Here is a 461,373-nt window from a genome sequence, read left to right as displayed (position 1 = left end):
CGCAGAGCAACGCGCCAAGGACACCAAATATGAGAGGCGTTGCGATACGCAAAACGGAAGCCCAGAGACTGGTGTTCAGCAGCAGATCAAGAGCATCACTCATTGGCGCACCCTGTAGGTTGTGAAGAGAAGGGCCACGATCATGGTAAGCAGGCAAAGCGCTACGATCACATCGGCGATGAAACTTGGAACACCTGTAGCGCGACTCATGGCGTCGGCCCCGACAAAGACGGTGGCCACGAAAACAGCGGCGGCGACTACTCCCGCCGGGTGCAAAGCCGCGAGCATGGCGACAACGATGCCCGCATAACCAAACCCGGGGCTCATCGTGGTGGTGACCCCTGCTGTAACACCCATGACTTCGATGGACCCTGCGAGACCGGCCAAAGCACCCGAAAGCAGGGCCACACCCATGATGGTTTGGGGCAGGGAGATTCCGGCAAAGGCAGCAGCACTGGCGTTTAAGCCAGCTGCGCGTGTTTCAGCACCAAAAACAGTACGCGCAAGGATCAACCAAACAGCACCTGCAGCACCGATAGCGACAAGCAGCCCGATATGAAGACGCGTGCGGGGGATCATATCCGGCAGACGAAAATCCCCGTCGATGGGCACGGAAGAGGGCCACCCAAACGCCAACGGATCGCGCATGGGACCCTCAATCATGAGACCGACGAAAAGAATTACGATAAAGTTGAGCAGTAGGGTTGTCACCACCTCATCCACGCCGAAACGCAGACGTAAAAAGGCAGGCCCTGCCAACAGGGCGGCGCCCGCCGCCATGCCTGCCAGCATCAAAATCGGAATACCTATCCATCCCGGAACCCCGAGTGAATGACCGATCCAAGCAGTAATCAGCGCGCCGACAAAGAACTGGCCCTCGCCACCGATGTTCCAAAGCCGCGCACGGAATGCGACCGCTGCTGCAAGTCCTGTGAGAATAAGCGGCGTGGCACGGGTCAGCATTTCGGTTATCGACAGGCGAGATCCAAGCGCGCCAGTCAGCATTTCGCCGTAAGCCGTAAGCGGGTTTACACCCGCTGCTGCAATGAGGCCCGCAGCCAAAAGCAATGCTGTAACGATCGCGGCCAGCGGCGCTAAGACTATCAGTTGCAACGGCACATGTGTGCGTCGTTCAAGCCGCATCATCATCTTCCTTCCAGACACCCGCCATCATCAGACCAAGGCGTTGCGGGTCAGCTTGGTCAGCGGATATGGGATTTGACAGGCGACCTTTGACGATGGCCTGTATGCGGTCTGACAGCGCCACGGCTTCCTCCAACTCTTCTGAAATGAGCAAGATCGCAGCCCCTTCGGCTCGTGCGGCCAAAAGCTCGGCGTGAACGGCAGCTATTGCCCCCTCATCAAGGCCCCGTGTCGGCTGGTTGGCGAGAACAAAGCGCGGCCCATTGGTCAGGACCCGGCCAAGGATCAGCTTTTGCATATTGCCGCCAGACAGCAGCCGTGTTCGTGTGTCGGGGCTGGCACCACGGATATCAAAACGTTCGATTACCCCAGAAGTGTAGTCGCGGGCCTCGCGTTTCCGGACAAAGCCGCCGCGCGAAAACTCTGGCGTGCGCAGCCGTTCAAGCACCGCGTTTTCCCACAGACTCAACTCGCCCACGACACCTTCTGCATGCCGGTCTTCAGGCACTCTGCCCGCGCCCGCTCGGATCATTCCGCGTGGCCCCAGATGGCCGATATCTTCGCCCAACAGTGTTAACTGCCCGGCGTTTGGATGTACCAATCCAGACAGCAGGCCGCCGAGCGATGCCTGGCCATTACCTGAAACGCCGACGATACCAAGGATCTCACCAGCGTGGACGGTGAAAGACACATCATCCAACCGCAATTCATCGCCATCCTCCACGCGTACGGCTTTTGCAATCAGGACTGGCGCGCCGATCTTGTGGTCATGGCGTACAGGCCGTTCAACTTTGCGGCCGACCATCAGTTCCGCCAACTCAGCGGGGTTGGTTTCTGAGGTTTTACGTTCCGCAACCATTTTGCCGCCACGAAGTACAGCCACACGGTCAGAAGCTGCCATGACTTCATGCAGCTTGTGACTGATGAAGATAAGTGAAAGACCCTCTTTCGTCATGTCTCGCAACGTTTCAAACAAGCGTGTCGCCTCGGGCCGGGCCAGAACGGCAGTCGGCTCGTCCAGGATCAATATGCGCGCGTCGCGGTAAAGTGCTTTCAGAATCTCGACCCTTTGCCGTTCGCCCACGGAAAGTGAACGAACCTTGGACTCGGGGTCTACAGGCAGACCGAAGCGATCTGCGATCTGTAACAGTTTCTTGCGTCCCTCGCCGCGGGCTGAACGTGCGCGCGTTAGCGGTTCAGAACCAAGCATTACGTTTTCCAGAACCGTTAGATTTGAGGCAAGCGTGAAGTGCTGGTGAACCATTCCCACACCCACCTCGATCGCGGCACGGGGCAGCCCCGGAGGCAGTTCTTTGCCGAACACCCTGACAGAGCCTTCGTCGGCTGCGTAGTGGCCAAACAGGATATTCATCAGTGTCGTCTTGCCGGCACCGTTTTCCCCCAACAGCGCAAGGATTTCCCCCTCTGCCAGTGTCAGGGTCACATCATCGTTGGCGGTAAGCGCACCAAAACGTTTGGTAATGCCGTGTAGTTCCAGAACTTTGGTCATGCGGGCAGGCCTGCGATTGGGGACGGAAAGGAGATTTCAGGCGAACGTGCTTCGATCAGCGCACCGAGTTTCAGCAATGCAAAATCTGCGCCGGGTGGACCGACCAATTGCACACCGAGCGGCAGGCGGTTTGCCGTGCCAAAAGGCAACGCCAAGGCAGGTAGACCCGCTGCATTGGCAAGGGCTGCGTTTGGAGCAAAAGCCTCCAGCCGCGCCATGTGATCGTCTGGGTCAGAGCCTGTAAGATTCAAAGTGCCGACAACCGGCGGCGCGGACGAGAGGACCGGCATCAGGACTGCATCGGCGGAATTGAAAAGCTTGCGCGCCCGATGTGTTAGGCGCGCAAGCTGTCGCGATGCCGCCAAAAGCGCGGTGGCAGCTGTCGCACGACCCTCTGCAGCCAAGGCAGCGGCCAGCGGGGGGACCATGTCATCAGAGATCCTGAGCGCGGTGAGCCAATCGGCCAAGGAAACGGCCAGTATGGTTCGGGCAATTTCGTGCGCCTCAGCCCCGAGTTGGTCGGGGGCACGAATATCTTGGACCTCACAGCCGGCATCGCTCAGTGCGTTGGCAGCATCTTTCGCGGCCTTGCACTGGTCAGCTCCGCAACGCTCCGGTAGCGCCAATGCTATACGGGGGTTTTCCGGCAGAATTACTGGGGCCATGGGCTGGACTACCGCATCTAGGGCAGTTTTTACATCGCGGACTGACCGGGCCAGGACCAGTTCGGATGCGATACCCATCAGGTGATTGGCAAAATCAGGGCCTCCGGGTACCGCGCCACGAGATGGCTTGAGCCCCGTTAAACCACAGCATGCAGCAGGTACTCTAATGGACCCGGCCGCATCTGTGGCATGAGCAATGGCAACGATACCACCTGCAACCGCTGCGGCTGCTCCGCCGGATGAGCCACCGGGGGTCAGTACAGGATTCCATGGATTGCGGCTGACCGCCATGCCATCTGGTTCACAGGTCAAGGAAAGGCCGAATGGTGGTGTTGATGTCAAACCAAAAGGGATCAAGCCGGTTTGGCGCAAATCCTGCAACAAATGGCTGTCGCTTTCGGACTTACGTCCTTGTGCGCGGATTGCTGCGGATCCTGCCGCGGCAGGCAGCCCTTTTGCAAAACTGCCGAGGTCTTTCACCAAAAACGGAACCCCATGAAATGGCCCGCGCTGTTCAGGTGGCAAAGCATCTGCAGCCTTTGCCCCGGCACGGGCCAAATCTTCGTCCTGAAATACCACGGCCCCCAAATCCGCCTGCGCTTGGCAAGCGGCAAGGCTGTGCTCCATCACGTCGCAGGCTGATATCCGCCCTGCCGTGATTGCAGCTGCCAGAGCCGTCGCATCGGTCACCCCAAAACCCTCGGGTTCAGGAGGGCTCGCTTTCGTCGATCGGAACATCCCATTCACCGGATTGGATCGCGGCCTGTTTGGCCTCCATCGCCGGGATGGCGTCGGCGGGCACTTCATCGGCGACATAGATCAGCTCATTGCCGCCATGGGCCATAAAGGAATACTCCGTGTAGTTCCGCCCGGTCGGATTACCGGCCTGAACGTCCGCCACGATGGCCTCAATGGTTGGGCCGTAATTCCAGATCGCATTGGCAAAGACCGTGCCCGGGTAGCGCGGTGTATAGTCGATAAGAGAACCGATGGCTTTGACACCCCGCGCTTGGGCGGCATCTGCGGTACCTATGCGTTCGCCAAACAGGATGTCTGCGCCCGCATCAATCTGGGCAATCGCAGCTTCCTGCGCACGAGCCGGATCAAACCACGCGCCGATGAAGCCGTTAACGAAAGTGGCATCAGGGTTCACTTCACTCACTCCCATCCGGAATGCGTTGATCAGCAAGTTCACCTCGGGTATCGGATAACCGCCGACTGAGCCAAAGACGTTGCTTTCAGACATTTGACCCGCGAGCATGCCAGCCAGATAGGCTGCTTCGTGGTTGCGGGTACCAAAGACACCAAAATTGTCCCCTTGCGGTCCTCCGGAAGACCCCATCAGAAAGGCGGTGTCTGGATAGTCTCCCGCCACTTCGCGTGCTTCGCGTTCCACAGCGTAGGATTCGCCCCAGATGATTTGGGCACCACCTTCGGCATATTCCCGCATTGCGCGAGGATAATCGGTCGGGGCAACACCTTCCGAAAACTCGTACTCGATCAGACCTGCATCTGCGGCCTCCTGCATCGCTACGTGGATGCGACTGTTCCAGGCGTTTTCAACCGGTGACATATGCACGCCGGCGACACGGGTAGCAGATTGCGCGTTCGCACGACGGACATAAGCCGGCAATGCCAGCGCGGCAGCAGCGCCGACCATCAGTTGACGGCGGGTTGTGATGAGTTTCATTGGTGTATCCTCTTCTGTTGGTGGCAGTTGTTCTTGTTATTGACCTTCCTAAGCATTGGGTTCAGGCGCATAGTCGGCGGGATCCAGGGTCGTGGGACGGCCGGGCAAAGAAAGTGCGGCCATTCGTGGTTCTGTACGTGCCAGCACCTTTCCGTTCTTGATGACGGCAAGGCGCGTAGCTTTCATGCGGACAGCTTCAATAGGGTCGCGTGCTTGCAGCAATATCATATTGGCAGGGCCGCCTTCACGGATTGTCGGGTCTGGCAGACCCATGGCTTTGGCCCCGTTCTGGGTGACGGAAACAAACGCCCACTCAATCTCTTCGCGAGATGTCATAGGCACGGCATGCACGCCCATATGGGCTACTTCCAACATGTCGGCGGAACCAAGCGAATACCATGGATCCATTGTGCAATCCTGCCCGAAGGCTACGTTTACACCCGCAGCGCGCAGTTCTGGCACACGTGTTAGACCCCGTCGGCGCGGATAAGTGTCTGAGCGACCCTGGAGCGTGATGTTGATTAGTGGATTGGGTACAATATTCATGCCGCTTTCCGCGATCAGCGGAACAAGCTTCGAAGCATAATAATTGTCATACGAATGCATCGCCGTCACATGGCTTGCCGTAACACGTGCCCCCAGTCCCAGGCGGGTGGTTTCAAAGGCCAAGGTTTCCACGTGGCGCGACATCGGATCATCACTTTCGTCGCAATGCAGGTCCAGCATCAGGCCGCGATCCGCCGCTATCTCGGCCAGTCTCGTGACTGATCGGGCCCCTTCCGACATCGTACGTTCAAAGTGCGGAATTCCACCCACTACGTCGACACCCATATCGAGCGCTTCGATCAGGTTTCTTTCTGCGTTTTCCGAACGGTAAAGGCCATCTTGCGGGAACGCTACCAATTGCAGATCAATATAGGGAGCAACCCGCTTGCGCACGTCCAACAGTGCTTCAACGCCCACTAAAGGAGTAGTCGAAACGTCCACGTGCGAACGGATGGCCAGCAACCCCTGCGACACGGCAAGGTCACAATAACGCATGGCCCGCTCAATCACTGCTTCGGGTGTCAGCAACGGCTTCAGCTCACCCCAAAGGGCGATACCCTCCAAAAGTGTGCCTGAGACATTCATGCGCGGCAACCCAAGGCTCAGGGTCGCGTCCATATGGAAATGCGGATCGACAAATGGAGGAGAAACCAAGCGGCCAGCGGCATCAATTTCTTCGAGCGCTTCAGCTTCAATTTCGGGGGCGATTTCCGCTACACGATCACCTTTGATCGCTATATCCAGTGGTCGGCGGCTAACTGGCAGCCGAGCCTGTCTAATGATGATGTCGAGCATTCACCCCTCCAAATTTGACCACATGGTAAAAGTATTCTGAAAAAATGCTATAAATTTCTGCGGCGTTTCAAGAACCGGTCAATTGGATAGTCTTCCACATCTCAATTGTCAGTGGGTGAGAGTTCTTGAGGCGTTGATCGAATGCGGATGCCTCAGATGCGAAATGCAAGCGCAGCAATTCGCCGTATCGGTGTATGGCCGCAAAGTGCCGCCAAAACTTTTAAACCTAATTGGGCTAACCCTGGTGCTCTTTCAGTTCATTCGTAAACCTCTGCAATCCGGGAATGTCGTTTGACGCCGAAAAGGTGATCATTCGGATCGGCCAGCTGAGATCGTAAGTCAAAGGCACTGTTGATACATCGCTTGCTTTCGGCGTGCCCAAAATGTCTTTGTCAACGATAGCACGGCCCGCGCCCTGAGCGACCATGCGAACTAAAGCGGATTGCGTCTGGGCTTCTGCTCTGACCTGAAACGAAACCTCACAGCTGTCGAACATTATCTCCACAGCGCGTCGGAACGGGCTATATGGCGTCAACATGACTTGAGGCGCTTCCGCAAGTTTAGCAGGCGAGACTTTGCGCACGTTGGCCAACGGGTCGTTACGAGGGACAATGACCACTGGTTGCAAGTCGGCCAGCCGCGTGCAGGCCAGATTTGGGTCGCCGGGGTCAGATGAAACAATTGCGCAATCCACCCGTCCTTCGCGCAACGCGGCCATCCCGGCCCTCTCGTCCAGAACGTCGATATCCACCCTGAGGCCTGAGAGTTCCGCCATGAGTTTTCCGGCCGCAACCGCAACGCGGGTGTCAGCCACCGCTGGGACCGTTGCCACACGTAGATGTCCTCCGGTGCCAGAGGCGATTTGGAGAGCGGCTTCCTGGATGCGTTCCAAACCTTGATAGTGCTTTTGAACCGCCTGATGCAGACTGTGTGCCGCAGAGGTTGGCTCGAACTTGCGTCCTGATCGGTCGAACAAGGACACGCCCATTTCCGTTTCAAGTTCAGCAACGACGCGGCTTATGGCGGGCTGAGATATGTGCAGGGCATCTGCCGCCTTCCGTGTGGAGCGGTGTCGATAGGCCATCTGAAAAAGCTCAACTTGACGGGCAGTGATACGCATGTGAATTGATAACATCAGCGTATCAATAAATACAATAAGATGATTTTTCATTAAGACTGGTGGCTGTTACCGTTTCGTGCATGAACTGCGAAACAACGGATCGAAACGTGCCCGCTGACCTAATGATCTTGCTTCTTGCCATAGTAACAGGATCAGCGATTCAGGTTGGGGTCGGGATTGGGTTCAGCATCGTAGCAGCGCCTGTAATGATGGTGTTGTTGGGAACGTCGACCGCTGTTCCAGTATTGCTCATGTTGAACACGCTCGTTTCGCTTGTCGCATCGAATGGGCGGGTGTGGTCAGAGAACAGTACACTGATCCGAAACGCCGTGATCGGGTGCCTTGCAGGCATAGCTCTGGGTCTCTTGATTTACCCCTATCTGTCGGAACGCATGGTGTTGGTCCTGACTGGTATTCTTTTGCTTGTCGGGGTCGCCGCCTCGTTAGTACCGCAGGAAAACAGGGTTGGTCTGCCAGGATTTCAGGCGATTTCGGGCCTATCGGGCCTTGCCACAGTATGGGCAGCGACACCCGGTCCTTTGATGATTTTGGGCTTTCTCGCAATAGGCCGAACCCCGCATGAAGCTCGTAGGTTGGTACAGCCCGTGGCACTGATCGCATATGGTTCAGCCTTTGCACTGCACTGCCTGTCGGACTGGGCCGCCTTTGCCAGTGCGCCATGGCTTTGGCCGTTTGTCGCGGCGACTATTGTGGGCAGTGTGCTGGGGCACCTGATCGGCCCGCTGCTGCCACAACAGGCCATTACCCAAGCCATTCGTTTCATTTCGCTTCTTGCGTGCGCGGTCCTGTTCCGCCGTGCCTATTTGGTTTGATAACAAGTGATGACTGAAAAGATGAATATCGATCTGAAACTGTCCGAGTTCCCCCGCGCCCACCTGATGATCGAAGTCACACCGGTCGAAAGGCTGGATCGTCTGTCAGATCATCTGGGTATAGATCTTTGGCTGAAGCGGGACGACCTGACCGGGCTTAGCTTTGGCGGCAACAAAACCCGGCAATTGGAGTTCTATTTTGGCGAAGCATTACAACAAAGGGCTGACACCGTTCTGATCACCGGAGCCGTGCAATCCAACTTTGTGCGTACAGCCGCCGCTGCCGCCAATCGTCTGGGGATGAAATCCGTTCTGCAACTGGAAGAACGGGTGTCGGGGATGGGAGAACAATACTACCTTTCGGGCAATGTTCTGTTGGCCAAAATTCTGGGCGCTGAACACATGCGCTTTCCGGTAGGTGAAGATGAAATCGGAGCTGACAACGCCCTGCATGAAAGGGCGGCTCAGCTGGTTGCAGAAGGGCACCGGCCCTATGTCATTCATCTTGGTATCGACCACCCGCCCTTAGGGGCGTTGGGCTATGTGCAGGGTGGTGTAGAGCTGAGCGCGCAGTTAAGCGATTTTGATGCCGCAATAGTGCCTTCAGGCAGCGGTTCAACCCACGGCGGGTTTCTGACGGGGCTGCGACTGTCCGGGGTGCATGCGCCCGTCTATGGAATCTGTGTGCGTCGCGATCAGGAGCAGCAGCACGCACGCATGCAAAAAGTCCTAAGCAAACTGGCCGCCTTGATGAGTTTCGACCCGGCCATTGTCATGAACAGTGTCAAAGTCTGGGACGGTGCGCTCGCGCCTGGATATGGGCAAGTCGGGGAGAGAACCCGTGATGCGCTAACCCTGATGGCGCGTACCGAAGGCATTTTTTTGGATCCGGTCTACTCGGCCAAGACATTTGCCGGGCTCTTGGGGCTGCTGGATGAAGGTGTGATCAGAAAGGGCCAAAAGGTCGTCATGCTGCACACCGGAGGGCTTCCAGCACTGTTTGGATACCAGGAGGTGTTTGAGCCAATCGATAAGGACCGATCGCAGTAGCACTACGCATATCACCAAACGAAAAATGACATTTTGAAAGGGAGTAAACGATGAGAAAGAACCTGATCCTGGCTACGGCTATGGCACTGGCTCTCGGGGGTGTCTCCGCGCAGGCCGAAGAGTTTGTCACGATTGGCACAGGTGGTGTGACAGGGGTGTATTACCCTACTGGCGGATCAATCTGTCGTCTGATGAACAAGAACCGCAAGGAAACCGGCGTACGCTGCACAGTCGAATCCACTGGCGGTTCGGTCTACAACATCAACACGATCCGCGAAGGTGAGTTGGAGTTTGGCGTTGCCCAGTCTGACTGGCAATTCCACGCTTTGAATGGCACCTCGAAGTTCGAAGAAGCGGGTCCTTTCGAAGATCTGCGTGCTGTTTTTTCCGTCCACGCCGAACCGTTCAACGTTATGGTTCGCGCAGACTCGGGGATCGAGCATTTTGACGATTTGGCGGGCAAACGGGTCAACATCGGCAATCCCGGCTCTGGCCAGCGTGGCACCATGGAGGTGCTGATGGAAGCCAAAGGATGGACCAAGGACACATTCGCCCTTGCCGCCGAGTTGAAGTCCGCAGAGCAATCCAGTGCCCTATGCGACAACCAGATCGACGCGTTTATTATCACGGCCGGTCATCCTTCGGGCAACCTGACCGAGGCCGCCACCACGTGCGACGCCAAGCTCGTGCCGGTGACCGGTGAGGCCGTAACGGGTTTGATCGACAACAACGCTTATTATCGTTCGGCCACAATACCCAGTGGCATGTATCGCGGCACCGATAATGACGTCGAAACCTTTGGGGTGGGTGCAACACTCGTGACGTCGGCCAACGTATCTGATGCGGCGGTCTATGCTTTGGTGTCGTCCATCTTTGAAAATTTCGACGATTTTCGCACCTTCCACCCGGCGTTTGCGAATTTGACCAAAGAGGAGATGGTAACCGCTGGTCTTTCTGCCCCAATCCATCCGGGTGCGCTGAAATACTATCAGGAAAAGGGATTGTTGGAATAAGGCGAGACGGTTTCGGCAATTCGTCCGACACGTTCCGGGGCCACGCTAATGCAACGCTATTCGTGTGGCCCCGCACAGGCAACATCAAGCCCGAATGAGAAATGAGATGGCTTCAGGCGCAGCCGAAGCGGGTGAAGCAATTAACAAGGCATCAAAAAGTAATTCGAGTGCCAATAAGGCTTGTTTAAGAATGCAGAAAACAATTGAGCAGACGCCCGTCGCTTCCAAAGCCATGGACGACGGACATGAAAGCGGCACAGCGGATTTTCCTCCGGAGACATCCAAAGTTGACTACTCGATTTCACCGGGCCTGGCCGACCGGCTTGGAGGGCTTGGACTTTCCATCGCCTTTTCCTCCTACCAGTCGGGGTCCCTTTACATGGTCGGCGTCAAACCGGGCGGGGGGATTAACATACATCAGATGGCTTTTCCCCGGCCAATGGGTATTCACCGTCATGGGGCGCATGGCTTATCGCTGGCGGCAGATGATCAAATTCTGCACATGCAGAACGTGCTGGAACCGCAGGAACGCGTGAATGATCTGTTCGATGCCGCCTTCATGCCGCGTCAGAGCGAGTTTACCGGACGGCTGGATCTTCATGACCTAGGCGTCGATGCGGCAGGCAGGGCGATCTTCGTTAATACACGATACAATTGCCTCGCAACCCCGGACCCGCGCCACAGCTTTCGTGAGGTCTGGCGCCCCCCGTTCATATCATCCCTTGTGGATGAGGATCGTTGCCACTTGAACGGGCTGGCGATGAAGGACGGGCTCCCCCGATATGTCACTGCTGTCAGCCGTTCGGATACGATCGACGGTTGGCGCGACCGGCGCGCGGATGGGGGTATCGTTATTGATGTCGAGACGGGAGATGTCGTTTGCGACAAACTGTCGATGCCGCATTCCCCGCGATGGCACAACGGACAGTTGTGGCTGCTGAATTCCGGGCGGGGCGAGTTGGGAACAGTGGAGTTCGACCAGAACGGCAAAGGTCATTTCGAGCCATATGTCTTTTGTCCGGGTTTTGCCCGTGGTCTGGCCGTGCACAGTCGCTACGCCTTCGTCGGCCTGTCCAAACCCCGTTACAAGCGGTTCGAGGGACTGGCGCTTGAGTCCCGCCTGACCGAGGCTGATAGCGTACCGTGGTGCGGAATCCAGATCATAGATCTTGAGACCAGAGCTTGCGTGGACTGGCTTCGGATAGATGGCGCGGTGGCCGAGCTTTATGACCTTGAGCTTCTGCCAGGTCATCTCTGCCCCATGGCCGTTGCGCCCGGCACCTCAGAGGCTGCAACGCTGATCACCTTTCCGAAGTAAACATATAAAAATCAATAACATAACTAAAATTGGTACGGACATAATGAGTACAATAGATCAGGGCACGAGCCTGTCACACTATCGGGCAATTCCTTTGCGCGGCGGTCGGATGACAAAGTACAAGGGGCAAGTGGCAAGTTGCGCTCCGGCATTTGGACGCGTGCTTTCAGGCATTTCTGCGGCGGCACTTGGCGCGACAACCTTCCTGATCGCAGGCTCCGCGCTTGCGGGCAGCTGCGCCCCGCAGGTCCCCGGTATATTTTTGTGTTCCGGACCAGCTGACCCGATCAACGACATCAGTGTGACGATCATCAATGGCGCGCCCATTTCCGTGGACACGTCTGCGGGCTTTGGTATTGAGCCCTTTAATGCCTCTAACGCCATTGATTTGTTCAGCAATTCGGGCCTGACTTTCACCGACAACTATGGGTCTACAGTCACCTCAAGGACCAATGACGCGCTTCGGACTGTCGTTTATGGTGGCGGCGATTTGACGGTGACCTCGACCGGTACGCTCAGCGGAGCGCGAAACGGTATTTATGCTCGAAATTACGGTGTGTTTTCACCGGGGAGTCTCTCGATTACCGCGGCGAATATCAGCGGCGCGACGGACGATGGGATATACGCCAGGAACGACCGTGGCACGGACCTTTCAATCACGACATCCGGGGTCGTTTCAGGCGGCGGATTTGGCATCTTCGCCCAAAACACTGGCAGCGGCACATTGGAAATCTCGACCGCAGAAGTCTCAGGTGGCGCAACAGGCGACGGCATTTCAGCGACGAATTCCGGTAGCGGCCTTTCCGTCAGTGCATCTGGTCGGGTCATCGGCGGCAACCGGGGTGTTGCAGCCATAAACAATGGCAGCGGAGCCCTGACGATTTCAACTGCGGATGTCACTGGAACAAACAGCTTCGGGATAAGGGCAGCAAACTACGGTTCCGGCACTGATCTGTCGGTCACTGCATCGGGTACTGTTTCGGGTGGACGTGATGCGATTTCCGTGAGCAACCGCGGAACCGGAAATCTGATCATCGATGTTGCGGACGCGATCAGCACAACGGATGGATACGGGATCAATGCCCGTAACTATGGGGCAGGCGCGGTGGTGATTTCTGCGGCCAACGTCACCGGAACTGCCAACAATTCGGGCATATTCGCCGGTAACACAGGCAGTGACCTGTCGATCACGACCAGTGGGCTGGTGACAAGCAACTGGCGTGGGATTTCTGCACAAAACACAGGCACCGGAGATTTGACCGTCTCGGTGGTGGATGTAACGTCAACCCGTCTGAACGGGCTGAACCTGTCTAACTATGGCGCGAACCTGTCGGTCACATCTAGTGGAACGATCAGCGCGATAACAAAAGGGGTTGAGGCGCGAAACCAGGGTGTCGGCGCAATGGCTGTTGCCGTCAACAACGTCACAGGTACGACTGAGGAGGGAATGTACCTTCTCAATGCCGCCACGGGAACGGATTTGTCGATCACCGCTGCAGGAACGGTCACGGGCACAACCGGAATTGCAGCAACCAACCAAGGCAGTGGTGCGTTGACTATTTCGACGTCGGACGTCACGGGCACAGTTAGCGAAGGTCTGATTGCACGCAACGAAGGTGGTACCGATCTTTCGATCAATGCGCGGGGTGGCACGGTTACCAGCGGAGGTAACGGGATTGTTGCACTTAATGATGGCAGCGGTGCGCTGACGATTTCATCGGCGGCCGTTACGGCGACCGGACGGAATGGAATATTTGCTTTGAACAGGGCACCCGGCACGGACCTTTCAATCACGAACACAAGTACCGTGACTGGTTCGTACAGCGGGGTGAATGCGATCAATCGCGGCAGCGGCGCTTTGACAATTGCAACCGGGGGGGCAATCGGCAGCAACGGCATAGGGGTTTACGCCAGAAACGAAGGCAATGGAGATCTGACCATCAGCACCTCTGGTGTCGTCAGCGGTGATTTTCGAGGGATTTACGCCCGAAACTATGGCAACGGAACGCTACGGGTGACCGTTGCCGACACCGTTACCAGCGGGTCAAGCGCAGCGATTGACGCGCGAACCAACTCTGGCGGGATGAGCGTGATCACACTCGGCAGCGGAGCATCGGTTTCGTCCACATCCGGCGAGGCGGTCACCAACAATGAGGGCAACAGTCAAGTGACCCTGGCGGCGGGATCGGTCGTTGCGGGTTCTGTGCGTCTAAATGACGGCATCGACGCGCTGACGATTGAGGGTGGTGCAGACATCAGCGCAGCAACCCTGTTCGACGGCGGCATTGGCACGCAAGATGCCGTGACCTTTTCGGCCTTCAACGGTGCTTTCGATGGCACCTTGTTCACCAATTGGGAAAACCTGACGGCAGACAATGGAAGCGTCCTGACTTTGGACCGTTCCGCATCAAGTATTATTTCTGTCGCGGCCCAAAACGGATCGACCATCGCAGTGGGCGAGGTAGGCCTGTCTCTGAACAGTAAATTGCAGATCGACGCGACCAGCCGTTTCCAGGCCGGGTTTGGCGGATCGGGCGCGGTCAGGGTTGAGAGAGACGTCAACAACGAAGGTCTTATCACGTTGGCTGATGGGCGCGGCGGTGATCGCCTGACCATTGGAGGCGATCTGACGGGATCTGGTATTGTAGCGCTTGACGTTGATTTTGGTGCCGGTTCCAGCGACCAGTTGATTGTGACAGGCGCCAGTGCAGGAGCACAGCAGGGACTGCAGGTTCAGAAATCCGGTACTCTTGCAAATCTCCAGACCTACGCGCTTGCCACGGTTTCCGACACAAGTTCTGCCAACGCCTTCCATCTGGTGAACGGTGATTTTGTGACCAAAGGTGGAGAAACCGCAATCGTCGGAGGCGCATATACCTTCCTGCTCGATTACGACACGGCAACCGGCGAATTCATTCTCACTCCATTCACCGCGAATGGCGGGGTGAACCTGAATCCAAACCGTGCATTCCTTGCGGCGGGCATCCAGCAGTTCAGTGACCACATTGCATTGGATGGGACGATGCGCCGTTTGTCCGGCAGAACAAGTGCAGACGAAGCCAATTCCGTCAGTCGATCCCTGAGCGAACTCAGCTCTACAGATCGACCACTGGTCTGGCTGAACGCTGAAGGTGGGCGTAACCGCTATACGTCTGGTGATCGCACCGATGAAACAACCAGCGGCGGCCTGCGTGTCGGAGCCAGCCTGCCATTTGCAGAGATCGGCAATGGCGTCGTCGTCGGAGGGTTCGAGTTTGGCGCAACAACACTGTCGACGAACAGCGAAACGTCATTGGCTGACGGCAAGATTGACACCGACGCCTACGACGTGACGCTGAGCGCGTTGTGGCTGGCAGATAGTCAGCTCTATCTGGATGGTCAGGTGCGTTATGCGTACTTCGACAGCACAACCCGCCTTGCCGGAGGGCAGGAGGTCGATACGGATGGGGACGGCTATGCCGCCTCGATCGAGGTTGGGAAAGTGTTCGCCCTAAACAATGGGCTGAACCTTATCCCTCAGGCGCAACTTCTTTACAGCAAGGTTGATGCTGACAATCTCAGCGATGTTTCAAGCGGTGCCGCCGGGACGGTCTCTGACGGCGATACGCTGAGCGCGCGCATTGGCCTGCGAGCCGAGCGTGAGTTTGGCACCAGTGTTCTCTTTGGGCAGCTCGATTACTACCACGCGCTTGATGACGAAACCTCGGTGTCCTTTGGCAACGACACAGTTCTGACCCAGCGCGGCAGAAATAACCTTGCCCTTACATTGGGAGGCCACATGGACATCACAGCAAACACCACTTTGTTCGGAGAAGTATCGGCCCAGAGCGGATTTGGCAGCAGTTCTGACGATTACGGCGTTGCAGGCCAATTGGGTTTCGACTTCCGGTTTTGAACTATCCACCACGAGATAACGACGGCGCACCCCTCCTCGCGCCGTCTCGTGTGGGCCACCGCAGCGCTCACTCACTTCATCACTCACGGGCAAAGGTGGCCCACACCCGATTTATCGATCAAACAGAAGGATCAATTCGATGAAAACTGTAATCTCTGCAGCACTGGCCCTGGCGGCATTGGCTGTTCATTCGCCGGCTCAGGCGGAAGATCTGGAATTCTTGCTCTACAACGACAGCAGTGCCGATCTGGTTGAATTCAACATCTCACCCGCGTCATCCGACCATTGGGAGGCGAACCTTTTGGCGGGTGGATATCTGGCCCCAGGATATGAAATCGGCGTAGGTATCGCGGATGGGCTAACGACCTGTGTCTATGATATTCGTGGCATCTTTGCCGACGGTTCCGAAGCCGAAGACTATTCGCTGAACCTATGCGATCTGGGTGAATATACATTCACCGACTAGGTATTTATCCATACGTTACGGTGAAAGCTCCAGGAAATTGGAGCTTTCCACAAAGGTTCGTACCTTTGGATTCGGTATCTGCCAGCGCGCCAATAAGCCCAAGACTCAGGATTATTTTGTTTAAGGAGAACACCTTGACCGAAAACATAACTCTCAGAGATGGAAGAACGCTTGCTTTCAGCACATACGGCGACCCAAAGGGAACACCAGTGATTTTTAGCCACGGGTTTTCGGACTCTCACGTCATTCGTCAACCCGACGACAATCTAACTGCTTCGCTCGGAGTGCGATGGATAGCAGCAGACCAGCCCGGTGTCGGAGGTTCCAGCCCGAAGAAGGATCGGAAAATGGTCGATTGGGGTGCTGATATGGAGGACCTGGCTGATCATCTTGGCCTTGATACCTTCAACGTAGCGGGCCATTCCGGCGGCGGCCCGCACGCTTTGGCGGTGGCATTCCAAATGCCGGAACGTGTGCGTAAGATCGCACTCGCTTCTCCGGTGGCACCGTTTGATGAGCCCGGTGTAACCAAGATGCTGGTGCTGAAGGACCTCAAGACCATCGCGAAACTGCGCCATTTGACCTTTCTGATACGCTGGGCCGAGCGTATGGGCGCCAAAAGTGCTTTGAAAGATATCCCGTCATATGTGGAGTCTGTTGTTGACCAAATGCCGAACGAAGCCAAAACAATGCTTCGCAATCCAGAGCAGCAGGCCTTATTCGAAGAAAACTTTCGCCTTGGCTACCAACAAGACGAGGAAGGAGTTTTCGAAATGACGATGGCTCTTTGGGACTGGGGATTTTCACCAAAGGCAATCCAGCAACCGGTGGATGTGTTTTATGGTACGCAGGACGACATTATCTCACCGGAAATGCCAAGACACCTTTGCTCTGAGCTACCCAACTGCACAGCGCACGAATGGGCGGGCGCAGGACATTATGGTTTTGTGGATCGCGCGCGGTGGACCGAATTTGTCAGCGCGGTCGCTGGCCTTTCTTAGTAAGTTGCAGTTGACGTGGTCTGCATGACGACGCGTTTGACCAGATCACGCGCCCGCGGCCAAGGGCCGGAAAGCGGGGCTTTCCATCTTGGTGTAGCCAAGCATTAGCTGGCATGCGTACACATTGCCCAGAGTTGTTTTGGATTCAGTGGTCGCTTTGACTGAAGACGCGCCCTTTGTTCCAGGCTTGGCGAACCAAGCGAATGGCAGGAAAGTTTGGTGCATTCTTGTCCGATCCGCTGATCCACTATGCCCTCCCGGAACGACACCCCGACGTTGACAGATCACCCCATCATGAGATGCAGCGCTACGCCCGAGAGCAGGAACCGACCTCAAAATACCAAGTTCTGTACTGTCCACGAATGTCCACTCTGTGTGCCCCCCGCCCTTGGAAGGGCGAGGGGCGTGGGTTTCAAAGGGCTTTTCGGAAAATCACCTTGTCGTCACCTTTGGCCCAGAAGTCACGGATGCGTGCTTCTTCTTCATACCCATTCTGGGCATAGAATTTGCGGGTCAGTGTAAAGCTATCCGAGCCAGATGTATCTACAATCAAGATGCGTTGCCCTTGGTCTTTGAGGTACCGCTCGGTCGCACGCACCAATGCAGCGCCAAGCCGCCTACCTTGCAGGTCTGGACGAACGGCAAGAGCGAGCATGTTCCACGTGCCGTCGGCGAAGTCTTCTGGAACCGTGTAGCACAGGCCCACAGCCTCACCATCACTATGACACGTTAGCCAAAGGGCCTCGGTTTCGCCCGCCAACGCAGGGGCCAGCATGTCCGGAAGTGCTTCGCTTGGGAAAAGCTCTGTCCTGTCCAATACGACCTGAAGCGCTGCAATGTCCTCGGCGGAAGTAGCTTTGATGATTGGATTTGTCATTGTCTTTATCCCCTTATCGGTTGTCGTATTGAGGGTTCACGGAACGAATACCGAGCCTTGTGGCGACGTAGGGTCGCCCGTTTTCAGATTTGATGAAGCGCCGCTTTTTCAGCCGCTGAAAAAGCTTCAGCGTGCAATCAGACAGCACATGGCCGTCGCGTGTGAAACACGAGACTTCGCGTATTTTGCCGCTCTTCATGCGTTCAAAGTGGATGGCTCCACCCTGCGCAAGAACGTGCAAAACACGCTGTTCATGTTTTGAGATATTCAATGTTTTGTCTCTTGAGTTTATGTCATCCGAAAAGGCTTCCGGCCATTCGCTCGGAAGTCTTTTGGTTCAGTTGGTCCAAACAGGTGGACCTTAGCGGCGGGCCGCAATCGTAGACATAAAATCTCCATCGCCCTGCTTCGTGCAAAGCGTGCACAGCAGTTACTGCGATGAGTGTCGATTGGCAAGCAGACATTGGGAAAGTCGAAACCAATACCTGCTTTGTCCACGATCCATGAATTCAAGCTCGCCCAGATTTTATCGTCGCGGCGAAGGTCGGGAATGCGGGTGTCGCCGCAGCATCTTGATCCGTTCACTCACGGCAGGAACGGGCCAAGTCTTTAGCCCAACCGTTTCTTGAACCTCAGAGTTGCCGCCAACAATCCGAACACCGCAAATCCGATCATCCAGAGGATCCCCCAGCGCAATTCGTAAAGCGAGGCATCTCGTAGGACCACACCGCGGATCATGTCCATAAAGTGCGTCGCAGGTAGAATTTGGGCAATCAACTGGACCGGTTTAGGCATGCCGTCGAAGGGGAACATGAAACCCGACATCAGGATCGACGGCAACAGGACAAAAATGGTCATCTGCATCGATTGAAGCTGGTTCTGGGCGAGGGTCGAGATCACGAGCCCAAGTGACAGGCTGGCAATGATGAACAGCAGTGTTACCACCAGCAAAACGCCCAGCCCGCCATTGATCGGGACATCGAACAAGACGTGCCCAAGGCCAAGGATGATTGCGACCTGTATCAAGCCCAGAAAAATGTAGGGGATGATTTTGCCTATCATCAACTCGATCGACCGGATTGGCGTGTTGATAAGCATCTCCATATTGCCCCGCTCGCGCTCGCGGACAATGGCGGCCGAGGTGAACAGGATCATCGTCATAGTCAGTATGACTCCGACAAGGCCCGGCACGATATTCACCGCCGATCGCTGTTCAGGGTTGAAGTAGAGCGTGACTTCAAACGTGGGCACTTGCCGGTTTGGAGGCTGTTTCAGCAATTCGGTCAAGGGCATCGCTCGCAGAGATTTGATTGCGCTGGCGACCATCGTGTCTGAACCATCGACGATCCAATGGGCAACAGGCCGGCTGCTGGTCTGATCCGTCGCGTTGGGCAGACTCAGCCCTACGGACGGACTGCGGGCAAGGCGTTGGCTGACGTCCTGAGGTATGATCAACGCGGCACGCACACGGGATTCGGTGATCGCGCGTTCCGCTTCCTGAGGGGTAGTCAGCTCTTCGGTGATGGTAACAACCTGCGTGGCCTGAACGATCTGCGCCAGCGTACGCGACAGCTCGGTTCTGGACAGATCCACCAGTGCCACGGGCACATGGCGCAGATTGGTGTTGATCGCGTAGCCGAACAGCAGCAGCTGGATCAGCGGGATCATAATGACCATGGCGAAAGTCATCCGGTCCCGCCGCAGTTGCAACAGCTCCTTCTTAAGCACAGCGACGATGCGGCGCGCAGAGATCACGGTTCCTGCCCCCGTGTTGCACTGACGAAGACGTCTTCCAAATTTGGACGTTGCGGCATCAGCGACAGGTCTGGAAAAGCATCAAGCCGCTTTCGCAGCATTTCCACAGGCTGAGGTTCGGACTTGTCGACAAGCACCCGCAACCGCGAACCCACTTGTGCTGTCGAAAGCACCTTGGGCTTGCCGTCCAATGCGTGTTTGACCTTTCGCAGGTCGGGACCTTCAACTTCGACAACATCGGCCTGCAAATCATCCATCAACTGACGCGGAGATCCGTCTGCCTTTTTGACCCCATGCTGTAGGATTGCCAGCCGGTGACAACGCTCTGCCTCGTCCATGAAATGGGTGGATACAATCATGGTCGCGCCCTGATCGACCAGATCAAACAATTGCTCCCAGAAGGTGCGGCGGGTTTCGGGGTCAACGGCCGAGGTCGGTTCGTCCAGAAACAGCAGTTTCGGTCGGTGCATGACAGTTGCCGCAAGCGCCAGCTTTTGTCGTTGTCCGCCGCTCATGCTGCCACTGAGCTGGTGAACGTTCGTCGTCAGGTCGTAGGTCTGCAGCAACTCGTCGATCCGGCCTGCGGCCGATTTCGCTGGAATGCCATAGATTTCCGCCGCGAACCGGAGATTTTCCAACACTGTCAGGTCGCGGTAATACGAGAAGATTTGAGTCATATACCCGATTTCGTTCTTGAGCGGCTCTGCCGCTTCGGGCATCGACTGACCCAATACCGAGATCGCCCCACTGCTGGGGGTTAGCAAGCCGGTCAGCATCCGCATGGTCGTGGTCTTGCCGCAGCCATTTGGTCCGAGAAACCCGTAAATCTGGCCCGTTCTGATCTCAAGATCCAGATTGTTGACTGCGGTGTTTTCCCCAAACCGACGGGTCAGACCCTGCGTTGAGACGACAACATCGTTCATGGCATGGGAACCTGCACTGGCACACCGGCGGGAAGGTCCGGTGTCGCAGTGGGCAGGTCAATCTCGGCCAAATAGACAAGCCGGGTTCGATCATCCTGGTTCAATCCGTAATAGGGCGTGAAAGACGCGTCGTCGCTGATCCAACGGATCACGCCGTCCAATGGATCGGCCAGCCCGTCAACGCGCACTTCCAGCGTATCGCCGGGTTTCAGATTGACGCGATGCGGCTCGGGAACGTAGACGCGCGCATAAGGGGTTTGGCCCGTGACCATCACGGCCACCGGGCTACCGGATGTTACGCGTTCACCCAAATTCCACGGCAGGGAATCCAGCACGCCGTCTCGGGTGGCCGTAACAGTCAAGTCTTCTAAAACGGTTTGTTCAGCGGCAACCAGCGCCTCGGCGGCCCGTACATTGGCTTCGGCAACCGCCAGGTCTTCGGGTCTGGTGCCGTTCTGCAGCTCTTTCAAAGACTCCTGAGCGCTAGCCAGTTCAGCCCGTGCAGAATCGCGCAAGGCCAGATCATTTGCCACTTGCGCTTCAGTCACTACCGAGTTCTCGACCAGTTTGACGTTTCGGTCATAGATTGCCTCGGCATCGGCAAGGCGGGCAACAGCGCCCGCAACCTTGGCCTTAGCTATGGCAATTTCCTCCTCTCGCGGCCCCACTTGCAGTTTTAGAAGCGTGGCCTGCGCCTTTTCCAGTTCAGCCTGCGCCAGTGCCAGCTTTGCCTTTTGCAATGTGGGATCAAGCTGAACCAGCGTATCGCCCGCTTTGACCACGGCGCCTTCGGCGACTGGTAAATCCACAACGATTTCGTTGGCTGTCGCAGTCAGGGCGACCCGGTCGCGCGCCAATACGCCCAAAGCCACGCTGGTATCAGACCCAGAGCACCGGTCCAGAATTGCCGGCAGTACAGCCGCCAGTATCAAGGGTATGGGGATCGTCATATTAAGCAAGGTGTCCCTCCGGTGATTGGCTTCTGAACGTGTTGGACAACAGTCAAAGCATACAATCAGGAAATCTGATTTTTGTATACGGTTCACCCGCTACGCACGGCAGGGCGGGTTCATGCGGGCGGCCGCGCCAACCACTCCTCCAGCTTTTCTCCGATCAGATGGGGGTTGTCTTCTTGCAGGAAATGAATGCCTTTTCCGATATCCACCGCTTCGAGATTCTGGATGGTCTGACGGCACCAGGCAACCTCTTTTGGCCCGATAGTACCCCCGGGTGTAGCGTAGAACATCAGCATTGGTATCTCGGTTTCCCCCAGCCAGCGGCTATAGGCAGAGACAATGTCGTGCACATCTGTGGGCGCACCGTCGATCGGTATTTCACAAGGCCAAACCCGTACCGGTTTGCGGCTGCGCGCGGTTGCGAATGGCGCGCGATAATGCTCCATCTCCTGGGGTTTCAGATCCCGCACAACAGCACTCGGCAGGATTTTCTCGACGAACATGTTCAGCCCCGAGATCATCACCCATCCCAAACCGGGTGTTCGCATCATGCGAAAGCCTGCGCGGAAATCTGGCGGAAACCCGGCCCAGTTCATAGGGCGGACCACGGCTTCCATAAAAGCGATGCCACTTATGTTCTCAGGATGCCGGTGCGCGTAATGGAACCCCAATGCCGAGCCCCAGTCATGGATGACTAGCGTCACGTCTTTCAGCCCCAGCGCCTTGATGAATCCGTCTACGTAAGGAACGTGGTCGACAAAGCGGTAGGCAATATCAGGCTTTCCCGATTTTCCCATACCGATCAGATCCATCGCAATGGCGCGGCCCTGCCGGGCTGCATAGGGGATGATATTGCGCCACAGATAGGACGAGGTCGGATTGCCGTGCAGAAAAAGAACCGGCGCGCCTTCGCCTTCGTCAACATAGTGGATGCGCTGCCCGTTCACCTCGACATATTTCGAGTCAAACGGGAAATCGGGTGAAATTTCCTGATCGGTATTCATTGAGCGGTCCTTTCTTTAGTGCTGGTTTCTTGGATCAAACCCAGCGCCGTATCATACCACGCTGGTCTGGACGCCCAGCCGACAATCGCTGTAACGGGGCACGATGGCGGGCGGGACAAGCTACCGGCGGGAACAACCAGGAACTTGCCGTTTTGCGTCTCAAAGGGCAGCGTCGTACCGCAGGCACGGCAAAACACCCGGCGAACTTGGGAATTGGGCACATCAAAGGATGTCAACATGTCCTTGCCTTGCAGCCATTCGATCTGGTCGGGTGTAGTGAAGGCATTTGCAACATGGGCCGACCCCGAGGCTTTTTGGCAGAAGCTGCAAAAGCACAGTTTGAAAGCGGCCATGTTGTCCTGAACCCGATAGCGAACAGCGCCGCAGATGCATTGACCGTCAATGTCAACTGGCTGGTCCATAGGAACGCTCACATCAGCCGCGATGGGCAAAGTACGCACGGACCGAGGCGGTAAAGGTCAGGCCCATGCAGATGATCGCAATGATAAAGCCGATGACCGCTGTCGCTGGGACCGAGACCAGAAAATCAACACCGATTGCTGCGCGGATGCCGATCATGCTGCGCTGCAAGATAGAAGCGACGATACAAGCAAAAGTCACCATGTACCCCAGCATCGTATAAAGCATCAGGTTGGCTGCTTGCGGGCCGACCAACTCTCCGACCTGCAGCCCGTAGAACTTGAAGGCCGCGAAGAAGCCTAAGGCCAGCAGGATTTTCAGTGCGTTCAGAATGAAGATCACGCGCAGAGTGACAGGTTTTGATGCACCGGGTGTCGGGTTGATGGCTGTCATGTCAGGTCTCCGTTTCGTTTGGGTTCACGCAGCATTTGTCGCCGCGCCACAGGAATGCTATCCACGTGGATAGGAATCGATTACTATCCACGTGGATAGAAAAAGCAAGGAGAAATCTGTGGCGCGAAAACGCAAGACGGACCACGACAGTGCGGTGGCAGGTGCCCTCGACCTGTTTTGGCGTCGGGGATACCACGGTGCGAGCACCCGGGAACTGGAGCAGGAAACAGGGCTGACGCGGTTCACGCTGCAGACCACTTATGGTGGTAAAGAAAAGTTTTTCTTAAAGACTTTGGATACTTACCTAGACAACGCCGAGACCCGGCACTTTCCTGACCCAGACACCTATTCGCTGGATGATCTGGCGAATTGGATCAAAGGCATAGCTTCAGATGAACGGATGCCTAAGATCGAAGACGCGGGCTGCCTCGCTTTCAACTCGATCAGTTCTTTTGACCGCTCAGACCCTGAGGTGAACGCCAGAATCGAAAGGTACCTAACCACTTTGGAAGAGCGGTTTGTGGCAATCCTAAACCGCGCCAAGTCGCAGGACGCAGTGCGCGCCGACGTTGATCCAGTAAGTGGTGCAAAGCTGCTGATCGGACTTTTGCTGGGGCTTCATACGATCATGAAAGCCCGGACATCGGACCAGTTTCCACAGAGCTACGCCGAAGCGGCGGTTGAGTTGATTGAAGGATGGAAAAATCGGTAGGAGATGAAATATGCAGGTGTGACGGGCTGCTTCAGGCTAACTCCGATCGACCAATGGCCAAACGAACGTGAGAATCTTTGCGTAACAGTCGGCTTCGTTCGATTTATTCGTCTATAAACGCGGATTGCCACTGCGATATTTCCGTCGCAGCTCCACCGGCGGCTATGGGCCGTTTCAAATTAAGAGGATCGGCGCGGAGGGCCGGTCTTTCGCCGTGGGTCAGGACTTTGAGATTATGCACGGAGCGTTCTATCGGATCGACGACCGGTGATCTGATCGCGCAACGGGCTTCACCATAGCTCTGAGTGGCGCTAGTCTCCGGCCCTAGCAACCTTAAAAGGAGCCGCCCCATGTCCCTCTTCTCAAAACTCTTCGGCAGCGGCAAAAAGTCTGAGCCGGAGCCGGTTGCGTACAAAGGGTTTGAGATTTTCCCCGACTTAATGGCAGAGGGTGGCAAGTACCGCTTGTTGGCCCGTATCGAAAAAACCGTCGACGGAGATCGCAAGACACATACGGTGATCCGGGCAGATGTCTTTGAAAGCCGAGATCAAGCCGTAAGCTTCAGCATCGCCAAGGCGAAGCAGGTGATTGACGAGCAGGGCGAAAGCCTCTTTGGCTCCGGAAATTGGTAAGTTGATGCCTGCTTCGTAATCGGCGGAAGCCATGTGTGACTTCTTGCGCGCCACCCGTGAGCAGCCCGATCTGACTGGTCCTAATTGACGGTTAGTGCGTGTTTGGCCTCAGCCCCATCGAGAAGATGGTTCGTCCAAATGGAGATTAGTTTAATGCAAATTGAAGCTCGTTCCCGGCGGCACTCATTCAGAGTGCCGCCAAGAGTTTTCAGTACGCCACAGATGGCAACCAGGTTGCGATCTGCGGGAACAGGATCACCAGCGCCAGCCCCGTCAGCTGAAGCAGGATAAAGGGAACAACGCCCTTATAGATATCCTGCAAGCGGATTTCTGGCGGACAAACGCCTTTGAGGTAGAACAGGGAAAAGCCAACCGGCGGGGACAGGAAGCTGGTTTGCAGCGTCACCGCAACAAGGATCACAAACCAGATGAGCTCGGGGTTGTCCAGGCCATAGCCGGGCACTGTCATCTGCATCGCGACTATGATTGGCGCAACCAAAGGCAGAATGATCAGCGTGATCTCGATCCAGTCCAGAACAAAGCCCAGCAGGAACACGATCAGCAGGATGAACAGGATGGTACCCATCTCGCTCAGGCCCATGCCCTGAATTGTTTTGGTAATAAGCTCATCTCCGCCCAGTTCGCGCAGGACAAACGCAAAGCAGGTTGCGCCCAGGAAGATCGCGAAAATATAGGCGGTGGTTTTGAACGTATTCCGTGTCACTTCGAACAGGTTCCGCCAGTTCAGCTTGCCATAGGCGAGCGCCATCAGAGTGGCCCCGGCAGCTCCAACACCCGACGCTTCGGTCGGCGTGGCGATGCCCGCGAAGATCGAGCCCAGCACAGCGAAGATTAGCGCAACAGGCGGCAGGACAGCTTTGAACACATCCCAGATTGCAGCCCAATCCACCCTTTTGGCGTCGTCGGGTAGCGGCGCGACCTCTCGGTTCAGAGTCGCGATGATCACGATGTAGAGGATGTAGAGACCGCCGATGATCAAGCCGGGGAACAGAGCGGCCATGAACAGGTCTCCAACCGACAAGGCCATCTGATCAGCCATGATCACCAGCATGATCGACGGCGGGATCAGAATACCCAAGGTGCCAGAGGAGGCAATAACCCCCGCAGCCAGTGTCTTGGAATAGTTCTGCTTCATCATCGCCGGCATTGACAGTAGACCCAGCAGAACCACGGACGCACCCACGATACCAGTCGAGGCGGCCAGGATGATCCCGATCGCCGTCACGGTGATCGCGAGACCGCCGCGCATAGTGCCGAACAGGCGCTGCATTGAGGTCATCAGGCGCTGGGCCACACCGGATTCGTCCAGCATCAGTCCCATGAAGATGAACATCGGCAGGGCCACCAGGACCGCGTTCGACATGGTCGCGTAGACCCGGTTCACCACTGCGCCCAGCGTCAGATAGTCGAGCCCGGTGAAGGTGGACTCCATGCCTGTCCAAAGCAGCATGTCGTTGTCGCCCATATAGGCCACGCCCGTGAAAAGAACGCCGACACCCGCCAGAACCCAGGCCACGGGATAGCCAGAGAACAGCAGCGCGACGAAGGTCATGAACATAATGATGACCAGCGTGTCTTCGGGCGTTTCAACAAGCTGGATCAATCCGACCGTGACGGTTAAGAAGATCGCCCACATCAAGAAAAGCTTGATCAAGCCGGAACTCGACGCGCGCTCATCCGCGTGCGTCAGCAGCATATATCCGTCGTGGATAAGCCGGGCGATGGCAGCCGTTGCCACGAGAACAAAGCTAATGGCGATTACTGATTTCAATGCCCAACGCGCAGGCAGGCCAGTCGGGCTATCCGATCGTTCGTTCACGCGGAAACTGTCATGGAAGTAGTCATACCCCTGATCGATCATCAGCCAGCAAAACGGCAATAGCAGGATCAAGATGCCTGACATCTCGACCACGCGTTTCGCACGGGGCGAGAATCCAAGACGCAGGATGTCAACTCGCACATGCGCGTCATGCGTCAGTGCATAAGACATGCCGATCATGGTTGTCAGCGCGTAGAGATGCCACTGCAACTCGTCGAGTTTCGGGAAATTCCAGTCCAGCGCATAGCGCATACTGACCTGGGCTACGATGGCGACAACCAGCGCGACACTGGCCCACATCACGACATGGCCGACACCGGACACCGCATCATCCAGCCAGGCCGAGGCTTTGGGTTGTCGACGGTCATCGCCTTCGACCTCGTCCCAATGCGGGTCGACATGCTTGTTCAGCTTGGTTTCAAAACTTTCGCTCATCATTGTGTTTCCCCTGATCCGGGGCCCCTCCCTGTGGGGCGATTGAAGGGTCCAGCGCGACGGCCCTGGACCCCACGCTTGGCTTTACTTACGCGGCAGGAATGCGTGCGATTTCCAGAGTGCGTAGCCTTCGCTGAACTCGTTCAGGTTCGAATAGACCTTATTGAAGAACGCATCATTGGCGGCCTCTTCAGCAGCGACCTCCTCCCAAGTGGTGTGGAACACGTCGAGCATTTCGGGCGTCCAATCGACGATGGTCACGCCATTTTCCTCGACGTTGCGCTGCATGGCGGCAAACTGGATCGCTTCACCTTCGGCAAAGCTCTCGGTCATTTGCGCACGGCAGGTCAGTTCGATCTGCGCCTGCAATTGCGGGTTCAGCTCGTTCCACTCGTCCTTGTTGATCAGCAACTCGAAGATGGTGGCCTGCTGGTGCCAGCCGGGGAAATAGTTATATTTCACCAGCTTGTCGAAGCCCAAACGCTGGTCGATGGCAGGCATCGAGAACTCGGTCGCGTCGATCGCGCCTTTTTCCAGAGCGGGAAAGATCTCACCACCCGGCAGCAGCGAAGTGGCGACACCCAGCTTTTGCATCACCTTCCCGCCAAGGCCGAAGAAGCGCATTTTCAGACCGTCGAGTTGTTCGACCGAGGTAATCTCTTCGGCAAACCAGCCCGATGTTTCGGGTGCGATGATCGTGCAGGGGAAGACTTTGACGTTGTAGCCGGCCTGATCATACATCTCCTGATACAGTTCCAGCCCGTCGCCATAGTACATCCACGCCATGTATTCACCCGCTTCGGGGCCAAACGGTACCGCCGAGAACAGCGGCGCAGCGGGGATCTTGCCCGCCCAATACCCGGCGGTGGCGAAGCCCGAATTGATCTTGCCGGACGACACCGCATCGAGGATTTCGAAGGCGGGTACCAGCTTGCCGGGTTCATAGACCTTCATTTTGATCGAGCCGCCCGAGATCGCGTCCAGATCTTCGGACACGCGCACGATAGGTGTGCCTAAGCCCGGCAGTTCGGTTGAAAATGCCACCGGTGTTTTCAACAGGATCTTGTCTGCGGCCATGGCAGGTGCCGCGGCCAACGCCACTGCGGCTGTTAGGGTTGCAAGGGTTTTCATGTCTGTTTCCTCCTCTGGGACATGGGATTTAGCTGCCGGTTTTCGCGATCACCGGCGGCGGGGTGTCCGGCAGTCTGAAGCCGGTTTCATTTCTGGGGGTCGGATCGGTCAGTGCGCGGGGTTTTGGCCCGCCCGTGGCCCAATCCAGCATCTCAACCGTGTGGACGATGGGAATGCCGGTGGCCGAGCCGATCTGCATCATGCAGCCGATGTTTCCGGCCACGATGACCTCGGGGTTCTTCGCCTCAAGTGTCTGGACTTTACGCGCCTTCAACTCGGCTGAGATTTCGGGCTGCATCAGGTTGTACGTGCCCGCAGAGCCGCAACACAAATGGCTGTCGCGAGGTTCAGACACCTCAAATCCTGCCGCTTTGAGCAGTGTTTTGGGCGTGGTCTTGATTTGCTGGCCGTGCTGTAAAGAACAGGCCGCGTGATATGTGACGCGCAGGGGGTCCGCCTTGTTGGGCTCTTTCAACTCAAGGTCATCCATCACTTCAGAGATGTCCTTGGCGATGGCCGCCACGCGCGTGGCGTCATGCTCTAGATCAGTGCCTGCGAACATGTGGCCGTAATCTTTTACGGTGGTGCCACAGCCGCTGGTGTTGATGACGATGGCATCCAGCCCGCCCGCATCCATCTCGGCCGCCCAGGCACGTATGTTCTTGGCAGCCGTCGCGTGGCTTTCCTTCGACTTCCCCATATGGTGGGTCAGCGCCCCGCAGCAGCCTGCGCCTTCGGCGATGACCACTTCACAGCCGTGTCGCGTCAGCAGCCGGATGGTGGCGTCGTTGATATCGGTATTCAGAGCCTTCTGCGCACAACCTGTCATAAGCGCCACCCGCTTTCGGCGCGGACCGCCCGCAGCGAAAGTCTGTGGATCGTCGTTGCGACTGACCGGAGGGATGACCTTCGGGGCCATTTCCAGCATCGCGCGCAGACGGGCATCGGGCACCCACTTGCGAAACGGATAGGCAATCTTGGCTCCCAGCAGCGCCAGACGAAACCGCATCGGATAAGGCAGGATGCGGGCCAGTATCCAGCGCAGTACACGGTCGTCCCAACTGCGCTTGTAGTTTTGTTCGATGTAGGCGCGCGCGTGATCGACCAGGTGCATATAGTGCACGCCCGAAGGGCAAGTGGTCATGCAAGCCAGACAGGATAGGCAGCGGTCGATATGCGTGACGGTTTTCTCATCCGGTACGCGCTCGTTTTCCAGCATATCCTTGATCATGTAGATGCGGCCTCGTGGGCTGTCGAGCTCGTCCCCCAGCACCTGGAAGGTCGGGCACGTCGCCGTGCAAAACCCGCAATGCACGCAAGAGCGCAAGATCTCGTTCGCCCGATTGGTGCCGGGATCGGTGAGTTGGTCTGGTGTGAAATTCGTTTGCATCTGATCCTCCCGTTCAGGCAGCCATCAGGCCGGGGTTCAGCAACTCGTCTGGATCGAACTGGCGGCGCAGGCGATCCGAGAGCTGTCGCAACCGAGGATGCTGAGGTTGAAAGACCGGCACCGCCCGGCGCAGATCAGCGCTGCCGCGAACAAGCGTGGCATGGCCGTCATGGATCAAATTGCGGATTGTCTCGGCCTGTTTCGGGGCGTCAGACGGGATCGCCAGCCAAACCACCGCACCGCCCTGATCCATCATCGCCCGTGCGTCCAGCTCGTAGCGCGCAGCGGTGATCACCTGCGGCGCGTCCGTGGGTTTGAGGGACAGTTTCCAGACCATTTCCTGCGTGCCGGAAAAGGCATGAACATCACGGAGTCCGGTCCAGATTGTATCGTGCACCTCGCCTTCCAATACCGAGCCTCCGCTCAGCAAAGCCTTCAGTTTCGACAAGCGGTAATCGACCTGGGTCGACAGCCCCTCAACCCGCAGCATCGCGGTGCCGTTCTGCCACGCGGCGCCGGAAACTTCGAACGGTGTGGTGACAGCGCGGCAGAACAGACGCACCGCTTCGGCCTCTGTCACATCGGTAAATTGCAGCGTCGCGGCCTGTTCTGGGCGCGGCAATACTTTCAGAGCAACTTCGGTGAGAATGCCCAACGTTCCATAGGCTCCACAGGCGAGCTTTGTCAGATCCAGCCCGGTGACGTTTTTCATCACCCGACCCCCATTGGCGATCACGCGCCCCTGCCCATCGACAAAGCGCACGCCCAGAAGATAGTCACGGCACGCGCCACTCAGAAACCTGCGCGGGCCCGAGATATTGCAGGCCACGACACCACCGATTGTCGGCTCTCCGACTGTGCCCAGCAGCGGACGGTGGTCCATCGGTTCAAAAGCCAGCATCTGACCTTCGGAGACCAATGCAGCTTCAATCTCTTGCAGAGGGGTTCCAGCTTTTGCCTCGAGCGTCAGCGAGCCGGGTTCATAGCGGGTGATCCCGGACAGGCCCGAGATATCCAGCGCCTGCGCGACCTTGCCCGGATTGCCGATCTGTCCACGCGTGCCACCTGCGATGATCCGCAGGCGCGCCTTGGCAGCCCGAGCTTCAAGCACAGCTTCTCTGACCGCCGACTCGGTGGTCGGCGTTGCAAAACCGGTCATGGTCTTTCCTCCTCTTGCTCTGGGTCAGAGCGGTTTTCAGCCCATCAGGAGATGCGGTTCCTCCGGTCCGCGCTCAGCTCCAATGGGAATACTTTGGTCGGGTTCAGCAGCCAGTCGGGGTCGAACACATCCTTGACCTGCATCTGCGCCTCAAGGTCGGCCTCGCTGAACTGATAGGTCATCAGATCGCGTTTCTCGATCCCCACGCCATGCTCACCAGTCAGGCAGCCGCCGACATCGACGCAGGTGCGCAGGATGTCGAAGCCAAACGCCTCGGCCTTTTCCAGGTCGCCGGGTATGTTGGCATCGAACAGGATCAGCGGGTGCATATTGCCGTCACCTGCGTGGAACACGTTGGCGACCTCCAGCCCATGCTTCTCGCTCAGTTCGCTGATCCGTTTCAGAGTTTGCGGCAGTGCGGAAACCGGGACGGTGCCGTCCAGACACATGTAATCGTTGATCTGACCCATCGCGCCAAAAGCAGACTTGCGGCCTTTCCAGATCAGGGCGCTTTCCTCGGCACTCTGGCTGGCGCGCAGTTCGACCGGGTTCAGCTTTTCAGCGATGGCGCTGATTTTAGAGAGCTGATCGTCGATCTCGGCTTCCGAGCCTTCAACCTCGACAATCAGCAGAGCCTCACACATCGGGTAACCTGCCTTGGCGAAGTTCTCGACAACGCGGATGCAGGGGCGGTCCATGTATTCGATGGCCACGGGCAGAACGCCCGCCTTGATGATGTTGCCGACGCACTCGCCCGCCGTCTCGGCACTGTCGAAGCCAATCAGGATCGGGCGCGCGCCTTCGGGTTGGGGCAAAATGCGAAGAGTTGCCTCTGTCACGATTCCAAGCTGGCCTTCCGAGCCGCAGATCAGGCCCAGCAGATCCAGACCCGGGGCGTCCAGAGCAGGGCCTCCGATTTCGACAATCTCACCATCGGTCATGACCATGCGTACGCCCAGAAGATTGTTGGTGGTCACACCGTATTTCAGGCAATGTGCACCGCCGGAATTCATCGCGATATTCCCGGCAATGGCGCAGGCCAGCTGAGAGGACGGGTCAGGAGCGTAAAAGAACCCATCATCTTCAACCTGCCCGGTCACGGACAGGTTGGTCACACCAGTCTGAACACGGATGAAGCGATTGTCATAGTCGATTTCCAACACATCCTTCAACCGCGCCGTGCCCAAAATGACGCTGTCCGCTGTGGGCAGTGAGCCTCCGGCCAGTGATGTGCCTGCCCCACGCGGCACGACTGAAACACCAAGATCATGGCAAAGTTTCATCGCGGCGACACATTCTTCGGTCGTCCGAGGCAGCACTACGGCCAAGGGCGGGCAGCGATAGGCGGTGAGCGCATCACACTCATAGGCGCGGGTTTCGTGCTCATCGCTGATCACGCTGTCAGACGGCAGCACCTCGGCCAGCGCTGCCACAATGGCCGCCTTGCGGTCCAGAACCGTTTGATCGGGTGAGGGCATGGCAATGGTGGACATGAGATGCTCCGTTCTGAGGGATTACAGGTTGGCCTGTTCGGCTTTGCCGCTTTCTTGAGCGAGTTTTGCGGCGACTTGAGCGACGGCGAGGTCTTGCAGTCCGACGCCTGTACCGTCGAAGAGGGTGATTTCTTCGGCGGAGGTGCGACCGGTGTGATCGCTGTTGATGACGGCGCCGATGGGGTTGATTTGGTCCTCGGTCAGGGTGCCATTGGCGATGGCGTGTTGGGCCTCGCCGATGGAGGTGGACTGTGCGACCTCGTCGGTGAAGACAGTGGCGGCTGCGACCAGCGCGGCGTCGACCTCTTGCTTGCCTTTGGTGTCTGTGCCCATGCAGGCCAGGTGGGTGCCGGGTTTGATCCAGTCTTTCATCAGCAGCGGCTCGAAGGCTGAGGTGATGGTGATGATGACATCCGCCTGCGCGCCGAGTTCTTCTTGGCTGACGGCCTCGAACTCCAGACCCAACTCGGTTGCGACCGCGCCCAGACGGGGCAGCATCTCGGGGTGGGGGTTCCAGGCGACGACCTTCTCAAAATCGCGCTGCTCGGCGGCGGCGCGCAGCTGGAAGGCGGATTGGTGGCCTGCGCCGACCATGCCCAGCACCTTGGCATCGTTGCGGGCCAGATGGGCGATGGACACGGCAGATGAGGCCGCAGTGCGTACGGCGGTCAGGTAATTGCCGCCCACCAGCGCCGAGAGCCGCCCGGTATCTGGATCGAACAGGAAGACGGTGGATTGGTGATTGGTCAGCCCCTTGTCCATGTTGCCGGGCCAGTAGCCGCCGGATTTTACACCCAGCACCTGACCGGCGCGGTCAAAGCCGGATTTGAAGCCATAAAGCGCGTCGGCATAGCCGATGGCCTCACGAATGACCGGGAAGTTATAGGCGTCGCCACGCGCCATGGCGGCAAAGACGTCCTGTACCGCATCGAAGGCCTCGCGGCGTCCGACCAGTTGCTGGCAGAGGTCTTCTCCAACGATCAGCAGGGGTTTGTCTGTCATATCTTTCATGACCTTTTCCTTGAGCTTTGGGGTGCAGGTCCGGGCGGCAGGGGAAGGGATAACTGCCGCCCGGGACGCATGTGCGGCGGCTAGTAAGCCTTGCCGCGCGCGGAGACCGGCCAAAGCGCTTCAACTTTGCCGTTTCGAACACCCACATACCAATCATGCACATTGGCGGTCGGGTCACAGTGACCGGGCACCAGATGCAGCTTGTCATTGACCTTGAGAACGCCGTCGGGGTCGGCGACCACGCCGTGCTCGTCCGAGCATTTGACATATTCCACATCCGTGCGTCCGAAGATCACCGGCAGGCCGCTGTCCACGGATTGGGCCTTGAGGCCTGCGTCCACGATGGCCTTGTCTGCCTTGGCATGGCTCATGACGCTGGTGAGGATGAAGAAGGCGTTCTCCCATTCCCCCCGGTCGATGCGGTTGCCGTTCTCATCAAGGATGCGGCCATAATCGGCATCCATGAAGGCGTAAGAGCCGCATTGCAGTTCGTTATACACGCCCGAGGTGCTCTCGAAGTAATAAGACCCGGTGCCGCCACCGCCGACGATGTCACAGTCCAGCCCTTGGGCCTTCAGCCCGTCCACGGCGTCTTTCACCTGCGCCACGGCGATGTCGATCTTGGCTTTGCGGTCTTCGTAAAGATCCATGTGCTGCATCGCGCCCTGATAGGCCTGGATACCGGCAAACTTGAGACCCGGGGCCGCGTCGATCGCTTTGGCGATGGCGATGACGTCCGCTGTGGTGGTCACGCCGCAGCGACCCGCGCCGCAGTCGATCTCGACCAGGCATTCGATCTGGGTGCCGTGGCGCTGCGCGGCATCGGACAGATCACCCACATTGTCGATATCGTCAACACAGCAGATTGTGCGCGCGCCCAGCTTGGGCATCCGCGCCAGACGGTCGATCTTGGCCGGGTCGCGTACCTGATTGGACACAAGCACATCCTTGATACCGCCACGGGCAAAGACCTCGGCCTCGGACACTTTCTGGCAGCAAATGCCACAGGCGCCGCCCAGCTCGACCTGCAGCTGCGCCACGTCGACGGATTTGTGCATCTTGCCATGCACCCGGTGGCGCATGCCGTGGGCCTTGGCGTAATCGCCCATCTTTTTGATGTTGCGTTCCAGCGCGTCCAGATCCAGCACCAGAGCCGGGGTCTGGATCTCGGATGCGTCCATGCCGATGGCGGCGGGAATGTCGTAACCGACTTCGAGTTGCTCGATGTTTACGGGCTTGTTCATGATGTCCTCCTCAGCCCCGGGTCCAGGGCAGTTTGTCCAGATCCACATTGCCGCCGGTGATGATCACGCCGACGCGTTTGCCTTTGAAGGCCTCGGGGTGCTTCAGAATGGTGGCCAGCGGCACGGCGCAGCTGGGCTCTATCACGATGCGCAGGTATTTCCAGGTGATCTTCATCGCAGCGATGATCTCGTCCTCGCTGGCGGTGTGGATGTCGCTGACGAAGTTCGACACAAAGTGCCAGGTGTTCTCCTTCAGCGGCACTTTCAACCCGTCGGCGATGGTGACCGGCGCGTCATCAGCGATGATGTGACCGGCCTTGAAGCTGCGATAGGCATCGTCGGCCTGTTCCGGTTCCGAGGCGTAGATCTGCACCTCGGGCGCCAGGTTCGACAGGGTCAGGCAGGTGCCCGAGATCATGCCGCCGCCACCGATGGGCGCAACCACGGCATCCAGCCCGTCGGTCTGTTCCAGCAGCTCCGCCGAACAGGTCGCCTGACCCGCAATCACGCGGGGGTCGTTATAGGGGTGCACGAACTCACCGCCCGTGCGCGCCTGCACCTCGGCAAACACCGCCTCGCGCGAGGTGGTCGAGGGCTCGCATTCGGTGATGATCCCGCCATAGCGGCGCACCGCGTCCTTCTTGGCCTGCGGTGCCGTGCGCGGCATCACAACGTTGCACGGGATACCGCGCCGACCGGCGGCATAAGACAGGCTGAGCGCATGGTTGCCGGAAGAATGTGTGCAGACGCCGCGTTCGGCAGCTTCGTCATTCAGGCCAAAGACTGCATTGCAGGCCCCGCGCACCTTGAAGGCCCCGGCCTCCTGGAAGTTCTCGCACTTGAAGAACAGCTGCGCGCCGGTCAGATCGTCCAGATACTCCGACCGCAACACGGGGGTGCGGTTGATATGGGGTTTGATCCGCTCATGCGCCTCGCGCATATCGGCGATGGTCAGGCAATCGGCTGTGGTCATTGCATCCAACATCAGGGCCTCCTTACGCTGCAGATTGCATGGGTGTGGCACGGCCCGCGCGGAAGTATTCCTGCGCTGCGGCCACACCGCTGCCCAGCTCGATCGGATAGTCCAAATCGGCCATGGCCATTTCGATCGTGGCCAGACCGGACAGAACCATCACGTCCGTCAGGCTGCCCAGATGGCCGATGCGGAAGGCCTTGCCGTTCATCTCGCCCAGACCAATGCCAAAGCTGACGCCATAGGCGTTGAAGGCGTGATCCGTCAGGGCATTGCTGTCGAAGCCGTCGGGTACATAGATCGCGCTGACGGTGTCCGAGTAGAGATCCGGCGACTGCGCCACCAGCTCCAACCCCCAGGCCGAGGTGGCCTTGCGCACGCCTTCGGCGAGACGGAAGTGGCGGGCATAGACATTGTCCAAGCCTTCCTCGAACAGCATCTTCAGGCTCTCACCCATGCCATAGATCAGCTGCAGCGGAGGGGTATAGGGAAAGCCGCCCGATGCGTTGGCGTTCATCATGTCGCGGAAGTCAAAGAAGGTGCGCGGCAGTTGGGCCGTCTCCATCGCTGCCAGCGCCTTGGGGCTGACGCACAGGATCGCCATGCCGGTCGCCAGCATGAAGCCTTTCTGCGAGCCCGAGACCGCAATATCAACGCCCCAGTCGTCAAACGCGAAAGGCATCGAGGCCAGCGAGCTGACGCAATCCACAAACAGCATCGCCGGGTGGGCACTGGCATCCATCGCCCCACGCACCGCTGCAATATCCGAACGTACGCCGGTGGCTGTCTCATTATGGGTGACCAGAACCGCCTTGATCTCATGGCCCTTGTCAGCCGCCAGAGCTTCGGCAAACTTCTCCGCCGGGGCACCGCTGCCCCACGCGCATTCGATGATCCGAACATCCAGCCCGTGACGCTGACACAGGTCGATCCAGCGATGACTGAACATGCCATAGCGCGCCACCAGAACCGCGTCGCCGGGGCTGAGCGTGTTGGTGATCGACGCCTCCCATCCGCCCGTCCCGCTGGCCGGGAAGGTGATGATCTGGCCCGCGCTTGTGCCAAACACGCGCCTAGTGTCCTCCAGCACCGGTGCAAACGTCTCAACAAAATCCGGTGCGCGATGATCCTGCGTCTGAACCTGCATCGCCAGACGCAAACGATCAGGAATGTTCGTCGGGCCGGGAATAAAGACCGGGTTCTGGTTGGACATGATAAGCTCCTCCAATTTGGCAAAATTATCTTACCAATCTTCGGACATTGCAATTTTCTCGAAAATGTTTTCCATTATATGAAAAAATAACCTAACGCATTGAAATACATGGCCTGGAAGGTTTTTCATTATCAGGGAAAACGATAACCAATTTGAAAAACACTGTGCCAAAGCCTAAAACTGACCCACAGACAACACAGGAAAATCCCCCATGGAGAATCACAAAAAGCCACGCGGAAGGCCCAAATCAATCTTCAAGGAAAGCTCCGCCGGAACACTGCAATCCCTCGACCGCGCATTGGAAACACTCACAAAACTCGCAGCCCTGGAACGATCTACGCTCAGCGACCTCAGCCGGGAAACCGGCGTGCCAACAGCAACCACCCACCGCATACTGACAACCCTGTCTAATCGTGGCTATGTCAGTTTCGACCAAATACGACAGGAATGGATGGTCGGCATCGAGGCATATCGAACAGGAGCCTCCTACCTCAATCGAAACAGTGTGGTCGAGATTGGCCGGCCCATCCTGCGCAGGCTCATGCGCGAATCCGGCGAGACCGCGAACATGGCAATGCCTGACGGCAGCCACGTCGTATTCGTTAGCCAGATCGAAACCGGAAACCCAATTCGCGCTTTCTTTCCTCCCGGCGCGCGGACGCCCATGTACGCATCCGGGACCGGTAAGGCATTGCTGGCCCAAATGAGCCCGAATGCAGTTGAAGCTCTACTGTCAGATGTCGCGTTTGAAACCTTTACAGATCGCACACATCGATCGACGACATCCTTGTTGGAAGACCTGACACTGGTCCGACAGCGCGGCTGGTCTTTTGACGATGAAGAGCGCTATGCGGGCATGTCATGCACCGGTGCTGCAATCCTGAACCAGTTCGGCATTCCCTGTGCAGGTATTTCTGTTTCGGGCCCGACAGCAAGGATCAACAAAGCCAACGCCGCCTATTTCGGCGAAATGGTGCTGAATGCAGCACGAGAAATCACAATCGCGATCGGAGGGCCGCCGCACTGACCCCCCATGACCCCAGCGCCGTTCAAATATGGTGTCAACAGTATCCGACATATGCTCGAATGATTGGTTTCACGCTTTGGTCAGCGACCAAAATCGTATAGGTAACGCAACCGCTGCGACGATTAAACCGATCGTATACCCTATCCAAACACCCATGGCACCGTAGTCAAAGACGAAGCCAAGCGCATAGCTTGCCGGCAGAGCAAGGGGCCAGTACGCGGTCAGTGTGATGACTGTAGGCAAGTTCATGTCAGACATTCCACGTAATGCGCCAAGTGCAGTGCCCTGAACGCCATCCGCGACCTGCAACAGCGCGACGATAAAGAACAGAGTTACAGCGAGGTCGACTACGGCAGGATCGTTGGACATAGATTCCGCCATCATTCGGCCAGCGGTTATGAACACGATCGCTGCAATCGCCTGCCAGAGGGTCACCATGACAAACGAAGCTTTCAGGATTGGTCTCAACCGCGAGGTGTCGCCTGCGCCCACTGCAAGGCCCACACGGATGGACGCTGCGCCGGCCATTCCAAGCGGGATCATGTACGCCAATCCTGCCAGCGCGTTGACAATCTGATGTGCTGCTAAGGCTTCGGCACCAAGCCACCCCATCATCAGGCCAACCACAGCGTATGCGCCTCCTTCGCCTGCATAACCAAGACAAAGTGGAAGGGCGTCTTTGGCTTGTGCCCAAACATCGGCCCAGACAACCTGTACCCGTTGACGAAACGTGGCCAACCCCGGGGCGCGTTTTAGAACAACGAGAGCAGCTATCAGAGACGCACACTGTGACAGGATACTGGCCAAACCTGCGCCAAGAATGCCGAGGTCAAGAATATGGATTAGGGTGTAATTGGCGGGCACGTTAATTAAAACGCCGAGGTAGGACAGGCCCACTGCCGTCCATGGCCGACCCACTGCATCAAAAAGAGCCTTTAGGCCAAAGAACAAAGTGAAAGGGATGATCCAGACCGCCATCGACATCCAATAGGGTAAAAGGATCGCAAGAACTTCTGTTGGTTGGCCCAATAGACCCAAAAGAGGGTAAAGTACCACCATGAGAAGGGCCGCAAGACCACCGCCCAGTAAGCAAAGCAAAAGCCCGCCACGCAATGCGAGGGCGACCTTTTTAGGGTCCCGAGCCCCCTCTGCCTGACTGATCTGAACTGAAAGCGCTGTAACTACGCCCCAAAGGGCAGAGATCAGAATGATCAGAACCGCAGTGGTTACACCTGCTGCGGCCAAAGGCACTGTTCCGAGCGGTGAAATCATTGCGGTATCGACAACACCGATCAAAAGCGCTGCGGCTAGACCCACCATCAAAGGGACGGCAAGCTTAATCAGCGGTAACAACTCGGCCCGCGTCGGCGCCTGGGAAACAAGGATTTGGTCTGTCATGATTCAAACACCGGGATCGGCCCGGCCTCAAAGTCGCGCGATAGAGCGTTCTGCTCTGGATGATCGGGGGCCGTTCAGCCCTGCGACGGAAGAATCATGAATTTGGTCCCTTTCTGGACGGTGCTTTGCAATTGGTTCTATGGGATTAGTTGAACCGCGTCCAGATGGTTGGAGTCCGGTATCAGGACGCGCTGATCTCAGTTATGTCACTGTCCGGAAAGAGCTTCGAAAAAAGCCGCGCTGTGTTCGTCTGACGGGAAGAAAAGTTCTATCTTCAGGTCGTCAAGTGTGACGTCTGTAATCGTGCTGAATTGAGCAATTGTGCCAAACATTGAAACTTGGTGTTCTCCAAAGCGGTAAACCGCAGGAACTGTCGGCCCCAAATTTATGTCGCTGGAGGATTGCGCCTGAGGGGCAAGAGCCTGCGCAGCCGCATCCAGTTCTGGTATTCCTCCGGCATTGGCGCTTTCCGACCTTAGCCTAAGCATCGTGTGATGTGCCACTACGGGCCAATTCTCGACCAGAGCCTTCATTTGCGGACTCGTCAAAAATGGAAGAAGGCTTTGCCCGATTTCTAAACCCAGAGGAGCAAACAGTTTCGCTGCAGGCCTATTGAGCTGTACAAGCCTCCAGACCCGATCCAGCACCATTCCCGGATAGGGTTCGTGCCTTTTCAGTGTCCATTCAACAGCGCTGCGGATCGAGGCCATTGCAGCGTCGTCAAGCTGTGTCGTGGCAAAGCGAGCGGCGAAACCTTCTGCGCGCATCATCTGATTTCGGGTTTCGACCGGAATATTCAGAACCTCAGACAAGTGAAGGATCATATCCGGGCTGGGCCGGGACCGCCCGGTTTCCAGAAAGGATATATGGCGTGCACTGACATCTGCTTCGATTGCCAGATCAAGCTGGCTCATTCTTCGACGTTTCCGCCATTCTTTCAGCAAACCGGGATACGGGGTCATACCACGAGCTTAGCAACCGTCCGTGCAGAAATCACTTACCTGTGACGTAATTGCTTTGTGTTCAACTTGTGTCGCATGAACGGCATGGTTCAAAGGAGGACGTGATGACACGGCAACAATCAGCAATGCGCTTTTCTGGCGGAATACTGGTGGTCACAGGTATTCTCTTTGTGTTTTCAGCTGTGCCAGCACTTCAGTTTCCGGCGCATCTTTTTCTAAAGCTGGCGTATTGGCCGATTCACTCTGTTCCATCAAGCATGGCGGTACCAACACCACTATTGTTAGCGATCGTCGGCGGTTTGACGGCAGGGTTGGGAGCTATGCAATGGGCGTTGGGGACATATATTGCGCCGTTGTCATCCGTCGCAGCTGCTAACGTCGCAAGGGCGACAGCATGGACATGGTTTTGCGCCGACAGTGCCGGATCCGTATTTGTTGGTGCTCCGTTCAACGTAGTTTTGAATCTGTCCTTTCTGCTTTTGATCCTGCTGTGCAGCAGACCGCGACCGGAAAGTAATCTGGTGAAAACCTGACGCCGTTTCTGTGCCGAGCGCGCTTGGACTGGGGTATCGAGGAATCGTTGCCTACTATTTGATGGCACGTGTCGGTCCTTAAGGGCCGATGCCAAATTCATGACGAAAGGTCGCTTTTGTCTCTGGTCCTAACCCCAGTCCAGGCTGCTCAGCCAGTCTTTCGCTGCGGTAACTGATAATCTTGAAGTCTGATCCACATGTGACAGCAACCAAACTTCTCTAGTCGGAAACTCTGTTACACTTTCCAGCTCAACTTGTTGAAACCGCGGATCGTCGGATGCGATACAACGCGGCAAAAGCGTTTTACCGATCCCCTTCGCAACGGCCTGCATACCCGTTTCAACATCTGCGACTTTTAGATTGGCCCGCAATTCGGGAGACCTCGCCACGTTTTCTAGCCAAGCAGCCTGAGGCAAGGTCTGATGCGCCTCGTCGTAGGTGATCCACTTCAAGTCTTTTATTTGATCTGGCGACAATGAACTTGTCGCGTAAGCCGCAAAGGACAACTCGCCCAATTTTTGCGCCTTGGTTCGTAGACCGCCGCCTGATGGGCGCGCAAAGCGTATCGCCAGGTCGGCCTCTCGCTTGGACAAGTCCAGGTTATTTGATGATGGGACCAGCTCGACAGTTAGGCTCGGATGCAAACGCGTCAGGGCAGCGAAGCCTGGGACGAGGAAACGGTTCACGATAATCGGTACTGAGCTTAGGCGGATAACGCCCTTGACGCGATGTGCACTCTCACCAGATATGCCCCTGATTGCGGCATTCTTCGCTTCAATTGTTTCTACATGCGTCAGGATTTGCAGAGCAGCGTCAGTGGGTTCGTACCGCCCATCGGCACTGCGCAAGAACAAGGTGCATTCCAACGACCGCTCCAGCGCCTTGATCCTCCGGGCGACTGTTGTCTCACTGACGCCAAGTGAACGTCCTGCCTGAGTTAGCTTCCCCTCGCGGTGGAGCGCTAGAAGGTATTTAAGATCGTTCCAGTCATGTTCCTGCATTTTTGCAGACTAACTCGTCTATTTCGTTGATCCAAGCTGCAGTATTGATGGTCTAAATCTGTTCTCACGTGAATTTACGGAGGCCAGAAAATGAAGTTCATCATACTGTTCGAAGATGCACCAGATGCCGATCCGGACATCCGAAACACACATATGTCGAAGCACCTCGATTTCCTTGAGCGGAACTCAAATAAGATTGAGGGCGCTGGACCTTTGTCCGATACAGAACGAAAAGGGCGCGACGGTCTATGGATTGTCGAGGCCGGATCAAAAGAAGAGGTAGATCGACTTGTGCGCGAAGATCCCTTTTGGTCGACTGGCCTCAGGAAATCCTATGCGATCATAAGTTGGAAACAGGTTTACGCAAACGGGTCGAGGGTAATCTGTTCGGGCTGAGGGGTCAGCAAGCTACACAATGCATCGCTTCGACCCACATGTTTTCGCCCACACACAACTTGGAACAAAGGTTCTTGAATTGCTCCAAAACCTGCGACGGTCCGGTGGTCGGACGCGAATTTTTAGGTCAGAAAAATCTTTAATACAAACATGTGGGCCACTGTTGCGACGCCGATACCGGGGGACACTTTCCGGTTTCTTCCAATTCATGTTCAGTGGCGACAAAAGCTTGGCGCAGAATTGATAGTTTTTTTGAAAGACTCTGCTCAATTCTGCCCGCGCGACGTGCTTTACCTTTACGAGACCCTCACGAATGCAAAATACTATGCCACAACGCCCGGATACTATGGTTCTGAATGATAACTGGAGCGATCTACGTCAGTTCCGCGAGCTGCCAGACATCGATTTGGATCGGCTTCTGGAGTACCGAACAGGTCGGATCCGGGAGCAGATGAAGCTGCAGGACGTGGCGGCGCTGGTCATCGTGAACCCGCTTAGTATGCAATATGCCGCGAATTACGATTCCTATCAGCTTTATCAGTCACGAGTACCCACGACCTATCTCTTCATGGCGCAAGACGGGCCGACCATTGTGTTCGGAGGTTATGGCAACAGTCGTCTGATAGACCGAGAGGAACCGGCGGACTTTATCGCGTTTTTTGATGCAGGTCCTAACCTGGCGGACAATGCACGCAGGTTGGCTGACCGTTTGCACGGCTATCTCGAAGAAATCGGTACGGACAGTCGGCGCGTTGCAATTGAATATGTGAACCCGTCTGTCACCCAAGCTTGTCTGCAACGTGGTCTCGAGGTGGTTGATGGTGTGTCTCTGACTGAAAGCGCCCGGTTGATAAAATCTCCTGACGAGATCGAATGCATCAAGTGGTCAGTGGCAGTGGCAGAGCTGGGAATGGCGAAGATGAAGGAGGCTTTGCGTCCTGGCGTGACCGAAACCCAACTTTGGGGCATTTTGAATTACACAAATCTGGCAAACCAAGGCGGGTGGCACGACGGGCGGATGCTGTGTTCTGGCCCGCGCACCAATCCTTGGCTGCAAGAAGCGACACAACGAGTGATCGAATCCGGGGATCTGGTTGGATTTGACACCGATATGGTCGGTCCGATGGGCTACTTCTGTGACGTCTCGCGCACGTTCCACTGCGGCCCTGCCAAGCCCACCGCCCGGCAGAAGGAAATCTATCAGATCGCCTATAACGAAGTGCAGCACAATATGGCGCTCTTGCGTCCCGGGATAACCTTTCACGAATTGCAAAAGCAGTCGTTTGAAATCCCGGAACCCTTTCAGAAACAAGCCTACCCCTGTATCTACCACGGGGTGGGTATGTGTGACGAATACCCGAAGATCATTCCCTATCACTCGGGACTGAACCCGTATGACGGCGTGGTCGAGGCTGGCATGGTGCTGACGGTTGAAAGCTACGTAGGTGCCGTAGGCGAGCGAGATGGGGTTAAGCTGGAAGAACAGGTACTCATAACCGACGATGGTTTTGAGCTGCTTTCCAGTTATCCTTTCGAGGAAGAGTTACTAAATTAATCCACACCAGCTTTGTCTTCGACGCGTTTCCCGAAGTCATGAGAGGGGCGAAGAGCCTGTTGAAACAGGACCGACGCCCCCTCTCACATCCTCAACGGTTTGCAACGGATGGCCAAGTGGCTTTGCGATCCTGTACACACCTTGAATGCTTGCACCATTGGTTTGAATACGCAGGAACGCTGGCAGTGCGCTGCATTTTCCCCCACCCGCTCGGACGCAACACAAAAAGGAAGCAAAGGAGTGCGGAACACGGGACTTTTTACATTCCCGGTGTGGGTCCGGCGGTACTTACTTTAAAGATCAGTTTTCTAACTCTAGGTCTGCCATTGAAAACTTCGCAATGTCCGCGATTTCGGCGCTACCGAGCGCAAAGCGGTGATCCGAGGCATTGAGCGTGAATTCATCGCGCTTAAGGGCCCAATCCACCATACGCAAGTAAAGTACCGTTCCTTGCTGCGCGCCGATGATCAAGTCTTCAACATCGGCGTCCGAAAGCGGAGCGGATGTGACAGCTTCGATGAGTTGGTCGCCATGAGGCAGTGTTTCGTGCTGATGTAGAACAAGGAACTTAGTGTTTTCGCGGTTCATGAAGTCAGCAGACAAAGCTTGATTGACAACCGCTCTGGCGCTTCCATCCGAAATGTTTTCAAGGATTAAAGCAGCGCCTACACGGATAAAAGGATGCTCATCGACTATGGAGTCGAAATATGCGTGCCATAAGGTGACATCAAACGGTTCAGGCAAAATGTCCAAGTTCAACGCCCTTAGATCTGAAGCGGCCACCAGGTAGTGCAGTTCTTCTTCATTTGCAAAAGACGTAAAAAACTTCCGAAGCTTTCTCAGCCGAGATAGTTTGGAGCTGGCTGCCACTCTGAAGAAGTAGGTCTGAACCCCTTTTGTCATGTGATACTGAAAAGACAAATATCTTTGGTACGCGTCGACCTTTGATACGTCCGACACCAAATACTCTTCTAACTTTTTTCTGAATGCGTCTTGGGCCTTCTCAATCAGCCCTTCTATTTGAAACAAATACTCATCTGAGCTCCACTGGGTAACAGACATGAGAACGACCTCTTAGTTGTACTCTTCAAGATAAGGTGACCTAATTTGCTTTAAGTATTGGTGGTCTAGTGCATTCAAAACGAGCGGCACCTGAGAGCCTGCATATTCGTCGCAAAACTCAGAACCCGCTTGTTGCCATCCGTATCTGTTAAACAGGGGTAACAAGTGTGGCGACGTGTGAAGCAGCCCATGTGTCCAGCCGCGGGCCAAGCAATAGTCGAAGCAATATTTGAAAATGTGACGGATCGATCTGGCTCCGTCCATGCTGTCTGCTCTGACAAGGCGTGATAGAATAACGGAACAATTGGGACCGACTTCAGCCGTCGACAAAACTTTCGAGAAGAACCCAAGATCGACCGCAACATCAAATGGTGTCAGACGAAGCGCCGACAACACTTTTCCATCGTGAAGTGAACAAATGAGATGCACCGACGATGCGTCGACTTCATCTATTAACAACCGCGCTTCATGATCCGCCGTAGGATACGGCTTGCCTTGCGCTTTAATGAATTGATCGTAACGCAGACGTCCGACCTCATGTGGCAGTGAAAGCTTGGTCAACAATCGAAATTTGGTATCTCGTGAACGACTACGAGCGGGTAAAAAATCACTTGTTATGGACATCTGACATTCCGCCTAAGCTGAATCCAGGAAGGAACAGAAGCTGGTAAATGAAAAAGCCCAACATCGACAAGATTGTGATCACAAGTGTCGTCAAGACCAGCAGCTTGCCGAAATCCTTTGGCGAACTTTGTTTTCTGATGGCGGCAGTTCGGTGCCTCGGTGTACTGGTTACCCCCATAAAACATGAACCTCCTAAGTCACTGCACTTTCAATGAAACATTGAACCAGCCGCGCGACGCTCGTCTTCCCCCAAATGGGGGAAAACCCGAGGCATTTAGGCGTTATTTTATTGGAGGAGCTATTTGAAACACGCGCCAGATGAATGCCACCCGGCTCCTGCAACCACTTTTCGTCAAAACTGAACTGACCTGGCTTTTGATTGTCTCCGGGCTGACACCCAGCCGGTCGGAGATTTCCAAATTCGACAGACCTTGCAGAACCAACCCGGCGACACGCGATTCAGCTTTTGACAGGCCATAAGCTTTCGCAACGAAATCTGACTGCAGGTGTACGGGTTCTAAAGGGTCAACAATTGTAATCAAAGCGCCAACCAACCCCTTTTCGATCTCCATCTCGACATCGCGCAAGGGTGAGACCACGGCGACAAGTGGCGGGTTTGCGCCGCGCCTTGGGACTTGGACAGCATCTCCTGACTTGTCGCCTTCGCCTTTTGCTGTGGAACTGACGTCCGAAATGCAGAATTTTAAGGCGGCGCCCGCCGTATCGTCACGAGACGTCAGTTTTCCGTCTGTCGATTTGGTTAATCCATCTTGCGTGTCGAGCAATCGCTTTGCAGCGCGGTTTTCGACAATTATGTCCCCGGATTCCGACACAAGAAAAACGCCGGTTGAAATCTTGTCTAACACTGAAAGAACGGCATCATACTTTTGTCTCAAACCATCAGTGAAACGATAAATCTCAGCAGCTTTGGATACGTGAGGGGCGACCAGTGGTCCGGCTTTGCCAACACCGGGCGGGATATCTTCGTCGCATTGACGACCGTAAAGAAACACAAGCCCGCTGAGTGTAACCGGATCATTGGATAAGTTGACAAAACTGCGGCGCAGCCAACCGGCGCGCAACCCTATCTCGACTTCCGGCCTTGCACTGTAGTGGGCATCCAAAGTCCATATGTTTTGGTCAAGCGTGACTGCGAATTGCGGTGTCGAATGAACAAATCCCAGCCCCTCCTGATCATAGTTTGACCCGCGCCCGTCAGCGATAAGCTGATTGTACTCAGACAACAAATGCTCGACTTCGGCAAAGTCCGAACTTGTTTCTTCTATAGCGAATTTGACGTTGTTGATGCTTGAAAATTGGTAGAGCATGGCGCCCTGGGCACCGACTGCCAGTTTGCATGCATCCAGGGCTCGGCCCCAGTTTTTGTCAGAAAGTGCTGCGTCGTAAATCGATATTAGGGTGTCTTGAGTGATCGTCATTCGGCGTTGGCTTCCGGTAAAATCAAGAGGCGTGCGCTACCGCGACACAAGATGCGGAACCGATCAGAGACCGCCCTCTGTCGGCTCTGATGAACTTCAGTCCTTTGATGAAAGTTTGGTTTCGATGATGAACTGCGTGACCGGATCAATGTCTTCCATATGAAGCAATTTGCCGAGCTGGGCGTCCAGGCGTGGCTCATCCCAATTGCGCATGGCAATTGCAATCTCCATTGCCGTCAGGCTGTCCCGGGCCAGTTCGCGAGAGAAGATTGGGATAATCTGATCCCTTAGATCAGGGGACACAGTACCAGAATCTGCCAAAGCGCGAATGAGGGATCGTTTATGGTCTTGTTTGACGTTTGCGGCCTGCAACGCTGAGCCTATGGACTTTACTGCCGTTGGCCCATCTATGGCAATTCCAGCCAGCGACCAATCATATGCATATCCGGAACTCCGAAGAATAGACCTGGGGTATCGTGATCGAACGGTGCGCTTGGCCTTTTCATCGTTGGGTTGCAAACCCAACAGTCGGATTGCAACCGGTACGAAGCTCAAACGACCGAGGTTATCAAACTCACGCAACAGATTGTCCGCGGCGACCGTATCTCGCAATACCTGGATGCTGCTATACGGGGCCCGGTCGATTTCTATCAGGGCAGTGTCTCTCAGTACCGGATCCTTGTGTGAAAGGTATCGTGCAAAAAACGCAACGCGCGCACCGGATGCGGACCTTCTGCCCGGCCAAAGATTTTCCTCTGCCCAGAGGGCATCCAAAAATTCTTCACGCTCTGGGGTTAGATTGAAAATCCGGGTCCACTTGCGTGACACGCCGCGCCCTGCGCTGTCTTTAGCAATAGTTCCGTATGTCATCAGAACCGTCATCGCGGGATTTGCTCGGTAGGCGGCGCGTGTCCTGCTGTCTACTAAAAAAGGGATGTCAGGAGTTCTTTCAAGATCGGTCAGTGACCCTTTTATCTGTTGCTTTGGAACGAATTTGAACGGATTACCCGGCGCAGGCGCGGCCAGTACGATGACGTCGGCAGCAATCAAATGATCTGCCAGAGAAGCGTCGGGCAAGGTGACGCAAACCTGGCAGGCCTGCGCTGAACGAGGCCCGAAAAAACCAAAACAAAGGATTAAAAAAATGATGATGGTCCCCAAAAAGGGCGCGCGTGGTCGTTCTGAATATAGGCGCTGGTTTTTTTGACGGCGGGCACGCATCAACAAACTCCCCAACCACTTTCCGCAATCCAACCAAGTCAATCAAGACGGTGGCTTCACACTCTAAACGTATCAGACCCTCATTCGCCATTTCCCTTAAAAAAGACAGAGATTTCTGAAAGGGCGATACTAGACAGATCAGCAAGCTCCTGTTGGCTTGCAATAACAGTATTTGCATGTGTGGCACCCTGTAAAGCGCCCCGCCATCCAACCAATTGAATGCGTCTCATGGAACGTTTCGGCAGGCAAGGTCGTCGCCAAGAGTTTTACGCCAAACCAGACCTCAAGTTGGCATGCAAGCTTTGAGCGTACTGACCAGTTCGCTTGGTGCCTGGTACTGCGGAAAATGACTGCGATTGAGGGTTTTAGTTGCCGTGTCTGGATACGCGGCGAGCATCTCATCCTGAATCGGAGTTGGAATAACATCGTCTTGCGTGCATCGGATGTAAACCCGCGACAGGTTTTCGAATTCCGTGGTGCGCCTGAATTTCGCCCCCAAAGGTTCTTCCGGCTGAAGCACCATCTTCAGTTCTGTAATATGCGGTAGAAAATCTCCCATAAAGCCGATCGGATTAAAGTGGTTACTGTGTTTGATCCAATTGAGGATATCGCCAGCGGATTGTTCGTCATTCGGCAGCATGGCGGCGAGGTAGATCAATTTGGATATTCGGTTGGGGTATCTTGACGCAACATGAGAAATAACTGCACCGCCCATTGAATGGCCAATCAGAACAACGTCGCGATCAGAGCCTGCTGGAAATCCGGAGGCAACGTCTTCGACATAGTCCTCCATGTCGAGCCCGGAAGAATATGTTGCATTCCCCAAAACGTCGAAGATTGTCATTGGCCGATCGTGACCACGTAGTTGGATCGCGGCAGAGTGGTCAACATGCGGCGCGAGACTTTCCGGTATGTCGCGCCAACTATCAGCAGTGCCGTTCATGCCATGTACAAACAAACAAGTTGTCATATCTCTGCTCCAATTCGTCAAATCAGTGCTTTTTCAGCGGACAGCACAAAAGTCGCAAAAATCTGCGGTGCGGGTCTCGCGTGTAAATCTAATGCCTTAGAACTATCAGGACCCAGCCGCTTAAACATCGTCCAAATGGGTTAGAGCCTGCCGACTAGCTGTCCAGGAAGTTGGCGCCAAAGCTCATCATGAGGCGCACGAACTGAGTGCGTGTCGCGCAATCGGTCTTGGCCAGGATAGATTTGACCTGTGTGTTGATTGTCGACACCGAACGCGCGCGTCTCTCTGAAATTTGACTGTTCGTCAGACCGTCGGCGATCAGGTCGACAAGATTCATCTCAGCGTCGGTTAACCCATATGCCCGTTGCATGGGAAGGGCGTTATAGTGAATGGGAAGACTTGTGTCAGTGCTGTAAACGATGAACCCACCGAACAACTTGGATGTAAATTCAAGCATTCTGTTTAATGGGGAAACTTCAATACACAAAAAGCTGCTGTCGCTTGTAGAAATCGCTTCTTTTCTTGGGCGTGCACCAAACTTTCCGTGATTGGATGCACCTTCCATCAATTTGGCGAAACGTTTTTGATCTGCGGCTTTTCGTAGCCGAAAAACCCCGTTTTGCGTCCTGAGAAAGACCGGGTAGGTATCATGTTGTCTTTTGAACTCTTCGTTCTCAAGTACAACACGCCCTTCACCATCAAGGATACATACACCAACGTTCAACCGGTCCATCGCTGCAAGCATTCCCTGGTGTTCCATAGCAAGCTGTTTGGCCGGTCGTCCAAGGTCAAGCGCTTTGGCAAGGTGCGGTAGTATTGTTGCAAGGTGGGAGCGCTCTTCGAGTGTCAGACGCCCTCGCTTATCTGAAAGCTGCACAGAAAAACGTGAAACTGCGGTATTATCCTTGTTCAACAATCCTGCGGCTCGATGCAGAATGCCAAGCTTTTGTAGGATTTGTACATTCGGCAATTGCTTGAGGTCAGCAATTCCCCGAGCGAGAACATCGTCTTCGATTAAGTCGATCTGGTCTTGCGCGAGAGAGTGGGCCTCAAAGATGTCCTGATCCCGGGCTTCGTGCTCAAAGCATTTTTCAATATACGTTTCGATAGCGGTCAGATCATAGTTTGCAGACGCCAAAGGAGCCACAAGCTGTTTTTGGTTCGGCGTCGTGTGCCATTCAAAAACAATACATCCCACTGCGTTAATCTGTGTTGCCAGTTTGTGTAAAACATCCGGCCACAACCCATCGTCCGCGACAGCGTCATAAATACCCAGAATTGTGTCGTAAGTTTCAGTTTCCACGGAATTCCAATGTGTTAGTCTGGTAATATGAGCGTTGTGTATTCCTTCAAATGCACATTTTGATTGATCGTATAAGACATTTGAGGAATTTGCAGCATCTATCGTTCTGAACACTCAATTTCCATGTGTTCAGGCTCAGCTTTGAAACCGTTTATGAACGGATCCCGCAAGGCGGCCGTTCATGTCTTACCTTTTAGGATTGGTCGGTTTTCTCGACTGGGCTCAACAATACCGCGGTCAAGGCTGGCGCGGAAATCGGCCGACCCAACGACGCTTTTTCACACTAGGCAGTCAGCTGCTCTGCGTCTCGAAAAAATTGAGGTCTACCGATCAGAAACCCCTTGGATCAGTCGGCCCAGGGGCGACGTTCGGATGCTCGATTTCATCGCGGTCGGTTGTTTTCTTAAGCCCACTCAAGTGCCAGGTGCGCACTGAATTGGCGGATGGCAGAGGTTTCGGATCGAGCATGCGGCATCACGCAAACATAGTCCTTTTTCATTTTCAGGGCATGCCGCGAAGGCGTCACGAGCAATCCGGATGCGAGATCAGCTTTTGCCAAAACGGATGGAACCAGGGCGATGCCAGCCCCTTTTTTGGCGGCAGAGATGGCAAGCGTCAGATCGTTAATCGTTAAACCTGCGTGAGAAAACTGTGTCGCATCAGATCCGGCCTGTTGTCTCCAATCCGACCAAAGGGGTTCGCTGGCATAACTGGGGCCCCATTTGTTGTGAATGAGCTTGCTGTCGGGGATATGTGACAAGGCTTCATCCATGTTCGGATACGCCCCAAGGAACGATGGGGCACATACCGGTATCGCAACATCCGAAAACAGGCTTGCTTCTCGGTATCCCGGATAGAGTGTTGAGCCATAGGTCAGGCGAACGTCAATGGCTTCACGCTCAAAATCGATCGGATCTTCCTGCACGCGGATATCCAGAGGGATTCCAGTTTCTTCAGCAAATGTGACTGCCTTGGGTAGAAACCAAAGCTCTGCCAAAGCTGGTAACACGCTGATCACCAATTGTCGGGGGCGTGTCGCGTTGTGCACTATTCGAGCCGCGTCGGATATTTCCTCAAAAGCGCGGGCGAGTTTGGGATACATCATTTCACCAGCGTCCGTCAGTGAGATCCGATTGCCCTTTCTGACAAACAGTCTTTTGCCCAGATGATCCTCGAGCGTTTTGATCTGCAAACTGACGGCAGCGGAACTGACGCCCAGTTCTTTTCCGGCCAACACGAAGCTTCCGCATCGTGCGGCGGCTTCGAATGCCCGTAACGCTGTCAGAGGCGGAAGGGAGTGACTATAGGTCATAGTAAATCTTATGATACCCAATAATTTTTTTGGTTGTCTTTGTCATAGATTGAATTTCAATGCTGTAAAGGAGGACGCCATGAATCATCTGCTTGATCTTGAAACTTACCCGCTGGATCGACCCGACAGCCCAGAATACGCGAAGTTGGTAGAAAAGTGCAGGGCAGATCTGGCTTCTGATGGCATGTTCAATCTGCCAGGGTTTTTCAAACCCGGGGTTGCGCAGAAGGCGGCAGATGCGGCGAAACCTGCTATGGACACGGCTTCGTTTCGGCATGCGCGCAAACACAATGTCTACTTCAAAGACGAAATGCCCGGTATCGATGACAAACACCCCGCGATGATCAAGTCGCAGACGGTCAATCACACGCTCTGTGCCGATCAGCTAGAAGGTAACCCCGTGATCGAAGTGTATGAATGGCAGCCCTTCGCGGATTTTCTGGCCGAAACTATGGGCAAGGAACGGCTTTATCAAATGGACGACCCGATGGCCCGGGTCAACGTTCAGGCGACGCGGGATGGCGAAGGGTTGAACTGGCATTTCGACCGCTCGGAATTTACCACCACGATCCTGCTTCAGTCGCCTGAGGTGGGTGGAGAGCTTGAGTATCGCAAGGATCTGCGCACGCCGGATGACCAGAACTATGAAGGCGTGGCCGCTGTTCTGGCTGGCAAGGATCCGGAAATCAAACGGATCATGCCTGCGCCGGGCGCGCTGAACGTTTTTCGCGGGGTGAACACACCGCACCGCGTGGTGCCGGTAAAAGGCGACACGGAACGCGTGATCGCGATTTTTTCCTTCTACGAGACACCAGGCGTCGCTTTTTCGGCTGAGGAACAAATCGGTTTCTATGGTCGATCCGTATCATGACGCGGGCGCGCAACGCCTTCAAAGATGATCGCAAGCTGACTTATCTGAACAGCGACGGAGCGGACAAACCACTGATCAGCCCGGTGTCACAAACCACGTTGGACAAGGCCCGCGCCTACCGGTTGACACGGTTGCGCGAGCAAATGGCAGAGCATGATGTGGCAGGCTTGTTGCTTTATGACCCGATCAACATTCGGTATGCGTTCGACAGCTCGAATATGCAGGTATGGACCAGCCACAATCCGGTCCGTTATGCGATGATCCTGGCAGGCGGCCCTGCGATCCTGTGGGAGTTCAAAGGCTGCGAGCATTTGAACGATGGTCTGCCGGGAATAGACGAAATTCGTACTGCCGTGTCTTGGATGTTTATGACCAAGGGCGACAAAGCCTCTGCCGGTGTCGAAGTCTGGGCCGACGAGATAGCCGATGTGCTCGGTCAGCATGGGGGTGGCAACAAGCGCTTTGCGGCAGACAAGCTGGACGGCCCGGGACTACACGCGCTGCAGGAGCGAGGGTTAACCTATGTCGAAGGGGCCGAATTGACGGAACGCGCCCGGTCGATCAAATCCCATGAGGAGATCGAGTTGATGCGCTGGACCATTCGGGTCTGCGAAGCCGGAATGGCGCGCATATATGATCATTCGGTGCCCGGCGTGACCGAGCGTGAGCTTTGGGGTCACCTGCATTTTGAAAACGCGCGTTCGGGCGGCGATTGGCTTGAAACCAAGCTTTTGACCTGTGGGCCGAATACCAACCCTTGGTACAAGGAATGTTCGAACCGGGCTTGCCAATTGGGTGAAATGATCTCGTTCGACACGGATATGGTTGGTCCTTATGGCTATTGCGCGGACCTCAGCCGCAGCTGGACTTGCGGGTACACCCCCATGACAGAAACGCAGCGGCGGATCTATGCGACGGCTTTGGAGCAGATTACCCACAACCTTGACGTGCTGAGGCCGGGTATAAGCTATGCTGAGTTCAACGAAAAAAGCTGGCGTATCCCGGATCGGCATATCGATTTTCGGTATTCGCTAGCTGTGCATGGCGTGGGCATGGCGGATGAATGGCCCGTCATCCCCTTGCACGTCGATTTCGATGAGACAGCCATGTCCGGCTTTATTGAACCGGGGATGGTTGTCTGTGTCGAAAGCCTTGTCGGCGAAAACAGGTCGGAAAGCGTGAAGCTGGAAACACAGGTTCTGGTGACCGAAACAGGGATTGAGCGGCTCGACAGTTTCCCTTGGGAAAGTGTCTAGGCGCGTTCCTTACCCGAACCAGGATAGGCTTGGACAAACGCTTCAAATGGCCTTGTCTGCGGCTTTGGAATGGCCATTGTGGCGGAATGAGCGAACGAAACCTGAGAATCGACAGAGCGACGCTGCTTCCAGAGCAGGGTTTGATCAGTGGTGCAGATCTGTTGAACGCTGGCAAAAAAATGGTGTCGGACTGGAAAGTCGGCACAAGCGCGTTTCAGGTTTCGACCGGTTATAGGAACGAGATTGACTATAAAAAGGCGATGATCCAGTCGGGGCAGGTGATGCAGCACGCACATCTCGGGTTTCGCGATTTGTCACATAGCGTCGATGCCATTCAAAGAGTTTACGACACTTGCCTCGGACGCGGTGCGCGGGTTGATCGGTTCGGCATGTGTCTGGATTGGTCGATGGGATTTCCAAGACATCAACGCACGGAAAAAGCGCGCGGGACCGGGGTCATTTTGAATGACGCGGAAGCCTTTGCACGTCTGACACAGGCTAGCCCCGCGGCAATGCACTTTGGTGATTTCATGCTGGGCTTCCCGGCGGCCCTTGAAAACACTTGCGCGGCGCTGGCGGCCGGGGCCACGACGATCGGCAATCTGGGGCAATATTTCACGTTTCGTTTGCCGGAATACGATAATGACGTAGAGACCACACAAGCGACGGTTCAGGCGCTTGGCCTGATTTCCGCGCAGCCGGTTCCGGTTCTTGTGCACTCCAATCTGGACGACGGGTATGCTGCGGTTTTCGAGGATCTGACGTCGGTTCTGGGTCAGGCGCTGCTTGAAAAACACATCGTGACGGGGCTGATCGGTGCGCCCTATGCAGTGTGTTATGGCCATCATTTCACTGAACCTTTGACCAGGATGGCGTTTCAACGCGCTTTGGAGCAGATCAGTGATGGCGTGCCGGGCTCGCAGATTTACGGCGCGACGGTGCTGTACAAAGGCACACATGCCGAAAACTATGCGGGGCTGTCCTCGTATCTTTTGCCCGATATTGTGGCGCAGCGGTTGCGACCAAGCGGACACGCTTTGAATCCGGTTCCGGTGAGTGAGAATGAACGCATCCCTGACGTGACCGAGATTTGCGACGCGCAATGTCATTTGCACAGGTTGGCCGAGTTGGCAGAAGGGTATCTGCCCCTGTTTGACACGGCCGAGATTGACCGGATCAGCGACACGCTCTTGCGAGAAGGCCGTCGTTTTGCAGATCGGGTTCTTGCAGGATTGTCGCAAGGCGGCATCGACACGGACGATCCGTTCCAGATGCTGTTGGCTCTGCGCCGTATCGGTGGGCGTGCCTTGGAGCATACCTTCGGCGGAGGCGCGCAAAGGCCCGATTCACCGCGGCGCAGAATTCCCATCGTAAGTGCCACAACATATCGCGAACTAGAGGAAGAAGCCGCGCGCTTTCTGGCATCTGACGCCGGTTTGGCGATGACCTGTCTGGCTAAGTCGCCTGCCCGTATTCTGACGGCTACCACTGATGTGCACGAACATGGAAAAATGCTTCTGGATCTGGTGTTCACCAAAGCAGGTTTTGATGTTGAAGATGGCGGCGTATCCAGCGACCCGGATGACGTTGTGGCATTGGTCAGGCAAAGCTCTGCCGACGCCATCGCGCTCAGCACTTATAATGGCGTCGCGCTGCGTTATTCCAAATCCCTGCTGCACAAGCTGAAAGAAGCCGGGCTGGATGTGCCAGTTCTGATCGGTGGCCGGTTGAATGAGATACCGGAAGGCAGCAATACAAGCCTGCCAGTGGATGTCTCTGACCGGTTGACCGAAATCGGTGTCATAGTCTGCGCTGATCTGGATGCCGCCACCGAAGCATTGCGCACTGTGCTGGCCAGTAGCAGCTCAGATCAAGCGTGATGATCACCTTGTTCGTTCCTGCGTCAGCCGAAACGCCGACCAATAGGTAACACCCGTTAAGGATCACCCAGTGGATATGTTTGCAAGGCGCCGCTTATCCATTAGCCTGTAAACGAGGGCTGAACAGGAATAGCAGGCACATGGCCGACTATATCGTACATGCATTGGGTGCCAGCCAGGTTTCGATTACTGGGGGCGAAAGCCTGAGTGGCTTCAGCCAGGGTGACGGTTCAAATCTTGTCGGCGAGTTTATTACAATCGGCACTGGCCCATTGACCGATCTGAACGTCTCAGACGGTGGATCAGACGTCAATTTCGACGACAATGACGGGAACCAGCGCTTAAACGGTGATCAGGTTTTTGATGGCACCACCTATTCCGATGGAACGCGCATTGAGGCCGAATACATCATAACGCTGCGCGACAATAGCACCGGGCAAACCTATCAGGTGCTTGGTGTCAACATTGCCAGCACGTCTCCTTCGTTCGGAACCACCGAAGGTGTGGCCTTTGTCGGCAGTTTCCCACCGCGCGGTGTACCGCTTGAGGTTGTTTCAGCGGCGGAAGGCCCGGGATCTGGGGGCCGCCCACCGATCAACGAAAACAACCTTGTGCCGTGCTTTACCCGGGCTACGTCGATCGCAACGACAACCGGACCAAAGCAAATCGAACAGATCACATTGTCGGACCTTGTTCTCACGCGGGACCATGGCCCACAGCCGTTACGGTGGATCGGCACGCGGCGTGTTGAAGAGGCAGAACTTCGGACCAATTCCAAACTTTACCCGGTTCGAATTCTTGCCGGTTCGCTTGGAAATGGGTTTCCGCAGCGGGATTTGTTGGTGTCCCGGCAACACCGAATGCTGGTTTGCTCGACCATTGCCAGCCGCATGTTTGGTGTCTCGGAGGTTCTTGTCCCGGCAATCAAGTTGACAAGCCTTCCAGGGATTTACGTGGACACGTCGGTTCGGGAGGTGGAGTATTTCCATTTACTGTTTGATCGACACGAGATTGTCTTTGCGGAAGGCACACCGTCCGAGAGTTTGTTTACCGGACCCGAAGCGCTGAAAGCGGTCAGTGACGCGGCACGGGAAGAGATCATCGCGCTGTTCCCGGAACTGACGCAGACAGACGTGTTGCCAGAGCCTGCCGGGTTCATACCTACGGGCAAGCAACAGCGGAAACTTATAGACCGCCACCTGAAAAACGAAAAACCTCTCATGTCTGCGCCTGGAACAATCCTGTAGCTGCGGTTTAGCCAGACTTTGACCTTAGGGTTCAAGTTATGTGAAACCCACAGCCCGGTAAGCCACACCATTCAGACAACAATTCTGCGATCTGATGAATCGGATCACCTTCCTCCAAGTCCTCAGAACGCAAAACCGCATGCCAGGGAACAGTGATGCCATCTTGAGTGACCCGCGCGCCAACGATGCGACCTTCTTTCAGCGCGGATTGCAGCGCCCAGTTGGACAGCACGCTTGTGCCCAGATCCGAGGCGACCAACTCGACAATTGCCTCGGGCAGTTCAACGGTTGCAGCCCATTTCGGGTAACTGTCCGTCGGGCGGAACAGCAATGCAAATTCCCGGTCGGGTTCAGGGATCTTTGTATAAGTGATAAAGGGCTCCCCCACGATGTCAGAGCCTTCGACATACGCACGCTCAGCCAGTCGGTGCGACGGTGGCATGATGTAAAGCAGGGGGTCATCGAACAGTTTGATGCTGCTGAGCCCTGCTTGCGAGACCGTGCCTGAAGTAATCGCAATGTCCAGATGCCGGTTCAAAAGGCCGGTCAACGGATCGCTACGTGCGCCCGCCATGATCTGGATATCGATCCCGTCGGTGCGCGACTTCATAAATTTGATGAAAGAGGGCAACCAGCGATAGTTGCTGTATGCTTCGACCGACAAGCGCACGACATGCTGGACGTTGGCATTCATGCGCCGCACGTCTTCTTCTGCACGGCTAAGGTCGGTCAGGATGCGTTCGGCCACGATTGCCATATAGTCCGCCGCCGGTGTGCGACGCAGTTTCTTGTGCATTCGGGTGAAAAGGGGCACGTCCAGGCGGCGCTCGGCCTCGCGCAGACGGTGCGAAAGGGCCGATGGCGTCACCCCCAATTTCTTGGCGGCATCAGTGATCCGACCCGTTTCGTTGATGGCTTGGATCAGTTGCAGGTGGCGCAGGTCAAGCAGCGGTTTCATGTGTTTCCAGCCTGAAAAAAATTCACAAAAACCAAAAAACTTCGAAATTGAAATTCAGTCAATAACAAGGTGAAGTCCCGCCAGGTTTTCTTTTGGAGCATCCCCCATGAACGTTGACGCCCGACGCGCGATCGAACAGGACAAGGCCCATCACGTCCATCCTCAGTCGAATCTGCGCCAACATGCCGAGAACGGCCCGACGATGATTACTCATGGTAAAGGGGTTTTCATTTATGACAGCGAAGGGCGCGAGATCATAGATGGTTTTTCCGGGCTGGGGTGTGTGTCGCTGGGCTACCACAACGAACGTCTGTCAAACGCGGCCAAGCGGCAGATGGATGTGCTGCCTTTTGCACCCACATTCTACAACCGCTCGCATCCACGTGTTGCGGAATTGGGCGAGCGTCTGATCGGAATGGCTCCGGCAAAAATGGACCGGGTGATGTTCCAGTGTTCGGGGTCCGAGGCCAACGATACCGCAATCAAACTGTTGTGGTACACCAACACCGCAAAAGGCGAGCCGAACCGCCGCAAGATCATTGGTCGGGTGCGCGGTTACCACGGCAACACAATCGCCACGGTTTCGCTTTCGGGTCAGCCGCATATGCATGCCAAATTCGGTCTGCCGCTGCCCGAGTTCAAACATACCGAGTTGCCGAACTATTACCGCTTCCACATAGATGGCGAGAGCGAAGAAGAGTTCTCCGCCCGGATGGCTGCAAAACTCGAAAAGCTGATATTGTCGGAAGGCCCTGAAACTGTTGCAGCTTTCTTCGCCGAGCCCGCCATTTCCGGTGGCGGCGCGCTGATGCCGCCTGAAGGCTACTGGAAGGAAATGCAGGCGGTTCTGCGCAAATATGACATCAAGTTCCTGGCTGACGAAGTGGTCTGTGGCTTTGGCCGAACCGGCAATATGTGGGGATCCCAGACCTGGGGGCTGGAGCCTGACATGATCTCTTGCGCCAAGGCGCTTTCGGCTGCGTTTTTCCCGATCTCTGCTTTGATGTTCAAGGACGAGATGTATGCCGACATGATGAAAAACTCGGACGAGGTTGGTACTTTTGGCCATGGGTACACATACGCTGGTCACCCGGTTGGCGCTGCCGTTGGGCTTGAGGCTTTGGACATCTACGATGAAATGGATCTGGTGGGTCACGTCCGTAAGGTCTCGACCCGGTTCCTTGAGAAATGTCATGCTCTGGCCGACCACCCGCTGGTTGCCGAGGTGCGCGGTGTCGGTCTGTTCTGTGGCTTTGAGCTGATGAAAGACGCTAAAGCCCGTGAACCGTTCGACCCCTCTTGGAAAGTCGGTGAACTTGTGCAGAACTTCGCCCATGATCGGGGTCTCTATCTTCGAGCAATCGGTGATCGGATGAGCTTTATGCCGCCGCTGATTATCAACGAGGATGAGATCGACATCGCAACTGAACGGTTCAAGGGTGCGTTGGATGACGCCTGGGCTGTGGTGCGCGCCAAAATCTGATTACGTTTTTAGAGGTTGGGCATATGCTCTCGCCTGATCTCTGCGCCGCCGGCTCTCCCAACTTTCGGCGGCGCGCCTTATTTTGAATTGCCCCAGCCTGCCAAGGAGAACAGGGATGACAACACCGCTGGAACCGAAACTGCCCGATGCGGGTTTGGCTGGAAACTATATCAACGGGGCTTGGCATTGGCCTGAAGGGCGGCTCGAGATCGAAAACCCCTCACGTCGTTCGCCGATTTGCGAAGTCGGTCGCGGCACGTCAATCGAGGTCGATTTGGCCGTCGCCGCCGCCCGTGCCGCGTTGCCAGCTTGGCGCGCTTTGGCTGCGAGTGAGCGTGGAAAACTGCTCACCGAACTCGGACGTCGCCTGGAAGAAAACGCTGAAGAGGTGGCCCGTGTCTTGGCGGCAGAGTCCGGTAACGCCATCAAGACGCAATCGCGGGGCGAGGCGATGGGTGCTGCTGGTGTTCTTAAGTATTACGGCGGCGTGGCGGTTGAACAGAAAGGCGAGACTCTGCCGCTTGGGCCTGGATTATTGAGTTATTCCACACGCGAACCGCATGGGGTTGTCGGGTCGATCATCCCCTGGAACTCTCCTTTGCAGTTGGGGGCGGTGAAGATTTCGATGGCATTGGCAACCGGGAATTGTCTGGTGCTGAAACCGGCCGAAGACGCACCGCTGGCGATCCTGAAATTGGCTGAACTCGCGGATGGTCTGTTCCCGCCGGGTGTCTTCAATGTTGTGACGGGGCTGGGTGAAGAAGCAGGTGCAACACTTGCTTCGCATCCGGGTATCGATAAGGTATCCTTTACCGGTTCAAGCGAGGTCGGCAAACTGATTGGCAAGGCCACGGCCGATCGCATCGCCAAACTGACGCTGGAACTGGGTGGTAAGTCCCCCACAATCGTTTTCCCCGACGCCATTGCCGATGGTCGTCTGGACAACACGGCGCAGCAGGTGGCGAATGCCATGCGTTTTGCCCGTCAGGGTCAAAGCTGCACCGCGGGTTCACGGCTGTTTGTGCATAAGGACATCTGGGACGAGTTGATGCCCAAGGTTGCCGAGAAATCCGCCGCACTGAATGTGGGCGACGCGCTGGATCCGGATGTAGATATGGGCGCGGTCGTGAACGCTGAACGCTATGGCGAGATCCGCGCCTATGTGGCCGAAGCCGAATCCGAAGGCGCCACCTTCCTGATCGGGGAAACTCCGGCTGAGGACCCGGCTGGCTTCTGTCCCAACCCGACCATCATCACCGGTGTTGACAACACTTGGCGCATCGCGCGAGAAGAGGTGTTTGGCCCGGTCATGGTCGCCATCCCCTTCGAGACGGAAGAAGAGGTCATCGCGATGGCCAATGACACCCATTACGGGCTGGCCGCGTTTCTGTTTACCCATGATGTCAGCCGCATCACGCGCCTGACGCGTGCCATCGATGCGGGCTGGATACAGGTCAATCAGGGCGGTGGGCAGATCCCCGGCATGTCCTATGGCGGCACCAAGCAATCGGGCATGGGCAGTGAATACTCGATCGAAGGCGCGCTTGAGGCCTACACTTACCGCAAATGTGTCACCATCAACATCGAGGGTGGCGCGTGAGCACGGATCGCTTTGGCAATGCCATTGACCCGGGTGTGGGATATGCCCGGGGTTCGCTTTTGCAAGGTTCAGCGGATGAGGTACGTCGGTTGGCGCAGGCCGGTCGCGTTGCTGCGGATTTCGTGGAACGCGAAGGTATCGACAAGATCGCCATTTGTACTGGGAACCTGCGGTTCTACCCAGCGACCCCGGACGATCTGAGCCTGCTGTGCGAAGAATGGATCGGTCCCGGCCTTTTTGGCGAAGAACTGCGCCAAACCGCAATCGCTCATATGGGTGGGCAGGGGCACGAAGCCGCAGCGGTGGTGAACCGTACAAGCGCCGGGATCGTTGCTACTGTATTGGCGCATTCCGCAGGTAAGCCGGTGTTGTCGTTGGTTGCAAACGGCGACCGGAGCCATGCCTCGGTTCTGCGCGGAGCGCGGCTGGCCAATGTGCAGGTCCGCGAAGTTCATGACTTGGAGTCTGTCAAACTGGCGTTGGCCGAGGACAGCCCCGCGTTGTTTGTGATCACGCCTGTCACTTCTGAGCTGTCCATGCTGAGCGATGACCTGATCCGCGACGCTGTGTCGGCAGGCAAAAATGCGGGCTGCGTCACGTTCCTTGACGACGCTTACGGTGCGCGGTTCCGCCCTGTTCTGCATGGCGGTGGGGCGTCGCTTTCGTTTGGGGCCGATCTGGTTATCACCAATGCAGACAAGGCGGGTTTGTCCGGCCCGCGTGCCGGAGTTCTTTGTGGCGACCCGGTTGTGTTGGTCCCTGTGCAGGCCAAAGCCAGCGAATTAGGGATGGAGGCCCGCGCGCCCATCGCAGTCGGTGCGATGCGCAGCTTGCAGGGATTCACTCCGGAACTGTTGCTGCAAGAGGCACAGGATGGGCAAGACCTTGCGACCGCCTTGGAATCCGCGCTTGGGACGGATCGAGTGACACGCTCGGCGCTTGGTCCGAAGATTGACGAACAAGACGCGATGGAGATCGTCCTTGGCATGGCCGAGATTGAAAACGCTGACGTCGTCCCTGCCGAAGTGACGGCCGCGATTGGAATGTTGATGCTGCGTGACAGGGGCATTGTGACGGTCAATACACATGGCCAACCCGGCGGGCGTGTCTCGATCCGGTTGAAACCAACATCCGGTGCCGTGGCCCGTGCCGGGGGTGCTATGGCGGTGGCTGACTGTTTGAAGTCGGCAATGCGCCAGACGGCGCAGCACTTGCACGACAAGACATGGTTCGCGGCAACACTGTTTGGAGACACGTGAATGGCCGATACGACTCTGATCACACGACTGGACAACCGGCTGGACCAGTTGGTGAATATCGACATGGGCGAGCGTGGCGTCGAGCACTTGTTCGAGGCCGCGCGCGCGCTGGAAGGTCGGTCGTTGGTCGGCGCTGCGGCAGACGCGCTGATGGCGGTGCCCGAGGGTGGAACGGTAATACTGACCACCGGTTCGGTTTCGCGCGCCTGGATCACGCAGGATTTGGGTGAAAACGATGGCCCCTCAGGCGCGGCGGCGATTGCAAGGGCATTGGTGCTGGCGCGGAACGTGACCTGCGTGATGTTGTGCGAAGAAACTCTGCTGCCCGCAATCCGCAACTCCTGTCAGGCTGCGGGGTTGTTTCCGGTGACGCTGGAACAGGCGGCGATTGCCAAGGCTGACAAAAGCCTCGCCACGATTGTCATGTTGCCTTACGCGACCGATGACGCGGGCGGGCAGGCGCAGGCAGAAACGCTGCTGGCAGACCTGAACCCCGATCTTCTGTTCTCGACAGAACGGGTGGGGCGCAATGAATTCGGTGTTTATCATTCCATGCGCGGTATCGACTATGGCATGGGCCGCGCGCGTGTTGATTTCCTGTTCGACCTTGCCTTGGAGCGCGGTATTCCTGTTGTCGCAGTCGGAGATGGCGGTAACGAAATTGGCATGGGCAAAGTCACCGATCACGTCAAGGCACACGTACCATTCGGGGATAAGTGCCAATGCGGATGCGGCGGTGGCATTGGCGCAGTGACCAGCTGTGATGTGCTGGTAACAGCCGCATGTTCCAACTGGGGCTGCACCGCAATTGCCGCAGCAATGGCCGCTCGTACGGGTGACGCGAAATTGCTGCATACACCAGACCGAGAGGCCCTATTGCTAGATACGATGGTCGCCAACGGCCTGATCAACTCAACCCACGGGATCGTCGATGACAGTGTCGACGGTTTCCCACGCCAAAGTCATATCGCGGTGGCCGAGCTTTGCCGCACGATCGTGAGCCGCGCGCTCTGAAAACTTACAGGACTGAACAATGATCCAAGACAATCCCGCCCTCATCGAAGCAATCCGTAACCGGTTCGCGCATGTCGACTCCTGCCCGTTTCAAGGTGAACGGATCTTTTTTGAGAATGCAGGTGGTGCGTTGACGTTGAAATCGGTCGCGGAAACCTCGGCCTTTTATGCAGCGATCCCGGACAATCCGGGCCGTATCAATCCTGCGGGGCAGGGCACTCAGAACGTGATCAACAAGGCCAAGCAAGATCTGGCCGTATTCATGAACGCTTCGTCCGGTCAGTTCTTTGCCGGGGAAAGCGGGACGGAACTGTTGTTCCGCATGATCCGAACGGCGTGTCTGGCCGCGCCAAAAGGGTCCAAGGTGATCGGGTCGTCCATCGAGCACCCCGCCACCCGCAGTGCCGCACGCCGTTGGGCTGAGATCGCAGGTCTGGACTATGTCAACGTGCCCCATGACAATGAAACAGGTCTGGTAACACCTCAGGACTATGCCGCACTTATGACCCCGGATGTAGCAGTGGCGACGATACTGCATGCGTCACCTGTCACGGGCATGGGTATGGATGTTGCAGCAATTTCGGCGGCCATTCGGGCGGTTGCGCCAGACTGTCTGATTGTTGTTGACGGCATTCAGCACGCGGCACACGGACAGTTGGACCTGGACGCTTATAATGTCGATGGCTACGCGATCTCGCCCTACAAAGTTTTCTCGCGTCATGGCTATGGCATTGCCTGGATCTCTGACAAGCTAAGCGCTCTGCCGCATGATATGCTGATCGACGCACCAGCCACAGGGTGGGAGTTCGGCACCCGCGACACCGGGTCTTACGCGACAGTTTCGGACGTGGTGTCTTATTTTGATTGGCTGGGTGGCGAAGTTTCGGATGAAAGCGATCCTCGCAAGCGGATCGAAGCCGCGGGTCGCGCAATTCACGCCTATGAAACGCACCTGACCAGCACCGCAATCAACGGCACAGGCAACCTGCCGGGACTACGCGACATGGATCACGTGACCATTTTGGCTGGGGCAGAAAACCCGGCGCGCGAGGGGTTGGTTTCTATCGTGGTTAAAGACAAAGCCTCGGAAGACGTGGTTGAAGTACTGAACCAGCAAGGCATCCGCACCCACACCCGCAAGGCGGACCATTATTCGGGCAATGTTCTGACACCGCTGGGTCTGCCCGACTGTATTCGCATTTCGTTTTGCCACTACAACACAGAGCAGGAAATCGCCCGTCTTCTGGCGGCAGTGAAAGAGCTGGGTGGCGACTGACGGTCCCGCACATCAACCGAACTGAAACGTTTCTGTAAGGCAGGATGATCAGGATGGGGCACTTCGACTCAGAGTTCAAAGTAAGCCGGGGTTGCCCGGTTGAACTGAAACGCTTCATCTTCCTAGCCATGCCGGGGTTTTCGGCACTTGATCTGGGCTCTGGCGTTGATGCATTGGCCGCCGCCAACAAAGCGGCAGAGCAAGTTTTGTTCCGCTGGCAGATTGTCAGCGAAGACGGCGCCCCAGTGGTGTCATCAGCGGGTATGAACATCGCGGTTGAGGGCGCACTGCCAGCGGTCCAGAACGGCGATTGCATAGTGGTATGCGCCTCCATCGACACCCAGAAAGCGCCAACATCGGAAAGGATCAATGCCTGGCTTCGCAAGGCTACCCGGCAAGGGGCTCGGCTTTGCGGCCTGGGTGGGGGAGCGCTTTATCTGGCCCTCATAGGATTGGCGCAAAAAGGCAAGATCTGCGCGCATTGGCGCTTGCAGCCAGTTTTTGAGGAAACCTTCCTGAAACTGGACCCTGTCTGCACAATCTATGAAGAAGAAGCCAATTTCCTGTCCAGCGCCGGTGGGGCCGCGACGCTTGATCTGTTCCTAGCCGTAATTCGGCAAACAGCGGGCGCAGCGATTTCGAACCGTGTTGCGGACGACCTGCTATGCGCGTCGGTGCGACCGGGCGACAGCCGTCAAACTATGACTGACCGTTGCAGATTGCAGCATAGGAACGAAAAACTCTCAAGGGCGGTCGCGGTGATCCAGGACAGTCTGGAAGAGCCTCTCCCTACATCCATGCTTGCACAGAAAGTCGGAATATCTACGCGCCAACTGGAGCGTCTGTTTGGGCGTTATCTGGGGTGTACGCCTAAAACCTATATGACGAACCTGCGGTTGGACAGGGCACGCGTGCTGTTACAACAGACCCATATGAGCGTGATCGACGTCGCCGTCGCATGCGGCTTTTCCTCTGCCAGTCATTTTTCAAAACTGTATCGCAGGCAATTCGGAATCTCACCTCATATCGAGCAGAGCGCGCCTTAGGGCCAGCATCTAATGGCTGGCAGAGGCATTCGGACCAAGGTCTGATCCGAACACCTGCCACGATTTGCTTAACCGCGCATCCGGGCATTGTCTGGATCGTAGAGCGGGCGCAGGCTGGCTTGTGCCGTTACAGACCGACCCGCCACCTTCACCTGATAGCTGCGTGCCGCAAGAGCTTTCATCGTCATGCCTTCGGGCCGCGAAACATAGCCCATGCCAATGGCCCCGCCCACGCTCCAGCCATAGCTGGCCGAGGTCAAACGCCCGACGATTTGCCCGTCGCACAGGATGGGTTCCTTTCCAAAGATTAGGGCGTCTGGATCGTTGAGCCGCAGTGATAGCAAACGGTTTGCGGGGCCTGCCCATTTGCGGGCAACGATGGCCTGTTTGCCGATAAAGTCAGTGGCGAAATCACATGCAAAGGTCAGGCCGCTGTCTACCGGGCTATCATGTGGGCCAATTTCGTGACCCCAGTGGCGGAAGCCTTTTTCGATCCGGCAGCTGTCTACTGACATGCCACCGCACAGGCGCGGCGCGTCAGGGGCGGCCATGATGGTCTCGAACACCTGCTGGGCGAATTCGGCCGGGATGTGCAATTCCCACCCTAACTCGCCGACATAGGTGATCCGCTGGGCACGTACTGGCGCATGACCAACATGCAGGGATTGCCACGATCCAAACGGGAAGGCGTCATTCGACAGATCTGCATCTGTCAGGCTGGCCAGGAAGTCCCGCGCTCGCGGGCCCATCAGGGCCAGTGTCGCCTCGGATGAGGTGACGTTGATGACTGAAACCGAGGTGCCAGCAAGCTGCGTTTTTAGCCAATATTCAGTCTGCGGTTCAGCCCCGGCCGACGTCATGACCAAAAAGCGGGATGAGCTAAGTCGAGCGACGGTTACATCCGCTTCGATCCCGCCTTGCGGGTTGAACATGTGGGTATAGATCAAAGCGCCCGGCGCAACGGCCATATTGGCCCCGCAAAGCCGTTGCATCTGCGCCTCGGCGTCTTGCCCATCCGCAACGAACCGGCCAAAGGTCAAGTCGATGCAACCCAGATCAGTGCGCAGTGCCTGATGCTCGGCTTGCCAATCGTCGAACCACGGCTCGCGTCCGAACCCATCCGTCATCTCGCGCCCGTAGTAGAGCGGACGTTCCCAGCCATTGGCGCTGCCGAACTGTGCGCCCGCGTCGCGTAGATGCATGTAGTAGGGCGTCCGCCGCAAACCACGTGCCTCAGTCTTGCGAAGATAAGGCCAATGCATCGCATAGGCGTGCCCAAGCGTTTCGGCGGCCTTGGTTGCGGTGTAGCTGCGCGCGTTCAAGCCAGGCACGATGCGGCGGCTGTCCACATCGGTGAGGTCCATGGTCATGTGACCGGCCATGATCCACTCGGCCAGAGCTTTGCCCGCGCCGGGGCCGTTCTGGATCCCGGTTGAGTTGAAACCTGCGGCGACCCAATAGCCTTTCACATCCGGGACCGGCCCCAGATAGTGTTTGGCGTCGGGTGTGAAACACTCCGGGCCGTTGAAGAACTTGCGAATACCCGACTCCGCCAGCGCGGGAACCCGCTCCATTGCCGCTTCGAGGATGGGGTAGAGGTGTTCTTCGTCGCAGGGCAGTTCGTCGAATTCGAACGTCTCGGGCAGGCCATACTTGGGCAGCCACGGGGTCGCGTTAGGTTCGGAACAGCCGATCAGCAGTTTGCCCGCATCCTCTTTGTAATAGGCGTATTCGTCCATAACCCGCAGGATAGGTAGGTCTCCGGTCACGCCATCAATCGGGTCGGTGACCACGTAATAGTGGTTGGTGTAATGCAGCGGGATCTGCACTCCATGGGTCAGGCCAAACTCGCGCGCCCACATGCCGGTGGCGTTGACCACATGCTCGGCGCGGAACAGACCTTCGGCGGTTTCAACGCCGACAGCGCGCCCGCCTTCGATCACAACGCGGGTGACCTTGGTATCTTCAAAAATCTGCGCGCCGTTCATCCGCGCGCCCTTGGCCAGAGCCATCGTCGTGTCGATGGGATTGGTATAGCCGTCGCCGGGAAACCAGAACGCGCCCTTTGCACCGTCGACGGACAGCAGAGGCCAGCGATCCTGTGCCTCTCTCAGGCTGATCTCTTCCGCGCGCAGACCACAGCCGTGGGCATAGTCGACCTTGCGCCGCAGCTCCTCCATGCGCGCCTCGGTCAGAGCCACAGTCATCGAGCCGTTGCGCTTGAACCCGGTATTCTGCCCTGTCTCGTCCTCGAGGCTTTCCATCAGGTCGAGGCCGTATTTCGCCAGCGCAGACATGACCGGCACACCCTGCGTTTCGCTGACCAGACCGGCGGCGTGCCATGTCGTTCCGCTGGTCAGTTTCTTGCGCTCGAACAGGGCAACCGACCAGCCTGCCTTGGCGAGGTGATAAGCGGTCGCGCAGCCGACAATGCCGCCACCAATGATGGCGACCTGAACGTCCGTCGGAAGAGATTTCGCCATGGGTTTTATCCCCGCAACCGGTCGTTTTCAGGATCGTAGAACGGCACGGTCGCCACAGTCGCATTGACCGGAACACCTAGCACTTCGATCTGGTAAACGTCACCGGGCTTCGCGGCCTCTGTCAGATAGCCCAGAGCGATCCGCTTGCCGATGCGGAAGCCGGTGCCGCCCGAGCTGACATAGCCCACCGGCTTTCCATCCCGGCAGATGGGGTCGGAAGACAGCGCGTCGGCGCCGTGGCCGTCGAGTACGAAGGCGGTGAAGTGATAGTCCTTCGGCTGCTCAGCCTGCGCCAGAAACGCGTCGCGCCCGACAAAGCTGCTTTTCTTCTTGCTGACAAAGCGATCCAGACCGGCGTCAAAGGCAGTATATTCGATGCCGAAATCAGCGCCCCAGCCGTGATAGCCTTTCTCAAGCCGCATGGCGTTCAGCCCGTAAGAGCCGAACTCGACAATGCCGTGATCAGCACCTTGTTCCATGATGGCGGTATACACACTGACCAGATCTGCGCTGCGCATGTGCAGTTCCCAGCCCAATTCACCGACATAAGACACCCGCAGCGCGATGACCGGTGCACCTGCAATGGTGATCTCGCGCACCGACATCCAAGGGGCGTTTTCTTTGGACAGATCATCCTCGGTCAACGGTTGCAGCACCTCGCGCGATTTTGGTCCCATGACCATCAGGGCAGCGTCAAAATCAGAGCCTCGGGTCAGGGTCACGCCCTCGTCCGGTAGGAATTTCGACATCCAGTCGTGATCGCGCTGATCGGCCAGAGTGGGGCCGCAGAGCAGGTATTTGTCCTCATCCAGCCGCGCAATCGTGGCCTCGGACCAAATCTTCCCCTTGGGGGTTAGCATGTAGGACAGCTTGACCCGGCCCACGGCGGGCATTGCGCCGCAGAAGACACGATTGAGGAACTCGGTGGCCTTGGGCCCTTCGACCTCATACCGGGTGAAGCCGCCGTGATCCATCACACCGACCCTGTCGCGCACGCCTTCGCATTCAGCTTTGACCGCATCGTGCCAGACCTCGTGATGGAAGCTGAGCAGGCCATCATCCTTGATTTGATCCGTTTCGAACCAGAAGGCGCGCTCCCACCCGGCGACCTGTCCGAATACCGCGCCCTTGGCCTTGAGCGTGTCATATAACGGGGTGGTCTGTACGGGACGGCCCGATTTCCACAAGCGATGCGGATAAGGGATCGCGTATTGATGCTCATACAGCTCGCTGGACCGTTTGACGGTGTAGTCGAACGTCGCCCATTCCTCGCCAAAGCGGCGGGGGTCCCAGAAGGACATGTCCCATTCGGTCTCACCTTCGGTGATCCATTCGGTCAGAGTTTTCGCCGCCGCCGCAGAATGCGTGATCCCCACAGGGAAACAGCACGCATGATAGAAGTTCGGTAAACCAAAGGCGGGGCCGCAAAGCGGCGCTCCGTCCGGGCTGTAGGGGATAGGGCCATTCACAAACCGGCTGACACCGGCCTCACCCAACAACGGCACATGTTCCAGCGCGGCCTCAAGGATTTCTGCAATGTCATCAACGCTGTCTGGATAGAGCTGATTGGCAAAGCAATCGGGCATCCCGTCCAGCCATGCGGGCCGCCCTTCGTGACCGTATGAGCCCAGCAGCAGCCCGTTCCGCTCGCGCCGCAGGTAGTACATGATGTCCGGGTCACGGACGAGCGGGAAGTTTTCGGGGTTGGCTTCAAGTTCCGGCAGGCTTTCGGTGACCAAATACTGGTGCTCCAGCGTGACGACGGGCAGTTTCTGGCCGACCATCTCACCGACCTGACGACCGTAATAGCCCCCGGCGTTGATCACGATGTCACAGGCCACGTTGCCCTTGTCGGTCTGCACTTCCCATTCACCGGACGCGCGGCGTTCAATGCCGATGACCGTGGTAAAACGCGCGATCGCCGCGCCCTGATCCCGCGCGCCTTTGGCCAATGCCTGGGTCAGTTGGCTTGGGTCCACGTCACCCTCATACGGGTCGAAAATCCCGCCGATGATGCTGTCACCCGAGCTGAAATAGGGGTGCATGTCATCCATTTCGGACGGGGTGAGCATCGCCATGTCGTAACCCAGCCCCTTGGAGATGCCGACAAGATGGCGGAACAGGTCCATGCGTTCGGGCGTGTGGGCGGGCCAGAACGCACCGGTGTGGCGGTAGGTGATCGGATAGTCGACCTCTTCCGCCAGATCCTTGTACAGCCGCCAGGCATAATTGCCCGCGCGCATGCCGCCCCAGCTGTTGGCATAGGTGGGGATGTTACCTGCCGCGTGCCAGGTCGACCCGCTGGTCAATTCGTTCTTTTCGATCAGCAGTGTGTCGGTCACCCCGGCTTTGGCAAGATGATAAAGAGTCGAGACACCAACCGCGCCGCCCCCGATGATCACAACTTTGGCTTGGCTTTTCATGTGTTTAATCTTTCAGATGGATGGGCAGACGAGCGCGCAGGGCAGCCTCGATATCGGCCGGCAGGTGCGAAGGTGCAGGTTGCGCTTCGATCTCGGCAACGCGAGCTATGGCTTTGTCCCAGACGGTTTGCGCACCGCTTTCAAGCCAGTCATTGACGCTCTGGCGGTCGCCCAGAGACGGATAGACGTATTCCTTGGTCATCAGATCCAGGGTCTGAGCGGTGCCCAGGAAATGCCCCTCGCCGGTCACGACCTGTTCGATCATGTCCAGATCAATCGAGCCTTCGAACATTTCGACGCCGCGCACTGAACGCAGGATGGCACCGCACATGTCATTGTCGATCACCAGAGCTTCTTTGCTCGCTGCCATGATCGAGCCCAGCATACCCACGGACAAGTTTATCATGTCAGCGCCGCCCTGTGCGGCCAGCGCGATAGTATAGCCTTTTTCATAACCCGACTGCGCGTCCGCCGTCTTGGCATCGGTCATGCCCGCCGAAACGGTCGAGGGCAGGCCAAGGTTCAAAAGCAGTTGCGCCGCGGCAGCATTGGCCACAGCAGCCTCGCCTGAACCGCCGGTCATAGCGCCGGTGCGCAGGTCGGAAATGAACGGCAGGAACGCCAGAATACATGGAAAGCCGGGCTGCATCATGTTGACCAGAACCAGACCAGCCAGCGATTCCGCCAATCCCTGTGCCAAAGCGCCAGCCAGCGCGGCCGGGCTTGTTGCCCCCGCCTGTGCCGCTGAGCAGATCTGCAATGGCATACCTAATCGGACACATTCGCGCATCACCCCGCAGGCCTCTTCGGCCAGCGTCAGCGGTGGCACCACGTGACAAACGGATGCGAAACAGAAGGGTTGCGTTTTAAACGCGCCGTCGCCGCCCAAAGCTGCGTCGAACATTTCAACCACGGGGGTCACATTGGCGGGCTCAAAAAAGCTTGTGCCAATGGGTTTCGCGGTCGCCTTCATCGCGGCAAATGCCGTGTTGATATCCAGCGTCAGCGGGTCTTCCAGATCCCGCGCCACAACGGGACGCAGGGAATAGTGAATGCTGTCGCAGGCATCCACGATGCGCATCAGGCTGTACAAGTCTTGTAACGTGCTGTCGCGGAACGTATTTGTGGCGGCGTCCAGTACTTGCACCGCTGCACCACCGGTACCGATGTGGACGCGACCACCGCCAACCTCGATCCCACGATCCCGAATGAAACCGGGCAGTTCTACGCGTTTACACGCGCCTGCGATTATGTCCTCGACCAACGTGCGTGAAAAGGTGATGCGGCCATCAGCCCGTTCCGTAGCGCCATTCTCCAGTGTCAGTGCGCGGATGTCATCAGGTGCTCCGGACACACCAATTTTTTCCAAGATGTCGAAGGCTGTATCGGTAATATGCGCCAGTTTGCCGTTATCCAGCGGCCTAAATCGACCGCCAATGGGTGGTAAAGTCATCTGTGGCGTTGCGGAACTGGGTGCCCGTCTTGATCGTGTTCGCCGCATGAGCGCGTCCTTGATGAAGTATTTTCCCGCGCATCTTAGGTAGGGTGTAGTTTTAGCTCAATTCCATTATTGGCTGATTTTTGTGAAAGAAATTCATTCAACGACATGGCGCAACCTACGAATCCTTGCGCCGTAGTAGTCATGGTTCAACGAGGGCGATACCGCCCCGTGAAAAGTCAAGATTGCGGTGTTGACGTAACCACACCACGTTCGACCCAATCGTCGAAAAGTGTAAGAACGGCGTCGCAGAACGCAGTATCGTTGATATGGGCGTCCAGTTCGGTCATTGGAACCTGATCGGGCATCACTCGGCGAGCTTCGTCGATCATTTCGGCCAGTGCTTGTGGGTCATGCGCCTCTTCGCCTTCCTTGTCCCATGCCTCGATGCCTTGCAGGGGCAGAAAGAAATGCGTTGGTCCTTTTGCTGCACCCAATCGATTGGCAAGTTCCCGAATCCAGGCGCGCCGTTCGGCTCCGTTGAAGACCGAACTTTTGATCAGCCGGTTGTGTTCGTGGAAGGGCCGGTCGGCATAGTGTTCGGGGATGTCCTGCCATCCCGCAAAATCCAGCAAGTCCAACGCGCCAGGGGCGACCATCTGCGGGATACCCACGCGCCCGGCATTGGTAACACGGTCCGCACCGCTGGAAACGACCGAGCCTGCCATGAGGTTTCCAAATTCCTGCATGCAGAAATCCATTACGCAGGCGAACGCGCCTTCGCTGGCTAGTTTTTCGTAGGCCATGCCGCCCATCCCTGTGGAATGGAACACGGCCACTTCGAACCCACGCTCTTCCAGTGCTGGTTTGAGGGTTTTCATGTACTGAAGGCAGGATGATCCCAGGCTGGTCATGCCAACCAGCGGCTTGCTACGGTCCGGTGCGGTGGCGGCCTTTGTCGCTCCGACCACGGCCCCGGCCGCCTGACTGAGCGAGGACTGACAGATTGAATTCATGCCGTAGAGGCCGCCAGCCCAAAGGATCATCTGAATATCGGGGGCCAGCCGGTGTGGCGGGATAAGCGGTGAGAAGCTGACGGTTGAGACAATATATTTCGGCACGCCCATCGGCAGCGCTTGTGCACAATCCAGCGCAAGATCGGTGCCCATTGTGCCGCCGGTGGCCAGCATCCCGTCAAACCGTCCGTCGGCATAGGCCCGCGCAACCACTTTGGCGGCCCCGGCAGACATGATGCGGAAGGCTTTGTTTTCATCTCCTTGGGCAATGACCTCATCAATTGTCATGCCACCAGCTGCGGCCACGTCATGCTTTGAGATGTCAGTTGGCGCAGAGGGATCGCCCAGAACAGACACATCCATTGTCAGCACATTGGCACCTTGCGCTTGTATGGCGTCTTCGATGAACCGCATTTCAGGCTCTTTGGTGTCATAGGTGCCGATCAACAGGATGGTTTTATTAGTCATTTGTGCCTCTCTTGCCTGCCGGCGATTATAGTTTGATCCAAGCGGTTTTGAGATCGAAGTACTTTTCCATCGCATGCAGCGACTTGTCATGCCCATTGCCCGACTGACGAACGCCACCAAGGGGAACGGTCAGGTCTGCGCCGCCATAGGTGTTCACGTGGACAACCCCGGCACGAATGCCTGCGACCATGCGATGTGCGCGGCCAAGGTTCGACGTCCAGACCCCGCCCGCCAACCCGTAAACGGTCGCATTGGCCAAACGGATCGCGTCTTCTTCGTCCTTGAAGGGTGTAACGGCCAGAACCGGGCCGAAGACTTCGTTTTGGAACAGGGTGTCGGTATCTTTCACCCCGGCCATGACGGTCGGTGCCATGTAATAACCACCGGTCTCGGTCAGAATACGGGCTCCACCTGTGCGGCGCTCAGCGCCTTCCGCTTCGGCTGTGTTCACGAAATCCAGATTGGACTCCAACTCGGACAGGCTGTGCACCGCGCCGATCTGGCTATTCAGGTCCAACGGATCGCCAACGCGAAAGGCTGAGGCGTGGCGGGTGATCTCAGACAGAAAATCCTCGTAGACTTCTTCCTGTACCAACAGGCGCGATCCGGCAACGCAGACCTGACCCGAGTTGCGGAATATACCAGCGGCTGAAACCTTGGCCGCTTCGGCAAGGTCCGGGGCATCGGCAAAGACGATGTTCGGCGATTTGCCCCCCAGTTCCAAATAACAACGCTTTAGGTTGGAGCGTGCGGAGTATTCCAATAGACGTCGTCCTGTCGCGCCGGACCCGGTGAAGACAAGGATGTCGACATCCATCGACAGCGCCAGCGCCTCACCCACAACCGAACCGCGCCCCGTCACGACGTTGAACACTCCGTCTGGCACCCCGGCCTCAGCTGCCAGTTCGGAGATTTTCAACAGGCTGAGCGAGGCACTTTCCGCTGGTTTCAGGACCACGGAGTTGCCAGCCGCCAGCGCCGGGGCAATTTTCCAACTGCCGATCATTAGAGGGAAGTTCCATGGCACAATCGCGCCGACAACGCCAACGGGTGCGTGATGTATCAGACCCAGAACGTCGTCGCCCGTGGGGGCGATCTGACCGTAGAGCTTGTCGATGGCTTCGGCATAATACCGGAACGTTGCCGCAGCCGAGAGCGCCTCGGCCTTATAGGCCATATTAATCTCGGTCCCGTTGTCGCGAACGCCCAGAACAGCAATCTCCAGCGCTTGGGCTTCGATCAGATCAGCAAGCTTCAGCAGAACTTTCTTACGTCCCGCGGGGGCCATTCGTGACCACCGCCCATCTTCAAACGACACCCGCGCCGCTCGTACGGCGGCGTCAACATCTGCGGCACTGCCCTCGGCAATCAACGCCAGAGGCTGGCCGTTGATCGGGGAATGAACCTGATGCTGAGCACCGGTTTCGCTTTGCTGAAAGCGGCCGTTTATGAAATGTCCGAGCGGTGCAACTTCCTTTGTGCGCAGCGCGTCAATCGAGGACTGATCCATGAGGCGTTATCCTTGCTGTGTCGTGTCTTCGTCGAGAACCGGTTGCGGTTTGACGCGGTCTTTGTGTTCCTGGATCAGAGAGCGGATGTGCAACAGTATGATCCCCAGGATCATTACAAAAAGGATTGCCGCGATGGGCCGGTCGATGAAATCAAGCGGTGATTTCACCCGGGCCATGGCGCTGCGCAGTTTGACCTCCATGATGCCACCCAGAACCATACCTAAAATGATGGGCACGATCGGCAGGTTCAGGCGTTTCAGGATCAGGCCGAAAACACCGAACCCGGCCGCAATCGCGCAATCGGTGATCGAGTTTCGCAGGCTGTATACGCCCACAAAAGAAAGGGTCAGGATCATAATGCCCAGAAAGCGAGTTGGGATCTGAATGAGTTTCAACAACAGATTGGTCGAAAACAGCAAAAAGATCAGAACGACCACGTTCAGTAGGATCAACGCCATATACAGCGCCATGACAAAATCCATCTGTTCCGCAAACAGTTGCGGGCCGGGGATCACGTTGTGGACGTAGAAAACCGACAGCATCATCGCGGTCAGAGCCTCACCTGGAATACCCAGCGCCAGAAGCGGGATCATTGCAGCCCCTGGGACGGCATTGTTTGCGGCCTCAGATGCCACCAAACCTTCGGGCGACCCTTTGCCAAAAGCATCGGGATCTTTCGAGCTCTTCTGAGCGTAGGTGTAAGACAGGAACTGAGACGTGAATTCGCCGGTGCCCGGCACCATGCCCATGAGAACGCCCAATGATGACGACACGGTGGCGATGCGCTTCAGGCCCAGAAGCTCTTTCAGGCCGGCAAAAATATTGCCGCGAACATGGGCTTCGCCGGGGGCGTGTTCCTTATCGACCAGCAAAAGCAGCGCTTGGCTGATGGCAAACAGGCCCAATACAACAACGATCAGATCGACGCCCGATGACAGCCAGGTTTGCTCGAAGGTGAAACGCCGCGTGTATTTGACAGGCTCCAGCCCCACCGTGTTCAGAAAAATCCCAAAAAACGCCAGCATGGCGGCGGAAAAAGTCTGCCCGCGATGGGCCAGGATCACGAGTAAAATACCCATGAAAGCGGCCAGAAAAATCTCGCGACTGCCGAAATGCGGGGCGACCCAGGCCAGAACGGGCGAAAGAACGATCAGACAGAGGATCGAAAAAATACCACCAAAGAACGAGGCTGAATAGGCCAGCGACAAAGCCCGATGACCCTCGCCGCGTTTGGTCATGGGATAGCCATCATAGGTGGTCAGGGCATTCACGGCCGTGCCTGGGGTGTTAATTAGAATGGCCGGGATTGCGCCGCCATACATGGATGACCCGTAGATGCCCAGAAGAAGGGTCAAACCCACGATAGGTTCGAAAGCAAATGTAGCAGGCAGCAGGATCGCGATGGCCACGGCCGCGCCCACGCCGGGCAAGGCGCCAATGATAACGCCCCCGACGGAACCTATGATCAGCGCCACCATGACTTGCCACTGGGCCAGAATTGCAAATCCGGAAATCAAATTGTCCATTGCGACCTCATAGATAGGTCAGCGCAAAGGCGCGCAGCCCGTCGGGCAGGTATTCATAAACGCGACCAGCGGGGATGTTCACTTGCAGCAGCGCCCGAAAGACGATTGCGACCACCGCGCCAAAGACAAGGGCGATGCAAAAGGCCCCGGGCAAGCGAAACCCCAGACGGACAGTTAAAAGGGCTGCAAACAGCATGGTCGAGGGCAAGTACCCAAGCCATGGAACCGCAACAACGTAGATCAGGAAATAGACAACGTATTCGAGCGATTTCAGCCAAAACGTGATCTCTCGCAAACGGCCGGGAATACGTGGTGACAGGAATGAGCTCAGCAAATGCAGGCCGCTGAACACAACCATACCCCAGATCGCAATGGTCGGCCACAAAGCAGGCTGGGCGAACCACTTTGTTCGTTTGACGACCTGAGTTTCGCTACCAAGCTGGCTGAGAAGGAACAGTGAGAACACGAAGAACATCGTGGCAAAAACGATGTCACCGGGGCGCCGATAGCGCCGGAACATGTCTTGCAAAGTCTTTGCAATCATCGTGGCCTCCTGTTGGATGGAAAGAGGCCCGGCAGTGTAAAACGTGCCGGGCCCGTTCCGGTTTATTCGCCCAGGATCTCTTCGATCTTGGCGAACGAGGCTTTGTCCTGCTCGATCTGAGCGTTGGAGGCATCCGGATCCTGCCAGTAAATCAGAGCACCGGTTTCCTCGGCCAATTGTTTGGCCTTGTCAGAGCTCAGCGCCTTTTGAGCCGCCGCCGAAATCTTTTCACGGGCGTCTGCTGGGGTGTCCTTATGGACAAACAACCCGTTCCACAGGGCCAAAGGCAGATCAGGGTTCAGTTCCACGACTGTTGGTGTATCGGGTACCAGCGAAATCCGCTCGCCGCCGATGCTGGCAAGGACGTTCACCTGATCCAGACAGGGCAGGATAAGCTGAAGGGTGGTGTTGATTACGTCGACATCGCCCGACGCCAGAGTGTTGCAGTCCAGCGCATCAAATGCGGCTTCGCTGGCAAAGTCGAACCCGCTGTTTACGGCTGCAGCAAAGGTCACCTGGGTTGGTGGCAAAACGGAACCGAAATGGCCAAGTGCGACGTCGTTTTCCTTGCCGTGTTCCGCCAGCTCTTCCCAGCTTGAGAAAGGCGCGTCCTTGCTGGCTGCGATCACGAAGGGATATGTCAGGAAGATCCCGATGGGATCAAACGGGTTGGGGTTGAGCTCGGGGATGCCGATTTCGGGACCAATGACCGGCACGCCAATGACAAAAGACCCGATGGTGTAGCCATCTGCGGGGGCGGTTGCCACCTCAACGGCACCGGGGAACGGACCACCGCCACCGCCGGGTTTGTTCACGACGGCGGCTGGTACGCCGTACATGGCCTGAAATTCATCGGCGATCATCCGCGTCAGAACATCTTCCAGATCGCCCGGAGGCCACGGCACCACAAAGCTGACCGGCTTTTCGGGGTACTCGGCCAGTGCAGCGGTAGCTGATGCCACTAAAGCCGCAGCTGTAAGAAATTTCTTCATTGACTCCTCCCATACGTGGTTCATTATTTGATCCGCGTTAACAATAATAATGTTGCTTTGTTAAGTTAGTTCTGTCAAGTATTCCCTGAGTAAGAGGAAGCGAAACACATGGGCACAGCCCTTAACGCCTTAAAAATGCTGGATTACTTTTCAAGCGCGCGACCGGAAATCGGGCTGAGTCACTTTGCGCGACTGTCCGGATTGAATAAGGCAACCGCGCTGCGCCACCTGCGTGCGCTTGAGGAATACGGTCTGATCGAACAGAATCCTATGACCAAGTCTTATGCTATCGGACCGGCGGCCTTGCGCCTGGCAGCGCTGCGTGAAATCGCGCGGCCAGGCATCGAAAGTGCGCGCCAGAAAATGCAAATGGCGATGCAAAGCGTTGGCGAAAGCCTGCATTTGTCGCTATTGGAAAAGACTGGGCTGCAAACCGCATTGGTGGTTGAAACAACGCGGCACAGCGTGCGCGTCAGCCTTGACCCCAGTGAGATCCTGCCGATCAATGCAACGGCCTCGGGTCTTTGTATGCTCAGTTTTGGCCCACCCAGTTTGATGGAAGATTTGGATCACAAAGAGCAGGCGCGCTTCACGGACGCCACGCTCATTGATCCTGAAATCATCAAAGAACGGGTTGCGCGGATCAGCGCCTCAGGCTGGGCCAACAGCAACGGCAGCTATGAAGAGGGCGTCTTTGGGTACGCCGCGCCGATTTTTGGTATTGATCAAGTCGCTCTGGGGACCATTGCAATTGCTTTGCCAGAAGGCCGCGCCACCGACGACCGCCTGCCATCCATTCTGTCTGCATTGCACACTCTTTCGACGGACCTGACCGCCGATTTTGGCGGTCAGTTACCCGACACTTTTCCCACTGAATTCCACCCTTGACCGAGGGTGAACGATACTTCCGGAGGCCCGCACCATGAAAGACTCGAACTTTCTGAAGGAAAACAACGCCCGTTATTTCTGGCACCCGATGGCACATCCTGCCGACAGTCAAAAGAACCCGCCGACCATTTTGAACGGCGGTGAAGGTGTCAGCATTATCGATGTTGATGGTCACAAAGCGCTGGATGCCGTGGGGGGGCTGTGGAACGTCAATCTGGGCTATTCCTGCGAACCGGTGAAACAGGCCATTGCCGATCAGCTGAACGCGTTGCCTTATTACTCGACCTTTCGCGGAACCAGCAATGACAAAGCCATTGAACTGTCTTATGAGCTGGCGCAGTTTTTCGCACCTGACGGTTTGACCCGCGCGTTCTTTACGTCGGGCGGATCGGACTCTGTCGAAATTGCGCTGAAGCTTGCACGGCAATATCACAAGGTGAGGGGCGATGCCGGTCGCACCAAGTTCATCAGCCTCAAGCAGGGCTATCACGGCACCCATTTCGCGGCTGCATCCGTCAACGGCAATCAAAAGTTTCGCGCGGTCTATGAGCCGATGATGCCGGGTTGTTTCCACGTGCCCGCACCCTGGACCTATCGCAACCCGTTTGACGAGACGGACCCCGAGCGTCTGGCGCAACTTTGCGTCAACGCGTTGGAGGCTGAGATCGCGTTTCAGGGGGCAAACACGGTTGCGGCATTTATCATGGAGCCGGTTCTGGGGGCAGGGGGAGTGATCCCTCCGCACAAAAGCTTTATGACCATGGTGCGCGAGGTGTGTTCCAAACACGGTATTCTTTTGATCTCTGACGAGATCATTACCGCATTTGGCCGCACCGGCAGCGAAAGTGGTGCACGGCATTGGGGTGTTCAGCCCGACATCATGACAACAGCAAAAGCGATCACCAACGGGTACTTTCCGTTTGGCGCGGCAATGATTTCGGGCGCTGTCGCTGAAGTCTTTGAAAAGGACACCACGGGTCTTGCATCGGTCGATCAGGGGTACACCTATTCCGGCCATCCGGTTGGGGCAGCGGCGGCGCTGGCTGCTTTGTCCGAGATCAACAGGCTGCGGGTTTGGGAAAATGCAGCGGCGCGCGGGGATGAATTATTTGCCGGGTTGCAGAAGCTGGCCGAAAAGCATGACGTGATCGGCGACGTGCGCGGTGGCGAGGGTTTGATGTGTGCGCTCGAACTGGTTTCTGATCGGGCGACCAAAGCCCCAATTGCCAAACACCTGCCGTTGCAGGTTCAGAAAGCGGCTTATGAAGATGGCGTAATGGTGCGCGTTTCCGGCAACAACATCATTCTGTCGCCCCCGCTGATTATCACGTCAGATGATGTGACCAAGATCCTGTCAGCGTTGGATACGGGTCTATCGACTCTTTGAGCGTTCAATCGGCCTCGTCTACCCAAGGCGAGGTCAAACTTTAACGGCCTGTAGTTCTTCAAGAAGATCCAGCAATTGGTCCAGCTTTTCACGACCCATCTGAGCCTCGATATTGCTGGAGATCGCAAGTGACGCGGCCAGGTTTTCCTTAAGGATGGACCGGCCTGCATCCGTGATCGTGACCATGGTGCGGCGCTTGTCGTCACTGTCCTGGCGACGAGTGATCTGGCCATCAGCCTCCATTGTGCGCACGATGCGGGTCACGCTTGGAAGCAGCAGACAAGCCTCGTGCGCAATGGTGCTTTGTTCCACTTCGCCCAGTTCATCCAGCACGCGCAGGATGCGCCATTTCTGTTCGGTTATCTGGATGCCTTGCAGCATGTCCCGGATCGGGGCCATGACGGTTTCACGGGCACGCAGCAGCGCGATAGGAAGGGACCGGGCGGTGCTTTTGGTGTGGCTTTGAGTGGTCATGCGGCCTTCTAGAGCGGTGGTTCGGAAATTGCAAAGATTAACAAAGCAATCTCTTGACGTGGGACACATTAAATACTAAACATGTTAAGTAATGAGGGAGGAATCATGCCGCATTTCCACGTCGAATATTCCGGAAACCTGGAAGACAAGATCGACATGGGTGGCCTGTGCGAATGCATAAGGGCAACAGCTGCCGAGATCGACACCTTTCCGATGCCTGGCATTCGCGTGCGCGCAACGCGTGTGGACCACTATGCCATTGCGGATGGAAATCCGGCGCATGGATTTGTTGATATCTCGATCCGCCTGCGTGCAGGGCGGTCGGAAGACGTCAAGCAGGACGCGACGCGGCGTATATTTGACGCGGTCAAAGCCTATCTGGCGTCCGCCCTTTCGCAACACTCCATCGCTCTGTCGCTTGAGATGCGCGACATCGACCCCAACCTTTCGCCCAAAACCGGCACGATCCGCGACCATCTGGCCGCGACCACGCAGGAGACCTGAAACATGAGTGCGCTGGATACGAACATCGAAAAACTGACAGGCTTTCTGGCTCGATTCAGAGAAACCGGCATCCGCAATCGTATTGCCGGTGAGGATCGGGACGGGTCTGCGGGAGTGTTCCAATCCACTTCGCCAGTCGACAAATCTGTGATCTGCGATGTTGCTCATGGCACCGCAGCTGATATTGACGCGGCGGCCAAGGCCGCCCATTCCGCGTTTGCTGAATGGCGCGACATGTCTGCCACCGAACGCCGCCGCATCTTGTTGCGCGTTGCAGATGCTATCGAAGCCCGGGCCGAGGAAATCGCGCTGTGTGAATGCTGGGACACGGGCCAGACGCTGCGCTTTATGTCCAAGGCCGCGTTGCGCGGGGCAGAGAATTTTCGGTATTTTGCAGATCAGGTGGTTCAGGCGCGCGACGGGCAACATCTGAAATCCCCGACGCTGATGAACGTGACCACGCGCGTTCCAATTGGACCAGTTGGCGTGATTACCCCATGGAACACACCGTTCATGCTGTCGACCTGGAAAATCGCCCCTGCTCTGGCTGCGGGCTGCACGGTGGTTCATAAGCCCGCTGAAGACTCTCCACTGACGGCCCGCCTGCTGGTGGAAATCGCCGAAGAGGCCGGGCTGCCCAAAGGCGTGCTGAACACGGTCAATGGGTTTGGCCCCGATGCAGGCAAAGCCTTGTGCGAACATAAGCTGATCAAGGCGATTGCTTTTGTCGGCGAAAGCCGCACTGGCAGCCTTATCGTCAAGCAGGGCGCGGACACGCATAAGCGCAACCATCTGGAACTGGGTGGAAAAAACCCTGTGATCGTGTTCGATGACGCCGATCTGGATCGTGCGCTGGATGCGGTGATTTTCATGATCTATTCGATCAACGGCGAGCGCTGTACCTCGTCCTCGCGTTTGCTGGTGCAGGATACGATCAAGGAAGAGTTTGAGGCAAAGCTGGTCGAGCGTGTGAACAACATCAAGGTGGGCCACCCGTTGGATCCGGCCACCGAGATTGGCCCGCTTGTAACAGAAGAACATTACAACAAAGTCACCAGCTACTTCGACATCGCCAAACAGGACGGTGCAACCGTTGCTGCCGGTGGGGTCAAGGTGGGCGATGAAGGCTACTTTATCCGTCCGACCTTGTTCACCGATGCCACCAACCAGATGCGCATCGCACGCGAGGAGATCTTTGGCCCTGTACTGACCTCGATCCCCTTTGCGACCGAGGAGGAGGCGCTTCAGATTGCCAACGACACGCCCTATGGTTTGACGGGTTATGTCTGGACCAATGACCTGACCCGTGCCTTGCGCTTTACAGACAAGCTGGAGGCTGGGATGATCTGGGTCAACTCGGAAAACGTGCGTCACCTGCCTACGCCTTTTGGCGGGGTCAAAGCGTCCGGCATTGGACGGGACGGCGGGGATTGGAGCTTTGAGTTCTACATGGAACAAAAGCATATCGGTTTTGCCACCGGTCAGCACAAGATCATGCAATTGGGGAAGTAAACCCCTCAGGTGATCCCGAAACGGGGCCACCAGCACGCATCAGGAGGAACCGCCATGGGAAAGATTGTACAGGCTGCAAAGATCACACATGTGCCCAGCATCTGGATGTCCCATACGATGCCGAAATACAAAGGTATCCGGCAATCTGCCATTGATGGGTATGCCCGCCTGCGTCAGGACGCGATAGACCGCGATGTCGAGACGTTCATTGTGTTCGACACCCATTGGATCACAAATCAGGGATTTCACCTGAACACGAAAGAACACCACAAAGGTCGATTCATAAGCCATGAACTGCCGCATATGCTGGCGGACATGGAGTTCGATTATCGCGGCGATCATGAACTTGGGGAGACCATTCTTGACGTTCTGCGCGAGCGTGGAGAGCGCGCGCTGGGCCATTCGCACCCGGATATGGGTATGGAATACGGCACTCTGCTGCCAATGCATTTCATCAACGAAGGGGTGAATGCACGGGTCTTGCCCGTGGCCGTCAATCAGTTCTCGTCGATTACGGAAAACCGGGTTTGGGGTGAGGCCATTGCCGAAGGCATCCGGCGTTCTGACCGCAACGTGTCTGTTCTGGCATCAGGGTCTCTTAGCCATGATTTCACACCAAACGAACGCTCGGTCGAGGGGTTGAATGCGGTGAATGGTGAATTCAACCGACAGATGGACATGCGCGTGCTGGAACTTTGGGAAGAGGGCCGGTTTGAAGAGTTCCTTGAAATGTTGCCCGACTATGCCAAGAAATGCACCGGAGAGTGCGCCATGAACGACACCGCCCTGCTGTTCGGAGCGCTGGGCTGGGGCAGCTACAAGGGTAAGATTGATATCTACACCCCATATTTTGGCAGCTCTGGCACAGGCCAGGCAAATGTCAGCTTTTCGGTCTGACATCAGGCATCAGGGATTGCTTCAAAAGATCGAAACACATCGGTTTGTTATGACTGCGTATCTCGCAGGGTCGAGCGGGTTGAGTTTTCTGCGACAACAAAAGGTTAACGCATGGATTGGGACACGTTTTCGCATTGGGGCCAGCACATTTCAAAATGGGCGGCCGATTACCATAAGACACTTGCGGAACGCCCTGTGCGCGCACAGACCGCACCGGGGGAAATCGCAGCCCAACTTTTGGCAACCCCACCCGAAGCGGGCGAGCCGATGGATGCCATCATAGCCGATTTCGAACGGATCGTGATGCCGGGCATAACCCATTGGCAGCACCCACGCTTCTTTGCCTATTTTCCGGCTAATGCTGCGCCCCCGTCGATGCTGGCCGAGATGCTGGTGACAACAATTGCTGCGCAATGCATGTTGTGGCAAACTTCGCCCGCCGCGACGGAGGTCGAAGGTGTCATGGTCGACTGGTTGCGGCAGGCCCTAGGACTGCCCGAAGGAATGACCGGGGTTATTCAGGACAGCGCTTCTTCGGCCACATTGTCGGCTGTTTTGACCATGCGGGAACGGGCCACGGGCTTTACCGGCAACCGCGAAGGTTTGAATGCCAAGGGCGCGCTGCGGATCTATTGTTCGGAACAGGTACATTCGTCCATCGACAGGGCCTGCTGGGTCGCGGGGATTGGACAGGACAATCTGATCAAGCTGCCCACACAGGGGACCAGCTTTTCAATTGATGCCTCTGCGCTTGAGGCCGCTATTCAACGCGATCTGGCCGCCGGGCATGTCCCCGCTGGTATCATTGCCATCACGGGCGGCACGGGCGTTGGGGCATGCGATGACTTAACGGCTGTGGCGGATATCGCGCAAAAACACGACCTTTACACCCATCTCGACGCAGCCTGGGCCGGATCGGCCATGATCTGCCCTGAATTTCGCGAAGCCCTTTGGCAGGGTGCCGACCGCTATGACAGCATTGTCTTCAACCCGCACAAATGGATGGGGGCTCAGTTCGACTGCGCCATCCAGTTCCTTCGGGACGCCTCGCCGCAGCTCAACACACTGAAGATCGAACCGGAATACCTCAAGACAACCGGAGCAGAGGTGACGAACTACTCGGAGTGGACGATCCCACTGGGGCGTAGGTTCAGGGCATTGAAGATCTGGTTTCTGTTGCGCTCATACGGATTGGAAGGACTGCGCGCGCGCATCCGCAATCACGTGACGTGGGCGCAGGAACTCGCCGATCAGATCGGAGCAATGGACGGGTTCGAGATCACCACCGGCCCGATCCTGAGCCTGTTTTCATTTCGATGCCCGGGAGACGACGCAATGCAGCAGCGGTTGGTCGACGCGTTGAACGATGATGGGCGGATTTATCTCACCCAAGGCATGTTCGACGGCCGCAAGATCATCCGCTTTCAGGTTGGACAGTTCGATACAACCCGGGATGACGTTCTGATGGCAGTCGACGTGATCCGGGACGTGTGGGAGACACTTGAATGAAGTTTGCAACTTTCTCAGTGGGTCAAGAGCGGCATTTCGGGGCAATCACCGATGAAGGTGCCATTGCATTGAACAAGGCATTCCCGGATCATCACAGTCTTTACGAGGTAATTGCCGCCGGGGCGTTCGATCAACTTGCAAAAGCGGCCGAGGGCAAAGCTGTCACCCATACCGACTTCACCTATGACATGGTGATGCCGGATGCGCGCCGTATCCTGTGTGTCGGCGTGAACTTCCCAGACAGGAATGCCGAATACAAGGACGGCAGCGCGCAGCCCAAGTACATGTCGCTTTTCCCGCGCTTTGCCAGTGGGTTCACCGGCCATGACCGCCCGCTGATCCGGCCACCGGAAAACCACACTCTGGATTATGAAGGCGAAGTGGCCATCGTGATTGGCAAGGCTGGTCGGCGCATTTCACAGGACGATGCATATAATTACATTGCCGCGCTGACCTTGTGCAATGAAGGCACCATTCGCGACTGGGTACGGCACGCAAAGTTCAATGTCACGCAGGGCAAGAACTGGGATAACTCGGGGGCCATTGGCCCATGGCTGGTGCCGTTTGCTGACGCGGCCCAACTGGATGATGCCCGCATCCAGACCCGCGTGAACGGTGAGCTTCGGCAGGACGACACACTGAACCGCATGATGTTCCCGATCCGGCGCGAGATTGAGTACATCTCGACCTTCATGACGCTTCAGCCGGGCGACATCATCGTCACAGGTACACCAACTGGCGCAGGGGCACGGTTCGACCCGCCGAAGTACCTGGTGCCCGGAGATGTTGTCGAGGTGTCCGTCGAAGGAATCGGAACCCTGCGCAACTCGGTCGAGGACGAACAGGTATGACGCCCGAAGATCACGCCCGCGCCGCGGACGATCTGTTGCAGGCGGAACGCGGGCGCGAACAGATCGGCCTGCTCAGCTTGCGCCACCCTGAGATGGGGATGGAAGACGCTTATGCGATTCAGAATGCCATCTATCGCCAGAAATTGGCCGAAGGTCGCAAGGTGATCGGGTGGAAGATTGGGTTGACTTCGAAGGCGATGCAATACGCCTTGAACATCGACATTCCCGACAGTGGAATTCTGTTTGACGATATGGCGTTTGACAATGGCGCCACCGTTCCGGCAGGGCGTTTTATTCAGCCCCGGATCGAGGCCGAGATCGCCTTTGTTATGAAATCAGCCATTGGCGGCGAAAACGTATCTCGCGAGGATATCATCGCCGCAACTGGCTGCGTCGCCCCTGCACTAGAAATTCTGGACACCCGCATTCAAAGAGTGGATTCCGAGACCGGCAAGACCCGTACAGTCTTTGACACAATCAGCGACAATGCCGCCAATGCGGGAATCGTTTTGGGTGCCGAGCGCCACGCGGTTGATAACTTTGACCTGCGCTGGGTTGGTGCGCTCACTTTCCGCAATGACGAGATCGAAGAAACCGGTCTGGGTGCCGGTGTGTTGAATGATCCTGTCGAAAGTGTGGTCTGGTTGGCGCGTCGCATGGCGCAATACGGACAAAACATAGAGCCCGGACACGTCATTTTGTCCGGCAGCTTCATCCGACCGGTCGAATGCCCGTCGGGAACCAAAGTTCACGCGGACTTTGGGCCATTTGGTTCGGTTGATATCAATTTCGCCTGAAAGGAAAACCAATGCCTGCGCCACGTAATTTGTTCAAGGCCGCGCTGAAGGCGGGTAACCCTCAGATTGGGTGCTGGGTTGGCATGGCAAACACCTATACGACCGAGATTGCAGCGACTGCGCAATTCGATTGGCTGCTTGTTGACGGAGAGCATGCACCCAACGATCTTCGGTCGATCCTCGAGCAGGTGAGGGTAATCGAGGGATCGGGCAGCGCGCCCGTTGCACGTCTGCCGATTGGTGAGAGCTGGATGATCAAGCAATATCTTGACGCAGGAGTGCAAAACATTCTGGTGCCAATGGTCGAAAGTGGCGAACAGGCGCGCGAACTGGTGCGCTCCGTTCAGTACCCGCCGCATGGTATTCGCGGTGTGGGTTCATCGTTGGCGCGAGCATCACGTTTTGCTGCGATCCCGGATTATTTGAAAACCGCCGACGAACAGATTTGCCTGCTTGTGCAGGTAGAAAACAAGAAAGGTATGGCGGCACTGGACGATATTCTGGCAACAGATGTGGATGGGGTTTTTATTGGTCCAGCTGATCTGGCCGCTGATATGGACCATTTGGGAGATGCGAACCACCCTGAGGTGGTTGAGGCAGTGCTGGATGCAATCCGTCGCATCGTGACGGCGGGCAAGGCCGCCGGGATTTTGACGCTGGACCCGGATCTTCAGCGTAAGTGTCTGAATCTTGGCGCAACTTTTGTCGCTACTAACATCGACGTGACCCTGTTTGCCAAAGCAATTCGGTCCGCTGCTTTGGCTGGTTTAAGCCTGCTTCCCGATCAGACCGCAACAGGCATCGCACAAACAGACGCGGCTTCAAAGTACCTCCAGCAACTCTGCAAACATTGGTCGCATAAGGCCGATGTCTCATTTAATGCAACTCAAGGCAGCGTGTCTTTTCCTGACGGAGATCGGGTGGCACTGACAGCAGATGCAGCCACTCTGACGGTGACCGCCACAACCGGCCCGCGTGGCAATCTGCGTCGTTGGCAACAGGTGATCGAGACGCATTTGATCCGCTTTGCTTTCCGTGAGGAATTTAGCATCGAATGGAGACCCTGACGATTCTGGGGGGCTTGATTTGAAAGGGTCGTGCTTGGAAGCAAACGGTAAAAGGCTTAAAGCTCTTGTACACCGTGGACCGTCAGCGTACTGACCAGATCAGCATAGTCCTCGCGGGCTTTGGGGCCTGCGCCGGTGTTCCACATGTAATACCAGTTCAGCATCCCGAAGACCGACATTGTTGCACCGCGCAGCTTGTCCTTGTCATCTTCAAACGATTGGGGTGACAGTTCCGACAGAATGTCGCGCACAAAATTCACCAAATCCCGTTGATAGTTGCGCAAAAGCTTTTGCTGTTCATCTGTCAGAGCGCTCATGCCGCTGATTTGCACCCGGTGCTCGTCATCCGCGCCTTGATACGCAAAAAGGATTTCACGTACCGCTTTTCGCAGTTTCTGCTCAGGGCTCAGGCCGTCCAGATCCACGTTACAGATCCGATCCCGCAGTTCACGCAAATAAGTTTCAAGAATGTCATACAGGATGGCATCCTTGCTGTCGTAATAGTGATAGATGTTGGCCTTCGAGATCCCGCACTCTTTGGCCAGCAAAGTCATCGACGCGCGATCAAACCCCTGATCGGCAAACACTTTGGCCGCCATTTTCAGGATTTGTTCCCGCTTTTGGTCGTGGTCTTTGGCGATTGTCCGGGCCACGTCTTATTCCTTATCGCGATTGTCGACGACACGCTTCGCCTTGCCCTGAGAGCGCTCGACGTCGCCGGGGTCACCTACAACAATTTCTGTTGAAACGCCAACGACGTCCTTGATCCGCTTGGTCAGCATGCGGGCCGCCGCAGTTTTGGAGAGCTCATCGGTGGAATCCGGTGAGGATTCAACAAAGACCCGCATCGCGTCCATGCGGCCCGACTTGTACAGTTCAATCTGATAATACGGGGCAAGACCCCCTGTCGCCATGACCTGTTCTTCAATCTGGCTAGGGAAGACATTGACGCCACGCAGGATCATCATGTCGTCGCTGCGACCTGTGATCTTAGCCATTCGGCGCATGGACCGTGCTGTTCCCGGCAGCAGGCAGGTCAGATCTCGCGTGCGATAGCGGATCATCGGCAGCCCTTCCTTGGTCAGGGTTGTGAACACCAATTCGCCGGTTTCGCCGTCGGGCAAAACCACACCGGACACGGGGTCAATGATTTCCGGCAGGAAATGATCTTCCCAGATCACCGGGCCGTCTTTGGTTTCAACGCATTCATTGGCTACCCCGGGACCCATGATCTCGGACAGGCCATATATATCGACTGCATGCATATCAAACGCGGCCTCGACCTCGGCCCGCATCGCATCAGTCCAGGGTTCAGCACCAAACACCCCAACCTTCAACGAGCTTTCTCGGGGGTCGAGACCGGCCTTGTGGAACTGCTCAAGGATATTGAGCATATAGGACGGCGTCACCATGATCCCGTCCGGTCTGAAATCGTTGATCAGGTTGACCTGCTTCTCGGTTTGCCCTCCTGACATGGGAACGACGGTCGCGCCAAGGCGTTCAATCCCATAGTGCGCACCCAGCCCGCCAGTAAACAGCCCATAACCATAAGCATTGTGGACCATGTCGCCTTTGCGCAGTCCCGAAGCACGTAATGAACGCGCGCCTAAATCCGCCCAGTTGTCGATGTCATTCTTTGTGTAACCCACTACGGTCGGTTTGCCTGTCGTACCGGAGGACGCGTGAAGACGAATGATCTCGCTGCGCGGAACTGCGAACAAGCCAAACGGGTAATTGTCGCGCAAATCGTTTTTGTATGTGAACGGAAACTTCGAAAGGTCGGACAATTGCTGCAGATCGTCGGGATGCACACCGACTTCGTCAAACCGCTGTTTGTACATCGCAACGTTGTCGTATGCGTGGCGTACGGACCACTTGAGCCGTTCAAGTTGCGTGGCGCGAATTTCATCGATCGAGGCGATCTCGATCGGGTCCAGATCCGCTTTGTTTGGGGAAAGGTCTTCCATCGCGTCACTCCTCCAGTCGCGAAGCTATTCTTGAAAATTCTGACCGCCAACAGCGCGGGACATGCCGCGAAACTCAGCGATCAAAGTGTTGTCTTGGTTGGTGACGTGAACGTCGTAGATTCCGTTTCGACCGGACGAAGTGACCTCTGTCGCAGTGGCGGTCAGACGGTCGCCTTTGTTTCCGGGTGCGAGGAAGCTGATCATTGTGTGTTGTGCGACGGTCGCCTTGTTTCGGCTATTGCAGGCAAAGGCGAAGGCGCTGTCGGCCAGTGCATGGGTGACGCCGCCATGGCATGTGCCATGCCCGTTGCAGTGATGGCTGGCGACCGTCAGGGTCAGAACGGCGTGGCCTTCGTCAATCTCAACAAGCTCCATGCCGAACCATTTGCTTGCCTCGTCATTTGCCCACATTGCAGCGGCGGATTTTTCGGCGCGTTCCTTTGGTGTCATCGTCACCGCCCCTGAAAGTTTGGCGCGCGTTTTTCAAGGAAACTGGATACGCCTTCGGCATAATCCGCGCTTTCCCCGCAGGTTTTCATTGCGTCAGCTTCAATTTCAAGCTGATCTGATAGTGAAGTTGTGGCCGCAGATTGAATGCATTGTTTTGTCAGGCCCAGCCCGAGTGTGGGGCCGTTGGCCAATTGCGCGGCAAGCGCGCGCGCCTCGTTCATCAGTTGATCGTCGGGCAGTGCTTTCCAGATCAGTCCCCAGTCTTCTGCCTGTTTGGCTGAAAGAGGTTGAGCGGTCAGAGCCAACCCCTTGGCGCGTGCCTCACCCAAAAGGCGTGGCAAGTGCCAACTGCCACCCGTATCCGGTATCAGGCCGACCTTTGAAAAGCTCTGTATGAATTTGGCACTTTCCCCAGCCACAACCATGTCACAGGCCAATGCAAGATTTGCACCTGCGCCTGCGGCGACTCCGTTTACGGCACAGATGACCGGGAACTCCAAGGACCGGATCAACCGGACCAGAGGCGCGTAAAACGTTCGTACCGTTTTGCTCAGATCCGGAGGGCCATCCATTTTGGTTGGATCGCGGTCGCCCAGGTCTTGACCGGCACAGAATCCGCGCCCCGCGCCGGTCAGCAATATCGCGCGGGCGCCGTTGTCGCGTGCGGTTTTCAACGCGCCTTGCAGGGCCGCGTGCATGTCTTCATTGAACGCGTTCAACTTGTCTGGGCGGTTCAGGGTAATTTCGACCCAGTTCCCGTGGTCTTGTGCAAGTATCGTATCGCTCATGACTGTCTCTTTCGGCCTCATTTCAACTTAATCATTGCATTAACCGAACGGTTGGTCAATATATAAACCTGTACCGAATCTGTGCCGATCAAAAGGGTTGTCGATGTTGCAGTCGTCGCTGGTGAGCGTTGAATTCAAGGGTGACGTGGCATGGGTCACGGTCAACAACCCGCCAGTGAACGCGACCTCTACCGCAGTGCGGCGGGGGCTGTCCGACGCGGTTGATGCGGTTCAAGGCGCGCGCGTGGCGGTTCTGTGCTGCGCAGGCAAGACCTTCATCGCAGGTGGTGATATGTCCGAGTTTGATGCGCCGCCAGTCGAGCCGCATTTACCGGATATTGTTCAGAAGATCGAAGACAGCAAAGTGCCGTTTGTCGCCTGTATGCATGGTAATGCGCTGGGCGGTGGGTTCGAAATTGCCATGGGTTGCGCATGGCGGATCGCTGCGTCGAACACTGGTTTTGGTTTGCCCGAGGTCAATGTGGGGTTAATCCCCGGGGCAGGGGGCACCCAACGTTTGCCGCGTCTTGTGGGGATGCAGGCTGCAATCGACATGGCGTGTTCCGGGAAGATTCTGAAAGCAGGCGAATTGGCGAAACTCGGAGGCGTAGATCTGATCGCCGACGACCCCAAAGCCGCCGTTTTGGAGTTCGTTTCCAAGCTGCCGGAACGCCCAATAGCTGTTAGCCAGCGCTCTGCACCCGAGTTCTCGCCCGATCTGTTTGAGACAAACCGACAGGCGTTGAAGAAACGCGCGAAAGGGCAGCAATCTCCGCTGGAAAATCTAACTGCACTCGGCTGGTCTACTGAACCATTCGCCGAGGCGCAGCCGAAAGAACGTGCCCGCCACCTGGCTCTGCGCAAAAGCGCGGAAAGTCGGGCGCTGCGCCATGCTTTTTTTGCCGAACGCTCCGTATCCAAGCCTTCTTTGATCAAGGGGGCTAACGCACGCGACATTTCCCGAATTGCCGTTGTGGGCGGGGGGCTGATGGGCGCTGGCATTGCCACGGCTGCGTTGAGCAATGGGTTGTCGGTTGCTCTGATCGAACAAAACGCCGAGTCTGCGTTTGCCGCACAAGAGCGGGTCGAATCCCTGATGAACGGAGCCGTCAAACGGGGTAAAATGTCCGAAGCGCAGTTGCGGGAGTGCCTGTCCAGATTTCAGACCGCCGACAGCTATGTCGCCGCTGCTGATTCAGAGTTGGCCATCGAGGCTGTGTTCGAAGATCTGGCCGTCAAGCAGGCGGTTTTTTCTGAGTTGGCCAAGCACATGCATCCCAACGCTATCCTGGCCACAAATACATCCTATCTAGACCCGGCAGACATCTTTGCGGGTGTCGAAAATCAGACCCGCTGCATAGGCTTGCATTTCTTTAGCCCGGCTCATGTCATGAAGCTGCTGGAAATAGTGCACATGCCGCAGACATCCGCAGACGTAATCGCCACGGGACTTGCGATGGGTAAGAAGCTGAAGAAGGTCTCGGTGCTGTCCGGAATTTGTGATGGTTTTATTGGAAACCGCATGTTGGCTGCCTATCGGCGCGAGGCTGACTATTTACTGGCCGATGGAGCGCTGCCTTATCAGGTGGACGCGGCGATGCGTGCGTTTGGGATGCCCATGGGGCCTTACGAATTGCAGGACCTGACGGGTCTTCAAATTGCCTGGGCCAACCGAAAGCGAAACAAAGCAACCCGTGATCCCAGCGAGCGCTATGTGTCCATCGCCGATAAACTATGTGAGCTGGAACGATTTGGTCAACGAGCCGGTAAGGGCTGGTACCTATACTCGGAGGGTGATCGTACTCCAATACGAGACCCTGAGGTTGAGGCGTTGATCGAAGATTACTCGGCTGAACAGGGCATCACCCGCCGGACTTTTACAAAACAGGATATTTCATCCCGTATTCTGGCGGTTCTGGCTAACGAAGGTGCCCTGATCATCCAGGAAGGCATCGCGGAAAACGCGGACGCTGTCGATATGGTACAAATCTATGGATACGGTTTCCCGCGTTGGCGTGGAGGTCCAATGCACTACAGCAACGAGATCGGTATCGACGTATCTCACGCAATGATGCTGACAGTTGCAAACGAAAACCCTGGGTCGTGGCGTATCGCGGACCATGCAGGGAACCATTAACATGTTGATGGTTACAAAAGCGACCATTAACGCATTCTTGACTCATGTTTCACTGGGAGGAGACAGAACCATGAAATTCACCAAGCTAAGCACCTTACTGGCATCGGCCGCGCTGGCCGTTTCTGGCACAGTGGCACTGGCGGCAGATTACACGCTGACCATTTCCAGCTGGGCGCCGCCGACCCACGGCATCAACGCCAAGATGTGGCCGAAATTCGTGGAAATGGTTGAAGAGGCGACAGACGGTAAGGTCACCGCCGAACTCAAGCTGGGAATTGCGCCGCCACCGGCACAGATGGATCTGATTATGGATGGCGCGGCAGATGCGTCGATCATCTTCCATGGTTACCAGCCGGGTCGCTTTGTCACCACCAAGATGATCGAACTTCCCGGATATGAGGGCTCGGCCGAGGACGCTTCGGTCGCTTACTGGCGCACCTATGACAAGTTCCTCAAAGAGGCAGACGAACATCGCGGCGTGAAGGTAATTGCGCTGCACACACATGGCCCTGCCCAGTTGCATTCCAGCAGCCCGGTGACCACGCTGGATGAGGTGTCGGGCCTCAAGGTGCGTATCCCGGGTGGCGTTGGTGGGGACGTCGGCACGGCGCTTGGTGCGACCGGCATTCAAGTGCCTGCGCCGAAAGTCTACGAAACCCTGGCGTCGAAAGCTGCGGACGGGGTTGTGATGCCCTTTGAATCCCGTAAAGGCTTCAAGCTGACCGAAGTGGCGCAGAATGTTTACGAAGTTCCAGGTGGTCTCTATCGCGGATCGTTTGCCTTCATCATGAACGAAGACACTTTTGCCGATCTGCCCGAAGATCTGCAGGCTGCTTTGGAAGAGAACGTCTTTGGTGAACCGCTGAGCCGTGAGATTGGCAAGATCTGGGACGAGATCGACGCCATCGGTCGCGAAGCAACCGAAACCACCGAGGGCAACGCGATCAACGCGGCTTCTGTTGAAGATCTTGAGAAGTTTAACACCATTGCCGTCGACGTGCGCGCCAAGGTCATTGACGAAGTCAACGGCGCGGGTATCGACGCTCAGGCCGCTTATGACATGATCGTAAATGAAATGGCTACGCAGTAATGCAGCCCGGCTGGCGGGAGTGACCCGCCAGCGCTATTTACCCGCCGGGGACCAATCATGCACTCACTCGTGACCTTTGCGCGGCGCATCAGTGTCGTTCCGACGATGCTGGCCTGCGTGGCGCTGTTCATCCTGATGGTGATGACCTTTTTCGACGTTATCCTACGTTCTGTCTTCAACGCGCCCATTGAGGCGGCGACTGAGCTGACACGCATTTTGATGGCGATCCTTGTCTTTTCGGTCCTGCCCATAATCTCGGCCGGGCGCGGACAGATCGCCGTGGACCTGACAGATGGGATTTTCGCACGTTTACGGCTAAGCCGGGCGCGTGACGCGATTGTGTATCTGGTATCCGGCATCATGCTGATCTGGCCAATTCAGCGCGTGTGGGTGCTGGCAGAGCGGGCGCGGGATTACGGCGATGTCACCGAATACCTGTCGATCCCTGTCTTCTATGTGGGTTGGTTCATCGCCGCATTCACCGCGATCACTGCTGTCGCGATGATCATCACCGGGATTTTGCACATTTTTGCCCCCCAAGCCTTGTCGGAGCACTCCTGATGACTGCCGCTTTGATCGGTTTCGCCCTTGTCCTTGTTCTGGTGCTGCTGCGCCTGCCCATAGTCTTCGCGATGGGCCTGGTCGGGACGCTTGGCTTTGCTTATGAACGCGGCGGCAGCATCCTGTCCGAGCGTGGTTTGAAGGCTGCGATGTCCATGGTGGGCCGCCAGATCACCGACACGGCGCAGGATTACGGGCTGTCGGTTGTGCCGTTGTTTATCCTGATGGGTCTGTTCGTCAACAAGGGTGGCCTTGCGCGTGAACTTTACGCGGTATCGAACGCCTTCCTGGGCCATTTTCGTGGCGGCATAGCCATGGCGACTGTTGCGGCCTGCGGTGGGTTTTCTGCCATTTGTGGCTCGTCGCTGGCCACGGCCGCAACGATGTCCAAAGTCGCGATGCCGGAGATGCGTCGCTACGGTTACTCGGATGAGTTGTCGACGGCATCGATTGCTGCCGGTGGCACGTTGGGGATTCTGATCCCGCCATCGGTCATTCTGGTAATCTATGGCCTGCTGACCGAAACCTCGATTGGCAAGCTTTTTGTTGCAGGCATCATCCCTGGAGTGCTTGGCATCCTGTTCTATCTCTTGGCCGTGCGTTGGACCGTTTGGCGCAGACCTGACGCCGGACCGGCAGGAGAGCGTCACGGCTGGGGCGAACGCCTTTCGGCACTGCGCTCGGTCTGGGCCGTGCTGCTGCTGTTCTTCCTTGTGATCGGCGGGTTGTACGGGGTGTTTGACTTCTATCCGCTGAACCTGACCTTCAGCCCGACCGAGGCAGCTGGCATGGGCGCAATGGGTGCCTTCCTGATTGCTTTGTCTCGGGGTGGGCTAACCCTTGGTTCCACCTTTGAAGTATTGAAAGAGACCAGTTTCACTGCTGCGGCATTGTTCTCGGTTCTGATCGGGGCGCAGATCTTTTCGAACTTCATCAACTTGGCCGGTCTGCCCGAAGCGCTGATCGCCTTGGTCACGGCCTATGAGGTGGAGCCGTTTGTGGTGATCCTGATGATCCTCGGGATCTACATCATTCTGGGCTGCGTGTTTGAATCGCTTTCGATGCTTTTGCTGACGGTACCGATCTTCTTTCCGCTGGTGACGTCGCTGGGTTACGACCCGATCTGGTTTGGCATCGTTGTCGTCGTCGTGACTGAGATCAGCTTGATCACTCCCCCGGTCGGATTGAACGTGTTCATTCTGAAGGGAGTGGTGGGGGATGTCTCAACCGGGACCATCTTCAAGGGCGTCACACCGTTCTGGGTGGCGGATATCTTCCGCCTGGCGCTGATCGTTCTGGTGCCATGGCTGGTGCTGGTTCTGCCGGAGCACATGGGGGCGATGGGTCACTGATGTTCTCGCTGACCGCACTTCCAACCGGTTTTCACGCAGACCCTTATCCGGCCTATGCTGCGCTGCGTGAAAACACGCCTCTCTGCTTTCAAGCCGATGGGTCTGTCATCCTGTCGCGCTATGACGATCTGGATCTGGTGTATCGGGACACGACACGGTTCATTTCGGACAAGAAGGCGGTTTTTGGTCCGAAATACGGGGTCGACAGCCCTTTATACGAACATCACACGACCAGTCTGGTGTTCAATGATCCGCCCTTGCACACCCGTGTGCGTAAAGTGATGGTCGGTGCGATGAACCCGCGCGCTCTTGCGCAGATGGAGCCTGGACTGGTGCAGCTTGTCGACGGTCTGCTGGACCAAATGCAGGCCAAGGGCACTGTTGAGTTGATCGAGGATTTTGCCGGAGCGATACCGATTGAGATCATCGGCAACCTGCTTGGCATACCCCGGTCCGAGCGCGGACCTTTGCGCGAATGGTCTCTGGCCATTTTGGGCGCGTTGGAGCCTCAGCTGACTCCGGAACAAGAAGACTGGGGCAACCGTGCGGTGTCTGATTTCAAGACATTCCTGCGCCACATCATAGATGATCGTCGCGCCAATCCGGGTGACCCAAAAACGGACGTGCTGACCCGGTTGATGCAAGATGACACCGATGGTGGCTTGACGGAAATTGAGTTGTACCAAAACTGCATTTTCATCCTGAATGCTGGGCATGAGACCACGACCAATCTGATCGGCAACGCTCTGGAGTTGCTGGACCGGCACCGTGACAAGCGGGCCGAGTTGCTGGCCGACCCAGAGCTCATAAACACCGCCGTGGACGAGTTTTTGAGATTGGAAAGCCCCAACCAATTCGGCAACCGTTTGACCACCGGGGATGTCATCTTCCATGGCCAAGCCATTCCAGCCGGAACCGATATCCATCTTTGCATCGGAGCCGCCAACCGCGATCCGCGACAGTTTGAGCAGCCCGATGAAGTGATGTTGGACCGACGCCCCAACAAACACCACGCTTTTGCTGGCGGGCCCCATACCTGCGTCGGCCTGACTTTGGCCCGTATGGAGGGGCGCGTCGCGGTCGGGCGGTTTCTGGCGCGCTTCCCGAATTATTGCATCACCGATGGTGCTGAGCGCAGCGGCCGCGTCCGGTTTCGGGGTTTCGCGCAACTACCCGCGCAGGTTTGAAAGGTACGGTTTGCGGTATTGCTGCGCAAATATAACGACCGACCGTACGGTTAAAGATATGACGTCACATGCTCTACGAGGCGATGTGAGGATCCAGACACAGATGAGGAGACGCTCATGACCATCCAACAGATATCCAGCTTTGCAGCCGGTGCGTGGGTGCCGCCTGGTGCCGGGGCGCGCACTATTTCCAGCGCCGTAACGGGCGAGGTCATTGCAACCGCAGGCAACGCGGCACTGGATGTGCAAGGAATGCTGGACTATGCGCGCGACGTCGGTGGGCCGGCCCTGCGCAAGATGACCTTTCATGAGCGGGCCAAGATGCTCAAGGCGGTGTCGCTGCATCTGGGTCAGCACAAGCAGGCGCTCTATGATCTGTCTTTCAACACAGGCGCGACGCAGTCGGACCACATGATCGACATCGACGGCGGCATTGGCACGATGTTTGTCTTTGCCTCGAAAGGACGCCGGGAAATGCCGGACGGGCATGTCTATCTGGACGGTGATGTTGAGCAACTATCGCGCAACGGCACGTTTCTGGGTCAGCACATCTGCACCCCGTTGCGTGGTGTGGCGATTCACATCAATGCGTTCAACTTCCCGGTCTGGGGGATGTTGGAGAAACTGGCACCAACCTTGTTGGCCGGTGTTCCAGCCATCGTTAAACCGGCGACGAATTCTTGCTACGTGACCGAGTTGTGTGTGCGGCTGATGCTGGACTCCGGAATCTTGCCCGCCGGGGCGCTGCAGCTGGTGTCGGGCGGTTTGGGCGACATGCTGGACCGTTTGACTCTGCAGGATGTGGTCAGCTTTACCGGATCGGCGGATACTGCGTTGAAATTGCGGTCCAACCCCGTGATCCTTGAAAACTCTGTGCGGTTTGTGGCGGAACAGGATAGCCTTAATTGCTCGATACTTGGTCCAGATGCCAAGCCGGGTACGCCCGAGTTTGACCTTTTCGTCAAAGAAGTCCAGCGCGAGATGACGGCGAAGGCTGGTCAGAAATGTACCGCAATTCGCCGGATCATCACGCCTGAAGCACAGGTGCAGGCGGTGATCGAGGCGTTGTCCGCGCGGCTGGCCAAAACCGTTATCGGCGACCCAAGACTGGAAACCACCCGCATGGGTGCGTTGGTCTCGAATGGTCAGAAACGCGACGTTCTGGAAAAGGCCGAGATCATCGGACAAGAGGCCGAGCGCGTCTTTGGCGACCCGAATGACTTTGCAGTCGATGGTGCGGACGCCGAGAAAGGGGCGTTCCTACCGCCCATGCTGTATCATTGTGCCGATCCGGATAGTGCGCAGCGTGTGCACGACACCGAAGCCTTTGGTCCGGTCAGCACAATCATGGGTTATCGCGATCTCGACCATGCAATTGAGCTGGCAAACCGGGGGCAAGGGTCCCTGGTGGCATCGGTCATCACGCATGATCCTGACGTGGCACGTCATGTCGCCATCGGGGCCGGGGCCTATCATGGGCGTTTGTACTTCAACAACCGCGACTCGATGAAGGAATCCACAGGTCACGGCTCACCTTTGCCTCACATGGTACATGGCGGTCCCGGGCGCGCTGGCGGTGGAGAAGAGATGGGCGGTGTGCGCGGTGTGAAACACTTTATGCAAAGGACCGCCATTCAGGGCTCACCTGATCTGCTGACCGCGATTGGAAACAGATGGGTGCCCGGCGCGACCGAGGTCAAGGGCCCAGCCCATCCCTTTACGCGCAGGTTTCATGACCTTGCAATTGGCGAGACCATCCACACGGAACCTCGCACCATCACGATGGAAGACATTGAACATTTCGCCACTTTCACAGGTGATACCTTCTATGCCCACATGGATCAGGCTGCGGCGGAACGGAACCCGTTCTTTCCGGGTCGCGTCGCCCATGGCTATTTGTTGCTGTCATTTGCCGCTGGATTGTTCGTCGAGCCGAATGAAGGGCCGGTGCTGGCCAATACCGGTCTGGACGGGTTGCGCTTTATGAAGCCGGTTGAGGCCGGAGACAGCATCAAAGTGCGACTTACGGTCAAGGCCAAAACCAAACGCAATGATGAATATGGCGAAGTCCGTTGGCACGTCACACTAACCCAGCAGGATGACGAGCAGGTCGCGGAATATGAGCTGCTGACTATGGTTGCTTATTGAGTGCTGGAATGCGCGCAGCGGGCCGGATGGCAATTCCCTTCGGCCCGACTATAATCGGCATATGAAAGACACTGGCCCTGATTGGTTCGAATCCTGCGTTAGCCAACTGACTGCCACAGGCACACAGCGGGTGTGGTCGGTCTTGGTTACGATTTTCGGCGATTTGGCTCCGAGCGGATCGGATCAGGTCAGTGGCAGCTTGATCACGGCGTTGACCAGTCTGGCCGGAATCAAGTCTGAGGCGACGCGTGTTGCACTGCATCGGCTGCGGAAAGAAGGTTGGATCGAAAGTACGCGGGTGGGGCGCACCAGCGTGCACCGCTTGACGGATTTTGGTCGCAGCCAAAGTGCCGCCGCCGCGCCGCGTATCTATTCCCGCGAGACCGAAAAGCCCGACATCTGGCATGTGCTGATCGCCAGCGGTTCTGAAAATTCCCGCAAAGAGCTGTCAGATCTGATGCTCATTGGTCACTATATCTCTGTCAATGCGTCTACAGCCATGGCGCCGGGCCCGGTCCCTGATGGGCTGGAAGACCTCTTGGGGATTGAAGGCAGTGAAATATCAGTGCCCGGTTGGATGCGGGATTTGTGTGGACCTGAGCCTCTGAAAGTCGCTTATGATCAGTTCTGGACAACGCTTCAGTTCGTCGAGCGGCATTTGCCTGCGAAGGGGTTGGACGACCCCCTGCAAACCGCCGTTCTACGTGTTCTGATCGTGCATGGGTGGCGGCGGCTTATCCTTCGCCATCCTCCTCTGCCCCCTGCATTTCTTCCCGAAAACTGGAAAGGTGTGGATTGCCGACAGTCCGTGGCGCAGTTGTTAGACAGGTTGCCTCGCCCGGACCTTACGTCTCTGGAAGCCGTATTGGGGGATTGAGGTCGAGCTGGACGCGGGTGTCGCCCGGTCCGCTTAATTTAGTTTGGTTCACCTCCCCAATCGGTCCGAATATAGCAACGGCAAAGTTCTGACCTTATATGTTACAAAAATGGCGAAAGAGATCGAAAAAAGGTAACATAAAGCTTGCTTCGAATCGGTTGCTTTAATAAAAACCGACCAGACGGTTAATGAATACTGACGCGAACAGGAGACCTTGGGCATGGACGCATTCATTTGCGACGCGACGCGTACACCGATTGGGCGGTATGGCGGAGCGCTGTCTTCTGTTCGCACGGATGATCTTGCGGCTTTGCCATTGGTGGCTTTGAAAGAACGCAACCCTCAGGTCGATTGGGCCAGCGTCGACGATGTGATCTATGGCGATGCCAATCAGGCAGGGGAAAGCAATCGGAACGTTGCGCGCATGGCGGCCTTGTTGGCCGGGTTGCCAATCGACATTCCGGGAACAACGATAAACCGTCTTTGCGCCAGCGGTATGGATGCCGTTGGAATGGCAGCCCGTGGCATCAAGGCAGGCGATTACGATCTGGCTATTGCAGGGGGCGTGGAAAGTATGTCCCGAGCACCGTTTGTGATGCCCAAGTCAACTTCGGCGTTCACTCGCAACAACGCGGTGTACGACACCACGATCGGATGGCGCTTCGTGAACCCCAAGATGAAGCAGGACTACGGCGTGGATTCCATGCCGCAGACTGCCGACAATGTGGCCGAAGACTATGGCATAAGTCGCGAAGATCAGGATGCTTTTGCTGCACGCAGCCAAGCCCGGTGGGCGTCCGCTTATGCGGCGGGTGTTTTCAATGATGAAATCACTCCGGTTTCGGTGCCGCAGCGAAAGGGCGATCCGATCATCGTGGACACGGATGAACACCCGCGTCCGGGAACCACAGCAGAAAAGCTGTCGGGTCTCAAAGGGGTGAACGGGGCGGAAAAGACCGTCACGGCGGGCAATGCTTCGGGTGTGAATGATGGCGCGGCAGCCATTCTGATGGCGAATGAGGCGGCAACGGCAAAGAATGGTCTGACCCCGATGGCCCGCGTGGTGGGTATGTCGGTTGCGGGTGTTGCGCCGCGTGTCATGGGCATTGGCCCGGTTCCTGCCAGCCGTAAGGTTCTGGCCCGTGCAGGGCTGAGCATCGAGCAGATGGATGTGATCGAATTGAATGAGGCATTTGCCTCTCAGGGCCTTGCCACCCTGCGCGAGTTGGGCCTGCCGGACGATGCGCCCCACGTAAACCCCAATGGCGGAGCCATCGCTTTGGGCCACCCACTGGGCATGAGCGGCGCGCGCCTGGTACTGACCGCAGCTTATCAACTTAAACGAACCGGGGGACGCTTTGCGCTCTGCACTATGTGTGTGGGTGTCGGGCAGGGCGCAGCCCTTATTCTTGAACGCGTGTAACCGAGGAGACGGGACATGTATGCTCAGATGGTTAAATCCGAGGCATCAAACGAAGATCCGGAAAAGCTGGCGGAATTTCAGGCGCGGATCGATGCTGACATCAAGATCGAGCCAAAAGATTGGATGCCTCAGGCTTATCGCAAGACCCTGATCCGTCAAATTGGTCAGCACGCGCATTCTGAAATCGTAGGTCAATTGCCCGAAGGCAACTGGATCACCCGCGCACCCACATTGGAGCGCAAAGCGATCCTGCTGGCCAAGGTGCAGGATGAAGCCGGGCATGGGCTTTACCTGTACTGCGCGGCGGAAACGCTGGGCGTCAGTCGGGATGAGTTGACCGAGATGCTGCTGGACGGGCGCATGAAATACTCGTCGATCTTCAACTATCCAACGCTGAACTGGGCCGATATCGGCGCGGTGGGGTGGTTGGTCGACGGGGCGGCGATCATGAACCAAGTTCCGCTGCAGCGCACATCTTTCGGGCCATACTCGCGCGCCATGATCCGCATCTGTAAAGAAGAGAGCTTTCACCAGAGACAAGGCTACGACGCAATCCGCAAAATGGCCGAAGGCACGCCCGCGCAGAAGAAAATGGCGCAGGATGCCCTGAACCGGTTCTGGTATCCGTCGCTGATGATGTTCGGGCCATCCGACAAGGAATCGGTCCATTCCGCGCAGTCGATGGCGTGGAAAATCAAGATCAACACCAACGATGAGCTGCGTCAAAAGTTTGTCGACCAGACCGTGCCGCAGGCCGAGTATCTGGGCCTGACCATCCCCGACCCGGATCTGAAATGGAACGAAGAACGCGGGCACTACGATTTCTCTGAGCCCGACTGGACAGAGTTTTTCGACGTGATCAAGGGCAATGGCCCCTGTAATGTGGACCGTCTTGCCGCGCGCAACAAGGCCTGGGATGACGGCAAATGGGTGCGGGACGGGCTGCTGGCCCACGCTCGTAAGAAGCGCACTGGAAACGTAGCGGCGGAGTAGCTTAATGAACCCTCCCTCGTTTCTGTTGCGCACTCTGCTGCTGGTTTGTGTTGCCTTCTTTTTGTGTATGGGACTTGCACACTTTGGTGGTCTCAAGTGGCCGGTTTTGTTTGTCTATTTCGATACGCCCTACTACGCCTATCAGGACAAGATCATCTCGTTCACGCTGATAACCTACATGTCGCTGTTCTTTGCCGCCTCGCGTCATTTGGTTGTCGTACCATATGCATTGGTTTCGATCTGGGGAACGGTATTTGGGCTTGCAGCAGTGAACGTTTCAACAGCTTTGACCAGCGTTTTAGAGGGACAAGGCACTTTTCTGTACTGGCTACAGACTGCAAGCTTTGGGGTTTTAGCCACAATACTCACCCTTCTTTACCTGCGAGAAAAGGAGACATCGGTATGAATAACGAATGGCCCTTGTGGGAAATTTTCATCCGCGGCCAACATGGAATGAGCCACAGACATGTTGGTTCGCTGCACGCGCCAGATGCGGAAATGGCGATCAAGAATGCGCGCGACGTGTACACGCGCCGTAACGAAGGCGTTTCGATCTGGGTGGTTGAGGCCAACAATATCTCGGCCTCTTCGCCCAGCGACAAAGGCCCTCTGTATGAGCCCAGCGAAAGCAAGGTGTATCGTCACCCGACTTTTTTCGACATCCCCGATGAAGTGGGGGCGATGTGATGGCCCGGGATGAGGCATTCCTGCAATTCTTGCTGCGGATGGGAGACAACACTCTGGTCCTCGGGCATCGCGTCAGCGAGTGGTGCGGCCACGCGCCGGTTCTGGAGGAAGACATCGCGCTGGCGAATACCGCGCTGGACCTGATTGGCCAGACCCAGATGTGGCTTGGTCTTGCGGGTGAGATTGAAGGTGGCAAATCCGCCGATGATCTGGCCTTTCTGCGCGACGCCTGGGATTTCCGCAATGTACTGCTTGTCGAAGTTCCGAACGGAGATTTCGGCCGCACATTGATGCGCCAGTTCCTGTTCGACGCATGGCATTCGATTATGCTGGGGCGCTTGATGACATCCGCGGATGATCGTGTCGCTGCAATTGCCGCCAAAGCCAGCAAGGAGGTTGCCTATCACCTCGAACGCTCAGGCGACACGGTTGTTGGGCTTGGCGACGGGACCGAGGAAAGCCATGCCCGAATGCAGCAAGCCCTTGATTATCTGTGGCCCTATGTCGGTGAGATGTTTGCCAGCGACGAGGTTGACGCCCAGATGGTCGTCGCAGGTATCGCACCCAATCCGACAGACTTGCGTGAAGAATATGACGCTCTGGTCGGACGGATCCTGACCCAGGCAACACTGAGCATTCCAGAAAGCCAGTTTGCCCATAAGGGCGGGCGTGACGGGCAGATGCATACCGAACATCTGGGTCATCTGTTGACGCAGATGCAATGGCTGCAACGCGCCTATCCCGGAGCCAAGTGGTAAGAGCGGATGCAAACCTCGAATGACCAAATTTGGAGCTGGCTGGATGCCGTTCCCGATCCCGAGATCCCGGTGATCTCGGTCGTGGACTTGGGCATCGTTCGCGATGTGCGTTGGGACGCCGGAACGCTGGTTGTGACCGTCACACCAACGTACTCTGGCTGTCCTGCGACGTCCGTCATCAGCATGGATATCGAAACCGCGCTGCGCGACCACGGGATTGCGGATGTGCGGATCGAAACCAGCATATCCCCCGCTTGGACCACAGATTGGCTGAGTGAAAAAGGCCGCGCCCAGCTGGAAGACTATGGGATTGCGCCACCGCAACCGGCGGGTGGTCCGGAACGGTGCCCGCATTGTGGCAGCACGGCTGTTGAGAAAGTCAGCCAGTTCGGTTCGACCCCATGCAAGGCCCATTGGCGCTGTAACGACTGCTTGGAACCCTTTGACTATTTCAAGTGCATCTGAGGAGGAGCACCGGATGGCACGTTTTCATGACTTGAAAGTCACCGACATCCACAAAACCATTCGCGATGCGGTCGTCGTGACGCTTGAGCCTGCGAATGGCGCAATGGATCATTTCGATTTCACCGCCGGTCAATACCTGACGTTCAGGCGCGATTTTGAAGGCGAAGAACTCCGCCGCTCGTACTCGATCTGTGCAGGCAAGGACGACGGTGTTTTGCAAGTCGGTATCAAACGGGTCGAGGGCGGGGCTTTTTCAAGCTGGGCCAATGCTGAGTTAAGCGTTGGTGACGTTATGCAGGCGATGCCGCCTATGGGCAGCTTTCACGTGCCAATCGAAGCGGACGCGGAAAAACAATACCTCGGCTTTGCTGGCGGATCGGGGATCACTCCGGTTCTGTCACTCCTGAAAACCACTCTGGCCCGAGAACCCAAGTCCCGCTTCACGCTGATCTACGCCAACAAAGGCATCAACACGATCATGTTCCGAGAGGAACTGGAGGACCTGAAAAACCTCTATATGGGTCGCCTGAATGTGATCCATATTCTTGAGACCGACGCGCAGGAGATTGATCTGTTCACCGGGCTTGTGACGCAGGAAAAATGCGGCGAGCTGTTTGAACACTGGGTCGACATCAAAAACGTGGATACGGCCTTTATCTGCGGACCTGAGCCGATGATGCTGGGGATTGCTGCCGCGCTGCGCGAGCATGGGCTTGAAGACAGCCAGATCAAGTTCGAGCTTTTTGCCAGTGCTCAACCGGGGCGGGCTAAACGCAATACAAACGCGGCAGAGGCGGGCACGCAGGCGAACCAGACCAGCGCTTCGATCACTCTGGACGGCTCGACCCAAACCGTGACTCTGCCCAAGGATCAGTCTATTCTGGATGCCGCCTTGGAAAACGCCATGGACGCGCCTTACGCCTGCAAGGCAGGTGTTTGTTCCACCTGTCGTTGTCGCGTTCTGGAAGGTGAGGTCGAAATGCTCGCCAATCATGCGCTCGAGGATTACGAGGTCGAAAAAGGCTATGTACTGAGCTGTCAGGCTTATCCGGTGACCGACCGTGTGGTCGTGGATTACGATCAGTAAAGGGAGAGGATCAATGACCGAAGCCATGACACTCGACAGTTATCTGGCCGCAGGCGGGGTACTGACCAATCCGACGAATGTACCGCCACGCTACCGCGCCGAACTGATGAAGCTGATGGCCACTTTTGTGGACAGCGAATTGGCCGGTGCCGCCGGTTTTGCGGATATCATCAATCAGGGGCCGGGCATCAAGGAACGGATCGCGGCTGCCAAGATTGTGCTTGAGAAAACCGATCATGCAGATCGCGTTCTGAAGATCATGGGTGAATTTGGCGCGGATACCGAGCGATACGCCACGCATCACCCCTGGACCGCACGTCTGGATCGCGAGGCCGATATTGGCGCAACCCGCAGCGCACATGACATGCGCCTTGCCGTATTCAACTATCCGATCTCGGGCTGGACCGACGCCGTCATTATGAACCTGTTGATGAGCCGCGCGGTGGCCGAGCAACTGGCTGAGTTTTCGACGGTTTCGTACCAACCACTGGCCGAAGCCTTCCGACAAATCGCCCCTGTCGAAGCACATCATGGCGCACTTGCCCTGGAAGGCGCAGTGAAGCTGGCAGAAGGCGGAGAAACAGAGCAGATGCAACATGCCGTGGACTATTGGTGGCCCCGCGTCGCGCTGTCCTTCGGTGGAGATGATCCGAAACGGTTTGCCTTCCTGACATCAATCGGTTTGCGTCACAACCGCAACAGCGCGTTGAAAGAACGTTGGAGCCAATCGGCACAGGCCACTCTTGGGCAGTTGGGTCTCACCGCACCCGAATAACTTCCCAATTTCCCGGTTTCGCCTTTCTCCAATGAAAGGCTCTTCCAAGCGCCGCGCTGCACCAAAGACCTTTTTGCTGCGATTAAAGCGGTCAAATTGCGACATTGGCTGGTTGATTCAAACAACCTCCTCCGCTCATTCGCGCCCAAGATGGGGATAACGCGCGTGGGAGGACACAATGCGGTGCAACCAATCTCTGATGATTCAGATGTGCCTCTGTCTTCCGGCGGTGTGTTCTCTCAATTCAGCCTGAAACAAAAGTGCCGCGCATGACATCAAGACCTCTCGACCATATCCGCGTTCTCGACTTTGGCCAGTATCTGGCTGGTCCTTTGGTTGGCATGATGCTGGCCGACATGGGGGCCGAGGTGATCCGTATCGATCCGCCCGGCGGACCGCGCTTAAAGGATCCGGCCACCGACATGCTGTCGCGGGGCAAGTCGGCCATTACCATCGACCTCAAGTCGGATGAGGGTTTGAAATTAGCGCGCGATCTGGTGGCAAGAGCCGACGTCGTGATCGAAAATTTCCGCCCCGGCGTGATGAGCCGTTTGGGCCTTGGCCCGCAGGCGCTGCGTGATATCAATCCGCGCATCGTGTCTGTCTCATTGCCGGGGTTCGCCTCGAACGACCCGGCTCTTGCGAATGTACCAGCGTGGGAGGCGGTGATCGCTGCGCGCACAGGGCAGTTTACGGATATGGGGTTGAACCGGCGTTTGATGGGGATCAACCCGTCCTTTACGCCGCTCACCCTTGCCTCGGCTTACGGAGCAGCCTTTGGGGCCATGGCGGTACAATTTGCTCTGACGGCGCGCGACCGAAATGGGGGGGATCACATCGAAGTCCCTTTGGCTTCGGCCTTGCTGGAAGGGTTGGTTTATAATTGCGAGCAGATTGAGGATTATCCCGAACGCTACAAATCCCCTCGAGAGGTGGAGCTGGACCGACGCGCGGCCGAAGGTCTGCCAATGGACCTGAGCTTTGCTGAACTGGAAGAGTTTCTGGATCCATTCTACCGAACCTATACCTGCGCCGACGGTCGGGGGTTTTATGTTGTCGCAGGCAGTGTGAAAACACATCCTCGACGCGTGTTGGAGGTTCTGGGTTTAGGGGCGCTGGCAGACGAATTGCCGGATTTTGATGCCTATCTGGACACAGCGGACTGGCCCGATGAATGGTCTTTGCGAAATTACCCGGTCGGCGCGAGAGACCGGGCACGGGTGTCTGCTGCCATGAAACGGGCGTTTCTGACCAAACCTTCTCATGAATGGGAAGCCTTGTTCGGCGCGGCCAAGGCGCCTGCTACCGCGCAGCGGTTCACCAAGGAATGGCTGGCTGATCCGCACGCTTTGGCTTCGGGGCTGGTGGTTCAGGTGCAAGACCCGCGTCACGGCGAGATGAAACAGATGGGCAATGTCGCTTGGCTTACCGATGACGCCGGGGCGCTTGACAAACAGCCGGGACCGGACCCGGACACTGCGCCCAAAACTGCTGTCCTAGCCGAGCCACCGCGCGACGGGGTGGCGGGTGTGGGAGAACGCGGCTGGCTCGAGGGGCTCAAAGTCCTGGACCTGACCAATGTTATCGCCGGTCCAACCATAGGTTCCACGCTGGCTCGCTACGGGGCTCAGGTTACCTCGGTTCAGCCGGTAGAGCCGTCGGTCGACCCGTGGAACACGGTTGTATTTGGTTTACACGCCCATCGTGGCAAACGCAGTGTGTTGCTGAACCTCGGTTCAGAGCAGGGACAGGACGCGTTGTGGCGGCTCATCGAAGCGTCAGACGTCATAACGATGAACGGCACGGACGAACAGCGCAACGCCTTGGGCCTTGGCCCAGAGCAGCTGACCGCGATCAACCCACGGCTCATTTTGGTTCAACTGGATGCTTTCGGGGGTCCTGCACGCGGCCCCAAATCGGACCATTTGGGCTATGATGATCTGGCACAAGCCGCGACCGGGGTGATGGTGCGCTTTGGCGGAGGGATGGAGACACCGGAAGAACACGCGCATTTCGGCACGATCGACGTTCTGACCGGATATTGCGCCTGTGTTGCGCTGGGCGCGGCCCTTCTGAGGCTGCAGAAAACCGGAAAAGGCGGAATTGCACGTGCGGCGCTGGCGGGGGCAGGGAACCTCATTCAAGCACAGTTGATGTATGATTTTGAAACCCGCGCCCCTTTTGACGAACCCGCAGGTCGTTCGGCGTTGGGATGGGGCCCGTTTTACCACTGTTACCGTGCCGCTGACGGTTGGCTTTTCTTCGCGGCACCAAAAGATCAACGAGACGCCTTGCGCCACGTTGGCGAACTGGCAGATATCGCTGACATGCCGGAACCGCAGATGGCCAAAGCCCTGGCAGATCGGATTGCCACGCAACCCGCCGCATTTTGGCAGCAAGCTTTCACGGGCACTTCTTCAACTGTTATGCCTCTGGGTTCGCTGCACGACACACGTGACGCTGTTTTGCATCTCGAAAGCTCTGGTCAGGTCGATCTGACGCAGAATACGTTCAGCGTCATCCGGCACGATTTGCACCCTATGGGTCGGTGGTGTGATCTGGTTGCTCCGAACGCCGTGCGGCCTGAGCGAGCTAGAATCGTAATCCCTGGACCGATGCCAATGTACGGCGCGGACACACGATCAATCCTGAGCGAAGTCGGGTTTTCTGACGCGGAAATTGACGCAATGATCGCCAGCGGTTCGGCAGGTGAAAGTTGGTCAGACCGCTACCTGCCGGAGTGACACCAAGCCATGACGCGTTCTGAGAACCAAGGCCCTGCCATCACCCCAAGAACTCGCGCCAAGGCGCGACATATTCTCGACCACTACTATATCGGACCGTCCCGTGACGCGTCGGTTCTTGAGATATGGGGATACACAGAGCGCATGACCTATGCGCCAGGCGAACAGCTGGCTCTGCGCGTTTCTACCACCGCTCGGGAGTGGGATCTGGAGATCGGGCGCGATGGCGCAACCTACGAAGTGATGCATCGCGAGAGCGGCTTGAAGGGTGTGCATCAGATGACACCCAAAGATTGCTCGGTCACTGGATGCGGGTGGGAGGTGACTTACGAGTTCAGAATTCCGGACGACTGGCGTGAAGGCGGTTACCTGGTGACGTTGCGCGCTGAACAGGATGGGGATCAGGTGGAAGAGCATCACCTGTTCCTGCTGCGGCGCGCACCTGAAAAACCAGCAGCACCTTTTGTACTCATCTGCGCCACTGGGACATGGCTGGCCTACAATTGCTGGGGAGGGTCCAATCACTATGAAGGCATCACCGGACCCGAGGGCAATGCGTTCTCTCCGGTGGTGTCGACACAACGGCCTTGGTCACGGGGATTTTGTAAGCTTCCTGCAGGTGCCCCGCGTGCTGTACCGGATGCACCGCATAAACCAGAAGAGATGGTACGTTACCCCTATATGGAATGGGCCTATTCTTATGGCTACTCAAAGAAATACGCCTCGGCGGGATGGGCGAGTTATGAGCGTCATTTTGCACGCTGGGCCGAAGCGGAAGGGTATGATTTCGATTTCGCAACGCAGCATGATCTTGAGACAGACCCGGATCTGTTGAAGGACTACCAATGCGCTGTTTTTGTGGGCCACGACGAATATTGGTCAGCCAATATGCGCCACGCTGTCGACAGGTTTACGGAAGGTGGCGGACGTGTCGCCCGATTTGCTGGAAACTTCCTGTGGCAAACCCGGATCGAAGATCAGGGCCGAACCCAAGTTTGCTATAAATACACCGCAGATCTTGACCCTTTAGTGGCGAGCGATCGCGAACATCTCGTGACATCCGCGTGGGAGGTCTCTCCTGCAAATTGGCCTGGTGCACGGACCTTTGGGGTTAACGGCTTGAAGGGCATCTATGCTGGTCTGGGTCGATGTGTCGGGCAGGGAAGTGGCGGATTTACGGTCTATCGACCGGACCACTGGGCGTTTGCAGGCGCACAACTGGGATACGGTGACCAGTTGGGCGCAGGTGCGCGTATCTTCGGGTATGAAGTCGATGGGCTGGATTACAGAATGGATGACGGGCTGCCCTTTCCCACCGGCTCAGATGGCGCGGATTTGGGCGTACAGATCCTCGCGCTTGGTCTGGCGACCAATATCGAGCCTGACCACGAAGTTTGGGGCGAGACCTTGTATATCGGAAACTCTGATGCGGTTTTTAAAGCCGAAAGCATGTTTGGCGTTTGCACGGACGAGACGCTGGATCGCAGCAGCCGGGGCAACGGGGCGGTCATCTACTGGCAACGCGGGCTTGGAGAGGTTTTTACCGCGGGCACGTGTGAATGGGTGATGGGCCTTGTGCGCCAAGATCGTCAGGTCGAACAGATCACGCGCAATGTACTGAACAGGTTTGGAAACTGTCAGCCGCTCTAACGTTATTCTGCATAAACCTTTGGCCTAAGCCGGTTGAATTCTGCCAAAAGTCCAATTTTGTTGAGCCAGCAAGCCGCACAGTTCAGGACGACCGCAATCTCGCGGTGACTGATAACATTGAAAGGAATGCAAATGAACAAAATTGGCAAACTGGCAGTGCTGGCAGCTTTTGTGGCACCGGGCTTGGCGTTGGCACAAATCAACGTGAATGATGTGCTGGGATCCTCTGAGGGTGCAATTCGCGCGGCTTTGGAAGCCAAAGGCTATTCCGTCACCAAGTTCGAAGTCGAAGATGACGAGATTGAAGTTTATGCGTCACTGGACGGCAAGACCTACGAGATCGAAGTTTCGCCCGAAACAGGCGCCGTTCTGGAAATTGAGCTGGGCGACGACGAGGACGACAGCTGACACAAAAGGGGTGTGTCAAGCTCTGGACGCACCCCGGACTGACCGAAAGCAAAATCATGACACGTGCCACAGTTTTATGGTCCTTATTTGCAGTGCAGGCCGCCTGCAGCGCCTACTTCCTGTTGGACATTGTTTTGGACTTTTGGCCCAACTCCACGTTTTTTCTGGCAGAAAGTGATCTTGTCGAATTGCTAGTCACGGTTGCGCTGATTGGTGGGTTGGCGTTCACCACAGTCGAGCTGCGTAAAATGCTGAGCCGTCAGGCCAAGCTTGAGGATCAGATGAAAGTCGCCTCCGGCGCATTTGGCGAGGTGCTTGAAACGCGGTTCCAGATATGGTCATTGACTCAGGCCGAACGGGACGTCGCCATTCTGGCGATAAAGGGATACGCGATCGCTGAAATCGCTGAAATTCGGGCCACCAAACAGGGCACGATTAAAGCGCAATGTGCATCAATTTACCGAAAGGCCGGAGTATCGGGCCGATTGCAACTTTTAAGTCTCTTTGTTGATGACCTGCTTGCGGATGATCTGGTCTCTGTCCCCACTCATCAAACAGGTAAAGTGGGCTTGACCTGAAGTCTAAGGGTGAGGTGGACAAGATTGTGTCGCTTGAGGACTGAAATGTCGCAAACTCGCTAGTGGGATTTTGGTCAACGGGCCAGAAAACGGTATGACTCGCTTGTGTATCCCCAATCGTCTGGATCGCCGTGCAACCGGTTGTGATCTGGTGACACCGCGCCGGTAGCCGCCCTGCGGGGCGAACTGCCTGCATGCTTTCAGACGACAACGGAATACCAAATGACTACCGCGCTACGCCTTGCCATCGATATTGGTGGCACCTTTACCGACACAGTTCTGGTCTCGGGGGATGAGACGATACTGGCGTCGACGAAAACCCTGACCACGCATAAAAACCCGGCCGAAGGCGCCATGGAAGGCGCTCAGCGTGTCATGGCGCAGACCGGTCGGTCGCTAAAGGAAGTTACCGGGTTTATCCATGGTACTACACTTGCGACCAACGCGCTGATTGAACGGCGTGGGGCAGTTGTGGCGACGATCTGCACCGAAGGGTTCCGAGACATCCTCGATATCGGGTACGAGCGGCGCTATTCCCAATACGACATCAACCTTGAAAAGCCGGACCTTCTGGTGCCGCGTGAACGATCCTTCGTCATTCGCGAACGTATGTCGGCCGAAGGCGAGGTTCTGATCGATTTGGATGAGGCGCAGATTGAACACCTGCTGATCGAGCTCGATGCCAGCGGTGCAGAGGCGGTGGCGATCTGCCTTATGCACTCTTACGCCAACCCCACTCACGAACAACGCTTGCGCGATCTTCTGGCTGAACGCCGTCCCGATTTGACGGTTTCGATCTCGTCCGACGTCAGTCCCGAAGCGCGTGAGTTTGACCGGCTCTGCACAACCGTCGCAAACGCCTACATTCAGCCGTTGATGGAATCCTATCTGTCCCGGTTCGTCGAACAGTTCGCAACCGAGGGCGTAACTTGTCCGATCCTGATGATGACCGCGGGTGGTGGGATGTGCACCGTGGAAACTGCGGCACGGTTTCCAATCCGTTTGGTTGAATCCGGCCCTGCAGGAGGTGCCATTCTGGCCGCACGGATTGCGGCGCGGTCTGGGCTGGATCAGGTCCTGTCATTTGATGTCGGTGGCACCACAGCCAAGCTTTGCCTGATCGACAATGCGCGTCCTCAGACGTCCAGATCTTTTGAAATTGCCCGTGCGGCACGGTTCATCAAAGGCTCGGGCATGCCGGTGCGTATCCCGGTGATTGAGATGATCGAAATCGGCGCTGGTGGTGGCTCGATAGCAGGTGTTGACCGTCTGGGCCGTCTAACCGTTGGCCCGAAATCCGCGGGGTCAGAACCCGGGCCGGTGGCCTTCATGCGCGGCGGCACAGATCCAACCGTGACCGACAGCGACATCACGCTTGGTTATATCGTGCCCGACACGTTTGCCGAGGGGCATATTCAACTGGACCCCGAAGGCTCAAAGGCCGCACTGAAGCGCGTGATTGGCGAAAAACTGGACTTGGATGCGGTCGGATCGGCGGACGGTGTCAGCCGGATCGTGGATGAAAGCATGGCCAGCGCTGGGCGTATGCATGCCGTTGAAAGCGGTAAGGATCTGGGGCCGCGCACGATGATAGCCTTTGGCGGCAACGGGCCGTTGCATGCAAGCCGCGTTGCACGCTCAGCCGGGGTGTCGCGTATCGTGATCCCACCCAATCCGGGTGTCGGATCGGCGGTTGGCTTCCTGTTTGCGCCGGTGTCGTTCGAAATCGTCCGTTCGCGCTATTCCTTGCTCGACAGTATGGATATGCATGGGGTGAATGCGCTTTTCGATTCAATGATTGCCGAAGCAAAAGAGGTTGTTGCCAAAGGGGCAGGCGATGCACCGACCGAAAGCCAGCGCACTGCCTTTATGCGATATAACGGGCAGGGCCACGAGATCGAGATCCCGCTACCGGATCGCGCCCTGACGCGCGACGATATTGCGCCGCTGACTGCCGCCTTTGAAGAGGAATACAGAAAGCAATTCTCGCGCCCCGTGCCGGGGATGGAGATTGAGATTCTCAATTGGGCGGTTCGGGTCGCGACGCCGGACAGTTCTGTACCGCCGGTGACTCAAACACCGGACCTCACGGCGTTTGACGTCACTGAAACGCGACCCATCACCTGCGATGTGGATGGCGCGGCGAAAGACGCGGCCTTTGTGGCCCGTGCCGACCTGAAACCCGGTGACCATTTACGCGGCCCGGCGCTGATCCATGAACCGCAAACCACCACGCTCGTATCTGCTGATTTCTCGGCGCACATGGATGCCATTGGCAACCTTGTCCTGTTCCAGGACCAGAAAGGAGGCGCAAAATGACCGTTGAACTTTCCCCCGCTCGCCTGCAAGTGATGTGGAACCGCCTGCTGGCCGTGGTAGAAGAGCAGGGTCAAACCCTGATCCGCGCGGCTTTTTCGCCCATTGTGCGTGAATGTGGTGATATTTCTGCAGGGATCTTTGACGTCAATGGTCGGATGCTGGCACAGGCCGTGACCGGCACGCCTGGCCATATCAATACAATGGCCGAAGCCGTTCTGCACTTGCGAGAGCGATTTGCACTGCAGGACATGAAGCCCGGCGACATCTACATGACCAATGACCCGTGGCTGGCCTCGGGGCACCTGAATGACTTCCTGCTGATGATGCCTGCGTTCAAGGATGGCAAGGTTGTTGGTTTTACCTCGTGCACCTCGCATCTGGTCGATCTGGGTGGTCTGGGGATGGGGCCAGAGGGGTCAGACATCTATGACGAAGGCTTGCTGATTCCACCTTGCAAACTGGTTGAAGAAGGCACGCCCAACGCACTGCTTATGGACATCATCCGCGCCAACTCGCGTGAGCCGATCGCCAATGAGGGCGACATCTACGCACTGATCGCCTGTTGCGAGGCGGGCGTGAACCGTCTGGTGGCGATGATGGAAGAGTTTGGGATCGAAGATCTGGATACACTGGGCAGCTACATTATCGATACGTCTCGCAAGGGCGCGCTGGAGGCCATCGCAGAGGTGCCAGAGGGCGTTTATAAGAACGTGCTGCGCATGGACGGATATGAGAATGAGCTGGAGTTGCATGCCACGCTGACCGTTACCAAGAACGGGATGCACGTGGACTTTACGGGCACATCGGGTTGTTCGAAGAAAGGTATCAACGTCCCGTTGAACTATGCAACGGCCTATACGGTATTTGCTCTGCGTTGCATCGTTGGCCCGGACATTCCGAACAACGCAGGCTCGCTGGAGCCGTTTACGGTGGATGGCCCCAAGGGCTGTATTCTGAATGCACAACGCCCTGTGCCGGTCGCCATGCGCCATACGCTGGGACAAGTGACCCCGGATCTGGTCTTGGGATGCCTGCATCAGGCGCTGCCGGATCAGGTTCCCGCCGAGGGTGCGTCGTGTATGTTCGATCTGCCCATGCGGCATGCGCCGGAAGTTGCGGCCAATGGCGGGCGTGAATTTGCGATCGAACCAGTCCATAACGGCGGTACCGGTGCGCGACCCCACGCAGACGGACTCTCTGCAACCGCCTACCCCTCGGGCGTGTTTGGTTCGCAGGTCGAGATCACTGAAAGCGTCGCACCTGTAGTGATGTGGCGGCGTGAACTGCTGCCGGATTCAGGTGGCGCGGGTAAATATCGCGGAGGTCTCGGACAAAGGATTGAGATGACCTCGTCCAATAACGCGCCTTTCATCGTTTTCCTCTCAGTCGAGCGCCTCAAGTTCCCAGCCTTGGGCCGAATGGGTGGCCAGCCCGGTGCCCCGGGGCGCATCCGGTTCCGCGATGGCGACGGTGACATTCCCGGCAAAGGAGAACTGCGGGTGGAAGGCGATGATTACCTGATCTTCGACACACCGGGCGGTGGAGGCTTTGGCGATCCGTCAGAACGGGATCCGAAGGCCCTTGCTCTGGACCTCAAACGCGGCCTTGTGACCGAAGCGGGCGCGAAAGCCTATGGAGGCACGTCATGATCCGCGCAGTCGAGCATGTCCGCCAGATGGCAGCGTACGCTCTGGCGGATTTGGGTGGGCCCGAAACCGTGTCTCTGGCCCAAAACGAAAGCGCTTTTCCAGCCAGTCCAGCGGCGGTTGCGGCAGGGCAGGCGGCGTTGGATCAAATGCCACTTTACCCCGATCCCGATTGGCCAGAGCTTCGCGCTGCAATTGCCGAAACCCATGGTGTCGCGGCCGGGAATATCCTGTGCGGTGCAGGTTCGATGGAGTTGATCGGATGCCTGATCCGAGCATTCGCCGGGCCGGGCGACCGGGTGCTGGGCACGGATTATGGCTATGCTTACGTTGCTTCTGCAACAGCGCAAGTGCAGGCCGATTACGTGAAAGCGCGTGAGGTGGATTTGACCGTTTCGGTTGATGACATATTGGCCGCCATCACGCCTCAAACGCGGATTGCTTTTGTCTGTAACCCGGGCAACCCCACCGGGACTCTGATCCCGAATGCCGAAATTCTGCGCCTGCGCAACGCGTTACCGGCGGACGTGTTGTTGGTGGTCGACCAGGCCTATGCCGAGTTCGCCGATCAGGATCAAAACCCGGCCGAAGTCTTTGCGCTGGTAGATCGCGGCGACACTGTGGTCATGCGAACCTTTTCCAAGGCCTATGGATTGGCGGGCGCGCGCGTGGGTTGGGGTCTGTTCCCCGACGCTATTGCCGGTGAGGTGCGGAAGTTGTTGAACCCGAACAATGTCTCGATCCCTTCGCAGGCCATGGCGACCGCAGCTATGCGGGATAAGGATCATATGCTGGATACGGTTTCCAAAACCGCTGCCATTCGGGATCAGTTCGCCAATGGGTGCCGCGCTCTGGGTCTGACGGTCGCGCCGAGCAATACGAATTTCGTGTTAATCCGTTTTGCGGATGAGGAGATGGCGCAAAAGGCAGATGCTGCCCTGCGTGCCCAAGGGTTACTGATGCGCGGCATGGGGGGCTATGGATTGGGCGATTGTCTGCGCGCTACCATTTGTGAAGAACCAGTCATGGATCGGTGCCTGACCGTTTTGAAAGAGGTGATGTCATGACCCATGAGACCCGAACACGGGCCAAGATCGGCGTGCTGGTGCCGTTCACCAACACCAATCTTGAGGTAGATATGATGCTGATGCGTTGCCCGGACACGACGGTGCATTTCCAGCGCATGGGCGGGTATGATGTGGATGAGATTCCTGGCTCGGACCAGATGGCGGGTCTTGGGGCGTCGGACATCAGCCATGATCTGAAGATGATTGCAGGTGTGCGGCCTGATGTGGTGCTCTATGGCTGCACGTCTGCCACGCTGACACACGGCCCGTCATTCGATGAACAGTTGGCGCAGGACATCAAGGCAGGGTCGGGCGCACTATCCTTTACCGCTGCCGGGTCACTGGTTGACGCAATCAAGGCTTTGGGCGTGACAAAAGTGGGGTTTTCTTCGCCCTATCTGGGCGAGATAAACACACAAGCGGTTGATTTTCTGGCGCAAAACCAGATCACAACAGTCAAATGCGCCGATATAGGTCGTGAGCTTGGGAACTACGGCCAGGGTGAATTGACCCCGGATGAAGTGTTCGATCTGGCCTGTCAGGCCGATCATCCTGAAGCCGAAGCCATCGTGCTTAGCTGCACCGATATGCGCGCGGTCGAGGCCGTAGACCGGATCGAGGCCACGCTGGGCAAACCTGTGGTGACGTCTAATCAGGCCATGATGTTTGCGCTGATGCGGGCTTTGGGCTTGCCCCGACAAGGAAACGTGCCGGGGCGCTTGTTCGACCTGTTGTAAACAAAGGCCGGGCTGATAACCCGGCCTTTTCTTTAGGGCTCGTCGGAGCCGATTTCTTCCTTGCGCTTGGCAATATAAGCGTCCAACTCCTCGCGGATCGCGGGGTCCATTACCGGTTCTTCGTATTCGCGCAGCGCCTGCTGCCAGATTTCGGTCGCGCGGTTCAACGCGGTCTTTGACCCCGCGGCTTCCCATGCGCCATGGTTTTGCCAGTCGGACAGCATGGGTGCATAAAACGCAGTTTCATAGCGTTCCATCGTGTGCTCAGTGCCAAAGAAATGGCCGCCAGTGGGCACGTCTTTGATCGCGTCCAGCGCGAGTTCGCTTTCGTCGAATTTCAGAGGTTTCAGGTACTCCATCATGTTTTGCAGGATTTCCACATCCATGACGAGCTTCTCATATGACGCAGTGAGCCCACCTTCGAGCCAACCGGCTGCGTGATAGACCAGATTGGCCCCACCCAGCACCGCGCCCCAGGTGGCCATCATCGTCTCATAAGCCGCCTGTAAATCGACCACGTTCGAGGCGTTGGCGTTCGAAGTTCGATAGGGAATGCCATACCTGCGGGTCAGCTGACCGCTGATCATGTTGGCTTTGGTGTTTTCCGGCGTGCCGAAAGCGGGTGCTCCCGACCGCATATCCACGTTTGAGGTAAAGGCCCCGTACATCACCGGCGTGCCGGGGTTGACCAATTGGGTCAGGGTCACGCCAAACAGCGCCTCGGCATTTTGCTGGGCCAAAGCAGCGGGTAGGGTGACAGGGGTCATCGCGCCCATCAGGGTGAAGGGCGTGATCGTGACCGGCTGGCCATGTTCGGCCATGGCAATCAACCCGTCGCCCATCGCGTCATCGAACAGGCGCGGAGAGTTGACCGAGATGATGGTGATCAGCCCCGGATCTGCGCGCATCTGATCCAATGAAATACCCCGCGCGATGGCCATCATGTTGATGCCATCCATGGCGCGCCCTCGGCCAATCGCTGTTGCGTGAAAGCTTAGGTCGCTATAGCTGAGGTTTGCGTTATAGGTGTCCAGATGCCGATTATTGGCCGGCATTTCCTGCGGCGCGGTCACCTGATTGCCAATCAGGTGGATGGCGTTAAAGTGATGCGCCAGCTTGATGAAGTTGCAATAGTCTTCATAATTGCCCGAACGTCGCCCGTTGATGCAGTCATGCACATTCGGCGGACCGGCTACGAGGCCGAAATTGACGTGGTTGCCACCCAGCGTGATCCGTTTGTCCGGGTTTCGGCCAGTCAGCGTAAAGGTCTTCGGGACGGTTTTCAGAGCCTCATTGATGATGCTTTCATCGATACGGATCGTCTTAGTGTCGCGGTCCACCAGCGCTCCGGCCTGTTCAAACAGGTCCATCACGTTGTCGCCCATGACACGAATACCTGCTTCGGACAGGATACGCATCGACGTGGCGTGAAGCTGATCCAGTTGCTCTTGGCTCAGCAATTCCATCTTGGGGGACGTGTTGATCACATCCTGCCAGGGCAACTGCCGGATGGCGGCGCTACCGCGATCGCTTTTGCCACGTCGCCCGCCACCCCGGGTGCTACGTCTTTCTCGTGCCATGTCAGTATCCTCGTTCGGGGTTAACGATATTGGTCAGCGCTTCACCCTTGCGATAGCGCCAGAGGTTGTCAGAAAACATCTCGACCGATTTCAGGTCCCACCCCTCATAAACCGATGAGCAATGTGGGGTGATGATCACGTTGTCGAAGCCCCAAAGCACATGGTCTGAAGGCAGTGGTTCGATGGTAAAGACATCAAGCGCCGCGCCTTTCAACTCGCCGGTTTCCAGCGCGTAAACCAGAGGGGCTTCATCTATCACACCGCCGCGCGAGACATCGATGATCACAGCGCCGGGCTTCATGCCGGCAAATGCGCGGGCGTTGACCAGCCCTTTGGTACTGTCCAGCAGCGGGACACAAACGACGATGAAATCCGCACGTACCCAAAGGTCTTGCAGATCGTCCATGCCATACACTTCATCTACTTTTGGGGTCTGTTTTGGACGGGCCCGTACACCGACCGTGGTCAGACCCATCGCCTTGCACCGCGCGGCGACCGCCATACCGGTCTGGCCGAGGCCGAGGATCAGTACCGTTTTGCCGTCAATTGGTTCAACCGTGCCCGACACCCATTCGCGACGGGTTTGAGCCGCGCGAAACCCAGGCAGGTCCAACATAAAGTGGAACATTGCCCCCAGCGCATATTGCGCCATCATGTCAGCGGCCACCCCGGCGGCGTTGGTCACGGTAAGGGTTTCAGGGTTCCAAGGATTCATATGGTCGGTGCCCGACCCGCCAACCGACACCCATTTGACGCTGGGCGCATCAATCAGTGCTTGGCGTGGAAAGCCGGGTGTGCCGGCAAAGCGGACGGAATAGACCACCTCAGCTTTGGTATCCGCGATCATCTGCGGCAAAGCCTCGTAGCTGTCGCAGGTGTGGATTTCCAGATCCGGGTGCCGCTGGGCGAGCACTGCCTTGGATCCCGAAGGGTTGTCTGTGTGAAGGATGGTGACGGGGGATTTCACAATGCAGCCTCTTTCTTGAACTCCTGAGCGGCGGTTTCAATGGCTTGGGCGAAAAAGGCAGTGGCAGAGATGTCGAAAAGAACGCAGAATCCGTCCAGCCCCTTATGATGCGCGCGCCAGACAACCGCTTCTGTGTAACCGACGCGGGTTTGGGCGATCTGGCCTTCGGTGAATGTGTTTGCACGCAGGTCCACGGGGCAAATCTTGGCCATCAGATCATCAAGCCGCGGGCCAGACAGATGCATCCAGGCCCATGTTTCTTCGCGCCATGCGTCATAACCTTTGGACGCGTCTGCTGCCTGCCATGCGGCACGCAGGTCGTCGGCCCCTTCGATGACGACAAGATCATTGCTGCCAAGGCGTAGAATACCATCGCTCGCTCGATTGATCTCGGGCAGTTTGCGCCCTTGGGCGGCAAGCCAGTCGGCGCTGCCGCGGCCCTTAAGGCCAAAGCGCGGCAGAGCGGTCATGTCAGACAGCGTGACCGGGCCTGACGCAAGTGTCACACCCTCGGCGGCCCCGCCCGGTTGCAACGGATAGATCTGCATCCTTACACCTCCTGCCGCGTGTTGTCCGGGTCAAAGAAGGCGTGACCTTCGACCGGCACCTGAACCCGATTGCCATTTCGACACTTCACCGTGACAGGAGAGCCGATCTCGGCGTCGCGCCCGTCCACGTAGGCCAGCGCGATATGCTTGCGCAAAGTAGGGGACCACAGAACCGAGGTTACATGCCCCACCGGCACTTCGTCGCGCAGAACTAGACAGCTTTCGTGCGGAACATCGCCCCCTTCAAAGCTGAGGCCCACCAGCTTGCGGGACAGCCCCTTGTTCCGCCGCATCTCGATGGAGCGTTTGCCGACGAAGAACGGTTTGGTCTTGGACACGGCCCAGTCAAAGCCCAGCTCGTCCGGCGAGGTCAGCGCGTCTGTATCCTGCCCAATCAGAATATGCCCTTTTTCCAGGCGTAAGATGCGGCTTGCCTCAAGGCCGTAAGGGCGCAGACCAATGGGTTCGCCCGCCGCCAAAATCGCATCCCATAGGGTTTTGGCGTAGCTTGAAGGGCAGTGAAGCTCATAGCTCAGCTCGCCAGTAAAACCGATCCGCATGGCACGAACCGGTACGCTCGCCACTGTGCCTGAGCGCCCGTCGAGATAGGCAAACCCGTCGCGCGAAAAGTCGATATCGCTATCCAGCGCTTCGACCACCTGACACGCCTTAGGCCCGGTGATGTTGAACCCGGAGAAAGCAGACGTGACATTCAGCACATCCACATCCAGCCGCCATTGCGCGTTCCAGAACAGCATATCTGCATAGACGCGGGCCACAGCACCGGTGGTGGCTGTGACATAGTACGTATCTTCAGCCAGACGATAGGCGACGCCATCATCTATCACGGTGCCCATTTCATTGGTCATCAGACAATACCGGCATCTTCCGACGGGCTGTTTTTTATAGGCCATCGTATAGATACGGTTGAGGAATTCGCCCGCATCCGGGCCGCGCACTTCCAACCCGCCAAGGGTCGAGACATCCAGTACGCCGACGCCTTCACGCACCGCTTTGACTTCTTCTTCGATCAGCCGTTTAGCATCGGTTTTAGGCCCGTAGAAATAGGGCCGCCACCACGCGCCGACGGGCCGCATATCAGCGCCCAGTCGGATATGTTCCTGATGCAGCGCGCTGCGTCGCTGCGCGGGATGATGATGCCCGGACAATACCCCTAGCGTTTCCGGCGCAAACGGGGGCCGCGCCGTGGTCACGCCGGTCTCGGCAATACTGCGCCCGGTGGCGTCGGCAACAACCCGCGCCGTTGCCAGAGCGGAATGGCGGCCCTGCGATGGTCCCATGCCCACTGTGGTAAACCGCTTGATCAGCTCAAGCTCGCGATAACCTTCTTTCGCAGCATTTTGCAGGTCTTTGACTTGAATATCCTCGTCACGGTCGATGAAGTCCTTGCCCTTGGGGTGCGGCGTGATCTTGGGCTCGAAATTGGCCAATTCAGCTTCAGGGTCGGCGATCTGGTCAACCTGCCCATGCGGCAGACCCAGCCGAGCCAGCGCCGCATGGGTCGCGAAGCGGGCATCATTGATCACCACATCCGCTGTGACCGGTCCGTTAATGCTGCCCGCGGTTCCCAGTGGGCCATTGGGCAAGGCCAGAGAGAAGCGGGCGGTCGCGTCATCGTAGCTGAGTTTTGCGCCAGCCTGACACGGCAACTGCCAACTGGGCGCTGACCCGACCGAGACCACCACCAGATCGCAGTCGATCCGCTGACCGGCGACTGTGATGCCGGTGACATGGGTTTTACCGTGCGCCTCAGTGATATCGCCTGCAATGGTCTGGACGCCCTGTAACGCTTCGCCCGAGCCGCCATCGCGCGGGTCAATAATTGCAGCCAGTTCGACCCCCGCGTCCCGCAAGTCCTGCGCGACGCGATAGCCTTCGGGATTGGCCGCCAGAACCACCGCACGCTGACCGGGTTTGACCGCATAATGGCGCATCAGACGTTGCGCTGCTGAACCCAGCATGATGCCGGGTAGGTCATTGTTGCGGAACACAGCGGGCTGTTCGACGCAGCCGGTGGCCAGAATGACCTCACGCGCGCGGGTCTTGAACAGTTTGTTGCCCCGGATCAGCGGCAACCAGTTGTCTTCGTACCAGCCATTCACAGTCGTTGAGGTCATGATCCGCAGATTGGGCAATTTACCTGCGCGTTCTGTCAGGTTCGCCAGCCGGTCTGCGCCGTCGCGGCGGTAAGTCAATGCACCACCCAGTTCTGGCTCCATCTCGGCCAGGATCACATCGGCGTCTGCCTCAGCGGCTTCAATAGCTGCAGTCAGTCCCGCCAGACCGCCACCCACGACCAGCAGGTCGCAGAACAGGTTTGCTTTTTCGAAGTCCTTATGTTCGGCATTGGTGTCCAGAACGCCCAGACCCGCCTTCTTGCGGATCAGTGGTTCCCAGAGTTTCAGCCAACTGTTGCGCGTGGGGCCCATGAAGGTGCGGTAATAGAACCCCACGGGCATGAAACGGCCCAGCTTGTCGAGAAAAGCATCCCGGTCCCGCGCAAGTGAGCCATTTACGTTCTGTGCCGTGACGGTCAGCCCTTCGGTGATCCCGTGCCGGTCCGCCTGCACGTTGGGGTCCGAGGGCAACTGCACAAGCGTGTCTGCCTCTGATCCGGCCATAGACATCACGCCGCGCGGGCGGTGGTATTTGAAACTGCGCGACAGCATCCACTGTCCATTCGCGGCCAGCGCCGAGGCGATCACGTCGCCTTCAAACCCGCTAAAGTTTTGACCTTCAAAGGTAAACCACACCGGGGTGTCGCGCCGAATGCGCGTGCCATAAGGTTCGGGCAGGCGGGTCATTGGGCGATCTCCGATGCGTCGAAGGTGCGGATCACCTCGTTCGTCGTCACGTTACGTTCGGCCAGAAAGAAATAGTTCGACGGTACGTGACGCCACCACTCGGTGATCACTCCGGTCGTGTTGTCAGCACGGAACAAATGCCGCGCCCAATCCTGATCCGAAGTTGCGGCGGGATCGGGGTCGGCTTTCACGGGGCCAAAACACTGGAATTCGTTGATATTGCGGGGGCCGTTCATCGGGCAGGTCAGAATCTTCATGTCAGTGACTCGCGGCGGTTGCGCCCATTTCGTTGAGCAGATCGAACGTGGCGAAGCGTTCCATGGTGAAGGGTTCGAGGATCGGAGCAACCTTTTGGTTGGCGATGGTCTGGGCCATGTATTTCCCGGCCACGGGCGTCGCCTTGAACCCCCATGTGCCCCAGCCGCAATCCAGCCACAGGTTCGACAACGGGCTGGCACCCATGATAGGCGAATAATCTGGCGTCATATCGGTGATCCCTGCCCATTGCCGCAGCAGGCGCACGCCTTGCAGGAAGGGGAATAGATGCACTGCGCCTTCGGCCAGATGCTCTTTCATATCCAGCGTCGAGCGGGTGGAATACAGCTGATACGGGTCCGAGCCGCCACCAATCACGATCTCTCCTCGCGAAGATTGCACCAGATAGGTGTGCAGGCTGACCGAACTGACCAGCGTGTGCAGCCAAGGTTTCAGCGGCTGTGTCACCATGGCCTGCAAAGGAAAGCAACGGATCGGCAGCTCAACGCCCGCCTTCAGGGCCATATCGTAATTCATGCCGCCCACGGCAATCATTACCTGACCGGCAGAGATGTTCCCCCGGTTGGTACGAACGGTGGTGATCTTGCCGCCGTCGGTGTCGAAGCCTTCGACCCCGGTGCGCTGGTGGATTTCCACGCCCCGACGGCTGGCCTGCGCCGCATAGCCCCAAGCCACCGCGTCATGCCGCGCTGTGCCGCCATCGGCGTGCCATAGCCCACCGATGATCTCAAGCGGGCCGCCTTCGTCCATGTTCAGATGCGGGCTGAGTTCTTTTACGGTTTGCGCATCCACCACTTCGATATTGGTGCCCGCGTGCTTGCCCATCTCGGCGCGCAGTTGGAAACTGCGTAAAGTGGCCTCGGTATGGGCCAGGGTCAGCTGACCGCGCTGGCTGAACATCACGTTGAAGTCCAGCTCCTGACTCATCTCCTCATAAAGCTGCACGCCTTCTTTGTAGAATGCGATGCCTTCTTTGGTGATATAGTTCGAGCGGATTGTTGTGGTGTTCCGGGCCGTATTGCCGCCGGCCAGATAGCCTTTTTCCAAAACGGCGACGTTCTTGATGCCGTGATACTTGGACAGGTAGTGCGCACAGGCCAAACCGTGGCCACCACCGCCTACGATCACCACGTCATAGCTGGGCTTCAGATCGGGCGTCGCCGGGATGTCGCCGGTCACGGGATAGGTCGAAGACAACCCGTATTTCAGGAGCGTAAATGGCATTCCAGTAAGCCCCGCCTACGATTTTGGCGCGTCATAGAGCAGCGCAGCAAGGTCCGAGAACCTGGACCCCGGTTGGCACAGCCCCCATACGGCATCGCGGATGGCAGCGGCGCGAGTGTCTCCCAGCGAGGGGGCCGCGAACTCCATGAATTTTTCATCCACTTCCGCGTCATCCATCGGGGCCTCGGGCCCACCTCGGGCGTGAACGTCGCCGGAGTCCAGAATGCGGCCGTCTTTCAGTGTTATGGAAACATCGGCAATGCGGCTTTTCGGGAAGCGGGCCGAATGGCGTTCGGTTTCAAAAACGGAAACGCGGTCCACAATCGACGCAACAAGAGGGTCTGACAATCCGGCCCCTGTTATATGTTCGACCCCGATCCGCCCATACGCAGCCATGGTGGCGACCGCAAACGGCAGGGAGTATTGTGCCTTTGACGTGTCGTCCGGCATCCCCTGAAACAAGCAAGCACTTTCGCGGAACGTGTTGACGCGGATTGATGCGATGTCCTTGTGCGTAATGTCATGATCCCGCATCAGGGCGCGTGTGGCGTCGATTGCAGCGTGTGCCCAGCGGCAGATCGGATAAGGCTTCACGTATTGATGCTCCATCTGCCAGAACTGGCCAAGATCCTGCCAATAAGGCGCTACCCCGTCGGCTTCGATGGTGATGGCGGGGGCGCCAGTAAATCCTTTTTCGGCCAGTACGGTCGACGAAAGCCCGACCAACGCGCCCCAGCCCGAGCCGTCATGCAACATGGTTGGATTGGCGATTTCGCGCATCATCTGGCTGCGGGGCCCGTGATACTCGGCGATCCCCATCGCCTGCCGCATCTGGTCTTGGTTCAGACCGCGCAATCGCGCCGCGACAGCAACCACACCCAACGCGTTCCAAGCGCCTGAGGTATGGTAGTCGCTGACAGTGTTGTGTAGCGAAATACCGGCGCGTCCGGCGACTTCATAACCGATGGTGACGGCGGTCAATGCCTCGGGGCCGGAAAAATCCTCTATCGTTTCCGCCACTGCTGCCAGCGCGGGAACAACCGCCACCCCGATATGGCCTTTGGTCGGGTTGTAGCCGTCATGCCCGTCCAGGTTGTCAGTTTGTGTAGCAGCGGCATAAGCCGCCCCCGCAGCGCTGACCCGACGCCCATCAAACATCATACGTGCGCTGAACGTATCGTCACCCGCGCCGTACAAGGCCAGCGCACTTTCGCGTGCGATCACCCCTGCTGTCATGGGTCCTGAGCCGATTGTGATGCCCAGCGTGTCCAGCGTCATTCTGGCTGCGGCCCTCAGCGTCGTCTCCGGGATATCTCCGGCAGTCGTTTCAAGGGTAAAGCTTGCTATTTTGTGAAATCTGTCTGCCACGGGCTGCCTGCTTGCGTTTGAAGTCTGGATACCGGTCTCTGCCCGCATGGTAGGATTAATTGTTTCCGGCGGCACGAAAACAATCTTTGGGCAATGGCACCGGAATTTTTGTGGGTCCGCTGGCAGCCATGTCGCTTGCGTAACAGTGTTTATGTCGCAAAAGAACAAGAGGCCGGGCCGGTCACGCCATACTCGGGAAATATACCGCCCCGGATCACAGCCCATGATGAACCTGCCGCACCTGTCTTTTCTGCGCTCTTTCGAGGCCGCCGCCCGCCATCTGAGCTTTACCAGTGCCGCGGAAGAGTTGAACTGCACGCAATCTGCCGTCAGCAATCACGTCCGGTCGCTTGAGGAGTTTCTCAAACGACCGCTCTTTGTGCGCCACCCACGGTCTCTGTCACTCACCGATGTGGGTAAAGCGTATCTGCCTTCAGTGCGCCATGCATTGCAGGAAATTGACGTAGCCACTCAGTCACTTGTACTTCGACCACATACCCGAACTGTGGTCGTCTCCTGTCCTGTTAGCCTCGCCGCAAACTGGCTGCCTGACGTCATTCGGGGATTTTCCGAAAACCACCCGGATATTTCCGTGACTGTCCACGGGACCATCTGGACGGATGTGGACCCCAACGTTTCGGACATTTCGATCACGATCAACCACAGGGATGACGCATCTGAAAATCTGACGCGTTTGTGGTTGGAAAAGCTGACGGTGGTCTGTGCGCCGGGCTATACCGTCGGTGATCAACCATTGACCGACCCGCAGCAATTGCACGATGCGCAACTGATCCACATTCTGGGTCGCTCGGCTTATTGGGAAAAAGTGGCTGCAAATTTTGGGCTAATGGACCTGGACCAGAAAGAAGGCCCAAGAAGCAACAGTTCGAACCTGGCGCTGGAATTGGCGGCCAAATCCTTGGGATGTGCGGCTTTGCCGAAATCGCTGGCCCGGCCTTATGTCGAACGGGGGCTTCTGATCGAGCCATTTGCCCTAAACCTCGACAGCCCATGGGCGTATTATGCCAATCTCCGAGAAGCAAATGCCACGCCAGCGGTTCGACTGTTCCAAAACTGGTTATTGAAAGTCGCGGCTGAAACGGAGGGTCAGATTGGTTAATCTGCTCCTTCCTTGCTGCGCGTTCGATACCCCGACCGCGCCCCCGCCAGCCAATCGGTGTTTGTCTTTGGTGCAGAAAATTCGACTGCATTGCGTCCGTTTTTTTTGCATGTCCTGCAGGTGGAACCGTCATAGTGTCCGCGACATACCGTGCACCATCAACACAAAGCATCGCCTGTCATGAGCCAGATATCAGAAAGCCTGCTAGAGCAGATCCGCAACCAGTTTGCCCAGATCGACCATTGCCCCGAACAGGGTGAGCGCATTTTTTTCGAAAATGCAGGCGGCGCGCTGACCTTGAATTCGGTGCTGGACAGTTCTGTTCGCTATGCTGCGATTCCAGATAATCAGGGGCGTGACAACCCGGGGTCACATGCGCTTGTTGATACCATCAATGCTGCCAAAGCCGATATGCGAGATTTCATGAACGCGCCCGGCGGGCAGTTCTTTGTCGGGGAAAGCGGCACTGAATTGCTGTTTCGGTTGATCATGAATGCCTGTCTGGGCACAGGATCAGGTGTCGTATTGGGGTCGACGCTGGAACACCCCGCCACGCGTTCGGCCTGCGACCGCTGGGCACGTATTGCCGGGCAGGAACACGTGTTGATACCGCATGATGATGAGACAGGGCTTGTGACGGCCGATGCATATGCTGCAGCCGTCACCCCCGCGACCAAAGTGGCGACGATCCTGCACACTTCGCCGGTGACAGGGATGGGCGTGGATGTGGCCGCCGTATCAAAGGTAATCCGCGCCGTAGCACCTGACTGTTTCATTATCGTCGATGGCATCCAGCACGCGGCGCACGGTCGGATCGACCTGACTGCTTATGACGTCGATGGATACGTTATCTCACCCTACAAGGTGTTTTCGCGCCATGGATATGGTGTTGCCTGGATATCCGACCGATTGACCGCGTTGGACCACAACGCTCTTTTGGATGGCCCTGCGGAAAATTGGGAAATGGGGACCCGCGACACCGGAGCTTATGCCACCATGTCCGATGTTGTGACTTATTTCGAGTGGTTGGGCAGTCAGGTCAGCGATGCCAGCGACCGGCGTGGCAAGTTCCTGGCGGCGGGTGATGCCATCCACGCGCAGGAAAAAGCGCTGATCGATGCGATGATCCACGGCACTGGCAACCTGAGCGGCCTGGCCGAGATGGAAAAAGTCACTATTCTGGGTGGCGTCGACAACCCGGCGCGGGAAGGCTTGGTCTCGCTGCGTGTTGAGGGGGTGGCCTCTGTCGATGTGGTGAAACGGCTGAACGATCAGGGCATCCGTACACATCTGCGCAAAGCAGATCACTATTCAGGGAATATTCTCACCCCGCTGGGTTACGACTCCTGCGTGCGGGTTTCGATGTGTCACTACAACTCAACTGGCGAGGTCGCTCAATTCCTTGCCGCTATGAAAGAAATCGCCGCCTGAGCCGCGTCAGATCTAGGGAAACAGATTCATGAAAACCCATGCACAAGCTGTTGTCATCGGTGGCGGTCTCGCCGGTACGTCGATTTTGTATCACCTTGCCAAACTCGGCTGGACGGACTCGATCCTGCTGGAGCGTGATGAACTGACCAGTGGCTCGACCTGGCACGCGGCGGCCAATATTCACGGGTTGCACGACAACAACAACATCACGCGAATCCAGCACTATACGATGAACCTGTATAAAGAGCTGGAGAAGGAAACTGGCCAAAGCTGCGGCGTGTTCCAGCCGGGTTCGCTATACTTGGCCCAAACCGAAGAACGCGAGCAGCAATTGCGCCTGCAAGAGGCCAAAGCCCGGTTTTATGGCCTGAACTTTCACGAGGTCAGCCGCGAAGAAGCAAAAGAGCTTCACCCGCTGGCACAGTTCGATGATATCCGTTGCATCATGTACGAACCCGATGGCGGCAATGTGGACCCTTCGGGCGTGCCCCATGCTTACGCTGCCGGGGCGCGAGCAATGGGCGCAACAATCGAGAGGTTCTGTCCAGTAACAGGGACCGAGCAGCAACCGGACGGCAGCTGGATTGTGCGGACGCCGAAAGGGGATATCCACACACAATGGGTGGTCAATGCATCTGGTCTTTGGGGGCGCGAAGTGGCGGCTCTGGCAGGGCTGACGCTGCCGCTGCAACCGACCGAGCATCAGTATTTCGTGACCGAAACCATCGATGAAGTCGCCAATCTGGGCCGTCGCTTGCCCTCGATCGCCGACCGGGATGGTGAGTATTACTTCCGGCAGGAAGGCAACGGGCTTCTGATTGGCGCCTATGAGAAAGATATGAAGTTCTGGGCTGAAGAGGGCACACCGCTGGACTTTGCCCATGATCTGTTCCCCGACGATCTGGATCGGATCATGGAAAACGTGATCCGTGCGACCGAACGCGTACCGGTTGCGGCGACAGCCGGGGTCAAGCGAGTGATTAACGGGCCGATGATCTGGTCGCCTGATGCCAACATGCTGTGGGGGCCTGTGCCAGAGTTGAAGAACTATTTCCTTTGTGGCGGTCTGATCCCGGGTTTCTCGCAATCAGGTGGGTTGGGTTTGCTGGCAGCGCAGTGGATGATCGAAGGTGAGCCGCAATATGACATGTTCGCTTGGGATCTGGCACGGTTTGGCGACTGGGCCGACAAGAAATTCACCAAAGCGCGGGTGGAAGACGCCTATACGCACCGTTTCAAGATCCACTTCCCCAATGAAGAACGCAGCGCTGGCCGCCCGGCTCGTGTGCGCCCTGCCTTTGAGATGCAAAAACAGATGGGCTGTGTCTTTGGTCTGAACTGTGGTTGGGAACACCCGCTGTGGTTCGCGGATGAACCCGGCACCGAAGAGACAACCGGCTTCACCCGCCAAAATTGGTTCGATCCGGTTGGTCGCGAGGTGCAGATGCTGCGCGACAGCGTGGGCGTCATCGACATCTCGAACTTTGCGAACTACGTGATCAAAGGACCAGGTGCTTATGATTGGCTGGACCGTCTGGTGGCCAACCGAGTGCCAACCGAAGTTGGGCGTAGTTGCCTGACGCCTCTGATCTCGGTTCGCGGTGGCGTGGCAGGGGACTTTACCATTACCAAGCTGGCCGAAGACGAATACATGATGATCGGATCGGGTATGGCCGAGCGCTATCATCAACGCTTTTTCCAAATGGTCGAGATGCCCGAAGGAACCACTTTGGAGGTCGCAACAGACCGAATTGCCGGGTTCAACGTCGCGGGTCCGAAATCGCGCGAGGCTTTGGCACGTCTGACCAATGCCGACCTGTCGAACGAAGCATTCCGTTTCATGCGATCCCAGAAAATCACGGTTGCAGGTGTGGACTGCGTGGCTATCCGCGTCAGCTTTACAGGTGATCTGGGTTGGGAACTGCACTGCGCCGACACTGATCAGGTTGCGCTTTATTCTGCATTGCTTGAGGCCGCCAAAGACTGCGGTGGCGGCCCGGTTGGCGGACGTGCGCTGGGGTCGTTGCGCATCGAAAAGGGCTATGGATCCTGGGGTCGGGAATATAGCCAGGAATACTGGCCGCGAGAGGTTGGGCTGACCGGTCTGATCAAGCTCGACAAGGATTTCCTTCACAAGGACGCCTACCTTTCCGTAAAGGACAACGCGCCGCGTGAAGTTCTGACGGTCTTCGAGTTGGACGTGACCGAGGACGCAGACGCCACCGGCAGTGAGCCGATTTTTACACCCGACGGCACGCCTGTTGGCCGGGTCACATCTGGGGCGTATGGCTATTCGGTCGGGAAGTCACTGGCCATTGGCTTCCGCAACCCCGAAGTGGCGCAACCCGGAGATGAGGTGGTGATCCAGGTAATTGGCAAGCCGCACAAAGGGCGAGTTCTGGCTGAAGCGCCCTTTGATCCCAAGGGCAGCAGACTGCGAAGCTAAGCCTTACATAGGCTTAGAAGGACGGCCCTGTTCAAAACTGATCTCTGCCCAAAGAAACTAAATTAAGTGCGCTGCGATCAGCGGCGCGTTTTTTGCGCTCGATAGCCGTTGTGTTTTTAGGCATGGTCTCAGCCCTGCGACATCAACCATTCTATAACGTCCCGGACTTCACGCCTGTCCCGGCTTCCGTCCTGTGCTTCGACAAAATAGCCATGCGTTGGTTTGATGTCTTCGTCAAACAGACGCAATACACGCCCCTCCCTGAGGTCCTGATCAATCAGTGGTAGCCAGCCAACTACTGCGCCTTGTCCCTCAGCGGCCCCTCGCAACAAAATATTCGCGTCTTCAAAAACAACGCCCATCAACGGGGAGGCGGGCTGCACGTTCATTGCGGCAAACCAGTCCAGCCAGCCCCAATAGTTGCGTTGGTGAAGGATGGGTTTGTTCAAAAGATCCTCGGGTGCTTCGATGGGTCCATATTGGTCAATGTACTTCGCGCTTGCTATGGCGACGGGCCTAAGTTCCAGTAGTTTGAGTGAGCCGCGCGGCATGTCCGCCAAACGATGCCAGCTTAGTACGATATCTGCGTGGGTCTGGTCCCCCATGCGGGGTCGGTACGAAGGGACGACCTCAAGCTCGACCTCAGGGAAACTCTGCCAAAGGTCGCTGATGCGTGGCATCAGCCACCTGGCCGTTAAGATGGGTCCGGCGGCCAATCGTACGACCTTGCGTGATGTTCTGCGCAAGGCCCCGACCGTGTCTTCCAGCATCCCAAATGCCCGCCCAGTCGTTAAGGCCAGCCGAGTTCCGTCTTCTGTTAGCCTGACCTCGCGCCCCACGCGTTCAAACAATAGGGTGCCCAGTTGATCTTCCAGTCCTCGGATGTGGTGGCTGATGGCCGTTGGGGTCACCGCCAGGTGCTCGGCGGCGGCGCGAAAACTGCCCGTTTTGGCGGCTGCATCGAAAGCGCGGAGTGCGGAAAGGGAGGGAAGCATGACCGTCCTAATGATGAGTGAAACTTACTAGTTGCTGAAGAAAGACCATTTGTAAACTGCGGTTTGGATTGCAATCATGGCAAGTAGATAATCTGGACTCATGTTGAAATGCCCACTACAGCGCGCAGACGTGGCCGCAAACAGCGCCTGACCCAAACAACAGAACCTGTGTCGAACCCGCCTGTGTGGCCGGGCATCTGTGGTGGGCGGTTCAAACCGCTTTCTCCCGAAGAGGTCGCGCTGGTTGAGGAAACGGCGCTGACCCTTCTGGAAACGCTTGGCCTGAGTCAGGCTATACCTTCAATGATCGAAAAGGTGGTCGCGGCGGGCGGGTCTATGTCGGACGACAATCGTTTGCTGTTCCCTCGCGCTTTGGTGCGTCAGGCGATCAGCGAAGCAAACCGTGACTTTAGCCTCTGCGGTCAAGTTCCTGAACATGATCTGGATATCAGTCAGGCCCGCGCGCACATGTCCAGTGGCGGCGCGGCCCCCGGTGTTTTTGATCTGGACACGGGCGTCTATCGGGACTCGACACTGGCTGACCTGTATGACGCGGCCCGCATTGTCGACCAGATGGACAATATCCATCATTTTAGCCGTTCGGTGGTTGCTCGGGATATCGAAGATAACGCGGTTATGGATCTCAACACCGCTTATGCCTGTCTGGCGGGGACGTCCAAGCATGTGTCGATCTCGATCACCGAGCCCGACAATGTGCCCGCAATTGCCCAGCTGTGTTATGCCATTGCCGGCAGTGAAGACGCCTTTCGCGCGCGTCCTTTCTTGACTGTGATGGTGTGCCACGTCGTGCCACCCATGCGCTTTGCCGAAGAAGCATGTGAAGTTCTCGAAGCCGCAATTCTGGCCGGGTTCCCGGTTCAATTGATCAGCGCTGGACAGGCCGGTGCTACCAGCCCGGCAACCATTGCCGGTTCATTGGTTCAGGCCGTTGCGGAAACGCTGGCAGGGCTGGTGTTCGCCCGTCTTGTCGATCCAGAGGTAAAAGCGATCTTTGCACCGAAACCGCTGGTTGCTGATCTGCGAACCGGCTCCATGTGCGGCGGCGGCGGAGAGCAGGCAATCCTCATGGCTGGCGCTGCTCAGATGGGCCGGCATTTCGATCTGCCAACCTCCTCTATTGCGGGCATTACAGACGCCAAATGTTTGGACGCGCAATACGGGGCCGAAAAATCGCTGGCCGTGACCATGGCTGCACACGCGGGTTCAAACATTGTCACCCAGGCGGCCGGGATGCAGGCCAGCTTGCTGGGTGTCAGCCATGCGGCTTATGTCAGTGACAATGACATGCTGGGCAATATCCTGCGCACATTGCGCGGGATCGAGGCCACGCCTGAAAACATCGCCGCCGACGTGATCGCCGACGTTTGCCGGGGAGAGGGGCATTATTTGGGCGAACTGCATACATTCAACAGGATGAAATCAGATTATTTCTATCCCGAAATTGGTGATCGCCGAACGCCGCGGGAATGGCAGGAAGACGGCTCTCAGCCCGTTGGTGATGTCGCTCGGGAAAGAGCGCGAGAGATTTTGTCCAACCACTTCCCACAGCACATTCCTGATGACGTTGACCGCGCGTTGCGCACGCGTTTCGACATCCGCCTGACACGACAGCAAACCGGCAGATCCTCATGAAAAGTCAAAACCTAAGCGCCCGCGCCCGTGCGGTTATGCCTGGTGGCGTCAGTCACGAGTTGCGTTACAATACCCCGTTTCCGATCTATTTCGACCGCGCCAAAGGGGCCGAGAAATGGGATGTGGACGGCAAGCGCTACATAGATTTCAAACTGGGTGCGGCCAGTCAGATTCTGGGTCATGCCCACCCTGAGATTGCTGAAGCTGTGGCCCATCAGATGGAGAGGATGCCTTACACCGCAGACTGTCATCCGCTTGAGGTCGAATGGGCCGAATGGCTGGCCCGCCTGTTCCCCTCTGCCGAAAGGGTGCGGTTCACCGGGTCCGGTACAGAATCGACAATGCTTGCCTTGCGGCTGGGTCGGGCATACTCGGGCCGTGACAAGGTGCTACGGATCGACGGCCATTTCCACGGCTGGCATGACATGTTGATGAAAGGTGCCAAACCCGGCACCAACACAGCGCCGAGTTTGGGTATACCGCAGGCCGTGACTGACCTGACGGTGGTTTCCCCGCCGGATATGGATGCTGTCGCCGACCTGCTGGACAGCGATCCACATATCGGAACGGTATTTGTCGAAGCCTCCGGAGCAAATTATGGCTCGGTCCCGCTGCCAGACGGTTTTTTGCAGGGGGTGCGGGCCCTGACCGAAAGAACGGGCCATGTGCTTGTTTTTGATGAGGTGATCACGGGTCTGCGTTGGTCGCCGGGCGGCCGTCAGGCGCGAGATGGGGTGACGCCGGATCTGACAACATTGGCCAAGATCGTCACTGGTGGTCTGCCGGGCGGGGCCGTTGTTGGTCGGGCTAACGTTATGGATCTGCTCAGCCCCGGCGAGACCCGCGATGGGTTGTCACCCCCGGTCGGGCACAAAGGCACTTTCAACGCGGCCCCCTTGGTGGCTGCGGGGGCGGTTAAGGCGATGGAAATCCTTTCGACCGGGGACGTTCAGGCCCACGCCGATGCAATGGCCGCGCGTCTGCGGGATGGCTTCAACGCAGCCTTCAGTGAGCTGGACGTGCAAGCACTGGCCTATGGCGACAGTTCGACCTGCCACCTCTATTTCGGTGGACGATCCATTGAAGGGCTGGACGCCGCAACAATTCGAAAAACGCCACCCGCTGTCGTCAAAAGCTTGCGTGACGGGTTGCTGGAGAGAGGCGTGGATTTCATGTCCTTCACCTCCTGCGTGACCGGCCTGCCGCATACACCCGACCTGATTGACGAGGCGGTCGCACTTTTCCGCGACACTATTTCAGATCTGGTCCGTGACGGAGTGCTGTCATGACATTGCCTACCCATGCCCGTACCGTCATCATTGGTGGCGGCGTCATCGGCTGTTCGATTGCTTATCATTTGGCGCGCGAAGGCCGGAAAGATATCGTCGTTCTGGAACGCTCGAAACTGACCAGCGGCACGACTTGGCATGCAGCCGGTCTGGTGCGGCGCTTGCGCCCGTCGGCGACACTAACCAAGCTGATCAACTATTCCATCGACCTTTATGGCGAACTAGAACGTGAAACCGGGCAAGCTACGGGATGGACTCAAACCGGCTCGCTGACGCTGGCCACCAACCAGGACCGGCTGACGAATATCAAACGTCAGGTCTCGCTTGGCCGCGCGTTTGGGCTTGAGGCCGAGGTTGTGGATGCGCCCCGCGCCAAGGACCTGTGGCCGCTGATCGAGGTCGATGACGTGATCGGCGCGGTCTGGTCGCCGTCGGACGGACGGGTCAACCCCTCCGACGTGGCCCTTGCGCTGTCCAAGGGTGCACGGGCACGAGGGGTTCAGATCTTTGAAGATACCCGCGTAACCGGCTTGCAAAAGAAAGGCGGGCGGATATCGGGCGTCGAGGTCGGTGACCATGTGATCAAGGCCGACGAGGTTGTGATCGCCTGTGGGCTTTGGTCGCGTGAGGTCGCGGCCATGGCCGGGGCACATATGCCGCTTTATGCCTGTGAACACTTCTACATTCTGACCAAGCCCTTGCCCGAGGTTCAGGCCCTTGGCAAAGGCGTGCATCTGCCAACGCTGAACGATCAGGATGCGTTTCTCTATGCCCGCGACGATGTCGAAGGGCTGTTGGTGGGCTCGTTCGAACCCCATGCTAAGGGCTTGCCCCTGGACCGGCTGCCCGCCGATTTCTCGTTCGATCTGCTGGACGAGGATTGGGATCATTTTATGCCGATGATGGAAAACGCCCTGCGCCGCATTCCGGCACTGGAAAAGGCCGAAGTTCGGATGTTGCTGAACGGCCCGGAAAGCTTCACGCTCGACAGCCAATTTATGCTGGGCGAAAGCCCCGAAGTGCCGGGGCTGTTCCTGATGGGAGGGATGAACTCTACCGGAATTGCTCTGGCAGGTGGGGCAGGCAAAGCCATGGCTGAATGGATCATCGCCGGAGAACCCACGATGGAGTTGAACGAGGCTGATATTCGCCGCTTCAGCCCCGAGATGAACGTTCTGGGTGCACTGGAAGCCCGTATTCCTGAAGTTCTTGGACGCCACTATGACAATCCGTTTCCCGGTCGCTCGATGGAGACTGCAAGGGGTCAGCGTCGTTCGCCGATCCATACCGGCCTCGCCGCCGCCGGGGCGCGGTTCGAAGCGCGTGGCGGCTGGGAGCGTGCCGTTCATTTCGGGGGCGAGGCTGCCCATCTGCCGCTTACCTTTGGCGCGCCAGCATGGCGCGAGCAAGTCGGGCAAGAGGTCGAAACCTGCCGATCGGGCGCTGCCATTCTGGATCAAAGCGCTTTTGGTAAAATCATGGTGCAGGGGCCGGATGCCTGCGCCTTTTTGAACCGGCTCTGCGCCGCGCAGATGGACGTGCCCGAGGGGCGCATTGCGTATACCCAGATCCTGAATGCGAAGGGCGGCGTGGAAAGCGATCTGACCGTTCAGCGGCTTGGGCCCGAAACTTATCTGCTGATTGTCGGGGCCAATGAAACCGTTCGTGTGATGCAGCGGATGCGGGACACAAGAGGTGATTACCGTGCGGAGTTCACGGATGTTACCAGCGGATATGCCATTTTGGGCCTTGCTGGTGCGCGGGCCCGAGACGTGCTTCAGGCCACGACAAACAAAGCTGTCCCGGACCTCAAGCGGTTTTGTTTTGCACCCGTCGAGATTGGTTTGGCCCGGGGTTGGGCGGGGCGGCTGAGCTTTACCGGGGAAGAAGGCTTTGAGCTTTACATCCCTGCCGAAATGGCCATGGCTGCCTATGAGGCGCTGGTCGCCGCAGGTGCAAGCCATGCGGGTCTTTACGCAAGTGGATCTTTGCGCATCGAAAGTGGTTTTCGGGCTTTTGGTCACGAACTCACACCGGGGACCACGCCTTTTGAAGCTGGACTGGGTGCGTTTTGTGCCATGGGCACGGGTTTTGTGGGCGAAGACGCTTTGCGCGATCACAGACCAGAACGGCAAATCGTGTCGATCCTGTTCGACGATCCTGACGCGATCCCGCTACATGATGAACCCATTTACTTTGACGGCAAGGTCTTGGGGCAGATCACCTCAGCCGCATGGAGCTACCGGTTTGGTCGTTCCGTGGCGCTTGGCCTAATCAACGCGCCTTTGGACCTGCTTGAAACCCAAGACGTTTTGGACGGGTTCGAAGTCGAAATCGCTTGCGTCCGGTACACAGCCAAAGCCTCTCTCAAATCCGCAAAGGTAGCTTTTGCATGAGCGACACAATCCAGTCCACCCAAGTGGCGATCATTGGCGGCGGTATCATGGGCGTGGCCGCGCAGTTTCAACTGGCCGAGAACGGCTGGACCGACACGATCCTTTTTGAAAAGGCGGAATTGACCAGCGGTTCCACTTGGCACGCCGCTGGCCAGATCGCCCATGCGGTGGGCAGTCGCCTGATGGGGTGGATCAACAAAACCTCCATCGAGACCTACAAGCGGGTCGAGGCCGAAACCGGACAGAGCATAGGCTGGCACGAAGTCGGCGGCATCCGGATTGCGACCACCGACGATGAAGTCGATTGGATGAAGTCGATCATGGGCGTCGGCAAGCTGTTGCACCTGCCAATGGATCTGATCGGCCCGGAAGAGGTGGCGCGGGTTAATCCCTTTTACAAGGTCGATGACGTTAAAGCTGCGGTGCGCACTTACGAGGATGGTCATATCGACCCCTCAAGCGTGACCATGGCGCTGGCTGCTGCAACCCGGTCGCGTGGCGCCCGGATTGAACGGCACAACCGGGTGCTGGGGGCGTCCCGCAAAGGCGATATGTGGCTCTTGCGAACGGAAAAAGGCGATGTGTTGGCCGAACATGTGGTGATTGCCGCCGGGTCTTACGCCAATCAGGTGGGAGAGTGGTTCGGGCTGAAAATCCCCTCGGTGTCGTGCCTTCACCACTATCTTGTGACGGACACCGTACCTCAGTTCGCCGACCGTCCGGAATTGCCCGTGATGCGGGACAATGCCTTTGGCGGTTACATCCGGCAGGAGCAGAAATCCGGCTTGATCGGAATTTACGAAGGCCATGTCTGCCCGACGGTCTGGGAAATGCCCGAAGGCGCCCCTTGGGCTGCCGAAAATGAGCTGTTCCAGGCCGATTATGACTCGATTGGCGATTTCCTGATGGTGGCTTTCGACAAAATGCCAATTCTGGCTGATCTTGGCATCAAACGCGTCGTGCGTGGGGCCATAACGCACACACCTGATGGCGGAATGCTGGTTGGGCCATCGGGCGCGCCGAATGTCTGGTTGTCCTGTGGATCGTCCATCGGGCTGGCCTGGGGCGGCGGCGCGGGCAAGGTACTGGCCGATTGGATGGTGCACGGTGAGACCGAAATCAACACGCGCGGTTTCGATCCGCGCCGATACGGAGATTTCGCCTCGGACAACTTCATTGTCGAGCGCACCAAAGATGAGTTCATGCGTCGCCATGACACGCCTTGCCCGGGTAAGCAGTTCCACAGCCTTCGGCCGCTGAAAAAGCACCCGCTGTATGACCGCCTTGCCGCCAAGGGAGCAGTTTTCGGAGAAGTCGCCGGCTGGGAGCGTCCGCGCTATTTCGGTGGAGCAGGCGAAGCAGAACAGATCGGCTGGGGTCATCAGCCGTGGCATGCAAACGCGACGGCCGAGGCAAAAGCGACGCGCAATGGCGCCGGTGTCATCGATCTCTGCGCTTTTGCCCAGTTCGAGATCTCGGGCAAGGATGCGGGCGCTTTGCTCGACCGGCTGTCGGCCAACCGAATACCTTCGAAAGACGGGCGGATGAGCCTGAACCATTTGCTGACGGCACAGGGAAGGTTCGAGACAGAAATTACCATCTGGCGGATGGCCGAAGATCGCTTTTTTACGGGTTCCCCCATTGCTCGCGCCACACCGGATTTCGATTGGATCAAGTCCCATATCCGACCCGGCGAGGATGTGACTATGATCAACCGCTCGGCAGATTGGGGGATGCTGGCGCTGTCCGGTCCAGCATCACGCCGTATCCTGTCGGAACTGACTGAGGTTGATTTGTCCAATCGCGCTTTCCCCTGGTTGTCGGGGCAGGAAATATGCGTCGCAGGCATGTCTTGCTATGCCCTGCGCGTTTCGTTTGTCGGTGAATTGGGCTGGGAATTGCACGCGCCGCTGGATCATATTGGCGCAATCTACGAAGCGCTTTTCGAAGCCGGGTCCAAACATGGTCTCACCGATCTGGGTTCTTACGCGTTCAACGGGATGCGCATGGAAAAGGCCTATCGCGCCAGCGGAGAACTGACCACGGATGTCGGCCCGCTTGACGTCGGCCTCGACCGCTTTGTCGTGAGCGAAGGACGCGATTTTCTGGGCCGCGATGCGCTGCTCAGCCGAGATCCGGCATGGCAGCTGTTCTATGCAGAGCTGCACTCAGAAGACATCGACATTCATGGTGGCGAGCCGGTGTTGCTGAACGGTCAGCCAGTGGGTCTGACCACATCGGGTGGGTTTGGCTATACGATCGGCAAGTCCCTGGGGTGGCTGTTCGTTCGCAAAGGTACCCCGCAAACGGGTCTCAGCGTCCGAATTCTTAATCGTGACATCCCAGTTACGGTACATCAAGATGCGCTCTTCGATCCGCAGAATTTGCGACCCCGATCCGAGGAATAACTCTTGCTGCAACCGATAGATATCACTCAGAAGTCGGCCGTCGAGCTTGCGGGAGACCTGCGTAAACGAACCCTGAGCAGCTCGGAGGTTTTGGCAGCGTACCGCGCGCGTATCGAAGGTGATACAATCGGTGTGAACGCCTTTGTCACGCTGGATTGGGACGCTGCCAGCGTCCGTGCTGATGAACTGGACAGGATGGCCGCACGGGGGCAGTTCGCAGGGCCACTTCACGGGCTGCCCATCGCGATCAAAGACTGTTTTGATACCGCCGGTCTGCGCACCACTCACGGGTCAAAAAGCTTTTCTGATCATGTCCCATCCAGTGACGCGCTCCACGTTGCGCGTCTCAGGGCGGCCGGTGCTATTATCATTGGTAAGACAAACACGCCCGAGTTCACGTTTTCTGGTCAAACCACGAACTTTGTATCGGGCACGACGCGCAATCCATTGAACCCCGAAAAGACGGTTGCGGGCAGTTCTGGTGGCGCGGCTGCCGCGTTGGCGGCCAACATGGTTGCCCTTGCCGATGGCTCGGATCTTGGCGGCAGTGCCCGCACACCTGCTGCATGGTGCGGCGTTGTCGGTATGCGGCCAACATCGGGTTTGGTGCCCATGGATCCAAACCCGGCCCCGTTCGACGGTTTGTCTGTGCCATGCCCGATGGCGCGTTCAGTTTCGGACCTCGCTTTGATGCTGAGTGTGATGCAAGGACCCACGCCCAACCAGCCTTTGGCATACACCGGCGCTTACCCGGACCCGGCCGAGCTTGATGCCCCGCTGACTGCTGGACGCGCGGCATTGAGCCTTTCACCCTTCGGTGCAAGCGTTGACCTATCAGTTCAGGCTGCCTTGGCACCAATCGCAGATATTTGCCGCGCTTTGGGCTGGCATGTCGAAGAAGACACAGCCCCGGACCTTGCCCCGCTGCTTGCATATGGCGACATCATTCGGGGTCAATGTGCCCTGCAAGTTCGCGCAGCGCTCAATCCCGACATCACGCTGGCCACAGAAAGCTACCGCGCGGCCTGCGCACAGGGCGAAGGGCAAAGCCTTGCCGAACTGATTGCCTATCAGACGACACGCCGTCTTGTCTGGGACTCTGTTACTGCATTCTTCGCCCACTATGATTTTGCCCTTTGGCCCACCGCCACTGGATTACCGTTCAGCGCTGACCTGCGAGACGGGGAAATCACCGAAGACTGGCGTACAGTGACTTTGACACCGACAATGGAGCTTCCATCGATTTCCATCCCCATGGGTCAGTCTTCGGACGGTATGCCCGTGGGTCTTCACATCACCGGCCCAAAAGGGTCGGACGCGCGGCTGCTGCGCTTTGCCCGCCAGATTGAACGCCATATTTCCGGAGACTGACCATGACTACCATCAACGGCGGAGAAGCCGTCTATCGCGTTCTGAAAGCCAACGGCATCGATACCGTTTTCGGCCTGCTGGGCGGCTCAATGCTGGAACTCTACGACGCCATGTATAAAGGCGGTCAGATCGCCTATGTCGGAGCGCGGGACGAACGAGCTGCGGGCCACATGGCTGATGCCTGGGCACGGATGACGGGCAAACCCGGTGTGGTTCTGGGCGCGCAGGCGGGGCCCGGTGTGGTCAACATTGTGACAGCGGTGGCCGAGGCACAACTGGCCTATTCTCCGCTTGTGGTTATTGCCGGAGCGATCACCCGTGCTGATCAATGCAAAGATACGTTTCAGGAAATCGATCAGGTCGCGCTGTTTGCCCCTATTTCCAAACGTTCGGTCATGGTGACAGATCCGGCGCGGTTGGCACCGATGCTGGAAGACGCCATCCGGTTGGCCAACACAGGCCGACGCGGACCAGTGGTGCTGCATGTCCCGCGTGACTTGTTTGCCGCTGACATTCCTGATTTTGAGCCGACCCCGGTAAACATCGCGCGCCCCGGTCCGGCCGCACCGTCGGACGTCGCTGCCATTGCAGAGCTGCTATCAGGGGCCGAAAGGCCGGTGATCTTTGCCGGTGGGGGCTTCAAATGGGGGGACGGGCGCGACGCTTTGACGGCTTTAGCCGACAAGCTTGAAGTTCCGGTCGTCGCCTCAACCGGCCATGCCGACGTCATGCCCCACGGGCACCCGTGGTTTGCGGGGCAGGCCGGTCCACGTGGCAATTTAGTCGCCAGTAGGCTTACGCGCGAGGCCGATGTTATGGTGGTTCTCGGGGCCCGGCTTGGGTTCAACTCGACTTTTCATTCCAACGACTATGTCGGGGCTGACACCCGAATTGCCCATGTTGATATCGAAGGCGCAGCGGTTGGTCGTTATTTCCCCGCCGAGATCGCGGCACAGGGCGATGCCCGCCTGACCGCCGAAGCTCTGATTGATGCTTCAACGCGACCGGATTGCGATCCCTGGCGCGAAGCGTTCCGCGCTGGCATGTCCGACCTCGCAGCCGAGCGCGCTGCGGAGGCAGAGCTGGACAGCCTGCCCATGCACCCGCGTCGCGCCCTTGCCGAAATCCGCGCGACCTTGCCCGAAGATGCCATTGTAACGCTGGACACGGGCAACACTTGCCTGCAAGCCGCTGACCGGCTGGCCCATTATGCACCGATGTCTCTGATCACTCCTTTGGATTTCGGTCTCGTCGGCTTTGGTCTCGCTGCCGCAATCGGGGCTAAGGCCGCTGCGCCGGATCGCCCTGTCGTGGCTGTTATGGGTGATGGGGCCGTCGGCTATTCGATGATCGAGATTCAGACAGCCATTCAGCACAATCTGCCAATCACCATCGTTGTATTGGACAATCAGGCTTGGGGAGCGGAAAAGGCTTACCAGCAAGAGTTTTACGGAGGCCGATTGCTGGGTGCAGAAATTCAATCGCCCCGTTTTGACAAATTTGCCGAACTATGTGGTGGGAAAGGTATATGGGTCGATGGGCCCGGTGGCATGGGCCCGGCGTTGCAAAAGGCCATCGCGTCGAATGAAACAACGGTTATTCAGGCCAAAATCGACCCAGGTGCGTTGATGACCTTGCGCAAAGACCTGTTCAAAGCACCGCAAAAAGACTGAACTCACCCCGATCGATCTATTCGGATCAGTCTTGGTTGATACTGCGGCGAGGAAGGTTAACTTAGGTTCTGGTAATGCACCGGAAGCGATGCGTTTGTCTGTGTTGACCATCAAATCGTTCTTTTTGCATTGTATCGGGATGTTCACCGGGCCGATCCTAGGATTCTGCGCGTTTGGTCAGCCTTTACATCGAACGGCCATCAGGGGTCCCACGACTGTAAAGGCGCCGCATGATCATGGGCGTGAGGTACATGGGAATCTGATAAGCACCGATGAAGGCCATGATTGGCGCAGTCACCTCGGGCGGCAGGGCTACAAAAAAGATCGCGATGTTTCGGTTGCCGGCGATCAACGAAACTGCCGTTGCCCTTGCCGGGGGAAGCTTGCTCTGAGTCAAATAAAACACAACAATCTGTGCGCCAAAATTGGCAAGACAGGCAAAGGCGATCCAGAATACAGCCAAAGCCGGATCCTGCAACGCTGTTGCGCTGACGGACGGCATCAGGCCAATGACAAAAATAGCGAGTGTGAGCGTTCCCAATCCTTCAAGACTTAGCAATTTGGATTGCGACGGCGCGCGCAGGATTGTCTTTCTTACAAACATGGCGGCACCGGTTGCGCCTAAAATTGTCAATAACAGGCGCAAGCCAGCCCCTAAGACTGACTGAACATCGCCAAGCTCGGGCATAAGCAGGAAAATAGGCAGTGCGGTCAAAGGCAACAGAGCCGTGCCTACAACCATCAGTCGCATCGCGTGTTCCGGTGCGTGACCCATCATCATACACATATTCGGGCTGCCTGAAATGGACGGGGCCGCCGTCATGATCAGCAGGCATAGAAGCACCGGCGCTCCGATCCACCCGCACGCATATCCAAATGCTATGACGATCATCGGCGTCACCAGCTGAAATCCGACAACTGTCAGCGCGACTTTGGGCAGGTCGCTCAACGACCCAACGATGGCTTTGGGGTCCATCCTCAGCACAGTCACGAACAGCAACAGAACGACCAAAGGGGCCAGCAGGTCGCGCATTGGTTCCGCCAGAGATGGCAACAGAAGACCTGCTGCCAATCCGCCGATCAGAACGTAAGGTCCATGGCGCGCGGCCAGATGAAGCGGGTTCAAAACCGCATTATCCGCCCGGGCTTTGTCGCAGGTTTTCAGGCAACCATGTCGCGAGATCAGGGAACCAGATCAGGATAAAGACCATCAGCACCATGATCAGGAACATTGGAATGGCCGCCCGCGCGATATAGCTCATCTCGTGGTTGGTCATGCCCTGCATCACAAACAGGTTGAACCCGATCGGGGGTGTGATCTGGGCCATCTCGACGACGACCACAATGAAGATGCCGAACCAGATCAGGTCGATCCCGGCGTCGCGGATCATTGGCTCGACCACCGCCATTGTCAGTACGACCGAAGAAATACCGTCCAGAAAACAGCCCAGAATGATGTAGAAGACCAGCAACACCATAAGCAGTTCGAACCGTGTCAGCTCCCAGCCTGCAATCAGATCAGCCAAACCGCGCGGAAGACCGGTAAAGCCCATCGACAGCGACAGGAACGCCGCGCCCGCCAGGATAAGGGCGATCATCGCGCTGGTGCGCGTGGCCCCCATCAGGCTTTCGGTAAAGGTTTTCCAATTCAAAGATCCCTGACCCGCTGCCAACAGCAGCCCGCCGATAACCCCAAAGGCTGCGGCCTCGGTCGCGGTGGCATATCCCAGATACATCGACCCGATCACCACCATGATCAAAAGGATCACAGGCAGCAGGAAACGTGAGTTCTTGATTTTTTCTGAGAAACTCAGTTTGGCTTCGGTATTGGGGCTCCAGTCTTTGCCTAGCTTGGAATAGATCGCCACGTAGCCCATGAACATCGCCGCCAGTACCAGGCCGGGAAGGATTCCAGCAAAGAAAAGCTTGGTGATGGATTCATTGATCGTCACACCGTAGACGATCAGGGTCAGCGAGGGCGGGATCATCAGCCCGAGTGTCGCCGCCCCGGTCAATGTTCCGATGATCATGCGCTCGGGATAATTGCGCTTGCGCAGTTCAGGGATCGACATTTTGCCAACCGTTGTCAGCGTGGCCGCTGACGAGCCCGAGACAGCCGCAAAAACCGTACATCCGACAATGTTGGTGTGCACCAGCCCGCCTGGCAAAGGGGCCATCCAAGGGGACAGGCCCTTGAACATGTCTTCGGATAATCGCGTTCGGTACAGGATTTCACCCATCCAGATGAACATGGGCAGGGCCGTCAGAGTCCACGATGACGACGCCGACCAGATGGTGGTGATCATCACGTCCCCGACGGGGCGGGTGGTGAACAGTTCCATTCCGACCCAGGCAACGCCCATCAAAGCCAAGCCGACCCAGACGCCGGTGCCCAGCAAAGTGAAAAGAACAAAGAGAAAGAGGATGATGACAGAGAGATTTTCCATTATTTACTCTCCGTGGCTCTGATCGGCCAGATCGCGGACGATGCGGTGTTCGCCCTTGAAAAGCACGTGGATCAAATGATCAGTCAGAGCAATGGCCAGAATGACTGCGCCAAACAGCATCGCGGATTGCGGGATCCAAAGGGCGGTTCGGTCCTGGCCTTGGCTAATGTCGTTGAACTTCCAGCTCCAATAGACAAAGCGGTATGCGTACCAGCAAAAATACCACATGACAGCAGTGCCGATGGCGAAGCACCAGACCTCCAGAATACGCCTTACCCCATCCGGTACGGCGTTCAGAAGGATGGAAACCCGGATATGGCTGCCCCGGTTCAGCGCATTGGCAAAGGCCAGAAAGGATGCAGCGGCCATCGCGTAACCCGCATAGTCGGGTGCTCCGGGAAACACTTCACCGGTCCAGCGGGCTAGCATCTGCACGACGATCAGCAACAGTATTGCGATCAGGCTGAGTGCCGCCAGAATCCCTGCCGTCAGATAGATGAAGTCGAGTACGGACCGAAGTCCTCGCAAAACCGCCATACTGTCCCCGCTGTGTATTGATTGGATGCGAAAAGGGCGGCCGGATGAACCGCCGCCCAAATCGAAAGGTTATTGAGACGCGTTGAAGGCGTCGACGATGGCTTTGCCTTCGTCACCGGCAGCTTCCAGCCATTCGTTGGTCATGGTCACGCCGATCTCTTTCAGTTCGTTGGTCATCTGTTCAGAGGCCGGACCAACAGTCATACCGCCATCCCGCAAACCCTGCAGTGTGAACCCGGTATATTCCTTGGCGCGCCAGTTGCCTGCGTATTCTGCCAGTTCAGCGCAGCCCTTGATTACGTTCTTGTTGGCATCAGACACACCAGACCAGACATCTGAATTGACCATCACGTAGTTGCGCGGCAACCACGCATCGACTTCGTAGAAATAGTTCAGGCTTTCCCAGACTTTGCGGTCATAACCGGTCGATCCCGATGACACCATCGAATCTGCCACACCCGTCGCAAAGGCCTGACTGATTTCCGCCGCTTCAATCGTCACCGGTAGCATCCCGGTCAGCTCGGCCAACCGCGAGGTCGCATTGTTGTATGAGCGGAACTTGATGCCTTTCATGTCAGCGACCGAGTTTACCTCGTTCTTGAAATACAGTCCCTGAGGCGGCCACGGCACCGCGTAAAGCAGCGTCAGGTTCTGCTCGGCCAGTACTTTTTCGATAGATGGCTTGGCGGCCTCCCAAAGCTTGGCGCTGTCGTCGAACGAGGTTGCGAGAAACGGAATCGAGTCAAATCCGAAAAGCGCGTTTTCGTTCTGGTGACCGGATAAAAGACGTTCACCAATCGGTGCCTGCCCGGTCTGGATCGCGCGTTTGATATCGGCACCCTTGAACAGTGAACCGGAAGGATGTGTGACGATCTCGATCTCACCACCAGTGCCTGTCGTCACGCATTTAGCGAACTCCGCGCCTGTGGCCGAGTGGAAGTTTGACGCCGAATAAGCCATCGGCATGTCCCATTTTTCGGCCATGGCCGGTGCCGCCGCGGCTGCGGTCAGAGCAGTTGCTGCCAGAAGATTTGTCAATTTTTTCATCGTTTTCTCCCTATTGAGTATTGAAACACCAATGTTTTTCATCGGCTTGTTCTTATGTTGCGTAGCGTGACGGCGCGTAGACGCTCACATCCGCGTTTGGGGTTCTGCCCGCGATCATTTGGGCCAAAAGGCGTCCGGTTTTTGGCCCGCCTGTCAGGCCAATGTGATGGTGCCCAAAGCCCATATAGGCCCCCTTGATGCCGGGCACGTCGCCAATGATCGGGATCGAGTCAGCCGGGGCGGGCCTGTGCCCCATCCATTCCACTTCCTCCTTCCATGTTATGCCCGGAAAAGCCGCCCGGGCATTTTTTCTCATTAATTCAAACGGCGTGCGCGAGGGTGGCGCATCCAGCCCTCCGAACTCTACAATGCCTGCCAAGCGTATGCGCCCATCCATGGGTGTTGCAACAAACTTACCCGATGCGACCATGACCGGGCTGCGCGGCATGGCAGAAGGTTCCACCAATTCAAGATGATACCCGCGTTCGCTTTCAAGTGGGACCGAAACCCCCAAGCGCTTGGCCAACGGACCCGACCAGACGCCTGCCGTTACAATAGCAGTGTCGCACGCAATGGTTTCACCGCTCGTGCGAACGCCGGTCACGCTTCCGCCTTCGCGCGTGACGTCTTCGACGGTGGCTTGGATGATCCGACCTCCTTGCGCCTCAACATGTGCAGCTAGGTCTTTCACATATCGCCCCGGATCGGTGATGTGACCATGATCTGAAAGCTTGGCCGCAAACCCGATATCCTGGCTGAAGACGGGATCGTAATCGTGGAATGCCTTGCCTTCCAATTCTTCCCACGCAAAGCCATGCTTGCGCCGAATGCCCCAACCAAAGGCATCACCTTCGAAATGGGCGCGGTTTTCATAAAGAAACAGATAATCGCTTGGGACGATCCATTTCTCAGCGCCAGTGCCGGCGGCCAGCGCCTTGTGGTCGTTCAGGCTGTCGCCCACGATGGGCGTCAAGGCCGCAGCAATCCGTTCCACGTCTGCGGCGTTTGCGTGGCTTAAGTATTGTCTGAGCCATGGCAACAGCTTTGGTAAGTACCCCCATTTCAGGAACAGCGGCTGAGAGGGGCTCAACAGCATCTTCGGCGCTTTGGCGAGCAGTCCTGGAACCGTCACAGGCACGATAGAGCACGATGCAAGCACGCCGCCATTGCCATGTGAGGTTCCTTCGCCCGGCCCGGCCTTATCGATCAAAATCACGTCGTGACCGTCACGCTGCAACCAGACAGCAGCGGACACTCCGACAATTCCGGCCCCGATGATGGCTATGGTCTTCTTCTCGCTCACGCCGCCACCGCCTTTGAAACTGCGTAGTGGTTCAGTTTGTCCAAGTCGGGTTTGCCGCCAAGCCCAGGGCCATCCGGCACGCAGACATGCCCGTTCCTGATCTGGAAAGGTTCTTCCAATATGTCCTCTTTCAGGAAATACGACGCCTGATAGAACTCGCAACCCAGAGTGATTTCCGGCGTTGCAGCAATCATGTGTGTGCCTGCCAAATGGGCCAGACCAGCCTCGAACATGTCGCCGCCATAGGCTGTCAGGCCGTGTGTAGCCGCAATGCGCGCAACGGTCTGACCGCGTGTCAGGCTACCGGATTTCATGATCTTGACGGAAACACCGTCGCAGATCCCCTCGCGGGCTGCACGCTCCATGTCTTCTGGGCCAAACACGCTCTCGTCTGCCAGCAACGGCACATCCGTCATTTGGCGCAACTTGGCCATCATGCCGAAATGATGAGCGCGCACGGGCTGTTCGATGAAATCCGGATCGAACCGGGCGACGTCGCGCACCTGTGCTGGGGCATCCTCGATGTTGAGCCCTTGGTTATAATCCACGCGCACAGAAAACTTCGGGCAGTTCTGGGCCAGGTATTCCAGCCGCATGATGTCAAAGGCGTGATCCTTGAACCCGGTCTTGAGTTTGACAATCCGGACACCATCGTCTTGCAACCGTGCCAACAGATCGATGTCTAGCGAGAAATCAGGGTTGGCGATGGAGCAACTGAGAGGGATTGCATCCCGACATTTCCCGCCCAACAAGGACCAGACCGGAACGTTGCTGATCTGGCCTGCAAGATCCAGCAGCGCAGTTTCCAGTGCTGCTTTGGCCTCAGTGCAATGCGCCACTGCATAAGCAGCGCGCGCCATGATCGCGGATCTATCGCCGACTTTGGCGCCCAAAACAAGCGGACGCAGATACCGATCCAACGCTGCAAAGGTCGCCTCCGGCGTGCCGGTGAACACTGACCAGGGCGACGCTTCACCAAACCCTTGCGAGCCGTCCTCAGATGTCAGCCGCAGGATAACAATTTCACAAACGCCTTCGACAGATCCAATACCGTGATCCCGGCGCGAGGTCACTGGCAGCTTGAGGTGCCATAGGTCATAGCCTGTGATTGTTTGTGAGAGATCGCTCATTCGGCCCCCTAGAGATGTGCGGAAGCCTGCCTTGACCGGCATATCATTTCAAATACTATATCTTCGACAGTTCATCAGAAAAAATGATACAATACCGATGTCATTGCGCTTTCGTCAGCTTCAAGCCTTTCACGCCATCATGGAAACCGGAACCGTGACCGGCGCGGCATCGGTTCTTGGCATCTCGCAACCCGGCATCAGCAACCTTTTGGCGCAATTGGAACGCGAGGCGCGATTACCTCTGTTCGAACGCAACAAGGGGCGTCTGTTGCCCACGCCAGAAGCCGAGTTGCTGTACCACGAAGTCGATACTGTTGTGCGCGGGTTGGATCACGTTGCGCAGGCGGTGACAGATTTGCAGAACAAGCATCCGGGTCAGTTACAGGTTGCCGCGCCGCATCTGTTGTCATTCGGTTTCATGCCGCGGGAGATCGCGCGTTTTGCCGAGAGCCGCCCGAACCTGTCCGTCAGCTTTCAATCGCAATATTCGTCGAAGATTCAGGAATGGGTGACGTCAGGCTTGTTCGAGATCGGAATTGTTGAGATGCCTATTTTGCACGACACGCTGAACTATCAGGTGTTTCAGTTCGAAACTCTGGCGACCTTCCCTGAAGGCAGTCCATTGGCGGCGTATGACGTTCTGACGCCGGAAACTCTGGAAAACGAGCCCTTTATTGTCATGGGACCGGAACACCAGACGCATCGTAAAACGCGCGACATCTTTCAACGTGCCGGGTGCTTATGGCGCACGCAGATTCACACACACTTGTCTGAAAATCTGTTGAGTTTCGTGAAGCAAGGCATGGGGGTCGCCATGATCGACCCCTTTACCGTTACCTTTGATGAAGAGAACGGATATCAGACCCGCCCATTTAAACCAGCAGTCATGCTGGAGCTTGCAATCATCACTGCCAAAGGTCGCCCCCTATCCAGGATCGCGCAGGAGTTTCTGGATCAACTGATCCCTTCAATCGCCTCCTACGCAACCCATTCGGATACTGGCGCAGCCGCGTTGTGAAGCTGTTGGGAATGGATGTCGACCAGCGTTGGGCCATCATGTTCGATGGCCTGTTTCAGGATTTTTGGCAGGTCTTCGGGGTCTTTGACCGTCCATGATTTCACACCAAAGGCTGACGCCACTGCGGCGTGGTCCGTGCGGTTGAAGTCAACATTGTAGAATCGTTGACCAAAGCCTGCATCCTGTCCCGCCTTGATCCAGCCGAAGACCGCATTTGAGAAGACAATCGATGTGATGGGCATTTTGTGCCGCACCATCGTTTCGAATTCACCACATGTGAAGCCAAACGAGCCATCGCCCATGACGGCTAGGGTCTTGACCGACGGACGCCCGACATGTGCCCCCATCGCTGCACCTAATGAATAGCCTAGGGCGCCATGCGCCCGGTTGGTGATGAACTGCCGTCCCGATGTCCGCCACCGGTAATGAGCACTGAAATAGGGGCAGGGGGTACCTGGATCCGCCACAACGATTGCGTTGTCATCCAGAATATCCATCAACGCGGCCATGACAGCTTCGGGCCGGATCGGCATTTCTCGACTTGCGGCCAGCGGCGCGAAAGCGGCTAGCTTGGCATCCCACGCGACACGGGCTTTATCCGTCCCGCCTTGTGCGTTCAGGTCTTGTCGATCTTCTAAAGCGCGGGCCAGAGCCTCGAGCGCCAGACGGGCATCTGCGCAGATTGCCACTTCGGTCTGGTAGTTTGCGCCAATCACCATGGGATCGCTGTCGATGTGAATGATAGTCGCGTCGCGACCTGGGCTTCTCCACCTTTCGGTTGTGACCGAACCGGCGCGGCAGCCGATGAAAAGGACAACATCCGCCTGATCCACGACAGCGCGTGTCGCGGGCACACCTCCGTTAGACCCGACAACGCCTAACGCCAGCGGGTCGGTTTCGGCGATTGATCCCTGACCGGATACAGTTGTCGCAACGGGCATATCCAACAGACCGGCGACCTGTCGCAAGGCTTCGGTCGCGCCTGACAGAACCGGACCTCCACCGCAGACAGCAACAGCGGATTTGGCCTGCGCCAGAATGTCCGCCGCTGCTTCGATTGCATCCATGTCCGGGGCAGCGCGCTCGGCAGGATAGCTGCGATGCCTGTCATCCGCCCAGATTTCGGCCTCATCCACCTGTGCCTTTTGCGTGTCGAAGGGCAAAGCCAGATGGGTGGCGCCCGGCGTACCCGTTGTCATCGCCCTGAAAGCGGCCCGTACCATGGCGGGAAGCCGTGCGGCGTCGTCCAGCGAGGTATTCCACTTGGCTAAAGGTTTGAAAAGGGCGGGCTGATCCAGTTCGGTCAATGGGTATTTGCCCCGGCTGGTTGTCGCGACGTCCGAGGTAATCGCCAGAATCGGAACCGAGCTTTCGTTGGCTTCGACAACACCGGGCAGAATGTAAGTTGCACCTCCGCCCGAGGGGCCTTCGCAGACACCGGGCTTCCCAGTCACACGCGCGTAACCATCCGCCATATAGGCCGCGTGCCGTTCATCCCGTGTCAAAATGTGCTGAATACCGTGATCCATGCGGGCCAGAGCGTCATAGAAAGGCAAGGTGGTATCGCCGCACAGACCGAACATGTGCTTCACGCCATGTGCCTCGAGCATACGCACCATAGCCTCTGCCCCGGTCAGATAATTCGTCCCTGTCATGATCTACGAGCCTCTCGATTCCTCTCTGTACGCAGAACTGTATACAGTTTTGTATATTGATTTCAAGCTCTGCCTATGGCACCTGTGGCAAACAAGAGGAAGGGCAGGTTAATGGCGGGTCCACGGGTCGACGACATCTATGATCAGGTTAAGGCGATGGCGGTCTCGTTCCGTCTGCGCCCCGGAGATCGCCTGAACGAAGTTGCCCTGTCCAAGGACCTGGGCGTCAGCCGGACCCCTTTACGAGAGGCATTGAACCGGTTGGTTGCAGAACGGTTGTTTGATTTTCGCCCGGGGCAAGGGTTTTTTTGTCGTCCTTTGGATGCGCAAAGCGTGTTTGACCTGTTTGAACTGCGCCAGATTATCGAAACTGCCGCCGCGCGTGCGGCGTGTTCCAAGGCCTCTGACAAAGACCTGCAGAATCTGCGGGATGAGCTGTATTCAACGGGCATCGATATCACCGGCCTGACCGTCGAGGAAGCTGTCAGCCGGGACGAGGCGTTTCACCTTGGGATAGCCAAACTGTCAGGCAATATGGAGCTCTTGCAAACCCTGACGCGGATCAATGAGCGCATACGCTATATCCGCTGGATCTCTATGAGTTTGGACCGGGTTCACCGTTCAAAAGACGAGCATAAGCGAGTTATGCAGGCGTTGATGGAACGGGATGCGGAAGAGGCCGCGCATGTTCTGGGTGCTCATATCGCCAAACGCATGGATCAGGTGCAGGACGCAGTGCGTCACGGGATTTCCAGCATTTACATGGAAGGGTCCGAAGAAATCTCGGCTCGAATTATTGAGGAGGTCGAGGGATGATCGCGCAGGGCGGAAAATCCATCTATGGGGCATCCGTTGGCATTTTGATGCTGGATGCCCAATTCCCAAGAATTCCAGGTGATATGGGGAACGCTCTGACCTGGCCGTTTCCGGTGCTCTATCGCATTGTCCGTGACGCTTCGCCTGATCGTGTCGTTCGGCAGCGGGCCGAGGGGATGCTGGATGTGTTCATCGACGCGGCGCAGGATCTGGTAAAAGATGGCGTTGACGGCATAACCACCAATTGCGGTTTCCTGTCCCTGTTCCAGAAAGAACTGGCGGAAGCCGTCCCGGTTCCGGTGGCCACATCGTCATTGATGCAGGTGGAAATGGTGAATCGCATTCTACCTGCAGGCAAGCGCACCGGGTTATTAACTATTTCAGCCTCGACCCTGACCAAAGATCATCTGCAGGCGGCCAACGTGCCGTTGGATACCCCGATTGGCACAACCGAAGGCGGGCAGGAGTTCACCCGTGCGATCCTTGGGAACGAACTGACGCTGGATGTTCAGAAAGCACGAGAGGACAATATGCGCGCAGCGTTGGCCTTGGTTGCGGACAACCCTGACATGGGTGCGATCGTTCTGGAGTGCACGAATATGTGCCCCTATGCACGCGATATCCAACAGGCCACCGGGTTGCCCGTGTTTTCTATCGTCTCGTTCATTCAGTGGTTTCAGGCCGGTCTGGTTCCGCGGACATATTGATCGAAAAATTGGTGCGCGAAGCACTTTGCTCAGTCATGTCAAAATAGAAAACGCCCGATCCTGAAGACCGGGCGTTAAAAAACAGGTTCTGTCAGAAACGGATCAGAGGCCCCACTTCTCGCGGTTGGCTTCGAAGAAGCCTTGCGCTTTTTTCACTTCGATCCAGTTGTTCACGTAGTTGATCCAGACCTGATCGCCTTGCGGCAGGATCATCGCGATGGGCGATGGCGACCGGGGACCCGCATTCTTGACACGGACCACTGGGAACTTCGCCTCAAGTGTTGAGCCTTCGATGTTCGACGTGATGAACACATCTGCGCGTCCAGCGATCACTTCCTGAAAACCACGGGCCGGGGCTTCGACAACTTTGATCTCGGCGTTCGGGAACCATTCACGCACACGCTTTTCAAACGTCGTGCCCAGCGTTGTGGCAACCGTCACACCAGGCTGGTTGATAGAGTCGTAGCCGTCGAATTTGTCCGCTTTGTCTTTGGTCGTGTACGGGAACAACTCCACCGCAATGTAGCTGTCCGAAAAACCGGCAACCTTCATGCGCGGTGGCGAGATCGAGGCCGAACCGGTCAGGTGGTACTTGCCAGCCACCACGCCATTGACCAGTGTTTTCCAATCGGTTGGTACATATTCGACCTCAACCCCCAGATCGGCGGCCAACTCGTTCATGATGTCGATGTCATAGCCTTTATAGCTGTTGGTGGCTGGGTCACGCAGCGACATGGGGTTCCAGTCTCCGGTGGTGCCGACCTTCAGCACACCGGAATCCAAAACCTCATTCAGTGCAGATTGCGCGTGTGCGGCACTCGACAATACCAGTCCAAGCGCGGCAGCAGCCGCGGTTTTCCAAAAAGTGTTCATTGAATTCTCCTGTTGGTGGCGTTTCGGCCTTGCTGCCGTATTCATCATTGATTTAAGCCGAAAGAGAAAGATAACCTCAAGAAAATAAAACAACGCGATTAAAACAGGGGCAGACCAGCTTATGCCAGACGCCGCAATCGAACTTGTCGGCGTGAACAAGTGGTTCGACACGTTTCACGTTCTCAAAGACATTAACCTAACGGTCAACAGCGGCGAAAAGGTAGTGATTTGCGGGCCTTCGGGCTCAGGTAAGTCGACCGTCGTTCGGTGTATCAACCAGTTGGAAAAACACCAGAAAGGCACCATCCGCGTGGATGGGGTCGAACTGACGGATGACGCCAAATCTGCGGCGACGATCCGGTCCGAAGTTGGAATGGTGTTTCAGCAATTCAACCTGTTTCCGCATCTAACTGTGTTGGAAAACCTGACATTAGGCCCGATCAAGGCACGGGGTCTCAGTCGTAAAGAGGCCGAGGAAAAGGCGCGTCTTTATCTGGAGCGTGTGCATATTCCCGATCAGGCGGACAAGAAACCCATTCAGTTGTCCGGCGGCCAACAACAACGGGTCGCCATTGCGCGATCTCTGTGCATGGAGCCGCGTGTGCTGTTGTTTGACGAGCCGACCTCGGCCCTGGACCCCGAGATGATCTCGGAAGTGCTGGATGTCATGGTCGAATTGGCGGATGAGGGTATGACAATGGTGGTTGTGACGCATGAGATGGGGTTTGCGCGCAAGGTGGCCGACAAGATGATCTTCATGGATGCGGGTGAAATCGTCGAAGAGGGCAAGCCAGAACATTTCTTCACCAACCCGCAATCCGAGCGGTGTCGTAAATTCCTGTCGCAAATATTGCAGCACTGAGAGGGGCCGATGAAAAAACTTCTTCTGATAGCGCCCTTGCTTTTGCTGGCGGGTTGTTCCTCGTCCCAGACTTGGGGCTGGTATGTGATCGACCCCACCACGGCATCGGGCTGGACCAATGTGAAATTCCTGATCTCCGGCATGTGGGCGACAATCCAGATCTCGCTGATTGCTGCAGTTCTGTCGATTGTTATCGGACTGATGGTGGCGTTGCCGGGGCTGTCCGAGAAACGCGGCTGGCGTCTGGTCAACAGGGTCTATGTGGAATTCATCCGCGCCATTCCACTGCTGCCTATGCTGTTTTGGGTGTTCTACGGATTGCCCATCGTGTTCCAGTCGATGGGAATGAACGTCCCAATCGATCCATTCTGGGGCGCGATCATAACGCTGGCGATTTCCGACAGTGCCTTTACCGCCGAGATCTACCGCGCGGGCATTCAATCCATCGCGCGCGGTCAGCGCGAAGCGGCGCAGACCATCGGTCTGAATTACGTACAGACCATGCGTTACGTGATCCTGCCACAGGCGATCCGGCGTATTCTGCCTCCGTTGGCAAACCAGTTCATTTACATCGTCAAGATGAGCGCCTTTGCCAGCGTCATCGGGATGCAGGAACTGACCCGCCGTGCAAATGAGCTGGTGGTGACCGAATACCGCCCGCTGGAAATATACACCTTACTAATCTTTGAATACCTGATCTTGGTGCTGATCATCAGTGCCGGAGTGCGCTGGCTGGAACGCCGCATGGGCGCAGATGAGCGCGGATAAGGAGCTTACTTGTGGACTGGAAAGATTTCATGGCCGAGACCGAGGCCAACATCGGCACCTTCTCGAAAGAGGTTCCCGAAACGGTGCGTGGCTTTGGCGTCATGGGCAAGGCCGCCAAGTCCGACGGTGCATTGAGCGAGAAGACCAAGGAATTCATCGCGTTGGGCATCGCTGTCGCGACCCGTTGTGACAGTTGCATCGGGTTTCATGTGAAGTCGCTTGTTCGTCTTGGGGCCACGCGCGAAGAGATGTGCGAGGCGTTGGCCATGGCGACCTATATGGGCGGCGGGCCGTCCTATGCATACAGCGCAAAGGCTCTCAAAGCTTATGATGTTTTTTCTGCGTGAGGGTCAGATAGCCAGATGAGCGCTGAAAGGTCTGGTTGACCTCGCCTCACGCTCAATCAGCGATCGCTTGACCGTTTTGTCCCGCGTGCAAAATGTTCTCTTCTGCGGTCTTGCGTACAATTGCACCGATCTTGAGAAGGTTCTCACTCAGTGGGTTTGTTTTGCGCCAAACCAAGCCAATCGTCCGGGCAGGCGGTGTGTCCTGGAACCGGGCGATTGAAACGTCGGCGGAACGGGTTTCCAAGCCGACTGCCATTTCCGGTATCAGCGTCACGCCAATCCCGGCCCCAACCATCTGCACCAGGGTAGACAGCGAACTCCCCTCCATGATCTGCTGCGGTTCGATGTTGCGGATCGAACAAAAAGACAGGGCCTGATCGCGGAAACAGTGGCCTTCTTCCAGCAACAACAATCGCATTGTTCTCAGCTGCGACGAACTGGGCATCGGAAGGCTGGCGTCCTGTGCCGGGCGGACCAGTAAGAAGTCTTCGTTGAACAGCGAAAACTCCCGAAGGCTGGGCTCGGAAACAGGTAGGGCGACTACGCCGACATCCAGCCGCGAGTCGAGGATTTCCCGGATCACGGACTCTGTGATGGTCTCTTTGGGTTCGATTGTCAGTTGTGGGAATCGCTGCGACAAAGCCTTGATGATCGAGGGAAGCAGGTACGGTGCCACTGTCGGGATAACGCCAATCCGCAAACGGCCTGATAGTGGGCCGGACGGTGATTGTACCAGATTGCCCAAATCTTCGACCCGCATCAGGATTTCACGGCCGTGGGTCAAAACGTCTTCTCCAAGTGCCGTCAGCCGAGTCTCACGCGCAGCGCGTTCCACCAGAGGACCGCCCATTATGGCTTCCAGCTCCTTGATTTGAATGGAAAGGGCAGGCTGCGAGATTGCGCTGGCAGCCGCGGCTTTGCCGAAGTGACCATGAGTGGCAAGGGCCTCGAAGTAACGCAGGTGCTTGAGTGTCAGTGCTTTCATTTGAAAAACTAATCACAATGATAGAAATTACAAATTTCCATTTATCGCTTGGGTCGGGTACGAGTCAACCTATCTGAACCCCTAGGTAAATACTCAGGAGATTTACAATGGACGGTAACCCTCACAATCACCAATCCGGCGGCTGCCCTGTCATGCATGGCGGGAACACTGGCACGGGCAATTCTGTCACCAAATGGTGGCCGGATGCGCTGAACTTGGACATTCTGAGCCAGCACGACACGCGCACCAACCCGATGGATGCGGATTACAACCACCGTGAAGCGGTCAAAGGTCTGGATTTCAAAGCCGTCCGTGCCGATGTCGAGGCGCTGTTGACCGACAGTCAAGACTGGTGGCCGGCTGACTGGGGTCACTATGGCGGTCTGATGATCCGTCTGGCGTGGCACTCAGCCGGCTCTTATCGCCTGGGTGACGGTCGCGGCGGAGCAGGGTCGGGCAACATCCGGTTTGCTCCGCTGAACTCGTGGCCAGACAACGCCAGCCTGGACAAAGCGCGCCGTTTGCTTTGGCCGGTGAAAAAGAAATACGGCAATGCCCTTTCCTGGGCTGACCTGATCGTTCTGTCGGGCACCGTTGCTTATGAATCGATGGGCCTGAAAACCTTTGGCTTTGGATTTGGTCGCGAAGATATCTGGGGCCCGGAAAAAGACGTGTACTGGGGTTCGGAAAACCAATGGCTGGCGCCGTCCGAGAACCGCTATGGCGATCTGGAAACACCTGGTACGCTGGAAAACCCGCTGGGCGCAGTACACATGGGCCTGATCTATGTGAACCCCGAAGGTGTGAACGGTAATCCTGATCCGGCACGTACCGCTTTGCATATCCGTGAAACCTTTGCACGTATGGCGATGGATGACGAAGAAACCGCAGCGCTGACATGCGGTGGTCACACGGTTGGTAAGGCGCATGGCGCGATGGCGGGCGACAACATCGGTGCCGAGCCCGAAGCCTGCCCTGTTTCCGGCCAGGGTCTGGGCTGGGACAACCCGGATCAGAACGGCAAGGCAACCAACGCGTTCACCTCAGGCATTGAGGGCGCCTGGACGAAAGAGCCGCTGAAGTTCGACATGGGCTATTTCGATTATCTGTTCGGTTATGAATGGGAACTGGGCAAATCGCCCGCTGGCGCGCATCAGTGGCAGCCCATCGACATGCCGGAAGATGAAAAACCTGTCGATCCGACCGACCCGTCTGTCCGCCGGATGCCGATGATGACCGATGCGGATATGGCGATGAAAGTTGATCCGGCTTACAACGCGATCTGTCAGAAATTCATGGCCGACCCGGACTATTTTGCGGACACCTTCGCGCGTGCCTGGTTCAAGCTGACCCACCGCGACATGGGGCCACGCGTTAACTACTACGGTCCGGACGTACCCGCAGAAGACCTGATCTGGCAGGATCCCATCCCTGCAGGTTCAACCGGATATGACGTTGATGCGGTCAAGGCAAAGATCGAGGATAGTGGTCTGACTGCAGTCGAGATGATCACCACCGCTTGGGACAGCGCCCGCACATTCCGTGGCTCGGACAAACGCGGTGGCGCAAATGGCGCGCGAATCCGTCTGGCGCCGCAAAAAGACTGGGCGGGTAACGAGCCTGAGCGTCTGGCCAAGGTTCTGGGCGTGCTGGAGCCGATCGCTGCTGAAACCGGAGCGTCGGTCGCTGACGTAGTCGTTCTGGCAGGTAATGTCGGTCTGGAACAGTCGATCAAGGCCGCAGGCTTTAATGTGACGGTTCCGTTCTCGGCTGGTCGCGGCGATGCGACAGACGAACAGACCGACGCAGACAGCTTCTCGGTGCTTGAACCACTGGCTGACGGGTTCCGCAACTGGCAGCTGAAGGAATACGCCGTGTCGCCCGAGGCGATGATGCTAGACCGCGCGCAATTGCTGGGCCTGACGGCATCTGAGATGACCGTTCTGGTTGGCGGCCTGCGTGTTCTGGGTGCCAATCATGGCGGATCGGCGCATGGTGTCTTCACCGACCGTGTCGGACAGCTGACCACTGACTTCTTCGTCAACCTGACGGATATGTCGCTCAGCTGGCATCCGGTCGAGGGTGGCACCTACGAGTTGCGTGATCGCGCGTCCGGTGAGGTCAAGTTCACGGCCACCAGTGCTGATCTGGTCTTCGGCTCGAACTCGATCCTGCGTGGCTATGCCGAGGTCTATGCTCAGGATGACAACGCCGAGAAGTTCGCGCGCGACTTCGTTGCGGCGTGGACCAAGGTCATGAACAACGACCGGTTTGATCTGGTCGCCTAAAGTATGAAAAAATCAGGCGAGGATTCCCTCGCCTGGTTTTCTATTGAAAATCCTTCAACCGGTTCAAGGTGGTTCCAGCCAGCGAAATTAAGCTGGAGCGTTTAGTCCTTGAAACAGCGTTTTATAATCGCAACTCCGTAGCACAGCGACCGTTGTATTCCCGACGCGGAACCGACCGTCTGGTGCTAGAGGCATCCATTTTTCGGGTCCAACCCGGCGACCACCTGTCCAGGTGCCGTTGGAAGAGTTCATGTCCCGGATGTACAGAACACCCTTCTTTTCAACTCTTAATACACAATGTTGGCCCGAGGCTTTTTCGCTGCGGGACAGTGCCAGGTCTGCCCAGTTTGGATCGCGGCCTATCTTGATTTGATGGGATTTCCGCAAGCCCGCCACCTTCTGAAACTCGATCACCTTACCGCGATCCGGGCCATCCATTACGGCAAGCTGCCAATAGGCCAGGGGGCGCGGTGCCATGGGGCTGTACCATGTCACCTCAGCCGCCCGCTCGTATCCTGAAGCGGTATTTGGGTTCATTACCGTCAGAACCAGAGACATGATCTTTTTGACGGCGCGGGTGGATCGCCGCACAGGCGAAATGGGTTTACTTTGCTTGTCCCGATGTTCAGGCGCATGGCGTAGCGCCAATGCTCAACCCACCTAAGAACCCTTCGCAGATCAACCAATAGATCAGTGCAAGAGCCACAAAAAGCCCGCTAGGCAAGGCGAGGCTCGCAGGCAGGCAACCTGTTTTAACCAATGCTGTTGGACGATCTGCCATAGCCCCGGGCACTTGGTACCCGGGACATGAGCCCTGTATAAACAGTTGAAGTCGCGATTATTCCGCGACTTCAGGAGCCGGAGTGTGTTTTCTGAACTGTTGATCAAACAAGGTTCTGAAACTACCGCTTTTCTTCATCAACTGGTCCAGGTTGCCCTGCTCTACGATTGCACCATCCTGAACCACGATGATCTTGTCTGCCTCAAGCACAGTCGACAGTCGGTGTGCGATGACAATGACGGTGACGTTCTGTGTCAAGGCATCCAGTGCTTTTTTGACAAGCGATTCCGATTCTGCATCCAACGCACTGGTGGCTTCGTCCAGCAGAAGGATTTCGGCGTTGCGCAGAATGGCACGCGCGATGGCGATCCTTTGTTTTTGTCCACCAGACAGGAAAGTGCCGTTTTCGCCGACCTGAGTGTCATAACCGTCAGGCAATTCCATGATGAAGTCATGCGCATGGGCGGCCTTGGCCGCTTCCATAACCTCTTCCTCGGTCGCTTCAGGGGCCGAGCAGCGAAGGTTGTCAAGGATGGATGCGGAAAACAGGAAGGTGTCCTGACCTACATACGAGATCTTTCGGCGTAAGGAGGCAAAGCTAACTTCTCTCAGATCCTGCCCGTCGATCTCAACGACGCCTTCATCAGGATCATAAAAACGCATGATCAAACCGAACAAGGTGGATTTACCGCCACCTGACTGGCCAACAAGGGCCGTTGTCTTACCTGCTTCGAACGAGACATTCATGTCCTCGATCACAGGCACCGCACCTTGATACCCGAAGGTCACGTTGCGTAGGGCAATGTGACCTGGCCCTTCGGTCAGATCTCGGGCATCGGGACTTTCGGTCATGGTGTCTTCTTGGTCCAGCAGACCAAACAACATGCTGACACCCACCATATTGGCTTCGATCTGGACACGCATACGCGACAGTCGTTTCGCGGGCTCGTAGGCCATCAGCAAAGCGGTGATAAATGACATCAGCTGCCCGGCTGTTGGTTGTTCGGTGCCCGCGATGCCCATCGTGCTGACGATAAGCACGCCAGCGACGGCAAGGCCTGCCAGAAATTCCATCAGCGGGCTGGCGATTGCCTGCAGCCTGGCAATGTCGTTCGAGCGTTGTTCGACCTTGCGGATCGCGGTCTCCATCCGGTCGATCATGCGATCTTCCAGCGAAAAGACTTTGATAACTTTGATACCGGCCGATGTTTCCTGAAGGACGCGAATAATCTCGGCCAGCGACTTGAACTCGGCCTGCATGATTTTGCGTACACTTTTCAGTAGGTATCGGACCCCCAGCAAAGCGACGGGGCCTACCACGAAGAACATTACCGACAGTACGGGCTGTTGATAAACCATGACCGCAACGAGCCCAACCAAAGTCAGGGCGTCGCGTACAAAACCGGTGACAAGCACGTCAATCAAGTTTCGGGCGGATTGTGCGCCGTTTGTCGTGCGCATCAGCAGGTCAGACGATTCATTCGCAGTAAAGAAAGAAACGCCATGACGAAGCAGTTTTCGGTAAACCTTTTCCTGCTGTTGTGCGACGATTCGATTGCCCGCGCGCGCCAGGTAGTTCGCTTGAATATACGAGGCAATCGCCTTGGTCAGGAACAGAAGTACAACGGCAAGCGCGATGACCTGCGCCCATCCCCGCAGTTCGGGGCTGGTCATGGCATCGACGATGTATTCCATCATATAAGCCGATCCGGCGGTGGTGATGGCCACAACGATCATTGCCAAAATCGCAATACCATACAGTGGGCCTTGCTCGTAAAAGCTTTCGCCCACAAGGCGGCCCATGTAGCCCGATCGCCATTTTTTCCAGGCGCGCGTTATCATTGCGTTCTCCAAATCGTGAAACGGTGCGCACGTTCAGATACCCTAATTTTTCCCGGGCCTAAAGGGCAGATACCGGGCTGCGTCAGTGCGGCCCATGGTAACTGTCTTTCGTGCGCAGCCGTAGATAGGGATTGCAATGGGATCAAACAAGGTCAATGCGCCTTTTTACGCCGATGGCCCTTTTTGGGGGCGGCACGACTTGGACTCGTCGCAACATGTGAAATGGGGACAGGGCCGTTAGCGCGCGGCGGTGCCGCGCGGTCGAGACAAAGTCGGCGCTAGGTATAACTCAGCCCAGTTCCTGCAGATATGCCATCAGGTTCACTATATCTTCATCCTTTTTCAAACCGGGAAATTGCATCCGGTTGCCGGGCAGGAATTCCTTGGGATCGATCAGAAACGCGGTCAAACTCTCCGGCGTCCACACTATTTCGGCGTTCTGAAGGGCTTTGGAGTATTTGAAGCCATCCACCTGACCTGCGGATTTACCAAAAATAGCGTGCAAGGACGGACCGACGCCGTTATGTCCTTCGTCTAATTTGTGACACGCGCTGCATTTGCGAAAAACCTTTTTTCCCGCTTTGACGTCTCCTGATACTGCGGTTGCAACGACCGTTTCCGTTGTCGCGGGAGGTGTTGCGGCCTGTTCGCCGTCTGAATGAAAGATCAGCCGCGCCGTGATGGGCACTGTTCGGGTGATGCCGGGCAGATTGGCCAGTTCCATCAGTTTGTCGACACCCGCATTAACACCGGCATCTTCAGCGTTGAGGAACACCATATCATTGGTCGCAACCAAGACGGACGTTTCAGACAAGCGGGCGACAAACATTTCGGTGTCAAAGGCAACTTCTGTTCCTGTTAGCGTCAGGACAGATGCGGCATCCACCGTCGTGGTTTCTCCGACGGCCAGCCCAGACACCTCGGCCATGTCAAAATCTGCCTTCAGGATTGCGGTACTCGCTTTGCGAAAGACAAATTCAATCATCCGCTCGTTTCGAATATCGATATTTGTTTCTACCGATGACAGGTCGATTTCGATTTCTGCATGGCCATTTTGGGTCACATAACCGCTGAGTTTGGTAAAGCTGTTAACCTCACCGACAGAGTTTTTCTTGATGGTTCCGTAAGCCAGATGAGAGTTGTCGCTGTCCAGCATCCAATTGTCGGCCAGAACGGGCGTTGCAACAATCGTCGACGCAATCGTGACTGCTTTCAACAGAAGTTTCATTTCAATCCTCCAAGGTTTGTGACACTTTTGCCCCGGCGGGCTTGGTCCGTGAGAGACAAACACACACAGGTCGCGATTTATTCGATGAGTGCCGAAATGACTTCTGAACAGGCCGTCCGCGACGCGGTACAGACGCATTCAAAACGCGTCTGGCGGTTTGCTCTGGCATTGTCAGGGGCATCAGATGTGGCGGACGATCTTCTGCAGGCTACATGCCTGCGCGCGCTGGAACGCCATCATCAGGTCACATCACACAACCGTCTGGACAGCTGGTTGATGACGATTTGCCGCTCAATTTGGTTGAATGAGGTGCGATCGCGCTCGGTTCGGCGGGCCCAGGCCTTGTCGGTGACGCCAGAAGCTGACCTAGTGGCCACCGGGCCGGATTCCGAAACGAATATTTTCGCGGCTGAAGTGTTTACACAAGTGATGCAGCTGCCAGAAGCGCAGCGGGAAACGGTTATGCTAGTATTCGTCGAAGGGTACAGCTACCGCGAAGCCGCTGCCTTGCTGGAAGTTCCCATCGGTACGATTATGAGCCGGCTATCGAATGCCCGGCAGAAACTGAAAACCGTGATGCAGCTTGATGCGGCTGGCACCGCGCGACGGAGTGGCAAATGACGTTTTCCGACGAGACGCTGTTGGCGTATCTGGAAGGCACACTGGACGAGGCTCAGAGCCGCGCCATCGAGGCTGCGGTTGAGGAAGATGCTGAACTTGAAAGCCGCCTGATGGCACTGGACCCGTTCGCGCCAGTGATTCAGGGTGTTTTCGAGACTCTGCCTGCCGAGACGCCGAAGATAGAATTGCCGGAACCCGTGGAGCAAAATAAAGGCAGTGGGTTTTTGCGCCTTTTCGCCGTGGCTGCGAGTGTTGGAGTTGCAGCAGTTGCCCTGACGTTTTGGGCCACACGTCCGGCAGATTTAGGTTGGGCGCAGCAAGCGGCGATCTATCAGTCGCTATATGTGCCCGAGACGATTGTTTCTCTGGACAGTTCAGAAGCTTCGCTGAACAAGCAGTTTGAAATGGCCGAGGCCGAGCTTGGACGGTCTTTGAACAGAGATACACTTGAATCCTTGCCGGGTCTCGAGCTTAAGCGGGCGCAGGTTCTGTCATTCAAAGGCAAGCCTTTGATCCAGGTTGTCTTTGCAGATGAACAGGGTCAGCCTTTTGCGTTCTGTATAATTCGTCAGGGGCCCAACGCTCCGCCCGCTGAGGTCAAGCAAGCGGTGCTGAGCGGTTTGGCGACGGCCACTTGGGCTCAAGACGGCTATGGATACATGCTGTTGGGCAGTTCTCCGCAAACAGATTTACAAAGTGAGCTGGACGTTCTGACCCGCACTTTTGCAGGCTGATCAGAAACTCTTGCAATGCCTCTTGTGAACAGTGGCAAATGCCCGAAGAATACCGGCATGAAATCGAAGAAACCTTTACCCCTTCCTGAGGAAGAGGTCGATGATCTCGGCCCGGCCAGTATTTTTGATGGCGATCCGTCTGAGGAAGAAGATCTTTGGTTTCTGCCTCCCGATGAGGTCGAGGAAGAGGATTATTTCCTTCCCGGCCCGCGATCCGATCAACGATTGCTGTTTGACCCACGCGATTGGCGTGCGGCGCAGTCTGAATTGTCGGCCGAGCTTGCAGTTCTTGCGCTGACTTTCGGTGCTTTGGACGAACGTTTGCGCGCAGGTCCCAAGGGGTGGACGCATCGCCTTGCCCTGATGGAGACGTCTGATCTGGGCTGGTGGACGGGTGATCGCATCAGTGTTGACCGATTGGCTTTGTGGACCGGCTTGCGCATCGGAGCGACCCATGATGACGTGCAAGCATTGTTCCGAGCCGGATGGGCTGTGCGCCGCCTGAGCTCGGGCGCTGCCCCCGCACAAGGGGGATGGGAAACCGGATTGACCGCATTTCTAGACCGCCTGGCGCAAGGGTCCGATGCAGCCCCAGATGCAATTGTGGATCTGGCGGAAGTGATGCAAGGCGTTGAAGGTTTGCATCCGGTCACGCAATCAGCAATCGCGTTTCATGCATGGCGTGCTATCGCGCAGGGTATTGGTCAGGATACCGAGGCCGCCGTGATAGCGGCGCGGCACGCAGCGTCCATGGGGCGGGGTGGTGCCGTGTTTATGCCACTTGCATTGTCAGGTCCGGGCGCATTGCGCGGGGCAGGAGAGCCGACGGAAAAACTCGGGGCCTGGATACGAGGGGCCGGGCAGGCGGCCCTTGCGGGGTTGTTGCATCTCGACCGGATCAGCGCCTGGGAGGCCAAAGCCCGGGACGTCACGCAAGATTTGAGCGGGCGCACCCCTCCGCGCCTGATTGAGGTGTTGGCCTCGTGGCCTATGGTGTCAGCTCCTTTGGCCGAAGATCTGACCGAAGCATCGCGTGCAGCGGTTCAGCGAAATTTCGATCTGTTTAACCACCGAGGTCTAGTACGTGAGGTCACAGGGCAAGGGCGTTATCGCGTCTGGACCGCGGCGCTGTAGTCCAGCAGCCAACTACGGAACATGCGGGCGGGTGTGCGCATGGTTGTAAGCGATGGGTAGATCAGGTGGTACGCCTCTTGTCCGGCAACTGTAGCTTCCGGCAGGCACGGCACGAGCCCAGACATTTCCATGATCCGATCCGAAGCAGGCGCGCGGGCAAGCGCAATACCCAACCCGCTTGCTGACAATTCTGCTGCCATGATCGAGTTGTCCGCGAAGAAATACCGCGCCTGTCCCGCAGGCAAGCGCAGGGTTTCGAACCAATGCGGCCAACTTGCGCGATGTGTTGAGACTTCGATCAGAGTGTAACCAAGCAGATCTTGCGGGGTTTTGATCTGTGCAGCGATAGCGGACGGTGCAACAGGATAAAGAACTTCTCGAATTAACTCATCACCTTCGGTGCCAAACAGGGCAGGGTTGCCAAAAACAATCTGCAAATCAGTAAATCGATTGGCAAAATCCGAAACGACGTTTCCGGTGGCCAGTGACAAGTTGATATCAGGATGCCCGGCTTGAAATGTTGAAAGGCCCTTGGCCAGGATTCCATGAGCGAAAAGCAACACAGACTGCACGTAAAGGCGCTGCTCCCGCGTTTCGCCAAACAAGCCAGTGGTGGCAGTTTCCAGCATCAACAGTGACTGTTGCACCGATGGTAAATAGGCCCGCCCAGCCTCGGTCAGTGTTACAGCGTGGGCATGGCGGTGGAACAGCGGGGTGCCCAGCCGGGTCTCCAGCGCTTTGACCTGTTGGCTAACGGCCGCGGCGGACATGTTCAGCTGCACTGCTGCCCTGGCAAAGCTTTCGGTGCGCGCGGCCGCTTCGAACACGCGCAACCAGTTGAGAGAGGGGATACGGGACGTCATGTCGAAAGGCTAAGCAAAACTTACCCTGACCTGCAAGACAAACCGTGCTGAGCCTTGCTCAAGTCGTATTAGCGTATTGGCAGCGAACAGAATGAATGAGCTCTGCCATGACCGATCCGGCCCTACCTCCGCGGCCCAAGCGCAAAATCTGGAACTTTACACCGCAATTGCCAATTCAGACGTCTCCGTACTGGGATTGGCCGATGAAACCCTTGGCGGCGTTGCGTTACCTTCTGCAAAGCTGGAATCCTTTGGCGCTGCGCGCGCTGCTGCTGGTTTTTGCCATCATCACATGGAATTACCTGACCCCATCACTCGTCCGGATCCAGACGTTCAGCTGGGATTGGGTGGCCGAGATCTGGTTTCGGAATTTCTGCATCCTGATGGTGGTCGCAGGTGGCTTGCATTTGGCACTGTGGAAATTCCGCACGCAACAAGATGAGTACCGCTATGACATGCGTCCGATGATGAAGGGCGCAAAGGTTTTCACCTTCAAGAACCAGGTCTGGGACAATATGTTCTGGACCTTAGGCCCGGCGCTTACGTTCTGGACTTTTTGGGAATGCCTGATCCTGTATTCCTATGCCAATGGTTGGATCACCATGATCTCCTTCGACAGCAACCCAATCTGGTTCATCTTGGTTGTGGTTTTTGTTCCGATCTGGGCGGGTTTTCATTTCTACTGGCTGCATCGTCTGCTGCATGTCGGCCCGTTTTACACCAAGGTGCACGCTTGGCATCATCGCAACATTAATACCGGTCCATGGTCTGGCCTGGCCATGCATCCTGTCGAAAGTTTCTTTTTGATGTTCGACACGATGATTTTCTTTCTTCTGCCGTCCCACCCAATCCACGCGATCTTTCTGCTGTTCCATCACGGAATTGGTGCGCCGACCTCTCATGCTGGTTTCGAACACGTTAAATTCGGCAATAAGGCCAAGTTTCAGGTCGGGGACTTTTTCCATCAACTGCATCACAGGTTTTTCGATTGCAACTACGGCACCTGGGAAACGCCTTGGGACGAGTGGTTCAACACGTTCCACGACGGAACGGACGAGGGCAACGAAATGGTCAAAGAACGCCGTCGCAAGATCTGGGCGGGCGAGTAAAGCCGACCAGTCCTTTGCCGAGCCTGAAACGACCCGGCAAAGGACTGGGATTTACATCCGGACCTAGTTCCTCACTCTGCAACGAAGCATCAGTGTAGTTGGCCAAGCTGGAAGGCTACATGCAACGCCTGACAACCAGACCGGAAAAGCTCAGCGCCCCACCCCGACATAGGTTTCAAAGCCAGCCTTCAGGGTCTTGCTTTCTGAATAAACATTGCGGAGATCGACCATTCGGGGGGCGCTCATGGCCTGGGCCAGATCACCAAGGTTAAGAGCTCTGAACTCGTTCCATTCCGTCAGCAGAACCAGAACATCCGCCCCTTGCGCGGCAACATAAGGATCGTCGCACCATTCGACGCCCGGCAGTAGAGTTTCGCCTTCGGATTTACCTTGTGGATCCACCACGCGCACTTTCGCGCCTCCACCGATCAGGGCCGGGACAATGGACAAAGAGGGCGCGTCACGCATGTCATCTGTATTGGGCTTGAAAGTAACCCCAAGCACCGCAACGGTTTTGCCGTTGAAGTGATCGTCACAGGCCTCGCGGATCTTTTCGATCATACGCTTTTTGACTTCGTCATTCACGCGAATGACGGTTTCAGTAATCTGCATCGGATGTGCGTGATCCTGACCTATCCGCGCCAGCGCTGCAGTGTCTTTGGGGAAGCACGAGCCGCCATAGCCGGGCCCTGCGTGCAGGAATTTGTTGCCGATCCGCCCGTCCAGACCCATGCCGCGAGACACCTCTTTGACATCTGCACCGACCTTCTCGCAGAGCCCCGCGATTTCGTTGATGAACGTGATCTTGGTCGCCAGAAATGCGTTGGCGGCGTATTTGATCATCTCGGCGCTTTCCAGATCGGTGGTCAGGATCGGAAAATCGCGCAGGTAGAGTGGGCGGTAAATCTCGGCCATCACTTCGGCAGCGCGGTCGTTTTCCACCCCAACCACAACGCGGTCAGGGCGCATGAAGTCATCAATCGCGGCCCCTTCGCGCAGAAACTCAGGGTTCGAAGCGACATCGAATTCCGCGTTGGGATTGGCGGCTGCGACCACCGCCTGTACTTGCCTGTTGGTGCCTACGGGTACAGTCGATTTTGTGACGATCACAGTATACCCGGTGACGGCCTGTGCTATTTCTTCTGCAGCTGCCATCACATAGGTCAGGTCGGCATGGCCATCACCACGCCGGGTCGGCGTTCCCACCGCAATAAAAACCGCGTCCGCCCCGTCCACGGCGGCGGCCAAATCGGTGGTAAAGCTCAGGCGGCCGGCAGCCACGTTTTTGGCCATCAACACATCAAGACCGGGCTCGTAAATTGGGACCTCGCCGGCTTTGAGCATGTCAATTTTCTGCTCCGCCTTGTCGACGCAAATCACATCATGACCGAAATCCGAAAAGCACACGCCAGACACAAGGCCGACGTAACCGGTGCCGATCATCGCAATACGCATCTCAAAAGTCCTTCTTAACAATACCTGCCGACAACGCGCGAACAATCAAAGAAACCAGCGGTAATTTCAATGGTTCACAGCGCCCGTAGACCGCTTCCCATAGGTTCTACCTGTTTTTGAGGCAATAAGGGTGCGGGAACTTTTGCAACGACTTTTAGCGTGCAACACAGATTTTTTCGATTTGCACCCAGTTTGAGGGGGATTTTAGTTCACCAAGTTTTTTTTGGTTTAGGACCATAATTTGTATTGGAACAAACGTGTTGCCCCGTTTTGCCCTTTCCAGCGCGTCAATCAAGCACACACTTAGACGTTCAAATTTTTGTGCCCCGTTGTGAAACAACTAATGCCAAGCGACATTCAGATACTTTGTTGAATTGGGTGTTCAGAACTTGTTTTCTGAAGTGAAAATTTTCGAACCAATCAGCCCGAAAGTATCGCTTTGTTGAAAGGTTGTAGGCTTGTTTTTGTGGTGTTTTGTGAGGGCAGGCTTCACGATTTCTTTCCGGAGCATTCGTAACAGATTATCAAAGACCTGAGCAAAGAAGCCGCCCGGTAAAATACCCGGGCGGCCTATTAACTTAGAACCATCGCCCGATCGCTGTAACGGTCGGCGGCAGTACTGAGGAATCTGACAGCGCCGACAGCACCTTGTAGTCAACCTGCGTTGTGCCGGGCGTATCCAAACCGACAACCCGGCCGACAGAGCCTCCGCTGCCATTGACGCTTGGTGCCGCTGCAAAGGGCATGGGATAGTTCCAAGTGAAAGCGGAACTCGCGAATAGAGCACCCTCAGCGTTAGAGCAATCAACTGCGGGCAGGGTAGCGGTGCAAATCTGTGTCCCGTCGGCGAACCGCACAAACTCGCCGTTTGTGTTGTGGCCGCGTTCGATGACGGCACCGGTTGGAGTGCCTGCGTTTTCCGAAACCGTTCCCAATAGATTTCCCGGCCCATATCCGTAATCTGCCCGCATAAGACGGCCAGTGCTGGTGTCGGACGCATCGCTTTGCACAGCTGCTCCTGACGCCGCACCGGTGGTCGGGTCAATACTCAGCGCTTGGGTCCAGTTTGTGCCGTCTGGGGACACTTTGATCGAAAACCCTGAATTGCCAGACAAGCCCATCTCGGCATGACCCGTCCAGTTCGATTGGAACAGGAGCGACGCGGTATCGCCAGCGCTGGCTTTGTTGATTTTAAGCTGATGCCCACCACCGTCGTGGGTCAGCAGCGTCGCTGGGCTACGAACAGTCAGACGGTTGGTTGCGTCGGCGGTTGCCGAAATACCGACACTATCCAGGTTTTGCGTATCTATAGGCAGTGGAACCCATGCAGTACCGTTCCAGATCCTGAGATCCCCGGCGGTTTCGTCCCAGGCGCGCCAACCCGGCGAGGGAGCCACGAAGTGCCAGGCATTGTCCAGCCAGGCGGCGAGGTCCCCGGAGTGCCCGGCCCAATCCCCTGTAGGAGAGGATCCAACCGCGTGAATTTCGCCGTGATCGGGAACCACTGGTGGAGTGTCAGTGTGTGTTGAGCGGACCGTCAGTTGCACGATCAGATCAAGTTGCCGCAGTGCTTCGTTATGTGTGACGTGCTTTTGCGCCTGTGAGGGTTGCAAAAACGGAAGGTTCAGTCGGGGTGAGATTTGAGACACGAGGATCCTCCTGTAGCTGTCGGCCCGAAACATCGGTTGCGCGCCACAGTGCAGTACAGCGCGTCAATCCTCTGTGACCGGGCCGACCGCCCAGGAAATCTTCTGCTAACCATTAAGCCGCAAAACGGGTTCAGCTGCCAGGGTTAAGTGCAAGGCTTTCGGGAATTATTCGCGGGCATAAATGTCTTCATAGCGAATAATGTCATCCTCGCCCAGGTAAGCTCCGGTTTGGACTTCGATCAGAACCATCGGAACCTTGCCCGGATTCTCCATCCGGTGCGTGGCACCCAGCGGAATGTAAACAGATTGGTTCTCACTCACCAGTTGCTCTTTGTCGTCGATTGTGACTTTTGCAGTGCCTTTGACGACGATCCAATGCTCGGATCGATGGTGATGAGATTGCAAGCTCAGCGCCGCACCTGGGTGAACATGGATCCGTTTGACTTGAAACCTGTCACCGATCACAAGGCTTTCGAACCAACCCCACGGACGATGGTCCACCGGCAGAGCTTCTGCTTGCTTAGCCCCTTTTTCCTTCAGCGCGGTGACGGCCTGTTTCACATCTTGCGCCTTATCCATGCTGGCCACCAGAACCGCATCGGGCATTGCAACTGCGATCACATTCTCCAGCCCCATTGCCACCACTTCCTGAGTCGGCGATTCTGATCGTATCAGAACATTACGGCATTCTATTGCAGTGACGTCGCCATCTGTCGCAACGCTGTCTTCGTCCATGTTTGACAGTTCTTGTACGGCTGTCCAGCTTCCGACGTCTGACCAGCCTGCGGAATACGGAACCACGCTTAGGTTCGACGCCTTTTCCATGACGGCATAGTCAATTGAGATGTCAGCAGCATCGGCCCAAGCGGAAGGATCCAGTCGCAGGAAGCCTAAGTCAGTTTTTGCCTCGGTAACTGCTTTTTGGACGGGTGCGATCAAGCTTCCTGCATGTTGTTCGAATGCAGCTATGATGTCACGCACCGCGAACAGGAAGATACCTGAATTCCACAAGTAACTTCCGTCAGCCAACATGGATTGCGCTGTTTCTTCATCCGGTTTTTCGACAAACCGATCCAGCGGGACGGCACGTTCAGTTGAATCCGGTGCGTGGCTGAGTTTGAGGTACCCATACCCGGTTTCTGGTCGTGTTGGCGTGATGCCAAATGTCACCAGATCACCACGTTCTCTTATCACGCGCGCGCCTTCTGCCACGGCTGAATGGAAGGCGGACTTATTTGGAATCACGTGATCTGACGGGGCCACAAGCATAATGGCGTCTGGGTTTCGGGATGCCAGGTAGATTGCTGCGGCCAGAACAGCAGGTGCGGTGTTGCGCCCTTCCGGTTCAATCAAGATAGGGCCGGGGTCGATGCCAACTTCGGCCAATTGTTCGGGCACGATAAAACGAAACGCTTCATTTGTAAGAACCAGCGGCTTTGCGTAAGGCATATCCGACGGTCCAAGCATTCGGTCAGCGCAATCCTGCAAAAGGGTGGCTTCACCCACCAAAGGAACAAATTGCTTGGGGTAACTTTTGCGTGACAGAGGCCATAAACGTGTCCCTGATCCTCCGCAAAGAATGACGGGATGAACTGTATTCGTCATGTGTATGCCTTTGAACTGGTAATCACAGAAGGTATTTCTTTAATCGTACTCAATGAAATGGCTTGTAACTACTGGGCGGCTTTCCCGGTTGCTACAATGTCGTTCAGGTATTGGCTCAGATCCTCACGCAGATCGTCACGGGCAAGCGCAAACGCAACTGTGGCTTGCAGAAAACCCGATTTTGACCCGCAATCAAAACGCTGGCCGTCAAATTTATAGCCAAATACGGGAACACCATCAGCGATGTCTTCGGCGATGGCATCGGTCAGCTGGATTTCACCGCCACTTCCGGCTTTCATAGCATTCAGGTTGTTAAGCACAGATGGGCGTAGAACATAGCGGCCAATTACTGCCAGATTTGACGGGGCCTCGGTCGGTTCAGGTTTTTCAACCATGCCGCGGGCCGGAACGACCGGACCGATGCTGTCCCCAACATCCAATACCCCATAAGAGCTTGTTTTTTCTGGAGAGACTTCCATGGCCGCGACCATGTTGCCTCCGGTCTCTTCATAGGCTTCGATCATTTGTTGAAGGCAGGGTTTGTCTGCTGCGATAACGTCATCGGGCAGCATAACGGCAAAGGGTTCGTCCCCAATCAGGCGACGGGCGCACCAAACGGCGTGTCCAAGACCCAGAGCTTTGTGTTGACGAATATAGGCAATCGCGCCGCTTTCCATGTTCGTTTCATTCAGGATTTCAAGCAGTTTATCTTTCTTTTTTGCCTTCAACTCCTGCTCTAGTACAAGATTGTGGTCGAAATAGTCCTCAAGCGCGGATTTCCCACGTGAGGTGACAAAAATGAATTCCTTGATACCTGCCGCGCGGGCTTCGTCGATGGCGTACTGCACCAAAGGCCGGTCTACCAAGGTCATGATTTCTTTCGGAACCGATTTGGTGGCCGGCAAAAACCGTGTTCCCATGCCTGCAACAGGAAAAATTGCTTTGGTGACCTTGCGTGTCATGATGCCTCTCAATTTCAATATTCAGCCGGAAAAGTGGGTTTTGTCCGACATGTTCTCATAGGCTGCGGAACCTGATCAATCAATGATGCCCGATAGTACAGGCGGCAATTGGTCAAATCGTGCCACCTTGTCGGGCCAGTGTCAAAAAAGAGCTTACTATACGTAACGCCAAGACGCGTCAAAAAACGGTGTCTTTTGCGGCACTATGAGATTGTTCATCGATTGGCTATCGCGAACAGGTTGCGCGTGGATTTCACACACATTGAAACTGATCTATCATCGTTTCGTATCGCTTGGGTTTTCACTTAAGGTTCTGAAACAACCTTGGTTTGCCAGGATGCATCTTGTTCTTAACGCAGTGCTTTTTTGGTTGGTGTTTTCAGATTTTATGATGATGCCTCAGGGCATTGCTGGCGTTGCGCTAGGGCTCGGAATTTGACCTCCTACAGAAGAGCAACAATAGCAGAAACGCTCAACTTATAGAGGCGCGTCGTTCGATAACCACAACGTGAAAACTGGGTTTCAAAATCCGCTTTGCTGTTCTGAAATTGGCGACAATTATGCAAAATTCCCCTAAATGGACGCCAATATGCCGGAGCTTGGATTGTATTACCGATGTGTTGGCCAATCGGTTGGGTGTGTTTCAGACCTCAACCTCATCTCCTGAGTCCAGCCTTTCGAACTCATTCAGGGTGCGAGCTTGGCTTTCATAGCAGGTTCCGGAAAGCAAGTTGGAGCGAGGCCCATGGTCATTTGCCAACGACCAAGCGAGCGGCGCGTTTTGAACCCAGGCAACCCATCTGCGCCGCCTACATCATGGCCCATCTGTTCAAGGGCACGCTGCATCGCTGCGATGTCGGACCGATACAAGTCCCGGACTTGCTCAAATTTTCCGACAAAATCCCCGACACCATATTGAATACGGTCTCCGACATGGCCAACAAACAAGGCGTATAGATCGCTTTTGTTGTATTCCTTGAGTACGTAGAAGTTCGGCGTAACGATAAAGGCTGGCCCATTCCGCCCGGCTGGCATCATCAGATATCCTTCACCTTCACGCTCATGGGCTGGGAAGGGCCTACCCGAGACACGACCTATCCCCATTTCTTCCCATTTGTGAATGGGGCGACCCTGATCGGGCCCTTCCAGAGAACATGGCACGGTTTCAGGAACAGACACCTCAAAACCCCAGTCCCGGTTTTTAACCCAGCCATGCTGGTCGAGATAGTGGCCGATCGATGCGATAGTATCGGCGGGCGAGCCCCAGATGTCGGCTCGCCCATCTCCATCGCCGTCTTTTGCATAAGTTAGAAAGTTTGACGGCATGAATTGCGGCTGACCCAATGCACCCGCCCAACTGCTTTTCATCTTTCGCGCTGGCAAGTGTCCGTATTCCGCGATTTGCAGAGCTGCGATCAACTCGCCCGTAAAATACTCAGCTCTGGTGCTCATGAAGGCTTTGGTGGACAGAACCTGGAATGCGTCATGGCGGATCGACACTTGCCCGTACCCGCTTTCTCGGCCCCAGATTGCAAGGATAATCCGTGCGGGAACGCCTGTTTCATCTTCGACCGAGGCGAGTGTTTTCGCGTGACGCTGCGCCATTTTGCGCCCGACGGACGTGGCGCCCTGAACTGATCCAGCGTTGAAATAGCGGCCGGGCGAACCGAACTCGGCCTGTTTTTGCGCTTTCGGTATTTTGGTTTTTTGCCCGGGAGGGACCAGATCAGGCAGTTTCCAGTTCAAAGTCACACCAGAGAACGCCTGCTGCATAGTATCTTGTGAAACCCCTTTGGCCCGGGCTTTTGGCCACACCACGTCCTGCAGCCAAGCCTGAAACTGGCGCTCAACTTCAGCACGATCCTGCGCCATCGCGGCGTGTGAGAGAAGGATAAGACCTGTGGTTACAAGTATTTTGCGCATCAAAGTAGCCATGCGTCCCTGCTCCGTTGGGGTCTCGACACGCGATACCGGTTGAGACCCAAGGTTGAAAGAAGTTGTAACCCGGCAATCTGCGGTTTGGAAAGGTCTTGAGAAATCTTTTGCATTTGCCGATAGTTGGATGGAATTTGGATCACGAGAGGGCTGTGTGTTATGGCCAAAGGCAGATTGTCCAACCCGTCCTCGCTTGTGATGGCTGCTTTGATCCTTATTACGGTGACACCACCGATGGCCTTAGCCAGCGACAGCTTCATGGATCCGCAAGGCCCGATTGCAGCAATTCAGAAAACCCACCTGTTAAGGGCCACTGCGCTGATTATGGTGGCCGTTATTCCCGTTCTGGTTTTGGTGCCCTTGATCGCGTTTCGATATCGACGCCGAAAGGGTGGCGCGGCCGCCTATCGTCCCGACTGGGATTTTTCAGCTAAACTGGAATTTGTCATGTGGGGGGTGCCTGTTTTGATAGTGGCACTCCTGTCATTCTATCTTTGGAAGGCAACACACAGGCTTGATCCCTATTCGGCGGCTTTTGGTGAGGATCCAGCTGTGCGGGTTCAGGTGGTGGGATTGGATTGGAAATGGCTGTTTCTTTATCCCGATCTGGGCATTGCAAGCGTGGGCGAGTTTGGAATTCCCACCAAACGACAGGTGGCTATGACATTGACCACCGATACAGTGATGCAGTCTTTCATGATCCCGGCCTTAGCTGGGCAGATTTACGCGATGCCGGGCATGACAACGCAATTGCATCTGGTTGCGGATACCCCAGAAGTCATGCAGGGCGAAAACACGCAGTATAACGGTCGCGGTTTCACAAAACAGAAGTTCCGGACAGTTGCGATGGACCAAGATGCCTTTGATACGTGGGTCGACAAAGTGCGTGCTGACGGCATCCCGCTGAATGCTGCCACCTATCAGACGCTTGCGATGCGAACCGACAGGGATGAGGTTCAAGCGGCTTTAGGGACGGCAAAGATGCCTGATGATGCACTGTATTTCACGCTGGAAGAGGATGTGTTCCACAGCATTCTGCACCGGTATCACAGCGGCGAGGCCCTGCCTGCTAATCAACAACCGGGCACGGCATCCTTCGGGCAGGAGGCGCGAAAATGACATCTCCAGAGACAGGATTTTTTGGCCGACTCAGCTGGGATGCGCTACCGATAGCAGGGTTGCTTCAAGATCCTAACGCCAATGAGATCGTAGCAAATGCGGCTGCGGGTGTCGTGATTGTTGGTGTCGTTGCTGTGGTCGGATTGCTCAGCTGGTTTCGATTGTGGACGCCGCTGTGGCGCGATTGGCTGACCAGCGTCGATCACAAAAAGATTGGCATCATGTATGTCGTCTTTGCGATTGTGATGTTGGCGCGCGGCGTATTGGAAGGCGTCGTCATGCGCGCGCAGCAGGCTGCTGGGCCAGGTGACGGTTTTCTGGAGGCTGAACATTTTGCCGAGCTGTTCAGCACCCATGGCACGATCATGATTTTCTTTGTTGCGGTGCCCTTTGTCTTTGGTATCGCAAACTATGTCATTCCGCTGATGATTGGTGCGCGCGACGTTGCCTTTCCGCGGCTGAACCAGATCAGTCTGGGCCTGACGGTGTCGTCTGGCATGATGTTGATGGTATCGCTGGTTGTCGGGCGGTTCTCAACTGGCGGCTGGACGGCGTATCCGCCATATACCGGTGCAGCTTTTAACCCGGGCGTCGGCCCGGACTACTGGATCTGGGCCATAGTTGTGTCGGGTATCGGGACAACGCTCACAGGCATCAACTTTGCCGTAACGATCTATAAGATGCGCGCACCGGGTATGACCTTTATGCGGCTGCCGATGTATTGCTGGACGATTATATGCAGCTCGATCCTCATCGTCTTTGCGATGCCGCCCCTGGGTGTCGCGGCGCTGATGCTGGCAGCTGACCGTTATCTGGACTTCCACTTCTTCACCAATGACCTCGGCGGCAATATGATGAATTATGCCAACCTGTTCTGGCTGTTTGGTCATCCCGAGGTTTACCTGCTGGTGCTACCTGCCTATGGCATCTACTCCGAAGTTTTCGCAACCTTCTCGGCCAAGCGGCTTTATGGCTACAACTCGCTTGTCATAGCGACGATGTCGATTGCGGTGCTGTCCTTCACGGTCTGGTTGCATCACTTTTTCACCATGGGTCAAAGCGCGTTGATCAACGCCGTGTTTGGCATTGCAACTATGCTGATCGCCATTCCGACCGGAGTGAAAGTCTATGACTGGATGGCAACCTTGTGGCGAGGACGTATCCGGTTTTCGGTGCCGATGATGTATGGGCTGGCGTTTCTGATGCTATTTGTGATTGGTGGCCTCAGCGGAGTGATCCTGGCCAATCCAACGGTAGATTATCAGGTGCACAACACGCTGTTCCTGGTGGCGCATTTCCACAACGTTCTACTTCCTGGTGTGCTGTTCGGTCTGCTGGCGGCCTATAACTATTGGTTCCCCAAGGCGTTCGGTTTCCGCCTGAACGAGTTCTGGGGCCGCATAACAGTCGCTCTCTGGACTATAGGGTTTTTGTTGACCTTCATGCCGCTCTATTTTGTTGGGTTAATGGGAATGCCGCGGCGCTCGTTCAGTTACGACGATCCGTCATTCCACCCTTTCATGATCGTCGCCATCGTTGGGGCGCTGGTGATTACGTGCGCTTTGTTCTCAGTCCTTATCCAATTGTGGGTCAGCATACGCGACCGCGAAAAAACACGCGTTCCGGTGGGGGATCCGTGGGATGGCCGCACGTTGGAGTGGTCGATCCCATCGCCCCCGCCGCCCTACAACTTCGCGATCATTCCACAAGTGACTGACCGGGATGACTTTGCTGCGGCCAAAGAAAGGGGCGCCGCGTATCCAACTCCGGACGCTTATGAGGATATCGAGCTGCCTCGCAACACCGGGATTGGCTTTATCTTGTGTGTGTTTAGCGGCATTTGGATGTTTGCACTGGTGTGGTGGATATGGTGGCTGGCGGTCCTGATGACCGTGTTGATGATCCTCGCGGTGATCATTTGGACATTCGACGACAGCACCGAATTTACCATCCCGGCAGAAGAAGTGCGCAGAGATCACGAAGCGTGGCTTTCGCTGGTTCACAGCGAAAAGGCCGTGGATCGGGATTTTGAAACCTCCCCGGAAAACCGCGGCCTTGCCCGGCCTGATCTGGAGGTGGTCACGTGAAGCGCGCACCAACACATAGTTACCCCGGCATCAACCTTGGAGATCACCACGCAAGCGCGCATAAGGCAGCCGAAGTTGTAACTTTTGGGTTCTGGGTCTTCCTGATGAGCGATCTGGTCTATTTTGGACTGATGTTCGCGATCTACATAACTATGATCGATGCGCAGGCGGGCGGCCCCGGTCCGCACGAGTTGTTCGACTTGAAAAGCGTCTTTGCTCAGACCCTGATCCTATTGACCAGCAGCCTGACGGTTGGTCTTGCCATGCTGGCACTGAAATACAATTTACCGCGCGGACGCATTATTCTGTGGTTTGGTGTCACACTGTTGTTGGGGCTCAGTTTTCTAGTACTCGAACTGCGCGATTTCATGGCTATGGCGGAAAAGGGCGGTGTCCCGCAACGCAGTGGGTTTCTTTCGGCATTTTTCGGTTTGGTACCGTTGCACGGTTTGCACGTTGCAGCCGGATGTCTGTGGCTGATCGTTCTGGGCATCCAACTGCGGGTCAAAGGGATGACGGATGTGATCATCTCTCGCGTCGTACGCTTGGCGTTGTTCTGGCACTTTCTCGACCTGATCTGGATCGGCATTATCACTATCGTGTATTTTGGAGGGCTGACCTATGGATAACCGATCCGAAATGCACCGGCGCGAAAGACGGCGCTATGTCATCGGATATGGCGGGTCGCTGATCCTAACACTCGCCATGTTCGGAGTGGCGTATGTGTTCGGCATCGAAACGGTCGGCGTCTATCTGACAATCGGCTTGCTGGGTCTGGCCCAACTTGTTTTGCAACTTGTGTATTTCCTGCATATCGACCGCCGACGCAGTAGCCGGGAAGACCTTCATCTGGTCCTGTTTTCCACCATGGTTCTGCTGATCATGATCCTTGGTACTGTTTGGGTCCTGGGCAATCTGGCAATACGCATGCATATGCACGCAATGTAAGTGGCTCGGACTGTGAACCAGGGGATGTGACGATGAAACCGCTCAAAACCGCAGCAATTGCCGTAATGCTGGCAGCCATTGGGGTTGGATTGTTGCTGTTCTGGCGGCATGAAGAAAGGTATCCTTCCACCAAGGATGCATATATCGGAGCCAATATTATCTACGTTGCGGCTCAGGTGACTGGCCAAGTCGCCGAAGTTCACATTTCGGAAAATCAACCGGTCAAGACTGGCGACCTTCTGTTTTCAATTGACGAGACGCAGTTCAAAGCGTCGGTCGATGCGGCAGAGGCCGATTTGGACAGTGCGGTACAACAGGCCAAGTCTTACTCCACTCAGATCACCGCAGCAGAAGCGGCCGTCGAAAGCGCCCAATCCGCGTATGACACGGCGAACAAAAGCCTCGAAAGAGCAAAGGCGCTGTTTGCATCGGGGGATGTGGCCCAAGCTTCGCTGGATCAGACGACATCAGAATTCGCACAAGCCTCTGCGCGGCTAACGACCAGTCAATCCAGCCTGTTGGCGCTGCAAAGCGGGTTGGAGGCTAAGCAGGACGACATCCTGTCATCGCAAGCACAGCTTGAGATTGCCGAAACAAATCTTGCTTGGACCAAGGTTTTTGCCGCGGCGGACGGCTGGGTCGCCAATCTGACATTGCGCCCCGGATCATCGGTTTCTGCCAACGCCCCGCAGTTTTCGATTGTCGAGTCATCGGACTGGTGGGTGGATGCGAACTTCAAAGAAACGTCTTTGCCGCGCATCCGACCCGGTCAATCGGTCACGGTTCAGGTCGACATGCTGCCGGGTGTGAAACTGACCGGAAAAGTGGCTTCCATTGGGCGCGGATCAGGAGACACGTTTTCATTGCTACCTTCCGAGAATGCCAGCGGTAACTGGGTGAAGGTCACGCGTCGTTTTCCGGTTAGGATCGAATTGGATCCAACAGATGCACCTTTGCGTGTCGGTGGCAGCAGTAAAGTCATTGTAGACACAACAGGCCCGGCGGACGGCAAATGACTTCGGCGACGTCCGGTCCTGTAAACCGGGTGATCGTGGTTGCTGTTGTCCTCAGCGCCATACTCGAAGTGTTGGATAGCACGATCGTCAATGTCGCCTTGCCCCATATTCAGGCGGCGTTTGGGGCGACCACTGATCAAGCCACCTGGATTTTGACCAGCTATATCGTTTCAGCCGTGGTCATTATGCCGCTGACTGGGTTCGTAGCGCGCCGTGTTGGTCGGCGGCGGTTGATTCTGACGGCGGTCAGCGGTTTTGCCCTGATGTCGGTGATGTGTGGCCTGTCTTGGAGCTTAGAGGTCATCGTCGCCTTTCGGTTGGCGCAAGGTATGTTTGGGGCGTTTTTGATCCCACTGTCGCAATCGATCCTGTTTGATGCCTTCCCAAGGGAAGATCGTGGGCAGGCGATGGCGATCTTCGGGTTGGGTGTCGTGGTAGCGCCGGTCCTTGGGCCCACGGTTGGAGCGATCCTGACCGAGTATTTCTCGTGGCGGATGGTGTTTTTTGTCAATTTGCCTGTGGCGGCTCTTGCCCTTCTTTTGCTTGCCGGAGAATTGCCCGAAGATAAAACCGAAGATGTGAAGATCGATTGGAAAGGTCTGGCATTGCTGGCGCTTGGCATCGGTTGCCTGCAGTTTGTTCTGGATCAGGGCGAAACCATGGATTGGATGTCGTCCCGTATAATCCAGGTGGCTGTTGTAGCGTCAATTCTGGGAGCGATTGGATTTGTTGTTCACGCGTTGGTTTCCAGAGATGCAGTTGTCGATCTGCGTCTTTTTGCGGACCGGAATTTTGCCCTGTGCAACCTGATCATCGCCGGTTTCGCGGTTTCACTGTTTGGCGGTATCGCAATATTGCCAACGCTTGTACAAAACCTGCTCGATTTCCCGGTTATCGCTTCAGGTCACCTGTTTATCCCGCGCGGCCTAACCGCCGGGTTATCTATGGTTTTGACAGGTGCGGTGCTGGTTCATCATTTCGATCCACGCTTGTTAACAGGTGCAGGACTGTTGCTGACTGCAATTGGTAATTTCATGATGGGGGCGCTCAACCTCAATGCCGGGTTTTGGGAGCTGGCATGGCCCGGAGCCATCAGTGGGTTAGGGATGGGATTGGTCTTCGTTCCGATGTCTATCCTCGCGTTTGAGAGCATCAGCCAAAATCGGCAAGACGAAGCTTCTGGCTTGTTCAACGTGACACGGCAATTGGGGTCATCCGTAGGAATCTCGCTAGTCGGCACCTGGATCGTGCGCGGGCTTCAGACCAATACTGCAGTGCTCAGCCAGAATGTGACACCATATAACCCTGCAGCGCAGGCTTATCTGAACCCACTTGGTCTGACTCCTGACAGTGCCGAGGGCGCCGCGATTCTGGGACAAGAGATTGCGAAGCAAGCGGAATTGATCTCATACCTGACCGTTTTCAACAATCTCGGCTTGCTGGCCTTGGCGACAATTCCGCTGTTGTTCTTTTGCCGTGCCCCTAAGCCGGGAACCCAATCGACGGCCCATGTGCATTAACCTAAGCACGTGAGCTTAGACGCAGGTAATGAAAGCTACACCACCAACCCTAGTGAACAGGTTTTCCGCAAAAAACAGCAAAGACAACCGACCAGTTCGCCGTAACCTGAGCTTCAAGGCTTAGCTAGGGGTAGACCTTGGGTTGTTTACCACATGTGTGTTGATTCTGCGGATACTCCACTCAACCGCTTTTCGCATCGCACGGCCCAAGGCAAGATCAAATGCCTTGACCAAATCCTGTGTTTGATCACTGGCGGCCACGACATTTTCCTGAAACGAACTTGATGCGATGATCTTGTCCTCGTATTCGTCGATGACCTTTATGTTCATACGCACTTCGATACGGACCGATTTACCGGCCTCTGTTTCTTGAACCACTATACCCTGAAACTCACGCAGGTCCGGTGCGATTACATAGTCAGCCCTCAGGCCAACCGTAGAACGACCAACCGCGGCAACTTTTCCAGAGTTTTCGTAGCTTTCCACCAGTAGCGTCTGAACGATCAGAGGTGCCCGATCAACCCAGCGTGCACGTGGCAGGTATTGTACCTGGTAAGGCGTTGGCTGAATGGCAATCTGATCGGTATTTACCGCGGCAGTGGCCGTGGGTTCCTGAACAACGATCTGCTTCTGTATTCTGGGCAACGCAGACGAGAACGTGCTTTTAGGCGTCAACAGGTAGAGATCATTAGGTTTGGCTGCCTGTTGCAGCGTTCCCAGACCGGCGCAGCCGCCGAACAGGGCAATCACCAGCATAGCGAGAGCAGGCTTGATCATTGACGGAACTCCGATGCTTGGGTGCCCAATAGGAAACGTGCGGGATCTCGTTCGACCTTGTCCACAAGACGGTCTACACTGATGACAAGGCGTTGAGCTTCTTCGACGAAACGGACAAATTGCGGAAGACCTACGCGCAGGAAATCCGACACCTGGCGGCGATTGGCCTGAACGATGCCATCGATAGTGCCAAGCAGTTCGGACGCTGAATTCGATGCGCTGAGGACATCGTCCGAGATTTGGTCGATCTTTTCAGTGATGTTCGAAACGGTTTCTGTCACTTGGTTGGCGGCCTTGCGGATGTCGGCTGCAACAGGCGCGACTTCTTCTTCCATAACCCGGTTGGCGGAATTGAACGCTGTTTCTGCCGAGGACAACGCCCCTTTTGCAGTGTCCATCGCCGAAGTGATAGAGCCCAGCGTTGTATTTGCATTCAGGACGGTTTCGTTGACTATTCCTAGCGTAACGCTGCCTTCGTCCGACAACAGGGTTAAACGTTCAGCCAGTTGCGAGCCGCGTTGGATAAAGGGTTGAATGTCCTGTTGCAGAATGCGTTCCGCCGTCTGGATCGTAGTTGTCGCCTCATCAAGCGCGGTTTTCGCGGATTCGGATGCGGATTTGACCGAATTCAGTGTATCCGTGCCGGTATTTAGTGTTGTTTCCGCTGTTTCGATCAGAGGATCCAGACGTTTTGAAAACTCGCCAATATCCTTGGCCGCACTGCCAATGTCGCTGGCGACAGACTCAAAGCTGGTCAGCGTTTTGTCTAACCGTCCTGTGGCGGACGCAAGGTTGTCCAAAATGCTGCTCACGGCTTCCCGGTTCTTGTCGTCTACGACCTTGTTTAGACTTTCCAAAAGCGTGACAGCCTCATCCAGAACCTTTGGCGCGCCTTCGAACAACGATTGAATCGTGCTCCGCTTGCTTTTGATCACGCTGTCCTGCGGCAATCGCTGTGAATTTGGCGATCCACCCGTCAACTCTACATAACCTACACCGGTCACACCCAGTGATTGCAATTGCGCCACGGTTTCGTCGGTGATTGGAATGTCTGCATCCACTTCGATGCGCACCCTGACCTTTGAGGGGTCGTCATCATCCAGATTCAACGAAATGACCTGCCCCACGGGAAGGCCATTAAAACTTACACCTCCCGCAGCGGAAAGCCCCGAGACATTGTCGAATAAAACGTCATAGTAAGCGTATTGGCGTGTGACCTCAAATTTCGCAAGCCACAGGAAAAAGCCAAATGCGCCCAATAGCCCCGCAAGGGTAAACGCGCCGATGAGGATATAGTTCGCTCGGGTCTCCATTGCCTCTACCTGTCTTGGCCCTTCTGTTGTGCTGCGCGGGCGCGGGGGCCTGTAAAGTATTCCTGCACCCAAGGATGATCGACCTTGGTCATTTCTTCTATCGGACCTTCGACCAGTACGCGCTTTTCTGCAAGTACAGCTATCCGGTTGCAGATGGCATAAAGGCTGTCCAGATCATGGGTGACCATAAATACCGTCAACCCAAGAGCCTGCTGCAATTCGCCAATAAGCTCATCATACGCTGCTGCACCAATCGGGTCCAATCCAGCGGTTGGCTCGTCCAGGAAAACGATTTCAGGGTCCAGGGCCAATGCTCGGGCTAGAGCCGCGCGTTTGCGCATGCCGCCGGATAGCTCGGACGGAAACTTGCCACAGCTTAGTTGTGGCAAACCTACCAGACTGATCTTCAGCGCGCCCAGAGACTCCATCAACTTTTCGCTGAGGCCAGTGTGCTCGCGCAGAGGGGCCATTACATTTTGCAACACGGTCAAAGAAGAAAACAACGCGCCGTCCTGGAATGCCACGCCCCAATGGCGTTCGATCCTGCGCCGGTCTTCCTCGGGGCCGTTTAGAACATCTACGCCCAAAACCTCGATACTGCCCGCGGCGGGTTTGTTCAAACCCACAATTGTTCTGAGCAAAACGGACTTGCCTGTTCCGGACCCGCCAACAACTCCAAGAACTTCGCCACGCCAGACATCGAGGTCTAGGTTGTCATGTACAACCTGCGTTCCAAATTGGTTTCTGAGGCCGCGCACACGGATCACTGCTTCCTGCTGCGTTTCTGTCAAAGCTGATGCCTGCTGTGTGCTGCTGATCATGTCAGATTCCGACCTCTGAGAAGAAAATCGAGAACAAGGCATCAATCACAATAACCATGAAGATCGACTGCACTACGGATGCCGTCGTGCGTTGGCCGACGCTTTGGGCTGACCCTCTGACTTGCATGGCCTGCCAACAAGAGATCACGCCAATGACCAAAGCGAAAAAGGGTGCTTTGATCAAACCCACCGCCAATTGCCAGACGTCTGTGTTTTCCTTCAGTCGTGTCAGAAACATGCCCGGGCTTACGCCAAGGTCAATCCAACTCATCAACGCGCCACCGAACAAGCCCGCTATGTCTGCCACAAAGCCCAGAATGGGCAGCATGATCAAAAGAGCGAGGACACGGGGAATAACCAGTACCTCAATCGGATCCAGCCCTAGGGTCCGCATGGCGTCGATCTCTTCCTGCACTTTCATCGAGCCGATGGATGCGGTGAACGCAGAACCCGAGCGGCCTGCAACAATGATGGCGGTCAGCAAAATTCCCAATTCGCGCAGAACTGAGATTGAGATCAGTTCAACCACAAAGATCTCTGCGCCAAACTGCTTGAGTTGGGTTGCGCCCTGAAAGGCCAGAACAACGCCAATCAGAAATCCCATCAAGGCCACAATCGGAAGGGCTTTGACGCCGGTTTCCTCCATATGCGTCACCAACGCTGCTTTGCGCAGCCGCCAGGGCATCACAACAGTTCGAAGCAGCCGATGCAACGTAAGCCCCAGAAACTCCAGTATCGACAGTGTGTCTTTCCAGGCCCCGAACGTGCTGCGGCCAACATCGGCAACCCAGTCCACAAAGCTGCGGGGATCTTCGAGTTTGCCGGGTTTGTCCGGTATACTATGCGTTACAGTATCGATGAGCTTGGCGTGCGCAGGCTTTGCCCCTTGGATTTCCATCGTCGCACCGTTCGAGGTAAACCGCCGACCAAGATCAGCGATCAGCCATGCGCCGCCGGTGTCCAGCGCTTCTATGCGAGACAAGTCAAAAACAACCCTGTCAGGCGTAGGTTTGATAGCCGCGAAGTCCTGTTCTACCGAATGCAACGATTGGGTCAGCAATTCACCCGAGATACGGACACGGGTACCGTCGGTGTCTCGCTCGGATGATATCGCTGGCGTCGTCATATCGCCATGTGAAGTAAAACGCCTTTGGCCCGCAAGTCTTTGTTCCGAAAGGCTGGGTTTTTGTGGTGGAGGATGGCGCACGCGTCACGCCTGACACTATTTGGCAGGTTTACGTTTGGTATTCTCTTTTGGCTTTAGTAAGCGGTGATGTCTTCATTTTATCAGTTGCTTGAGCACAAGAAGCCAGACACATTCCGCGTGGGAATCAAGTTCAGAGCCGGAGAGTTCGTATGCCTGAGGCCAAAAACGTCTTGTTCATCATCATTGATCAGCTTCGGGCTGATTGCCTGAGCGGCGCGTTGGCGGATCACGTGGATCTCCCTCACCTGAGGGCGTTCATGGATGATGCCGTGACCTTCACACGACATTACTCGGTCACCAATCCTTGCGGCCCTTCGCGTGCATCGCTTCTGACCGGTCAATATGCGATGAACCACCGGTCCGTCAGGAATGGAACACCGTTGCGTCACGACACCCCGAACATAGCGACAGAAATGCGCAAAGCGGGATATACGCCGATGCTGTTTGGCTACACAGACACCTCTGCTGACCCGCGGGTTCATGACGCAAACGACCCGGTGCTTAAGTCTTACGAGGAATCCATGAACGGATTTCTGGAAATCGTCGAAATGCGTCTTGAAGAATCGTACCCTTGGCAAGCGCATCTGATGAAGAAAGGGTATGAGTTCGATCAGTATTGGGATGTCTACCAACCTGTCTCAATAGACGATCACCCCCCTAAATTAAACGATCCGGCACTGTATCGGGCAGAAGACAGCGATACGGCGTTCCTCACCGATGCATTCCTTGACGGCATCGCGCCACATCGTGGAAAGGGCTGGTTCGCCCATCTGACCTATATTCGACCGCATCCGCCTTTGGTCGCACCTGCTCCGTACAACGATATGTACAACCCGGCAGATATCCCCCTGCCGAAACGGTTACATAGCGCCGAAGCCGAGAAAGAACTTCACCCATTCTTCGGTCCGAAGCTGGATGTCTACACAGCAAAAGAGTTTGTTCTCGGCTTTGACGAAGTTGAACCAACAGACGCAAACATTTGTACATTGCGCGCAGTTTATCTAGGGCTGGCGACAGAGGTTGACCACCATATCGGTCGCGTCGTGCAATACCTGAAGGACAGCGGGCAATATGACGATACCATGGTCGTTATTACCGCAGACCATGGCGAAATGCTGGGGGATCGCCACAGCTGGGGCAAAATGACGGTCTATGATGCAGCCTATCATACACCGTTGATGATCCGTTTGCCGGGGAACGAGGCCTATGCGGGTAGTCAAATTGCAGTGCCGACAGAGTCAGTAGATGTTACACCCACAATCCTTGACTGGATCGGCCAAACGGCTCCGAACGCGATGGATGGTCGATCCCTGATGCCGTTGTTGCAAGCCGAGGTTCCCGAAGACTGGCGCAATTATTCGTTCAGTGAACTGGACTTCTCGGAACCTGAAAATCCGACCCTTTGGCAACAGCGACTGGGAACGGGCAACAGCGACTCTTGTCTGGGGATTTTGCGAGATGATCGCTTTACTCTGATCGAATTCGCAGCCGATCTGCCGCCAATTCTGTTTGACCACCAAGGCAAAGGCGAGTTCGAGAATGTGGCAAACAAGCCCGAGTTTGCGCCTGATCTAGCCCGGATGGGCCGCCAGATGTTGCGGCATCGAATGCGAAACATGGACCATACGTTGTCATTGCATTCCATTACAACGGAAGGTGCAAAATCCCGCTCTCGCTACTAGACATCTCTTTGGTGGTTGGGTCCTGTCAGCGAAAATTTATAGACAAATTCATATCTTACGGTATCGTCCTTGAAAAATACGCTTCTAATTTCGCTCTGACGGCCTGCTGTGTCGGTGCTTTTGTTTCTTGTTACTGATTGAATAGTTCAGATCGGCCTGTCAGCGATTTCAATGTTCCAAACACACCTTTGCGCTTGCAGGGTGCTCTGAGGAGGATGGTGATGGGCGATTGGTTTGTGAATGTGCTGCGCAGCTATCCCGAACTGGCGGTTTTTCTGTCGATAGGGGTGGGGTTCTGGATCGGCCCCAAAAAGCTTTTTGGGTTCAGTCTGGGAACTGTCACGGCAACATTGCTTGCGGCTGTGATCATTGGGCAAACGCACATCCAAATCGACTCGGCGGTCAAATCGACCTTTTTCATCATGTTCATCTTTGCGGTTGGGTATGGTGTAGGCCCACAGTTTATTCGTGGCCTCAAAGCAGACGGTGCGCGTGAAGTGTTCTTTGCGCTCAGTGTTCTTGCACTGTGTTTGGTTGTCCCGTTGATTTCCGCAATGGTTGCGGGTCTGGAATTAGGGTTCGCGGCAGGCCTGTACGCGGGGTCGCAGACCATTTCGGCCGCAATTGGTGTTGCAACAGATCAGATCAATCAATTGGGCCTGTCGTCAGAACAAGCGCAGACCTATGCCAATCAAATTCCGATCGCTTATGCTGTTACCTATATCTACGGCACCATTGGTTCTGCCATCATTCTGGCCAAGATAGGCCCGCGTCTGATTGGTGTGGATTTGATTGCCGCCTGTAAGGAATACGAAGCTCAGCTAGGTGGCGGCGCGGCGATTGAGTCTGGTGACGGTATCGTTTCGGCCTATCGCATGATCGAAGCACGGGCGTTTGAAATACCAGACGACAGTGATTTGATAGGCCAACCGGTCAAGGACTTGATGCCCGGAGTGCGGATTTATGCGGAACGGATCAAGCGTGGCGATGAAATTATCGAGGTTGAGGACAGCACGGAACTTCAGGCGGGCGACGTCGTCATGTTTTCCGGGCGGCGCGCGGACTTGGTCGGCCTGCTGGAAGGCCGCATGAAAGAGGCTGACGCCCCTGAATTGCTAAACACACCGACCGAGAAGCTGGACGTTCTGATCACCAGCAAAGAGGTTCACGGAAAAACGCTAGAGGACCTAAGCAAGCTCTCGCTGGCCCGTGGTGTTTATGTCTCGAAGCTGATGCGTAACATGGTCGAACTGCCGCTGTTGCCGGGAACTGTCGTGCATCGCGGTGACATCCTGACGGTTCTTGGGTCAAAGCGCCATGTCGAAGCCGCAATCGCCCAGGTTGGATATGCAGACCGTCCGGTGGACACGACGGATCTTGCCTTTGTCGGATGGGGGATCTTTCTTGGCGGTTTGGTCGGGACCCTGGCGATCACCATGGGGGGATTCCCAATCAGCCTGTCCACAACAGGTGGGGCCCTTTTGTCAGGGTTGTTGCTTGGCTGGTTGCGAACGGTTCATCCAACTTTCGGGCGTATACCCGGTCCGTCATTGTGGTTGATGAATACCCTTGGCCTGAACGTATTTATTGCTGTGATTGGGATCAGTGCGGGCCCCGGTTTCGTCGCAGGGCTTCAGCAGGCCGGTGTCGCATTGCTGCTTTGGGGTATTGTCGCCACCTCATTGCCCATGATCTTTTCTGTCTATGTCGGCCACTACGTTTTCAAGTTTCATCCGGCCATTTTGTTCGGGGCCTGCGCGGGCGCGCGAACCACAACAGCTGCGCTGGGGATGATCCAGGAAGCCGCTCAAAGCCGAATACCAGCGTTGGGGTATGGGATGCCCTATGCGATCGGGAATACGTTACTGACCATCTTTGGCATGGTCGTTGTTTTGATCCTCAGTTGATTTGGAAAGGTATGTGGTATGGACCGTCTGAAACTGCACGATTACGAAGCGCTCAGCCCTTTTCAGATCAAGGATGAGCTGATCAAACTGGCCTCGGATGAGGCGCGAAAGTCCAACAGTGCGTTTCTGAACGCAGGGCGCGGCAACCCCAACTGGATCGCGACACGCCCGCGTGAAGCGTTCTTTGCGCTTGGTCAGTTTGCCATAACCGAAGCCAAACGCGTTATGGACCATCCCGCGGGTTTGGGTGGAATGCCGGCCATCAAAGGGTGCCATGATCGCTTTTTGCGCTGGGCCGAGGCAAATGCCGATATGCCGGGCACCGATACTTTGTTGACTGTGGTCAAACACGCCATTTTTGCTTTCGACTTTGATGCAGATGCGTTTGTTCATGAACTGACGGATTCGATCATTGGAGACAATTATCCCGTGCCGGATCGAATTCTGCATCACAATCAGATTATTGCGCATGAATATCTGATGTGGGCCATGTGTTCTGGTCGACAGCCAGATGCACGATTTGATCTGTTTGCTGTCGAAGGCGGCACAGCCGCGATGTGTTACATCTTCAAATCACTCAAAGCCAACCGATTGCTGAACCCTGGCGATACGATTGCACTGTGCACTCCGATCTTCACCCCGTATCTCGAAATGCCCGAGTTGGAGGACTACAGCCTCGAATCCGTCCATGTGGAAACTGATGAAGAAGATGGCTTCCAATTGACCGATGCGGCGGTCGAGACACTGAAAGACCCCAAAGTAAAAGCCTTCTTTCTGGTCAATCCGGGCAATCCTTCGTCAGTTGCCCTGAACAAGGCATCTCTGGAAAAACTGGCGGATGTGGTCGAGAACCATCGCCCCGACCTCATCGTTCTGACAGATGATGTGTATGGAACATTCGTGCATGATTTCACATCGGTCATGGGGTACATGCCACGCAATACAATTGGCGTTTATTCCTATTCTAAATACTTTGGCTGCACGGGCTGGCGTTTGGGTGTCATTGCCGTTGCACAAGACAATATCTTTGACCTCAAACTGGCACAGCACAGCGAAGAGATTAAGCAGACGCTGGACAAACGGTATGGCACGCTGAGCCTTACCCCTCGGGATATCCGCTTCGTTGATCGTCTGGTTGCAGACAGCCGGGATGTTGCCCTGAACCACACCGCTGGTCTGTCCTTACCTCAACAAGTCATGATGACCCTGTTTTCGCTTGTTGAGCTGGTGGACACCAAAAAAGACTATCAAACCGCCTGTATGGAACTTGTGCATCGGCGGTTCAAGCTATTGACCGAAGCTATGGGGATCGAGGTCAATGCTGGCGAAAACTACGACGCCTATTATGGGATCATCGACTTCGAATATTGGTTGCGCAAATATGTTGGCGACGACGTTGTGACTTGGATCAAGAAGAACGTGCACCCGCTCGACATTGCCTTCAAACTTGCCGAGGATCACGGGATTGTTCTGTTGAATGGCAGTGGGTTCGATGCGCCGGGTTGGTCCGCGCGCGTTTCCTTTGCCAATCTGCCGGACGAAGCCTATGCCCAGATAGGTCGCGCTGTACGATCTGTCGCAAGGGGATATGTCGAGGCATATCGCGCCGCGAATGCTATGCCTTTACACGGCGGGTCCTGACCCGGCGCGGCGAGGCACCGAACATGATTCCACTATCCGCGCCTGGTAACTGGTGCTAGGCAGAGGCTGTGGAGACGGCAAGCTTGAACATAACAGAAAAGCGCATCAAGGCTATGACCACCGCAGGGCTGAACCTGATTGGTCAGGCTCTTTCCATCTATGACAGCAAGTTGCAGTTGGTGCTCAGCAATCGCCGTTTTCAGGAAATGTTCGGGTTACCAGACGAACTGGTCCAGCGTGGGGCCTTGTTTCGAGACACCATCCACTTTCTTGCCAGTCGAGGAGAATATGGCCACGACGAGAGTGTGGAGGACATGGTCAACCTGCGCGTCGAACAGGCCTTGGCGTTTGAGCCGCATTACATGGAACGGGTACGTCCAAACGGGCAAGTAGTCTCAATCGAAGGCGCGCCGTTGCCACAAGGGGGTTGGGTTGCGGTCTATACGGACATCACAGGTACACGGCGGGCCGAAAACCTTCTGCGAGCACGGTCCGAGGAACTGTCTGAACAGTTGTTGGGTCATGCCGAAGAATTGTCGGCCACCAACCGCAAGCTTGCTGCCACGATCGCCGCATTGGAAGAAGCCAAACGGGAACTGACCGAAATTGAGGCCCGGACGCGTCTGGTGACCGAGATGATGCCGGCTCATATCGCGCATTTGGACAGCGACGGGCTCTACGACTATTCCAACCGACGTCTGAGCGCGGTTATGCCTGGCCGTCCTTCTGATATTCTTGGGCTCCATATCTCCGAGGCCCTTGGTGCTGTGGCTTTCGCACGTGTCGAAAGCCATCTGCAAAAGGCTTACGACGGTGAGCAATCTGTTTTTGAGTTCACTGAAGATCAGGATTCTCGCCGCATCCGTGTTTCATTCACACCGGATGGGGCGGGGGGGGTCTACGTCATGTCTGTGGACATAACCGAGGAAACACAAGCGCGGGTTGCATTGCAGCAGACACGTCGCAGAGCGATGGCGGCGCAAATGACAAGCGGCCTTGCGCATGACTTTTCGAACCTGCTTACGATTATCCTTGGAATGCAATCTAGGCTGGACAAGATGCACTTGCCGGATGAAGCGCAAGAGCTTGTCGTTGCCACTCAACAAACGGCGCGCAGGGGCGGGCAATTGCTGAACCGGATTGCGGATATGACCGGGAACAGAACACCTCAGCCTCAGGCCACGGATATGCGCGGTCTACTGGAAGATCTGCGGATACTCGCCACCCCATCCCTGCCGCGCGGCATGGGGCTTTCTGTTGTCAACACACTACCGGATCAGGCTTTGATGCTTGATCCGGGAATGGTGCAGGACGCGCTGTTGAATCTGATTTTGAACGCACGGGACGCATGTGGAAGCTCGGGCCAGATTACCATAAGCGCACACGCTATCGGTAACATTTGGGTCGAGATCACTGTGTCGGACACCGGTCCGGGGTTTTCACCAGAGGCGTTGGAGAAAGCGCTAAATCCTTTCTTTACAACGAAAGGGAGCGATGGGTCCGGGCTGGGCCTACCGATGGTTTATGACACCGTAAAACTGACGGGGGGTGATCTGAACTTAAAGAATACCCCGTCCGGGGCTTCCGTCGTCCTGCGGTTACCCTACCGACCAGCTCCACCGGCCCGAGGCGGTCTTGTGCTGTTGGTGGAAGATAGCGATGAATTGCGCGGTCAGTTTCGTGACATGTTGGTGGAATTGGGTTTGGCCGTAATTGAAGCCAACTCAGTCGATGAAGCGGTCGCGCTGCTGTCCAGCGTTCAAGACATCTCGATGGTCCTGTCCGATATCCGCCTGGAAGGAGGGGCAACAGGCCTGGATCTACTGAAAAAGGTCAAGCCTGGGTTTCCGTGCATCCTAATGACGTCCCTACCCAATTCAGATCCATTGCACCAACAGGCACTCGCTTTGGCACCGGTGTTGCAAAAACCGTTTTCACAGGCGCAATTGTCTGCACTGATCCAAACTGAGGCAGCCTGATGACGCAACCGCTGGTGACTATTCTCGATGATGAGCCCGAGATACGCCGCATCCTGACGGATGCTTTGGAAGACGCAGGGTTCCGAACGCAAAGTTTCTCTCGTGCGCGGGAATTCGAGGCGGCGCTGAAGCGCGTGACGCCAGATGTCTGTCTGGTCGATCTTTCCTTGCCGGACACGGATGGGTTGGCTCTGGTTCACCGCCTTGCGCTAGAACAAGGCGCGGCGGTGATTATCATATCCGGCCGTGCACAGGTGCAAGATCGCGTGACGGGGTTAGAGCTTGGTGCTGATGACTATATAACGAAACCATTCGATCCGGCAGAAGTTGTGGCTCGGATAAGGGCGAGGTTGCGTGCCCCGCGCGGCCCAACGTCACACTCAGATACAGCTGTGTTCAATGGTTGGACAGCGCATTTTGACCGCTACGTACTTGAGGACGGGGCGGGTTCAGAAACCCCGTTCAGCCATGCGGAAGGTGAAGTTCTGAGGTTGTTTCTTGAGAGCCCCAAGCGCCTGATCAGTCGGGGGCAGATGCAGGAGTCGCTGGGCGGAGCAGCAGGGGACAGCTTTGACCGGGCCATGGATGTTCGGATATCCAGACTGCGAACTAAACTTGGTGAAGACCCCAAGAACCCGCGCCTTATCAAAACGATTTATGGTGCTGGGTACATCTTTCTGGGCGAAGTTGACTGGAAATAACTGAAGTATTGATCAACTGAGGTTGAGGCTCTCAGCCCCTACGTCGGTCATACATTCATGCCATAATCAGGCATGTAGCCGCCTTGCTTGATCGGTTTACTCTCTAAGCGCCTGATCCTTGATCTTCACGACGGGTTGCAGAATGTAGTCCAAAACAGATTTGCGACCGGACAGAATGTCCACTTCTGCGATCATGCCAGGAATAATCTCGACCGCAATGCCGTTCCCGTCCAACATGGTGTTGTTCGTTCGGATTTCTACGACGAAAACATCTTCTTCATTGCGTTCCGATCGCGTGATTGTATCGGCACCAATGCGTATGATTTCACCATCTAAGGCTCCATATCGGGCGAAGTCATAGGCTGTGATCTTGACTTTCACAGGTTGCCCGGCGCGTAGAAATGCGATGTCCTCGGGTTTCACGTAAGCCTCGACAAGCAGCGTGTCATCCAGAGGCACGATTTCGACAAGCTCCTCGCCACTTCTTGTGTGCCCTCCGATGGTTGTCTGGTGAATGCGATTGACAATGCCCCGCACCGGAGAGCGGACTTGCGCTCGCATAACTCTGTCGCGCAAAGCAGGCAGCGTCGGTTTCAAGGCCGCCAATTCAGCCGTGGCAATCGCAAGGTCGGTCAGCGCGGCACTTCTAAACCGGCTACGGGCGGCCTGAATGCGATCATCGATTTCTTTCAGGCCCGTCTGTAGCCGGTTGATTACTGCTTCAGCGCGCACTTTACGCCCCTGCCACTCTGCCTCGCTTCGGCGCAAGGCCAGTAAGGTTGTCGCAGGCTCCATCTGGCTTTGGACCAAGGGGGCCATCATGGCGCGCTCTTCCGCAAGGACTTTTAGCGTCTCAACAGCTGTGACTTGATCAACTAGGCCTTCTTCGTACTCGCGGTGTTTCTGTTGGCGCTGACGTTCCAGAATTGCAATCTCTGCCGCCAACTCAGTTTGCCGCCCCTGATACAGTGCCGTTTCCGAGCGCACTACACTTGGTGCTCCTGAAATCAGCTTCCCGTCGAATTCCAACTGAGTTCCGTCTATTTCCGCCTGAAGCCGCCTTGCGCGCGCCATCAGCCCGAATGCGCGTTGTTGTTCCTGACTGAGCTTGCTATCGATTTGCGTGGCATCAAGCTCCATAAGCATTGTGTTTTTCTCCACCAGTTGGCCTTCGCGCACATGGAGCGCGCGTAGAATTCCGGGTTCGCTGGCATCGATTACTTGGATATCACCGGACGGGACAATGCGACCGTCTACGCGCGTGACATCGTCGAGTTCGGTTAGATGTGCCCAAACCACGGCAGAGATCAGGCAAGACAGGATCACCAACAAAAGCAATGAACCCCGAATAGGAGAGCGCCCCTTCATTTCGCGCGCCAGGGTGGCCAGATCAGGATGCCGCGACATTCAAGTGTCTCCTGTTGCGGCGTGCTTGTTGTGTCAGCAGGCTTTTGGGTCCATCTGCGACAACCCTGCCGTTTTCAAGTATTATGATCCTGTCAACAAGCTCCAGCAGGCTGGTTCGGTGCGTTACGACAACCATTGTCGTGTCCGAAGAGGCCTCTTTTAAACGTTGAACCACTTCAGCCTCAGTTTGGACGTCCATGGCGCTTGTCGGCTCATCCAGCAGTAAAATCGGAGGATGCCCTATGAGCGCACGGGCAAGTGCAATGGCTTGCCGTTGCCCGCCAGAAAGCCCTTCTCCTCTTTCGGACAGTTGAAGATCATAACCGTTTGGGTGGTTGGTGACGAATTCTTCAACACCAGATATACGGCCTGCTTGGACAAGGTCGTCATCTTTAGGTCTGATCGCACCGCTGGCGATGTTGTCCCGGATCGACCCGGAGAACAGCCAAATTTCTTGCAAAACTGAGCCTATATTGCGACGCAAGTCACCAGGGTCGATCTGCCGAATGTCCAGACCGTCGAGTGTGACTGATCCTACACGGGGCGAGTACAGGCCCAGAAGTATGCGGGCGATCGTACTTTTTCCACAGCCGATTTGGCCAAGGATCGCTACTTTTTCGCCGGGTTCGATCGTGAAAGATATTCCTTGGAGCGTGTCAGTCTTTTGATCAGGGTAAGAAAAATGCACGTTGTTGAAGGAAATTGCCCCCTTGAACCCGTCTCGGTTCACCCAAGTGCGACCTTCAGGGCGTTCGCTCTCAGCCTTCATAAAGTTGTTGAGATTGCGATAGGCGCTGCGGGCCTGGTTCATGCGAGTCAATGTCTGCGCCAATTGACCTAAAGGTGCCAATGCGCGACCGGTCAGCATAACAGAGGCCACAAGCGCACCCATGCTGGCTTGCCCATCGGCGATCAGAAAAACACCATAGAAAACAATGAGCACCTGAGCAGCTTGTTGCGTAAATCCGGTTAGGTTCAATGCAAATTGCGTGACAGCCCGACTTTTTGCTCCATGTGTTGATTGTCGCTCGATGGCCTGTTCCCACCTGGCTCGCATTCGTTGGCCTGCGGCCGTTGTTTTGATCGTTTCAATGCCCGAGACAGCTTCGACCAGCACAGATTGCTTAGATTGCCCGTCAGCAAGGCTCTTTTCCGCCATGCGTGACAGAATTGGTTGAACTGCCAAACCTGTCAAAAGCACTACTGGAACTGCAAAGGCTGGTACAACTGCCAGTTGTCCACCAACCAGATAGATCACGAAAACAAATAGTCCGATGAAGGGTAAGTCGACAACGGCGACAAGGGTGGCTGATGTAAAAAACTCACGCAGTGTTTCAAACTCACGAATTGTGCTGGTCATTGCACCAGTAGAGCCTGTCCGAGATTTCATCTGAATGTTCAGCAACTGATCGAAGATTCGCCGCCCCATCAGCAAATCGGCCTTTTGTCCGGCCCTGTCGATAAACCCCGCTCGCAGCAGTTTCAGTACAAAGTCGAAGACCAATGCAAGTGCCACGCCTATCGTCAATGCAATCAGGGACTCAGTCGCTTCGTTTGGTAAAACGCGATCATAGACGACCATAATGAAAATAGATGTTGTGAGGCCCAACAGGTTGGCCAACGCAGCTGCCAGTGCGACTTGCAAATAATCCCACCGGTTCGCAGTAAGAGCTGCGCGGAACCAGTGCCCATTATCTGAGTTGGCTTGAGGCAAAATTTCATCGTCGTAACGACGACGAAACAAAATGGCATAGCCAGTGTAAGTATCGCAAAAGCTGTCCTCGGGAAGTTCGCAAATACCTTCGCCAACTTCGGGATCGAATATCAACAATCCACCGCTGCTGGCCCGCCCATGATACACAACGGCCCGGTTTCCGGTCAGCAGCAACATCGCGGGCGCAAGTTTCCCGTCAAATTCAGAAAGGCGCCGCTTGCCGTAGCCCGCCTGTAGTTTCGCATGCTGAGCCACAGAAACGATGTCGCGTATGGTCAACTCTCCATCTGCGCCAGTTTGCGCCGCATGAAGCGTGGCCAGCGTTATTGGCCTCTCCAGCGAGCTCGCTACGTTGAGCAGGCAAGCCTCATAGTGCGTCAGAAAAGGGTTGGTGAGCGTTGAGTTGGTCATTTTCATTCCAAGCTGTCCCAGGCCCCAAGCGAAATCCCGAGCAAGTCAAGGATTTCTCCGGTAAGGCTCAGCGCTGCGTAATTGGTCAGGAAAAAACTCTGTTCCGCAAGAATGAGACGCTCTTGAGCATTGATATAGTCGCGCTGCGCATCAAGGATTTCGATCAAACTGCGGCGTCCAATCGAAAACTGCGCGCGTGAAGCTGTGACGTTGTCTGCATTGGCGGTGACTGCAGCGCGAGCCGCTTGCAGTCGTTCAGCTCCGGCTTTCCGGTCTGAACGAATGAAGCCCAATTCCCGAGTGATTTCACGAACGAGTTGTTCTCGAACGAATTCCGCCTCTTTGACTTGAGCTTCTGCGGCGGCAATCGCTGCGCGACGCTGACCGGTACTGTCCAATTCATAGTTGACCGCAAGGTCAACGCCAAAATTTGCATCCCGATTTTCGTCTTGATTGGCAAATGCTGCGGCGCGAATATCTGGTCTGCGGCGCGCCTGCGCCGCGGTCCACTCCGCTTTTGCCGCCAAAAGTCTTGCATTCGCGCTACGAATTTGAGGGCTGGATCGTATAATTTGAGCGTCGCTTCTTTCCAAGTCAGGAGCGGAAACCGGGGGCCTTAAATTTCCGGGAGCTTCCCCAAAGACTTCGCGAAACCGTGCTTCGGCACGGTCAGTTCGACCTTGCGCGTCGGCAAGCCTTGTTCGCGCATCCGCCATGCGCGACTGCGCCGAAAGAACATCTGCGTTGGAACCGGCCCCGCTTGTCGCGCGATTTGAGATTTGACGTACTAACTCTTCATGAACAATGACGTTTTGTATCGAAATGTCCCGAATCTTTCGCTGATCGAGGACTAGAACGTACGTCTCAATTGCCGCTAGAGCGGTTGCTGACGCAGTTTGTATCTGATTACCTCGGCTTTCCATCAATCGTGCTCGGGCTGCAGTCAGGTCCCCAGCAGCTGCGCCGCCATCGTACAAAAGTTGCGACACCCTTAGATAAGGTGAGACATCTGCAATATCGGCTTCGATCCGTTCGGAACGTGCATTAACCCCCAACGATATTTGGGGCAAGAAAGCGCCCTTGGCTGCATCTTGGTTAGCTGCTGCGATTTCTATCCCCGTAACGCTCTGAGCCAGATTTGGGTTTGACTCAACGGCTGCTCGTACCCTTTGCCCAAACGTACTTTGACTGAGCGAACTTGAGGGCGTAACGGCGCCGGCTCCAGCGGTTCCAGTTGCAAATGACATGGACACAGGAGTTAAATCCGGTGGGGGCGTACAGGCGGAGGTAAGCACCGCAGAGAGAACAAGCGCAAGTATTTTCTCGCCATTCCTAAAGAACCGCATATCGACCCTCATGACTATGGTGTCCGAGGGCGCTTTCGCTCTCTTGTGCCGCAGCCAGTGCATCTAGGAAGCTGGGAAGATTTGAAGCTGCGTTGTCGTGTTTTTGGGTATTCAGCCGATCAGCGTCAGCCTGCGCCTTCGACAGCCAGTTGAAATGGGACAATGAAACCTGATGAGCGTGTATCAGGCGAAGACCGTCGTTCTGTGCAAGTAATGAAATTTTGGCTGTCTGTGTTTTCCGTAAAGCGCCTGTGTCAATTCCGTAGTAACCATCAGGGGTGGGGGTGCCTTGCGGAGCTTTCAGAGGAGAGAAAAGACCCATCTCCTCAAACACTCGGCACAATGTGAACGTGTCCTGCATCGATCTGGAGAGTGTTTGAAAGAAAAACTCTACTTTTCTGACTTCCGGGGCAAGTTCGCCAACGGGATCAAAAAAAGCTTCATTTGCTGGGTCGGTAGTAACAAGACCTGATTTTTCGTCGACCAGAAGCTCAAAGCTCGGGCCCTTGATTGCATCCTGGTTGTTGGTCAATTCGCACCGAAAAGGAAAACAGCGAAGCTCAGAGGGGACATAAGCGGCGAGCCATCTGCCCTGGGTCGACACGAAGGGTGTAGGGTGGTCTGAAGCCATGGAAAGGACAGCCACGGGGTAGAAACCTTGGCCACATCTGCTGAAAGCAATCGGGAAAGTGGCCGCGGCTAGGAGGATTTCCGCATTCACTACAACACAGTCTTTCATTCCGCTTACGAAATCGAATGAAGAAAAACGCTTCCAATACCGCTTCCCATGCCGTTGCCGGCTTACTGGAGTTAAGCCAATTTCTGCCATAACTACCTCATTTTGAATGCAAGTTTTCACTGAGGGTTGGACCTGGATCAGGCGGACGCACCAGTTGGGTCTGTGTGCAGGACATTGTCTGTGTGCAAGTTGCTCAGATCGTTCAGACCCTGAAATGAGGCGACAGATTGTACGTTGGCATTGCCTGAGGCCACAAAATCGACCTTGACCAGAACGCTGTCTTGCCCGTCAGTAGCCATGACGTACAGTTCGTCCCCGGCCAATGCATCGGTAAGACTTTCAACAGCGTTTTCTATCGTACTCGCGTTGAGATCACTCAAAACCGTACCCAAACCAACGAACCCAGTGTTTGCGCCAATACTTTCGCCAACCGACAATAGTTCAAACCCGGTGCCGTCCCCGCGCAAAGTGCTCGCGTCCAATCCACTAAACATCAATGCATCAGTCACTTCGGCAGCCGGGCCGATGGTAAAGCCCGTGATGGTGTCTGAGCCGTTGCTCGCAGGGTCAGTTTCAAAGACAACAACATCGCGACCAGATGCCGAGGTATCAATTGAGTCGTCCCCACTTCCACCTTGAATAAGCGTGTCAGTGTTTACTGCGGTCAGACTATCGTCTCCGTTGGTCCCAACTTGCAAAGTGGACGGACCGCCGTCGGTCGTATTGATGTTCAACACTATGGGTTGGGTTGGATCTTGGATTGTCATCGTGAAGGTGACCAACGGCTGAGACAGATCGGTGAAGACAGTCGCAGCACCCGCGAAATTCATGACATCACCGGTTCCGGGGCTAGCGAGGAACAAATCAAACGCGCTGTTTTCTGTTGTAGATCCGCTGTCAAATGAAACTACAGATGAGTCGAATTCCAGCTCTGCCGTAATGGCAAGGCCACTTGAAATGTCGCGATCTGAGTCGGCGTAGATCTCAAAAGTGACAGTTGAGCCCGCACGTCCAGCTTCTGTGATTACATATGCTGCTGGTTCATAGGCCGTTACCTGATCAGAAACAGGTAAAGGGTTTGGTCCGCCTGTCACTGTAGCCTGCGCCGAAAACACAAGGTCGTCCCCGGAATTCATGGTCGAAAACTCAGTTGAAGGAACTGCCAAAGACCAAGTGCCGTCTGCTGCTACCGTTGTCGATCCGACTGTGTTTCCGTTAAGTGAAACATCTACCGTCTGACCGTTTGAAAGCCCCAGGGACGAGCCAGTAACCGTCAAGCCAGATGCTTGCGCGTCGTTTAAAACAACGGCGTCGTTCACTCCGATTTCATCCAATGTTAAAACGGGGCGGAAGTCGGTTGCGACCGAGCTGCTTGCGACTGCCGAACTGTTTCCGGCCAGATCTTCAACAGTTGCAGAAACAGTGTAGGTTGTTGCGTCCGAAAGAGCGCTCAGATCGCTGGCGGGCACGTTTACCGACCATACCCCCCCTGTGACCGTGCCGGAATAGTTTTGACCTCCAAACGTGACAGAAACCGTCTGACCGTCTTCAGATGTCGCAGTGCCCGAGATCGTCAAATCTGAAGATTGTTCTTCTACATCCAGCACTGGTCCCACGGGAAGGGTATCGATCGTGATCGTTGGCGCTGTGAAATCGGTATTTAGACTTGTCGAGGTGAGATTTTTATTCCCTGCTGAATCTGTGATTGACGCATTTATGCTGTATGTCTCGGCATCTTGAAGTACAGAGATTTCGGCGGCTGTCGCAGTGTATGTCCAGCTACCGCTCGTTACGGTTGCTGTTCCAGTGACATCGACTGTTCCGTCGGCACGTACGAGGTCGATGCTTACCACTGTTCCGTTCGGTGCGTCAGAGGCTCCGGAAATTGTCATATCCGTGCCTTGTTCCGTGGCGTTCATTAATGCGCCGTCTGATACGTTCGTGATTGTTAAGCTGGGCGGCGTGAAATCGGTGTCGAAGCTGTTGATGGCCTGCGGTGCCAGGTTTCCAGCGGCGTCGGATACGTCGGCAGTTACGGTTATGGTAGCAGCATCTGACAACGCGCTAAGATCCGACGCTGCGACCGTGACGCTCCAGGCGCCAGCAGACACGGTGCCTGAATACGTTTGCCCATTCATACTAACGCTTACTGTTTGCCCATCCTCAGCGGTGGTTGTGCCCGAGATAATCAAGTCAGTTGTCTGCTCTAGGGCATTCATAACTGCCCCGTCCGAAAAGCTGTCAATGTTGAGACTAGGTGCCGTCAGGTCCGTAGACAGAGACACGTTTGCCTGCTGTGCCGGCAATCCGTTTGTATCACTCACATCTGCTGTAACCGAAAAACTGCTTCCGTCAGAAAGGGCGCCCAAATCAGCGGTGGGAACTGTCACCGACCATGTGCCGCCTGTTACTGTGCCGGTGTATGTTTTCCCATCCAAAGAGACGGTAACTTGTTGACCATCCTCGACATTTCCGGTTGTGCCACTGACCGTCAAGTCAACTCCGGCTTCTAGGACGTTCAAAACAGCACCGACGGGTAGGGGGGAGATGGAAATGGACGGGCCAGTGAGATCCACCGGCACGGACGAGATGACAGGCATCGACTGATTGCCTGCTGTATCTTCTGTTGTAACAATGATCGCCGCGGGGACTCCGGTCGTGAGAGAGCTGAGATCAGCGTTGGGGATCGTCACATTCCAACCCCCTCCAGAAGCAGTGCCTGAATAGACTTGACCGTTGAAAACAACGCTGACTGGCTGGCCGTCCGCAGCCGTTGTTGAACCCGTGAGCGTCAGATCGCCTGCAACGTCGACCAGCTCAATCGACCCTCCCGCAACAGGGTCAAGTGATACGGTTGGTGCTGTGAAGTCAGTATCAAAGCTTCCGCTGACCTGAGGGGCAGGATTACCCGCAGCGTCGGCCACATCAGCCGTTAGTGATACAGTTGCACCGTCCGGCAGAGCCGCAAGTGCGGAAGCTGGGACAATGACACTCCATTGCCCACCGATTGCTGTTCCAGTGTAAGTTCGCCCGTTCAGTGAAACGGTCACGGTTTGTCCGTCCTCCGCATCTGTTGAACCGAAGACCGTGAGATCCGTTGCCTGTTCCGCCGAATTCAGAACCGCACCGCCAGAGAAACCAATGATCGAAAGAGTCGGTGGAATTGAATCGATGTCGAACTGAACTGTTTGAACTGACAATTCTGTACCTGCATCGTCCAAATGCCGGACAGACACAGCCGTTATTCCTTGGGGAAGAGCAGCCGCCTCGGCTGCGGTTAGAGAGAGGCTCCAACTGCCGTCAGAATTAGGTGTTACGGATTTGACGAGTGATCCGATTGTAATTTCTACGGTCGAGGTGCCATCGGGTGCGGCTGAATTTGTGCTGGCACTGTTCAAGGCCGCGGATTGGAGTTGGGCCAGATTGAAACTCGGGTATGTGGGCTCGGCTTGCGGGGCGGCTTCGTCATCCCCACCGCCACCGCCACCGGCCGCAGCGGCCGCTCCAGCCAGGCCCAAGCCGCCCAGCGCCGCGCCAGTGCCACTAATTCCACCGGCTGCTGCCGCACCGGCCTCAGCCGCGCTGAATTGAACGATTTCGGCGACTGTCTCTTCCGCAATCATAATCGCGCCGCTGTCCAGGACCTGCGTGTTTTCAGCTGCGACTATCAGTGAACGACCGTCCGTCATCTTCAAAAGCACATCACCGTTTTTCAACAGCTTTGCTGAGCGGACACCTGGGATGGTTTCTGCAAATTGAAATGCGTACAGCTCTTCTATCGAAGCCTGCGACAAGGCCGGCAGTGCCATAACCGTTGACAGAAGGCCGCCTGCAGCCCCGCGACTCGCCCAGCGACCGAATTTACCTTCGATCCACCGGCGAACATACTGCTTACGGTCTGTGTCCGGGGTTTCAACTGCGGATCGGTTGTTGGACTCAGGTGCTTTGGTCATCTTGCCCTCACATGTGGTGTCCGCAATCATTCGAAGGTGTTGAGAAGTACGCTTTGACGATTTCCTCATCTGTCTTTCCCACTGGTTACTGCTTCGATCGGACCCAAAAAATTTGAGTTAAACTGAAGCCGAACTCCTCGTTTTCACCACAATTCCGCTTTGGTTTCGGTCTGGGTACTCAGCCAGTCTTTTGACATTGCCAGGGGTGGCTCAGGAGGTGACGGCAGTGAGACTTCAATTCGAAAGCGTGGTTGCAACGGGGAGCACAGCGCTCGATTCAGGTATCGGCGATACGGCTTTAAAAACGTTTAACGGGGTCACGTATCTCTACTCGGTCACCGGACCCGGCGGTGGTGTCGCTGTGTGGCGGTTAGTCGAAGGTGCTTTGCCGCAGCTTGTTGATACGGAATATTACAGCGGTTCAATCACATTTCTGGTGGGTCGCAATGGCACGCCAGTGGATTTCCCAGACGCCGGTCAACTTGTACTGGATGTGAACAGTGCCACGGGTTTGGTTGGGTATGATTTGAATTTGGACGGGACCATCGGTGGGTTGCAAGAAACCGGTACGCTGAATGGTGGTGGGGATATAGGCGCGATTGCTCAAGTGTCTGTCGGGACCACCGATCTTGTCGTGATGGCGCATGAAACCACGGGTCAAATCGGGACATATCATGTGGCGGCAGACGGCACGCTCAGTTTGGCAGGATTAATACAGGGCGACGCTGACTCTATGCAGACAGTGCGTGCCGGTTCTGGTCACTTTCTTGTTTCAAGCGATGCGGCGACCAATACAATCGCGACTTTTCAGATCAATAGTGGCACGGGTATTTTGACTGAAATTGACAACAGCACCCCCTTGGGAACGCTTGGAATTTCGACGCCGACCGCCGTTGAAACGGTAGAGGCCTATGGAAAATCTTGGGTGGTTGTTGCGGGTGCAGGCAGCAACTCTCTTAGCGTATTGCAAATTAAACAGGATGGGGTCCTGACAGCCACGAACCATGTGCTGGATACGCTTGATACTCGTTTTGCAGCGGTTCAGGACCTGGCGGTTGTCGAAGTCAACGGACGCGTATTCGTTGTAGCCGGGGGAGGTGATGACGGGGTGAGCTTTTTTACGCTGACCCCTCAGGGCCAGTTGGTTTATCTCGACAGTTTTGCCGACACATTGGCGAGCGGCTTGCAGAACGTCGAATCACTCAGCGCGGCGCTTGTTGGGAATGAGCTGCAAATCCTGGTCACGTCGCAACAAGAGGCCGGCGTAACAGTTCTTACAGTTCCAGTTGACGATTTGGGCACTGTGAAAACTGGATTTGCTACAGTGGTTGGGACGGCATCCGACGATATGCTAAGCGGAAGTATTCTGGATACGACCCTGATAGGGGGTCAAGGCAACGACATTCTCATTGCCGGAGCAGGTGCAACAACTATGTCGGGTGGAGCAGGCTCCGACATCTTTGTAATGCAGTCGGGAAGTGGGCTGACTACAATTTCAGATTTTCAGCCAGGTGTAGATCGGCTGGACATGTTCGACTATCTGCTTTTACGTTCACCTCAACAATTGACCGTAACCAGCACCGCGCAAGGCGCCCGGATCGAATATCGAGGAGAAGTTGTCGATGTTCACTCCGCCACTGGCGGGCCGTTGACCGCTGGTGATATTTTCGGCGCTGGTTTTGACGGCCCGGATCATATCCCAGTCGATTTCGGGAATTTCGGCGGTCTGACACCAGACAGTTCCGGTGGTGTGGCCGGGCCAGTTTCTGTAAACAGCGAAACGGCCAATCCGGGTTTGTCAGATGCAGAGATCAGATTTACGCCTGACGGAGGTGGAACAATCTCTGTTACGGCAGATGATCAAGGTAATTTCGATCTGGATTTGCCGGATGGAACCTATCCTGGCAGCTTGGACGTCGTAAAATACTATTCTACAGCGAGTAACGAAATCGATGCCTTGGACGCATTGCAAGTGCTGCGCATCGCCGTGGGTTTGGACCCGACTTGGGGGCCTGCTACGGCAGAAGATCTGATCGCTGCCGACGTCAATCAGGACGGTTCCGTCAACGCCCTGGATGCGCTTGCAATCCTACAGGTGGTTGTTGGAGATTCCTCAGCACCCGATTTACAATGGGTCTTCTTGGATGAAAATTCAGACTTGTCGGAAATCACAAAAGACAACGTCGACTACGAGACAGGCACTGATGTTGTTGCCGTAGACGGGGCAATTGATGTGGATATGACTTCTATATTGTTGGGAAATCTGGAAGCGGCCTGAAACCCCTGACAGGTCAGTGGGTCGACGTCAAAGGTGACTGACTTCGGGCGCCTTGATCGCCCAACTTCTCCAATCTGATCGGATACGCCCGAAGGAGAAACGCCTGCTTTGATTAAATGCGAAGCGGCTTGCTTAAAATCGACTGACAAGCCTTCAGGCTCAATTTTTTTTTGGCAGCGCATCATATGTTGCTTGGAGGTATGCAAATCCATACCGTTGGTCCGGTTCCAGATGAGTTCCTTCTGCCCATTCATTCCACGCGTTGAGGAAGATGATTTTTTCGTCAGCGCTGTATTTTTCTTGAGCCAGAACCTGATTGCCCAAATGGGCAGTCCAGCGTTTATAAGCTTCAATCGAAAACCTGCCCATAATGCGCGGTGCATCCTGGTTACGGGCCGTGTTGTCCCATGAAAGAGTAGAGGAACGGAAAAGCTTGTAGTCGGGTTCACTCTTGCCAAGTTCGGCGTCTACCACGGCGTCATAATCCAAAATCGCCCCGGTAAACTCGGGGTTGTAGACGCCCATTTCATCTGTGATGTCAGTGCGTTTCACCTGATGGGGTGGAAACTCCATAGCTGCATCGAACCCAAGATCCACAGGATCCCCTATGTCGAAGGTTTGTGCTGCAATGAGGTAGAGGTCCGACTCTCCCCACCTTTGCGCCTCTTGCCGCCATGCCTTTGTTGTCGCCTGTATGTCTGGAATTATGTTCGCTCGATAGACGATAAACACGGGCCTTCCGTCTATCCGGATATATCGCGGGTCCTCAATATACTTACGGATATGACGCAACAGATTAACTGAATCTTCGATTGAGTGGTTCTGTGCGATCAGAACATCGTGCTCGCGCCCGTCCCAGCGGCGTGTCCAGTTCTCGTTGGCCCATGTCAGGCAGAAGGGCATGTCAACGTCAGGGTTACCCAACATTTGCTCTAATGGATCTTCCATCAGAGTCTTCCCGTCAAACCAATAATAGTAGTACGAAAAACCACCGATGCCGTACGCTTTTGCTATCCGGGCCTGTTCGACCATGATTTCAGGCACGCGCAAGTCATAGTACCCCAAGTGAATAGGGCAATGTGGTTGGTAGTGGCCCGGAAAGTTCGGGATTGCCTTGCCCACATTTGTCCATTCCGTGAAACCTTTGCCCCACCATTCGTCGTTTTCCTTGAATGGATGAAACTGGGGCAAGTAGTGCGCGATCGCCCGCACGGCTGGTTCTGCCTTAGGCTGTGGATCGAAAGGGACAAACGCATCTGCTCGACCAGCAGCCTCAAACGCCTGTCGGCCTGATTGTTGGTTGTGTTGACTAGTTCGTCTGGGGTCTCTTTTCTTCGCTGAGTTTCGAAAACGCCGAGCGGTGCGCGAAGAAAGCGGAGGGCTGAGTTTTGAAGCTGCGGTCAGCAGATAGAAAAGCAAAGTATCTTTAATGGGCATGGATATTCTCAAACTAATGCGCCTTAGACCGTCCGTGAAAGAGACTATCGCCAAAACTTAGGACAGATCCAATTGAGACCCTCTCGGAGACATGAGCACAGTCATTGATATTCAAAAATCTCATCTCCTGTGCCTTTCTATTTTGTGCGAACCTCTGCCAACCAATCTTTCAACAATCGACCATTGAACGTGTTTCGCAGCAGACGGAATACCCGTTTGGGCAAGGACTTGTTCGCACCGTATGGTACGGGTTTGGCAGCCCCTTTAGTGGTTTCGGTTCGACGCGACCCTTCAGGTACCCCAACATGGGTCCAATTCGTTAGTCTTGACCCCTGAAGGGCCGCCTTTGTGGCGTCCAAAAACGCATGCCCATACTCACGATCAGGTTCCAGATGACAACCTTCCGCCCACTCATTCCATGCGTTTACGAAAACCAAACGTTCTTGGTCGGGAAAGTCCTGAGCGGTTTGCCGCAACGCGCGTGACAACCAATGCTCGTAGTTTTCAGGAGTGCCGTTCAACACAACCATCGCGTTTTCCTTGCGCCGGGCTGTATTGTCCCAAGACGGGAAAACCGACCGGTAAACATTGTTTTCCGGTCCATACTTGTGGCCAAGATACTGCTCGGCTATCGCCGAGAAATCGACGCACAACCCTTGAAAGTTATGAAGCAAATCCACTTCTGGAGACAGGTTGGGTACGTTGACGCCATGCGGTGGAAATTCAACACCTGAATCAAATCCGAACGAAGCGTAGTCCCAATTCCGGTGGGTCAGCGCACATGTCAGGTGAATTTTGGGTATCCCGATAGACGCGCAATAATCACGCCAAACCTGCAAAGACTTGCGTGCATTTTTAAGGTGTTGCGGGCGGTAAACGATCAGGATCGGAGCGCCGTCTATCGTGATGTAACGCGGATCGCGAAAGAAGGGCTCGATCGACTTGATAAACTCCAGATCATCTTCGGGCTTGTACTTTTGCTCGATGAGAATCTCATGCTCAGCAGCATCCCAGCGACGCGTCCAGTTCTCGTTTGCCCAGCACAGGCAAAAAGGCATATCGCTTTCCGGGTCCGCCAGCATTTCGTCAACGGGACGTTCAAGCAGGCGCTTACCTGAGAACCAGTAATAGTGATAGCAGAACCCATCGATCCCGCTGGCTTTGGCCATTTCGATTTGTTCAAGTCGGGTCTCTCGGACTCGCAGGTCATAATACCCCAGATCGCTCGGGAAGTGCGGCTGGTAATGTCCGGTAAACAGCGGTTTGGCCTTTGAAACGTTAGTCCACTCCGTAAAGCCTTTTCCCCACCACTCATCATTCTCCGGGATCGGATGAAACTGCGGTAGATAAAATGCAATCGTTCTGATTGCATCGAATTCACGATTGGCGATGCTCGTGGCCATTATTTCTTCAACCCCAACCTTCGCGCCAATGACACCTTTTTCTTTGCGGCCAATGGGCCAGAGGAAGCATCTCCTTCACTTCCTTGACCCGCAACGTTGATTGTGGACCGCACATCAACTTCTTCAGATTCCGGAAGCTTAGCCATTCTCTTTGCCCACGCTTTCCTGACGGCTGCATCGGGCTGCTCAACGGGCAATCCCATAAGATAGAGATCATTTTCGGCGCGTTCTTTGGGAACTGATCTGCTGACCACTTGAAATACATGAGAGAACCGATTCCGCTGCAATGCGGTTTGCACGTCCTGCGGCAAACGGTTCCAGCGGTGGCAGAACTCTGTCATTTCTGGGCTTCGGACAACGAATTCTGCTTGTTCGATGCTCATTCCTTGCGAAGAAAGCAGGTGTTGTACGTTTTTTATTCCGAAAAACCGTATATGTGTGCGATCCAGCAGCCCCCAATCGCGGTATTCAAAGTCTTCGTCGACCAGACATCCAGCCACAGCGGCGTGGCCAACATGCGGCAGTGAAAGGACAACGGATCCGCTTTCGTTAAGCAGGGACTTCATTCCCGAAAGCACGGTCCAGGGATCATAAACATGTTCCAAAACGTCCGCTGCAATCACATAATCGAAGAGTCCATCCTTTTCGCGAACCAGATCGCTCCACGCGGGATCGTTAAGATCGGTAGGATATACAGATCGGGCGAAAGGTTTCAGCTTTTCGATCGCAGTAGGATCGATTTCCAGAGCAACAACGTCACACTGTAATGTGCCAGATAGGTGCCGCGTGATTGACCCCGGTCCTGCACCAATCTCAAGTACTTTCGATCCAGGCTTAATCATGCGTAGCACACGCGCCGGTGCTACATCGCTGTTTATGTCAATGTCGTATTCGTAAGTGTGTTTGTCGCTCACAATAATGATTCCGTGAAGCTGATATTGTGGTGTGAACTGGCTGCTATATCGTTTGGTTGTGTTCGGCAATCCCCGAAGCTGTTTACAGCACGTGGCTCAATTCAGTGCGTTCAGATTGTATCTGAAAAACTGAATGCACCTTTGCACAGATATTCGGGTGCGGCAATGTCAAGGCCACCGTCTTCTGAACCTTACGCACCTAAATACGCGCGAATTTGCCAAAAAACGCCCGCCAAAACGGCGTGACATCAGTTGCTTGTCGATCGCCGTGCCAATTGAGACAAGGTTTTGGCATGACTGAACCACCACTGCCACTTGAAAACAGACCCTATCCGATAGCTGCGCTTCAAAGTGAGTACAGTGCATCGGCGATAAAGCGTCAACCTTGGACACTGTGGATTTCATGTTTGAGCACAGTTTTGGATGAAAAGTGGAAGCCGTCACTGCTTTAAGCTGAGCCGTTTGGGAGCGACCAAGCCAAGCTAGGTGTTTCAACGCGTGCTGGCGCAGGTCCCTGGAAATCGTGTCGCTTTAGCGGGGTTGACCCCGGCCTTGATTGAGACGATGAACTGAGCATCATTCTTCTGTTTTCACGGCAGGTAAGTTTGTCAAAGATTACGATCATAAGCGTCTGCTTCAACAGCAGCGGTGTTTTGCCTGAAATGCTGAACTCCATTCCGGATGGCGTACCCACGATATTGGTGGATAATGCTTCGGATGATGTTGAAGTGGTACAAGAACTGGCCGAAACGCACGGGGCAATTCTGCTCAGAAACAAAGAAAACAAGGGGTTTGGTTCGGCCTGCAATTTGGGTGCTGAACGCGCGCAGACCGATCTGCTTTTGTTTTTGAACCCGGATTCAAAGCTATTGCCCGGCGCGCTGGAAGCGATGCAGGCGGGCGCGGATCGTTACCCTTCCGCATCGGCCTTTAACCCAAGGATCCTGAGCAAATCCGGAAAACCAAGTTTCCGCCGTTCCAGCGTGATTACACCACGCAGTGAAACGCTGCGTTCGAAAAAAGCTGAAGGTGATCTGAAACTTCCAGTTCTTCTTGGTGCAGCGTTGTTGGTTCGCCGTTCTGCTTTTGAGGCCGTTGGCGGGTTTGATCCGGAAATTTTCCTGTACCACGAAGACGATGACCTAAGCCTTCGGCTCAAGGCGGTTTGTGGACCCTTGTATTACATTCACGACGCGCAGGTGACGCATGTTCAGGGCACATCTTCGCCCAGCAGCGCTGCGGTTGCCGGGTTGAAGGGAGTGTTTATGGGGCAGTCCAGAGTTTACGCGGCCCGGAAACACAAGGTTCCTTTTGCCTTCACTCGGGCGCTTTCCTCTGCTCTTTTGCAGATGCTGTCCCCGGTCGTCCTGTTTTCGGCCAGAAAGCGTTCAAAGCAAAGAGCATTTTTACGTGGAGTATGGCAGAGTCGGAACGTTCATCCGGCCCCCTTTAAGTCTCCACCAGTGTGAAAATACGCCGCGAAAATACGTTTGTCCTTTGGAGATAAGTCTCTCTAATTGCCCGCACCAGACAGGCAATCCAACGCGCAATCACCCAAGCCTGTAGCTTTGGCTCTTTCAAGGCGCGTTGGGGTTTCCTTTCTAGTCGAGCAACTTCTTAAGATATGCTCCATAGGTGGATTTGGCGAACAGTCGCGCACGTTCTTCCAATGCTGCATCGTCAATCCAGCCATTGGCCCAGGCTATTTCGTCGAGGCTTCCGGTCTGCATTCCCTGACGTGCCTCGATGGTTCGAACAAAGTTGCCCGCGTCCAGCAAAGAGCCGTGCGTGCCGGTATCCAGCCAGGCAAAACCACGCCCCATGGTCTGCACATCCAGCAAACCTTCTTGCAGGTACATCTCCAGCAACGATGTAATCTCCAGTTCGCCACGTTCTGAAGGCTGAACTTCGTGCGCCCGTGCCGGAGCATCCCCGTCAAGAAAATAAAGCCCCGTCACCGCATAGTTTGATGGAGGAACTTCGGGTTTTTCGATGATCGCGCGAGCTTTGGTGCCTTCAAAATCCACCACCCCATAACGTTCGGGATCGGCTACGCGATAGGCGAATACAGTCCCGCCTTGTTTCTGTGCGTCTGCTTCCAAAAGCAGCCCAGGTAGTCCGTGACCAAAGAAGATATTGTCGCCCAAAATCAAAGCGGATGGTGCGCCGGCCAGAAAATCTTCGGCCAAGGTATATGCCTGTGCCAAACCGTCAGGGGAGGGCTGGACAATCCACGTGATCGACAGCCCATACTGACTGCCATCGCCCAACATACGTTGGAATTGATCCTGATCCTGAGGTGTCGTGATGATCGCAATCTCGCGGATTTGCGCAAGCATCAGAACACTTAGAGGGTAGAATATCATTGGCTTGTCATAGATCGGCAGCAATTGCTTAGAAACCGCCATAGTGATCGGATAAAGCCGGGTGCCGGACCCTCCGGCAAGAATAATGCCTTTACGTTGCATGCTCTGTCCTTTCAGGGGTCAGCTGGCCGCTGAATTTAAGTCGCGTAATATTAGGTCCAGACCAGCTTTCCAGTCCGGTCTACGAATTCCAAACACGGCGTTCAGGCGATCGCAGTTCAGACGCGAGTTCAACGGTCTGGGGGCTGGGGTAGGGTAGTCCGTTGTCGGGATATCTTCGATCTGAGTGGTCAGACTTGACTGAGCGGCAATCTCGCGTGCGAAGTCCGCCCAACTGACGTTAGGAGCGCCGGAAAAATGAAATTGCCCGCCTTCAGTACCCGCGTTGCTTTTCGCCATGACAAGAAGAGCATCAGCAATATCAGCCGCGGGTGTTGGTCCGCCGATCTGGTCGGCAACAATTGTCAATCTGTCGCGGGTTTCAGCAAGTCTGAGAATGGTTTTGACAAAATTTTTCCCATGTGCCGAGAACACCCAACTGGTACGCAAAATGGCGTGCCATCCCCCGGCTTGGGCGATCTGGCGTTCTCCGTCCAACTTGGTTTTGCCGTAAGCGCCTAAAGGTGCTGTTGGGTGATCGGTTGTCCAAGGGGTTGTGCCAGATCCGTCGAATACGTAATCCGTCGAGATGTGCAGAAAGGGAAGGCCCTTTGCTGCGGCTGCGCGCGCCATTGCACCGGGCGAGTCTGCGTTGATAAGTTGCGCAAGATCGAGTTCTTCTTCGGCCTTGTCTACTGCTGTGTATGCAGCCGCGTTGATAATGACGTCAGCATCAGTGTCTTGGATGGCTTCCGCGCATTGCAAAGGGTTCGACAAGTCGGCCTTGGTGCGATCCAGCGCTTCAACCTCTACACCATGGCTGTCCGCGCGGCGGCGCAGTTCGGTCGCCACTTGGCCACTATGGCCGAATATCAGCGCCTTCATTTGCCAGTCCCCAAACGTTCTCCTACACCGCTGCGTGCTTGCAAAGCGTCCAGCCAGTCCGTGTTGTCCAGATACCACTGCACAGTTTGCTCAAGCCCGGTTTCAGGGGTGTATGACGGACGCCAGTTCAGTTCTTCACGTACACGGGTTGGATCAATGGCATAACGGCGATCATGGCCCGGGCGATCCGTAACAAAAGTGATCAAATCGCTGTAGGGCGCAGAGCCCGGTTTAAGCCGATCCAGAATTTCGCACAGCATCCTGACGAGATCGAGATTGGTCATCTCGTTTTCGCCACCGATATTATAGCTGCGACCAAGTTCGCCTTTTTCCAGTACCAGTAACAGCGCTTCGGCATGATCCTCGACATGTAGCCAATCGCGTATGTTGTCACCCTTCCCGTAAATTGGGATCGGCCGCCCGGACAAAGCGTTCAGGATGACCACGGGGATCAGCTTTTCCGGGAACTGGAAGGGCCCATAGTTGTTCGAGCAATTGGTCAGAACCACCGGCAGGCCATAAGTTTCCCGCCAAGCGCGGACCAGATGATCTGACCCTGCTTTCGAAGCGGAATAGGGCGAATTTGGCTGGTATGGGCTGTCCTCAGTGAAAAACCCGGTTGCCCCCAATGACCCGAACACCTCATCCGTCGAAATGTGGTGGAACCTGAAACTTTCCGGGCGGCCTGCGTTCTGCCAATAGGCGCGCGCGGCTTCCAGCAAGACGTATGTGCCTGTTATATTTGTGTCTATAAAGGCCGCAGGACCATCAATCGAGCGGTCCACATGGCTTTCTGCAGCCAAATGCATGATCGCGTCGGGACGGTGCTTGTCCAGAATGGCAGACATCGCCTCGGCATCGCGAATATCAGCGTGCTCAAATGCGTACGCCGGAGAATCGGCAATTGAGGCAACATTATCCAGGCAGGCGGCATAGGTCAGCGCATCAACATTGACGACAGAATGCCCGTCCGAAACTGCGCGCCGAATAACGGCAGAGCCAATAAAACCGGCACCACCCGTAACAAGAATTTTCATTGTCCTGCCTCAAACACAAAAGGGGTGTCCAAATCACGAAGACAAGGGGCAACCTTGTCTTTCTCTGAGAGTTGGGGGGCTGAGCTGCTGCTCGGCCAGTCTATTCCGACATCGGGATCATTCCACAGAAGAGCACCTTCCGTTTCCGGCGCGTAGGTGTCGGAACATTTGTAAACGATCTCGGTATCCGGCTCCAAGGTCACGAAACCATGTGCAAAACCTGCAGGAACCAACAGCATACGCCCATTCTCAAAGCTCAACTCCTCACCAACCCATTTACCAAAGGTTGGAGACCCTTTGCGAATATCCACGGCAACGTCGAATAGCTTTCCACGCCCACAGCGCACCAGTTTGGCCTGGGCACGGGGTGGGGCCTGAAAATGCAGCCCCCGGACAGTGTTCACCGCGCTGGAGAGCGAGTGATTGTCCTGCACAAACTGGGTGCTTATACCAGCAGCGGCAAAGCTGTCTGCATTATAGGTTTCTTCGAAAAACCCGCGATGATCGCCAAAACGCCTCGGGGTAATCAACTTCACGTCCGGAATGGAAAGCGCGACTATTTCCATCGTTGCTAATTTCTTCTCTATAAGCGGTCATTAGGTCTCAAAAGCTATGTCACATGTGGTTCGGTTTCACCACATGCCATATTCGAAAATAGGCAATTTTTGGCTGTAGAGGCATGGCACGGGAGCTTCGATTGACCGTCCAGCTCCTTAGAGCCGCCATCTTGCTGGCGTGACGTGATGTCAATGAAACTTTTGGCCTTGAGGTGGTGGCGCAGGTCAGCGCCATCACTTCAAGAAAAGACATGATTCAGTTCTGGTGCAGGGCATCTTTTCGGCCACTTCCAGATAGTGGACCAGTTAAAGAAGGAAACCATCCTCTTCCAACAAAGATGCAAGAAGCGGATCGATGTCGTCCTCAACTTCGTTCCTTGGATTATTGAACCATGTGATTTCGACTTGTTTGTCGGCACCGGGAAGTCCCGGGCTTCGAACATTGAACATTTCGACCAGCGTATAGGTGTCCTCAGCGTCGGCTTCGACGGTCATTTCAGGCACAAATTTTAACAGATCAGTGGTTTCGTCCCAATCAGCTAGGTCCAAAACCTCGTCTGTAGATGCCGGTTTCTGCTCGACGGACCCGATCGCGGCCAGCTTTGGCAACACCTTTCCGATTCCACCGCTACCATCGATATCGGCACCATAGAAGGTTTCGACGCTTGTGACGTCGGGTACAACGCTGCTGCTGATATAAACGCCGCTGCCATCGGTGATCCATTCACCATAAGTCCCATCGGTATGTTGCCAGAGCACGCGATAGCCGGTGCCTGATGCCTCGGCGTGAATGGCCTGCCACCCGGGGAAGCTGTCGGGCCCGGCGTTTACTCCGTTGCGTGTCAAATCGATGGTGTCGTCAATGACATACACGCCGCGGGTTGAGGAACCCAGCGTGTTGGACCCATCGGACTCGATTGTCGTTGTTTTATGGCCGATCGTACCGTCGTTGTTCAGGTCAGCGTTATAGACTGTCTCAAGATCAACCACATTTGCGGTGTCACCGCTGCTGATATAAACGCCGCTACTATCGGTGATCCATTCTCCGTAAGAGCCGTTAGTGTTTTGCCACAGAACGCGATAACCGCCGCCATCCGCCTCGGCGTGAATAGCCTGCCATCCTGGGAAGCTGTCGGGCCCGGCGCCTACTCCGTTGCGTGTCAAATCGATGGTGTCGTCAATGACATACACGCCGCGGGTTGAGGAGCCCAGAGTGTTGGAGCCATCGGATTCAATTGTCGTTGTTTTATGGCCGATCGTACCGTCGTTGTTCAGGTCAGCGTTATAGACTGTCTCAAGATCAACCACATTTGCGGTGTCACCGCTGCTGATGTAAGCGCCGCTACTATCGGTGATCCATTCTCCGTAAGAGCCGTTAGTGTTTTGCCAAAGGATGCGATATCCACCGCCATCCGCCTCGGCGTGAATAGCCTGCCATCCTGGGAAGCTGTCGGGCCCGGCGTTTACTCCGTTGCGTGTCAAATCGATGGTGTCGTCGATGACATACACGCCGCGGGTTGAGGAGCCGAGTGTGTTAGAGCCATCGGCCTCGATACTTGTTGTGAAATGGCCAATTTGGCCGTCATTGTTTAGATCGACGCCATAATCGATTTCAACATCGATAATGTTGTTGATGGCATTGCTACTGATGTATCTGCCGGACGCGTCGGTGACCCATTCACCATAAGACCCGTCAGTGTTCTGCCACAGGATGCGATATCCACCGCCATCCGCCTCGGCATGTATGGCTTGCCATCCGGGATAGCTGTTAGATCCTGCGTTTGCCCCATCGCGGGTTAGTTGGATGCTACCGTTGATCAGGTACCCATTTTGCGTTGAGTAAACGAGTGTCGTAGATCCATCACTTTCAATCGTGTTTGAAGCGTGCCCGATTGTGCCGTCATTGTTCAGATCCACATTGTAGAAGGTTTCGACATTGGCGACATTTGCGAGTGCGCTGCTGCTGATAAATTGACCCGAGGCATTGGTCACCCACTCGCCATAGGATCCGTCATTGGTGTTTTGCCACAGAATCCGATAGCCGCCGCCAGACGCTTCGGCTTGAATGGCCTGCCAGCCTGCAATCGAACTGTCACCAATTACCTGACCGTTCTTGATCAAAGCGAGGTTCGCGCCGCCAGAGTCCAGGACGTAAATGCCCTGATCTGCGTGTTTGAATGTCGTGCCCTGATTGTCGATATCCGTCAGCTGCATCGCAGCCTGAATATTGTTCTTGGTGTATTGCTGCGACCCGCCTTGAAACTGAATGAGCTCAACATCGCTGGCAATCGTAAATGAAACTCGCGCGACGACATCAAGAAACTCGTAGGATGTCCCATTGTCGAAGAACAGGTAAGTGCTGATTGCCCGGTTGAATCGGACGGTATCTGTTCCAGTTCCTCCGGTGAACGAGCCGCCATTAACGGCCACAACGGCCAGGTCATTACCCTGGTCCCCGAACACCTGGTCGGCTCCGGAACTGAATGCCAGGTAAATCGTGTCGTTCCCGAAACCACCATAGATCGTGTTGTTGTTGGTTCCGTTAGAAACCGAAGTAATGGTATCGTTCCCGTTGTTGCCCCACAAAGTATTCTGCGCGACGTTGCCGGTAATCTGGTCGTCACCTGATCCGCCTGATGCGTTCTCGATGATTACGCCATTCGCAATTGTGAAACCGCCGTCGATACCTCCGGCGTACGAGATTACACCGCCACCTGTATTGCTATAGTCAAGTGTCGCGGGTGTCAGGTCGATCCGGGCATTCAAACTGCCAACATGCTGAATAGTGTCTATCCCGCCGGCGTCCCAAATCGCCTGGTACCCGGTGCCCGCAACGTTAGCGGACGGCAAAACATAGGTATTGTTTCCGGTGTTGTAAGTGGTGTTCGCACCATACATCGCCTGCAACGCGGCAATATCCAACGCTCCGTATCCGGTAGAGCCGCCATAAGTAGCGTTGACAAACAGAGGCCCGTTCTGAGACGTCCAACCGTCGTTATACGACATGACCGTGTAGACGCCTTGGTTTAGGGTCCCAACGCCAAACGAATTGAACGCCGAGGTCACACCGCTCATTATCGTTGTGCCCAGTCCAGTGTCGTGGGGATGCCCCAACCCCAGTGCATGGCCCAATTCGTGAATCAGTGTTGTAAAGAAATATCCACCCGGATCACCGTTACCACCAAGGCCAGAATTGGCAGTCCAGTATGCGGTGCTGTACGCACCCAAAGAAGGGCCAGTGAAAGGTGTATAGTGAAAACCAAGGGTGCGTGAGTCACCGAAATAAGTACTCGGCGCGATAACTTCCACTAAGTCAGCGTTGGCGGTGTCGGTTGTTTCGACGAATGAAATGTTCGCCACTGCTTCTATTTCAGCGAGAGCTGCTCGAAACTCGGCTTTGTACGCTTCGGTCCATGCTTGTGAGCCAGTGTCCGTTCCAAAGGCATAGGTTATCACCGTCACCGTGGACGGATTCCCGTCTCCATAGACGATACCACCTTGTATCGAGCTGACTGGAGAACTTGACGGAGGGGTTGGTACAAAGGTTGTGCTAGCCATAATACAGCCTTGAATTTCGCTGACTCTTCTCGCGCTCTAGTTGCTCGACTAAGTTGTTCTTAATGTGGCAAGCCTCGAAAAACGCATAATTAAATCCAGGTGCGCACGTCAAAGTTGGACAGTCGCTTTCCTGAAGTAGGACTCTATCTTAACAGGACACTCGGTGCCAATGAATAGCGTAAGGTAACCTGCGACTTTTTTGTTTCATGCTGGTCGGCCGCTATGAAGCGTCAATCTCGGTCGAGATAAATCACTGGCTGCCAGACTGATCTGTGAACTTCAGGGGTGTGCTCATCCGGTTTTTTTTGGTGCAAGAGCGGCGCTAATGTCGGTTGGCATCCTGTGGCTCCAAGCTGTAATGTCGACCATAGTCCAATTCTCAGCGTCTACCCGGAGGCTGCGAAATAAAGCCCCCTCAGCTCAAAACCTGACAAATACTCCGCCAAAAATCTGGTCGCTTTTCTTGGGCCTGCCCGCTCAACGATTCGATTGTCATTTGCTGCCGTTAAATGCGACCCCGAGCCTTAGGTCGATTGTCAGGTTGCACGGGCAGGTATTCACCTAAGTTGAAGAATCCAGACTGACACGTGTTGAAGTGGTATCAATTCCGCGATAGTTCGGGCGAAATTTCAAGCCGCCGCTAAGGAGCATTTGATGAATGATCACGCACTAGACGTGCCCGAACAGTCAAGTTCGTCGGTAACAACGCGGTATGGCACTTTTCACTTCCCCAATGTGAGGGATACGATATCAGACTCACTACGCACCTACGGTGAGTGGGCTCAGTCCGAGCTGGATATCTTGTGTGATTTCATCGACGCCGATGACACAGTTGTCGATGGCGGTGCATGTTACGGCACACACTCCCGTGCCTTTTCCGACCGGGTTGGCCCCAACGGTCAAGTAATCAGCTTTGAACCATTTGATGAAAACAGAAGAATTTTGACGCTGAACGCTGAGGCAGCTGAATTTTCCAACATTGATGTGCGATCCGTTGCGCTTGGCGAACAGTCAGGCAAGGGGCAAATCTCTGAGCGCTTTGAAGAGAACGCGGGCGGAACCCGGGTAACGGCCTCTGACGAAAGCGGGTCGCTGACAATGGTTAGCCTGGATGACGATGTGAACGGAAAGGTTGCCTTCATCAAGTTGGATCTGGAAGGTGGTGAACTGAGTGCGCTACGGGGCGCGTCAAACCTACTTTCGCAAAACCGGCCTGTTGTTTTCTGTGAAGTGCTGGATCTGTCCAGCGGCGCGCCAATGCTCAAGCACATGGCGGAACAAGGTTACAAGAGCTTTGGCCTCAATACGCCGGCTTTTCGATCGGATAACTTCTTCGGGTCAAACGAAGACATCTTCGCTGGCGGGAGTGAATGCGGGCTGTTGTTCTTGCCGGAGGAAAAACTGGAGGTGTTTCAAGAGCGCGTTCAGAAGCACCGTTTGCCGGAGATCGCTACACTCGACGATCTTGCCTTGTTGCTATTGCAGCAACCACAGTATCTCCGATCAACGCTGCCTGCATTGCACTCTGCCCCGCTGATGGTGGTGCCAGCTGCGTCACGCGACGTGGCGCAGAAACTGCGCGACCTCGAGGACACAACCCGGGAACTTAAGGACGACAATGAAACCTTGAGCGGTCAGTTGACCACGCTGCAATCTCGTTTCAAATCCCAACTCGCCGAGCTGCTGCCTCTGCTCGAGACATGGAAAGAAGACAACCAGTATATTGTTCGCTTGGCCAAACGAGTTCGGAAACTGCCATGGGGGCTGTACTTTCGGACGAATAAAAAGCATCGTCGCGGCACACGAAACCTCATCAAATTCGCCGACCGGCCTCAGCAGGCTTTAGACAGACTGGCGGCTCTGCAGGGATTACTAAGCGGTGTTCCATTGCCCGGATCCGCCCCCTTTGGTTTGACAGAAGGGCATCGGGCAAAGGTCTTCGATGCAATCGCGTCGAATGGTCCGGAAGCGGTCTTAGCGCCGTTGCCGAAGAACATCGAGCCTGTGCTTGATGCATCCAAAATCGCCCAAGCCCTGGCGTCAGGCCGAAATCGAGTCGTTCTGGGCATTGGCCACGACAACTATCAGGAGGTTACTGGCGGAACTCAGATCTGCATACAAATTGAAGCAGAACGGGCAAATGCGGCCGGAATGGATTACCTGAACATCCATCCTGTTAGGACGTGCAATGCATTGTTGCCAGATGACGAGACTGAGAACGCGGTTTTCCGGTTGGTCTTAAATGGCGAGTGTGTCGGTGTTGCAAGATACGCTGACCTGATTGCTGCGACCTCCGAGCGCGCCGCTGCAGGTCAGTCCTTCAAATGCGTTATTCATCATCTTCTGGGGCATTCGCCCGAAGGAATTGCACAACTGATCGAGGCAAGTTGTGAGGGCAAAGCACACTTTTGGTTTCATGACTTTTTTGCAGCGTGCCAAAGCTACACGCTGCTTCGAAACAATCTTAGCTACTGCGACGCTCCTGAACTGGGATCGCAGGGGTGTACTATTTGCGTTTTTGGGCAGGCGCGCGCTGCTCACATGCAGCGATTCCGGGGCTTTTTCGATCGCATACAGGTGACTGGGATAGCACCTTCGCAGGTCGCGGCGGATATATGGGTTAAGTCCTGCGGATACAAACTGCAGGACTTGATTGTGCAACCACACATGGTCATCAAAAGTGATCCTCGCCCGACACCGTTACCCAAAGTTGGTTCTGGGAAACGAGGTCCGATTAGAATAGCGTTTGTGGGTGTGCCTTTGGCACACAAAGGCTGGGAAGACTTCAAAGCGTTGGTGGAATCCGAAGCGTTGAACCCAAAGTTTGAATTCCACTATTTCGGCAGGATGGACGTGGCTCTCAGCGTTGTTAAACACGAGGTGGACGTAACGGCCAGCCAGACACCTGATGCAATGACACGGGCTTTGGCGGCTGCCGGTATTGATCTTGTAGTGCATTTTGCGCCGTGGCCGGAAACGTTCTCGCTGACAACAGCTGAGGCGCTGGCAAGTTCAGCATTTGTCGTGACTCATGAGAAGTCCGGCAATGTCGCAAAGTTGGTCAAGTCGACTGGTCGTGGAGTTGTGCTGAACAGCAGCGCCGATCTGTTGTCATGGGCAAAAAGTGATGCCTGTGAAAAGCTTGTCGAAGACGCTCGGCAACGCCGAACCACAGAAGTACTGACTTCGGAAATCAGTGATATGGCCATTCCCCATCTTCAAGAAACGAGCGCGAAATGACAGTACACGCTTATACGAGCTTTTCATTCAGTTATCTTAATCGTGCCCGTGTTCTGGCCAGCTCTCTCAGACGTCAGCACCCGGATTGGGTTATTTGGGCTGTACTCACAGACCATGCGCCAGCAGGGTTTGAATTTTCGATCCAGGACGAAGACTTTGACCGATTGGTGACGGCCGAGGATTTGTATGGTGAAACCACTGAACCGTGGTTGTTTAAGCACGATATTGTTGAAGCCTGCACTGCCGTTAAGGGACAAGCGCTCAAACACATCATGGATCAGCCTGGCGTGGAAAAAATCGTCTATTTCGATCCCGACATTGCCGTGTTTTCTTCGATGCAGCCCGTTGTCGATTTGTTGGATGACTGGTCGATTGTTCTCACGCCCCATCAAACCACGCCTGACACCGAAGACATTGCCATACGTGACAATGAAATAACGTCACTACACTACGGCACATACAATCTTGGATTCTTGGCCGTCCGAAATGATGAAGAAGCACGCGCCTTCACTGATTGGTGGACGGAACGCCTAAATACATGGTGCTATGATCGGTTGGACATCGGTGTTTTTGTCGACCAGAAATGGTGCAATCTGATACCTTGCTACTTTGACAGCGTTAAAGTTTTGCGCGATCCGGGGTACAATGTCGCCAGCTGGAATCTCAGCAAACGAACAATGTCAATTGCGGGCGACGGAAGCCTGTTGATGAACGGTGTGCCGTTGCGGTTTTACCATTTCACCAAGCTTGGGCCACTCGGGAACGCGATGACAGAAAGATACGCCCAGGAAAACTATGAGGTCTACGAGCTTTGGGCGTGGTATGAGCGAGAAGTCGTCCGGTTCTCTGACCCTTCGATTCCGTCGGGGTGGTGGTACTATGGTGTTTTCAGTGACGGCACAAAAGTCCCGAAAGGGGCTCGGGAACTATACCGGGACAGTGCTGATCTTCGGAAACGTTTTCCCGACCCATTCAAAGATGGCTATCATAAGTGGCTGAAAAAGAATACTGACTTGTTTCAACAGTGACCCGTGTCGCCACCTTCTGAAACAGGTGAAGCAAACGCAGAATAACCCCTGATCACTTTTCTCTAATCCGGTGATACATCTATGAGCCTCCCTCCGCGCAAAATTGTTTACTCCAAAACGCATGATGCAAATCTGGTGGACTACCCAATCAGAGACATCGACGAAGATGAACAATTCACCGATCTTTTCCTGAAATCGCGTGATTTTACCATGACAGGTAAAGACGCGATGTTCGCGCTTCATAACGCTTGCAAATACGTGCATGCGTCAGGGATCGTTGGCGACTTTGTTGAATGCGGTACCTGGATGGGGGGCAGCGCAATTCTTGCCGGCCTGACCTTCGAAGCGCTGGGAAAATCACGTGATCTTTGGCTCTACGACACCTTTGAGGGGATGACCGCCCCCACTGAAGCAGATGTTGACGTTAATGGAGACAGCGCGTCTGCATTGATGGAAGAATTCGGCGACGAGACGGGGTGGTGTTACGCGTCACTTGAACAAGTTTCCGAAAACTTCGGAGCAGCTGGCCTTTCAACGCAACATGCCCGCTTTGTGAAAGGCGATGTTATGGAGACGTTGAAAGATAGCTTACCCGAGCAAATCTCGATTTTGCGTCTTGATACAGACTGGTACGAATCCACACGTTTTGAACTTGAGGTTCTGTACCCGCGACTGGCGCCGGGCGGCGTCCTTATTATCGACGATTACGGCCATTGGTCGGGCTCCCGGAAGGCAACTGACGAGTACTTTTCAACCATTCGTGCGCCAATGCTGAATCGAGTGAACGATCAGGTTAGGCTTTGCATAAAAATATGAGAACACAGAGAGAGGCAGTCTAATGGTAGAATCAACTCTGGACGAAAAGTCAAAGATTGCGGAAGCCGCAGAAACGCACTTATCCGAACAGGAAAAAGCGAAGTTCTCGCTAGTTCCGACAATTATCGGGCAATGGATGAGCGATGCCGGAGGGCTGGCCGGGAAAAAGGTTCTTGATTTCGGTTGCGGCGAAGGGACGTCAGCAGCGGGTGTGTCGTTGTTGTTCGATGCGGATGTCCATGGTGTCGACATCAACAGCGAAGCCGATGCATGTGCTTCATTCTTGAAGCAGAATTTTGGGGTAGAGGTTCCCAGCGGGCTGACCTTTCAGGAAATAGCGCCAGGCGAAACTCCAAACGGTGGTCCTTTCGACCTAATTTACAGCTGGTCCGTCTTCGAGCATGTAAACAACAGAATCTATACTTCCGTGCTCGAAGATCTCTACAAGCTTCTCAAGCCTGGCGGTCATTTCTTTGTTCAGATTTCACCGCTTTATTTTGCTCCGGAGGGAAGCCATTTGTGGGCAATCGGCTATGGGAAATGGGAACACCTCATCTCGCAAACCAGCGATGTGCATGACGACATAAACAACTCAGAATTGGACGAACCGCAAAAGAAATCGCTGTTGGCCATGTTTGATACCTTGAACAGGATCACTGCCGACGATTTGTTGAGACGGTTTACAGATGTCGGGTTCAAACTGCTTCGCGAACAGCGAGATCAGGTGGATTTTGAGCCACCGGCGGAACTGCTGCGCGCCTATCAGCGTGACGCTTTGAAAACGTTCCAAATTGTCGCTCTGTTTCAGAAGCCACTGACTTGATAGGCGTATTGGCATCAAATTGGTGAGTAAGAGGCGAGAAGAACTGCCTCGGAAGGTGCTATAACAAAGTTCAAACCCAAGGGTTTGGATCGGCCAGCATGTTCACCGTGCCATTCAAGCGCGGTGAATATTTTGTTGTGCCAAATGGCGTTTCATAAGGTTAGCCAGATACGCCTATCTCAAAGCGCACGGGTACCTGTTAAGGCGCCATCGGCGAGGCTGATGCCAAAGATCATTTGTCCGCGTCTCGTTTGTCGAACTTGGCGGCAGTGAAAGTGCAATCTCGGTCTCAGCCAAAAAGATGTTTGCGAATGATCGCTCTTACGAGAGCAGCTGCAACGCAGCGATTAGTGTGCCGCACCAGCGAGTATATGCTGCGTTAGCAACAGCCGCGCGAGCAAAAGGCGGGAAAGTCCGCCCTACAGACCTTAAACCGCCTTCGTATCTCGCTTGTGCGGCGAATGAGCGGTTCGGTGAAGCTACATTACGGCGTGGCTGGGCGTGATCAATGGCCGGTATGGGCCGTGGGATACCATCCGATGCGGAGACAATTTTCAACCGAGATCGCGCCCGAATGGGTCTTCTACTTGATCAAATCAGAAGACCTGCTCTAGCATTGAATTATCATGGCTCTTGGTCTTCTCCTTGATATATCGGGTGTACTTTATAACGGCACACAAGTGATTTCAGGTGCCAAAGAAGCAGTGGATCGGTGCAGAGCGAATGAAATCCCGATCCGTTTTCTTACAAACACAACTCGCAGACCCAAGCGTCTTATCGTCGACAGGCTTAATCACTTCGGCTTCGCCGTCGAAACGGGCGAAATCATGACGCCTTCTCAGGCCGCGTGTGATTGGTTGAATAGCAATGGGTACTCTCCTCATCTTTTGGTGCACCCGGATCTGACCGAAGATTTCGACAGTGTCGTTTCGGGAAAACCCGCCGCTGTGGTTGTTGGCGATGCGGGGCCGTTCTTTGACTTTGCAAACCTAAATGCGGCATTTCGCGAACTGGACCAAGGCGCCCCGTTCTTGGCGCTTGCAGCGAACCGCGTATTTCGCGACGCCGACGGAGTGCTTAGTCTTGATGCCGGAGCCTTCGTCCATGGCCTTGAGTATGCGGCCCAAGTCGAGGCTCAGGTTCTGGGAAAGCCGTCAGCAACTTTTTTCCGCGCTGCTGCAGACAGTATGAAGTTGCCACTCGCGGAGGTCATTATGATAGGTGATGACGCGGAAAACGACGTCGCTGGCGCGTTGAAAGCAGGTGTTGGCAAAGCCGTTCTGGTGCGCACTGGTAAGTATCGTCCTGGCGAGGAAAAGCGATACGACCCAGCACCTTCCTTTGTGGCAGATGACATATCCGTGGCCGTTGATTGGGCTATAATGGGTAGGATTTAACGCCCTCTGAGTTGTGCGTAGCGTAAGTTCCGCCAGCCTCTGATTTTCCGCTCGCAACGAACGGCAGGTCTGATCGGCCACACCGCAGCATCGAAGTTGCCCACTGGGTGGCAGGAGTGGGCCGATACGACTTGTTGCGTTCAGCCGTTAAACCAAATCGGCGCATCGTCTTCTGACCAAGTTGCATACTTTTTCATGACCAGCAGGAACGCTTCACTGTTTAGGAACTGATCCAACCAAGCGACTAAACTTGGCCACTTCTGTGCATCAAACCACGCCCGGTCTATATTTGCAAATTGGCGAACAAATGTCAGAAGAGCTAGATCGGCTAGGGTGGGTCTATCTCCAAAAAGCCAGGCCCGCCCAACTAACCGCTCGTTGAGGTCGAGCAAGTAGACCATCGCTTTCCTGCGTTCCTCATTGAAGTCCAGATCCGGATAACGCGTAGCGTATTTTGTATGATCCAGTGCAGTTTTGAACGGGCCATCATTTGCCGAAATTAGGTCCCAGCCTTCTGGGGGCATGTCCAAAAGCCGCTGCGGATCATTTTGTTGAAGCGCCCAAACCATGATTTCCAGGCTTTCATCTATGACTTTGTCTGGAAGACGAAGCGCGGGCACTGTGCCGGATGGGGATGTTTGCAAGAAAGCGTCTGGCTTGTCCCTCAAGAGAATTTCGCGCAACTCGACTGTTACTCGTGAACTCGCAAGTGCGAGCCTGGCTCTTGTCGCGTAAGGGCAGCGACGAAACGTCCAAAAGATAGGGTTGTTATCCATTCTAGGATTTATCTCCAGAGCTATCTGGCTGGTCAAACCTCCAATCGACTGCCTATTGGAACTCCTGCTTACTGTTTATGGGCAGATAGGTGTGGCGATCCTGCCGTCCCAACAAATAAACGCTGCGACGGTGTCAAAGTCGGCTTTGCGGCTGCGGCAGCAGTATAAATAACGGCCGTTGGACGTCGGCTTGGGGCCGTCTGCATGATCAGATGACAGCGGGGCAGGGTCGTGTGCTGCAACAGCATCGAGGTCTGGAATGAGCGCCCCATGTAGACGGCCCAGAGAAGTTAGATTTCAATGGCTTCAGCAATGGCAAGGGCATCCTCTAGTTCAACACCAAGATACCTGACCGTACTGTCCATCTTTGTGTGTCCCAACAGAAGTTGAACAGCGCGAAGGTTGCCAGTCTTCTTGTAAAACTGGGTCACTTTCGTGCGGCGCATCGAATGTTTGCCGTATGCACTGGCTTCCAGTCCGATTGACGTGATCCAGTCCCGAACAATCCGTGCATACTGGCGCGTCGATATATGAAGGCGCTCATGAAAACGACCTGGCCAAAGATACTCTGATCCGACCATCAATTCGTCTTCCATCCATTTCTCGACGGATGCGCGGGTGCCTTCCGATATCTCAAACCGGACTGGCTTCTGCGTCTTGCTCTGCAGCACTGAGGCGCGTTCCTTGATCTGGCCAGACGCCATAACATCCACAACTTTCATCTTCACAAGGTCGCACCCGCGAAGCTTACTGTCGATTGCCATGTTGAACAGAGCTAGATCACGATGGTTGTCCGCAAATTCAAGCCGCACCCGGATTGCCCAGACGTGCTTTGGCTTCAGCGGTCGTTTCTGGCCAACGATGCGACCTTTGTTCCAGGCTGGGCGAAGCGCGCGAATGGGCGGTAAGTTTGGTGTTTCCATGACTGATCCTCCGATCCGCCACGCCCTCCCAAAGCGACAACCCAACGTTGACACGGACGTCATACCACAGGATGCCGCGTCGCCTCCGATGTCAGCATTAGAGCCAAAGTTACCAGGTGCTGCAGTCCGCGCTAATGACGACCACTCGCAGGAACCGGACTATGCAAAGGTTGATGAAAGGCCCTAAGCCGTCGCTCCTCAATCTTATGTCGAATGGTCAGCTTTGCGCTTCCAAACCGGAACTTAGCTTTCAGATTTTAAGCTGCAACTACATCACGCTCTTTGAAATCCAGGGTTGATGCCTCTGATTAATATAATCAGTTAGACTTGGCCAAGTGCTGCGCGGATTCCATTCAATTTGCATCCGTTGTCGGCAACTAAGAAAAGGTGCGCCGGTAGATGTCGACCCGCATGATATATGTACTTAACCTGCTGCAACAAGCTTGGGTAATTGCAGGCCTGATTGCTGATTCCCTAAGCCATTTTGCAAACTCTGTTCGAACAGGGATTTATTCGAAGCGTCTTTCACATTTGCGTCCAATAGAGTTGATTTCGGGGTTGGCGAAGGACCGGTAACCAACCAAAATATCCAGTATAAAGATGACTACGGCGTGTGAGGGTGGAACCGTTGAAAAACGTATTATGGGTGGTGGCTGACCATCAGGCTTTGGCAAACCGCGAAGTGGCGCCGGACTTGTTCCCGTTACAGTCGCGTTTGCGGTCGCTCGGAACCGAATTCGAAAAGGCTTATACGGTTTTGCCAATCTGTTCACCGGCCCGCGCCAGCATGTTGACCGGTCTTTATCCGCATACACATGGGCTGACCGAGAATGATGGGCGATTTGGCGGACGGGCAGAGTTGGACAATAGCGATCACATGATCCAGCACGATTTCGGCGCGGCGGGCTATCGCTGCGGCTGGTTTGGAAAATGGCACCTCAGTCAGGAGGGATCGGCCACCGATTTCGGCTTTGAAGGTTTTTCTCTGCCCGGCTACGGCTACCCCTACGCAACCATTGAATACCATAGCTACCTGTCTCGATTTCACGAGGGCCCTCTCTGGGCCGAAATAGAAACCCCCGGCGAGGCACGGCTGGAACCCGGACATCGGATCGACATGACCGCGGCCGATGATTGGTTCGAGTTCGAGGCTGGTACGTCCATCCTGCACGGTCCAGAAGAGGTGCATGAGGCATATTTTATTGCCGATCTCGCGAAGACTTGGATTGATGGGCTGAACAAAGAGGAGGCATTCTTTCTGCGTGTCGATGCCTGGGGGCCGCATCCGCCCTACACGATCCCATCGGGGTTCCAATCACCTGTTGATGATGTACCGCTGACCGGAAATCTGAGCCACGATTTGGGAAACAGGCCCTCCCATCACGGGGACTACCGTCAGAAATGGCTGGAAGCGCTGCCAGATGAAGGTCGTAACTGGCCTTTGCTTTCCAAGCGGGCCATTGAACACTGTATCATTGTGGAACGTGCTTTGTTGAGCCTGATTGATCATCTTGAAGCGACAGGCAAGCTTGAGAACACGATCATCGTGTTCTGCGCTGATCATGGCGACGCCGTGGCCTCAAATGGTGGGGTTGTGAACAAAGGCAGCTTGATGGTCGAAGAGACGTTGCGCATTCCGTTGCTGTTCGCCGGGTCTGGTATCCTGAGCGGGCGCAGTCTCCCGTCACTGGCCAGTAGCATCGATATTCCATCCACCTTGGCGGAGCTTTGCAAGGTGCCGGTTCAGAACCAAATGCAAGGAGTGTCTTTGGTCAGTGATCTTACCCAAGAAGGTCAACCTCCTGCGCGCGCGCGACTGATGAGCGAGCACTATGGGTTACACGACTTGATTCCGCAGCGCTGCCTGCATTCGGACGGTTGGAAATACGTAATTCAGACAGACGGGTTTGAAGAGCTCTATGATCTGCGGGCCGATCCTTGCGAGCTGGAAAACCTGGCATTGAATGGTCAACACAAAGATCAGCGCGACGCCATGCGGCGCGCACTTCTGGTTGAAATGGAAACGCTGGAAGATGTCGATCCGCGTTTGGATCGGATTCGCGAGGTTGTTTCTTCAGATGCCTGAATTTTTCAAGTCAGGCGGCGTTTCTGCCGAATGTGCAGCCCACCGACTATCATTCAGAGGCGCAGTTTTTGCGCCTCTTCCTGTGCAAGATGAATGAAGTCCGATACGAATTCATTGGACGTTTCATCGTTGCGGACAGCGGCGTAGAGTTGGAGTTCTATGCCATCCTTGGTCAGGGGTCTTGCGGCATACTCCTTAGACCCGCCCGCCGTTTTTAAGACCCAATCCGGTAAAACCGTGACCCCACGCGTGGATGCGACCAACAACATTATGACCGCCGTTAATTCGACTTGCCTTACATGCGCGGGCTCAATTTTGGCCGGGTTGAGCAGGTGGTTGAATACGTCCAGTCGTTGGCGCTCAACCGGATAGGTGATCAAAGTTTGATCTGCCAGATCTGCAGCCTCAATGAAGGGCTTGTCGGCCAAAGGATGACTGCTGGACGCCACAAACATGGGGGAATAGTCGAACAGCTTGATGAACTCGATGCCGGGAATATCCTCTGGGTCAGAGGACACGACCAGATCGACCTCTTCTTTTTGCAACGCGGGGAGCGCGTTGAACCCCAAGCCCGGTAGGATATCCAAGTCCACATCCGGCCACGACTCTCGGAACACATCCAAAACGGGGAACAGCCATTCGAAACAGGCGTGGCATTCGATTGCGATGTGCAGGCGGCCCAGCCGCCCTTCGCGAAGCCCTGCAAATTCTGTTTGCGTGGCCTCGATCATAGGCAATACCTGATCTGCAAGGCGCAGCAGACGCATAGGCTAAAGATACTCCGAGCCGACCATGAGTTCATCCTCCATCCACTTTTCGACTGATGCACTTGTACGCTCGGAAATCTCGAAGCGGACTGGTTTCTGAGTTTTGCTTTGCAGGACGAAGGCGCGCTCTTTGATCTGTCCCGATGCCATCATGTCGACGACCTTCATCCTCACAAGATCACAGCCGCGAAGTTTACTGTCGATTGCCATATTGAACAGCGCGAGGTCGCGATGGTTCTCGGCCAGTTCAAGTCGAACTCGGATCGCCCAGACGTGCTTTGGCTTCAGCGGTCTTTTCTAGCCAACGATACGTCCTTTGTTCCAAGCTGGGCGAAGCGCGCGAATGGCTGGTAAGTTTGGTGTTTCCATGACTGATCCTCCGATCTGCCATGCCCTCCCAAAGCGACAACCCGACGTTGACGAGGCATCATATCAGAGGGTTGTTGCGCTGCCTCCGAGGTCAGCTGTGAGCCCCAAAGCCGACTCAGGAGATGAGTGCTGAAAGTGTCGTTTAGGGCGGACCAAGGATATTAGTTGCATCGGCTGTAAAATCCACTCCTGATCTTCAGAGTGTGCATTTAGTGCCACGCATTTGTGAGTCGAAATTGGCTGCTAAAGGCTTAGTTGCCTGCAAGAGCGGCATCGAGCGTAGGCTGCCGCCGGAGATCGCCATTGAAGATTTGGTGCGCAGGATGAAGAGCCTTTCTTTTATAAGTTCAACGAGAGTGTTTCGCCCGTCGGTTGTGCCAATGGGACCGCAAATTAAGAACCAGTAGCACTTTTTCGCGAGAAACGACGCATTAAATAAGGACTTATGCCTGCTATACCTAGAATACCGCTTCGCCGATCTTGCGAAAACTCCCGGTAGCGGTTCAATCACAGGCTGCCGTCACAATCATTTCAACCTTCAAAACACTACGGGCAAGTTTAGACTCTCCGCAGGCGCGGGCCGGAGCGTGGCCTTCGGGCACCCATGCGTCCCAAACGGCATTCATCTCAGCAAAATCTGCCATGTCAGCAAGCCATATTTCGCATTTCAGAATACGGGTCTTGTCGCTGCCTGCTTTTGTCAAAAGGTCTTCAATCTTAGTTAAAATGTCGCGTGTTTGTTCAGCTACAGTAGATGCGTCCGATGTTTGGCCGCAAAGATAGGCAACGCAATTGTGTTTGACGATCCGGCTCATGCGTTGGCCGGTTTCGATCCGGGTAATGGTCATATTTCGAGTGCTTCCTGTTAGTGTGTTCTGTAGTGGTTTGAGTGGAGCTAGGATTGGTTGTCTACCAATTCGTTTTGGTACCCAAAGAGTGCAGGCAACCCACCCGTGTGCACCATGACAACTTTCTGCCCGGGTCGAATTTTACCTGCGTTTACCAAATGCAACAATCCAGAGAAAGTCTTCGCGGAATAGACGGGATCAAGGAATATTCCTTCGCTGCGAGCCATCTTTTCCAATGCAGCCCGCGTCCCGCTACCGAGTTTCCCGTAGCCGGGAGGCAGCGCTTCATCCATAATGTTACCCCTGTTATGCAAAGGCGCTGCGTCGATATCCAACAAATCCGCCAGTTTCTGCAGAACGACGTTCATGCGGACCATTTGATTGTCGCTACTCCGTCGTACGCAAACGCCAAACACAGAAGCGGTATTTTCCTCCAAGGCTATTCCAGTCAACAAGCCTCCATGTGTGGCTCCACTGCCTGAGGGTACAACAACCGCATCGATATCAGGCATCTGATAACACAATTCTTGTCCAGCGACGACGTAGCCCAAAGCACCCAAAGGCGGATGGTTTAGTCCCAGATGAATGACATAAGGTGTGCGCCCTTCAGCCTTCAGCTCGTCGGCGCGAGCGTGCAACGCAGCGTCCGCACCGACTTCGTCCTCACCCTTGGGGTAGATCATGTGTTCGGCACCTAGAATTTGTGCCAACAGCACATTCCCAGAGCTGTAGTACGACTCGCCCATATCCGACACACGCTCTTCCAGTTGCAGGACGGATTGTATGCCCAGTTTTGCTGTGGTGGCTGCAACAGACCGAGCAAAGCTTGACTGAACTTTGCCGGTGATTAGAATGGTATCCGCACCTTTCTGAAGGGCATCACCAAAGTAGAACTCAAGCTGCCGCGTTTTGTTTCCGCCAAACCCTAGCCCGGTTAGGTCATCGCGTTTCAACCAAAGGTCGATGCCTAATTCCGAAGACAATCTGTCCAACCGCTCCAAAGGAGTTGGACCTGACACGAAGTGGGCACGAGGAAATCTGTCCAGCTTGTTGTATTGTGTCATCGTCTGCCCTTTGATTTCACACAACCGTAAATGAGCGATGAAAGAGAACGCCGCAAGCTATCAGGGAAACCACGCGGATAGCCGTTGTGACCAAGGTCTTCGGTAAATGGGACCCAACTGCACGACCCAAAAGGCTGCCGATCAGTGTGAGCACGACAAAGCCCCATAGCTGCGGGCCATAGGCAAAGGCTTGCATCTCGGACAGGCTGTGCAACAGGAAGGCGATTCCGTACGCCAGCAGCGCAACGGGTTGAACCAGCCTGGCAACCTCTTCGGCTGGGTGGCCTTTCGCAATCAGCCTGAAAACCATTAGCGGGCCGGGTGTCGCTGCCCAAAACAGTTGCCAGTCCGGACAAGCCGGAAACGGTCGAATACCCTGCTGTTCCAATTGTACGACGCAAGGGCAGCAAGGTCGTCACTAGCCCGATCAGCAATAGGCTGGCCGTGAGGCCAAGGATAAAAGCCTCGCTCTGCCAAGGGTGTACGACAAGGCCCGCGACCACTCCGACGAGGCATCCGATGATGGCTGTGCGAATGGTCTGACGGTCGACCTTCAGCACCTGCCGGTCTGCCGCGACCGCTGAAATGACGGTGTTCAATAGCAGTAGTACTGGAACGGCTGTCGATGTACCAAGCAGGATCATCATTGGTGGTCCGGCAAGGATGCTGAAACCGATGCCGACGCAGACTTGCAGCATTGCGCCGAGGCCGATGGCAAACATCAGGATGGTCAGGTGAACGGACACTTAAACCCTCCAAGCCCCGCGCTATACTGCTGTCCCTCTAGGTCCAAGGCATGATGCCAACATAGGATTTGCGTGTCGCAACGGTGTGCGCCATCTGCGCCAGTGTCGTCAAATCGAAGACCGGAAGCTGCAACTCGTCCTGAAGGCGCGCCGCATAAGGCGGCAAATCGGTGCATTCCAACACCAGTGACCGTATGTCAGGCGCTTGGTGTTGAAGTCGCCGCGCCGCCTCAAGGACTTCAGCCTCAATTAGAGCGGTGTCCATGCGGGTGCGCGTGTTTTGCAGGATCACCTCGGCGAATTCGCTGGTGTCTTCCAATCCTTGCACCGCGACGGGAATGTCCGCCGCACCGACACCCTCGAAATGCTTCGGCGTCAGAGCAGATGCATCTGCGGTCAACACGCCCACCGGGGCATTCGCCCCAGTCATGTGAAAGGCCAGAGGAATCTGTATCAAGCTGGATGCAAAGACAGGTACGGAAACAGCCGCAGCCAACTCCTTTTGAAACAAAGCCAGAAATCCGCAGCTTCCCGTGATTGCCCGAACCCCTTCGGCCTCGAGCCGTTGTGCGCCCTTAATAAAGGGCGCCAGCAGCTCAGGCGTCGGGTTGTTTAGCAGGGTCGGGACGGTGATGCCGTCGATCATTTCGTAAAGAACGGGAAACGGAAGGCTAGACGGATTCTTGATATGCCCGGGCGGTTTGGGGAAATAGCTTTCAAGGCAAAGAACTCCGATCGAAGCCCCGCAGATGTTTTGGCCGCCTTCATAAATTGGCATGGTGCTCAGATCCTTTCGAATAGGGGATTTAGAAACGGGCCAGCGAGAATGAATCCAGGTTGATATTCGGGCTGCGTCCCGAAACCAAATCCGCCACAAGCTCTCCGGTCTTTGGCGCCATCATCAGCCCGTAATGAGAATGGCCGAACGCGGTAAAAAGCCCGTGCTTTCCGTTCAGCGGCCCAATCGCTGGCAGACTATCGGGAAAAGAGGGGCGCTGACCCATCCAGAACTTTGCCTCGCCAGTATTGAGGTCCGGCACCAAAGACTTTGCCTGATCGGTGAGTATCTTTTCCTTTCGCGGATCGGCTGGCGCATCGACACTGCCAAACTCGGCTGTGCCAGCAACCCTCAGACCGCCCTGCATTGAACTTGCGACGACCTTTGCGTCCACATCCATGACAGAGTTGTTCAGCACAGCTGAAGGGGCTGGAAATTCAACGTGGTAACCCCGCTCGGCCACCAACGGTACTGGTATGCCAAGGGGTTTGAGCAAGTCGGCAGACCACACTCCGGCCGCGAGGACAATATTGCGCGCGTGCAGCGTGTCATGTGACGTGGCAAGCTGCCAAATCCCGTCTTCGCTGTGGCTCAGCTTGATGACTTCGGACCGCAAAAACTCAGCCCCTTGCGCAAGTGCTTTTTCGGCCAATACAGCGCCCAAACGCCCGGGAGACGTTGCGCGAGCCTGACCTTTGATCACAATCGCAGCCTTGAGGTCCTTTGACAGCGCCGGTTCCAGGCGCCGCAATTCGACGCCATCGACACGCTCCAATTCACCGCCTTTTTCCCGGCGGATCAGATAGCCAAGATCATTCAGGTTGGCCTGTTCAGGATTGCGGAACGCGTGGATATAGTAACTGTCCGCGATCAACGCATCATGCCCGGTGCCCTGTAGGTGCCGACGATACAGATCAATGGACGGGCGACACAAAATCTCCATCGCATCCGAGACTTCACGAACCGTCTTTTCACCAGACTTCCCTAGAAAGCGCAGCCCCCAAGGGATCATCTTCGGCCAGAAGGACGCCCGGACTGAAAGCGCGCTTTTAGGGTCCAATAGCATCTGGGGCAGCTTTTTCCAAATGCCCGGAACTGCCTGCGGAATGATCGACCAGGGCGATACCACACCTGCATTGCCGAACGAGGTTTCTTGCCCCGGCTCACCCCGGTCGATTAGCCGAACCGGGATGCCTCGGTCTTGCAGCGACAGGGCGCAACAGATACCGACGATCCCGGCGCCGATGATAGTGACTTGTTCTGCCATCGTATCAGGCCGGAGAATGACTGCGGTTGCGGCCGATCAGTTGGGTGACAATGACCGGCGAGGCCACAGCCAGCGCGATCAAGTCAGCCGTAAGGCTGGGTGCGACAAAGATAACCCCCGCGATGGCCATCAGGATACGCGATGCGAAGTTCAGCGGTTTCAACCAGTATCCGACCACGGCTGCGGACAGGGCGATGACCCCGGCGATGCAGCTAGTGGCGGTATAGGTGAATTCCCACAGGTTGAACCCTGTTGAGGACACGAACAATAGGACCGGCGCATAGACGAAGGCCATTGGCGCGATCACCTTACCCAATCCTAGCGTAAAGGCGGACAGGCCTGTTCGGAACGGGTTCGAGTTTGCAATGGCTGCTGCCGCATAAGCCGAGGTGCAGACCGGAGGTGTGATCTCGGACACGACTCCGTAATAAAGAACGAACAGGTGGCTTGCGATCGGCGGGACACCCAGCTGCGCCAGCGCGGGCTGTGCGACCGAGACCAGCATGATGTAAAGCGCAGTGGTTGGGATGCCTGCGCCCATCAGGATGCAAACGATGGCAATGAAGACCAGCGAGATAAACAGTTGCAGGTCTTCCATCGCAAACAACTGCCAGCTGCCGAACGAGATCATGTTATACAGGTCCGCCGCCAGATTGCCCGCGCCTTGTGTCACCATGAATCCGATGCGGAAACCGATCCCAGTTGTGTTGATCACGCCGACCACGATACCGACCGCAGCGGCTGCAGCCCCTACGGCCAGCGAGTATTTCACGCCCAACTCAACCGCTTGCAGCATCTCGGGTACTTCGATGCGTTTCTGCGGGTTCAGCGTGGCGATCACCGACAAGGCACACAGGATCGCTGTCATCGTCAGATCGAACCCACCATCCGAGAATTTCCATAGCACAAAGGCCAGAAACGCCGCGGCATAGATCAGCGTGGGCGGTTGTTTGATGCGCGACATGCCAGCGATCACCGCCAGAGAAATGCCGCAGAAGGCGGACATGAACGGCGTATATCCTGTGAACAGCACGACCAGTAGACCGATCAGAGGTACAATGTTGGCCCAACCTTCAGCCCAGACGGCCTTGAGCTGCGGCAGCTGCTCTTTCGCCAAGCCTTGCAGGTTCAGCTTGCGTGCCATCAGGTGCACCACGGCAAAGACGCCGACATAGTGAAGGATCGCGGGGAAGATCGCGGCGATGACGATGGTGGTATAGGGCACCTCAAGGAACTCGGCCATGATGAAGGCCGCTGCCCCCATGATCGGCGGCGTGATTTGCCCTCCGGCTGACGATGCGGCTTCGACGCCGCCCGCAAAATGGCCGGGGTACCCAAGGCGCTTCATGTTGGGAATGGTCAGCGCGCCGGTCGAAACGGTGTTGGCCACCGAAGAGCCCGAGATCGTGCCGAAGAACGCCGAGGATACCACCGACACTTTTGCCGGCCCGCCGGTATAGCGGCCCGCCAAAATGGTTGCGTTGTCGATGAAGAGTTGCCCCAATCCGGTGCGCTGCGCGATCACGCCGAATAGGACGAAATGGAACACGATGGTCGAGACGACCCAGAGGGTGACGCCATAGATGCCTTCCTGCGGGAAATACATCGACGACACGAAGGTTTTGAAGTTCACACCTGGATGCTGCAGCAAGCCGGGAAAGTACGGACCCAACAGAGCGTATGAGATAAACACACAAATGATCAGTGGCAGCACCCAACCCAGCGTGCGGCGGGCGATGTCCAGAACCAACAGGATGATTACTACGCCCAAAACCACGTCAAAAGTGTTCGGGTTGCCCATTCGGAATGTCTGTTCCTCGATCCCCAGAAACGGAATGCCGCGCCAGGCGACCCCAACATACAGCGCTGCAATGATCCCCAGCGCCATGAAGACCAAGTCGTACAGAGGGATGTTGCCGATACGGAACCGGCTGACCTTGAGCGCATAGAGGTTTTTGGAACCAAATATCGGAATTGTCGCGTAGACCAGAATGAATAGCAGCGCCAGATAGATACCCATGTGCCAATGGTCGGCTGGCAGGCCGAAACCGGCTGTGAAGAATTCGTAGAACGCAAGGATCAGGGCAACAACCCGCAGTACCTTGCCTGCGGTGGGCGTGACTTGCCGTACGGCGGCGCCTTCGTCGAACTGTTCTTCGATGGCGGCCAGTTCCTCGGCCGTCAGTTCGTGGTCATCAAGTTTCTGGGTCTCGGACATGATGGCCCCCCGATTTCGCATAATTCCAGAGTGCGGTGCCCCGAGCAGGGGCACCGACGACAAGTGTCAGTAAGCTACGATTACTGAAGCAGACCGGCTTCTTTATAGAATTTCTCGGCTCCAGGATGCAGAGGCACACCCAGCGCCTCGACACCATCCAGCGCCGTATCGGGAGTGATCTGCTTGCCTTTGGCGTGACCATTGTCCAGCAGCTTGCGGGTATTGTCGTTCCACAGCGCCTTGGTCAGGCCGTAGACCAGTTCGTCAGACAATTCCGAAGAAACAACCAGCATTGCACTGACCGCCGGGGTCTTGGTTTCACCGTCGATACCGTCATAAACGCCACCTGGGATGGTCGAGGGGATGTATGCCGGGATAATCTCGTTGATCTTCGCCATGTCCTCGTCGCTGAAGGAGTGCAGGTTCATTCCCTTGGTTGACGACAGCTGCACCATCGCGGCAACAGGCCAGCCTGCAGCGTAGAAATAAGCATCCAACTGACCGTCAGCCAGACGCTCGGCGCTTTGGCTGTTGTTCAGTTCGGCCTCATCCATGTTGTCACGGTTGACGCCCCAAGCATCCAGCATTTGCAGCACGGCAACCTGTGTACCGGAACCGGCTTGCGCGATGCCGACGCGCTTGCCTTCAAGATCGCTCAGATCGTTGATTGTCTCACCGGCAGGCAGAACCAAGTGGAGGTCTTCGGGGAACAGGTTGGCCACGATGCGAAGATTGGGGTGAGGTTTGCCCTCGAACTTGCCCTCACCCAGATACATCGAGCGGGTGACGTCAGCTGCGGCCAGGCCGGCCTCAAGCTCTCCGTTCTGAACGGCGGCGTTGTTGAACACCGACGCGGTGGTGGATTGAGCGATAGCAATCAGGCCCGGTACGCCGCACTGGCCGCCTTCTTCGCAGGGGCGCGAACCCGGAGGGGCGGAGATTCCATTTGCGATAGTGCCGCCGATGGGGAAGTAAGTTCCGCCTGCGCCGCCCGTGCCGATGCGGAAAAAAGTTGGGTCTTGCGCCAGCGCAGGGGCGGCAAGCGCTCCTGCCAGAGCCAGTCCCGTCAAACATTTCACAAATTTCATCATCATCTCCCTTTTTGGATCGTCGGATTCGGTTGGGCCGAATTTCGATCCTGCAAGCGTAGTAGCAAATTTAATAAATACAAATTTGTAATATTTCACAAAACTAAGGTTTTATTTATATATTGACCATGAACCTTATGCAGTTGACCGTTTTTCGCGAGGTGATGGAGACCGGCTCTATCTCTCAAACCGCCAAAAAACTGAACCGCACCCAGCCTGCGATCAGTTTGGCCTTGAAGAACCTTGAAAAGACCCTTGGCCTGACACTATTCGAGCGTAAGGGACGGCGATTGATCCCGGTTCCCGAAGCGCATTACCTGTTGGCCGAAACAACAGGTATTCTGGACCGGCTAGCAACGATTTCCAGCACAATGGAGGGCCTGATCAAAGGACATTCCGGCAGCCTCAACATTGCCACTATGCCAGGGCCGTCCGCCTTCTTGTTCCCTCGCTACATTAGCCAATCCGTCGGCGAGAACCCTGAGATACGCATAACATTATCTACGCGCAGTTCGCCTCAGATTATGGAGCTCGCGGGCACGCAGAATATTGATTTCGGCTTCGCAGACTTCGAACATTCCGCCGGGAAAGAGCCTCAGTATTCAACAGAACTGATCCGGGCAGATTGCTTTTGCGCCGTTGACCGTGACAGCCCCCTTGCTTCAAGCAGGACCGTATCCATTTTCGATCTCGACGGGGTGCCTATGGGTGGATTGCATGCTACACACCCGTTCCAGCGCAAAATTCGACAAGAGTTTCAAGATGTTTCAGCTGACTACAACCCAACAGTGACCTGTCAGTACTTTCTACCCTTGATACCATTTGTGAGCTCAGGTCAGTGTTACTCGATCGTGGATCCCTTAACCGTAGCGACTGAACGAGAACTAAACCTGTCCAACGGAAAAGTCGCGTTTGTGCCCTTCAAGAAACCGCTCAGATATGAGTACGCGCTTCTTGAGCCCGATCACCGACCACCGTCTCAACTTGCTTTAAAGATCAAAGCGGGCTGGAAAGCCGAAGTACTAAAGATGTTGGCAAGGGTGAGTGCCAACCCTTATGCAATTGGGATAGATGAAACAGGAAACGAGCAAAGCTGAATAGGATTGTTCTACAATAAGAAAACTGATCGGAGGGAAAATCGACTTAAATCGACTTGCGACAATTGGACGAATGTCAGCCTTAGGATCGGAATCTCCAGTTTCTTGGATCGGACCTAAGGTTGGCTTTTTCCACATCAGGTGAACTCGAAGACTTCGAGATTTTGCATTTGCAGCGAAAGGCAGCTTCGACGGACCGCATCACAGCATTACCTCCAAGCGATGAACGGCGGCTAAGGGCCGTCCACAACTGAGCGAAGCGGGGCAGTCGAAGAGACGCCTCAATCGCACCGACGTCAGTATTAAACCCTCTTTTACCATTGCTGCAAATTGGGGGAACGTCTGCCACTATGGACCATTGCCTCGAGACCTTATGGACGATTTAAGTACCGCGCGGGAGCGCGCGGCACTTGGTTTCGACAGATTGTGACAATTACGCTGCTGAAAAGGTCCGAACGCTGCCTCGTGGTTCGAAGACATGCAGGAACGTGTCGGGATGAGGGCGAATGCGGTAGTTGTCCGTCTCATCACCGAATATCACATTGCCGGCTTCATCAAGTGCAATGACAGTCGCTTTTACGGTATCGATGGGGTAGCCCGGCATACCAGAAGGAGCGCCACCTAAATCTTCGATACCCAGGATCCTGGCTGCGGCCAGATCGTTGTCCTGGAAAATCTCGAAATGCGCAGGCAGATCCAGGTCCTTGGCGAGCTTCGTAGAGTTCTTGACGCCCTGATTTGAGATGAACTTCACCTTTACACCTGCCTTCGCCAGTTGATCAGCCTTTGCTTTCACCTCTTTGAGCTGGTTCATGCAGAATGGGCACCAATTGGCTCGGAAGAACACCAGCAGGGCTTTTTCACCCGCGAAGGCCGCGGATGTTATGTTGGTTTCATCCAGACGTTGTAGCGGCAGATCGGGCAGCGCTTCACCTTTAACGATGGCAGCGCTTGGCTTGCGGCCATAGTTCGAAAATATGTGGATATACCATTGCATGGTGATGGCACCGTACAGCGCCAGTCCCACGGCCACGTATTCGCTGGTGGCCGTGAAGCCACCGCGCGCACTGATTTGGTAGACCACCCAAGCCACCGCGGCCAGGTTGATCAGTTGGATGACAGGCAGGTTCTTAGAGGTCCGGGAAATACCCAACGCGCCAGCCAGCACCATCAGGAAGAACGGCATGGTGAACGTCGCAAAGAATGTCCCGATCCAGATTGGATCGAAGCCTGACAGGTAGAACATGACGGCCGAGCCGACCCCTGACAGCATGTTCGACATGATATACGGGAGAATAAGTTTACCCTTCATTTTCTTGGTCCTTTCGAGGTCCGGTAGAGTTGCCTGCGGTGGCTCATTGGCCAGTACTTGCGCGGGAAACTCGATGAGGTTGAGTGGCGCGCGGCTCATTACGCGAGACGCGCGACCAATTTAGGCGGTGGTTGTTGCTGCCAGACTGTCGAGAACAGGAAACAGGTCCGCAGGTTCAGGACGGCGGGTGTAGTCGGGGTTCACTTCCGCATAGGCAATGTTGCCATCGGTATCGACGACATAACGTGCAGGCATAGGAAGGTTCCACTGACCATCGCCATGGATGCGCGGCAGGTGGACGCCAAAGCCGTCGTGAACTGGGATGACGTAATCTTGCAGTGTCCAACGGATGCCGAGTTTTGCGGCCAACTCGCCGTTTTTGTCTGTCAAAATCGGAAAGCTTAGTGCGTTGTCTTTCTGGGACTTCCGGCTGTCAGCAGCCCCTTGCATGGAAATTGCAACCAGCGTCGCTCCGCGCGCACGAATTTCCGCTGCAACTTCTTCAAGCGCTTTCAGCTCGATGTTGCAATACGGGCACCAGACACCGCGATAGAAGGTCATAACGACCGGGCCTTCGGCAAGCAGGTCTTTCAGAGAGACTTCTTTGCGGTCCGAGTCCGTCAACACGAAATCAGGCATAGTTTCGCCGGCTTTCAGAGCGCTTTCGGCCTGGCCGCTGTCGATTAGTTCTTGGGTCGATTTGGCGAAGGCTTCAAAAGCGCCTTCTGGGGCCATGGTTTTGAATTGGGCTTTGAAACCGTCGAGTTGGTCTTGGAGGGTCATAGCGTTTTCCACTTCTTAGGTGCGTTCTGCGGCTGGTCGTGAGGTCATTTGTGCCGCCTGTTGGTAATATTGGTCAGTTGGGAAAACGGTGGTAGCTGGCCAAATTGTGTAATGGTTATTCAGAAAGTGAATGATCTGTATTCGGACTTCCATTTGGAAAATTAGGCCTGCACAACGAAAGAGCGCCGCGCAAACAGCGCGGCGCTCACTTTCTGAAACTTCTGGTTGCAGCCAATTCGATGGCAGCGCGTGACGATGTGTCAAACGACTTTGATCACATCATCAATAGGACGACGGGTTCGCGGGAATGACGCAAACGGATCCCCTTCATCACGGTATCCGAATGCAATGCCGACAGTTGTTGTGAACTGGGTTCCCGTTAAACCAAGAGTTTCGTCAAACCCTTGCGGATCGACTCCCTCCATCGGGCAGGCGTCGACCTTGAGCATCGCAGCAGCAGTAACAGCACATCCCAAGGCGACGTAAACCTGTCGCGCATTCCAATTGTCCGCTGCCGTAGCCTCTCTGCTTGCGACGCTCTTTGTCACCATTTCTCGGAATGGATGCAGCACTTCCGGGGATACTCCACGTTCGACTTGAAGCAGATCGACATGGCGAGACACGTCCTCTGTCGATGTGGCCTTGCGACGGGCCAGCACAACGAACAACGCGCTGTCTTCGATCTTGGATCTGTTTGCTGGCACGAAAGAACCAAGGGTTTTGCGTATCTCAGGGTCGTCAATCACAACGAATTTCCATGGCTGTAGACCATAGGATGAAGGAGCGAGGCGAAGAGTTGCCAAGAGGGCGTCGTGGTCCTCCCGCGTAAGCTTCTTCGAGCTGTCAAAAGCCTTGGTGGCGTAGCGCCAATTCATCCCATGGACTACCGCGTTTGCACTTATCTGAGACATTATTTTAAGCTTTCTGGTTTGTTCAGTGCCCTTGGCTGGTCCAACGCAAATTCGGTCACATAGGGTCAGTTCGATTGGGCGGCAGACGTTCGCCCCGGCGAGCCGAACACTCCGGAACAGCAGGGTGGCGAGAGGTATTCTTGCTTACTCTACCGCTACGGTGGATTTGGGGTCCCATGCCATCGGCTCGAAAGCTTTGTCGAGCGGCGGGTTCACTATATGAGTCGTATAGTTGGACAAGACTTTGAGGGCGGTCCCAGCAATGACTTCCAGAACGGTCTGCTTTGTATACCCGGCTCCGACAAGGGCATCGACCTGCTCATCGCTGGCCCATCCACGTGTTTCGTTGATTGTTTCGGCGAAGATGCGGAGCGCTTCGAGTTTGGGGTCCGCAATTGGAGCGCCCGCCCGCAATGCCTCGATAACACTGTCATCCACCCCAGCCATCTTCGAAACCGCCGTGTGTGCGGCCATGCAATAGGTGCAGCCGTTCAGACGGTTGTTCGTCATCAGAATGATTTCGCGTTCGGTTGGCGTCAAATCAGTCTTCTCGAAAATGCCCATCATGGTCATGTAGCTTTCGACCAGAACGGGGGATTCAGCCATCGTGGCCATCAAATTTGGAACAAAGCCCATTTTGCCTTTAATCGCAGAGAGGATAGGTTTGGACCCTTCCGGGGCCGTGTCTACCGTGTGCTGGGAGTACGTTGTCATTTGCTGTTCCTTTGAAGATTGGGGTTAGAGGGGTTGGAAATTGAACCCGAAGCCTTTGCGCTCCACGCGGCCCAAGCCGGGCTTCGTGACATGTGCCGCTCCCATGAGCAGGCCATCGGTGGCGATCATGTCGAGCATGGAAACCCGCGTGGCCACGGCCAGCTCACCGTCAACGTCCAATGCCCACCCGTAGTTCGGATTGGCAAAATGCACGTCTTCATGAACCGTCAGGTCTCCAACAACAATGAACTGCTCGCGCCCACCATCGAGAACGATGGCTGTATGACCGGGCGTGTGACCCGGCGCAGGCAAGACACTCACGCCATCGCCCAGATTGGCTGATCCGCTATGGAGGAAGACGTTACTTTTGATGACATCCGAAAGCGACTGAACGTTGTCCACCATAGGCTGCATCGGTTTCGGTGCGGTGGTTGCGAAACCAACGGCATTCCAGAAGTTCCATTCGGCGGCGGCAATGTGAATTTGAGCGTCCGGAAATGCCAACCGATCACCGATGGCAAGACCACCAACGTGATCCGGATGCATGTGCGTGATCACGATGTCGGTTACCTCCTCTGCTGAGATACCAGCTGATGTGAGGTCCCCTGGCAGTTCGCCAACTGTTGGAAAGGCGTTCGTGATGAATTCACTGGTGCCTGCACCCGCGTCGAACAGGATAGTACGGCTCCCAGCCCGATACGCGTAGGTGTTGGCGGCGATCCGAGCCGGATCACCGATCTGCGCCTTCACGCTGTCAGGCGTTCCCAGAAACATGCTGGCAGGCATATCGAAGTGACCATCGGAGAGAGCAACGATCTGCTTTTCACCAACGCTGATGCTTGTGGCAGTAACCGCCTTTGGGGCCAACGCAAGCGTCGCCCCGGCAAGTGAAGTGCTAAGAAAATGCCGTCTGCTCATCAACGAGTTTGCCATTTCGAATGTTCCTTCTCCGAAAGCTTTTGCGCCTACAGTTTCCAAGTAATGATCGGTGGGATATGCGGGTCGCCGCAGGTGCACTCAAATGTTGCTCATAAGGGGACTGAAGGGTAGATTGCCAAAAAGCCTAACAGTTATTCGAAATGTGAATGTCCGACAATTTCTCAACGCTGCGTTTGTTCTCGCGAGTTGCGCGCACCGGTAGCTTTACCGCTGCGGGAAAAGAAACCGGCAAGTCCCAGCCTTCGGTTTCCCGGATCATATCCAACCTTGAAACAGATCTCGGGGTGCAGCTGTTTGTGCGCTCCACCCACGCCGTCCGGCTGACTGAAGCCGGGGAAGAATACCTGACGCGCATCGAGTCGATCCTGTCCGACATTGAAGAAGCAAACCACTTTGTGCGGGGCACGGGCGAGCTGCGCGGTCGTCTGCGGGTCGGCGCGCCAGCCAGCTTCGCGCAAAGAGAGATCATTCCCGCCCTGCCACCATTTCTGGACCAACATCCCAAGCTGAAAGTGGATCTTGTTCTGACCGACTCGATGCAGAACTTGATTGACGAGGCTATCGACGTAGCCATCCGATTTGGTCCGCTGGACGACTCAACAATGGTCGCGCGAAAGTTGGGCGCAACGCCCAGAGTTGTTGTAGCAGCGCCGTCTTATCTGGAAAAAGCTGGCAGCCCAAAGCAGCCCACCGATTTGGTGAATCATAAAATCGTCCTCGGCCCATCAAGTATTGGAAAGGCGGGTTGGAGCTTTGAAAAGGATGGAAAGGTCCAGTCCATTCGTGTCGAAAGTCAACTGATGATCTCCGTCAACGAAAGCACGACCACCGCCGCCGCTTCCGGTATGGGTGTTATCAGCACGTCGTACTGGAGTTGCAGAAACGAGCTGGAGGCAGGAACCCTCGTTCAATTGCTGTCGGATTGGAAAATCGGGACTGTTGATGTGAACGCATTGCTGGCAGGTGGTCGTCATTCGAAACCTTCTGCCCGCGCCTTTACAAGGCACTTGCAGGAGGCCTTAGCGCAGAGAGGTAGCGCTTTCGAATAGGATAGCCGAAATTCTGCAATTGTCCGAACTGTAGAGTTTAGCCGGTCTCTGATTTTGCGCTTGCAGCGAACGGCAGCTTCGACGGACCGCGTTGCAGCATCGGTTGGCAAAGCTCAATGGCCGGTTTGGGCCGGTTGGATGTGTCGTGGAAAACGGGGCAGCGGCTTGTGCTGATTCTGCACCGAGGTCTACAAAGAGCCCACTTTGACCGACGCAGCGCGATGCTCCAATTAAAGCAATGCGCAGAGAGCTGACTTTGCAAAGTCCACTGAACGGCTAGCAGTAGACGACAAATTCCAAGCATCCTTGCCCCTTGGCCGCCCGCCATAGAAGACACCTGCGAGCCACGCGAAGACTGTTAGACTTGAGTCACCTACGAGCCAGCAAAACCACTAGCCTTCGACTTGCAAAACCTAAGTCTCGTGCTTGTAGCCATTAATCCAGTCCTGGGTGTCTCTGGCCTCGCGTTTGACCCACTCCACAAATCGACGAAGCTGAGGGCGTTGCGAGGTTTGTTCGCGAAGGCGCATTCGAAATGGCTTTGGTGCTGCTAATCCTTTCTCAGCTGGGTAGGGAAGCACCAAGAATCCACTTTCCAGATCGCCTTTTATCAAAGAAATACCGCACAAGAGAAACCCCACGTCCTTTTTGACCGCTTCAAGGGCCATCTCTGCTCGCTTGTAGTACGGTCCTCGTTCGGCACCGGTCCGTCGCATTCCGAACGTTTGGAACCACTCACGAAATCCCGGCCTGTCCTCTTCACTTCTGTTTTCTTCCAAATGAAGAAGTGGCATCCCCTCCATTTCGTGTTCGGCGTCGTAGTCGGCTATTCTCCGTAAGTTGTCCGGGCTGCAAACAGGAACAAGATAGTCTGTGAAAAGCGGCTCCCCTTTTGCATAATCGCCGTATTCGACACGAATATCTGGTGCTCCCATTCGCATCGGGACGTCGCCAGCGCCGTTGATACAGAAAAGAATGTTCGGGTGGTCTTCGCGAAATTTCGGCAACCGAGGAGCCAGCCACAATTCTGACCAATCCGGGTCTGCGACGATGTGAAGCTCGCTTACTCTCTGAAAATCGAGGGTCGCGGACACGCGCTCAAGCGCTGAAAAAGCAGTGTGGAGATCTGTCAGTGCTTCCGCCAGTTCGGGCGTCGGGTGCAAGCCGGATCTTCCACGAACCAATAAGTCTGTCCCAAGGTAGTCTTCCAGAGCACGAATCCTCTGGCCAACCGCGGCTGGTGTTATACCCAGATCGTTTGCGGCTGCTTTCAGTGAACCGGTACGAAGGGCTACCTCGATGGCTTGAAGGGACTTTAGATGTGTAGCCATGAGTATTTAGTAAAGATTTTCTTTCGATGGCGCAATATTCCGCACTACTGAGGCAGATTTTCTTTAGTACGGCAAAGAAAATTTAGTTCGGATTTTCGAAGTCTGAATGCCACAATCTTTCTACGCTGCAAAACGGAGGTATAGAAATGCTGAAGAGATTTGTAATCGAACGAGACATACCCGGCATCGGAGATTTTTCGTTAACCGAGCTTTGCGCCGCATCTCGTGCTTCAAATAAGGCCCTTGCTGACGTTGGTCCATCGATTCAATGGCAACATTCCTATGTTGCTGGAGACAAGACATTTTGCATTTACCTGGCTGAAAGTGAGGCCGAGATTCAAGAGCATTCTGAATTGTCGGGCATTCCTGTAGGAAAGATAACCGAAGTTCCACAAATCATCGACCCGCTTACCGCGAACAACTAATACAAGAGGTGCTCATGCGGCGACCATCCCTTGCTGGTTGCCGCACTGCAATTGTCGGTTTTTGCCTTCCAAATGTAGACCGGCGACAGCCAAACTCAGTAGTTTTGCGCAGTAACGCGAACGAAACTGACATCTAAACTCCCAATCAGGGCTGGCAGCTTAAATTGCCAGGTTGAGCGTGCGGAAGGGTCTTGTTTCCAAAGCCTTCACTTCGCAGGCCGGAGTTATGCAATCGCATTCATTAGCTGCGATCGCCAATAGTAATTGGTAAGAGCGTGGAAGCGGACGTTCGAGGGAAAAGAGCGAGCAATTGAAAGCGCCCAGCTGTCGGGGCGGAAAGCAGAAGTTCGCTGCAGGGGCCAACCCGACATACTTCAATTTAAAAGGCCGACATGGGCAACGTGGTAAGTTATGTCGCAATTTGCTATTTACCCGCGCTGCCAGTGTTCCAAAGTGTTGTGCTATCTGGCGTTTGGACTGCCAGTATCTTGCTTTTGAGTGCCGCCATGGCAATCTTCGATGTTAAAAAAAGGTGGCTTGCTTCGGTCATCCGATACTCTTTTAGAAGATTTGATTGCGCGGCTTGCCGAGGTGGAGTTTCTAAACACGGGCATAGCTTAGCGAGTGTCGGATGGTCGGGCGAGATCAAGGCTCCTTACGAATGCATCGACATTCATGGTCAAGTTAACGATTCCGAAATGGAAACAGGCCTCCTAAGCCGTCCAGATAAGATCTTTCAACCCAAAATGACACTATGGCGAAGTACGCGATCTCAACGGAAACGGAGAAGGATGGTGACTTGAACCCGACAATCGCAAGCCAGGCGAAGATCGGTGGCAGCTAAATTATCGTCAGTCTCACCAACGATTGTTTGCCACTAATGAAGTAGGACCGCCTTGACGCGATGAGGGCGGCTGTCGTGAATCATCCGAATAAAGACAACTCCCCAGACTTCTTCGAACGTTCGAAGCTGGCCAATCGGTTGTGACAGCATCAATCGGTTTTGCTGTGGGTGAAAAAGGCAAGTTCAGCCAAGGTTTTCATGCTGGTGACTGTTTGGGGGCTAGAGCAAACCTCCAAAGGGATCGCCTGACACGATAAATGTGACACGTGTGAGGTCGATTACAACCTTTTCTATAGTTTGCGACACAGCCTTGGTATGCAGTATTTGCAAAGCGAGTATGCGAGAATTCTTGGTAGTCAGAACGAAAATGGCCTCATAATTACTTGGGGTAAATGAAGCTCCTGATTAGGATCAAAGCAATGGCAAAAGAATATAGAGACGCGCTCAGCCTCTTGAGCTTGGTCGTTGTAACCGCGTCGCTGATCGGTCTGCATTCCTGGTTGTATGTTCAGTAAGTCAAACGCGGCCGCGTTTGGTCTAAAGTATGCAGAATGATTGATTTGGAATAGGTTGGTCATATGACCATCCGGTAACGTAAAATGCGCCCGGAATTCGGGCGCATTTTACTGTTCACGGCCGGTTCTCTTATCGGCTGAGCAGCAGATCCGGCAGCCACAGAGCAAGCTCAGGAATGAACGTGGTCAACATCAGCGTCGGCAGCCAAGCGAACACTATGAAGACCAGAGTCGGCCACAGCATCTTGGACACCGGCGTGTCGCAGATCTGAGCCCCAAGATAGAGTAGTGGTGCTGTGGGCGGGGTTATGTTGGCCATCCCAAGGTTTACGCCGATGATTGCGGCAAAATGAATCGGATCAACTCCGACACTTTGGGCGATAGGCAGCAGGATCGGCGTCGCCAACAGCAAGCCTGAGATGTCGTCCATCAGCATCCCGATTAAGATCATCACGAAGTTGATCATCAAAAGGATGATGATTGGGTTGTCTGAAACCGAGTAAACCATGTCCTTGGCCAGTTGCGGAGCGCCCTGCGAGATCAGGTTGTCCGACACGATCAGAACCATAAAAATCATGACCATTACCACACCAATGGTCACGCCTGAGTTCTGGATCGTTTGCGCAAGGGTTTTCCAAGTCAAGCCGCGATAGAAGTAGATCGCAACCGGGATCGCATAGCAAACCGCGATGCCGGCAGCCTCGGTTGGGGTCATGATACCGCCATAAATACCACCAAGAATGATAAGCGGCATCATTAGCGCAGGTCCGGCCAGACGGCCCTGACCCAAGAGAGCAGGCATAAACGGATCGGGACGATCAGACAGTTTTATATCGTCATACTTCCGTAACATGAACTGGTTGGTAATGATCAGAAGCGTGATCAGAATAATCGCGGGGATGACCGTAGACAGGAAACATTTTAGTACGTGTTGTTGTGCTACCCAGCCATAAAGGATGTGCGATGAACTGGGTGGGATCAAAAGGCCCAGAGGGCTTGCCGACACGATAAGCGCTGCGGACTGTCCTTTCGGATAATTCGCCTTCTTAAGGTGCGGCATCATGATCCCGCCGATGCAGGTCAGAGTCGCATTCGCACTGCCCGAAATCGAGCCGAATACCCCACAGGCCAGCACGGATGCCGCGTTCAGACCGCCTTTGATGTGACCGATGAACATCTCGGCCAGCGCCACCAGCGGCGCCGCAATCCGGCCTTTCTCCATAATGCCTCCGGCAATCATGAAGAGAGGAATTGCCAACAGCACCAAAGAGCGGATCCCAGTTGCACCGGTCGGTAGGTAACCCGTAATGGATTGATCCCCAACCAGCGCAATAAAGATCAGAACGGCTCCAAACGCCACATAGACGCTGACGCCCAGCAAGAGCATCAGACAGACAATAATAAGACTTCCGCCGATAATCATTTCGCGGCTCCTTTAAGGGTTTCGGACCGCAAAGGAAGCCCGAGCCCCTTTCGGATATGCACGTAAAGATATGCCGCGGTGAACATCGCCATGAAGCCAAATGCGCACATGATCGCGATACGCCAGGTGACAAACGGAATGCGCAACACCGGTGTCGACCTCAACCGTGGGAACGAGAAGTCGTCAAGCAGCGATACATAGCAGGCCCAAACCAGAAAGAGGATCACGATAAGCTCAACTAGCAAAACAATGAAGCCGCGCCACCAGATGAGCCGGGGGTTTTGAATCACGATGCCAAGGATGTCTGCGTTGATGTGCAGGTTCCGCGCAGATGCCAGAACCGCTCCGGCGAAGAAGCCCACGATGGAGAAGGCCAATAGCCATTCCTCATAGGCAAAAAGATCGCCGCTAAATCCATATCTGATCACGACGACTGCACCAAACGTGAAAGCCATCAAGAAGCCACAAGCCATCACTATTTGCCGCATGACAAATGCAATGGCTTTCATGGGATACCCGATGATAGGTGGAAGTTCGTCCGTGATTTTCTGCGGTTTATCAGCGTCGTCGTCGCCGACATATGTCGTCATGTCATCTTTCTCAATCGACATGCCTGTCCCCCCGCTTTTTTCTTTTTTAGAGAGTAAATAGCGAAAGGGCCGGCAGAGATGCCGGCCCGATTGATTGTGCTAACTATCAGTTTTTGCTGGCCAGCAGGCGGTCGATCACATCCTGGCCAACGCTCTGGGCCATCATGGGCCAGATGTTTTCCTGGATATGTGCGGCCATGGCGGCTTGCTCTTCATCACTCAGGCTTAGGATGGTGTAGCCTTTGTCGATCAGCTTCTGTCCAAAAGCCGCGTCATTGTCGCGGTTATACTGGAAGAAGTCGTCTGACGCCTTAGTCATCGCGGTCTGCAGAGCGGCGCGCTGTTCGTCGTTCAACTTGTCCAGAGTACGCTGCGACGCGTAGAACGTGGTCAGCTCCGAGATCGAGTTGTACTCGACAAAGTGCGTACCAACATCCGACTGGGCGAAGATCGAGTAGGTTGCCGTCTTGGTACAGCAGATTGCACCATCAACGATACCGGACTGGATCGCGGGGAAGATATCACCCCATGCCATGGTCGTGGCCTGGAATCCAAGCGCTTCCACCATGGCTTTCACGGCGGGCGACGACCAAACACGAATGTTCATGCCTTTGTCGTCGAAGTTGTTCCAGTTGGTCGGTTCCTGCGTGGCCACGATGCCTACAAACCCTTCGGGATTCTGGGCCATTACGCGCACACCGTACTCGTCTGTGATTTCCTGCAAGATTTTATTATACTCGGAATCCATGTTGCGCATGATGTTGTCCATGTCGTCCCAGCCACCTACGAGGAACGGCATCGACAGGAATTCCAGACGCGGGTCAGTGTCGGCATAGATAAATGCCGCCGCCAGATCGATGTTACCACGTGCTACATCTTCAAAGAGCGCCTCGCCCGACCCAAGCTGGTTGGCCGGAAAAACTTCAATTGTCAGGCCGACATCCGCCGCTGCGACATCTGCGGCGACCTGCTCCATCATCTTGGTGCCCTGATGGTCGATCGGGAACACACCGGCAAAGCGCAGCTTCATGTCTTCTGCCAACGCGGCGGTGGACATCAGCGCGCTCACTGCGCCAAGCATCAGGCCCTTGGTAACATTTTTGAGGTTCATCTTAACTTTCTCCCTGTTTGCGGTTTTTCTTTCGTTTGGTATCTTTTGCTTACCGCTGCAAATTGTTGCGTTGGTCAGACTATGCGATCAGTTGTTGCAGTGCAATTTCATAAAAAGCTTGTTTCAGTTTTGATCGGTCTCCTCTCTGTTTCGGATTGTTTTGGGGCTGCCTTTTCTTTTAACTACGGCTCAAAGCGCGATCTATCATCGTCGTGTTAAACCGATAGGCCGACCTATTTGAGCGGGGCGCTCGATTGGTTCGTGTTCAGCCACTAGGGTGGCAATGCGGGTCTGAATTTCTGGTCGGTAAGGGGTAGAGCGGCGGGTGCAGTGATCGACATTTATGAGAACCTGCTCCATTACGCAGACAGTTGTTTGATCTTTCACTTTTTTCATCGATCCGGCGATATGCAGGCGTTTTTTATCGGCATCCAACATTAGAAACTGGCAGAAAAACTCTTCACCTGCCAAAAGCTCACCTAGGTAGTGGACGTGGTTTTGGAGCGAAAACGGCCCGGCCTTGAAAGCTATTGCGTAACTTGGGCCAATACCAAGCCGTTGATCCAGCAAAACATCTAAAGCCTCGTCAAAGGCCATAACGTAAAAAGCCAGATTCATATGGCCGTTATAGTCAATCCATTCGTCCGGTACTCGACGGTTTTCTGATGTTACTCCGTTTGTCATTCCACGTCGCCCTCGAAGCCCTGCAGGAATGCATGTAAATTGTCGCCCAACTTATCACAAAGATAACCTCCTTCCTGCACTATCACGGTGGGTAGATTCAGCGCTGAGAGCATCTTTGCCATTTCGGAAAATCCAGGTGTTGAGACGGCAAGACCTCCGAATGGGTCCCCTTCGAAAGCATCGAGACCGAGCGCGATGACGATGGCGCCAGGTGCAAAGCTCCTGACATGTGTCAAACCGCTCGACAGCCCTTTCATAAAGCCGTCATCGCCGGTACCGCGAGGGAGCGGAATGTTCAAATTATAACCATGACCTGCGCCTTCGCCGACCTCATGAGCGTGGCCCCAGAAAAACGGATAGAACCGCGCCGGGTCCGCGTGGATTGACAGGGTGAACACGTCGTTGCGTTCGTAAAAGATGCCTTGCGTTCCGTTGCCGTGGTGCAGGTCAACATCGATGATCGCCACTCTGTCGTGGGTTTGCCGCAAGAATTGAGCAGCGATAGCGCTGTTGTTGAGATAACAGAAACCGCCGGCTAGATCGCTGAAGCAATGATGGCCTGGCGGCCGGCAGAGCGCATAAGCTACATTGTCCCCGTCCAATACTGCTTGGGTTGCGCTCACGGCGCAGTTTGCGGACCAACGCGCTGCCTCCCAGGTGTGTGCGCCGATGGGGCAGGACATGTCAGTGACATGGAATCCAGCCTGGCCAACTGCCGACAAGGGATAGCTGGCCGTGCGGCGATCCGGGTGGATGTTCGGGAATATCTCGGGCGTGGCGTCGGGAATGCGTGCCCACCGCTCATAAACGGTGGAAAGGAACTTCAGGTAGGCCGGGGTGTGCACCGCTGCGATCGGAGCTAGGCCATGATCAGTCGGCGCGTACACCGCGTGACCGCCTGCCGTGACGCCTGCAAGCAGGCGCTCCAACCGCTCAGGTTTTTCGGGGTTGGGTTGCATCACACCGTTTACCAGAAACCCGCTAGGATTATGCTGGCCTTGCCGTTCCTGATCAGAAAAGACTTTCATGTGTCAGAACCCCACCTTATCTGCTCCTTTGAGACCGAGCATCACGCGCGTCTCATCAGGTGTAGCGATCTCGTATCCCAGTTCTTCCAGAACGGACCGAATTTTAGTGACCTGTTGGGCGTTGCTAGTTGCAAGCTGCCCGCGCCCGATCATCAGGCTGTCTTCAAGACCTACACGAACATGCCCGCCTAGTATGGCGCTCATCGCGCCCAGTGGCATCTGCTGTCGCCCAGCGGCAAGTGCCGAAAACTCATAGGCGTCGCCCAACAGGCGATCAGCCGTTTCCTTCAAATACATCAGACTGTGTGGGCTGGCATCGATCCCGCCCAATACACCCATTACAAATTGCAAAAAGACCGGCGGTACAATGCGGTTTTGTTTCAGATAGAAGGCGAGCGTCTGAATGTGCCCCACATCGTAGCATTCACATTCAAACCGCGCTCCACTGGCATCGCCCAGCATTCGAAACACGGTTTCTATGTCATGAAACGTATTCTTGAACACAGTGTCGCGCGTGTTCTCCAGAAAGGTCTCTTCCCAATCATGGGTCCAATCGGAATAGCGGTCCTTCATCGGGAAGAGGCCGAAATTGATGGAGCCCATGTTGAGCGAACACATCTCTGGCGCCAGTTCTACAGGGGCCGAAAGCCGTTGTTCCACACTCATCTGTGAGCTGCCACCCGTGGTCAAGTTAATAACGGCATCACTCGCGTCCTTGATCCTTGGCAGGAACTGGCGAAAGACTTTGATATCCGCGCTTGGGCGGCCGGTGTCCGGGTCGCGCGCATGCAGATGTAAAACAGATGCACCGGCTTCCGCTGCCTCGATTGCAGACTTGGCGATTTCGTCGGGCGAAACAGGCAGATGTGGGCTCATGCTCGGCGTGTGAATCGAGCCCGTCACAGCGCAAGTCAAGATAATCTTTTGCGTCATGTGTCAGACCCCCAATGCGCATTCACGGGCGAAGTCCCGGAGACTGCCGTCAAGTATATTCAGGATTTCGTTGATCTGCGGTTCGGTGACGATCAAAGGCGGGCAAATCAGGAAATGATCGCCCTTTATACCGCCGCGGGTGCGGCGCGAATAAGTGATCAGGTTGCGCTCGTAGCAGATTTCCACGAAGCGTTCATAGGCGTTCAGGTCCTTGGGCAACGTTGACATGGTGTCCCGATCCGAAACCATTTCAAAGGCGGTTAGCAGGCCTTTTCCGCGTATATCACCGATAAACGGGTAACGCGTCATGAGGTCCATGAGCCCCGCCATCAACACGTCGCCCATGATGCGGGCATTGGTCATCAGGTCCAGCCGGTCGATCTCGTTCAGAACCGCCAATCCGGCGCTGCAAGCAAGCGGGTTTCCGGCATAAGTGTGGCCGTGGGCAAATCCGCCGCCGTCCAGCACTGTTTCGACCATCTGATCATCGGCAATCATGGCCCCCAACGGTGCATAACCCGCACCAAACCCTTTGGACAGAGCCACAAGGTCTGGGCGGATGTTCCAGTGCTCCGATGCTAAGAACGTACCAGTGCGTCCAACACCTGACATGACTTCATCCATGATCAGCAAGACGCCAAACTCGTCGCAGATCTCACGCACCCGACCGTAATAGCTGTCGGGCGCAACTAGCGCGCCGGTGGATGCACCGCCCACCGGTTCCATGGCAAAGGCCAGAACTGTGTCAGGCCCCTGGGCAATGATCTCATCCCTGAGCATCTCGGCATACTTCAGACCACGGTCGTGGTCGGACAGGTTATCGCGGTCCAAATAGCAAGTGGGCGCAGGAATTTTCGGCATTTCCTTGAAAAGCGGCCCAAACGCGTTTGTAAGCGGCCCGTATCCGGTAATTGCCAGCGCGCCCAAGGTAGAACCGTGATAGGATGGAAAGCGCGAAATGACTTTCCACCGACTGGCTTGCCCCCCAGCAACCGCCCATTGCCGCGCGAACTTCACGCAGGATTCCATGGCCTCGGACCCGCCCGAAACAAAAAAGACCTTGTCCAAGCCTTCCGGTGTGCGATCTGCAATCGCTGTGGCCAGGTTCTCGGCTGGGGCGTTTTCAAAATGTAAACGATAGGCAAAGGTTGCGCTGTCCATCTGCGCTTTCATCGCAGCCAGAACATTAGGGTTTGAATGGCCGATATTACTGACCATCGCCCCGGACGAACCATCAATATAACGCTGGCCGTTCTTGCCCCAAATATAGATTCCTTCTGCGCGATCAACCTCGGGGCGGCGTGCGCGACTTTGATAGAAAAGGTTCGATGCCTTCACGGTTCTTCTTCTTTGACAGGTGTGGCGTTGCAGGAGCGATACCCAACCTTGTGTTGGATTCTATTATACGGCAAATAGATAATGAGAATTAAGCATATTGATGGGATCAATGGACAACGCCACTGAACAGGACAAGTTGATCAGAGAGTTGGATTGGAATCTGCTGCGCACCTTTATGGTCATTGTTCAGGAAGGCAGCATCACACTGGCCGCCAAGCGACTGATGCGGCGACAACCTTCCGTCAGCCAGGCACTGAAACGTCTTGAGACAAGGCTTGGAATGCCTCTTATTGATCGCAGCCCATCGCATTTCCGCATCACTCCGGCCGGGCAGAAGCTGTACCAGGAATGTTTGGACATGTTCGGCAGTCTGGCGCGGGCGATCCAGAGCGCACAGGGTACAGAAGATATCGTGACGGGCACAGTCAAGCTTGCTCTTCTAAGCCGGATTGAAAGCGAGTTTTTTGATGCGATATTGGCAGATTTTCATCGCCAATTTCCCGAAGTCAGCTTTGATGTCGAGGTTATGTCCAGCAAAGCCGTCAGGCAGGCGGTTCTTGAAAAATCAGCGACACTTGGCGTTTGCTTGGTCCACGACACGCACCCGAGTCTGCAGCATGAGGTTCTTTATCGTTCTTACTTTGGGTTTTACTGTGGTCCGAGCCATCCATTGTTCGGGCAACATGATCTGAAACTCGACGACCTGCGAGACCATTCGTCGGTTTCATTTCGGACAGACCAGCTTTGGGATGCGTTGCGTCCGGTGGCATTGCTACGAGCGCAGCACAAGCTCGACAACAAGGTGATCGGCTACACATCTGATCTGGGTGAGGCACAGCGGATGATAGGCGCGGGACTCGGGTTCGGTCCGCTGCCTGTTCACGTTGCCGAACGCTTCGTCAATCGCAGTGAACTGTGGCGTTTGCCGCCATACGAAAACACCTTGGCAATTGATATTCATATCGTGCACCACAAAAGCGCACGCCTGAACCGGGCGGAAAAAGCACTGCTAGAAATGTTTCGAAGCCGGCTTGCATCGGTGCCACTTGAACAGCGCAGTTACCATCCAGCCGAAACAATCCGGCCAAAGGTTCAAGAGGGGAAAGCCAAAAAATGATTTCAAATGACACTCTGTCCCTGCTGGCCTGCCAGATCGAAATCCCCGCCACCGAGAGCGCTGCCGCGCGAGACAGACATCTTGCGGAAAGCGCTGCGAAAGTGCGCGATCAGCTCAGCCGCCGGAACGTGGACCTGGTGGTTCTTCCTGAGCTATCCAGTATCGACTATTCGCGCTCGGCCTTCGACCGGCTCAATGAGATTGCGGAACCCCTGGAAGGAGCTTCTTTTGAAACATGGCGCGAGATCGCCAAGGAATTCGGTGTCCATGTCTCTTACAGTTTTGCGCGTCGGGGGACATCGGGTACGCATATTTCAGTTGCTGTCGTCAACCCGGACGGTGCGCTGGACGGCCATTACGACAAGCTTCACCTCTGCCACTATGGCGCTTCAATGGAGAAAAAGTATTTTGACGCCGGGAATCACATATTCACGTTTGAAATCAATGGTTTAAAGATTTCACCGATCATATGTTATGACATTCGTGTTCCCGAGCTTGCACGCACCCTGACCCTAAAGCACGACGTCGATCTCATTCTGCATTGCGGGGCCTATTATCGCGATGAGTCCTTCGAAACCTGGCACAATTTCGCCATGTCACGCGCGATGGAAAACCAGATCTTCTTCCTTTCCATTAACCGGGCCGGGGAAAACTGGGGCAATTCGATCTTTTGCTGGCCTTGGATGGATGAAAATACTCTGCCGGTGCGGTTTGCCGAGACAACTGAGGATTTTCGCTACGTGACCTTAGGTAAGAGCCAACTCTTGCAGGCAAGAGAAAGCTACACATTCCTCGACGACCGACTTGCGGATTACGATTCACTCTGAAGGGTCGGACGGCCTTCTGTTGGCGGTAGCGAAACATAGGTAAGGTTTCGAATGACACAGGTTACTATTGCTGGGGTGACGCTCGACAAAATACGCGATCTGGATTTTGCACTAAGGGCGTTGTCGTCTGAAATGGGCGACAGACATGTCGCGAGTGTCGACATTCTGAAAGCGGCCTTCGCAGTTGACCATCCGCCCTTCAACGCGTTGCTCGCTCACAGTGATAACGAAGTCGTCGGTGCACTTGTTTGGACCCCATTGTTTTCAGCCACCAGGGGGGGTGGCGGCTAATTTGTAAGTGATCTTTGGGTTTCCTCTTCGGCGAGAGGGCAAGGTATTGGCAGCAGACTGCTGTCTCGCGCGGTTTTCGATGCGGACAAATCTTCTGGCGCATGTTTTGTTGAACTGGCGGTCCATCGCACCAACCCCTCTGCCTTATCCTTTTACACCCATATCGGATTTAAGGAAAAAACCAACATGTCGGCCATGATCCTTGAAGGCGCTTTTTTACAGCGTTTCAAGAAGCTCTGAACGTCAGTGGTGACGAAACCATTATCGTGCTCAAGTACTCGAACTTTCTCAATCCAGGTATTAGTAGCCTATAAGGCGACGATAGTGCGTTTGGAGCGATGGCGAGAAATTCAGCTGCCATATCTGAATCAAAAGTATCGCAAGGTCAGTCGGGCAAAGAATCGATACTGTTTTAGGTTAGTGCGTCGATGCTTTAGTGGAATTCTGATTTTGGAGAACTGAACTGCAACCACCATTTTCTGGTCCTAGGTATGGCTTTATCCGAAGTGGTCATTGATGCGCGTACCATCATTGACTGTTTTGTCCGCAAAGTATCACTTCGAACAGGTTCTGGCTCTGCGCCTACAGTGGACGGCAGGTTCGACGGGTCGTGTCGCAGCATCACCAACTGATAGCCAGCTGAAGCAACGACCCGCCGACGAAAGCGGTCAGTAGTGGTCAAATTTCAGTGGCCTCTGCTATTGCCAGTGCATCCTCAGGCTCAACACCGAGATACCGAACAGTACTGTCCATCTTTGTATGCCCATGTTCCAAGCTGGGCGAAGCGCGCGAATGGCAGGTAACTTTGGTGTTTCCATAACTGATCATCCGATCCGCCATTCCCGCCTACAACGACAATCCGGCGTTGACGAGAGAGGATATCACAGGATGCCGCGCCGCCTCTGAGGTCCGCATCAAGCCCTACCTGCCAAATTCTGCAAAGTGAAATTCTGGTAGGTACGCCACCGAAGCAGAGCTTGGTCACGGTGGGGCGTGCTACTCACATCAGTTTTCACAGGATAAAGTGACCGGCCTGCTACAGGAGCCAGCGTTACAGACGGAGTACATGCACCGAACACTGAGCGTGTCTCACGACGAGAGCGGCTGTTGACCCTAAAAAGAACTCTTTCATCCCAGGTTTGTGCGAAGCAAGGACGATACAGTCGATGCCATGTTTGTTCGCGTATTCGGTGATTGCCCGACCTGCCGATTGGCTCTCCAGCAGGACAGAAGATACCTCGGCCTCATTTTTTAGGCGTTCGGCCAAGCGCGCCTTTGCTTTTTGGAGAGACTTTTCTGCGATCCCTTCATCCATATAGTACATTATCTGTCTGTTAGGGGGTTCATGGATATGTGCGGCGGTGATTGTTCCGCCTTCGGATACAAGGGCGTGTGCCGCCGCGAGTGCGTGTTCACTGATACCGTGTTCAAGTGACAGTGCCACTAGGATATTTTGGTACATTTCAAACCTCCGAATTTAGGTTTTCAGATATCTGCTGCTAACTGGCCTCTCCCTATTCGTCTTCGAGAGGGCGCTCAGGCACCCCAGCCGTAAGAATGGGCTGCGTGCTGTTTCGTCCTAGGCTTTTTCGCTTCCCCGTCTTTATCTGCTGAGCAGGAGATCCGGCAGGAAGAGGGCCAACTCCGGCACAAAAGTTGTCAGCATCAGCGTCGGAAGCCAGGCGAAGACTATGAAGATCAAAGTCGGCCATAGCATGCGCGATACCGGCTCATCACAAACCTGAGCACCGAGATAAAGTAGTGGCGCGGTTGGTGGGGTGATGTTCGCCATACCCAGATTTACTCCAATCACGGCTGCAAAATGGATCGGATCCATGCCAGTGCTCTGAGCGATGGGCAGCAGGATTGGTGTTGCCAAAAGCAAACCGGAGATATCATCCATGAGCATTCCGATCAGGATCATTACGACGTTGATCATCAGAAGTATGACGACCGGATTGTCGGAAACGGAATAGACCAAATCCTTGGCCAACTGAGGTGCACCCTGCGAGATCAGGTTGTCCGACACGATCAGCACCATGAAGATCATGACCATGACCACGCCAATCGTAACACCGGAGTTCTGGATGGTATGAGCCAGTGTTTTCCAAGTCAGGCCACGGTAGAAGTAGATCGCGATCGGGATCGAGTAGACCACTGCGATACCCGCAGCCTCGGTTGGCGTCATTATGCCGCCATAGATCCCGCCCAGAATGATCAGCGGCATCATAAGCGCAGGCCCGGCCAAACGTGCCTGTACTCCGAATGTCGGCAGGAACGGTTTAGGCCGCTCCGTCAGGTTGATGTCGTCATATTTCCGCAGCATGAACTGGTTAACGACGATCAAAAGCGTGATCAGGATGATCGCCGGAATGACCGTGGACAAGAAGCACTTTAGTACGTGCTGCTGTGCGACCCAGCCATAGAGTATGTGCGACGAGCTCGGTGGGATCAACAGGCCCAAGGGGCTGGCCGCCACGATCAGTGCCGCGGATTGCCCACCCGGATAGTTGGCCTTTTTCAGATGAGGCATCATGATGCCACCAATACAGGTCAGCGTCGCGTTCGCGCTGCCGGAAATGGAGCCGAACACACCGCAGGCCAACACCCCCGCGGCGCTCAATCCTCCTTTAACGTGGCCAATGAACATTTCAGCCAGAGAGACTAGAGGGGCCGCGATTTTACCTTTCTCCATGATGCCCCCGGCGATCATGAACAGCGGGATTGCCAGAAGTACAAGTGAGCGGATACCTGTAGAACCGGTGGGCAAGTAGCCGGTGATGGATTGATCTCCGACGAGCGCGATGAAAATCAAAACCGATCCGAATGCTACATAAACGCTGACACCCAACAGTAGCATAAAGCAGACAATAAGAAGACTTCCTCCAATAATCATTGGGCTTCTCCTTTTTGCATTTCTGATCTCAAAGGAAGCCCAAGCCCCTTGCGGATGTGCACGTACAAATATGCCGCCGTGAACGTCGCCATGAGGCCAAAGGCAATCATGATCGCAATCCGCCAGGTCACAAACGGAATGCGCAGCACCGGGGTCGCGCGCAGCCGAGGGAATGAGAAGTCATCTAGCAGCGAGACATAACAGGCGTACATGAGGAATAGGATTACCAACACCTCAACAGTCAGGACGACAAAGCCGCGCCACCAAATCAACCGAGGATTTTGGATCACGATGCCAAGAATGTCCGCGTTGATGTGCAGGTTGCGGGCAGAGGCCAGAACAGCACCTGCAAAAAAGCCGATGATGCTAATGCCCAAAAGCCATTCTTCGTAGGCAAACAGATCACCGCCAAATCCATACCGGATGACAACAACTGCCCCAAATGTGAAAGCCATCAGGAAACCGGCAAACATAACGATCTGCCTCATAGCAAAAGCCACTGCTTTCAGCGGATACCCAATAATGACTGGCAACTCGTCGGTGATTTTTTGCGAGCTCTTCTTTTCTGCACTTTCGACGACCAGCGGACGCTCAGCTTCAGTGCTAGACATCTTTCTCCCTCCCTTTTGTTGAGCTAGAGACGAAAAAGGGCCAACTGACTAGCTGGCCCTTTTCTCAGTGTTTATTGCTGATCTTTTGCTGCCAGCAGGCGGTCGATGATGTCCTGACCGACGTTTTGTGCCATCGCGGGCCAGACCGTTTCCTGGACATGAGCGGCCATCGCTGCTTGTTCTTCGTCGCTCAGGCGCAAGATGGTATAACCTTTGTCGAGCAATTTCTGGCCGAACACTTCGTCATTCTCACGGTTGTAGGCGAAGAAGTCTTCGGACGCCTTGGACATTGCGGCTTGCAGCACGGCGCGCTGTTCGTCGTTTAGCTTGTCGAGTGTCCGCTGCGACGCGTAGAAAGTTGTCAGCTCTGAGATCGAATTGTATTCGACAAAATGGGTTCCAACGTCCGACTTGGCGAAGATCGAGTAGGTCGCGGTTTTGGTGCAGCAGATTGCTCCATCGACAATGCCGGCCTGAAGTGCGGGGAAAATGTCACCCCATGCCATGGTGGTCGCCTGGTAACCCAGTTCTTCCACCATCGACTTCACGACGCTGGATGACCAAACTCGTATGTTCATGCCCTTGTCGTCAAAAGTATTCCAGTTCTCGGGCTCTTGCGACGAAACGATGCCAATGAACCCTTCCGGATTCTGCGCCATTACGCGCACGCCATATTCGTCGGTTATCTCTTGAAGGATGGTGTTGAACTCGGAATCCATGTTCAGAAGCGTGCTCTCCATGTCATCCCAGCCGCCCAGTAGGAACGGCATTGACAGGAATTCCAGGCGTGGATCGGTATCGGCATAGATGAACGCCGATGCCAGGTCGATATTGCCGCGTGCAACATCTTCGAACAGCGCCTCACCCGAACCCAGTTGGTTTGCTGGAAAGACTTCGATCTTCAGGCCGACGTCTGCTGCGGCGACATCCGCTGCGACCTGCTCCATCATTTTCGTGCCCTGATGGTCAATCGGGAACACGCCGGCGAAGCGCAGTGTCATGTCTTCCGCTGCAGCGGTCGTTGAGAGTGTGGTTACAGCAAGCAAAACAGCGCCACCCATCGCGCCGAGGGCGCGGCGGTTTATCTTCGTAATCATTAAGGTTTCCTCCTCAGTATTGGGTGTCCCACCGCATCTCGTACGGAGGGACGTTTCTTTGCCTCAAATCAGCAAAGTTCCGGGGCGATGAACTCGTATCCAAGATCATCGGCCACAGCCTTGTACGTCACCTTCCCGTGGGCCACGTTCAGGCCGTTCATCAGGTGACGATTGTCTGCAAGCGCCTGCTTCCAGCCATTGTTGGCAATAGCCAGAGCGTGCGGCAGCGTGACGTTGTTCAGTGCATAGGTTGACGTTCGGGCGACTGCGCCCGGCATGTTGGCGACGCAGTAATGAACAACATCGTCGACAACATATGTGGGCTCAGCGTGAGTGGTGGCTTTGGACGTTTCAAAGCAGCCGCCCTGGTCAATCGCCACGTCCACAACGACCGCACCGGGTTTCATTTTCGAAATCAACTCACGTGTGACCAGTTTGGGTGCAGCAGCACCCGGGATCAGAACCGCCCCCACAACCAGATCAGCGTTGGTGACTTCTTCCTCCAGCGCAGCCTTGGTCGAATAGACAACCTTGGCCGATGCCTCGAAATGGTTTTCCAGCTTCTCCAGGACTGCCGGATTTCGGTCCAGAATGGTCACGTCCGCGTGCAGTCCGACGGCCATCTGGGCCGCGTTGAAGCCAACAACACCACCGCCGATGACCACGACTTTGCCGGGTTTCACACCAGGCACCCCGCCCAGCAATACGCCCAGACCGCCCTTGGCTTTTTCCAACGCGCTGGCCCCGGCCTGGATCGACATACGGCCTGCAACCTGGCTCATCGGTTTCAGCAGGGGCAGACCGCCATTGTCGTCGGTGACGGTTTCATAAGCGATGCAGACAGCGCCCGAGTTGACCAGATCTTTGGTCTGTTCCGGGTCGGGGGCCAGATGCAGATAGGTGTAAATGACCTGACCTTCCCGCAGCATAGCGCGTTCAACGGCCTGAGGTTCCTTCACCTTCACAATCATCTCTGCATTAGCAAAGATATCGGCTGCGGTTTCAGCAATCTCTGCGCCAGCGGACCGAAAGGCATCATCATCCGCGCCAATGCCGATGCCGGCATTGGTTTCAACGATGACGTTGTGGCCATGTGAAACCAGTTCCGCGACGCTTTCTGGGGTCAGGCCAACCCGATATTCGTGGTTCTTGATTTCCTTGGGAACACCAATGAACATTTTCTTCACTCCTTGAACCGGATGATCATTTTGCCGTTGGCATGACAAACTCGGCACCTTCCGAGATGCTCTCGGGCCAGCGCTGCATGATGGATTTCTGCTTGGTGTAGAAACGCACACCTTCTTCGCCGTAGGCGTGCATGTCTCCGAACAGGCTCTTCTTCCAGCCGCCAAAGCCGTGCCAGGCCATCGGAACCGGGATCGGAACATTGACGCCGACCATGCCGACCTGAACCTGCTTGCCGAACTCACGCGCCACATTGCCGTCGCGAGTGAACAGCGACACGCCATTGCCGAACTCGTGGTCGTTGATCAGTTGCAGGCCTTCCGCGAAGGTCGAGACGCGGACACAGGACAGAACCGGGCCAAAGATTTCTTCCTTGTAGATCTTCATGTCGGGGGTGACGTTGTCGAATAGGTTGCCGCCAAGGAAGTAGCCTTCCTCGTGCCCTTCGACGGTATAGTCGCGGCCGTCGACCAGAAGGTCCGCACCCTCTTCAACGCCAGAGTCGATGTAACCTTTGACCCGGTCCCGCGCGGCTGCGGTGACAATCGGGCCCATCTCGGCGTCCAGTTCAAGGCCGTTTTTAACCTTCAAGGTTTCGGCGCGTTCTTTCAGAACCGGCATGAGTTTATCGGCGGCATCGCCAACCAACAGGGCAACCGAGATCGCCATGCAACGTTCGCCGGCCGACCCAAAGGCAGCGCCGATCAGGGCGTCCGCAGCCTTGTTCATGTCTGCATCGGGCATAACCAGCATGTGGTTCTTCGCGCCACCCAGAGCCTGAACGCGTTTGCCATGCCGCGCGCCAACTTCGTAGATGTAGTTCGCAATCGGGGTCGAACCGACGAAGGACACGGCCTTGACGTCGTCGTTCTCCAACAACGCATCCACGGCGACCTTGTCACCTTGTACGACGTTGAATACGCCATCGGGGAAACCGGCCTTCTGCATCAGATCGGCGTACAGCAGCGCAGCGGACGGGTCGGTCGGCGACGGCTTCAGGATAAAGGTATTGCCTGCGGCGATGGCGATCGGGAACATCCACATCGGCACCATGACCGGGAAGTTGAAGGGAGTGATCCCGGCGACTACGCCCAATGCCTGACGCGTCGTCCAGTTGTCCATGCCGGTGGAGACCTGCTCCGTGTAATCGCCCTTGAGGAGTTGCGGAATGCCGCAGGCAAACTCGATGATATCAATACCGCGCTCAACCTCGCCTTGGGCATCTGTGAACACTTTGCCATGCTCGACCGTGATGGCGCGTGCCAGATCGTCTTTGTGCTCGCGCACCAGCGCCAGAAAATTGTTCATAAGACGGGCGCGGCGGATCGGCGGAGTGTTCGACCACTTTGGGAACGCCGCTTTTGCCGCGGCTACTGCGCCGTCGACTGTTCGGACGTTTGCCAGCGACACATCGCCGGTTTGCGCACCGGTTGCGGGATTGAAAACCGGCTGAGTATTCTCACCGGAAGGCGCAGTGATTTGGCCATTAATGTAGTGGCCGATCAAAGCGATCGGGGATGCATCTTTCATGATGTCAGTCCTTTTTGGGTTTAGAAGTCAGGGGTTATGGCAGGTTAGCCAATACCTCTCCAAGTGTTTGACAGAGTGTCGTTATTTCAGGTTCCGAGATGATCAGTGGCGGTGACAAGGCGATGATGTCTCCGGTGACACGGATCATTATTCCGGCGTCCCAAGCCCGTTTCATCGCATCATAGCCCCGTGCCCCCGGCGCTCCCTTTCGTGGCGCAAGCTCGACCGCGCCCACCAATCCCAGATTGCGGATATCTACTACGTTCGGTAGACCTTTGAGGCTGTGAAGCTGATCCTCCCAAGGCTGCGACAGCAATGCAGCGCGGCGGAATAGATCATTCTGCTTGTAACTTTCTAGCGTTGCTAGCGCGGCGGCGCAGGATACTGGATTGGCGGAATAGGTATAACCGTGAAACAGTTCAATCGGCGCATCGGCATTTTCCATAGCTGAGTCATAGATGGCATCGGAAACGATGACCGCACCCATCGGGATGACACCGTTGGTCAGGCCTTTGGCCGTCGTGATGATGTCCGGCTTCACATCGAAATACTCAGATGCTGTTGCTGCACCCAGACGGCCAAAGGCGGTGATAACTTCGTCGAAGATCAACAGAATGCCGTAGCGGTCACAGATTTCACGCAGTCGCTTCAGGTATCCTTTCGGCGGCAGAAGTACTCCGGTAGATCCAGCCATCGGCTCAACGATCACTGCCGCAATGGTCGTTGCATCGTGAAGCGCGACCAATCGTTCCAGATCGTCCGCCAGTTCCGCGCCGTGTTCCGGGCAGCCGCGTGAAAACGCATTTTTCTCTAGGTCATGCGTGTGGCGCAAATGATCCACCCCTGTCAGGAGCGTCCCGAAATGCATCCGGTTCTTCAGGATGCCACCAACCGAGATGCCACCGAAGCCAGTGCCGTGGTAACCACGCTCACGCCCGATCAGTCGCGTGCGAGCGCCATCACCGCGCATTCGATGGTAGTGCAGCGCGATCTTGAGCGCTGTATCGACAGACTCGGAGCCAGAATTGGTGAAGAATGCGTGGCTCATCCCCTCAGGCATCATCGCTGTCAGTTTTGCCGACAACTCAAACGCCTGAGGGTGGGAGAACTGGAAGTTCGGTGCATAATCCAGCTCGTGCACCTGTTTCTGCACCGCTTCAACGATCAGCGGATCACGGTGACCCGCGTTGACGCACCACAGTCCGGCGGTGCCATCCATGACCTTCCGACCATCAGAACTGGTGTAGTACATCCCCTCGGCCGCTTGGATCATTCGGGGCTCGCGAAGGAAATCACGATTGGCCGAAAACGGCATCCAAAACGATGTCATTGTGTTGGGTTGATCGAGCACGTTCATTCCTCGTGATACAGATTTTCATTTGATGACAAATCTTTGCAGAGTTCAGGCCATCCGCACACCCGGCTTTATTTTAATCTGTAAGTTATTGAAAAAAGTCGTTGCGTCCCTAAAATGCTTTCGATCCAAAGCAAGAAAGCACTAGAGTAACGGTTTTGTCATCAGATCTCGAAACAGCCCGTCGTCTAAAGTTGATTCGGACGACCAAGGGCCTCAGTCAACGTGAAATGGCCAAACGCGCGGGAGTGGGTAGCGGGACGATTTCTCAAATCGAAAGTGGTTCAACTCAGCCTTCTGTGGCGCTGCTCAAAAAGATCCTAGCCTCAGTAGACGTCAATTTGGGTTTTTTCTTCAGTTTTGAATTGCAAAACGAGGAGTCGTTTTTTTACCCGCACGATAGAATGCGCGACCTTGGATCCCCCGGTGTTTCATATTTGCTTGTCGCTGGAGAGCGCCGAGAAAGAAAACTCCAGATGCTCATAGAAGAGTACGATGTCGGTGCCGACTCGGGTCGATCTGAACTGTCGCACGAAGGAGAGGAATGTGCGGTTGTGATAGAGGGCCGTCTTGAAGTGACGGTAGATGGGCAGTCCAGGGTTCTGAGCCCCGGGGACGCGTACTACTTCTCTAGCATATTGCCACACAGGTTTCGTAATGCCGGTGATACGCCATGCAAAGTGATCAGCGCATGCACACCTTCGTCGTTCTGACTGAATCCCAAGAGCTCTTCTGTGAGCGTTTCAATAATTCGTAGGATGGTCAAATTCGACAACCAACGCAGAATGCAGAAATGAAATCGAAAGTCACGATCAGGGGCCAGTTGTCGCCTTTCTCACGCGATCCCCTACGACAGATTTATCAATTTCGCGCTTGCAGCCAATAGCCGGAATGCGGTCTGCGGCTGCAGAAACCCAACGAGGTGCTCAAAGTCGGCTATGGGCCGACCCTTGGCTTGCATATCCAGTCTGTAACTTCGGATGCTGCACTGCCTCCGATGTCCACAAAGAGCCCAACCCTGCAAGCTCGCGCAATGCAACGATGGTCGGCTGTTAAGTGCCCCCGCCAGAAGGATGACGAAGGGCGTGATGCTCAAAGAGCCTTGCGGAATGTTACCTTGTCGTCTCCTTCAGCCCAAATGTCGCGGATGCGGGCTTCTTCTTCGTAGCCGTTTTGGGCGTAGAATTTGCGGGTGAGGGCGAAGTCATCCGTCCCAGATGTATCCACGATCAAGATACGTTGCCCTTTGTCTTTAAGGTGCAGCTCTGCGGCAGAGACTAGTGCGGCCCCAAGCTGCTTGCCTTGTAAGTCTGGACGTACCCCGAGAGCGAGCATGTTCCAAGTCCCATCGGAAAAATCTTCGGGAACGGTGTAGCAAAAGCCCACAGCTTCACCATTGATGTGGCACGTCAGCCAAAGCGCCTCCGTTTCGCCTGCCAAAGATGGAGCTAGCATATCTGGAAGCATCTCGCTTGGGAAAAGTTCAGTCCCATCCAGAACGGCTTGAAGCCCTGCAATGTCGTTGGCTGATGTGGGTTTAATGTTTGGATTTGTCATTCTCTGGATGTCCTTGTCGTTTGTCGTATTGAGGGTTAACGGAGCGAATGCCGAGCCTCGTGGCGGCGTAGGCTCGTCCGTTTACGGATTTGATAAACCACCGTTTCTTCAGGCAGTCGAAAAGCTCCAGCGAGCATCCGGCCAGCACGTGGCCGTCGCGCGTGAAGCAGGAGAATTCGTACACTTTGCAGTTCTGCATACGCTCGAAATGGATTGCGCCACCCTGCGCCAGAACATGCAAAACACGCTGTTCGTGCTTTGAGATATTCAAAGGATTGTCTCGTGAGTTTATGTCAGCCGAAAAGGCTCCCGGCATCGCGCTCGGAAGTCTTTTGGTTCAAGTTGGTCCTGTTTGTAGGACCTTAGCGGCGGGCCGCAATCGTAGACATAAAATCTCCATCGCCCTACATCTACGCAGAGCGTTCCAAGGAGATAACGTCATGACGTTCATATCGCAAGCGGATGTTGAACAGCGCCAGAGCAACTGCAGCTTCATCTCGCAGACTGTGAGTTCGCATAGCTTTTGAATTTGAATCTGCAGCAAGTGACAAGAACTACGTGCTGTGCAAGCAGCATCGGATCCGACGCCGAGAGTCCGTTTTGGTCCGCCACCTGCTTTCAAAGCTGCACCAAGTGTTCGAAAGTTCACAGCCCTTTATTCATCAGGTCTTTGATCTGCGCCTCGGAAGTACCGGCAATAATCCGGCCGAGTTCTTGATCGCCCCGCAGAACGATCAGTGTCGAGCGTCTTGGAATACTGCGCGAAACAGTCACTTCGTGGTTTCTGTAGGTATCCCAATCCACTTTGACGAAGGTCATCGCTGCGTCATAGGCCGGGTTTTCTGCGCGGATGACATTGATCACACGTTCTTGGCGCCTGCATGTGCTGCACCACGTCGCGGAGTAGTCAACGAATACAGTCTTTCCATCCGCGAGAGCATTCTCGATAACACCTGGAGTGTACTCGACGAATACGTTGGCCAGGGCTCGCATCGGAGCAAGCGCAGTTGCAATGCCAAGTAAGATAAGCGAACGTCGTTTCATCCTAATGTTCCTTTGCTAAAGCGAGACTGAGAGATCTTGCAGCCAGACAGGCATGATTTCCAGCAACCAGCCCTCGATGGCATGATGGACTTGAAAGAGCAGCAAGGTTCCAACTACAAAAAAGGTTGCACCGATGATGGGCTTGGAGCGCATGGCCAGACCGCGCAGAGTCTGGGCGCGCTTCTGAATTGCGTCGTGCGCACCCAAACCCAGGCCGATGATCAGGGTTGAGACCCCCAGTGCAAACGCGCACATGATCAGTGTGACGTAGCCGAGATCTTCGCCTTGTGACGCGAGCGCGATTGCACCGCCAAGGGTGGGTCCAATGCATGGTGACCAGACAGTCCCAAGCAGCAAACCACCAAGGAATTGGCCGCGCAACGTACCCACCTTAAGATCATTGAAGCGTGCATCTGCACCAGCGGCGATACCCGCCGTTGCCACTTCAAACCGTCTTGAAAACACCGGCACCAGCAAGATCAGCCCGAATACAATCATCAGAACGGCGCCAATTTGAGCCAGAAGATCGTGTGTCAGGCCAATACTGGCGCCAAACGCTGTGACGAATACACCAAAAACTACGAATGAAATGCTCATTCCAGCCGCAAGCGCGATTGGTCCCACCTTGTTTGCATTCAATGCGCCCACAAGGACGATGGGAAGAACCGGCAAGACGCATGGATTGATCAACGTCAGAAGCCCGGCAAGATATGCAAAGACGAATTCCATGGTTCGTTGGCCCTGTACTATAGGATCTGGGGTATACCTAGTTCAAGTCGCGGGTTTGTTGCGAACGGCCTGGCAAACGCCCCTTCACATTCGCGTGTTGGTACCGCTCTCCGCGAAAAATCTCTTGCACGGCGTTAGGCTCAATTTTGACGCATCAATTTGAGCATGGACTGCTTTGAATTCGGCTTGGACATATAAGCCATGTTCTAGCTGCAGATTTCGCTAACCCCAAATCCAAGGACATTCAGCTGGCGGGCAGCATAAAGGTGCCGCCCGCCTCCGCATCAAAACGGATGAATGCGAGGCCAGTTTTCATCTCCGGCGGCGATGTGAGTTGGGATGTCTGCCTGCCACAGTTCCTGTGCTCTGGGATGAACCTGAACGAACAGCGTACCATCCACGATCTGCCAAACGTTCGGATCCCCCGGCGCCTTGTAGCCTTGGCTGGCCGCCCAGGAGCAGTAGCCATCATAGGCGGGCGCATAGCGCTCTGGGTCGGACGCAAACGCATCCCGGTTCTCCTCCGTAGCGAAGTACCAAATTGCGCCGTTCCAGAAATGATTTATTCGCGCCTCACCGGCGACCGGGCCGTCATTGTGATACGAAACCGTATCAAAACCACCTATCGCAACAGCGAGTTGGTTGCCGGCTTGAACCGGCAGTGAAGCCAGCGCAAAAGTTAATGCGGTAGCCAGTGTTGCAATCAGTTTTGCCTTCATTGGTGCCTCCATTTTCAATGCCTAAGCGGGCATGTAGAAACAGGAACGTAACGCCACGTAACTGACGCTCCAATGACACTTAGGCGAAGTAGATTTGATCGGTTTGACGGTTTCGTGGCTGGAACGTGAGGCACAGCACGCTAAGCGCTATTTCTCGAGCACGCGGCGCGTGGACGTAAGAGCCTTGTTTTCGATCCTGACTAGAAGACAATACTTGTATCAAACCCGTGATACGTTCCGTTGCATACATTTTCCCGGTAACACCAGCAGGTAATGTCAGTGAATGGCCGGGGCCTTTCCGACACAAGATACGCAGAACCGGATCGAGGTTTCGAGCTCGGCTTCGCCAACTCAGCGATGGGCGTGAACGGATGAATTCGAACATTGCTGACATGTAAACTGGAGCTGATCCATGCGCCCGTTATCCAGCGGATTTCTAACTCCGGTTATTTTGGCAGATACCTCTCCGACCACCTGTCTGCGGCGGTACCGTCCAGGAGCATGCCGTCGATCTGTTGTTCAAATAATCCAAGCTTCATCAATACGGCGCGCGTGTTGCTGCCATACTTTGGTGCAGGGCCGGGAACCGTGATCAGCGCATTAACTGGACGGATGGCATTGGGCGCAGCCAGATCACACCAAAGCCCCATGGGATGTGTGTCGTGGCGCACGGCTCTATAGGTGGCCTTTTTGATATCGACGGGACCGTTGCTATCGGTTTCCAGGGCGATATCACGCGTCTCCATCATAGAGGCCAAGGGAACCACAGCGCTTGAACCTGCGTTCAGCCGCTTTGACCAATAGATGATGGGTTTGGCCTTGAATCGCTTTGCCAGCTGGATGACCAGATCGGGGTGTTGGGACAGCCCAGCCAACTCCTCGGTTGCGGATAGCCTATCGCGCGTCTCGGTCGGTGCTGCGAAGAAAAACCAGCCATCCGATGCTTCATAGCAGCGGTAGAACGCGTCAGACCCCAATGCTTCGCGACCTGAGGGTTCATCAAACGCGGAGCGACCGGCATAATCATACATGAACTGCGTCTGAATCATGTTCCCTCCGGCCGAAAGCGATGATCGGGCAATATCGACCTTGCCGGTGCTTTGCTTTTGCAACAATGCCCCGCCCAAGGCGACACAGGCCGTTAGGCCTGCTAGAACATCGATGGTCCCGGCATGAGCATGCTCTTCAGGGGTCGCTTTGCCGCCGCCAAACCGGGTCATGATGCCCGTTGCAGCTTGCGCCAGGTCATCATAGCCAAGATGATCTGATTTAGGCCCTCGCATTGGTCCACCAAAGGCATCAAGCTGCACCAAAATTGCCTGCGGGTTGATCAGAGCCAGATCGCTTGCCGACAGTCCCAACGCGTCGCGCTGTTCGTCCGTTGCATTTAGTGTGACAACGTCGGCCTCCGCAATCAGGCGGTTGAGCACCTCGCGCCCGGCTTTGGACTTCAGATCCAGCAGAATGCTCTCTTTTCCCCGATTTGCCTGAAGTCCAAAGACAACCGCATTCCACGGATCGACCGAAGGCCTGACCGGTTGAACATGGGTGATCGTGGCCCCGAAACGCGCAAGTGTTGACCCAATCGTCGGACCCGCAATCACATTGGTCAGATCGACCACTTTCAGACCATCAAGCCAACCAGCACTTTCGTTCTTTGTTAACGCATCGCGTGGCGCTTCGGCCAGGATCGTACCGATCAAAGCGCTGCCATTGCACGGGGCGTGTTTGACCGTTGCATCCGTATCTGAAGCCAACCAAGCGACATTGCCAATTTGCTGCATCAATCCATAGATTGGGTCATTAACGGACAAGATCAAACCAGATGCTAATGCATGCGGATCGTGCAGCCATTCAGCGGTACTGCGCTGCGCAGTGGCCGGAGCCTTTGCCACGCCGAAGAGTTCATCCCATTCATGGGCGGGTTTGGTCATGAACGCGGCCTTCATTGCCTTGGCAATGCGTGCGCGATCTCGCGCTCCGACCGGATAATTACTAAGCGTCCATTCATCAGGCCAGTCCTTGGTATCCAAATAAGGGTCAAAAACAGGAAGATCTTCCAGTAGGTAATCCAACCCCAACGTTTTCAATACACGTGCCGGATGAGCCGCAATGCTGCCAGCCACCACATAAAACCCTCTACCATCCTGGCAGGTATAGGTGCGGTAAAACGGGTCTAGAAATTCCGACAGATCAGCGAAACTCAGATTGCAGGGCTCTCCCATTCGCGCTCGGCGGTCCAGTTCCAATTCGCGTGGGGATTTGTAGCGGTCGGGATAGTCTTCGATCTGTTCATGATTGTAGGCCAGCCCCTCAAACAGCGACGACGCCAGTGGAACCTCGATATGATCACCGCCGGTTTTTTCTTTCGAATAGAGCGCAAACAGGACCGCCATTGCCCCGTAACTGGCCGCATAGGCCGACGCCAGATGCAGGGGGGAAAACGACGCCTTGATCCCCATCAATCGACGGTTCAGCCCCATATCTGTGAATTGGCCGGTGCGTGCGGCAATGATCGCCTCCCAGGCGGCCAGACCTGCCAGCTCAGGGTCGGTTGAGGCAAAGCCGGGCATGGACAGGTAAATCAGAGCGGGATTCTCAGCCCTCAGAACTGTTGGGCCGACGTTAAGCCGGTCCATGACACCCGGACGGAAATTCTCGATCACAACATCGGCGCGTTTGGCCAGTTCGATAGCCTTTTGCTGCCCCTCTGCGTTTTTCAAATCCAGCCGGATCACGTGCTTGCCGCGAGACAGCATGGCAAAGGCAGGATCATCCCATCTCGGACCGGCGGGCGGGTCGATCCTAATGACCTCGGCCCCCATATCTGCGAGCATCATGCCGACCAGCGGACCGGCCAGATACTGGCCGAAATCCAACACCCGGACGCCCGTGAGCGGTCTGGTGCCGCTCATTCCGCCGGTTCCTCGACCAAGCGCGTAGTGACATCTAGGGGCATTTCTCCGCGGCCCATATGAGCCAGATAGGTCGCATGAAAATGGCGCATCATTGCCTCGGAAAACTCAATGTTTTCCCAATCCACGATGTACCATCCCTGATCGAACGAGCGTTGCGACATGCCTTCCTGAACGGACAGCAGAAACGAAATATCTTCAGGCTGAAGCACATCGCGTCCCCAGATTGCCCGTTTTTCCTGACGCTCCCGCATCCTTGGATCGGTGTCTTCGGCAGGCTCAAGGTTGATGCTCCAGCGCAGGCCCCGATCTGCGCCGATAGGGTTCCATTGGAATAGGGTGATATTAGGCACACCGGCAAACTGGGAAATGCCCACATTGGGGAACAGGAACCAGAAGTGCAGATCGGTTTCGTCATGCTCCAGATCCAGGGGATAGGCCATATTGTCGGCCTTGCCATTGCCGGGAATGAAGTTGTAGGCGGCGTTCTTGCTCAGCTCATAGGTCTGGTTGTTGATGTCCAACATGTCGGTGAAGGACAGATGTCCATGACGGCAGTGTTGGCATTCCAGATAGTTGTCGATCTGGATCTTCCAATTGGCAGCAACATCGACCTCGTGAATAGCGGCCGCCGTTTTACCCAGAACATAGCTGTCCACCTTTGGGCATTTCTCGCGCACCTGCGCCTCGATCCCCGGCCAGTATTCTGCAATCGGTTCCGCATTCGGATCCAGATTGACAAAGATGAAATCTAGCAGGCGGTCCACCCGAACTGTTTTCAGGCAAACTTCTTTCTGTTCAGGGATATGGCTGGTGTCGCGCTTGCGCATATGGCGCAGGGATCCATCCAGAGAAAAGCTCCAATGATGGTAAGGGCAAACGATGGCGCGGGTCTGGCCAGTGCCCTCGACCAGCTTGTGACCGCGATGCGGGCAGATGTTGTAGTAAGCGCGAATTTCTTCGTCCTGATCCCGCACCACAAATACATTCTGGCCCAGAATGCTGGTGGCTACATAGTCGCCGGGTTCGGCCAGTTCGCTGACATGGCAGGCGTATTGCCAGGCCTTGTAGAACAGTTTTTCGCGTTCTTCGGCGTAGATTTCCGGGCTTGCATAGTAGTCGGCGGCGAGCGCACGCAGGTTTTCTTGGGTCATGGTCTTGTTCTCCGGGCTGGCGGTCACGCCGCGCGTTGCTTGGCAATTTCAGGCTGAACCAATGGGATGCGCTTGCCGCTTTGGATCACATCCGGGGCATAGGCCTCGCGGCTGAAGACCTCGCGCACCATAGGGGCAAAGAATTCCAGCGGCAGATCGTCATAGTCAGGATCGAAACTTGCCTGATCCCAGCGTTCGCAAAACTCGGCGTTGTCGTCGAAAAAGGGGTGTCCGCGATGGCGTTCGCGTTTGTGCTGATCGTAGCCATCCAGATGATGGCCATAGTAAAGCATCTGGAAGTCGCCATGTGTCTGTACGACCCAGGCGCATTGTTCGCGTACAAAAGGCCGCAGGATCGAGGCGGCATATTCATCATGATTGTAGGGTGCAAAAATATCCCCGATGTCGTGCAGCAGTGCGGCGACGACCCAATCAATATCCGCCCCGTCACGCCAGGCGCGGGTGGCGGACTGCACCGAATGCCCCATGCGCGTGATCTGATAACCCGCCATTTCACTGTCCAGATTGACCAGTGCCTCCAGCAAACGGTCGGCTGTTTGCTTGGCATCATCGACTGCACGTTCATTCAGGAGTTCATACTCCTCCTTTGTGACATCCTTCATCTGGGTGAAACTGACCTTGTCCATAGCTGCCCTCCGGTTGCTTCGGTTAGGCTGCACTAGCAAAGTCTTTACCGCGATCCCAAAAATCGGCATCGTAGAATAACATTTTGATATGATGGGAGCGCGATCATGCGCCGTAAGCTTCCCCCTCTCAACGCGCTCCTGGCCTTTGAAGCCGCCGCACGGCATTGTAATTTCACAGCCGCCGCGCAAGAACTGTCAGTCGCGCAACCTGCTGTTACGCGGCATATCACCAATATCGAAAACTGGATTGGAACCCCGTTGTTTCTACGCCATGGCAGCAAGGTGGAATTGACTCAAGAAGGCCAACGATTATCAGATCTTGCTACGGCGGCATTTGACAGGTTGGAGTTGGGAGTGAGTGCGATCTTACCAGCCAATCAGGATGAATTCGTTGTTGGTGCAACCTTCGGCGTTGCCCATCTTTGGGTCATGCCTCGCATCAGCGGGATGCGCACGGCCTCTGGAAAGAACATCAACCTAGTTACCTCTGACGACTACCGAATGTTCGATGAACCTGGTGTCGATTTCTCCATAAGATTTGGAAATGGTAGTTTTGGGGAAAATTGCGCCGATCACTTGTTTGATGAGCAATGTCGGATCATTGCAGCGCCATCGTTTCTGAAGGAACATCCCCGCCTCGACCCCAGTAATCCGATAAATTCAATCGACCCGGAACTCATGTTGGACCATGGCGATCCCAATGGTGTTGGCTGGATGGATTGGGAGCGGTTTTTGTCGCTGACCGGCGGGGATTATCCGGGCCGGCAGGCTCTGCGCGAGGTGCAAAGCTATCCGACCATGCTAGACATGGTCTGCGCTGGAGAGGGTATTAGCATAGGAACGATTGGTATCGAGGACGATTTGATTGAGACAGGCAAACTGATGTGTGTTGGCCCTCCGGTTAGTCGCCCGGATTATGGATACTATCTGGTCTATGGCGAACGCCAGAACAGTGACCCAACTTTCCAAAGGCTAAAAGCCAACCTGATCCAGGCAAGTTAATTGGACTAGTGGGATAGACAGTGAAACACTCTTGTCAGTCACATCTGCGTTTTGCGATGATTGTATGCACCCGGAACGGTTTTCGGCCATTGAGTTTGCGGTTTTATTTCTTGCGTCTAAACGTGCGTTAAAGAGACACCAGACTACGCTCTTGGAGCGAATGTCGGTAACGCAATCATGACGATCCCGCGCGTTCGCGAGCCAATTCTCAATAAAGATCGCGCCGTTCGACGATAGACGATTGCGCGCTGCGCAGATCCTGTGGCGGCAGGGGATCTGATCTGCCCAGGCCACGGTCAGCCCGTACGTGTTACGGACGCAGTGATTGGCCGACTTCGTGCGTTGGCCAAATAGGCGATCTCGACACCACCGATCTCACGTCGTTTCCCATGTGTAGTCAGAAAGTCCTTCGCGCAGCTTTCGATCCCAAGGCGGATCCATGGTCAGCGCCTCTGAAATATGATCAATCAGCGCACGAGTTCTTTGGGGTTGTGCTTCAGCGTTGGGGAAAACGGCAAAAGCGGCGTCTTCGGACCAAACGTGGTCTGCAAAAAGGGGGACAAGTCGTTTCTCAAGCAAGTCACGTGCGGACAGGAAAGTGGGCTCTACGACGACACCAAGCCCTGCGACGGCCTGTTTGCAGAGAATGTCTCCGTTACTGGCCCAAAGTCGGACGTCTGGATTGATGGTTCCACGACTGCCGTCGGGTCTTTTGAAGCGCCAACGCGCACGTCCTGCACGCGTTCGATACGTAAGAGCTGGAAATGCTGCGAGGTCTTCAGGCGTTTGTGGTTGTCCAAGTTCTTCTATCAGATCCGGACTAGCACATGGCACGTGCCGAATACGGGTCAGTTTTCGCGCAATCAGAGCAGAGTCTTCGAGAACGCCTATCCGGATTGCAAGATCGTAACCCTCCTCCAGTAAGTCAACGCGTCTATCACTCAAGTCCAAATCGATGTTGATCGACGGGTGGCACCGAAGGAACTCGGTTAGCGTGTCTGAAAGATGATGTACCGCGAAACTTGCAGGGGCTGTCATGCGTATGCGCCCCGACAAATGCGCCGCCCGATCCTGTATCATGGCTTCCGCCGCATCGAAATCGTCCAGAATGCGGCGGCACCTTTCATAGAAAGCAGTTCCGTCGTCGGTGAGGTGCAGACTTCGGGTCGTGCGTTGAACAAGGGTCGCACCAAGACGTGCCTCAAGATCCTTCAACCGTCGGCTCACGGCAGAAAGTGCAATACCAGACCGCCGAGATGCAGCGCTCAGCGAACCCGTTTCTGCGATGTCAACGAAGGTCGTGATTTCACTCAATCGCGCCATTTATTCTCCTATTGAGAAATATGTATTGCATTTTTTGATCATTATTCTGTTCAAGAGAATATGCAAGTGATCGTCCAGTATAAATCTTAGAATGGAGACAGACATGACAAGACTTAGTGGAACCCGCGCTGTGATCACTGGTGGCACCACGGGTATCGGCTTTGCATCCGCCCAGCGGATGATCGAAGAAGGCGCTCGTGTTATTCTGACCGGCCAGGATCAAGGGCGTGTTGATGATGCGATCGCCCGGCTGGGTAACGGTGCCAAGGGCATAGTTGCCCGTGCAGAAAGCGCTGAAGATGCGACGGTATTGGCAGCCTTCGTTGAAAGAGAGTTCGGAGAATTGGATGTGCTTTTTGCCAATGCAGGCATCGTACAGCCTGCTCCTCACGACGCGATCGATCTTCAGTCTCTGCAAAGCCAGATGGCCATCAACTTTGCCGGCCCACTCTTTGCCGTTCAAAAACTCGCACCGCTTATGGGAAAGGGATCGTCCGTCATCTTCAACACATCGAATCTCGATCAGCTTGGAATGCCGGGTATGGCGGTTTACTCGGCGTCCAAAGCGGCTTTGCGCTCTCTGGCCCGAACGCTTCAGGCCGAACTTGGCGAGAAAGGCATTCGGGTGAATACCGTTGCCCCAGGTCCCATTGAGACGCCGATCTACGGCAAGCTCGGCATGCCCGAAGAACAACTCAACGGCATGGCCGAAAGCATTGTGGCCCAGGTTCCTGCCGGTCGCTTTGGGAAGCCAGAAGAGATCGCAAGCGTTGTTACATTCCTCGCCTCATCCGACTCCAGCTTTATGCGCGGCGCCGAAGTTACGGTGGATGGCGGTTGGTCTACGCTTTGACGCGAAACGTTGGAATACCGACATGAACATTCTTCGCGTTGACAGCTCAGCACGAACAGAGCAATCAAAATCCAGAGATTTGCTCGACCGGTTGATACGAAACCTTGGACCGGGTCACACAGTGACCCGGCGCGATCTGAGCAACCCGATCCCTCATGTGAGCGCAGCTTGGATTGCAGCCAACACAACTGCCAAAGCAGATCGCACCGATGCACACCGAAGTGAACTCTCTTTGTCGGATAGACTTGTCGGAGAATTAGAGAATGCGGATCTAATCGCTATCGGGTTACCTATCTACAACTTCGGCGTTCCCGCAGCATTTAAGGCTTGGATAGACCAAGTTTGCCGGGCACGTCGCACATTCGCGTATACGTCGGACGGCCCAAAGGGCCTGTTGGAAGGTAAGCGCGCCGTTGTCGTCTATGTTTCAGGCGGAACAGGCGCTGGGTCAGAAATTGATTTTGCCAGTGGCTATGTGAACCATGTACTGGGCTTTATCGGGATCGAGGACGTGAGGTTTGTCGATGCCAGTCGTCACATGGTGAATGATGATGTACTTTCGCGCGCGGCAGATGACATCGATCATATAGCGTCACAGTTCACCCAAGCTGTCGCGACTTCAGGGAGATCATGATGGGAACACTGATTGACGGCGTCTGGCAATTGGAGGATGGCCCAGGTGGGAATGTTTCCAAAGACGGCACTTGGACACGCACACCAAGCACTCTCCGTAACGAGATTGGTATTGATGATCGCTTTCCGGTCGAGCCGGGCCGGTATCACCTATACGCGGCTTGGAATTGTCCCTGGGCCCATCGCGCACTTTTGGGACGCGCGGTGCTTGGGCTGGAAGACGTCCTGCCGGTCTCATTTGTGGCACCTCGGCGGACTGAAGCTGGATGGGTATTTTGTGCCAAAAGCGGATACGTGGATGCTCAGTTTCAAAAGACAGCCCTCCACGAAGTTTATGCCCACGGACATCCGGGCTACACAGGGCGTGCGACTGTCCCGCTACTTTATGACAGCGTGTCCGACACACTGGTGTCAAACGAGTCTGCGGATATCTTGCGGACCCTGTGTACAGCGTTTCTACCCTTTGCCAGACATGCTCGCGATCTGGCACCAGAAGCACAGCTGGAAGAGATCGATGCGCTAAACAGCACAATTCACTCGGGATTGAACAACGCCGTTTACCGCGCGGGCTTTGCTGAAACTCAAGCCGCATATGACACAGCCGTTGCAGCGGTTTTTGAGACGCTGGACATGTTAGAGCATCGCCTGACAAATCGCCCATGGCTGATGGGAAATTACCTTACTGAGCCGGACCTTCGTCTGTTCCCGACCCTCGCGCGGTTTGATGTTGCCTATCACGTGGCGTTCCGGTGCACGCGACAACGCCTGATCGACTATCCACGACTGTGGGACTATGCGCGCCGATTCTACGCTCTCCCGGGTGTCGCCGATACAACCGACTTTGACATCTACCGGCGCGGTTATTTCTCGCAATCAGCCAAACGAAACCCGCTTGGCATAGTTCCTGTGCCACCAAACATCTCTTGGCATCTAGCGGCAGATCAGTGAGGTGGCCATTTCTCAAATGCCACGGAGGTCAAATCTTCTGCGGTCCCAATACCAAGATAGTCCTAGCCGCGTCGAGAAACCCTGTCTGCGATATGCGTCATCGATTTCACGAATTGCGCGCGATCCTCTTCAGGCAGAGCGTCAAGCATGATTTTCATCGTTTGCTTTTCCTCGGCGTCGATCAAAGCGAAAGCATGCTGACCATCAGCTGTCATTCTGAGCGCGATAGAGCGACGATTGGTTTCCGGGCGTTCACGCGAGACGAACCCGCGCTCGACCAAGCGGTCAACAACGCTGCTTGCGGTCGTTGGAACCACGCCCAGGTGGTTGGCCAGATCCGACAGCATACAGGCCGGATGATCCGTGAGATATCGGAGCGTGGCAATGTCAGCGGCGACGAAGTTCAGCTCTCGATGCGCCACCTGGACATTCTTTTCCGCGATCTTCAGCGCCTTCATCAGCACGGTCACGGCCTTGTGAAGGCTTTCTATTTCTTCTTCCATCCATGAACCTTGTGACACCCTGATGGGAAAATCGGGCATCATCTTCTGAAAAAGTTATGTTCGATCGCTAGACATTACGAACGTCGTATCTACGTCTGTCAGAAACAAGGTCAACACGATCGGAGGTATCCATGTCAACTTCATTCCAATTGAACGGAGAGCAGGTCACAGTTGATGTCGATCCCGACATGCCGCTTTTGTGGGTTGTCCGCGAGCAAATCGGACTGACGGGCACGAAGTTCGGATGTGGTATTGCTGCCTGTGGGGCCTGCACCATGCATGTGGACGGCGAGGCGACGCGGACCTGTGTGCTGCCAGTGTCGGCGGTAGATGGTGCCGTCGTGCGCACGATCGAGGGTATCGCGCCGACCAAAGCACTGAGTGCCGTGCAACGCGCCTGGCTGCAGCATCAAGTGCCGCAATGCGGATACTGCCAATCCGGCATGATCATGGCGGTCGAGGCGCTCTTGGATGAAGTTTCGGATCCGACGGATGAGGATATCGATGACGCCATCACCAATATCTGCCGCTGCGGCACCTATGACCGCATCCGCGCCGCCGTCCACACGGCAGCCGTCTTGCGTCGGGAGGCTTAAGATATGAACGAACAGATTAAGAAACGCTCTGCCCTAGGCAAATGGACCCGCCGATCCTTCCTCGCTACCGCTGGTGTCGTGGGGGGAGGCCTCGCTCTTGGTATCACCCTCTCGCCGAACCGGTTGAAAATGTCGTCGGCCGAAGCGGCGACGGGCGACGAGGTGACCCTGAATACCTGGGTCAAGATCGCGCCCGACAACCAGATTACCGTGTTCTTCCCGCACTCAGAGATGGGCCAGGGCGCGGGCACCGGACTCGCCCAGATGCTGGCCGAAGAGATGGAGGCCGATTGGGACACCGTGACTATCGCACAGGCGCCGGTGACCGACGACTACATTAACAGCGATCTCGGGCGTGGCTATATTGTGGGCGAGGGCGCGAACATTCCGGCCTTCATGTACTCAATGATCGATTTTGCCTTCCTGCAGATTGCGGGTGGATTGGTCGGACAGCTGACCGGCGGCAGCACGGCGATCCGGCTGACTGGACATCACGGGATGCGCCGGGCGGGGGCTGCGGCGCGTGAGATGTTGATACAGGCAGCGGCGGCCGAATGGGACGTGCCGGTTGACAGCCTGACTGCGCGCAACAGCGTGATCACCCACGAAGCCACAGGTCGCAGCGCCACATTCGGCGAGTTGGCGACCCGCGCGGCGGAATTTACGCCGAACCTCAAGCCCGCGCTTAAGCCTAGCTCGGAATACCGCATCGTGGGTCAGTCGAAGCCGCGCGTCGACCTGCCAGGCAAGGTGAACGGTACCGCGGAGTTCGGCATCGACGTGACTGTGCCGGGCATGGTCTATGCAACCATCGCCCTGCCACCGGTGCGCGGAGCCAGGGCTGCGTCGGTCGACGAAAGCAGACTGACTCAGCGCATGGGCCTGGGACGTGTGATCAACCTGGGCGAAATCGTCGCCGTGACCGCCGACAGCTACTGGACCGCAAGTCGTGCTCTGCAGGAGTTGCAGATCGTCTGGGAGGGCGGCCAGACAGAGGTGTCTTCGGACAGCGTGCGGGCTCAACACAATGCCGACCTGGACCGGGGCGAGTTCGAAGTGATGGACGAAGAGGGTGACGTGCCCGCGGCAATGGCGTCCGGGACTGCGCTTCAAGCGGCATTCGACGTGCCCTACCTCGCACATGCGACGATGGAGCCGATGAATTGCACCGTAGCCTTGGACGGCAACCGCGCGGAGATCTGGGCGGGCCATCAGAACATGCTCTTTGCTCGGAACGCCGCGGCCGATACGCTAGGGCTTGATCCTGCGAACATCACCATGCACCCGGTCTATCTGGGCGGCGGGTTCGGCCGCCGAGGCGATATGGATTTCATCACCGTCGCAGTCCGCCTCGCGCAGGAACTGGACACGCCGGTCAAGGTTATCTGGTCGCGCGAAACCGATATGGCGAACGACACCTACCGCCCGGCCATCCTGAGCCGGATGGAAGGCGCGGTTGAAGGGGGCCGGATTACTGCCGTGCGCCATCACTATGTCGATGCGCAATCCGGCATGCCTGACAGCGAACGGCCCTTTGCTTTCCAATACGACGTACCGAACCGCGATATTGCACGCGTGATCTGCCCGAGCCCGATCCCGGTGGGTACGTGGCGCGCAGTGGATTTCACGCAGATGGGGTTCTTCAACGAAACCTTCATGGACGAGCTGGCCGAGGCGGCGGGCGCCGACCCGCTGGCCTTCCGTCTCGCGCACACCAGCGATCCGCGCATCCGCGCTGTGCTGGAACGTCTGGGCCAGGTGACGAATTGGGGCGCAAACCTGCCCGCCGGGCATGGGATGGGGGTGGCCATGGTAAAAAGCTTCGAATCCATCGTGGCACAGGCCGTGCAGGCTGGCGTGACAGATGACGGCGGAGTGAGGGTGCACAAGGTCTGGTCCGTCGTCGATTGTGGACGGTTGATCAATCCGTCGGCAGGCGAGGCACAGATCACCGGGTCGGTAATTTTTGGCCTGACCTCGGCGCTCTGGGGTGAAATCACCCTCGAAGGTGGCACGGTCCAGCAGTTGAATTTCCCCGACTATCCGATGATGCAACTGGCGAACGCACCCGAGCAAGAAGTCCATTTCATCGCCAGTGACGAGGCCCCCGGTGGCCTGGGCGAGCCTGGCGTCCCACCAGTGACCCCTGCGCTGACCAATGCGATCTATACGGTCACGGGTGAACGCATCCGTACACTTCCCATCGGCAAGCACGGGCTTCATGTTGCCTGATATTCGCTAAAAGCGCTGATAGGTTCGGTTGTTGGACCGAAGTCTGTCGGGGAGCGCAGAGAAGCGATGCGGCAGACAAACTAGTGAAGGTTCTGCGGTCCATTTTGTTCCAGTTCTACGTGGCCAGACGTCAAAGTAGTCAGCGAAGGCATTTTTGCAGAAAGCATCCGATGAAAGAACCTGGAGTATCCGTTTGAGAAAGGCGAAGCGGCCATTCGTTGTGTCAAGGTCAAAGGCGGCTAAGTCCCGCAAGGCAGCCTTTCGTACTTTTTCCACTGAACGGCCATCGCTCAACCGGAGATCACTACACATAAAACTGCTTCAGTGACGTTCGCGGTTCGTTGTCACGGAGTGTTCATCTATATTTTGCATTCGCTTCGACTTTTTTTGGCAGATACCCACGCTGCCTGCCGGGATGTTTGCCCTATGCCCAAAGCCAGATTTTAAGTTAAGTTGACCCAAGCCGCATTCTTTGAAGAGCTTTGCACGCACGCGGCTACAAACTTTACACCATTGAGCCCGTCATGGACCGTTGGATAAACAACTGACGCGTCTGGTGAAATCCCATTTCGATAGGCTTGGATCGCCTCAGCAGCCTCTCCGTAGATATTTGCGAACCCTTCAAGATACCCCTCTGGATGGCCCGGAGGGACTCTACTCAACCGATTGGCAGCGTCACCAGCTCCAGCTCCATTTCGGGTGATCAGACGCTTGGGTTCGTCGTATGGCGTGTACCACAGGTAATTAGGATCTTCCTGAGACCACTCCAGCCCACCTTGTTCGCCGTAGACCCGTAAACGAAGCGCGTTTTCATTGCCGGGAGCCACCTGAGAAGACCACAGCATACCACGCGCTCCGCCTTCAAAGCGAAGCAAGACGTGCGCATTGTCATCGACTTTGCGCCCCGGCACAAAGGCCTGCAAGTCTGCCGCCAGGCTTTCCGCTGTCAGCCCGGTTACAAAGCACGCAAGGTTGTATGCGTGGGTTCCAATGTCACCGGTTGATCCACCCGCGCCCGAGCGTTCGGGGTCAGTTCGCCATTCCGCCTGTTTGAAATCCTGCTGCTCGGTCAGCCAATCCTGCGGGTATTCAACCTGAACCACGCGGATCTTGCCAATATCGCCGTTGGCAACCATTTCACGCGCCTGACGAACCATCGGATAGCCCGTGTAATTATGGGTCAAAATGAATAAGGCATTCGCGCTTTCTGCTGCTTTGACCAGCTTTTTTGCATCGGCAAGTGTCGAGGTGAGTGGCTTGTCACAAATGACATGTATACCGCGTTTCAGGAACTCACGTGCGGCGGCATAGTGGACGTGATTTGGTGTGACAATCGAGACCGCCTCGATCCCAGATTTCAGCCGGGCTTCCCTGATTGCCATTTGTTTGAAGTCTTCATAGACCCGTTCGAGCCCCAATGCCTGACCACTTTCAAGAGATTTCTCTGGCGTTGAAGACAAAGCACCGGCAACCAGCTCGAACTTGTCGTCCAGTCGCGCGGCTATGCGATGAACGCCGCCTATGAAGGCGTCGTTTCCGCCACCAACCATGCCAAGCCGGATACGACCCGAGGTTTCTTCACTGCGTCCTGTGACCATCACTCAATCCCCAGCATTTTGCGATTGGCGGCTTCGTCTGCGCCACCGTCAGCGAAATCATCAAAGGCTTTATCGGTCACACGGATAATGTGATCTGACACAAATTGAGCGCCTTCACGCGCTCCATCCTCGGGGTGTTTGAGACAGCACTCCCATTCGACCACAGCCCAGCCATCAAAGTCATTCGCGGCCATTTTTGAGAAAACTGCACCGAAATCCACCTGACCATCGCCAAGCGACCGGAAACGCCCGGCCCGATCAACCCAGCTTTGATACCCGGAATAAACACCCTGTCGTCCGGTTGGATTAAACTCGGCATCTTTGACATGGAACATCCGGATCCGATCTTTGTAGATGTCGATATTGTCCAGATAGTCGAGGCATTGCAGCACGTAATGCGACGGGTCGTACAGCATGCAAGCCCGTGGGTGATTGCCCGTCCGTTCCAGAAACATCTCGTATGTCACACCATCGTGGAGGTCCTCTCCGGGGTGGATTTCGTAGCAGACATCAACTCCGCATTCATCGGCGTGATTCAGGATGGGCACCCAACGGCGCGCAAGCTCATCAAACGCCGTTTCAATCAAGCCAGCAGGGCGCTGAGGCCAGGGGTAAACATAGGGCCATGCCAATGCGCCTGAAAACGTCGCATGTGCTGAAATGCCCAAATTTTTAGAAGCTGACAACGCTTTTTTAACCTGGTCTACGGCCCATTCTTGTCGGGCTTTCGGGTTCCCCCGAACGCTTTCGGCGGCAAAGCCATCAAACGCACTGTCATAGGCTGGGTGAACGGCCACAAGCTGGCCCTGAAGGTGTGTTGAAAGCTCCGTGACTTCGACACCGTTTTCCGTGGCTTTGCCTTTGAAGTCATCGCAATAACCGGTGCTGGACGCAGCCTGTTCAAGGTCGAACAACCGGCCGTCCCAACTGGGGACCTGAACACCCTTGTACCCACAGTCAGCCGCCCATTTTGTGATCGCGTCCCACGAATTGAACGGCGCTTCGTCCCCCGCAAATTGCGCAAGAAATAAAGCTGGACCTTTGATCGTCTTCATAAAATTTCCCTCCCAAAACCTAAGCCTCTATGGCGGTAAATTATCCTTCAGATAGATGTCGATACGGATGCGTTCCTGCGCTTTGTTGAACGGAACCTTGTCCGTAGTTGCGCGCAATAGACGGACGGCAGAACGAACAATATGCCCGGTGTCTTGCGAGATTAAGGCGTCAAATGTGCCAAGCCTAAGCGCCTCACGACTGAGTGGAGTAAGCTCATGAGCTATAATCACCAGATCTTTGCTGAGTTTGTTCTCTGAAAGAAATTGAATCAGGCCTGCGTTGCCCGCTGCTGACGAGTATATCCCGACCAGATCCGGATAGGTTTCAAAGATTTCGGGCATCATCTTGTAAATCAGATCCGGGTCATCCCGGCCCTCGACAGACGCTACGACTTGGAGATGCGGAAATTCCTCAGCCACAACAAGGTCAAAGCCTTGGCGACGCTCTAGGTGGTCACGCGCCAATCGGGATCCTGTGAGAACCAAGACCTTGCCGTCGCGATGGACAAATCTACCCATCAGCTGAGCGGCGGTTCGTCCTGCCGAAACGTTATCAATTCCCACAAAATGATCTCGCTCAGAACTGGGCAAGTCAGACACCAACGCAACCACCGGAACGCCTTTGTCCCTGAGCCGTTTTACAGCATCGCGGACAGAAGGCGTTTCGGGCCCAAAAACGGCAACCCCATCAACTTCTGAACTGTCGACAGCATTCAAAATATTAACGATATCTTGCGGCTCAAACGGAGCTACCTTTTTTATCGCAATACGAGTCCGCTCGATAAATTGGTCGCGGGATTGCTCTGCGATCTGACTGCTGATTGCCTCCACAAACTCGTTGTCCGTGTCCGGCAGAACAAAGAGGAAGTTGTAAACTCGGTTTCGCGCAAGGTTGGCCGCAGCGGTGTCGCGCACATACCCCAGCTCATCAATTGCCTTTTGTACTTTCTGCACGGTAACGGCCCGCACGCCGGGGCGTCTGTTCAAGACCCTGTCAACAGTCGCCAGACTGACACCGGCGACGCGCGCAAGGTCGTTGACGGTTGGTTTTTTTACCAATTCTAATTTTTGTTTTTGATCTTCCACGTGTTCTTCAGCCCTCAATCTCCCGCGCTAAGCCTTCAAACAACAAAGCAACAGCTTCAGCGCCGGGATCGTTATGCCCAACTAGGTTTTCTTCGGGAACATATGCTGCCCGGCCCGCCTTCGCACGCCGAATATTTGCGGTGTTATTTGCGCCTTCTCGGGCAGCCTCGGCCGCATGTGTCAAACCAGACGGGAGGGCGGCAAGTGCAGGTGCCAGGGCGTCAATCATTGTCCGGTCGCCGACTTTGGCACCCCCAACCTGGCTGACGCGATTCAGACCTTCGACCAGAGATTTTGATACCGAAGCGCCGCTTGCACAGGCATCTCCAGCTGCGTTGAAGAAGATTGCGAGTATCACGCCGGAAGATCCGCCCATGGTTTGGCTTAACTCATTGCCCAGCGCCGGAAACAGTTGCGTCAGATCAGCAAGCGGCATGCGGTCTAGGCTACCTTGCAAAGCTCTTGCAGCAGTGGCGAGTGTGCTTCCCGTATCGCCATCTCCGGATTTCGCGTCCAGCTCGTTCAGGTTCTTCTCTGCGTTTATGAGCAGTTCAGACAACCGTGTGAGCGTTTCCCTTGTGGTGGAATTGTTCGAAGGGATTGGATCGATTGGGGTCAGGCCATCAGGCAATGGTGATACTTTGATCGGGTCGATGGAGTTGACCCCGGGCCATGCGGCCAGGTCAACGGGCGCTTCAAGAGCTGACAAATCGTCCTGATCCACGGGCAGAATGGAAACCGAAAATCCGTGCATATCCAGCGACGTCATCATTGGTGCCGGGCCAATGACATGGTGGGCAATACCAGTTTCAGACAACGCATGCGTGAGGACAGCCATTTCCAGCGGAGTTGTAGAGCCCAGGTTGTTGACCAAGGCTACACAATCCCCGGACCCAACCCGTTGCTTCAGCTTCTCCACTACTGTGGACATAGCCGATACAGCATTTGAGAATTCGACTTGCTGTACTCCAGGCTCGCCGTGGATGCCCAAACCAAGCTCCGCTTTGCCGGGTGCGATCCGGTCTTCTTTCGGAGACCCGGGAACGGTACAGGTGTCCAAGCTCATACCGATGCTGACGACCTTTGCTATGGTGTTTCTTGCGGCGGCGGTGACGGTGTCCAAATCGGCTCCGCTTTCAGCAAGCGCTCCGGCGATTTTGTGTACAAACAACGTGCCTGCCACGCCACGTGGTTGCGGAAGGTCGGGCAGGGCGATGTCATCATCAACGACGACCATCTCGACCTTGCGACCCAGTGCGCGGGCGCGTTCCGCCGCCAGTCCAAAATTTAACCGATCACCGGTATAATTCTTTACGATTAGCAGGCATCCAGCCTCACCCGTGACAGCAAGAATGCCCGCCAGAACCGCCTCGACCGAGGGTGAGGCGAAAACTTCGCCGCAGACCGCGGCTGTCAACATACCAGCGCCAACGAAACCTGCATGGGCGGGTTCGTGACCGGATCCTCCGCCCGAAACCAAGGCGACTTTCGACTTGTCCCAGTCTGACCGGTAGACAACCTTGATATGCGGGTAGCCGTCCAATCGGGTCAGTCGCCCTCCTGATGACGCGAGGAGACCGTCTATCGCTTCTGTCACCAGGGTTTCTTTTGTGTTGAGGAACTGGGCCATGCTTTTGCTCCTTAAGTCACGCGCGCGCCGGACGCGTCAAAATACAACGGGTTGTGGGGGCGGATTTTTATAATCTTTCCAGATGGGTAGTCCTGATGGACATCAATCAGGGTCACCACCGGGTGACCATTCAGATCCAGATGCAGCCGTGTTTGGTCTCCCAGATGCTCGGCGCGTATCACGCGCGCCTCGCTGCCTTCGCCTTCGATGATGTTTTCCGGGCGCAGGCCAATCTGCGGACCTTTGTGATCGCCCCCAAACAAATAGGATGGTAGGATGTTGATCCGTGGCAGACCCAACCTGCTGGCCACGTAAACACTGCCGGGATTTTCATAGATGTCGCGAGGGGTGCCATACTGAACCAGCTTGCCGTTTTCCAAAACGCCGATATGTGTCGCCATTGTCATGGCTTCGACCTGATCATGGGTCACATAAAGTAAGGTTGACCCCAGATCGGCTTGAATTCTCTTCAACTCGACTCGCAAATCAGCGCGAAGCTTGGCGTCCAAAGAGCTAAGCGGTTCGTCCATCAGGAATATCTGGGGGTCACGCACAAGCGCCCGTCCAATTGAAACGCGCTGCATTTCGCCACCAGACAGTTCAGTCGCTTTGTTGTCCAGCTTGTGCGGAATTTGCAGGATCTCAGCGACTTCGTTAACCTTCCTCGTGATCTCATCCTCTGGTGTCTTCAGGATCGGCGACCGCAGAGGGAAAGACAGGTTCTCACGCACTGTCATATGGGGGTACAGCGAGTATTGCTGGAAGACCATCGCCACATCGCGCTGGGCAGGTGTATCTATTCCGACGTCACGCCCGGCAATGCGCACCGTTCCTGAATCCAGTTTCTCAAGTCCCGATATCAACCTCAGCGTCGTTGTTTTTCCCGCGCCGGTTGGCCCCAGCAACACCACAAAGGCACCGTTGGGAATCGTCATTGAGATGTCATCCACCGCTTTAAGGTTGCCGAATGACTTCGAGATGTTCTCCAACACGACTTCAGCCATTGCTTAGTACCTCGTCGTTCAGAGCGGACCTCAACGCGCGCCCGGTAGACTCTTCAAATAGGGTTATTGCGGGAGATCGGAATTCCAATCCTACCGTCTCGCCGGGATTAACGACTTGGCGGGCATCAATCCGGGCTTTCAGCTCTCCGTTCGGACTTTGCAGCGTCACGATCTGGGTGGTTCCCAAGTATTCTGCGGCCAGGACCTTGGCCCGGTATGCGCTCTCATCCGATAGAAAAACGTGCTCGGGGCGAACGCCGAAAACCAAGTCACCTTCTGCCCCTTCCATCAGTTTGGGTACGGCTTCGTCATGGCCATTAAGTCGAACCATCCCCGAGCCAGGCTCGACCTTTCCTTGAAACGGCAGGAAGTTCATCGAAGGAGACCCGATAAAATCTGCAACGAACATTGTGGCTGGTTTGTCGTAGATTTCCTGAGGTGTGCCGAATTGCTCGATCACAGCGTTGTTCATCACTACGATCTTGTCGCCCATTTGCATGGCTTCCAACTGATCGTGTGTGACGTAAACAGTGGTTGCGCCCATACGGTCATGAAGCGCGCGCAATTCTTCGGCCATATGCTCCCGAAACTCGGCATCCAAGGCGCCCAGCGGTTCGTCCATCATGAACGCCTTGGGTTCGCGAACAATCGCGCGCCCCAGCGCCACACGCTGCCTATCGCCGCCTGAAAGCCCACCTACCGGGCTATCGAGGATGTCGTTGATCCCCAGAATTCCCGCGACTTCCTCTACTTTGGCTTTGACAGCAGCACGCGGCATACCCTGCGATATCAGGGGATAGCTGATATTTTTGCGAACGTTCATGTGAGGATACAGCGCAAACATCTGGAACACGAATGCAATGTCTCGCTCTGATGGGGGTCGCTGGCTGATCTCTTCGCCGTCAAGGTAGATTTCACCCGACGTCGGAAGCTCCAAGCCGGCAATCATCCGCAGTGTCGTCGTCTTTCCGCAGCCAGATGGCCCTAGCAACATGAAAAACTCACCGTCTTCAATCGTGAACGAGCTTTCGCGGACAGCCGTGAAATCGCCGAACATCTTCTTTACGTTTTTGACTACGATCTGGGCCATTTCTACTCCGGGAAATGGCTGACGATTATGAACATGACGGTTCCGATCAGCGTGACGATGAAAGAGTAGGTGAAGGCCCAAAGGACAAAGGGTTGCATCAGCATGAAGACACCCAGAGCAATAAGGATGGTCGCGACCATCTCCCATGGGCCTCGGCGAAATCGCATCAATCCGGTAAGAAACTCGCTCATTTGCGCACAGCTCCGAATGTGATCCCACGCAGCAGGTGTTTGCGCATCAGGATGGTGAAAATCATGACCGGGATAAGGAAGATCGTGGCACCCGCCGCAACAGCAGGCCAGTCCAAGCCGCCAATACCGATAATGGTTGGGATGAATGGTGGTGCAGTCTGCGCGTTCGCGGATGTCAGCAGCACGGCAAACGCGTACTCATTCCAGGCGAAGATCAGGCAAAAGATAGCTGTTGAGGCTATGCCGGTCGCGGCTTGCGGCAGCACCACTTTGTAGAAAGCCTGAAACCGTGTGTAGCCATCTATGAGGGCGGCTTCTTCATACTCTCTTGGGATTTCGTCGATGAAGCCTTTTAGCAACCAGACCGCCAAGGAAATATTCACGCCCGTATATAGCAGGATCATTCCCAGATGCGTGTCGCTCAATCCAAGGTTTCTGAACATCAGAAAGATTGGGATTGCAACAGCAACAGGTGGCATCATCCTTGTACTCAGGATGAAAAACAGAAGGTCGTCCTTGAGTGGGACCTTGAACCTGCTGAATGCATAAGCGGCCAGCGTACCAAGGAAGATACTCAAGAACGTCGAGCCAAATCCGATGATAACCGAATTCATAAAGCGCTCGCCAAACTTTGATGGCCCGACAATCACCATGTCGTATTGACGGACGATCTCATCGGCCCAGTTCTGCGGCGGGTTCGCTTCCAGAAACTCCTGCGTCTGCCGCGTGCGCGTGGTGAAGAGATTTACATACCCTTCAAGCGTTGGGTCAAAGACCACTTTGGGCGGGTAGCTGATCGCATCGGCCGGGGATTTGAACCCAGTCAGCAAAATCCAAACCAGCGGGATCATTGTGATCAGCGCATAAGTTATGACCAGAAAGCCTGCGATCCACTTGGACCGGTTCGAAGGTTCGGTGACAGAAAAACTGCTCATCTCTGTTTCACCTTGTTCAGGGCTTTGACGTAGATCGACGCAAGGCCGAACACGGTGACGAAAAGGATGATCGCATAGGCCGAGGCATAGCCCGTACGCCACTTTTCAAACGCCTCCCGCTTGAGATTGATTGAGGTGAGTTCCGTTACAGAACCGGGCCCCCCGCCGGTTAGCTGAACCACCAGATCGAACATCTTGAAGTTCTCGATCCCTCTAAACAGCACCGCGAGCATCAGGAATGGCAGCACCATCGGAATGGTGATTGTAAAGAACTGCCGCAGCTTGCTAGCCCTGTCGATCTCAGCCGCCTCGTAGATGTAGTCGGGAATGCTGCGCAGCCCGGCCAGACAGATCAGCATCACGAATGGCGTCCACATCCAGGTGTCGACAATCACGATCGCCCACGGGGCCAAAGTGACGGATCCCAGCATTTCAAAACTCGACGGGTCTTTGCCTGTGAACCATGACACGATGTAGTTAAACAACCCGATTTGAGGTTGATAAAGGAACTTCCAGAAGTTCCCGACGACTGCAGGAGACAACATCATCGGCAGCACGATGATCGTGGTCCAAAGATCGTTGCCCTTGAATTTCTTGTTGATCAGCCAGGCCAGAGTAAACCCGATCAAGACCTGGAAAAAGATCGTCCAGAACAGGAAATGCGCCGTCGCCTGCATATTCAGCCAAGTGTCCGAGTCTGTCAGGATACGCTCATAATTCCTGAGCCCAACATCCTTGACTTCACGCCCGATCCGGTTGGCCTTGTAGTTGGTAAAGCTCAGTTGGATGGTCCAGATCAACGGAAAGATGTTGATCGCCAGCAATAGGAATATCGTCGGGGAGATGAATATCCAGGCGATCGCGCGGTCGGATAAACCTCGGATTTTTCGCGCAACTCGCTCGGGCGTTGCCTGCGCAACGCGATCTACGGTCCTGTCAGACATCTCTTTGCCAGTTCTTGTTGGTTTAGGACTCACGGGTGAAGGTGGAGCGGGGTTGCGCCCGCTCCTGCCTGTGTCCGGACTACAGCTTGCCTTCGTCTTCGAAGACTTCCGTCCAATCTTCGATCAGAAGGTCAAGCGCTTCCTGAGCGGTACCTTGGTCTGCAACCACGTAGTCGTGGATGCGTTTCTGCATTGCCAGCAGAAGTTCCGCATAAGCAGGCTCTTGCCAGAAATCCTGCACACCGCCCATTGCTTCCAGGAAGTCACCGGCAAACGGTTGGCTGTCTACGAAACCAGGATCTTCCAGCACGGAGTTATGCGCAGAGTAGCCGCCTAGCTCCCACCATTTGGCCTGCACTTCCGGCTGCGCGAACCACTTGATGTACTCAAGTGCAGCGTCCTGTTTGTCAGAGTAGCTGACAACAGAGATACCTTGTCCGCCCAGTGTCGAACCTGCCTGATTTTGTGGTGGGTTCACGAAGAAGTCGATCTTGTCACCGCCGGTATTGGGGTCGGCATAGAGACCCGGGAAGAACGCAAACCAGTTCATCGCCATGGCGACCTGGCCGGATTTAAACGCGTCCAAGCTCTCACCCATGTAAGAGTTGGTATATCCCGGAGGCGTCGCCGTTTCGTAAAATTCCTTATAGAATTCCAGAGCCTCGACTGCTTCGGGTGAGTTTACGGCGCCTTCCATGTCATATGAGCCCGGGGTGTTTTCGTATTTGAAGCCCCAAGGATACAGCGCTCCGGTCACACCCATGGTGATCCCTTCCGAGCCGCGTTCGGTAAAGATTGCTGCCCCGTAGACTGTCTTACCGTCGATCTCACGGCCCTGGAAGAACTGCGCGATTTGCAACAACTCTTTCTGAGACTGAGGTTCACGTAGGTCCTGACCAGTCGCCTCTTTGTATGCGGCTTGGATTTCGGGGTTTTCGAACCAATCCTTGCGATAGAACCAGCCGTTTGCATCACCCATCGCAGGCAGCGCGTAGTAGTTTGGTGTACCTTTGGGCCAGGTCGAGTAAGCGTAAACAGTGGCCGGTGCGAAATCATCCATGCTGATGCCTTCAGCATCGAAGAAGTCGTTCAGCTGGACATAATGACCATTCTCAGCGCCGCCGCCGATCCATTGGCTGTCACCAATCAGGAGGTCGCAGAGCTTACCTCCAGAGTTCAACTCGTTCAGCATACGGTCCGCAAAATTTGGCCAGGGAACAAATTCAAAGTTCATTGTATGGCCGGATTCTGCTTCGAATTCTTTTGATAGTTCGACAAGCGCGTTGGCCGGGTCCCATGCAGCCCAACAAAGCGTCAGATCTTCAGCATTTGCCTTGGTAGAAAGAGTAGTAGCGGCAAGGACTATTGCGCTGGCCGAAGCCAGTTTTGTGTAAGTCATCCATTCCTCCCTTTTTGCGCCGTCAATCGAGGATGTGCGAATCGCGGCATACCTCCAAGGCTATTTGAGGTACGCACCTCAAGTCCAGAAATTTTTGAGGTTCGTACCTCAAATGAGCAGAGGGGATCGTTGGCTTTTCTTCTTAACTTATGATTTTAAAAGAAATTTTTTGTGCATCTTTGATGCGCTTCTATTTTAGGCGGTGAGGTATAAATGGCCTTATCGACTAAAATTGGCGCAACCCACACCCGCAACCGTCGTGCAGCCAACAGGTTTAGCGAACCCTCTGCTGAAGCACTTGCAGATTATTTGGTCGATACCTTCGGGAATTGGAGATAGCTTCAAACAGCACGCACCACTCGGGATCGTGCATAACTCGTTTGGTCAGGTGCAGTGGTATGAAAACTCTCTCTATCGTCAGATTAAACCGCTACCCGATTAAAGGTTTGAGTGCCGAGCCCCTGCAAACCGTGACGCTGCGAGCAGGAGAGGGGTTTCCAGGTGATCGCCTGTTCGGATTCGCGCGCTACAACTCCGGTTTCGACGCACAGAACCCTCAGCCACTGCCGAAAGATCGCTTTGTTGTTCTGTTGAACGAGGCTGCACTGGCAGGTCTTAAGACGAATTTTGACGTTGAGACCCAAGATCTTGTGATCAAAGCGAACGGCAAAACACACAGATTTAACATGCAAGCAGCAGAAGACCGGAGAAATGCGTCAAATTTCCTTTCTTCAGAGATCGACTTAAATGATCCCGAACCGCCAAAATTCGTTTCGTCCGCTCCTCATCGGTTTACAGATGTGTCGGTCGTGTCACCTAGAATGATGAACGCGATATCCGTTTTGAATCTGGCGTCTGTGGCAGAGTTGGGTGAAAAACTGAACGCGGATATCCACCCAGCGCGCTTTCGGGCGAATATAGAGATAGATGGTTTACCTTCGTTTTCCGAGTTGGGTGCAGTTGGATCAGTTTTCAGATTTGGCGATGTCGAGTTGAAGATACTCTCACGTACGAAAAGGTGTGCGGCCACTGAAGTGAACCCGGAAACGGCCGAGCGGGACCTGAAGGTACCTTATCTAATTCGGAAGTTGATGGGTCATACAGACATGGGTGTCTATGTTGAGGTTACAAAAGGCGGAACGCTGAGAGTCGGCCAAACTGGGGAAACGTTAAACTGAATGTTAATAACCCAGCCAAAGTGGCAGTCCTGGGCGGTTTGTTTTATTGGTCGGAGTGAGAGGATTCGAACCTCCGACCCCTGCCTCCCGAAGACAGTGCTCTACCAGGCTGAGCTACACTCCGACCGTGGCGGGTGATCTATACCCGGCGTTTGTGATGCGCAAGAGGTTTCTGAGACGTGGAAGCTGGAAATCGCGCGTGAGAAAATACTCGGACGCGAATGTTCGAAATCAGCGAAGTGGGTCTGTTTTGTAAAGGCGGATTTTTGTGCCGCCATGGTCGACGACCGGGCCGGGCGCCAAAAACGGCAGGCGCGTTGCCCTTGCCAGGGACGGGGCGCTGGTCACTATTCCAACCCGCCACCCCTGAAAACGGCTCATCAGGGCTTTGCCCATTGCTCCATATACCGAGCGCAACCGTTTTTCGTCCCCGATCCGCGCACCATAAGGCGGGTTCACGATAACCAGCCCTTTTGGACCTTCCGGCGGTTTAATGTCACTGACTGACTTCAACTGAAACTGTGTCGCTTGATTCACCTGCGCACGCTTGGCGTTTGCGGTGGCGGCTTCTATCGCACCTGCGTTCCTATCCGAGCCATAGAAAGTTGGATCACTTTCTTTGCTGGTGACGCTCTCGCGCATTGACTGCCAATGGTCGCGGTCAAAACTGGCGAGGTCTTCAAAAGCAAAACTGCGGGACCGACCGGGCAGCAAGCCCATAGCGATTTCGGCGGCCTCAATCACAAACGTGCCTGACCCGCACATCGGATCAAGGACAGGTTCGTTACCGGTATAGCCGCAGTCGTGCAGAAACATGGCGGCCATCGTTTCCCGCATCGGCGCTTTGGCTATCGCTTCCTTGTGCCCGCGCTTGTGCAAAAGCTCGCCCGAGCTGTCGATCGAAAACGTGCAAATGTCTTTGTCGATTCGCAGCAAGACTCTTAGCCCGGCTTCAGATGAGATCGGAGCCCCCAATGTCTCGGATATCGCGCGTTCGATTCTTTGTCGGGCGGCTCCCGCATGGTAGATTCGGGATTTACGACTTGTCGCCTCGACCTTGATCGGAATGTCCGGGCGCAGGAACTCCTCCCACGGAAACTTGCGGGCCCGTTTATCCAGCTGAGCCAGATGCACCGCTGGGAAGCTACCCAACCTCACAAGAACCTTGTTCGCGCCCCTTAAGGTCAGATTGGCGCGCCAGACTTCGGACCACGATCCTCGGCACGTCACACCACCTCGAACTGCTTTCGCCTGAGCGAATCCATTCGACTTTGCCTCGGCGCATAAAGGTGCTTCGAGGCCCGGTGTCGCAATCAGAAAGATGTCGAGGTCTGCATTTTGTTCCATTCCGGTTGCTTACACCGGAACCTTCGTCGGTGCGACACGCTTTTTTTGACGCCTGAAATGTGTCACTTTTCCGAACAAATAGCGGGAAAGTGCGGTTCCGAGATAACTTTTGGCGGTAACAGGTTTGCGTTTGGAGGCGTCCCCGCGTAAAGGGTCCGTGATCGGAATTACGCCTGCGGAATTTGGACCCATTTTGTCGCTTTCGCGACAAGTGGTATGAATTTCCGCGTTATTGCATGGCCCCAACAGGCGTCAGCAATGCAGGCGCAGCAATGAAGGCTTGGAAGAACGTAGCGACATGCAAACTTTCAAACTTAAAAAAGGGTTGGATCTGCCGGTTGAAGGCGCTCCTGACCAGACCATCCATCCGGGGCCGGATTATAAGACCGTCGGAGTATTGGGTGGAGACTATATCGGCCTGAAGCCTAAGATGTTGGTGCAAGAGGGTGAGGAGGTTCAACGGGGGGCACCGTTGTTCTGCCACAAGGACGCACCAGAGGCGATGATGGTTGCACCGGTAAGCGGTAAGGTGGTTGCCATCAACCGGGGTGCCCGCCGTGTCCTGCAAAGCGTTGTGATCGAAGTGGCGGATGCAAATGACAACGGCGTCGATTTTTCGAACGTTGGCGATGCAAACAGCGCAGAAGGTGTGACCGCCAAACTGTGTGCAGCGGGCCTGTGGACCGCGTTTCGCACGCGGCCCTATTCGAAGATGCCGCAGCCGGGCAGCGCACCGACGGCAATCTTTGTAACGGCCATGGACAGTGACCCGTTGGCCCCGGATGCCGCGTCGATCATCGCTGAAGCGCCCGAGGCGTTCAACTCGGGTCTGGCAGCGATCACCAAACTGACCGAAGGCAAAACCTTTCTGTGCCAGAAAGAAGGCGATGCGATCCCCGGAGCAGATGTTCCCGGAGTAGAAGCGGCGGCGTTTTCTGGTCCGCACCCGGCTGGCCTGGCGGGTACCCACATCCATTTTCTCGAGCCTCTGGCCGGTGAAAAGCAGGTCTGGACCATTGGCTATCAGGACGTCATCGCAATAGGCCGCCTGATGCAAACCGGTCATCTGGATCCCAACATCGTGATTGCATTGACCGGACCCGGGGCGCGTCAGCCGCGTTTGGTGCGCACCGTTATGGGTGCATCCACGGATGACCTGACCGGTGATGAGGTGAACGTGGACGGCACGCCGCGTATCATCTCGGGCTCGATCCTGTCTGGTCAGCAAGCTGAAGGACCGACCGCCTATCTGGGCCGCTTTGCGCGTCAGATCAGCATCATACGTGAAGATCACGATCAAATTCCGATGGGTTGGATTCGTCCAATGCCGTCGAAGTTTTCCGTACAGCCCGTTCTGGGCTCTGCGTTTGCCAAGAAACTGTACGCATTTACATCCAACCTGAATGGTGGGCGTCGCGCGATGGTGCCGACCGGTGTATTCGAAGAATTGATGCCGCAGGACTATCTGCCGACTCAGCTTCTGCGCGCCTTGCTGGTGATGGATACGGACACAGCTCAGGCACTGGGTGCACTGGAGCTGGATGAAGAGGATCTGGGCCTTGTGGGCTTTGCCTGTCCGGCAAAATACGAATACGGGCTGGCGCTGCGCGACTGCCTGAGCAAGATTGAAAAGGAGGGCTGATCCAAATGGGTTTGCGCAGCTTCTTCGATCGGATCGAGCCGAACTTTACCAAGGGCGGCAAGTACGAAAAGTATTTCCCCATCTACGAGATGGTCGAAAGCTTTGTCTACACTCCGAAAACAGTAACCACCGTTGCCCCTCATGCGCGGTCTTACGTGGATATGAAGCGGATCATGACCTATGTCGTGATCGCGACGATCCCGTGTATCCTGTGGGGAATGTACAATACCGGCTATCAGGCCAATTCGGCTATAGCCACGCTTGGGCCTGATTCCGCTACTGGATGGCGGATCGCCATTCTGCAGATGTTTGGCATATCGCTGAACCCGGAAAGCATCTTTGCCAATGTCATGCACGGACTGATGTATTTCCTGCCGATCTACATCGTCACGCTGGTCGCTGGTGGTATTTTCGAGGTCATCTTCGCAACTGTGCGTGGGCATGAGGTGAACGAGGGTTTCCTTGTTACATCAATGCTCTACACGCTGATCATGCCCGCAACCACGCCCCTGTGGCAGGTCGCTTTGGGGATTATCTTCGGTGTTGTGATCGGTAAGGAAGTGTTTGGTGGGACAGGCAAGAACTTCCTCAACCCGGCGCTAGTTGGACGCGCCTTCCTTTACTTCGCCTATCCCGCACAGATGTCAGGCGATGCGGTTTGGACCCCGGTTGACGGATTCTCGGGTGCAACTGCACTGGCGGTTTCGGCGGCTGACGGCGTTCAGGCGCTGGCGGCTGAAGGCATCACCTGGTCAAGCGCGTTCTTCGGACAGATTCAGGGCAGCTTTGGTGAGACATCGACCCTGGCGTGTATGATCGGTCTGGCCTTCCTGCTGACGACGAAGATTGCCAATTACCGGCTGATTGTGGGCTGTCTGGCCGGAACTATCGGCTTTACCCTGCTGCTGAACCTCATCGGCTCGGACACCAACCCAATGTTCGCGATGCCATGGTACTGGCACATCGTTCTGGGCGGTTACGCGTTTGGTCTGGCCTTTATGGTGACCGAACCTGTTTCAGCCAGCCACACCAACGTAGGTCGCTATATCTATGGCGCTCTGATCGGTGTCATGGTTGTGATGATCCGCGTGATCAATCCGGCTTTCCCCGAAGGCATGATGCTGGCAATCCTGTTCGGGAACGTTTTTGCACCGCTGATCGATTACTTCGTCGTTCAGGCCAACATTAAACGGAGGGCGCGTCGCCATGTCTGATACGCATTCCCAAGAACCGAAGGGCGCGATTGCCAAGTTTTTGGCGGCCTCGCCGGACTCGGTTGGCAAAACGATCTTCATCGCCGTCGCCGTTTGTCTTGTCGCCTCGATGGTCGTTTCCGCCGCAGCCGTTAGCCTGCGCCCGGTACAGGAAACCAACCGACTGAAGGACAAACAGGTCAACGTTCTGCAAGTTGCGGGCGTTTTTGAACCCGGCATCGACGTGACCGAAGCGTTTGCCGCTTTTGAACCGCATGTGCTGGAACTGTCCACCGGTGACTTCGTCGATGATCGGTTCGACCCGACCACCTTCGACGACATCGCTGCTGCCAGCGACCCTGAGTTGAGCGTTGCGCTGGACGATGATCCCGCGGGCATTGGTCGCAAGTCGAAATACCGCGTGATCTATCTGCTGCGTGATGATGCAGGTGATCTGGACAAGGTGATCCTGCCGCTGCACGGCTATGGTCTATGGTCCACGCTTTATGGCTTTATTGCGCTGGAGAATAACGGCAACGATATCTACGGCCTGCAATTCTATCAGCACGGCGAAACCCCGGGCCTTGGGGCCGAGGTGGACAACCCGCGCTGGAAAGCGCTGTGGAATGGTAAAAAGCTGCGTGATGACAATGGTGATCTTCAAATCACCGTGTCGAAATCGCAGCCTGCCGCCGGACCCGACTTCTATATCGATGCGCTGGCAGGGGCGACCCTGACATCGGTCGGTGTCGATAACCTGGTGAAATTCTGGATGGGTGACGCGGGCTACGCTCCGTTTCTGGCCAAACTGCAAGCAGGAGAGTTCTAATGTCTCAGACCAAGAAAGAGATGCTGGTCGACCCGCTTGTCGACAACAACCCGATCACCTTGCAGGTGCTTGGCATCTGTTCGGCACTGGCAGTCACCTCTTCGCTGCAAGTGTCGATGGTGATGGCGCTGGCGGTGATCTTCGTGACCTCGTTCTCGTCCTTCTTCATCTCGTGCCTGCGCAACCAGATCCCCGGTTCGATCCGTATCATCGTGCAGATGGTGATCATTGCCTCGCTGGTGATTCTGGTGGACCAGATCCTGAAAGCCTATGCGTTCGAGATCTCGAAAACCTTGTCGGTTTTCGTCGGCCTGATCATTACCAACTGCATCGTGATGGGCCGCGCCGAGGCGTTTGCGATGAAGAATCCCCCCGTTGCGTCCTTTATCGACGGCATGGGCAACGGCATGGGCTATGGTCTGATCCTGCTGCTGGTCGGCTTCATCCGCGAGCTTTTCGGCGCCGGGTCGCTGTTTGGTGTCACCATTCTGGAGACCGTGAACAACGGTGGCTGGTATGTGCCAAACGGCATGCTGCTATTGCCCCCGTCGGCGTTCTTCATCATCGGTCTGATCATCTGGGCCTTCCGCACATGGAAGCCGAACCAGGTGGAAGAGCGTGAATACAAAATTCAGCAGGTAGAGGCCCACTGATGGAAGGTCTGATCTCACTGGCCGTAAAGGCCATCTTTGTCGAAAACCTTGCGCTCAGCTTCTTTCTGGGGATGTGTACCTTCATCGCCGTGTCGAAGAAGATTTCAACCGCGCTGGGTCTGGGTATTTCGGTCATGGTCGTGCAGGCCATCACCGTGCCTGCAAATAACCTGCTGCTGAACTACCTGCTGAAACCGGGCGCACTGGCCTGGGCTGGCTTCCCGGATGTGGACCTGACCTTCCTTGGCCTGATCTCGTATATCGGCGTAATCGCGGCGATGGTTCAGATCCTTGAGATGGTTTTGGATAAGTACTTCCCGCCGCTTTACAACGCGCTGGGGATCTTCCTGCCGCTGATCACGGTGAACTGCGCCATTCTGGGTGGGTCTTTGTTCATGGTCGAGCGTGACTATAACTTTGCCGAGGCGGCGACCTATGGTCTGTCTTCCGGCTTCGGCTGGGCACTGGCAATCACTGCGATGGCGGGTGTTCGCGAAAAGCTGAAATATTCGGACATCCCTGATGGCCTGCAAGGTCTGGGCATCACCTTCATCACCGCAGGTCTGATGGCGATGGCCTTCATGTCCTTCTCGGGCGTGAAACTGTAAGGAGGGCGCAATGGAAACCTTTGGCTTAGGTGTAGCCCTTTTCACCGTCATCGTTCTGGGTCTGGTGGCCGTCATCATGGCCGCCCGGTCGAAACTGGTGTCGACGGGCAATGTGAACATCACCATCAACGGTGAGAAAACCGTATCGGTTCCCGCTGGCGGCAAACTGCTGCAAACGCTGGCGGCCGAAAAACTCTTTGTCCCGTCTGCCTGCGGCGGGGGTGGTACCTGCGCGCAGTGCCGGGTGAGGGTGCATTCAGGCGGCGGGTCGATCTTGCCGACTGAGGAAAGCCATATCACCAAGCGTGAGGCCGCCTGCGGTGATCGACTGTCCTGTCAGGTCGCAGTCAAACAAGACATGGAGATCGAGGTTCCGGAAGAGGTCTTTGGCGTCAAGAAGTGGGAATGCACGGTGCGTTCGAATGAGAACGTAGCAACATTCATCAAAGCACTGACCCTGGACCTGCCGGAAGGCGAAGATGTGAACTTCCGCGCGGGTGGTTACATTCAGATCGAAGCCCCTGCGCACGCGCTGAAATACACCGATTTCGACGTGGAAGAGGAGTACCGCGAGGATTGGGACCGTTTCAATCTGTGGCAGTACGAGTCGGTTGTCGCGGAACCGATTGAACGCGCCTATTCGATGGCCAACTACCCGGACGAGAAGGGCATGATCATGCTGAACGTCCGCGTAGCCTCACCGCCTCCGGGGTCCGAGGGTATCCCGCCGGGCCAGATGTCGTCGTACATCTTCAACCTGAAGCCCGGCGACAAGGTCACAATCTCGGGTCCGTTTGGTGAGTTCTTCGCCCGTGAAACCCAAAAAGAGATGGTGTTTATCGGGGGTGGTGCGGGCATGGCCCCCATGCGCAGCCACATCTTTGACCAGCTCAAACGTTTGGAAAACCGCGATCGCAAAATCAGCTTCTGGTACGGCGCGCGGTCGAAGAAAGAGATGTTCTTTGTCGAAGATTTCGACCAACTGGCCGAGGAATTCGACAATTTCGATTGGCATGTTGCGCTTTCGGATGCGCAGCCTGAGGATGATTGGAAAGGCTATACCGGCTTCATCCATAACGTCCTGTTTGAAGAATACCTCAAGAACCACCCCGCGCCAGAAGACTGCGAGTTCTACATGTGTGGTCCGCCTATCATGAACCAGTCGGTCATCAACATGCTGCTGGATCTGGGCGTGGACCGTGAAGACATTATGCTCGACGATTTCGGCGGGTAAAAAAAAACCGGCGCATCAAGCGCCGGTTTTTCCTTTCGGCCGTCATACGCTGCTATTTTCCGTAATAGTCCCGATACCAGGCAACGAATTGGGCAATGCCGTCTCTCAGGTCCGTCTGCGGAAGGTAATTGGTCAGCCGCTGCAACAGGCGATTATCGGCCCATGTCGCATGAACGTCGCCCATCTGCATCGGCATAAAGTTCTTGATGGCCTTCTGTCCAACGGCTTCCTCGATGGCTTCGATGAAGTCCATCAGGCGCACTTTGTCTCCGTTTCCGATATTGACGATGCGATAGGGTGCGACGGGCGAGAGGCTGTCGCCGTCCTCAATATCCTCACGACTTGCAGGCCGCACTGGCGGCACGTCGATCAGCAATCTGATCCCGCGCACAAGATCCTCAACATGGGTGAAGTCCCGATACATGTCTCCATGATTGTAGATATCAATGGGACGACCTTCCAAAATGGCGGCCACAAACTTGAAATAGGCCAGATCGGGCCGACCCCAGGTGCCATAGACCGTAAAAAACCGAAACATCGTGGTCGGCAAATTCCACAGATGCGCATAGGAATGCCCCATCGCCTCATTCGCCTTTTTGGTGGCAGAGTAGATGGTCAATTGCGTGTCCGCTTTTTCCGTTTCGGTAAACGGCATTTCTTCGTTGGCGCCATAGATTGACGAGGTGGAGGCCATCAAAAGATGCTCGACCTCATGCTGACGCGCGATTTCCATAACGTTGAACGTGCCAACGACATTAGATTCGATATAGCTGCGGGGGTATTCGAGGCTGTGCCGAACACCGGCTTGGGCCGCTAGGTGGACGATGACATCGGGCTGGAATTCGTCGGCCACCTGCACCAGACGGTCGTAGTTTTCCAATCGATCCTCGGTCGCAGTAAACCCGGGGGTCTGCAACAGGATCTGGTGCCTGCGCTGTTTCAGAGTCACATCGTAATAGTCGGTCATTCCGTCATAGCCATGCACGCGAAACCCGTCTGCCAGAAGCAGCTTAGCCAGATGGAAACCGATGAACCCCGCAGAACCCGTAATCAATACCCGCTTCATAAAACCCTCAAAAACGCCGCCAAATCATCGCTGACCGAAAGGTTGAGTCTCTTGAGTGAGATCAACAGATTTCGTTCACTTTAAGGGCCATATCGGACAACAAGACGCGGTTGGTCAACACTTTGCCTCTTCAAACAGATGTTCATTGCCGCCACTTGGTGGGAAGGGTAGGGATCAAGGTGAATGATTACGAACTGGATCAGACAGCGGTTTCACCGCGCAGAAATACCAACGACCGACACGGTGCCTTACGACATCGCGCCTGGCGCCCGAGTAACGGCGGTTGGTGATATTCATGGTCGATTGGATTTGTTGCACGCTCTTTTGCCACGCTTGGATGATCAAAGCCCTCTGGTTTTTGTTGGGGACTACATTGATCGAGGGCCTTTCAGCGCGCAAGTGTTGCGCCATCTGCACCATCTGAGCGACGCATCAGATCGGCACGTCCATTGCCTTCTTGGTAACCATGAAGAGATGTTGTTGCATTTCTTGGACGATCCAGAACGAAATGCACGGCTCTGGTTTCGAAACGGAGGTCTGCATACGCTGGCGTCATTCGGGCTCAAACCAAATGGAGACCTGGAAGACAGCCGGAAAGTCAAAGAACTGGCCGAAGGCCTGCGACAAGCGATGGGTCAGGAATTGCTGGAATGGCTGACAAAGCGGCCCCTAACCTGGACCAGTGGCAACGTCACTATTGTTCACGCGGCTTTGGACCCTCGTCGCCCTGTCGAATCTCAGGATCGTCAGATCTGCCTCTGGGGACATCCCATGTTCCCAAGAACCGCGCGCGGCGATGATCAATGGGTTGTGCACGGTCACACTATCGTAGACCGGCCCCGTGTCAGAAACAGGATCCTGTCGATTGACACGGGCGCTTTTGCCTCAGGCCGACTGACGGCCGCGGAGATCGAGGACGGAGGCGTCAGGTTTCTTTCGACGGGTTGATCCTAACCGACGATCATCTGCTTCATCCGAAGGGCTTCGTATTCCAGCTCTTTAAGGCGGAAATGCACAACGTCTCCGATAGTGATGACGCCACATAAATGGCCGTCACGCAGCACGGGCATATGGCGGAAACGACCTTCGGTCATTGTCTTCAGCACATCGTTTAGCAGATCGTCTGGTGTACAGGTCTTGACCTCTTTGGTCATCAGGTCTTCGACCGCTTGCGGCAATGTCTGGCCGGGTGTGTCCGCCATGCGCCGCACAATGTCGCGCTCTGACAGGATGCCTTGCAAGGCTCCGTTTTGATCTGTCACCAAAACCGCCCCGATCCGCTTTTCCTTAAGCGTGTTGACCACCGAATGGATCGTATCGTTTGGCCGCACCGAAAACACCGCGTCCCCTTTACCCTCAAGCAGTTTGGCCACGGTAGTCTGCGAGTGCGACAAGTTCGATTCTGCCGATTGGCTATGTGTCTTCTTGTCTGCCTTGTCGCCGCGTGTTGGTGACTGGTAAGAGGCTGGGGCCATGGGCAATCTCCTTGTGGTTCTTGCAATGTCTTTCCCTTTCACCTTAGCGCAGCTAAACGACCTGTATAGGGTGCAAATGCCCGAATGCGCGAAATCTGTGGTCAACAAAGGACGATCAAGCTTGTGAGTGGACTCTACCTTACACCGCCTGTAGCCGCTTTGATCTTCTTTGCGGTCGTCGTGTGTGGTCACAACTTTCGCATGGCATGGAAGCAACAGGCCCCGGGATGGCAGAAGCGGGCGTGGCTGTTCGGAGTTCCGGCTGGGGTTGGGCTTCTGGCATTGGGTTTTCTGCCACTAAAGCTTTGATGTCGATTTGACTCCGACGAGGGTCGCTGGCATATGCCGGGCACAGAAATTCCCGGAGCTCGCCCCATGCGTCTTTTGCCTTTAGTGGCCCTTGTTGCCCTTCTTTCTGGCTGCTTTTTGGACAAGGAGCCCGAAGTGGTCCGTTTGTCCGGTGAAACGATGGGAACCACCTTCAACATCACTGCTATCGGCGATGATCTGGACGAGACAAAACTCGCAGCCTCGATCGATGAGACATTGGCTGAGGTCAACGCGAAAATGTCGAACTGGGACCCAAATTCTGAGGTCTCTGTCTTTTCAGCGTCGACTAGTACAGAGCCGATGACTGTCTCAGACGAATTCGCTCTGGTCATCGCTGCTGCAAACGACGTGCACGAAAAAACCGATGGCACTTTCGATGTGACCCTGGGCCCACTGATCGAACTATGGGGGTTTGGCCCTCGTAAGCCCGAAGATCCAGTGCCGTCTGATGCTGACATCCAAGCCGCATTAAACGGCGTCGGCCAAAGTCGTTTGCTGACGCTGGATACCGAAGCCGGGACTCTTGCGAAATCTGACGCCAGCGTCGGTATCAACCTGTCTGCAATTGCCAAGGGATATGGCATCGATGCGGTTGCCGAAGCCTTAAGGGACGCCGGAATCGAGAATTACCTGGTTGAGATTGGTGGTGATCTGGTCGCCATGGGTCAGAACGAAAAGGGCGAAGCTTGGCGCATCGGCATCGAAAAACCGGAAACGGGCAGTCAGAGCATTCAGCTGATCGTGTCAGTGAATGACCTGGGCATGGCCAGTTCGGGCGACTACAAGAATTTCTTCGAACAAGACGGCGTGCGCTATTCGCATATCATCGATCCGACGACGGGACGCCCGATTACGCACCGAACAACCTCTGTCACCGTTTTGGCCGAAAACGCGATGATGGCCGATGCCTGGGCCACCGCGATGCTGGCTTTGGGTCAGGAAAAGGGCCTGAAACTGGCTGAAGAGCATAAACTTGCCGTGTATTTCATCTCGCGGGATGTGACAGGCGGTAAAGAAGCTTATATTACTGCCCATAGCACCGCGTTCAAAGACGCGTTGGAATCGAACTGACTGGTGGAGCTGAGATGAGCACTTTTATTCTGGCTTTTATTCTTCTCGCCCTCGTCATGGTGGGTATGTCACTCGGCGTCATGCTGATGGGCAAGACCATCAAAGGCAGCTGTGGTGGTCTGAATGCCATCTCGGGTGCTGATAAATGCGTTGTCTGCCAAAAAGACGTCGATCCCAACAGCCCGTTGCGCGATCAGCTGCAATGCAAGCGCGCCAAGAAGATGCTGGAGCAGATGGAACGTCAGGCCTGAAGCAAAGTTTTGCTTCGCACTGCGGACGGAAATGGCTAACTAGGTCTCCATAAGGTTTGGGGGCGTGGTATTGGCCAAGGCAAAAAACATCCTGTTCATCATGTTCGACCAGCTGCGCTGGGACTACCTGAGCTGTTACGGGCATCCACACCTGCACACCCCCAACATCGATCGCCTGGCAGCCAAAGGCGTTCGGTTTAACCGTGCTTACATACAATCGCCAATCTGCGGTAGTTCGCGCATGTCGACCTATACAGGTCGGTACGTGCATTCGCATGGGGCGTCTTGGAACGGTATTCCGCTCAAAGTCGGCGAGATCACGATGGGCGATCATCTGCGCAAGGCGGGTATGGACTGCTGGTTGGTCGGCAAAACCCACATGCGGGCGGACGCGGAAGGCATGGCGCGGTTGGGGCTGGAACCTGACAGCCTGATCGGTGCCCGGGTTGCCGAATGCGGCTTTGACGTTTTCGAGCGCGATGATGGAATGCTACCCGAGGGCCCCGAAGGGTATTACGATCCGGACGGAGCAAAGGAATATAACAAGTTCCTCAAGTCCAAGGGGTATGAGAGCGACAATCCCTGGCATGATTTTGCCAATTCAGGTCTGGATGATGATGGCAACGTGCTGTCTGGCTGGTTTTTGAAAAACGCGCCCGAAGCCGCCAATATCGCCGAGGAAGACAGTGAAACGCCTTATCTGACAGGGCGCGGTATCGAGTTCATGGAATCACATGACGGACCGTGGTGCTGCCACCTAAGCTTTATAAAACCCCACTGGCCTTACATCGTGCCAGAACCTTATGCGTCGATGTATGGGCCTGAGCATGTTTTGCCCGTGGTGCGATCCGAGGCTGAGCACCAACATGCGCATCCGGTGCTCAAGGCGTTCATGGACACAAAGATTGGTCAGACTTTCTCACGACAGGACGTGAGAGAGGCCGTGATTCCGGCCTATATGGGTTTGATCAAGCAAGCCGACGATCAGATGGGTCGATTGTTCGAATGGATGGAAAAAACCGGGCGGATGGACGACACGATGATCGTTCTGACATCGGATCACGGTGATTTTCTGGGCGATCACTGGATGGGGGAAAAAACGTTTTTTCACGATGCCTCGACCAAAATGCCGCTGATCATTTACGACCCATCGCCCGAGGCAGATGCGACACGCGGAACGGTCAGTGATGCGCTGGTCGAGTCCATCGATCTGGCGCCAACCTTTGTTGATGTGGCAGGCGGTGACGTTGCCACTCATATCCTTGAAGGTCATTCTTTGCTGCCCATTCTGCATGGAAAAACAGATGAGGAGCCCCGCGACTTTGTCATGTGCGAATACGATTACTCAGGCTCACCGATCGCTGATATCGTGGGAGTGTCGGTTCGGGATGCAGTGATGTTCATGGTTGCCAACAAAAAGTGGAAGCTGATCCATTGCGAAGGCGGGCACAGACCAATTCTGTTTGATCTTGAAAACGATCCTCAAGAACTGAACGATCTGGGCAACAGCGCTGACCATGCAAACGTGATCGCCGAGATGTATGATCACCTGTTCGCTTGGTCACGGCGACCGTCACAACGCACAACCCGGTCGGAACAGCAATTGATCGACATGCGCACTAAAAGCCGAGGCAGAGGCATCGTCTTGGGGGTATATGACGAAAACGACGCGCCTTTGGACCTGACTGTGAAGTACCGCAATCGAAAGGCACGTCCATACAAGAGCTACCTCAAAGAATAACGCCTCTGCGTCTATTAAATCTTTTTCACCTGCCCAAAGGTGGTTCACCCGCCGAAGGCAAGGCGATAGAAGAGGCGCACGAGCAGTAATCGGAGAGTTTCTATGGCCGCGCCCAAACCTGTTGTCTTGTGCATTCTCGATGGGTGGGGTTTGTCCGAAGACACCAAAGCCAATGCGCCGTATCTGGCAAATACGCCGACTTTTGATGCGATCATGGACAATGGCCCTCATGCAACACTGATCACCCATGGCCCCGATGTGGGTCTGCCCAGCGGGCAGATGGGCAATTCAGAGGTTGGCCACACCAATATCGGTGCAGGTCGCGTTGTCGCCATGGATTTGGGTCAGATTGATCTGGCGATCGAAGACGGCTCGTTTTTCGAAAATGAAGCCCTGCAACAATTTATCGCCAAAGTGAAAGCGGTGGGCGGGACAGCGCATCTTATGGGGCTGGTCTCGGACGGTGGCGTGCACGGGCATCTGAACCATATCGTCGCCGCAGCGACAGCGATCACCGATGCGGGTGTCCCAGTTGCGCTTCACGCAGTCACCGATGGGCGTGACGTTCCACCAAAATCGGCGCTGTCCTATATCGCGGAACTGGAAGAGCGTTTGCCTGAAAACGCGCGCATTGTGACCGTCTGTGGACGCTATTTTGCCATGGACCGGGACAATCGCTGGGAACGTGTTAGCGAAGCCTATGACGCGATGATCAAGGGGCAGGGAAGGGCAGCGCAAAACGCCCATGGTGCGGTTGATCATGCCTATAACCAGTCAGAGTCAGATGAATTCATCACCCCGACCGTTCTTGAAGGTTACACGGGCGTTCAAGACGGCGACGGGTTCTTCTGCCTCAATTTTCGTGCTGATCGGGCGCGGGAAATCTTGCGGGCCATTGGAGAACCCGGATTTTCCGATTTTGACACAGGGCCGCGGCCCAATCTCTCGGCGCTGCTGGGCATGGTCGAATATTCGGACGGCCACAACGCCTATATGACGACGGTTTTCCCGAAGCGGGCCATTGTGAACACATTGGGGGAATGGGTGGCCAAACAAGGGCTGCGCCAGTTCCGATTGGCTGAAACCGAGAAATACCCACACGTAACTTTTTTCCTGAACGGCGGCAAAGAGACGCCTGAACAGGGCGAAGACCGTTTTATGCCGAAGTCGCCAAAGGTTGCTACCTATGATCTGCAACCTGAAATGTCGGCGGCGGAGGTGACAGCCAAATTTGTTGAGGCCATCGAAGACGGGTACGACCTGATTGTCACAAACTATGCCAACCCCGACATGGTGGGCCATACCGGTGATCTGAAGGCGGCGATCAAAGCGTGTGAGGCTGTGGATCAGGGTCTGGCGGAAGTCGTTGCAGCTCTGAAAAAGGCCGGGGGAGCGATGATTGTCACCGCCGATCACGGCAATTGTGAAATGATGGTCGATCCCGAAACGGGTGGTCCGCATACCGCTCACACACTGAACCCGGTGCCGGTGGCACTGGTCGGTGGGCCTGAAGGGACGCAATTGCGGCAGGGGCGTTTGTCGGACCTGGCCCCCACGCTGCTTGAACTCATGGGCCTGCCAAAACCTCCCGAGATGACTGGGGAAAGCCTTTTGTCATGAAACTGGTGGCCTTTGCGGCTTTTCTGATCTCAGCATCTTCGGCTTTGGCCCAGACCGACTCGTCGCAGGCGGCGCTTGAGGCGGCAGAGATGCTGGAATCGGCCTCTGTCTCTTTGGCCGAAGCCGACAGCGCAAGAGATCGGGTGCGTGCGCTTACCCAAACGATCCAGGCCTATGAAGCGGGATTGAGCGCGATGCGTGAGGGGCTGCGCCAGGCCGTAACCCGCGAAGCTCAGTTAAGCGCCGAACTGCGGGCCAGCGAAAAGGATGTCCGGCAGTTGATCGGCGTCTTGCAAACCATCGAAACAACAGAACCTCCGGTTTTGATGTTACACCCTTCAGGACCTTTGGGCGCGGCGCGCGCGGGTATGATGCTGTCCGAGGTCACGCCCGGTTTGAACGCCAAAGCGCAGGCTCTGGCGGATGATCTGAACGAAGTGCAGACACTGCGTCTGTTACAGCAAAGCGCATCGGAAACCCTGACAGAAGGTCTCAGCGGGGTGCAGGATGCGCGCACGCGCTTGAGCGAGGCCATCGCCGATCGCACGGATCTGCCCAGACGATTTGTCGAAGATCCGGTACGCACGGCCATTTTGATTTCTTCAACGGAAACGTTGGATGGGTTTGCAAGTGGTCTGTCCGAAATCTCGGAAGGTGAGATCATTGAAACCGATGCGGATGTTTCAGGTCAGAAAGGGCAGATTGCTTTGCCGGTTCAGGGCGTCTTGCTGCACCAGGCTGGTGAAACGGACGCTGCGGGGGTGACACGCGCCGGTCTGGTGCTTGGAACCCGCCCGCGTGCCTTGGTCACATCGCCCACGGCGGCCACGATCCGGTATCGAGGCCCCTTGTTGGATCTGGGGAATCTGGTCATTCTTGAACCGCAACCGGGGCTTCTTTTTGTGTTTTCCGGCTTGCAAGAGGTCTATGGCAACCCCGGGCAAGTGATCCCTGAGGGCACTCCGGTGGGTTTGATGCCCGGTGAAACGCCGGAAATTGGCGCAATATTGTCAACAAGCGGTGATGGCACTGGAACTGATCGCTCAGAAACGCTCTATATAGAGGTAAGAGAAGATAATAGCCCCGTGGACCCGGAAACATGGTTCCGGACCGACAAGGATGGATAAGCGAGTATGAAGAGATTTGTGATGGCCGGTCTGGCCGGAACTGTGGCAGGTATTCTTGCAACAACCCAGATAGCAGGACCCCTGCTGGCGCAAGAGGCTGAAAATAAGGCCAGCGTCTATGAGCAACTGGATCTGTTTGGCGACATTTTTGAACGCATCCGCGCGCAATATGTCGAAGAGGTCGAACCAGAAGAGCTGATCGAGGCCGCCATTGATGGCATGTTGACCTCGCTTGACCCGCATTCCAGCTATCTGTCGCCCGACGATGCCGAACAGATGCGTGTGCAGACGCGTGGTGAGTTTGGTGGGCTAGGCATCGAAGTCACGCAGGAAGACGGTTTTGTCAAAGTCGTATCGCCAATTGACGACACCCCTGCCGACGCAGCCGGAATTGAGGCTGGTGACTTCATCACGCATGTCGATGGTGAAAGCATTCTGGGCCTTACGCTGGACAAGGCTGTTGATCTGATGCGTGGCCCGGTGGGTTCCGAGATTGTGATCACCGTCGTACGCGAAGGTGAGCCGGACCCATTCGACGTTACGATCATTCGTGACACGATCAAACTGACCGCTGTTCGTGCACGCACCGAAGGCACCAGCGTGGTTCTGCGAGTGACTACGTTCAACGACCAGACCTTCCCGAACTTGCAAGAAGGTTTGCAGGAACAGATCGAGGAAGCCGGTGGCATCGATAAGGTCAATGGATTTGTCCTGGACTTGCGCAACAATCCGGGTGGCTTGCTGACTCAGGCGATCAAAGTTTCGGATGCGTTCCTGAACGAAGGTGAAATCGTTTCGACCCGTGGCCGCGATCCGGAAGAGGGCGAGCGCTTTAATGCATCGCCCGGCGATTTGGCCGAAGGCAAACCAATCGTTGTTCTGATCAATGGTGGTTCAGCTTCGGCGTCCGAAATTGTGGCAGGCGCCTTGCAGGACCACCGGCGCGCAATCGTGGTGGGTACGAAAAGCTTTGGTAAGGGGTCTGTACAGACAGTCATGCCGCTGCGCGGTGACGGGGCCATGCGCCTGACCACGTCGCGCTATTACACACCATCTGGTCGTTCTATTCAGGCCTTGGGTGTCAGCCCGGATATCATCGTGGAACAGCCTCGTCCGCAGCCCGAAGCTGAGGAGGAAGAGGACAGCCGCTTTACTCGGTCCGAGGCCGAGCTGCGTGGCAGCCTGGACAATGACAGCCTCAGCGAGGATGAAATTCGCCAAATTGAAGAAGACCGCGCCAAGGCTGAAGCGACGGCTGAACTGCGGGAAGAGGATTACCAGTTGGCTTATGCCATCGACATCCTCAAAGGTCTGTCCGCTTTCAATCCGAATGGTCCTTCTCAATAACTCAATCAGGGCCGCGATGAACGCGGCCCTTTTTCTTTGAGCGCGCGGCTGGTTCCTATTCGAAATAGGCCACTGGTTTGGATCGCGGGAGTCAGCAGGTCTTGAAAGCGTTCTAGCTTTCGATCTTGTGCAGTTTCTTTTCGTCCAGCAATAGCGCCAGCACGATACCCACCGATACGGATATTGTCGAAAAAACAAACGCCATGCTCATGCCGCTGTTAAAAGCATCGGACAATGCGGATTGAACCTTTGCCATGTCGCCGGCGCTTAAGCGGCTGATCACCGCATGGGCAGACGCCGTATCCAGAGTACTGCCATTGATTGCCTTTAAATCCGTCTCAGATAGTTTGACACCTGCGGCATGCAGGCCATCGCGCAGTTTGGAAAGGCTGACGACATACATTACGGCAGTGGCACACGCGACGGAAATGGCACCATAAACCAGATGGGTCATAAAGCTTAGCCCGCCGACAAGCCCGGCGCGCTCGGGCTTAACCGCACAGACGGCAGCTGTTCCCGATGGTCCAACGGTGAGGGTCGCGCCTAACCCGATCATCGCCATGCCCGGAAGAATGCGGAAATAACCCAGATCGCTTGGCAGGATGACAACTGATGCGGCGCCGATTGTGGCAATCACATAACCCCAGAACAGCAGTCGCTTGGGTCCGAAATCATTGTACAGCGTGCCTGAAACAATTGACCCTACCGCCAGCAAAACGGTCAGCGGGGCCAGCCCCAACGCGGATTCAAACGCCGACCAGCCCAGTACTTTTTGCATGTACTGTGGAAAATATAGCAAGCCAACAAAGGCGGCGGAGACGTTGAACATATTCAGTCCAAGCGTGATCCTGAATTCGCGGTTCTGCATCATTTGCGGCAGCAGCAAAGGCTCGGTAACGCGTTTTTCTATCTTGGGGAACAAAAGGAACAGCACGGCGCTGATGAAAAAAAGCATCAACAACGGTACCGACGTCCATCCCCAATCTGCGCCAACATCCAGCGCATATAGCAAGAACAGAACCGCAAACGCCAAGAGGCCCATGCCAGCCAAATCGAGATGCTCGTCTTGTTTGTGCTGCGTTTCGCGCTCCATCAGGATTAGGGCGGTGGCCATCGAAATGCAGGAGAAGACGACATTGGCAAGGAAGAAGTAACGCCATTCGCCCAAGTTTACGGCCAATCCGCTGATCATCGGACCAAATACATTGCCGGTGGTCACACCTGCAAGAATGAGCCCCATTACAAGCGCCCGATGTTCAGGTTTGGACACTTTAGTTGCCCCAAACGCAAGTGTGCAGGGCCAAACACAGCCAGCGCCGATGCCTTGCAGCGCGCGCGCCAGGATCAAAAAATCAAGGTTGGGCGAGACGAAGCACATCACCGACGAAAACAGGAAAATGCACAGGCCGATGATCATCATTTTTCGATGACCGTACATATCGCCGAGACGTCCTCCGGCTACCATGGTCATCGCAAAAAACAGGGCGTAGATATTCAAAACCCATTGGGTGCTGGTGATATCGGCATCAAAGCTGTTTTCAATCGCGGGGACCAGCATCAGTGCACCGGTAAAATCAATGCCGATGCCAAATCCTGTCACCATCAACGCGATGACTTTTACAATACTACTGCGGTCCATCTACGGCACGATCCGATTTGAATACGCCCATGATGCACGGAAATTGGTATAAAAGATAGAGACTTGGCTTAGTCGGGCTTAGTCGTCGCCCCGACAAACCCGGCGGAACGCGCGTTTCAGCATGTCCAGTTCAGCTCGCAACAACGCGACTTCGGCCCTCAGATCATCTGCTGCTGGCTCACCTGCGATCATGGTGAAATCTCCAAGCTTCTCCGCTGTTGCCAGATCGGTGATGACAAAGCTGTGGACACCCTCAGACAGAGCTGAGACGGGAACCGTTATACTCAGGTCCCATCCGCTTTCATCGGGTGTAAGGATGACGTTCTCCAGTGTTTCGCCCTGGTATCGCACGCCAACCGAAGGTTCCTGTTCCGACTGAATGTGACCTTGCCAAATCCCGTCTTCGAACCGGATAAACGTCAAGTTAGTGTGTGTCATTTCCGATGGCCTCACAGATCGGCACGATGAAAGCGGCAGAACGTCAAGTCCCGCACCACCATCCGGTTCATACTTGGAGTCTCAAAGATCAAATCTATCCAGACCTTTTCGATACGACGCTCATTCAGGGGCAGATGAGCCAGATCGAAATCTACGGTATTCTGGTCGTCAGACGCGATCAACTGGCGCAGTACCTGCTCAGAATTGGGACCGTGTTGAATATTGAGGCGCGCGAACAGCCCGGTGGATCGTTCGCAGTTAATTACAGTGTCCATCCGTATCAAATGCTCACGCGTAAGGTTCTGTGTCGCGCCGCTCGGCAGATCGACGGACACCGAAAGGAACGAACCTTCAAAACTGAAGACTTCAACCGCCAGACTGAACGGGGCCAAATCGCCTGTATCCCGATTTCGGATTTGGCGCACGGCTATTTCGGACAGGGGGCAGTCATGAAACAGGTTGACGTGCGCATCCAAGGCCGTTTTGCGCGGGGCCGAAGCAACGCCGGGTTGGGCCAAAGGGCCGCGCCAGAGGTCCGGTCTGCAACTCCAGTCCGTTCCGACGGGCTTGGCAAACTGTTTGGATCCGATCTTTGGGCGGATAAGGCGGGAATCGGCCGCTTGAATCAACCGATCAAGATGGCTCCGCAACGCACGCGCCTGATCACGCTGCTGCCGCAGGTCCGATTGACTCGCTTCTTGCACATGCTGCGCAGCCCGCCGCCAACGGTCCAGTGTCTTGCGATAAAGATAGCGATCCAGAATCCTGCCCATGGCCTCGTCGTCCGATACACAGCCTCTTTAGTCAAGACGCCTCAGGGAACAAACCCGCAATAACGAAATTGCGATCTTTGCCCCTCGTTTTTTAGTTGGGTGCAAAGCAAAATTCGGTTAGGCGCGAACGGATGCATGCGTACCTGTCTCGCCTTGCAAAGGGCAGAGTCAGCGCGTACCGTCGGGCCCTGCAACATGGGTCACCCAGTTTTAGCCACACATCCGTTTAGCTATCGATAAGGCCAGTGAATGGAGCCCACATTATTTTCTTTCATATGGAAGTACTCGAAGAAACAGCAGTTGGTCTTGTTGTTGCTGACAGTGCTGTCATTTCCGTTCCTCTACGCCTCGTTGGAACTGCCCAAGCAGATTATCAATGACGCCATCGGTGCTCCGGGTGATACGGTTACCATTTGGGGTATTACGGTATCGCAAGTCCACTACCTGTTGATATTGTGCGTAGCGTTTCTGGGCACTGTGATCGCCAGTGGATTGATGAAGATGCGCATCAATACGATGAAGGGCGTCTTGGCCGAGCGTATGCTGCGTCGACTGCGTTTTACGCTGATTGAACGTTCGATGCGCTTTCCAAAGTCCTATTTCGCAACGACCAGCCAGGGCGAGCTTGTTTCGATGATCACATCCGAGGCCGAGCCGATGGGTGGTTTGATGGGCGATGCAATTGCGCAGCCCGTATTCCAGTTCGGTCAAATGATGACCATTGTCACATTCCTGTTCATGCAAAGCGTGTGGTTCGGGCTGGCAAGTATCGCGTTGATCCCGTTACAGGCTTGGTTGATTCCTAAATTGCAGCGCCAAATCAACCTGTTGAACAAAGACCGTATTCAGGAAGTTCGTCGCCTGAGCTCGGAAATCGGTGAAAGCGCTGCGGGGATCAGTGACCTGCGCACCAATGGCGGCTGGCGCTATCGTCTGGCCCAGTTCAGCGATCGTTTGGGGAAACTGTTCGAGATCCGCTTCAAGATCTACAACAAGAAATTCTTCATGAAGTTCCTCAACAATCTGATCACTCAGATGACGCCGTTCCTGTTCTATTCTGTAGGCGGCTATCTGGCGATCACGGGTGAGGTGACGGTGGGTGCTTTGGTTGCGGCACTTGGGGCCTATAAGGACCTGAGTGGCCCTTGGAAGGATTTGCTGACCTACTACAATCAGGTTCAGGATATGTCTTTGCGGTGGGAAGTCGTAACTGAACGGTTTGCCCCCGACAACATGATACCCGAAGAGTTGTTTTCTGGCGAACCCGACGCAATCCCACGCTTGGATGGGGCAATTGAGCTGCGCAACGTGACGGTTCGCGATAGCGACGGCAAAACCATTCTGGAAGATCTGGATCTGACGATTCCGCACGGTGCGCGCGTTGCCATACAGTCTTCTCACGCTTCGGAAAGAAGCGCGCTGGGTCAGCTATTGACCCGCGAGATTCTGCCGGTGCAAGGGGACGTGATCGTTTCCGATCACAACTTGAAGACCTTGCATCAAGCGGTTATTGCAGCCCGGATTGGCTATGCCTATTCGCGCCCCTATCTGTTTGATGGAACGCTGGGCGATAACCTGATGATGCCGTTGCGCACACATCCCCAGCATAGCGCTGAAGCTCAGAGAACGCCGTCCCGCAAACAAATCGAAGCAGTCCGGTCAGGTAATCCACCAGATTCGCTGGACGATGAATGGATCGATCCCGGTCTCGCAGGTCTGGATGATATCGAGGATATTCGCGATTGGTGGTTCGAACTTGTCGAAGCAATGGGCATCGACGAATTCATGTTCCGTCGTACGTTACGTACGCAATTTGATCCTGAAATTCACCCCGTTTTGGCACGTGAAGTGGTCAAGCTTCGGGAAACGATTGCCGAGCGTTTGAAAGACAAAGGTTTGGACCGGTATGTCTATCGCTTCGATCCGGAACGTTTTAATCCGGCGGTGCCACTGGGCGGCAATCTGCTTTATGCCGCGCCTGCCCGAGATATCTCTCCGGACTTTCTTGTCGAGGACGCCCGCTTTGTAAAAATGCTCAGCGTTCATGATTTGGCCGACGAAGCTCTGAGCATTTCCAACGCGGTTTTGGACACTCTCGGTAAAACATTCGGACGGGACGGCGCGGATCACCCCTTGTTCCTGCGGCTTGGCATGTCGAAAGAGATGTTTCACCGGTTGCTCGACATCGAAGATCAACGCAAAGCCAAGGGCGAAGAAGAACTTAGCCCGGAAGACCGCGCTTTGCTGCTGACTGTGCCTTTCCTTTTGACGGCCGAGCAGATTGGCCCGGATTTCCCCGAAGAATATAAGGACAAAATCCTGACGATCCGAAAAAGCCACGCCGAGCGTTTGCGCGACGCATTGGATGGGTTGTTTACGCCGGTCACTCCCGATCTTTATGTCCCTCGACTGACAGTGATGGAAAACGCGATCTATGGGCGTGTGTCCTTGTTGGCGGGCGCCCATGCGGAAGAAATCGAAGATGTGGTGGCCGAGGCGATGAACGAAGCGGGCCTGCGCCGCAGGGCTGCCGCCATTATCTATGATCTGCCGTCTGGTTTGGGCGGGAACAACCTGCCGACCGTCTTTCAGGAACGCGCCGCATTTTCACGCGCTGGGATCAAGCGCCCCGATGTCTTGATTCTGGACAAGGCGCTGGCCAGCCACGATTCAGAAAGCCGGTTGCGAACCCGACTGAAACTGCGAGAGCTTTTGCCGGACTCCATCATGATCTTCATGGAAGATCATTTTGCCCATCCCGAAGCCTATGATCTGTTTGTAGAAATCAAGGACGGAAGGATCGACGGAGTATCCCGCACCAAACCCGAGGGTTCTGGTGGCACGACCGACGATCTGAGCCGGAAGCTCGAAATTCTTTCGGCCACCGAGTTGTTTTCAGGTCTGGACGGGCGAAACCAGCGGCTGCTTGCTTTCTCGGCCCAATGGTACGAAGTCAAGGCCGGGCAGGTCATCTTCTCGCGTGGGCAGGCGCCGGACGCCGCTTATCTGTGCATTTCGGGTCAGGCTCGGTTGGATTGGTTCAACGAAGACGGAACACGACGCCCGATTTCGATCATCGAACCGGGGCGCCTTATTGGTGACTTGTCCATCATCACGGGTGAAGACCGCCAATTGGATCTTGTCGCGACAGAGGACTGCCTTTTCCTGCGTATAGGGGCCGAAGAATTGCGTGCTGTGGTGGAAAGCGACGCAACCGTTGCCACGCAGTTACTTCGAACAGTTGCGGGTTACCTGACGACACTGTCCAACAGGATTTCCGCTGCTCAAAACCCAGAAGAAGTACTTCCTTCTGTGACGCAGGAAGAAAAACCGGAGAGTTCGAATAACCATGCCTAAGGCCTATATCGCGCATGCTTATTTGACAGAAACCGCGCTTAAGCGGCCTGAACTGTGGCGCCTGCTTCTGGGTCTATTGCTCATCGGTGTTCTGGTAAGCCTTCTGAACATGGTTTTCTTTGCGGTGCTTGTGGCGATGGGTCCGAACGAGTGGGCACAGGATCTCTTGTCAGGAAGATCGCCCTTGGCATTGATTCTGTTGTTGGGCAGTTTTGGGTTCATAACTTTCGCGGTGGCCATCGCAGCACACAAGCTGCAACACCGAACACTTTGGTCCATCATAGGTGACCGCAGTGTGGCCGTGACGCAGTTTGTCAGAGTTTTGAAGGCCTTGCTGATACTCGGCGTTATCGGATTTCTGCTGCCTCCCTATGGTATGGGAGGAGAACTGACCCAAAATTTGTCGCCGACCACTTGGGTGCTTTTGCTTCCAGTTTCTGCATTTGCCGTCCTGATTCAGGTCAGTGCTGAAGAAATCCTGTTTCGCGGCTATATACAGCAAACCCTTGCAGCACGGTTCAACTCGCCGGTCATTTGGATGGGTGTGCCATCGGTTTTGTTTGCAGCAGGCCATTACTCGGTCGACGCGGCGGGGGGCAACGCGCTGTTGATTGCGCTTTGGGCCTTTGTTTTTGGCCTGTTGGCTTCAGATCTGACGGCCCGAGCAGGAACTTTAGGGCCTGCCATAGCTCTGCATTTCTTCAACAATGTCATCGCTTTATTGCTTATCTCTTTACCCGACAGCCTGAGCGGGTTGGCTCTGTTTGTCCTGCCCTTTGACATGTCCGACGCAGACCAACTAAGGCCTTGGCTTATGGTGGATCTGGTGATGATGTTCGTTTGCTGGCTGGCCGCGCGACTTGCGCTCAGGCGCTGATTGCATTTCCTTGCGTTGCGTCTTATTTGACGTCAACACCGTATAAGCCAAGGTTCCGACATGAACTGGATCACAAACTACGTCCGACCCCGGATCAACTCGATTTTCTCGCGCCGTGAAGTGCCGGAAAACCTCTGGCACAAATGCGACGAGTGCGGAACGATGCTGTTCCACCGCGAGCTGGCCGAGAACCAGAATGTCTGCACCCAGTGTGGCCACCATATGGCAATTACCCCGCGTGACAGGTTCAAGCACCTGTTTGATGGCGGTATTTTCACGGACGTTGATGTTCCGGCCCCCAAGGACGACCCGCTGCAATTCCGTGATCAGAAAAAATATCCGGACCGCATGAAAGCAGCGCAGAAAAAGACCGGTGAAAAAGAGGCCATGCTCGTGGCAGTAGGCGAAATTGGACGCACTCCGATTGTTGCCGCCGCGCAGGATTTCTCTTTCATGGGCGGGTCGATGGGCATGTATGTCGGCAACGCGATCATCGCTGCCGCGCAAGAAGCCGTTAAGCTTAAGCGCCCGCTTATCCTGTTTTCGGCCGCAGGCGGCGCACGGATGCAGGAAGGTATCCTCAGCCTGATGCAAATGCCCCGTACAACCGTTGCAGTCGAGATGCTGAAAGAGGCGAACTTGCCTTACATCGTCGTTCTGACTCACCCCACCACCGGGGGTGTAACCGCGTCTTACGCCATGTTGGGCGATGTCCATATCTCGGAACCCAACGCATTGATTTGTTTCGCTGGTCCGCGTGTGATTGAACAAACGATTAGGGAAAAGCTGCCCGAAGGGTTCCAGCGCGCCGAGTATCTGCTGGATCATGGTATGCTGGACCGAGTAACAAAGCGTACCGAAATGCGTGATGAGCTGATTACCATCACCCGGATGCTAATGAACCAGCCTCCGGCAATTGTGGGCGAACTGCCCGCACCAGAGCCCGAAGAAACAGCTGAGGCACCGGCCGAAGAGACCAGCCAGAAATGACCGCTCAGACATCTGACGCCATTCTTGACCGGATGATGGCGCTACACCCCAAGATCATTGATCTGACCTTGGACCGTGTCTGGCGATTGCTGGCGGCGCTTGACAACCCACAGCTCAAGTTGCCTCCGGTCATTCATATTGCTGGAACCAACGGCAAAGGATCCACGCAGGCCATGATCCGCGCGGGGCTCGAGGGGGCAGGGCATTCAGCACACGCCTATACGTCGCCTCACTTGGCACGATTTCATGAGCGCATCCGGCTGGCCGGAGAACTGATCTCAGAACCCGATCTGACCGCGGTTCTCGACGAATGTTACGCCGCCAATGGCGGTGAAAACATCACCTATTTCGAAATCACGACCTGCGCGGCTTTGTTGGCCTTCGCCCGAGAAAGAGCGGATTACACCCTGCTTGAAGTCGGTTTGGGCGGGCGATTAGATGCTACTAACGTGGTCCAAAATCCTGCCGTAACTGTGATTACACCGGTATCGATCGATCACGAGCAGTTTCTAGGCAACACATTGGGCAAGATCGCCGCTGAAAAGGCCGGTATTATCAAACCCGGTGTACCCTGCATCGTCGGCCCCCAACACGACGAAGCCCTTGAGGTCATCGAATATACTGCCGCTCGTCTGGGCGCTCCGTTGATGGTCTATGGTCAGCACTGGCAGGTTCATGAAGAAAACGGACGCCTGATCTATCAGGACGAGATCGGATTGCGGGATCTTCCATTGCCCAACCTTCTTGGTGCGCACCAAATTCAGAACGCAGGCGCAGCCCTGGCCGTTCTGCGCCACATGGATATGGGTGACGACGCTTATGAGGCTGCCGTGACCAAAGCCGAATGGCCAGCCCGTATGCAACGCCTGAAAACCGGCCCGTTGATCGAACAGGCACCACAGGCCGAGCTTTGGTTGGACGGCGGTCACAATGCAGCAGCAGGTATCGCGCTGGCGGATGTGCTGGCCATACTGCCGCAGAAACCGACGCACATGATCTGCGGTATGCTCAACACAAAGGATGTGACTGGATATCTCGCACCTCTGGCCGAGCAAGCGGCAAGCCTGACTGCCGTTTCGATTCCGGGCGAGGCCGCGACACTCACTGCAGATGAAACTGCGGCGGCGGCGGCGAAGGTCGACTTGCCCGCAACTACTGCAGGCAGCGTGTCGGATGCGCTGGCGGCGATTATAAGCCAAGACCCTCAAGCGCGTGTGTTGATCTGCGGCTCGCTCTACCTTGCAGGTAATGTCTTGCGCGAAAATGGCTAACTCTTCTTTTGTTTGAAAACACCTTGGGGGAGGCGCGCGCAGCGCGGCGGGGGCAAAGCCCCCTAGGCGCCCCAATCTTTGTCCTGCATCTCCCGCAGGCGTGACGCGGTGCGCTCAAATTCGAACGTCCCTTCACCTTCTACATAGAGCATTTCAGGCTCGGCCGCCGCGGAACAAATCAAGCGTACCTTTGCCTCGTAAAGCGCATCGATAAGGGTTACGAACCGTTTGGCTTCATTGAAGTTGTTCCGCGACAAGCGCGGGACATCTTCCAGTACCAGCACCTTTACTGCCTCGGCAATCGCCAGATAATCAGCAGGCCCCAACATCCGCCCGCACAGGTCATAAAACGATGCCCGTGCAACCCCATTGCGAAAGGCGGGCAGTTCCACCGCGCGGCTATTGACTTGTAACACAAGCGGTTCGGCAGGGCCGCCCGCAAGATCTTTCCAGACCTCTCGTATGTTCTGCCGGGCTTCTGGGCCGATTGGCGTGAAATAGACAGGCGCGCCTTCCAACCTGTTTTGGCGGTAATCGGTTGGCGATACAAGTTCCCAGACCCTCAGCTGTTCTTTGATATGCGCGATGAAAGGCAGGAAAAGTTGCCTGTTCAACCCGTCTTTATAAAGATCATCCGGGTGCCGGTTTGACGTCGTAACAACAACGACACCGCCCTCATGCAACAGATCGAACAGACGTCCAACTATCATCGCATCGGTAATGTCGGTGATCTGCATCTCATCAAATGCCAGCAACCGGACGGACTTGACCACGTCCTTTGCCACCGGAGCCAGAGCATCTTCGACATTCTCTTGTCGGGCTTTATGCATGCCTGCGTGAATTTCTTGCATGAACGCATGAAAATGGACGCGCCGCGCGGGTATTTCGCCAAGCGTTTCGACGAACATGTCCATCAGCATCGATTTTCCACGCCCGACACCGCCCCAAAGATACAAGCCCTCGGGAGGTGGGGGTGCTTTTCGGAAGAACCCGCGTTTGACTGGCTCGGACAGTGCGGCACGGATGCGTTCGAATTGGGGAAGAACGGCCTCTTGCGCGTCGTCGCGGGTCAGAGTTCCATCCGCGACGCGGGCCTCGTATAGCGATATCAGATCCGTCATGACACCGAGCCTTACCCGCCCCATCGTGTGTTGAAAAGAAACCATTTTCTCAACACATCAAATTTGCTTATCCGTGACCGCAAATCTGCTGAATTGACGTCATCCGGAAAAACGATACGGTCCATCGCAAGAAACGCCCGAGGTCTCAATGCCGCAATCCGCCCGCCTGCTGAACCCGATCCTGATAGTCGGATGTATCATCATCACGGTCAGCTTTGCCGTGCGCGCCTCTTTCGGCGTGTTTCAGATTCCGATCGCGGATGAGTTTGGCTGGCTGCGCACTGATTTCTCATTGGCGATTGCAATTCAAAACCTGGCTTGGGGAATAGGCCAGCCAATCTTTGGTGCAATCGCCGAAAAGGTCGGCGACCGCAAGGCCATCATTCTGGGTGCTTTAACCTATGCCGCAGGTATGGTGCTGTCGGCGTGGTCGGTCACACCTTTTGAGCATCAGATCTATGCTTGGCTGGTGGGTTTCGGCATTGCCGGAACCGGGTTTGGCGTGGTTCTTGCGGTGGTCGGGCGCGCATCTTCTGATGAAAATCGCTCCATGTCGCTTGCCATTGTCACAGCCGCAGGGAGTTTTGGGCAGGTTCTTGGGGCGCCTACGGCCGAATGGTTACTGACCTTCTTGCCTTGGCAGCAAATATTCATCGTGTTTGCGGTTGCTATTTTAGCGCTTGTCCTAACCTTGCCTTTCATGCGCGCGCCTCAGACTGCCAGTAAGGCGGAACTGCACGAAAGCATGGGTGAGATCTTGGGGAAAGCGTTCCGTGATCCTTCCTATGCGCTGATCTTTCTGGGATTCTTTAGCTGTGGGTATCAGCTTGGGTTTATCACCGCTCATTTCCCGGCATTTGTGACCGAGATGTGCGGCCCGATCCAACCTGGTGGTGTTTTGCATTCCGTTGGCATCACCTCAACCTCGGCGCTTGGGGCCGTGTCGATATCGTTGATTGGTCTGGCCAATATCGGTGGTACGTTGCTGGCCGGCTGGGCAGGAAATCACTTTCCCAAGAAATACCTGCTGGCTGCGGTGTATACGGGCAGAACATTGGCTGCAGCCTTGTTCATCCTGCTCCCGATCACCCCAATCTCGGTTATTGTGTTTTCACTGGTGATGGGGTCGCTTTGGTTGGCCACTGTGCCACTGACCTCGGGTCTTGTGGCGCACTTGTATGGCTTGCGGTATATGGGCACGCTATACGGTATTATCTTTTTCAGCCATCAACTTGGCAGCTTTCTGGGCGTTTGGCTGGGCGGTCGCATGTATGACCAGTATGGCGATTACAGCATGGTTTGGTGGATCGGCGTGGCAATTGGCGCGTTCAGCGCGATCGTGCATTTGCCCATCCGCGAGAACCGCTCTGCTGTTCCAGCCTGACGCTTTTTGTCCTGATCTGCCAACGGAAAGAGAGCCGGGGCAGATCAAGAGCCATTGTGTTCACACTGACAAGCGACATGCAGCTTGTGCGGGGTTAGCTAGCCAGCCCTGTCTGGGAACAAGCCTGCCAAACCTTCTGCAGAGGCTTCGCACACGCCACGCTCGGTAATCAGCCCTGTTACCAACCGATTAGGGGTGACATCGAAGGCAGGATTGCCCCCTTCTGTCCCTTCCGGAGTCACACGAACATCTGTTATGGCCGAATGCTCATCCACGCCAAGGACATGCGTCACTTCCTTTGAATTGCGTTCCTCAATTGGGATTTCAGCTACACCATCGCGCACCGTCCAATCAATGGTCGGGGAAGGTAAGGCGACGTAAAACGGGACTCCGTTGTCATGCGCGGCCAAAGCTTTGAGGTAGGTGCCGATCTTGTTGCACACGTCGCCTTGCGCTGTGGTGCGGTCCGTGCCTGTGATGACCAAGTCAACTAAGCCATGCTGCATCAGGTGCCCCCCGGCATTGTCCACGATGTAGCGATGGGGGATGCCGTGTTCGCCCAATTCCCACGAGGTCAAAGCCCCTTGGTTGCGCGGCCGGGTCTCATCCACCCAAACGTGCAGAGGGATGCCTTCGTTGTGCGCATGATACATCGGGCTTGTGGCTGTGCCCCAATCTACCGTCGCCAGCCAACCCGCATTGCAATGGGTCAATAGCCGCACCGGTTCACCTGCGGGCTTGCGCGCGGCAATTTCCTTAATCAGTTCCAAACCATGCCGACCAATCGCTGCGTTTATTTCGACATCTTCATCTGCGATCTCCTGGGCAAGTACCCAGGCGTGTTTTGCACGATCACCGTGGGCCAGCGGCATCAGAGCCTCTCGGCATCTATCCAACGCCCAACGCAGATTAATTGCAGTGGGCCGTGTTGCGTGCAGAACTTCATAGGCAGTATCGAATGAAGCGTCGGAACTGTCGCGTGACATCTGTTCGGCTATTCCAAAAGCTGCAGTCGCGCCAATCAGCGGGGCGCCTCTAACCCACATATCCCGTATGGCGACAGCAAACTCTTCCAACGTTTTCAGGGTCACGACCCGGAAGTCATGCGGCAACCAGCGTTGATCAATGATGCGAACTTCGCCCACCGATTGGTCCCACCAAATCGATCGATAGTGAGTGCCCTGTACGCGCATATTGCAGCCTCCTTAATCGAATAGCCTGATCAGAATTCAAACTCAGGTTGCGTCCTTACGCTGGGCTTGTAAATCGGCGTTTTTTGTTTTTACATCAGTTTTCCGGGCTTTTCGTAGGCAGGTCTAGTTTCGCATGGCAGCGCGAATTTCCCGCTCTAAAGCATCCAGAAATCGCGAGCGGTCCGCTTTTCCGAACGGTCGTCCTCCGCCACCCGCGCCCAAAGGATTTGAGGCCCGCAGATCTGCCATCAAGTCGCGCATCGCCAATTGCTGGCCAATATTGGCCGCTGTAAACGCTTCACCATTTGGACGTAGAACACGTGCACCGGCCTCAACGCACTTGGCGGCCAATGGGATGTCGGACGTAACAACGACATCCCCAATGCCACATCGCTCGGCGATCCACTTGTCCGCTTCATCAGCGCCTTCCGAGACGATAACAACCCGCACCAGCGGATTGGCCGAAGGGCGCAGCCCGCCATTGGACACCAGGGCCATGGGCACTTTATGCCGCGTGGCGACCCGTTCCGCTTCGGCCTTAACTGGGCAAGCGTCGCCATCGATGTAGAGCGTGGTCACGCTCTCTTTGCCTCTTTTTTGGCGGGTTCGGCAGACTTCTTGCGCACCTTGAACTCTTCTGGGATTGGCATCCGGTTGAACGCATCCAGCCCGGCGATCTTGTAAGCTTCGGCCAGAGTTGGATAGTTGAAGGTGTTCTGAACGAAATAATCCACCGTTCCCTTAAGGTTCAACACAGCCTGCGCGATGTGAATTAGCTCGGTCGCGCCTTCGCCAACAATCTGCACACCCAAGACCCGGCGAGTTTTGAGCGAGAACAGCATTTTCAGCATCCCGTGCTCCAGCCCCATGATGTGTCCGCGCGATGTTTCGCGGAATCGGGCGACGCCAACCTCGTAGGGGATGCCGCGTTCTTGCAGTTCTTCCTCGGACATGCCGCAGGTAGAAATCTCGGGCACGGAATAGATGCCGTAAGGATACCACGGGCTTTCCGGCAAAGTCGGCGTCTCAAGTGCGTGACAGGCGGCCACGCGTCCTTGCTGTAGTGAAGTCGAGGCCAGAGAAGGGTGCCCGATCACGTCACCCGTCGCATAGATGTGCGGTACCGCTGTCTGGTACGTTTTGCGATCCACCTTGATCCGGTTGCGATGATCTGTTTCCAGCCCAACGGCATCAAGATTGAGTTTCGACGTCGCACCCATTCGCCCGGCAGCAAACAGAAGCATTTCGGCCCGAACGTGACGGCCGTTTTCCAATGTCACTTCCACGTGCTCGCCAGCATCCTCGATCTTTTCGACAGCAGAGCCCAATCGCAGGTCAACGCCGTTTTCACGGATCTGATGCGTGAAATCGTGGATCAAACGACTGTCAATGAAATCCAGGAAAGTGTCGCGAGGTTCGATCAACGTCACCCGCACATCCAGGGCGGAAAACATCGTGGCGTATTCGACACCAATGACACCTGCGCCAATAACGACAAGCGACCGCGGAATTTCTGCCATTTCCAGAAACTCGTCACCATCAACCACGGTCTTGCCGTTGAAAGGCACATATTCTGGGCGGTAAGTTTTGGTGCCGGTGGCGATCAGAAATTTGGCTGCCGTCACGCGGGTCGTCTCACCGGCATCTGTGGCGACTTCAACCTCATGAGGCCCGACGAACTTGGCCAGACCATCCAACGTGTCAACGTGATTGCGGTTGAACTGGTGCTCCAATACGTCGACCTCATGGTCGAGCGTCATATGCAGGCGGGCTTTCAGATCTTCGGCGCGAATCTGGTCTTTGACCCGATAGGATCGGCCATAAAAGCTGCGTTCACGCCAACCCGAGAGGTTCAGAACCGTTTCTCGAAGGGTTTTGGAAGGAATTGTGCCGGTGTGAACAGATACACCTCCGAAGCGATCCTTGCGGTCGATCACCAAAACGCGTCGTTTTAGCTTTCCCGCCTGAATGGCCGCGGACCGACCCGAGGGGCCGGAGCCGATAATGACCAAGTCGTAGTCGTATTTGCTCATTCCTCAGTCTCCGTAAAGCGCCTCAGCATGGAAAACGATGTGATCTTCCATAAAAGTGGAAACAAAGAAATACGAATGGTCATAGCCGGGCTGGAAGCGATATGTTGCTTGCTGACGACGTTCGGCGATAGCTTGAGCCAGCGCTTCGGGGCGCAGCAGGTCCATGAACTGGTCATTGGCGCCCGTGTCGATCAGGATCGGACCGTCGAAGCCTTTGTCCTTCATCAACAACGACGCATCATGCTTGGCCCACAGGGTCTCGTTGTCACCGAGATAAGCGCTCAACTGTTTGCGCCCCCAATCTGCACCCGTAGGGTTCGAAATCGGAGCAAAGGCCGAAACCGAGCGGAACCGGCCGGGCAGGTTCATCGCCAGCGTCAGTGCTCCGTGACCGCCCATCGAATGGCCGGTGATGGCCTGCCGATCGCTGTCGATAGCAAAGTTTTCGATCAACAGGGCAGGCAGTTCTTCGGCAATGTAGTCCCACATCTGGAAATGCGGAGCCCACGGGGATTGCGTTGCATTCACATAAAACCCAGCGCCTTGACCCAGGTCGTAGTCTTCGTGATCCGCTACGCCTTCACCACGCGGCGATGTATCCGGAAACACGACGGCAATTCCCTGTTCTGCAGCCCAGGCCTGTGCACCCGCTTTAGTCATGGCGTTTTCATGTGTGCAGGTCAGGCCGGACAGATACCATAGGATGGGAACCGGCCCGTCCTTTGCCTCGGCTGGAAGAAAAAGGCCAAAAGTCATGTCGCATTGGCAGACTGGGGAGGCATGGCGGTACACGCCCTGCACTCCGCCGAAACAAGCGTTTTCAGAGAGGGTTTCCATCAGGCAGCGTCCTTACATTAGAGTCGCGACATGGCTAACGATCCAGAGACGCCGCGTAAAGTCCGCGACCGCTGGTCGCGAGAGTATTTTCGAAAAGGTGAAGGTCACAGACCACTCAGCCAAGCGATGACCACAGGTACAGTCAGGATGCTGGCTGCAGTCGAGAGCAGAATGGCCGCCGAGACCCGCTGTGGCGCAACCCCGTAATGTGCAGCCAGCATGTAAACATTGCCGGCAACAGGCAAAGCGGCTGCCGCGATTGCAACTGTGGCTGGAAAGACATCGATCGGCATGAGCCATAGCAGGACAACTGCAACGCAAACCGGGTGTATCACCAGCTTGCAAAAGCTCAACCAAGCGGCGATTTCGATGCGTTCGGCCGACTTACCGGCCAGAGACGCCCCAATGGCGAACAAAGCGCCGGGGGTGGCTGCGCCGCCCAAAATGGTTAGAAAGTCGTAGAAAGGTCCGGGCACCGGGATTTTCAAAGACGACCAGACCAACCCGGCCGAGATGGACACGATCATCGGATTTTTAATCAGCCCAAGACCGATCAGCTTGAACGTGCCCAAGGTAAGCTTACCGTCGCGGCCTCCGTTGATCAGGATTACAATGAGCGAGGAAAATACAACGAGATCCACTGTAAGGACCACCATCACTGGTCCGATGGCAGCTTCGCTGAACAAGAGCGCCAGCATCGGTAGTCCCAGAAAGCCTACGTTACCAATGGCTGCGCATTGTGCCTCAACAGCCGCTGTTGGCACATCCAACCCTCGCAGCCACGCGACGCATGTTGCCAAAGCATAAACAGCAACAGTACCGCTCAGATACCCGAGGACCAGACGTGCATTGAAGATTTCTGCAAACGGCAAGGTTGCTGCAAAGCGAAACAGCATGGCCGAAAGCGCAAAGAAGAAGACGAACTTGGTAAGATAGGCAGTTGCCTCGGCCGTAAAAAACCGAGTGCGCCCCGCCCAATATCCCAGGCCGATAATCGCAAAAAAGGGAAGGGTGCGCAGAAAAACATCGACCATGATCAGACTCCTAGCATGGTTTGTCTGCGCCGCAAGCCTTTGACATCAAGGTGCACGCCCTGGGTTGCAGTTTCATAGAGTGCGAAAATCGTTGTATCTGAACTGAACGGTTTATAAACTAAAGCCACGACCAATCCCGGAGATGATATGACCCAGACTGCCACCATCCTGCGCACAGGCCGAAAGTTCGATCAGGTATTGCGCGGGGCCCGAGAGGTTTTCATGGCAGATGGGTTCGAAGGTGCAAGCGTAGACGACATTGCCCGCGCAGCAGGCGTGTCAAAGGCAACACTCTATAGCTATTTCCCGGACAAGCGTCTGTTGTTCATGGAAGTTGCGCAAACAGAATGTCGTCTGATGTCTGAGCACATCCTGTCAATGATTGATGAGACCAAACCTGCGCGCGAGGTACTGCAGATAGCGGCCACGCAGCTCACGGCTTTTCTTGTGTCCGAATTCGCGCAACAAGTGTTTCGGATCTGTGTAGCCGAACGGGACCGGTTCCCCGAATTGGGCCGCGCCTTTTATGAGGCGGGCCCCCAAAATGGCCAAAGGCAGATGGCAGCTTATCTGGAAAAGGCGGTGGCAAAAGGCGAGTTGTCCATTGAAAATGTGCACATCGCAGCAGAACAGTTTTCCGAGCTATGTAAAGTACGCATCTGGGCCCGAGCTGCATTTGGAATTCAGAACAGCTTTAGCCAGAGTGAAATCAATGAGGTCGCGACGCAAGCAGTGGATATGTTTTTGGCCAGCTACGGATGCGAAACTTCAAAAAGGTGATGGCCCGCGCCCGAAAAGGCACGCAGACCATCGCTCACTCACCAAAACACTCGATACAAATAGGCTTTATTCCAAAAGTCTTTTGAAAGCCTTTATTCGATAAATGTTCGCGCGAGGCGTTCGCTTATGGGCTTAGCCAGGTAGGCAATAACAGCACGTTCGCCTGTCGTTACAAACAAATCAGCCGGCATGCCGGGTACCAGATCCAAGGCTGCTACCTCTTTGGATTGTTGATCATCCAGTTTTACCCGCGCTTTGTAGTAGGCCTCGCCCGTACGTTCGTCTTCCAACGCGTCAGCAGAGATATCGACGATAGCTCCTTGTGCTTCGGGAACATCGGCTTGGGCAAAGGCAGACAAACGGATACGCGTGGTCTGACCGATTTTCAGCTTGTCGATGTCGCCAGGTTTCACGCGCGCTTCGACAATCAAAGCCTGGTCGGCGGGCACGATTTCCATGATGTGCTCACCGGGTCTGATCACCCCTCCTGTCGTCGATGCGGCAAGGTTCACCACACGGCCACTGACCGGCGCAAGGATTTCGATCCGCTTACGGCGCTCCAAGGTACCTGAGAACTGCGGGCGCAACAGATCAAGCTGGGCATCGACGACAGCCAGTTCTCCGGCAAGAACTTCATCGCGCAGCTTTTTCTGACTGATCATTGTCAGTTTTAACTCGCTGACCTGGTTTTCTGCTTGGGCTATCTGAGTCCGAAGCGACGCATCGACACCTGAAAGCCGTTCAACCTCGATCTGGCGGGCGCTGACCCGCGTGATCGCAACCAGGCCTTTGTCCAGAAGGGTCCGCAGGTTTTGCAATTCTGCACGTGTGATGGTCATCTGGTTTTGCGTGCTGATCCGCTGCTCGTTCAGGCCATCAATCTGATCCCGCAACGCGGAAATACGTTGTGCGTTGATCTCCGCTTCGGTCGCACGGGCGCGGTATTCGGCGTCAAATAGTTGTTTTTGTGTCAGAAAAGCTGAAGTCCAGTGAAGACGAGACATATCTTCTTCAAAGTTCTGGAAAGCGATAGCTTCGTCAAAATCAGCCTGCCCCTGCATCTGCGCAATCAGTCGTGCGCGACGGACGGAAAGCTCACCGATCTGGCTGCCCAGCACGCTGAGGTCGACGTCAATCTCGGTACTGTCCAGCCGGATCAGAGGTTGCCCTTCTTCGACCGCCTCACCATCGGCGACCAGAATGGACCGGACGATGCCGCCGTCGAGATGCTCAACCGTTTTGCGATCCCCTTCGACGACAAAAGAAGCAGGGGCCACGACGGCACCGTCAAGTCTGGATGTAAAGGCCCAGTAGATGCTGCCACCGACAAAGGCGAGCAATGTGAAAAGACCAAATAGTACATACAGGCGGATGCCGGGTGTTGCTTCGGTGACGTCGACAACCCGCGCGTCGTAAAGGTCTGGAGTTGTGTTGGTTGAAGCATAGGGAGCGATACGGGTCATTGTGCGACTCCTTTAATGCGCGTGTCTTCTGATAGATGCAGGGTGGGCTTGCCTGATGCAGAGCGCTGTGCGGGCGATTTTAGAACGTTTTGAGTTTTGACCTTCAAAACGTCCCCCTTGTCGCCAAACTGGGCTTGAGATCCGTTGCGAAGAACCATGACTTTGTTGGCCGCCTGCAACGTGGCAGGACGGTGGGTCATGACGATGCTGATTGATCCCCGTGCCTGTGCTATCAAAATCGCGTCGCGCAGGGCCTTTTCGCCATCTGCGTCCAGATCCGAGTTCGGCTCGTCAAGCACAAGCACAAACGGGTCGCCATAAAGCGCGCGCGCAAGGGCAAGGCGCTGACGCTGTCCGCCCGACAGGAAGAATCCCTGACCAATGCGTGTTTCATAGGCGTCTGGCAGGCTGCTGATCAGTTCGTGCACTCCGGCCTCGCGTGCGGCGCGTAGAACCTCGGCATCATCAATGGCAACGGAAAAGCGGCCTATGTTTTCGCGGATCGTGCCGTCAAACAGGTCCACATCCTGCGGCAGATAGCCGATCTGCTTGCCCAGATCCTCGTGGTTCCATTTCGACATCGGGCTGCCGTCCAGCAGAACCTCACCCCGTTGTGGGTGCCAGATTCCGGCCAGCATCTTGCCCAGTGTTGTTTTCCCGGAACCACTGGGGCCGATGATTGCTAGTACATCGCCAGCAGCCAAGCTGAAATCAATGCCGCGCAGAGTGGCTTTGACCGCGCGTGGCGGACCGGCTTGTGCAATTCTGACATCCAGAGATTTGAACGCACGAGGCAGGTGCAGATTGGCAGGCGTTTCTGCGAAATCTTCGGTGAGTTTTGTGATTTTGGCATACGAGCCGCGCGCGGCCAGAAAGGTGCGCCATTGCCCAATCAACTGATCGATTGGGGCAAGAGCGCGGGCCAGAACAATGGTCGCCGCGATCATGACGCCAGCTGTGGTTTCCCCAGTAATCGCCAGCGCCGCGCCAAGGCCAAGAGCTGCGGATTGCAACCCCATACGCAGGGTCTTGGACATGACCGAAAAGCTGGCGATCCGGTCGGCAACGCGGGTTTTTTGGCGATGCGCATCGACCTGAAGCGTAGTCCAGCGCCGAACCAGATCGGACTTCATGCCCAGCGCGTGGACCAGTTCGGCATTGCTGTCTCCGGTTCGAAACAGTGCCTCTGCACGGCCGCGCGCTTGCGCTGCCTGCTGCATCGGCTTGTGTGCACGGGCGTTGTTGATCAGGGCCATTACGGTCAGTGTCAGAGCTCCGGCCAGTCCAAGCAGCCCAAGAAGGGGATGCAGGACATACAGGACCAACAGATACAGCGGTATCCACGGTGCATCGAAAAAGGCGGTCAGAGTTGTGCCTGAAATGAACTCACGAAACCCATTTACGTCCTCGACCAGATTGTCGCCGGGGTTGGTTTCACCCTGCACACGGCGGTTCATGGCTGCCCCCAGAACAGGCGCTCCGACTTTCATCTCGAACCGGGCAGCCAAGCGGCCCAGGATGCGCATCCGTATCAGATCAAGGCAGGCGATCACCACAAAGACACCTGCCAGCAGAAGCGACAGGGCGATCAGCGTGTCAGCATTCTGGCTGGTCAGGACACGGTCATAGACCTGCAGCATATAGATCGGTCCGGCCAGCATCAGCAGGTTCAGGAACAGACTAAAAAAGGCAACTGCGACAAATCCTTTGCGCAGCGACCCCCAGGCGGCTTTGACGGGATTGGTTTTCTGCAACATCGTGTTGATCCTTTCCGGTTTGGAAACACGGGGCGACCAAAAGCCGCCCCGCCAACTGTTTGCTTATGCAACGATATCGTCGTCGTTCAGTTCGGCGGCATTGATGCCAACCAGGCGGACCGAACCCTCATCTCCGAAGCTGATTACGGCATCGCCACCGTCCTGAGCCACGTTGACTTGCGCCCCAAAGTCAGGACCGAAGTCGCCAAATTGCAACTGATCCAGACCTACTTCGAAGTCCTCGATGACGTCGTTTCCGAAGTTCGCGCCAAACTGGAACGTGTCCGCCCCAGCGCCGCCGATGAGGACGTCGTCGCCGCCTTCACCGTTCAGCAGATCATCACCGTCCGCGCCATTCAGCACATTGGTCTGATCGCTGCCGAAGATCACGTCGCCATCATCGGATCCGACAACGTTTTCAATGGACTGCAGGATGTCAGTTTCGATCTGGTTATCGATGACATCCTGACCGATGACTCCTGTGCCACCGACGGCGTCCACATCCAGCGTGGCACCTGCATCTACCAGCGTGTCCTGCACGACCGGGCCGTTCTGACCGGCGGGCGCATTATGCAAATGGATGGCGGAAACGACACCGGGGATCGGTGTGTTCAGGTCGGCTTCGTTCAGGCCCACAACACTCAGTTCGCTGGAATAGGTGACTTCGCCCGTTGCCAGATTCTGAGTGATGACAACAGTTGCATCGCCCGTCGCTTGGCTGTCCGAAGTTGGCCCAGGCTCCTGTGCCGCATCCAGACCGCCGCTCAGGGACACTGTGCGAATACCGTTTTCGGTTACATCGCTGTCGACCAGCAACTGTCCGCGGATTTCACCAGCAGGAAAATCGGCCGTGTGGATGTTGTAGTACAGGTTGCCCTGAACCGCTTCCTCTACAAACCAAGCGCCGTCCGGGATGTTTGCACCGAATTGATCCGGCGCCGCGACAACCGCATCCACGATCGACACGTTGAAACCGGTGTCGCGTGTGGCCGTGCCGTTGCCGTTGGCGTCCAGACGAACGTTGACTGCAACATCCAGATCCGAGAAATCTGCGGTGTCGATGCCTTCTCCACCGTCGATGAAATCATTGCCCAGACCACCGGTCAGAACGTTGTCTGCATTGCCCGCGATCAGAACATCATCGCCTGCGCCGCCGTCGACATCGCCATTGGTGGTACCCAGATCGACAAAAATGTCGTCGCCAGTGCTCAGCAGAACGTTGCCGTTGATTACACCCTCGTCGTCGTTGACGATTGTAACGCTGCCTGCATCAGATGCATCAATGGCATTGACCGTGCCACGGATCTCACCCTCATTCAGGATTGCACCCAGCAGGTTCAGACCGCCATCCACGCGGATACCGGCAGCGGCATCTGATTCCTCGGACCCTGCGATCAGACCTTCGTTGACCACAATACCGGCAAAGGATGCGTCATCCTGGCTGGTGAACAGGCGCAGGCCATCGCCAACCTGATTGCCTTCGACCGCGTCGCCACGGCCTTGCAATATACCTTGGTTCAGAACAGCTGCCGAGACCACGTCCCCCGACACATCGCCGGTTTGTAGCGAAACTGCCGAGCCATTGTTATCTGCGCCCGCATCCACCAAGCCAGTGTTGATAAAGGTGTAGTTGTCGGCGGTACCATCCGCGTAGACGGTTCCGTTGCGCTGGTTTCCGGTGCCAAGAATTTCGCCTTCGTTCAACACCTCGAGGCCGACACCGTCGATGTTCAGGGCACGACTGTCTGACGTGACAAGGCCACGGTTGACAAACGATCCGCCAGAGTGGTCGCCGGTTCCAAAGTAGACGCCGTTCTGACCGCCTGCGAACACACCAGTTTCTTCATTAATCAACTGGCCTTGGAAATTGACATTGTTCACTGCACGGAACGCGCCAACCGTACCGTTTGCACCTTCGGACGAGATATTGCCGCTGTTTGTGATGGTGCCAGTGAACGAGGCAGGCGCAAAGCCACCGTCCTGACGCGCACCTTCCAGACGAATGCCGTCGCCCGCCGTACCTAGCGCCGCGCCTGCGTTGCCACGTCCGGCGATTACGCCTGCGTTCTCGATTTCAATGTCACCGTTGCCGTCTTCGGCCAAAGAAAGCGAGATACCCGCGCCGTTGTTGTGCTCGCCCGCGTCAATCGTGCCTGTCGCCAGGTTATTGATCGAAAAATCCCGTGCAGTGTCATCCGCGTAGACGGTGCCGTTGCGCTGGTCACCGGTGCCAATGATGTCACCACCGTTTATCAGGTCGACTCCAGAGCCATCGATATTGACCGCGCGGCTGCCCGACTGGATGGTGCCAAAGTTCAGCACGTCAAGATCATGCTCGCCGTTGCCGATGTAAAGGCCGTTGCGGGGGCCTTCGATCACACCGGTTGAGGTGTTCAGGATCTCACCTTCGGCATTTACGCCGTCAGCAACGCGGATGCCGGCTGCCGTACCCTGATTGCTTTCGGTCGAGATCAGGCCGCTGTTCAGGATCTCGGTTTCAAGAACCGCGCCTTCGGCCCCGTCGTCGATGCGGATTCCATCACCCGCCAGTGGGGTGTTCGATGCAGCCTGACCACGCCCCTGGATAGTCGCACCAAAGCTATTGAACAGGTCGGTTTCCACACGATCGCCAAGCTCGTCGCCGACTTGCAGCGAAATACCTGCGCCCTGGTTGCCTTCGCCAGCGTCGATCGTACCGCCGGTGAAGTTCGAGATTGTGATCTCTTCGGCCGTACTGTTGGTGTAGATTGTGCCGTTGCGCTGATCGCCGGTGCCGATGATGTCACCGAAGTTGCGTACATCGATGCCTTGTCCTTGGATATCGACGGCGCGGCTATCGGAACTGATGACGGCGCCTCGGAAATTGTCCAGGCTGCCCGAGCTTTCGGCACCAGCAAATTGTACGCCGTTAAACTCACTCGCGATCTCGCCGAAGTTGCGGACCGAGGCGCTTCCCGTAATCTGAACACCGGTTGCCAGCGCGTCAGGACCATTGTTTGCTTCGATCCGGCCCGAGCGGAAGTTGAAGATATCAACATCCTGACCCTGGGCTTGAACAGCAACAGCGTTATTGGTGACGATCTCGCCAAAGTTTAGCAGGCGCGAAAAATCATTGGCTAGAACAAAGGCGGGCGTGTCGTCCACGACAGTGGATTGAAAGAAGTTGTTGATGAGGGTTTGGCCATCGCGGGATGTCTCTTGCGCCAGGGTCGACGTGGTCAAGAGACGGGCGCGCAGGCTTTCTGCGAATTGGGACAGCATGGATCACTCCGTCATTAGATTGCGTTTGTGCTGGCGGCCCATTTGTCCGGGCTACCGACGCAACAAAGGACTAGGCCGCCCCGCGCGGTAGCTGAAATTCATGCTTCAAATCGGGTGTATAACCGGCGCGAATACTCACGAATTTCGTGAGGCGGACGCAGGTGGAGTCACAATAAACAAAGGGGTTGCGGCGAAACTGGGTTGGGTCGGTTGGCTATTCGATTTCGAATTCTGACAGATTTGTCAGCGGATGTGATCGGCATCCGGTCTCGATTGACCCCAGCGGCCTTCTGAATCCAACCGCTAGATCGTATCTTGATAGCTGATTACTCCGAGCACTTTACGTCAGAAATGGATGCCCGTTGAACCTCAGAGATTTGGAATACGTCCTTGCCATCGCAAAACATGGGCAGTTCAGTCAGGCCGCTGCCGCGTGCAACGTGTCGCAGCCTGCGATGTCGAACCAGATAAAAAAGCTGGAACAGGAACTGGGCGCTGAGTTGTTCTTACGTCTGAACAACGAAGTACGCCCAACGCTGTGCGGGGAACGCATTGTTGAGATCGCGCACCGTATTCTGAAGGATGCCCAGAAAATCCGCGATACGGCGATTGAATTTCGCGACCCCGAGGCGGTTCCGCTGACCATAGGCATGACGCCGACGCTCGCACCATATCTGACGGGATACTTTTCAGCGCTTTTTAGCGCTCTTTTTCCCAGAATGCGCGTCACTCTGGTCGAAGATCTGCCCCAAAATATGCTGCGCATGGTTGAGGATCACGAGCTGGACATGGCACTGGTGGCCAAGGTTAATAACAGCGCCAATTTAGACTTCACTTCAATCTGGTCCGAGCCACTGTTCTTGGCTTTACGCCAAGGGCATCCACTGTCCACGCTTACCTCCATTACTCCTGAAGAGGTGCCGCCGCATGATTTTATCCGGCTGCCGCACAGCTTTGGCTATGACCTTGAGGATCGGCTTCCACAGCAGGACGGGACTACCCGGATCAGTAAACGTTTTGATCTGACAGCGTTGCGTTTCGAAACGATCTGTCGTCACATTTGCCATTCAGACGATTGCACAATTGTCTCGGCTCTGGCTGCGGAACAGTTCAAACGGGATAATTGGCCGTTACAGTTCATTCCATTTGAAGCACCGGGCCATCTTCGAGATCTTGGTGCCGCCACGCGCCCCAACTGCCCCAGAAAACCCATGCTGGCGCGGATTGGGGCCTATATCCTTGAAAACCCGCCTGTGGGCGTGATCCCGACGTTTCAGCCCGATGCATCGTCCAAAGGCAAAACCAAGCTTGCAAAACCACTGCCCGAGAAAGCCTGACAGGTACGCGAATTGCCCCTGACAGGCGGTACAATCTGTTGACGCAAGGCAAAGGGCGGCTCTATCGGTTGGCGTATCGAAATCCGCAGGTATCTGCCTGCGGCTCTCAGAGCTATGGGTCAGGGCATGAGCAAAATTGAATTTCGCCGCGAAGGGATGCGCATTGGGGGACAGGTGGTGTTCACTGATGGCGTCGTACCAGTACATTACCCTTACACAAATGACGTGATTGGCACTGTCCCTGCTGGTACTGCTGAACACGCGCGGAACGCATTTGAAATCGCGGCGAGCTATAAGTCCAGCCTGACGCGATACGAGCGCAGCCAAATCCTGCGCCGTGCTGGCGAGTTGATCGGAGAGAAGCGCGATTTTCTGGCCAAGTGGTTGACGCTTGAGCTGGGGATTTGCCTTCAGCATTCGATCTATGAAACCAAGCGTGCACAAGACGTGTTTCAGTTTGCCGCTGCTGAAGCTCTGAAAGACGATGGCGAGGTATTTTCCTGCGATCTGACCCATAACGGGAAGGCTCGTAAGATCTTTACCAAGCGCGAGCCCGTCAAGGCGATCAGCGCGATTACACCGTTCAACCATCCTCTGAATATGGTCAGTCACAAGATTGCGCCTTCGATCGCGACCAATAACTGTATGGTTTGCAAGCCGACTGAACTGACGCCACTGACAGCACTAACGCTGGCCGACATTCTGTATGAGGCGGGCCTGCCCCCCGAGATGTTCCAGATCGTGACAGGTTGGCCGCAAGACATTGGCGATGAAATGATCACCAATGACAATATCGACATCATCACCTTTACCGGTGGTGTTCCTGTGGGCAAGCTCATTGCGTCGAAAGCAGGGTACAGACGACAGGCGCTTGAATTGGGTGGGAACGATCCCCTGATCGTACTGAATGATCTGAACGATGCGGATCTGGAGCGCGCAGCGACAATTGCCGTTGCCGGGGCCACTGGGAACTCTGGCCAGCGCTGCACCGCGATCAAGCGTATTTTAGTGCAACACAGTGTGGCCGATCGCTTTGTTCCCATGGTGCTGGAAAAGGCAAAGGCCATCCGCTTCGGCGACCCTCAGCACCCGGAAACCGAACTGGGTTGCGTCATTCATGCTGACGCGGCAGAGCTGTTTGAAAACCGCGTGATGAAAGCGGCAGAGCAGGGGGCGGAAATCCTTTACCATCCGGGTCGGCAGGGCGCGTTGCTGCCGCCGATTGTCGTCGATAAGGTGCCTCATGACAGTGAGTTGGTCATGGAAGAAACTTTCGGCCCGGTTATTCCGATTGTACGCGTGCCCGACGATGACGCTGCAGTTGTGCAGATATCAAACAGCACTGCTTTTGGCTTGTCGTCAGGTGTGTGCACCAATGATCTGAACCGGGCCATCGCATACATCAATGGTCTGGATGTGGGCACCTGCAACATTTGGGAGCAACCCGGCTATCGGATCGAAATGTCACCTTTCGGAGGGATCAAGGACAGCGGCAACGGAGTAAAAGAAGGCGTGATTGAAGCAATGAAGTTTTTCACCAACGTCAAAACCTATTCGCTGCCTTGGCCTCAGTAAGTGGTGCGCATTTGGTAGCCTTGGTGAAACGTCATGCGCACAAAAGTCACAGGGTCTTTGCGGAACCATGTTGTGCGTTCCAGCTGAAACAGCGGGGTTCCAGGAGGGACCGAGAGGAAATCCTGCAAGGGTGCAGTGGCCGGAACAGCTGAAAACGCGATCTCGGCGTTTGAAAAAGGCACCTCGGACAACAGCCATTCATTTGGGCCGGTGGTCAGAAAATCTTCGTTCACGACCTGAGGCACGGCATTGGTGTTGATCCAACGCTCTTCGAATTGGAAAGGACGGTTGTCGGCATGGTGCATGCATTGCAGATGCACGACTTGGGTGCCTTCGGGGATACTTAGCTTGGCCTGAAGCCATGCGGGACAATCAATCAGGGTGCGGCTGACAAGCGCATAGCGGTATTCGGCGTTCATCTCTTCGATGGTTTGTCGCACCACTGTGATCGGCAGTTTGGCTTGCTTTACCGGCGTGGTCACGACACGCGTGCCTCCCTTGCGCTTTCGGGTCACGATACCCTGTTCAGCCAACTCGCGCAGCGCGCGGTTGACCGTAGCCCGCGCAACGCCAAATTCGGCCGCCAGTTCCAGTTCTGTTGGCAACAGACTCCCCTGTGGCCAGACACGGGTTTGAATTCGGTTGATGACCTCATCCCGAATATCCTGAAATCCGATATGTTTCTGATCGGTCACGTTGTGTTTTTTCCGTTAAGCATAGTCATAAAATTGTTATGAGCGTTTTGGTGTTTTGCGTAAAGGGCAGAGCGACCCGTTACAGTTTTGCAAGAAGGTCCGCCATGGTTTGTTGATAATTCGATACGATCTTATCCCGTGAAACGTGGCGACCCCCTCGCACCTGATGGCGGCCCGCCGACCACACATCGGTGACGACCAGATCTTTTGCAGAAAACACCAGCCCATCAAGCAACTGCTCAGATGTAAGTGCACAAAGCGCAGGGTTCTGACTGTCGATGGCCATCAGGTCGGCCAGTTTGCCTTTGGCTATCGCACCAGCATCGCGGCCGAGCGCTTGCGCGCCACCCTGGGCCGCGCCACAATAAAGCGTCTGTCCCACCGACCCTTCTTTGACCACCATTACATTGCGGGCCAAATCGCGCAGACGCTGCGAATACTCCAACGTCCTCAACTCTTCGGTCAGCGAAATCAGGACGTTTGAATCCGATCCTACGCCAAATGATCCGCCCGCGTTTAAAAACGTGGGGCTATTGAAGGGGCCGTCCCCCAGATTGGCCTCGGTCACAGGGCACAGTCCTGCCACAGCGCCGCTGGCGGCCATAGCCTTTGTTTCGTCTTCGGTCATATGCGTGGCGTGTATCAGGCACCAGTTGGCATCGACATGGACATTGTCCAACAACCACTCTACCGGACGGGCGCCCAGACCGGCCTTTACCTCGGACACTTCCTTTGGTTGTTCAGCGATGTGGATGTGGACAGGACCTTCGCCATACGTCGCTAAAACCCGCGCCAGATCGCCAGGACAGGTCGCGCGCAATGAATGCGGCGCGAAGCCGACCCGGCAGTCTTCGGGCAAATTTCCAAGCGTTTCCCGGGCCTGATCCACCAACATGCAGAAGCGATCCACATCGTTACCGAACCGGGCCTGCCCAGGCTCCAGAGGTTTTTTACCCACTCCGGCATAAGAATACAGCACAGGAAGATGGGTCAGTCCTATCCCCATCTCGACAGCGGCTGCCATGATCCGGTCAGACAACTCTGCCAGTCGGTCATAGGGCGAGCCATCTGGCTGGTGATGCAGATAGTGGAACTCTCCAACTGAGGCGTAACCTGCCTCCTGCATTTCCATATAGACCAAGGTGGCGATCGTCTGGATCTGGTCTGGTGTAAGGTGCGTCGTAAAGCGGTACATCAGATCACGCCATGTCCAGAAGCTGTCGCGACCTGCCAAGCGGTATTCGGTCATTCCGGCCATGGCGCGTTGAAATGCATGGCTGTGCAAGTTGGCCAGGGCAGGCAGCAATGTATCCACGGACACATCATCCGTCTGGGCCGAAGTCCCAGCGTGCAAGGCTGCGATTCTGCCGTCTTCAACCTCGACCCGCAGATTATTTGCCCATCCCGTGCTCAAAAGAGCGCGTTTCGCAAAGATCGCCATGAATTCCACCTCATTTTATGGATAGACATATTACATATAGAAATGTACGAGAAAAGAGAGAACTGCAAGGAGGCGCAGAGTCGGATGCACTCGCAAGATCACGTATTTTCAGATCTGAACGCGGCAACAATGATCGCAGGATCTACCGCCTATGGGCTGATCGAAGATGCGGCGATTGCGGTCGAAGGTGGCCGAATTGCCTGGGTGGGGCCTAGGGCTGATCTGCCCAGCAAGTTTGCCACGCTGCCCCGAACCGATCTTGAAGGCCGTCTGGTGACGCCTGCGCTGATCGACTGCCACACCCATGTGGTGCATGGTGGCCACCGCGCCGTCGAGTTTGAGATGCGCCTTAATGGTGCAAGCTATGAAGAAGTGGCGCGCGCGGGCGGGGGTATCATCTCGACGGTGAAAGCCACGCGGAACGCAAGCGTCGATGACCTGATCGTGCAGGCATTGCCCCGCTTGGATGCAATGCTGGCCGAGGGTGTATCGGTGATCGAGGTCAAATCCGGTTATGGTCTGGATCGCGATACGGAATTGAACATGTTGCGCGCTGCCCGCGCGTTGTCGGATCATCGTCTGGTACGTGTCGTAACCAGTTTTCTGGGCGCACACGCAGTGCCTGAGGAGTACAAAGACCGGCCCGAGGACTACATTGCTGAGGTCTGCATTCCAACCCTGCGCGCAGCCCATGAAGAGGGTCTGGTGGACGCGGTGGATGCCTTTTGCGAAGGTATCGCATTCCTTCCCGATCAACTTGTTCCGTTGTTTGATGTGGCGAAAGAACTTGGCCTGCCGATCAAATGCCATGCCGAGCAATTGTCCAATCTCGGGGGAGCAAAACTGGCGGCCTCGTACGGCGCATTGTCTGCCGATCACATCGAGTATTTGGATGAAGAAGGCGTTCAGGCCATGGCCGACGCCGGCACTGTCGGGGTAATCCTGCCGGGGGCCTTCTACACTCTGCGCGAAACGCAGGCTCCGCCAATTGATCTGTTGCGCGAACATGGTGTGCCGATGGCGCTTGCCACCGATTGCAACCCTGGATCGGCTCCGGTCACGTCGCTGCTGCTGACAATGAATATGGTCTGCACCCTGTTTCGCATGACACCCGAAGAGGCTCTGGCCGGGGTCACCGCTCATGCGGCGCGCGCGTTGGGTCTGCAGGATTGCGGGCGGATCGTCGCTGGATTGCGCGCGGACTTGGCTGTGTGGGACATCACCCATCCGGCGGAACTGGCCTATCGCGTTGGTTTCAATCCCCTTCACACCCGAATACTCGGAGGCGTAATTTGACGACCCTCACGCTCATCCCCGGCGCTGTTACTCTGGTGCAGCTGGAACAGGTTTTCCGTGAAGAATGTGCCGTGCGGCTGGATCCCGCTTGTCGCCCTGCTATCGACGCGGCGCATGCCCGTATTGCCGATGCAGCGGCGGGCGAGGCTGCGGTCTATGGGGTCAATACCGGTTTTGGAAAGCTGGCCAGCGTCAAGATCGCAGCCGAGGACACGGCGACGCTGCAACGAAACCTGATCCTTTCCCATTGCTGCGGTGTTGGCCCGGCCATTCCGCGCGCGGTTGCGCGGCTGATGATGGTGCTGAAACTGCTCAGCCTCGGGCGCGGCGCGTCTGGCGTGCGGCTGGAACTGATTGACCTGCTAGAGGCCATGCTGGACAAAGGTGTGACCCCGCTGATCCCTGCGCAAGGCTCTGTCGGTGCGTCGGGCGATCTGGCGCCGCTGTCGCATATGGCCGCTGTTTTGATGGGCGCGGGAGAGGCCGAATTCGGTGGGGCCGTAATGACCGGTAGTGAGGCGTTGGCGGCGGCTGGTCTAACACGTGTTGAGTTGGGCCCCAAGGAAGGACTGGCGCTGATCAACGGCACTCAGTTCTCGACGGCTTTCGCATTGGCAGGGCTGTTTGGCGCGTGGCAGGCGGCGCAAAGCGCATTGGTCACTTCGGCTCTCACCACGGATGCAATCATGGGATCGACCGCGCCATTACAGCCTGAGATCCACACATTGCGCGGTCATCGCGGCCAGATCGAGGCTGGCGTAACCATGCGTGCCATTCTGGCAGGCTCGGTAATCCGAGAAAGCCATCGAGAAGGTGACACTCGCGTACAGGACCCGTATTGCATCCGCTGCCAACCGCAGGTGGTAGGTGCCGCCATGGATGTGTTGCGTCAAGCAGCAACCACGCTTGAGATTGAGGCGAACGCCGCCACCGACAATCCTCTGGTTCTGTCCGAGGCAGGGCTGATCGTCTCGGGTGGAAATTTCCACGCCGAACCCGTGGGATTCGCGGCGGATATGATCGCTCTGGCCGTGGCCGAAATCGGGGCGATTGCGCAACGCCGCATCGCGCTGATCGTCGATCCCGCACTCAGCTTTGACCTACCGCCTTTCCTGACGCCAAATCCCGGACTGAACTCGGGCTACATGATCGCCGAAGTGACAACCGCCGCGTTGATGAGCGAGAACAAGCACTTAGCCAATCCCTGCGTGACAGACTCAACGCCCACGTCGGCCAATCAAGAGGATCACGTCTCGATGGCCGCCCACGGCGCGCGGCGATTGGGGCAGATGGTCACCAATCTGGAACGTATTCTGGGGGTTGAACTGCTCTGCGCGACGCAAGGGGTCGAGTTTCGTGCGCCATTGCCCACAAGCGAAACGCTACAAGCCGTGATGGCGCGCCTGCGGGCGGTCGTTCCCGCCTTGGACGATGATCGATACATGGCAACCGAGATCGAAGCAGCCTCGGCCCTGATTGCAAGTGGCGAGATCGCCCATGGCACGGGTATCGCGATGCCGGAGCTTGGCGCATGAGTGGTCCTGTCGAAGTCACACGGGGCGACGGCCCTATCGTTCTGGGCCTGCCACATACCGGCACCGATGTGCCCGCCTCAATCGAAGCCAAGTTGAATGCACGGGGCAGGGAATTGGCGGATACCGACTGGCATATCCACACACTTTACGAAGGGCTGCTGCCCGGTGCGACAACTGTGCGGGCGACTTTTCATCGCTATGTGATTGACGCAAATCGCGACCCGAGCGGCGTATCGCTTTATCCCGGTCAAAACACGACGACTTTGGTGCCGCTTACGGATTTTGACGGGCAAGACATCTGGGATATCCCACCGACAGAGAGGGATGTTGTTGAAAGGCGCGAGGCGTTTCACGCGCCTTATCATGCCGCGCTGCGGGCCGAGCTTGAGCGGGTCAAGGCGATCCACGGGATTGCCGTTTTGTATGATTGCCACTCGATCCGCAGCTACATTCCGTTTCTCTTCGATGGCATTCTGCCCGACCTGAACATCGGAACCAACAATGGGTCCACCTGTGCCCCGGCATTCGAATCCATAACGCATGAGTTCGCGGCATCTTCGCCGTACAGTACCGTTTTGAACGGCCGATTTAAGGGCGGGTGGACAACACGTTATTATGGTCAGCCGTCAGAAGGGCTGCACGCGATTCAAATGGAACTGGCTCAGTCGACCTATCTGGCCACCGAAGCCCAGCCTTGGACATATGACACCACCAAAGCCAACCGGCTGCGCCGATGGCTCAAAGATATACTGGACGCCATCCAGGACACCGCATTGGAGATTGCTGCATGACCGATCCTCGCAAGAACACCCGCGACGTCTATCCCCCGACAGGGCCCGAGCTGAATGCCAAAAGCTGGATGACAGAAGCACCAATGCGGATGCTGATGAACAACCTGCATCCGGATGTAGCCGAGAACCCGCATGAACTGGTTGTCTACGGCGGCATCGGGCGCGCGGCGCGGACGTGGAACGATTTTGATACCATTGTCGCCAGTCTCAAGGATCTGGAAGAGGATGAAACGCTGGTTGTGCAATCTGGTAAGCCGGTTGCCATTGTGCGCACGCACACGGATGCGCCTCGGGTGCTAATTGCAAACTCAAACCTTGTGCCGCATTGGGCCAATTGGGATCATTTCAACGAGCTCGATAAGAAGGGTCTGATGATGTACGGTCAGATGACCGCTGGCTCGTGGATCTATATCGGCACGCAAGGCATCGTGCAGGGCACTTATGAGACCTTTGCCGAAGCCGGGCGTCAGCACTATGACGGCGATCTGACCGGCAAGTGGATCCTGACTGGGGGCTTGGGCGGCATGGGCGGCGCGCAACCTCTAGCCGCTGTCTTCGCCGGGGCCTGCTGTCTGGCGGTTGAATGCAACCCGGACAGCATCGACTTCCGCCTGCGGACCAAATATCTTGATGAAAAGGCCGAGACGCTGGATGACGCGCTTGAGATGATCGACCGCTGGACAAAAGCGGGCGAGGCTAAGTCCGTTGGTCTATTAGGCAATGCGGCTGAAATTTTCCCCGAGATTTACCGACGGATGCAGGCCGGTGGAATGCGCCCCGATATCGTCACCGACCAGACCAGCGCCCATGATCCGCTCAATGGCTATCTGCCTTTGGGCTGGACCCTGGCCGAAGCTGCCACCAAGCGGGAAAACGATCCCAAGGCGGTTGAGAAAGCCGCGCGCGCGTCGATGAAACAGCACGTTGCCGCAATGGTCGATTTCTGGAATGCAGGCGTGCCGACGCTGGATTACGGCAACAACATCCGGCAAGTGGCGCAGGACGAAGGGCTGGAGAACGCATTTGCCTTCCCGGGCTTTGTGCCCGCCTATATCCGCCCACTCTTCTGCCGCGGCATTGGCCCCTTCCGCTGGTGCGCGCTTTCGGGTGATCCCGAGGACATCTACAAGACCGATGCCAAGATGAAGGAGCTCTTCCCCGAGAACACTCATCTGCACAATTGGCTCGACATGGCGCAGGAGCGCATCGCGTTTCAGGGACTGCCCGCGCGCATCTGTTGGATCGGGTTAGGCGACCGCCATAAGGCTGGGTTGGCATTTAACGAGATGGTCAAAAACGGCGAATTGAAAGCGCCCGTTGTCATTGGTCGAGACCATCTTGACAGTGGCTCGGTCGCTTCGCCCAACCGCGAAACCGAGGCGATGAAAGATGGCTCTGACGCTGTCAGCGATTGGCCTTTGCTAAACGCTCTGGTCAATACCGCGTCAGGTGCCACTTGGGTGTCGCTGCATCATGGCGGTGGTGTTGGCATGGGCTTCTCTCAGCACGCGGGAGTTGTTGTTTGCGCCGATGGCACGGATGCAGCGGCCAAGCGGTTGGAGCGAGTGCTCTGGAACGATCCTGCCTCGGGTGTCTGGCGCCACGCGGATGCAGGGTATGAGGATGCCAAGGCCTGCGCACGCGAACACGGGCTGCGTTTGCCGGGTATTCTGGGCTGAATTGCTCATCCATCTTTGAATTTGTCTGTATGGCTTAGCGCTAACGCTGAAATTTCCGGTTTCGAACCGGGTGGCTTTCAGCTAGGGCTAAGCCGTTAAGCGGCCAGCAAGGCTTACGACAACTGACAAAGGTGGCTCGCCCGTTGCTCGATATTACACATGTCCGCTCGGTTCTTTCGGACGTATATGACCTCACCCCATCGGCCACGCTGGCCAATGAGATGAAAGACACGTTTGCCCGCATGGACCGTGTGGTCAGCCCACCGGATTGGGCGATCTATGCACCGTATGTGCGGGCCATCAATGCGCTTAAGAAAGAGCGTAACGCTGTGATCCTTGGGCATAATTACATGACACCCGAGATCTTCCATGGTGTGTCCGACTTCGTCGGTGACAGTTTGCAGTTGGCGATCAAAGCCAGCGAGGTGGAAGAGGATGTGATCGTTCAGGCCGGTGTGCATTTCATGGCTGAGACGTCGAAAATCCTGAGCCCTCAGAAAACCGTTCTTATGCCTGATATGGAAGCCGGCTGTTCGCTGGCAGAATCGATCACCGCGGACGGAATCGAAGAGATGCGGGCCAAATACCCTGGTGCACCGGTTGTGTCTTATGTGAATACCACAGCCGAGGTCAAAGCGGGTTCCGACATTTGCTGCACGTCATCCAACGCGTTGCAGATCGTGAACGCCATGGAAAGCGACACGGTTATTATGACGCCGGATCAATATTTGGCACAGAACGTCGCAAATCAAAGCCACAAGAACGTGGTGTATTGGCCCGGGTCCTGCATCGTGCATGAACAATACACCGCTCAGGACCTGCGCGATTTCCGCGAATGGAACCCAGGCACGCGGCTGATCGCTCATCCCGAATGCCCGCCAGATGTGGTGGCCGAAGCAGACTATTCGGGTTCGACCAGCGGTATTATCAAATACGTGCATGACGAGAAGCCCGAAAAGGCGATGCTGATCACCGAATGTTCGATGGCGTCGAACATTGCCGACGAGCTGCCCGAGGTCGATTTTGTGGGCCCCTGCAACATGTGCCCGTACATGAAGAAGATCACGCTGGAAAAAATCCTCTACGCCCTGCACACGATGGAAGGTCAGGTCGAGGTTGCAGAAGACGTGGCGGAAAAGGCACGCAAATCCGTTCAGGCCATGATCGATTTATCCCGCGAGCTGGGCATCTGATTTCAAATGACCGACGTTACCACGGATCGGGTCATTATTGTTGGGGCCGGTATCGGCGCGCTTTATGCGGCGTTGAAGCTGGCACCGCGCCCGGTGGTGGTGATCTCACCTGATCCGTTGGGGCAGGGGGCAAGCTCAGCCTGGGCGCAGGGCGGCGTGGCCGCGGCAATGGATTTGGCGGACAGTCCGGAGAACCACGCTGTCGATACCGTGAATGCCGGTGCAGGCACCGTCGAGCCTGATGTGGCCGACCTGGTCACCCGCGAAGCACGTGAGTATATCCTTGACCTGACCGAGATTGGCACGCCTTTCGACCGCACTGAAGATGGCGGTTACGTTCTTTCGCGTGAGGCCGCACACAGTTACGCCCGTGTCGTGCGCGTGAAAGGCGATCAGGCGGGCAGTGAAATCATGGCTGCCCTGATCGAGCGCGTGCGCGAGACTCCTTCGGTTCAGATTTTGGAAGGCGTTCTTGCGGTGGCTTTGGACGTGGACGAGGGCAAAGTCTCGGGGGTGGTGCTGCAGGAGGCAACACAGACTGGCTCTGCACCTGTTACTTTACGTGGACCTGCTGTGCTGCTAGCGGGTGGCGGCTCGGGCGGGCTTTATGCGCTGACCACCAACCCGGCTCGCATTCGGGGGCAGGTTATTGGCATGGCCGCACGCGCCGGGGCGCTTATTGCTGATGCCGAGTTTGTTCAGTTTCACCCTACAGCTATGGATGTGGGCGAAGATCCTGCGCCTTTGGCCACCGAAGCGCTGCGTGGAGAAGGGGCGATCCTGATCAACAAGCAGGGCAAGCGGTTCATGCAGGCCGTTCACCCGGACGCGGAACTGGCCCCGCGCGACGTGGTGGCGCGTGCGATCTTTGCTGAAGTGCAGGCAGGCAATCGACCCATGCTGGACACACGCGACGCTTTGGGTGCGCGAATCCATGAGCTGTTTCCTGCGGTCGCAGCCTCCTGCGCGCGCAACGGTATTGACCCTGCAAGCGAACTGATACCTGTTGCCCCCGCGGCCCATTACCATATGGGCGGCATTGCGACGGATACAGATGGTCGGGCCACAATGGACGGGTTGTGGGTTTGTGGCGAGGCGTCTTCCACGGGTCTGCACGGGGCCAACCGTCTAGCATCGAATGGGTTGCTCGAAGCGCTAGTCTTTGCCCGTATCTGTTCTGAGAGCATAGCAAAGTCGCTGCCCACCGCTGCAAATATCGACCCGATAGACTTGCAGTTTGCTCCCTGCGAGGCACCTGACACGACGCAAGCGGTTCAGGAATTGCGCGATACCATGACCCGCGATGTAGGTGTCGTCCGGGAACGTTCAGGGCTGACCCGCGCGTTGAAAACCATAGCCGAGTTAGAGGCGCGCCATGGCGATTGCCGCTCGTTCAGAAACATGTGTGCGACTGCGACTTTGATTGCTGCTGCTGCCTTGCAGCGCGAAGAAAGTCGCGGGGCGCATGAACGCTCTGACTTCCCTGAAACTGGTGGCGAACCCGGTGAACGGTCCAAAATGTATCTCTCTGAGGCCCTGACCATTCGGGCCGAAGCCTGCAAGGAACTGACATGACTTTTGCAACTCTGCCAGATCTGATCCTTGAACCTGTGATCCGCTCGGCGCTGATGGAGGATTTGGGAAGTTACGGCGACGTGACCACCCGAACAGTGATACCGCAGGAGACCACATATACGGCCCGACTGAACGCGCGCGAAGATGCTGTCGTGTCCGGAATGCAGGTCGCCGAAATCGCGTTCCGACTTGTGGACCCCGCGCTTGAGGTTGAGGTGCTGATCAAAGACGGCGCGCCCTGTCAGCGCGGCGACACACTGATGACTATAAAAGGGTCTGCAGCCTCAATCCTGTCCGGCGAGCGTGTCGCGCTGAACTTTGCCGGTCGCCTGACCGGCATTGCGACCAAGACCGCCGCATTTGTGGAACAGACCAAGGGAACCAGCGCTCGCATCACCTGCACCCGTAAGACCACGCCCGGCTTGCGTATCGTGGAAAAGCAGGCCGTGTTGCATGGGGGCGGTTTCAATCACCGCTATTCCCTGTCCGACGCGATCCTGATCAAGGACAATCATATTGCTGCTGCAGGCGGCATTCGTCAGGTTTTGGAAGCTGCCAAGGCCCAGGCCAGCCACATGATGGCGGTTGAAATCGAAGTCGACCACCTGGACCAGTTGGCGGAGGTGCTGAAAGTTGGCGGAGCCTCGGTCGTATTGCTGGACAATATGGACAACGACATGCTGCGCGAAGCTGTTGCCATGGTAGATGGTCAGATGAAAACCGAAGCCAGCGGGAACGTGACCCTAGAACGCGTGGCGTCCATCGCGGAAACTGGTGTGGACTATATTTCGTCCGGTACACTGACGCATTCCGCGCGTACTGTCGATCTGGGCCTGGATTTCTAAAGGCGCGGCATTTCCGCTTGATTGGGGTTCGTTTGCGCCAACACGGTTGCGCAATTCAGTTTTATCAATAATAAATCTGTCGCAACGCAAGCTGCAGGAAGTTTTATAGATAAAATGATCATCCCTCATTCCGGCTGGACCCGAAAGTCTGCGCAAGCTGTTCATGATCTTCCCTTGATGGACCTTCTTTTCCGGGCGCAAACCGTGCACCGCGAGAACTTTGATCCCAACAAGGTTCAGACCTCGAAGCTTCTGTCGATCAAGACCGGTGGGTGTGCCGAGGACTGCGCTTATTGCTCGCAATCGGCTCGCAATGGATCGACTTTGCCTGCGTCAAAACTGATTGAGGTTCAGCGTGTTCTGGCCGAGGCCAAGAAGGCCAAAGATGGCGGCGCGACCCGATTTTGCATGGGGGCCGCATGGCGCGAGCCCAAGCCGCGCGACATGCCGGCGCTGGTCGCCATGGTTGAAGGCGTTAAGGCGATGGGCATGGAAACCTGCATGACGCTGGGCATGCTGGATGACACTCAGGTCGTCCAGCTGCGCGATGCCGGGTTGGACTACTACAACCACAACATCGACACCTCTGAGCGCTATTACTCGGAAGTGATCACCACCCGCACTTTCTCGGACCGGATCGACACGATGAACCGGGTGCAGGAAGCCGGTATCAAGGTTTGCTCGGGTGGCATTCTGGGTATGGGCGAACATACCGGCGACCGTATCGACATGCTGCTGACCCTGGCCAACATGACCCCTCCGCCGGATTCGGTGCCGATCAACATGCTGATGCCACAGGCGGACACGCCATTGGCCGATGCAGAGCCGATCGATCCCATCGATTTTGTGCGGATCATTGCGACCGCGCGTATCCTGATGCCTAAATCCTATGTTCGACTGTCCGCCGGGCGCAGCGACATGAGCGATGAGATGCAGGCGATGTGCTTCTTCGCCGGTGCGAACTCGATCTTTGTCGGCGATACGCTTCTGACGGCGGAAAACCCGGAAGAAGACACCGACTCAATCCTGTTTGCGAAGCTTGGCATTCAGGCTGAAACGGCGGAAGAGCATAAGCGCACGGAAGCTGCCGAATGAAAGCAGTCGATCGGCTGGAATCCATGCTTGATGCGCTTGAAGCCCGGCACCGCCGCCGGGCTTTGATCCCTGCGCGCGGGTTGGATTTTGCGTCGAACGACTATCTGGGGCTGGCCGGATCAAATCTGTTGCAAGATGCCGCACAGGCGGCCTTGGCACGCGGCGTGCCGGTCGGGTCCGGAGGCTCGCGCTTGCTGCGGGGCAATCACCCCGAACATGAGGCACTGGAACAGGAAGCAGCCGCTTTCTTTGGATCTGAAGCCGCGCTTTTGATGGGCGGAGGGTTTCAGGCCAATCAGGCGATCTTTTCCACCCTGCCAGCGGCCGGAGATTTGGTGCTTTATGACGCGTTGGTCCATGCCAGTGCCCATGAAGGGATGCGCGCCAGCCGCGCGGATCTGCGCGCCTTCCGCCATAATGACGTTGAAGATGCGCGCAAGGCTTTGACCGAGTGGCGGGCAACAGGTGGATCAGGCCACATCTGGATCGCGGTGGAAAGCGTGTATTCTATGGAAGGCGATCTTGCTCCTCTGGAGGACCTTTCGTCCTTGGCCGGTGAGTCCGGTGCCGTTCTTGTCGTAGATGAGGCGCACGCCACAGGTGTTTTTGGTTTGAAGGGTAAAGGTCTGGCACATGATCTGAGCGCAGACGTTCTCACCCTGCATACCTGCGGTAAGGGTCTGGGCGTGGCGGGCGGTCTGATCTGCGGGCCGCGTGTGATGATTGAAACGCTGATCAACCGGGCACGACCTTTTATCTTCGCAACCGCCCCCTCGCCTTTAAACGCTGCTCTGGTGCGGGCCACTCTGCAAGAGTTGGCCGCCAATGATCGCTTGGTTGCTGCTGCACGCGAACGCGTTGGTCATGCGCATGATGTGGCTCGGGAGGCGGGATTGCCGGATTCGACCCTCACCAGCCAGATCATCCCGGTTATTTTGGGGGACGAGGCCAGAACGATGGCGACGGCCTCTGGCTTGCAGCAACAGGGCTTTGACATTCGCGGCATTCGCCCCCCCACCGTTCCCAAAGGAACGTCCAGACTGCGTGTGTCGATCACCGGAAATGTCACCCACAAGGACATCTCGGCATTGTTTGCAACCATCGCCAGCTACCAATCGGAGGCCGCATGAGCGCGCTGATCGTTGCCGGAACTGACACAGGTGTCGGAAAAACCGTTTTCTCCGCTGGTCTGGCTGCGGCGTTGAATGCTCGATATTGGAAGCCCGTTCAGTCGGGTTTGGAGGACGCAACAGACACTGAAACCGTCCGCTTGTTGTCCGGTGCGGAAGTTTTGCCTGAGGCGTATCGCCTGAACATGCCGGCCTCACCCCATCTGTCTGCCGAAGACATGGGTGTTGAGATTGATCTGTCGCGCCTTGCTGTGCCGCAGGTTGACGGGCCGCTGGTCGTTGAGGGGGCAGGCGGCCTTATGGTGCCGCTGAACCGCAAGTCCTACTATCTGGACCTTATCGCCCAATGGCAGGCTCCGGTGGTTCTGGTAGCCCGCACGGCACTGGGAACGATTAACCACACCACATTGTCCTTGATGGCCCTGCGTGGCAGGGGATGTGAGGTCGTGGGTGTTGCCTTTGTCGGTGAGGCTGAGCCGGATGTTGAACAAACCATCGTTGAGATGAGCAATGTTCGTCACCTTGGGCGGCTCCCGATGCTCAGCGACTTGACACAGCAGAGTCTAGCAGATGCCTTTTCGGCGATAGACGTTCCGGCCATTCGGAGGTTCCTGTGACCCCGCTCGAATTTGACGCCCGCCACCTGTGGCACCCGTACACCAACGTGGCCAACCCCGGTGCGATGCACCTGATCGATCGGGCCGAGGGCGTCTATCTGTACCGGGAAGACGGCGTGAAGATGATCGACGCCATGTCCTCATGGTGGTGTGCAATCCATGGTCACAAACACCCTGCGATCACATCTGCGATGCAGAAACAGCTGGAGAAGATGCCCCATGTGATGTTCGGGGGGCTGACACACCAACCGGCCGTAGATCTGGGGCGCAGGATGGTCGACATGCTGCCCGAGGGACTGGACCGCATTTTCTACTGTGACAGTGGCTCGGTCTCGGTCGAAGTGTCGATGAAGATGGCGGTGCAATACCAAATGGCCCATGGCCGCACCGGTAAATTCGAGTTCGCCACCATTCGGGGCGGCTATCACGGCGACACCTGGAAGGCTATGAGCGTCTGCGACCCGGTCACCGGTATGCACGGGTTGTTTCGCGGGGCTTTGTCGATCCAGCACTTCCTGCCGCGCCCTTATGTGCGGCTGGGTGACGAATGGCCCACAGATTCTGCGCAGAACGGGTTGGAGCCGCTGGAACGGTTGCTTGCCGAGAAAGGCGACCAATTGGCGGCCCTGATCCTTGAACCTGTGGTTCAAGGCACAGGTGGAATGTATTTCTATCACCCTCAATGGCTGCGCGCGGCCCGCGCCTTGTGCGACGCCCACGATGTGCTGATCATTTTTGATGAGATTGCAACCGGTTTTGGCCGCACTGGTAAGTTGTTCGCCATCGATCACGCCGACGTCAGACCTGATATTCTGTGCTTGGGCAAGGCGCTGACCGGTGGGCATATCTCTTTCGCGGCTACGGTAACCAGCGAGCAAGTGGCTTATGGCATCGGCAACAGTGAAGCTGGTGTGTTCATGCACGGCCCGACTTACATGGCCAATCCGCTGGCCTGTGTCGCGGGATCGGCCAGCCTCGGGCTGCTGGCCGAGGGAAACTGGGAACGACAGGTGTCTGATATTGAGGCCCAGATGCGCACCGAACTGGAGCCAGCCCGCGGTTTGCCTGGCGTAGCGGATGTCAGAGTCCTTGGTGCCATTGGAGTCATCGAAATGAAGGATACGGTTGATCCTTCTGTCGCCCATCGGCTGGCCCCAAAGACCGGAGTGTGGCTGCGTCCCTTTGCACGCAATATCTATTGTATGCCCCCTTACATCATATCTGCTGACCAACTCAGCCAAGTCACGAGTGCAATGGTTGCGCTGGCCGGGGGGCAGGGATGAAGCACAGGTGGCTGGAGCAATCAGACGACGGCGCTTTGATCCTTGTGTTCGGGGGTTGGGCGCTTGGTGCTGCATCGTTCCAGGGTCTAACCGGTGGCGCGTCTGTTTTGCTGGTTGATGAGTATACCCGGCTTGATGACCCATTGCCTGATTTGACAGGGTTTGACCGTGTCGACATGCTTGCGTTTTCCTTTGGCGTCGCATCAGCTGCGCATTGGTTGGCCAACACTTCGTTTCGTCCCGACCGGCTGGTTGCGGTCAGCGGCACGTTGCACCCGTCTTGTCCTGACCGCGGAATAGCGCCTGACATGATCCGGGCTACGGCGGATCAACTTACGACTTCCAGCTTTGCCAAATTTTGCCGCCGGGCGGGCTTGCGCGGCGACGCTCCGGAACTGGACATTACCGCCGCACAAAAAGAGCTGCATTCGGTGATTCAACGCGGACCGGCTCCGGACCCTGGGTTTGATCTGGTGTGGATACCCGAGCGTGACCGTGTCATTCCAACGAAGGCGCAAGAGGCGGCTTGGGCTCATTCTTCCGGCGATGTCAGATCTATCGCCGGGCCCCATGTGCCTTTCCAAGCGGGTCAGACCTGGGCGGAGTGGCTGTCATGACCGTGCAACTGGCGGACAAGGTGCAACGAAGCTTCAGCAGAAGCTTCGAAACCTATCACGACACAGCCAGTCAACAGGCTTGGGCCGCCGAAAAACTGGTTTCTGAACTCTGCCGTGTCGGTGCGCCGGATCAGTTTCACACAACGTTTGAAATGGGCTGTGGTACCGGGCACCTGACCAGAATGCTGCGGCAAAACTTCGATCTTCCCGATTTCATCGTGAACGACATCGCGCCACAAGCCCAAGTGACGGCAGAGGCAGAAGCAGCAGCATTTGTCTCAGGCGACGTGCGCTCGGTACAATGGCCCGATCAGATTGATCTGGTCGCCTCTGCCTCGATGATCCAGTGGATGGAAGACCCGGCTGGATTGTTGCAGCAGGCAGTCGATGCATTGGCCCCCGGTGGATGGTTGGCCATTTCAGGATTTGGACCACAACAATATCAAGAGTTGTCCCGCATCGGATCGACTGCACACGCACCCGGCCTTTGCGAAGCCCGCTCTTTAGTCGCAGCTGTCGAAGGGTCGATGCAGGTTCTGGCCGCTGGAGAATGCATCCGGCCATCTTTCTTCAAAACACCAAGGGACGTTTTAAAATATCTGCGCAGAACCGGGGTGAATGGGCGTGCAAAAGGGACATGGACCAAGTCCACTCTGGCCCGGTTTGAAGAAGAATACGTGCGAAGTTTTGGAACGGCCAGCGGTGTGTCCTTGACATATCACCCGATTTGGATTGTCGCTCAAAAGCGATAGACGCCTATTCGGCGACAACAAGATCAATTTCGTTTGCAGAAAGCATTTGGCGGATATCTTGTGACGGGTCGGTGTCAGTGAAGAACAGATTGATCTGTCTGACTGAATCCAAAGTGACCGGCGCGCGCTTACCCAGCTTTTCTCCGTCAGCGACAACGATGCGAACCTGGGCATTCTGAGCGGCGATAAGCGCCAGGTTGGCCTCCTGCAGGTCATGCAGCATAAAGCCGGACTCGGCATTGACCGCCCCAACCGACAGAACAGCAAACCGGACGTTCAGACGTTTGATTAGGTCCTGTGCCTCAACACCAAACGCGCCGCCGTCATGGGGGCGCAGTTCACCGCCTGCCATAAACACCCGGTTATTGTTCCGGGACGCCAGAGTCTGGGCAACAAAAACCGAATTCGTCACCACAAACAAGTTGTTATGGTCACACAGAGCCTGCGCCACATAAGCTGTAGTCGAGCCAATATCCAGAAAGACCGAGTCTCCGTCGCTGATGACTTCGGCCACTGCTTTGGCCAGCTTTTCTTTTGCATCAACCTTCTTGTCTAGCCGGCTTTCCAGCGACGGCTCCAGGATGTCCTCCAACAGGTGGACGCCACCATGAACCTTGCGCACAATGCCGCGTTCCTCGAGATTTCGCACATTGCGCCGAATGGTCTCCAGCGTAACGCCCAACTCATTCGCCAGGATGCTTACGCGACAGGATCCGCCTGTGCGAAACAGCGCGCGCAGAATCTCTTCTTCTCGCTGGTTGGTTGTTTTAAGGTTCATGTTTTTCGCTCTGATCATCCCGTCATACGGGTAGTTCAGGGATACCACAACACCCACAGAAAGCAACATTACACCAAAATATAGCTGAATATTTGAGCTCAAAATTAAATATATGTGGCTTAACGTGGTTTTTATTGACACAAAACCCCACAGTGTGCTCGTCTGTCTGCAATACCACCGATTCATCAAAAAAATCACGACAGGGAGATGGTGTTATGAAATGCAAACTGGGACTTTCGGTACTTGCCGTTGCGGCTGCTACGTCAGCCTGGGCGGTGGAATCCACTGATCCGATCAAGCTTACGCTGCACGACTGGTCCGGTCAGCTGATCAATACCAAAATCATGGGTTCGATCCTTGAAGAAGCGGGCTACAATGTCGAATACGTTCAAGCCGATTACATTGCCCAATTCGCTGGCCTGAAAACAGGCGACCTGCATCTGGCGATGGAAATCTGGGAGACGACCGGCCGCGAGGCATTGGACGAAGCGACGGCTTCGGGCAATGTTGTGAATGTCGGGGAAACCGGTCTGATGGCCATCGAAGAGTGGTGGTATCCCAGCTACATGAAAGAGCGTTGCCCGGGGCTGCCGAATTGGGAAGCTCTGCGCGACTGTGCGGAAGAATTCGCAACCGCTGAAACCGCACCCAGCGGACGTTACGTCGGTGGGCCCGTGACCTGGGGCGGCTTCGACGAAGAACGTGTCGAAGCTCTCGAACTGGACTTCGAGGTGGTACATGCGGGTACCGATGCAGCCTTGTTTGCCGAGCTTGAATCCGCCTATCAGCGGCAGGACCCGATCGTTCTGTGGGTTTATGTGCCGCATTGGGCGCCGGCCAAGTATGAGGGCGAATTCGTGGAATTCCCGCCATTTTCGGCCGAATGCTATAGCGACCCTTCCGTCGGTGTGAACCCGAACATGGCTTATGATTGCGGCAAGCCGCGTGGGCCAATCTGGAAGGCCGCCTGGTCTGGCCTTCAGGAAAAATGGCCCGGTGCTTATGACATCATCGAGGCTTACAACATCAACAACGACGAAATGAGCGCGATGGTCGGCAAGGCCGATCTGGATGGCGTAGAAATTGACGGTGTTGTTTCGGAGTGGATGGAGACCAACAAAGACCGTTGGTCGGGTTGGATCTCTAAATAATCCACTGGCCAGAGCGGGCCTTTCGCTCTCTCGGACCGCTCTGGCCCTTTTTTGTACATTTGCCGGACCTCTCTGATGCCTCCCAAGACAAAATTGTCCTGCCGAAACGTTTGGAAACTGTACGGTCCAAACGCCGAAGCGCTGTTGAAGAAAAATCCCAACCCTTCAGCAGATGACATCCGAGACGCGGGTGTGATTGGGGCTGTGCGCAACGCCAACATCGACATCGCGGAAGGTGAGATTTTTATTATTATGGGGCTGTCGGGGTCGGGGAAATCGACTTTGGTTCGCTGCCTGTCGCGATTGATCGAACCCACAAGTGGCGAGGTCATTTTTGACGACGCTGATCTGCTGCGGGCGAACGAAAAAGAACTGATCGAAATTCGACGCCACAAGATGGGCATGGTGTTCCAGCATTTTGCTCTGCTGCCGCATCTAACCGTTTTGCAGAACGTAATGTTCCCTTTGACCATTCAGGCCACACCAAAGGCTGAGGCCGAAGCGAAGGCTCGCGAAGTGGTGGAACTGGTTGGTCTGAAAGGGCGCGAGGACTATTATCCGCGTGAGCTGTCCGGTGGCCAGCAACAGCGCGTGGGCATTGCCCGCTCGCTGGTGACAGAACCCGACCTGTGGTTTCTGGATGAGCCGTTTTCGGCCCTCGACCCACTGATACGGCGCGAGATGCAGGACGAGTTTCTGCGGCTTCAGGAACGCCTGCACAAGACCATCGTTTTCATCACTCACGACTTTGAAGAGGCCGTCCGCCTGGCAGACCGCATTGCCATCATGAAAGATGGCGAAGTGATTCAGATCGCCACTCCGGAAGAGCTGGTGATGCATCCCGCTACGGAATATGTGGCTGAATTCACGCGACATATCCCCCGCTCGAAGGTTCTGACCGTCGGCGGCGTTATGACCTCCGGCGCCGTAGGTGAAGGAGAGCCTATTGCGCAATCTGCCCGCGTTTCTGACGTGGCCGAACGCATCATCGCCGCCGATGCGCCGATCCCCGTTGTGGATGCAGAGGGGCAACCCGTGGGAGCGATTGATCGCAAAGCTGTTGCGCATGTGCTGTTCGGCGACGGAGACGCGGTATGATCCGGCTGAACCGGACGCAGGCCATTGCTCTGGCCCTTGTTCTGATCACAATCGCGCTTGGGTACTATGGCCGCGATTTGGGCAAAGCGCTGGATGCGCGTTGGCTGACCAAATTCCCTTCGGCCTGGGTGATCCCGTTCAAGTCCTATATTTCCTCGGCGATGACATGGCTGATCGAGGACGCTGCCATCGGGCCTGTCTCGTTCACCGATGTCACCCGCGCCATCGCGTGGATGATTGAACAACCTTACAATCTGGTGCTTGCCCTTCTGGCAGATGGGTTTGTCAGCGGTCAGGGCAATGATGCGCAGGTCATCCTGCCAGCGATCAGCTGGATCGTTGTGATTACCGCTGTCATCGCTCTGGGCCAGTATTGCCGCGATTGGGGACTGGCCGCTTTGGTCGGAGGATGCTTCATCTATTTGGCCGTGTTCGGTCAATGGGACAGTGCGATGGTGACGCTGGCCTCGGTCCTGATCGCGGTGCCGATTGGAGCGGGCGGAGGGCTGCTATTGGGTATCCTCGCCTATCGCCATCCGCTGTTCGAAAAGATCATCTCGCCCATTCTGGACCTGATGCAGACGATCCCGATCTTTGCTTATCTGGTGCCGATCCTGTTCATGTTTGGCTTTGGCCCGATCTCGGCTTTGGTTGCCACTATTATCTATGCCACGCCGCCAATGGTGCGGATCACCACTCTGGCGCTGAAAGGCGTTGACCCCGAAATACTGGATTTCGGTCGTATGGCCGGCACAACCCAGAGGCAGTTGATGTGGCGGGTGCTGGTGCCCTCGGCCAGTCACAGCCTGATGGTGGGCGTCAATCAGGTGATCATGCTGACGCTGAACATGGTCATCATCGCCTCGATGATCGGGGCCGGAGGGCTGGGCTTTGACGTCCTCGCCGCGCTGCGCCGTTTGGACATTGGGGCCGGGTTCGAGGCCGGGATCGCCATCGTGGTTCTGGCCATCGCTGTCGATCGTCTCAGCCAGGCTTTTGCCGAACGCATGGGGCAGGTGCATCACGAACAACCGGGCTCGTGGGTCGCACGACATCGCCGGACGGTGCTGGTGCTGATCCTGTTGGTGGCGACATGGGTGCTGGGGCAGTTCTCGCCGCTGCTGTTAGAGTATCCCGAAAGCCAGACCATCACCACGGGCGCGTTCTGGGACAACACAGTTGAGTACCTGAACGTCAACTATTTCGATGTGTTCGAGGCGATCAAGGTCTTCTTCCTCACGTGGTTCATGATCCCGATAAAAACGGTTCTGCTGGGCATCCCGTGGCCGTGGGCCATTGCAATGCTGACCCTGTTGGGCTGGCACGCGGGTGGCTGGCGTCTGGCGCTGCTATGCGGAGGGATGGCCTCGTTGATCCTTGTGTCGGGTCTGTGGTCCAAGGCAATGGTGACGGTCTATTTGTGCGGCGCATCGGTCATTCTGGCAACGCTGATCGGAGTCCCTTTGGGTGTTCTGGCGGCACTGAACAAACGCGCCGGAGCGGTGATCAACTTGCTGATCGACACGCTGCAAACCCTGCCCAGCTTTGTTTATCTGATACCCGTTGTGATGCTGTTCCGGGTAGGAGACTTCACTGCGCTGATCGCCATCGTCCTTTATGCGCTGGCCCCAGCCGTGCGCTATGCGGCCCACGGAGTGCGCTCGGTCAGTGAGGAACTGATCGAGGCTGGCTTGGTTTCCGGTTGCACCCGCACGCAATTGCTGCGCCATATCCGTTTGCCGATGGCGCTGCCCGAGATCCTGCTGGGCATCAACCAGACGATCATGCTGGCCCTGTCGATGCTGGTCATCACCGCGCTCGTCGGTACGCGCGATCTGGGGCAAGAGGTCTATATCGCCCTGACCAAGGCAGACACAGGCAGAGGTCTGGTGGCCGGGCTGGCCATCGCGTTCATTGCCATCATTGCTGACCGGTTGATCAATGCAAGCGCCCGTCAGGCCCGCATCCGCTTTGGACTGGAGAGCTAACATGAGCCAATCCGATCTCATGACCCGCATCCGCGATCTGTCGATCTGGCAGGGAGAGATTGAGGTCACCCCTCTGACAGGGGGCATCACCAATGTGAACTACCGAGTCACGGACAACAGTGGGTCCTATGTGGTGCGTGTGGGGGATGACATCCCGCTGCATCAAGTCATGCGGTTCAACGAACTGGCCGCCAGCAAGGCCGCCCATGCGGCGGATTTGTCGCCAGCGGTTGTACACTCGTCAGGCGATTTGACGGTGCTTGAGTTCATCGAAAGCCGCACACTGACCGAGGAAGATGTCCGCAACCCGGATATGCTGCCGCGCGTTCTGGAACTGGTGAAGGCGTGCCATACCGAGGTACCGAAGCACCTGCGCGGCCCATCGCTGGTGTTCTGGGTCTTCCACGTCATCCGCGACTATGCCGCGACGCTCACCGAACGCGGCAGTGCCCATTCAGTGCTGATCCCTGACCTGATCAACGCAGGCGCTACGTTGGAACGCGAGGCCGGGCCGTATGACATGGTGTTTGGCCATAACGATCTGTTGTGCGGCAACTTTTTGGACGACGGCAACCGCTTGTGGCTGATTGACTTCGACTACGCCGGTTTCAACTCGCCGCTTTTCGATTTGGGCGGGCTGGCTTCAAACAATGGTCTTTCCCCTGAACAGGAAGACTGGGTGCTCGAGACCTATTTCCAAGCCCCAGTCAATGATGACCTCCGCCACCGTTACACGGCGATGAAATGCGCCTCGCTGCTACGCGAAACCATGTGGAGCATGGTGTCCGAGATCACCTCGGATATCGACTTTGACTATGCGGCCTACACGACCGAAAACCTCGCGCGGTTCCGCGCGGCCCTGAACGATTTCAAAAATACCTGAGGACAGACATGACCGACCTTCCGACAACAGCCAAAGCCGTCATTATCGGCGGCGGGATCATCGGCTGCTCGACCGCATATCACCTGGCCAAACTGGGCTGGACCGACACGGTGCTGCTGGAGCGCAAAAAGCTGACCTCGGGCACTACGTTCCACGCGGCAGGACTGGTGGGGCAGTTGCGATCGAACGCCAATATCACGCAGCTGCTGGGTTACTCGGTTGATCTGTATAACAAGATCGAAGAGGAAACTGGGCTTGGTACCGGATGGAAGATGAATGGCGGTTTGCGCCTTGCCTGTAACGAAGAACGCTGGACCGAGGTTAAACGTCAGGCCACCACCGCGCATTCGTTCGGCTTGGACATGCAACTGCTGACGCCGTCTGAAGCGCAGGAGCTGTGGCCGCTGATGGATGTCTCGGACGTAATCGGCGCAGCTTTTCTGCCGACCGACGGTCAGGCGAACCCCTCGGACATCACGCAAGCGCTGGCCAAGGGCGCACGCATGGCCGGGGCGAAGATTTTCGAGGACACAAAAGTTACCGATATCGAGATCGAAGACGGAAAAATCCGTGCGGTGATCACGGAACATGGCCGTATCGAATGCGAAAAAGTGATCTGCTGCGCCGGTCAGTGGACCCGCACTTTTGCCGGGCGCTTTGGTGTCAACGTGCCGCTGGTGCCGATGGAGCATCAGTACATGGTCACCGAACCGTTTGATGTCCCTTCCAACCTGCCGACGCTGCGCGATCCGGATCGCCTGACCTATTACAAGGAAGAGGTCGGCGGGCTGGTCATGGGCGGCTATGAGCCGAACCCAATCCCTTGGGCGACCAAAGGGATTCCGCAGGGCTTCCACTACACTTTGCTCGACAGCAACTTCGACCATTTCGAACAGTTGATGGAACTGGCGCTAGGGCGTGTTCCTGCGCTGGAAAACGCGGGCGTCAAGACGCTGACCAACGGGCCGGAAAGCTTCACACCCGACGGCAACTTCATCATCGGCGAAGCGCCCGAGTTGGACAACTTCTTCGTCGGCGCAGGCTTCAATGCCTTCGGCATCGCCGCTGGTGGTGGTGCGGGCATGGCACTGGCCGAATGGGTCCACAAAGGAGAACCTCCGTTCGATCTATGGTCCGCCGATATCCGCCGTTTTGGTCGACCGCATTTCGACACCGATTGGGTGCGCACCCGGACCGTCGAAGCTTATGGCAAGCATTACACAATGGGCTGGCCGCATGAGGAGCATGACTCGGGTCGTCCCTGCCGCAAGTCACCACTGTATGACACGCTGAAATCGCAGGGCGCGTGTTTTGGTGAGAAACTGGGTTGGGAACGCCCGAACTGGTACGCGGATGCGTCGCGGGGAGAGACCGCTAAAGATGAATACAGTTTCGGCCGCCAGAACTGGTTCGATGCAGTGGGCCGCGAACACAAAGCAGCGCGTGAGGCGGCGGTGCTATTTGACCAGACCTCTTTTGCCAAATTTGCGCTGAAAGGTCCCGATGCGCTGGCGGCGATGAACTGGATCTGCGCCAATGATGTCGACAAGCCGGTTGGCGCGTTGGTCTACACTCAGATGCTGAACGACAAGGGCGGGATCGAATGTGACCTCACTGTAGGTCGGGTTGCGCATGATGAGTTCTACATCGTCACGGGCACCGGCTTTGCCACCCATGATTTCGACTGGATCAACCGCAATATCCCCGAAGGCATGAACTGCCAGCTGTTCGACATTACCTCATCGAATGCGGTGCTGTCGCTAATGGGACCAAAAGCGCGGGATATTCTGGCGGCGGTGACGCGCGATGATGTTTCGAATGACGGGTTCAAATTTGGAACGATCCGCACCATTGGCATCGCCGGATGCCCGGTCAAGGCGCTGCGCGTGACATATGTGGGTGAGCTTGGCTGGGAACTGCATCTGCCAGTGGAATATGCCCAAACCGTCTATGCCGCGCTGATGGAGGCGGGCGCGCCTCATGGTCTGGTGAATGCAGGATACCGCTCTATTGAATCCCTGCGACTTGAGAAAGGCTACCGTGCCTGGGGCTCGGATATCGGGCCGGATCATACACCGTTCGAAAGCGGGCTGGGCTGGGCCGTCAAGCTGCGCAAGGAGATTGACTTCAAAGGCCGTGCCGCATCCGAAAAGCAGAAAGCAGAAGGCGTTAAAAAGATGCTGGCCTGTTTCACGGTTGACTCAGACATTGTCTTGTTGGGGCGGGAAACAATCTATCGCAATGGCGAACGGGTCGGTTGGCTGACCTCGGGCGGGTATGGATATACCGTTGGGAAATCGATTGGATACGGTTACATCCGCAACACCGAAGGCGTTGATCCAGAATATGTCACGTCCGGAGAGTATGAATTGGACGTGGCCACCACAAGAGTACCCTGTCAGGTGACTTTGCAGCCGCTTTACGACCCCAAGATGGAACGCGTAAAGGTCTGAAATCTGTATCTACGCAGAAGTATCCATCTGAAAGGATTGAAATGGTCGCCGCGCATACGCTGAGGGAACATGCCATTCAGATGGCTGCTATTGCGTCGTCATCTGCGATGCGGTTTTTCCGTGGATCTCTGGGTGTCGAGTTCAAACTGGATGAAAGCCCTGTGACGCAAGCCGACAAAGCGGTGGAAGCCGAGGTTCGGTCCTACCTGAATCAGCATTTTCCCACGCATGGGGTCTTCGGTGAAGAACACGGACAAGAGGCAGGTGATGGTCGGCACATGTGGGTCATTGATCCAATCGACGGAACCCGATCATTTCTGTCCGGGCATCCTTTGTTCGGGTTCCTGTTGGCACATCTGGTGGACGGGCAGCCTCAGTTAGGTTTGGTCGGAATGCCCGCTTTGAATGAGGTTTATGTCGGTGTCATTGATGAAGGGGCCACTCTGAACGGTAAACCCATTCGAACCTCGCAACAAAAGCGCTTGGATCAGTCTATCCTATACGTAAACGAGGGGGACAAGATCCACCGCGATCATCCGGACCTGTTCAACCGTTTGATGCAGGCCGGGCAGACGCGTCGGTTCGCCTATGATTGTTATCCGCATGCGCTGCTGGCCGCGGGGCATGTGGACGCCGTAGTGGACTATGACCTGCATCCCTATGATTACTTGGCGGTTGCGCCGCTTATTGCGGCAGCTGGTGGTGTGATGACCGATTGGCAGGGCAGGGCGTTGACACTGGAGTCAGACGGCGCGGTCGTATCGGCGGCAACCCCAGAGCTGCATGCAGATCTTTTGAACCTAATCAACGCATAGTCATACGAATAAAGGCCCGGCGCTGTGGCTGGGCCCTTCTGTTTTTGCTTATTCGGCAGCGATGGCTCGTTCAGAGCCAGCGGGTTTCGCAATCGGGCTCCATTCCAGATCACCTGTGTAACGCCAAGCCAGATCACCATTTTCATCCATCGCGATCAGGTGAAGCCAGCGGTTGTCAAACAGAGCTTTGACATTTGCATGCCGTTTCAGAATGTCGTTCATGGCTTCACGCGGCGCTTCGATCACAACGGACAGGCGCAGAGGATCATGCTGAAATGCTTCGCCATCATGGACCGATTGCCAAGGCAGCCCTGGGCGCAAAGCACCTCCGTTCCCCTCGACAACACCGATCCCGCCGACCACGTTGTGCAGCAGTTTGTTGCCACCGCCAAACAATCCCGGCGCGACGGACGACCCGTAATATTGCAGGCTGATCCAGCTTGCCACGACCACCGGGGCGGTCATGATCAACTCCAGCACGCCAAACCCATCATCCGAACGCCAGTCATAACTGTGCAGAAAGGACTGTCCGGCCAATCCGGTCCCATCGGTCCGGCTGCGTGGGGCAGCTATGAAGGCTCTGCAGCCGGCCAGACCCCATTCAGGCCGAAGCTCGGCCCAATCCTTGGCACGGCGGGCAATATCGTCACCTCCGTTGGCACGAGGCAGCCGCGCCGAACGCTCGGTGCGCGCCAGACGCCCGGCTTCATTCAGCCAGGTTTTCAACTTGGCGATCTGAGGTGCCCACAATCCTGCCGGATGGTCCTGATCAAACAAGGTGACCCCATCCGTCGTTGTGTTGTGCAGCGCTGGAAGGAACAGCGTGTCAGTGGGGATGTCGATCCCTTTGTCCCGCAGTCCCTCGCGCACCTGGTTGTCGTTCAGGAGGCTGGCCAGAAGCCGGGCGCTGACGTCCCCTGCATGACCACCGCAGGCACCGCACTGCAACGCGCTTTCATGCGGGTTGTTGGTGACGTCCGCCCCGTGTCCTGCCAGCATCACGATACGAGCAAAATTCCCCGTCAGAGACATAGCGCCCAGGATGGCCTTGGCGGTATCGATGCGCGTGGTCAGATCCATCGTTGGATCCAGCTTGGGTGCAGGATCAAACTTGGACCCCTTGCCGCCGGAAGCAATCGAGTCCCGTAGCAACTTACCTGCGTAGATCGGACCGGTCGCTTCGACAAAGGCGAAGGATGAAACAGCGGCCAGTTTGAAGCGACCCCAAGCACGTTTCGCGCGTGCAGTATAGCGCCGATCGAGATCGGACAGCGTGTCTTCTGCCGCTTTGGACGTGACATTGGGGTTCAGAAGAACGGGCCCCCGCAGCTCGGTCACGTCTGATCCCGCGCATTTATGCGCGCTGGCCAGCCCAAAGAACCCGGCAAAGCCTATGGTTTCAATGCCTGCATCCTGTGCTTCCAGCGCTCTGCGGAAGACCTCGGACCGGACGTCAATACAGAACGCGGCCTGAACCATGGGACGGCCTTCACTTGTTCTTGGCTGAGATCCCGACAAAGCCTGGCCCAACTTGCGCTGTTGCGCCCGTTCAGCGGCATCTTGCAGAATGGCGTCAATCACCATGTCACGGGATGGTGTGATCGGCGTTTCGTGAACTGCGATGGTTTCCGACCAACGTGACGTGATCTGATCGCGGTACTGGTGGAAAAGCGCCTCTTCAAACACCATCCGAATGGCAAGCAGTTCAGCCGTTGTTGTGTCAATCTGACCCTGAAGCTCGGCCTGCCACAACAGATAACGTGCATATTGCGCCCATCCGCCCAGCGTGATCAGCCAGCGATGAAAGGTTGTTGCGGCCGCCTCTGGCGTGACGCCCAGCGTTTCCGATGCCCGTCCGATGGCCCGCCATTGTGAGCGGTTAGTGGCCGCCACAAATGCGCCAAAGCCCTTCAACCCATTGATTTCCGGCGTCAGGTCGCGCGAGGCAAACTCCCGCCATGCACTGAATGCACCGCCGGCACGACCGGGCTGCCACAGGGCCTGGCCTTCGTCGAAATGACTTGCGGCCCAAGCCCCGATACGTTCTTCGATCAGACCCGGCCAGTCGATGCCCGACACATCGGCGGCGAGATCTGCAACTGTTGGCAATGGGGCAAGAGGTGCCGCGTCCTTGGTCAAAGCCGCCGTCACATCCTCAAGCCTTGGCGGATCAAAGCGACTTTCGACATGAGAAATTGCCTCGACCAGATCACTGTCGACCATCTCACCGGTTTTCAGCTTTTCGGCCATGGCTTGCCGGTCAGGTGTGATGCGTACACCAGCCACGCGACCAAGGCGAGCGGCCGTCACGGCGAGCGTGTCTTCAGTCTGGCCAAGGAAGGGGTTCACGGCGACGTTGGCCGCCAGCGGAAACAGAGGAGGGATCTGACGCACAGCGTCATTTGCAATCGCGACCAGTTCCAAAAGCGGAGCAGGATAGCTTTCGTGTTTCATATACATGTCTGATCCCCTTTTTAGACGGCCCGCCGCGTGGACCATCCGTCCAGCAGCCGATCAAAGATTGCGTTGGCATAAAGCCCGTTGGACAGATGCACCCGGATACCAGCCGCCGCAGGATGCGAGGCCCAAAGCGGGAAGGTTGACTGAGCCAGTGCCACTGCACCAAAGCTGAAAAGCGCCAGAACGATCAGAGCCCATTCCAGCGGTCCCGCAGCGGGTGTGGGTGGCAATGTTCCGGCGGTCAGATGCTGCGCTGCAATTTGCAGAACGAAGTAGCTGACAGATGTTGCGCCGGCATAGATGACGGTGCGGCGGGTCAGGGCTCCGGGGGCTGCATCGGCAAATCCCTGCGCCAGCAGATAAGCGACGCCGAAGATCAGGATAACGCCCAGTGCAATGGCTTGGACAGATTTCCCGTCGATCCCGAATACCGAAGCCACCGCGCCGTAGATCAGAATGCCGGTTGCGAAAGCCAGCAATACGTTGTGTGCGCTTGGAACAGCCACTGGCCCCGGCCGACGGATCGCTGCAACGTTGCGCACGGCTTCACCAGCGCTCAAAAAGGCATGCGCTTTGTAAAGTGAGTGCGCCACGATATGCAACAGCGCCAATGGGAACAGCGCGAGCCCGCACTGCATGATCATGAACGCCATCTGAGCGATTGTGGACCATGCCAGAGACGTCTTTACCGCTGGCTGTGTCAGCATCACCAGCCCGCCAAACAGGGCAGTGAACCCACCGAGCATCACCAATAAGGCCATGATGCCCGGTGCGACCAGCATCACATCGGCAAAGCGGATCAACAGGAACCCGCCGGCATTAATCACACCGGCGTGCAGCAGGGCAGAAACCGGCGTCGGTGCTTCCATAACCTCGGTCAGCCAGCCATGGAAAGGGAACTGAGCCGACGCCAGCACGGCGGCTATCGCGATCAACAGGGCCGCAACAATTGTAACTACGGTTGGTTGTGCCGATGACAGGATCGTGGCGATATCGGTCGTTCCGTAGCCGATGATCAACAGGACCACCGCCAGCGTAAGCGCTGCCTCGCTAAGCCGCGCCACAACAGCTTTTTTGCGCGCTGCGCGCTGTGCCGTTGTGCGTTCGGGGTAGAACAGCAGCAGTTGATGCAACGCCAGACTTGTTGCGATCCAGGCTGCAAGAAGTTGAGTTAGGTTGCCGGACATGACCAGTAACAGAACGGAAGCAAGCGCAACGGACATCCATCCGGTGAAGGCGCCCTGTTTCTGTTCACCATCCATGTAAGTCGCTGAATAACGCAGGACGATCCAGCCAATGAAGCTGACCAGAACCAGCATCGTGGCGCTCACCGCGTCCAACCGTACTGATAATCCGACGCCCCAGAACCCGATTAGTGCCGATGTTCCGGATCCATTGGCAATCAGCAATACTGCGGACAGCGCTGACACAGCAAAAGCCGCCAACGCAGCCCATTCCGCGATTTTTGGTAAGTTGCCCGGGCGCATCCCCGGATGACGGCTGCAATAAAAAGCCGACCCTATAAAGATCAGCGGGCTTAGGAGGGGTAGAAGCAAATAGCTCATGCGTGTGTCCCTTGACGTTCGATACTGACTCGACTTGTTCAAGTAGACATATTTCGCGTGCCATCATATGAAAAATACATTGTTTGATTAAATACGTTCGGTTAAATAGAACGATATGCCGCTTAACTATCGTCATCTCCGCTATTTCTGGGCGGTTGCCCATGACGGCAATCTGACCCGGACTGCACAACGTTTGAACCTGTCACAGTCCGCCTTGTCCGTGCAGATAAAGGAATTGGAAGATCGCCTTGGCCATCCGCTGTTTGAACGTAGGGGCCGCAAGCTGCACCTGACCGAAGCCGGACATATCGCGCTGGATCACGCAGATGCGATTTTTGCGACAGGCCAGGAACTTGTGGCAACCTTACAGGATGCTGGAAACACGCGGCAGGCGCTGAGGGTGGGGGCGCAGTCCACACTGTCGCGGAACTTTCAGATTCGCTTTTTGCGACCCATTTTGGCGCGTGTTGATGTCGAGGTCATCTTGAGGTCTGGCAGTCCAAGTGAGTTGCTGGAAGGGCTTGAAACGCTGAATTTTGATTTGGTTCTTATGAACCACGAACCCGCGAGTGACAGTTTGACCAGCTTTGTCACTCATCATCTGGCCGAACAACCGGTGAGTATCGTTGGAACCCCGGATCGCCTTGATCCGACGCGCCCGATACGGGATTTGTTGGAAGAACAACCTTTCATCCTGCCCACAACCAACAACAGTGTTCGTACTGCGTTTGACGCTATGGCCAGCCGAATGTCGGTACGACCTCAAGTAGCTGCCGAGGTGGACGATATGGCCATGATGCGGCTTTTGGCGCGCGAGGATATCGGCTTGGCTCTGGTGGCTCCGATCGTTGTTCAGGACGAACTGAACTCGGGCCGTTTGGTTGAAGCAAAAGAGCATCCGAAGATCAAAGAAAACTTCCACGCAATTACGTTTAAGCGGCGGTTCCCCAATCCCTTGGTGCAAGAGCTTTTGTCACACGGGCCGGACACATAGGCCAAAATCTGACGTCAATCTCCGCGCGCCGATTTAAACAGGTATAGAAACACAAAAAGAGACCCGATCGACGTTGTTACAATTCCCACAGGCAGTTCTTGAGGGGCCAAAAGAAGGCGGGACAAAATATCAGACATCGTTAGCAGGATCGCCCCGACGATGGCTGAGGTAATCAACAAGTTTCTGTGCAGCGTGCCGGCAATACCACGTGCGATATGAGGGACCATTAACCCGACAAAACCAATGACGCCGGCCACAGACACAAAGCTCGCTGTCGCCAATGCAGCGACGAAGAACATACTGAAACGCAGACCTTGGACGGGTATGCCCAGAGAGGATGCTGTGAAATCTCCGGTCAAAAGGGCATCCAGCCAGCGACTGCGGTAAAGGGCATAACTCAGGATCAGGGCGAGTCCAGTCAAAACCAGTGGGAAAGTCTCCCACCGTGCAAGGCCCAACCCGCCGAGCATCCAGAAGATAACCGAATGCGCCGCGCGATTATCGCCGGAAAAAATCAAATAGTTTGTGATGGCCGAGAACAGAAAGGACACGGCTAAACCGGCCAGAATCAGTTTCTCAGGAGCACTTGTACGCAGGCCCTGAACCAGTGCCAGAACAATACCCGAAGCAATCAAGCCTCCGCAAAATGCCGCCAAGGGCAGGGTCCAAATGCCCAGCACATCACCCGTAACGGTGATCACCAAAACCGCCCCGGCAGCCGCGCCCGAGGACAGGCCAAACAAGAAGGGATCGGCCAGGTCGTTGCGCGTGGTTGTTTGCAAAACCACACCAACAACCCCCAATCCTGCGCCGATGACCGCTGCGAACAAGGCGCGGGGAAGGCGCAAGTCGAAAACGATCCGGTGAAGCGGGGACATGTCGCCATCGATCAGGCCTGTTCCAAGACCAATCGCGGCGACCACGTCTCGCACAGGAATATTTGTTGTTCCATAAACGATTGACAGCAGCAAAAGGGCGATCAGAACGATCGCCCCCAGCAAGATCGAACGGCCCAAATGGACCATATCAGTTGGTCTCCGGGTGCATTGCCTTGACCATTTTTTCGATGGCCTCAATGTTTGCCGGACCGGGTGTCAGTTCTTCATAGCGCAGGCCTATCCAGCGCTCGTTCTTGACTGCGTCGGTTTGAGACATGACTGGATGATCTTTCAGGAACTGGAACGTATCTTCTGCACCGTTTCCTGTCTGATAGTCCAGCAGAACCAGAAACTCCGGGTTTGCAGCAGCCACGGTTTCCCACGACGTACGGCCCCAACTGGTGTCCATGTCATGGGTCACATTCTCTCCGCCTGCAGCGGCGATCATCGCGTCGGGTATCGCAAATTTGCCAGCGGTAAACGGAGCATCTGCTGGCCCGTCCAACAGGAAGACACGGGGTTTGGGCAGTTCAGCTGTTTTGGCTTCGATAGCGGCCAGTTGGTCTTTCCAGCCCGAGACAAGCTCTTGCGCCTTGGCTTCGACACCCATGACCTGACCCAAGCGCAGAACGTCGCCAAACAACAGGTCCATGCTGGCCTCTGGGCGGTCTTTGTTCAGATGTACGCAGCTTTCGGTCAGAACCATGGTCTTGATGCCGAAGGGCGAAAGGGTGTCCGGAGTAACCTCGCCACCCGGCTGCATGCCGTAGTACCATCCTGCAAAGAACATGTCGGGTTCTACTGCAATGAGGTTCTCAACAGTAGGGTATTTTGGTGCAAGCTCTGGGATATCACCGCGCTGCGCATCAAAATCAGGGCTTGTCTTGTACCAGCCCGTGATTCCGGTCAGGCCCACGATCTTGTCTTGCAGACCCAATGCAAACGCCATGTCGGTCATGTTCATGTCGTGGACAACGATCCGCTCGGGCGCGGTTTCAAAAACCAGCGGTTCGCCGCAATTGTCCACTGTGATGGCTTCTGCGGCCGCGCCGCTTGCGAGGCCAGTGAACAGAGCCACAGGCCAAAGTTTCTGCATCATTGTAAGCTCCTGTTATGATGACAGTTTTCGTTTTCGGATATCCAGCGCAGGGATCATGCGGCCTTCATGCTGAAAACACAGATAATCCACGCCAAAGGTGTCGCGGACACGTTCCGTAGTCAGCACTTCGCTGACGGGTCCGTATCCCGTCAGGCGTGTGGACTTCATCAAAGCCACATGCGTTGCAAATTCGGGGATCATGACCAGATCGTGGACGATCATGACCACCGTGACGCCCAACTCGGCAACCAGGGACAACATGTGCCCCTTGGCGTCGGGATCCAGATGATTGGTCGGTTCGTCCAGAAACAACAAGGAAGGGTTTTGCGCCAAAGCGCGCGCGATATGAGCGCGCTGTCGCTCGCCACCCGATAGCTGGCTCATCGGCTTGCGGGAAAGATGAGACAAGCCGGTCGTTTCCAGAACTCGATCGAGGTCTTCCTTGTGCTCGGTAACCGATTTTTCAGCCCGAATAGGGATTTGCCCAAGCGCAACATAGTCTCGCAGACGCAGCCGACCGTCCGGCATTTCCTGCTGGCCGACAACCGCGATGGTGCGGGCACGCTCATGCGCGGATAGGGTGCGCAAGCTTTGGCCTTTTATCCACACATCACCCAACGCAATACGTTCTATTCCGCAAAGCAGCTTGAGCAGCGTTGTTTTCCCCGCACCATTCGGTCCCGCTATTGCCAGAATCGAGCCTTCGTCTAAGCCGAACGACACATCTTGCAGGAGGACGTCGCCATTCAAAGCGTAATATTCGAGACCTTCCACTGACAGAAAACTCATGACACCCCCTTGATTGGCAGGGCCGGGATTCGGGACAAGGTCTTGGTGAATAACGCGGGCGGGCGTTCGGTTGCGTTTGTCCAGCCATCGGAACTAAGGCTATATTGCTCGGCAAATTCCGCCACTGCGTCCAGATCCAGTTCCGTGTCGATGTCCCCAAACAGATACTGAGCCTTGCCCGGTGCCTGAAGGCCGATGGTCGTTGGTCGGGCGCAGCCCGCCATGCAATCAACAGTTCGGATTGCAAATCCCTTAGGGAGAATTGGTGCTAGTGCGCCCGTCACTTGATCGGTGGACATGGCACCAGTGCAGGTTGCGCATACAAGAATGAAATGATCAGCGGTTTTTGTCATTGCGTGTAGCGCTTACTGTGGGATGGTTTTAAATGCAATGTTATAACGTAACAAAACGCTAAATTTGCAGCACCGCAGGGTGTCCCAGCGCTGTAGGTATGAAAAAAGAGCTTGTTTCTGTCAGTCACCTTTAAAACTGTCCGCTCCGCTTGAAACCAAGCGCGGACAGAAGGTGCCACCAATGTAAACACGCGGAAAACGTGCCATCAAAGCCTCCTTCCAGGACGCCCCGCCCCGGGTTGGTTGAACATCGGATGGCAGGTCTCCTGACTTGCGGGTCTAGGCTCGGCCCACCTTCCCAACCCTTTCGGGGTCAGTGGCGCAGTGGCGTCGCTCTCCGCTTACAGTTGCGGGGGCAGTCACGGACTTGGCAAAATACTGTGCCGCACCGTATTCCCATTTTCATCCCTTACGGAACCATCCCGCTCAGCTAGTCTCGCAGTGCTTGACTTGTCAAGCGGGAGAATGAGTGGCTTTGGGCGAAATCACTTGGGCTCAGCCCTGTTGCCTGTCGGAAATTGCCAGCCCGGTCTGCGTCAGTAGTCGGAAACCAATAGGAAATCTGGCGCGGCATCTTCTTCGATTTTTGAAAATCGTGGGATCGGATCTTCAAACACATTATCCGTGCGATCGTCATTCACGGTCGAAACCTCTCCAATAAGGCAATCGCCGTGCTCGGCCCAGAACGCGTGCCAAACTCCGGGCATCAGAGTTACGCTTTGCCCTGGTTTCAGGCGTAGATGTTCACCTGGTTGCAACGTGACCGGGCAGGCATCGCTGGGTACTGTGACAGGCGTATGCCGGTCGATGCCGCCCTCGGGGTCCGATGCGTAGATCTCCATCACCAGATCACCGCCGCCTCGGTTGATGATGTCCTCTGCCTTGACGATGTGGCGATGCATCGGAGACAGTTGTTTGTCTTTCGAGATCAACAGTTTTTCTGCGTAAAGCATCCCGCGCCCGGACTGCAGATCATTCACCTCGCCGTTGCGCAGGGTGAAGAGGAACAGGCCCAGCTCATCAAACCGGCCCTGAGCGTAGTCGGTGATGTCCCACCCCAAGCCGCGGCTGCGGATCGTTTCCGCCAACGGGCTGCGCATCTGTTCAGGGGACCAATCTGCAAAAGGCGGCAGTACGGCTCCAAACGATTGAATGAACGCCTGCGCTTCGGACTTGATGCGATTTATGTCAGATCGTTTCATCGGATTTTCCAAAAATTATAGCTCATGAGCCCAGGGGGGTTCCGCCCCGGCGCGAGATACGGTTACAGCGGCAACTTCGGCGCCCAGTTCCATGGCCGCGTGCAAAGCGCTAGAAGTTAAGTTGCGTACTGCAGGTTTTGTCAGATGCCCGGCGCGGCTGAGACCAGTGAGCACACCTGCATTGAACGTATCCCCCGCACCGATCGTATCCACGACCTGCACCGGCTTTACCGGCACCGTCACTTGCGATCCATCCGCCAGATACCCGTTTGCGCCATCGCCGCCCCGGGTCACGATCAGCGCTGATGGTCCGGCTTTCAACAACAAGGCTGCTTTGGCTGCTTCGGGTTCCGCACCGGGAATGATCCAGTCTAGATCCTCGTCCGAAACTTTTACGATATCGGACTGCGCGATCATGCGGTTCAAGCGAGTTCGAAACCGGGTTTGATCCTGAATAAAACTCGGACGAATGTTGGGATCCAACATGATAGGGCGATCGTTTCCATGCTGGCTCAACAGGGAGGCATAGGCATCTGCACATGGCTCACACGCCAAGCTTATGCCCCCAAGATACAAAGCCGAGATAGCAGGGAGCTGATCTGGCATATCTTCGGGCATCAACATACGCCCAGCCGTGTTTTCATCAACAAAACTGTAGGTTGCGTGGCCATCTTCAAGTTGAACAAACGCAAGCGTGCTGGGGCGATCCGAAAGTATGACATGCGAAACGTCAACGTGGCTTGCCTTTAACGCGTTGATCAGTTGCTGACCGAACATGTCCGTAGATACACCGGTCAGCATCCCGACGGACTCACCCAAGCGCCCCATGGCGACAGCTGTATTCAGGATCGCGCCACCCGTGTGAGGCACAAAACCTTGCGCGCCGGACACCGTCGGCTGGGCAATCATGTCAATCAGGGCTTCCCCACAGCACAGGATCATTCCAACGTCCTTTCCCAGAGCCTCAAGCGTGCAAGATGGTCATCGCTTCAGTGCGTTTTTGCAAAAGTTGTTTGCCCCGATGATGCCGAACTCGGCCTGCTCTGAGACGTAAAGGTTCAAGGATTTGCGAAGCTCGCTGAAACGCCCGCCGCCATTGAATGCGTCCTTGAAATCCTGATCAAACAGCCAGCGGTTTTTCTCGGCGACACCACCGACAAGAAACACTCCACCAGTAGGCATAAGCGTTACAGCCATATCACCCATAAGCGCGCCCAGATGCGTTGTGAACATCTGCGCAGTTTTTACCGCGATGGGATCTGAGGCATCGCGGGCTTCCGACAATATCTCTTTGGCCGAGCGAAATGACGATTGCACAGCACCCGCTGCCAACCCAACGGCCTGATACAGGATAGGAAGGCCAGTTCCGCTCAGGAACATCTCTGCCTCCAACGCAAGGCTGTCGCCAAAGAAACAGTCCGGAGCAATGTGACGGGCGGCTTCAAAGATCTCGACCTCGTCCCGGTGGCGCGGGTACAACCCAACATGTCCACCTTCGCCGGAAACTGTGTGATAGTGACCTTCGGAAAACAGCAATGCTCCGACACCAAGCCCGGTGCCGGGGCCAACCACCAAGCGTGTGCCGGCAGGCGGTTTCATCTGACCTTGCAAAACCGAGATATCTTTTTGCGCGATGTCGGCGACGGACCATGCTGCTGCGGTGAAGTCATTGATGACAAAAGTATGTTCCGCCCCGGTCGCCTGCGCCAGTTCAACCTCGGACAAGTCCAGATTGGCGTTTGTAAGGCGGATGACGCCATCTCGGACGGGACCAGCCCCGGCAGCAACGACCGCCTGAGGATTTGTGCCAACCTCATCGCGCAACGCGTGAAAGGCGTTCAGCAGATCATCCAGAGTTCCCGTCGGGTGTTTACGCAGGTCTGTCAGTTCCCCGTTTGTCACAACACCCAGACGCGTGTTTGTTCCACCGATGTCCGCAACCAAATTCCAGTGTTCATGCACAGATCCAGATGGTTGCGCTAACGGCTGAGAGACGTTCTGCCCCTCTGAAAGGGCGGATTTAAGTGCCACGAACGAAGCTTTGGGCGTTCTTTCCAGAGTTTCAAAATCCACGTCCACCAGTCCAAACCTTTTCTCGTACCCGAAGGCCCATTCGTAATTGTCCAGTAAAGACCAGACAAAATAGCCTTTCACCGGAACACCTTGTGCCAAAGCGTCCTGCACGGCTGCAAGGTGTGTATCAAGATATTCGATACGGTCCACATCCCGCACGCGCTCGGCGCTCGCCATTCCGTTTTCGGTGATATAGATTGGTAGCCCGCCCGTATAGTCCCTCTGTGTGCGAACCAGAAAGCGGTTTAGGGCGGAAGGTTCTATTTCCCAACCCATTTGCGTTTTTGGCAATGGTCCCGCTACATCTGTCAAACTGGGCCATGCGGAATCGTTGGGTGCAATAAGCTTGCGCGTGTAATAGTTCAATCCGCACCACTCGACCGGCGTTCCAATTGTCTCGAAATCATCTTGCCAACCAGACGGCAAGTGCGGCTCCAGGCCATCCAGTACCAGTTGTGGATACTCTTTCTTGAATACACCACCAAGAAAGAACCGATTGTAAATCGCGTCATACCGGTCCGCTGCAAGCCGCGCTTCGACGCTGTCATCGGCGGGTTCCGCCCACTCCAGGTTAAACACTGCACCCAGGTTGCTCATGCCAAGGCTGCGCATGGCTTGAATTGCCCGCCCATGGGCCAGCAAAACGTGATGCATCGCGCGGGCGGTCGCGCGGATGTCGCGCAGGCCCGGGGCGTGATGACCTTCGAAATGGCTGAGCCAGCTGACACACCATGGCTCGTTAATGGGGGCCGCACTGAACATCCTGTCACCGATGCGGCCCATGATGATTTCGGTGAAGTCTGCAAACCATCCCGCGATGTCTCGGTTGCACCAGCCCCCCTGATCCGCAAGGGCGGAGGGCAGTTCCCAGTGGTACAGCGTCACACATGGGCGGATTCCGCGGGCGAGCAGCGCGTCTGCCAGCCTGTCGTAGTAATCCAGCCCGGCTTGATTGATCTGGCCGCGACCTTCCGGCAAGACACGCGCCCAGCTGGTTGAGAACCGATAACAGTCAAAACCCGCTTCGCGCACCAGATCGAAATCCTGCTCGAACCGGTTCAGGTGGTCGCAGGCCAGATCGCCGTTTTCCTCACGCACCACATTGCCGGGCGAGGCCGCAAATGTATCCCAGTGCGTTCGCCCGGCACCACCCTGTGCATGCCCTTCGATTTGATAAGCTGAGGTTGCGACCCCGAAAAGGAAATCTTTTGGGAAGTCAGCGCGAGAATGTTTCATGATTACGTCCTGTTGGGCGCAGGGCCCGTCGATCGGCCAACAACCAATTCGGCCTCAAGCAATTTGGTATTGGGCGGACCATCTGGAGACTTTATCCGATCAATCAGCATTTCTGCGGCCATTTCCCCGGCTTGGCGGACAGATGATCGGGTCGCTGTGAAAATCGGGATATCTTGCCCATTCTTTAGATATGAAAGGTCATCGTCATGTGCGATGACAGAAACGTCGCGGCCCATAACCAAGCCCGCTTCATCTAAGGCGCGTCTGACCCCAATGGCGGAAATCATCGAGGATGCCAAAATCGCTGTTGGTGGGTCAGAAAGTTGCAACATGCCGCGCGTTTCCCGATGCCCGAAAACCTCGGTCATCTCGGCACTGCGCATCAGGTCAGGGTCAGCGGTTATGCCGGCTTGCTCCAGAGCTTCCAGATACCCCGCGCGTCTGCGCTGTGCAAAATCCATCTCCTCCAACCCGTTGATAAGGGCGATCCTGCGGTGTCCAAGATCAATCAAAAAACGCGTTGCTCGCAAAAACGAGCTTTTGTTGTTTACATCTATCCAGTCGTAAGGCGTATCTGCGCCCGTTGAACGCCCATGCACGATGAACGGCACTCTCATACGCTTGAGGACTTCGATCCGAGCTTCGTTCACTTTCGGGCCTTGCAGCACAATACCATCAACGGCCCCTCGCTGAATAAGGCTGCGATAAGCTTCTTCGATAGAAGTATCGTCAGCGTTGGTGAACATCATGTCGTACCCGTGTTCTGCATATTTCTTCGCGGCTCCGGCTACAAAATCTCCGAAGATCGGGTTCACCATTTCATGTTGCGACGAACTGGGGATCACATGTCCGATCACCATGGATCGACCGGTTGCCAGACCCTTTGCGCGACTATTGGGTCGGTACCCATGTTTCTGAGCGGCGGCTTGCACACGTACACGCGTTCCCTCGCTGACCTCGGGATAACCGTTAAGCGCACGGCTGACCGTTGTTTGCGAAAGGCCCAGAATTTCTGAGAGCTGCTTTAGGTTCATTGTGCTATTCAAAGCGCCTTCAATCGTGTGCTGGTATTTGTTGTGTGGGCAATTTGAGCGTCCGTCAACTTGTTTTGCTGAAGTTACCAAATTTATTAATAATGCTGGATTGGGAAAGCGAATTATTGACAGAGCGAAATTGTTAGCGGATAACACATCGCATCCAAAGCGCTTTGAAACTGAGTCTGCAAGCGCGCGAAACTTGGGAGGAGGATGAGATGAGACACTCGCTTTATGCAGGTGCGGCGGTGTTCGCCCTGATGGCTGGGTCTGTTCAGGCGGAAGGTGAATTGATCCACGCCGTAGGTGAGGGCAGCTTTGACTGGGACGGATTTCAGGCCTTTGCCGACGCAAACGATCTGTCCGGGGAAAGCCTGACCATCTTTGGTCCCTGGCTGGCGGGTGAAGGTAAATCCTTTGAGAACCTTGTAGCGTATTTCGACGAGGCAACAGGCGCGAATTCCAGCTATGTGGGTTCAGATTCGCTTGAGCAGCAAATCCTCATTGACGCGGCAGCAGGCTCGGCGCCGAACCTGACGGTATTTCCACAGCCCGGTCTGGCCGCAAACCTTGCGAAGCAGGGGTATCTGACACCGCTGGCCGAAGGATCGGCTGACTGGATCAAAGATAACTTTGCCGCAGGTCAGTCATGGGTTGATTTGGGCACCTTCGAGAACGATCAAGGCGCTGCCGAGTTCTATGGTTTCTTCTTCAACGTGAACGTGAAATCTCTGGTCTGGTACATCCCAGAAAACTTTGAAGATTTCGGGTATGAAGTGCCTCAGACCATGGAAGAGTTCAAAGCGCTGATGGACCAGATGGTCGAAGATGGCGAAACCCCGCTATGCGTTGGTCTGGCATCGGGCGGCGCGACCGGCTGGCCCGCGACCGACTGGGTGGAAGACCTGATGTTGCGCACCCAGCCGCCGGAAGTCTATGACCAGTGGGTGTCGAACGAGATGAAGTTTGACGATCCTCGTGTGATCGCCGCGATCGAGGAATACGGCAGCTTTACCCGCAACGACGACTATGTTGTCGGGGATGCTGACGACACCGCCGCGATTGACTTTCGCGACAGCCCCAAGGGTCTATTCGACAGCCCCCCAGCCTGTATGATGCACCGCCAAGCGTCGTTTATTCCGGCGTACTTCCCTGAGGGCACCGAATTGGGTGTAGATGCTGATTTCTTCTACTTCCCGGCTTATGCTGAAAAAGATCTGGGTACTCCGGTACTTGGGGCGGGTACTCTGTTCACCGTCACCAACCCAAACCCTGCGGCCGAAGCGTTCATGGAGTTCCTCAAGACACCCTTCGCGCATGAGATCATGATGTCGCAAGACGGCTTCCTGACACCTCATCTGGGTGCCAACCCTGAAAACTATTCCAACGACACCCAGCGCGGGCAGGGTGAAATCCTGACCAATGCTACGACGTTCCGTTTTGACGGGTCTGACCTGATGCCGGGTGCGGTAGGGGCCGGAACTTTCTGGACCGGAATGGTGGATTATTCGTCGGGTGCAAAAGACGCAGCCACCGTGGCTGGCGAAATCCAGTCGTCCTGGGACGCGGCCAAGTAATCAACCGCTGGGGCGGTCTTAGGATCGCCCCGCTTGCCAAACGGATGAGCACACCATGACACCGGCACTTCAAGGCCTGCTGACGATCGCCATCGGCGTGTCGGGTTGTGTGGGCTATTTCTACCTATCAAACCAGTTTCTGGACAAAGTCCTGTTCCCGCCGCGCGGGCCGAATGCAGGGCGCAACATCAACCGGGCCAACATGATCCGGCCATGGCTGTTTCTGTTTCCAGCCCTTGCGGCGCTGGGGCTGTACCTGGCTTATCCGGTGGTTGAAACGCTGCGCCTTTCACTTACGGAGCGTGTGCCCGGCGGCGGGTACAGATGGGTTGGTCTGGACAATTACTCTCAAATGGCGGCTGAGCCGAAGTTTTGGGAGGCCATGCGCAACAACATGTTCTGGCTGATTGTTGTGCCAGCAATGTCCACGGCCTTTGGTCTGCTTGTCGCGCAACTGACCGACCGCATCCGCTGGGGTAACTTCGCCAAGTCTCTGATCTTCATGCCGATGGCGATTTCTTTTGTGGGCGCGTCGGTGATTTGGAAACTGGTCTATGATGCGCGCCCGGCAGAACAGGACCAGATCGGAATCCTGAATGCGCTGTATATCTTCTTCGGAGGAACAGAGCCGCAAACATGGCTAACGGTTCCGTTCTGGAACAGCTTCTTCCTGATGATCGTTTTGGTCTGGATCCAGACGGGTTTCGCAATGGTCATTCTATCAGCGGCTTTGCGGGGCATTCCCGAAGAAACCATTGAAGCCGCCGTTTTGGACGGGGCAAACCCTTTCCAAATCTTCTTCAAAATCAAAGTGCCACAGATCAAAACCACAATCCTTGTTGTTTGGACGACTATCACAATCACCGTACTCAAGGTCTTTGACATCGTTTTTGCCATGACCAACGGCCAGTGGGAGACACAGGTGCTGGCCAACTACATGTACGACAAGCTGTTTCGTGCCAATGACTGGGGCGTCGGGTCGGCTTCGGCGATGGTCATCATGCTGCTGGTTGCCCCGATCCTCGTCTGGAACGTGCGCAATGCCCGCAAGGAAATGGAGTAAACCATGAGCGATATTGCAGGTACCAAACCGGCGCTCAGATGGGTTGTGCACCTTTCGGTCATCTTTCTTGTTGTGCTTTGGGTCATTCCAACGTTGGGACTCCTGGTCTCGTCCTTTCGAACTGCCGACCAGATTTCATCCAGCGGTTGGTGGAGATCGCTGTTTCCGTCCGAGCAGAACCTGACGCTGCGCAGCGCTGCGCCTGAAACACAGGTGTTGGAAAACGGCGTATACGTGATTGAAGGCCAATTGTTTGACGCGGGAGAGCAGGCAAAAATTTCGAGCTGGGGCATCAGTGCGCGTGAAGTCGATGCCTTTGCGCCCGGCCAAACGGCTGAACTACGCCGAGGTGGTACGATCACTGTGGATGCTGATGGTAATTACAAGATGGAAAACACCGAAGAGTTTTCTGGAAACCGCGGCGCTCGCATCTTTGTCACAGCCGAATTGCCGCCCGAATTTACCCTGGACAACTACCAGAAAGTTCTTTTGGATCAAAGCAGTACGGACAGTATGGCCAAGGCATTCTTCAACACTTTGACCGTAACGATTCCTGCAACGATCATCCCCATTCTTGTGGCCGCCTTCGCAGCATATGCGTTGGCCTGGATGGATTTTCCCGGCCGCGCGTTGTTGATCGCGGCGGTTGTTGGACTGTTGGTGGTTCCGCTTCAACTGGCCCTGATCCCCTTGCTGAAGTTTCACCTGAATATTGGGATCGGCAAGGGCTACTTAGGTGTTTGGTTGGCCCATACCGGGTTCGGGATGCCGCTGGCGATCTACCTGCTGCGCAATTACATGGCGGGGCTTCCGCGTGACCTGATCGAAAATGCCCGCGTCGACGGTGCCACCGAGTTCCAGATCTTCACCAAACTGATCCTGCCGCTCAGCTTCCCGGCGCTGGCGTCTTTCGCGATCTTCCAGTTCCTTTGGACATGGAACGACCTGCTGGTTGCGAAGGTCTTCCTGATCGATGCGACCGGCCAGACGACCGTGATGACCAACCGCATCGTCGAGCTTTTGGGGACGCGAGGTGGCAACTGGGAAATTCTTGCGACCGCTGCGTTTGTCTCGATCTTTGTGCCGCTGGTCGTTTTCTTCGCAATGCAAAAATACCTGGTCCGGGGCCTATTGGCCGGATCTGTAAAATAGAGGCGTCTGATGAACGTGCAGAACAACCTTGAACACAGCAAAGCAACGAAACTGTCTTCGGATTGGTGGCGCGGAGGGGTGATTTACCAGATCTACCCGCGCAGTTTTCAGGACAGCAATGGGGACGGGATCGGTGATCTGAAGGGCATCACCACGCGGCTGGACTATATCGCATCGCTGGGTGTCGATGCGATCTGGATCTCACCGTTTTTCAAGTCACCGATGAAGGATTTCGGCTACGATGTCAGCGATTATCGTGATGTCGATCCAATGTTCGGAACGCTGGAGGACTTCAAAGAGCTTCTGGATCAGGCCCATGCCAAGGGTCTGAAGATCATGATCGATCTGGTTCTGTCGCACACGTCGGACCAGCACCCTTGGTTCAGCGAAAGCCGCAGCAGCCGTGAAAATCCGAAATCCGACTGGTATGTGTGGGTTGACCCCAAGCCGGATGGCACGCCACCAAACAACTGGCTTTCGATCTTTGGCGGCTCTGCGTGGCAATGGGACTCTCGTCGCCTGCAGTACTATCTGCATAACTTCCTGACATCGCAGCCGGATTTGAATTTCCATTGCCCGGATGTTCAAGATGCTTTGTTGGACGTCGCACGGTTCTGGCTGGATCTGGGCGTAGATGGTTTTCGGTTGGACACAATCAATTTTTACTTCCATGATAAGGAACTGCGCGACAACCCAGCCCTGCCGATGGATCAGCGCAACGCGTCGATTGCACCTTCTGTCAATCCGTACAACCATCAGGATCACCTGTTCTCGAAAAGCCAACCCGAAAATATCGCGTTCCTTGAAAGGCTGCGCGCGCTAACGGACGAATACGAAGGCCGCGCGTGTCTGGGCGAAGTCGGCGATGCGCAGCGCGGACTCGAAATCATGGGCGAATACACCTCGGGTGATAAGCGGATGCACATGTGCTATGCGTTTGAATTTCTCGAGAAACGCGCGCTGACAGCCAGCTACACCAAACATGTCTTTGATCAATTGCAGGCCAAGGCAGGGGACGCGTGGCCCTGTTGGGCGTTTTCGAACCATGACGTACAACGCCATGCTTCTCGCTGGAATTTGGATGACGCTGCGGTCCGGCAGCACGCGGTTCTCATGATGTGCCTGCGCGGCTCGGCTTGCCTTTATCAGGGCGAAGAACTGGGTCTGCAGGAAGCGGATGTGCCGTTTGAGAAGCTGCAAGACCCCTACGGCATCGAGTTTTGGCCGGAATTCAAGGGCCGCGACGGGTGCCGCACGCCGATGGTTTGGCAATCGCAGGACGAACAATCAGGGTTCAGCACAGCGGACCCATGGTTGCCGGTCAGCGCCCACCAGGCGGAGCAAGCGGTGGACCGGGCCGAGGCGGACCCGCAGTCAATGCTGAACCATTATCGTCGCGCCATCGCTCTGCGTCAGGCGCACCCGGCTTTGTCATCTGGACGTCTGTCTGAGATGAACGAAATAGGCCCGGTTCTGACTTTCCTGCGTGAGGATAGTTACGAGCAAATTTTCAGCGCATTCAACCTCGGATCAGACACCGCAGAGGTGAAGGTGCCGGACGGCGATTGGCAGACTATCGGTCTGGAATTGGATGGCATTGAAGGCGGAAGTTCAATCACTTTGGCGGCTTCACAATTCTGCCTGATGCATCGGAAGAAGGGGTAAGGCATGTCAGAACTTAACCTTACAGATGTCGCCAAATCTTATGGCCCGGTAGATGTCTTAAAAAACATAAACCTCGACATTGAGCAGGGCGAATTGATCGTTTTTGTTGGCCCTTCCGGCTGCGGCAAATCCACTTTGCTGCGGATGATTGCCGGGTTGGAAAAGATCACTGGCGGGACGCTGGAAATCGAAGGGCAGGTCATGAACGATGTCCCGCCCGCGCAACGTGGCATTGCGATGGTGTTTCAAAGCTACGCCCTGTATCCCCATATGACTGTGCGTGAGAACATGGCTTTTGCCTTGAAAATCGCCAAGATGCCTGCATCCGAAATTGATGCAGCAGTCGAACGTGCAGCCCAAATCCTTCAGCTCGAACCATTTCTTGATCGTCTGCCCAAAGCCCTGTCCGGTGGTCAGCGACAGCGCGTTGCTATCGGGCGTGCGATTGTACGCGATCCAAAAGTTTATCTGTTCGACGAACCGCTCTCAAATCTCGACGCGGCTCTTCGGGTTGCCACACGGATCGAAATCGCGCGCCTGAAAGAGGCCATGCCCGACAGCACCATGATTTACGTGACCCACGATCAGGTCGAAGCCATGACGCTGGCCAGTCGGATTGTGGTACTGGCCAACAAAGGTATCGCGCAGGTGGGCACGCCGCTTGAGTTGTATGAAACGCCCGACAACGAGTTTGTGGCCCAGTTCATCGGCTCGCCGTCAATGAACCTTCTGCCGGGAACGATCACCGGAACGGGGACGACAACGACTGTGGAGCTTGCTTCGGGCGGCACCGCCGTTTCCGCGATCCCGACGGAAGACGGCGATCAGGGCAAGCAGGTCAATATCGGGGTGCGCCCCGAAGATTTCGTCACGACAGACAGCACTGCGATCCTTACAGGGAAGGTCGATTTCACAGAAGCTTTGGGTGAGGTCACGTTGTTGTATTTCGAGAAAACAACGGATTCTGACGCGCCAATTGCCAAACTGCCCGGTGTTCAGAGGAATATGCGCGGGCAGACAGTTTCCGTCACTGCGCCCCCTGAAAAAGTGCATTTGTTCCATAACGGCGTATCAATGCGAAAGTGACGGCACTGGCCGTTCAACGCGACGCTTGACAACGTCGCGTCTCCTAATCCACCTTAATTGAAACGTTTCAATGGTGGGAAATGAGGGTTTCAGCGCAGCTTTATACGGTCCGGCAGTGCGGTGATCTGACAGATCAGCTGCGTCTGATTGCGGGTTGCGGCTTTAGTGATGTCGAAACCACCGGACTGCATGAATTTCGCCCGCAGCAAATGGCGCGCATCATTCATCAATCGGGCCTTGTAGTTCGGTCAGCGCATTTCGATTGGGAAGAGTTCGAAACACGCTTCGATGAGATTGTCGAACTCATGGTGCTTCTGGACTGCCAGGTGGCCGTCATGCCTTGGCTGGCGCCCCAGGTGCGGCCCGACACTGCCCGGGGATGGATGGCAGTGTCGGGCCAGTTGTCTGAATGGGCGGACCAATTGGGCGAACAGGGCGTCCGTCTGGCCTATCACAACCACGATTTTGATCTGGTGGGAAACCCCGGTGAAACGCCTCTGGATCTAATACTTGCTAAAGGGAACGTCTATTGGCAGCCGGATATCGGCTGGCTTCAAGCAGCCGGCCTGAACCCCGCTTCAACAATCTCGCTCCACGCGGATCGAATCCTGTCGGTCCATGCAAAAGACGTCGATCCAGACGCCGGCTCAGGCGACGAACGTTGGCGCGATCTGGGTGAGGGCGTTGTGGACTGGGGGGCCACATTAAATGCCCTCGCGGACAGCAATTGTACCGATCTGTTTGTAGAACATGACGAAACTTCAGATCACAAACGCACGTTGAACACAGGGCGGACGTTCCTGACCGAACAGCTGATCGGGGCCACCTGATGGCACGGGCGACGATCAAATCGATTGCCAAGAAGACTGGCTATTCTGTTGGCACGGTCTCGAACGCGTTGCGTAATGCCCCGTCAGTAAAACAAGAGACGCGGGAGGAAGTTCAAAAGGCCGCCGCCGCCCTAGGCTATCGCGTCAACCTGGATGGGCTCAAGCTGCGCACCAACAAATCCTATCGGATCGCGGTTTTGGTGAGCGTGTCGGAAGAGTCCGCCGAGGAATGGGAAGGCGTAGAATTCACGCGTATTTTGGCCGGAATATCTGGCGCGGTTCAGGGATCGCGCTATCAATTGAGCGTTTTCAGCATAAGCGAAAGCGACACGGAACTAGAGACCTTGCGCTCAATCGTGCAAGAGGGTTTGGCCGATGGCGTGATCTTCTCGGGCACCCGTGTGAATGACCCACGCATCGCATACTTGCAGGCCAAGGGGTTCCCCTTCGTCACATACGGTATGAGCGACAGTACCCGGCCGCATGCCTATGTGGACCTCGACAGTCAGGCGGCTGCCTTCGATGCGACCGCGCGACTGATCCGCCTGGGTCATCGTCGGATCGCATTGATCAACCCACCTGACGATCTGATCTATGCGCAGCAACGCCTCAAGGGGTATGCAGATGCTTTGTCAGATGTAGGGATTGGTTTCGACCCGACACTGGTAGAAACTGGCCCAACGACGGCAGAGTCAGGCCAAATTGCCTTTGCTGCGCTTATGCAATTGCCGAACCCCCCAAGTGCCATGATTTGCGCCAACGAGGCGATGACCCTTGGTGCCTTGTCAGCTGCAGCCAAAACAGGGGTTAGGGTAGGACAGGACGTTGTGGTCATTTCAAACGATGACCTGAAACTCAGTCAGTACTTTGTGCCCCCGCCCAGCACCTATTACCTACCGATTGGTGAAACGAGCCGCCTTTTGGGAGAGTTCATGCTGAAAGCCTTGGACGGAGCCGAACCGCCAGAGATTCAAAAAAAGATCAGGGCCAAATTGATCGAGCGGCAACCTGACACGCCTGCGTCACAAAATGCGCAAGTAACCTAGACCAACAAAGGAGAGACCAAACATGTTCAAACACTTAATTGCCGCGGCGACGCTTGCCGCGATGACAGCGCCCGCAGCGTTTGCCGCTGATCTGGAAGGTCGAGTGCTCAAGATCGGGACTGACGCGACTTATCCGCCGATGGAAACCGTGGATGAAACAACCGGTGAGATTGTAGGCTTTGACGTTGACGTCATGAACGCCATTTGCGAGCGCGTGAACTGCGTTCCAAACTTCGTCAACACAGCATGGGATGGCATCTTTGCAGCCCTTCAGCAAGGCGAGTTCGATCTGGTGATCTCGGGCGTCTCAATCACGCCGGAGCGAGAAGAAACAATGGATTTCTCCGAGCCATACATTGTGGTCAGCCAGGCGATCCTGCTTCAGGTCGACAATGCGGACATGACGTTGGACGATTTCAAGGCGGGTGGTCAAAAGCTTGCCGCACAAACTGGAACAACCAACGCGCAACTGGCCGAAGAACTGGTGGGCCGTGAGAATGTCAGTCTGTACGACAACTTCTCTGCTGCCATTCTGGCGCTGCAAAATGCAGATGTGCAGGGTGTGATCATCGACGGCACCTCTGCATCCGCATACGAGCAGGAATTTGCTGGCGAACTGACCGTCGGGATAACCGGTCTGCAATCCGACCCGCTGGGTATCGTGTTTCAGGAAGGCGACCCAACCGTCGACGCAATCAACACTGGCCTCGCCGCCATCAAGGAAGACGGCACGCTGGACAAGCTGATGGCCCAATACTGGGGCACCAACTGATCCCCTGAACACCTACAGCCCCGGCGGAGTTTATTCGCCGGGGTTTTGACTTAGCGGAGAACCCCATGTCGCGCCTGAGCTCGATCCGCCCGAGCAACCTCGTGTTGCTCGCTGCCGCGCCGTTCATAATTTACCTGTTTGCCACCTCATCCAAATATTTGCGATCTCTGGTCGCCATCCTGGGGATCGGCAACAATGCGGGCCCTATCTTTGTCGGGTTTTTGCTGATCCTGACAACGGCGATCCTGGGCTATCTCTGCGCCCGCCACTCTCGTTTCCAGTTGCAGGCACCAGCCTGGTTGCGTGTCGCTGCAATAGCGGCATTTCCGGCTGCGGTCGGGCTGTCGATCCTTTCCTTTGTTGCGCCTCAGGTTCTTTTGCCCTTTGCCGAATCAGTGTTTTTTCATGCACTTAGCGAAAACACTTCAACTTTGATTGACCGATCCAGTCAGACCTGGGTGCTGTTCCCCGAAGTGGTAACTCAGGTCCAGACAGGTTTACAGGTTTTGCTGGCGATCTACGCGGTGGTCGTCGCACTGTGCTTTGTGTCGGGCCGTCTGGCCAATCCATTGCGCAGTTATGTGCAACTTGGTTTTGAGGTTTTGACCGGGGCTTCTTTGTTCTACCTGATGTTCATGGCCCATTGGCAATTCGCCACCGGGGTTGCGATCACCTTCCGCGCGGCGATCTTTGCGTATATCTTCGCCGCCATCCTTGGGCTTATCTGGGTTGGGCTGCAATCATTCAAACCCAAAGCGCGTACAACGATGGTCTATGGTGCGATAAGCTTGGGCCTGCTGGGTGTATCGACCTTCTTCTTCATGCAGCCGCAGGTGAACTATGTCCTAGTTGGCAGTACGGACGCCCGCATTGCCATTGTGCGCGGCACCCCGCAGGCGCAGGCCGACATCATCCGTTTCGGCGAATTCGAGGGCGGCGGAGAACAAAACTATCGCATTCGCAGCGCAACAGACGCAGCTGCGGCGCTTGAGCAAATCGAAACTGTAGACAGCGTCTCGGGGGCATTTGTCCCGGTTGAGGCGCACACTCGGGGTTATCCTGTGCTCTGGCAAACCAGCTTTTTGCCGGACAAGTTTCGCAATCCGGCGCTGGCTTTTGCAGTTTTTGGCTTCCTGCTTCTAACGCTGACCATAGGCGGAGCGCAGCATAAATTGCACCCGCTTGCTGTCGGGGCCGAGTTCTTTGTGGATACCATCCGTGGCATCCCGATGCTGGTGATCATTCTCTACATAGGTCTGCCGCTGGCCGGTGCGGTCAAGGACGCCACAGGCGGCGGCATAGACATGACAAACATGACGCGCGGCATCATCGCCATCTCGGTGGGCTATTCCGCCTATATGGCCGAGATCTTCCGATCTGGAATCGAAGCGATCCCTAAAGGGCAATTGGAAGCGGGCAGTTCTCTGGGGCTGTCTCGTTGGCAAACTGCACGGCTGATCGTCCTGCCGCAGGCATTGCGGATTGTGACACCGCCTTTGGGTAACGAATTCATAGCGATGATCAAGGACACCTCTCTTCTGTCGATCCTGTCGGTCCGGGACATGACCCAGAGAATGCGAGAGTTTCAGGCCGCCAGTTTCCTGCCATTTGCTCCGTTTAATACAGCGGCCATTCTTTATGTTGTGATTACATTAGGATGCGCCAGCTTCTTGAAGTGGATCGAGCGACGCACCGCAAAGGACGATAGATGAGCAAGCTTGAACTGGGTGTTTGCTATTACCCCGAGCAATGGGACCGGTCCCAATGGCGCGACGACGCCCGGCGCATGGTCGAAATGGGGTTGGATTGGGTGCGGATCGCCGAATTTACCTGGGGTCTGATCGAACCCGCACGCGGGCAATTCCGTTGGGATTGGCTGGACGAGGTGATCGAAATTTTGGGAGACGCCGGTCTGAAGGTCATGATGTCGACCCCCACGGCCGCCCCGCCAAAGTGGCTGATCGACGAGCACCCCGAAATTCTGCCAGTTGGGCCTGATGGTCGGGTCAGAGGTTACGGCGCGCGCAGGCATTACTGCTTTTCCAGCGAAATCTATTTGTCCGAAGCCCAACGGATCGCAACCGAATATGCCCGCAGGTATGGAACAAACCCTCATGTCCACGCCTGGCAGATCGACAATGAATACAATGACCACGATACAGTGCTTAGCTATTCAGAAGCGGCACGCATCGGATTTCGGCAATGGCTGGAACAGCAATACGGAACTATCGACGCGTTGAATCAGACATGGGGAACGGTGTTTTGGGGATCGCTCTATTCCGCGTTTGAGCAAATCGAGTTGCCAAACGGCCTGGTCGCTGCACCGAACCCAACGCAAGCGTTGGACTTCATGCGTTATTCTTCAGACAGGGTACGTCTGTTCAACAAAACGCAAGTCGACATTTTGCGGAAATTTGCTCCGGGCCGCGAGGTCACGCACAACTTCATGGCCGGCAGTTTCGAGTTTGACCACCATGCCGTCGCCGCAGATTTGGATGTTGTCGGATTTGACAGCTATCCGTTGGGGAACCTGATGGGTTCGACCTTGTCCGATGACGAAAAGCGTCATTACCTGCGAGCCGGTGCCCCGGATTATCAGGGTTTTCACTGCGATCTGTATCGCAGTCAGGGACGAGGCCGGATGTGGGTTTTGGAACAGCAGCCAGGGCCGGTGGACTGGGCGGTTAAGAATCCTGCTCCGGCTGAGGGAATGGTTCGGCTTTGGACTTGGGCGGCTTATGCGCATGGGGCGCAAGCAGTTATGTTCTTTCGCTGGCGACAAGCAAAATTTGCACAGGAACAATACCATACCGCCTTGCTGCGCTCAGATAACAGTCCGGATCAAGCCGCAACAGAACTGGCTCAGATCGTGAATGATCGCAAGGCGCTGCCCCCCGTTGAACGGTGCAAAGCCGAGGTGGCGATACTGCTGGACTATACTTCGATCTGGGCGGCGGACATCCTGCCACATGATGAGGACTTTCCGAACGCGCATATTTTCCGAGAATGGTATGCGAGCTTGCGCCAGCTTGGCGCAGACGTCGATTTCCTCGGGCCGGAAGATGACCTGGATGGCTACTTGCTGATCCTTGTTCCTCAGAGCATGATTGTTAGTGCAAACCTTGCCGCCAGAATTTCTGATTCGGGTGCGAAATTGGTGATCGGGGCGCGGTCCGGCAGCAAAACGCCTTGGATGCATACCCCCGAAAACCTCGCACCCGGTGCTTTGGCCGCGCTGACCGGAGTTCGTGTGACCCGTGTCGAGTCTCTTCCACACTTGGCGCGAGAGACTGTGCAACTGACCGACGGTCAACGGTTTGCTTTCTGTGGATGGCGCGAGATTGTCGAGACCAAGGAATACGTTCTTGCCCGCTTTGACAGCGCCTATTGCGACGGAAGCCCCGCGGTCGTTCGATCAGACCGGGCAATCTATTTGGCCATGGTGCCACGCGGCGAGTTACTTTTGTCCATTTTGAAGCAGGCAATGGGATGGGCTGGTGTAAGCACTTTGGAATGCGATCCCGACATTCGTATGACCCGACGCGGTGATTTGTATTTTGCGTTCAACTTTGGCGACATTCCGAAACACTTGCCCGTCGGAGGGCATCGCACATTTTTGATGGGCACTGACCCAGTAGGCGTTGGGGATATGACGGTTTGGCAAGAGGATGTGTCGGCCAAAAAATCAATTTAGACGTGTTCTGGTTAGGAACTGGACTTAAGATTTCTCAAAACTGTCACTTTTGGACTGCCGAACTGACACGGAAAGTCCTATAAACAAAAAATAAAAACAATACAGTCCATCAATGGGAGAATTCTTATGGCTGATAAATCGACTCTTTCCAGACGCTCGGTGCTAAAAGGCGCGGGCGCAGCTGCTTTGGCGGCACCGCTGTACAGCAAGAGCGCGCTGGCGTCGTCGGGTGAGATTAACATTCTGATGTGGTCGGACTATCTTCCGCCCAGCTTTATCGAAGAGTTTCAGACCCTGACCGGCATCAAAGTCAACTACACCGGCATCGGTTCGAACGAAGAAATCATCAACAAGATGAAGGCCACCAAGGGTCAGGGCTTTGACATTGTCTCGCCCACCAACAACCGCTCATTGCAGTGGGAACCTTTGGAGCTGCTGCAACCCTTTGACATGAACAAGGTTCCGATTGATCTGGTGAACCCCGCAATGGCCAAGATCGGTACTGACGCCTGGGACTTCGGCGGATCTGGCGCGCACTGGCTGCCGCATATCTGGGGCACAGAAGGTATCGCGTACCGCACCGATTTGTGGCTGCCAGAAGGTGATGCGCCGTCTTATGGCGACGTCTGGTCGGAAGAAAACGCGGGCAAGACCATGGGCCGCGCGCATTCGATGATGCTGGGTGCAGGTCTGTTCATGGAGCGTTCTGGCGAAATGGAGCCCGGCTCGGTCTGGGCTGCGTATGGTGATGAAGAAACCATGCGCAAGGTCTGGGGTCAGATCGCCGACTGGTGTATCGCGCGCAAGGATCGCATCAAGCTGATCTGGAATGACGCCGATACGCAGAAGAACGGTCTGCTGAACGAAGGTGTGATCGTTGGCCAAACCTGGGACGGCCCGCCACTGGCGCTGAAGTCTGCTGGTGAACCCGTGCATTATCAAGCGCCTGTCGAAGGTGCGATGGCCTGGGTCGACGGTATGTCGATTCCAACAGGTGCTGCGAATATCGACCAGATCTACGCGTTCATTGACTTCGCCTATCAGGCCAAGCCTGCTGGTGTTGCCATCGACAGCCACGGCTACAACTCGCCGGTGCTGGGTGCGGATCAGTATTCGGGCGACACCTACAAGAAGAACTTTGCCGAAGCCTACCCGGGCGACTCGCTTGCCAACCTCAACCCGTGGCCGGCCGAAGCTCCTTGGTATGCTGAAACACGGACCGAGTTCGTCAACAAATTCAAAAGCGCTTAACCGTTTTGAAAAATCGCCCTCCGCGAAAGCGCGGGGGGCTACAATCTGCGCGCCGTCCCGGCGTGACGGAAAGCAATGCGGTGCGAGGACAGTGCGCACCTCAGGGAGATACCTAAAATGAGTGCAGGGGTCGGCGTCGATCTGGAAAACCTGTGGATCCGTTTCGGTGACTTCGTCGCTGTACGGGACGCGAATGTGAACATCAACGGGGGCGATTTCTTCTCGTTTCTCGGCCCGTCGGGCTGTGGCAAAACGACGATCCTGCGCGCCGTTTCAGGTTTTCTGGAGCCTAGTGAAGGCAAGGTACTGATCGGCGGCAATGATATGCGCGGTATCGGCCCAAACAAGCGACCCACAGCGTTGATCTTCCAGAACCTGGCGTTGTTTCCGCTGATGAAAGTGTGGGAAAACATCACCTTCTCGATGGAAATTAAAGGAGCCAGCGCAGCCGAACGTCGCAAGCGGGCCGATGAGCTTCTGGACATGATCGCACTGCCGGGACAGGGCGACAAACTGCCCAGCGAACTGTCCGGCGGACAACGCCAGCGCGTGGCCATTGCCCGTGCGCTATGTGCAGAGCCTGATGTGCTGCTTCTGGACGAACCTCTGTCGGCATTGGACCTGAAACTGCGTCAGCACATGAGGACCGAGCTGCGTGAGATTCAGCAACGGGTTGGTATCACCTTTATCTATATCACCCACGATCAGGGTGAGGCGCTGACGATGTCAGACAACATCGCGGTCATGCGTGCAGGCGTGATCGATCAGATTGCGGACGGTAAAACCATCTACAACGATCCGAACACCGCATTCGCGGCCTCGTTTGTTGGCGAAAACAACGTGTTCCGCGGTAAAATTAAACAAGTCATGGGAAATGAAGCGCTGATTGCAACCAACCGATCGGGTGAACTGGTGGCGCGCATTTCTACGGCCAATCAGGGCAAGATGAAGGAGGGCGACGACGCGATGATGTTCGTGCGCCCCGAAGCCTTTGCCATCGCCCCCGATGGCGCGTCGGGCGACCATTTCGTTACAGCGCGGGTCAACCATGAAGAGTTCGAGGGCAACGTCTTTAACATCTTTACCGAAGGCGAAGGCGGGAAAGAGATCAAAGTCTCGATCCCGAACCACGGTCAGTCTTTCGAAGATCACACTGGTCAGAACATCACGTTGGAGTATGAGACGCAGAACGCCGTCATCGTGCCCGCGGGTGAGCTGGCTGCAGAATAAGGGGACGGATTAATGCCCCAGTTTCTAAAAGAATTCTTCAATCGCAATGGCACTGGCATGGGGTTGGCGATCTTGGGTCTGGTTCTGTTCTGGACCATCGGCCTGATTATCCTGCCGCAGCTATCGATGCTGGACTTTTCGTTCCGTCCGAACCTTCCGCCGCCCGAGATCGGCGGACCCAAGGACGTGTATACGCTGGAGAACTATAAGTACCTGATCTATGGCCCGGAAGGTGGCAGTCAGGACTACAACACAGTCGATCTGAGGGTGTTTTTCCGCACCCTTATTGCAGCGGTTTGTGTGACGATCTTCAACCTGATTATCTGTTATCCGATTGCCTATTATCTTGGGCAGTCGAAAGGCAGCCATATCCGTATCTTTGCGATCATGCTGATCATTCCCTACTGGATTAACGAGATCCTGCGGGCCTTTGCTCTGCGGATCATCTTCGGTGAAACCGGTGTGTTGAATACGCTGTTCATGGGGCTGGGTATCTGGGACACACCGTTTGATTTTATCCGAAACGACATCGCCCTCTATGCCGGTCTGGGTTACGCCTATATCCTTCTGATGGTCTTCCCGATGTATAACGTCATAGAAAGTCTCGATAAAAACCAGATCGAGGCCGCCCGTGACCTGGGTGCGCCGTGGTGGCGGATTCACTGGCGCGTCGTCATCCCTTATGCGAAGCCGGGGATCAGCTCGGGCTGTACCATGGTGTTCATGCTCAGTGCCGGTGCGCTGGCCGCGCCTCAGATTCTGGGCGGACCGTCGTCGCTGTGGTTCACGCAGCTGATCTATCAGCAGTTCAACGACAACAATGACTGGCCGCAGGGTGCAGCCTACGCCATCGTTCTGTTGGTGACCTGTATCCTGTTCGTGCTGGCCGTCATGCGCCTGTTCAAAGTGAACATGGGGGATATCGGGAAATGAACAATTCCTTCCTCCGTATAAGCGTCTGGGCTTACCTGGCGATCTTCTTCCTGTATCTGCTGGGACCGCTTGTGATCATGTCGATCACCGCGTTCAACTCATCCGGTTTCCCAAGAATGAGCCCATGGGAATGTCTGACCTTCCAGTGGTTTGGTGAGTTGTTTCAGGACCAACGTATCCTGAACGGCATCAAGAACTCGGTGATTGTCGGTCTGGGGACAGTGATCCTGTCGGTAGCAATGGGACTAGCGGGCGCGTTGATGCTGACGCAGATCTGGCCCAAGCTGCGCGCGACCTACTATACGATCATCATTGCGCCAATCCTGATCCCCGGCGTGGTTCTGGGTATCTCGACGCTGGTGTTCTGGGACCGGATCAACCGGATGCTGGGGCTGGGTGCGGATAGCTTCCTGTCGAACGGTATCTTCCTGACGGTGATCGGCCAATCCACCTTTATTGCAAGCTATTGTATGCTGGTACTGGTGGCACGGTTGCAGCGCTACGATGTTGCCCTGACCGAAGCAGCATTGGACCTTGGGGCCAGCCACGCACAGGCTTTCCGCAAGATTCTGCTGCCGTTCATGCGCCCGGCGATTGCCTCGGCGGCGGTGCTGGCGTTCCTCGCCTCGTTCGAGAACTACAACACCACCACATTCACGTTTGGTGAGTACCCGACCCTGACGATCGAGTTGGCGCAGAAGGTCCGCTACGGCATCACGCCTGCGATTTCAGCGCTGGCGTTCATCATTGTGGCGCTAACGGTGTTCTTTGCTTTGCTGAATGAAGCGAAACTCAAGCGTCAGGAACTGGTGGCAGCAGCACGTAAGAACGCGACGGTTGAGGAACTGGCAGGCAAGATCAAATTGCCCAGCTTCTTTGCCGGAAACGCTGCGGCGGTTCTGGTGGTTGTGTTTGCGATTGCAACGATCACAGTCGTCGGCACGGCAACGGCCTACGACCCCGGTCAGTGCATCGCCGACGTGCGCGAGCAGAAGCAGCTGGAGGCCGAACAGCGCATTCAGGAACTGCGCAAGCAGCGTGAAGAACGTCGCCAGCAGCGCGAAGCCGAAGAAGCTGAACAAGGTGGAGCGCAATCCACGCCCAAGCCATCAAACAACAGTGGCTTTGGAAACGTGTTTGCCCCGAACTCTCTGGGCGGAGACGAAAGCGAAAACGACGATGGTTCGTCCGAGGCCGACCCGGCCCCAACGAACAACAGCGGGTTCGGAAACGTCTTCGACCCCAACAGCCTGCAAAACGACAACTAGCGTCGCAGGTTGATAGCCAAGGCATCCGCCCGGATCAGGATCAACCCTGTCCGGGCGGATTGCGTTTCAGGATGGCGACATTGCAGCCTTGAACGGTTTGCCCATTCCAGATCACTGGGCTTGCGTTGTAGTTGATCAGGAACACATGATCAGCCGTCTCGCGCATCCGCAAGCCTTGCGGCATTGCCTGCACGCTCAATCCTGTTTGCTTTGCCGCCATCGCGATAACCCGATCCCAAAGCTGTTCATCAGGAAATCCAGCCAGATACCAAAGCCCGCTTTCCCCTTTGAGCGCGGCTGCCCCATCTTCGAAATTCAGTAAATCGGTGGCTGAACCTGACAGTCGATCAACCCAGTGCAAGGCCGCGCCACCCCCTTGAACGGGTCGCTCGACTGCTGGGGGGAATGTTTCCACCAGATCCACGTCACAGTCCAATGCACTCAATCCGGGGCGGCCGGTATCAGGAATTTGGAAATCGCGCGTTATGGCACCGCTTCGGGGGCCAAGGATGGCGAGTTTACAAGCTTCTTGCAGGCGGCGCTCCAAATCCTGATCAATTGTTGCCAGCCCTGGTGCAAGGATCAGATCGTACTGTCCTGAAATGTCATGAGTAGATACGAAATCCACCGACATCCCCGCGCGGCGCAGCGCGCGATAGGACGCAAATACCAATCGGAAGTAATCAAACCCGGCCCCCTGCGGCTGCGTGGCCCATGCCCAGTCCGACGCATAATCGAACATAATAGCCACCTTGGCCTGCTCTTGCCGCACCTGACCCAATTCTGACAGCGTATCTGCGGTCTGGCGGGCTTCGGTCATTGCAGGTGCAGGACGGTTGTTTGGCGTCAGCAAGCCTGCGTGCATCTGCTCTTGCGCGAAGGGGGCTTGGCGCCAACGAAAATAGCTCACTACTTCAGCGCCATGAGCAACGGCCTCAAGAGACCACAGCCGCACCATTCCGGGAAGAGGCGCCGGGTTATAAGGTGCCCAGTTTACAGGACCGGGTTGCTGTTCCATCACCCACCAACGTCCGCGCCCGACGGCCCGGTAAAGGTCATGGTGAAACGCCTGCATATCCGGATCGCCTTGCTGCAGAAAAGCGATCTTGTGCCCGTCGTCATCTTCCAGCCGATCCGACAAAAACCCTATTGGGTAACTGTCCCAAGTGGCGATATCCAAATCTGTGCCGACCTCGAAATGATCGAAATCCAGAACGCGGCCCATGTAATTGTGCAGCAGTGGCGCGTCGGTCAGCTGCCGCAAGACGTTCACCTGAGCCTTATTGAAAGCCACAACCTGATCTGAGCTGAACCGTCGGAACGCCAGTACGTGGGCCGGGTTCGGTTCGGTTACGGTTTGATTGGGCAGGTCGATCTCATCGAAGCTGGCGTATTCCATCGACCAGAACACGTTGCCCCATGCAGTGTTGAGCGCTTCGATGGATCCGTATTGTTCCGCAAGCCATTGTCGGAAAGCGTGCAGAGCAGGGGCGCTGTAGCTGACCGTTGTGTCATGGCAGCCGTATTCGTTGTCGATCTGCCATGCGGCCACATGCGGATTGCGGCCGTACCGCTCACCCATGATACGGGCAATGCGTGAGCATTCGTCGATATAGCCTTGATGGCTAAAGCAATAATGCCGCCGCGATCCAAACTTGCGTGGTTGCCCCTGTTCATCCAGGGCCAGCATACCCGGGTGTCTGTCGATCATCCAACGAGGCGGAGTTGCCGTTGGCGTGCCCAGCACAACCTTCAACCCGGCGGAACCAAGTGTTTCGATCGCGCGATCCAGCCATTCGAGTTGCAAATGACCCGGCTGAGGTTCCATACGGCTCCATGCAAACTCACCGATCCGAACCCAGGTCAGGCCGGTGGCGATCATGCGTGCGGCGTCCTCCGCCCACATCGCCTCGGGCCAGTGTTCGGGATAGTAGCAAACGCCAAGTTCCGGCTTCATAAAATGACCCTGTGTTCTGCCTGACCCCGCCCGGCATTCAGCGCGGCAAAGGTCTTTCCGTTGTTTGGTTGCGCTTCGATTTCGTCAGCGCTCAACCCCTGACGTGCTGTTGTGCAGAAAAGGATGCTCAGATCACTGCCGCCAAAGGCCGGGCAGGATGTGTGCGCTGCGTCGAAATTAACGGCACGCAGGAATTGTCCATCAGGTGTGTAACAAGCAACCCGGCTAGCACCCCATTGGGCAATCCAGATGTTTCCAGCGGCATCAACCACGGCACCATCCGGGTTCAGCCCCTCATCCCGCAAATCCAGAAAGACCGAATGATCCGCTTCAGGCCATCCGGTTTCCTCATCCAACTTCCACCGCCGAACCTGGCCGGTCACGGTATCGCAAAAATAGGCAACCGACCGATCCGGAGCAAAACAGATCGCGTTTGAGATTGTCACATTTGCAACCAGACGTCTCAACGCGCCTTTCCAGTATCGATAGATCGATCCTGCCCGGGGTTCGGCTTCCTTCCCCATAGTTCCGATCCAGAACCCACCCCAAGGATCAGCACGGCCATCATTTGAGCGGGTCACTGGGTTGTCTGATTCCAATGGCGTGATCAGGCTGCGGTCGTCAGTGTTGAGGTCAAAACGCCAAAGCCCGGTTTCCGATGCCAGAAGCAACGTATCGCGGTCCACCCATCCTGCGGCCGAGACATGTTCATCAAACGCCCAGCTACGTGGCCCGTGTCCGTCACGGGTCATCATACGTTTGCCGATGATGTCGAACCAAAACAATTGTTGCCGTTCGGGGTGCCACAAAGGGCCTTCGCCCAGTTCACAGGGGCGATCGTCGAAAACAGTGCTCATCCCACGGCCTTGTCATAGGCGGCAACGATTTGGTGGGCGCGATCAGCGATTTCGCTCACGTCCATCCCTGGTTTAAACAGCGCCGATCCGATCCCGAACCCATCCGCACCGGCCTTGATCCACTGGCCGAAATTCTCAGGACCCGCACCACCCACGGCAAAGACCAGCGCACCGTCAGGCAAAACCGGGCGCAAGGCGGCCAGACCGCTTGGTCCTGCCATTACGCCGGGAAACAGTTTCAACCCTGTGGCACCGGCCTTCAAAGCTCCAAACGCTTCGGTCGGGGTGTAGACACCCGGCCAGCTTTGCAGCCCCAAGGCGACCGAACGTCCTATGACGTCAGCATCATAGTTTGGGGATACGATCAGTTTGCCCCCGGCAGCTGAAACAGCTTCGACCTGATCGACGGACAACACAGTGCCAGCGCCAATCAAGGCTTGCTCGCCAAACGCTTCGGTCAATATTTCAATACTTCTAAGCGGGTATGGTGAGTTGAGCGGCACTTCGATACGGTCAATCCCCGCGTCAAGAACGACGCGCCCAACAGCTTCAGCCTCTGTCGGGTTCAGCCCACGTAGAATGGCGATGATGGGTCGGCTCATGAATTCACCTTGTCTTTGGCCAGAGCAAGCCCTGCCAGTGTCGCCGAAGTGGCGTTTTCAGTTTCGACAAACGCGCCTTGTTGCTTCAGCGCAGTTGCATAGATCTGCGACACACCGTCGGCACCAATCACGGCCAGCTGTTGTCCCAACCAATAGGGTCGGGTGGCGGCCAGCTCGGCACCGATCAACAATCCGGAAAGCTGTGCGCGCGCTGTGCGTTTGTCCTGTCCTAGCAACAAATCTGCCGCGCGTATGCCGAATAGCCGTGCAGCCAGTTGTTCAGGTTTGGAAAGGGCGTCTGCAACGGCGTCAACAAAAGCGTCGTCATCCCAACCTTCGCACACCGAGTGCCGAAGCACCGACTGTCCGGAGAGCAAATCAAACAACTCTCCCGTCATGAAAGTCCGGAAACTGACAACTTCACCCGCGCTGACCTGGACCCATTTTGTATGGGTTCCGGGTAAGCAGATCACGCCATCCCAGTTCTGACGAGTGGCGAGATATCCTGCGATCTGTGTTTCTTCACCGCGCATTACATCGGGTGGAGATACCTGTTTCAAACCGGGCACGACAAATGCGCGGATACGTGGATCGGTGTCCGGGACTTGCACCGGCGCTCCGGGCAGGGGTTGGGTTGGAACAGCGCCATATGGTGCTTCGACCCAGCCTTGCCGTGCACCGACCATACCGCAGGCGATCACATCGATACAGGTATCTGTAAGCCACGTTTCAATGAGATCCAGCAAAGCCGTTTGAAATCCACCTTTGCCGACATGAGCCATGCCAGCACCGGACTGCGCCTGATCCAGAACCGTATTCCCCTGCATGGCCCATGCCCGCAGATGAGACGTGCCCCAATCAACAGCGATCCAATCTGCTATCATCCCGTCACCCCGTTACAACAACGCCGCCGTCAACGACCATGCACTGCCCGGTCATCGCGCGGCTGGCCTTAGACGCCAGAAACAAGGTGGGTGCAATCATATCGTCGGGTGTCAGATGCTCTTTCAGGCATTGCCGATCCAGATGGGCAGCCAAATCCTCGGGGGTGGCCCACATTTCCAGTTGTTTCTGCGTCAGAACCCAGCCGGGGGCCAGAGCGTTGACCCGGATGTTCTGCGGCCCAAGCTCACGCGCCAAAGAGCGTGTCATGCCGGTAATCCCGGCATTTGATGTCGTGTAGATCGGATAACCAGCGTTGCCCATCATGTAGCTGATCGAGCTGAAATTGATAATTGCTCCGCCTTCTTTCATCTGCCGGGCGGCTTCCTGACAGGCGAAGTAGTAGGCCTTCAGGTTGACCTCAATCATCCAGTCCCAGAACTCTGGCGTCGTTTCGTCCAACGCGTGACGCTGATCATTGGCCGCGTTGTTGACCAACACATTCAAGGGACCATGCGACTCAGATGCCTTTTGCATAGTGGCATGCAAGAGTTCGGTGTCAGTCATGTCACCCTGCATGAACAGGGGTGCGCGGCCATGTTTGTCGCGCATCTCTTCAACAAACGCATTGGCATCCGAGCGACCGATGAAGGCCACATTGGCGCCTTGAGCCATGAAACCGTCGGTCAGCGCAGCGCCCACGCCGGAGCCACCGCCTGTGATGTAAACGGACGCCCCGTTTAAGTCGTGAAATGTTGCTGGTTGTGGCATCAGTGGCTCTCTCTGGTCACGAGACGGGTATCTTTGCCCACAAGGAAATCAAGGTCGGCCCCTTGATCGGCTTGTAGAACGTGGTCGATATAAAGTTTAGCATAGCCGCGGGTATAGTGCGGGTCGTCCGGTTGCCACGCAGCGCGGCGCGCCTCCAGTTCCGCTTCATCAACCAGCACTTCCATCTCACCCTTACTGGCCGAGATACGAATGCGGTCGCCGGTTTTCACCAGTGCGAGCGTACCGCCGGCCTGCGCCTCGGGGCTGACATGCAGAATGACAGTGCCATAGGCGGTACCAGACATGCGCGCGTCTGAGATGCGGATCATGTCGCGCACGCCCTCTTTCACCAGCTTGGCCGGTATCGGCATGTTGCCAACCTCGGGCATGCCGGGATACCCCTTGGGGCCGCAGCCTTTCAGGACCAGAATTGTATCTGGTGTGACCGGCAAGTCATCCCGGTCGATGTTGGCTTTCAGGTCCTCTATGTTTTCAAACACGTAAGCCTCGGCTTCCGTTTCCAAAAGCTCATCTGTCGCTGCCGAAGGTTTTACGATCGCTCCGTTCGGTGCAAGGTTGCCTCGCAGGACGCGCAGACCGGCGGCGGGTTTCACAGGATCATTGAAAGGGCGGATCACATCTGAATTGAAACACTCAGCCCCTTCGTAATGAGCTGAAATGTCTTTGTTCAGCACTGTTTTGGCTGGGCGCAAGAAGGGTTTGAGTTCGTTCAAAACGACTGGAACACCTCCCGCGTAACAGAAATCTTCCATCAGGTATTTGCCCGATGGCATGCAGTTCACCAGCAGGGGAATTTCTGATCCGATCTCAAAGTCCTTGAGCGTCAGATCAACGCCGACACGGCCTGCCAGAGCCAACAGATGAACGACGGCGTTGGTAGAGCCACCCACCGCGGCATTGGCCAGAATGGCGTTTTCAAAGGCTTCCTTGGTCAGAATGTCCGATGGTTTGAGGTCTTCGTCCACCATCTCGACAATCCGCTTGCCGGTCAGATGCGCCAGCGCCATGCGGCGTGCATCCACGGCGGGCAGGGCTGCGTTGGTGGGCAAGGACATACCCATCGCTTCGACCAGAGAGGCCATTGTGGAGGCAGTGCCCATTGTCATGCAAACGCCTGCGCTGCGGGACATCCCGGATTCGGCGTTCATGAAATCTTGCAGCGTCATCTCTCCAGCACGAACGGCCTCGGAGAATTTCCAAACGTCGGTGCCCGAGCCTATATCCTGCCCACGATACTTGCCGTTCAGCATCGGGCCGGAACTGACCACGATTGACGGCAGATCGACCGAGGCCGCGCCCATCAACTGCCCTGGTGTTGTCTTGTCACAACCACCCAGAAGGACAACGCCATCAATGCCGTACGCGCGGATGCTTTCTTCGACGTCCATCGCCAGCAGATTGCGGAATAGCATGGCGGTCGGCTTCATCTGCGTCTCACCCAGCGACATGACGGGGAATTCCACCGGGAAACCTCCCGCCTCCCAAACGCCGCGTTTGACGCCTTCGGCCAGATCGCGCAGGCCCGAATTGCAGGGCGTCAGTTCCGACCATGTGTTGCAGATGCCAATAATAGGGCGCCCGTCAAAAGCGTGGTCAGGAAACCCTTGGTTTTTCATCCACGAACGATGGATGAACCCGTCCTTGTCGAGCTTTCCGTACCAATGCTGTGAGCGGCGTTTTGTCATTTTTGCGTTGCTTTTCTTGGCTGCGGTTGGAATTGAGTATTTTTAAAAAGATGAAGATCAGGCGGCCCGTGCTGGGCGGCACCAATCGGGTAGCCAGTCGGCATGGGCTGTTAGCAGGTCACTGACCAGGTTGCGGATTTGACGAAGGTCCAATTCAGCAGCGGTGTGCGGATCCATCATCGCGGCGTGATAGATGTATTCGGGGTTCTGATCGATCAGAGCCCGAACGGTCAATTCCTGCACATTGATCTGAGTGCGCATTAAGGCAATCAGTTGTGGCGGAACATCGGTGACGACCGAAGGCTGCACGCCGTTGCTGTCGACAAGGCAGGGCGTTTCAACCGCTGCACCCAGTGGAAGTTGGGGAATTTGGCCGGTGTTGGGCAAGTTTCCATAGGCTGTATAGGGCGTATCCGTGACGATGGCATTCATCAGGTCGGCGGCAAATTCGTGGCTGCGGATGACTTCAATGTCATGACCGTCGGTCAGCGTCTTGGCTTGTTCTTTCCAATTGGCCACCTGTTCGACACAGCGGGTCGGATATTCGTCCAGCGGTATCGAGAACTGCTCGATCAGATCCTGCCGCCCGTCCTTGATAAACCATGGGACATATTCGGCGAAATGTTCCGAGCTTTCAGTGCAGAAATAGCCGAGATGGTCCATGACTTCATATCGTACTTTGTTGGGGCAGCGCGGCATCAGCAGCGGAGCCTTGGGAATTTGGCCACTGGCATAGCCTTGCCGCAGCGCTGGGTAGAGGTCGCGCCCCTGATGTTCGAGTTTCAGGAAAAAGGCGACGTGATTTACACCAGCGACTTTGTAGCGGAACTCGTCTTTGGGCAGGTCAAGATCATGGGCCAGTTCTTCGACTGTATTCTGGACCGAATGGCACAAGCCAACCTGCTTCAGCGCCGGGAATTGTTCGGCCAGCGCCCAGGTGTTGATCGCCATCGGGTTCACATATTGCAGCAGCGTCGCGTGGGGACACAGCTGCGTCATGTCACGTGCTACATCCCATAAAACCGGCACCGTACGCAGGCCCCGCATGATGCCGCCGACACCTAGCGTGTCGGCGATGGTCTGGCGCAGGCCATATTGCTTGGGGATCTCGAAATCCGTGACCGTGCAGGGCTCATAGCCTCCGACCTGAAAAGCAGTGATGACAAAATCTGCACCGTCCAATGCGGCGCGGCGGTCGGTATGTGTGGTAACAGTCGCGCCGGTGCCGACCGAACGGATCATGGCGCGCGCCACAGCTTCGCTTTCGGCAAGCCGCTCGGGGTCAATATCCATCAGCGCGAAGTGGCTGTTGGCCAATGCAGGGGTCAGGAGGGCGTCGCCCACGATATTCTGCATGAAGATCGTGGAACCTGCACCAATGAAGGTGATCTTTGTCATCTTACAAACTCTTGGTTTGACGTTACTTTACGGCACCGAGGGTCAGGCCCGCGATGAAGTGTTTTTGCATCAGGAAGAACATTGCAACAGGCGGCAGCGCTGCGACAATCGAACCCGCACTCATCAATTGGTAAGCGGCCCTGAACTGGGCGTTAAAGCTGGTGATACCTGCAGTGACTGGCTGGCTTTCAGCGCCTTGGGTCAGCACAACGGCCCAAAAATAGTCGTTCCAGATAAAGGTGAAGATCAGCACGCTGAGCGCGGCAATTGCAGGCTTCATCAAGGGCAGCACGACGTACCAGAAGATACGCCACTCGCTGATGCCTTCCACCCGCGCGGCTTCGATCAGTTCAAACGGCAGCGCGCGGATAAAATTGCGCATGAACAGGGTGCAAAAGCCGGTCTGGAAAGCAATGTGGAACAGGACAAGGCCGGTTTTGGTATTGTAGAGACCGAGTTCAAGCGTGAGATCACGTACGGGCACCATCAGGATCTGGAAGGGAACAAAGTTGCCCGCAACGAACATGAAAAAGATCCAGAGATTTGATTTGAACTTGTAGATCCCAAGCGCAAAGCCGGTCATGCAGCTTAGCGCAACAGCTCCGATCACAGTCGGGACAGTGATCATGAAAGAGTTCAGCAAATAGCGCGGCATGTCCGAGTTGAAGAACACCTGCCCATAGTTGAACGCACCTTCAAAGCTTGATGGCAATCCCCAGTAGTTTGCATTGGTAAAGTCTGCGGCTGGTTTGACCGAGAACAGGGCAACCGCCAGCAGTGGGCCAAGCCATAGCAACAGGGCCAGCGGCAGCATAGCCTGATAGGTGATCTGCGCCGCTCGGGGTTGTTTTTCGATGGGTTTGGGAAACATTTCAGTGCCCCTTTTCTTCGCGGTACATCGACCACAGGAAGTAGGCGATGAAGCAGAGCATGATGAGGAAGAGGATCACTGCGATAGCGGCTCCGTATCCCATACGGAAACCGTATTCGGATAAGGCAACCTCAAACATGTAGTATGCCAGCACGCGGGAGGACCCGAACGGCCCCCCTTGGGTCATGATCGAGATCAGGTCGAAGCTTCGCAGCGCGCCGATGATTGTAACAACAAAAGCGATAAAGGTGGCGGGGCGCAGCTGCGGCAAGATGATATGCCACAGCATCCTCCAGCCTTTTGCACCGTCCAATCGCCCGGCCTCGATCTGTTCCGGATCCACTGCGTTCAGGCCAGTGAGGTACAGGATCATGCAATAGGCGGTTTGCGGCCAAAGACCGGCGAAGATGATGCCATAGGTGACGAATCTCTCGTCGCCCAGCACATTCAGCGGGCCAAGGCCAAAAAGACCAAGGAACTCATTCAGCAGGCCAAAGGTCGGGTCATAGAACCACGTGAACACAAGCCCCACGACCACCTGAGAGATCACGAACGGGAAGAAAAACAAGGATTTATAAAGGCGAATGCCCCAAACTGTTTGGTTCAGGAATAACGCGATGAAAAGGCCAGCAGGAATCGCCAGAAGGTAGAGGATCAGCCAGATCAGGTTGTTTTTAAGCGAGATGTAGAAAGCATCCCGATCTACCCATTCCCAATACAGGTCTTCGTAATTGCGGAAGCCGACGTATTCGGCAGCACCCAAGCCGTCCCATTCATACAAAGACAGGTTGAAGGATTGGAATACCGGGATGATCACATAGACCATGAAGAACAGCAGACCCGGTGCCAGAAACAGCCAAGGCGCAATGCGCTGTTGGTTTCTGTGAAACCAGCTTTCTTGTTCTGGGATATCGGCGGCAACGGTCATGGCGGTATCTCGGAATTGGTGGGGTGAAGGCGGGCTGAATCCCGCCCTACGTTTTTAGGCGAGGTAGGCCGGGCTTCAGCCCGGCCCATGCCAGATCAGTTGTCGTAAATACGCTGACGCGCACGTTCCAGTTTTGCCAGAATGCGGTCAGCATTGTCTGGCTTGACCATAAACTCCTGGAAGCCTTCCATAGATACTTTGGCCATTTCAGCCGGAGCGTCGCGGTCCCAGAATTGTGCGACACCGCCAGGGCTGTTGGATGACAGCATTTGGAAGCCCTGCTGCAGGAACTTGTCGTCATCCACCGAAGACTGCGCGTTCACCGGCAGCTGACCAAGGTTTGCGCCATTGTTGATCTCCGTCTGCTCGTCCGCAGATACAGCAAATCGCAGGAACTCACGCGCAGCTTCCTTGTTGGACGCGTTGGCAGGAATGTGGAATGTGTCGGTGGGGGCGTCTTCTGCCAATTCGACGTCGGGATTGATCGAAACGAACTGGTAGAAGTCCAGTTGATCATCCGTCAGGCCGGCATCACGCAGCGGCGCGACGGCGAAATTGCCCATCAGGTAAGCGGCTGCTTCACCGTTGACCATGAAGGGCAGGGCCTCTTGCCAGCTGTATGTTTGGTGGTTGTCGATGAACGCACCCATGTCGATCAGCTGTTTCCAGTTGGCGAAGGTCTGCTTGACCCGGTCGTCCTCCCAGCTGATTTCCCCATTGGCGAGCTGGTTGTGGAAGTCAAACCCGTTGGTGCGCATGTTCAGGTAGTCGAACCAGCCACCAGCGGTCCACAGGAACTTGGTGCCGATGGTATAGCAGGCGCGACCTGAATCGACGATCTTCTGGCAGTTAGCCAGCTCTTCTTCCCAAGTCGTCGGCTCGCTCAGGCCCAACTCATCAAAGATGTCTTTGCGATAGTAAACGCCCCACTGGTAGTAGGTGTAAGGCACGCCCCACTGCTTACCATCGATCGTCATCGCGCCTTTTGTCGAGGCCAAATTGTCGGCAATTTCCGGTTCGGCCCAAAGGTCAGACACATCCTCAAACAGACCCGCCTCAACATAGGGCTTCATGCGGTTGGCTGCGTACCATGTGGCGACGTCCGGAGTATCGGCCGTCAGGAAGTTGCGGATCTGAGTCTTGTAAGCTTCGCGGTCGATCACGGTGGTTTCGATTTCCAACCCTGGATGCTGTTCCGCAAACCGCTCGATCATCGCTTCCATCGTCGCACGCGGCGCTGGATTCGAGGTGTCCAGAAAAATGCGCAGCTCTCCGGTCAGTTCCGCAGCTGCTGGCGCCGCCATCGCGACGCCAAGCGCCAGCGCAGCCGTTGTGCGCTTGAAAGTGGAATACATGGTCTCCTCCCTGTTGCTCCCATGTGAGGTTCCAAATATTGAAACCAAGTTTTATATATTGAAAACTACACATCGACTCGGTTAGTCTTGTCAAGACCCATCGAGAGGAAGCGATGGGAAACGGAGGAGAATGCACACCCGTGTCAGGTGATGGAACCATAGGCAAAGCATGTGACGTGTTGGATCACGTCGCGGCTTTTCAACGCCCTGTGCGGTTTTCTGAACTGCTGGACAGCAGCGCTTTTCCCAAGGCAACGCTCTACCGGTTCCTTCAATCCCTGACGAATCAGGGAATGTTGTCCTACGACCCGGACAGGCAGACCTATGCGCCTGGGATGCGGTTGGTTCGGCTGGCACACGCCGCATGGACTCAAAGCTCTTTGGCCCCGATCGCACGCCCGTTTCTTGATGCGCTGAGCCGGGAAACCGGAGAAACCGTGCATCTGGCACAGCTTGATTCGGGGCAGGTCCTGTATGTCGACAAACGCAATGCGGCGCAGCCCATTGAGATGTATTCGCAAGCTGGCAAGGTTGGCCCTGCTTACTGCACTGGGGTCGGCAAGGCGATGATGGCGTTTTTGGAGGAAGAGGCGCTGAACCGGGCGATTTCTCAGCAAAGCTATCACCGGTTCACCGACAAAACCCTGACCTCGGAACGGGCGCTGCGCGAAAATCTCGATCAGATAAGAACCCGGGGATTTGCGATAGACGACGAAGAACACGAACCCGGCATTATTTGTATCGCCTGCCCGGTACTATCGTCGAACAGTCGAATGCTAGGCGCGATTTCCGTAACAGGGTCGACTGAACGGATGGACTTCAAACAACTCGAGGCCTGGGTGCCACGTGTACGCCGCGTGGCAGAACAGATCGGGGCCGAGGCGCAGGCTTGGCGCTTTCCCGAAACAGGTCAAAACCTAAGCAATGACAGGATGCAAGTGACATGACAGGAGTAACTCTGAACCAAGCAATCAAGCGGTATGGTCAGACACAGGTCATTCACGGGATCGACCTGCAGATCGACGATGGCGAGTTCTGCGTGTTTGTCGGCCCCTCGGGATGCGGCAAATCCACCTTGCTGCGCATGATTGCCGGGCTTGAAGAAACATCAGAAGGCGAGATTCATATCGGTGCTCGGGACGTAACGCATATGGACCCCGCAAAACGTGGGGTCGCGATGGTGTTTCAAACCTATGCGCTTTATCCGCACATGACCGTGGCCGAAAACATGGGGTTTGGGCTGCGTATGAACGGTGTCGCAAAGCCCGAGATTGATCAGAAGGTTCAGGAAGCTTCGAACATTCTGAAGCTGGATCAATACCTCAAGCGCAAACCCAAGGCTCTGTCAGGGGGTCAACGGCAGAGGGTTGCAATCGGTCGGGCCATTGTTCGCGGGCCCGAGGTTTTTCTGTTTGATGAACCCTTGTCGAATCTCGACGCAGAATTGCGCGTCGAAATGCGGGTCGAAATCGCGCGGCTGCATCAGGAAATCGGTGCGACCATGATCTATGTGACCCATGATCAGGTCGAAGCCATGACTATGGCCGACAAGATCGTTGTTCTGCGGGACGGTCGTATCGAGCAGGTGGGCGCCCCGATGGACCTCTACCGAGATCCCGACAACCGCTTTGTTGCGGGTTTCATTGGTTCGCCCGCAATGAACTTCCTGGAATGTGAGTATGCCGACGGGCACGTCACCCATCCTGCCTTGGCTCAGCCTTTGCCGGTCACTGCAACAATTCCCGCCGGACAGAGCAAGGTGACTTTGGGGATGCGTCCGGAACATATCCAGATCGATCGCGCGGCGGATACATGCACCGTGGATCTGACCGAGGCATTAGGGGGCGTATCCTATTCCTATCTGCTGACACCAAACGGCGACAAACTGATTGTTGAAGAGCGGGACGATCAACGTAGCAAAACGGGCGACCGAATCGGTATTTCAATCCTGCCCGAACGTGCCATGGTGTTCGACCCCGAGACAGGGCAGAGGTTTCGGTAGAAAGCAATTCAGGCGCGCCGAGCTCTGCCAGAGAACAAAAAAGTCGTCACCAAACTCGCGATTTGTAATCTAAGCCTGGTCCGCTGACAGCGGATGCGCGAAAGGCCTGATCTATTGCGTCAGGTAGCATTCAAATCCGACCCGTGGCAAAACGCGCGCCTGTAGGCAATTGATTCCAAGCCAAACCTGATTTATGGGAAGCCCTGTCAAAACAGAGTCACCCAGGGGCGGTATCGTGATCGCGCCCCTCCCGCGCCGCGTTATTGCGGCCTTTAACTCTTAGATCGCACGCCCCGAAAGGCTTAAAAGAGGTAAAAGAATATGGCAGATAAATCGAACTTCGACATATTGTATACCATTGTAGACGAAGCGCCCGAACTGGCCAGCGCCTCGTTTCTGCCCATTATCCGCAAGTTCGCATCTGCTGCGGGCGTCAGCGTTGGCACCAAGGACATTTCACTGGCCGGGCGCATTTTGGCAACCTTCCCCGAAAAACTGACAGATGCGCAGCGCATCACCGATGATCTGGCCGCATTGGGTGAGCTGGTAAAAACACCAGACGCCAATGTCATCAAACTTCCGAATATCTCAGCCTCGGTCCCGCAGCTGGTTGCTGCCATCGAAGAGCTTCAGTCGCAAGGCTATGATATTCCTTCCTATCCAGAAGAACCGGCCACAGAAGAAGAAAGAGCAATCCGCGCGCGGTACGACGCGATCAAAGGATCGGCCGTAAACCCGGTTCTGCGCGAGGGCAACAGCGACCGCCGCGCTGCTCGGGCCGTGAAAAACTATGCCCAGAAGAACCCGCATTCTATGGGTGCGTGGGTGTCGGACAGCAAAACCAAAGTGTCGTCCATGCCCGGCAACGACTTTTACGCCAATGAAAAGTCGGCGACGATCAGTGCTGCTCAGGCAGGTAACGCAAAGATCGAATTCGTCAGTAAAGATGGCAGCGTAACAGTTCTGAAAGACGCCTGGCCGCTGGAAGAAGGCACCGTAGCCGATGCGACCTTCATGTCGGTCAAAGCTTTGTCTTCTTTCTTGGCCGATGCCATCGAAGACACGAAAAAAGACGGCACCATGTTCTCGCTGCATATGAAGGCGACGATGATGAAGGTCAGTGACCCGATCATTTTTGGCTATGCCGTCAAAGCTTGGCTGGCACCTGTGTTTGAAAAGTTCGGTGCTGAACTGGACGCGCTGGGTGTGAACCCGAACTCTGGTCTGGGCGACTTGTTGGACCGAGTGAAAGACAACGCTGATATCATGGGGGCCATAGATGCGATCAAAGGTGAACGTCCTTCGATGTACATGGTCGACTCGGATCGTGGTATCACCAACCTTCACGTTCCTTCTGACGTGATCATCGACGCCTCGATGCCCGCCGTAATCCGCGCAGGTGGCAAGGGATGGGACGAAACGGGCGCCAAGGGTGACACCAACTGCGTAATCCCGGACCGTTGCTATGCACCAGTCTACGACGAAGCCATCGAGTTCTTCAAAGCCAACGGCGCACTGAATCCAGCCACTGCAGGCGCCGTTGCCAACGTAGGTCTGATGGCGCAGAAAGCCGAAGAATACGGCTCGCACCCGACCACCTTCCAAGCCCCGGCCGATGGCACCATTCGCATCGTCTTGGCCAATGGTGAAACGTTGCACAGCCACGACGTCGAGGCCGGCGACATCTGGCGCGCCTGTACGGTCAAGAAAGCACCGATCGAGAACTGGATCCAACTGGCGATGGATCGTCAGCGCCTGACCGGGTCCGAGGCGATTTTCTGGCTGGACGCAAACCGCGCCCATGATGCGGAACTGATCAAATACGTCAAACCGGCACTTGAGGCCGCAGGCGTTGCCGACAAGTTCATGATCATGGCCCCGCGCGAAGCGACTCGTCAGTCGCTGGAAACCATCACGGCTGGTAACGACTCGATTGCCATCACCGGCAACGTGCTACGGGACTATCTGACCGATCTGTTCCCGATCCTCGAACTGGGAACCTCGGCCAAAATGCTGTCGATCGTAAAACTGATGAATGGCGGTGGATTGTTTGAAACCGGGGCAGGGGGGTCCGCCCCGAAACACGTGCAGCAGTTGGTAGAGGAAAACCACCTGCGCTGGGACTCGATGGGTGAGTTCTGTGCACTTGGTGAATCGCTTAACTTCCTTGCCGACAGCAAAGGTAACGCAAAAGCTGGTGTTTTGGGTGCTGCAGCCGAAGCTGCAACGCAGGGCATCCTGGACAACAATCGCTCACCAAGCCGCAAAGTGGGTCAGCCGGACAACCGTGACAGCCACTATTGGTTTGCACGTTACTGGGCCGAAGCTTTGGCAGCACAATCCGATGATGCCGACTTGGCAGCTGAGTTCGCGCCCCTGGCAAACGAACTGGCCGAGAAGGAAGGGCAAATTCTGTCTGAACTTGCTGCCGCTCAGGGTGCTGCCGCGGATCTGGGAGGGTACTATCACACAGACCCGACCAAGACGGCTGCTGTGATGCGCCCCAGTTCAACACTGAACGCAATTATCGGCTAATCTGTATAGTCAGAGCAGGTGCCCAGGCATCTGCTATGAACGCGATTAGGGGCCAGCACACAGTGCGGCCCCTTTTTTTGGCTCTGTCAGCCAAAAGTAGTTGTGTCATGAGTAACGCGGGGCGTTCGCTTGGCCTCTGGCGCCGGGTCGGAAATCGCGCAAGTCCCGGAATAACAAGCGTATGATTTTTTATTTTTTTCAACAAGATGAACAAAAATATCGCTGACCTACGGGATTCCCCCAATAGCGGTGACCGCAGCACTGCGTTAAACATCTGGTAACAGAGAATTTCACTGGTGAGGCCCTAGGGCTATATCACTCACTCAGAAAATGACCAGCATTTGGGGTGCTGGTCATTTTGCTTTTTGAAGCCCAAGATCGGGAACAGTCTGTAACAATCCACACGGATATACAGTGCACACAAACGCTGTCGGGTGAAGTAAACGATTTTTTAGGAAACACGTTGTCCGTCAGGCGAAGCTACGTGACTTGGCTTTTGCAAGGGAAGTTTGAATCCGGTTTACCCCTGAGGCCGCGACACCTTCATATTGAAGGTAGGACATGCGACGCGCCTCGCGCCGTGCGAGGGCAAGAGACTGTAGGATAAGTGCGCAGACAATCGACAGCATCGAAGCAACAAACCCCGATACGGCAACGACCAGTGATGGAATCCGGTCAACCAGCCCTGTATCCAGAAACTCGCGGAAAACCGAAATAAAGACCAACAGTGAAGGTAAGAAAGCCAACACGGCCAAGGACAGGAAGAACGAGATGGGTTTTTCGTCTTTGATCAGCAAACCGATCATCTTGAGAATGCGCCACCCGTCCGAAAAAGTGGCCAGTTTGGAGTTCGAGTCTGGCAATCGCGAAAAATAACGGGTTTCAACTTCGCCAATCGGCATACGCATCTGCATCGCGTGTACGGTGAGTTCGGTTTCAATCTCGAACCCGTTCGATACTGCCGGAAAACTTTTGACAAAGCGTCTGCTGAAAACCCGATAGCCGGACAGCAGATCGTTGATTTTGCTTTTGAAAAAGAACTTCACGAGCCCGCTGAACAGGGCATTGCCGAATTTGTGGCCTGGGCGGTATGCGTCGGTTTCGTCATTCACCCGCGCGCCATTGACCATGTCCAGATTCTGCGACACCAGCAAGTTGATCAAGTCAGGTGCGGCCGAACTGTCATACGTCGCATCCCCGTCCGCCATGACATAGACATCGGCATCTACATCGGCAAACATTCTGCGCACAACATTGCCTTTACCCTGATAAGGTTCAGAGAAGACCAGCGCACCGGCCTCTTCCGCGATCTTGACTGAGTCGTCTGTGGAATTGTTGTCAAACACGTAAATGACTGCATCAGGCAAGGCCGCACGAAACTGTTTGACGGTTTCGCCAATGGCAACTGCTTCATTGTAGCAAGGTAAGATCACGGCAATATCCAGATCCGGCCTGTTCACCGGCGTTACCGATCTTTTCCTGAGATCCAAGGCACCTTGTATCATGCGTCACTCATGCTTTTGCAGTCCCGCAAGGGGAATGATGATTGCGCTTCAGGCTCAGAATGCTTTGCCTATGAGGCGGTTGTGCAGCAGATAAACGGCCAAAATTTGTCTTCCGAAAAAATTGGACGCTTCCTGAAAGAAAAAAGGGCCGGTTCAATGACCGGCCCATAGTTTCAGCTGAACCGAGGGATCAGTTCGAAGCTGCATTCAGTTTTGTGTTTTGTTCACGCAGCGAGTCCGAGATAATCGCATACCATTCGCCGGACTCGCGCATTTCGTTCAGGCCTTTGTTCATCATCGCAATATACTCGCGCGCGAACGGGTTTGTACGATGCGCCAGGAAACTCATCGATGACAGTGTCGAAACATATGGGTTTTCGATGATGTCAGACGAAGTCAAGCCCATGTCGTTCATCGTGGATGCGAACAGATCAACCTCGAACGCGGCCACATCAGCCGTGCCGGTCAAAACCGCATCCAGGCATTCACGCGCGGAATTCGGCTGGACGACAGTTGTATTCTCACGGTTCAAACCGACTTCTTCAAGAACAACCATGCTCCAACCTGCCATCCGGCAGACGGTGGAGCCTTCAAAATCGCTGAAATCCGTGGCGTTTGCATACTGGCTTTCCGGCAGAGTGAAGAAACCACCAACAATGTCGTAGACTGGAACCGATGCAACAAACTGGGTGCAGCGTGCAGTTGTTTCAGCCGACCATTCGTATGTGCGGTTTGTGCAATCCGGTACGGTCCAAGCGATAGAGATGTCAAACGCACCAAGTGGCAACAAGGTATCAAGGTGCGAGCTCCAGTCATCGACAAAACTGACCGAATAATCGCGTTGGTTGCCCGCGCGTTGAAGGCTCGTGGTCGCCAGGCGAGTCATGATGCCGCCGCCGCTAAGATTCTCGGTTGTAAACGGTTCCCAGCCGTTACCTGCGACCATCTTGATCGGCGGAGCGTAGACGTTCGAACGTTTGATGCTGGCCGCCCGCTGTTCTTCTGCTGCGATGATTTCCTGCGCGGATTGGCCGTTTGGCAGGCTGCCATCTTCACAAGGCAATGCCAAAACCAAACCGGGCTCAAGTGCGTTCGGGTTGTTGATGATGTTGCGGTTCGCGTTAAAGATCGGCTGATAGTTCGAGGTGCCATAGGCTGCAATAGCAATGGTCGCCATAGTGTCACCATCTGAAACGGTATAATTTGTACAGGCTTCCTGCGCTGCGGCTGCGCCCGCAGTCAATGCTGTAGCGGCAGTGGCCGACAGGGCTACTTTTTTTAGGTTGAATTCAAACATGTCCACGTCCTCCAGACTTTAGTTTTGTCAGGCCAGTTGGGGCCTTATCCATTTTCCATTTGATGCCGCAGAGCGGTCGACACGATGTCGCGCCACTCTCCGGATTGCTGCATGATTGCCAGACCCTGATTAAGCGTCTCAAGGATCGCCTCCCCATCAGGATTATCTTTGTGGGTCATGACGTTAAGCGACTTAATCGCCGCTAGGTTGGGGTTTTCGATGATGCGGTGTTCGTATCCCAGGCGTTGGATTGCCTCGACGGCCAGATGGGCTTCGATTGCGACAATATCCGCGCGGCCTTCGATCACCGCGTGAAAGCAATCATCGGGTGAAACCGGGCGCAACAAAGAGATGATCGGCTCGTAAAGGCTAACGGCATCCATGTGAGAGGTCGACCAACCTTCGGGACGGCAAATCGTTGTGCCTGCAAAGTCGACATAGCTCAACGCTTCTTCATAGCCCGAACCTTCGAATGCAAAGAAGGTGTCCACAACTTCGTAGAACGGGTTCGAGAAGTTATAGGTTTCACAGCGCGAGCGATCGCTTTCTGATAGGGCTTCAGGCTCTTCGCAATTTGGGCGCGACCAAGGGAAGGTCCCGTCAAAAGCCAGCGTTGGCATCAACAGATCCAGATGAGACGACCAGTCGTTCACAAACTGGATCTTGTAGGACTGTTCCGGTGCAGCGCGCAGCATGGCCGTTTCAACAAGGTTGGTATACAAACCACGGTTTGGCAGCGCCTCGTCGGTAAAGGGCGCATAGTTTCCGCCTGTGATCAACAATAGCTGCCGGTCTCGAATTTCCGGACGCTCTCCTGCATCGGCATTCCGGATCAAAGCGGCGGCTTCCGAGCGGGCGGCCTCGATCTCTTCTTTGGCTGCGGCCCGTGCTTCGACGACTGCCTCTTCACTGGCTTTCTTTGCTTCTGCTTCTGCTGCTGCTACGCGGGCTTCGGCCTCAGCCACAGCTTTTGCGGCGCGTTCCTCGGCGGCTTTCACCAGCTCTGCTGCCATTTCCGCGGCAAGACGTTCCGCTTCGGTGTCGGCCAGGACAGGAGCACGGCCGACATCCTCCAGACACGGCAACTCCAGTACATCGCCAACACGGATTATGTTTGGATTCGACCCAATGACGTCACGGTTGGCGTCGAAAATTATGCGGAAGTCTTCGGTCGAATATACTTCAATCGCCAATTCTCTAAGGCTGTCACCACGTTGGATTTCGTAGCTAGTACAAGCCTCTTGCGCCGACGCTGTGCCAGTGGCGGCAGCAAGAGCAAGGCTGGATATGATGAGGTGCTTTTTCATGGGTCCTGTTGCTTTGCCTGATTATGTTCTTGTGAATTTCGCGACAGCGATGGACAGATTGTCCTGATCCGGATCGTCTTTGGCCTGAACCGCCAACAGCAACGCCTCGGCGATGTCCTGAGCCAGAGAGTGTTGGTGCTTGCTCAGAACCGATTGAATTTCGGCGTCGCTGAGGTACTGCAAGCCATCACTACCAAGGATCAGAATATCCGCTGGTGACACCTGCATGGGGTGCTCGGGGCAATCCACTTTGGGAATAGCGCCACCCATGATCACGGATGTCAGCTGGTTACGGTCCAAATCCCGCGCTTCAGCGTCAGTGATCTCTCCGGCAGCCAGTTTCGCATCGATCACAGGTGCCATTGAGTGATCTTCATTGACCTGAGACAACATGCCGTCGCGGAACAGAAACAGAGGGCTGTCGCCTATGGAAATCCAGAAAACGCGCTGCCCCAAAAGCAAGACACCCAATAAGGTCGAGCCCATGTTAAAGCCCTGTCCCTGTGCCTCGTTATGATTGGCGATCGCGGCATTGGCCTGCATGGCCGCCAGTGGAAGGGCGTCTATCGCGGATCCTTCGTTCAGAGTTTCTGCCTCAAGTTCTGCGTCCAGCGCATCACGCCAGGCTGAAATCACCATCTCTGACGCAACCTCACCGGCGTCGTGACCGCCCATACCATCTGCAATCACAACATAACCCGCGTCCGACGCGTCGAACATGCGCGCAGCGATGGCGTCTTCCTGCGTCTCTCGCTGACCCTGGTTCAGGATCAGCGCAACATCATATGCCGGAGTTGCCAGCATCTATCAGGAATCCCGCCAATCAAAACCTTCGTCGCAGAAGGCCGTAAATCGGATGGAGGTTTCGCTGATACGGATCAAATCACCGCTGGACAATGCCACTGTGCTCAGCACGGGCTTGCCGTTCAGACGCACAAGGTTGGCCTTGCCGCCATGACCCAAGTAACATTTTCGATCTTCAGGGTCATAGGCAATGACGGCATGGTTCGAACGTGAGATACCGGTGTCGCCGAAGTCGAGTTGGATTGCCTGGTCATCGTTTCGACCGATCTGCATCAGGCCTTCGGTCAATGTGATGCTGGCACCCCGACCGGGCCCGGAAGTAACGACCAGCCAGCCAACAGGGAAAGTCTCTTGTGCGGCCTCAGTCTTGGCGACGGGTTCCGAGGTTTCGATCAACTCTTGCACATGCGTATCTGCACGCTCGAAGCCCAGAAAGGTCGTTTTGACACGCGAGCGGCGGTCTTCCGTCGGAGCAGGGGCTGGAGCAGGGTGCGTGGGCTGGACTGCCTCAGAAACCGTTTCAACGGTCTGTTCCGGCTCTTGCACTGGGGCCTCGGCAACTTCGGTCGCCACATCTTGCGCGGCGGCTTCCTCAGCTTCTGGTTCCACTGTTTCAACCACAGTGCTTACAGGTGTCTCTTCTACCGGGGCCGGTGCCGGGTCTTCGGCAACATGCAAGGTGATGATCTGTTCGTCTTCGACCGCTTCCTCTTCCTCAGCGATCTCAGCGGTCAGGATTTCTTCCGGCGCATCATCCTCGCTTGCTGTGTCTTCGGCGAAAATAGACTCTTCGACGTTTTCAGCGACCTCGGCCTCGGCCTCGGCGAATTCGGGCATTTTCTCTTCGGGAATCAGCTCATCCGTTTCCTCGTAGGACTCGGACGTCATGTTCCCACCAGCCAGCGCCGCCCGCAAAGCGTTAAAGTCCGCGATCGGCTCTTGTTTTTCGCCTTCAGCCGCAGGGGTCTCTACCGCGTCTGTGGTTTCCGAAGTATCTTCTTCTTTGGATTTGCCGGCACCTTCTAGAAGCCGGCTCAGAGGGCTTTTGTATTTGAACATGGTGTCGACACCTTTGATTTGGCGGCACGAATTTCCTGTGCCGTGGGCTGCTACTTATCCCGCACAGTCACGCGCGGAGACACTCATCGGGTACTCAAGGGAACTGGTACTCTCTGCGGCGGGCCGGTCCCCGCCGGGGTGACAAAACTGGCTGCCACCCTCAGCAAACACACACTGGCAGATCACAAACGAACCGGTCAGATCACTCCCGTGCAAGCTGCATGATTGCAGCGGCTTCAGCACCGTTACGCAGGACGGTTAGATTTGCTTCGGGCTTACCTTCAGCGACCAGCTCTACAAGCATCGCATCAAGGCTTTCCGATCCATCCAGGTTCATACGGGACTGGCTTTCGCTCAGCAGGATGTCGCCCTTTTGCAGGCCGCCTGCGGCGTCGGACGGAACCGAATCCACCACGGTTTTCCAGGCCTCATCACCCGAGCTGCTGACAGAAAAGGTGTAACCGTTCTCTAGCCCGACAGAGCGCACCACTGGCAGGGCAAGCAGCCCATTTTGTGCCCGGGTCTGTCCAAGCGGACGATAGCGGGCGGCCACACGGGTATAGCCGTCAGGGTCGATGCTCAACTTATCCAGAACCTGCGCGGCAAAAGAGACGTCGTCGCGGATGGGTTTTCCGTTAAGGGTAAAGATCACCGCGCCGCGTTGCACCCAATCGCCGATCACACTCATGTCCTGATTTGGGTTGAGGCCAGTCACGGCGATGGTAGACCCGGTCGAACCGCGGCGACGCGATGTCTCGAAAGGAATTTCTACATCCCAATGGGCAAAAGACACCTGCTGTTCCGCTGGTACAGCACTGGATGCAGCGACTTCTGGTTCTGCTTCTGCGACGGTAGCGACCTGAGCCTCGGTTTCCGACGCGTCGGGGGTCGCGGGCGCTGTTTCTGTGACAACTGTCCCCGCAGACTCGGCTTGTGCCTGCTCGACAGGCTCTTCTGGTGTAGGTTCAGGCTCTGGCGCGGCGGCGATTTCAGCTTCTGGCTCTTCCGCTGTTGCGCTGGCGGACTCACTTTCTGGAGCTGCAGCTTCGGCTGTCTGCACTTCGTCAGTAGCTTGTGCAACCGGTGCCTCAACCTGTGCTTCAGGTTTATCACCAGACATCGCAAAGTATCCACCAGCCGCCAGAGCAACCGCAACCACTGCCACACCTGCGAGTAGCTTGCCGCTGCCACCAGAGCCGCTTTGAACAACGGTATCGACGGCAACCGGCGCTTCCTCTTTCGCGACGATTTTCGCCAGGTCCTCGTTCTTTTTGTCATCGTTTCCAACAACAATATCGGAGTTTCCGGCCAACAGCGCTGTCACAACGGCTTCGGCGTTCTCACTTTCCGCCTTGATCCGCGCCTTTTCTTCTTCTTTGTCCTTCCGGTCCATGCCCACAATTACCGAGACCGGGCGATAGGCAAAGGTATCAAACATAACACCCGGACCGCGGAACATGCGCAGCCAATCCAGCGCCGTTTGCAAGCGATCTGTGGTGTGAACCTCCATCGCCTTGTCAATCGCCTCAAGGAATCCTTCGGGATACCCTTCGAAACGACCCGCAAGCGGGGTATAGGGATCGTCCTGTCCGTTGTTGAAGGCGTTCAATCGACTCTGACCATCGACAGGGCGTTCACCGCTGATTGCATGATAAAGCGTCGCAGCCAGTACATACAGGTCGCTACTCGGCCCCTGTTCAGCACCCCGTACATAGAATTCGTGCGGAGAATAACCGTCTTTGATGACACGAAGTGTGAGCAAAGCCGCGGATTTGTTTGCCGCCTGTTCCCGCGCTGCACCAAAGTCGATCAGGACCGGATCGCCATTTTCATCGATCAGGATGTTGTCTGGTGAAATGTCGCGGTGCAACATGCCGCTTTGGTGGATGAACGAAACCGCAGACAGCATCTTTTCCGTGACTTGCACGATAAAGTCGGGGCCTGCATCGTTTTCCGGGTTTTCAACATAGTCCAGCAGATCGCAGCCACGGATCAGATCCATAGCGATGTATGCGGTGTCATTGTCTTCAAACACCTGATGCACATCGACGATGTTAGGATGCACAAGGCGTGCATGATTGCGCGCTTCTTGAATAAACAGATCAATGATTGCGCGCAGGTCTTCTTTGTAGGAGGGGTCGTTCGGTTCGACCAGATCACCGTTGCGCCGGCACAAGGCACCGGGGAAGCATTCTTTGATCACCACGTCGCGCTCCAGGCTGTCACGCGCAAGATAAGTGATCCCAAATCCGCCGTTGCTCAGAAAGCGGAGGATCTCATACTGACCGCGCAGCAGTTTTGCGCCCGGTTGCAATCCTTCAATTTTTGGTTCGTCGTGCGTCGCACCGACAGCCTGGTTGTGGCTCATTTCAATCCGCCCGTTCTACTCGTTTTGCGGCTAAATCTAACAGGGCCAACAGCCCACGAACTCACAACCAAAAACAACCGCAGGACACTTAAGAACGGTTAGACGTTTCAAATTTGACTTTATTGGGGCCGCCTGATGGCTTCACTATGGATCGTTTTACGATATTTAGCATATATAGTGTTTGAGATGGATTGATTGCTATATATTGATAAAAGAGGCAGCGGCATTGAAAACGTACACCCCAGTTTTTGCCGGTTGGTCTACGAATTCGAAACAATAAAGGGCCGATTCTTCGGCCCTTCGAATCGCTGAATAGCGTTCAATCTTAACGCGAGATTATCAGGTTCCGGTTTTGGGCTGAGCTGCGGCAACCGTGCTACCGGCCCATGCCAGGTTATCTCCCAGCTGCGCAAGTATGCTGATCGCGTCCTTTAGGGGTGCATCGCCACTTTCGAACTGTAACAACAAAAGCAAGTCGGTTGCCTTTTCAAACTCGGCAGGAATCCAATCCGCATCGGGGTCAATTTCGCCCCCTTGTTCAAGCCGCTCCGCAAAGTCCTCAACAATCTCCTGACAGCTTTGCAGGAAGGCGGCAGGCTCAATATCCGAGGACTCGCGCAAGTCTTCATAAATGCTTGCAATCGCTGCCAGCCAGTCTTCAAGAATGGGATTGTTCAACGGGGGCAGGGCGGAGCCAAGCGCAGTATGCATTGTTGCTGTATCGGAAAGAGCCGGTTCCGGTTCGGGTCCCTGTAACTCTTGAAGATACGGCAGGAATTCATCCTGCAAGTCTTTCCGAGCGGCCTCCAAGTCACTGCGGCGCCGGTTCGAGGCCACGTCCAGAACTTGTTCGGCAAGGTTCTGTCCTCCGCAAGTTTCCCACAGTGCGAAGTCGGGTTCCGGCTCTTGGGCCATTGCTTTTACCGCCACCGGTGTGCCAATCGGAACAACCTCGCGGAACATCCCCGCCTTTTCCTTGTTGAGACGAGCCAAAACGCGGTCCAGCGATCCCTGTACCGGTGGCAAGTCTGCGTGAGTTACCGCAAGCAGGCTATTCGAGCGCAGTTCAGGTGGCACTTTCGACCACAGATGGCGCTCGGTCTCGCGCCACGCGTTTGTACCGTTTGTGCACCAGATGGCGCAGTCGACAAATTTCAGCAGATCCAGTGTATTTTTGTAAGTGTCGTCCAAAGCACCTGAGCCAGGAAGATCAAACAGTGAGATTTCCTTAAGCGCAGGCGTATTGATCCCCACCGAGATAAAATCGGGCTCATCCGCTGCCGCTTTTTCAAGGGCGATGCCGGAATATGTTTTCGGCTCTTTGTTCCACCAACCCACAGTCGTTTCAGGTGTTTCGGCATAAGCCACAATCACCAGCGGCAGTTTAAGATGCTGCGGACCGGTGGGCAGAATATCTGCACCGGCCAGCATGTTTGCGAGGCTCGACTTGCCCGCACCAAATTCCCCGGCAAACCCGATATTGACCGCGTTGGACAGCCGTTCAGCGTGGGCCAGAGCCCTTGCGCGCATATCCTCCAACGTCTCATCCGACGACAGTTTTTCAGTCGCGGTCAGAAAATGCTCCAGCTGGTGCACTTCCTGTTCGGTTCCGGGAAATTCAATCATTCCGCAGCCTCTGCTTGTCGTTCGTCCGCGTGGCCGGTTCCAAATACACTTTCAAGGTCCGACGCAATGCGACGCGCTCGGTCGAATGCAGCTTGTGCCTCGGCCTGAGCATTCAATTCACCGGCACCAGAACGGTGTTCAAAATGACCCGCCAACAGCGCGACATAGTGATCCAAAACCGTGTTCAGCCGTTCCAGCAAGTTGTCACGCGTGGTGTCGATCAAATCGTCACCAATCAACTCGAACTCTTGCACAATCATCCGTTCTGCCCGCGTCACAACGCTGTTGCGCGAGATCAGGCGCGACAACCAGTTTACACGCAATTCAACCGTAATTCCACGGGTGAGAGCAGTGGTATCTGGTCTGAACCAGCGAACTGCGCTGGTGTTCATGCGATTGTCGACGGGCTCTTGCCAACCCGGCAATGCGCGTAAAGCTGCGTTGCATTGCATGTCGATCGCGTAGAGTTCGCTCAGCATACGCTGGCGGACCACTTGCGATGCACCTTGCACCAGTTCCCGCATGTGTTCGCGCAACGGGGTAAAGTTCAGCTCAGTTGCGCCCCCCTTGGCCAACAGAGGCGATTGACCATTTGGACCACGCACCACCGCCGAGACGGATTCAGCAACCGTGTCATCCATCACACCACGCAGGTTGGACAGGACATCATCCATGTCGCGCGTGATTTCCTGGGTTTTGTCGGCAATCAGCTTGCGCAACTCACCAAGCGTTTTGTCACTGTCTTCAGTGTTGCGCGTACCCGGGCTGTTTTCGTCCTTCAGCGCGTGCAAATGAACCTGAGACCGCTCAAGCTCACCCCGTGCGAAACTGTCAAGGTGCTGCCACGCCATTCGAAGCTGTTCGTCAATCGGCCCGTCAGTGAGGGCTTTGGTAACGTGGCGCCGCAGATCAGGTAGACCGGAGGCGATCATTGCAGCAAAGCGCAATACGGCCTCTCGACTGATCGGACCCGGGCCTTGTTTGATCTCGGCCACGCCGTTCAAGTACTGTTTCATCTGTTCCGGATGCGCCCGCAGCCACGCCAGAACATGATCATGGTTCACACCGGTTTCATCGCCGGTCAGTGCGTAGTGGGCCCACTGAGCACTGCCCATCAGCACATCGATGTCAGAATTGCCAAGTGCTTTTTCCAATCCGTCCAGAACGTCTAGACGAACCTTGGCCGCATCCTCGGGGCCGCCGCCCAATTCATCCACTCGGTTGACGAAGACAACAATCTGACCAAGTTCCAACGCCTGCATCAGACGGAATAGTTTCAGGTCAGCGCGCGACAAAGCCTGATGTGCGGACAGAACCACCACAAAGAAATCGGATTCCTTGAGATATTGGCGCGAAATCTCTTCGCGGATTAGCAGCGGGTCATTGACACCCGGAGTATCCGTGACGGTAAGGGGAAACGGGAAATGCCCAAGGTCAAAATAGACTTCAGCCTTGCGTGTGATGTCGCTGTAGAGCCCACGATCACTGCCAGGGTCAACGGCACCATCTTCAGCAGGATCATCGCCCGCGCAGACGTAACGCGCCAGGTCGTCCGAGTTCAACTCGTCCAGATCGTGGTGTTGCCCCAAGAGCTGCTCGTAGCTGTCACCCAAGCGCAGACGGGCCCGGGTCTTCATGGCTTCGACCTGTTCTTCGATCATCTCGCGCTTATAACTGTCCTCGTCGTCGGGGAACATGTTGCGCAGTTCTTCACCTTCAGCGATCAAGGATTGCCATTGGTGGTTGTCGAAGAAATGAAATTCAGCCCCATCGGTGCGGCCGGAAGGATGGCCGAAATGCATATCAGTAATCACGGTGGTCCATGGGTTGACGTCCGACGGCAGATACTCTGCCTGTCCCGTGAACCCGTTGATCAAACGGGATTTACCAGCTTTGATCTGCCCGACAAAGGCGATTGACGGCTTCAGACCTCCTAGATCTCCGATGATACGCGAAATGAAATGACGCGTTTCATCATTGCTGGTTTCGTTCATGTCCTCTGCGATGCGAATAAGCTCGCGGCGATGTGTTTCACTCATTACTCACTACCTTGGTCACACAAAATCGGATTGATTTAATCGAAAATTTGAATGTTCGAGGGGAAGTCATTCCTCAACCCCCTGCAAAGACGTCCACAGATTGACAACTGCACCCAGTTTGCGCGCGTCGTGGATGGCAACGGCGATTTGATCGCTGTCGCTTAGCGCGGCCATTCCAGCACCTTTGCCACCTGATGGGCGCATGACGATGAGTTGGGGTCCGTCAAACTCGTCCCGAGTGTCGTTATCCCAGCCTGCAATATCCGCAGCAAAACGCGCTATAACGTTCTGGTCGGGATGCATATCTTCAGAAGGCTGACACGAGTCCGCGTAGGACAGGGCGGTTTTTTCCGCGCTGTCGATCAAAACACGGCCAGTTGCAAAACGACTGGCGCCATCAAAAAACTGTTGGGCCAGAAGTGTTTCAGCATCTTCGATCTGAGCCGGTGCAGGTTCGTCCTCAGTCTGCGTCTCCACATCCGGCACCACCGAAACTATCGGTTCGGCAGGCAGTTCAATGGCAGCGCAGGCCCCTTCGATTTCACTATAGGTCAAGCCGACGTCGTCTGCCTCAAGATCTGAATCTGGCTTGCCGGACTTCATCTCCAGCGGGGCAGGGGCGTTTGCGATGTCAGACACAAGTTGAGCCAGTTTTTCCACCAACTCACCGCGTCCTTCGGTTTCGAAGTCCGGCTTCGGTCCGGAGGGCACCTGGAAAACGTCTGTGACGCGTGAACTATTCACCTCGATGGCCAGACATGTACCATTGGAAGCCGTAAATTCCAGCCGACGAGGCAGAACAGTACCACGAATGGCGCGTAAAACAGCGGTACGCCTCGCCGCAGCCGTATCCCCCGCGATTGTTACGGCGGGTGAAAGCCGCGCAACCGAGGACCGCCCGATGTCTTCGAGCATGTCCAGAATGTCAGTGTCCATCATACCGTGACCCCCTCTGGTCCCGTTCAAACTGCGGCCGCCACCGGCCCCAGACTGAGATGTGATTTCGTAAGCGCCAACCCGACATTTGCGCTGTTGCGGCAGATGTAGCAGACCACATGATCAGGATATTCCTTGGTCCGCAGGAAAATATTAAGGCAATCTTTTGAAAATACAGCGATTTCCCCAAACCCTGTGCTTTCTGATTCTTCGCCTTCCGCCTCACGCAAGAGCGCTTCGAACGCAGCCACACCGCGCCCTTGAAACAGATTGGCCACGGCGATTGCCAACGTATCCAGAGTTTCCGCGCATTCTGGATCTGAAACGCAACTGCCCAGAAGCATCCCGGTTTCCATATCGACATACCCGGCTGCGATGCAGTCGGGTATTGTTTCGATTGCTGTGTTTAAGGCGTCTTGAATAGACATCTAAGCCCTTGTTTTTATTCAAGTGTTGTCTGTTAGATCGATTCGGTTTTCATTACAATACGTGCCATTCTGCTGCACTGTTCTCCTTGGCCTTCGGAATGGACTGCAGTGTTTCCTTTGTCTGCTTTTCGTTGTGTTCGATCGCGATTTGGTCGAACTCTGCCAAAAACGCTTGGAACACGTTTCTGAGCCCATCTGCATCCTTGGGCAGATCCGCGCTGTTCGCAATCTCACGCCACATGTCCGATGCGCTCAGGGGTGAGCCAACCGCGACCTCTGGCAATTCCCCAAGCACTGAAATATTCGCGTCCACCTGATCCGGCAAGGCAGCTTCAATTAGCCCGCTGGTTTCGGGCTCCGGTTCATAATCGTCGGCATTGTTTCCTGGCTGCGCCGCCATCAAAGCGGCAATGGAGGAAACTGAGACCTCAATCCCACGATCTTCAGGTTCTTCAACGTCTTCGATGTTCTCAACCGAGTCATCTTCATCAAACGATGTGTCTTTCAAGGTTGTGTTCAGCGAAGTCAGAACATCTTCAGATGCTTCGTCTTCGTCAGCCGCAGCGCTGACGTCGTCGACGTCGGTTTCCTCTTCAAGGAGATCGTCAGTGTCATCTTCAAAGTCGGCACCGCCTGACAAGTCGAACTCATCGACGGTGTCATCCAAACCTGCCACACTGGTCAGTTCCAAAGGGTCGTTCGATGTGTCCTTGAAAAAGGCGCGTAAATCATCGCTTGTATCAGGCTCTTCTTGTGTGAGCGGCTCGGATTCCGAGACCATTTCGGCGCGCAAACGCTCAGCCTCTTCCGCGTTGATACGTACGCGTTCAGCTTCGTCTGTGCGCCGCTCCACTCTGGCGGGGCGAACAGGGAAGCTGGTGACGACAGCGGCGTCATCTTGTTCTGACGGCGTTTCCGAACCCACTGGGTTAACCAAACGTAAAGGCGCACCTTCTGCCAGGGCCTCGCCGTCTGATTTCCGCGCCGGCCGCACAGGTTGCACCTTCGGCGCATCAGATTGACTCTTGTCGATCTGATACCGGGCTAGTTGATCGGCGCGGTTGTCCATGATCTGCTCGGTGATCTCAAGGAAGCTGTCGATCATCTTTCCGCCACCACTGCGCGACCACATTTCGGCGTCACCGGTTTTGTCTCGGGCGACGATCGCATCGCGAGCTGAAAACAGAATGGACCGGTTGAACAAATGGCCCGCTTCACGGTTCACGCGGCGCAGAACTTTTTGGCGATCCTTGATGCTCAGCGCATCTGCACGTGTGATCAATAGCAACGAGTTGTGTTGCAGGCGTTCGGGCAAGGAAACCCAAGTCGCACGCTCGGTCTCGCGCCAGGCTTGGGTCGCATGGGTGCACCACAAGACGCCATTTGCCTGGCCCACGGCTCGTTGCCAAACATCGGTCGAGATTTTCGGATCCGAGATGCCGGGTGTGTCGATAAGGTCAACCGCTTCAAGAATGTCGGCTTCAAGAAAAACACGTATGAACTGTGCATCGTTGACACCGACGCTTTCTAGGTCGTCCAGCTCAATGACTTCAATGCTTCCATCGTGACGTTTGACGTAAGGAGCCCGATTGCCCCAACTAAACCAGACCGGTGGCAGTTGGGTCGCAGTGACCTGCGTCGGCAGGGTCTGCGTTCGCAACAGAAAGTTCATCAACGTAGACTTACCGGCGCTGAATTCGCCCATCAGGGCAAAAACCGGCTTGCGGCGGGACCAATGCTCGATACGTTCCCATGCCTTTGGTGAAACAAAGCGTGTTTGTGAATCTTTTGCCATTTTTCTACTTATGCCGCTTCGTTGCTTAGATCTTTTAGGATGTCACCCAGAATCTCGTCCTTGGATTTCTGGGGCTGTAAACCGGCCATCGCTGCTGCAGTTTGGCCTGCATTTTTGTCAGCCGATGCCGAAATGCTCAGCAGTGTTTCTTTCTGCTCGCGCATGAAGTCCGTCAGAGTTGCGCGAACGTTTTCCAACACCGCTGCAATCTGGTTTTCTTCGATATCCTTGGTGATCGAGTTGGCTTCGGACGCGATCAGACGTGTGTAGTCCGCAGCGTAAGCTTCGAAACCCTTGCGCCTTTGCCACCATCGGCGCCACCAGGTGCTTTGCAAGTCCAGCGCAATAGTCCGGCCAATGCCCAGCGGAGGTGGAACACGGGGTACGATGGGTGCTTCGATACTGAACTCGCCCAGATGGTTACCCAGAATTTTGTGATACAGTGCTTCGATATCCGCAGCCGCAGTCGCATAAAGCGCCCCGGCGTCTTTGCGCATCGCGCGAGCGAAGCTGAAATAGGCTGCCTTTTGCAGCGTTCTCAAACCCGCAGGGTCGTATTGCCACGTGCCTTGTTCGCCGTTTTTCTCAAGATGGGCGATCAAAGAGTCTGTTGCGCGTTTGACAAAGCTGGCTTCGGCCGAGTTCAGGCGTTCCAGCACCTTGTCGCGCAGGGCATTTGTCAGTTCGATTGCTTTCTTTTCATATTCCGCGGAAACGGTGCTGATTGCGTCTTCGGGCGACACACCGTCTAAATCCCTTGTGACACCTTCACCGTCGGACAGATTTTTTGCGACTGCTGTGGCACGGATTTGGCTTGCGATGTTGCGCGCACGGTGACGCACACGGTCCATCAGCCGAGATCCGGCACCTTCGGCAATGCGCTCATTGATGGCCAAAAGCAGATCTGGCAGACCGGACAGAGCCCAAATCTTGTCCAGAGAAGCCGCTTGATCACCAAAACCAGCGGCCAAGTAAAATGTGTTTAGGGCTTCGCGCGACTCTTCGGTCAAAATGTCCGGGTTTCCGGTCAAGGCTGCTTCGGCCCACAAAGCACTGCCAAACACGACGCTGGTATTGGTGTCGATATTGTTTTGCTTCAGCGTATCCTGAATGCGATCGCGGATTTCTGGAACTTGGTTGACGGGATCAGAAAGCTCGTCAATCCGGTTGACGAACAGAACAATCTGTCGATTTTCGAACTGCGCAATAATGCGCATCAGAGCCATATCCATGGTGGTCAGCGCTTGGCTGGCCGCCAAGACCACGACACAGACCTCAGAACCGCGCAGACTGCGCAGCGTGATCTGTTCGCGCACCATGAAGGTATCGTTAACACCCGGTGTGTCACAAAGTTTGAGCGCGATGGGATATTGCGGAATATCCATGTAAAGCTCAGCCGATTTTGTAACGTCGGCAAATCGTCCAGTTTTCGGGTCAATATCCGGATCGTCTTCGTCGCCCAGGCAGACATAGCGTTGGATCAGTTCTTCGTCGAAGTGATCGTACTGATGGCTCTGACCCAGGATCAGGTCGAAATGCTTGCCAAGGCGTTCTTCTGATTTGGCTTTCATCTCGCCAATCTGACGGCGGATGTCATCCATTTCGTCATCTGCGCCAGCCCGGTTCGCCAGTTCACCCAGTCGACCGCCGCCGACCATCAGGTTGTCCCATTCCTCCTGCTCAAAGAATGTGAACTTGGCTTTGGTGTCGCCAGGCGGGCGTGTGTTGATGTTCAGGGTCGTGACCACAGATGTCCACGGGTTGACGTCCGACGGCAGCAGGGCAGGGCGCCCGGCCAGAATATTCACAATGGATGACTTGCCTGCTTTAACTTGGCCCACCATTGTGATGCTGGCGGTGAAGTTTTCCATCCGCGTCTTGAGGGTCGCCAGACGTGCCGAGGAGCGCGCATCAGCCACCTCAGTCAGTTGATCGATCTGCGCCGTCAGCGACGTCATGGCAGAGGTCATCGGTGCCAGTGCTTCGTTGCCGACAGACAATAGGTGATCGTTGCGCGCCATGCTTAACCTCCGGTTCCCGTAGCAGCAATCTGGGGTTCATGCGACACGCGCCCCGCAGGGATGCTTGTCAAAGTGTCGATGCGTGCGATCAAATCCAGGGCATTGCCCAAAATCTCGGCCTCGGCACGCGGAGTAATGGTTTCGTAAGCTTTGGAATCCGCCAAGACTTCGATCGAGCTGAACCGGTCGCCGTTTTCAAGGCACGCGACACGACGTCCCGTGGGAAACCCATGTGATTTCGCGGCAGGTAAAGGCATTCTGGCATTCGCCAATAAATAGTGTTCACCCGAATGAGTGCGCAGCGAAATACCGAAGCCCGTATTGGGGTGATCACGGTTCAGTGTCTTGAGTTCACCAAGAAAGCTCTCGCGAGCGAAGAAGACGGCGTCTTGTTCGGTGGCAACGGAGGAATTCAGATCGGTCACAGCAGAAAACCCTGTACTGGAGTTGAGCAGAAAACTCGTACCGATGCCAAAGTGGCGAAAAAGACTCATTAACTCCTTGCAACCAAAAAGACCCTGCAAGGCGGTCTTAATTTGACGCGAATAAGATTTTTTGGCGGTTGAAATGTGGCGGCTTCATGGCGGGCCCACATAAGAATGCCTCAACCCATGCGAGCAAAGTGTATTTCGTCTGCTTGAGAGAGCACAGCAGTTTGCCGTACAGCGAACTGGCTCTGGGTCCGTAGGGCGAGTTCCTCTAGTTATATGATATATATATAAAAAAAGTCTTTGCAAGTACTACGCTAACGCGATGTTGAGGGGCAGTCGTCAGCCCCGAAAAAGCTTTTTTGCCTCGCTGGTGAGCCAAAGGAAAGAAATATCTACTTGGGTCACAGAGCAATTACTCAACGTAAACGCGTCAGAGAAGTTGACGATGAAACGGCGACGTTCGAGCTGATCCCGCGATGAGTTGACATTGAAGAAACAGCTCAAACCGAGCAGAAATATCCGTGATTTTGGGTCGCGGCGCCTTTCTGGGGTGCGTAAGTCGACCTTGTGTTTCCTGTACGCTAAGTCAGAACAAAGCGCGTGCTTCAATCCAAACAACAAAGTTCAGTTTTGGTTCAATTTACCTCTCGCACTCGGCCGCAAGCTTTGTTATGAGCGCCCCAGTCTGGCGCTGAGGCGCTTGGTTGCGGGTGTGGCGAAATTGGTAGACGCACCAGATTTAGGTTCTGGCGCCGCAAGGCGTGGGGGTTCAAGTCCCTCCACCCGCACCATATTTAACATAATCATGATTATGCCGTTAAGTTCGTGAACTTGGCCCGGTGTGTTCTGAGGAACTTGCCAGGGGATTCCAACCGTGGCACACGACCCAGAGCTCGCCCTTCAAAACCGAAGCAAATCGAAAAAGCGTTGTGCTGGCAGTAGCTTGTTTTGGACAACGGCTCCGATGCGAAGACTCAGAGGTTTCGCGCCAACCTAGGGAAATCCTATGTTCTTCGCCTTTGTCGTTTGGGCGAATTTGATCACAGCCTTCAATCAAACGTACAGCGGCGCCTAAGTGCAAGGTTTCGCGTAAGAAATCGAAAGGAGAACAAGCTTCATGGAAGCTGTTGGTGTTTTACTCGTTATTGCCTTTGCATTGGGCTCAATCTTCGTTCTGATGAATCAAGCCAAAAAAGCCAGGGAAACCTGCGCGTTTAACAGTGTTGTTAGCTGGACGTTCGGTTTGGTTTTTCTCAGCCTTGTAACACTTTTTTGTTCGGAGCTGTAATGAGTGATCCGAACTACGAAAATTACGACCCTTTAAACGCATTGGTCTTGAAGATTGCTACCGTCGCACTGGTTGTTGGGGCCGACGTTATCAACGCTCAGCGATCGACTGTAGGCTTCGGAGTTTGGTTTACATTTTTGCAGTATGTCGCGGCGATAGGCATCATTGTACTGATCTTCATCATCTTTAGCCAAATCCGCACAAAAGGCGTGTTGTCAAACATGACGCGTTAAAAGCAACCCTGCCCTGCCATACTGGCGCGCGGCTAGGAATTTCAGAACTTTCGAACCGAAAATCCCCGGCGTTTGGGGCACTGCCTCAGCCAATAGAATTAAATACCAATTTAGCGAACACCTTTAGGAACAGGAGCCGATGCCCAATATTTGACGCTCGGACGAAAATCGGTTTCACCATACCCTTTTCTGAAGTCAATATCAGCGACCAACAAAAAAAGCAGTAACTTAACGGGTAACATGAAGGTCAAGGCAAATGTTTGCAGCGCTTCACAACTACCTACATCTTCAAAAATACAGGAACTAATAACTTCGAAGGATGCAGATTTTGAGAAACAGCGATGATTTAGAGTTTGTTGAAGTTCAAAGTGGAGCGCCCCAAAAACCAATTTTGTTGACACAAATTTTTTAATTGGTTCAATAGTGAAGTTCGTGATTAGTAGTTTTTGGAGTAAAGAATGAAAGTTGGTGGAGTACTAGGTATTATCGGTGGCATTATTGCCCTGCTTGTCGGTGTTGTAGGATTTAAGCTAGCAGGACTCGGGTCGAGTGCGATGTCTGGAATCGCTTCATTTAATGGGGATGCTAACTCAGCTCGTGTGAACGCGGATGTTCAGTCAACTCTTGCCTTTTTCAGAACAATGTCGCTTTTGATGCCGGTTGTTGGTCTCATTGGAGGTGGATTGGCCTTCAAGAATGGGAAACTCGGCGGAGCACTAATGGGCGTTTCGGCTGCAGGTATACTTTGGGCCTTCGGCTTTGGAATGTTTGCACTAGTTTGCGCAGTGTTGTTGGGAATCGGTGGTTTTCTTGCCTTTTCGGACGCACAGAAAGGGCCTTATCAACAAAGCTAGAAGAATTCACTACATCTGGCCGGACTAGACGGAAAGCCAGTTTATCGGCGTCACGGGGAAATCGTGATGCCGATAAATTGTTCACAATGCATGTTTTGATGTGTGTTCGTTGCACTCTGGTCGCCGTGTCTAATCTCGCACATGATGTACAAGTTCGAAGAGGTTCAGTGCTCAGGAAAATCTTACATAGATCCTGGTTTCCGCAACCGCTGCTTTGGCTTGAAGGTGTGCGAACAATCCCGGCAATTTCCCTTTTATCTTAATAACTTGGAGGATTAGTTCTTTCGACGCCGAGATAAACCGCATTGGTGAGTGGCATTTGTTAAGTGCGAAATGAAAAGAATTACTTATATCGACAAAGAAAGAACAATTAATCTTCTTGAGTTTTCTGAAAAGCTGTCCAATGCAGCAACTGTTGATCTTGCTTGGTCACACTATTCCGACACTTTGTCTCAACTCGGGGCAAAAAGTGCAGTTTACGGCTTTTTCCCAAAGACCGTTGGCCGTTCGATTGCACCCGAGGTTGTCGCAATGTCGTCTCATGTTGAAAAGTTCAATAAGCTGTACCTTGACGAGGGCTACATTGATCACGACCCGTTTGCTCAATATGCGTTGACCGAAGATTACCGACCGATCTCGTGGCGAGACCCCCGCGCAAAAAAGTACCAGACTGAAAAATCGGATTTCTTTCTGAACTCCATGAAAGAGTTTGGAATGGCCTACGGAATCACTGTTCCCGTTCGGGATGCATCGAACTGGAAACAGGGCGGGACAGGCGTGTGTTTTGACGCTGAAAACGACAAAGAAGGAGACAGGATTGTTGCGCGCTCGACTCCGCTGATTGAAAGCATCGCCCTGCTGTTTCACTTCCGGGTGTAAGAGGGCGATATGATGCGGTAGTTTTTTCCGCTTTCTTCCCGCGAAAAGGAATGTTTGCTTTGGGATGCCGCTGGTCTGACCAATAAGGAAATCGCTTTCAAGCTGTCCGTTTCGGACAAAACGGTGGAACTGCACATAAAGAATGCGGCTAAAAACTTAAATACGCGCAACTGAGCGCATGGAGTATCGCTGCGTTAATCTATGGAGCCATCGAGCCGTAAGTTTGAAACTAAGCGCCCCGCTTTCTTTGCGCATCCCGAACAAGTGCCGCGAGACGATAGAACCCATGCGCCATTTTGGTGTATGGCGTCAGCAGGAAGAATGTCAGGACAGAACCCAGATGGATCGCGAGCAGCTGGGGCATTGGCGCCGTTGAGCCAAGGGCGTATAGAACCAATCCGCTAAACGCTACGAACCCAAGCAGCAGGATGAAGGCGATATCGCCGCCCCATGCCGACGGGTCGCCGAGATTTCGGTCAGATTTTTGCTTGAGAAGCACCATTGCGCCACACCCGAGTGTCAGAAGAATCCCACCGGAAATCCCGAATAACTTGGGCAAAGACCAGAAACTGTAGGGTGCGTGCAGACCAAAGCCGTAATGCATGACCGTCGCCACCGAGGTCGATGCAAAACACAGTAGGAACCCATACATGATGGCGTGGTGAATATGCCGACGACCTTGGCTGAACCGGTCTTCATCCTCGAAATTGCAGCCCTCACCATGGCCTGCAGCCAAATCCTGCATCTTGCCTGCGCGTTTGAAAGCAGTTGTCAGGTCAGAGATTTGAATCGGTTTGCCGCCAACCTCGGCCCAGTAGCGCCTGAGGCTGATGGCTATGCTGAACAGAGGCAGCAGGAAAGCGGGCGCAAAGATTGCAACCATCGCATTGTGGGACAGGACGGCGTAAAACCCCTCGCCTCCGCTGGACCCGATGGCGCGGATAGCCCAGAACAACAGGGTAAATCCAATCACAAGTGCTAAGGCGATAACCCCGCCTTGTGTATGGAATCGGCGCGCCAGCGGCTGCGGCCATGCAAAGCTTTCCCAACTGTCCCGCCGCACCTCGGCCAAGGCTTTGGGCAGGTTCAGGTCGAACTCGTGGGGGGCTGTGTATTGGCAGGCGTAGTAGCAGCCCCTGCAATTGTGGCAAAGGTTGGCAAGTTGCGTAATGTTTCCGTCCGAGAACGCGCGTTCCGCGTGGAGTGACGGAAAGACCGAGCAATACCCTTCACAATACCGGCAAGCATTGCAAATCTCCGCCTGTCTGCGGGCTTCCTGTATCAGTTCAGTTTGCATAAGTTGCGGCCTCACGTCCTGCGATGCGTCCGAAAACGGTTCCGATTGTCATCCCAAACCCTGCCAGATACCCCTGCCCCAAAATCGACCCGGCCATGGTTTCGCCTGCCGCCCAAAGGTTCTTGATCTTGCCGTTCTGGGTCGAGCATTGCGCTGTATCGTCGACTTTCAGCCCGAGATAGGTAAAGGTCACGCCAGTGCGCAGTGAGTAGCCGTAAAACGGAGGCTCTGTGATCGGGCGCGCCCAGTTGGTTTTGGGCGGGGTTAAGCCTGAGGTCGCGACGCCGTCCAATTCGGTTGGATGAAAATCATTAGTGTCGCCGCAGGCTGCGTTGAACTCGGCAACTGTTGCCATCAGCTTGTCTGCCGGAAGACTCATTACCTTGGCCAGTTCTTCCAAACTGTCCGCCTTCAGCGGCGGAAATACGGACGGCATGAATAAGTTCAGCGATTTTGAGTCAATGATGACGTAACCGACCTGGTCCGGTTGTGCCGCGACCAGGCGACCCCAGATCGCATAGCGCTTGGGCCAGACATCCTCACCTTCGTCATAGAACCGTTCGGCGTTCTTGTTCACGACGATAGAAAACGGAACGCAGTCCAGACGGGTAACGATTCCGCCGTCGAACTTCGGCGCCCGCCCATCGATGGCAACAGCGTGGCACTGCGTCGGATCCCCGACGCTTTCAACGCCTTGATCCAGAAGATCGGCCAAAACAACGCCTCGGTTATATGGCGTCCCTCTGATTAGGAAGTTCTTTGCGGGCTCTCCCCATGCGCGGGTCAGCCAATCGGTGTCGGCCTGAAATCCGCCTGAAGCAACGATGACGGCTTTTGGAGTGATGCGATGAGTCTGGCCTTCATAGTAATAATCTACCCATTCGACCTGATCGCCGCTTAGCTCCAAATGCGTCACAGCGGCCTCGTAAAGCACATCAACGCCCAGACCCGCCGCTGTCCTGTAGTACGCATTCACCAATGACTTGCCGCCACCCATGAAAAATGCGTTTGTCCGCGCCAGCGAGAGTGTTCCGGACAAAGACGGTTGAAAGCGAACCCCATGCTCTTCCATCCACGGCAGGCATTCCTCTGACGTTCGTATGGCAAGCCGGGCCAGATGTTCGTCAGTTTTCCCGTCGGTGACCTTGAGTAGATCCGAAAGGTATTCGTCCTCGCTGTAGGCGTCGACCAAAGGACCCAAAGGGCCCTGGTGCATACAACGAAAATTGCGGGTGTGGCGCGAGTTCCCCCCGCGATAGGGTTTTGGAGCCGCTTCGAGGATCAGAACACGGGCACCAGCCTCGGCCGCCGTCATCGCCGCGCACAGAGCCGCGTTTCCTCCACCAATCACGGCAATATCGTAAGCTTCGGTTTGGGTTGCCATTTTCTGCCTGCCTACTGATCTTCGTCGATTGATCGGTCGCGTTCCTGCAACGCACGAATCCGCATCCGTTGCGCGGCCTGAATGTGTGCGCGCATTTCGGTTTCAGCCGCCGCACCATCGCGGGCTTTCAGAGCCGCCATGATGCGCCGATGCTCGGTCACCGCTGCCGCTGCTCTCTCGCTGTCCAACAATTGCGAGGGCCCCAGGATCAGCAACGCCTTTTGCAGGGATAACATTGACTTGGCCAAAAACCGGTTCTTGGCGGCATCCAGAAGCGTGGCGTGAAAAACCCTGTTGATCTGAGCTGCGTCAGGACCTGTGCCCGCCTCGGCAAGCCGATCATTCAATATGTCCAACTCATCCAGCTCTATGTCCGACGCCGCTCGGGCCGCCAGTCGTGCCGCGGTACCCTCCAGCACCGCGCGCATTTCGTACAATTCCATCACCTCGGCATATGCCAGACTGCGCACAGTCGCGCCCTGTCGTGGGACATGCGTGACCAATCCGTCCGTCTCCAACTGTCGGATCGCCTCGCGCACAGGCGTTCGGCTGACACCCAGACGCTCGGACAGTTCAATCTCGCGCAGTCGGTCGCCGGGCAAAAGCGCTCCATCGCGAATCTCTTCCAGCAGACGTTGGTACGTGGAATTGCCTTGTGGACCGGGCTGTAAGGCGGCGTCTTGGATCGTCATCGCGGGCTCTCTTGCTTCCTTGCGTGCACTTGTATACATTTGGATACACATTGAGTCAACGACGACGGAACCTGCAAATTGCGCATCCTGGCAAATCCACCTTCTCTCATGACCAAGCGGGCCGTAACGTTCGGTCTTGCGGCTATGGGTACAGGAGCATTTTGGATGCTAAGCCTGCCCCTGCCCTTTTTGTTTGGCCCGATGAGTGCGTGTCTCATTGCAGCCCTGGCTCATGCCCCTATGGAAGGGTTCGGGCAGATTTCGGTGGCCGCACGAACGATACTGGGTGTTGCGGTTGGGGCATCGATTACACCTGCCCTGTTTGCTCAACTGCCCAAAATGGCTTCCTCGATACTACTGGTTCCATTCTTTATCTTGCTCATCGCGTTGGTAGGCGTTCCGTTTTTTCGCAAATTTTGGGGTTTTGACGCGAAAACCGCGTTCTACGCCGCAATGCCCGGTGGGCTTCAGGACATGATCATCTTCGGCACCGAAGCAGGAGCAAACCCTCGCACTCTGTCGCTTATCCACGGAACGCGCGTCCTTATCATTGTAACCCTCGCCCCAATAATCCTGACGGTGTTCTACGACGCAGATCTGACGAACCCAATCGGGCAACCCGCACGTGACCTTCCGGTGCATGAACTAATACTCATGGTGGTCGCAGCGCTGGTAGGCTGGAAAGGTGGTGAGCGGGTTGGCCTGTTCGGCGCATCCATCTTGGGGCCCATGATTTTGACGGCGGCGCTATCCTTGGGTGATTTCATTCATACCCGGCCACCACGAGAAGCCATATTGGTCGCGCAGTTCTTCATTGGCTGTGCAATCGGAGTAAAATTTGTAGGGGTCACATGGACCGAACTTCGTCGTGTTGTGGCAGCGGGCGTAACTTACGTGTTCGTTCTTGCCATTCTGGCGGCAGTGTTCACAGCAATAGTCACTACGCTGGGGCTGGGGCACCCTGTCGAAGCCTTTCTGGCTTTCGCTCCGGGCGGTCAGGCCGAAATGACTGTTCTAGCGATCGTGTCAGGTGCCGATCTGGGCTTTGTTATTACCCACCACCTAACACGGATCGTATTGGTCATCATAGGTGCACCCATTGCCGCCAATCTCATTTTGAAATGGACAAAACCCGGAGCATGACTCAGCGGAACACTCTTGAACCTTAGAATTGCGCGACTCAGATCACTTCATTCGGTACGCCGACCTCATTACGGCACAGGGCTACTTAGCGTAAATTTCGTACAATGGCTGAAAGGCGCTGTTTTTACCGCCGTGCGTGCGGTTTCTTGCTCAAAAAAACATGTGCAAACTTGGCAAGGCTGAACTAGTTTTTTAAATGCGCGATGCTTGCTGGATTGATGGGGATCGAAAACAGTGAAATCTGAACACCGCCTATCCGCGCCTCCGCGCCATGAACTGCGCAATGTGCGGAATCAAGGCGTCGCGTTTTTGGGGCTGGCGTTTCTGTTCAGCATCTTCGTTAATTTGCTGATGCTGACAGGCCCGTTGTTCATGCTGCAAGTGTATGACCGGGTTCTGGGTTCGCGGGCGGTTGAGACTCTGACTGCGCTTTTCTTGCTGGTTGCCATGCTTTACGCACTTATGGCGATGCTCGACTTTGCGCGCGGCCGTATCGTTGCGCGGTTTGGTGCGCGTTTTCAATCGCAACTGGACGAGCGTGTGTTCGAAGCCACGATGCGCCGGTCCCTTGTTCCGCAGGTGCGTTCCGCCCCGGCAACTGCGCTACGCGATCTGGAATCCATTCGAAATCTATGCTCTTCGCCCGTGCTTTTGGCCGTTATGGACATTCCGTGGACACCAGTGTTTTTGGGCGCGATTTTTCTGTTTCACCCGCTGCTTGGATGGTTGGCCGTGGCCAGCGGTGTTCTGCTTGTGGTCATTGCGCTGCTCAATCAGGCGATGACCAGCCGGAAAGTGGCCGAAGCTCAATCCGCAACCGCGCGGGCCAATGCCTTTTCTGAACATGCAAGGCAAGCGGCCGAGGTTGTGCGTTCGCAAGGAATGCAAGCAGACGTCACAAAGCGGTGGTTGAGCCAGCGTTCAGACGCCCTGCGTCAATCCATTGCGGCAAGTGATTGGACAGGAAGTTTTACGTCTCTTACCAAGTCATTACGACTGTTTCTTCAATCTGCCATGTTGGCTTTAGGTGCCTGGCTGGTGCTGCAAAACGAAATGACTCCGGGTGCGATGATCGCGGGCTCGATCTTGCTTGGGCGTGCTCTGGCCCCTGTTGAGCAAGCCGTCGGTCAGTGGGGCGTTGTTGAGCGTGCCCGAACCGCGTGGGTCTCATTGAACCAATTCCTTGATCATACCCCACCGGAAGAAGAACGCATTCGACTGCCCGTGCCAAAAGCGCAACTTGAGGCCAAATCCCTGACTGTAATCCCACCGGGTGCCTCAACGCCGACATTGCGGAATGTGAACTTAAAGTTGGAGCCAGGCAAAGCCCTGGGCGTCATTGGAAAAAGCGGGTCGGGAAAGACTACATTGGCCAAGGCATTGTTGGGCCTTTGGCGACCTGCTGCCGGTGAAATCAGGTTGGGCGGCGCCACTTTGGATCAATACGACTCCAACGATCTTGGCAGCCACATAGGTTACTTGCCGCAGCAGGTGACCCTGTTCAACGGAACAGTTGCTGAAAACATTGCCCGGATGTCTGAAAACCCGGACTCCGACGCGGTTGTGGCGGCAGCAAAGAAAGCCAATGCGCATGAACTGATCCTTTCGCTGGAGAAAGGGTACGGCACCTTTCTGGAGGGCAATGACAGTCAATTGTCTGGCGGTCAAAAGCAACGGATCGCTTTGGCGCGCGCACTCTACGGAGACCCTGTTCTTCTTATTCTGGATGAGCCGAACTCGGCCTTGGATGCGGATGGGACCGACGCGCTGAACGCGGCGGTGCGGGGTCTTAAGGCTGCCGGCAAGTCGACAATCATCATGACGCACCGGCCGCAGGCCATTTCAGAATGCGATGATCTGGCGGTTGTCGAAAAAGGACAGGTGGTAAAGTCGGGCAGCCGCGATGAAGTCCTGAGCGCGATGGTGCAGAACGCTGGCGCAATCAAACGCAAGCTTAGCTCCGTAGGTGAATGATGGCGAAAAAGTCGACAAAAAAGCCAGCGCAGGTCTGGAGCATGAAAATACCTGCGCTTGTCGGGTTCTCTGCGCTTATCCTGCTGGTCGGCGGATTGGGGTACTGGGCCGTCGAGACGCGTTTGGCCGGGGCCATTGTGTCTTCGGGCGTGATCGAGGTGCAAAGCAATCGTCAGGTTGTCGAGCACCCTGATGGCGGTGTCGTCGGTGAGATATTTGTGCGCGACGGTGATGTGGTTGCTTCTGGCGATATGCTGTTGCGCCTGGATGATACCTTTCTGTCCTCCGAACAGACAATCGTCGAGGCACAGCTGTTTGAGCTTCTGGTCCGGCGCGCCCGGTTGGAGGCAGAGCGGGATGGTCTGACAACCGCTGAACTTGCGGCCCTGTTGAGTGAAGTTCAGCAAGACTACGATATTGATGCCGATCTGATTTCAGGGCAGCAGAACTTATTCAACGCCAGACTTGAGACACTGTCCCGGCAGGACGAACAACTCCGCAAGCAAGTCGTGCAAATCGAAAGCGAGATTGAAGGCACGCAAGCCCAATTGGTGTCGTTACGGCGTCAGGTGGAATTGATCGAAGATGAGCTTGAAGATCAGCAAAGCCTGCTGAATCGCGGTCTGACACAAACCAGCCGTGTGCTTGCCTTGCAACGGGAAGAAGCAAGCCTGAGCGGCGAGATTGGTCGGTTGGAGGCCGCTGTTGCGCGACTGCGAGGACAGATCGCCTCGACCGAGATCCAAATCGTTGAACTGACCGCAACCCGTCGCGAAGAAGCGATTACCACGTTGCGGGATGTGCAGGCGCAGGTTGCAGAATTGTCCGAACGCAGACTGTCCTTGTCCGAGCGCCTGACCCGCCTGGACATCCGCGCCCCTGTTACCGGAAGAGTATATGGAAGTCAGGTGTTTGCTCTGCAGTCCGTAGTACAACCGGGCGAGCCAATGATGTATGTGGTGCCGCAGGATACGCCTTTGTTGGTGGCAGCGCGGGTCGACGCGATCCATGTGGATCAGCTCCATGTTGGTCAGCCGGTTGCGTTGCGTTTCCCTGCATTTAATCAGCGTGAAACCCCTGAATTGGACGGACAAGTTTACAATGTCTCGGCTGATACCTTCACCGATGAACAATCAGGGTTTACATTCTATCGCGCGGAGGTCGAACTGAACGACGGCCAGATTGATCGGTTAAATGGGCAAGAGCTTTTGCCCGGCATGCCGGTGGAAGCACTGATCAAAACAGATGAGCGTACGCCGTTGTCCTATCTGGTCAAACCAATGGCTGACTATTTCAATCGCGCCTTCCGCGAGTAAGGCATATTCCGCTAATTCTGGATAACTGCGCTCTCCCACTCTGCCAGGAATCTGCGACGCTTCAACCTGTCCAGAAAAGTAAGCAGCGCGGGGTCCAGTCCTATCGCTTCACGCTCGGTCTCAGTGTCATAGGGTGCCAAAGGCGGTAGTGAAAAAGCGCCGGTGCCCCTGCCAGACTGGTTTTCAACAAGGTGGCGAACAAATGACGAAGCGGCTTCGGTCTCTGGAGTGCTTTTCAAAACCAATGCCGTACGCATCATAATGGTTTGAAAATCTGACGGTTGGATGATCTCCAGAACATCCTTACCGCCCGCTCTGGCAGAGGCGTAGCTGCCCAGTACGTTATAGGCTACGGCAATCTCACCGCTGACAAGATCATCAATCATGTCGGCAGAACAGCAATACAGGCGAACATCCAGCCCTCCCATAACCTCCATCAGACGCCAGTAGGTTTCTGACGCGCGCGCATCCTGCGTGGCGAACAAATAGCCCAGACCGGATTGCCGGATGTCATAGGTCCCTACCCGTCCAAAGAAATCTTCCGGTCGGGCACGCAAAATTTCGATAAGCTGCTGGCGGGTCTCGGGTAAAGGGCCATCTTCGAAAGCGGCACGATTGATCACGATCGTTGCGGGTTCGAACGTAAAGGCAAACAGGCTTTGGTGCCATTGCGCCCAGGCCGGCAACTGAATGCCGTCAATGGCCCTGCCAAATCCGTCATTTGCCAGTTTCAGCTGCAAGTCCATCGCACTGGAAACAACGATATCAAAGTCATCAGGGGCCGCGCGGACAATTCGGTCAATGTCTGCTGTACCAGTCACCATGTAATCGACCGAGATACCGGGATTGTCCGCGACAAATGCGGCAATCAACGGCTCGAACAGAAAGGTGTCCGTGCTCGAGATCACACGCAGAGGTGTTTGGCCCGCTTCTGCATTAAAAACCTGTCGATCTTCCCAAGCTTGAGCCAACGCAACCGTTGGTAAGACGCACAAAATCAAAGCGATAATGTAACGCATGCACCACCCCCTTGCCGATTGGCCAGTTCAAGCGTGCCACCATGTGCCGTTGCTACATCCTGCACGATGGTCAGACCCAGGCCTGAGCCAATTGTGCCACTTGCGTTTTTACCGCGCTCAAACCGGCGCGTCAGTGTATCGATTTCGTTTGGCGGGAAACCGGGTCCGCGGTCTTTAACGCGGATTTGAATATGCGGGACTGACGACACTTGGATGCGGACGGCACTGTCAGGTGGGGCATATTTCAGGGCATTGTCGATCATGTTTCGCACGGCGTTCTGGATGAGGATGGGATCACCCGAGTACAGAACCTGAGGATCACCGTCCAAGGACAGGGACAGGTCCTTCATTTCGGCGATTGGTGTCAAACGTTGCACCAAGTCGTTGATCAGGGCGACAAGGTCGATCTTTTCTCGTTCCAGATGATCGGCGCGAAACGTGATCATCGCGTGATCCAGCAACTGCCCTGCGGCCCGAGAGCTTTCGTCAATGGCGCGCACCATCGAGCGCAAAGCCTCGCGGTTCTCTTCCTTTTCCACCCTTTGCAACGTTGCATCAGCATAAGACCTGACCGTAGCCAACGGGGTCCGAACGCGATGGGCCGCCTCGGCGATGAAGTCTTCGGATTGGCTCAGTGACTGATCAAGCCGACCCATCAAAGAATTCAGTGAGGCCACCAATGGTGCCATTTCACGGGGCACGGGTTTCCTGAATGGGCTAAGATCCTGCGGCCCCCGGCGGGTGACAGAGGTCGTCAACCTGTTCAACTGACCAATGGTCGAAGACGTGGCCCAAAAGGACAGGGCGGCCGCAAGGGTAAAAAAACCAATCCCGAGGACCGCCGCGTTGCGTGAGATCTGGTCCAGAGTTTCTGCCAGCGCATCCTGCGTTTGCCCCAGCACGATTTCGATAACAGTCTGTTTTTCCAACCCAACCAAAGTTCGGCTGGCACTGACCTGACGGATAGTTTCACCTCGAATTGTGCTGGATTGAAACTGCCACCTGCTATCCCGCTGCGCTGCCAACGGTGACAGGTCTTCGTATCCGGAAAGGAATTCACCGTCCTGAAAAATCGCATAAAAAACCCGGTCGTCGGCAGGCGTGCTGAGCATTGCAAAAGCGGCGTATGGAATATCAACCTCAAGCTCGCCTTCACGCAGGGCTGCCGCATCCAGAATGGAGGTCACCGAAGCACCCAGAATATTGTCCTGTCCCTGTTGCGCGACCTGCGCCGCATAGTTGCGGACGGCGACAAACAGCAAAAACGCAAGAAGAGCAGCACCCCCGATGAGTGTCAGAACCAATCTGTTCCGCAGTGATCCTGAGACATTTGGCTCAAGAGGCATGATCCAGCCTGTATCCCAGACCGCGAAGCGTCGTGATCTTCAGGTCAGATGGCTCAAGATGTTTGCGTAGGCGGGCCACGTAAACCTCGATCGCGTTGTCCGACACCATGTCGTCATAAGAAAACAGTCGATCTGTCAGTTTTTGCTTGGAAAACACCTGACCCGGCGCATTGATAAACAACTCCAGCAGGCGTAGTTCACGGTTGCGCAGGGAAACGGTCTGGTCGCCTACGGTCAGGTGGCCTGCCAGCGGATCGAACACGATGCCCCCCACTTCGATCCGTGTTCTTGTGTTCCCAGATTTTCGTCGCAGAACCGCCCGGCAGCGGGCTTCAAGTTCGGCATGGTCGAAGGGCTTCGTCACATAGTCATCCGCCCCCAGATCCAGCGATCCGATTCGATCCGATACCTGACTGCGGGCCGTCAGAACAATGACAGGGGTGTCCCGATTGCCCGCGCGGTGTCGTTTCAGAAAGTCACGCCCATCCCCGTCTGGCAGCATGATGTCCAGCAGGATCAGGTCATAATCCTGGGTTTCTACAAAACCTGTCGCGTCATCCAAATTTGCGGCGTGATCAATAACATGCCCGTCCAACCTCATCCGAGAACAGATTGCGTTTGCAAGGTCTGGGTTGTCTTCAACAAGCAAGAATTTCATGAGGCCTTGGCACTATTTTCAGGCGTGACAGGTTGATGTCAGGTTGATGTGATTTTGTTCCATCCAATCTGAGCCGCGACGCGGCCGGTTGTCAAATGGGAGGACATCATGACGACATTCACACTGGGCCGCCGCGCCCTGATCGCAGCTGTGGCCGCAATTGGCCTGACAGGGCCGGCTTTAGCTGATGGCCATCAGGTTGTGGACAGCATCCACTTTCTGATTCCAGGCGGCGCAGGCGGTGGCTGGGACGGTACTGCACGTGGTACCGGCGAAGCGTTGACCAACGCCGGTTTGGTGGGCACGGCATCTTACGAGAACATGTCGGGTGGTGGCGGCGGCAAAGCCATCGGCTATCTGATCGAGAACGCAGACAGCAACCACGGCACGTTGATGGTGAATTCCACCCCCATCGTGATCCGTTCGCTGACCGGCGTGTTTCCGCACAACTTCCGCGACCTGACTCTGGTCTCGGGCACCATCGGTGACTATGCCGCGATCGTCGTGGGCAAAGACAGCCCCATCAACTCGATGGATGACCTGCTTGCCGCCTTTGACGCCGATCCGGGCGGAACAGCCATTGGGGGCGGTTCGGTTCCCGGCGGTATGGACCACTTGGTGGCCGCGATGGTGATGGAAGCGGCAGGCAAGGATGCGCTTGGCGTAAAGTACATTCCTTACGATGCGGGCGGTAAAGCCATGGCAGCCTTGCTGTCGGGTGAGATCGCAGCCCTGTCCACCGGTTTTTCGGAAGCAGTTGATCTGGCAAACGCTGGAGAGGTCAAGATCATTGGCGTGACGGCGGAGGAACGCGTTGATGCGGCTCCTGATGCGATGACAATGAAGGAACAAGGCATAGATACCACCTTTGTCAACTGGCGCGGTTTCTTTGCAGCTCCAGGCCTGCCAGAAGACAAGCTGGCCGCCTATCAGGCCGCTATCGCCAAAATGTACGATACACCTGAATGGGAAGAGGTTCGTGCACGTAACGGTTGGGTGAACATCCACAATTCGGGCGACGACTTCCAGTCCTTCCTGGAGCAACAGGAACAGCAGATCGGCGATCTGATGAAAAAGCTGGGCTTCCTCTAAAATCACGATTGGCAGAGCGGGCGACCGCTCTGCCATCCCCAATGACAGTTAAAAGGAGGGGGCCTCATGGCGCTGGATCGCTGGATCGCGCTCGTTCTTCTGGGTGTGTGTTTAACATATGGCTACGCCGCTTGGTTCACGATGGACAGTAGCCTTCCCCCTTTCATGCAGAGAAACCCCATCTGGCCTAGCACCTTCCCCAAAGTGTTGTCAGTTCTGGGTATCATCACCACCACGATCATTCTGCTGGGTTTTGAAAAGGCCGAACCCAAAGAGGCTGATATCGACTATCGTCGATTGGGTGAGTACCACCTTGATCAAGCGCTCATGCTACTCGCTCTGATGGTGATCTACGCGCTTTGCTTGCGCCCTGTTGGGTTTCTGATCTCGACCTCGGCTTTCCTGATCCTGGGATCATTCATTCTGGGCGAACGTAAGTGGCACATCATGCTACCCGTCGCTTTCATAGCAACCGGTGCCGTCTGGTATCTGGTGCAGGAAGTTCTTGGCATCTACATGCGCCCCCTGCCGGGCATTTTCGGAGGCTGACATGCTTGAAGGACTTCTGATCGGCCTGCAAACGGCATTCTCAATTCAGAACCTGCTGATGGTCATCGCAGGATGTCTGATCGGTACATTCATCGGCATGCTTCCTGGCCTCGGCCCGATGTCGATCATTGCCATTATGATCCCGGTGGCGATTTCCATGGGTGACCCTTCCGCCGCGCTGATCCTGTTGGCCGGTGTCTACTATGGTGCCATCTTTGGCGGCTCGACATCTTCGATTCTGCTCAACGCGCCGGGGGTCGCGGGCACAGTGGCCTCCAGCTTTGACGGCTATCCAATGGCTCGACAGGGCAAGGCAGGCAAAGCCTTGACTGTTGCCGCCATCGCTAGTTTTGCGGGCGGCACTTTGGGTGCGGTCCTTTTGATGGTCTTCGCCCCTGCCCTGTCATCTGTAGCATTGCTGTTCCACTCGGCAGAGTATTTTGCCCTGATGGTGGTCGGCTTGTCGGCGATTGCCGCCTTTGCAGGTACAGGTCAGGTGGCGAAGGCTGTCATCATGACAGTTTTAGGCCTGATCATGGCCACTGTCGGCGAAGGTGCGCTGTTCAACTTGCCGCGCTTCACTATGGGTATCATGGATCTGCAATCAGGCTTTGGCTTCATCACGCTTGCTATGGCCATGTTCGCTTTGCCCGAAGCACTTTTTCTAGTCTTGAAACCAAAGGACCTGAAAGGCGACGATGGTGAAATCAAGGACCTGCGGATCACCAAGGCCGAAGCCAAGGCCATCGCGCCTGTGGTCGGTCGTCAATCGGTTCAAGGGTTCTTCATCGGCGTTTTGCCTGGCGCAGGCGCAACCATTGCCAGCTTTCTGGGTTATGCGGTCGAGCGCAACATCGCGCCGAAAGAGGAGCAGGAAGAATTCGGCAAAGGGTCAATCAAAGGGCTGGCCGCACCCGAAACAGCGAACAACGCCGCGTGTACCGGTTCATTCGTGCCACTACTGACGCTGGGCATTCCCGGCTCTGGCACGACGGCGATCCTGCTTGGCGCATTGATCGCTTTGAACGTCACGCCCGGCCCGCGTCTGATGCTGGATGAGCCGCAGATTTTCTGGGCCGTGATCATGTCGATGTTCATCGGCAACCTGGTTCTGCTGGTACTGAACCTGCCGCTGATCCCATATATCGCCAAAGTTCTCTCGGTTCCGCGCAACTATCTGATCCCCTTCATTCTGTTCTTCACACTGATGGGGGCCTATATCGGGCAGAACAATGCGACAGAGCTTTTGATACTTGTTGGCTTCGGTGTCTGCGCCACAGCGTTGAAATTCGCCGATTATCCGCTGGCGCCGCTGCTGATCGGTTTCATCCTTGGCGGAATGATGGAAGACAATTTCGCGCGCTCCATGCAGCTTTACGACGGCATCGCGTTTATCTGGGAACGCCCGATGACTCTGGGCCTGCTGGTTATCGCGGTACTACTGGTTCTTCTACCCAGCTATCGCGCGCGCCGAGCGCGGGCGCGGGCTGCCGGAGTTGCCGAAGGTGACTGAACCGCTGGCAGGAATACGGGTCCTCGATCTGACAAATGTCCTTGCGGGCCCGTATTGCTGCTATCAGCTGGCGCTGATGGGTGCCGAAGTGATCAAGGTCGAACGCCCCGGCGGCGGCGATCTTGCCCGCGTTCTGGGCGCTGATCCCAACAGAAACAAGGTGGGCATGGGGATCAGCTTTCTGGCGCAAAATGCTGATAAGAAATCGATAACGCTCGATATGAAATCGGAAAAAGGCAAGGCGTTGCTGAAACGCCTTGTCCAAACCGCAGATGTTCTGGTCGAAAACTTCCGGCCCGGTGTTATGAATCGGCTTGGTCTGGGTTACGACGTATTGCGTGAGGTCAATCCAAACCTAGTCTACTGCGCCATAAGCGGGTTCGGCCAGGATGGCCCGCGCAGGGATGATCCGGCTTACGATCAGATCGTTCAGGGCATAAGTGGCGTGATGTCTATCACCGGGGCGCCAGACACTGCGCCCTATCGCGTTGGTTACCCTTTGGCGGATACGGTCGGCGGCATGACGGCCGCTTTTGCCGTGTCTGCTGCTCTGAACGCGAACCCGCGTGGGACTTTTCTGGATGTTGCGATGTCCGAAGCTGTTATTTCCACAATGGGTTGGGTCGTGTCGAATTTTTTGGTCGGTGGTGTCGCACCCGCAGCGCATGGAAATGAAAACACGACGTCTGCACCATCGGGTACGTTTGCCACGCGCGACAGCCCGATCAATATCGCCGCCAACCGAGATGAACAGTGGCACGCCCTAGCAAGCCATCTGGGGCGGGACGATCTGCTAGACAACCCCGACTACGCAACCCGCGAAGACCGTAAACATAACCGCCACGCCTTGCGTGGAGCGCTGGAGCAGACCCTTCGAACCAGACCGGCAACAGACTGGGTTCGGGAACTCAACGCAATTGGCGTGCCAACCGGGCAGGTTCTAAGCGTGCCCGAAGCTCTTGCCGATGAACAACTTTCTGGTCGCGGCCTGATCGGGTCCGTGCGGGTTCAAAGCGAAGACATGAAGCTTGCGGGAAGTCCCGTTGTCATGGACGGCGCGCGGCGCATGCCACAAAGTGCACCACCTGAACTGGGGGCTGACAACAATGCGATCTGGTCTGAAATCGGATTGTCCGACGCAGAAATTGATGCGTTGAACAAGGAGGGGGTCATATGAGCGATGTTTCCGATTGGTGGACGACATCCATCATCGACATGGAGCCCGGCCGGATCGATCTGCGGGGTGAGTCAATCCAGAACCTGATAGGAGACCTCAGCTTCGCCGAAATGATCTGGTTCATGGTGCGCGGAGATCGCCCCTCGGACGCGCAGGCCCGATTGTTCGAGGCCGCGTTGGTCGCGGCGGTGGACCACGGCCCACAGGCCCCCTCAATCGCCACGGCCCGCATGGCCGTGACCTGTGGTCTGCCCCTCAACAACGCGATGGCAAGTGCCGTAAACATGTTGGGGGACGTTCACGGCGGCGCTGGTGAGCAAGCCGTTACTCTCTACCACTTCGTGGCGGAACACCCTGGTGGTTTGGAGCAGGCTCTGGACGACTGGATTGAAAGCGAAGGAAAGATACTACCGGGTTTTGGCCACCGGTTTCACACCCCAACAGATCCGCGTGCTCCGCGCCTGATGGCAATGGTTTCCAACGCCGTAAAGGACCAAGCGTGTGATGGCCGGTTCATGCGGATTGGACAAGCGATCGAGGCGGAATTGGCCAAGCGGAAGGGAAAACCAGTTCCGATGAATATAGATGGCGCCACTGCCGTTATCTACGCTGAGCTTGGATTTGCGCCCCCGCTGGCGCGTGGTCTGTTCTGCCTGTCCCGATCTGTTGGAATTCTGGCCCATGCGTGGGAACAGATGCAGCAAGGGGGCCGTAACAAGGGCCCGACACCACCCGCCTATCGCTGGACTTATAAGCCTTCATAAACCGCCGCTACGCGGTTTTCAGGTGTGGGCGACCGGCCAACAGGTCCGCTGCGGCGCGGGCAATCATCAACTCTTCATTCGTCGGGATCGCCATAACAACCACGCGCGATAAATTGGTCGAGATGATCCGGTCGTTATCTGCATTTGCGTCCGGGTTCAGTTCGATACCGAGCCATCCCATTCCGGAACACACCCGTTCACGTACCAGACGCGAGTTTTCTCCGATCCCGCCGGTGAACACCAGGGAATCGATACCGCCCAGGATAGCTGCCATCGCCCCAAGTTCCCGCCGAATACGGAAGGTGAAATAACTGATGGCCTGACGGCTTTCGGGGGTGTCTGCCTTTTCCAATGTGCGCATATCATTAGATAAACCAGAAAGGCCCAGTAGACCCGACTTGCGGAACAAAAGGTCCGAGATTTCGTCGGCGCTTAGCCCTTCCTGATCCATCAGGTATAGGACTACGCCTGGATCAAGCTGACCGCATCGCGACCCCATCGGAAGCCCGTCGAGGGCCGAAAAACCCATGGTTGAGCCGACAGATCGCCCCCCGATCATTGCACACATCGACGCGCCATTCCCCAGATGAGCAACGACAACTCGCCCCTCGTGCAATAGCGGCGCTGTTTTAGCCATGTGATCCGAGATGTATTCATAGCTGAGGCCATGGAAACCATAGCGCCGGACACCCTTGTCGTAATACTCGCGCGGCAAAGCAAAAACGTCGTTTTCCCAGGGGTGATTACGGTGAAATGCCGTGTCGAAACAGGCGATCTGAACGGCGTTTGGAAACCGCTCCATCGCGGCCTTGGCCCCGGCCAGATTGTGGGGTTGATGCAAAGGCGCGAACGGAGACAGTTTGTCCAGCGCTTCAATCGAGGCGTTGGTCAACGGCAACGGCGCGTCGATGTCAGGGCCACCGTGGACGACACGATGCCCTACCGCAGTCACTTCGCTATTTGGGAAAGCGCGAGACAGCAGGTTTAATACCCAGTCCAGTGCTGCGGCGTGATCCCGGATTTCCCCTGCAGTACCGCTGGCGAGGACACTTCCATCGGAAGATTTCGCCTTAACCAGCGGTTCTTGCTCTCCGATCTGCTCAACCGCTCCTGTGCAAACCATGATCGGATCGACTTCGGTCAGCTTAAACAGGCCAAACTTCATTGAAGATGATCCAGCGTTTAGAGTCACGACATGTGTCATGCATGTGCTCCCGAAGGCGAATTGGTAAATGCGTCATGCAAGGCCGCAACGGCGCAAGAGGCCAGCCGCGCTTTGTCGTCATCAGCCCGGCTGGTCAGAATGATGGGCGCTTTGGCCCCCATCACCACCCCTGCCCCTTCGGCATTTGCGATATAGGTCAGTTGCTTGGCCATCATGTTCCCTGCATCCAGATTGGGTACAACCAGAATATCGGTTTTGCCTGCCACGTCCGATACGATCCCCTTGGACCGCGCGGCGGCAAGACTTACCGCGTTGTCCATAGCAAGAGGGCCATCAACCAGCCCGCCCGTGATCTGACCGCGTTCTGCCATTTTTGACAGCAAGGCCGCATCCACCGAAGAACGGATCGACGGATTGACGGTTTCGATGGCCGAAAGAATACCCGCCCTGGGATTCTCAATCCCCAACGACCGGGCCAGATCGATAGCGTTTTGGACAATATCAATCTTGGTTTCCAGATCCGGTTCGATGTTGATCGCAGCATCCGTCACCAATAACGGTCTGGGCTGTCCGGGCACGTCCATGACAAAGACATGGGTGAAACGGCGACCCGTTCGCAAACCATTTTCGCGCCTGAGCGCAGCCCTCAGCAATTCGTCCGTATGCAAGTGCCCTTTCATCAAGGCTTTTGCTCGGCCTGAAGCCACAAGATCGACTGCAGTGTTGGCAGCGCTGAAATGATCGCCTTGAGGTACAATTTCAAAGTCGTCTAAAGAGACCTCAAGTTCGCTAGCAGCAGCAGCAATTTTTTCAGGATCGCCGACGAAAATAGGAGTGATAATCGTCTCATGCGCGGCCAGTAGAGCGCCCCCCAAGGAGTTGGGCTCTTCCGGTGCTACGATGGCCGTAGGCATGGGTGGAAGTGGGCGGACCTTTTCCAGCATTGCGTCAAAATGCCGATGCCTTTTGACCACAAGCCCGGGCAATTCCAGTTCGGCAAACACCAGCTCTTTGTCGGGCGCGACCACAATTGCCTGCCCACTGACGATCACGGCACCATCAGACGGGCGTGACACGACCGTATCAAAGACAACCTCGCGGTTTGGTCGCTTTTCTATGACGGTGACCATGGACAGCAGCTCGTCGCCTGCGTGCGCCCGCTCCACAAACTCAAAGCTCTGCGATTTGTAGAGCGTCCCTGCCCCCGGCAGAACATTTCCCAAGACAGCCGAGATCAAAGCACCCACGAACATGGCAGGCGCGACCGCTTCGTTGATATGGTCGCCGTCACCATCTTCAGTCGCCAGATGCAGCGGATTATGGTTGCCGGAATTATTGGCGAACACATAAAAATCGTCGACCGAGCAGGTGCGAACCAGCTCGGCAGTATCGCCGACCTGAAGCTTGTCATAGGGTTTGTTGTGATACTGCATGAACTTTCGTTTCTGTTTCGGCACTTGGGGCGGCGCAGTGAACTCTCTTGCTGATACTCAGTTCAGCACTCAATGAAAACAAAGCAATATGGCCGCCCGTGTTGGTCGATACATTATGTCCGGTATGCAACGGCTTCGTGTCGCTGCGCCCGGAAACTGAGCACATTGCTGATCAGGTGCGCCTCTTTCCACCTCCGCCCTGTTTTCGCATCGTCAAACCGATCCGTTTTCTGGGCACATCCACCTCGACAACCCGGACCTTTACAACCTGCCCGGTTTTAACGACCTCATGTGGGTCTTTGACAAAGCGGTCCGCCAACTGGCTGACATGAACCAGCCCGTCCTGATGTACACCCACATCCACAAATGCGCCAAACGCGGCCACGTTTGTCACGGTGCCTTCCAATACCATTCCGGGCTTCAGGTCCGTGATCTCTTCGACGCCATCGGCAAAGGAAGCGGTGACGAAACTTGGGCGGGGATCGCGCCCGGGTTTTTCCAGCTCGGCAAAGATATCCCGAACTGTCGGCAGACCGAAATCTTCTGTCACGAACTGTTCCGCCCGCAGCCCCTTCAAAGCGCCATCGTGGCCCATGATGCGTCGAATATCGTGCCCACAAGCCGCCACAACACGTCGGGCGACGTCATATGCTTCGGGATGAACCGAAGACGCATCCAGCGGCTCTTCACCATCCCGGATACGCAGGAAGCCAGCGCATTGTTCGAACGCACGCGGGCCCAGCCGGGCGACGGACAACAGATCTTTGCGCGACTGAAACGGCCCGTTCAGATCGCGATGGGTGACGATGGCTTCCGCCTGAGCGGCGCCAAGACCAGAAACACGCGACAGCAACGGGGCTGAGGCGGTATTCAGATCGACCCCAACGGCGTTCACCACATCTTCAATCGCGGAATCCAGTGACTGGGAAAGCCGGTGTTGATCTACGTCGTGCTGATATTGCCCAACGCCGATGGATTTGGGCTCGATTTTGACCAGCTCCGCCAATGGGTCCTGCAACCGCCGTGCGATGGAAACGGCCCCGCGCAGCGAAACATCCAGATCCGGAAACTCGCGCGCAGCAAGTTCCGATGCGGAGTAAACCGAGGCACCGGCCTCGGACACCACCACTTTTGTCGGCGCTTTCACCGTCTTCGGCAGCAAGGCAAGCGTATCTGCAACCAGTCGCTCGGTTTCGCGACTGGCGGTCCCGTTCCCGATGGCGATCAGTTCGATCTGGTGGGCCGAGATCAGATTGAGAATGGCCGCCTGTGCCCCACGCAGATCGTTCTTTGGCTGAAACGGATAGAGCGTGTCGGTGGCCACCACTTTCCCGGTTGCGTCAACAACAGCTGCCTTCACACCTGTACGGATACCCGGATCAAGGCCCAACGTCGCCTTGGCCCCGGCCGGTGCTGCAAAGAGCAAATCTTTGAGATTGCGCGAAAAGACTTGAATGGCCTCGTCCTGCGCACGACTGCGCAGATCCCCCATCAGTTCGACCATCATGGACAGCGAAAGCTTGACCCGCCATGTCCAACCGGCGACCTTGCGCAGCCATGCATCCCCCGGCCCCTTGCCACGCGTTTGCAGATGAGCGGCAACAATTGTTTCGGCACGCGCTGCGCCGAATTCCGGTTCAGGAGCGATGTCCAACGTGACAATCCCCTCTTTTGAGGCGCGCAACATGGCAAGCGCTCGATGCGACGGTACATCGGCCCAAAGCTCGGAATGGTCGAAGTAATCGCTGAATTTTGCGCCTTCCTTTTCCTTGCCGTCGATAACCTTGGCACTCAGAATGGCTTCGCGCTGCATGAAGGCCCGCAGTTCCCCCAACAGGACAGCGTTTTCCGTCAATCGCTCGGTCAGAATATCCCGAGCTCCGTTCAACGCGTCGCGCTGGGTCGGTACGGCCTCGGAAAGATATGCCTCGGCAAGCATCTCGGGCTCTGCATTGCGGTCGGCCAGAATAGCATCCGCCAAAGGCTCCAGCCCGTTTTCACGCGCAATCATCGCCTTGGTGCGCCGCTTGGGTTTGTACGGCAGGTAGATGTCTTCCAATTGCGCTTTGGTCTCGGCCCGCGCGATGGATTTGCTCAGATCCTCGGTCAGCTTCCCCTGATCCCGGATCGAGTTCAGGATTGTTTCGCGCCGCGCCTCAAGTTCGCGCAGATAGGTTAGTCGATCAGAAAGTAAGCGCAATTGCGTATCGTCCAACCCGCCGGTGACTTCTTTCCGGTAACGGGCGACAAATGGCACGGTTGCGCCATCGTCCAGCAGTTTAATTGCGGCCCCGACCTGTTCGGAACGGGCGTTGATCTCGATAGCAATTGTGTGGGCGATACGGTCCAAGGGGGCCTCCTGAAAGGACGGTGGAAGAGTTTCTTAACCACCCGTTTCAGCAAGTGAAAGACCCGAGTCCTGTCGAGATCACAATAAATCGGACGGTTACTCGCGCTGCACAACCGAAGCTTCCAAAGTTGCCTTCAGCAATTGCGCATCAATGGGTTTGTACAGCAATGGAAGATCAGCCCGTGCGCAGTAATCGACAAGATCCGGGGACCTGTTGGCCGAAATGATGCACCCGGGTAATGGGCCAAACGCACGGGCCAGAGCGTTTACTGCATCGATTCCGGTTTCATCGTTGTTCAACTGATAGTCTGCTAAAATCACATCAGGCAGAATGCCTATTTCGTGCAAGAGTTGGACTGCACCCTCACCACTTTCGGCTTCCAGAACCTCAACGCCCCAGGCCTCGATGGTCATGCGCAAGGCACTGCGCAAGTTCTCGTCGTTTTCAATCAGCAAGGTGACTGTGTTGCACGGCAAACTGGGATTTGGTGTTTGACGTGCAGATGGAACGCGGGCCCCTGCCGGTTTTGTCTTTGTCAGAGGGATTTCAACCGAAAAACCGGTGCCTTTCCCAACCTCTGACCGCAAGTTGATCGGGTGGTGCAACAGACCGCAGGCCCGTTCGACGATCGCAAGACCCAAACCCATACCTTCCGCTGCGCTAGCATCTGAGTGTAAACGCTGGAACTCCTGAAAAACGGTGTCTCTGTGATCAGGCGCGATCCCAATACCGGTATCCCAAACTTCAAGAGACACAGTTTTCTTGCGCCGCCTGACACCGACCAAAACCTTTCCCGTTTCAGTATAACGGATCGCATTCGACAACAGGTTTTGCAGGATGCGCCGCAAATAGCTGGCATCACTGGTCACAACGGCGCTTGTGTCCACAAAACGCAAATCCAACCCTTTGGCCTGCGCAATCGGGCGAAATGCATCTTCGATTTGAGAAAACATCTGCCCTAGTGAAACCGGCGACAAATGTACACGGGCCCGTCCCGAGTCCAGTTTCGAGATGTCCAGCAAAGCCTCGAGAATGTGTTCCACGCTGTTCAAGGCGCTCTCCGCTTTTGCGGCAACCGTCTGAGCATCCACTTGGTTCAATCCACTGCCCAGTGAAGCGACGTAAAGTTTTGCAGCCGACAGAGGTTGCAGCAAATCGTGGCTGGCGGCGGCCACAAATCGCGACTTTGATGCGTTTGCTCGTTCGGCTTCGTTTAGTGCATCCGCCAGCTCCATCGTGCGCGAAGCAACGCGCTGTTCCAGCAGTTCCTTTGCCTCATAAAGCGCCTCGGCTGATTTTCGTTCCGCCGTCACGTCGGTGAACGAGATCACAAACCCTCGGTCCGGCATTTCCTGAGCAAAAACAGACAGGATTTTGGAACGACCCCGATGCACCTGAAACTGCAGCGGCCGACGTGAGGTTCTTCGGCGAACCCAATTCAGCAAATCCTGTTCATTTATTCCCTTTTGAAACGAAATGTTTGCGCTAAGGCGTTGAGACAACGTGTCAAAACGTGTTCCCATCTGAAACTGGGTGATTGGAATGGCCAGCAACTCGCTGGCGCGATTGTTCCACCCGATCAGGCGGTGTTTGTTGTCAAAAATACAAACGCCCTGTTCGATGTGTTCCAAGGTTGCCCGGATCAGCCGGGCCTTGTCATCCAGAATCCGGTCCCTCTCTTGCCGTTCGATGCGCATAATATCGGTCACATCGGTTTGCAGGATCACAGTGCCACCATCCGGGGTGCGGTGTTCGGACACCTGCACCCAGCGATTGCCAACCAGTCGGACGTTAAAGACCACGTGATCTTCGCTATGTCGGTCCAGACGGGCTTGCCCCCAATCATCTGGGGTTATCCCTTCCGGCAACGACAAGAATTTGGACTGGCTCAACAACTGGACATAGTCAGCAAAGCCGAGCCCCGGGTTCAGCTGCTTTTGAATGTCAGGCATATGCGACCCGAAACGGCTGTTGCAAAGCACCAGTCGCTCATCCCGATTGAACAGGGCAAACCCTTCCTGCACCGTTTCGATTGCATTGGCGAGGTCGGCCCGCGCGGCCTCGGTTTCCTTATTGGCATGCGCCAACCTCGCATTGGAGTCGTTCAACAGCTCGAGCGCGCGTTCAAGATCGTCTGTTCGGGCGCGGACCTCTTGTTCCAGAACGGCCGCACGTTGGAACTGCGCATAAGCGGCCCCAGACGCATCGGTTGACTCTTCGACGCGCCGCATCAAGGCCTCGACGATTTTGCGTAGCTTCTCGTTCTGACGCTCTATGGAGTCGGTGGGATCTGTGAGATGCTCGATCATGGGCTACTCATTCTCGGGCGGGTAGATCGCGACACCTGTAAGGGTCTGGTTTACGTGGATCGAATTGTATTGTTCGCCATAGGTCGAGAACCCAAACACATGGTTGCGCGCCAGAATGTCCGAGATGTCCCGCGTTTTCTGTTTTTCCTGCGCTTCCAATCGGCGCAGTATACAGTCACAGCCCAGGATCGTGTCGGGTTGTTGCCTTTCGGACAGAGCCCCGATTTCCTCCTCCAGATGTTCAACCATGTCCCGCGGCTCTGCCAGCGTCAGAACAAGACCTTCATCAATGGCCGAGAAAAACACCAAATCCCCATTACCCGCCACCTGCTGAATCGCGCGTACATGGTGCTGCCCACCGATTTGAACGACCACAGGATGGGCGGCGAATGTAAAGGTTGTCAGTTGCTCTGGGTCTTTGCCCAGTATGCGCGCATATTCGCGCGCGGCTGGTTCTGCGTTGATCTCCTGCACGATCCGCTTGGCCGGATCTGCTTTGGTTACCACCATTCGCCGCTGGGCTGGAACAAGGTGATCGGTTTTGAACACCCTGATCGGACAGCGTGTGCGAACCTGGGTCAGAATAGCAGCATTGCTGCGCGCGCGGCCTTCGTGCAGCACGTAAGTTTGCCCAAAAGCCGTGCCATCGCCAGCTGAACCACCAAACAGAGGCACAGGCCCCAAGCCAACTGCAAGCTCAGAGGTCAGTGCATCCTCTTTGGTCGACAATCCGTCAATCATCAGGAATGTGAACTCATGGGGCCAGTCGGGCGAGGACTCCATCATGGAATGACGGTTGTTGATCATCTTGTTGATAATGTTCTCAGCATCGAAATCGTCCAGGTCGGGAACTAGGACGGTGCGGGTTTCAAAATGACTCTTTGGCATGGCAAGTGCGACGATCTTGCCTTCGCTATAGCCATCGTCGGCCAGCTCTCCGGCCGTGGTGCAACCCACGACGGGTGTTGGAGCAAAAACCTCCTCAGCCTCCGATATGACGGCAGACGCATCCGCCTTTGAGCTCACGAATAGAATGACGAGCGCAAAAGGCCCGTCACCCAGGTTACGTTCAAGCGTCTTAACTGCCTGAGCGCTGTCGTATTGGACGAAAGCCGTTCTGACAATGCCTGGCGCACGGGCCGGGGCTTCTGCCCACCCGAAAGCTTGGTCCATCGTGCCTCCTCCCTCAAAGCGCGACGATGGGGCGAGACTATGACGCTTAGCCCTGCTCTTGCAAGACACTGGCAAAAGACGCTTTCTTGGCAATCAAAACCGCCTGCGTGCGGCTCTGCACACCCAATTTTCGCATGATTGCAGTCACATGCGCCTTTACTGTCGTCTCGGCTATTGAAAGATCATACGCGATTTGCTTGTTTAGCTTGCCTTCACAGATCAGCTGTAGAATACGCGATTGCTGATTTGTCAGCGTTGCCAAACGATTGACCGCATCGCTGTGTTCATCGTCGTCTTCCGTTTCAATCAGCACGCAGCCTTCAGGTACAAAGATATTGCCGGATTGCACCGTCTCGATCGCGGTTCGGAATACGTCGCGTTGACTGTGCTTGGGCACATAGCCGGACGCCCCGGCCTGTATCACCTGGCTGACGACGCGACTGTCCGTCAGCGAAGACACGACGATAACCGGAACACTCGCGGTCGCTTTCAGGCGGACCAGCCCGTCCAGCCCATCCACGTCCGGCAAGTTAAGGTCCAGCATGACGGCGTCCGGCTTCAACCCCTGCGCCAGTAGGTCCATAGCCCCTTCCAGTCTGTCTGCTGTGTAGATGTCGCCGATCTGCGCGACAGTTTGCAACGTCATCGAAAGCGCGTCGCAGAACAGGGGATGGTCATCAACAATCAGTACGTTCTTGAAATCTGCCCGGCGGGCGGAATCGGCAAGCATTTGGTATCGCCTTTTGTAATCGGGTTGGCTCCAGCCTAAACAATCCTAACACTCAATGAAAACCACCCCTACTGGGCGAAGGTCGTAGATGACAAATGCGTTGCCTGCGGCGCAATGGGGCGTCAGAGTGGTTAACATTGCCCCCGCGCACGGTCGTGACTACGCCCAAGGTCTTATAGGCATGGCAGTCAACACCGCGTAGCGTAACAAAAAATGTTCGGAGACGTTTAATGGAACTCAGTGACAGTCGCGTCATAGCCGCGCCACGAGCCAAGGTCTGGGATGCGCTCTTGTCGGCAGACGTTCTGAAGGAATGTGTGCCGGGGTGTCAGGAAATGACAGGCTCGGTTGAAGAAGGTTTCGAAGCGACAGTCGTGCAGAAAGTGGGACCTGTCAAAGCGACCTTCAAAGGGGCCGTTACCCTTTCCGATCTCGTGGCGCTTGAAAGCGTGAAGCTCTCGGGTGAAGGTAAGGGCGGAGCGGCAGGGTTCGCCAAAGGGTCTGCAGATGTCAGTCTGGCAGACGCCCCCGAAGGTACTTTGCTGACATACAATGTCGACGCGCGTGTTGGCGGCAAGCTGGCCCAGTTGGGAGGACGGGTCATCGACGGCGTTGCCAGAAAACTGGCTGATCAGTTTTTTGAGAATTTTCAGAACGCGGTCGAACCTCAACCAGAGCCCGAGGCGGAAACTTCGGATGACGGTGAGGAAAAGGAAGAAAAGAAAGGCTGGTTCAAACGCGTATTGGGCGATTGAACCAAAAGAATTCAGGGAGGAGAAATTCATGAAGATTTCAATGACCGTGAACGGCAAAGCCGTAAGCGGAGACGTCGAAGGGCGGACTTTGCTGTCCGGGTTTCTGCGCGAGCATCTGTCTTTGACGGGCACCCACGTAGGTTGCGACACAGCGCAATGCGGTGCCTGCGTGGTGCATGTGAACGGCGAGGCCGTAAAGTCTTGCAACATGCTGGCCGCCGAAGCCGACGGGGCCGACGTGGCCACGATAGAAGGTCAGGCCAATGCGGATGGATCGTTGAATGTGATCCAGCAGGCGTTTCAGGACCATCATGGACTTCAGTGCGGGTTCTGCACTCCGGGGATGGTGATGAGCGCAGCCGCGCTGTTGAAGGACAACCCGCGCCCGACCGAGGCTGAAATCCGGAAGTATCTGGAAGGCAACCTGTGCCGCTGTACTGGCTACCACAACATTGTCAAAGCGATCATGGCCGCATCCGGTCAGGACGTTTCCAGCATCGCCGCCGAATAGAATGAAACGAATGAAGATCATTTTTCCTCTCTTCGTTTTTGCAGTGGTTTGCATGCTGTTTCTTCAGGGATGGACCATGTTTGTGGATTGGATCAATCCAGCTCCACATCAGCTGCAAGCTTTGGTGGTTTTGGGAAAATTGATCGTTTTGGCCTTTGCTCTCTCAGCCTTTTTCTTGGCTAGGAAGCGCACGGTCAGAAGTGGCGGGAGTGACTGACACCTCCGCCGTTCGAGATTTATGGGAGGAGAACAAGCAATGCCCAAAGACAGTGGCATCGGAGCCAGTTCCAAGCGGCGTGAGGACGTGCGCTTTCTGACCGGAGCAGGTAACTATACCGACGATATCAACGTACATGGCCAGGCCTATGTACATTTCCTGCGGTCCGACATTGCGCATGGTCGGATCAAATCAATAGACATCTCTGCCGCCGAAGCCATGCCCGGTGTGGTCAAGGTATTCACCGGCAAGGATTTCGAAGGCGTGGGCGGGATGCCCTGCGGCTGGGAAGTGACCGACAAGCACGGCGCACCCATGCAAGAGCCTCCGCATCCCATTTTGGCACAAGGCAAAGTGCGCCATGTGGGCGATCCGATTGCCGCTGTTGTGGCCGACAGCCTTGAGCAGGCGCGTGACGCTGCCGAAGCTATCGATCTGGACATCGAAGAACTTCCCGCTGTGATCGACATGAAGGCCGCTGCGCAGGATGGCGCGACGCTGGTTCATGACGATCTAAAAAACAACATCTGTTACGATTGGCAGTTGGGTGAAACTGACGACGCCAAGGTCGATGAAGTCTTTGCTAATGCCGCGCATGTGACGACGCTGGATCTGGTCAACAACCGTCTGGTCGCGAACCCGATGGAACCGCGCGTCGCCGTTGGTGAATACAAGCGTGGAACGGACGAGTATACTCTCTATACCACGTCGCAAAACCCACATGTGATCCGCCTGTTGATGTGTGCTTTT

General features: G+C 55.7%; 387 protein-coding genes, 2 tRNA genes, 5 pseudogenes and 1 riboswitch (2 of these 395 only partly in view). Of the genes and pseudogenes, 186 read left to right on the top strand and 208 right to left on the bottom strand.

The window, feature by feature from the left end:
* The 7 genes from ACR0EV_RS07180 to ACR0EV_RS07150 form a co-directional block, all read right to left on the bottom strand.
* Positions 1-103, bottom strand: partial view of an ABC transporter permease gene (locus ACR0EV_RS07180; protein WP_480799468.1) — the beginning only. 839 nt of this gene lie to the left of the window's left edge; 103 of the gene's 942 nt are visible here — the first part of the coding sequence; its start codon is at positions 101-103; the stop codon falls past the left edge of the window.
* Positions 100-1,143, bottom strand: a complete 1,044-nt coding sequence (locus ACR0EV_RS07175) for an ABC transporter permease (RefSeq protein WP_480799467.1) — start codon at positions 1,141-1,143, stop codon at positions 100-102. Before ACR0EV_RS07175 ends, ACR0EV_RS07180 begins: the two co-directional genes overlap by 4 nt.
* Positions 1,133-2,653: an ABC transporter ATP-binding protein gene (locus ACR0EV_RS07170; RefSeq protein ID WP_480799466.1), complete on the bottom strand. Its 1,521-nt coding sequence runs from the start codon at positions 2,651-2,653 to the stop codon at positions 1,133-1,135. The genes ACR0EV_RS07175 and ACR0EV_RS07170 overlap by 11 nt, the downstream gene beginning before the upstream one ends.
* Positions 2,650-4,056, bottom strand: coding sequence for an amidase family protein (locus ACR0EV_RS07165; RefSeq protein WP_480799465.1), 1,407 nt, complete (start codon positions 4,054-4,056; stop codon positions 2,650-2,652). The genes ACR0EV_RS07170 and ACR0EV_RS07165 overlap by 4 nt, the downstream gene beginning before the upstream one ends.
* The gene (locus ACR0EV_RS07160; RefSeq protein ID WP_480799464.1) at positions 4,025-5,008 is read right to left on the bottom strand and encodes a BMP family protein; all 984 of its coding nucleotides are present in this window, start codon (positions 5,006-5,008) and stop codon (positions 4,025-4,027) included. Before ACR0EV_RS07160 ends, ACR0EV_RS07165 begins: the two co-directional genes overlap by 32 nt.
* A 48-nt stretch (positions 5,009-5,056) precedes the next feature.
* Positions 5,057-6,349 (bottom strand): amidohydrolase family protein, encoded by a 1,293-nt coding sequence (locus ACR0EV_RS07155; protein ID WP_480799463.1) that lies wholly within the window; start codon positions 6,347-6,349, stop codon positions 5,057-5,059.
* A gap of 235 nt (positions 6,350-6,584) precedes the next feature.
* Positions 6,585-7,484 (bottom strand): LysR family transcriptional regulator, encoded by a 900-nt coding sequence (locus ACR0EV_RS07150; protein ID WP_480799462.1) that lies wholly within the window; start codon positions 7,482-7,484, stop codon positions 6,585-6,587.
* Positions 7,485-7,576: 92 nt separating this feature from the next.
* Here ACR0EV_RS07150 and ACR0EV_RS07145 point away from each other — a divergent pair, with 92 nt between their 5' ends.
* The 7 genes from ACR0EV_RS07145 to ACR0EV_RS07115 all read left to right on the top strand — a co-directional run bounded on the left by ACR0EV_RS07145 (position 7,577) and on the right by ACR0EV_RS07115 (position 17,045).
* Complete coding sequence (locus ACR0EV_RS07145; RefSeq protein WP_480799461.1) at positions 7,577-8,302, top strand: TSUP family transporter; 726 nt, start codon at positions 7,577-7,579, stop codon at positions 8,300-8,302.
* A 9-nt stretch (positions 8,303-8,311) separates the two neighbouring features.
* Positions 8,312-9,352 carry a D-cysteine desulfhydrase family protein gene (locus ACR0EV_RS07140; RefSeq protein ID WP_480799460.1) on the top strand — a complete coding sequence of 347 codons (1,041 nt, stop codon included), beginning with the start codon at positions 8,312-8,314 and terminating at the stop codon, positions 9,350-9,352.
* A gap of 50 nt (positions 9,353-9,402) precedes the next feature.
* Positions 9,403-10,365 (top strand): TAXI family TRAP transporter solute-binding subunit, encoded by a 963-nt coding sequence (locus tag ACR0EV_RS07135; protein ID WP_480799459.1) that lies wholly within the window; start codon positions 9,403-9,405, stop codon positions 10,363-10,365.
* A 190-nt stretch (positions 10,366-10,555) separates the two neighbouring features.
* Positions 10,556-11,683: a TIGR03032 family protein gene (locus ACR0EV_RS07130; protein ID WP_480799458.1), complete on the top strand. Its 1,128-nt coding sequence runs from the start codon at positions 10,556-10,558 to the stop codon at positions 11,681-11,683.
* 109 nt (positions 11,684-11,792) lie between these two features.
* Positions 11,793-15,578 (top strand): autotransporter outer membrane beta-barrel domain-containing protein, encoded by a 3,786-nt coding sequence (locus ACR0EV_RS07125; protein ID WP_480799457.1) that lies wholly within the window; start codon positions 11,793-11,795, stop codon positions 15,576-15,578.
* Between the two features lie 139 nt (positions 15,579-15,717).
* Positions 15,718-16,044: a hypothetical protein gene (locus ACR0EV_RS07120; RefSeq protein WP_480799456.1), complete on the top strand. Its 327-nt coding sequence runs from the start codon at positions 15,718-15,720 to the stop codon at positions 16,042-16,044.
* Between the two features lie 65 nt (positions 16,045-16,109).
* A complete protein-coding gene (locus ACR0EV_RS07115) occupies positions 16,110-17,045 on the top strand; it encodes an alpha/beta fold hydrolase (protein WP_480799455.1) in 936 nt (311 codons plus the stop codon).
* Positions 17,046-17,457: 412 nt separating this feature from the next.
* Here ACR0EV_RS07115 and ACR0EV_RS07110 read toward each other — a convergent pair whose 3' ends face one another.
* From ACR0EV_RS07110 to ACR0EV_RS07075, 8 genes are all read right to left on the bottom strand, one after another.
* On the bottom strand, positions 17,458-17,922 hold the full coding sequence (locus ACR0EV_RS07110) for a GNAT family N-acetyltransferase (protein ID WP_480799454.1): 465 nt from the start codon (positions 17,920-17,922) through the stop codon (positions 17,458-17,460).
* A 13-nt stretch (positions 17,923-17,935) separates the two neighbouring features.
* Complete coding sequence (locus ACR0EV_RS07105; protein ID WP_480799453.1) at positions 17,936-18,193, bottom strand: YjhX family toxin; 258 nt, start codon at positions 18,191-18,193, stop codon at positions 17,936-17,938.
* Positions 18,194-18,531: 338 nt separating this feature from the next.
* Positions 18,532-19,677, bottom strand: coding sequence for an ABC transporter permease (locus ACR0EV_RS07100; protein WP_480799452.1), 1,146 nt, complete (start codon positions 19,675-19,677; stop codon positions 18,532-18,534).
* Positions 19,674-20,600: an ABC transporter ATP-binding protein gene (locus tag ACR0EV_RS07095; RefSeq protein ID WP_480799451.1), complete on the bottom strand. Its 927-nt coding sequence runs from the start codon at positions 20,598-20,600 to the stop codon at positions 19,674-19,676. The genes ACR0EV_RS07100 and ACR0EV_RS07095 overlap by 4 nt, the downstream gene beginning before the upstream one ends.
* Positions 20,597-21,550 carry an HlyD family secretion protein gene (locus ACR0EV_RS07090; RefSeq protein ID WP_480799450.1) on the bottom strand — a complete coding sequence of 318 codons (954 nt, stop codon included), beginning with the start codon at positions 21,548-21,550 and terminating at the stop codon, positions 20,597-20,599. Before ACR0EV_RS07090 ends, ACR0EV_RS07095 begins: the two co-directional genes overlap by 4 nt.
* Before the next feature lie 119 nt (positions 21,551-21,669).
* Complete coding sequence (locus ACR0EV_RS07085) at positions 21,670-22,560, bottom strand: haloalkane dehalogenase (protein WP_480799449.1); 891 nt, start codon at positions 22,558-22,560, stop codon at positions 21,670-21,672.
* A complete protein-coding gene (locus tag ACR0EV_RS07080; protein WP_480799448.1) occupies positions 22,557-22,982 on the bottom strand; it encodes a GFA family protein in 426 nt (141 codons plus the stop codon). The genes ACR0EV_RS07085 and ACR0EV_RS07080 overlap by 4 nt, the downstream gene beginning before the upstream one ends.
* A gap of 13 nt (positions 22,983-22,995) precedes the next feature.
* The gene (locus tag ACR0EV_RS07075) at positions 22,996-23,373 is read right to left on the bottom strand and encodes a hypothetical protein (protein WP_480799447.1); all 378 of its coding nucleotides are present in this window, start codon (positions 23,371-23,373) and stop codon (positions 22,996-22,998) included.
* 118 nt (positions 23,374-23,491) lie between these two features.
* Here ACR0EV_RS07075 and ACR0EV_RS07070 point away from each other — a divergent pair, with 118 nt between their 5' ends.
* Positions 23,492-24,085 carry a TetR/AcrR family transcriptional regulator gene (locus ACR0EV_RS07070; protein ID WP_480799446.1) on the top strand — a complete coding sequence of 198 codons (594 nt, stop codon included), beginning with the start codon at positions 23,492-23,494 and terminating at the stop codon, positions 24,083-24,085.
* 350 nt (positions 24,086-24,435) lie between these two features.
* Positions 24,436-24,717, top strand: coding sequence for an HlyU family transcriptional regulator (locus ACR0EV_RS07065; RefSeq protein WP_480799445.1), 282 nt, complete (start codon positions 24,436-24,438; stop codon positions 24,715-24,717).
* Positions 24,718-24,925: 208 nt separating this feature from the next.
* Here the strand turns inward: ACR0EV_RS07065 and ACR0EV_RS07060 are convergent, their stop codons facing one another.
* From ACR0EV_RS07060 to bhcA, 9 genes are all read right to left on the bottom strand, one after another.
* Positions 24,926-26,992 carry a TRAP transporter large permease subunit gene (locus tag ACR0EV_RS07060; protein WP_480799444.1) on the bottom strand — a complete coding sequence of 689 codons (2,067 nt, stop codon included), beginning with the start codon at positions 26,990-26,992 and terminating at the stop codon, positions 24,926-24,928.
* 84 nt (positions 26,993-27,076) lie between these two features.
* The gene (locus tag ACR0EV_RS07055; RefSeq protein WP_480799443.1) at positions 27,077-28,123 is read right to left on the bottom strand and encodes a TRAP transporter substrate-binding protein; all 1,047 of its coding nucleotides are present in this window, start codon (positions 28,121-28,123) and stop codon (positions 27,077-27,079) included.
* A gap of 28 nt (positions 28,124-28,151) precedes the next feature.
* Positions 28,152-29,513, bottom strand: a complete 1,362-nt coding sequence (gene glcF, locus ACR0EV_RS07050; RefSeq protein WP_480799442.1) for a glycolate oxidase subunit GlcF — start codon at positions 29,511-29,513, stop codon at positions 28,152-28,154.
* Positions 29,514-29,526: 13 nt separating this feature from the next.
* Positions 29,527-30,672 (bottom strand): glycolate oxidase subunit GlcE, encoded by a 1,146-nt coding sequence (gene glcE / locus ACR0EV_RS07045; RefSeq protein ID WP_480799441.1) that lies wholly within the window; start codon positions 30,670-30,672, stop codon positions 29,527-29,529.
* Between the two features lie 44 nt (positions 30,673-30,716).
* Positions 30,717-32,165, bottom strand: coding sequence for an FAD-linked oxidase C-terminal domain-containing protein (locus ACR0EV_RS07040; protein ID WP_480799440.1), 1,449 nt, complete (start codon positions 32,163-32,165; stop codon positions 30,717-30,719).
* Positions 32,166-32,186: 21 nt separating this feature from the next.
* Positions 32,187-33,176: an iminosuccinate reductase BhcD gene (gene bhcD / locus ACR0EV_RS07035; protein ID WP_480799439.1), complete on the bottom strand. Its 990-nt coding sequence runs from the start codon at positions 33,174-33,176 to the stop codon at positions 32,187-32,189.
* Between the two features lie 80 nt (positions 33,177-33,256).
* Positions 33,257-34,420, bottom strand: coding sequence for a 3-hydroxy-D-aspartate aldolase BhcC (gene bhcC / locus ACR0EV_RS07030; protein ID WP_480799438.1), 1,164 nt, complete (start codon positions 34,418-34,420; stop codon positions 33,257-33,259).
* Between the two features lie 10 nt (positions 34,421-34,430).
* Positions 34,431-35,405 (bottom strand): beta-hydroxyaspartate dehydratase BhcB, encoded by a 975-nt coding sequence (gene bhcB, locus ACR0EV_RS07025; protein ID WP_480799437.1) that lies wholly within the window; start codon positions 35,403-35,405, stop codon positions 34,431-34,433.
* Between the two features lie 10 nt (positions 35,406-35,415).
* On the bottom strand, positions 35,416-36,606 hold the full coding sequence (bhcA, locus tag ACR0EV_RS07020; protein WP_480799436.1) for an L-aspartate--glyoxylate aminotransferase BhcA: 1,191 nt from the start codon (positions 36,604-36,606) through the stop codon (positions 35,416-35,418).
* 211 nt (positions 36,607-36,817) lie between these two features.
* Between bhcA and ACR0EV_RS07015 the strand changes: the two genes are divergently transcribed.
* A complete protein-coding gene (locus ACR0EV_RS07015) occupies positions 36,818-37,633 on the top strand; it encodes an IclR family transcriptional regulator (RefSeq protein WP_480799435.1) in 816 nt (271 codons plus the stop codon).
* A gap of 69 nt (positions 37,634-37,702) precedes the next feature.
* On the opposite strand, the gene ACR0EV_RS07010 is transcribed toward ACR0EV_RS07015, so the two are convergent.
* Together ACR0EV_RS07010 and ACR0EV_RS07005 are read right to left on the bottom strand one after the other, a co-directional pair.
* Positions 37,703-39,031 (bottom strand): MATE family efflux transporter, encoded by a 1,329-nt coding sequence (locus ACR0EV_RS07010; RefSeq protein ID WP_480799434.1) that lies wholly within the window; start codon positions 39,029-39,031, stop codon positions 37,703-37,705.
* A 206-nt stretch (positions 39,032-39,237) separates the two neighbouring features.
* Positions 39,238-39,993, bottom strand: a complete 756-nt coding sequence (locus ACR0EV_RS07005) for a helix-turn-helix domain-containing protein (protein WP_480799433.1) — start codon at positions 39,991-39,993, stop codon at positions 39,238-39,240.
* Between the two features lie 104 nt (positions 39,994-40,097).
* Here ACR0EV_RS07005 and ACR0EV_RS07000 point away from each other — a divergent pair, with 104 nt between their 5' ends.
* On the top strand, positions 40,098-40,526 hold the full coding sequence (locus ACR0EV_RS07000; protein ID WP_480799432.1) for a hypothetical protein: 429 nt from the start codon (positions 40,098-40,100) through the stop codon (positions 40,524-40,526).
* A 128-nt stretch (positions 40,527-40,654) separates the two neighbouring features.
* Here ACR0EV_RS07000 and ACR0EV_RS06995 read toward each other — a convergent pair whose 3' ends face one another.
* Positions 40,655-41,527: a LysR family transcriptional regulator gene (locus ACR0EV_RS06995; RefSeq protein WP_480799431.1), complete on the bottom strand. Its 873-nt coding sequence runs from the start codon at positions 41,525-41,527 to the stop codon at positions 40,655-40,657.
* A 90-nt stretch (positions 41,528-41,617) separates the two neighbouring features.
* Between ACR0EV_RS06995 and ACR0EV_RS06990 the strand changes: the two genes are divergently transcribed.
* Together ACR0EV_RS06990 and ACR0EV_RS06985 are read left to right on the top strand one after the other, a co-directional pair.
* A complete protein-coding gene (locus ACR0EV_RS06990; protein WP_480799430.1) occupies positions 41,618-41,923 on the top strand; it encodes a YciI family protein in 306 nt (101 codons plus the stop codon).
* Between the two features lie 313 nt (positions 41,924-42,236).
* Positions 42,237-43,478, top strand: coding sequence for a M24 family metallopeptidase (locus ACR0EV_RS06985; protein ID WP_480799429.1), 1,242 nt, complete (start codon positions 42,237-42,239; stop codon positions 43,476-43,478).
* 300 nt (positions 43,479-43,778) lie between these two features.
* Here the strand turns inward: ACR0EV_RS06985 and ACR0EV_RS06980 are convergent, their stop codons facing one another.
* The 7 genes from ACR0EV_RS06980 to ACR0EV_RS06950 form a co-directional block, all read right to left on the bottom strand.
* The gene (locus ACR0EV_RS06980) at positions 43,779-44,540 is read right to left on the bottom strand and encodes a hypothetical protein (protein ID WP_480799428.1); all 762 of its coding nucleotides are present in this window, start codon (positions 44,538-44,540) and stop codon (positions 43,779-43,781) included.
* A 12-nt stretch (positions 44,541-44,552) separates the two neighbouring features.
* Positions 44,553-45,164: a GNAT family N-acetyltransferase gene (locus tag ACR0EV_RS06975; RefSeq protein WP_480799427.1), complete on the bottom strand. Its 612-nt coding sequence runs from the start codon at positions 45,162-45,164 to the stop codon at positions 44,553-44,555.
* 281 nt (positions 45,165-45,445) lie between these two features.
* On the bottom strand, positions 45,446-46,603 hold the full coding sequence (locus ACR0EV_RS06970; RefSeq protein ID WP_480799426.1) for a helix-turn-helix transcriptional regulator: 1,158 nt from the start codon (positions 46,601-46,603) through the stop codon (positions 45,446-45,448).
* A 96-nt stretch (positions 46,604-46,699) separates the two neighbouring features.
* Positions 46,700-47,680 carry a hypothetical protein gene (locus tag ACR0EV_RS06965; RefSeq protein ID WP_480799425.1) on the bottom strand — a complete coding sequence of 327 codons (981 nt, stop codon included), beginning with the start codon at positions 47,678-47,680 and terminating at the stop codon, positions 46,700-46,702.
* A 427-nt stretch (positions 47,681-48,107) separates the two neighbouring features.
* A complete protein-coding gene (locus tag ACR0EV_RS06960; RefSeq protein ID WP_480799581.1) occupies positions 48,108-48,794 on the bottom strand; it encodes an alpha/beta fold hydrolase in 687 nt (228 codons plus the stop codon).
* A gap of 154 nt (positions 48,795-48,948) precedes the next feature.
* Positions 48,949-50,097: a helix-turn-helix transcriptional regulator gene (locus ACR0EV_RS06955; protein ID WP_480799424.1), complete on the bottom strand. Its 1,149-nt coding sequence runs from the start codon at positions 50,095-50,097 to the stop codon at positions 48,949-48,951.
* A 403-nt stretch (positions 50,098-50,500) separates the two neighbouring features.
* Positions 50,501-51,409 (bottom strand): LysR family transcriptional regulator, encoded by a 909-nt coding sequence (locus ACR0EV_RS06950; RefSeq protein WP_480799423.1) that lies wholly within the window; start codon positions 51,407-51,409, stop codon positions 50,501-50,503.
* A 79-nt stretch (positions 51,410-51,488) separates the two neighbouring features.
* Here ACR0EV_RS06950 and ACR0EV_RS06945 point away from each other — a divergent pair, with 79 nt between their 5' ends.
* From ACR0EV_RS06945 to ACR0EV_RS06930, 4 genes are all read left to right on the top strand, one after another.
* Positions 51,489-52,280, top strand: a complete 792-nt coding sequence (locus ACR0EV_RS06945; protein ID WP_480799422.1) for a 2OG-Fe(II) oxygenase family protein — start codon at positions 51,489-51,491, stop codon at positions 52,278-52,280.
* The gene (locus ACR0EV_RS06940) at positions 52,277-53,536 is read left to right on the top strand and encodes a M24 family metallopeptidase (RefSeq protein ID WP_480799421.1); all 1,260 of its coding nucleotides are present in this window, start codon (positions 52,277-52,279) and stop codon (positions 53,534-53,536) included. The genes ACR0EV_RS06945 and ACR0EV_RS06940 overlap by 4 nt, the downstream gene beginning before the upstream one ends.
* Positions 53,537-53,622: 86 nt before the next feature.
* On the top strand, positions 53,623-55,416 hold the full coding sequence (locus ACR0EV_RS06935; protein WP_480799420.1) for a cobalamin-dependent protein: 1,794 nt from the start codon (positions 53,623-53,625) through the stop codon (positions 55,414-55,416).
* 140 nt (positions 55,417-55,556) lie between these two features.
* Entirely contained in the window at positions 55,557-56,663 is a 1,107-nt protein-coding gene (locus ACR0EV_RS06930) for a Hint domain-containing protein (RefSeq protein ID WP_480799419.1), read from the top strand.
* 31 nt (positions 56,664-56,694) lie between these two features.
* On the opposite strand, the gene ACR0EV_RS06925 is transcribed toward ACR0EV_RS06930, so the two are convergent.
* The gene (locus ACR0EV_RS06925) at positions 56,695-57,621 is read right to left on the bottom strand and encodes a LysR family transcriptional regulator (RefSeq protein WP_480799418.1); all 927 of its coding nucleotides are present in this window, start codon (positions 57,619-57,621) and stop codon (positions 56,695-56,697) included.
* 106 nt (positions 57,622-57,727) lie between these two features.
* Here ACR0EV_RS06925 and ACR0EV_RS06920 point away from each other — a divergent pair, with 106 nt between their 5' ends.
* The 6 genes from ACR0EV_RS06920 to ACR0EV_RS06895 all read left to right on the top strand — a co-directional run bounded on the left by ACR0EV_RS06920 (position 57,728) and on the right by ACR0EV_RS06895 (position 65,299).
* The gene (locus tag ACR0EV_RS06920) at positions 57,728-59,104 is read left to right on the top strand and encodes an aminotransferase (protein WP_480799417.1); all 1,377 of its coding nucleotides are present in this window, start codon (positions 57,728-57,730) and stop codon (positions 59,102-59,104) included.
* A gap of 115 nt (positions 59,105-59,219) precedes the next feature.
* Positions 59,220-60,704, top strand: coding sequence for an aldehyde dehydrogenase family protein (locus tag ACR0EV_RS06915; protein ID WP_480799416.1), 1,485 nt, complete (start codon positions 59,220-59,222; stop codon positions 60,702-60,704).
* Complete coding sequence (locus ACR0EV_RS06910; RefSeq protein WP_480799415.1) at positions 60,701-61,963, top strand: hypothetical protein; 1,263 nt, start codon at positions 60,701-60,703, stop codon at positions 61,961-61,963. Before ACR0EV_RS06915 ends, ACR0EV_RS06910 begins: the two co-directional genes overlap by 4 nt.
* Positions 61,964-62,977 (top strand): glutamate cyclase domain-containing protein, encoded by a 1,014-nt coding sequence (locus tag ACR0EV_RS06905; protein ID WP_480799414.1) that lies wholly within the window; start codon positions 61,964-61,966, stop codon positions 62,975-62,977.
* 19 nt (positions 62,978-62,996) lie between these two features.
* A complete protein-coding gene (locus tag ACR0EV_RS06900) occupies positions 62,997-64,253 on the top strand; it encodes an aminotransferase class V-fold PLP-dependent enzyme (RefSeq protein WP_480799413.1) in 1,257 nt (418 codons plus the stop codon).
* Between the two features lie 53 nt (positions 64,254-64,306).
* Complete coding sequence (locus ACR0EV_RS06895; RefSeq protein WP_480799412.1) at positions 64,307-65,299, top strand: GlxA family transcriptional regulator; 993 nt, start codon at positions 64,307-64,309, stop codon at positions 65,297-65,299.
* A gap of 68 nt (positions 65,300-65,367) precedes the next feature.
* On the opposite strand, the gene ACR0EV_RS06890 is transcribed toward ACR0EV_RS06895, so the two are convergent.
* From ACR0EV_RS06890 to ACR0EV_RS06855, 8 genes are all read right to left on the bottom strand, one after another.
* Positions 65,368-67,782 carry a GcvT family protein gene (locus ACR0EV_RS06890; protein ID WP_480799411.1) on the bottom strand — a complete coding sequence of 805 codons (2,415 nt, stop codon included), beginning with the start codon at positions 67,780-67,782 and terminating at the stop codon, positions 65,368-65,370.
* Between the two features lie 5 nt (positions 67,783-67,787).
* Complete coding sequence (locus ACR0EV_RS06885; RefSeq protein ID WP_480799410.1) at positions 67,788-70,205, bottom strand: GcvT family protein; 2,418 nt, start codon at positions 70,203-70,205, stop codon at positions 67,788-67,790.
* A gap of 4 nt (positions 70,206-70,209) precedes the next feature.
* Positions 70,210-71,706 (bottom strand): trimethylamine methyltransferase family protein, encoded by a 1,497-nt coding sequence (locus ACR0EV_RS06880; protein ID WP_480799409.1) that lies wholly within the window; start codon positions 71,704-71,706, stop codon positions 70,210-70,212.
* 176 nt (positions 71,707-71,882) lie between these two features.
* Entirely contained in the window at positions 71,883-73,127 is a 1,245-nt protein-coding gene (locus ACR0EV_RS06875; RefSeq protein ID WP_480799408.1) for a Tm-1-like ATP-binding domain-containing protein, read from the bottom strand.
* A gap of 25 nt (positions 73,128-73,152) precedes the next feature.
* Positions 73,153-74,637, bottom strand: a complete 1,485-nt coding sequence (locus ACR0EV_RS06870; RefSeq protein ID WP_480799407.1) for an aldehyde dehydrogenase family protein — start codon at positions 74,635-74,637, stop codon at positions 73,153-73,155.
* 6 nt (positions 74,638-74,643) lie between these two features.
* The gene (locus ACR0EV_RS06865) at positions 74,644-76,164 is read right to left on the bottom strand and encodes a tripartite tricarboxylate transporter permease (RefSeq protein ID WP_480799406.1); all 1,521 of its coding nucleotides are present in this window, start codon (positions 76,162-76,164) and stop codon (positions 74,644-74,646) included.
* A 7-nt stretch (positions 76,165-76,171) separates the two neighbouring features.
* On the bottom strand, positions 76,172-76,708 hold the full coding sequence (locus ACR0EV_RS06860) for a tripartite tricarboxylate transporter TctB family protein (RefSeq protein WP_480799405.1): 537 nt from the start codon (positions 76,706-76,708) through the stop codon (positions 76,172-76,174).
* Between the two features lie 62 nt (positions 76,709-76,770).
* Entirely contained in the window at positions 76,771-77,700 is a 930-nt protein-coding gene (locus ACR0EV_RS06855) for a tripartite tricarboxylate transporter substrate binding protein (protein ID WP_480799404.1), read from the bottom strand.
* A 108-nt stretch (positions 77,701-77,808) separates the two neighbouring features.
* Here ACR0EV_RS06855 and ACR0EV_RS06850 point away from each other — a divergent pair, with 108 nt between their 5' ends.
* Entirely contained in the window at positions 77,809-78,588 is a 780-nt protein-coding gene (locus ACR0EV_RS06850) for an IclR family transcriptional regulator (RefSeq protein ID WP_480799403.1), read from the top strand.
* Positions 78,589-78,622: 34 nt separating this feature from the next.
* Complete coding sequence (locus ACR0EV_RS06845; RefSeq protein WP_480799402.1) at positions 78,623-79,975, top strand: aminotransferase class III-fold pyridoxal phosphate-dependent enzyme; 1,353 nt, start codon at positions 78,623-78,625, stop codon at positions 79,973-79,975.
* Positions 79,976-80,008: 33 nt separating this feature from the next.
* Here the strand turns inward: ACR0EV_RS06845 and hpaR are convergent, their stop codons facing one another.
* On the bottom strand, positions 80,009-80,449 hold the full coding sequence (gene hpaR, locus ACR0EV_RS06840) for a homoprotocatechuate degradation operon regulator HpaR (protein WP_480799401.1): 441 nt from the start codon (positions 80,447-80,449) through the stop codon (positions 80,009-80,011).
* Positions 80,450-80,554: 105 nt separating this feature from the next.
* On the opposite strand from hpaR, the gene ACR0EV_RS06835 reads away from it, so the two are divergent.
* The 7 genes from ACR0EV_RS06835 (at position 80,555) to ACR0EV_RS06805 (ending at position 87,586) form a co-directional block, all read left to right on the top strand.
* A complete protein-coding gene (locus tag ACR0EV_RS06835) occupies positions 80,555-80,953 on the top strand; it encodes a 5-carboxymethyl-2-hydroxymuconate Delta-isomerase (protein WP_475199798.1) in 399 nt (132 codons plus the stop codon).
* Positions 80,954-80,956: 3 nt separating this feature from the next.
* Positions 80,957-82,465, top strand: a complete 1,509-nt coding sequence (hpaE, locus tag ACR0EV_RS06830) for a 5-carboxymethyl-2-hydroxymuconate semialdehyde dehydrogenase (protein ID WP_480799400.1) — start codon at positions 80,957-80,959, stop codon at positions 82,463-82,465.
* Positions 82,466-82,519: 54 nt separating this feature from the next.
* A complete protein-coding gene (gene hpaD / locus ACR0EV_RS06825; protein ID WP_480799399.1) occupies positions 82,520-83,362 on the top strand; it encodes a 3,4-dihydroxyphenylacetate 2,3-dioxygenase in 843 nt (280 codons plus the stop codon).
* Between the two features lie 111 nt (positions 83,363-83,473).
* Positions 83,474-84,871, top strand: coding sequence for a pyridoxal phosphate-dependent decarboxylase family protein (locus ACR0EV_RS06820; RefSeq protein WP_480799398.1), 1,398 nt, complete (start codon positions 83,474-83,476; stop codon positions 84,869-84,871).
* On the top strand, positions 84,868-85,722 hold the full coding sequence (locus ACR0EV_RS06815) for a fumarylacetoacetate hydrolase family protein (RefSeq protein WP_480799397.1): 855 nt from the start codon (positions 84,868-84,870) through the stop codon (positions 85,720-85,722). The genes ACR0EV_RS06820 and ACR0EV_RS06815 overlap by 4 nt, the downstream gene beginning before the upstream one ends.
* Positions 85,719-86,519: a 2-oxo-hept-4-ene-1,7-dioate hydratase gene (gene hpaH / locus ACR0EV_RS06810; RefSeq protein ID WP_480799396.1), complete on the top strand. Its 801-nt coding sequence runs from the start codon at positions 85,719-85,721 to the stop codon at positions 86,517-86,519. The genes ACR0EV_RS06815 and hpaH overlap by 4 nt, the downstream gene beginning before the upstream one ends.
* An 11-nt stretch (positions 86,520-86,530) precedes the next feature.
* Positions 86,531-87,586 (top strand): aldolase/citrate lyase family protein, encoded by a 1,056-nt coding sequence (locus ACR0EV_RS06805; RefSeq protein ID WP_480799395.1) that lies wholly within the window; start codon positions 86,531-86,533, stop codon positions 87,584-87,586.
* Positions 87,587-87,642: 56 nt separating this feature from the next.
* On the opposite strand, the gene ACR0EV_RS06800 is transcribed toward ACR0EV_RS06805, so the two are convergent.
* The 4 genes from ACR0EV_RS06800 to paaG are packed head-to-tail and all read right to left on the bottom strand — an operon-like array spanning position 87,643 to position 90,791.
* Positions 87,643-88,239 carry a TetR/AcrR family transcriptional regulator gene (locus tag ACR0EV_RS06800; protein WP_480799394.1) on the bottom strand — a complete coding sequence of 199 codons (597 nt, stop codon included), beginning with the start codon at positions 88,237-88,239 and terminating at the stop codon, positions 87,643-87,645.
* Positions 88,240-88,242: 3 nt separating this feature from the next.
* Positions 88,243-89,553, bottom strand: a complete 1,311-nt coding sequence (gene paaK / locus ACR0EV_RS06795; RefSeq protein WP_480799393.1) for a phenylacetate--CoA ligase PaaK — start codon at positions 89,551-89,553, stop codon at positions 88,243-88,245.
* A gap of 24 nt (positions 89,554-89,577) precedes the next feature.
* On the bottom strand, positions 89,578-90,003 hold the full coding sequence (paaI, locus tag ACR0EV_RS06790) for a hydroxyphenylacetyl-CoA thioesterase PaaI (protein ID WP_480799392.1): 426 nt from the start codon (positions 90,001-90,003) through the stop codon (positions 89,578-89,580).
* Between the two features lie 2 nt (positions 90,004-90,005).
* Positions 90,006-90,791 (bottom strand): 2-(1,2-epoxy-1,2-dihydrophenyl)acetyl-CoA isomerase PaaG, encoded by a 786-nt coding sequence (gene paaG, locus ACR0EV_RS06785; RefSeq protein ID WP_480799391.1) that lies wholly within the window; start codon positions 90,789-90,791, stop codon positions 90,006-90,008.
* Between the two features lie 103 nt (positions 90,792-90,894).
* Here paaG and ACR0EV_RS06780 point away from each other — a divergent pair, with 103 nt between their 5' ends.
* The 23 genes from ACR0EV_RS06780 (at position 90,895) to ACR0EV_RS06670 (ending at position 117,480) form a co-directional block, all read left to right on the top strand.
* Positions 90,895-92,928 carry a 3-hydroxyacyl-CoA dehydrogenase NAD-binding domain-containing protein gene (locus ACR0EV_RS06780; protein WP_480799390.1) on the top strand — a complete coding sequence of 678 codons (2,034 nt, stop codon included), beginning with the start codon at positions 90,895-90,897 and terminating at the stop codon, positions 92,926-92,928.
* A 70-nt stretch (positions 92,929-92,998) separates the two neighbouring features.
* Positions 92,999-94,018 (top strand): TRAP transporter substrate-binding protein, encoded by a 1,020-nt coding sequence (locus ACR0EV_RS06775; RefSeq protein WP_480799389.1) that lies wholly within the window; start codon positions 92,999-93,001, stop codon positions 94,016-94,018.
* A 57-nt stretch (positions 94,019-94,075) separates the two neighbouring features.
* On the top strand, positions 94,076-94,579 hold the full coding sequence (locus ACR0EV_RS06770) for a TRAP transporter small permease (protein WP_480799388.1): 504 nt from the start codon (positions 94,076-94,078) through the stop codon (positions 94,577-94,579).
* A complete protein-coding gene (locus ACR0EV_RS06765; RefSeq protein WP_171095159.1) occupies positions 94,579-95,931 on the top strand; it encodes a TRAP transporter large permease in 1,353 nt (450 codons plus the stop codon). Before ACR0EV_RS06770 ends, ACR0EV_RS06765 begins: the two co-directional genes overlap by 1 nt.
* Complete coding sequence (locus ACR0EV_RS06760) at positions 95,931-97,118, top strand: cytochrome P450 (protein ID WP_480799387.1); 1,188 nt, start codon at positions 95,931-95,933, stop codon at positions 97,116-97,118. The genes ACR0EV_RS06765 and ACR0EV_RS06760 overlap by 1 nt, the downstream gene beginning before the upstream one ends.
* 117 nt (positions 97,119-97,235) lie before the next feature.
* Positions 97,236-99,266, top strand: a complete 2,031-nt coding sequence (gene paaZ, locus ACR0EV_RS06755) for a phenylacetic acid degradation bifunctional protein PaaZ (RefSeq protein ID WP_480799386.1) — start codon at positions 97,236-97,238, stop codon at positions 99,264-99,266.
* 61 nt (positions 99,267-99,327) lie between these two features.
* Positions 99,328-100,143, top strand: a complete 816-nt coding sequence (locus tag ACR0EV_RS06750; protein ID WP_480799385.1) for a PaaX family transcriptional regulator C-terminal domain-containing protein — start codon at positions 99,328-99,330, stop codon at positions 100,141-100,143.
* A gap of 220 nt (positions 100,144-100,363) precedes the next feature.
* The gene (gene pcaF, locus ACR0EV_RS06745) at positions 100,364-101,566 is read left to right on the top strand and encodes a 3-oxoadipyl-CoA thiolase (protein ID WP_480799384.1); all 1,203 of its coding nucleotides are present in this window, start codon (positions 100,364-100,366) and stop codon (positions 101,564-101,566) included.
* A 15-nt stretch (positions 101,567-101,581) separates the two neighbouring features.
* Positions 101,582-102,559: a 1,2-phenylacetyl-CoA epoxidase subunit PaaA gene (gene paaA, locus ACR0EV_RS06740; protein ID WP_480799383.1), complete on the top strand. Its 978-nt coding sequence runs from the start codon at positions 101,582-101,584 to the stop codon at positions 102,557-102,559.
* Between the two features lie 4 nt (positions 102,560-102,563).
* On the top strand, positions 102,564-102,965 hold the full coding sequence (locus tag ACR0EV_RS06735; RefSeq protein ID WP_480799382.1) for a hypothetical protein: 402 nt from the start codon (positions 102,564-102,566) through the stop codon (positions 102,963-102,965).
* Positions 102,962-103,246, top strand: coding sequence for a 1,2-phenylacetyl-CoA epoxidase subunit PaaB (paaB, locus tag ACR0EV_RS06730; RefSeq protein ID WP_010437865.1), 285 nt, complete (start codon positions 102,962-102,964; stop codon positions 103,244-103,246). Before ACR0EV_RS06735 ends, paaB begins: the two co-directional genes overlap by 4 nt.
* On the top strand, positions 103,246-104,004 hold the full coding sequence (paaC, locus tag ACR0EV_RS06725) for a 1,2-phenylacetyl-CoA epoxidase subunit PaaC (RefSeq protein WP_480799381.1): 759 nt from the start codon (positions 103,246-103,248) through the stop codon (positions 104,002-104,004). The genes paaB and paaC overlap by 1 nt, the downstream gene beginning before the upstream one ends.
* Before the next feature lie 6 nt (positions 104,005-104,010).
* Complete coding sequence (gene paaD / locus ACR0EV_RS06720) at positions 104,011-104,469, top strand: 1,2-phenylacetyl-CoA epoxidase subunit PaaD (RefSeq protein ID WP_480799380.1); 459 nt, start codon at positions 104,011-104,013, stop codon at positions 104,467-104,469.
* A gap of 13 nt (positions 104,470-104,482) precedes the next feature.
* Positions 104,483-105,556, top strand: coding sequence for a 2Fe-2S iron-sulfur cluster-binding protein (locus ACR0EV_RS06715; protein ID WP_480799379.1), 1,074 nt, complete (start codon positions 104,483-104,485; stop codon positions 105,554-105,556).
* Between the two features lie 13 nt (positions 105,557-105,569).
* Positions 105,570-106,331 carry a Phenylacetic acid catabolic protein gene (locus tag ACR0EV_RS06710; RefSeq protein ID WP_480799378.1) on the top strand — a complete coding sequence of 254 codons (762 nt, stop codon included), beginning with the start codon at positions 105,570-105,572 and terminating at the stop codon, positions 106,329-106,331.
* Positions 106,332-106,600: 269 nt separating this feature from the next.
* Positions 106,601-109,075 (top strand): CoA transferase, encoded by a 2,475-nt coding sequence (locus ACR0EV_RS06705; RefSeq protein ID WP_480799377.1) that lies wholly within the window; start codon positions 106,601-106,603, stop codon positions 109,073-109,075.
* Between the two features lie 9 nt (positions 109,076-109,084).
* Positions 109,085-110,725, top strand: coding sequence for a N,N-dimethylformamidase beta subunit family domain-containing protein (locus tag ACR0EV_RS06700; RefSeq protein ID WP_480799376.1), 1,641 nt, complete (start codon positions 109,085-109,087; stop codon positions 110,723-110,725).
* 132 nt (positions 110,726-110,857) lie between these two features.
* A complete protein-coding gene (locus tag ACR0EV_RS06695; protein WP_480799375.1) occupies positions 110,858-111,133 on the top strand; it encodes a PepSY domain-containing protein in 276 nt (91 codons plus the stop codon).
* 56 nt (positions 111,134-111,189) lie between these two features.
* Entirely contained in the window at positions 111,190-111,711 is a 522-nt protein-coding gene (locus tag ACR0EV_RS06690) for a helix-turn-helix transcriptional regulator (protein WP_480799374.1), read from the top strand.
* A 222-nt stretch (positions 111,712-111,933) separates the two neighbouring features.
* On the top strand, positions 111,934-114,030 hold the full coding sequence (locus ACR0EV_RS06685) for a hydantoinase/oxoprolinase family protein (RefSeq protein ID WP_480799373.1): 2,097 nt from the start codon (positions 111,934-111,936) through the stop codon (positions 114,028-114,030).
* Positions 114,027-115,679 (top strand): hydantoinase B/oxoprolinase family protein, encoded by a 1,653-nt coding sequence (locus ACR0EV_RS06680; RefSeq protein WP_480799372.1) that lies wholly within the window; start codon positions 114,027-114,029, stop codon positions 115,677-115,679. The genes ACR0EV_RS06685 and ACR0EV_RS06680 overlap by 4 nt, the downstream gene beginning before the upstream one ends.
* Entirely contained in the window at positions 115,676-116,743 is a 1,068-nt protein-coding gene (locus tag ACR0EV_RS06675) for a pyridoxal phosphate-dependent aminotransferase (protein ID WP_480799371.1), read from the top strand. Before ACR0EV_RS06680 ends, ACR0EV_RS06675 begins: the two co-directional genes overlap by 4 nt.
* Positions 116,740-117,480, top strand: coding sequence for a maleate cis-trans isomerase family protein (locus ACR0EV_RS06670; RefSeq protein WP_480799370.1), 741 nt, complete (start codon positions 116,740-116,742; stop codon positions 117,478-117,480). Before ACR0EV_RS06675 ends, ACR0EV_RS06670 begins: the two co-directional genes overlap by 4 nt.
* 32 nt (positions 117,481-117,512) lie before the next feature.
* Here ACR0EV_RS06670 and ACR0EV_RS06665 read toward each other — a convergent pair whose 3' ends face one another.
* Genes ACR0EV_RS06665 through ACR0EV_RS06635 form a run of 7 tightly spaced genes read right to left on the bottom strand, consistent with a single transcriptional unit; the run spans position 117,513 to position 126,268 of the window.
* A complete protein-coding gene (locus tag ACR0EV_RS06665; protein ID WP_480799369.1) occupies positions 117,513-119,060 on the bottom strand; it encodes a trimethylamine methyltransferase family protein in 1,548 nt (515 codons plus the stop codon).
* Between the two features lies 1 nt (position 119,061).
* Entirely contained in the window at positions 119,062-120,027 is a 966-nt protein-coding gene (locus ACR0EV_RS06660) for a D-2-hydroxyacid dehydrogenase (RefSeq protein WP_480799368.1), read from the bottom strand.
* Complete coding sequence (locus ACR0EV_RS06655; protein ID WP_480799367.1) at positions 120,024-120,575, bottom strand: hypothetical protein; 552 nt, start codon at positions 120,573-120,575, stop codon at positions 120,024-120,026. The genes ACR0EV_RS06660 and ACR0EV_RS06655 overlap by 4 nt, the downstream gene beginning before the upstream one ends.
* 2 nt (positions 120,576-120,577) lie before the next feature.
* Complete coding sequence (locus ACR0EV_RS06650) at positions 120,578-123,400, bottom strand: 2Fe-2S iron-sulfur cluster-binding protein (protein ID WP_480799366.1); 2,823 nt, start codon at positions 123,398-123,400, stop codon at positions 120,578-120,580.
* The gene (locus ACR0EV_RS06645) at positions 123,397-123,657 is read right to left on the bottom strand and encodes a sarcosine oxidase subunit delta (protein WP_480799365.1); all 261 of its coding nucleotides are present in this window, start codon (positions 123,655-123,657) and stop codon (positions 123,397-123,399) included. Before ACR0EV_RS06645 ends, ACR0EV_RS06650 begins: the two co-directional genes overlap by 4 nt.
* A 1-nt stretch (position 123,658) precedes the next feature.
* Complete coding sequence (locus ACR0EV_RS06640) at positions 123,659-124,900, bottom strand: FAD-dependent oxidoreductase (RefSeq protein WP_480799364.1); 1,242 nt, start codon at positions 124,898-124,900, stop codon at positions 123,659-123,661.
* A 15-nt stretch (positions 124,901-124,915) separates the two neighbouring features.
* Complete coding sequence (locus ACR0EV_RS06635; RefSeq protein ID WP_480799363.1) at positions 124,916-126,268, bottom strand: MmgE/PrpD family protein; 1,353 nt, start codon at positions 126,266-126,268, stop codon at positions 124,916-124,918.
* A gap of 223 nt (positions 126,269-126,491) precedes the next feature.
* Here ACR0EV_RS06635 and ACR0EV_RS06630 point away from each other — a divergent pair, with 223 nt between their 5' ends.
* The 3 genes from ACR0EV_RS06630 (at position 126,492) to ACR0EV_RS06620 (ending at position 131,265) form a co-directional block, all read left to right on the top strand.
* On the top strand, positions 126,492-127,388 hold the full coding sequence (locus ACR0EV_RS06630; protein WP_480799362.1) for a LysR substrate-binding domain-containing protein: 897 nt from the start codon (positions 126,492-126,494) through the stop codon (positions 127,386-127,388).
* Positions 127,389-127,568: 180 nt separating this feature from the next.
* Entirely contained in the window at positions 127,569-128,819 is a 1,251-nt protein-coding gene (locus ACR0EV_RS06625) for an aminotransferase class V-fold PLP-dependent enzyme (RefSeq protein WP_480799361.1), read from the top strand.
* A gap of 28 nt (positions 128,820-128,847) precedes the next feature.
* A complete protein-coding gene (locus tag ACR0EV_RS06620; protein WP_480799360.1) occupies positions 128,848-131,265 on the top strand; it encodes a GcvT family protein in 2,418 nt (805 codons plus the stop codon).
* Between the two features lie 128 nt (positions 131,266-131,393).
* Here ACR0EV_RS06620 and ACR0EV_RS06615 read toward each other — a convergent pair whose 3' ends face one another.
* On the bottom strand, positions 131,394-132,260 hold the full coding sequence (locus ACR0EV_RS06615) for a LysR family transcriptional regulator (protein WP_480799359.1): 867 nt from the start codon (positions 132,258-132,260) through the stop codon (positions 131,394-131,396).
* Between the two features lie 108 nt (positions 132,261-132,368).
* On the opposite strand from ACR0EV_RS06615, the gene ACR0EV_RS06610 reads away from it, so the two are divergent.
* From ACR0EV_RS06610 to ACR0EV_RS06585, 6 genes are read left to right on the top strand one after another with little or no spacing between them, the layout of a single operon-like run.
* The gene (locus tag ACR0EV_RS06610; protein ID WP_480799358.1) at positions 132,369-133,913 is read left to right on the top strand and encodes a trimethylamine methyltransferase family protein; all 1,545 of its coding nucleotides are present in this window, start codon (positions 132,369-132,371) and stop codon (positions 133,911-133,913) included.
* On the top strand, positions 133,910-135,202 hold the full coding sequence (locus ACR0EV_RS06605; protein WP_480799357.1) for an aspartate aminotransferase family protein: 1,293 nt from the start codon (positions 133,910-133,912) through the stop codon (positions 135,200-135,202). The genes ACR0EV_RS06610 and ACR0EV_RS06605 overlap by 4 nt, the downstream gene beginning before the upstream one ends.
* Positions 135,199-137,598 carry a GcvT family protein gene (locus ACR0EV_RS06600; RefSeq protein WP_480799356.1) on the top strand — a complete coding sequence of 800 codons (2,400 nt, stop codon included), beginning with the start codon at positions 135,199-135,201 and terminating at the stop codon, positions 137,596-137,598. The genes ACR0EV_RS06605 and ACR0EV_RS06600 overlap by 4 nt, the downstream gene beginning before the upstream one ends.
* Positions 137,595-140,006 (top strand): GcvT family protein, encoded by a 2,412-nt coding sequence (locus ACR0EV_RS06595; protein ID WP_480799355.1) that lies wholly within the window; start codon positions 137,595-137,597, stop codon positions 140,004-140,006. The genes ACR0EV_RS06600 and ACR0EV_RS06595 overlap by 4 nt, the downstream gene beginning before the upstream one ends.
* Positions 140,007-140,009: 3 nt before the next feature.
* Positions 140,010-141,377, top strand: coding sequence for an amidase (locus ACR0EV_RS06590; RefSeq protein ID WP_480799354.1), 1,368 nt, complete (start codon positions 140,010-140,012; stop codon positions 141,375-141,377).
* 2 nt (positions 141,378-141,379) lie between these two features.
* Positions 141,380-143,050 (top strand): thiamine pyrophosphate-binding protein, encoded by a 1,671-nt coding sequence (locus ACR0EV_RS06585; RefSeq protein ID WP_480799353.1) that lies wholly within the window; start codon positions 141,380-141,382, stop codon positions 143,048-143,050.
* 184 nt (positions 143,051-143,234) lie between these two features.
* Here the strand turns inward: ACR0EV_RS06585 and ACR0EV_RS06580 are convergent, their stop codons facing one another.
* From ACR0EV_RS06580 to ACR0EV_RS06555, 6 genes are all read right to left on the bottom strand, one after another.
* Entirely contained in the window at positions 143,235-144,176 is a 942-nt protein-coding gene (locus ACR0EV_RS06580) for a hypothetical protein (RefSeq protein WP_480799352.1), read from the bottom strand.
* 7 nt (positions 144,177-144,183) lie between these two features.
* Positions 144,184-145,497 carry a TRAP transporter large permease gene (locus tag ACR0EV_RS06575; protein WP_480799351.1) on the bottom strand — a complete coding sequence of 438 codons (1,314 nt, stop codon included), beginning with the start codon at positions 145,495-145,497 and terminating at the stop codon, positions 144,184-144,186.
* Between the two features lie 3 nt (positions 145,498-145,500).
* Complete coding sequence (locus tag ACR0EV_RS06570) at positions 145,501-146,034, bottom strand: TRAP transporter small permease (protein WP_480799350.1); 534 nt, start codon at positions 146,032-146,034, stop codon at positions 145,501-145,503.
* A gap of 69 nt (positions 146,035-146,103) precedes the next feature.
* Positions 146,104-147,081, bottom strand: a complete 978-nt coding sequence (locus ACR0EV_RS06565; protein ID WP_171095086.1) for a TRAP transporter substrate-binding protein — start codon at positions 147,079-147,081, stop codon at positions 146,104-146,106.
* A gap of 52 nt (positions 147,082-147,133) precedes the next feature.
* A complete protein-coding gene (locus tag ACR0EV_RS06560; RefSeq protein WP_480799349.1) occupies positions 147,134-148,384 on the bottom strand; it encodes an NAD(P)/FAD-dependent oxidoreductase in 1,251 nt (416 codons plus the stop codon).
* Entirely contained in the window at positions 148,381-149,514 is a 1,134-nt protein-coding gene (locus ACR0EV_RS06555; protein WP_480799348.1) for an enolase C-terminal domain-like protein, read from the bottom strand. Before ACR0EV_RS06555 ends, ACR0EV_RS06560 begins: the two co-directional genes overlap by 4 nt.
* Positions 149,515-149,611: 97 nt before the next feature.
* Here ACR0EV_RS06555 and ACR0EV_RS06550 point away from each other — a divergent pair, with 97 nt between their 5' ends.
* Positions 149,612-150,532, top strand: a complete 921-nt coding sequence (locus ACR0EV_RS06550) for a LysR family transcriptional regulator (protein WP_480799347.1) — start codon at positions 149,612-149,614, stop codon at positions 150,530-150,532.
* Here ACR0EV_RS06550 and ACR0EV_RS06545 read toward each other — a convergent pair.
* Positions 150,493-152,187: a thiamine pyrophosphate-binding protein gene (locus tag ACR0EV_RS06545; protein WP_480799346.1), complete on the bottom strand. Its 1,695-nt coding sequence runs from the start codon at positions 152,185-152,187 to the stop codon at positions 150,493-150,495. The two genes, ACR0EV_RS06550 and ACR0EV_RS06545, sit on opposite strands and share 40 nt — an antisense overlap.
* Positions 152,188-152,298: 111 nt before the next feature.
* On the opposite strand from ACR0EV_RS06545, the gene ACR0EV_RS06540 reads away from it, so the two are divergent.
* Positions 152,299-153,003, top strand: a complete 705-nt coding sequence (locus ACR0EV_RS06540) for a GntR family transcriptional regulator (RefSeq protein ID WP_480799345.1) — start codon at positions 152,299-152,301, stop codon at positions 153,001-153,003.
* On the top strand, positions 153,000-153,710 hold the full coding sequence (locus ACR0EV_RS06535; protein WP_480799344.1) for an aspartate/glutamate racemase family protein: 711 nt from the start codon (positions 153,000-153,002) through the stop codon (positions 153,708-153,710). The genes ACR0EV_RS06540 and ACR0EV_RS06535 overlap by 4 nt, the downstream gene beginning before the upstream one ends.
* A gap of 102 nt (positions 153,711-153,812) precedes the next feature.
* On the opposite strand, the gene ACR0EV_RS06530 is transcribed toward ACR0EV_RS06535, so the two are convergent.
* A complete protein-coding gene (locus ACR0EV_RS06530) occupies positions 153,813-154,583 on the bottom strand; it encodes a transporter substrate-binding domain-containing protein (RefSeq protein WP_480799343.1) in 771 nt (256 codons plus the stop codon).
* A 121-nt stretch (positions 154,584-154,704) separates the two neighbouring features.
* Here ACR0EV_RS06530 and ACR0EV_RS06525 point away from each other — a divergent pair, with 121 nt between their 5' ends.
* From ACR0EV_RS06525 to ACR0EV_RS06515, 3 genes are read left to right on the top strand one after another with little or no spacing between them, the layout of a single operon-like run.
* Positions 154,705-155,445 carry an amino acid ABC transporter ATP-binding protein gene (locus ACR0EV_RS06525; RefSeq protein WP_480799342.1) on the top strand — a complete coding sequence of 247 codons (741 nt, stop codon included), beginning with the start codon at positions 154,705-154,707 and terminating at the stop codon, positions 155,443-155,445.
* A 9-nt stretch (positions 155,446-155,454) separates the two neighbouring features.
* A complete protein-coding gene (locus tag ACR0EV_RS06520; RefSeq protein ID WP_171095075.1) occupies positions 155,455-156,213 on the top strand; it encodes an amino acid ABC transporter permease in 759 nt (252 codons plus the stop codon).
* 11 nt (positions 156,214-156,224) lie between these two features.
* Positions 156,225-156,560, top strand: a complete 336-nt coding sequence (locus ACR0EV_RS06515; RefSeq protein WP_480799341.1) for a carboxymuconolactone decarboxylase family protein — start codon at positions 156,225-156,227, stop codon at positions 156,558-156,560.
* A gap of 52 nt (positions 156,561-156,612) precedes the next feature.
* On the opposite strand, the gene ACR0EV_RS06510 is transcribed toward ACR0EV_RS06515, so the two are convergent.
* Positions 156,613-157,545: a hydrogen peroxide-inducible genes activator gene (locus ACR0EV_RS06510; RefSeq protein WP_480799340.1), complete on the bottom strand. Its 933-nt coding sequence runs from the start codon at positions 157,543-157,545 to the stop codon at positions 156,613-156,615.
* Positions 157,546-157,652: 107 nt separating this feature from the next.
* On the opposite strand from ACR0EV_RS06510, the gene katG reads away from it, so the two are divergent.
* Positions 157,653-159,833, top strand: a complete 2,181-nt coding sequence (gene katG / locus ACR0EV_RS06505) for a catalase/peroxidase HPI (protein ID WP_480799339.1) — start codon at positions 157,653-157,655, stop codon at positions 159,831-159,833.
* A gap of 87 nt (positions 159,834-159,920) precedes the next feature.
* Here the strand turns inward: katG and ACR0EV_RS06500 are convergent, their stop codons facing one another.
* The 3 genes from ACR0EV_RS06500 to ACR0EV_RS06490 form a co-directional block, all read right to left on the bottom strand.
* On the bottom strand, positions 159,921-160,481 hold the full coding sequence (locus ACR0EV_RS06500) for an FHA domain-containing protein (protein ID WP_480799338.1): 561 nt from the start codon (positions 160,479-160,481) through the stop codon (positions 159,921-159,923).
* A gap of 190 nt (positions 160,482-160,671) precedes the next feature.
* Positions 160,672-162,456 (bottom strand): ABC transporter ATP-binding protein, encoded by a 1,785-nt coding sequence (locus ACR0EV_RS06495; RefSeq protein ID WP_480799337.1) that lies wholly within the window; start codon positions 162,454-162,456, stop codon positions 160,672-160,674.
* A 289-nt stretch (positions 162,457-162,745) separates the two neighbouring features.
* Positions 162,746-163,684, bottom strand: a complete 939-nt coding sequence (locus tag ACR0EV_RS06490; RefSeq protein ID WP_480799336.1) for a c-type cytochrome — start codon at positions 163,682-163,684, stop codon at positions 162,746-162,748.
* A gap of 96 nt (positions 163,685-163,780) precedes the next feature.
* Here ACR0EV_RS06490 and ACR0EV_RS06485 point away from each other — a divergent pair, with 96 nt between their 5' ends.
* The 3 genes from ACR0EV_RS06485 to ACR0EV_RS06475 are packed head-to-tail and all read left to right on the top strand — an operon-like array spanning position 163,781 to position 166,173.
* Entirely contained in the window at positions 163,781-164,305 is a 525-nt protein-coding gene (locus ACR0EV_RS06485) for an RNA polymerase sigma factor (protein ID WP_480799335.1), read from the top strand.
* Positions 164,302-165,039, top strand: coding sequence for a hypothetical protein (locus ACR0EV_RS06480; RefSeq protein ID WP_480799334.1), 738 nt, complete (start codon positions 164,302-164,304; stop codon positions 165,037-165,039). Before ACR0EV_RS06485 ends, ACR0EV_RS06480 begins: the two co-directional genes overlap by 4 nt.
* 57 nt (positions 165,040-165,096) lie before the next feature.
* A complete protein-coding gene (locus ACR0EV_RS06475) occupies positions 165,097-166,173 on the top strand; it encodes a helix-turn-helix domain-containing protein (protein WP_480799333.1) in 1,077 nt (358 codons plus the stop codon).
* On the opposite strand, the gene ACR0EV_RS06470 is transcribed toward ACR0EV_RS06475, so the two are convergent.
* Complete coding sequence (locus tag ACR0EV_RS06470; protein ID WP_480799332.1) at positions 166,146-167,036, bottom strand: LysR family transcriptional regulator; 891 nt, start codon at positions 167,034-167,036, stop codon at positions 166,146-166,148. The two genes, ACR0EV_RS06475 and ACR0EV_RS06470, sit on opposite strands and share 28 nt — an antisense overlap.
* A 107-nt stretch (positions 167,037-167,143) precedes the next feature.
* Here ACR0EV_RS06470 and ACR0EV_RS06465 point away from each other — a divergent pair, with 107 nt between their 5' ends.
* Positions 167,144-168,145, top strand: coding sequence for a sterol desaturase family protein (locus tag ACR0EV_RS06465; RefSeq protein WP_480799331.1), 1,002 nt, complete (start codon positions 167,144-167,146; stop codon positions 168,143-168,145).
* A gap of 150 nt (positions 168,146-168,295) precedes the next feature.
* Here the strand turns inward: ACR0EV_RS06465 and ACR0EV_RS06460 are convergent, their stop codons facing one another.
* The 5 genes from ACR0EV_RS06460 to ACR0EV_RS06440 form a co-directional block, all read right to left on the bottom strand.
* Positions 168,296-169,600 (bottom strand): UDP-glucose dehydrogenase family protein, encoded by a 1,305-nt coding sequence (locus ACR0EV_RS06460; RefSeq protein WP_480799330.1) that lies wholly within the window; start codon positions 169,598-169,600, stop codon positions 168,296-168,298.
* A gap of 578 nt (positions 169,601-170,178) precedes the next feature.
* Positions 170,179-171,249 (bottom strand): DUF2793 domain-containing protein, encoded by a 1,071-nt coding sequence (locus tag ACR0EV_RS06455; protein ID WP_480799329.1) that lies wholly within the window; start codon positions 171,247-171,249, stop codon positions 170,179-170,181.
* 165 nt (positions 171,250-171,414) lie between these two features.
* Positions 171,415-172,854, bottom strand: coding sequence for a mannose-1-phosphate guanylyltransferase/mannose-6-phosphate isomerase (locus tag ACR0EV_RS06450; RefSeq protein ID WP_480799328.1), 1,440 nt, complete (start codon positions 172,852-172,854; stop codon positions 171,415-171,417).
* A 68-nt stretch (positions 172,855-172,922) separates the two neighbouring features.
* Positions 172,923-173,816 carry a UTP--glucose-1-phosphate uridylyltransferase GalU gene (gene galU / locus ACR0EV_RS06445; protein WP_480799327.1) on the bottom strand — a complete coding sequence of 298 codons (894 nt, stop codon included), beginning with the start codon at positions 173,814-173,816 and terminating at the stop codon, positions 172,923-172,925.
* A gap of 687 nt (positions 173,817-174,503) precedes the next feature.
* Entirely contained in the window at positions 174,504-175,751 is a 1,248-nt protein-coding gene (locus ACR0EV_RS06440) for a lytic murein transglycosylase (RefSeq protein ID WP_480799326.1), read from the bottom strand.
* 159 nt (positions 175,752-175,910) lie between these two features.
* On the opposite strand from ACR0EV_RS06440, the gene ACR0EV_RS06435 reads away from it, so the two are divergent.
* The 6 genes from ACR0EV_RS06435 to ACR0EV_RS06410 are packed head-to-tail and all read left to right on the top strand — an operon-like array spanning position 175,911 to position 182,441.
* On the top strand, positions 175,911-176,870 hold the full coding sequence (locus tag ACR0EV_RS06435) for a cytochrome ubiquinol oxidase subunit II family protein (protein WP_480799325.1): 960 nt from the start codon (positions 175,911-175,913) through the stop codon (positions 176,868-176,870).
* Positions 176,867-178,957 carry a cbb3-type cytochrome c oxidase subunit I gene (locus ACR0EV_RS06430; protein ID WP_480799324.1) on the top strand — a complete coding sequence of 697 codons (2,091 nt, stop codon included), beginning with the start codon at positions 176,867-176,869 and terminating at the stop codon, positions 178,955-178,957. The genes ACR0EV_RS06435 and ACR0EV_RS06430 overlap by 4 nt, the downstream gene beginning before the upstream one ends.
* Positions 178,954-179,586 carry a cytochrome c oxidase subunit 3 gene (locus tag ACR0EV_RS06425; RefSeq protein ID WP_480799323.1) on the top strand — a complete coding sequence of 211 codons (633 nt, stop codon included), beginning with the start codon at positions 178,954-178,956 and terminating at the stop codon, positions 179,584-179,586. Before ACR0EV_RS06430 ends, ACR0EV_RS06425 begins: the two co-directional genes overlap by 4 nt.
* Positions 179,579-179,905, top strand: coding sequence for a cytochrome o ubiquinol oxidase subunit IV (locus ACR0EV_RS06420; RefSeq protein ID WP_253746687.1), 327 nt, complete (start codon positions 179,579-179,581; stop codon positions 179,903-179,905). The genes ACR0EV_RS06425 and ACR0EV_RS06420 overlap by 8 nt, the downstream gene beginning before the upstream one ends.
* A 32-nt stretch (positions 179,906-179,937) precedes the next feature.
* Entirely contained in the window at positions 179,938-180,921 is a 984-nt protein-coding gene (locus tag ACR0EV_RS06415) for an HlyD family secretion protein (RefSeq protein WP_480799322.1), read from the top strand.
* Complete coding sequence (locus tag ACR0EV_RS06410; protein ID WP_480799321.1) at positions 180,918-182,441, top strand: DHA2 family efflux MFS transporter permease subunit; 1,524 nt, start codon at positions 180,918-180,920, stop codon at positions 182,439-182,441. Before ACR0EV_RS06415 ends, ACR0EV_RS06410 begins: the two co-directional genes overlap by 4 nt.
* A gap of 120 nt (positions 182,442-182,561) precedes the next feature.
* Here ACR0EV_RS06410 and ACR0EV_RS06405 read toward each other — a convergent pair whose 3' ends face one another.
* From ACR0EV_RS06405 to ACR0EV_RS06390, 4 genes are read right to left on the bottom strand one after another with little or no spacing between them, the layout of a single operon-like run.
* Positions 182,562-183,218 (bottom strand): ABC-type transport auxiliary lipoprotein family protein, encoded by a 657-nt coding sequence (locus ACR0EV_RS06405; protein WP_480799320.1) that lies wholly within the window; start codon positions 183,216-183,218, stop codon positions 182,562-182,564.
* Entirely contained in the window at positions 183,215-184,531 is a 1,317-nt protein-coding gene (locus ACR0EV_RS06400) for an MlaD family protein (RefSeq protein ID WP_480799319.1), read from the bottom strand. Before ACR0EV_RS06400 ends, ACR0EV_RS06405 begins: the two co-directional genes overlap by 4 nt.
* A 5-nt stretch (positions 184,532-184,536) precedes the next feature.
* Positions 184,537-185,352: an ABC transporter ATP-binding protein gene (locus ACR0EV_RS06395; protein WP_480799318.1), complete on the bottom strand. Its 816-nt coding sequence runs from the start codon at positions 185,350-185,352 to the stop codon at positions 184,537-184,539.
* A gap of 1 nt (position 185,353) precedes the next feature.
* Complete coding sequence (locus ACR0EV_RS06390) at positions 185,354-186,478, bottom strand: ABC transporter permease (RefSeq protein ID WP_480799317.1); 1,125 nt, start codon at positions 186,476-186,478, stop codon at positions 185,354-185,356.
* A 230-nt stretch (positions 186,479-186,708) separates the two neighbouring features.
* Between ACR0EV_RS06390 and ACR0EV_RS06385 the strand changes: the two genes are divergently transcribed.
* From ACR0EV_RS06385 to ACR0EV_RS06365, 5 genes are all read left to right on the top strand, one after another.
* Positions 186,709-188,241, top strand: a complete 1,533-nt coding sequence (locus ACR0EV_RS06385) for an alkaline phosphatase family protein (protein WP_480799316.1) — start codon at positions 186,709-186,711, stop codon at positions 188,239-188,241.
* A 221-nt stretch (positions 188,242-188,462) separates the two neighbouring features.
* Positions 188,463-190,148, top strand: coding sequence for an aspartate-alanine antiporter (gene aspT, locus ACR0EV_RS06380; RefSeq protein WP_480799315.1), 1,686 nt, complete (start codon positions 188,463-188,465; stop codon positions 190,146-190,148).
* Positions 190,149-190,166: 18 nt separating this feature from the next.
* Positions 190,167-191,789 carry a bifunctional aspartate transaminase/aspartate 4-decarboxylase gene (locus ACR0EV_RS06375; protein WP_480799314.1) on the top strand — a complete coding sequence of 541 codons (1,623 nt, stop codon included), beginning with the start codon at positions 190,167-190,169 and terminating at the stop codon, positions 191,787-191,789.
* Positions 191,790-191,872: 83 nt separating this feature from the next.
* On the top strand, positions 191,873-193,768 hold the full coding sequence (locus ACR0EV_RS06370; protein WP_480799313.1) for a PAS-domain containing protein: 1,896 nt from the start codon (positions 191,873-191,875) through the stop codon (positions 193,766-193,768).
* Positions 193,768-194,469 carry a response regulator transcription factor gene (locus ACR0EV_RS06365; RefSeq protein ID WP_480799312.1) on the top strand — a complete coding sequence of 234 codons (702 nt, stop codon included), beginning with the start codon at positions 193,768-193,770 and terminating at the stop codon, positions 194,467-194,469. Before ACR0EV_RS06370 ends, ACR0EV_RS06365 begins: the two co-directional genes overlap by 1 nt.
* A gap of 96 nt (positions 194,470-194,565) precedes the next feature.
* Here the strand turns inward: ACR0EV_RS06365 and ACR0EV_RS06360 are convergent, their stop codons facing one another.
* From ACR0EV_RS06360 to ACR0EV_RS06340, 5 genes are all read right to left on the bottom strand, one after another.
* Complete coding sequence (locus ACR0EV_RS06360) at positions 194,566-195,876, bottom strand: HlyD family type I secretion periplasmic adaptor subunit (protein ID WP_480799311.1); 1,311 nt, start codon at positions 195,874-195,876, stop codon at positions 194,566-194,568.
* Complete coding sequence (locus ACR0EV_RS06355; RefSeq protein WP_480799310.1) at positions 195,860-198,007, bottom strand: type I secretion system permease/ATPase; 2,148 nt, start codon at positions 198,005-198,007, stop codon at positions 195,860-195,862. The genes ACR0EV_RS06360 and ACR0EV_RS06355 overlap by 17 nt, the downstream gene beginning before the upstream one ends.
* Positions 198,004-199,248 carry a TolC family protein gene (locus ACR0EV_RS06350; RefSeq protein WP_480799580.1) on the bottom strand — a complete coding sequence of 415 codons (1,245 nt, stop codon included), beginning with the start codon at positions 199,246-199,248 and terminating at the stop codon, positions 198,004-198,006. Before ACR0EV_RS06350 ends, ACR0EV_RS06355 begins: the two co-directional genes overlap by 4 nt.
* Before the next feature lie 85 nt (positions 199,249-199,333).
* On the bottom strand, positions 199,334-200,176 hold the full coding sequence (locus ACR0EV_RS06345; RefSeq protein WP_480799309.1) for a SapC family protein: 843 nt from the start codon (positions 200,174-200,176) through the stop codon (positions 199,334-199,336).
* A 47-nt stretch (positions 200,177-200,223) separates the two neighbouring features.
* Positions 200,224-204,039: a beta strand repeat-containing protein gene (locus ACR0EV_RS06340; protein WP_480799308.1), complete on the bottom strand. Its 3,816-nt coding sequence runs from the start codon at positions 204,037-204,039 to the stop codon at positions 200,224-200,226.
* A 226-nt stretch (positions 204,040-204,265) separates the two neighbouring features.
* Between ACR0EV_RS06340 and ACR0EV_RS06335 the strand changes: the two genes are divergently transcribed.
* On the top strand, positions 204,266-206,317 hold the full coding sequence (locus ACR0EV_RS06335) for a dockerin type I domain-containing protein (RefSeq protein WP_480799307.1): 2,052 nt from the start codon (positions 204,266-204,268) through the stop codon (positions 206,315-206,317).
* A gap of 159 nt (positions 206,318-206,476) precedes the next feature.
* Here ACR0EV_RS06335 and ACR0EV_RS06330 read toward each other — a convergent pair whose 3' ends face one another.
* The 3 genes from ACR0EV_RS06330 to ACR0EV_RS06320 form a co-directional block, all read right to left on the bottom strand.
* Complete coding sequence (locus ACR0EV_RS06330; protein WP_480799306.1) at positions 206,477-207,754, bottom strand: glycosyltransferase WbsX family protein; 1,278 nt, start codon at positions 207,752-207,754, stop codon at positions 206,477-206,479.
* A 137-nt stretch (positions 207,755-207,891) separates the two neighbouring features.
* Complete coding sequence (locus ACR0EV_RS06325) at positions 207,892-209,157, bottom strand: glycosyltransferase WbsX family protein (protein WP_480799305.1); 1,266 nt, start codon at positions 209,155-209,157, stop codon at positions 207,892-207,894.
* Positions 209,157-210,140 carry a class I SAM-dependent methyltransferase gene (locus tag ACR0EV_RS06320; protein WP_480799304.1) on the bottom strand — a complete coding sequence of 328 codons (984 nt, stop codon included), beginning with the start codon at positions 210,138-210,140 and terminating at the stop codon, positions 209,157-209,159. The genes ACR0EV_RS06325 and ACR0EV_RS06320 overlap by 1 nt, the downstream gene beginning before the upstream one ends.
* Before the next feature lie 536 nt (positions 210,141-210,676).
* Between ACR0EV_RS06320 and ACR0EV_RS06315 the strand changes: the two genes are divergently transcribed.
* Positions 210,677-211,540: a glycosyltransferase family 2 protein gene (locus ACR0EV_RS06315; RefSeq protein ID WP_480799303.1), complete on the top strand. Its 864-nt coding sequence runs from the start codon at positions 210,677-210,679 to the stop codon at positions 211,538-211,540.
* Between the two features lie 132 nt (positions 211,541-211,672).
* On the opposite strand, the gene rfbA is transcribed toward ACR0EV_RS06315, so the two are convergent.
* The 5 genes from rfbA to ACR0EV_RS06290 form a co-directional block, all read right to left on the bottom strand.
* On the bottom strand, positions 211,673-212,539 hold the full coding sequence (gene rfbA / locus ACR0EV_RS06310) for a glucose-1-phosphate thymidylyltransferase RfbA (protein WP_480799302.1): 867 nt from the start codon (positions 212,537-212,539) through the stop codon (positions 211,673-211,675).
* A gap of 18 nt (positions 212,540-212,557) precedes the next feature.
* Positions 212,558-213,421 carry a dTDP-4-dehydrorhamnose reductase gene (gene rfbD, locus ACR0EV_RS06305; RefSeq protein WP_480799301.1) on the bottom strand — a complete coding sequence of 288 codons (864 nt, stop codon included), beginning with the start codon at positions 213,419-213,421 and terminating at the stop codon, positions 212,558-212,560.
* Positions 213,418-214,458, bottom strand: coding sequence for a dTDP-glucose 4,6-dehydratase (rfbB, locus tag ACR0EV_RS06300; protein WP_480799300.1), 1,041 nt, complete (start codon positions 214,456-214,458; stop codon positions 213,418-213,420). Before rfbB ends, rfbD begins: the two co-directional genes overlap by 4 nt.
* Complete coding sequence (gene rfbC, locus ACR0EV_RS06295) at positions 214,455-215,024, bottom strand: dTDP-4-dehydrorhamnose 3,5-epimerase (protein WP_480799299.1); 570 nt, start codon at positions 215,022-215,024, stop codon at positions 214,455-214,457. Before rfbC ends, rfbB begins: the two co-directional genes overlap by 4 nt.
* 297 nt (positions 215,025-215,321) lie before the next feature.
* The gene (locus tag ACR0EV_RS06290) at positions 215,322-218,573 is read right to left on the bottom strand and encodes a M10 family metallopeptidase C-terminal domain-containing protein (protein WP_480799298.1); all 3,252 of its coding nucleotides are present in this window, start codon (positions 218,571-218,573) and stop codon (positions 215,322-215,324) included.
* A gap of 654 nt (positions 218,574-219,227) precedes the next feature.
* Here ACR0EV_RS06290 and ACR0EV_RS06285 point away from each other — a divergent pair.
* The 5 genes from ACR0EV_RS06285 (at position 219,228) to ACR0EV_RS06265 (ending at position 225,877) form a co-directional block, all read left to right on the top strand.
* Positions 219,228-221,813, top strand: coding sequence for an FkbM family methyltransferase (locus tag ACR0EV_RS06285; RefSeq protein ID WP_480799297.1), 2,586 nt, complete (start codon positions 219,228-219,230; stop codon positions 221,811-221,813).
* Entirely contained in the window at positions 221,810-222,841 is a 1,032-nt protein-coding gene (locus ACR0EV_RS06280) for a hypothetical protein (RefSeq protein ID WP_480799296.1), read from the top strand. Before ACR0EV_RS06285 ends, ACR0EV_RS06280 begins: the two co-directional genes overlap by 4 nt.
* An 81-nt stretch (positions 222,842-222,922) precedes the next feature.
* Positions 222,923-223,657, top strand: a complete 735-nt coding sequence (locus ACR0EV_RS06275) for a TylF/MycF/NovP-related O-methyltransferase (protein ID WP_480799295.1) — start codon at positions 222,923-222,925, stop codon at positions 223,655-223,657.
* A 22-nt stretch (positions 223,658-223,679) separates the two neighbouring features.
* Positions 223,680-224,480: a class I SAM-dependent methyltransferase gene (locus ACR0EV_RS06270; RefSeq protein ID WP_480799294.1), complete on the top strand. Its 801-nt coding sequence runs from the start codon at positions 223,680-223,682 to the stop codon at positions 224,478-224,480.
* 626 nt (positions 224,481-225,106) lie between these two features.
* A complete protein-coding gene (locus ACR0EV_RS06265) occupies positions 225,107-225,877 on the top strand; it encodes a TIGR01458 family HAD-type hydrolase (RefSeq protein ID WP_480799293.1) in 771 nt (256 codons plus the stop codon).
* A 140-nt stretch (positions 225,878-226,017) separates the two neighbouring features.
* Here ACR0EV_RS06265 and ACR0EV_RS06260 read toward each other — a convergent pair whose 3' ends face one another.
* Positions 226,018-226,653 carry a glutathione S-transferase gene (locus ACR0EV_RS06260; protein WP_480799292.1) on the bottom strand — a complete coding sequence of 212 codons (636 nt, stop codon included), beginning with the start codon at positions 226,651-226,653 and terminating at the stop codon, positions 226,018-226,020.
* Positions 226,654-226,943: 290 nt separating this feature from the next.
* Entirely contained in the window at positions 226,944-227,576 is a 633-nt protein-coding gene (locus tag ACR0EV_RS06255) for a tyrosine-type recombinase/integrase (protein WP_480799291.1), read from the bottom strand.
* Between the two features lie 628 nt (positions 227,577-228,204).
* Here ACR0EV_RS06255 and ACR0EV_RS06250 point away from each other — a divergent pair.
* The gene (locus tag ACR0EV_RS06250; protein ID WP_480799290.1) at positions 228,205-229,662 is read left to right on the top strand and encodes a sulfatase-like hydrolase/transferase; all 1,458 of its coding nucleotides are present in this window, start codon (positions 228,205-228,207) and stop codon (positions 229,660-229,662) included.
* Positions 229,663-229,715: 53 nt separating this feature from the next.
* Here the strand turns inward: ACR0EV_RS06250 and ACR0EV_RS06245 are convergent, their stop codons facing one another.
* From ACR0EV_RS06245 to ACR0EV_RS06205, 9 genes and pseudogenes are all read right to left on the bottom strand, one after another.
* On the bottom strand, positions 229,716-230,429 hold the full coding sequence (locus ACR0EV_RS06245) for a LysR substrate-binding domain-containing protein (RefSeq protein WP_480799289.1): 714 nt from the start codon (positions 230,427-230,429) through the stop codon (positions 229,716-229,718).
* A 6-nt stretch (positions 230,430-230,435) separates the two neighbouring features.
* Positions 230,436-230,798, bottom strand: a pseudogene (locus ACR0EV_RS06240) (site-specific integrase); the annotation flags it as partial.
* Positions 230,799-231,301: 503 nt separating this feature from the next.
* Positions 231,302-231,646: a RidA family protein gene (locus ACR0EV_RS06235; protein WP_480799288.1), complete on the bottom strand. Its 345-nt coding sequence runs from the start codon at positions 231,644-231,646 to the stop codon at positions 231,302-231,304.
* A 47-nt stretch (positions 231,647-231,693) separates the two neighbouring features.
* Entirely contained in the window at positions 231,694-232,710 is a 1,017-nt protein-coding gene (locus ACR0EV_RS06230) for a D-cysteine desulfhydrase family protein (RefSeq protein WP_480799287.1), read from the bottom strand.
* Between the two features lie 16 nt (positions 232,711-232,726).
* Positions 232,727-233,020: a hypothetical protein gene (locus ACR0EV_RS06225; protein WP_480799286.1), complete on the bottom strand. Its 294-nt coding sequence runs from the start codon at positions 233,018-233,020 to the stop codon at positions 232,727-232,729.
* A gap of 473 nt (positions 233,021-233,493) precedes the next feature.
* A complete protein-coding gene (locus ACR0EV_RS06220; RefSeq protein ID WP_480799285.1) occupies positions 233,494-234,234 on the bottom strand; it encodes an aspartate/glutamate racemase family protein in 741 nt (246 codons plus the stop codon).
* 28 nt (positions 234,235-234,262) lie between these two features.
* Complete coding sequence (locus ACR0EV_RS06215; RefSeq protein WP_480799284.1) at positions 234,263-235,501, bottom strand: NAD(P)/FAD-dependent oxidoreductase; 1,239 nt, start codon at positions 235,499-235,501, stop codon at positions 234,263-234,265.
* A 4-nt stretch (positions 235,502-235,505) separates the two neighbouring features.
* Positions 235,506-237,719: a TRAP transporter permease gene (locus ACR0EV_RS06210; protein ID WP_480799283.1), complete on the bottom strand. Its 2,214-nt coding sequence runs from the start codon at positions 237,717-237,719 to the stop codon at positions 235,506-235,508.
* Between the two features lie 80 nt (positions 237,720-237,799).
* On the bottom strand, positions 237,800-238,807 hold the full coding sequence (locus tag ACR0EV_RS06205; protein WP_480799282.1) for a TAXI family TRAP transporter solute-binding subunit: 1,008 nt from the start codon (positions 238,805-238,807) through the stop codon (positions 237,800-237,802).
* Between the two features lie 128 nt (positions 238,808-238,935).
* Between ACR0EV_RS06205 and ACR0EV_RS06200 the strand changes: the two genes are divergently transcribed.
* Positions 238,936-239,904 (top strand): LysR family transcriptional regulator, encoded by a 969-nt coding sequence (locus ACR0EV_RS06200; RefSeq protein ID WP_480799579.1) that lies wholly within the window; start codon positions 238,936-238,938, stop codon positions 239,902-239,904.
* Positions 239,905-240,337: 433 nt separating this feature from the next.
* Here ACR0EV_RS06200 and ACR0EV_RS06195 read toward each other — a convergent pair whose 3' ends face one another.
* From ACR0EV_RS06195 to ACR0EV_RS06175, 5 genes are all read right to left on the bottom strand, one after another.
* A complete protein-coding gene (locus ACR0EV_RS06195; protein WP_480799281.1) occupies positions 240,338-241,216 on the bottom strand; it encodes a peroxiredoxin family protein in 879 nt (292 codons plus the stop codon).
* Positions 241,217-241,336: 120 nt separating this feature from the next.
* Complete coding sequence (locus tag ACR0EV_RS06190; RefSeq protein WP_480799280.1) at positions 241,337-241,999, bottom strand: peroxiredoxin-like family protein; 663 nt, start codon at positions 241,997-241,999, stop codon at positions 241,337-241,339.
* 260 nt (positions 242,000-242,259) lie between these two features.
* Complete coding sequence (locus tag ACR0EV_RS06185) at positions 242,260-242,874, bottom strand: NAD(P)H-dependent oxidoreductase (protein WP_480799578.1); 615 nt, start codon at positions 242,872-242,874, stop codon at positions 242,260-242,262.
* Positions 242,875-243,054: 180 nt separating this feature from the next.
* Positions 243,055-243,624, bottom strand: a complete 570-nt coding sequence (locus ACR0EV_RS06180) for a carboxymuconolactone decarboxylase family protein (RefSeq protein WP_480799279.1) — start codon at positions 243,622-243,624, stop codon at positions 243,055-243,057.
* Between the two features lie 24 nt (positions 243,625-243,648).
* On the bottom strand, positions 243,649-244,557 hold the full coding sequence (locus ACR0EV_RS06175; protein ID WP_480799278.1) for an MBL fold metallo-hydrolase: 909 nt from the start codon (positions 244,555-244,557) through the stop codon (positions 243,649-243,651).
* Positions 244,558-244,709: 152 nt separating this feature from the next.
* Here ACR0EV_RS06175 and ACR0EV_RS06170 point away from each other — a divergent pair, with 152 nt between their 5' ends.
* The gene (locus ACR0EV_RS06170) at positions 244,710-245,612 is read left to right on the top strand and encodes a LysR substrate-binding domain-containing protein (RefSeq protein WP_480799277.1); all 903 of its coding nucleotides are present in this window, start codon (positions 244,710-244,712) and stop codon (positions 245,610-245,612) included.
* Positions 245,613-246,025: 413 nt separating this feature from the next.
* Here ACR0EV_RS06170 and ACR0EV_RS06165 read toward each other — a convergent pair whose 3' ends face one another.
* Positions 246,026-246,943 (bottom strand): LysR substrate-binding domain-containing protein, encoded by a 918-nt coding sequence (locus ACR0EV_RS06165; RefSeq protein WP_480799276.1) that lies wholly within the window; start codon positions 246,941-246,943, stop codon positions 246,026-246,028.
* Between the two features lie 146 nt (positions 246,944-247,089).
* Here ACR0EV_RS06165 and ACR0EV_RS06160 point away from each other — a divergent pair, with 146 nt between their 5' ends.
* Entirely contained in the window at positions 247,090-247,368 is a 279-nt protein-coding gene (locus tag ACR0EV_RS06160) for a DUF4242 domain-containing protein (RefSeq protein WP_480799275.1), read from the top strand.
* A 1,489-nt stretch (positions 247,369-248,857) separates the two neighbouring features.
* Here ACR0EV_RS06160 and ACR0EV_RS06155 read toward each other — a convergent pair.
* The 7 genes from ACR0EV_RS06155 to ACR0EV_RS06125 form a co-directional block, all read right to left on the bottom strand.
* On the bottom strand, positions 248,858-250,150 hold the full coding sequence (locus ACR0EV_RS06155) for a TRAP transporter large permease (protein ID WP_475197110.1): 1,293 nt from the start codon (positions 250,148-250,150) through the stop codon (positions 248,858-248,860).
* Entirely contained in the window at positions 250,147-250,761 is a 615-nt protein-coding gene (locus tag ACR0EV_RS06150; protein WP_480799274.1) for a TRAP transporter small permease, read from the bottom strand. The genes ACR0EV_RS06155 and ACR0EV_RS06150 overlap by 4 nt, the downstream gene beginning before the upstream one ends.
* 85 nt (positions 250,762-250,846) lie before the next feature.
* A complete protein-coding gene (gene dctP, locus ACR0EV_RS06145) occupies positions 250,847-251,851 on the bottom strand; it encodes a TRAP transporter substrate-binding protein DctP (protein ID WP_480799273.1) in 1,005 nt (334 codons plus the stop codon).
* Between the two features lie 204 nt (positions 251,852-252,055).
* Positions 252,056-252,535, bottom strand: a complete 480-nt coding sequence (locus ACR0EV_RS06140) for a thioesterase family protein (RefSeq protein WP_480799272.1) — start codon at positions 252,533-252,535, stop codon at positions 252,056-252,058.
* Complete coding sequence (locus ACR0EV_RS06135) at positions 252,532-253,563, bottom strand: histone deacetylase family protein (RefSeq protein ID WP_480799271.1); 1,032 nt, start codon at positions 253,561-253,563, stop codon at positions 252,532-252,534. The genes ACR0EV_RS06140 and ACR0EV_RS06135 overlap by 4 nt, the downstream gene beginning before the upstream one ends.
* Before the next feature lie 3 nt (positions 253,564-253,566).
* Positions 253,567-254,496 (bottom strand): 3,5-dioxohexanoate:acetyl-CoA acetone transferase, encoded by a 930-nt coding sequence (gene kce, locus ACR0EV_RS06130; protein ID WP_480799270.1) that lies wholly within the window; start codon positions 254,494-254,496, stop codon positions 253,567-253,569.
* 3 nt (positions 254,497-254,499) lie between these two features.
* A complete protein-coding gene (locus ACR0EV_RS06125; protein WP_480799269.1) occupies positions 254,500-255,834 on the bottom strand; it encodes an aminotransferase family protein in 1,335 nt (444 codons plus the stop codon).
* A 109-nt stretch (positions 255,835-255,943) separates the two neighbouring features.
* Between ACR0EV_RS06125 and ACR0EV_RS06120 the strand changes: the two genes are divergently transcribed.
* The 4 genes and pseudogenes from ACR0EV_RS06120 to ACR0EV_RS06105 form a co-directional block, all read left to right on the top strand.
* Positions 255,944-256,951, top strand: coding sequence for a LysR family transcriptional regulator (locus ACR0EV_RS06120; protein WP_480799268.1), 1,008 nt, complete (start codon positions 255,944-255,946; stop codon positions 256,949-256,951).
* Positions 256,948-257,778, top strand: coding sequence for a carbon-nitrogen hydrolase family protein (locus ACR0EV_RS06115; protein WP_480799267.1), 831 nt, complete (start codon positions 256,948-256,950; stop codon positions 257,776-257,778). The genes ACR0EV_RS06120 and ACR0EV_RS06115 overlap by 4 nt, the downstream gene beginning before the upstream one ends.
* 51 nt (positions 257,779-257,829) lie before the next feature.
* A complete protein-coding gene (locus ACR0EV_RS06110) occupies positions 257,830-258,069 on the top strand; it encodes a hypothetical protein (protein ID WP_480799266.1) in 240 nt (79 codons plus the stop codon).
* Positions 258,070-258,084: 15 nt separating this feature from the next.
* A pseudogene (locus ACR0EV_RS06105) lies at positions 258,085-258,309 on the top strand (GNAT family N-acetyltransferase); the annotation flags it as partial.
* A gap of 438 nt (positions 258,310-258,747) precedes the next feature.
* On the opposite strand, the pseudogene ACR0EV_RS06100 reads toward ACR0EV_RS06105, so the two are convergent.
* From ACR0EV_RS06100 to aptA, 8 genes and pseudogenes are all read right to left on the bottom strand, one after another.
* Positions 258,748-258,834 (bottom strand): annotated as a pseudogene (locus ACR0EV_RS06100) (integrase); the annotation flags it as partial.
* 286 nt (positions 258,835-259,120) lie between these two features.
* A complete protein-coding gene (locus ACR0EV_RS06095) occupies positions 259,121-259,531 on the bottom strand; it encodes a universal stress protein (RefSeq protein WP_480799265.1) in 411 nt (136 codons plus the stop codon).
* A gap of 141 nt (positions 259,532-259,672) precedes the next feature.
* Positions 259,673-260,965 (bottom strand): TRAP transporter large permease, encoded by a 1,293-nt coding sequence (locus ACR0EV_RS06090; protein WP_480799264.1) that lies wholly within the window; start codon positions 260,963-260,965, stop codon positions 259,673-259,675.
* The gene (locus ACR0EV_RS06085) at positions 260,962-261,576 is read right to left on the bottom strand and encodes a TRAP transporter small permease (protein ID WP_480799263.1); all 615 of its coding nucleotides are present in this window, start codon (positions 261,574-261,576) and stop codon (positions 260,962-260,964) included. The genes ACR0EV_RS06090 and ACR0EV_RS06085 overlap by 4 nt, the downstream gene beginning before the upstream one ends.
* A 71-nt stretch (positions 261,577-261,647) precedes the next feature.
* The gene (gene dctP / locus ACR0EV_RS06080; RefSeq protein ID WP_480799577.1) at positions 261,648-262,637 is read right to left on the bottom strand and encodes a TRAP transporter substrate-binding protein DctP; all 990 of its coding nucleotides are present in this window, start codon (positions 262,635-262,637) and stop codon (positions 261,648-261,650) included.
* Between the two features lie 104 nt (positions 262,638-262,741).
* Positions 262,742-263,851 carry an alanine dehydrogenase gene (ald, locus tag ACR0EV_RS06075; RefSeq protein WP_480799262.1) on the bottom strand — a complete coding sequence of 370 codons (1,110 nt, stop codon included), beginning with the start codon at positions 263,849-263,851 and terminating at the stop codon, positions 262,742-262,744.
* Positions 263,852-263,876: 25 nt separating this feature from the next.
* Positions 263,877-265,388 carry a CoA-acylating methylmalonate-semialdehyde dehydrogenase gene (locus ACR0EV_RS06070; protein WP_480799261.1) on the bottom strand — a complete coding sequence of 504 codons (1,512 nt, stop codon included), beginning with the start codon at positions 265,386-265,388 and terminating at the stop codon, positions 263,877-263,879.
* 34 nt (positions 265,389-265,422) lie between these two features.
* The gene (aptA, locus tag ACR0EV_RS06065; protein WP_480799260.1) at positions 265,423-266,745 is read right to left on the bottom strand and encodes an omega-aminotransferase AptA; all 1,323 of its coding nucleotides are present in this window, start codon (positions 266,743-266,745) and stop codon (positions 265,423-265,425) included.
* A 155-nt stretch (positions 266,746-266,900) separates the two neighbouring features.
* Here aptA and ACR0EV_RS06060 point away from each other — a divergent pair, with 155 nt between their 5' ends.
* On the top strand, positions 266,901-267,455 hold the full coding sequence (locus ACR0EV_RS06060) for a cupin domain-containing protein (protein WP_480799259.1): 555 nt from the start codon (positions 266,901-266,903) through the stop codon (positions 267,453-267,455).
* A gap of 379 nt (positions 267,456-267,834) precedes the next feature.
* Here the strand turns inward: ACR0EV_RS06060 and ACR0EV_RS06055 are convergent, their stop codons facing one another.
* From ACR0EV_RS06055 to ACR0EV_RS06020, 8 genes are all read right to left on the bottom strand, one after another.
* Positions 267,835-268,299: a GNAT family N-acetyltransferase gene (locus ACR0EV_RS06055; protein ID WP_480799258.1), complete on the bottom strand. Its 465-nt coding sequence runs from the start codon at positions 268,297-268,299 to the stop codon at positions 267,835-267,837.
* Positions 268,280-268,615, bottom strand: a complete 336-nt coding sequence (locus tag ACR0EV_RS06050) for a YjhX family toxin (RefSeq protein WP_480799257.1) — start codon at positions 268,613-268,615, stop codon at positions 268,280-268,282. The genes ACR0EV_RS06055 and ACR0EV_RS06050 overlap by 20 nt, the downstream gene beginning before the upstream one ends.
* Before the next feature lie 329 nt (positions 268,616-268,944).
* Complete coding sequence (locus ACR0EV_RS06045; protein ID WP_480799256.1) at positions 268,945-269,343, bottom strand: thioredoxin family protein; 399 nt, start codon at positions 269,341-269,343, stop codon at positions 268,945-268,947.
* A 15-nt stretch (positions 269,344-269,358) separates the two neighbouring features.
* Positions 269,359-270,072: a cytochrome c biogenesis CcdA family protein gene (locus ACR0EV_RS06040; protein WP_480799255.1), complete on the bottom strand. Its 714-nt coding sequence runs from the start codon at positions 270,070-270,072 to the stop codon at positions 269,359-269,361.
* Positions 270,073-270,356: 284 nt separating this feature from the next.
* A complete protein-coding gene (locus tag ACR0EV_RS06035) occupies positions 270,357-270,791 on the bottom strand; it encodes a YHS domain-containing (seleno)protein (protein ID WP_480799254.1) in 435 nt (144 codons plus the stop codon).
* Between the two features lie 446 nt (positions 270,792-271,237).
* Complete coding sequence (locus tag ACR0EV_RS06030; protein ID WP_480799253.1) at positions 271,238-273,706, bottom strand: CoA transferase; 2,469 nt, start codon at positions 273,704-273,706, stop codon at positions 271,238-271,240.
* Positions 273,703-274,860, bottom strand: coding sequence for an aromatic ring-hydroxylating oxygenase subunit alpha (locus ACR0EV_RS06025; protein WP_480799252.1), 1,158 nt, complete (start codon positions 274,858-274,860; stop codon positions 273,703-273,705). Before ACR0EV_RS06025 ends, ACR0EV_RS06030 begins: the two co-directional genes overlap by 4 nt.
* A 23-nt stretch (positions 274,861-274,883) precedes the next feature.
* Entirely contained in the window at positions 274,884-275,507 is a 624-nt protein-coding gene (locus tag ACR0EV_RS06020) for an HD domain-containing protein (protein WP_480799251.1), read from the bottom strand.
* Between the two features lie 105 nt (positions 275,508-275,612).
* Between ACR0EV_RS06020 and ACR0EV_RS06015 the strand changes: the two genes are divergently transcribed.
* Positions 275,613-276,509, top strand: coding sequence for a LysR family transcriptional regulator (locus ACR0EV_RS06015; protein WP_480799250.1), 897 nt, complete (start codon positions 275,613-275,615; stop codon positions 276,507-276,509).
* A gap of 375 nt (positions 276,510-276,884) precedes the next feature.
* On the opposite strand, the gene ACR0EV_RS06010 is transcribed toward ACR0EV_RS06015, so the two are convergent.
* Entirely contained in the window at positions 276,885-277,832 is a 948-nt protein-coding gene (locus ACR0EV_RS06010) for a LysR family transcriptional regulator (protein ID WP_480799249.1), read from the bottom strand.
* Positions 277,833-277,935: 103 nt separating this feature from the next.
* Between ACR0EV_RS06010 and ACR0EV_RS06005 the strand changes: the two genes are divergently transcribed.
* From ACR0EV_RS06005 to ACR0EV_RS05995, 3 genes are read left to right on the top strand one after another with little or no spacing between them, the layout of a single operon-like run.
* Positions 277,936-278,685, top strand: coding sequence for an SDR family oxidoreductase (locus ACR0EV_RS06005; protein ID WP_480799248.1), 750 nt, complete (start codon positions 277,936-277,938; stop codon positions 278,683-278,685).
* Between the two features lie 22 nt (positions 278,686-278,707).
* A complete protein-coding gene (locus ACR0EV_RS06000; RefSeq protein ID WP_480799247.1) occupies positions 278,708-279,319 on the top strand; it encodes an FMN-dependent NADH-azoreductase in 612 nt (203 codons plus the stop codon).
* Positions 279,319-280,266 carry a glutathione S-transferase family protein gene (locus ACR0EV_RS05995; RefSeq protein WP_480799246.1) on the top strand — a complete coding sequence of 316 codons (948 nt, stop codon included), beginning with the start codon at positions 279,319-279,321 and terminating at the stop codon, positions 280,264-280,266. Before ACR0EV_RS06000 ends, ACR0EV_RS05995 begins: the two co-directional genes overlap by 1 nt.
* Before the next feature lie 62 nt (positions 280,267-280,328).
* Here the strand turns inward: ACR0EV_RS05995 and ACR0EV_RS05990 are convergent, their stop codons facing one another.
* Positions 280,329-280,769: a MarR family winged helix-turn-helix transcriptional regulator gene (locus tag ACR0EV_RS05990; protein WP_480799245.1), complete on the bottom strand. Its 441-nt coding sequence runs from the start codon at positions 280,767-280,769 to the stop codon at positions 280,329-280,331.
* Positions 280,770-280,900: 131 nt separating this feature from the next.
* Between ACR0EV_RS05990 and ACR0EV_RS05985 the strand changes: the two genes are divergently transcribed.
* Positions 280,901-281,365 carry a (2Fe-2S)-binding protein gene (locus ACR0EV_RS05985; RefSeq protein ID WP_480799244.1) on the top strand — a complete coding sequence of 155 codons (465 nt, stop codon included), beginning with the start codon at positions 280,901-280,903 and terminating at the stop codon, positions 281,363-281,365.
* Between the two features lie 3 nt (positions 281,366-281,368).
* The gene (locus ACR0EV_RS05980) at positions 281,369-283,597 is read left to right on the top strand and encodes a xanthine dehydrogenase family protein molybdopterin-binding subunit (RefSeq protein ID WP_480799243.1); all 2,229 of its coding nucleotides are present in this window, start codon (positions 281,369-281,371) and stop codon (positions 283,595-283,597) included.
* A gap of 443 nt (positions 283,598-284,040) precedes the next feature.
* Here the strand turns inward: ACR0EV_RS05980 and ACR0EV_RS05975 are convergent, their stop codons facing one another.
* The 10 genes from ACR0EV_RS05975 to ACR0EV_RS05930 form a co-directional block, all read right to left on the bottom strand.
* Entirely contained in the window at positions 284,041-285,195 is a 1,155-nt protein-coding gene (locus tag ACR0EV_RS05975; RefSeq protein ID WP_480799242.1) for a Gfo/Idh/MocA family protein, read from the bottom strand.
* On the bottom strand, positions 285,195-286,250 hold the full coding sequence (locus ACR0EV_RS05970; RefSeq protein ID WP_480799241.1) for a sugar phosphate isomerase/epimerase family protein: 1,056 nt from the start codon (positions 286,248-286,250) through the stop codon (positions 285,195-285,197). The genes ACR0EV_RS05975 and ACR0EV_RS05970 overlap by 1 nt, the downstream gene beginning before the upstream one ends.
* A 27-nt stretch (positions 286,251-286,277) precedes the next feature.
* Positions 286,278-287,336: a LacI family DNA-binding transcriptional regulator gene (locus tag ACR0EV_RS05965; protein ID WP_480799240.1), complete on the bottom strand. Its 1,059-nt coding sequence runs from the start codon at positions 287,334-287,336 to the stop codon at positions 286,278-286,280.
* Positions 287,337-287,343: 7 nt separating this feature from the next.
* On the bottom strand, positions 287,344-288,966 hold the full coding sequence (locus tag ACR0EV_RS05960; RefSeq protein WP_480799239.1) for a dihydroxyacetone kinase subunit DhaK: 1,623 nt from the start codon (positions 288,964-288,966) through the stop codon (positions 287,344-287,346).
* An 11-nt stretch (positions 288,967-288,977) separates the two neighbouring features.
* On the bottom strand, positions 288,978-289,970 hold the full coding sequence (locus tag ACR0EV_RS05955; protein ID WP_480799238.1) for an ABC transporter ATP-binding protein: 993 nt from the start codon (positions 289,968-289,970) through the stop codon (positions 288,978-288,980).
* Complete coding sequence (locus tag ACR0EV_RS05950; RefSeq protein ID WP_480799237.1) at positions 289,963-291,060, bottom strand: ABC transporter ATP-binding protein; 1,098 nt, start codon at positions 291,058-291,060, stop codon at positions 289,963-289,965. The genes ACR0EV_RS05955 and ACR0EV_RS05950 overlap by 8 nt, the downstream gene beginning before the upstream one ends.
* 2 nt (positions 291,061-291,062) lie before the next feature.
* The gene (locus ACR0EV_RS05945) at positions 291,063-291,251 is read right to left on the bottom strand and encodes a hypothetical protein (RefSeq protein ID WP_480799236.1); all 189 of its coding nucleotides are present in this window, start codon (positions 291,249-291,251) and stop codon (positions 291,063-291,065) included.
* Positions 291,248-292,186 carry a carbohydrate ABC transporter permease gene (locus tag ACR0EV_RS05940; RefSeq protein ID WP_010442361.1) on the bottom strand — a complete coding sequence of 313 codons (939 nt, stop codon included), beginning with the start codon at positions 292,184-292,186 and terminating at the stop codon, positions 291,248-291,250. The genes ACR0EV_RS05945 and ACR0EV_RS05940 overlap by 4 nt, the downstream gene beginning before the upstream one ends.
* Positions 292,183-293,130: a carbohydrate ABC transporter permease gene (locus tag ACR0EV_RS05935; protein ID WP_170332156.1), complete on the bottom strand. Its 948-nt coding sequence runs from the start codon at positions 293,128-293,130 to the stop codon at positions 292,183-292,185. The genes ACR0EV_RS05940 and ACR0EV_RS05935 overlap by 4 nt, the downstream gene beginning before the upstream one ends.
* Positions 293,131-293,209: 79 nt before the next feature.
* Entirely contained in the window at positions 293,210-294,529 is a 1,320-nt protein-coding gene (locus tag ACR0EV_RS05930; RefSeq protein ID WP_480799235.1) for an ABC transporter substrate-binding protein, read from the bottom strand.
* 398 nt (positions 294,530-294,927) lie between these two features.
* Here ACR0EV_RS05930 and ACR0EV_RS05925 point away from each other — a divergent pair, with 398 nt between their 5' ends.
* Complete coding sequence (locus ACR0EV_RS05925; protein ID WP_480799234.1) at positions 294,928-295,707, top strand: MOSC domain-containing protein; 780 nt, start codon at positions 294,928-294,930, stop codon at positions 295,705-295,707.
* 47 nt (positions 295,708-295,754) lie between these two features.
* Here the strand turns inward: ACR0EV_RS05925 and ACR0EV_RS05920 are convergent.
* Together ACR0EV_RS05920 and ACR0EV_RS05915 are read right to left on the bottom strand one after the other, a co-directional pair.
* Positions 295,755-295,831 (bottom strand) — tRNA-Pro (locus tag ACR0EV_RS05920).
* Positions 295,832-295,938: 107 nt separating this feature from the next.
* Entirely contained in the window at positions 295,939-297,054 is a 1,116-nt protein-coding gene (locus ACR0EV_RS05915; protein WP_480799233.1) for a THUMP domain-containing class I SAM-dependent RNA methyltransferase, read from the bottom strand.
* A 298-nt stretch (positions 297,055-297,352) separates the two neighbouring features.
* Between ACR0EV_RS05915 and ACR0EV_RS05910 the strand changes: the two genes are divergently transcribed.
* Genes ACR0EV_RS05910 through nqrF form a run of 6 tightly spaced genes read left to right on the top strand, consistent with a single transcriptional unit; the run spans position 297,353 to position 303,213 of the window.
* Positions 297,353-298,696, top strand: a complete 1,344-nt coding sequence (locus ACR0EV_RS05910; RefSeq protein WP_480799232.1) for a Na(+)-translocating NADH-quinone reductase subunit A — start codon at positions 297,353-297,355, stop codon at positions 298,694-298,696.
* Between the two features lie 5 nt (positions 298,697-298,701).
* Complete coding sequence (locus tag ACR0EV_RS05905; protein ID WP_480799231.1) at positions 298,702-299,910, top strand: NADH:ubiquinone reductase (Na(+)-transporting) subunit B; 1,209 nt, start codon at positions 298,702-298,704, stop codon at positions 299,908-299,910.
* The gene (locus ACR0EV_RS05900) at positions 299,903-300,718 is read left to right on the top strand and encodes a Na(+)-translocating NADH-quinone reductase subunit C (RefSeq protein ID WP_171185346.1); all 816 of its coding nucleotides are present in this window, start codon (positions 299,903-299,905) and stop codon (positions 300,716-300,718) included. Before ACR0EV_RS05905 ends, ACR0EV_RS05900 begins: the two co-directional genes overlap by 8 nt.
* Positions 300,718-301,371, top strand: coding sequence for an NADH:ubiquinone reductase (Na(+)-transporting) subunit D (locus ACR0EV_RS05895; RefSeq protein WP_152460184.1), 654 nt, complete (start codon positions 300,718-300,720; stop codon positions 301,369-301,371). Before ACR0EV_RS05900 ends, ACR0EV_RS05895 begins: the two co-directional genes overlap by 1 nt.
* Positions 301,371-301,979, top strand: a complete 609-nt coding sequence (nqrE, locus tag ACR0EV_RS05890; protein ID WP_050603817.1) for an NADH:ubiquinone reductase (Na(+)-transporting) subunit E — start codon at positions 301,371-301,373, stop codon at positions 301,977-301,979. The genes ACR0EV_RS05895 and nqrE overlap by 1 nt, the downstream gene beginning before the upstream one ends.
* A 10-nt stretch (positions 301,980-301,989) precedes the next feature.
* Positions 301,990-303,213 (top strand): NADH:ubiquinone reductase (Na(+)-transporting) subunit F, encoded by a 1,224-nt coding sequence (gene nqrF, locus ACR0EV_RS05885; protein WP_171671296.1) that lies wholly within the window; start codon positions 301,990-301,992, stop codon positions 303,211-303,213.
* Positions 303,214-303,265: 52 nt separating this feature from the next.
* Here nqrF and ACR0EV_RS05880 read toward each other — a convergent pair whose 3' ends face one another.
* A complete protein-coding gene (locus ACR0EV_RS05880) occupies positions 303,266-304,279 on the bottom strand; it encodes an NAD-dependent epimerase/dehydratase family protein (protein WP_480799230.1) in 1,014 nt (337 codons plus the stop codon).
* A 183-nt stretch (positions 304,280-304,462) separates the two neighbouring features.
* Here ACR0EV_RS05880 and ACR0EV_RS05875 point away from each other — a divergent pair, with 183 nt between their 5' ends.
* Entirely contained in the window at positions 304,463-305,227 is a 765-nt protein-coding gene (locus ACR0EV_RS05875) for a metallophosphoesterase family protein (RefSeq protein WP_480799229.1), read from the top strand.
* A 2-nt stretch (positions 305,228-305,229) separates the two neighbouring features.
* Here the strand turns inward: ACR0EV_RS05875 and ACR0EV_RS05870 are convergent, their stop codons facing one another.
* Positions 305,230-305,754 carry a CBS domain-containing protein gene (locus ACR0EV_RS05870; RefSeq protein ID WP_480799228.1) on the bottom strand — a complete coding sequence of 175 codons (525 nt, stop codon included), beginning with the start codon at positions 305,752-305,754 and terminating at the stop codon, positions 305,230-305,232.
* Between the two features lie 123 nt (positions 305,755-305,877).
* On the opposite strand from ACR0EV_RS05870, the gene ACR0EV_RS05865 reads away from it, so the two are divergent.
* The 7 genes from ACR0EV_RS05865 (at position 305,878) to ACR0EV_RS05835 (ending at position 313,241) form a co-directional block, all read left to right on the top strand.
* Positions 305,878-306,063, top strand: a complete 186-nt coding sequence (locus ACR0EV_RS05865) for a hypothetical protein (protein WP_480799227.1) — start codon at positions 305,878-305,880, stop codon at positions 306,061-306,063.
* Between the two features lie 66 nt (positions 306,064-306,129).
* The gene (locus ACR0EV_RS05860) at positions 306,130-307,155 is read left to right on the top strand and encodes an FAD:protein FMN transferase (protein WP_480799226.1); all 1,026 of its coding nucleotides are present in this window, start codon (positions 306,130-306,132) and stop codon (positions 307,153-307,155) included.
* Between the two features lie 14 nt (positions 307,156-307,169).
* The gene (gene nqrM / locus ACR0EV_RS05855) at positions 307,170-307,406 is read left to right on the top strand and encodes a (Na+)-NQR maturation NqrM (protein ID WP_171094920.1); all 237 of its coding nucleotides are present in this window, start codon (positions 307,170-307,172) and stop codon (positions 307,404-307,406) included.
* Positions 307,407-307,476: 70 nt separating this feature from the next.
* The gene (locus tag ACR0EV_RS05850; RefSeq protein WP_480799225.1) at positions 307,477-309,147 is read left to right on the top strand and encodes a sulfatase-like hydrolase/transferase; all 1,671 of its coding nucleotides are present in this window, start codon (positions 307,477-307,479) and stop codon (positions 309,145-309,147) included.
* Positions 309,148-309,249: 102 nt separating this feature from the next.
* Positions 309,250-310,767: a 2,3-bisphosphoglycerate-independent phosphoglycerate mutase gene (gene gpmI, locus ACR0EV_RS05845; RefSeq protein WP_480799224.1), complete on the top strand. Its 1,518-nt coding sequence runs from the start codon at positions 309,250-309,252 to the stop codon at positions 310,765-310,767.
* Positions 310,764-311,894, top strand: coding sequence for a murein hydrolase activator EnvC family protein (locus ACR0EV_RS05840; protein ID WP_480799223.1), 1,131 nt, complete (start codon positions 310,764-310,766; stop codon positions 311,892-311,894). Before gpmI ends, ACR0EV_RS05840 begins: the two co-directional genes overlap by 4 nt.
* Before the next feature lie 6 nt (positions 311,895-311,900).
* A complete protein-coding gene (locus ACR0EV_RS05835; RefSeq protein WP_480799222.1) occupies positions 311,901-313,241 on the top strand; it encodes a S41 family peptidase in 1,341 nt (446 codons plus the stop codon).
* Positions 313,242-313,353: 112 nt separating this feature from the next.
* Here the strand turns inward: ACR0EV_RS05835 and ACR0EV_RS05830 are convergent, their stop codons facing one another.
* The 3 genes from ACR0EV_RS05830 to ACR0EV_RS05820 form a co-directional block, all read right to left on the bottom strand.
* On the bottom strand, positions 313,354-314,880 hold the full coding sequence (locus tag ACR0EV_RS05830) for an MFS transporter (RefSeq protein WP_480799221.1): 1,527 nt from the start codon (positions 314,878-314,880) through the stop codon (positions 313,354-313,356).
* Positions 314,881-314,958: 78 nt separating this feature from the next.
* A complete protein-coding gene (locus ACR0EV_RS05825; protein WP_480799220.1) occupies positions 314,959-315,318 on the bottom strand; it encodes a hypothetical protein in 360 nt (119 codons plus the stop codon).
* Between the two features lie 11 nt (positions 315,319-315,329).
* The gene (locus ACR0EV_RS05820) at positions 315,330-316,091 is read right to left on the bottom strand and encodes a DUF6478 family protein (protein WP_480799219.1); all 762 of its coding nucleotides are present in this window, start codon (positions 316,089-316,091) and stop codon (positions 315,330-315,332) included.
* 249 nt (positions 316,092-316,340) lie between these two features.
* Here ACR0EV_RS05820 and ACR0EV_RS05815 point away from each other — a divergent pair, with 249 nt between their 5' ends.
* The 4 genes from ACR0EV_RS05815 to ACR0EV_RS05800 are packed head-to-tail and all read left to right on the top strand — an operon-like array spanning position 316,341 to position 322,586.
* Positions 316,341-319,448, top strand: coding sequence for an ABC transporter transmembrane domain-containing protein (locus ACR0EV_RS05815; RefSeq protein WP_480799218.1), 3,108 nt, complete (start codon positions 316,341-316,343; stop codon positions 319,446-319,448).
* Positions 319,441-320,325, top strand: coding sequence for a CPBP family intramembrane glutamic endopeptidase (locus ACR0EV_RS05810; RefSeq protein ID WP_480799217.1), 885 nt, complete (start codon positions 319,441-319,443; stop codon positions 320,323-320,325). The genes ACR0EV_RS05815 and ACR0EV_RS05810 overlap by 8 nt, the downstream gene beginning before the upstream one ends.
* A gap of 60 nt (positions 320,326-320,385) precedes the next feature.
* Complete coding sequence (gene accD, locus ACR0EV_RS05805; protein WP_480799216.1) at positions 320,386-321,315, top strand: acetyl-CoA carboxylase, carboxyltransferase subunit beta; 930 nt, start codon at positions 320,386-320,388, stop codon at positions 321,313-321,315.
* Positions 321,312-322,586 (top strand): bifunctional folylpolyglutamate synthase/dihydrofolate synthase, encoded by a 1,275-nt coding sequence (locus ACR0EV_RS05800; protein WP_480799215.1) that lies wholly within the window; start codon positions 321,312-321,314, stop codon positions 322,584-322,586. Before accD ends, ACR0EV_RS05800 begins: the two co-directional genes overlap by 4 nt.
* Positions 322,587-322,648: 62 nt before the next feature.
* Here ACR0EV_RS05800 and zapE read toward each other — a convergent pair whose 3' ends face one another.
* On the bottom strand, positions 322,649-323,707 hold the full coding sequence (gene zapE / locus ACR0EV_RS05795; protein WP_480799214.1) for a cell division protein ZapE: 1,059 nt from the start codon (positions 323,705-323,707) through the stop codon (positions 322,649-322,651).
* 148 nt (positions 323,708-323,855) lie between these two features.
* On the opposite strand from zapE, the gene ACR0EV_RS05790 reads away from it, so the two are divergent.
* Positions 323,856-325,091, top strand: coding sequence for an MFS transporter (locus tag ACR0EV_RS05790; RefSeq protein WP_480799213.1), 1,236 nt, complete (start codon positions 323,856-323,858; stop codon positions 325,089-325,091).
* Between the two features lie 98 nt (positions 325,092-325,189).
* Here the strand turns inward: ACR0EV_RS05790 and mtnA are convergent, their stop codons facing one another.
* The 5 genes from mtnA to ACR0EV_RS05765 all read right to left on the bottom strand — a co-directional run bounded on the left by mtnA (position 325,190) and on the right by ACR0EV_RS05765 (position 330,188).
* A complete protein-coding gene (gene mtnA, locus ACR0EV_RS05785) occupies positions 325,190-326,284 on the bottom strand; it encodes an S-methyl-5-thioribose-1-phosphate isomerase (protein WP_480799212.1) in 1,095 nt (364 codons plus the stop codon).
* Between the two features lie 123 nt (positions 326,285-326,407).
* Positions 326,408-326,863, bottom strand: coding sequence for a YaiI/YqxD family protein (locus tag ACR0EV_RS05780; RefSeq protein ID WP_480799211.1), 456 nt, complete (start codon positions 326,861-326,863; stop codon positions 326,408-326,410).
* Positions 326,860-328,317, bottom strand: a complete 1,458-nt coding sequence (gene sthA / locus ACR0EV_RS05775; RefSeq protein WP_480799210.1) for a Si-specific NAD(P)(+) transhydrogenase — start codon at positions 328,315-328,317, stop codon at positions 326,860-326,862. The genes ACR0EV_RS05780 and sthA overlap by 4 nt, the downstream gene beginning before the upstream one ends.
* Positions 328,318-328,320: 3 nt before the next feature.
* Complete coding sequence (fghA, locus tag ACR0EV_RS05770; protein WP_480799209.1) at positions 328,321-329,154, bottom strand: S-formylglutathione hydrolase; 834 nt, start codon at positions 329,152-329,154, stop codon at positions 328,321-328,323.
* Positions 329,155-329,258: 104 nt separating this feature from the next.
* Positions 329,259-330,188: an AEC family transporter gene (locus ACR0EV_RS05765; protein ID WP_480799208.1), complete on the bottom strand. Its 930-nt coding sequence runs from the start codon at positions 330,186-330,188 to the stop codon at positions 329,259-329,261.
* A gap of 147 nt (positions 330,189-330,335) precedes the next feature.
* On the opposite strand from ACR0EV_RS05765, the gene ACR0EV_RS05760 reads away from it, so the two are divergent.
* Positions 330,336-330,968 carry a TetR/AcrR family transcriptional regulator gene (locus tag ACR0EV_RS05760; RefSeq protein ID WP_480799207.1) on the top strand — a complete coding sequence of 211 codons (633 nt, stop codon included), beginning with the start codon at positions 330,336-330,338 and terminating at the stop codon, positions 330,966-330,968.
* A gap of 92 nt (positions 330,969-331,060) precedes the next feature.
* On the opposite strand, the gene ACR0EV_RS05755 is transcribed toward ACR0EV_RS05760, so the two are convergent.
* The 3 genes from ACR0EV_RS05755 to ACR0EV_RS05745 form a co-directional block, all read right to left on the bottom strand.
* Entirely contained in the window at positions 331,061-332,431 is a 1,371-nt protein-coding gene (locus tag ACR0EV_RS05755; protein WP_480799206.1) for an HlyD family type I secretion periplasmic adaptor subunit, read from the bottom strand.
* Positions 332,428-334,188 carry a type I secretion system permease/ATPase gene (locus ACR0EV_RS05750; protein WP_480799205.1) on the bottom strand — a complete coding sequence of 587 codons (1,761 nt, stop codon included), beginning with the start codon at positions 334,186-334,188 and terminating at the stop codon, positions 332,428-332,430. The genes ACR0EV_RS05755 and ACR0EV_RS05750 overlap by 4 nt, the downstream gene beginning before the upstream one ends.
* A gap of 63 nt (positions 334,189-334,251) precedes the next feature.
* Positions 334,252-337,449, bottom strand: coding sequence for a beta strand repeat-containing protein (locus ACR0EV_RS05745; protein ID WP_480799204.1), 3,198 nt, complete (start codon positions 337,447-337,449; stop codon positions 334,252-334,254).
* 362 nt (positions 337,450-337,811) lie between these two features.
* Between ACR0EV_RS05745 and ACR0EV_RS05740 the strand changes: the two genes are divergently transcribed.
* Positions 337,812-338,786, top strand: a complete 975-nt coding sequence (locus ACR0EV_RS05740) for a LysR family transcriptional regulator (RefSeq protein ID WP_480799203.1) — start codon at positions 337,812-337,814, stop codon at positions 338,784-338,786.
* Positions 338,787-338,912: 126 nt separating this feature from the next.
* Positions 338,913-340,361 (top strand): phosphonoacetaldehyde dehydrogenase, encoded by a 1,449-nt coding sequence (phnY, locus tag ACR0EV_RS05735; RefSeq protein ID WP_480799202.1) that lies wholly within the window; start codon positions 338,913-338,915, stop codon positions 340,359-340,361.
* Here phnY and ACR0EV_RS05730 read toward each other — a convergent pair.
* A complete protein-coding gene (locus tag ACR0EV_RS05730) occupies positions 340,355-341,056 on the bottom strand; it encodes a GntR family transcriptional regulator (RefSeq protein ID WP_480799201.1) in 702 nt (233 codons plus the stop codon). The two genes, phnY and ACR0EV_RS05730, sit on opposite strands and share 7 nt — an antisense overlap.
* Before the next feature lie 79 nt (positions 341,057-341,135).
* Positions 341,136-342,497, bottom strand: coding sequence for a formimidoylglutamate deiminase (locus tag ACR0EV_RS05725; RefSeq protein WP_480799200.1), 1,362 nt, complete (start codon positions 342,495-342,497; stop codon positions 341,136-341,138).
* 84 nt (positions 342,498-342,581) lie between these two features.
* Here ACR0EV_RS05725 and hutI point away from each other — a divergent pair, with 84 nt between their 5' ends.
* The 13 genes from hutI (at position 342,582) to ACR0EV_RS05660 (ending at position 356,905) form a co-directional block, all read left to right on the top strand.
* Positions 342,582-343,793 carry an imidazolonepropionase gene (gene hutI / locus ACR0EV_RS05720; protein ID WP_480799199.1) on the top strand — a complete coding sequence of 404 codons (1,212 nt, stop codon included), beginning with the start codon at positions 342,582-342,584 and terminating at the stop codon, positions 343,791-343,793.
* Positions 343,790-345,328 (top strand): histidine ammonia-lyase, encoded by a 1,539-nt coding sequence (hutH, locus tag ACR0EV_RS05715; protein ID WP_480799198.1) that lies wholly within the window; start codon positions 343,790-343,792, stop codon positions 345,326-345,328. Before hutI ends, hutH begins: the two co-directional genes overlap by 4 nt.
* Positions 345,325-346,119, top strand: coding sequence for an N-formylglutamate deformylase (gene hutG / locus ACR0EV_RS05710; protein ID WP_480799197.1), 795 nt, complete (start codon positions 345,325-345,327; stop codon positions 346,117-346,119). Before hutH ends, hutG begins: the two co-directional genes overlap by 4 nt.
* Complete coding sequence (hutU, locus tag ACR0EV_RS05705) at positions 346,116-347,798, top strand: urocanate hydratase (RefSeq protein WP_480799196.1); 1,683 nt, start codon at positions 346,116-346,118, stop codon at positions 347,796-347,798. The genes hutG and hutU overlap by 4 nt, the downstream gene beginning before the upstream one ends.
* A gap of 143 nt (positions 347,799-347,941) precedes the next feature.
* Positions 347,942-348,991 (top strand): quinolinate synthase NadA, encoded by a 1,050-nt coding sequence (nadA, locus tag ACR0EV_RS05700; RefSeq protein WP_480799195.1) that lies wholly within the window; start codon positions 347,942-347,944, stop codon positions 348,989-348,991.
* A 6-nt stretch (positions 348,992-348,997) separates the two neighbouring features.
* Positions 348,998-350,566 carry an L-aspartate oxidase gene (locus ACR0EV_RS05695; RefSeq protein ID WP_480799194.1) on the top strand — a complete coding sequence of 523 codons (1,569 nt, stop codon included), beginning with the start codon at positions 348,998-349,000 and terminating at the stop codon, positions 350,564-350,566.
* Complete coding sequence (gene nadC, locus ACR0EV_RS05690) at positions 350,563-351,411, top strand: carboxylating nicotinate-nucleotide diphosphorylase (RefSeq protein ID WP_480799193.1); 849 nt, start codon at positions 350,563-350,565, stop codon at positions 351,409-351,411. The genes ACR0EV_RS05695 and nadC overlap by 4 nt, the downstream gene beginning before the upstream one ends.
* Positions 351,412-351,525: 114 nt before the next feature.
* Positions 351,526-352,506: a biotin synthase BioB gene (gene bioB, locus ACR0EV_RS05685; protein ID WP_480799192.1), complete on the top strand. Its 981-nt coding sequence runs from the start codon at positions 351,526-351,528 to the stop codon at positions 352,504-352,506.
* Positions 352,503-353,636: an 8-amino-7-oxononanoate synthase gene (locus tag ACR0EV_RS05680; RefSeq protein ID WP_480799191.1), complete on the top strand. Its 1,134-nt coding sequence runs from the start codon at positions 352,503-352,505 to the stop codon at positions 353,634-353,636. The genes bioB and ACR0EV_RS05680 overlap by 4 nt, the downstream gene beginning before the upstream one ends.
* Positions 353,633-354,253 carry a dethiobiotin synthase gene (gene bioD, locus ACR0EV_RS05675; protein WP_480799190.1) on the top strand — a complete coding sequence of 207 codons (621 nt, stop codon included), beginning with the start codon at positions 353,633-353,635 and terminating at the stop codon, positions 354,251-354,253. Before ACR0EV_RS05680 ends, bioD begins: the two co-directional genes overlap by 4 nt.
* A complete protein-coding gene (gene bioA / locus ACR0EV_RS05670; RefSeq protein WP_480799189.1) occupies positions 354,250-355,536 on the top strand; it encodes an adenosylmethionine--8-amino-7-oxononanoate transaminase in 1,287 nt (428 codons plus the stop codon). The genes bioD and bioA overlap by 4 nt, the downstream gene beginning before the upstream one ends.
* Positions 355,533-356,153: a pimeloyl-ACP methyl esterase BioG family protein gene (locus tag ACR0EV_RS05665; RefSeq protein ID WP_480799188.1), complete on the top strand. Its 621-nt coding sequence runs from the start codon at positions 355,533-355,535 to the stop codon at positions 356,151-356,153. Before bioA ends, ACR0EV_RS05665 begins: the two co-directional genes overlap by 4 nt.
* Positions 356,150-356,905 carry a methyltransferase domain-containing protein gene (locus ACR0EV_RS05660; protein WP_480799187.1) on the top strand — a complete coding sequence of 252 codons (756 nt, stop codon included), beginning with the start codon at positions 356,150-356,152 and terminating at the stop codon, positions 356,903-356,905. Before ACR0EV_RS05665 ends, ACR0EV_RS05660 begins: the two co-directional genes overlap by 4 nt.
* A gap of 4 nt (positions 356,906-356,909) precedes the next feature.
* On the opposite strand, the gene ACR0EV_RS05655 is transcribed toward ACR0EV_RS05660, so the two are convergent.
* Positions 356,910-357,683 (bottom strand): DeoR/GlpR family DNA-binding transcription regulator, encoded by a 774-nt coding sequence (locus ACR0EV_RS05655; protein WP_480799186.1) that lies wholly within the window; start codon positions 357,681-357,683, stop codon positions 356,910-356,912.
* A gap of 215 nt (positions 357,684-357,898) precedes the next feature.
* On the opposite strand from ACR0EV_RS05655, the gene ACR0EV_RS05650 reads away from it, so the two are divergent.
* The 6 genes from ACR0EV_RS05650 to ACR0EV_RS05625 all read left to right on the top strand — a co-directional run bounded on the left by ACR0EV_RS05650 (position 357,899) and on the right by ACR0EV_RS05625 (position 366,071).
* Positions 357,899-358,834 (top strand): ABC transporter substrate-binding protein, encoded by a 936-nt coding sequence (locus ACR0EV_RS05650; RefSeq protein WP_480799185.1) that lies wholly within the window; start codon positions 357,899-357,901, stop codon positions 358,832-358,834.
* A 75-nt stretch (positions 358,835-358,909) separates the two neighbouring features.
* A complete protein-coding gene (locus tag ACR0EV_RS05645) occupies positions 358,910-359,932 on the top strand; it encodes a quaternary amine ABC transporter ATP-binding protein (RefSeq protein ID WP_480799184.1) in 1,023 nt (340 codons plus the stop codon).
* On the top strand, positions 359,929-361,920 hold the full coding sequence (locus tag ACR0EV_RS05640; protein WP_480799183.1) for an ABC transporter permease: 1,992 nt from the start codon (positions 359,929-359,931) through the stop codon (positions 361,918-361,920). Before ACR0EV_RS05645 ends, ACR0EV_RS05640 begins: the two co-directional genes overlap by 4 nt.
* Position 361,921: 1 nt before the next feature.
* Positions 361,922-362,803 carry a phosphotransferase gene (locus tag ACR0EV_RS05635; RefSeq protein WP_480799182.1) on the top strand — a complete coding sequence of 294 codons (882 nt, stop codon included), beginning with the start codon at positions 361,922-361,924 and terminating at the stop codon, positions 362,801-362,803.
* Between the two features lie 8 nt (positions 362,804-362,811).
* Entirely contained in the window at positions 362,812-365,256 is a 2,445-nt protein-coding gene (locus ACR0EV_RS05630) for a GcvT family protein (RefSeq protein ID WP_480799181.1), read from the top strand.
* Positions 365,257-365,297: 41 nt separating this feature from the next.
* Positions 365,298-366,071: an inositol monophosphatase family protein gene (locus ACR0EV_RS05625; protein WP_480799180.1), complete on the top strand. Its 774-nt coding sequence runs from the start codon at positions 365,298-365,300 to the stop codon at positions 366,069-366,071.
* A 48-nt stretch (positions 366,072-366,119) separates the two neighbouring features.
* Here ACR0EV_RS05625 and ACR0EV_RS05620 read toward each other — a convergent pair whose 3' ends face one another.
* Together ACR0EV_RS05620 and ACR0EV_RS05615 are read right to left on the bottom strand one after the other, a co-directional pair.
* Complete coding sequence (locus ACR0EV_RS05620) at positions 366,120-368,531, bottom strand: YbcC family protein (RefSeq protein WP_480799179.1); 2,412 nt, start codon at positions 368,529-368,531, stop codon at positions 366,120-366,122.
* Between the two features lie 14 nt (positions 368,532-368,545).
* Positions 368,546-370,096: a proton-conducting transporter transmembrane domain-containing protein gene (locus tag ACR0EV_RS05615; protein ID WP_480799178.1), complete on the bottom strand. Its 1,551-nt coding sequence runs from the start codon at positions 370,094-370,096 to the stop codon at positions 368,546-368,548.
* 115 nt (positions 370,097-370,211) lie between these two features.
* Here ACR0EV_RS05615 and ACR0EV_RS05610 point away from each other — a divergent pair, with 115 nt between their 5' ends.
* Positions 370,212-371,090: a LysR family transcriptional regulator gene (locus ACR0EV_RS05610; protein WP_480799177.1), complete on the top strand. Its 879-nt coding sequence runs from the start codon at positions 370,212-370,214 to the stop codon at positions 371,088-371,090.
* A 14-nt stretch (positions 371,091-371,104) separates the two neighbouring features.
* Here the strand turns inward: ACR0EV_RS05610 and ACR0EV_RS05605 are convergent, their stop codons facing one another.
* The 9 genes and pseudogenes from ACR0EV_RS05605 to ACR0EV_RS05565 all read right to left on the bottom strand — a co-directional run bounded on the left by ACR0EV_RS05605 (position 371,105) and on the right by ACR0EV_RS05565 (position 379,754).
* Complete coding sequence (locus ACR0EV_RS05605) at positions 371,105-372,115, bottom strand: FecCD family ABC transporter permease (protein WP_480799176.1); 1,011 nt, start codon at positions 372,113-372,115, stop codon at positions 371,105-371,107.
* Position 372,116: 1 nt separating this feature from the next.
* Positions 372,117-373,067, bottom strand: a complete 951-nt coding sequence (locus ACR0EV_RS05600; protein WP_480799175.1) for an ABC transporter substrate-binding protein — start codon at positions 373,065-373,067, stop codon at positions 372,117-372,119.
* Positions 373,068-373,079: 12 nt separating this feature from the next.
* Positions 373,080-373,856, bottom strand: coding sequence for an ABC transporter ATP-binding protein (locus ACR0EV_RS05595; protein ID WP_480799174.1), 777 nt, complete (start codon positions 373,854-373,856; stop codon positions 373,080-373,082).
* Positions 373,853-374,209 carry a DUF1636 family protein gene (locus ACR0EV_RS05590; protein WP_480799173.1) on the bottom strand — a complete coding sequence of 119 codons (357 nt, stop codon included), beginning with the start codon at positions 374,207-374,209 and terminating at the stop codon, positions 373,853-373,855. The genes ACR0EV_RS05595 and ACR0EV_RS05590 overlap by 4 nt, the downstream gene beginning before the upstream one ends.
* Before the next feature lie 239 nt (positions 374,210-374,448).
* Positions 374,449-374,646, bottom strand: a riboswitch (cobalamin riboswitch).
* Positions 374,647-374,745: 99 nt separating this feature from the next.
* On the bottom strand, positions 374,746-375,411 hold the full coding sequence (locus ACR0EV_RS05585; RefSeq protein WP_480799172.1) for a D-lyxose/D-mannose family sugar isomerase: 666 nt from the start codon (positions 375,409-375,411) through the stop codon (positions 374,746-374,748).
* Positions 375,412-375,426: 15 nt separating this feature from the next.
* Positions 375,427-376,353, bottom strand: a complete 927-nt coding sequence (locus ACR0EV_RS05580; protein ID WP_480799171.1) for a carbohydrate kinase family protein — start codon at positions 376,351-376,353, stop codon at positions 375,427-375,429.
* A 39-nt stretch (positions 376,354-376,392) separates the two neighbouring features.
* A complete protein-coding gene (locus tag ACR0EV_RS05575; protein WP_480799576.1) occupies positions 376,393-377,373 on the bottom strand; it encodes a glucokinase in 981 nt (326 codons plus the stop codon).
* 45 nt (positions 377,374-377,418) lie between these two features.
* Positions 377,419-378,720: pseudogene (locus tag ACR0EV_RS05570) on the bottom strand (GH1 family beta-glucosidase); the annotation flags it as partial.
* Between the two features lie 2 nt (positions 378,721-378,722).
* Positions 378,723-379,754 carry a LacI family DNA-binding transcriptional regulator gene (locus ACR0EV_RS05565; protein ID WP_480799170.1) on the bottom strand — a complete coding sequence of 344 codons (1,032 nt, stop codon included), beginning with the start codon at positions 379,752-379,754 and terminating at the stop codon, positions 378,723-378,725.
* A gap of 218 nt (positions 379,755-379,972) precedes the next feature.
* Between ACR0EV_RS05565 and ACR0EV_RS05560 the strand changes: the two genes are divergently transcribed.
* From ACR0EV_RS05560 to ACR0EV_RS05495, 14 genes are all read left to right on the top strand, one after another.
* Complete coding sequence (locus tag ACR0EV_RS05560; RefSeq protein ID WP_480799169.1) at positions 379,973-381,331, top strand: ABC transporter substrate-binding protein; 1,359 nt, start codon at positions 379,973-379,975, stop codon at positions 381,329-381,331.
* A 55-nt stretch (positions 381,332-381,386) separates the two neighbouring features.
* Entirely contained in the window at positions 381,387-382,394 is a 1,008-nt protein-coding gene (locus ACR0EV_RS05555; protein WP_480799168.1) for a carbohydrate ABC transporter permease, read from the top strand.
* A gap of 3 nt (positions 382,395-382,397) precedes the next feature.
* Positions 382,398-383,546 (top strand): carbohydrate ABC transporter permease, encoded by a 1,149-nt coding sequence (locus tag ACR0EV_RS05550; protein ID WP_480799167.1) that lies wholly within the window; start codon positions 382,398-382,400, stop codon positions 383,544-383,546.
* 9 nt (positions 383,547-383,555) lie between these two features.
* Positions 383,556-385,211 (top strand): alpha-amylase family glycosyl hydrolase, encoded by a 1,656-nt coding sequence (locus ACR0EV_RS05545; RefSeq protein WP_480799166.1) that lies wholly within the window; start codon positions 383,556-383,558, stop codon positions 385,209-385,211.
* A 3-nt stretch (positions 385,212-385,214) separates the two neighbouring features.
* Positions 385,215-386,297, top strand: a complete 1,083-nt coding sequence (locus ACR0EV_RS05540; RefSeq protein WP_480799165.1) for an ABC transporter ATP-binding protein — start codon at positions 385,215-385,217, stop codon at positions 386,295-386,297.
* Positions 386,298-386,377: 80 nt separating this feature from the next.
* Positions 386,378-387,127: a sugar phosphate isomerase/epimerase family protein gene (locus ACR0EV_RS05535; protein ID WP_480799164.1), complete on the top strand. Its 750-nt coding sequence runs from the start codon at positions 386,378-386,380 to the stop codon at positions 387,125-387,127.
* The gene (locus tag ACR0EV_RS05530; protein WP_480799163.1) at positions 387,127-388,173 is read left to right on the top strand and encodes a LacI family DNA-binding transcriptional regulator; all 1,047 of its coding nucleotides are present in this window, start codon (positions 387,127-387,129) and stop codon (positions 388,171-388,173) included. Before ACR0EV_RS05535 ends, ACR0EV_RS05530 begins: the two co-directional genes overlap by 1 nt.
* 22 nt (positions 388,174-388,195) lie before the next feature.
* Positions 388,196-388,945, top strand: a complete 750-nt coding sequence (locus tag ACR0EV_RS05525) for a basic amino acid ABC transporter substrate-binding protein (protein WP_171671166.1) — start codon at positions 388,196-388,198, stop codon at positions 388,943-388,945.
* 65 nt (positions 388,946-389,010) lie between these two features.
* Positions 389,011-390,657, top strand: a complete 1,647-nt coding sequence (locus tag ACR0EV_RS05520; protein ID WP_480799162.1) for an amino acid ABC transporter permease — start codon at positions 389,011-389,013, stop codon at positions 390,655-390,657.
* Positions 390,654-392,639 carry a beta-galactosidase gene (locus tag ACR0EV_RS05515; RefSeq protein ID WP_480799161.1) on the top strand — a complete coding sequence of 662 codons (1,986 nt, stop codon included), beginning with the start codon at positions 390,654-390,656 and terminating at the stop codon, positions 392,637-392,639. Before ACR0EV_RS05520 ends, ACR0EV_RS05515 begins: the two co-directional genes overlap by 4 nt.
* A 126-nt stretch (positions 392,640-392,765) precedes the next feature.
* Positions 392,766-393,890 carry an extracellular solute-binding protein gene (locus tag ACR0EV_RS05510; RefSeq protein WP_480799160.1) on the top strand — a complete coding sequence of 375 codons (1,125 nt, stop codon included), beginning with the start codon at positions 392,766-392,768 and terminating at the stop codon, positions 393,888-393,890.
* 117 nt (positions 393,891-394,007) lie between these two features.
* Entirely contained in the window at positions 394,008-395,120 is a 1,113-nt protein-coding gene (locus ACR0EV_RS05505; RefSeq protein ID WP_480799159.1) for an ABC transporter ATP-binding protein, read from the top strand.
* A 12-nt stretch (positions 395,121-395,132) separates the two neighbouring features.
* Positions 395,133-396,053, top strand: a complete 921-nt coding sequence (locus ACR0EV_RS05500) for an ABC transporter permease (RefSeq protein WP_480799158.1) — start codon at positions 395,133-395,135, stop codon at positions 396,051-396,053.
* Entirely contained in the window at positions 396,050-397,321 is a 1,272-nt protein-coding gene (locus tag ACR0EV_RS05495; protein WP_480799157.1) for an ABC transporter permease, read from the top strand. The genes ACR0EV_RS05500 and ACR0EV_RS05495 overlap by 4 nt, the downstream gene beginning before the upstream one ends.
* Before the next feature lie 40 nt (positions 397,322-397,361).
* On the opposite strand, the gene ACR0EV_RS05490 is transcribed toward ACR0EV_RS05495, so the two are convergent.
* From ACR0EV_RS05490 to ACR0EV_RS05445, 10 genes are all read right to left on the bottom strand, one after another.
* Positions 397,362-399,278 (bottom strand): beta-galactosidase, encoded by a 1,917-nt coding sequence (locus tag ACR0EV_RS05490; protein ID WP_480799156.1) that lies wholly within the window; start codon positions 399,276-399,278, stop codon positions 397,362-397,364.
* Positions 399,275-400,135: an SMP-30/gluconolactonase/LRE family protein gene (locus ACR0EV_RS05485; RefSeq protein ID WP_480799155.1), complete on the bottom strand. Its 861-nt coding sequence runs from the start codon at positions 400,133-400,135 to the stop codon at positions 399,275-399,277. Before ACR0EV_RS05485 ends, ACR0EV_RS05490 begins: the two co-directional genes overlap by 4 nt.
* Positions 400,132-400,737, bottom strand: coding sequence for a 2-dehydro-3-deoxy-6-phosphogalactonate aldolase (locus ACR0EV_RS05480; protein WP_480799154.1), 606 nt, complete (start codon positions 400,735-400,737; stop codon positions 400,132-400,134). Before ACR0EV_RS05480 ends, ACR0EV_RS05485 begins: the two co-directional genes overlap by 4 nt.
* Complete coding sequence (locus tag ACR0EV_RS05475; RefSeq protein ID WP_480799153.1) at positions 400,734-401,621, bottom strand: 2-dehydro-3-deoxygalactonokinase; 888 nt, start codon at positions 401,619-401,621, stop codon at positions 400,734-400,736. The genes ACR0EV_RS05480 and ACR0EV_RS05475 overlap by 4 nt, the downstream gene beginning before the upstream one ends.
* 4 nt (positions 401,622-401,625) lie before the next feature.
* Positions 401,626-402,390 (bottom strand): SDR family NAD(P)-dependent oxidoreductase, encoded by a 765-nt coding sequence (locus tag ACR0EV_RS05470; RefSeq protein ID WP_480799152.1) that lies wholly within the window; start codon positions 402,388-402,390, stop codon positions 401,626-401,628.
* Positions 402,390-404,096, bottom strand: a complete 1,707-nt coding sequence (locus ACR0EV_RS05465; RefSeq protein WP_480799151.1) for an IlvD/Edd family dehydratase — start codon at positions 404,094-404,096, stop codon at positions 402,390-402,392. The genes ACR0EV_RS05470 and ACR0EV_RS05465 overlap by 1 nt, the downstream gene beginning before the upstream one ends.
* Before the next feature lie 57 nt (positions 404,097-404,153).
* Positions 404,154-405,494: an alpha-galactosidase gene (melA, locus tag ACR0EV_RS05460; RefSeq protein ID WP_480799150.1), complete on the bottom strand. Its 1,341-nt coding sequence runs from the start codon at positions 405,492-405,494 to the stop codon at positions 404,154-404,156.
* Between the two features lie 22 nt (positions 405,495-405,516).
* A complete protein-coding gene (locus tag ACR0EV_RS05455) occupies positions 405,517-406,365 on the bottom strand; it encodes a carbohydrate ABC transporter permease (protein WP_480799149.1) in 849 nt (282 codons plus the stop codon).
* Position 406,366: 1 nt separating this feature from the next.
* On the bottom strand, positions 406,367-407,293 hold the full coding sequence (locus ACR0EV_RS05450; RefSeq protein ID WP_480799148.1) for a carbohydrate ABC transporter permease: 927 nt from the start codon (positions 407,291-407,293) through the stop codon (positions 406,367-406,369).
* A 95-nt stretch (positions 407,294-407,388) separates the two neighbouring features.
* A complete protein-coding gene (locus ACR0EV_RS05445) occupies positions 407,389-408,648 on the bottom strand; it encodes an ABC transporter substrate-binding protein (RefSeq protein WP_480799147.1) in 1,260 nt (419 codons plus the stop codon).
* 140 nt (positions 408,649-408,788) lie between these two features.
* Here ACR0EV_RS05445 and ACR0EV_RS05440 point away from each other — a divergent pair, with 140 nt between their 5' ends.
* The 3 genes from ACR0EV_RS05440 (at position 408,789) to ACR0EV_RS05430 (ending at position 413,185) form a co-directional block, all read left to right on the top strand.
* Entirely contained in the window at positions 408,789-409,595 is an 807-nt protein-coding gene (locus ACR0EV_RS05440; protein ID WP_480799575.1) for an IclR family transcriptional regulator, read from the top strand.
* Positions 409,592-410,650, top strand: a complete 1,059-nt coding sequence (locus ACR0EV_RS05435) for an ABC transporter ATP-binding protein (RefSeq protein ID WP_480799146.1) — start codon at positions 409,592-409,594, stop codon at positions 410,648-410,650. Before ACR0EV_RS05440 ends, ACR0EV_RS05435 begins: the two co-directional genes overlap by 4 nt.
* 321 nt (positions 410,651-410,971) lie before the next feature.
* A complete protein-coding gene (locus tag ACR0EV_RS05430; protein WP_480799145.1) occupies positions 410,972-413,185 on the top strand; it encodes an NADP-dependent isocitrate dehydrogenase in 2,214 nt (737 codons plus the stop codon).
* A 470-nt stretch (positions 413,186-413,655) separates the two neighbouring features.
* Here the strand turns inward: ACR0EV_RS05430 and ACR0EV_RS05425 are convergent, their stop codons facing one another.
* From ACR0EV_RS05425 to ACR0EV_RS05365, 13 genes are all read right to left on the bottom strand, one after another.
* On the bottom strand, positions 413,656-414,690 hold the full coding sequence (locus tag ACR0EV_RS05425; RefSeq protein ID WP_480799144.1) for a glycosyltransferase family 2 protein: 1,035 nt from the start codon (positions 414,688-414,690) through the stop codon (positions 413,656-413,658).
* A 190-nt stretch (positions 414,691-414,880) separates the two neighbouring features.
* Positions 414,881-415,987, bottom strand: a complete 1,107-nt coding sequence (locus ACR0EV_RS05420; protein ID WP_480799143.1) for a peptidoglycan-binding protein LysM — start codon at positions 415,985-415,987, stop codon at positions 414,881-414,883.
* A 44-nt stretch (positions 415,988-416,031) separates the two neighbouring features.
* Positions 416,032-417,294, bottom strand: a complete 1,263-nt coding sequence (locus ACR0EV_RS05415; RefSeq protein ID WP_480799142.1) for a type 2 periplasmic-binding domain-containing protein — start codon at positions 417,292-417,294, stop codon at positions 416,032-416,034.
* Positions 417,295-417,315: 21 nt separating this feature from the next.
* Positions 417,316-418,098 carry a PP2C family protein-serine/threonine phosphatase gene (locus ACR0EV_RS05410; RefSeq protein WP_480799141.1) on the bottom strand — a complete coding sequence of 261 codons (783 nt, stop codon included), beginning with the start codon at positions 418,096-418,098 and terminating at the stop codon, positions 417,316-417,318.
* 3 nt (positions 418,099-418,101) lie between these two features.
* Positions 418,102-419,157: an FHA domain-containing protein gene (locus tag ACR0EV_RS05405; protein WP_480799140.1), complete on the bottom strand. Its 1,056-nt coding sequence runs from the start codon at positions 419,155-419,157 to the stop codon at positions 418,102-418,104.
* Between the two features lie 202 nt (positions 419,158-419,359).
* Positions 419,360-421,525 (bottom strand): serine/threonine protein kinase, encoded by a 2,166-nt coding sequence (locus ACR0EV_RS05400; protein WP_480799139.1) that lies wholly within the window; start codon positions 421,523-421,525, stop codon positions 419,360-419,362.
* A gap of 339 nt (positions 421,526-421,864) precedes the next feature.
* Positions 421,865-423,151, bottom strand: coding sequence for a dynamin family protein (locus ACR0EV_RS05395; protein WP_480799138.1), 1,287 nt, complete (start codon positions 423,149-423,151; stop codon positions 421,865-421,867).
* Entirely contained in the window at positions 423,148-425,190 is a 2,043-nt protein-coding gene (locus tag ACR0EV_RS05390) for a dynamin family protein (protein ID WP_480799137.1), read from the bottom strand. The genes ACR0EV_RS05395 and ACR0EV_RS05390 overlap by 4 nt, the downstream gene beginning before the upstream one ends.
* 66 nt (positions 425,191-425,256) lie before the next feature.
* On the bottom strand, positions 425,257-426,129 hold the full coding sequence (locus ACR0EV_RS05385; RefSeq protein WP_480799136.1) for a hypothetical protein: 873 nt from the start codon (positions 426,127-426,129) through the stop codon (positions 425,257-425,259).
* Positions 426,130-426,152: 23 nt separating this feature from the next.
* The gene (locus ACR0EV_RS05380) at positions 426,153-426,554 is read right to left on the bottom strand and encodes a hypothetical protein (protein WP_480799135.1); all 402 of its coding nucleotides are present in this window, start codon (positions 426,552-426,554) and stop codon (positions 426,153-426,155) included.
* Positions 426,555-426,606: 52 nt separating this feature from the next.
* The gene (locus ACR0EV_RS05375; RefSeq protein ID WP_480799134.1) at positions 426,607-428,349 is read right to left on the bottom strand and encodes a dynamin family protein; all 1,743 of its coding nucleotides are present in this window, start codon (positions 428,347-428,349) and stop codon (positions 426,607-426,609) included.
* 8 nt (positions 428,350-428,357) lie between these two features.
* Positions 428,358-430,370 carry a dynamin family protein gene (locus ACR0EV_RS05370; RefSeq protein ID WP_480799133.1) on the bottom strand — a complete coding sequence of 671 codons (2,013 nt, stop codon included), beginning with the start codon at positions 430,368-430,370 and terminating at the stop codon, positions 428,358-428,360.
* Between the two features lie 2 nt (positions 430,371-430,372).
* Positions 430,373-430,864: a hypothetical protein gene (locus ACR0EV_RS05365; protein ID WP_480799132.1), complete on the bottom strand. Its 492-nt coding sequence runs from the start codon at positions 430,862-430,864 to the stop codon at positions 430,373-430,375.
* A 643-nt stretch (positions 430,865-431,507) separates the two neighbouring features.
* On the opposite strand from ACR0EV_RS05365, the gene ACR0EV_RS05360 reads away from it, so the two are divergent.
* From ACR0EV_RS05360 to ACR0EV_RS05335, 6 genes and pseudogenes are all read left to right on the top strand, one after another.
* Positions 431,508-431,592: transfer RNA gene (locus tag ACR0EV_RS05360), tRNA-Leu, on the top strand.
* A 326-nt stretch (positions 431,593-431,918) separates the two neighbouring features.
* Complete coding sequence (locus tag ACR0EV_RS05355) at positions 431,919-432,089, top strand: hypothetical protein (protein ID WP_480799131.1); 171 nt, start codon at positions 431,919-431,921, stop codon at positions 432,087-432,089.
* Positions 432,089-432,322 (top strand): hypothetical protein, encoded by a 234-nt coding sequence (locus ACR0EV_RS05350; protein ID WP_480799130.1) that lies wholly within the window; start codon positions 432,089-432,091, stop codon positions 432,320-432,322. The genes ACR0EV_RS05355 and ACR0EV_RS05350 overlap by 1 nt, the downstream gene beginning before the upstream one ends.
* A 458-nt stretch (positions 432,323-432,780) precedes the next feature.
* Positions 432,781-433,176: a hypothetical protein gene (locus ACR0EV_RS05345; protein WP_480799129.1), complete on the top strand. Its 396-nt coding sequence runs from the start codon at positions 432,781-432,783 to the stop codon at positions 433,174-433,176.
* A 333-nt stretch (positions 433,177-433,509) separates the two neighbouring features.
* The gene (locus ACR0EV_RS05340) at positions 433,510-434,055 is read left to right on the top strand and encodes an autoinducer binding domain-containing protein (protein WP_480799128.1); all 546 of its coding nucleotides are present in this window, start codon (positions 433,510-433,512) and stop codon (positions 434,053-434,055) included.
* Between the two features lie 39 nt (positions 434,056-434,094).
* Positions 434,095-434,229, top strand: a pseudogene (locus tag ACR0EV_RS05335) (helix-turn-helix domain-containing protein); the annotation flags it as partial.
* A 55-nt stretch (positions 434,230-434,284) separates the two neighbouring features.
* Here the strand turns inward: ACR0EV_RS05335 and tcuB are convergent.
* The 3 genes from tcuB to ACR0EV_RS05320 are packed head-to-tail and all read right to left on the bottom strand — an operon-like array spanning position 434,285 to position 437,428.
* The gene (gene tcuB / locus ACR0EV_RS05330; protein ID WP_480799127.1) at positions 434,285-435,352 is read right to left on the bottom strand and encodes a tricarballylate utilization 4Fe-4S protein TcuB; all 1,068 of its coding nucleotides are present in this window, start codon (positions 435,350-435,352) and stop codon (positions 434,285-434,287) included.
* The gene (gene tcuA / locus ACR0EV_RS05325; RefSeq protein WP_480799126.1) at positions 435,342-436,736 is read right to left on the bottom strand and encodes an FAD-dependent tricarballylate dehydrogenase TcuA; all 1,395 of its coding nucleotides are present in this window, start codon (positions 436,734-436,736) and stop codon (positions 435,342-435,344) included. Before tcuA ends, tcuB begins: the two co-directional genes overlap by 11 nt.
* An 11-nt stretch (positions 436,737-436,747) precedes the next feature.
* Positions 436,748-437,428 (bottom strand): GntR family transcriptional regulator, encoded by a 681-nt coding sequence (locus ACR0EV_RS05320; RefSeq protein ID WP_480799125.1) that lies wholly within the window; start codon positions 437,426-437,428, stop codon positions 436,748-436,750.
* A gap of 108 nt (positions 437,429-437,536) precedes the next feature.
* On the opposite strand from ACR0EV_RS05320, the gene ACR0EV_RS05315 reads away from it, so the two are divergent.
* The 3 genes from ACR0EV_RS05315 to ACR0EV_RS05305 all read left to right on the top strand — a co-directional run bounded on the left by ACR0EV_RS05315 (position 437,537) and on the right by ACR0EV_RS05305 (position 441,861).
* A complete protein-coding gene (locus ACR0EV_RS05315; RefSeq protein ID WP_480799574.1) occupies positions 437,537-438,571 on the top strand; it encodes an AbrB family transcriptional regulator in 1,035 nt (344 codons plus the stop codon).
* Between the two features lie 234 nt (positions 438,572-438,805).
* Positions 438,806-440,545 (top strand): type I secretion system permease/ATPase, encoded by a 1,740-nt coding sequence (locus ACR0EV_RS05310; RefSeq protein ID WP_480799124.1) that lies wholly within the window; start codon positions 438,806-438,808, stop codon positions 440,543-440,545.
* A gap of 41 nt (positions 440,546-440,586) precedes the next feature.
* Positions 440,587-441,861 carry an HlyD family type I secretion periplasmic adaptor subunit gene (locus tag ACR0EV_RS05305; RefSeq protein WP_480799123.1) on the top strand — a complete coding sequence of 425 codons (1,275 nt, stop codon included), beginning with the start codon at positions 440,587-440,589 and terminating at the stop codon, positions 441,859-441,861.
* 11 nt (positions 441,862-441,872) lie between these two features.
* On the opposite strand, the gene ACR0EV_RS05300 is transcribed toward ACR0EV_RS05305, so the two are convergent.
* From ACR0EV_RS05300 to ACR0EV_RS05290, 3 genes are read right to left on the bottom strand one after another with little or no spacing between them, the layout of a single operon-like run.
* A complete protein-coding gene (locus tag ACR0EV_RS05300) occupies positions 441,873-442,880 on the bottom strand; it encodes an ABC transporter substrate-binding protein (RefSeq protein ID WP_480799122.1) in 1,008 nt (335 codons plus the stop codon).
* A complete protein-coding gene (locus ACR0EV_RS05295; RefSeq protein ID WP_480799121.1) occupies positions 442,859-444,226 on the bottom strand; it encodes a sensor histidine kinase in 1,368 nt (455 codons plus the stop codon). The genes ACR0EV_RS05300 and ACR0EV_RS05295 overlap by 22 nt, the downstream gene beginning before the upstream one ends.
* Positions 444,216-444,884, bottom strand: a complete 669-nt coding sequence (locus ACR0EV_RS05290; RefSeq protein ID WP_480799120.1) for a response regulator transcription factor — start codon at positions 444,882-444,884, stop codon at positions 444,216-444,218. The genes ACR0EV_RS05295 and ACR0EV_RS05290 overlap by 11 nt, the downstream gene beginning before the upstream one ends.
* 108 nt (positions 444,885-444,992) lie before the next feature.
* Here ACR0EV_RS05290 and ACR0EV_RS05285 point away from each other — a divergent pair, with 108 nt between their 5' ends.
* The 5 genes from ACR0EV_RS05285 to ACR0EV_RS05265 all read left to right on the top strand — a co-directional run bounded on the left by ACR0EV_RS05285 (position 444,993) and on the right by ACR0EV_RS05265 (position 449,979).
* Positions 444,993-445,976 (top strand): Bug family tripartite tricarboxylate transporter substrate binding protein, encoded by a 984-nt coding sequence (locus ACR0EV_RS05285; RefSeq protein ID WP_480799119.1) that lies wholly within the window; start codon positions 444,993-444,995, stop codon positions 445,974-445,976.
* A 66-nt stretch (positions 445,977-446,042) separates the two neighbouring features.
* The gene (locus ACR0EV_RS05280) at positions 446,043-446,525 is read left to right on the top strand and encodes a tripartite tricarboxylate transporter TctB family protein (protein ID WP_480799118.1); all 483 of its coding nucleotides are present in this window, start codon (positions 446,043-446,045) and stop codon (positions 446,523-446,525) included.
* A 1-nt stretch (position 446,526) separates the two neighbouring features.
* The gene (locus tag ACR0EV_RS05275) at positions 446,527-448,038 is read left to right on the top strand and encodes a tripartite tricarboxylate transporter permease (protein ID WP_480799117.1); all 1,512 of its coding nucleotides are present in this window, start codon (positions 446,527-446,529) and stop codon (positions 448,036-448,038) included.
* Positions 448,031-449,215: a CaiB/BaiF CoA transferase family protein gene (locus ACR0EV_RS05270; protein ID WP_480799116.1), complete on the top strand. Its 1,185-nt coding sequence runs from the start codon at positions 448,031-448,033 to the stop codon at positions 449,213-449,215. Before ACR0EV_RS05275 ends, ACR0EV_RS05270 begins: the two co-directional genes overlap by 8 nt.
* Complete coding sequence (locus ACR0EV_RS05265) at positions 449,212-449,979, top strand: citryl-CoA lyase (RefSeq protein ID WP_480799115.1); 768 nt, start codon at positions 449,212-449,214, stop codon at positions 449,977-449,979. Before ACR0EV_RS05270 ends, ACR0EV_RS05265 begins: the two co-directional genes overlap by 4 nt.
* Positions 449,980-449,986: 7 nt before the next feature.
* Here ACR0EV_RS05265 and ACR0EV_RS05260 read toward each other — a convergent pair whose 3' ends face one another.
* From ACR0EV_RS05260 to ACR0EV_RS05235, 6 genes are all read right to left on the bottom strand, one after another.
* Positions 449,987-451,183, bottom strand: coding sequence for an acetate/propionate family kinase (locus tag ACR0EV_RS05260; RefSeq protein WP_480799114.1), 1,197 nt, complete (start codon positions 451,181-451,183; stop codon positions 449,987-449,989).
* The gene (locus ACR0EV_RS05255; RefSeq protein ID WP_480799113.1) at positions 451,180-452,577 is read right to left on the bottom strand and encodes a bifunctional enoyl-CoA hydratase/phosphate acetyltransferase; all 1,398 of its coding nucleotides are present in this window, start codon (positions 452,575-452,577) and stop codon (positions 451,180-451,182) included. The genes ACR0EV_RS05260 and ACR0EV_RS05255 overlap by 4 nt, the downstream gene beginning before the upstream one ends.
* A gap of 172 nt (positions 452,578-452,749) precedes the next feature.
* Positions 452,750-454,927: a Tex family protein gene (locus ACR0EV_RS05250; RefSeq protein WP_480799112.1), complete on the bottom strand. Its 2,178-nt coding sequence runs from the start codon at positions 454,925-454,927 to the stop codon at positions 452,750-452,752.
* A gap of 96 nt (positions 454,928-455,023) precedes the next feature.
* Complete coding sequence (locus ACR0EV_RS05245) at positions 455,024-457,237, bottom strand: PAS-domain containing protein (protein ID WP_480799111.1); 2,214 nt, start codon at positions 457,235-457,237, stop codon at positions 455,024-455,026.
* Positions 457,238-457,240: 3 nt separating this feature from the next.
* The gene (locus ACR0EV_RS05240) at positions 457,241-458,410 is read right to left on the bottom strand and encodes an FIST N-terminal domain-containing protein (RefSeq protein WP_480799110.1); all 1,170 of its coding nucleotides are present in this window, start codon (positions 458,408-458,410) and stop codon (positions 457,241-457,243) included.
* A gap of 46 nt (positions 458,411-458,456) precedes the next feature.
* Positions 458,457-459,140, bottom strand: coding sequence for a response regulator (locus tag ACR0EV_RS05235; RefSeq protein ID WP_480799109.1), 684 nt, complete (start codon positions 459,138-459,140; stop codon positions 458,457-458,459).
* Positions 459,141-459,370: 230 nt separating this feature from the next.
* Between ACR0EV_RS05235 and ACR0EV_RS05230 the strand changes: the two genes are divergently transcribed.
* The 4 genes in view from ACR0EV_RS05230 to ACR0EV_RS05215 are tightly spaced (at most 39 nt apart) and all read left to right on the top strand, a layout consistent with a single transcriptional unit that may run on beyond the window.
* Positions 459,371-459,895 carry an SRPBCC family protein gene (locus ACR0EV_RS05230; protein ID WP_480799108.1) on the top strand — a complete coding sequence of 175 codons (525 nt, stop codon included), beginning with the start codon at positions 459,371-459,373 and terminating at the stop codon, positions 459,893-459,895.
* A 28-nt stretch (positions 459,896-459,923) separates the two neighbouring features.
* Complete coding sequence (locus ACR0EV_RS05225; protein WP_480799107.1) at positions 459,924-460,406, top strand: (2Fe-2S)-binding protein; 483 nt, start codon at positions 459,924-459,926, stop codon at positions 460,404-460,406.
* Between the two features lie 10 nt (positions 460,407-460,416).
* Positions 460,417-460,623, top strand: a complete 207-nt coding sequence (locus ACR0EV_RS05220; RefSeq protein WP_480799106.1) for a hypothetical protein — start codon at positions 460,417-460,419, stop codon at positions 460,621-460,623.
* 39 nt (positions 460,624-460,662) lie between these two features.
* Positions 460,663-461,373: the 5' end (the start) of a xanthine dehydrogenase family protein molybdopterin-binding subunit gene (locus ACR0EV_RS05215; protein ID WP_480799105.1), read on the top strand. The gene runs 1,650 nt beyond the window's last position; the window shows 711 of its 2,361 coding nt (coding positions 1-711); the start codon lies at positions 460,663-460,665; the stop codon falls past the right edge of the window.

The sequence above is a fragment of the Ruegeria sp. CF8 genome (genome assembly GCF_056537285.1).
Note: the sequence above shows the minus strand (reverse complement) of the source record. Positions and strands in the feature narration are given on the sequence as shown.

Bases quoted from the DNA above. Each gene is read 5' to 3' on its own strand.
- ACR0EV_RS07175 (WP_480799467.1), bottom strand. From the start codon at position 1,143: ATGCGGCTTGAACGACGCACACATGTGCCGTTGCAACTGATAGTCTTA.
- ACR0EV_RS07170 (WP_480799466.1), bottom strand. From the start codon at position 2,653: ATGACCAAAGTTCTGGAACTACACGGCATTACCAAACGTTTTGGTGCG.
- ACR0EV_RS07165 (WP_480799465.1), bottom strand. From the start codon at position 4,056: ATGTTCCGATCGACGAAAGCGAGCCCTCCTGAACCCGAGGGTTTTGGG.
- ACR0EV_RS07160 (WP_480799464.1), bottom strand. From the start codon at position 5,008: ATGAAACTCATCACAACCCGCCGTCAACTGATGGTCGGCGCTGCTGCC.
- ACR0EV_RS07155 (WP_480799463.1), bottom strand. From the start codon at position 6,349: ATGCTCGACATCATCATTAGACAGGCTCGGCTGCCAGTTAGCCGCCGA.
- ACR0EV_RS07150 (WP_480799462.1), bottom strand. From the start codon at position 7,484: ATGTTATCAATTCACATGCGTATCACTGCCCGTCAAGTTGAGCTTTTT.
- ACR0EV_RS07140 (WP_480799460.1), top strand. From the start codon at position 8,312: ATGACTGAAAAGATGAATATCGATCTGAAACTGTCCGAGTTCCCCCGC.
- ACR0EV_RS07135 (WP_480799459.1), top strand. From the start codon at position 9,403: ATGAGAAAGAACCTGATCCTGGCTACGGCTATGGCACTGGCTCTCGGG.
- ACR0EV_RS07130 (WP_480799458.1), top strand. From the start codon at position 10,556: ATGCAGAAAACAATTGAGCAGACGCCCGTCGCTTCCAAAGCCATGGAC.
- ACR0EV_RS07125 (WP_480799457.1), top strand. From the start codon at position 11,793: ATGACAAAGTACAAGGGGCAAGTGGCAAGTTGCGCTCCGGCATTTGGA.
- ACR0EV_RS07120 (WP_480799456.1), top strand. From the start codon at position 15,718: ATGAAAACTGTAATCTCTGCAGCACTGGCCCTGGCGGCATTGGCTGTT.
- ACR0EV_RS07110 (WP_480799454.1), bottom strand. From the start codon at position 17,922: ATGACAAATCCAATCATCAAAGCTACTTCCGCCGAGGACATTGCAGCG.
- ACR0EV_RS07095 (WP_480799451.1), bottom strand. From the start codon at position 20,600: ATGAACGATGTTGTCGTCTCAACGCAGGGTCTGACCCGTCGGTTTGGG.
- ACR0EV_RS07090 (WP_480799450.1), bottom strand. From the start codon at position 21,550: ATGACGATCCCCATACCCTTGATACTGGCGGCTGTACTGCCGGCAATT.
- ACR0EV_RS07085 (WP_480799449.1), bottom strand. From the start codon at position 22,560: ATGAATACCGATCAGGAAATTTCACCCGATTTCCCGTTTGACTCGAAA.
- ACR0EV_RS07080 (WP_480799448.1), bottom strand. From the start codon at position 22,982: ATGGACCAGCCAGTTGACATTGACGGTCAATGCATCTGCGGCGCTGTT.
- ACR0EV_RS07075 (WP_480799447.1), bottom strand. From the start codon at position 23,373: ATGACAGCCATCAACCCGACACCCGGTGCATCAAAACCTGTCACTCTG.
- ACR0EV_RS07065 (WP_480799445.1), top strand. From the start codon at position 24,436: ATGTCCCTCTTCTCAAAACTCTTCGGCAGCGGCAAAAAGTCTGAGCCG.
- ACR0EV_RS07060 (WP_480799444.1), bottom strand. From the start codon at position 26,992: ATGAGCGAAAGTTTTGAAACCAAGCTGAACAAGCATGTCGACCCGCAT.
- ACR0EV_RS07055 (WP_480799443.1), bottom strand. From the start codon at position 28,123: ATGAAAACCCTTGCAACCCTAACAGCCGCAGTGGCGTTGGCCGCGGCA.
- glcF (WP_480799442.1), bottom strand. From the start codon at position 29,513: ATGCAAACGAATTTCACACCAGACCAACTCACCGATCCCGGCACCAAT.
- glcE (WP_480799441.1), bottom strand. From the start codon at position 30,672: ATGACCGGTTTTGCAACGCCGACCACCGAGTCGGCGGTCAGAGAAGCT.
- ACR0EV_RS07040 (WP_480799440.1), bottom strand. From the start codon at position 32,165: ATGTCCACCATTGCCATGCCCTCACCCGATCAAACGGTTCTGGACCGC.
- bhcD (WP_480799439.1), bottom strand. From the start codon at position 33,176: ATGAAAGATATGACAGACAAACCCCTGCTGATCGTTGGAGAAGACCTC.
- bhcC (WP_480799438.1), bottom strand. From the start codon at position 34,420: ATGAACAAGCCCGTAAACATCGAGCAACTCGAAGTCGGTTACGACATT.
- bhcB (WP_480799437.1), bottom strand. From the start codon at position 35,405: ATGTTGGATGCAATGACCACAGCCGATTGCCTGACCATCGCCGATATG.
- bhcA (WP_480799436.1), bottom strand. From the start codon at position 36,606: ATGTCCAACCAGAACCCGGTCTTTATTCCCGGCCCGACGAACATTCCT.
- ACR0EV_RS07015 (WP_480799435.1), top strand. From the start codon at position 36,818: ATGGAGAATCACAAAAAGCCACGCGGAAGGCCCAAATCAATCTTCAAG.
- ACR0EV_RS07010 (WP_480799434.1), bottom strand. From the start codon at position 39,031: ATGACAGACCAAATCCTTGTTTCCCAGGCGCCGACGCGGGCCGAGTTG.
- ACR0EV_RS07005 (WP_480799433.1), bottom strand. From the start codon at position 39,993: ATGACCCCGTATCCCGGTTTGCTGAAAGAATGGCGGAAACGTCGAAGA.
- ACR0EV_RS07000 (WP_480799432.1), top strand. From the start codon at position 40,098: ATGACACGGCAACAATCAGCAATGCGCTTTTCTGGCGGAATACTGGTG.
- ACR0EV_RS06995 (WP_480799431.1), bottom strand. From the start codon at position 41,527: ATGCAGGAACATGACTGGAACGATCTTAAATACCTTCTAGCGCTCCAC.
- ACR0EV_RS06990 (WP_480799430.1), top strand. From the start codon at position 41,618: ATGAAGTTCATCATACTGTTCGAAGATGCACCAGATGCCGATCCGGAC.
- ACR0EV_RS06985 (WP_480799429.1), top strand. From the start codon at position 42,237: ATGCAAAATACTATGCCACAACGCCCGGATACTATGGTTCTGAATGAT.
- ACR0EV_RS06980 (WP_480799428.1), bottom strand. From the start codon at position 44,540: ATGTCTGTTACCCAGTGGAGCTCAGATGAGTATTTGTTTCAAATAGAA.
- ACR0EV_RS06975 (WP_480799427.1), bottom strand. From the start codon at position 45,164: ATGTCCATAACAAGTGATTTTTTACCCGCTCGTAGTCGTTCACGAGAT.
- ACR0EV_RS06970 (WP_480799426.1), bottom strand. From the start codon at position 46,603: ATGACGATCACTCAAGACACCCTAATATCGATTTACGACGCAGCACTT.
- ACR0EV_RS06960 (WP_480799581.1), bottom strand. From the start codon at position 48,794: ATGACAACTTGTTTGTTTGTACATGGCATGAACGGCACTGCTGATAGT.
- ACR0EV_RS06950 (WP_480799423.1), bottom strand. From the start codon at position 51,409: ATGACCTATAGTCACTCCCTTCCGCCTCTGACAGCGTTACGGGCATTC.
- ACR0EV_RS06945 (WP_480799422.1), top strand. From the start codon at position 51,489: ATGAATCATCTGCTTGATCTTGAAACTTACCCGCTGGATCGACCCGAC.
- ACR0EV_RS06940 (WP_480799421.1), top strand. From the start codon at position 52,277: ATGACGCGGGCGCGCAACGCCTTCAAAGATGATCGCAAGCTGACTTAT.
- ACR0EV_RS06935 (WP_480799420.1), top strand. From the start codon at position 53,623: ATGAGCGAACGAAACCTGAGAATCGACAGAGCGACGCTGCTTCCAGAG.
- ACR0EV_RS06930 (WP_480799419.1), top strand. From the start codon at position 55,557: ATGGCCGACTATATCGTACATGCATTGGGTGCCAGCCAGGTTTCGATT.
- ACR0EV_RS06925 (WP_480799418.1), bottom strand. From the start codon at position 57,621: ATGAAACCGCTGCTTGACCTGCGCCACCTGCAACTGATCCAAGCCATC.
- ACR0EV_RS06920 (WP_480799417.1), top strand. From the start codon at position 57,728: ATGAACGTTGACGCCCGACGCGCGATCGAACAGGACAAGGCCCATCAC.
- ACR0EV_RS06915 (WP_480799416.1), top strand. From the start codon at position 59,220: ATGACAACACCGCTGGAACCGAAACTGCCCGATGCGGGTTTGGCTGGA.
- ACR0EV_RS06905 (WP_480799414.1), top strand. From the start codon at position 61,964: ATGGCCGATACGACTCTGATCACACGACTGGACAACCGGCTGGACCAG.
- ACR0EV_RS06900 (WP_480799413.1), top strand. From the start codon at position 62,997: ATGATCCAAGACAATCCCGCCCTCATCGAAGCAATCCGTAACCGGTTC.
- ACR0EV_RS06895 (WP_480799412.1), top strand. From the start codon at position 64,307: ATGGGGCACTTCGACTCAGAGTTCAAAGTAAGCCGGGGTTGCCCGGTT.
- ACR0EV_RS06890 (WP_480799411.1), bottom strand. From the start codon at position 67,782: ATGGCGAAATCTCTTCCGACGGACGTTCAGGTCGCCATCATTGGTGGC.
- ACR0EV_RS06885 (WP_480799410.1), bottom strand. From the start codon at position 70,205: ATGAAAAGCCAAGCCAAAGTTGTGATCATCGGGGGCGGCGCGGTTGGT.
- ACR0EV_RS06880 (WP_480799409.1), bottom strand. From the start codon at position 71,706: ATGCGGCGAACACGATCAAGACGGGCACCCAGTTCCGCAACGCCACAG.
- ACR0EV_RS06875 (WP_480799408.1), bottom strand. From the start codon at position 73,127: ATGACTAATAAAACCATCCTGTTGATCGGCACCTATGACACCAAAGAG.
- ACR0EV_RS06870 (WP_480799407.1), bottom strand. From the start codon at position 74,637: ATGGATCAGTCCTCGATTGACGCGCTGCGCACAAAGGAAGTTGCACCG.
- ACR0EV_RS06865 (WP_480799406.1), bottom strand. From the start codon at position 76,164: ATGGACAATTTGATTTCCGGATTTGCAATTCTGGCCCAGTGGCAAGTC.
- ACR0EV_RS06860 (WP_480799405.1), bottom strand. From the start codon at position 76,708: ATGATTGCAAAGACTTTGCAAGACATGTTCCGGCGCTATCGGCGCCCC.
- ACR0EV_RS06855 (WP_480799404.1), bottom strand. From the start codon at position 77,700: ATGAAGAAATTTCTTACAGCTGCGGCTTTAGTGGCATCAGCTACCGCT.
- ACR0EV_RS06850 (WP_480799403.1), top strand. From the start codon at position 77,809: ATGGGCACAGCCCTTAACGCCTTAAAAATGCTGGATTACTTTTCAAGC.
- ACR0EV_RS06845 (WP_480799402.1), top strand. From the start codon at position 78,623: ATGAAAGACTCGAACTTTCTGAAGGAAAACAACGCCCGTTATTTCTGG.
- hpaR (WP_480799401.1), bottom strand. From the start codon at position 80,449: ATGACCACTCAAAGCCACACCAAAAGCACCGCCCGGTCCCTTCCTATC.
- ACR0EV_RS06835 (WP_475199798.1), top strand. From the start codon at position 80,555: ATGCCGCATTTCCACGTCGAATATTCCGGAAACCTGGAAGACAAGATC.
- hpaE (WP_480799400.1), top strand. From the start codon at position 80,957: ATGAGTGCGCTGGATACGAACATCGAAAAACTGACAGGCTTTCTGGCT.
- hpaD (WP_480799399.1), top strand. From the start codon at position 82,520: ATGGGAAAGATTGTACAGGCTGCAAAGATCACACATGTGCCCAGCATC.
- ACR0EV_RS06820 (WP_480799398.1), top strand. From the start codon at position 83,474: ATGGATTGGGACACGTTTTCGCATTGGGGCCAGCACATTTCAAAATGG.
- ACR0EV_RS06815 (WP_480799397.1), top strand. From the start codon at position 84,868: ATGAAGTTTGCAACTTTCTCAGTGGGTCAAGAGCGGCATTTCGGGGCA.
- hpaH (WP_480799396.1), top strand. From the start codon at position 85,719: ATGACGCCCGAAGATCACGCCCGCGCCGCGGACGATCTGTTGCAGGCG.
- ACR0EV_RS06805 (WP_480799395.1), top strand. From the start codon at position 86,531: ATGCCTGCGCCACGTAATTTGTTCAAGGCCGCGCTGAAGGCGGGTAAC.
- paaK (WP_480799393.1), bottom strand. From the start codon at position 89,553: ATGGAAGACCTTTCCCCAAACAAAGCGGATCTGGACCCGATCGAGATC.
- paaI (WP_480799392.1), bottom strand. From the start codon at position 90,003: ATGACACCAAAGGAACGCGCCGAAAAATCCGCCGCTGCAATGTGGGCA.
- paaG (WP_480799391.1), bottom strand. From the start codon at position 90,791: ATGAGCGATACGATACTTGCACAAGACCACGGGAACTGGGTCGAAATT.
- ACR0EV_RS06780 (WP_480799390.1), top strand. From the start codon at position 90,895: ATGTTGCAGTCGTCGCTGGTGAGCGTTGAATTCAAGGGTGACGTGGCA.
- ACR0EV_RS06775 (WP_480799389.1), top strand. From the start codon at position 92,999: ATGAAATTCACCAAGCTAAGCACCTTACTGGCATCGGCCGCGCTGGCC.
- ACR0EV_RS06770 (WP_480799388.1), top strand. From the start codon at position 94,076: ATGCACTCACTCGTGACCTTTGCGCGGCGCATCAGTGTCGTTCCGACG.
- ACR0EV_RS06765 (WP_171095159.1), top strand. From the start codon at position 94,579: ATGACTGCCGCTTTGATCGGTTTCGCCCTTGTCCTTGTTCTGGTGCTG.
- ACR0EV_RS06760 (WP_480799387.1), top strand. From the start codon at position 95,931: ATGTTCTCGCTGACCGCACTTCCAACCGGTTTTCACGCAGACCCTTAT.
- paaZ (WP_480799386.1), top strand. From the start codon at position 97,236: ATGACCATCCAACAGATATCCAGCTTTGCAGCCGGTGCGTGGGTGCCG.
- ACR0EV_RS06750 (WP_480799385.1), top strand. From the start codon at position 99,328: ATGAAAGACACTGGCCCTGATTGGTTCGAATCCTGCGTTAGCCAACTG.
- pcaF (WP_480799384.1), top strand. From the start codon at position 100,364: ATGGACGCATTCATTTGCGACGCGACGCGTACACCGATTGGGCGGTAT.
- paaA (WP_480799383.1), top strand. From the start codon at position 101,582: ATGTATGCTCAGATGGTTAAATCCGAGGCATCAAACGAAGATCCGGAA.
- ACR0EV_RS06735 (WP_480799382.1), top strand. From the start codon at position 102,564: ATGAACCCTCCCTCGTTTCTGTTGCGCACTCTGCTGCTGGTTTGTGTT.
- paaB (WP_010437865.1), top strand. From the start codon at position 102,962: ATGAATAACGAATGGCCCTTGTGGGAAATTTTCATCCGCGGCCAACAT.
- paaC (WP_480799381.1), top strand. From the start codon at position 103,246: ATGGCCCGGGATGAGGCATTCCTGCAATTCTTGCTGCGGATGGGAGAC.
- paaD (WP_480799380.1), top strand. From the start codon at position 104,011: ATGCAAACCTCGAATGACCAAATTTGGAGCTGGCTGGATGCCGTTCCC.
- ACR0EV_RS06715 (WP_480799379.1), top strand. From the start codon at position 104,483: ATGGCACGTTTTCATGACTTGAAAGTCACCGACATCCACAAAACCATT.
- ACR0EV_RS06710 (WP_480799378.1), top strand. From the start codon at position 105,570: ATGACCGAAGCCATGACACTCGACAGTTATCTGGCCGCAGGCGGGGTA.
- ACR0EV_RS06705 (WP_480799377.1), top strand. From the start codon at position 106,601: ATGACATCAAGACCTCTCGACCATATCCGCGTTCTCGACTTTGGCCAG.
- ACR0EV_RS06700 (WP_480799376.1), top strand. From the start codon at position 109,085: ATGACGCGTTCTGAGAACCAAGGCCCTGCCATCACCCCAAGAACTCGC.
- ACR0EV_RS06695 (WP_480799375.1), top strand. From the start codon at position 110,858: ATGAACAAAATTGGCAAACTGGCAGTGCTGGCAGCTTTTGTGGCACCG.
- ACR0EV_RS06690 (WP_480799374.1), top strand. From the start codon at position 111,190: ATGACACGTGCCACAGTTTTATGGTCCTTATTTGCAGTGCAGGCCGCC.
- ACR0EV_RS06685 (WP_480799373.1), top strand. From the start codon at position 111,934: ATGACTACCGCGCTACGCCTTGCCATCGATATTGGTGGCACCTTTACC.
- ACR0EV_RS06680 (WP_480799372.1), top strand. From the start codon at position 114,027: ATGACCGTTGAACTTTCCCCCGCTCGCCTGCAAGTGATGTGGAACCGC.
- ACR0EV_RS06675 (WP_480799371.1), top strand. From the start codon at position 115,676: ATGATCCGCGCAGTCGAGCATGTCCGCCAGATGGCAGCGTACGCTCTG.
- ACR0EV_RS06670 (WP_480799370.1), top strand. From the start codon at position 116,740: ATGACCCATGAGACCCGAACACGGGCCAAGATCGGCGTGCTGGTGCCG.
- ACR0EV_RS06665 (WP_480799369.1), bottom strand. From the start codon at position 119,060: ATGGCACGAGAAAGACGTAGCACCCGGGGTGGCGGGCGACGTGGCAAA.
- ACR0EV_RS06655 (WP_480799367.1), bottom strand. From the start codon at position 120,575: ATGCAGATCTATCCGTTGCAACCGGGCGGGGCCGCCGAGGGTGTGACA.
- ACR0EV_RS06650 (WP_480799366.1), bottom strand. From the start codon at position 123,400: ATGACCCGCCTGCCCGAACCTTATGGCACGCGCATTCGGCGCGACACC.
- ACR0EV_RS06645 (WP_480799365.1), bottom strand. From the start codon at position 123,657: ATGAAGATTCTGACCTGCCCGATGAACGGCCCCCGCAATATCAACGAA.
- ACR0EV_RS06640 (WP_480799364.1), bottom strand. From the start codon at position 124,900: ATGCCATTTACGCTCCTGAAATACGGGTTGTCTTCGACCTATCCCGTG.
- ACR0EV_RS06630 (WP_480799362.1), top strand. From the start codon at position 126,492: ATGATGAACCTGCCGCACCTGTCTTTTCTGCGCTCTTTCGAGGCCGCC.
- ACR0EV_RS06625 (WP_480799361.1), top strand. From the start codon at position 127,569: ATGAGCCAGATATCAGAAAGCCTGCTAGAGCAGATCCGCAACCAGTTT.
- ACR0EV_RS06620 (WP_480799360.1), top strand. From the start codon at position 128,848: ATGAAAACCCATGCACAAGCTGTTGTCATCGGTGGCGGTCTCGCCGGT.
- ACR0EV_RS06615 (WP_480799359.1), bottom strand. From the start codon at position 132,260: ATGCTTCCCTCCCTTTCCGCACTCCGCGCTTTCGATGCAGCCGCCAAA.
- ACR0EV_RS06610 (WP_480799358.1), top strand. From the start codon at position 132,369: ATGCCCACTACAGCGCGCAGACGTGGCCGCAAACAGCGCCTGACCCAA.
- ACR0EV_RS06605 (WP_480799357.1), top strand. From the start codon at position 133,910: ATGAAAAGTCAAAACCTAAGCGCCCGCGCCCGTGCGGTTATGCCTGGT.
- ACR0EV_RS06600 (WP_480799356.1), top strand. From the start codon at position 135,199: ATGACATTGCCTACCCATGCCCGTACCGTCATCATTGGTGGCGGCGTC.
- ACR0EV_RS06595 (WP_480799355.1), top strand. From the start codon at position 137,595: ATGAGCGACACAATCCAGTCCACCCAAGTGGCGATCATTGGCGGCGGT.
- ACR0EV_RS06585 (WP_480799353.1), top strand. From the start codon at position 141,380: ATGACTACCATCAACGGCGGAGAAGCCGTCTATCGCGTTCTGAAAGCC.
- ACR0EV_RS06575 (WP_480799351.1), bottom strand. From the start codon at position 145,497: ATGGAAAATCTCTCTGTCATCATCCTCTTTCTCTTTGTTCTTTTCACT.
- ACR0EV_RS06570 (WP_480799350.1), bottom strand. From the start codon at position 146,034: ATGGCGGTTTTGCGAGGACTTCGGTCCGTACTCGACTTCATCTATCTG.
- ACR0EV_RS06565 (WP_171095086.1), bottom strand. From the start codon at position 147,081: ATGAAAAAATTGACAAATCTTCTGGCAGCAACTGCTCTGACCGCAGCC.
- ACR0EV_RS06555 (WP_480799348.1), bottom strand. From the start codon at position 149,514: ATGAGCGATCTCTCACAAACAATCACAGGCTATGACCTATGGCACCTC.
- ACR0EV_RS06550 (WP_480799347.1), top strand. From the start codon at position 149,612: ATGTCATTGCGCTTTCGTCAGCTTCAAGCCTTTCACGCCATCATGGAA.
- ACR0EV_RS06545 (WP_480799346.1), bottom strand. From the start codon at position 152,187: ATGACAGGGACGAATTATCTGACCGGGGCAGAGGCTATGGTGCGTATG.
- ACR0EV_RS06540 (WP_480799345.1), top strand. From the start codon at position 152,299: ATGGCGGGTCCACGGGTCGACGACATCTATGATCAGGTTAAGGCGATG.
- ACR0EV_RS06535 (WP_480799344.1), top strand. From the start codon at position 153,000: ATGATCGCGCAGGGCGGAAAATCCATCTATGGGGCATCCGTTGGCATT.
- ACR0EV_RS06530 (WP_480799343.1), bottom strand. From the start codon at position 154,583: ATGAACACTTTTTGGAAAACCGCGGCTGCTGCCGCGCTTGGACTGGTA.
- ACR0EV_RS06525 (WP_480799342.1), top strand. From the start codon at position 154,705: ATGCCAGACGCCGCAATCGAACTTGTCGGCGTGAACAAGTGGTTCGAC.
- ACR0EV_RS06520 (WP_171095075.1), top strand. From the start codon at position 155,455: ATGAAAAAACTTCTTCTGATAGCGCCCTTGCTTTTGCTGGCGGGTTGT.
- ACR0EV_RS06510 (WP_480799340.1), bottom strand. From the start codon at position 157,545: ATGAAAGCACTGACACTCAAGCACCTGCGTTACTTCGAGGCCCTTGCC.
- katG (WP_480799339.1), top strand. From the start codon at position 157,653: ATGGACGGTAACCCTCACAATCACCAATCCGGCGGCTGCCCTGTCATG.
- ACR0EV_RS06495 (WP_480799337.1), bottom strand. From the start codon at position 162,456: ATGATAACGCGCGCCTGGAAAAAATGGCGATCGGGCTACATGGGCCGC.
- ACR0EV_RS06490 (WP_480799336.1), bottom strand. From the start codon at position 163,684: ATGAAACTTCTGTTGAAAGCAGTCACGATTGCGTCGACGATTGTTGCA.
- ACR0EV_RS06485 (WP_480799335.1), top strand. From the start codon at position 163,781: ATGACTTCTGAACAGGCCGTCCGCGACGCGGTACAGACGCATTCAAAA.
- ACR0EV_RS06480 (WP_480799334.1), top strand. From the start codon at position 164,302: ATGACGTTTTCCGACGAGACGCTGTTGGCGTATCTGGAAGGCACACTG.
- ACR0EV_RS06475 (WP_480799333.1), top strand. From the start codon at position 165,097: ATGAAATCGAAGAAACCTTTACCCCTTCCTGAGGAAGAGGTCGATGAT.
- ACR0EV_RS06470 (WP_480799332.1), bottom strand. From the start codon at position 167,036: ATGACGTCCCGTATCCCCTCTCTCAACTGGTTGCGCGTGTTCGAAGCG.
- ACR0EV_RS06465 (WP_480799331.1), top strand. From the start codon at position 167,144: ATGACCGATCCGGCCCTACCTCCGCGGCCCAAGCGCAAAATCTGGAAC.
- ACR0EV_RS06460 (WP_480799330.1), bottom strand. From the start codon at position 169,600: ATGCGTATTGCGATGATCGGCACCGGTTACGTCGGCCTTGTGTCTGGC.
- ACR0EV_RS06450 (WP_480799328.1), bottom strand. From the start codon at position 172,854: ATGACGAATACAGTTCATCCCGTCATTCTTTGCGGAGGATCAGGGACA.
- galU (WP_480799327.1), bottom strand. From the start codon at position 173,816: ATGACACGCAAGGTCACCAAAGCAATTTTTCCTGTTGCAGGCATGGGA.
- ACR0EV_RS06440 (WP_480799326.1), bottom strand. From the start codon at position 175,751: ATGGCTACTTTGATGCGCAAAATACTTGTAACCACAGGTCTTATCCTT.
- ACR0EV_RS06435 (WP_480799325.1), top strand. From the start codon at position 175,911: ATGGCCAAAGGCAGATTGTCCAACCCGTCCTCGCTTGTGATGGCTGCT.
- ACR0EV_RS06430 (WP_480799324.1), top strand. From the start codon at position 176,867: ATGACATCTCCAGAGACAGGATTTTTTGGCCGACTCAGCTGGGATGCG.
- ACR0EV_RS06420 (WP_253746687.1), top strand. From the start codon at position 179,579: ATGGATAACCGATCCGAAATGCACCGGCGCGAAAGACGGCGCTATGTC.
- ACR0EV_RS06415 (WP_480799322.1), top strand. From the start codon at position 179,938: ATGAAACCGCTCAAAACCGCAGCAATTGCCGTAATGCTGGCAGCCATT.
- ACR0EV_RS06410 (WP_480799321.1), top strand. From the start codon at position 180,918: ATGACTTCGGCGACGTCCGGTCCTGTAAACCGGGTGATCGTGGTTGCT.
- ACR0EV_RS06405 (WP_480799320.1), bottom strand. From the start codon at position 183,218: ATGATCAAGCCTGCTCTCGCTATGCTGGTGATTGCCCTGTTCGGCGGC.
- ACR0EV_RS06400 (WP_480799319.1), bottom strand. From the start codon at position 184,531: ATGGAGACCCGAGCGAACTATATCCTCATCGGCGCGTTTACCCTTGCG.
- ACR0EV_RS06395 (WP_480799318.1), bottom strand. From the start codon at position 185,352: ATGATCAGCAGCACACAGCAGGCATCAGCTTTGACAGAAACGCAGCAG.
- ACR0EV_RS06390 (WP_480799317.1), bottom strand. From the start codon at position 186,478: ATGACGACGCCAGCGATATCATCCGAGCGAGACACCGACGGTACCCGT.
- ACR0EV_RS06385 (WP_480799316.1), top strand. From the start codon at position 186,709: ATGCCTGAGGCCAAAAACGTCTTGTTCATCATCATTGATCAGCTTCGG.
- aspT (WP_480799315.1), top strand. From the start codon at position 188,463: ATGGGCGATTGGTTTGTGAATGTGCTGCGCAGCTATCCCGAACTGGCG.
- ACR0EV_RS06375 (WP_480799314.1), top strand. From the start codon at position 190,167: ATGGACCGTCTGAAACTGCACGATTACGAAGCGCTCAGCCCTTTTCAG.
- ACR0EV_RS06365 (WP_480799312.1), top strand. From the start codon at position 193,768: ATGACGCAACCGCTGGTGACTATTCTCGATGATGAGCCCGAGATACGC.
- ACR0EV_RS06360 (WP_480799311.1), bottom strand. From the start codon at position 195,876: ATGTCGCGGCATCCTGATCTGGCCACCCTGGCGCGCGAAATGAAGGGG.
- ACR0EV_RS06355 (WP_480799310.1), bottom strand. From the start codon at position 198,007: ATGAAAATGACCAACTCAACGCTCACCAACCCTTTTCTGACGCACTAT.
- ACR0EV_RS06350 (WP_480799580.1), bottom strand. From the start codon at position 199,248: ATGTCATTTGCAACTGGAACCGCTGGAGCCGGCGCCGTTACGCCCTCA.
- ACR0EV_RS06345 (WP_480799309.1), bottom strand. From the start codon at position 200,176: ATGGCAGAAATTGGCTTAACTCCAGTAAGCCGGCAACGGCATGGGAAG.
- ACR0EV_RS06340 (WP_480799308.1), bottom strand. From the start codon at position 204,039: ATGACCAAAGCACCTGAGTCCAACAACCGATCCGCAGTTGAAACCCCG.
- ACR0EV_RS06330 (WP_480799306.1), bottom strand. From the start codon at position 207,754: ATGCCCATTAAAGATACTTTGCTTTTCTATCTGCTGACCGCAGCTTCA.
- ACR0EV_RS06325 (WP_480799305.1), bottom strand. From the start codon at position 209,157: ATGGCCACGAGCATCGCCAATCGTGAATTCGATGCAATCAGAACGATT.
- rfbA (WP_480799302.1), bottom strand. From the start codon at position 212,539: ATGCAACGTAAAGGCATTATTCTTGCCGGAGGGTCCGGCACCCGGCTT.
- rfbD (WP_480799301.1), bottom strand. From the start codon at position 213,421: ATGAAGGCGCTGATATTCGGCCATAGTGGCCAAGTGGCGACCGAACTG.
- rfbB (WP_480799300.1), bottom strand. From the start codon at position 214,458: ATGAAAATTCTTGTTACGGGTGGTGCCGGTTTTATTGGCTCTGCCGTT.
- rfbC (WP_480799299.1), bottom strand. From the start codon at position 215,024: ATGGAAATAGTCGCGCTTTCCATTCCGGACGTGAAGTTGATTACCCCG.
- ACR0EV_RS06290 (WP_480799298.1), bottom strand. From the start codon at position 218,573: ATGGCTAGCACAACCTTTGTACCAACCCCTCCGTCAAGTTCTCCAGTC.
- ACR0EV_RS06285 (WP_480799297.1), top strand. From the start codon at position 219,228: ATGAATGATCACGCACTAGACGTGCCCGAACAGTCAAGTTCGTCGGTA.
- ACR0EV_RS06280 (WP_480799296.1), top strand. From the start codon at position 221,810: ATGACAGTACACGCTTATACGAGCTTTTCATTCAGTTATCTTAATCGT.
- ACR0EV_RS06275 (WP_480799295.1), top strand. From the start codon at position 222,923: ATGAGCCTCCCTCCGCGCAAAATTGTTTACTCCAAAACGCATGATGCA.
- ACR0EV_RS06270 (WP_480799294.1), top strand. From the start codon at position 223,680: ATGGTAGAATCAACTCTGGACGAAAAGTCAAAGATTGCGGAAGCCGCA.
- ACR0EV_RS06265 (WP_480799293.1), top strand. From the start codon at position 225,107: ATGGCTCTTGGTCTTCTCCTTGATATATCGGGTGTACTTTATAACGGC.
- ACR0EV_RS06260 (WP_480799292.1), bottom strand. From the start codon at position 226,653: ATGGATAACAACCCTATCTTTTGGACGTTTCGTCGCTGCCCTTACGCG.
- ACR0EV_RS06255 (WP_480799291.1), bottom strand. From the start codon at position 227,576: ATGGAAACACCAAACTTACCGCCCATTCGCGCGCTTCGCCCAGCCTGG.
- ACR0EV_RS06245 (WP_480799289.1), bottom strand. From the start codon at position 230,429: ATGCGTCTGCTGCGCCTTGCAGATCAGGTATTGCCTATGATCGAGGCC.
- ACR0EV_RS06235 (WP_480799288.1), bottom strand. From the start codon at position 231,646: ATGACCATTACCCGGATCGAAACCGGCCAACGCATGAGCCGGATCGTC.
- ACR0EV_RS06230 (WP_480799287.1), bottom strand. From the start codon at position 232,710: ATGACACAATACAACAAGCTGGACAGATTTCCTCGTGCCCACTTCGTG.
- ACR0EV_RS06225 (WP_480799286.1), bottom strand. From the start codon at position 233,020: ATGGTTTTCAGGCTGATTGCGAAAGGCCACCCAGCCGAAGAGGTTGCC.
- ACR0EV_RS06220 (WP_480799285.1), bottom strand. From the start codon at position 234,234: ATGCCAATTTATGAAGGCGGCCAAAACATCTGCGGGGCTTCGATCGGA.
- ACR0EV_RS06215 (WP_480799284.1), bottom strand. From the start codon at position 235,501: ATGGCAGAACAAGTCACTATCATCGGCGCCGGGATCGTCGGTATCTGT.
- ACR0EV_RS06210 (WP_480799283.1), bottom strand. From the start codon at position 237,719: ATGTCCGAGACCCAGAAACTTGATGACCACGAACTGACGGCCGAGGAA.
- ACR0EV_RS06205 (WP_480799282.1), bottom strand. From the start codon at position 238,807: ATGAAATTTGTGAAATGTTTGACGGGACTGGCTCTGGCAGGAGCGCTT.
- ACR0EV_RS06200 (WP_480799579.1), top strand. From the start codon at position 238,936: ATGAACCTTATGCAGTTGACCGTTTTTCGCGAGGTGATGGAGACCGGC.
- ACR0EV_RS06195 (WP_480799281.1), bottom strand. From the start codon at position 241,216: ATGAAGGGTAAACTTATTCTCCCGTATATCATGTCGAACATGCTGTCA.
- ACR0EV_RS06190 (WP_480799280.1), bottom strand. From the start codon at position 241,999: ATGACCCTCCAAGACCAACTCGACGGTTTCAAAGCCCAATTCAAAACC.
- ACR0EV_RS06185 (WP_480799578.1), bottom strand. From the start codon at position 242,874: ATGAATTGGCGCTACGCCACCAAGGCTTTTGACAGCTCGAAGAAGCTT.
- ACR0EV_RS06180 (WP_480799279.1), bottom strand. From the start codon at position 243,624: ATGACAACGTACTCCCAGCACACGGTAGACACGGCCCCGGAAGGGTCC.
- ACR0EV_RS06175 (WP_480799278.1), bottom strand. From the start codon at position 244,557: ATGGCAAACTCGTTGATGAGCAGACGGCATTTTCTTAGCACTTCACTT.
- ACR0EV_RS06170 (WP_480799277.1), top strand. From the start codon at position 244,710: ATGTCCGACAATTTCTCAACGCTGCGTTTGTTCTCGCGAGTTGCGCGC.
- ACR0EV_RS06165 (WP_480799276.1), bottom strand. From the start codon at position 246,943: ATGGCTACACATCTAAAGTCCCTTCAAGCCATCGAGGTAGCCCTTCGT.
- ACR0EV_RS06160 (WP_480799275.1), top strand. From the start codon at position 247,090: ATGCTGAAGAGATTTGTAATCGAACGAGACATACCCGGCATCGGAGAT.
- ACR0EV_RS06155 (WP_475197110.1), bottom strand. From the start codon at position 250,150: ATGATTATCGGCGGAAGTCTTATTATTGTCTGTCTGATGCTCTTGCTG.
- ACR0EV_RS06150 (WP_480799274.1), bottom strand. From the start codon at position 250,761: ATGTCGATTGAGAAAGATGACATGACGACATATGTCGGCGACGACGAC.
- dctP (WP_480799273.1), bottom strand. From the start codon at position 251,851: ATGAACCTCAAAAATGTTACCAAGGGCCTGATGCTTGGCGCAGTGAGC.
- ACR0EV_RS06140 (WP_480799272.1), bottom strand. From the start codon at position 252,535: ATGACAAACGGAGTAACATCAGAAAACCGTCGAGTACCGGACGAATGG.
- ACR0EV_RS06135 (WP_480799271.1), bottom strand. From the start codon at position 253,563: ATGAAAGTCTTTTCTGATCAGGAACGGCAAGGCCAGCATAATCCTAGC.
- kce (WP_480799270.1), bottom strand. From the start codon at position 254,496: ATGACGCAAAAGATTATCTTGACTTGCGCTGTGACGGGCTCGATTCAC.
- ACR0EV_RS06120 (WP_480799268.1), top strand. From the start codon at position 255,944: ATGGACAACGCCACTGAACAGGACAAGTTGATCAGAGAGTTGGATTGG.
- ACR0EV_RS06115 (WP_480799267.1), top strand. From the start codon at position 256,948: ATGATTTCAAATGACACTCTGTCCCTGCTGGCCTGCCAGATCGAAATC.
- ACR0EV_RS06110 (WP_480799266.1), top strand. From the start codon at position 257,830: ATGACACAGGTTACTATTGCTGGGGTGACGCTCGACAAAATACGCGAT.
- ACR0EV_RS06095 (WP_480799265.1), bottom strand. From the start codon at position 259,531: ATGTACCAAAATATCCTAGTGGCACTGTCACTTGAACACGGTATCAGT.
- ACR0EV_RS06090 (WP_480799264.1), bottom strand. From the start codon at position 260,965: ATGATTATTGGAGGAAGTCTTCTTATTGTCTGCTTTATGCTACTGTTG.
- ACR0EV_RS06085 (WP_480799263.1), bottom strand. From the start codon at position 261,576: ATGTCTAGCACTGAAGCTGAGCGTCCGCTGGTCGTCGAAAGTGCAGAA.
- dctP (WP_480799577.1), bottom strand. From the start codon at position 262,637: ATGGGTGGCGCTGTTTTGCTTGCTGTAACCACACTCTCAACGACCGCT.
- ald (WP_480799262.1), bottom strand. From the start codon at position 263,851: ATGTTCATTGGTGTTCCCAAGGAAATCAAGAACCACGAATATCGGGTT.
- ACR0EV_RS06070 (WP_480799261.1), bottom strand. From the start codon at position 265,388: ATGAAAGATGCATCCCCGATCGCTTTGATCGGCCACTACATTAATGGC.
- aptA (WP_480799260.1), bottom strand. From the start codon at position 266,745: ATGAACGTGCTCGATCAACCCAACACAATGACATCGTTTTGGATGCCG.
- ACR0EV_RS06055 (WP_480799258.1), bottom strand. From the start codon at position 268,299: ATGACAAATCCAAACATTAAACCCACATCAGCCAACGACATTGCAGGG.
- ACR0EV_RS06050 (WP_480799257.1), bottom strand. From the start codon at position 268,615: ATGCCGGGAGCCTTTTCGGCTGACATAAACTCACGAGACAATCCTTTG.
- ACR0EV_RS06045 (WP_480799256.1), bottom strand. From the start codon at position 269,343: ATGAAACGACGTTCGCTTATCTTACTTGGCATTGCAACTGCGCTTGCT.
- ACR0EV_RS06040 (WP_480799255.1), bottom strand. From the start codon at position 270,072: ATGGAATTCGTCTTTGCATATCTTGCCGGGCTTCTGACGTTGATCAAT.
- ACR0EV_RS06035 (WP_480799254.1), bottom strand. From the start codon at position 270,791: ATGAAGGCAAAACTGATTGCAACACTGGCTACCGCATTAACTTTTGCG.
- ACR0EV_RS06030 (WP_480799253.1), bottom strand. From the start codon at position 273,706: ATGAGCGGCACCAGACCGCTCACGGGCGTCCGGGTGTTGGATTTCGGC.
- ACR0EV_RS06025 (WP_480799252.1), bottom strand. From the start codon at position 274,860: ATGACCCAAGAAAACCTGCGTGCGCTCGCCGCCGACTACTATGCAAGC.
- ACR0EV_RS06020 (WP_480799251.1), bottom strand. From the start codon at position 275,507: ATGGACAAGGTCAGTTTCACCCAGATGAAGGATGTCACAAAGGAGGAG.
- ACR0EV_RS06015 (WP_480799250.1), top strand. From the start codon at position 275,613: ATGCGCCGTAAGCTTCCCCCTCTCAACGCGCTCCTGGCCTTTGAAGCC.
- ACR0EV_RS06010 (WP_480799249.1), bottom strand. From the start codon at position 277,832: ATGGCGCGATTGAGTGAAATCACGACCTTCGTTGACATCGCAGAAACG.
- ACR0EV_RS06005 (WP_480799248.1), top strand. From the start codon at position 277,936: ATGACAAGACTTAGTGGAACCCGCGCTGTGATCACTGGTGGCACCACG.
- ACR0EV_RS06000 (WP_480799247.1), top strand. From the start codon at position 278,708: ATGAACATTCTTCGCGTTGACAGCTCAGCACGAACAGAGCAATCAAAA.
- ACR0EV_RS05995 (WP_480799246.1), top strand. From the start codon at position 279,319: ATGGGAACACTGATTGACGGCGTCTGGCAATTGGAGGATGGCCCAGGT.
- ACR0EV_RS05990 (WP_480799245.1), bottom strand. From the start codon at position 280,769: ATGGAAGAAGAAATAGAAAGCCTTCACAAGGCCGTGACCGTGCTGATG.
- ACR0EV_RS05985 (WP_480799244.1), top strand. From the start codon at position 280,901: ATGTCAACTTCATTCCAATTGAACGGAGAGCAGGTCACAGTTGATGTC.
- ACR0EV_RS05980 (WP_480799243.1), top strand. From the start codon at position 281,369: ATGAACGAACAGATTAAGAAACGCTCTGCCCTAGGCAAATGGACCCGC.
- ACR0EV_RS05975 (WP_480799242.1), bottom strand. From the start codon at position 285,195: ATGGTCACAGGACGCAGTGAAGAAACCTCGGGTCGTATCCGGCTTGGC.
- ACR0EV_RS05970 (WP_480799241.1), bottom strand. From the start codon at position 286,250: ATGAAGACGATCAAAGGTCCAGCTTTATTTCTTGCGCAATTTGCGGGG.
- ACR0EV_RS05960 (WP_480799239.1), bottom strand. From the start codon at position 288,966: ATGGCCCAGTTCCTCAACACAAAAGAAACCCTGGTGACAGAAGCGATA.
- ACR0EV_RS05955 (WP_480799238.1), bottom strand. From the start codon at position 289,970: ATGGCTGAAGTCGTGTTGGAGAACATCTCGAAGTCATTCGGCAACCTT.
- ACR0EV_RS05950 (WP_480799237.1), bottom strand. From the start codon at position 291,060: ATGGCCCAGATCGTAGTCAAAAACGTAAAGAAGATGTTCGGCGATTTC.
- ACR0EV_RS05945 (WP_480799236.1), bottom strand. From the start codon at position 291,251: ATGAGCGAGTTTCTTACCGGATTGATGCGATTTCGCCGAGGCCCATGG.
- ACR0EV_RS05940 (WP_010442361.1), bottom strand. From the start codon at position 292,186: ATGAGCAGTTTTTCTGTCACCGAACCTTCGAACCGGTCCAAGTGGATC.
- ACR0EV_RS05935 (WP_170332156.1), bottom strand. From the start codon at position 293,130: ATGTCTGACAGGACCGTAGATCGCGTTGCGCAGGCAACGCCCGAGCGA.
- ACR0EV_RS05930 (WP_480799235.1), bottom strand. From the start codon at position 294,529: ATGACTTACACAAAACTGGCTTCGGCCAGCGCAATAGTCCTTGCCGCT.
- ACR0EV_RS05925 (WP_480799234.1), top strand. From the start codon at position 294,928: ATGAAAACTCTCTCTATCGTCAGATTAAACCGCTACCCGATTAAAGGT.
- ACR0EV_RS05915 (WP_480799233.1), bottom strand. From the start codon at position 297,054: ATGGAACAAAATGCAGACCTCGACATCTTTCTGATTGCGACACCGGGC.
- ACR0EV_RS05910 (WP_480799232.1), top strand. From the start codon at position 297,353: ATGCAAACTTTCAAACTTAAAAAAGGGTTGGATCTGCCGGTTGAAGGC.
- ACR0EV_RS05905 (WP_480799231.1), top strand. From the start codon at position 298,702: ATGGGTTTGCGCAGCTTCTTCGATCGGATCGAGCCGAACTTTACCAAG.
- ACR0EV_RS05900 (WP_171185346.1), top strand. From the start codon at position 299,903: ATGTCTGATACGCATTCCCAAGAACCGAAGGGCGCGATTGCCAAGTTT.
- ACR0EV_RS05895 (WP_152460184.1), top strand. From the start codon at position 300,718: ATGTCTCAGACCAAGAAAGAGATGCTGGTCGACCCGCTTGTCGACAAC.
- nqrE (WP_050603817.1), top strand. From the start codon at position 301,371: ATGGAAGGTCTGATCTCACTGGCCGTAAAGGCCATCTTTGTCGAAAAC.
- nqrF (WP_171671296.1), top strand. From the start codon at position 301,990: ATGGAAACCTTTGGCTTAGGTGTAGCCCTTTTCACCGTCATCGTTCTG.
- ACR0EV_RS05880 (WP_480799230.1), bottom strand. From the start codon at position 304,279: ATGAAGCGGGTATTGATTACGGGTTCTGCGGGGTTCATCGGTTTCCAT.
- ACR0EV_RS05875 (WP_480799229.1), top strand. From the start codon at position 304,463: ATGATTACGAACTGGATCAGACAGCGGTTTCACCGCGCAGAAATACCA.
- ACR0EV_RS05870 (WP_480799228.1), bottom strand. From the start codon at position 305,754: ATGGCCCCAGCCTCTTACCAGTCACCAACACGCGGCGACAAGGCAGAC.
- ACR0EV_RS05860 (WP_480799226.1), top strand. From the start codon at position 306,130: ATGCGTCTTTTGCCTTTAGTGGCCCTTGTTGCCCTTCTTTCTGGCTGC.
- nqrM (WP_171094920.1), top strand. From the start codon at position 307,170: ATGAGCACTTTTATTCTGGCTTTTATTCTTCTCGCCCTCGTCATGGTG.
- gpmI (WP_480799224.1), top strand. From the start codon at position 309,250: ATGGCCGCGCCCAAACCTGTTGTCTTGTGCATTCTCGATGGGTGGGGT.
- ACR0EV_RS05840 (WP_480799223.1), top strand. From the start codon at position 310,764: ATGAAACTGGTGGCCTTTGCGGCTTTTCTGATCTCAGCATCTTCGGCT.
- ACR0EV_RS05835 (WP_480799222.1), top strand. From the start codon at position 311,901: ATGAAGAGATTTGTGATGGCCGGTCTGGCCGGAACTGTGGCAGGTATT.
- ACR0EV_RS05830 (WP_480799221.1), bottom strand. From the start codon at position 314,880: ATGGACCGCAGTAGTATTGTAAAAGTCATCGCGTTGATGGTGACAGGA.
- ACR0EV_RS05825 (WP_480799220.1), bottom strand. From the start codon at position 315,318: ATGACACACACTAACTTGACGTTTATCCGGTTCGAAGACGGGATTTGG.
- ACR0EV_RS05820 (WP_480799219.1), bottom strand. From the start codon at position 316,091: ATGGGCAGGATTCTGGATCGCTATCTTTATCGCAAGACACTGGACCGT.
- ACR0EV_RS05815 (WP_480799218.1), top strand. From the start codon at position 316,341: ATGGAGCCCACATTATTTTCTTTCATATGGAAGTACTCGAAGAAACAG.
- ACR0EV_RS05810 (WP_480799217.1), top strand. From the start codon at position 319,441: ATGCCTAAGGCCTATATCGCGCATGCTTATTTGACAGAAACCGCGCTT.
- accD (WP_480799216.1), top strand. From the start codon at position 320,386: ATGAACTGGATCACAAACTACGTCCGACCCCGGATCAACTCGATTTTC.
- ACR0EV_RS05800 (WP_480799215.1), top strand. From the start codon at position 321,312: ATGACCGCTCAGACATCTGACGCCATTCTTGACCGGATGATGGCGCTA.
- zapE (WP_480799214.1), bottom strand. From the start codon at position 323,707: ATGACGGATCTGATATCGCTATACGAGGCCCGCGTCGCGGATGGAACT.
- ACR0EV_RS05790 (WP_480799213.1), top strand. From the start codon at position 323,856: ATGCCGCAATCCGCCCGCCTGCTGAACCCGATCCTGATAGTCGGATGT.
- mtnA (WP_480799212.1), bottom strand. From the start codon at position 326,284: ATGCGCGTACAGGGCACTCACTATCGATCGATTTGGTGGGACCAATCG.
- sthA (WP_480799210.1), bottom strand. From the start codon at position 328,317: ATGAGCAAATACGACTACGACTTGGTCATTATCGGCTCCGGCCCCTCG.
- fghA (WP_480799209.1), bottom strand. From the start codon at position 329,154: ATGGAAACCCTCTCTGAAAACGCTTGTTTCGGCGGAGTGCAGGGCGTG.
- ACR0EV_RS05765 (WP_480799208.1), bottom strand. From the start codon at position 330,188: ATGGTCGATGTTTTTCTGCGCACCCTTCCCTTTTTTGCGATTATCGGC.
- ACR0EV_RS05760 (WP_480799207.1), top strand. From the start codon at position 330,336: ATGACCCAGACTGCCACCATCCTGCGCACAGGCCGAAAGTTCGATCAG.
- ACR0EV_RS05755 (WP_480799206.1), bottom strand. From the start codon at position 332,431: ATGACCCGTATCGCTCCCTATGCTTCAACCAACACAACTCCAGACCTT.
- ACR0EV_RS05750 (WP_480799205.1), bottom strand. From the start codon at position 334,188: ATGTTGCAGAAAACCAATCCCGTCAAAGCCGCCTGGGGGTCGCTGCGC.
- ACR0EV_RS05745 (WP_480799204.1), bottom strand. From the start codon at position 337,449: ATGCTGTCCCAATTCGCAGAAAGCCTGCGCGCCCGTCTCTTGACCACG.
- phnY (WP_480799202.1), top strand. From the start codon at position 338,913: ATGAGCAAAATTGAATTTCGCCGCGAAGGGATGCGCATTGGGGGACAG.
- ACR0EV_RS05725 (WP_480799200.1), bottom strand. From the start codon at position 342,497: ATGGCGATCTTTGCGAAACGCGCTCTTTTGAGCACGGGATGGGCAAAT.
- hutI (WP_480799199.1), top strand. From the start codon at position 342,582: ATGCACTCGCAAGATCACGTATTTTCAGATCTGAACGCGGCAACAATG.
- hutG (WP_480799197.1), top strand. From the start codon at position 345,325: ATGAGTGGTCCTGTCGAAGTCACACGGGGCGACGGCCCTATCGTTCTG.
- hutU (WP_480799196.1), top strand. From the start codon at position 346,116: ATGACCGATCCTCGCAAGAACACCCGCGACGTCTATCCCCCGACAGGG.
- ACR0EV_RS05695 (WP_480799194.1), top strand. From the start codon at position 348,998: ATGACCGACGTTACCACGGATCGGGTCATTATTGTTGGGGCCGGTATC.
- nadC (WP_480799193.1), top strand. From the start codon at position 350,563: ATGACTTTTGCAACTCTGCCAGATCTGATCCTTGAACCTGTGATCCGC.
- bioB (WP_480799192.1), top strand. From the start codon at position 351,526: ATGATCATCCCTCATTCCGGCTGGACCCGAAAGTCTGCGCAAGCTGTT.
- ACR0EV_RS05680 (WP_480799191.1), top strand. From the start codon at position 352,503: ATGAAAGCAGTCGATCGGCTGGAATCCATGCTTGATGCGCTTGAAGCC.
- bioD (WP_480799190.1), top strand. From the start codon at position 353,633: ATGAGCGCGCTGATCGTTGCCGGAACTGACACAGGTGTCGGAAAAACC.
- ACR0EV_RS05665 (WP_480799188.1), top strand. From the start codon at position 355,533: ATGAAGCACAGGTGGCTGGAGCAATCAGACGACGGCGCTTTGATCCTT.
- ACR0EV_RS05660 (WP_480799187.1), top strand. From the start codon at position 356,150: ATGACCGTGCAACTGGCGGACAAGGTGCAACGAAGCTTCAGCAGAAGC.
- ACR0EV_RS05655 (WP_480799186.1), bottom strand. From the start codon at position 357,683: ATGAACCTTAAAACAACCAACCAGCGAGAAGAAGAGATTCTGCGCGCG.
- ACR0EV_RS05650 (WP_480799185.1), top strand. From the start codon at position 357,899: ATGAAATGCAAACTGGGACTTTCGGTACTTGCCGTTGCGGCTGCTACG.
- ACR0EV_RS05645 (WP_480799184.1), top strand. From the start codon at position 358,910: ATGCCTCCCAAGACAAAATTGTCCTGCCGAAACGTTTGGAAACTGTAC.
- ACR0EV_RS05640 (WP_480799183.1), top strand. From the start codon at position 359,929: ATGATCCGGCTGAACCGGACGCAGGCCATTGCTCTGGCCCTTGTTCTG.
- ACR0EV_RS05635 (WP_480799182.1), top strand. From the start codon at position 361,922: ATGAGCCAATCCGATCTCATGACCCGCATCCGCGATCTGTCGATCTGG.
- ACR0EV_RS05630 (WP_480799181.1), top strand. From the start codon at position 362,812: ATGACCGACCTTCCGACAACAGCCAAAGCCGTCATTATCGGCGGCGGG.
- ACR0EV_RS05625 (WP_480799180.1), top strand. From the start codon at position 365,298: ATGGTCGCCGCGCATACGCTGAGGGAACATGCCATTCAGATGGCTGCT.
- ACR0EV_RS05620 (WP_480799179.1), bottom strand. From the start codon at position 368,531: ATGTATATGAAACACGAAAGCTATCCTGCTCCGCTTTTGGAACTGGTC.
- ACR0EV_RS05615 (WP_480799178.1), bottom strand. From the start codon at position 370,096: ATGAGCTATTTGCTTCTACCCCTCCTAAGCCCGCTGATCTTTATAGGG.
- ACR0EV_RS05610 (WP_480799177.1), top strand. From the start codon at position 370,212: ATGCCGCTTAACTATCGTCATCTCCGCTATTTCTGGGCGGTTGCCCAT.
- ACR0EV_RS05605 (WP_480799176.1), bottom strand. From the start codon at position 372,115: ATGGTCCATTTGGGCCGTTCGATCTTGCTGGGGGCGATCGTTCTGATC.
- ACR0EV_RS05600 (WP_480799175.1), bottom strand. From the start codon at position 373,067: ATGATGCAGAAACTTTGGCCTGTGGCTCTGTTCACTGGCCTCGCAAGC.
- ACR0EV_RS05595 (WP_480799174.1), bottom strand. From the start codon at position 373,856: ATGAGTTTTCTGTCAGTGGAAGGTCTCGAATATTACGCTTTGAATGGC.
- ACR0EV_RS05590 (WP_480799173.1), bottom strand. From the start codon at position 374,209: ATGACAAAAACCGCTGATCATTTCATTCTTGTATGCGCAACCTGCACT.
- ACR0EV_RS05585 (WP_480799172.1), bottom strand. From the start codon at position 375,411: ATGAAACGATCTGACATAAATCGCATCAAGTCCGAAGCGCAGGCGTTC.
- ACR0EV_RS05580 (WP_480799171.1), bottom strand. From the start codon at position 376,353: ATGATCCTGTGCTGTGGGGAAGCCCTGATTGACATGATTGCCCAGCCG.
- ACR0EV_RS05565 (WP_480799170.1), bottom strand. From the start codon at position 379,754: ATGAACCTAAAGCAGCTCTCAGAAATTCTGGGCCTTTCGCAAACAACG.
- ACR0EV_RS05560 (WP_480799169.1), top strand. From the start codon at position 379,973: ATGAGACACTCGCTTTATGCAGGTGCGGCGGTGTTCGCCCTGATGGCT.
- ACR0EV_RS05555 (WP_480799168.1), top strand. From the start codon at position 381,387: ATGACACCGGCACTTCAAGGCCTGCTGACGATCGCCATCGGCGTGTCG.
- ACR0EV_RS05550 (WP_480799167.1), top strand. From the start codon at position 382,398: ATGAGCGATATTGCAGGTACCAAACCGGCGCTCAGATGGGTTGTGCAC.
- ACR0EV_RS05545 (WP_480799166.1), top strand. From the start codon at position 383,556: ATGAACGTGCAGAACAACCTTGAACACAGCAAAGCAACGAAACTGTCT.
- ACR0EV_RS05540 (WP_480799165.1), top strand. From the start codon at position 385,215: ATGTCAGAACTTAACCTTACAGATGTCGCCAAATCTTATGGCCCGGTA.
- ACR0EV_RS05535 (WP_480799164.1), top strand. From the start codon at position 386,378: ATGAGGGTTTCAGCGCAGCTTTATACGGTCCGGCAGTGCGGTGATCTG.
- ACR0EV_RS05530 (WP_480799163.1), top strand. From the start codon at position 387,127: ATGGCACGGGCGACGATCAAATCGATTGCCAAGAAGACTGGCTATTCT.
- ACR0EV_RS05525 (WP_171671166.1), top strand. From the start codon at position 388,196: ATGTTCAAACACTTAATTGCCGCGGCGACGCTTGCCGCGATGACAGCG.
- ACR0EV_RS05520 (WP_480799162.1), top strand. From the start codon at position 389,011: ATGTCGCGCCTGAGCTCGATCCGCCCGAGCAACCTCGTGTTGCTCGCT.
- ACR0EV_RS05515 (WP_480799161.1), top strand. From the start codon at position 390,654: ATGAGCAAGCTTGAACTGGGTGTTTGCTATTACCCCGAGCAATGGGAC.
- ACR0EV_RS05510 (WP_480799160.1), top strand. From the start codon at position 392,766: ATGGCTGATAAATCGACTCTTTCCAGACGCTCGGTGCTAAAAGGCGCG.
- ACR0EV_RS05505 (WP_480799159.1), top strand. From the start codon at position 394,008: ATGAGTGCAGGGGTCGGCGTCGATCTGGAAAACCTGTGGATCCGTTTC.
- ACR0EV_RS05500 (WP_480799158.1), top strand. From the start codon at position 395,133: ATGCCCCAGTTTCTAAAAGAATTCTTCAATCGCAATGGCACTGGCATG.
- ACR0EV_RS05495 (WP_480799157.1), top strand. From the start codon at position 396,050: ATGAACAATTCCTTCCTCCGTATAAGCGTCTGGGCTTACCTGGCGATC.
- ACR0EV_RS05490 (WP_480799156.1), bottom strand. From the start codon at position 399,278: ATGAAGCCGGAACTTGGCGTTTGCTACTATCCCGAACACTGGCCCGAG.
- ACR0EV_RS05485 (WP_480799155.1), bottom strand. From the start codon at position 400,135: ATGAGCACTGTTTTCGACGATCGCCCCTGTGAACTGGGCGAAGGCCCT.
- ACR0EV_RS05480 (WP_480799154.1), bottom strand. From the start codon at position 400,737: ATGAGCCGACCCATCATCGCCATTCTACGTGGGCTGAACCCGACAGAG.
- ACR0EV_RS05475 (WP_480799153.1), bottom strand. From the start codon at position 401,621: ATGATAGCAGATTGGATCGCTGTTGATTGGGGCACGTCTCATCTGCGG.
- ACR0EV_RS05470 (WP_480799152.1), bottom strand. From the start codon at position 402,390: ATGCCACAACCAGCAACATTTCACGACTTAAACGGGGCGTCCGTTTAC.
- ACR0EV_RS05465 (WP_480799151.1), bottom strand. From the start codon at position 404,096: ATGACAAAACGCCGCTCACAGCATTGGTACGGAAAGCTCGACAAGGAC.
- melA (WP_480799150.1), bottom strand. From the start codon at position 405,494: ATGACAAAGATCACCTTCATTGGTGCAGGTTCCACGATCTTCATGCAG.
- ACR0EV_RS05455 (WP_480799149.1), bottom strand. From the start codon at position 406,365: ATGTTTCCCAAACCCATCGAAAAACAACCCCGAGCGGCGCAGATCACC.
- ACR0EV_RS05450 (WP_480799148.1), bottom strand. From the start codon at position 407,293: ATGACCGTTGCCGCCGATATCCCAGAACAAGAAAGCTGGTTTCACAGA.
- ACR0EV_RS05445 (WP_480799147.1), bottom strand. From the start codon at position 408,648: ATGTATTCCACTTTCAAGCGCACAACGGCTGCGCTGGCGCTTGGCGTC.
- ACR0EV_RS05435 (WP_480799146.1), top strand. From the start codon at position 409,592: ATGACAGGAGTAACTCTGAACCAAGCAATCAAGCGGTATGGTCAGACA.
- ACR0EV_RS05430 (WP_480799145.1), top strand. From the start codon at position 410,972: ATGGCAGATAAATCGAACTTCGACATATTGTATACCATTGTAGACGAA.
- ACR0EV_RS05425 (WP_480799144.1), bottom strand. From the start codon at position 414,690: ATGATACAAGGTGCCTTGGATCTCAGGAAAAGATCGGTAACGCCGGTG.
- ACR0EV_RS05420 (WP_480799143.1), bottom strand. From the start codon at position 415,987: ATGTTTGAATTCAACCTAAAAAAAGTAGCCCTGTCGGCCACTGCCGCT.
- ACR0EV_RS05415 (WP_480799142.1), bottom strand. From the start codon at position 417,294: ATGAAAAAGCACCTCATCATATCCAGCCTTGCTCTTGCTGCCGCCACT.
- ACR0EV_RS05410 (WP_480799141.1), bottom strand. From the start codon at position 418,098: ATGCTGGCAACTCCGGCATATGATGTTGCGCTGATCCTGAACCAGGGT.
- ACR0EV_RS05405 (WP_480799140.1), bottom strand. From the start codon at position 419,157: ATGTTCAAATACAAAAGCCCTCTGAGCCGGCTTCTAGAAGGTGCCGGC.
- ACR0EV_RS05400 (WP_480799139.1), bottom strand. From the start codon at position 421,525: ATGAGCCACAACCAGGCTGTCGGTGCGACGCACGACGAACCAAAAATT.
- ACR0EV_RS05395 (WP_480799138.1), bottom strand. From the start codon at position 423,151: ATGATTGAATTTCCCGGAACCGAACAGGAAGTGCACCAGCTGGAGCAT.
- ACR0EV_RS05390 (WP_480799137.1), bottom strand. From the start codon at position 425,190: ATGAGTGAAACACATCGCCGCGAGCTTATTCGCATCGCAGAGGACATG.
- ACR0EV_RS05385 (WP_480799136.1), bottom strand. From the start codon at position 426,129: ATGATGGACACTGACATTCTGGACATGCTCGAAGACATCGGGCGGTCC.
- ACR0EV_RS05380 (WP_480799135.1), bottom strand. From the start codon at position 426,554: ATGTCTATTCAAGACGCCTTAAACACAGCAATCGAAACAATACCCGAC.
- ACR0EV_RS05375 (WP_480799134.1), bottom strand. From the start codon at position 428,349: ATGGCAAAAGATTCACAAACACGCTTTGTTTCACCAAAGGCATGGGAA.
- ACR0EV_RS05370 (WP_480799133.1), bottom strand. From the start codon at position 430,370: ATGGCGCGCAACGATCACCTATTGTCTGTCGGCAACGAAGCACTGGCA.
- ACR0EV_RS05365 (WP_480799132.1), bottom strand. From the start codon at position 430,864: ATGAGTCTTTTTCGCCACTTTGGCATCGGTACGAGTTTTCTGCTCAAC.
- ACR0EV_RS05355 (WP_480799131.1), top strand. From the start codon at position 431,919: ATGGAAGCTGTTGGTGTTTTACTCGTTATTGCCTTTGCATTGGGCTCA.
- ACR0EV_RS05350 (WP_480799130.1), top strand. From the start codon at position 432,089: ATGAGTGATCCGAACTACGAAAATTACGACCCTTTAAACGCATTGGTC.
- ACR0EV_RS05345 (WP_480799129.1), top strand. From the start codon at position 432,781: ATGAAAGTTGGTGGAGTACTAGGTATTATCGGTGGCATTATTGCCCTG.
- ACR0EV_RS05340 (WP_480799128.1), top strand. From the start codon at position 433,510: ATGAAAAGAATTACTTATATCGACAAAGAAAGAACAATTAATCTTCTT.
- tcuB (WP_480799127.1), bottom strand. From the start codon at position 435,352: ATGCAAACTGAACTGATACAGGAAGCCCGCAGACAGGCGGAGATTTGC.
- tcuA (WP_480799126.1), bottom strand. From the start codon at position 436,736: ATGGCAACCCAAACCGAAGCTTACGATATTGCCGTGATTGGTGGAGGA.
- ACR0EV_RS05320 (WP_480799125.1), bottom strand. From the start codon at position 437,428: ATGACGATCCAAGACGCCGCCTTACAGCCCGGTCCACAAGGCAATTCC.
- ACR0EV_RS05315 (WP_480799574.1), top strand. From the start codon at position 437,537: ATGACCAAGCGGGCCGTAACGTTCGGTCTTGCGGCTATGGGTACAGGA.
- ACR0EV_RS05305 (WP_480799123.1), top strand. From the start codon at position 440,587: ATGAAAATACCTGCGCTTGTCGGGTTCTCTGCGCTTATCCTGCTGGTC.
- ACR0EV_RS05300 (WP_480799122.1), bottom strand. From the start codon at position 442,880: ATGCGTTACATTATCGCTTTGATTTTGTGCGTCTTACCAACGGTTGCG.
- ACR0EV_RS05295 (WP_480799121.1), bottom strand. From the start codon at position 444,226: ATGCCTCTTGAGCCAAATGTCTCAGGATCACTGCGGAACAGATTGGTT.
- ACR0EV_RS05290 (WP_480799120.1), bottom strand. From the start codon at position 444,884: ATGAAATTCTTGCTTGTTGAAGACAACCCAGACCTTGCAAACGCAATC.
- ACR0EV_RS05285 (WP_480799119.1), top strand. From the start codon at position 444,993: ATGACGACATTCACACTGGGCCGCCGCGCCCTGATCGCAGCTGTGGCC.
- ACR0EV_RS05280 (WP_480799118.1), top strand. From the start codon at position 446,043: ATGGCGCTGGATCGCTGGATCGCGCTCGTTCTTCTGGGTGTGTGTTTA.
- ACR0EV_RS05275 (WP_480799117.1), top strand. From the start codon at position 446,527: ATGCTTGAAGGACTTCTGATCGGCCTGCAAACGGCATTCTCAATTCAG.
- ACR0EV_RS05265 (WP_480799115.1), top strand. From the start codon at position 449,212: ATGAGCGATGTTTCCGATTGGTGGACGACATCCATCATCGACATGGAG.
- ACR0EV_RS05260 (WP_480799114.1), bottom strand. From the start codon at position 451,183: ATGACACATGTCGTGACTCTAAACGCTGGATCATCTTCAATGAAGTTT.
- ACR0EV_RS05255 (WP_480799113.1), bottom strand. From the start codon at position 452,577: ATGCAGTATCACAACAAACCCTATGACAAGCTTCAGGTCGGCGATACT.
- ACR0EV_RS05245 (WP_480799111.1), bottom strand. From the start codon at position 457,237: ATGATCGAGCATCTCACAGATCCCACCGACTCCATAGAGCGTCAGAAC.
- ACR0EV_RS05240 (WP_480799110.1), bottom strand. From the start codon at position 458,410: ATGGACCAAGCTTTCGGGTGGGCAGAAGCCCCGGCCCGTGCGCCAGGC.
- ACR0EV_RS05235 (WP_480799109.1), bottom strand. From the start codon at position 459,140: ATGCTTGCCGATTCCGCCCGCCGGGCAGATTTCAAGAACGTACTGATT.
- ACR0EV_RS05230 (WP_480799108.1), top strand. From the start codon at position 459,371: ATGGAACTCAGTGACAGTCGCGTCATAGCCGCGCCACGAGCCAAGGTC.
- ACR0EV_RS05225 (WP_480799107.1), top strand. From the start codon at position 459,924: ATGAAGATTTCAATGACCGTGAACGGCAAAGCCGTAAGCGGAGACGTC.
- ACR0EV_RS05220 (WP_480799106.1), top strand. From the start codon at position 460,417: ATGAAGATCATTTTTCCTCTCTTCGTTTTTGCAGTGGTTTGCATGCTG.